Below are 461,373 nucleotides of genomic sequence, written 5' to 3'. Positions count from 1 at the left end.
TGACCTACGCGCCTGACGGCGAAACGACATCGGCGCTGCCGGAGCTGCCGGAGGGCATGCGTTGGATGGTGGCGTTGGATAAGCGCCGGATCGCGGTGCTGCTGCTGCAGAACGAGATGCCGGTAGCGTCGGCGGGCGAGAGCCTCGACCGCGACGCCGACATCGACTACCAACACCAGTCGGTTGACGCGGTGGAGCAGGTGTGTCGCCGCTTGGCGGCCGAGGTGCTGCACCAGTGGGGTTTTCTTCATGGTTTGAAAAACAAGCTCGGGACTGGTGTCGACGTGCGAATGAGAATCGTCGACTGGAACCGCTAACCACACCCGCGAATCGGGAGCACCAGCTTGTGTGTCGAAATCGGTTGTTTTTGCGACACTTTCGGCTGGGGTGCCCCGACCTGCGCTGCTCCGCGGGGTCGCCTTAGTAACGGAACGCCACTGCGACGTTATTGGGTGAGCCGTGGCGCCGCTGTGCCGGTCGAGGTGCGGATGCGCGCAGGATCGGTGTTGGCGTGGGACCGGTGCCGGCGGGACGTGTGGTGTCCCGTCCCGCCGGACGCTGGTCAGCCGAGCTGGCTGAAGTGCTTGCGCATCGATTCGTCGCAGGTCAGCACGGTGGCATGGGCGTTGGTGGTGATGCGATCGATGATCGCGTCGGCGAGGATCTTCTCCTCCATGCGGTCGTGCCACTGGCCGGGCGGCAGCTGGGTGCAGTAGATCCACGGTGTTCGGGCCGATGCTCGCAGCCCACTGCTCGAAGCGGGCCGGGCTCCAGTCAGCCAGCCGGTGCCGATGCCCGGCAGGCATGTGCTCGGCCACGGTGGAATACCGCCCGCGCACACCTTTGAACCGGGCGTGACAAGCGACGCGTTCGGCGCCGGCGAAGACCTCCACCGTGCCCGAGGTCAGGCGAACATCCAGGCTGCACCCGATCAGCGTCGATGGCACAAAGTAGAAATTGCGGTCTACTTGAACGTGATAGTTCGGTCCTGCCTTTGCTTTTCGTAGATCCACCGGCGGCAAGGGATTGAGCAGCGGCTTCTCGTCCCGCAGGAACACGATCCGCCTGAAGTCCTCCCGCTTCTGGAATCCCCGCGCGTTGATCTGGTCGACCAGTTCGAAGATGGCCTCGTTCAACTCGGCCAGGCCCACGAACCGCCGATCACGCAGCACCACGGCGACCTGGTTGGCGACAAACCGCACACTGCCCTCCACGACCGGCTTGTCACGCGGCCGCTTGACCCTGGCCGGCACGATCGCGGTGCCGTAATGCTCGGCCAGCCCGGCATAAGCCGGGTTCAGCGCCGGCTCGTAGCGGTCGGCCCACGATACCCCCGTGCGAAGGTTGTCCGGCACGAGCAGCCGGGCCGCGCCGCCAAAGGCCTCGAACGCGTGAACATGCGCGTCGTTCCACGAAACCAGCGTCATATCGGTGAACGCCTCCACATACGTGAAGGCCGAAAACGACAGCGCGGCCACGAACAACCACGCATCGGTCGGGGCGCCGCTGAGCGGATCGACCAAGCTCATCGCATCACCGGCCCAGTCGACCTCGATGGACTCACCCGGGCTGCGCTGAATACGCATCGACGCCCCCGCCGAGGCCACCCATCGGCGGTACTGTTCGTTGAAAAACGAATACCGATACGGAACCCCGCCGCAGGCCCGGCAGGCCGCAACATACTCGCTCCACAACAGCAGCAGCGTCACCGACGGACGCCCCAGTTCACGGTGCACATGCTCGAAATCCGGCACCACACGGTCTGAGTCCGCTCTGGCAGGTTCGCCCAATAACAGACGACGGACCTCATCGGCGGCGAGGTCGGCCACCTCCCCGAAACCCACACCGGCAGAACTCGCGGCAGAAAACACCGCCGCCACCGTGTTCCGGGAGCAGCCCAACACATCCGCGATACCGCGCTGGCTCACCCCTTCGGCGCATAGCCGCAGGATCTGTTTGTAGTCGACCATCGAAGGTGACCCCTTTCGTCACGTCCGCGCCCCAGCGACACGGACCGACGAACGGTCGCACCTTAAACACCAGCAGCGGTGCCACGGCTCACCCGATAACGTCGCAGTGGCTCACCAGCCAACGGAACAGTGGCTCACCCCACAGCGGAACACCGGCTCTCACCAGCCGCAATATCCACCGATGCACATCGTCTAGTCATATAAGCGAGCGGCGGCCTGCTCGACGGCAATGGCGCGGTAGATGGCGCGCAACTTTTGGGCGGCTACCCACGCGGCGGCGACTTGGCTGCGATCGTCTCTGGCCTCGATGCCGGCCAGCAGCCGCGCCCATGCGGTAGGGGTGAGGTTGTCGGCACCTCTGCGCAGCACCCGGCGAATCCCATACAGCGGATCACCGCGGCGGCCGCGATGGCCATAGATGTCCTGTTGGACGCGACGGCGCACGTCGTCGACCGCGGCGAATCCCAGACGCACCACATGGAACGGATCAAGGACCCGCACCGCATGTGGCAATCCGGTCGACAGGGCGTTACCGTAGCCGCGGAACGGATCCAGCGCGGCGACGCCGATGCTCGCGGTCCACTCGCTGGGTTGAGCAGAAAGCCAGTCAGCCAACACCTTTCGACTCCGACCAGGGAAGATGTCGATGAGTCTGGCGTGATCCAAGTCAACGACTCCCGTGGCGAAGACTGTCGAGTGGGCCGCATGCGTCTCGGTCCAGGTCTGCTGCTCACATTCGGGATGCACACATCTCCAGATGCGTTTGACCCAGACCAGGGTCACCGGGCGGTCTCCGGCCGGCAGATCGCGTACCCACGTCGGGCGCTGATCATGAAGCCGGGCCTGCGCGCCGCACACCGGGCACCACCCGCTCGTTGCCGTGGTCTCTATGGCGTATTCGACCTCGCCGTCACGCTCGGAAACTGCCAGCACGGCCATGCCTTCCAGCCCAAGCATCACCGTGGCACTACTGTTGTCTCTCACCTGGGGCCTTTCCCTTCGTGTTCCTAACACCACGAATCATGAGGCCCCAGGCCCATTCCCAGGCTCAGGCAGACAACCGTGTCCCCTGACCACTACCACGCTTCATTACGAAGAGCCACTTTTCCTTACTGCTATTAAAGAACTACCGGCGTTTCCGCGGCCTCACCAAGCGGGGCGTCGGTAGGGTCCGCGTCCGAACCGGTGCGGTCTGACTCATTTCTTTACCGGCCGCGCGCAGCATGGTGTGCCTTCAATTGTCAGATCCGTCGACCACACCTGGTTCGGCGCGGAACCGCCGGACGGAGTGACCTGATAGGAGCGCGACCAAGCATCCCGTAGCAGTATCGTCCCCGCCCGACGGCTTCGCCCTTCACCTCATCCAGGAAAATCCCGGTCACAGGAAGGGCCGCTATGGAATCCACCACCGCCGCATCCACTCAACCACAGGTCACTGTCGGCATCGACACCGGCAAGCAACACCATGTTGCGCACGCCGCCGATGCACTCGGCCGGCCGCTGGGCAGCTACCGCATGCCAACCACCACCGCCGGATACCGGCAATTCCTGTCCTGGGCGCGCGGGCTGGGCCAGCTCATTTTGGTCGGGATCGAAGGCCCCGGTCACTACGGCGCCGGCCTGGCCCGCCATCTGCGCGGCGAGGGGATCACGGTCACCGAGGTCGGTCGCCCCAAACGCCAGCGCACGGCGCGCTACGGCAAATCCGATGACGCCGACGCCGCCGGGGCCGCCGCCATCGTGTTGGCCGGCGAAGCCCTCGGTGAGCCCAAATCCGCCGACGGCCCCGCGGAGATGGTGCGCATCCTGCGCGTGGCCCGCACCAGCGCGGTGCGTGCCCGCGCCAAGGCCTACACCGCCCTGCAAGACCTCTTGGTCACCGCCCCCGCAACACTGCGCGAACAACTCGCAGGTTTCTACAAAGACCGCCTCATCGCCGCATGCGAAGAACTCCCAGAGCCCGAAATACTTGGCAGCGCAGTCGATGCCGTGATCCTCGCGGTCAAGGCACTGGCCAAGCGCTGCCGCGAACTCGACACCGAAGCCCAGCGGCTCGCCCAGCACCTCGACGCCATCACCGCCACCGCGGCCCCACGGTTGCGTGCCGTCTACGGCGTCGGCCCCGACACCGCCGCCACCTTTCTGGCCGCGATCGGCGACAATCCCGACCGGATCAGCAGCGACGCCGCGTTCGCCAAACTCTGCGGGGTCAGCCCGCTGGAAGCCTCCAGCGGCAAAACCGTCCGACACCGACTCAACCGGGGAGGTAACCGCGACGCCAACCGAGCCCTGCACGTCATCCTGGTCGTCCGCCTGCGCCGCCACCAACCCACCCGCGGCTACCTGACCAGGCGCCTCGCCGAAGGCAAGACGAAAAACGAGATCAAGCGGTGCATCAAACGCTACATCGCCCGAGAAATCTTCCACGCCGTGCAGCCACCAAGAACGACCGCAAAAACCGTTGCCTGAACATAGGAGCATCTGCTATTGAGGCCCAAGCCACCGTAGGGCGGGTCGCCGGCCAGTAGGCCGAGCTGGGCCGCTACCGCCGCCGATGAGGCCGAACGGCTGCTGACCAATGCCAAGCGGGCGCTGCGCCGGGCCCGCCGCAAGGCCGATGATCTGCGTGAACGCGGCGAACACGACGCGCCGGCCAGGGAGCCGGCACCGGCGGCTGGCCCGCGCGCTCAACCACCTGAGCGGGCTGCCCAAGGCGACCCGGCAGATCGTGGCCCAGACCCGCCAGCGGGTCGCGGCCGTCACCTCGGATGGCGCGAGCCGCTCACCGATCGCGGCGTGACGAACGTCGTGATCCCACGCAAAGGCCGACCGCCCGAAACACAGTGCGCCGAAGGGCATTGAAAACCCTTCCGCCGCGCTGTGAAATGGCGAACCGGCAGCGAAGGCCGCATCAGCCACCTCAAACGCGGCTACGGCTGGCACCGCGCCCGCATCGACGGTACCGAAGGCACCCCGATCTGGACCGGACATGGAGTTTTCGCCCACAACCTGGTCAAGATCAGCGCACTAACCGCGTGATCGGCCATTACGCGGACCAGTCTGGGCCCAACACGGCAACGGCCTCATTCGCCAATCAGAGGCGACTCAGCCACCGCCGACTCCTTCAGGTCGAAGTAGCTACGAACATGCCCAGCTTGTGGTCGCAAGGCGGACCCTCGCAGAGATCTCGACCACACCCCTTCAGGCGGCGAATTCGGCCACGGTCGCTTGCAGGCCGCGGTACCGTCCGCGCATGGCAGTGGCGGTTGGCACGACCATCGCGGGGTACGCAATCCTGCGGCTACTGGGTGCTGGCGGGATGGCCGACGTCTATCTTGCTCAGCACCCCAGGTTGCCGCGGCGCGACGCGCTAAAAGTCATCTCCGAGGCGGTAACAGCGGACACTGACTTCCGCGAGAGGTTTCACCGCGAAGCCGACCTGGCCGCGACACTATGGCACCCGAACATCGTCGGGGTGCATGACCGCGGCGAGTTCGATGGCCACCTGTGGATCTCGATGGACTACGTCGAGGGCACCGACGCCGCGCAACTGGTCAAAGACCACTACCCGGCCGGGATGCCAATAAGCGACGTGTGCGCCATCGTCACCGCCGTCGCTGACGCGCTCGACTACGCCCACCACCGCGGCCTGTTGCATCGCGATGTCAAGCCCGCCAACATCTTGCTCACCGAGCCTGAGGACGGTAAGCGACGAATCCTACTGGCCGACTTCGGCATTGCGCGACCACTCGCTGACATTAGTAGACTTACCGCAACCAATTTCACCGTGGGAACGGTGGCCTACGCCGCACCTGAGCAGTTGATGGGCGCGGACATCGACGGGCGCGCGGACCAGTACGCGCTGGCCGCCACCGCGTTTCACCTCCTCACGGGCGCACCGCCGTATCAGCATTCCAACCCGGTAGCAGTCATCAGCCAACACCTCGACGCAGCACTGCCAAAGCTCAGTGATCGGCGCCCGGAGTTGGCGTACCTCGATCAGGTGTTGTCAATAGCGTTGGCCAAGGACCCCGCCGACCGGTTCGACCGGTGCTGCGACTTTGCCACCAACCTCAGTGAGCGGGCCGCCGGCGACGCGGAAAGTGATCGCCCCACCGAGGCTGGCGTCACCGCCGTCGCTGTGGTCGAAAACCTCGCCCAGTGCCGCCAGGTTGGCTTTAAAGTCACGGTAGGCGGCCTTGCGCTCGGCGTCCGTCGCGTAATCCGCGCCGTACCGCGCCAGCCACGCCCCACCAATGCTCACCCGCGTCCACGCCCACCAGTGTCTCACCGCACTACGACACTGGTGGAGTGCAGACGTATCGGGCGCTCGCCAGCCGTGGTGAGCGGTTCTGGCTTGTCCATATCCCGGAGATCGACCAGTGGACTCAGGCGCCCAGCTGGGGTGAAATCGAGCCGATGGCCCGGCGCGCCGTTAATCGCGGCCAACTGCTGCGCCCGCCCTAGCACCTTCACCACCCATCACCTTCACCACATCCTCTGGCATATTGACACAAGAGTGTGCAAGTCTGGCTGCGACCGCGCCGAGGTGCGTCCAGAACCGGCGTGCGCCCTCGGTAGGCGCGGTGGAGTGGTAATGCGCATGCGGATTTGGATCCTCGCTATCGCGTCGGTGTTTGCAGCGGCAGCGTTGGGTGCTGCCCCTGCGGTCGTTGCGAGCGGGCCGACTACGGTTCTGGCTGGTTGCGCTGCGGGCGAGTACCAGAACTCGGATGGCCAATGCATCCCCGACCCATCGTCGGGTCTACCCCCTGGCGGTGCGCCCGGCCTCGTGGGCAGCCCGCCTGCGGGGGCTACCGCGATCTGCCGAGATGGCGACTACTCCTTCAGCACCCACCACAGCGGCACCTGCTCGGGACATGGCGGCGTACTGCAGTGGCTGACAAACTGAATGGTTACCAAAACAGCGTGGTAGCCGAGACCGAGAACGTCAACCTAGGCCGTCTACAGACGGGATCGCGTGCGTGAAGTCTTCGCGATAGAGCGCCAACGAAAGCCACCCGGTAGCCAACGCCATGACGCACACCAGTGCCGGGGCGCGCGTAGCCCAGCAACGCGCCCAGCGGCCCGGCTGCACCAAACCCCGCTCGACCCAGCCACCACAACCGCGCTGCAGCCTATGAACACCGTCCCTACGCGCGCATCCGCAGATGAGGCAACGACTCAGTCGCCATTCAGCCCTGGGTATGATTTGCTCCGTCGAGTTCGAGAACCGACTCACTCAGACGGCACAAGCCGCCTGACCGTGTGTCCACCAAACGGGGTCATGCCCCATTTCAAATCTATCTCATGCTCCGCACACTGAGGCTTTGTCCGCGGCTTTGTCGCAGAATGGAACCTGATCACCCAATTGATGCCCTGCGTTCATCGCACCGACGCGGTCGCCATCGATGGTGACGGTGAGTACACGGCCTGGCGCGGTGCGCTCAGGAGGGCACACCCCCGTTCGAGCGCAAAATCGTTCACTAAGCCGGGCGTTGTAGTCGCTTGCGTTCGTCACATCGACTTCGACAGGCAGGCCTGCAGGGATCACACGGGCATCTGAGCTGTCCTTGACGTAGCCGAAAAACGTCCTCCCATCAGGTGCGCCATCTGCTGTTCCGTTGTACGAGGTCAAGCCGACGTGGATGGTGGCATCGGGCATCGAGGCCATGCTGCATGTAGGGCACGCTGGAAAGTCGGGGATGACTATCTCGACACCCCCGTCAGCGGAGACGGTCAGCTCCCGCTCATGTCCTACCCACTTGCCCACCAAGGTGGCGTAGGGGCTAGCCGGGGCCGCAGACGGTGCCGGAGGGAGTGCCGTCACAGTCGGCGGCGCTGCGATCGGCACGGACTTGGTCGGCGCGGGTGCCGGTGCCGGTTGTGGCGCCGATTTCACCGTAGCCGGCCGCGCGTTTGGGATCGAGTGCGTGAAGTCTTCGCGATAGAGCGCCAACGAAAGCCACCCGGTAGCCAACGCCATGACGCACACCAGTGCCACCAGACTCGCCCAGCGCAGCCGCCAACGCCAATTGGCGCGTTCGGCGTTTTCGGCAGCTTCCTCGGTTTCGGCTTCCCTTGACCACGCCAACGCGGCGATCTCGGTCGACGATCCGTCCGAGACGATGGCGGTCGCATCGGCCGCGGCGGCGACTCCCGTGGTGTGGTCCGCGCCGTCGTTCATGGGAATCGAACCTACGCTGTTGTCAGCGAGATTGGGGGCATAACAGCAGCTCCTCCTATTCTCGTCGCGCCTCCGGCGGCCGACCGCTCGGCGGCCAGTGCGCGCTCGAAGTGGGCGACCGCGGCGAACACGTGAAACAGCAGCCGCCCGCCGGCGCTGCTGGTGTCGATGGCCTCGGTCAGCGAGCGCAGCTCGATTCCGCGGGCCTCCAGCTCGCCGGCAATTTTCAGCAGGTGCGACAAGGAGCGGCCCAGCCGGTCCAGCCGCCACACCAACACCACATCACCGGGGCGCGCGTAGCCCAGCAGCGCGCCGAACCGCGGGCGGTCGTCGCGACCGCCCGACATGGTTTCAGTCCAGATACACTCCTCCCCAGCCGCTTTCAACGCCTGAATCTGCATATCGGGGTTTTGGTGCGCGGTGGAGACCCGCGCATAGCCCAAAACGCTCACCGCAGCGCGGCGCTGTGGTCGAAAACCTCCGCCAGGGCCGCCAGGGCCGCCAGGTTGGCTTTAAAGTCGCGGTAGGCGGCCTTGCGCTCAGCGTCAGTCGCGTAATTCGCGCCGTAACGCGCCAGCCACCCCGCATCCACGCCCACCAGTGTCTTACCGCGGTATGACACCGGACCCAACCGGCCCACCAGGGCCGGGCGGGAGGCTAAAGACCGTAGGTACTGCGCTGCTGCCACCAGGGATTCAATGTGATGAGTTCCCAGCCGCGCGTCCGGGTCGGGCGCCCTGGCCGGCGGCGGCCGCGGCGGATTTGCGGCGCTGACGGTGCGCGGCGTGCCACCCGTAGAAGCCGAGCAGGTAGGCCTCCGCAATGCCGGTGATGAGGTAGGAGACGAGCCAGGTTTCGTGAGCAATTGTCAATACCTGTGGATCAAGATTTTTCAGGCGGCCTCCTCCCGGGTCTCGTCAGCGATCGGTTCGTCGGGGCGCTCGACGAGCTTGCCGTTCTCGAACCTCGCGCCAGCACGGACGAGGGCGACCAAGTGGGGTGCGTTCACCGCGCGCCAGCGTGACTGGGCTGCCTCGATCAGCTTGTAGGCCATGGCGATTCCGGCTGCGCGCGAACCCGGCCCCTTGGTGATCTTGCTGCGGTTGCGCACGGTGGCGAAGGTCGACTCGAGATAACGATCGGATTTGTCGTGCGCAAATGTACCCAATGTTCGGCCGGGAAGTCGTAGAAGGCCAGCAGTTGATCGAGGTCGTCGGTGATCTTGGCGACCGCTTTCGAGTACTTGGCGCCGTAGGCCGCCTCGAAGTTTTTCACCGCGTCCAGCGCGTGACGTTTGTCTTGGGCGTTCCAGATCTCCGCCAAGGCTTTCTTCGCCCCGGGATGTGCCGACTTCGGGAGCGCAGCAATAACATTCGCAATCTTATGGAACCAACAGCGCTGCTCTTTGGTCTCGGGGAAGACGTCGCGCAGCGCGCCCCAAAACCCCAGCGCGCCGTCCCCGATCGCCAGCACCGCTGCCCGCATGCCGCGCCGTTTGCAATCGCGCAGCAGATCCGCCCACGACTCGGCCGACTCACGGTAGCCGTCGGCGAGCGCGACCAGCTCCTTGCGGCCATCCGCGCGCACCTCGATCAGCACCAAAAGGCACAGCTTGGCCTCCTCCAAGCGCACATTGACGTGGATGCCATCAGCCCAGACGTAGACGTAGTCCACGTTCGACAGGTCGCGCGCCGCGCACGCGTTCTGCTCGGCCTGCCAGGTCTGGGTCAACGTGGTGATCGTCGCGGCCGACAGGCCCTTGGTCGAGCCCAGGAACTGCCCCAGCGCCGGCCTGAAATCCTGGCTGGACAGCCCGTGCAGACACAGCAGCGGCAACACCTCGGTGACCTGCGGGGTCTTGCGCGCCCACGGCGGCAAGATCGCCGACGAGAACCCCACCCGCTCACCGGTTTGCGGGTCGACACGGCGGTCGTTGACCCGCGGCGCCACCACCTCGATCACCCCCGCGGCAGTGGTCACCTCCCGCGGCTCGTGATACCCGTTGCGGACCACCAACCGATACCCGTTCTCGTCGCGCTCATCGGCGAACCGCGCGCAGTAGCCGGCTACCTCGGCCCGCAACGCCGCCGCCAGCATCCGCTGTGCGCCCTCGCGCACGATCTCATCGATCACCGAGGACACCGGGCCCGCCAACGCGACCGGCACAGCCGAGCCATCACCGACGCCGGCCTCAGGGACTACATTGAGCATGGGTCGTACTGGGGTGTTCCCGGTGAATGAGTCCGCCTTGTTTTAGAGTCCTGTGGCCCCCGTGGATGGGGGTGGAAGGGACGATGAAACACATGGCTGGTCGGAAGCGGCATTCCGCGGAGGACATCGTGCGCAAGCTGCGCCGTGCGGATGAGCTGGGGGCGGCAGGCAAGACCGGTGAGGAGATCGCCGCCGAGCTGGAGGTGTCGCCGGCGACGCTGTATAACTGGCGGCGCACCTATGGCGGGATGGATATCGATGCCGCCAGGCAGCTCAAGGAGTTGCGGGAGCAGAACGCGAGGTTGAAGCGGCTGCTGGCCGAGGCGGAGTTGGAAAAGGATGCGTTGCGGGAGGTTGCGAAGGGAAAATTCTGAGCCCGGCCGCCAAGCGTCGCGCCGTGGACATGCTCAAAGAGGTGGTGAGCATGTCGGAGCGGTTGGCGTGCAAGGCGGTTGGGCTGGCTCGTTCTACCTACCGGCGCACTCCGGTCGCGCAGACCCCGGCCGACCCGGATGCCGATCTGCGGGCCTGGCTGCGCTCCTATGCCACCAAACATCCGTGCCATGGGTTTCGGCGCGCCTGGGCGGCGTTGCGCCACGATGAGGGCCGTGAGGTCAACAAAAAGGGCCCTCCTGACGTATCCGTGGGTGGGTGGGGCCGATTCGGGGCCGTGATCTGATGGTTGAATTCGTTTGTGCTCGCTTCCGCGATAGTTGCCTGTAGCGCTGCCCGGGTGGGAGGTGTCCATGTGGAGCCCCCGAGCGCAGCGAGGCGGAACGACATGGACACCGACGAGCGGGTAGCGCAGAATCGGCGACGTCTGAGAGGGGAAACCCGAGGGGTGCCCTGGTGGAGGGGTGTGAGCCGCGGCCGGGCAGGGTGGGGCGGTGGCCGCCGAGGGCGAGCATGGCCAGGGCGATCAGCGCGGCGGGGTTGTGGAATCCGAATGCGATGCGGGTGAGCAGGCGGATCTTGGTGTTGGTGGATTCGATCAATCCTTGGGACAGGCCGTGGTCGAGGGCGGCGTCGATGGCCTCGCGGTGGCGTTTGATGCGGCCGGCCAGCTCGACGAAGACCGGGATGCGGCAGCGCCGCGCCCAGGAGATCCACTTGTCGAGGGCGTCTTTGCCGTCCTGGCCTTTGACCGAAAACACATGCCGCAGGCCCTCTTTGAGCAGGTACGCGCGGTAGAGCCGGGTGTCGGTCTTGGCGATCCAGGCCAGTTTGGCGGTTTGGCGTTCGGTGAGGTCTTCGGGGTTTTTCCACAGTGCATAGCGGGCGGCTTTGAGCCGCCGTGCTCGTTCATGACCCGGCCGCGGCGCGGTGTTCCTGCTGGGCCGACCACGGCCCCACTTGGGCTCGCCGCGCGCGATCGCTCGCGCGTCGTTTCAGGCCCGGCGCCGCTCGGCGTCCAGCGCCTCGGTGGCCCAGGCCAGCACATGAAATGGATCTGCGCAGCGGATCGCGCCCGCGCAGCGCTCGGCGACCACATCGGCAATCCACTCCGCCGCATCGGCGGACACATGGGTGATCTGCGCGCACCGCTGGGCGCCCAGAGCGTCGAAAAACCGCCGCAGCGTCTTGGTGTCGCGGCCCGGGGCGGCCCACACCAGCCGGCCGCTGTCGTGGTCAACCGCCACCGTGAGGTACTTGTGGTGACGCTTATAGGAGATCTCATCGATGCCGATCCGACGCAGACCCGCAAACCGGTCGATCCTCTTCTCCGTGTCGGCCCACACCCTCGCCACGATCGCCCCTACGGTGCGCCAGGCGACCCGCATCAACTCGCACACCGCGGTTTTCGAACACGCCACCGCCAGCCAGGCCACCGTGTCATCAAAGGCCAAAGTGTGCCCGCCATGGTGGCGCGCCCACGGCACCGCCACCACCGTAGGCCCATGGGCGGGGCAGTTCACCCGCGGCGCATCGGCCTCCAGCACCACCTGCATCGTGCCCCAATCCAGGCCCCGCCACCGGCGCCGACCCTCACCCCGGTCATACCAGGGCGCCCTGCGACCGCAGCGGCCACAACGGCGCGAAACACCACTTCGCGGCCGCACCCGCGCCACCACCAGCGTGTCGCCGTCGGCGTCTTCCTGCCCGAACCCCTCGAACTCGATGTCTTCGATCACGGTGCGCTGCTCGACACCCAGCAGCGCACGCCATAGCCTCACATTGCGCACGTCGTTGTTGGCTCCTTTGGTTCCTGACCTTCCACAAGCCAGAAACCTTAAGCCACAACGACGTGCGCCCCTTCCATCAACAACCGGCCCACGGAAGCGTCAGAAGAGCCAATTTATGCGCCTAATGTCACTATAGTTTTAATATCTGTTGTTCCGGATCTCTCGTACTGATGGCCTGCGAGTGAGGTGACCGTAGGTGAGCCGACGTAGCGACTCCAGCGTGATGCTTTTGCCCGAGACCGACAGCGGAGTGGAGATGGTAGCCAAGTTCTTCCGGGCCCTGGGCGAGCCAGCGCGGCTTCGGCTACTGGAGTTCCTGCTACGCGACGAGCACACGGTCAGCGAATGCGTGGCGCACCTGGGGATGTCGCAGGGCCGGGTGTCGTCGCACCTGGCATGTTTGGCCGACTGCGGGTATGTGCAGGTCCGCCGCGCCGGGCGGTTCGCGCATTACACGGTGGCCGACCCACGGGTGGCCGAGTTGGTGTTGTTGGCGCGGGCATTGGCCGCCGACAACGCGGCCGCGTTGGCTGAGTGTGTGCGCATCGGCCTGCCGCCTAGACGTCCATCTGCGCGGCAGCGGTGACCAGCGATAGGTACGGCTCCCTAGGCGCCGGTGGTGTGGTGGCGGTCCTGCGGCCGGTGCTGGCAGCCATCGCGTGTTGCGTGGTATCGGCGTTGCTGGCTGCGGAGGCGCCGGGGGTGCTCGACGCACAGCCGCTCAGCGGCTAGCTGATCGCGGCCGGCGCGCTCGGATTGCTGGCCGAGCTGGGCTAGCGCCACGCCAAGTCAGCCGCGTTGGCGAGCGAGCTGATCCGCCCTGCTGCTTCCAGGTCGTGTCGCAGCGTCCGGCGCAACCGGCAGCCGAAGACCGTTGCTTGCGCGCGAGGGTTTGATCCGACAGCGCGGATCGACCGCCGATACAGGGTGATTCCCAATGATTTTGGTAAGCCGCTGCGGCCTGAGGGTGGCGTCCCAATCGCGGTGTAAAAGTTCGGGCATAGATTCCGCTCACTTGCGATTGTGATTTTATGCGATGGCGCCGACAGCATCGGCCGGCGCCGCTCCGGTTTCGGCGCGTACTTCCGAATTTCGTTGCGGCAGTTGGTTCGGTGGGTCATGCAACGACCTTCGCAGGTCCTGTAGTAGCCGTAGCCCGGCCGGTGTCATGGTGAACCCGCGCCAGCCGGCCGAGGCGCGATCAAGCACGGCCCACACCAGCTTCAGGCAGGAGTGCTCGCCGGGCAGTCGGCCGATGACCTTGACTCGGCGGCGGGTTTCTCCGAAGGTCCGCTCGATGAAATTGGAGTGGCGCACCCGGGCCCAGTGCTCGCGTGGGAACCGCAGGTAGACCGTCAGCGAGTCACGGTCATCAAGCAGACACCGCACCGCCGCCGGATACGAGTCGCGCCAACGCTTGGCGAACGCGTCGATCCTGTTGTGCACGTAGGTGACCGCGTCGATGCCAGGCGCGATGTTCTCGGGCACATCGAAGATCGCCCAGTAGTCGGCCTTCACCTCGGCTTGGGCGTTTTTGGGCACTTTGGCAAGGATGTTTCTGGCGCGATGCACCAGACACCGCTGGCGCAGCGCGGCACCCATGGTGCGCTCCACCGCGCCGATCAACCCGGGTGCGCCGTCGCTGATCACCAGCAGCGGGCAGGCCAGCCCGCGCTCGCGGAGCCCGCGCAAAAACCCCTCCCAGGCATCCCCGGACTCGCTCGCGGCGGCCTTCAGCCCGACGAACACCGGTTTGCCGTCGGTGTCGATGCCCCACGCCGCGAGCACCGGCTCGGCCGAGGCGTTGGCGTGGTACGTGAAATGGCTGCCGTCCAAAAACAGGTAGTCCAGCTCCACCTCGTCGAGGCGCCGACGGCTCCAGGACGCGAACTGGGTCTTGATGTCTTCGCAGACCCGCGACACCGCTTCGACACCGCCGCGCCCTCGCCGAGCGCCTCGACCAAGGTGGCCTCCACGTCGCGGGTCGACAACCCGCGCACGAACCCGGCGATCACCAGCGACTCCAGCGCGTTGGTCTTGATCACCCCCGTGCCGAACAACTGGCTGGCGAACCGCTCGGTGGTGCCGCGCACCTTCGGCCGCTGCAGCGTGATCGGGCCGGCGGTCGTTTTGACCGTGGTCGGGCAATACCCGTTACGCATCCCAGCCCGCGGATCCTCGCTGGTAGCGGCCCGCTGGTAGCGATCCCGGCCCAAAAACGCGCTCACCTCGGCCTCCAACGCGCACTGCAGCAGTAGCTGCGCGCCCAACTGGGCCACCCGCTCGACTGCACGCGACAAATCCTCACCACCGGCGAACACCTCATCGATCTCCCCGCGCAACCGCTCGGCAGGCGATACTCTTTTCGACACGGACGTAGGCTCCTTCCTTCAGACTTGCTGGTCTTCGAGGGAACCTACGTCCGAACCCTTTTACACCGCCGCAGGGACACGACCGGCCTGAGGCCCAGCGGGTTGATGTGCGGTGTGGTCGCGCAGCATGACCTACCGGACGTTGAGGCAGGCCAGGTGGCTTGGGCGTGGATTTTGCGTTGGATGCGTTGCGGTTGTAGCAGCGGGCGATACAGCGTTGGATCGGATGCTGGTTCGTGCCCAGACATCAGGCGCGCAGGCGTCGGTTGTAGCGGCGCGGGATTTAAGATTGTCGCTAATGCGCCGGGAGTCCGCGCACCGGAGCAGATCAGCGACGTTGGCGAGGCTATCGGCGTCGTTGTCGCCAATTTCGGTGTCAAGGGCCAGCACCTGCTGGCTAGCCGGACCACCATGGCGGCAGCTCAAAGCGCCGTTGCCCAAGACGCGAAGGCCGGTGGCCGAAAGCCAATGGGAAACCCGCGGCAGTTGTGATCGACACCTCCGTCGATCGTCGCGGCATAACCGACCGGACACCGACCTGATGTGGCCGGGCCTGTGAGGTTGTTGACGTGGGCAGGCGAGCCGTTGAACAAACTGGGGACCGGTGGTCTTGCAAACCATAGGGGCGAGTTGGACATCGTCGAGGTGAACGGACCCGAGCATGTCAGCGTCGTGGATTGGTTCGCCGTTGACTGGCGCCGGCACGAGGAGAACGTAGCGAGGTTGCGGCGCAGGATTTTCAAGGCGACGCGGGAGGATGACTCGACCTCGGTCCGGTCGCTGCAAAAGTTGATGCTGTGGCCATGGTCGAACACTTTGGTGAGTGTTCGACAGGCGAGCCAGCGCAATGCTGGGCGTCGAACGGCCGGGATCGACGGGAAACCGCCCTGTCGAGCGAGGCCCCCGCGGATGTGGCGGTGCGCGTGCGTCGTTTGCGTTCGTCGTGGGAGCCGGTGCCGGTTCGGCGCGTGTATATTGCGAAGGCCAATGGATAACAGCGCCCACTTGGTATCCCCGCTTGGATGGATCGGTGCCACCAGGCACGGGTCGGTAATGCGTTGGAACCCAAGCGGGAATCCTTATTCGAAACCCGTCCTGCGGGTTTCGTCCCGGGCGCGACTGTGCCGACGCGATCGGCGCCCGTATCCTACGCTCGCCACGAGCCAAACGGGTGTGGATTTTGGATGCCGATCTGTCGGCCGCGTTCGATCGGATCGATCACTCTTGGTTACTCGAGGCGCTCGGCGGGCCCCCCGCGCGAGGGCTGCCAACTGTTGGGGGTTGAGTGGTCGGTAGTTGTCGGTGGTGTGCTGTAGGAACAGAAGTGTGAATCTGGCGGCGTGGGCTGAGCGCAACGGTGTTGCGGGGGTGAGTGCGTATCGCTGGTTTAGCGCCGGGTTGCTGCCGGTGCCCGCCCGGCGAGTGGGTCGGCTGATTCTGGTGGATGAGCCGACCGGCGAGGCTGGCTCACGAGGGCGCACGGCCGTCTACGCGCGGGTGTCCTCGGCCGATTAGAAGCCTGATCTGGATCGGCAGGTGGCGCGGGTGACCGCGTGGGCCACCGCCCAACAGATCCCGGTCGACAAGGTGGTGATCGGGGTTGGTTTCGCGCTCAACGGGCACCGTCGCAAGTTCCTTGCGCTGCTGCGTGACCCGACGGTGAGTCGGATCGTGGTGAAGCATCGGGATCGGTTCTGCCGGTTTGGCTCTGAATACGTCGAAGCCGCTCTTGGCGCCCAAGGCCGTGAGCTGGTGGTGGTCGATTCCGCTGAGGTCGATGACGACCCGGTGGGCGATATGAGCGAGATCCTCACCAGTATGTGCGCGCGACTCTACGGCAAACGCGCTGCGCAGAACCGGGCCAAGCGCGCGCTGGCGGCCGCGGCGTCCGACGAGGTGGAGGTGGCCTGAGATGCCACGTTTCGAGGTGCCCGACGGCTGGTGTGTGCAGGCGTTCTGTTTCACGCTGGACCCGAACGGGGGCCAGGCCCGCGCGCTGGCGCGGCATTTCGGGGCCCGGCGCAAGGCATACAACTGGGCCGTCGCCACGCTGAAAGGCGATATCGAAGCCTGGCGCGTCAGCGGTGTCGAGACCGCGAGGCCCTCGCTGCGGGTGCTGCGCAAACGCTGGAATCAGGTCAAAGACGAGGTGTGCGTCAACGCCGAGACGGGCCAGCCGTGGTGGAGTGAGTGCTCCAAAGAGGCCTACGCGGGCGGGATCGCCGCCGCGGTGGACGCCTACTGGAACTGGCAGAGCTCCCGATCGGGCAAACGCGAGGGCAAGCCGATGGGCTTCCCCCGGTTGAAGAAGAAAAGACGCGACGCCGACCGGGTGACGTTCACCACCGAGGCGATGCGCGTCGAACCCGACCGACGCCACCTCACGTTGCCGCTGATCGGCACCGTCCGCACCCACGAGAGCACCCGCCGCATCGAGCGACTCATCCGTGCTGGGCGGGCGCGGGTGCTGGAGATCTCGGTGCGCCGCGACGGCACTCGCCTGGATGCGAGTGCTCGGGTGCTGGTGCAGCGCCCGCTGCAACCCGGGGTCGCGCGACCAGGTTCGCGGGTGGGTGTCGATGTGGGTGTGCGTCGTTTGGCGACGGTCGCCAGCGCTGAGGGTCTCGTGATCGAACAGGTGCCGAATCCGCGACCGCTCGACGCCGCGCTGCGCGAGCTACGCCACGTGCGCCGGGCACGGTCGCGCTGCACGAAAGGCTCACGGCGCTACCGTGAGCGCACCACCGAGATGTCTCGGCTGTATCGCCGGCTCAACGATGTCCGCACCCATCACCTGCACGTTCTGACAACACGTTTGGCCAAAACCCACGGCCGGGTCGTGGTGGAAGGATTAGACGCCGCCGGGATGCTGCGGCAAAAAGGGCCTGCCGTGGGCTCGCGCCCGGCGGCGCGGGCACTCCGATGCCGCCCTGGGCACACCACGGCGGCACCTGGCCTACAAGGCTGGCTGGTACGGGTCGCGGTTGGTGGTGGCCAACCGCTGGTTCCCGTCATCGAAAACCTGCCACCTTTGTGCGCATGTGCAGGACATCGGTTGGGACGAAAAGTGGCAATGTGCCACGTGTTTAGCGGTCCATCAGCGCGATGACAACGCTGCGATCAACCTCGCGCGCTACCAGGAAACCATTAGCGTCGTCGGCCCAGGTGGGGCCGCCGTCAAGCGTGCAGCCGACCGTAAGACCCGGCCTGGCCGGGCAGGTGGCCGTGAAGCGTGGAAGGGACGCGGCCGCAAGGCCGCCGAACAACCCCGAGACGGGGTGCAAGTCGCGTGACCACTAAAGATCACTCACTTGCAACGGTTGATCGAGAATTGGCTGAGAAAGCCGGGGCGCCTCGGCTTCAACGTCCGCCGCTACCGGCGCGGACAGCGGCCGGCCAAGCTGTTCATCAACCCGAGCCCGGACGCGGTCAAGCGTGTTCATCGTAGGCTCGCCGACGAGATGTGCCGAACACGCGGATCGAACGCGTTGGCGATCGTCGCCAGGCTCAACCCGATCATCCGGGGCTGGGCCACCTACAACCGAGGGATGGTGTCCAGCAAGATATTCAGCTCGCTGGACAGCTACTTGTGGCGGCTCACCTACCGGTGGGGCGCCGCAGTCACCCGGGGAAATCATAAACGTCGGTCGTGGACCAGTATTTCGGCCGGTTCCACAAGTTCCGAAACTACTGCTGGGTGCACGGCGATCCCGACCACGCGGCGACCAGAGCGAAATCATCACCCACACGGTCAAATTCGTCTGGGCTCCCATCGTCCGCCACACCACGGTCGCGGGCCGGGCATCTCCCGAAGACCCCGCGCTAGGTGACTACTGGGCCAACCGGTGACGCAACGTCACACCACCGTTGGACGGCTACAACATCGGCCTGCTCGCCAAGCAGGACGGTCGCTGCCGGCTCTGCGGAGACCAGTTGATCACCGCCGACCGGCCGCCGGACTCTCCATACGAGGGGGAACGGTGGTGGCTTGTCGTGGTCAGGAAAACAATCACCGCCGAATACCTCACCCGCCACGGGCGAGACGGCACAGCGGGCAGAACCCGGACACGCCTTGTACACGCCTTCTGCCGAAGCAGCCGCGGGCACGCCGACGCAGAAGTGACCAACCATCCGCAACGCCCTCGGGGCTTGCTTGAGCCGTGTGCGGTGAAAGTCGCCGCGCATGTGATGTCCAGGGTAGCGAACTGTTTACTGTGAAGCATCCCGGGTTTCATGCACACCTGGTTACGTGTGACCGGTGTGCTTTCCGGCCTGGAGTCGAGCGTAGTGCTCGGCCTCGGCTTCCGCGGGCGGGATGCGGCCCAGGCGGTGCATAAGCCTGCTCTCGTTGTACCAGCTAACCCACGCCGAAGTCATATTCTCCAGGTCTGCGACGGTACGGATTGGGCCGGTGCGAAACGGGGAGCCCGGGCGCACGCATTCGGTTTTGTAGAGCCCGATCGTGGTTTCGCACAGTGCGTTGTCCAGGGCATCGCCAACGGTACCGATCGATGGTATCAGCCCTTCCAGCATCAGCGTTTCACCGTAATGTACTGCAGTATACTGACTTCCGGCATCGCTATGGTGTACTGTGCGCTCGAAAGGGCGCCCTTGACGGGCGCGGAAGACCGCGGCATGCCGGAGTGCGCGGTCGACGAATCCGGTGTCTTTGGTCATCGAGCACTCCCAGCCCGGGATCAGCCCGGCATAGGCATCTACAACGAACGCGGTGTAGCCGAACCCGCCGGTGTCCAGCGGCACGTAGGTGAAGTCAGCTACCTCCAGCAGGTTGGGTGCGGCAACGCGCCACCGCCGGCCCACCAGGTCGGGCGCCCGACCCGCAGCCGGGTCGCGCTCGGTGGTGCGCGGCGGGCGGCGCGCCCGCATGACACCCCGCCAACCGTTGTGCCGCATAATCCGTTCCACCGTGCACCGGGCCACCGGGATGCCCTGACGTTGCAGGTGCGCCCACATCTTCAGGCTGGCGTACAAGCTCTCCGGTGGGCGTTTGCCCTCGGCGTCGGGTTCGTAGTAGCCGGCCAGGATTTCGGTGATCGTGGTGTCCCACAGGGCCCGTTTCGACGGTGCCGACGAGACGTGCGCCCAAAAGGTGCGCGGGGCGATCGCCACGCCCTGGATCGCCAGGGCGCGGCAGATCGGCACGACCCCGAACCGCCCCTTGTGTTCATCGATGAACGCACAGATCAGCGGTGTAGCGGGTCGCACTCCCGCGCGAAGAAACTCGTTGCGGCCTTGAGTATTTCGATAGTTATCTGAGGGCCCAAGCAGACCGTCCATGATGTAGACGACACGCTGGTTGAGGTGCCAGGAAATACGTTGTGGACTGGTTATCTTCGGTGTCTATGACGTGGCCTGGGCTGCGGGTGCAGCTGGTGGTGATGCCGTTTGGTGATCGTCAGTCGTGGACGCTGGTCGATCGCGATTTCGTGGTGGTCGAGCCGGCCGAGGCGTTCTTGTCGCATCTGCACGCGGTGGAGCGGTCACCGAACACGGTCAAGGCCTACGCGCATGATCTGCGGGACTGGTTCGAGTTCCTCGACCAGCGTCGCCTGCTGTGGTCGCAGGTGCGGCTGGAGGACGTGGGCCGGTTCGTGGCGTGGCTGCGGCTGCCGGCGAGCGCACGGCTGGGTAACGTCGCGGCGCTGCCGACGGCGGACAGCGTCTGCACGGAGGCGACGGTCAACCGGAAGCTGTCGGCGATCTCAGCGTTCTACGAGTTTCATCAACGCCACGGGGTGGACTTGGGTGATCTGCTGACGACCTGGCAGCGGCGCCGAACACGTGGTGGATCGTGGCGTCCGCTGTTGGCGCACTTGGGAGCTCGACCGGAACGCAGCAAGCGGATCCGGCTACGAGCCGAGCAGCGCATCCCTGAGACGTTGGATGCTGAGCAGATCGCGACGATCGTGGCGGCCTGTGATCGACTGCGGGACCAGTTCCTGTTCTCCTTGCTGGCTGCGTCGGGTTTGCGGGTTGGTGAGGCGTTGGGGTTGCGCCACGCTGATGTCGACGCGGCGGCTCGGCTGGTGTCGGTGGTGCCGCGGCGCAACGCCAACGGAGCGCGGGCCAAGGGGGTGGGTGGTCGGCGGGTGCCGGTGCCGGCCGGGGTGATCCGGCTGTATGCCGATTACCTGCACACCGAGTACGGCGACCTGGACAGCGACTACGTGTTCGTCAACCTGTGGTCGGGACCGATCGGGCATCCGATGACGTATGTCAGTGTCTATGATCTGGTCTGCCGGATTCGGAAACGGACCGCAATCTCGTTCGGGCCACATATGTTTCGGCACTCCTATGCCACAGAGCTGCTGCGTCGCGGGGTGGCGGTGGAGGTGGTGGCCCACCTGCTAGGTCACTTCTCGATCGCCACAACCGGCGACACGTATGCGCATTTGAACGTCGAAGACGCTCGACGCGCGTTGGTGGCCGCGGGATGGCTGGCGAATCCGGACGAACCGCGGTGAGCGTCGAGGCGCTGGCCGGCGCACCCGGGCTGACGCTGGCCGAGCGCCTGGATGCGCTGGTGCGTGCGGAGTTCCGGGTCGAGGTGTTGGTGCCCGCAGTGGGTGATCCCATCCTCGGGTCGCCCGCGTGTGCGGTGCGCGGGTGTGTGCACTCCAGCCGCTACGCCGGGCTGTGTCTGGCGCACCTGGCTCGCTGGAAGCAGGCCGGTCGCCCGCCGCGCCACGAGTGGACTGCGATCGCGGATCCCGCGGTGATGGGTCATCGACCGCTTCAACCTTGCCTGGTGGCCGAATGCGGGTTCGGCCAGCATCGATATCAGTTGTGCTACAAGCATTCCCAACTGTGGGACAAGTGCGGGCGCCCACTGCTGGATCAGTGGCAGCCAGTGCTTGCCGAGGCACCGATGCCGGTGTGTGCGCTGCCAGGGTGTGTGCTGTGGGCGGAACTGGACGGGGGCTGGTGCCGGTCGCATCACGTTCGGTGGCGGCAGCGAGGCCGCCCGCCGGCCGCCGAGTTCATCGATTACTGCGCCAGCTACGGCGAGGACCGTTTCGACTTGCGGGCGCTGCCGCCGAGCCTGCGGCTGGAGATCGGCTACGGACTGCAGTGCCGGGTCGATGCCAACCGGACCCGCACCACACCGCGCTCCATCAAGGCGCTGCTGGATCATCTGGCCGCCAGCGGTGCTCAGTCGCTGTTGGAGCGTCCGCTGGCCGACTGGCTGGCCGGGCTACCAGCCGCTGCGGTGAACACGCCGCGGGCGTTTCTCGGCTACGCCATCGAGTGCCTGCTCGACCTGCGTGACGGAACAGGCTGGGACAGCGAATACCAACGTGACGTGTGGCTATTGCGCCGCCTCGGAATCGCCGGCCCCGGGGCCGCCCGCCTGGATTTCACTGCGGTGCAACCACTATGGCTGCGGGATCTGGCCAAGCGGTGGTGCCGCTGGCGGATGTCGTGCGGGATTGGGCTGGGCCAGTTGCGCAAGGACCGCATCGCCATCGTGCGCTTCTCGCAGTTCACCCCCGGATTGGCGGACTCGAACGGCCCGGGCACGCTGGACCGGGCGGCGCTGGAGGCCTACCTGGCCCGGTTGGCCATCGAAATTGCGCACCCCAAGACCCGCAGCACCGACATCGGGGCGGTGACCGGCTTCCTGCACGCCGTTCGCCAGCACCGGTGGGCATCGCTCCCCGCGGAGGTGCAGCTGTATCCCAGCGACCAGCCCCGCCGCGACGAGACACCCGCACCACGGGCGATTCCCGAGTTCGTCATGGGCCAGCTGGAAAGCCCGGCCAACCTTGATCGGATCAGCGACCCGCGGATCCGGCTGCTCGTGGAGATCCTCATCCGCACCGGTCTGCGCATCGGGGATGCCACCCGGTTGGCGTTGGACTGTCTGAGCCGCGACCCGCAGGGCGCGGTCTATCTGCGCTACCGCAATCACAAGATGCGCCGCGAAGCGGTCGTGCCCATCGACGACGAACTGGCCACCTCGATCCAGGCGCAGCAGATGCGCACCCGGACACAGTTCCCCACCACCGCCGTGCTGTTGCCGCGCGGCAGCGCCAACCCCGACGGGCGCCTACCCATCCCAACCGCGACATTCCACCTCCAGCTCGGCCAGTGGCTGCAAAACTGTAGCGTCACAGATGAACTCGGCCAACCAGTCCATGTCACCGCTCACCAATTCCGCCACACCGCGGCGACCCGGTGGATCAACCATGACGTGCCACAAGAAGTGGTCCGGCGGCTGCTCGACCACACCAGCCACACCATGACCGCGGTGTATGCCCGCCTGGCCGACAGCACCATCCGCGCCCAGTGGGAACGTGCCCAGAAGATCAACATCCGCGGGGATCCCGTTGACACCACGATCGACGGGCCGCTCGCCGATGGTGAATGGATGAAGCAGAACCTGGCCCGCGCGACCATGACGCTGCCCAACGGCTACTGCGGGCTGCCGCTGCAGAAATCGTGCCCGCACTCCAACGCGTGTTTGACCTGCCCACTATTCGTCACGACCGCCGAATTCCTGCCGCAGCACCGCCGCCAACTCGAGGACACCCGCGCATTGATCGCCCGCGCTGAATCCGACGGCCACACCCGCCTGGCAGAAATGAACCGCACCGTCGAAACCAACCTGCTCACCATCATCACCACCCTCGACGCCGAGCACGCCGAGTGCCGATGCGCCGCGGTAGACGGCCAAACATGCTGCGGGAAGGACTCATCCGATGCGATCTGACAACAGCCACCACCTCATCGCCGCCGCCCAACGCCGCCGTGCCGAGACCCTTCAACGCGCCCGCCGAGCCCTGCAGGACCTCGGTGACACCGGCCAAAAGTGCACCGTCACGCAGATCGCCGCCCACGCCGGCGTCTCCCGCTCGTGGCTGTATGCCCAACCCGAACTCCGCGACCAACTCCGCCAACTGAGTGCCGCACCCCAACCGACCGAACCAGCAGCCCCCCAAGTCGAACACAGCTCCGAAGCCTCACTACGCCAACGCCTCAGCCTCGCCCACGAACGCATCCGCGAACTCGACAACGACAACCGTCACCTACGCGACCAGATCGCGCTCATGCACGGACAGCTGCGCGCCAACCGCATCGCCGCGACCTCCGTCGCGGACACCGTCCATGACGAAAATAGCGAGGTCATGCCACCAAAATGTCCGTCCGGCCCAAGATAACGATAGTCTGCTCAAGTTCTCGGTTCTTCTTGCGCAGCTCCCGCAGCTCCCGGCTCTCCTCGCTGGACATCCCCGCCGCTTCACCCGCGTCGATCTCGGCTTGGCGCACCCACTTGCGCAGGGTCTCCGCGTTCATCCCCAACCGGCCAGCGATCGCCCTCATCGCTGCCCACTCTGAGTCATAGTCGTCGCGGTGTTCGCGGACCAGCCGCACCGCCCTGGCCTTGGTGTTCTCGTCATACCTGATTGCCATCGCGCCATCCAGTTGCGTCCAGGGAGGTGGTGTACGACCCGCTGATTAGCGGGTGTGTCGCAGCCCAGTAGAGGGCGGTCATCGCGTGATCCTTCGAAACGACGGATCAGTCACCCGAAGGAGAACAACGCGATGACCAACCACCACCCTATCGATGTTGAGAAGCTGTTGGAGGAGCAACTCGCCACGGCGAGCCCGGATTTGCTGCGGGCGCTGTTGTCGACGTTTATTCAGGCCCTGATGGGCGCGGAGGCCGACGCGGTGTGCAGCGCTGGCTATGGGCAACGTAGTCCGGGTCGCACCAATCGGCGCAACGGGTATCGGCCTCGGGATTTCGATACCCGCGTCGGCACGATCAAGCTGGCAATTCCCAAGTTGCGCCGGGGGAGCTATTTCCCGGACTGGCTGCTGGAGCGGCGCAAGCGGGCCGAGCGGGCGCTGACCAGTGTGGTGGCGACCTGCTATCTGCTCGGTGTGTCCACCCGGCGCATGGAGCGCCTCGTCGAATCCCTCGGCGTGACAGGCCTTTCTAAATCGCAGGTCTCGGTCATGGCTGCCGAGCTCGATGAGGCGGTGGAGGCGTTTCGCACCCGCCCACTGGATGCCGGCCCCTACACGTTTGTGGCCGCGGACGCCCTGGTGCTCAAGGTGCGCGAGGGCGGGCGGGTGGTCGGGGTGCACACCCTGATCGCCACCGGCGTCAACGCCGAGGGCTACCGCGAAATCCTGGGCGTGCAGGTCACCTCCGCCGAGGATGCAGCGGGCTGGTTGGCGTTCTTCCGCGACCTGGTGGCTCGCGGGCTGTCCGGGGTGGCCCTGGTCACCAGTGACGCCCATCCCGGGCTGGTCGAGGCCATTGGCGCCACCTTGCCCGGAGCGGCCTGGCAGCGCTGCCGCACCCATTACGCGGTCAACCTGATGACCGTCACCCCGAAATCGTCCTGGCCGTGGGTGCGCACCCTGCTGCACTCGATCTTCGACCAGCCTGACGCGGAATCTGTTGCAGCTCAGTATGATCGAGTACTCGACGCGCTGAGTGGCAAGCTGCCGAAAGTGGCTGAGCACCTTGATGCCGCCCGCGCCGAGCTGCTGGCGTTCACCGCCTTCCCCAAACAGATCTGGCGCCAGATTTGGTCGAATAATCCCCAGGAGCGGCTCAACAAAGAGATCCGGCGCCGAACCGACGTGGTGGGCATCTTCCCCGATCGCAGTGCGATCATCCGCCTCGTCGGCGCGGTGTTAGCTGAACAGCACGACGAATGGATCGAAGGCCGCCGCTACCTTGGCCTCGACGTGCTCACCCGATCCCGCGCAGTGCTGGCCACCACCGACCAACCGGTCGATGACCAGTCCGGCACCACCACGCCGGCATTGATGGCCTAAACTCCCACCCGAAGGGTCACGCATCGAGCGAACTCATACACCACCACTCCGGACTTGGCCCGCCATCCTTCCCTCAAAGGAAGGTGTGCAAAAAACCCGGGACGGTTTACTGATGTGTGGGTAAATGTGATCGAATGTATGTTTTGCTGAGTGTGTGAAGTTGGCTGAGTGGGCTCGTAGCAGCGGTGTTCACCCGCAGACCGCTTACAGGTGGTTTCGGGAGGGCAAGATGCCGGTGGCTGCTCGGCGGTTGGAGTCGGGAATGATCTGGGTCGAGGCCCCGGCAGCTGAGGAGGCTGGTCGCACAGTCGTTTACGCGCGGGTGTCCTCGCATGATCAGCGCTCTGGTCTCGATCGGCAGGTTTGTCGGTTGACGCAATGGGCCACGTCGAATGGGTGTGAGATCGGCGAGGTGGTGTGTGCGGTCGGGTCGGGGTTGAACGGGAAGAGGCGGCGGTTGCGGCGGGTCTTGTCAGGCCCTTCTGCAACGGTGGTGGTTGTGAAACATCGGGATCGTCTGGCCAGGTTCGGGGTTGAGAATCTTAAGGCGGCGTTGTCGGCGCAGGGCCGCCGGATCGTCGTGGCTGATCCGGGTGAGACCACCGATGATTTGGCACGCGACATGATCGAGGTGCTGACCTTGATGCGCGCGCGTTTGGGTGGTCGTCGTGGCGCACGGAATCGGGCGATGCGCGCGATCACGGCGGCAAAGACCGAATCGGGGCAGGTGCCCTGATGGCGAAGATGGGCGGGCTCAAGCGCGCGGCCCAGGCTCTCGGCGTTGCCGGTAGCACGCTGCGGCAACAGGGGTGGGCGACCGCTTCGCCGGCCCGCGTGCAAGCTGTCATGCGCGATGCACCGGACTGGCTGATCGCTGCGCGATGAAATCGGGGCAAGAAGCGCGCCAGGCAGCAAAGGCGGCGCGGGCGTGAGAGCGTCGCCAGAAGCCTGGGCGTACCGGTCCGCGTCGTCAAGGAACACCAGATCACACCCGGAGGTATTGCGGAGCTGCGTGCTGGGCCGCCGGGTTGGTTGCCGCCCAAGAGCGGCGCAGGGGACAGATCGAGCCTGAACGCGCCGCCGCGCAGCGCCGCGCTGCACGTGAGGCCGAGGAGCAGGAATTGGCTGAGGCGTATCTTTGGGCGATCAAAGGCCGCGGTGACACCGATGCTTGGGCGGCTGGCGTGCTGCCTGGTGCCGCAATCCACCGTATCGATGTGGGCGATGGCACCGTGGTGCCCATCGTGCCGGCGGCGTTGAAGGTGCTGCGCTAACGGTGACCGTGGGGCTGCGCACCGGCGCTCAGGCTGCACAGGGTGCCGGGATCACCGGTGGTAGGCAGTTGGCGGGGAAACCGAAACCTGATGGCACACCGACATTATCGCGATTCGTGGATGTGGGCGCGGATTTCGAGGCTCATCGGCGCGCGGTGGAGTCGGTGTCAGTGCTGTTCGAGCTGTTCGATGGGGCGCTGACGGGTATGCCGCCAGCGGGTCGCCGGGTGCGAAGTTGCTCACTGGGTGGATTATCACCGCGGCGAAGTGTGAGGTCGAATGGCCCACCGGCAATGACCGCGCCGGATTGGCGCGGTCGCACTTCGGCGCCCGCCGCAAAGCGTTCAGCTGGGGCTTGGCGCATATCAAAGCAGGCTTGGACGCGAAGACCGTTGATCCGGCCCATGAGTCGGTGTTGGGATCTGGGCTTGCTACCTAAGGCGTGGAACCGGGCGAAGGGCGAGGTCGCGCCATGGTGGGCCGAAAATTCCAAGGAGGCATACTCCTTAGGGCTGGCCGATCCGGCGGCGGCGTTGAGCAATTGGGGCGCCAGCCGCAACGGCACGCGAAAGGGCCGGCGGGTCGGTTTTCCGCGATTCCAATCCGCGCGCCAAGACCCGGGCCGGGTCCGGTTCACCACCGGCGCTACGCGGGTCGAGGCCGACCGCCGCACGATCACGGTGCCGGTGATCGGCGCTCTGCGAGCCAAGGAACGCACTCGCCGCGCGCAACGCCACCTTGCCGCGGGCCGCGCCCGCATCCTGAGCATGACCCTGTCGCAGCGGTGGGGGCGGCTGTTCGTCTCAGCCAGCTACGCGCCGCGTACCCCAGAATCGGCAAAAACGCCGACCCAACCGGCGGTGCGCGCCGGGGTCGGCCTCGGTATACCCACGCTGGCCACCGTTGCGACCCGCCACAGCATGACAGGCGCCGAAACACTTGTCGAATATGAAAATCCGGCCCCGTTGAAAGCCACCCTGACGGCACGACGGCGAGCCGATCGTGAACTTTCCCGCCGCATCCCCGGCTCCCACGGATATCGGGCAGCGAAAACCAAGCTGACCCGCCTGGATCGCCGGTGTGCGCATCTGCGGCGGGAAGCAGCCCACCGGCTCACCACCGAGTTGGCGGGCACCTACGGCCAGATCGTGATCGAGGATCTCGACGTGGCCGCGATGAAACGCAGCACGGGGAAACGCGCCTACCGGCGCGCGGTCTTCGATGCCGCGATGGGGTTGGTCGCGCCCATGATGGCTTATAAGACCACCCGGTGTGGCAGCACCCTAATCGTGGCGGATCGCTGGTTTGCCTCCAGCCAGATCCATCACGGTTGCTACCTTCCCGACGCCAGCCCGTGCCGCTTGGAAGGCAAGGGCCGAATCGATAAACACCTCGTCTGCCCGCACACCGGTGAAGTCGTTGACCGTGATCGCAATGCTGCGCTCAACCTCCGTGACTGGCCGGATATGCCAGTTGTGGCCCAGTTAGGGCCACGGCCCTGTTCGTCAGCAATTCCGGCAGGGGTGCCGGAGACGGCGGCTCAAACGATCAGGCCCACCGATCGCCTGGGGAGTTTGCGTAAGACCCGCCCGCACGGGAAGGCCGCGAGCAGTGAGGCCAAAACCACAATCGCACCCGCGACAAAGCAACTCCGCAAAGAGAGCTCCTAAATGAGACTCACAAACGCTCACTCAGATGCAACGGTCGGCAGGCTGGCGAGCGCCCCCCACGCTCGCTGATGCGGGCATGGCGAGGCTGGTCGACGATGCGACGCTGGATGCCGCTCGGGACATCATCGGGCTGACCGAGGCCGCGAGCAGATACAGCGACGCCCTCGCGTTCCCCGGCGACGTTGGCGCCGCCGCGTCCGGCGGTGTCGATCAGACCCAGTCGCTGAGACGGCACAGCCGGGACCGTGCCTCGATAGTCCCCGACCCGGGGCCAGGTGTTGCCCATCATCCGCCCATGCTCGTCAGTCAGCCGTCAGCAACCCTGCTAGTCGGCGGGATGGCAGAAAGTGCGGTGTCGTGCGGCGCGATGGGGCGGCGGCTCAGGGGCGGGACGTGGACTTCGGGCCGGCCGCCGGACGCGGGCGGCGGGGGGTGCGGTGGGCGGAAAGATAACCGACGCTGGCGACGCAGAACGGCACTAAATAGTTCACCGCGACCCGCAACCAAGTGCCTCCGTCGGCGTGACCGCCGGCGATGATCGCGCCCTGGTTGACCAGCGAGAGCACGGTGCCCACCAGCGCGGCGGTCGGGGTGGCGGTCCGCACGGTCCGGCCTCGGGCGAACAGCGCCATCGCCTGCCGCGGGCGGCTCCAGGTGGGCGGGTCTGGTGGTCGAGAGGCCATGGGTCACCGTCTCAAAAACAGCAGCAGCAAGGTGGGCTCATGCGCTCAAGGCGGATGTAGTGATCGGTGTCGGCGCCGCGGCCGGGCTGCTCGCGGCCCGGATCGCTGCGCGGCTCGGCGCCCGGGTGGTGCTGATTGAACACCTTAAACACCGCTGGCCTGCCGGCGGCTGCCGGTAGACCGGGTGGTGCCGTGGTGCGGGGACTCAGCGGGGCGCTTCTCAAAGGCGGGTTCGTCGGTGCTAGCCGCTGCAGCAGCGCGGCGGGGTGGCGGCGTCGAGGAGGGCGTTCACCAGGGGCTTGGCGAGATCGTGGGCCTCGGCGACGGGAAGCACGGTGGCGCCGGGATGGCTGGCGAGCCACGGCGCGGCGGCCTGGGCGCCGGCGAAGAAGTGGACGTGGTCGCAGAATGCGGCGCGGATCGAGGTGGGGGCTTCGGGGGTGACGATCGAGACGACCGCGCTGTCCGGGTCGACGTGGGTGATCCGATCGGACGCGACGGTGACCCGGACCGGAACACCGGTGGCGTGGCAGGGGGAGGTCACATACGCCGTGCGACCCAGAATGGTGGGGAAGACGAGCGTGTCCAGGGCGCACCAGGTGTACAGCGCGGTGCCGCCGACTTCGAAGCGGTGATCGGTGGGACGCAGGGTCAGGCCGCTGCCGACGACCCGGCCGTGCTCGTCGTATTCGGTGTCGGGCATCTCGGCAAGCGCGGCGCGGACCTGCTCGAGGGTGCAACCGGCGGCCTGCGCGAGCTGCTCGACCGTCACCGGCTGCCCGCGGGTGAGCAGCCGCAACAGCGGGCGCCAGAGCCCGCGGCCCGCGATGGCGGCGAGGCTTTCGGACAGGCGGGCGGCGAGCCGGTTCACGTTGGTGTCCACGGGGGATCCCTTCCGGTATGTCATTGCGGCGGTAGGTTATCCGGCGCAGCAGGACAGTTTGCTGACGTCGGAGGCATAGGCCTGGGCGGCGAGTTTGAGGGATTCGCCCATGGTCAGGTAGGGGGCCCAGGTGTGGGTGAGCTGATCGACGGTGAACCCGGCGGTCAGGGCGTAGGTGGCGGCGGTGATGATCTCCCCGGCGTTCTCGGCGAGCACGTGCACGCCGAGCAGCCGACCGGTGCCGGCCTCGGCGACCAGTTTCACCAGCCCGCGGGTGTCGCGGTTGACCAGCGAGCGCGGCACATACGCCAGGGGTAAGACGCGGCAATCGCAGTGCAGGCCCGCATCGGCGGCTTGGGCGTCGGTCAACCCGACCGACGCGACGGCGGGGCTGGTGAAGGTGACCCGCGGCAGGGCGGTGTAGTCCAGGGTGCGCCGGGCACCGTCCAGGGCGTTGTCGGCGACCAGGGTGCCGTGGGCGGCGGCGACGTAGACAAACTGCGGTCCGCCGGTGACATCACCGGCAGCCCAGATCCGCTCGTGGTCGGTGCGCAGATACTCATCCACCACCACCTCCCCCCGCAACCCGATCTTGACCCCGACCCGCTCCAAACCCAGTCCGGTGGTGACCGGGCGGCGGCCGGTGGCGATCAACAGCTGCTCGCCGCGCAACGCGGTCTCCTCCCCGTCACGGACGGCGGTGAGGGTGTAACCGTTCGCGTCGGGAGTCACCGCGGTCACGGTGGTGGCGGGCAGTGCGGTGATGCCCTTGGCGGCGAGCGCCTCGGTCAGGCCAGCGGAGATCTCCGGTTCCTCGAAAGGGGCGATCCGGTCCAAGGTTTCGACGACGGTGACCTCGGTGCCCAGCCGGGCGAACAGCTGGGCCTGCTCCAGCCCGACGGCGTTGCCGCCGACCACCACCATCGACGCAGGCAGTTCCGTGAGCTCCATGGCGGTGGTCGAGGTCAAATAGCCACCCGGCTCGAGGCCGTCGATCGGCGGCGCCCAGGGCGCCGAGCCGGTGGCGATCAGGAAGTGGTCGGCCTCGATCCGGCGATGGTCACCGTCCTCGAGTGTCACGTCCAGCTCGGGACCCTCGACGAACGTCGCGCTGCCGCGCACCATATCCCAGCCGTAGCTGGCGGCCAGATCAGCGTACTTCTCGGCGCGCAGCTGCTCCACCAGCGCATCCTTCCCGCTGATCAGGACCGCCCCGTTGACCGGACCGGCGCTGGCGGCGATGCCGGGAAACCGCCCCGCCGCGAGGGCGGTGTGGCGGGCCTCGGCCGCGGCCAGCAACGCCTTGGACGGCACGCAGCCGATGTTCACGCAGGTGCCGCCGACCACCCCGCGTTCGATCATCACCACCCGTGCGCCCTTTCTCGTGGCCGCGATGGCCGCGGCGAAGCTCGCCGAACCAGATCCAATGATGGCGAGGTCATAACGCATGTGGCGCCTCACATTCCGTCGATGCGCGGGGCGGGTACCCGCCGCAGCTGTTGCATTCGTTCAACCGAATGTTACAATTATATCTGGTGATCCGGATAGATGGAGTTCCCGAATCCTGGACCCATCGCGAACCGTGGCGGGCGTAAACGAAGGAAACGAAGGAGATGAGCGTGGCCGGTTTCTCTGGCATCGGCTCGATGACCCCCACCGGACCCGACCCGAGCAGCCCAGCGGCACCTCCCGGCCATCACCGCCAGACATCCATGACGGTGCTGGCTGCGGTAGCCCGCCGCCCCGGCTACCAGCTGCTGTTTGCCGTAGTGGCGGTGGCCGCTGCCGCCGTCTACACCCTAATGCTGCCGGGCCTGCACACCATGCGGGTTGACCCGTCGAACTGGGCCCACCTGACAGCTCAGGATCTGGTGTTTTCACTAGCCCTCGGGATCGGCTTGGCGACCGTGCTCACCTTGCAGGTCTTCGCGCTGCGGCAAGCGGCGGCAAGCCGGAGAGCGGCCGGCGGCAAAGCCGCGCTGGGGGTGCTCGAATCGGTGGCCGCGGTGGTTCCGAGCCTGTGTTGCACTCCAGTGCTGCCAACCGTGCTGGCCGTCGTCGGGATCGGTGCGGCCGGCAGCGCCTCGACCATGAACGCGATCGCTCCCCATGCCACGCTCATCTGGACCGGTGTCCTAGTGCTGCTAGCACTCACCAGCTGGTGGACCGCCCACCGCATCGCCGCCGACCGCTGCGACCTCGACGGCTGCCCTAGCCCCTGACCGCCGCCGGTGCGCGCTGAGCTGTCGCCCGATCACCGTTGCAAGTGAGTGATCGTTAGTGGTCACGCGACTTGCACCCCGTCTCGGGGTTGTTCGGCGGCCTTGCGGCCGCGTCCCTTCCGCGCTTCACGGCCACCTGCCCGGCCAGGCCGGGTCTTACGGTCGGCTGCACGCTTGACGGCGGCCCCAACTGGGCCGACGACGCTAATGGTTTCCTGGTAGCGCGCGAGGTTGATCGCGGCGTTGTCATCGCGCTGATGGACCGCCAAGCACGCGGCACATTGCCACTTTTCGTCTCATCCGATGTCTTGGACATGCCCACAAAGGTGGCAGGTTTTGCTCGACGGGAACCAGCGGTCAGCGACCACCAGCCGTGACCCGTACCAGCCAGCCTTGTAGGACAGGCGCCGGCGCGGGGTGCCCAGGGCGGCATCGGAGAGTGCCCGCCGTCGCCGGGCGCGGGCGCCGGGCAGCCCTCTTTGCCGCAGCATCCCGGCGGCGTCTAATGCTTCCACCACGATGCGGCCGTGGGTTTTGGCTAATCGTGTTGTCAGGACGTGCAGGTGATGGGTGCGGGCATCGTTGAGCCGGTGATACAGCCGGGAAATCTCGGTGGTGCGCTCACGGTAGCGCCGTGAGCCTTTCGTGCAGCGCGACCGTGCCCGGCGCACGTGGCGTAGCTCGCGCAGCGCGGCGCCGAGCGGTCGCGGATTCGGCACCTGTTCGATCACGAGACCGTCAGCGCTGGCGACCGTCGCCAAACGACGCACACCCACATCGACACCCACCCGCGAACCTGGTCGCGCGACCCCGGGTTGCAGCGGGCGCTGCACCAGCACCCGAGCACTCGCATCCAGGCGAGTGCCGTTGCGGCGCACCGAGATCACCAGCACCCGCGCGCGGCCCTTGGCGATGAGTCGTTCGATGCGGCGGGTGCTCTCATGAGTGCGGACGGTGCCGATCAGCGGCAACGTGAGGTGGCGTCGATCCGGTTCGACGCGCATCGCTCCGGTGGTGAACGTCACGCGGTCGGCGTCGCGTCCTTTCTTCTTGAACCGGGGGAAGCCCATCGGCTTGCCCTCGCGTTTGCCCGATCGGGAACTCTGCCAGTTCCAGTAGGCGTCCACCGCGCCGGCGATGCCATCGGCATATGGCTCTTTCGAGCATTCCGGCCACCACACCGCGCCGGTCTGGCTGTTGACACACACACCTCGTCTTTGACATGATTCCAGCGTTTGCGCAACACCGGCAGCGAGGGCCTCGCGGTCTTAACACCGGCGGCGCGCCAGGCTTCGATATCGGCTTTCAGAGTGGCCACGGCCCAGTTGAACGCCTTGCGGCGGGCCCCGAAATGCCGCGCCAGCGCGCGGGCCTGGTCCCCGTTCGGGTCCAGCGGTCGAGTAGCCGGGGGGAGTCGCACCCCCCGGCCCTCACAGAACCGTGCGTAAACCTCTCGATTTACACGGCTCTTGTTATTTCGCATGCGGTCGTAGTCCCATCGTCCAGTGCGCGAATAGAGCCGGATACTGCTCAGCGAGCTTGATCCATCTGCGCCAGGCTCGACCGTTGCGTTGTCGCAACCGTTTGAATTTCCGCGTGGACCAACGCAGGAGGTACATGTTGATCTGCAGGAAAGCGGGGGTCAACTCCGATGGACAAAACCGCCCGTAGTAGTTGATCCAGCCTCGCACTTTCGGGTTCACCAAACGAGCGAGGTCTCTCAGAGAATGATCACTGCGGAGGTGCAACCGCCACCCGCGGATCTCACGCCGGATCGCCACCAGGGCGTCCCGACTCACCGCCGGGGTGAAGTTGACGAAACCCACGCCGTGCCTGTTCCGTGACAGCCTGGGCCGAAACGTGTATCCAAGGAAGTTGAACTGCTGGACCGGATAAGTGCCGGGCCGGTTGGCATCCTTGCAGTACACGATGCGGGTCTTGTCCGGATGCAAATCCAGACCGACCTGCCTCAGCCGGGTCGCGATCGCGTCGCGAACCTGCCGGGCCTGCTGCTCGCTGCGGCAGTGCACCACAGCATCCTCGCAGTAGCGTTCGAACTGAAGCTCCGGGTGTTCCCGGACCATCCACGCGTCAAACGCATAGTGCAGGAACAGATTTGCCAGCAATGGGGAGATCGCAGATCCTTGCGGAGTTCCACGATCGCGCTCGATCAGCTCGCCATCCTGCCGTTGCAGCGGCGCCGTTAGCCACCGCCGCACATACAACAGAACCCACGGCTGATCCGTGTGTTTTTCCACCGCCCGCAGGATCAAATCGTGCGGCACGCTGTCGAAGAAAGCCTTGATATCCAGGTCCACGACCCAGTCGGCCTTCCAGCAACGTTCCCGGCAAGCGCCCACCGCGTCCAACGCGGACTTCCACGGCCGGTAGCCGTAGGAGTCCGGATGAAAGATCGGCTCAACTTTCGGCTCCAGATACATCCTGGCCACCGTCTGCGCGACCCGATCCGCGATCGTGGGCACACCGAGCACCCGCACGCCCTTTCCCCCGGGTTTGGGGATTTCCACCGCCTTGACCGGGGGCGGGAAGTAGCTTCCCGACGACATCCGATTCCAGATCTTGTACAGGTTTCTGTCTCGATCCTTCTCGAACTCCTCAAGCGACACCGCATCGACCCCGGCTGCACCCTTGTTGGCTTTGACTCTCCGATACGCCTCCCACACAACCCACTTGGAAATATCGAACGGCTTCGCCGCACACGTCGATGTGCTCACCGGCTCCTCCCAGGCCATCCTGGTTGACCCGTACCCACATCCAGATAACCCGTCCCCTTCGCTCCACCCGCATTACCGGGCTTCACCGCTACTACGAGACGGTCCGCCTCTGTGCCCCGCATCGGTACTCCGCCCCTTGCGGTGTCCGCCGCTTGGGGACCTTCCTCTCGCCGCCGTCGAACACCCGGCGACCGTATCGAGGCGACAGATTCCCACGTTCCATGCAGAAGCCTGAGCCAGGCTCGCGCCGCCTCCATGCCGGACACCGCTCGGGCAGTAAGCAGGTATCTCCCGAACTCGTCCCGAGACCGGTTCAACGCCTCGGTTTTGGTGTCCCCCAACGTATTTCGACACGTCATCAACGGTTTGCTTGCGCTCGCCTTCCTGACCCACACCTGACGCACTCCAAAGGGCGCCTTTTCCGCGACGCTCACCACCCCGGCTCTTGACCGACGCAGCTCGCGGTGGTTTGGAGCCTAGCCCTGCAGGGCGACTCCGGAGGACCTCCCTCCATCTCCTACACAGCGCGCATCAACCCACACAGGACAACCTCCAGCCCTGCAGGGTTAATGCTCGTGGCACACTGAACCGAAACGCCTGCACACACCAGCCGTCGGGCACCTCGAAACGCGGCATCTCAGGCCACCTCCGCCTCGTCGGACGCCGCGGCCGCCAGCGCACGCTTGGCCCTGTTCGGCGCAGCGCGTTTGCCATACAACCAAGCGCACATACTGGTGAGGATCTCGCTCCTATCGCCCTCCAGGTCGTCATCGACTTCAGCGGAATCGACCACCACCAGCTCACGGCCCTGGGCGGCCAGCGCCGCCTGCACGTACTCCGAGCCGCACCGGCAGAACCGACCCCGATGCTCCACCACGATCCGACTCGCTGCCGGGTCACGCAGCAGCGCAAGGAACTTCCGACGGCGCCCATTCAACGCAGAGCCAACCCCGACAACCACCTTGTCGACCGGGATCTGTTGGGCGGTGGCCCGCGCGGTCACCCGCGCCACCTGCCGATCCAAATCAGCCTTCTGATCAGCCCAGGAGCCGCGCGCGTACACGGTCGTGCGTGATCTTCGGCCAGCCGCGCCGATCGGCTCATCCACCACAATCAGCCGACCCACTCGCCGCGCCGGCACCGGCAACAGCCCGGCGTGGAACCAGCGATACGCGGCCACCCGCGCAACACCGTTGCGCTCAGCCCACACCGCAAGATTCACACCCCTGTTCCTACAGCACACCACCGACAACTACCGACCACTCAACCCCCAACAGTTGGCAGCCCATCCCGGTCGGCGACACGAACCACCGGCAGGGTCACCCAAAAGCCGTTGCCGTTGAGTGTGTTTGAGTTGCACGCTCATGCGGCGTCCCCTTGCGGGGTTTGGGTTTTGGCCTCTCCGCATCCGGCCCCGCGTGGGCGGGGTCTTACGGATGCTCCGCCGGCACCGGATGTTCCGGTGTCCGCGCCATGGCCTGTGCCAACCGATGCGGTTGGCCCGGGTACCGGTGGGGCCGTGGTCCCGACTGGACCACAACTGGCGTGATCCGGCCAGTCACGGAGATTAAGCGCGGCGTTGCGATCGCGGTCGACGACGTCGCCGGTGCGCGGACACACCAGCAGCTTGTCGATGCGCCCTTTGCCGATCAGCCGGCACGGGCTGCCGTCGGGTTGGGCGCAGCCGTGATGGATCTGGCTGGATGGGAACCAGCGATCCGCCACCGTGAGCACCGCGCCGTGGCGGGCGGTTTTGTAGGCCAGCATCGGCCTGATCGAACCCATCGCCGCATCGCAGACGGCGCGCCGGTAGGCGCGTCGGCCCATGCTGCGTTTCATGGCGGCCACGTCGAGGTCTTCGATCACGATGTGGCCATAGCCGCCGGCCAGCTCGGTGGTGAGCCGATGGGCGGCTTGCCGCCGCAGGCGCACGCACCGGCGATCCAGCCGGGTCAGCTTGGCTTTCGCTGCCCGGTGGCCGCGCGATCCGGGGATGCGGCGGGAAAGTTCACGCCGCCGCCGCGCCGCCAGGGTGGCTTTCAGCGGGACCGGATTCGGATACTCGGTAATGGTCTGCTCGCCGGTGGCGGTGTCGAGGGTGGCGACGGTGGCCAAAGCGCGCACCCCGAGGTCGATGCCGGCGACCACGGTCGGCGAGGCCACCGTGGTCGCGGTGGCCGGTGTGCGCAGCGCGTAGCCGATCGAGACGAACAACCGGCCCCAACGCTGCGACAGCGTCACGCTCAGAATGCGGGCCCGCCCGGAAGCGACATGCCGTTGCACCCGGCGGGTGTTCTCCTTGGATCGCAGCGGCCCGATCACCGGCACGGTGATGGTGCGCCGATCGTCCTCGACTCGCATGGTTCCGGTGGTGAAACGCACCCGACCGGGATCGCGGCGCGCGGATTTGAAACGCGGAAAGCCCACACGGCGACCTCGCCGTGTGCCGTTGCGGCTGGCCGACCAGTTCTGCAGCGCCCGCGCCAGATCGGCCAGCCCTGAGGAGTAGGCCTCTTTGGAATTCTCAGCCCACCACGGCGCGACCATGTCGTTGGCGCGGTTCCACGCCCACCGCAACGAACCCAGGTCCCAGCCCACCGGCTCATGGCCTGGATCGGCAGCTTTGGCGTCCAGGTCGGCTTTCACTTGGGCCAGGCCAACGCACACTTAATTACACTCAACACGCAACAGTTCGCAACCCCCACGCGCCGACCCCTCCCGACGATCGCGGTTCTCCCAGAGGTGGCGGATGTCTTCCAGCTGCTTGCCTTTGGTCTCGGGGGCAAACCGATAGACGAAGCCGAAGGCCACCAGGGCGAGAACACCAAATATCACGAATGTGCCGGCGCCGCCGAGCGAACGCAGCATCGTCAAAAATACCGAAACGACGATGGCGTTGGCCGCCAAATCGGAGGTGAGCATCACGCTCGAGCCCATGGACCGCAACCGTGCCGGAAAACACTCGCCCGCGTACACACTTATCAAGGAACCGAAGCCGATACTGAAGCCGGCCGAAAACAACAACACGCCGAGGAACCCGAACCCCGCCGCAGCGGCACCAAAATCCGCGCCGAAGGCGTAAACGGCGACCAGCATGGCATCCGCGGTGATCATCATGGCGATGCCGGACAACAGAATTGGCCGCCTGCCCAGCCGGTCGACCATCGTCAGCAACACCGCCACCGCCGCCAGCCCGGCCAGTTGAACCAGTGCCGGCAAGACGAGCTGCGCGAAGTCGCCCGCGAAGCCCATCTCGGCGAACAGCCGTGGACCGTAATAGACGACCGCGTTGACGCCGGTGATGTGCGCGAAGAAACCGAGCCCGGCCACGAAGACCGTGGCCCGCAGATACGGCCGCCGCAGCATCTGGCTGAGCGCGCCGCCGCATTCCTCGGAAAGCGCGCGGGCAACCTCGGTGAGTTCGCTTTCGACGTCGGCTGCCGGCTCTACCCGCAGCAGAGTCCGGCGCGCGTCATCGACACGGCCCTTGAGCAGGTACCAGCGGGCGGTGTCAGGTATGGGCAGCAACAATAACGTGATCAGCGCGGCCGGCGCCGCCGGCAGACCCAGCAGCCACCGCCAGCTGTGCGACCCGGCCAGCAGGTAGGTGGCCAGGTAGCCGACGACGACGCCGGCGACGGTCGCCAGCTGGTAGGCGACGAGCAACGAACCCCGCACCCGCGCTGGTGCGGACTCCGCGACGAACACCGGAACCACCACCACCGACACGCCGATGGCCACGCCCAGCAGCCACCGCGCCACCAGCAGCATCGGCAGCGACACCGACACCGCCCCCAGCGCCGCGAACGCCGCGTAGGCGACCACCACCAACACCATCGACTTCTTCCTGCCCAGCGTGTTGGCGAGCGCACCACCCGCGATCGCGCCGGCGATCTCGCCCCACACCACCACGCTGGTCACCAGCTCCTGCTGATGCGTCGAGAGGTGGAACGCCGCGGTGATGTACCGCAGAGCGCCCGCGATATTCGACATGTCGTAGCCATAGAGCACGCCCAGGATGGGGGCGGTAATGCTGACAAGTAGCCCCAGCTGCGAACGCTGCGATGAAACGACCCGTCTCACGCCGTCATGACCTCTCGTCGGACCACTGCTGCCATCTCCGGTCAGAGGCGCGATAGCCGGCCTCGCCCAAGGATATGCCGGCGAGCTCTCACCGGATACATCGCCGGGACGCTGCTACTTCTTCTTGCGGGGCGTCCATGCGGATGGCCGGAAATCCGCTATTTCGACAGCGTTCCTGGTTCCGTAGGGGAAATCGCGGCCGTCTGCGGCGAGTTTGAGGAGCCCGAGGACGAGATCCGCGGCGGTGGTCGGCCGGTAAGGCTACACGAATCGTTCCAGCCAGGTCGTCACCGCGTAGAGCGCGCCGTACGTGGCGGCGGCGATGACCAGCAGTGCTGCCAAGCGCCACCGCAGTCGCCGGAGCGCATCGAGGCTGCACTGGTTGCGTCGACGCAACCCGATCCACACCAGCAGCGCCAGCACGGCCAGCCCGCCCAGGCGAAACCACCACGCATAGTTGCCATAAAGGTCGTTCGCCCACGCGAACGCCGTGCCCGCGCTGATGATTCCGGCGAGAGCCAAGACGGCCGGCCCGACGCAGCACAGCATGCCGACCAGCCCGCCGATGATGCCGATGCGCCATACCGCCAGCCGACCGGTGCTCGCGCGCAACTGCCGGGCGTCGCGGCTTACCGCCGGAACATGGGGGTTACCCGGAGTGTTCACGGCCGGCCATCACATCGCGCCGCCTTGACACCGAACCAGGACGCCACACGGTGCGCCACGTCGTGGCGCTCACCGTCGGGTTCGCCTTCCACCGTCACTCCGTTCCAAAAGGCGACATGGTTCTTGATCCGGCGGGCCAGCGGACTCGGATGTGGATAGCACCAGGCGGCGTCGGGGTTGACGTCGTCGCCCACCCTGACGGTGTAATAGTGGGCTATGCCCTTCCACGGGCACAGTGACCTGGTCGGGCTCTCGATCAGGTGCGCCCGGTTCACGGATTCGGGTGGAAAGTAGTGGTTGCCCTCCACCCGCCTGGTTCGCGGCGCCTCCGCGAGAACGGTTCCTTTCCACACGGCCCGGATCATCGTCGCCGACCTCCTCGCATCATTTCTTCCGCTATAGCACACTGGTGGGACGCGGTGCGCACGTGAGCTGTCATCGTGGCAGCACGACCGGCCGGGCGCCGCAGCATTGTCCGGCTGCTAACAGTTGGCCACCGCGGCTGCGGGCCGCGGTGCTGAGGTGACCTGGACCCAGGCCGACAGGGATAGGGGCTCGGTGGCGACAGCGAGGCGGGATCTTAACGAGGTGTTCGTCGAGTACACCAAGAGCGTCTGCCCGGTGTGCAAGGTGGTGGTGGACGCGCAGGTCAACATCCGTGACAACAAGGTGTATCTACGGAAACGCTGCCGCGAGCACGGCGGTTTTGAGGCCCTCGTGTACGGGGACGCCGACATGTATATAGACTCGGCCCGATTCAACAAGCCGGGCAGCGTTCCGCTGTCTTTTCAGACCGAGATCCGTGACGGCTGTCCCAGCGACTGCGGGTTGTGCCCGGACCACAAGCAGCACGCCTGCCTGGGGTTGATCGAGGTCAACAGCCACTGCAACCTGGACTGCCCGATCTGTTTCGCCGATTCCGGTCACCAGCCCGACGGGTACGCCATCACCACGGCCCACTGTGAGCGCATGCTCGACACCTTGGTGGCCGCCGAGGGTGAGCCCGAGGTCGTGATGTTTTCCGGTGGTGAACCGACCATCCACAAACTAATCCTCGACTTCATCGACGCCGCCCAGGCCCGCCCGGTCAAGACCGTGATCATCAACACCAACGGCATCCGGCTAGCATCGGATCGCCGGTTCGTCGCCGCCTTGGCCAAGCGCAACCGGCCCGGCCGCCCCGTGCACATCTACCTGCAATTCGACGGCCTCGAGGAAGCCACCCACCGCGCCATCCGGGGTTGCGACTTGCGGGACGTCAAAGCCCGGGCTCTGAACAACTGTGCCGAAGTCGGCCTGACCGTCAGCCTGGTCGCCGCCGTGGAACGTGGCCTCAACGAGCACGAACTGGGCCCGATCATCCGCCACGGCATGGCCGCGCCCGCGGTGCAGTCGGTGGTTTTTCAGCCGGTCACCCACGCGGGCCGGCACACGCCGTTTGACCCGCTGACCCGGCTGACCAACTCCGACATCATCCACGGCATCACCGCCGCGCTGCCCGAATGGTTCCGCGCCAGCGATTTCTTCCCGGTTCCCTGCTGCTTCCCTAGCTGCCGGTCGATCACCTACTTGCTCACCGACGGCGACCACGTGGTGCCGATCCCGCGGCTGCTCGACATCGAGGACTACCTGGACTACGTCTCCAACCGAGTGATCCCCGACCTGGCGATCCGCGACGCGTTGGAGAGGCTGTGGTCGGCGTCGGCGGTGCTGGGCAGCGAACCCACCACCGAGCAGTTGCGGCGGGCCGTCACCGCCCTGGATTGCGCCGGCGCCTGCGGGATCAACCTGCCCGAAGCGCTGGCCCAGCTCACCGACCGGGTGTTCGCGATCGTCATCCAGGACTTCCAGGACCCGTTCACCCTCAACGTCAAGCAATTGATGAAATGCTGCGTGCAGCAGGTCACCCCCGACGGGCGGCTGATCCCGTTCTGCGCCTACAACTCCGTCGGCTACCGCGAGCAGGTCCGTGAACAGCTCACCGGGGTGCCGGTCCCCGACATCGTGCCTAACGCCATCCCGCTGGCCGGGCTGCTGGCCGACTCCCCGCACGGGTCGAAGATGTCCCGCGTAACCGGCGAACCACGCAGCGGCGGTGCGCGTGACGCCACCAACACCGGAACCAAGGCGGTGCGCCGATGACCATAAGCCCGCAGCGCATCAAAACCTGCTGCGCCGACGCCTATTCCAGCGACATCATCGGGTTACTGCTCGGGGAGTGCTACCACCCGGGCGGGGTGGGGTTGACTCACCTGCTGGGCGAGGCGCTCGGGCTGGGCTGCGGCGCGCGACGGCTGGCCGACGTTGCCTGCGGGCGTGGGGCCAGCGCCCGGCTGCTGGCCGGCGAATACCCGGCGCTCACCGTTGACGGAGTCGACCTCAGCGAGGTCAACGTCGAGCACGCCCGGGCCGCCGCCGCAGCGAGCGGGCTAGCCCAGCGGGTCCGCTTTCATCGTGGTGACGCTGAAAGGCTTCCGCTGCCCGATAACGCCTTCGACGCCCTGGTATGCGAATGCGCGCTGTGCACGTTCCCGAACAAGAACGCGGCCGCGCAGCAGTTCGCGCGCATTCTGCGGCCCGGCGGGCTCGCCGGCATCACCGATGTCACCATCACCGACGCCGGCCTGCCGGCGGAGTTGACCACGCTGGCGGCCTGGGCCGCTTGCATCGCCGGTGCCCGCTCGGTCACCGGCTACACCGCGATCCTCGCCGGGGCCGGGCTGCGCACCCGGCGCACCGACTCCCACGACGGCAGCCTGCTGAAAATGATCGACCGTATCGAGGCCCGGGTCACCGCGCTGCGCATCGCAGCGCCGCACATGCTCGCCGACAACGGTATTCAACCCGATGCCGTGCTGACCCACACCCGGCTCGTGCGCGACGCGGTCAAGGCGGGCCGGCTCGGATACACCCTGATCATTGCGGAGAAGACATGACACTCAAGGAGGCTTCGCCGATGACGGCAAAACCCGGGCAGCGGCTCTGGCCGGCGTTGTGGGGCGGCGCCGCCGCCGGCGCCGCGGGCACCACCGCGCTGAACGTGATCACCTACACCGACATGGCGGTCCGGGGCCGGCCGGCCAGCACGACACCCGAACGGACCCTTGAGGCGCTGGCGAAGCTGGTCCACCTGACAATCCCGGGCACCGGTGATACTCAGGCCAACCGGATCTCGGGTCTCGGCGCTCTCACCGGATACACCGGCGGCATCGGGATCGGGGTGCTCCTCGGGCTGGCCTACAGCCTGGGCTGGCGACCCGGCCCACTCGTTGCCACCCTGGCCGCCACCGTCGGCGCCTTGATCGGCACCAACGGGCCGATGATCGCTTTAGGGGTGACCGATCCGCGGACCTGGGGCGCCGTCGGCTGGATCAGCGACGTCGTCCCGCATTTCGGCTACGGGCTGGTCACCGCCCTGGTGCTGCGCCATCTCGGCCCACGATCGTGACGGTCGGAGAAGCTGGCCCGGGCAAGCCGGATTCGCCTCCGGCTGCCGGATCGCGGGCTCGCGAACGTGCTCGCCAACCCCGGCGAACCGGCGCCTTCTGAGCGATTGCTAAGGCCGTTCTGGCAGAGCTCGAAAATCTCTCGCCACCACCTCGGCCCGGAGTTACCGTCGGGTAATGAGCATGGCAACGGACTTGATGGTGGCCCCCGCCGTTCGAGACTACGGCGACCAGGCATTGTTACTGGAGTTCGACAACACCGCCGAGGTGTTGGCGTGGGCGGCTGCGCTCCGCGAGGCCGCCCTGCCCGGTGTGCTCGATATTGTCGCCGCCCCCCGCAGCGTCGTGGTAAAGCTCGACGGCCCGCGCTACCGGGGCATCACCCGTTCACGCCTGCGTGAGTTGCGCGTGACACCGGAAGCGACGGCGACCGCCCCGACGGGCGGCCATCCGGATGTGGTGATCGACGTCGTCTATGACGGGCCCGATCTCCCCGCGGTCGCTGATCACACGGGACTGACCATCGCGCAGGTCATCTACGCCCACACCGCCGTTCCGTGGCGCGTGGGGTTCGCCGGCGCCACCCCGGGCTCGGTGTACCTCGTCGGCGGCGACTCGAGGCTGCGGGTGCCGCGACGGTCCGAGCCGCGGGCGTGGATGCCGGCCGGATCGGTTGGTCTTGCCGACGAATTCAGCGGCATCTACCCGCGCCCATCCCCGGGCGGCTGGCAGCTAATCGGTCGCACCGAAGCGACCTTGTGGGATATCGAGCGCCCCAACCCGGCGCTGCTGACGCCGGGCATGTGGGTCCAGTTCCGGGCCGCCTAACAGCGCAGGAGGGCAGAGCGATGACAACACTGGAGGTCCTGCGCACCGGACCGCTGGCGCTCGTCCAGGATCTCGGCCGGCCCGGACTCGCCCGGTTCGGTGTCACCCGTTCCGGGGCCGCCGACCGCCGCTCACACCGGCTGGCCAATCGGCTGCTGGCCAACCCCGACGACCGCGCCACCATCGAGGTGACGTACGGGGGTCTCACCGCGCGGGTCCACGGTAACGACGTCGATATCGCTGTGACCGGCGCGGACACCAACCCAACTGTCGGCGGAGTTACGTTTGGCACCAACAGTATTCACCATGTCCGCGCCGGGGAGGTGATCTCACTGGGCGCCCCGCGCGCCGGCCTGCGTACCTACCTGGCGGTGCGGGGCGGCGTCGACGTGCCGCCGGTGCTGGGATCGCGCAGCTATGACGTGATGTCCGGGATCGGCCCGCCACCGCTGCGGGCCGGGGATGTGTTGCCGGTTGGTGCGCACACCGCCGACTACCCCGAACTCGACCAGGCCCCGGTGGCCGCCATCACCGACGATCCGCTCGAGCTGCTGGTCACACCCGGACCACGTGAGGACTGGCTTCTCGACCCTGAGGCCCTGGTCCACACCGACTGGGTGGTGTCTGACCGCAGCAACCGGGTGGGGCTGCAGTTGACCGGCCGTCCGCTGCGGTACCGCTACCCCGGCCGGCAGCTGCCGGCCGAGGGCGCCGTGCGTGGCGCGATTCAGGTGCCGCCCAACGGGTTACCGGTGATTCTGGGGCCCGATCACCCGATAACGGGCAGTTACCCGGTGGCGGGCGTGGTGATCGACGACGACATCGACAAACTCGCCCAGGCACGGCCCGGCCAGCACGTGCGGATGCACTGGTCGCGGCCCGGTCGGGCCGCGGCGTCCAGTGCTGCTCTCGCGGGCGGGCCGGCCGCGGGAATCGGCTGGTAAACAAACTGGTAAACAAGAAATGTGCGCGCCCTGGTCCACACCGCCCGCCTGGTCCACACCGCCGATCTCGACCGCGAGGCACGCCGCAGCGCCTACCAGACGGTCTCCGAGGCGTTCGGAGGTGAGCTCACCGACACCGACTGGGAGCACGCGCTGGGCGGGATGCATGCCCTGATCTGGCATCACGGCGCGATCATCGCGCACGCCGCGGTGGTGCAACGCCGGCTCATCTACCAGGGCGCAGCGTTGCGCTGCGGCTATGTCGAAGGTGTTGCGGTACGGGAGGATTGGCGCGGGCAAGGGTTGGCGATCGCAGTGCTCGACGCGTGTGAGCAGGTGATCCGCGGTGCCTACCAGCTGGGAGCGATCTGTTCGTCGGACCGGGGTCGCAGGCTGTTCACCGCACGCGGCTGGCTAGCCTGGCGCGGCCCGACGTCGGTGCTGGCGCCGAGCGGTCCGGCCCGCACACCCGAGGCCGACGGAAAGGTGTTTGTCCTGCCGGTCGGGATCAGCGTGGACACCGCCAAGGCCCTGACGTGCGATTGGCGCGACGGCAACGTCTGGTAAGCCTGCGCCCTGGGGGCCGGTCGGCCCCGCCGTGATGACGGGCCGACGGCACCCGGCCGAGCTACGACTCGTCGAGATGCGCGGCGGGCTCACCCCCGGCGGCGGTAAAAGCCGTCAGGGCCCGCACCAGCCCGTGGCGCTCGGGTGGCGGCATTTTGTGCACGATGGCGGCGATTTCGGCGCGCCGGTGCGCGGTGACCTCCCGCACCACCGCCTGGCCACGCGCGGTCAGTGCCGCCAGCAACTCGCGGCGGGAACCGGGGTGCGGCAACCGATCGATCAACCCGGCGCCCACCAGCCGGTCCACCATCCGGCCGGCGGCCGAGGGCTGGACACCCAGCAGGGCGGCCAGCGTGGCGAGGTTGACCGGACCGCGGTTGGACAAGATCACCAGGGTTCGAAATTGCGGGATCGTGATGGTCTCGTCGACCAGGGCGATCGACTTGGCCGAGATCGCCACCAGCAGCCGGGACGCGGTCAGCAGCGCATCGGTCAGCACATCCAGCGACTCGTCGATCGTCGTCGCGTCGTCGGCGGACACCTCACTGCTCCCGTATGCTTGCGCGCCTGCTCCCGGGGCGGGGAATGCCATCATCGCGGCGCGCGCATCGATGCTAGGGTAACACCCATCCACAATTACTTAGGTAAATTGCTTCTTTAGGCTAGTGTAGCCAAGTGCTATTGTTTTGGTGGTTTCCCAGACCCGTCGCGGCGACAGCGACAACGACGTCGCAGGTGCCGAGGCCCGTTTGCGTCCGTATTCTCAATCCACATCCACAGGAGGCTCTCGATGAGCAGTGACACCGCGGCCGCCAGCGAGCACCGGGCGGTGTGGGCGCTGGGTGACTACGCCCTCATGGCCGAGCAGGTGATGGCCCCGCTCGGCCCGATACTGGTCTCTGCCACCGGTATCGGACCGGGGGATCGAGTGCTCGATGTCGCAGCCGGGTCCGGCAACATCTCGATCCCGGCCGCCAAGACGGGCGCCTGCGTCACGTCCAGCGATCTCACACCGGAGCTGCTGCAGCGCTCCCAAGTGCGGGCGGCAGAGCAGGGGGTCACGATGCAGTGGCGGGAAGCCAACGCGGAAGCATTGCCATTCGTCGATGACGAATTCGACGTGGTGGTGTCCGCGATCGGCGTGATGTTCGCCCCGCACCACCGGCGCGCCGCCGACGAGCTGGTCCGGGTCTGCAAGCCCGGGGGCAGGATCGGTGTGATCAGCTGGACGCCGGAAGGATGGTTCGGCCAGATGCTGGCCACGATCCGGCCGTATCGGCCTACGCAAATTCCCGGCATGCCCCCCGAGGCGTTGTGGGGTCGTGAGGAGTACATCGCCGGCTTGCTGGGGGAGCGGGTGCGCGATATCGAGATGCGACGGGTCGATTTGCGGGTGGACCGCTTCGAAAGAGCCCAGGACGTGCACGAGTACTTCAAGAAATACTACGGTCCGACAATCGAGGCCTACCGCGCCATCGGCGATAACACGGTGTTGGCCGCCGCACTCGACGCCCAGCTCATCGATCTCGCGCGGCGCTACCTGGTCGGCGGCGCGATGCAGTGGGAGGTCTTGCTCGTCACCGCCAGAAAGCGCTGAGTGGCCGCTCCGCCCCATCCGGGCCCACAATCCGTGTTACGGGCGCGCAACAAATTTAGGACACCACGAAGACGCCACGACGGCGTGGCTGCGCCCGTCATCGGCCGATCATGCGCCCCAGCAGCGCTTTCCGATGGCACGCGGCCAAACTGCGGCATGCCCGCGTCCCGCAATGTGGCCGAGGTGTTAACGCAATCGCACGGCGGGCCGCGTGTGGCGGTGCGTATTTTTGCCCCCGGTAAAACCTCCCCTACCCTCGGTGACTGAGCACGATAGTTGGCGATAGTTGTTGTGCGAGTGGAGGCATAGTGATCGAGCCGCAGCAGGATCGCCGGGCCGCCGGCGACGCTTTACTGAGGTTCGGCAAATATTTTCACCACGGCGAGATCTCTGCGGATCACCGGGCGCTGCATAAGACGGGCGGCCGCTCGGCAGATGCTTTCTACCGGGACCGCTGGGCGCATGACAAAGTGGTCCGATCGACGCACGGTGTCAATTGCACCGGATCGTGCTCGTGGAAGATCTACGTCAAGGACGGTGTCATCACCTGGGAGTCGCAGCAGACCGACTATCCGTCGATCGGCGCGGACAAGCCTGAATACGAGCCACGGGGCTGTCCCCGGGGAGCGTCGTTCTCCTGGTACACGTATTCGCCTGCGCGAGTGCGCTATCCGTATGTGCGCGATGTGCTGCTGGAGGATTACCGAGACGCCAAGCAGCGTCTGGAGGATCCGGTGCTGGCGTGGGCGGATATCGTGGATGATCCGGTGAAGTCCCGCCGCTACAAGGCGGCGCGCGGCAAAGGCGGGTTTGTCCGGGCCGAATGGTGGGAGGCCGCCGAGATGGTGGCCGCGGCGCACGTGCATACCATCAAACGCTACGGCCCCGACCGGATTGCCGGGTTTTCGCCGATACCGGCGATGTCGATGGTCAGTCATGCCGTTGGAGCGCGGTTCATTTCGTTGATCGGTGGATCGATGCTGTCGTTTTACGACTGGTATGCCGACCTTCCCGTCGCATCACCGCAGGTGTTCGGCGATCAGACCGATGTTCCCGAATCGGCCGACTGGTTCGATGCCGGCTACCTGATCATGTGGGGCTCCAACGTTCCGGTGACCCGGACGCCCGATGCGCACTACATCACCGAGGCACGTTATCGCGGGCAAAAGGTGGTCGTGGTCTCACCCGACTATGCGGACAGCGCGAAGTTCGCCGACGAGTGGCTTCCTGCGCGGCCGGGAACCGATGCGGCGCTGGCGATGTCGATGGGACACGTAATCCTCAAGGAGTTCTTCGTCGACCGGGCGACCGCATACTTTACCGACTATGTCAAAAGGTACACGGATCTGCCGTTTCTGGTGACGCTGGCCGAGCGTGACGGTGACTGGCTGCCTGGAAAATTCCTCACCGCAGCCGACCTGGGCGACACCGGCGACGGTGGGTCATTCAAAACGGTGCTCCTCGACGCTCAGGGCAGCCCGGTGGTGCCCAACGGCTCGCTGGGACACCGGTTCACCGCATCCGGGCAGGGCAAGTGGAACCTCGACCTGTGCGGCGTGGACCCGTTGCTCACCCTGCGCGGCACCCACACCGACGTCGCCGCGGTGAAACTGCCCCGCTTCGACGGTGAGCGTCCGGGAGTGCTGACGCGCGGCGTACCGACGAAGGTGATCGCCGGACACCGGGTCACGACGGTGTTTGACCTGTTGCTCGCGCACTACGGTGTGCACCGTGACGGGCTACCCGGTGACTGGCCGACGGGTTATGACGACGCCGCCGTGCCATATACGCCGGCATGGCAGGAGCCGATCACCGGTGTGCCCGCCGTAGCGGCCGAGCGGATCGCACGGGAATTCGCCGACAACGCCCGGCGATCGGGTGGCCGATCGATGATCTTGATGGGTGCCGGGACCAACCACTGGTTTCATTCCGACCAGATTTATCGCTCGTTCCTCACGCTGGTGATGCTGACCGGTTGTCAGGGAGTAAACGGCGGCGGCTGGGCGCACTATGTCGGGCAGGAGAAATGCCGGCCGGTAACCGGCTGGTCGACGCTGGCTTTCGGGTTGGATTGGCAGCGGCCGCCGCGGCAGATGCAGGGCACGGTGTTCTGGTACCTGTCGACCGACCAGTGGCGCTACGACCGGTTCACCTCGGAGGTGATGGCCTCCCCGCTGGCCCAGGGCCGACTGGCCGGGCGAACCGCGGCCGACAACATCGCGCTGGCGAGTCGGCTGGGCTGGATGCCGAGTTATCCGACGTTCAATCGCAATCCGCTGGATCTGGCCGACGAGGCAGCGCGGCTGGGCAAGGAGGCAGCGGCGCACGTCGTGGACGGCCTCAAGACCGGCCATCTGTGGTTCGCGTGCGAGGACCCGGATGCGCCGGAGAACTTTCCGCGCTGCCTGACGGTGTGGCGGTCGAACCTGCTGGGCTCGTCGGCGAAGGGCAACGAGTACTTCCTCAAACATCTGCTGGGCACCGATTCCAGCGTGGCCGCAAGCGATGCGGATGGCGTACGCCCGCAAGAGGTTCGCTGGCGCGACGACGCGCCGATCGGCAAGCTGGACTTGCTGCTATCGCTAGACTTCCGCAGTACCAGTACCACGCTGTTCTCTGACATCGTGCTGCCCGCGGCCACCTGGTACGAGAAGCACGACCTGTCCAGCACGGACATGCACCCGTTCGTGCACGCGTTCTCGCCGGCGATCTCGCCGCCATGGGAAGCCAAAACCGACTTCGAGGCGTTTCACCGGATCGCACGTGGCTTCTCCTGGCTCGCCGAGAAGCACCTCGGCACGCGCACCGACATCGTCGCGGTACCGCTGCAGCACGACAGCGTTGACGCCACCGCACAGCCGGGCGGGCGTGTGCTGGACTGGAAAGCCGGTGAGTGCGAACCTATTCCGGGTAAGACGATGCCGCACCTGGTCGTGGTGGAACGCGACTACCCGGCGGTCGCCGAGCAGATGGCGGCGCTGGGTCCGATGGTCGACACGGTCGGCTTAACGGTCAAGGGCGTCACCACGCACCCCGAGGCGGAGGTCCAATATCTGCGGGGCGTGAACGGTGCGGTGGTCAGCGGGGTGGCGGCGGGACGGCCGTCGCTGGCCAAGGACATTCACGTTGCCGAGGCGATCCTGGCGTTGTCCGGAACGACGAACGGCCGGCTTGCCGTGCAGGGTTTCGAGGCGCTGCAGCGGCGCACCGGCACCCAGCTCGCCGACCTCGCGAAGGAGAACGAAGGACGACGGGTCAGCTTCGCCGACACACAGTCCCGGCCGGTGCCGGTGGGCACGTCGCCGGAGTGGTCCGGTTCGGAGACCGGGGGTCGAAGGTATTCGCCGTTCACGATCAACACCGAACGGCTCAAGCCGTGGCACACCCTGACTGGGCGCCAGCATTTCTACCTCGACCACGACTGGATGAGCGAACTCGGCGAACAACTGCCGATCTTTCGTCCGCCGCTGGACATGACGGCGCTCTTCGGCGAGCCGAAGGTCGGCGATGGCCGCGGCGGGATCACGGTGCGGTATCTGACACCGCATTCCAAGTGGTCCATCCACTCCACATATCAGGACAACCTGCATATGCTCACGCTTTCCCGTGGTGGGCAGGCGATTTGGATGTCAGATATAGACGCGGCGAAGATCGGCGTCAAGGATAATGACTGGATCGAATGCGCCAACCGCAACGGTGTGGTGACAGCGCGGGCGATCGTCAGCCACCGGATGCCTGAGGGTCTGGTGTTCATGTACCACGCACAGGACAAGGTGGTGGACGTGCCCCGTGCCGAGAAGACCGGCAAACGCGGCGGGGTGCACAACGCGCTGACCCGGATCATGATCAAGCCGTCCCATCTGATCGGGGGCTACGCCCAGCAGTCCTTCGCGCTGAACTACCACGGCCCCACCGGAAACCAGCGTGACGAGGTCACCACGATCCGGCGGCGCTCGCAAGAAGTGGAGTACTGACGATGAAAGTCATGGCGCAGCTCGCGATGGTGATGAACCTTGACAAATGCATCGGATGCCACACCTGTAGCGTCACGTGCAAGCAGGCCTGGACCAACCGCGCCGGTGTGGAATACGCGTGGTTCAACAACGTGGAAACCCGTCCCGGGCAAGGATATCCGCGTCAATACCAAGATCAGGAGAAGTGGCGGGGCGGCTGGACGCTGAGCAAGCGCGGCAAGCTCACGCTGAAGTCGGGATCCCGCGGGAAGCGCTTGCTCAACATCTTCGCCAACCCCGACCTGCCCACGGTGACCGACTACTACGAGCCGTGGACCTATGACTACGACAACCTGCTGTCTGCGCCGGCGATGGACACCACGCCGGTGGCCCGTCCCAAGTCCCTCATTACCGGTGAAGACACCACGGTGAGCTGGGGCGCAAACTGGGATGACGACCTCGGCGGGGGGCCTGACCAGGTTGGCCGCGACCCGCTGCTGGCCAAGGTGTCCGAGAAAGTGAAGCTCGCATTCGAGCGGACCTTCATGTTCTACCTGCCGCGCATCTGCGAGCACTGCCTCAACCCCGCATGCGTGGCGTCATGCCCGTCCGGCGCAATCTACAAGCGCAGCGAGGACGGCATCGTGCTGGTCGATCAGGACCGCTGCCGCGGGTGGCGGCAATGCGTCACGGGCTGCCCGTACAAGAAGATCTACTTCAACCACCAGACCGGCAAGGCCGAGAAGTGCACGTTCTGTTACCCGCGTGTCGAGGTGGGCATCCCGACCGTGTGTTCGGAAACCTGTGTCGGCCGGTTGCGCTACATCGGGGTGCTGTTATACGACGCCGATGCGGTGGCGGCCGCGGCGTCGGTGCGCGACGAGAGGGACCTGTACCCGGCCCAGCTGGGCGTGTTGTTGAATCCACACAACCCTCGGGTGGTCGCGGAGGCGCAGCGCGCCGGGATCTCGGGCGAATGGATCCAGGCCGCGCGGAATTCGCCGGTATACCGGCTCATCGTCGACTACCAGCTGGCGCTCCCCTTGCACCCGGAGTACCGCACCATGCCGATGGTCTGGTACATCCCGCCGCTGTCCCCGGTCGTCGACATTCTCGCCGAAACCGGCCACGACGGGGAGAACACCAATAACCTCTTCGGTGCCATCGACGCGCTGCGTGTTCCCCTCGAGTATCTGGCGGAGCTGTTCACCGCCGGTGACGTCGGACCGGTTCGCGCTGCGCTGCAACGGCTCGCGGCGATGCGCTGCTATATGCGCGCCGCGAATCTAGGAGAGGATTTCGACGGCGCGATCCCGGCCTCGGTTGGGCTCAGCGGCGAGCAAATCGAGTCGATGTACCGGCTGCTGGCGATCGCCAAGTACGCCGACCGCTACGTGATCCCTAACGGCGCCGGATCGGCCGCGCACCGCCTCGACGCGCTGGGCAGCGGATGCAGCCTCGACGGTGACGGCAAGCCGGGGATGACGGCGTTTGACGCCATGGCCGACACATTCCACCTCGCCGCAACCAATGGGGCTGCCGCAGAAGGCAAACCCTCAGGGATCAACCTGCTCACCTGGGACGGCAAGAGCACCGAGGGCCTGGTGCCGGCGAAATGAGCTGGCTAAATGAGCGGGCTAAATGAGCGGGCAATGAAGAGGCCGGCGCTGACCCGCCGGGCGGCCGGCGACGGCGCCCGGCTGTCCGGGCGGCAGCAACGACTGGTGTGGCGTATCGCCGCGCTGCTGCTGGACTACCCCGGCGCGCAGACGCTCCAGTTGCTCGATCAACTCAGGGCTGCGGCAATGGAGCTACCCACATCGGTGGGCGAGCCGCTACTCGAGTTCCTGGCGGAATTCGGCGATGTGGATCCGCTGCGGCTCGCCGCCCGCTACGTCGAGACGTTCGACATGCGCCGCCGCGCGAGCCTGCACCTGACGTACTACGCCTACGGGGACACCCGCAAGCGCGGCGTCGCACTGCTGCGGTTCAAGCACTCCTACCGCCAGGCCGGGACACCGCCCGGCGAGGATGAACTGCCCGACTACCTGCCGCTGGTTCTCGAGTTCGCCGCTACCATCGACCCCGTTCAGGGGATGCGGTTACTCGCCGAGCATGTCGCGGTTCTCGAGTTGTTGCGACTATCCCTGCTGGACAGCGGCTCTCCCTACGCCGCTGTGGTGGCCGCGGTCGTGGCGACGCTGCCGCCGATTAGCGCCGCCGACCGCCGCCGCATCGCCCAGCTGGCCGCCCAGGGCCCGCCGGACGAGGACGTCGGGCTGGACGCGTTCACGATGGGTCCGCCCACGGTGGAAGGCCGACGGTGACCGGAGCCCTGTGGATGATCGCGCCGTATGTCGCGCTCACATCGTTTGTGCTAGGCCATATCTGGCGCTACCACACCGATCAGTTCGGCTGGACCACGCGATCTTCCCAAATCTATGAGAGCCGGCTGCTGCGGTTGGGCAGCCCAATGTTCCACTTCGGCCTGCTCGGCGTGTTCGGCGGCCATGTCGTCGGCCTGCTCATTCCGCAATCCTGGACGTCGGCGGCCGGAATCGGGGAACCGGTTTACCACTTGATGGCCGTTGCGCTGGGCTCGCTCGCGGGATTTGCGGTGGTGGCCGGGCTGGGAATCCTGCTGTACCGGCGTATCACGGTGCCTGCGGTGCGCCGGGCGACCACCCGCAGCGACAAGGCGATGTACCTGCTGCTGGTGGGCGCGCTGCTGACCGGGATGCTCAACACGCTGACCAACGTGTTCGCCACCTACAACTACCGCGAGACCGTCTCGCCGTGGTTCCGGAGCCTGTTTTCGCCGCACCCCGCGCCGGAGCTGATGACGCATGCGCCGTGGACGTTTCAAGCGCATGCCCTGATCGTTCTGGCACTGCTGGGTATTTGGCCATATACCCGCCTGGTGCATATGTTCAGCGCACCGGCCGGATACCTGCTGCGGCCATACCTGATTTATCGCAGCCACGATCCGCGGAAGACACCTAGGGATCGCTATGCGAAAGCCTGGGCCGTGCCCCAAGCTCCGCCTGCGCGCAGTCGCTGGCTTTGATGTCCGGTTGGCGCCGCCGAGTGCCGCGCGGCTGCATCCCGGCCGCACCGCCCCGGCGGCCGGCGTGGCCGCAGGTGGTCGGCTTGGCCGTGACGTTCGGCGATGGCGGCGTGCAGCGGGTGCCGACGGGCCGGGTCCGCCCGGGCGCGGTGACAAGCCGGAAAGATCGGCTTAACGTCCGGGCAACACGGCGGGGGTTCACTTATCACCACTGGGAGGAGCAACCCGTGTTTGTGCTTACCGGCCGGCCGCGTGGGGCCACGCGGGTCTGCCGTGCCGACGGCATGCGGCCTGTGTTGTCGCAGCGTGCACCGGGGGTCGCCGGGTCGCTGCCCGGAGCCGCTCACGCCGCCTTTGTTGACGCTCTGACGGGGTGGTGATCGATGGAATCGTTCAAATCGCCCGCAACCGGGCCACTGGCGGGATTCACCATCGGGGTGACGGCGGCGCGACGGTCGGAAGAACTCATCACGCTGCTGGAGCGCCGGGGCGCCACCGTCGTGCACGCCCCGGCGATCCGGATCATCCCACTGGTCGACGACGTCGAATTGCAGCGTGTCACAGCGCTGCTCATCCAGGAGCCCCCCGACGTGGTCGTGGTGACCACCGGCATCGGCTTCCGTGGCTGGATCGAGGCCGCGCACGGCTGGGACGTTGCCGATGATCTGATCGCCGCGCTCGCGTCGACGCGCATCCTCGCGCGGGGTCCCAAGGCGCGCGGGGCGGTCCGCCAGGCCGGGCTCTGCGAGGAGTGGAGTCCGGAGTCTGAGGCCTCGCGGGAGGTGCTCGACCGGCTGCTGGCCGACGGCGCGGCCGGAATGCGCGTCGCGGTCCAACTGCACGGCGCGGCCTCGGAGTGGGAACCCAACGCTGACATTTGCGAAGCCCTGAGCTTCGCGGGAGCCCGCGTCATCAAGGTGCCCGTCTACCGCTGGACGCAACCCGAGGACACCCGGCCGATGGATCAGCTGATCACGATGATTGTCCCCGGCGATATCGATGCGGTGAGCTTCACCAGTGCCCCGGCCGTCGCGTCAATGCTGCAGCGGGCCAAGGCGCTTGGCTGTATGGCTGAGCTGATCGCGGCGATGCGCGAGTCCGTGGCGGCCATCTGCGTGGGCCCGGTCACGTCCTCGCCGCTCAGCCGGCTGGGCATTCCGAGCGTACACCCCGAGCGCTACCGGCTGGGCGCGCTCGCCCGCTTGATTGCTGACGAGGTCCCGCGCCGCGCGCGCTATTTCACCGCGGGCGGACATCACATCAGCGTGCGCAGAACAACCGTGGCGGTCGACGGCGACATCCGGGCGGTGCCGCCGGCCGGGATGGCGGTGCTCCGGCGGTTGATGGTGAAGCCCGGCTGGGTGGTCTCCCGGGAGGAGCTTCTCGCGCAGCTGCCCGGGGGCGGCGCTGATACGCATGCGGTGGAGACCGCGATGACCAGGCTGCGGGCGGCGCTGGGCACGCCGCGTGTGGTCCAAACCGTTGTCAAGCGCGGCTACCGGCTGGCGATCGACCCGGCGGAATGCCATCCACACGGTTGACGTCCTGGCGCGGGCCGACAGCTCTGGGCTGGCCGCGCCCGGGAGCGGGATGAGCCCAATCACGGTGGCCGAGCCGGAATCTCACCCACCCCCTTGGTGGCGGTGAGCGCGATTTCACACCCGGGTCATCCTCGGCTGCCGCTTGGGGTAACAACAGGCCGCTAGCGTGAGCGCGTGTCAATCGCCAGACTCACCGCTCGCACGCATCGCATCTCGAACTGGGATCCCGAGGACATCCAGGCCTGGGAGTCCGGTAACAAGGACATCGCCCGGCGCAACCTGGCCTGGTCGGTCATCGCCGAGCATGTCGGCTTTTCGATCTGGTCGATCTGGTCGGTGATGGTGCTTTTCATGCCCCAAGCGGTGTACGGGTTCTCCGCCGCCGACAAGTTCCTGCTGGGCGCTACCGCGTCGCTGGTCGGGGCCGTCCTGCGCATTCCGTACACGGTGGCCACCGCAACGTTCGGTGGCCGTAACTGGACCATGTTCTCGGCGTTCGTGCTGCTGATCCCCACGGTTGGCACGCTGTGGCTGCTGGCGCACCCCGGCCTGCCGCTGTGGCCGTATCTGGTGTGCGCGGCGCTGGCCGGGCTCGGTGGCGGGAATTTCGCGTCGTCGATGACGAACATCAACGCGTTCTATCCGCAGCGGCTCAAGGGCTGGGCGCTGGGGCTCAACGCCGGCGGCGGCAACATCGGCGTCGCGGTGGTCCAGGTCGTCGCTCTGCTGCTGATCGCCGTCGCGGGAAACCGGGCGCCCTACTGGGTCTGCGCGATCTATCTGGTGTTGCTGGTCATTGCCGGCCTCGGGGCTGCGGTGTTCATGGACAACCTCGAGCAGCACAAGATCGACCTCAGCGCCATGAGGTCGATGCTCTCGGTGAGCGACACCTGGGTGATCTCGCTACTGTACATCGGCACCTTCGGCTCATTCATCGGGTTCTCGTTCGCGTTCGGCCAGGTGCTGCAGATCACCTTTGTCGCCGGCGGGCAGGCCACCACCCAGGCGGCGCTGCACGCCGCGCAGGTCGCGTTCCTAGGCCCGCTGCTCGGGTCGCTGACCCGGGTATACGGCGGAAAACTGGCCGACCGTGTTGGTGGCGGTCGCGTCACCCTGGCGGTGTTCGTCGGGATGATCCTGGCGGCCGGTGTGCTGGTGGGTGTCAGTGCGCACCATGACCACAGCCGGGGGGATACCACCGCGGCCACCATGATCGGCTATGTCGTCGGCTTCGTCGCGCTGTTCGTCTTGTCCGGGATCGGCAATGGATCGGTGTACAAGATGATCCCCTCGATCTTCGAGGCGCGCAGCCGGTCGCTGGGTGTCAGCGAGGACGAGCGCCAGCACTGGTCTCGAGCCACGTCCGGGGCACTGATCGGGTTCGCCTCGGCCGTCGGCGCCCTCGGTGGCGTCGGCATCAACATGGCACTGCGGCAGTCCTATCTGATCAGCGGCTCGGCGACCGGTGCGTTCGGGGTTTTCATCTCGTTCTATGTCGCCGCCTCGGCGCTGACGTGGGGGAGGTATGCGCGTGGCCCGGTTCGGGGCGCCGCCACCCTGCCAATGCGCTTGGAACCAGCCCGGGCCGATGCGTAGCGACTCCTGGCGCTGTTCCAGACCGAGACCGCACCCGCCCGGGGTGTGTCTGCGTTGCACACTGGTCACGCTGGGCGACAACACCATTAGAAACATTAGAGGTGTCGTGATCAAGCGAGGTCATCATTTGGAAACCGACGAACCGCCCGAGGCCAGATGAATCTTTTGGTGGTGCACGGCACCCGCTGCGCGAGTGCGGTCGCCATGATCGGGCAGCTCGCCGAGCGGGTCGGCGCGCTGGTCAAGCACACCGTGCGGGTGGCGTTCGTCGACGTACTGGGTCCCACGCCCGCCGAGGTGCTCTCCTCGGCGGCGGCGACCACCCGGCCTGCCGTGGTGCTGCCGGCGTTCCTTTCTCGCGGCTATCATGTTCGCACCGATCTGCCCGCCCATATTGCGGCCAGCGGACACCCGGATGTCCTCGTCACCCCCGCATTGGGACCGAGCCCGCAAATGGTGCGAATTGTCGGCGAGCAGATAGTGAAATCAGGGTGTTGCCAGGGTGATTCGGTGATCCTCGCGGCCGCCGGCACCTCGGACCCAGTGGCGCACGCCGACCTGCGCATCACCGCGACACTGCTGTCGGTGGTTATCGGATCACGCGTGGGGTTGGCATTCGCCGCAGGTGAGCCGCGCGTGCACGAGGCGGTCGCCCGCGCCCGCCGTCAGGGCGCGCACCGCGTGGTGGTCGCCTCCTACCTGCTGGCTGAGGGCCTCTTCCAGGACTACCTGCGAACCTGCGGCGCCGACGTGGTCACCGACCCGGTGGGCACCAACCCCGGGTTGGTTCGGTTGGTTGCCACCCGATTCACCCGCGCACGCCGCTGCCGTCGTCAACCGTTCCTAAACACTGAGCGAAACTGAGTTTTGCTCAGTGGGCGGCCCCGAACGGTGTTGGGTCGCCTGACTTCCCGCGTTCTTCGCCCCGGTCGGACAAGCGGATCGTGTCCGTGGTCCCGGCCCGGGGTGGCGGGTTGTCTCACGCTCCCGGCCGCTAGATTCGGCCTGCGTGGTCCGATGCTTAGCCACATCACTCTGGTGTGGTTGAGGCGGTGCCACGCGTCGCTGGATCCGATGTCCGAGGGCGCGCCGTCCGATCGCCACGCTCGCGGCGTGGTGGCGGGTGGTCTGTGGATGGTGTGCGGCCAGTGGTTTGTGCCAGTGCTGGGCGCCCCACTTGCTGGTGTAGGCGGGGTCGACGGCGATCACGCTGATCCCTGCCCCGGTTGCCATGGCGAGTAGTCGAGCGCGCAGTTTGGTGGTTGGCATGCCCGAGATGACGTGGCGGAACCTGTGTTTGCGGCCGTGCTTTTCGCGAGTCTTGCTGTCGGTGAAGTCGAGGTCCTCGACCGCGATCGCCGTGATCGCGTTGTCGGTGACCCAATGCAGCAGCCGGGTCAGGGCGTGGCGGACTTGGGCGTCGCGGCGGTCGGCGGCGCCGCAGAGGTCATAGCCGAACGTGCGCGGGGAGCCGATCGGGTTGCCGTGCGGGTCGAGGCGCCAAGCGGCGAGGTGATCAGCGTTCATGTCCACCCCGACCAGTTCCCCGGCGCGCAGCGACTCCAGCGGGACCGCCTGTGCCGGCGTGCGCCGCCAGGCAGCGTCAAGATACCAGCGCTGCTTATCGGGGCAGAAGTGGATGCGGTAAGCCACCGCCCGGTCGACGGCCACCCGCTGGGCCCATTCGGCGCCGCGATGCGCAAACTCCACCCTGCCGCAGAAGACGTAGCGGCCGTGCGGGCCGTTCGCCAAGTGCGCCAACGCAGCCGGTAGGCGCAGCGACAGCTCACCCTCACCGGTGACGCGGATGGTTTCGTTGCCCCAGCGTTTACCCGACTCGCCATCAGCAGACAAAAACCAGCGGGCCGCTTCCCACTGATCTCGCCACCGCGCCTCGGTGAGCCCGGCCTGGGCCAGGTGGTGGCGTTTGCGCAACAGCTGTTTGCCGCCGCGCACCACGCTCACATGACCGGCTGCCCGGTCAGCCTCCACCCGCGCGAGCCGTGCTTGCAGGTCCGCCAGACGCCGTGATTTGGCGAACCACTCCTGGCGGCTGCGGTAGCCGCCCGGCATACCGTCGACGCCTTTTGATCCCAACTCCTGGGCGAGCCGGTGGCGGATCATCGCGATCCCGTCGCGCAGGGATTGGGCGTGCGCGTATTGCGCGCGCCGCGCCAGCCCCCACTGGTCGTGCGTGGCTTTGGTGATGGCGCCCGCCCAGCGCGCCGTCGACTCCACGGTCAGGCCGCGTTTGCGCTCGGCCCAGGCGTCCTTGCCGTGGCCCACACCGGCGCGCACCCGCGCCGCCAGATCAGCGCCGGCCAGCCCGCCCAAGTGGGCACCCACCTGACGCAGCACGTCTTCGTCGGCGGCGGTGAGTCCTTTCAGCCGGGTGCGTATGCACACACCCGTCGCCGGGTCGGCGACAAACGGTGCAGCGATCTGGCGCAGGATGGTCATGACGGCCGCCTTCGCGCAGACCTTGACCGCAACGCCCGCCGCAGCTCATCCATGACCGGCATCATCCACCCGGCCTCCGACAACAGCCTTGGGGCCGATGTCGCGCTGCGCGCAGCCCACCGCTTTTAACGCGCGGCTTCGAGCACTTCGGCGACCATAGAGTCGTGCGCAGAACCAAGTGAGCACATCCACCATGTCGCGCACCAGATCATCGGTCACCTCACCGTCGTCGAGCACCACCAGCCGCCGGGCGTGCGCGGCAAGCGCGGACTCGACCAGCTCGGTGTTCATCCGACCCAACCGATCCCGATGCTCCACCACCACCACGGTCACCTTCGGATCAGCCAACAACCGTCGCAGCTTGGCCCGCGACCCGTTCATCCCCGAGCCGACTTCGGCCTCCACCCGCACCACCTGGCCACCGGCCTGCGCGGCTCAGCCAGTCAGCCCAGCGACCTGCCGGTCCAAATCGGACCTCTGATCATGGGAGGACACCCGCGCATACAACCCGAACGCGGCGGTTCCCGACTCACCAGGCGCGTCCGGGGACACCAACACCGAGCGGGAATTCACCCGCACCGCCGGCACCGGCAACGTGCCCTCCCGAAACCAGCGGTACGCCGTCTGCGGATGCACACCCTGAGCACGCGCCCACTCCGTCAGGCTCACACCACCAGCACACTCACTAGAACGCTCATACGCTCACTATCACTCAGTATTCCGCCAACTGCTCCGCACCCCCACGACGGCAGCGGTGGATCCGGGGCGCCCTGAGCGCTCACCGTTGCGGCAATTGCATCGAGCTACCATTGAAAACATCAGCTGGTGCGCGACCGCATCAGGAGGGGTCATGGTCCAGGAACAGCCCATCCGGACCGAGAAATCCGCTGCCGACCCGATGCCGCGGCACGCGGTACTGACTTTTGCCGGCACGTTCGAGGCGCCCGGCACGGGTTTTCCCTCCGACGTGGTCAAACAAGCCAACCCCGATCTCGTCTACGAGGTGCCGGTGGTCGCGCCATACTCGTTCGGGCCGATCCCGCCGGACTCGCCGACGGCTCCCAGCTATGCCGAATCCGTTGAAATCGCCGTCACCTATGCCACCACCTGGATCACCGCCCACCCTCGGCAGACGTTCGCGATCGGCGGCTACAGTCAGGGCGCCGAGGCCGCCTCCAGGGTGCTGGCCTCCATCATGGGCGGCCCGCTGCAGTGGGCACGGCCGAACCTGATCGGCGGCTACACGTTCGGCAATCCGGCCCGCGGTCTGGGGCACACCTTCCCTGGCGGAACCGATCCGGGCGGGCGGGGCATTTCGTCGTTCAATCTCACCACCGCCCAGATTCCCAAAAACACCCGCGGTATTGACACCTGGTGGGATTTCGCCAATCCCGGGGACCTTTACACCACCACACCCGACGATCAAGCCGGGGCAGACCTTACCGCGGTTTATGACGAGGCTGTGCAATTGAGTATCCAGCGCAACCTGATCCTCAACCTGATAGCCGGGCTCACCGAACGGGGCGGGTTGCTGCAGCAAGCCATCGGTCTGGTAACCAATCCGCTCGCCGGGGGCCCTGCCCTGGCCGAGGCGATCACGCTCGCCGTGAGGTTCTACGACACCAGCCCACCCGGGCTGGCCCATCTGGACTACAACACCGTCGACGCCCTGCCGGGGCAGAGTTCCGTCGCGGTGGCGGTCAACCACTTGAACAGCATCGCGGCGGCCACGCCGACGCACAGCGCCGCCTGACGGCGCGCTTATACTCCCTGAGTGCGGCGTGGCTCGTTACGTGCGTTGCAGATGTTGGGGGCAGAACTCGTTCGCCGCGATCGCCGCGAACTTGGCCGCACCGTCTAACGAAAATGCGGGATTGGCCTTCTTCACGTCATCGATGACTTCGATGCCCGACACCCCGTTGTCCATCAGGCCGCATACCGCCTGGCCGGCCACGACGGCCTGGGACGGGTTGCGGTAGGTGATACCCGCATTATTAAGTGCGGCAAGGAAACCTGCGCCGATAACTGCGTCCGAGCCGGTCTCGATGGCGGTGTCGTTGAGACTTGTTCCGGTGATATCGGCGCCGGGCTCGGCGTGCACCGGCACGGCGAGCGCGGTCCCGGCTGCTAGCGCGACTCCGGCGGCTATTGTTGCCCACAGGTGCTGGACTCTCAAGGATTTTCCTTTCCGTCGCCGGTCGGTGAACTCCACCCTGACCGACCCCTTCGACTTCGGATGATCTGTCTAATTCTGCTCTGCGGAAACGTGATCCATACGCTCCCGGTCTCGCTCATAGGCGCGTCCCACGGTTGACGTTACCGACCACAGTGATGGATATCTATTGCGCACAGCAGATTTGCGCGCATGTTCACATGTTCTTAATTCTGTGACCAACGCGTGGCGTAGTTCGCACAGCTGCCCGGTTTCGGGCTTGCGATCGTGTGACATTGCGCTGCAACCTATCCGGTCCTGCTAATGCGTACCCGGGCAGCAAGTTCGGCGGACAGGGCGGTCCGCGGTTTCGCATCCTGGGCGTGTGCCTGCGTGCGGCTTGTTCTGGCTTGGATTAACCGATCGTGTTGTCGCTAACCAGGTTAGGGCTTCGAGGGTGTGGGTCTTGTCGGGTTATCGGAGGACAAGTGAACCGCATGGATCCCTGGTTTCCGCGACAGTTCGGCGAGCAGGCTCTGCAGCCCAGCCGAGTCGGTATGCCAGTGCTGCACCGCCTCATTGCCGGGTTGCTTCGACAGCTCCGTGACCAGACGCTCAAGTCCCACCGGTTTCGGGCTCCCCTTGAGCGCGGCGACACCGACGCGGGGAACGGTAGCGGCGACGGCGCCACCGGTCAAACTTGCCGCGCCTAATTGGCTAGCCAGGCTTGCCGGATCGCCCGCCAGGACCGTCGGGGCGGCGGTCAGACTAGTGCCCGGCAACGCCGTGGCTAGCATTCTGATCGCCGGGGTGGCCACCGCCCAGCTGGGCGGCACCGACAGCGTGCCCACTAAGCCCGCGCGGCCCGCACCCGCCGACACCGCCGACGCGGCCGCACCCAAACGCGCCGCCCCGAGCCCCCCGGCCTCACCCAGCCCGGCCCCGAGGTTGGGCAACAAATTGCCCAGGGCCCCGCCTAATCCCAGCGGGTGGAAGAACTTCTGGAACTCCACCATCCCCAGGAGGGTGCTGATCATGGCGTCGTTCGCCGGCAGGATGGCCCTCGCGCCGGAGCCGATCGCGAACAGGGACTGATAGGTCGATGACGCCGACGATGACCCGGTGAGGCTGTTCAGCAGTCCACCCATTGTCGAGTTCCACGACGTGCTGGCTGATGCCAGTTCTTGCAGCACCCGAGGGATTCCAGACAGCACCGACTGCGCGCCGCTGCCGCTCGAGGTGCCGACGGCCTGCGCCACCGCCGCGGCCTGGGTGACCGGCCCGGCCGCATTGGTGGTTGGCGGCGGTGAGCTGAACGGCGTCACTCGGGCGGCGGCGGCCGAGGAGCCGGCATAGCCGAACATCGCGGCCGCGTCCTGGGCCCACATCTCGGCGTACTGCGCCTCGGTGGCCGCGATAGCGGCGGTGTTCTGCCCGAAGATGTTGGTGCTCACCAGGAACGCCAGTTGGCTGCGGTTAGCCGCGATCATCGGTGGCGGCACCATCGCGGCAAACGCGGTCTCATAGGCAGCTGCCGCCGCTCTGGCCCGCAGCGCCGCCTCGTTGGCCTGCGCCGCCGTGGTCGACAGCCACGCCACATACGGTGCGGCCGCGGCCACCATGGACGTCGAGGATGGGCCGGTCCACGACCCGCTGGTCACATCCGAGATCACCGAGCCGCAGGCAGCCGCAGCGGAGCGCAATTCGCCGGCGAGCTCGTCCCAGGCCGCCGCGGCGGCCAGCATCGGACCGGATCCCGGACCGGAATACATCCGGCCGGAGTTGATCTCCGGTGGTATTACGCCGAAGTCCACCGTTGAGCCTGATTAACTCGTTGCGGCAGCGTTCGCGGCCTCGGTGGCCGCATAGGAACCGGCGCTCGTCGCCAAAGTGCCGACAAACAGCTCATGAATTGCCGCGCCCTGGGCGCTGACCGCCTGATATATCTGGGCGTGCGCGGCGAACTGCGCCGCGGTCAGCGCCGACACCTCATCGGCGGCCGCTGGAATCACCCCCGTCGTGGGGGCCGCCGCGGCCGTATTAGCAGCGGTTATTGCCGCGCCGATGCCGGCCAGGGTGTCCGCGGCGCTCGCCAGCGCTTCCGGCTGTATGGTGACATACGACATTGAGCTTCCTCCATCTTGTCTGATCTGATATTTTCCGGTGTTTGGGCATGAGCCCAAAGACCTTGAGCATCAACAACATCTCAAGCGATGGTCCGCGCACGGATGGCGGCACTTCGCGTCTGCATCACCCCGCTGCTCGTTGATCGTCATCAACCATGTTGTCCCAACGTGTAAAAAGTGCTTCCGGAGCGCTAAACCGACAGTCATTCCCCCGTTGGCGGTATCACGATGATGGTGGCTGCGGTGTGGGCGCCTGCGGCAGCGCTCCCGACGCCGCCGGTGGTGACGCTGCCGATGGACCGGGCGGCGTTGCCCCCGATAGTGCGCCCGGCCAGACTCGACAGCGCCATGTCCCGGAACAGGCCTCCCGCACCGTCCGGGCCGATCGCCGCGGCGACGCCCGGCCCCGCGCCGGGCAGCACCTCGGCAACCGGCCTGATCGCCGGCACCGCCGTCGCCCAGGTCTTCGGCACCGAGAGTCCACCGACCGTGCCCGCGTCACCCATGCCCACCGATACCGACGCCCCACCGATGTGCGCCGGGCTCAGGGCTGCCGTTCCCGCACCCGAGGGCGGCAACAACGACGCCGGCAGCAGCGACTTCATCGCCCCACCACCGAGTACGGTGGCAACACCCTCCGCGTTATGGGGAATCAGGACGTTCTGTATGCCGAAAAGGAAAGGCGCGCCGGCCACGTCGGTGAGCGCAAACGGTGAGTAGGGCCCGGTGAGGTTTGTCACCAGTGTGCCCACACTCGACAGGCTCGACTGTAGTCTCGGCATCGGCGACGTGGCTGCCGAGGCCGGCACCGCGAGGCTTTGCAGCGTGTGCGGCACCACCGAAACCAGCTGTGACAGCGTCGCCGACGTGTTGACACCGGCCGACATGCCGGCGGATTGGGCCACCGCGGCGGCCTGGTCCGCAAGCCCCCCAGGGGCGGTGACTTGCGGGGCGGCGGTGAACGGGCTCATCCGCGTGGCGGCGGCCGAGGAGCCGGCGTACCCATACATCGCGGCGGCGTCCTGGGCCCACATCTCGGCGTACTGGGCCTCGGTGGCCGCGATCGCCGGGGTGTTTTGACCCAGGACGTTGGTTGCGATCAGGGCCAGCAACTGGCTGCGGTTGGCTGCGATCAGCGGCGGGGGTACCGTCGCGGCAAACGCGGACTCATAGGCGGCCACCGCCGCCCGAGCCTGAGCGGCCGTCTGCTCGGCCCAGGCGGCCATGGCACTCAGCCACGTCCCATACGGAGCGGCGGCCGCCGCCATCGCCGCCGATGACGGACCCGTCCAGGACGCGCTGGTAAGATCGGAGATCTGCGAGCTGTACAACGCTGCGGCGCAGTGCAGTTCGGCCGCCAGCGCATCCCATGCTGCCGCGGCGGCCAGCATCGGCGCCGGCCCGGGGCCGGCGTACATGCGTCCGGAGTTGATCTCCGGCGGTAGCGCCCCGAAATCCATGCTTGCCCCCTCGTTGCCTAGCTGGCCGCGACCAGATCCCGGCTCGCGCCGCCACACGTCAGGCTGTTCAAAGCCATTCCGGGGGAGTGTCGTTGGAAGACGCTTCGGAGTCCGGATCGTGGAACGATTCCGCTTGTGGTAGGCAACAGACCCGTGCCCTTCGCTCTCAAATTGTCAGCACCGTCCTTCGGATCCACGAGACTTTCTTTGCCGCAGAAGACGTTCTGCGCTCTTATCCGCTTGAGTTGTCGTTCGTTGCCGGCGTGCCGTCACATCCGGCTACAGCGATCATGGTGCGCAGGGTGTGTTGGTGTTGCGTTCCGGCCCGGTAATCGCAAGGTAAAAAGGAGATATCACTGGCTTAGCCCCGCAGGTGAGAACGCACTTACAGTCACCGGCGCAGCGCGGCACCACGTGCCACTATCACCCAGCACCTTTCGAACGCCATCGGTGAATTCCAGAGGCTTCGCTGTCGCTAATCCGGCAGCCAGACAATGTCATTACAAGTCGGGTCCATAATCGGCCTAAGAACATCACACCGCGGGAGCGACGCTGGGAACTCCGTTTAAACTACGCGACGGGCGGGCGCCCCACGCAGACATAGCCTGCCGGTGTGACACGCACTGGGTACACCGGGACCGTCACCGTAGGGTCATCGAGGCAACGCCCGTCGGCGAAGGCGAAAGCCTGCTTGCCGATAGGTGATTGGACCATGACTTGTCCGCCCCGATCACCGACGATGCCACGGGATATCACCGCGGCACCGCTGAACGGGTCGATGTTCCCGAGCGCGTGTAGGGACCCGTCGTCAAGTCGGAACAGTGCCGCCTGCGAGCCGTCATCGAGCAGAACGCCGACGCCCCGGTTGGGGATCAGATGCTCGTACGCGCAGGCAACGATCCAGGTTTCGTCACCGTGCGTCAGCGGGCGGATGGCGTCGTCAGCGAGGGTCATGGGTCATGAGAACGTCGATTATGCTCCAGGACTCACGTTTGAACTCGTGGCATGCCGATGAGCACGGCATCAGCGCGGCCCGCGTCGCGCGGCGCCGGCTTCTTGCGCCCGTTGACCTCGGTGAAGACCACTGTGGGATCCGGGGTGCCGGGCGCGTTCACAAAGGACACGAATCGCGCCAGCTTCTGCGGATCATCCAGTACCCCTTTCCATTCGCACTGGTAGTTGGCCACATGACGGCGGATAGCCGCTTCAAATTCCTCGGCGAGGCCCAGTGAGTCGTGGCATACCACGTCGCGCAGATGATCCAGCCCACCCTCGAGGGATTCGATCCATGCCGCCGTGCGCTGCAGCCGGTCTGCGGTGCGGATGTAGAACATCAAAAACCGGTCGATGTAGCGGATCAGCGTCTCGTCGTCGAGGTCACTGGCCAGCAACTGCGCGTGCTTTGGGGAAAAGCCGCCGTTCCCACCGACATAGAGGTTCCAGCCACGCTCGGTGGCGATGACACCGATGTCCTTGGCACGCGCCTCGGCGCATTCACGCGCACACCCCGAGACACCCATCTTGATTTTGTGCGGTGCGCGCAGTCCCCGGTAGCGCAGCTCTAAGTCGATGGCCATCTGCACCGAATCCTGCTGGCCATAGCGGCACCAGTCGGTGCCGACGCAGCTTTTCACGGTGCGCACCGCCTTGCCGTAGGCGTGCCCGGACTCCATGCCGCCGTCGACGAGCCGCCTCCAGATCGCCGGCAGCTGGTCGACCCTGGCTCCGAACATGTCGATACGCTGTCCGCCGGTGATCTTGGTGTAGAGCCCGAATTCCTTAGCGACCTGACCGATCAAAATCAAATGGTCGGGCTCGATGCTGCCACCGGGAATCCGCGGCACCACCGAATAGCTGCCGTTGCGTTGAATGTTAGCGAGAAAGTGGTCGTTGGAGTCCTGTAGCGACGCTTGCTCACCGTCGAGAATATGGTCGGAGCCGGTAGACGCCAGGATGGATGCGACTGCGGGTTTGCAAATGTCGCAACCTTTCCCGTGACCAAAGCGTTCCAGCAGACCGGAGAAGCTGCGGATCCCGGTGGCCATGATGATTTCGAAGAGCTCCTGGCGTGATTGGCTGAAATGCTCGCACAGGGCCTTTGACTGCCGCACGCCCTCGGCTTCCAGCAGCTGCTTGAGCATGGGAACACATGACCCGCATGAGGTGCCCGCGCCGGTGCACGCCTTGAGGGCGGGTACGTCAGCGCAGCCGTCCGCGATGGCCGCGGTCAGCCGGCCCTTGGTGACGTTGTTACACGAGCAGATCTGGGCCGACGGTGGCAGCGCTCCCACACCCAAAGTCGCTGTGCCGTCGCGTGCCGGGGCGATCAAGGCCAGCGGGTCGCCGGGCAGCTCGCTGCCGACCATCGGCCGCAGCACCCCATAGTTGGAGGCGTCCCCAACCAGGATGCCGCCCAGCAGCGTCTTCGCGTCGTCGGACAACACCAGTTTGGCGTAGGTCCGGTTCACCGCGTCGTTGACCACCACCTCCAGGCAGTTCGGAGTAGCGCCCATGGCGTCACCGAAGCTGGCGACGTCAACGCCCAGCAGTTTGAGCTTGGTCGACAGGTCGGCCTCGGGAAACTCCGCCACACCGTCCAGCAGCCGGTCCGCCACCACCTCGGCGCTGGTGTAGCCCGGCCCCACCAGCCCATAGCAGCGGCCCTCGATCGCGGCCACTTCGCCGACCGCGTAAATGTCCGGATCGCTGGTTCGGCAGGATAAATCGGTCAGCACACCACCGCGCTCGGCAATGGCCAGACCCGCGGCGACCGCCAACTCGTCGCGTGGGCGTATGCCCGCGGCGAAGATCACCACGCCGGCGTCGACAACCTCCCCGTCGGACAGGCTCACCCGCGCCGACCGTGAGCCGTCAGCACGTGAGATAGCCTCGAGCGACTCCGTTTTCACACCCAGATGCACCGCAATGCCAAGGTCGGCGATCATCCGGGACAAAAGGGCGCCGCCGGCCTCGTCGACCTGCTGCGCCATCAGCCGCGGCATGATCTCCACGATGTGTGTCTGTAGCCCAAACTGGCGCAGCGCATTAGCGGCTTCCAATCCCAGCAGCCCCCCGCCGATCACCACGGCGGCGTTGGTGTGTCCGGCGTTCAGCGTGTGCTGCACGGTGGCCCGGATGGCGTCCAGGTCGTCGAGTGTGCGGTAGACGTGGCAGCCAGGCAGATCGTGGCCGGGGACCGGCGGCACGTATGCGCGCGAACCCGTGGCCAGGACCAGTTTGTCATACCGATACCGGTGGCCGGCTGCGGTTAGCACCGACTTGCCCGCCCGATCGATCTCGGTGACACGTGTGCTCAGCAGTAGCCGGACCCGATCATCGCCGTGGTAGTCGTTGCCCGGCAGCGCCAGTTGCCCGCGGTCCCAGGTCTCGGCATAGGAGGTCAGTCCCACCCGGTCATAGGCCGCGGTGCACTCTTCCGCCAACACCGTGATCCGGCAGATCCCGTCACGGTCACGGGCACGCAGCGCCTCGACTAGCCGATGGCCCACCATGCCATGCCCGACCACAACGATCGCGCGCTCGTTGCGGCCCTCGCGCCCGTCGACGACTTGAGCCATGACACCGAGGTTAGAAACGCGATGTTTCCGTGATGTCGCAGCATGTGACGCCGCTGTGACGGAGTCCTTACAGGGGGGCGGGCCTGGGTTGAGAGGTTCCCCTTGTACCCTCGGTGAAACATCAGCGGCGCCGATCCGTGCTGCTAGGGACGGTGGACCCGCACGATGCCGGCAGGATGACGACGCGGATGAGCACTTTTGTTGCGGCGCCCGGACCGTGGGTCGCGGGGCCGGGGGTCGCCGGCTTCGTCCCTTTTCGGGCCTCACGGCGCCGCCGAGTCGTGTCGGCGGCGTGAGCCAGGTCACTGTCCGGTCGACAGCCCGACGTTCTGGCGCGACGGTGGCAACGAGGGCATCGGCGGTCGCCCGAGGCGGGACACACCCCCGCGGTAGCAGAGGGTGGTGGGCTGGGTACGCTCCGACCAGGAAACGTGAAAAGGGAATCTACATCAGATGAGCGCACCCACGACCAACCGTCCAGCAACCGGCGTCTTCGCACCCCGCCGTGCCCAGATAGCGCAACCGACGCTACGCACCGACCGGTGGTGGCTCGCTCCGCTGATGACCGACCTTGGCCTGGCGGCCTTCCTGATCTACGGGTTCATTCGCGGGATGTGGGGAAGCGCCTACTGGGTCGCCGACTACCACTACCTGACGCCGTTTTACTCACCGTGCATCAGCGCGTCCTGTGAGCCGGGTGCCAGCCACCTTGGTGTGTGGCTGGGGCACTTCCCATGGTGGATTCCGTTGGGAATGCTGGTATTGCCGTTCCTGCTGGCCTTCAGGATCACCTGCTATTACTATCGCAAGGCCTACTATCGCTCGGTGTGGCAGTCGCCCACCAGCTGTGCGATTCCCGAGCCGCGCGCCCATTACACCGGCGAGACCCGTCTGCCGCTGATCATTCAGAACACCCATCGATACTTCTTTTACTTCGCCGTGATCGTCTCGGTGATCAACACCTACGACGCGATCGTCGCCTTCCATTCCCCGTCGGGTTTCGGATTTGGCTTAGGCAACATCATTATCGTCACTAACGTGGTTCTGCTCTGGATCTACACGTTGTCGTGCCACTCCTGCCGTCACGTCATGGGCGGGCGGCTCAAGCACTTTTCGAACCACCCTATCCGGTACTGGCTCTGGACGCAGGTCAGCCGGATCAACACGCGCCACATGACGTGGGCGTGGATCACGCTGGGCACCTTGGTGCTCACCGACTTCTACATCATGCTGGTGGCCAGCGGAACCATCCACGATTTGAGGTTTATTGGGTGACAAAGCAATTTATGATTTCGGCGAGGGTTGAGCGAGGGTTTCATGGTTGAGGTCGAACGGCACTCCTACGACGTCGTCGTGATCGGTGCCGGCGGCGCCGGATTACGCGCCGTGATCGAGGCGCGCGAACGCGGCCTGAGGGTCGCCGTGGTGTGTAAGTCGTTGTTTGGCAAGGCACACACGGTTATGGCCGAGGGGGGTGCCGCTGCCGCGATGGGTAATGTCAACCCTAAAGATAACTGGCAGGTGCACTTCCGCGACACGATGCGCGGCGGAAAATTTCTCAACAACTGGCGGATGGCCGAGCTGCACGCCAAGGAGGCACCCGACCGGGTCTGGGAGCTAGAAACCTACGGTGCCCTGTTCGACCGAACCAAGGATGGCCGGATCAGCCAGCGTAACTTCGGTGGGCACACCTACCCTCGGCTGGCCCACGTCGGCGACCGCACCGGCCTGGAACTCATCCGCACCATGCAGCAGAAGATCGTCGCACTGCAGCAAGAGGACTATAGCGAGCTCGGCGACTACGAGGCGCGAATCAAGGTGTTCGCCGAGTGCACGATCACCGAACTGATCAAAGACGGCGAGCAGGGTCGTATCGCCGGCGCCTTCGGATATTGGCGTGAGAGCGGGCGATTCATCCTCTTCGAGGCACCCGCTGTGGTGATGGCCACCGGTGGCATCGGCAAGTCGTTCAAGGTCACGTCGAATTCCTGGGAATACACCGGCGATGGCCACGCGCTGGCGCTGCGGGCCGGCGCGACGCTGATCAACATGGAGTTCGTCCAATTTCACCCAACCGGGATGGTCTGGCCGCCCAGCGTCAAGGGAATCCTGGTCACCGAAAGCGTGCGCGGTGACGGTGGCGTGTTAAAGAACGCCGAGGGCACACGCTTCATGTTCGATTACATCCCCCCGGTGTTCAAGGGCCAGTATGCCGAGACTGAAGAGGAAGCCGACGCGTGGCTATACGACAACGACAACAACCGGCGCACACCTGACTTGCTGCCCCGCGACGAGGTGGCACGCGCGATCACCGCGGAGGTCAAGGCCGGCCGCGGCAGCCCGCACGGCGGGGTATACCTCGACATCGCATCACGCCGGTCCGCCGAAGACATCCTTAAGCTGCTGCCCTCGATGTACCACCAGTTCAAGGAATTGGCCGGAGTCGACATCACCAAGGAGCCAATGGAAGTCGGGCCCACCTGTCACTACGTGATGGGCGGTATCGAGGTCGACCCGGATACCGCCGCTGCCAGGGTGCCGGGGTTGTTCGCGGCCGGCGAGTGCTCGGGAGGCATGCATGGCTCCAACCGGCTGGGAGGGAACTCGCTATCCGATCTGATAGTGTTCGGCCGGCGCGCGGGCTTGGGCGCCGCCGACTACGTCCGGGCCCTCTCGCAGCGACCGACGGTGCCCGCCGAGGCGGTCGACGCCGCCGCCAAGATGGCACTTGCGCCGTTTAATCCTCCGAAAGATATAGGGGCGGCTGAAAATCCGTACAAGTTGCACACCGATCTGCAGGACACCATGAACGATCTGGTGGGCATCATCCGCAGGGCTGACGAAATCACCCAGGCGCTATCACGGCTAGAGGAGTTGAAGGCGCGCTACGCCAACATCGTCGTCGAAGGCCACCGGCAATACAATCCCGGCTGGCATCTGGCCATTGATCTGCGTAACATGCTGCTGGTCAGCGAATGCGTGGCAAAGGCGGCGCTGGAACGCACCGAAAGTCGCGGTGGCCACACCCGTGATGACCATCCGTCGATGGATCCCAACTGGCGCAAGATCCTGCTGGTATGCCGTGCCGGTGACGATCACGCCGGGGACTCGGTGTTTCCCCCGGTGAACATCACCCGGGAAGAGCAGGTGCCTATGCGGCCCGACCTGCTGGAGCTCTTCGAGGTCGATGAGCTCGAGAAGTATTTCACCGACGAAGAGCTGGCCGCTCACCCAGGACGGAGAAGCTAGATGAGCTACAACGCCAGCATGCGGCTATGGCGCGGCGACCAGCGCGGGGGGACGCTGCAGGACTTCACCGTTGAGGTCAACGAGGGCGAGGTGGTGCTCGACGTTATCCACCGGCTGCAGGCCACCCAGATCCCGGATCTCGCGGTGCGGTGGAATTGCAAGGCGGGCAAATGTGGCTCCTGCTCGGCCGAGATCAACGGCAAGCCCAAGCTGATGTGCATGACCCGGATGTCGACGTTCGGGCGGGACGAAGTCGTGACGGTGACCCCGCTGCGGACCTTCCCGGTGATCCGTGACCTGGTGACCGACGTCTCGTTTAACTACGAGAAGGCCCGCGAGATCCCGTCGTTCACGCCACCGAAGGAGCTGCAGCCCGGCGAGTACCGGATGGCGCAGGTCGATGTGCAGCGCTCACAGGAATTCCGCAAGTGCATCGAATGCTTCCTGTGTCAGGACGTGTGCCATGTGATCCGCGATCACGAGGAGAACAAGAAGGCATTCGCCGGTCCCCGCTTCCTGATGCGGATCGCCGAGCTGGAAATGCATCCGCTGGATACCCTGGATCGGCGCACCCAGGCGCAGGAGGAGCACGGGCTGGGCTATTGCAACATCACCAAATGCTGCACCGAGGTCTGCCCGGAAAGCATCAAAATCACCGACAACGCGCTGATCCCGATGAAAGAGCGGGTCGCCGACCGCAAATATGATCCGCTGGTGTGGCTGGGCACCCACTTGTTCCGCCGCTGAGTCGCCCGAGCACCCGTCAGCTGCCCGGGCGGTGAACGGCGCGGCGCTGGCGAGCACACCCGAGGGCTAACAGCCGTTACGGGTGATCGGGGAGATCCCACCCCCCGGCTGCTGAGGCGTTACTTTAGGCATTACTTGCTCACCTTACTTCGGCAACGAAATTTAGCTCACATCGTGTTGCGGCGAAGTTACCGACGGGTATAAGTTAGCGGTATTACTGGTGGGTAACTTAGCTGTGCCCAACCGTGCGTGGCGTTCTCAGCGAGGAGGAGCAGGTGAGCCACTACAAGAGCAATGTCCGCGACCAGGAATTCAACCTGTTCGAGGTCTTCAACGTAGACAAGGCATTTGGTGAAGGCCCCTACAGCGACCTGGATGTGGGCACCGCCCGGGAGATGCTGGCTGAAATGAGCCGGCTCGCCGAGGGCCCGATCGCCGCGTCGTTCGCCGACGGCGACCGTAACCCGCCGATCTTCCACCCTGAGACGCACTCGGTGACCCTGCCGGAGTCGTTTAAGAAGTCGGTGCGCACGGTCCTCGATGCCGGTTGGGACAAGATCGGCATCGAAGAGGCCCTTGGGGGCACCCCGATGCCCAAGGTGCTGGTGTGGGCGCTGCACGAGCACATCCTGGGCGCCAACCCGGCGGTATGGATGTACGGTGGCGGCGCGGGTTTCGCCAACATCCTCTACCACCTCGGCACCGAGGAGCAGAAGAAATGGGCCGTGCTGGCCGCCGAGCGTGGCTGGGGCGCCACCATGGTGTTGACCGAGCCGGACGCCGGCTCCGATGTGGGGGCCGCCCGCACTAAGGCCGTCAGGCAAGAAGACGGTTCCTGGCATATCGAGGGGGTCAAGCGGTTCATCACCTCCGCCGACTCCGATGACCTGTTCGAAAACATCTTCCACCTGGTGCTGGCCCGCCCCGAGGGCGCCGGCCCCGGCACCAAGGGCCTGTCGCTGTTTTTTGTGCCGAAGTTCTTATTCGACCCCGAGACCGGTGAGCCCCGCGAGCGCAACGGGGTGTTCGTCACCAACGTCGAGCACAAGATGGGCCTCAAGGTCTCGGCGACCTGTGAGCTCGCGTTCGGCCAGCACGGCGTGCCGGCCAAGGGCTGGCTGGTCGGAGAGGTGCACAACGGCATCGCTCAGATGTTCGAGGTCATCGAGCAGGCACGGATGATGGTCGGCACCAAGGCGATCGCCACCCTCTCCACCGGCTACCTGAACGCCCTGGAGTACGCCAAGTCCCGGGTACAGGGTGCCGACATGACCCAGATGACCGACAAGGCCGCGCCGCGGGTCACCATCACACATCACCCCGATGTGCGTCGCAGCCTGATGACCCAGAAGGCGTACGCCGAGGGTCTGCGCGCGCTCTACCTCTACACGGCGACTTACCAGGACGCCGCCGTGGCCAAGGCGGTACACGGTGTGGACGCCGAGCTGGCGGTCAGGGTCAACGACTTGATGCTGCCGGTGGTCAAGGGTGTCGGCTCCGAACAGGCGTATGCCAAGCTCACGGAGAGCCTGCAAACCCTGGGCGGGTCGGGCTTTTTGCAGGACTACCCCATCGAGCAGTACATCCGCGACTCCAAGATCGACTCGCTTTACGAAGGCACCACAGCCATCCAGGCGCAGGACTTCTTTTTCCGCAAGATCATTCGCGACAAGGGCGTGGCGCTCGCCCATGTGGCGGGCCAAATCGAGGAGTTCATCAAGAACGAGTCCGGCAACGGGCGGTTGAAGGCTGAGCGCACGCTGCTGGCGGCCGCGCTGACCGATGTGCAAGCGATGGCAGCCGCGCTGACCGGGTATCTGATGGCCGCCCAGGAGGACGTGACCAGTGTCTACAAGGTGGGTCTGGGCTCGGTGCGCTTCCTGATGAGTGTCGGCGACCTGCTGATCGGCTGGTTGCTGCAGCGCCAGGCCGCGGTGGCGATCGAGGCCCTCGATGCCGGGGCCAGCGATGCCGACCGCGCATTCTACGAAGGCAAGATCGCGGTGGCCTCGTTCTTCGCAAAGAACTTCCTGCCGCTCTTGACCGCCACCCGGCAGGTGATCGAGACACTGGACAACGAGATCATGGAGCTCGATGAAGCGGCCTTCTAAAGCACCACGACCCGGCTCCGGCGCCGCCCCGAGGGATTTGGCTGATCAGCCACAACGGGTCGGCAACGCCGGAAAGTAGCCGCCGGCACGCCCCGGGCGGCGGCGTCAGGCTTCCAGGATCGCCGCCACGCCCTGGCCGCCGGCCGCGCAGATCGAAATCAGCCCGCGCAGCGGCTGGGCAGTGGACCCTTTCTGTTCGGCCTTCTTCTGCGCAAGCTGCTTGGCCAGCTGCGCCAGGATCCGCCCGCCGGTGGCCGCGAAGGGATGCCCGGCCGCCAGCGATGACCCGTTGACGTTGAGCTTGGAGCGGTCAATGGCTCCCAGCGCCGCGTCTAGGCCCAGTCGCTGCTTGCAGTATTCCTGCGACTCCCATGCTTGCAGGTGGGCCAAGACCACCGAGGCGAACGCCTCATGGATTTCGTAGAAGTCGAAATCCTGCAGCGCCAGGCCGTTGCGGGCCAGCAGCCGGGGCACGGCGTAGGTCGGCGCCATCAACAGCCCGTCGTCACCGGTGACATAGTCCACCGCAGCGGTCTCGGCGTCGACGAAATAGGCCAGCGGAACAAGCGAATGGTCGGCCGCCCAGTCCTCGCTGGCCATCAAGACGACTGAGGCGCCGTCGGTCAGTGCCGTCGAATTTCCCGCCGTCATCGTCGCGTCGCCAGCCTTCACCCCGAAAACCGGGCGCAGCGTGGCCAGCTTCTCGACGGTCGAGTCGGGCCGCAGGTTGTCGTCGCGATAGAGCCCCAGAAACGGGGTGACCAGGTCGTCGAAGAAACCGCGATCATAGGCGGCGGCCATGTTGCGGTGGCTGGCGACCGCCAGCTGATCCTGGTCGACCCGCTTGATCCCCATCTGCTTGGCGGTGATGGCGGCGTGCTCCCCCATCGACAAGCCGGTGCGGCGCTCGCGGTTCACCGGAATCTCCACGCCCAGCGTCGCCGGCAGTTTGCCGACCAGCTTCAGCCGCTCCACGGTGGACGCCGATCGGCGCAGCCTGAGCAACGTGCGGCGCAACTCGTCGCCAAACCCGATCGGTGGGTCGGAGGCGGTGTCAACGCCACCCGCGACCGCGACCTCGTAACGGCCCGCCGCGATGCCGTCGGCGGCGGCGATCGCCGCCTGCAGACCGGTCCCGCACGCCTGCTGCATATCGAATGCCGGCGTGTAGGGAGAAAGCGCGGAGCCCAACACGCATTCACGCATCAAATTGAAATCGCGGCTGTGCTTGAGCACGGCGCCGCCGATAACCGCACCGAGTCGCTCACCGGCCAGGCCGAAACGCTCCACCAGCCCAGCCAAAGCGGCCGTGAACATGTCCTGGTTGGACGCCTCGGCGTAGGCGCCGTCGGCTCGCGCGAAGGGGATCCGGTTGCCTCCCAGCACGGCAACGCGCCGCCTGGTCGGGGTAGTCCCCGAAGATGCCTGGGTGGTCGGCCATGAGCTTTCAGTGGCCACGTTTGTCTCCCCACTGTTCCCAATTGTCGGTTTGGGATTGTCGGTTTGGGTACACCGCTGAACGCTATGCTACCCAATTTATTACTCTGGAGTAAGTTCGTTACCGCCGATACGGTTGCCAACAGCACGCACATCCGACACGGAAGGCAGTTCAGTGGCTCCCAAGCTCGCATCCGATCTGTTCTCCCAGGTCGTCAGCTCCGCCCCGGTGACGTTTATGGCCAAGCAACTGGGCATTCCCCAGCCGGAGACGCTTCGTCGCTATCACGTAGGTGATCCGCCGCTGCTCGGCTCGCTGTTGATCGGCGGCGACGGCAGAGTAGTCGAACCGCTGCGGACCGCGCTGGCCAACGACTACCAAGTGGTCAGCCACAACCTGGGCGGCCGCTGGGCCGATTCGTTCGGGGGCCTGGTGTTTGACGCCACCGGAATCACCGCACCCGCCCACCTGGACAGGCTGCGCGACTTTTTTGCTCCGCTGCTGCGTAATCTGGGGCGCTGCGCCCGTGTGGTGGTCGTGGGCACCACTCCCGACGCGGCTACCAACACCGGCGAGCGCATCGCGCAACGCGCGCTGGAGGGTTTTACCCGCTCGCTGGGCAAGGAACTTCGCCACGGGGCAACCATTCAGCTGGTGTACTTATCCCCGGAGGCCAAGCCGGCGGCCACCGGCCTGGAATCGACGATGCGGTTCATCTTGTCGGCAAAGTCGGCGTATGTGGACGGCCAGGTGTTCTACGTGGGGGCCGCTGACTCCACACCCCCGGGCGACTGGGACCGGCCCCTGGACGGCAAGGTGGCCATTGTGACGGGTGCCGCCAGCGGCATCGGCGCAGCCATCGCCGAGGTGCTTGCCCGTGACGGCGCCCGTGTCGTGGGTATCGACGTGGATGCCGCTGCCGAAGCGCTGAGCCAAACCGTCTCCCGGGTTGGGGGCACCGCGCTGATCCTCGACGTCACCGCGGACGACGCCGTCGATCGCATCACCGATCATCTTGGCGGGCACTACGGCGGGCGGGCCGACATCTTGGTCAACAACGCCGGAATCACCCGCGACAAGCTGCTGGCCAACATGGATGAGGCCCGCTGGGATGCCGTCATGGCCGTCAATCTGCTTGCGCCGTTGCGGCTTACCGAAGGACTGGTCGGCAACGGCAGCATCGCTGACGGGGGCCGGGTAATCGGGTTGTCGTCGGTGGCCGGTATCGCAGGCAACCGTGGCCAGACCAACTATGCCACCACCAAGGCCGGCATGATCGGGCTCACGCAAGCACTCGCACCGGTGCTCGCCCCCAAGGGCATCACGATCAACGCCGTCGCACCGGGATTCATTGAGACCAAGATGACCGCCGCCATCCCATGGGCCACCCGCGAGGTGGGGCGCCGGCTGAACTCGCTGCTCCAGGGCGGGCAGCCGGTAGACGTAGCCGAAACTATCGCCTACTTCGCCAACCCAGCTTCGAACGCCGTGACCGGCAATGTCATTCGTGTCTGTGGCCAGGCCATGATGGGTGCTTGAGGGCTCCGCGCAGGCAGCGGCGAGCGGAGGCCGACAATGGGACATGAGGTGGCAACTATGGCGCGACCACGCGGCATCACAAGCCTGCTACGGGCGGCGGTCGGGACGCTACCGCTGGTACCCCGCGGCGGGCAGCTGCCAGCCCGCACGCTCACCGTCGAGGACATGCCTATCGATCGCGCGAATGTGGCCGCCTACGCGGCCGTAACGGGATTGCGCTACGGCGATACCGTGCCGTTGACCTACCCGTTCGTGTTGACGTTCCCGATAATGATGTCCCTGGTGACGGGGTTCGACTTCCCTTTCGCCGCAATCGGATCGGTGCATACCGAAAACCACATCACACAATATCGGCCAATCGCGGTGACCGACACCGTGGGCGTGAAGCTACACGCCGAGAACCTACGTGAGCACCGAAAGGGTCTGCTGGTTGACCTGGTCGCCGATGTCAGCGTGGGCAATGACATTGCGTGGCACCAAGTATCGACCTTCCTTCATCAGCAGCGCACCAGCTTGTCCGACGAGCCTAAGCCGCCGCCGGAAAAACAGCCTAAACTGCCCCCGCCGAAAATACTGTTGAGCATTACCCCTGGCCGAATCCGCCGCTACGCGGCTGTCGCCGGTGATCACAACCCGATCCACACGAACCCCATCGCCGCCAGGCTGTTTGGCTTCCCTTCCGTCATCGCGCACGGGATGTTCAGCGCCGCAGCGATATTAGCAAACATCGAGGGCAAGATTCCGGGCGTGGTGAGGTATTCGGTGCGCTTCATCAAGCCGGTGGTGCTGCCTGCCCGCCCAGGCCTCTATGTCGATCAAGTCGACGGCGGCTGGGATCTGACGCTGCGCAATATCACCACGGGTTACCCGCACCTGACCGCAAGTATCCAAGCGCTCTAGATCCACGGCCTGTCCGCCCGGCGACCGCATGGCACGTGACGTTACGGTCAGGTTACCGCCACCGGGACACGGCGACGTTCGCTCAGCACCTGAAGGGCGTGCGTGCCGAGGGCGGCGGCGAGAAACACGACCAACAGCCAAAGAGGGGGGTGGGCAAGCTCCCACACGAAGATCGCCGCCCAGACCGGTGCGCGCTGGGTGATCGCCAGCACGGCGGCCGCACCGGCCAACGAGGCCGTTGGGACGTGAATGTCCATGCCGGCCGCCCCGTTGATCGCGAGCACGAGCAGCGATCCCGCGGCCGCTCCGGTGGCCAGGGAGGGGGTGAGCATCCCGCCGGTGCCGCCGGCTCGCAAGAAGAGCGCGGTTAGAAGTGGCTTTAAGATCAGGATTACCGCCGCCGCGATCAGGGTCATCCCGCTGTTTAAGCTCACGGTCAGAATACTTCGGCCATTACCGGGCAACTCGGGCCACCAGTGCGAGCAAATCCCGGTCAGTAACCCTGCGGCGGCGATCGCCGGGACCAGCGCCCACGACCGTGTCGGCGTCACGGGATAGGCCGCCGACGTAATGCGGGTGAATCCCCAGCCGACGAGGAAGCACACCGGAGCCACCGCCAGGGCATAACCGGTCAGCAAATAAGACACGTGTACGCTGGGCCACTCCAGGATTGGTCGATCAGCGGTCACGAAAGAGCCGACCGCGACCGCCAGGCTGGACGAGATCAGTGCCGCGCCCAGAGCACGCGGATGCCATGTCTTGAGCACAATGCGCACCGCGAACAGCGCGCCGCCCAGCGGGACGGCATAAACCGCGCCTAGGCCGGCTCCGGCCGCGCACGCCAGCAAGATTTCCCGGTCACGTGGTGACAGTCGTTGCAACCACCCGATACCCAGATCGGCTAGGACCGCAGCGAATTGACGGGGAGCCCCTTCCCGGCCCAGGGACGCGCCAGAGCCAACCAGCACGACCTGCAGCGCGGCATCAAAGCTCCACGAGAGCCTGGGCACCCGATGATGGCCCGCAATGACCTTGGTCAGCGGCGGCACATCGGCTCTGCCTCGCAGTAACCACCAACCCAGGCCGGCCAGCGCGCCACCGAGCATGGGTCCCGCCGCGCGGCGCACCGGACTGCTGCCGATGACGCCGCCGAGCAGCGAGCCGAACCGGTAATGGTAGGTAAGGTGCTCAACGAAACGCAGCAACAGGGTCGCCGACAACCCGGCGACCCCGGCCAGCAATCCGACGATGACCACCGCGCAGAAGAAATCGAGGTTGCGCCGGGTCACCGCACGAATGTATGTCACCACGTCGGTCACCGCGAACGGACCGGCCGTGAGCTAGCCCGAGCCGGTGACCACCTGGGGCTCGGCGTCGACGGCCTCGTGCTCGGACGGCGCGCCTTTAAGGCCACGCCAGAACAGGTTGATCATCAGCTCCGCCGCCTCGTCGACGTCGGTGTCACCCGTGCTGAGCCGGGCCGCGACGGCTTCACCCGCCCCCACCAGCGCCGCAGCCATCACGTCGAAATTGGTGTCCGGGTCTGGATGGCGGGTTCCCGCCCGCAACAGCCCGGCCACCAGCTCGGTGATCCGCTCACGTCCTTCGCGCACGGTGTGGGCGAACGCCTGAGAGCTGGTGGCTTGGGTGTACATCACGATCCAGGACGCCCGATTGGCGTCGATATAGTGCAAAAATGACACGATAGTGTTGCGCAGCAATTCCTTTGGGTTCTGGTTAGGGTCGATGTCCGCCCTGACGGAGTCGATGAGCCGGGTCAGCTCGCGGTCGAGGCAGGCGCCGAACAGCTCTTCTTTGGAGCCGTAGTACAGGTAGAGCATCGGCTTGGAGATCTGCGCTGCCGCTGCGATGGAATCCATCGAGGTCTCGTGGTAGCCGTTAAGGGAGAACATTTGCACGGCGGCATCGAGCATCTGCTGTTCGCGCACAGCGCGAGGAAGCCGCTTGGTACCGCCTGCCATCCGCCGTCCCTCTGGTCCCTTAGCCGCTCGATACGGGCCAGCCCTGCAGTGTCCCGCCGCTGGCCGACTCCAGATTAAGCGCGGTGGTGGGCTCGCACACGCATCAGTGCCCGCAGCGCGTGCTCGATCCCTTGACCGCGGCCATTCGCGACACCGAAGCGTTGATCGCCGGTACCGCCAGCTGGGCTGCGGCCACTGCCTTCTCGAGCCGGTCTAAAACCGCAGGCACCTCCTCGGTGCTGACCCACAGCGCGACGTCGACACCGGCCTGCAAGGTGCGCAGCACCGCCTCGGCCACGCCGTAGCGGCTGTTGACCGCGGCCATGCTGGACAAGTCGTCGCTGAACACCGGCCCGTTGAACGGCGGGCCGCCGTAGCCGGTGCCGCGGCGCAACAATGCCACGGCCGCGGCGCTGAGGCTGGCCGGCTCATCGCCGGTTAGTCCCGGAACCTGCAGGTGACCCATCATCACCCCGACCGGTGCCTGGCCCACCAGCGTGCGGTAGGGCACCAGATCGCTGCGCTGCAGCTCCTCCAGCGGTGGTGTGGTGACCGCGCCGGTGTGCGAGTCGCCCGAGCCATGCCCGTGGCCAGGGAAATGCTTGAGCACGGGAAGCAAACCGGCGTCCCGCAGGCCCCGCGCATACGCCCCGGCGTAGGCGGTGACGGTGGCGGGGTCGGAGCCAAACGACCGGTCACCGATGACGGTGTCGGCCGGGGCGTCGGTGACGTCGACCACCGGCGCGAAGTCGACGGTGATACCGAGGTGTCGCATTTTGCGGCCCCGGTCCAGCGCGACGGCGTAGACCTCGTCGGGGGTGTGGGTCTGCGCCAGCACCCGCGCAGCCGGGGCCGGCCCGATCAGCGGGGACAACCGTGACACCCGGCCACCTTCCTCGTCGACGCTCACCGCCAGCGGCAGCGGGCCTGCGCCGCGAGCGATATCGGCCAGCGAGCCGTCGGTCAGCATGGCTAGGTCCGTCCAGCTGCCGATGAAGATGCCTCCCACGTGGTGGTCGGCGACCACCGCCCGCGCGTCGGCGGCGTTGCGCACCCCGACCATCAGCAGCTGGGCCAGCTTGTCACGAGTAGGAAGGGCCGTCACGTCTCCGCAACCGGGGGCCGCGCGGGTGGGCGCAGGGAGCGGCTTCGCCGAGGGCTCGCGCCGTTCGCCGTGCCCGCACGCTATCACCAGCACCGACGCCGCCGTCAGGACCGCCAGGATGCGTCCGGTCGCCACCGGCCCATGGTGTCACATGACGCAGATCGGTTCCCGGCACCAGCCCGGCCGGGCGGTGCGCGCCCTTGAGGCCCCGCGGCGGGCACTGGCACGGATAGTGGGCGGATAGCGCGCAAATAGTGCTTACCGGAGGTCTGCTAGGTTGGCGACAACCACGACCGAAACCTCCAGGAGCCATCGATGAACCGGTTCGTTGTGCCCGCCGTCGCCAGCATCGTGGTTGGCCTGTTGCTGGGCGCGGCCGCGATCTTCGGGATCACCCTGATGGTGGAGCAGAACACCAGGCCGCCATTGCCCGGCGGTGATCCGGCGTCCTCGGTGCTCAACCGGGTCGAGTACGGCAACCGTACTTAGCCGGGCGATGATGCGGACCGCGCTCGGCGGTCAGGGGTGGGGCGCCCGTCTGGCTGCGGGGGTAGCCCCGGCGAGTGGATCGCGGCTGAACGCCCCACCCTCCCCAGCGGCGCGGCCTGCGGTGGTGCCGTTGCCGCGGCGCTGGTTGTGGCTTGCTGGGGCGATCGCGTCGGCGCTGTGCTGCGGGCAGTCCCCTGGGCGGATTTCACCTGACACCAAACTTGATCTCACCGTCAACCCGCTGCGCTTCCTGGCCCGCGCGACCAACCTGTGGACCAGCGACCTGCCGTTCGGGCAAACGCAAAACCAGGCCTACGGCTATCTGTTTCCGCACGGCGCCTTCTTCGTGGCGGGCCACCTGCTGGGGATACCGGGGTGGCTCACCCAGCGACTGTGGTGGGCGCTGCTGCTGACCGTCGGGTTTTGGGGGCTGCTGCGGGTCGCTGAAGCGCTGGGCACCGGCAGCCCGACATCGCGGGTGATCGCCGCCGCGGCGTTCGCGCTCTCACCGCGGGTGCTGAGCACCCTTGGGTCGATCTCATCGGAGACCTTGCCGATGATGCTGGCGCCCTGGGCGCTGCTGCCCACCATCCTGGCGTTGCGTGCCGAGCCGGGCAGGTCCGCGCGAGTGCTGGCCGCGCAAGCCGGCCTGGCGGTGGCGATGATGGGGGCGGTCAACGCGGTCGCCACCCTCGCGGCTTGCCTGCCCGCGGTGCTCTGGTGGGCCTGCCACCGGCCGAACCGCTTGTGGTGGCGATACACCGCGTGGTGGCTGCTCGCCCTGACGCTGGCAATGCTGTGGTGGCTGCTGGCACTGGGCCTGATGCGCCATGTCAGCCCGCCGTTTTTGGACTTCATCGAATCTTCCGGTGTCACAACCCAATGGACGTCGCTGACCGAGGTGCTGCGTGGCACCGCGGGCTGGACACCGTTTGTGGCGCCCACGGCCACCGCCGGTGCGCCACTGGTCACCGGCTCCGTGGCGATCCTGGGCACCTGCCTGGTGGCCGCCGCCGGGCTTGCCGGGCTGGCGACGCCCGATATGCCGGCCCGTGGACGGCTGATAACGATGCTGCTCTTCGGGGTGGTTATGCTGACCGCCGGGTATGCCGGTGGCCTGGGCTCCCCGCTGGCGCATCAGGTCCAGGGGTTCTTGGACGCCGGGGGCGCACCGGTGCGCAATGCGCACAAGCTGGAGCCGGTGATCCGGCTTCCGGTGGTGCTTGGGCTGGCTCAGCTGCTGGGACGGATACCGCTGCCCGGCAGCGCACCGACCCGGGAGTGGAGTCACGCGTTCGCCCACCCCGAAGACGACAAGCGGGTCGCGGCCGGCATCGTCGTGTTGACGGCCCTGGCGGTCAGCACGTCGCTGGCGTGGACCGGCCGGCTCGCGCCCCCGGGAACGTTCGAGGCGATACCACAGTATTGGCGCGACGCCGCGGACTGGCTCGCCCAGCACAACACCGGCAGCCCGATCCCCGGGCGGGTGCTCGTGGTTCCCGGCGCGCCGTTTGCCATCCAGGGGTGGGGCACCACCCATGACGAGCCACTGCAGGTCCTCGCCGGCGGGCCGTGGGGGGTGCGCGACTCCATCCCGCTGACCCCGCCGCAGGCCATCCGGGCCCTGGATTCCGTGCAACGTCTGCTCGCCGCCGGCCAGCCGTCGGCTGGCCTGGCCGACACCCTGGCGCGCCAGGGCATTTCGTATGTGGTGGTGCGTAACGACTTGGACCCTGAGACGTCGCGATCGGCCCGGCCAATCTTGGTGCACCGCGCCATCACCGGATCGCCACGACTGCAAAAGGTGGCGCAGTTCGGCGCCCCGGTAGGACCCGGCGCCGTGCCGGGCTTCGTCAGCGACAGCGGGCTGCGGCCGCGATATCCGGCCTTGGAGATATACCGAGTGATCTACCGCGTCGACGACGCCGATGCCCCCGCGGCCCCGTATTTCGCCGACATCGACCGCCTGGCCCGCATCGATGGCGGGCCCGAAGTGCTGCTCCGTCTCGACGAACGCCGCCGCCTGCTGGGCGAGCCCGCGCTGGGTCCGGTGTTGTTGACCGCCGATGCCCGGCGTGCCGGTCTGCCCACGCCGGTGGTGACCGTGACCGACACCCCGCTATCCCGGGAGACCGACTATGGCCGGGTAGACCACCACTCGTCGGCGATCCGCGCTGCCGGCGACCCAAGACACACCTACAACCGGGTGCCCGACTACCCCGTCCCCGGGGCCGAGACGGTCTTCGGCGGCTGGACCGGCGGGCGGCTCAGTGCCTCCAGCTCGTCTTCGGACTCCACCTCCCTGCCCGACGTCGCTCCCGCAACCTCACCGGCGGCCGCAGTCGACGGCGACCCGGCGACCGCCTGGGTATCCAACGCGCTGCAGTCCGCGGTCGGCCAATGGCTGCAAGTGGATTTCGATCGCCCGGTGGCAAACGCCGTCATCACACTGACACCCAGCGCAACCACCGTCGGCGCCCAGGTCCGCCGTGTCGAGATCTCCACGGTCAACGGAACCACCACCCTGCGGTTCGACGAAGCCGGTAAGCCACTCACCGCGGCCCTGCCCTACGGCGAAACCCCCTGGGTGCGGATCACCGCGGTCGGCACCGACGACGGGTCCGCAGGGGTGCAGTTCGGTATCACCGACCTGGCCATCACCCAGTACGACGCGTCGGGTTTTGCCCACCCCGTCGAGCTTCGCCACACCGTGCTGGTTCCCGGTCCCCCGCCGAACGCCGCCGTCGCGGGGTGGGATCTGGGGGCGGAGCTGCTGGGCAGACCCGGCTGCGCCCAGGGACCCGACGTCGTGCGCTGCGCCCCGTCGATGGCGCTCACGGCCGAAGAACCGGCGAGCTTCAGCCGCACGCTGAGCGTGCCGCAACCGATCGCGGTGACCCCCCAGGTGTGGGTTCGGGCGCGCCAGGGCCCGAAGCTGGCCGACCTGATCGCCCAGCCGGGTGCCACGCGCGCGCGTGGTGACTCCGATGTGGTCGACGTCTTGGGCTCCGCATACGCCGCGAGCGACGGCGATCCGGCGACCGCATGGACCGCGCCGCAGCGCGTCGTGCAACACAAGACGCCGCCCACGCTCACCCTCACCCTTCCCCGGCCCACCGAGGTCACCGGGTTGCGACTCACCCCCAGTGAGCCCGCGACGGGGAAGCCGGGCGGGACGGTCCCGCCCGGCGATACCGCCGGCCATCGGGCGGGTCACGGCCAATCCGGACAAGCCGGCCAATCCGGACAAGCCGGGCAAGCCGGGCAATCCGGGCAATCCGGGCAAGCGAATCCAGCGGGAGTGGCGGCTTCAGAGACAGCAGCGCCCGCGCGTCCGACGCTTGTGGCCGTCAACCTCGGAGACGGCCCGCAGGTTCGCCACCTGAGATTCGGCTCCGGCGCAGGCCGTGAGCCACAAACCCTGCCGCTGAAACCCCGGGTCACCGACACCGTCACGGTCAGCCTGCTCGACTGGGACGACGTGATCGACCGCACCGCCCTGGGTTTCGACCAGCTGAAACCGCCGGGGCTGGCCGAGGTCGCGGTGCTCGGCGTCGGCGGGGCGCCGGTGGCGCCCGCCGACGCCGCCCGTAACCGGTTACGCCGGATCGCCGTCGACTGCGCTCACGGGCCCGTCGTCGCCGTCGCCGGCCGATTCGTGCATACTTCGATCACAACCACGGTGGGCGCGCTGCTGGACGGCCGGCCCGTTGCGGCCCAACTGTGTGATCGCCGGCCGATCACCCTGCCCGCGGGTCAGCAGGAACTGCTGATCAGCCCGGGCGAGGCGTTTATGGTCGACGGCGTTCAGCTGTTCAGCGCGATAACCGCCGAGTTACCCAGCACCACAATCGTTCCCGCAAATGTAGTGGCATGGGGCTCCGCCCGCCGTGAGGTGCGTGCCCCCGCGGCGGCTACCTCTCGCGTGCTGGTGGTGCCAGAAAGCATCAACCCCGGCTGGGTGGCGCGTACCAGCGACGGGATTCGGCTGACGCCGGTCGCCGTCAATGGCTGGCAGCAGGGCTGGGTGCTGCCTGCGGGGACGTCCGGCACGATCACGTTGACCTTCGCCTCCAATTCGCTGTACCGCGCGGGCCTGGCGGGCGGGCTGGCCTTGCTGCCCCTGCTCGCCCTGCTGGCGTGGTGGCGGCCGCGACGAGCGCGCGGTGGCGAGCCCGCCACTCCCTGGGCGCCCGGACGCTGGGTGGTGGTTGCGGTGTTGGCGGCCGGAGCGGTGATCGCGGGAGCGGCCGGCAGCGCCGTTTTCGGTGCGGCACTGGCGCTGCTGTACGGGCTGCGCCGCCGACCGCGGTTGCGGGACGCGACCGCGGTCGGGCTGAGCGCCGCCGGGCTGATTCTGGCCGGGGCGGCGCTGTCCCGGCACCCCTGGCGCTCGGTCGACGGCTACGCCGGGCATTCCGCGGCGGTGCAACTGCTGGCGCTCATTTCGCTTGCCGCGCTTGCCGAGTCGGCGACGATGCGGGCCGAGCATCGGCCCGAGAAGGAGCCGCGCCAGCCTTGATTTCTCCCTCGGCATCGACGTTTTGCTAGCCGGCTGGGCCGGTTCCGCGGGAGGATCGAGTACGAACGTCCATCCGCTGAGGGGTTGCGGGCATGGGATGGTTTTCGGCGCCTGACTATTGGCTGGGCAGGCTGGTACTGGAGCGCGGGGTCGCGGCCATTTACCTGATCGCGTTCGTGGCGGCAGCGAGACAGTTCCGCGCGCTCATCGGGGAAAACGGGATGTTACCGGTCCCCCGGTATTTGGAGCGGCGGTCCTTCTGGGCGACGCCGAGCATCTTCCACCTCCGCTACTCCGACAGGCTCTTTGCCACCGTCTCCTGGCTCGGTGCGGCGCTCAGCGCGGCAATCGTCACCGGTGCGGCCGACCTGGTGCCACTGTGGACTGCGATGTTGATGTGGCTGTTGTTGTGGGTGCTGTATTTGTCGATCGTCAATGTGGGACAGACCTGGTATTCGTTCGGCTGGGAGTCGTTGCTGCTGGAGACCGGATTCCTGGCGATCTTCCTCGGTAACGACCGCACGGCGCCGCCGGTGCTGACGATGTGGCTGGCACGGTTTTTATTGTTCCGGCTCGAGTTCGGCGCCGGGCTGATAAAGCTGCGCGGCGACTCGTGTTGGCGCAACCTGACGTGCCTGTACTACCACCATGAGACGCAACCAATGCCCGGACCGCTGAGTTGGCTCTTTCATCACCTGCCCAAGCCGCTGCACCGGGTTGAGGTCCTCGGCAACCATTTCGCCCAGCTCATCGTCCCCTTCGGGCTGTTTGCTCCGCAGCCGGTGGCCAGCGCGGCGGCGGCCGTGGTCATCATCACCCAGCTATGGCTGGTGGCATCCGGCAACTTCGCCTGGCTGAATTGGCTGACCATCATCTTGGCGTGCGGCGTGATCGACAACTCGTCGGCAGCAGCGGTGTTTCCGATGCCGAAGCCACCGGTGCTGCCGGGGCCGCCGACGTGGTTCGCCGCGTTGGTGATCGCCTTCACCGTGTTGGTGGTGATCCTGAGTTACTGGCCGGTGCGTAACCTGATGTCTAGCCAGCAACGTATGAATATGTCGTTCAACCCGTTTCACCTAGTCAACACCTATGGGGCCTTCGGTAGCGTCGGGCGTGTGCGCCGAGAGGTGGTAATCGAGGGCACCGACGAGGAAGAGATCACCGAACAGACGGTGTGGAAGGAATACGAATTTAAGGGCAAGCCCGGTTCGCTGCACCGGCTGCCGCCGCAGTGGGCCCCGTATCATCTGCGCCTGGACTGGCTGATGTGGTTCGCCGCCATCTCGCCGCTCTACGCACATCAGTGGCTGACCCCGTTCCTGGTGCGGCTGTTGCAAAACGATCCACCGACGCTACGTCTGTTGCGGCACAATCCGTTCCCTGATTCCCCACCACGATACGTGCGCGCCCAGCTGTACCGGTACCGATTCACCACGTGGCGGGAGCTGCGACGCGATCGGGCGTGGTGGCATCGCACTTTAGAAGGCAGATATGTGCCGCCGGTCACGTTGGAGAGGGTGGACGCGCCGCACGCCGACTGACAGGTCTGCGGCAACACGCAGATGGTGGCCGATCCGGCTTGGCTCGTGCTCATACTGGCCCTCGGCTGAGCGGACACGAACCCGGATATCACGGTGCCGACGCTAGGATCGGTCGGTGGTGAGTTTGGGGAGATACCGCGGCGTGCAGAGCCGTACCGCGCAGAAAGCAGCGACCGCACTGGCGGCTGCGCTGGCCGCAGTGGGAATCGCGGGATGCGGACAGTCCTCTCCGGGCACCGGCGGCGGCGTACCCAAGCATGAGGGAACGGCCAGCGTTGCCTACGCGGGTTCGCTGGAGAACCTGAACGAGAAGACCGTGGGTCCGGCTTTCAGCAAAGCCACCGGCTATTCGTACCGTGGGCGCGGCGCCGGCTCGAGCGCGCTCTCGCAGGAGATCAAATCCGGTGAGATCACGCCGGGCGTGTTCGAGTCCATCGGCGCCGGGCCGATCGAAGCGCTCGAGCCGAAGTTCACCACGTGGTATGTCCAGTTCGCGGCCAGTCCGCTGGTGCTCGCCTATAACCCGGCGAGCCGGTACGCCAGCGAGTTCCGGGACTACGCAGCGGGAAAGAAGCCGCTAGGTGGGCTGTTTCAGCTGTTGGCCACGCCCGGGTTCAAGCTGGGCCGCACCGACCCGAATGTGGACCCGCAAGGCGCGGCGTTCATCGAGATGCTGATGCTCGCACAGCAGCGCTACCACCTGCCGGGTGACATCGTGACGAAGATCCTCGGCGGACCGCCGTCGTCGTCGAAATCAACGGAAATCTTCGAGGAGACCGCGCTGGAGCCGCGACTACAGGCCGGGCAGCTCGATGCGGCCAGCGCCTTTCTGTCGCAGGCGATTCAGCTGCATCTGAACTACATCCCGCTGCCGGGTGACATCAACCTGGGCGACCCGGCGCAGGCCGCGCATTACGCCACCGCCAGCTTCCCGCTGGCCAACAGCACCGTCGAGCACGGCAAGCCGCTGGTGGTGGACATCACCACGATCGGCGAGCCCGACCGGGCGGCGGCCGCATTCGTCGCCTACGTGCTGTCTAAAGACGGGCTCGCGCTGCACCGAGCGGGTGGGTACACGCTACTCACCCCGACCGCGTTCGGCGATGTCGGGGCGATTCCCGCCGTCGTCCGCCATGAGCTGGGCGGCTAGAGCGCCCGCGATGGGTGGGGAATTGTCGCATCGGCTTCGGTCTGTCTCGGGGGCGGTCTCGGTGGCCGCCGCCGGGCTCATCTGGTTGCTGCTGCTCGGGCCCGTGGTCGAGCTCGTCACCCACTCCTCGCTCGGTGTGCTGCGCAGCGCCCTGACGGCGCCCGGCGCGCTGGATCCCCTGGTCACCTCGGTGGAGTCCGGGCTGCTCACCCTCGTGGTTCTGGTGGTCTGCGGCACGCCCCTGGGGTGGGCGCTGGCCCGTGGCAGCCTGCCGGCCCCCAGGCTGTGGGAGGCCGGGCTGCTGGCCAGCCTGCTGCTCCCACCGCTGGTGATCGGGCTGCTGCTGGTGTTCCTGGTCGGACCGGTCACGCCCATCGGCCGGATGCTCAGCTTCATGCACGCGTCGGCGACTAACACGTTTTTAGCCCTGGTCATCGCCCAGGTGTACGAGTCGGCACCGTATTATGTGCTCGGCGCGCAGGCCGCCTTCGCCGACGTGGACCCTCAGCTGGTGCAGCAGGCGGCGCTGCTGGGCGACCCGCCGCTGCGCGCGGTCCGGCGGGTCATGCTGCCGTTGGCCGCGCCTGGGCTGGCAATGGCGCTGGCGGTGGCGTGGGCGCGGGCGATGGGCGCATTTGGCGCGGTGGTGATCGTCGCCTACCATCCCTACGGGCTACCCCTGCAGATCTGGACCACGCTGCAAGAAACCGGGCTGGCCTCCGCCCTGCCGTTCGCCCTCGTCTTGCTGCTGGTGGCGCTGCCGTTGCCGCTGACCGCCTACCTGTGGAGCGCCCGTGCTCGAGGCCGACGTCGAGGTTGACCGCCGCGAATTCACCGTGGCCGTTGCGCTGGCGGTGGCGCCCGGTGAACGGCTGGCCGTTTTCGGCCCGTCCGGGGCGGGTAAGACCACGATCCTGGAGGTCATCGCCGGGCTGCTCGCGCCGCGGCGGGGCCGTGTGGTGCTCGGTGAGCGGGTGCTGACCCTGCTGCCCGGCCCGCGGGGCCGATCACTGCTGGTGCCGCCGTGGCGGCGTGGGATCGGGCTGCTGCGCCAAAACCCCTGTTTGTTCCCTCATCTTCCGGTGCTGGACAACCTGTGTTACAGCGTGCGAGAGCGCAGCGCGGCCGGCTCCGGCGCGAATGGTCGCGGCCATGGAGTTCAGCATGAAATTCAGCGCGTGGCGACCGCCCTGGGGATATGCGGGTTGCTGGACGAGATGCCCGCCCGGTTGTCCGGCGGGCAGGCACATCGGGTGGCGCTTGGCCGGTTGCTGGTGGCCCGCTGCGACGCACTGCTACTCGACGAGCCCTACACCGGCCTGGACGCCGGGCTGCGCCGGACGCTCACCCGGCTGGTGAGCGAGGTGGCGACCGAGCGCGGCCTGCCCGCGATTTTGGTCAGCCACGAGCTCGCCGACGCGCAGGCATTCGCCAGCCGGCTTGCGGTGGTCGACCGCGGCAGGCTGCTGCAGACGGGGACACCAGAGGAGGTGGTGCATCGGCCCGCGTGCCGCCGGGTCGCTGAACTGGTCGGATACCTTGGTTTCGTTCCGGTGACCACGGACTCCCGGCATTCCACGGAACGACGCGGCCCAGCCGGGACGGTTGCCGGGATTCACCCTGACCGGATGGTCGCCGGGGCATGGCCGGACGCCGGTCTGGTCATCACCGGCGTGGTCGAAGCGTCCCGGCCCGCCGGCGCCGGCTGGGAAGCCGACCTGCGCACCCCGAACGGCGCGGCGCTGAGTTGCCGGTTGACGCGGCGGCCACCCGGGGCCGGATCACCGCTGACCGTGACCGCGCTGGACCCGCCGCTTTTCACGCCCGACGGCGCGGACGCCGGCCGCTACTGCACCATGCCGAGGGTCGAGGGAACCATGTAGAGCCCGAACGCGATCACCAGCAGGCACAACGCCCAGCTGATATATTTGCGCGCCCCGCGCATCTGCCACCGCTTCGGCAGGGCCTTCGCCTCCAAGACGAGAAGAAAGCCCAGCACGATCGGCAGCAGCAACGCATTCATCACCTCCACGCCCACCGCGAGCCCGACGAGGTTGAAACTGCTCAGCACCAGCACCGCTCCCAGGATGTGTACGAGCGCATAGGACAGGTAGAACCTGGCGGTCCGGCGAGAGGGTCGCTCGTTCAGCGTGTGCTTCCAGCCGAAGACCTCGCACAGGCCCCAGGCCCCGGCCAGCGATGAAACGATCGCCGCGACCAGTGCGGCGCCGAGCATGCCGAGGCCGAAAAGGACCTGCCCGCCGACATGGCCAAGGTACGGCGTGAGGGCATCGGCGATTTGCCCCACGGTGTCCAGCGGCGTACCCGGCCGATGGCGGCCCACCGTCGCGGCCACCGCCGCGACCACTGCGATCATGACGATCTGGGTGAGCACCGCGCCCACGGCGGTGTCCTGGCGGGCATGCCGAATCGTTGCCGTGGACAGCCCCTTCTGGATGACCGCGCCCTGCTGATAAAAGACCATCCACGGCATGATCACCGCGCCCACGTTGGCGGCCAGCAGCATGAGGTAGGAAGCGTTGCCGAGGGGAAGGCTAGCCAACCCCCGGGCGATAGCGTGCGGCGCGGGATGGCTCATGATCATCGAGGCGAGGAAGGCCAGTTCGGCAAGGCCGAAAACGATACCGACTCGCTCGACCCGGTGATAGCTGCCGGTAAACGCCAGGGCGAGCAGAAAGATGGTCGCCACCGGCACGGTGAGCCACTTGGAGACACCGAACAGCTCGCCGACACCGGCAACCCCCGCGAACTCGGTCAACAACGCACCGATCGCGGACAGAAACAGGGTGCCCGCCGACAGCGCCGCCCACCTCGTGCCAAACCGCTGCCTGATCAGTGCGCCGTGGCCGTGACCGCTGACGATACCCAGGCGAACCGTCATCTCCTGCACGACGTAGAGAATGGGTATCAAAATGACCTGCGGGAGAATCATCCGGTACCCCCACTGCGCCCCGGACTGCGCGGCTGTGATCAGCGAGCCCGCATCGGTGTCGGCGAGCATGACTACCAGACCGGGCCCCCACGCGGCGAGGAAGCCCGCCCGTAAAAGCCAGCGTCGTCGCGGGAGAGCCGCGACGGCCATGAGTTCGTCAGCAGTCACTTCGCCGATGTCGTACATCCGGGCTCCGTTCACGTGGGATTTCCGCACAGTATCCGTTTGTTAGGCAAGGCTAGCCTAACGGAGTATGAATTGATCGTTAACGTTAGCGGTGGACGATCCAGCCCGCCCGCCGGGCTACCTAGAGCGCTTCGTCGAGTTGGCCGAGCCGCTCGGTCAGGCGGAGGTTTTCTGAGTAGTCGACCGGGCAGGAGATCACCGACACGCCGTCGTCGTTCAGCGCGGCCGTCAATGTCGGCAACAATTCCTCCGCGCTACTGATCCGATATCCCTTGGCGCCGAAGCTTTGTGCGTAGCTCACCACATCGGGGTTGCGGAAGGAAACGTAATAGTGCTCACCGAGTTCGAGGTCCATCTTCCATTCGATGAGCCCGTAACCGCCGTCCTCCCAAATCAAGACCACCAGCGGTATGCGTTCCCGGACCGCGGTCTCGATCTCTTGGGAATTCATCATGAACGCGCCGTCGCCCACCACCGCCAGCACTTTGGCTTCCGGCCGCGCTAGCTTGACGCCGAGCGCTCCAGGCAAGGCGAACCCCATGGCGGACAATCCGTTTGATACCAGGCAAGTGTTACGCTCATACGTCGGATACAGCCGGGCCATCCACATCTTGGAGGCGCCGGTATCCACCAGCACCACGTCGCTGCGGCCCAAAGCCGCGCGGGTATCGGCCACCACCCGCGCCGGTGCCAGCGGAAATCGCGAATCTTGTTGCCCCCGAGCAAATTCCTCAGCGAGCAGGCCACACCCGGGTGCGATGGACGCGTTGTCGAATCGGCGGCCTGCCGGAGCGGCGGTGAGCGCCTCCGTGAGGGCATTCAGGGAGGCGGTGATGTCACCGATGATCCCCACGGCAACGGGATAGTGCATATCGACTTCGGCGGGGAAACGGTGGATATGGATGATCTGCTTGTCGGCGTGCGGGTTGATCCGGATAGGGTCGAACTCCTGCAGCTCGTAGCCGACGGCGATGACGACATCGGCGACATCGAAGCCGAAGTTGACGTAGTCACGCGTCATGAACCCGATGGTTCCGATGCTGTTGGGGTGGTCGTCGGGCATCACGCCCTTGCCATGGAAGGTGTTGGCGACCGGGATCCCTAGTTCGTCGGAGAAGCGGATCAAGGCCGCTGTCGCGTCGCCGCGGGCAGCGCCATGCCCGGCCAGCACCACCGGTCGCCGGGCCGCGCGCAAGATGGCGACCGCGCGGGTCACCTGGGCAGCCGCGGGGGCCTCGCCGCGCACCACGTTGCGCGGCAACGGTGTCAGGTTGTAGTCGGCGGCATCTGCATCCAGGTTCTCAGGGATGGCAAGATAGACCGCGGCCGGGCGTTCGGTCTCGGCGAGCTTGAACGCCTTGCGGAACATCTCCGGGATGGCGCGCGCGGTCGGTACGCCGTCGGCCCAGCGGGTGATCGGGGCGAACATCGACACCAGGTCGACGTACTGATGCGACTCTTTGTACTGCCGATCCTGGCCGACCTGGGCGGACAGGGCGACCATCGGCGTGCTGTTGGTGGTCGCGTCGGCAACGCCGAGCTGCATGTTGATCGCTCCCGGGCCCAAGGTGGCGGAAACCACCCCCGCGCGGCCGGTGACCCGGCCATACATCTCCGCCATGAACGCCGCGGCCTGCTCGTGGCGGGTGAGCACATAGCGGATGTTCGAGGCGGCCAGCGCCTGGATGAAGTGAATGTTCTCCTCGCCGGGCAGTCCGAAGACGACGGAAACACCCTCGTTTTCCAGGCACTTGACCATCAGCTGGGCGGCTGTGCTCATCGGCGACCTCCGGACGCCACAATAGTGGCAGGCTAAAGAACGAATACCATTTGCGGGTCTATCTACCTAAGGATGTCAGCATGCCTATTGCCACGATCAACCCGGTCACCGGGGAGACGGTCAAGACGTACACTGCGGCCACCTCGGATGAGGTTGACGCCGCAATAGCTCGGGCCTATGCCTGTTTCGCCGAGTACCGCCACACCAGTTACTCGCAACGCGCCCTGTGGGCACGTTCGACGGCCAATCTGCTTGAGGCCGAAGCGGAGCGGACCGCTGCGATGATTAGCCTGGAAATGGGTAAGACGCTGGTATCGGCCAAAGCCGAGGTGCTCAAGTGCGCCAAAGGCTTTCGTTACTACGCTGACAACGCCGAAGTGCTGCTGGCCGACGAGCCGGCCGACGCCGCTGCGGTCGGCGCGTCCCGCGCGTTCGCTCGCTACCAACCCCTGGGAGTGGTGCTGGGCGTCATGCCGTGGAACTTTCCGCTGTGGCAGGCCGTCCGCTTCGCCGCCCCGGCACTGATGGCCGGAAATGTCGGCCTGCTCAAGCACGCGTCGAACGTTCCGCAGTGTGCGCTGTACCTCGCCGACGTCATCGCCCGCGGCGGCTTCCCGCCGGGCTGCTTCCAAGCACTGCTCGTCCCGTCAACTGCGGTGGCGGACATCCTGCGCGATCCCCGAGTGGCCGCGGCGACGCTCACCGGCAGCGAACCGGCCGGTCGGTCGGTGGCCGCCGTCGCCGGTGACGAGGTCAAGCCCACCGTGTTGGAGCTTGGCGGCAGCGACCCGTTCATTGTGATGCCGTCGGCGCACCTGGAGGCGGCGGTCAGCGCCGCAGTCACCGCGCGGGTGCAAAACAATGGCCAATCCTGCATCGCCGCAAAACGCTTCATCGCCCACACCGACATCTATGACGAGTTCGTGGACAAGTTCGTGGCAGGCATGGCCGCGCTGCGGGTCGGCGACCCTACCGACCCGAATACCGACGTGGGCCCGCTGGCCACCGAGCAGGGCCTCGCCGACGTGGAGAAACTCGTCGATCAAGCCGTTGGCGCGGGCGCGGTGATCCGCTGCGGCGGTAAGCGACTCGACCGGCCCGGGTGGTTTTACCCGCCGACGGTGATCACCGACGTCACCAGGGACATGCCGATTTTCACCGAGGAGGTCTTCGGCCCCGTCGCTTCGGTCTATCGGGCGGCCGACATCGAGGAGGCCATCGAACTCGCCAACGCGACCCCATTTGGGCTCGGATCTAACGTATGGACACGCGACGAGGCCGAACAACAGCGCTTCATCGATGAGATCGAGGCCGGGCAGGTGTTCATCAACGGCATGACGGTGTCCTATCCGGAGCTGCCATTCGGGGGAGTCAAGCGCTCTGGCTACGGACGCGAGCTCTCCGCCCACGGGATCCGCGCGTTCTGCAACGTCAAAACGGTCTGGATCGGATAGGTTTCGCCGCAAGCAAACCCAAACGCGCGGACGCAAAAGCCTTTCGGGGCGTAATAACGGGATTTTGCGTCTGCTCGCACTGGGTTATGCCGAGGCTGCCAGGGTTTTCTCGTCCTCGTCGGCGAACGTGTCTTCGAGCTGCAGCGGTGAGGAGTCGACGTCGATCTCCTCGAGCGGACGCCCCCGGGCGCTGCTGATCGTGCCGAATCGCCGCATCCCCTTGTCACTGGAATACCGCATGAACTCCTCGACCGATAGGCCGAAAGGCACGTCGTCGCCGTAGAGCGCAAAGCCCTCTTCGATGAGGCGCAGAGCCAGCGGGATGAGCTCGTTCATCCGTGTTTCGAACACCCCCCAATTGGCGTCGTCGGCGGCGACGTGGCGCCGGCAGGTGAAGGTGCCCCACGCCATGTGGCGTCGCTCGTCGTCCCCGATGCGCGCGATCAACTCCTGCATGCCGGGCAGGATGGCGCGTTCCACGCAGATCTTGTGCCAGGCGTAGTAGCCGGTCAACGCCAGCATGCCCTCGACGACATGGTTATATGTCACGGACGCGCGGACCTGGGCCGACGGTGACGGATCCGTGTACAAAGCGCCCAGCGAGCCCGGGAGTTCGTCGTTGAATATCTGCCGGTAGGCGGGAAGGTCGTCGAGGTAGCTGTGCAGGTCGTCGCGGATGCCCACGGCGTCGAGCCACAAGCGGAAAACCTGCACATGTTTGGCCTCCTCGCAAGCGAACTGCGTCAGATACATCTCATCGCCCAGCCGGCCTTCGGCGCGCATGGCGGCCATGAACGGCTGGATGTCTTTCGTGACGGCTTCCTCGCCGGCGATGAACTCGGCGCACAGCCGAGTGGCGTAGTCGCGTTCACGGTCGGAAAGCGCCTCCCAGTCCGCCCGGTCGCGGGAAAAGTCGATGTCCGCGGGGCTCCAGAACTTCGCGTTGCCGCCGGCGAACAGCTTGAGCGGCAGGCTATCCCAGTTGAGTCCCCCGGCCGCCAGCGAACCGTACCGAGTTCGTGTCATGTGACCTCCTTCAGATCATTGCGGTGGGCTTGCGGCAGCGTGGCGAAGGCGGCGGCCAATACGGCAACCAGCCTGCGCACGGCGAGCGCCGGCTGCTCCGGTGTGGGCTCATCGAGCCCGAGGATCGGATCGATACCGCGCACATACGGCGCCAGTGCCAGATGCGGAAAGATCAGCAGCAACAGCGACAACAACGCGTCGGTGTCGCACTCGGCCCGCAGATCGCCGCGGGTGTGCGCGTCACGCACGAGTGGCCGGAGAACTTCCAGATAGTGGCGGTGAATGACGGTGCGCACACTGATGCGGGCATCGGTGTCGATCTCCAGGCTCGCCGCGGCATGAAGCGAGCGTTCCCGTGGGTGGTCGGCGAAATAGCCAACCCAGGTGTCAAGCAGGTCGGTGAGGAATTCGAAAAATGGTCTGCTCGGGTCCAGTTCCCGGATGCGCTCCTCCATGTAGGACCGGACCCGCTGGCTGGCGACGTCGGCGACGAACGCGTAGAGGTCTCGCTTGTCCGCGAAGTACTGAAACAGGCTTCCCTTGGCGACCCCCGCGCGCCGGGCGATGGCGTTGAGGCTGCCCCGGGAAAACCCGTGCGCCGCGAACTCGGCCTCTGCGGCTTCCAGCACGGCCGCGCGGCGAATCGGATCGACACGTGCCCAGGTCACGGTCGGCATCTGGTCCTCCTAGCGCCGATGACCAGTGGTCATACTAGTGTGAGCCAGCTCACTGCTCAAGGGTCCCACTCAAGCCGCTACCCGCCGCTCCATGGGACGTTGTGCCCGCCTCCCCGCGACACCGTGGGACGTTGTGCCCGCCTCCCCGCCGCTCCATGGGACGTTGTGCCCGCCTCCCAGCGAATACGACGAAAAAACTCGCTCGGAGGCGGGCAGAACGGCACATCCTGGCATATCCCTGACACACCCCTGGGACTGGAACGTCCCTGGCACATCCGTGGGTTTGTGAGGCCCCTGGGGCTTCTGAGCCGATTGGCTTGCCGGACACGACGGCATGGTTCAGCCGGCTTGGCGATTCCACCGCTGGCGCCGCGCCGTGGCCTTAGCATCGGCTGCGTGTCACCGGTAAACACCGCACGAGGACCGATCGATACCGCCGATCTCGGCGTCACGCTCATGCACGAGCACGTGTTCATCATGACCACCGAGATCGCGCAGAACTACCCGGAAGAGTTCGGCGATGAGGCCAAGCGCGAGGCCGACGCCATCGAGCGGCTCAACGAGCTCAAGGCACGCGGCGTGGACACCATCGTCGACCTCACCGTGATCGGGCTGGGCCGCTACATCCCGCGTATCGCCCGTATCGCCGCGGCCACCGAGCTGAATATCGTTGTCGCTACAGGGATCTACACCTACAACGACGTTCCGTTTCGTTTCCACTACCTCGGGCCCGGTGCGCCATTGGACGGCCCGGAGATCATGACCGACATGTTCGTCCGCGATATCGAGCAGGGGATCGCCGATACCGGAATCAAGGCCGCGATCCTCAAGTGCGCCACCGATGAGCCCGGCGTCACCCCTGGTGTCGAACGGGTGCTGCGCGCCGTCGCGCAGGCGCATAAACGTACCGGGGTGCCCATCTCGACGCACACCCACGCGCCCACCCGCCGCGGACTCGACCAACAACGCATCTTCGCCGAGGAAGGCGTCGACCTCTCCCGGGTGATCATCGGCCACTCCGGGGACACCACCGACATCGACTATCTGGAAGAACTCATCAACAACGGGTCCTACGTCGGGATGGACCGGTTTGGCATCGACCTGATCCTGCCATTTGAGGACCGGGTGAACACGGTGGCACGCATGTGCGAGCGCGGGCACGCCGACAAAATGGTGCTCTCTCACGATGCCAACTGCTACTTCGACGCGCTGCCCGAGGAATTGCTTCCGGTCGCCGCCCCCAATTGGCACTACCTGCACATCCACAACGACGTGATCCCGGCGCTGCAGGAGCGCGGCGTCACCGACGAGCAGATCCACGCCATGCTCGTCGACAACCCGCGGCGCATCTTCGAGCACCAGGGCGGCTACGACTGACTATCTACAACTGACTATTGCGTGTCAGCACCGCCGGCTCAGCGCGCGATCGCGCCCTCCTGCGCCCGCCGGACCGGGATTTGCGACGCAGGCATCGGCTGGTGCCTGCGAGATTCCCAGCGGCGCAAAACTTCCCGGCACGGTGACTCGACAAGAGCGTAGCTGACCGCGGCGATCGCGATTGCGAAGATCAGCGTCAACACCAAAACGATCGGCATCCCGCCACTGAATGCGAACCGTCCGATCACCGGGAACACCATTGCCAAAGCGGCCAAGTGCCAGATGAATACACCATAGGACCAGCGGCCCAGCGTCACCATGGCGGCGCTGGCCAAAAGCCGGTGCGGGGTCTCGGCGCGGTCCAGCACCAACGGTGCCACCAGCATGAACGCCACCACGGCGCCCATCGCCGTCCGCACCGTGAACTGGGTCGCGGTGCTCGGGACCAGCCCCGCGGGACCGGCCAGTGGGCAAGCCGCCACCAGGTAGGCCAGCACCGCCCCGATCGCCATCGGTATTCGGTGCCGCGCCAAGCGGTGCGGTGGCCCCACGGGGCTGTAGGCCCATTCGGCCAGCAGCATGCCCGTGGCGAACCAGGAGAAAAACGCCGGCGGCCAAGTCAGCGGGTTGACCCCGGGCGTCGAGCCGAAGGGGATCCAGCCCCAACCCAGGCTGGCCACCGCCAAGCCGGCGATCGCCGGCACCCGCGCACGCGCCGGGATCCGGCGGGCCAGCAACGCCAGGATAGGTAGCACGAGGTAGAAGCTGACCTCGACGGACAGGCTCCACATCTGTGTCAGACCGGCGGTCAGCGTGAGCGGCACGTAGATCTGGGTGAGCGACAGGTTCGCCAGCCACACCGTCGGGCTGGCGTGATCCGCATCCGGCAGCAGGCCGAGGATCACGATGACGGCCACGACATAGGCCGGCATGATGCGCACCGCCCGGGAGCGCAGGTAGCTGCCGGTGCGTGGCCTGGGGCCCAGGTCTCGTTCGGCCGCGGCATGCCCGCGCCATAACAGGAATCCCGACAAGGCGAAAAAGACCGCCACCGCTAGATCGAAGCGACCAAACAGCCGGCCGGGGATCCCCGAGGAATGCCCGGTCTGAAACGCGACATGGGTGAACACCACGCCGATGGCTGCGCACGCGCGCATGCCTTCCACCGCGGGCAGGAAGCTGCGCGTTCCCCCGACCTGTCGGCCATCCGTCACGACCACAGTCTGCCCTGAGGTGGTGCCCGGCCGACGGGGAATACCGTGACTGCCGCCGGCGCGGTGCCGGCCAGACCGCGACCTTAAATTTGCTTGTTAGGGTCAAACGGGCTTTGCCTCGCTGCCGCGTCGTGGGTCACGACGAAGGAACCGGGCGGTCTTAGGCCAGAAGGAGGTCGCGGCAACGTGAACCGAGCAGTCACGGCGCGGATAGCCGCATGCGGAATCATGGGGCTCGGAGCCGCCCTGTTGATTGCCGCGCTGCTGCTGTGGACGTATACCACCAGCAGGATCACCAAGATCCCGCTCAACATCGACACCACATTGGTCAGCGACGGCAACGGAACCGCACTCGATCCGGCGTCACTGTCGGGTGACCACCTCGTCGTCAACAAGAACGTTCCGCTGGTGTCCCAACGGCAAATCACCGTCGAGTTGCCGGCCAACGCCGACGTCGTGACCCTACAGGCGGGCACGACCGTCCGGCGCACCGATAAGCAGAAGGACACCGGGCTGCTGCTGGCGATCGTCGATACCGTCACGCTCAATCGCAAAACTGCGATGGCGGTCTCCGACGAAACCCATCCCGGTGGCTCGGTTCAAAAACCGCGCAGCATCGGTGACGATAACCCCCCGACAAATATCCCGCTGCCGCACGAGGGGCTGGATTACCGGTTCCCGTTTCACACCGAAAAAAAGACCTACCCTTATTTCGACCCGATCGCGCAGAAGGCCTACGACGCCAACTACGACGGCGAGGAAGACGTCAACGGGTTGAGAACCTACCGCTTCACCCAAAACGTCGGCTATGACACCGACGGCAAGCTGGTCGAGCCGGTCAAATACCCGTCGCTCTATGCCCACGACGAAGACAGCAAGTTCACCGCGTCAGCGGCGATGTGGGGCATAAGCGACAACCCGGACGACAGCATCACCATGACCCGCTACTACGCGGCGCAGCGAACCTTTTGGGTGGATCCGGTGTCGGGAACCATCGTCAAAGAAGAGGACCACGCCAATCACTACTTTGCCCGGGATCCGCTCAAGCCGGAGGTGACGGTGGCCGAGTACCGGGTCACCTCGAATGAGGACACGATCGAGTCACAGGTCAACGCAGCTCGCGACGAGCGCGATCGGTTAGCGTTGTGGTCTCGGGTGCTGCCCATTACCTTCACCGCGACCGGTCTGATCGCGCTGATCGGTGGCGTTCTGCTCGGCTCGTTCAGTCTGCGCGCCGAGGCGGCACTGCTCGCATCCGGCCCGGATAACGCCGATCGCGGCTTTTTGGCCGGCGAGCCGGTGCCCGGAGCCGAAGCCCGGACCGAGAAGTTGCCTGAACTGCGTCCCAACCTGCGCCCGGAGCCGGGTCCACCCCACTCGGCCCCGCCCCACCGAACCTAGCCCGGCGACGATGCAGCCGGGACGGCTGAGGAGGAGCCGGGCAATCCAGCCTAGCCCGGCGACGATGCAGCCGGGACGGCTGAGGAGGAGCCGGGCAATCCAGCCCAGCCCGGCGACGATGCAGCCGGGACGGCTGAGGAGGAGCCGGGCAATCCGGTGGAGGTACGCGGCCGCACCGCCGGGGTACGCGCTGGCCCTGGCGCTGCTGGTGGTGGGTCCCCTGCTGGGTCGGGGATACCTGCTGCTGCGCGATGCGGTGTCCACGCCGCGCTCGTATCTCTCCGACGGCGCGCTCGGGTTGCTGTCGGCGCCGCGGGCGACACCCCAAGACTTCGCGGTCGCCCTGGCCTCGCACCTCCTCGATGGCGGTGTCGTGGTGAAGGCACTGCTGGTGCTGGCGCTGTGGCTGGCGGGCTGGGGCGCGGCCCGGCTGGTCGCGACGGTGGTGCCGGACGCCGGAATGGGCGGCCAATTCGTCGCGATCACGCTCGCGATCTGGAACCCCTACGTCGCCGAACGGTTGCTGCAAGGCCACTGGAGTTTGTTACTCGCCTATGGCTGCTTGCCCTGGGTGGCGACGACGATGCTGGCGCTGCGGTCGGCGGCGGCAAGCCGATGGCCGCGGTTTTTGCGGCTGGCGTTCTGGATCGCACTGGCCGGATTCACCGCGACCGGGCTGATGCTCGCCGCGACTGTGGCGCTGGCCTGCGTGGCGGCTCCGGGCACCGGCCGGCCACGCTGGCAGTGCGCTGCCACCGCCGTGGGTGCGGCGGTAGTGGCGGCACTGCCCTGGCTGATCGCATCGGCCCTGGGCCCCGCGGTGCCGACCCGCAGCTGGGCGGCGGCACCGGGGGTTGTCGCGTTCGCGGCCCGAGCCGAGCCTGGGCTGGGCACGCTGGGCAGCCTCGCCAGCTTGGGGGGGATCTGGAATGCTCAAGCCGTACCCGGTTCGCGGACAACTCTTTTCGCTGTCGTCGCCGCTATCGTATTGCTAGGAGTGGTGGCCGCAGGGCTGCCTGGAATACGACGTCGGCCGGCGGCGATACCGCTGCTGATAGTGGCTGCGCTGGCGGTGCTGGTGCCCACGGCCCTGGCCACCGGCCCGGGCCTGGCCGTGCTACGCGCCATGGTGGCGGCCGTCCCGAGCCTTGGCGTGCTGCGCGATGGACAGAAGTGGGTGGCGCTCGCGGTGCCCGGATACACGTTGGCCGCCGCGCAGACGGTGCTAACGGCGCGCCGCTGGCTGCCCGGCGCGGCGGCTACTGCGGCCTGCTGTGCGGCGCTGATAGCCACGCTTCCCGACCTGGCCTACGGTGAGTGGGGAAAGGTTACGCCGGTGCGCTACCCGGCCGGGTGGGCGGCCGTCGCGGCGGAGATCAACACCGCCCCTGGCCCGGTCGCGGTGCTGCCCGCCGGGATCATGCGCCGCTTCTCCTGGTCCGGTTCGGCGCCGGCGCTCGATCCGCTACCCCGCTGGGTGCGCGCCGACGTGCTGATCACCGGTGATCTGACGATATCCGGCATGACGGTGCTGGGTGAGAACAGCCGAGCCCGAGCGGTGCAGGAGTTGCTCTTAAGCGGTTCCGGTCCGGGCGCCCTAACCCGTGCCGGCGTCGCGTGGCTGGTCGTCGAAGAAGGCAGTGTCGGTGAGAAAGACGCGGCCACAAAGACATTCCAGCAACTACCCGCTGCCTACCGGGACGGCGACCTCGCGCTGTATCGCATCGGTGGTGACACCGCGCTGGTGCCGTCGAGCCGGCGGTTCACCGTGCTGATCGCCCACCTGGCCTGGCTGGCATTGCTCCTGGGTGGTGCTATCGGCATGGCGGTGCCGGATCGGTGGTTAGCAAGGCGCGACCGGCGCCGAGTTTAAATCACGCCGCTTACGCAGCGGCCGGCGTGAATGGCCTCCAGCACGGTGCGCATCGCGCCAGCGCTTCGTCGCCACGAAAACTCCACGCTGCGGACCTGCGCTTTGACGCCCAGTTGATCACGAAGAACCGGGTCTGAGAGCAGTTGGTGAAGCCGGCTCACCAGCTCGGCGTGATTGTCGACCAATACCCCGGTCACCCCGTCGATGATCGAGTCGCATAGTCCCCCGGAAGACCGGTAGCCGATCGTGGGCACCGCGTGCTGGGCCGCCTCCACAACCGCGAGTCCCCAACCCTCCTTGCGCGATGGCAGCACGTGCACCCAGGATCGTTGCACCACTTGGTGTTTGGTCACGTCATCGACATGACCGTGAAACGTCACCGCATCGGAGATACCGAGCCGCCTCGCGTGGTCGACTAAGCGTTGCCGCCACCATCCGCCGCCGACGACGTCCAGATGCAGACCCGGTATCCGTGGGCGCAGCACCGCAATTGCGTCTAGCGCATGTTCGATCTGCTTGTGCGGCACCAGCCGTGACAAGACGACAACACGCGGCGTAGGTGCCCGAGGATCGGATAACGACTGCGCCGGAGCCTCGTCGAGACCGTTGCGTACCACGGCGATCCGCTCGTTGTCCACTCCTAGGTCCACCAGGTCGCGAGCCGAGGGCAGGGATACGGTCACATACTGGTTGCGCCGGTGCAGCCGCGGTGACAACCACGATTCGACGAACCAGCCGATCCGGCCGGTTATCCGGCCGGCGACCGGCCACTGCTCCCGATGGCAGTGATGCACCAGCACCACCACTCGCCGGCCGTAGAGCAATCGAGCCAGAAACGGCAGGCCGTTTTGGGTGTCGATCACAACGTCCGGTCGCACCCGCCGCAACGGCCCCAGCCCGATCCGGGCGGCGGCCATCGCCAGCAACGCCCACACGTACACCGAATAACGCCCCCCGGCGCGGCTGATGCGCACCCCATCGACCACGTCTTGGCGTGGCGCGTTTGGATAGCGTGCGGTGCGTAGCGTTACGGCGATCCCGGACGCAGCCAGTTGCGCCCCGATTCGCTGCAGATAGGCTTCGCTGCCGCCGCCTTGCGGGTGACCGGTGTCGCGCCAGCATAGGAGCAACACCGCGCTCACACCACGAGAGCTTCGGGATCGGTGGCCCGCAGGCTCGCGGTGGGCGGCAAACATCGGCCCCCAGCCTAACGGGAACCGCTCGACGTACCGGTACGAGGTCACACGGCAGGCCTTCGCCCCGGTCGGTTGGTGAGGCGGCCCGGCCCCCCGGCGGCGGTAGGTTGGATGTCCGATGAGGGCCACCGACCTATTTGCCAGGCGAGCGACACTTGACCGTTCGCTGCGGCTGCTCTTCGAGTTCCGCTTCGAGCGGTCGGATCCGTCGCGGTTCTACGGCGCCCTGGCCGCCGACACCGCGGCCATGGTCGACGACCTGTGGCGTGCCCGCCACGGCGAATCCGCGGCCGGCTGCACGCTGCTTGACGTCGGCGGCGGGCCGGGATATTTCGCGTCAGCGTTCGCCGACGCCGGTATCCGCTATATCGGCGTCGAGCCGGATCCACGCGAGACGCACGTGGCCGCAACGGCGAGCACCGATGCTTCGGCGGGCTTCGTCCGAGCGTCGGGGATGGCATTGCCCTTTGCGGATCACAGTGTGGATATCTGCCTGTCATCCAATGTCGCCGAGCATGTTCCCCGGCCCTGGCAACTGGGTGCCGAGATGCTGCGGGTGACCAGGCCGGGCGGCCTGACCGTGCTGTCCTACACCGTCTGGCTAGGACCGTTCGGTGGGCATGAGATGGGCCTGTCCCACTACCTCGGTGGAGCCCGTGCGGCAGCGCGCTATTCCCGCAAACACGGCCATCCGCCGAAGAATAACTACGGGTCGTCGCTTTTTGTGGTGTCGGTCGCAGACGGCCTGAACTGGGCGGCCAGCACCGGCGCAATGGTCGCCGCGTTTCCCCGCTACCACCCCCGGTGGGCATGGTGGCTGACATCAGTGCCACTACTACGGGAGCTCTTGGTGAGCAATCTGGTGTTGGTGTTACAGCCGCAGTCACCCGGCGACGGCGCTTGACGGCACGGCCACGGGGATCGACCAGCCGGCGTTGTTTCACACCATCCGGCCATCCGCCGCCGTGACGGCGCAGAGAGCAACCGCTACGCGCTTACCGTAAGCGGCAGGCGCACCGTGAATTCGGTACGGCCCGGCACGCTTTCGACGGCGATCGTGCCGTCATGCGCCTTGATCACCGCCGAGACGATCGCCAGGCCGAGCCCGGTGCTCCCACCCCGACGGGAGCGGGAGGTGTCGCCGCGGGCGAACCGCTCGAAGACCTCCGACTGCAGCCGCGCTGGAATTCCGGGGCCGTTGTCGATCACTTGCAGCACGGTGTGCGCCGGCCCGATGGTCAGCCGTGTGGTCACGACGGTTCCGGGGCCGGTGTGGATGCGGGCGTTGGCGAGCAGGTTGCTCACCGCCTGGTGCAGCCGGGCCGCGTCGCCGGCGACGACCACCGGCTGCTCGGGCAGGTCGAGCTCCCACAGGTGATCCGGCCCGGCGACGTGCGCGTCGTTGACCGCGTCGAGCACCACCCGCGACAGGTCCACCGGTTCGCGTTCCAGCGGCCGTCCGGAGTCCAGGCGGGCTAACAGCAGCAGGTCTTCGACCAGGCGGGTCATCCGCTCGGTCTCGGACTGCACGCGGCTCATCGCGTGCGCCACCGCGTCGGCGGCCGCGTCATTCTGGCGCATCCGTTGCGCGAGTTCGGTGTAGCCGCGGATCGCCGCCAGCGGCGTGCGCAACTCGTGGCTGGCGTCGGCGACGAACTGGCGCACCCGGGTCTCGCTGGCCTGCCGTGCCCCCAGCGCAGCCGCGATGTGATCGAGCATCCGGTTCACCGCCAAGCCGAGCTGGCCCACCTCGGTGCGGGGGTTCGCGTCGGGTTCGGGCACCCGCACCGGCAACGCCACCTCACCGCGGTCCAGCGGCAGATCGACGACTTCGCCGGCGGTGTGCGCGACACGCCGCAAGGGCGCCAGCGCCCGCCGGACGATCGCCAGGTCCGCAGCCGTCGCCGCGGCCAGCGCGACCGCCGTGACCACCCCGAAGATGATCAGCATCCGGATCATGGTGGCATCCACATTGGCCATCGATAGGCCGGTGACGATGACGTCGCCGCCGCCGCGCCGGGTACCGGCGGCAACCAGGCGGTATCGGCCCAGGCCATTAAGGTCGCGGGTGATCGGGGCACGCTCGGCGGCGATCGACGCCAGCTGGGCTTTGGCGGTATCGGTCAACGCCTCCCGAGAACCGCTGCTGGACAGGTAGCCCGCATCGACCGTCACACCATTGCTGATCACGGCCGCGACCATGCCGGCCGGCTGACCCGGAGCATCCAGAAAGCGTGGGCCCGGGCCCGGCCGCGGCATGTCATGTCGCCGCAAAAGGCGTGGTGGTTGGCGGTAGATCAGCGCCGAGCGGTTGGAGGCGCTGCGCAGTTGCCCGTCGAGCTGCGCCAACAGGTGGTGGTACAACGCCAACTCGGTCGCCGCGCTGATACCGATACACACGACGGCAAGCACGACGACCTGGCCAACCAGCAGCCGCAGCCGAAGCGACCAGGTCCGGCCCCGCCTAACGAGCCGGCTTGAGGACATAACCGGCGCCGCGCAATGTGTGGATCATCGGTTCGCGGCCGTTGTCGATCTTCTTGCGCAGGTAGGAGATGTACAGCTCCACAATGTTGGACCGGCCGCCGAAGTCGTAACTCCACACCCGGTCGAGGATCTGTGCTTTGCTCAGCACCCGCTTGGGGTTGCGCATCATGAACCGCAACAGTTCAAACTCGGTGGAGGTCAACGAGATCGGATCACCGCCGCGGGTGACTTCGTGGCTGTCCTCGTCGAGCACCAGGTCCCCGACCACAAGCTGCGCACCGCTGTCTATCGTCGTCACCCCGGTGCGCCGTAGCAGCGCCCGCAGTCTCAGCACGACTTCTTCGATGCTGAACGGCTTGGTGACGTAGTCGTCGCCGCCGGCGCTCAGCCCCGCGATGCGGTCCTCCACCGCGTCCTTGGCCGTCAGCAGCAGCACCGGCAGCCCGGGATTCTGCTCACGCAGTTTGCGCAGCACCTCCAGCCCGCTCATGTCGGGCAGCATCACGTCGAGGACCACGACGTCGGGGCGCTGGGCGCGGGCCGCGGCGACCGCCGTCGCTCCATCACCGGCGCTGGTGACGTTCCAGCCCTCGTAGCGCAGCGCCATCGACACCATCTCGGCCAGCACGGCCTCGTCATCGACCACCAGAACGTTGATCGGGTTGCCGTCGGCACGGCGCATCACCACACGCTCGACTGGCGTGCCGGATTGGGTCACGGCATCAAGTATCCGCGCGGGAATAGGCCGAAGCTGTGCGCACCCTATGCGCAAGCTGTGTAACCGTTATGCGGGTGGTGACGGGCACGGTTAGCGCGCCCAGCGGATTGATGGGCGCCTACCAGTGCTGCGGGCGCTCAGTACCGATAGCGCCTGCCGGCAACCGGCCGGCCGACACTGCCCAAGATCCAGAGCACCGCACCGGTCACCAGCAGGATGGTGCCCAACACCCATAGCAGGTGGATGCTGAAGACAAAACCGAGGATGAGCAAGATGACTCCGAGCACGATCATGACGACTCCATTCCAATGCGGTGTTCGATGTCGAATGCTTTCATCGAACTAGGTTGCGGCAAATGACAATTCACTTTCGGGTTGAGTCCCGCGTAGTTCAACGGTCCGGCAATCACGGTTACCGCGATGTTTCCGGCGGTGGCGCAGCTAATGTCCCCGCCTTTGAAGTAGCCACGCTGCCACGCCGCCAGTACCACCGATCAGCAACCACACCAGAACAACCACGCCAACGAGTTCGCCGGCCCGCGCCCGGTGCCGCATCGTGACCTCCATTTGTATCGGCGAAATCCCCAGGGAACTTAACCGTACCCCGGCTGGGGAATTTCCAAACATAGCGCGACAAATTCCCGCAATGGATACTGGCCGGGAAAGTTGAAAAGGTGGTTGCATTCGGGCGGAAATTGCTGGCTCCGGCATGGGGGTTCACGCAAGCATGGCGCGCGTATACACCAGACCCGCAGCGTCTTGGCCCCCGGCAAAGAGCGCCGATTGTCCAACCGGCCCGCCCACCTGCGCTATGGATGACGAGAAGCGAGCCAGGCGGCGGCGCGCCTCTTCGACGCCCGCGCTAACCAGGCGTCCTGGATCACCTCGGCGAGTTCGGTTCTGCTGAATTCCCCCAATCGATTAGCCCGCACCAGTACCGAGGGGTGTCCGTCGAAATGGCTGGTGGTGAAAAACGGCGAGCCCGGATCCTGGACAAGGGCCAGCTTGTCGCTTTCCGATTCCACCCACAACATGATCACGTCGGTATAGCGTTCGCCGGTGACCGGGTCGGTCGCGTCAGGTTGCGGAGTCCGGAAGAACACGAAAGACTTGCCACCCACCTGATAGATCGGGTTGCCCTTGGGGCCTTCTACCCGCGTCGTGTGCGGCATCGACGCGGCGATCTCATGCACATCGCCGACCCGGGCAGGTCGCTCGACCACAGCGTTCGACGCTACCGACCACGGAGCCTTCAGCCGCCACGGCGCCGGGCGGAGATGAAAACGGTTGGCGGGATTACGTCCGTGTCTGGGATGCGGCGCCCATAGCGACTCAGCAACTCCGCAAGGGTCACCGTCGACGCGTCCCAGCCGCGGCCGCGCAGCCAGTCCGCAACGTCGGTGCGCTCTTGGGCATACCACAGTTCCTCGAAGTCGGGTATCTCGGTGTCGAGCAACCGCGCGGCCGCGGACCGCAGGCGCTTCATCTCCGCACGCTGGCGTGTCACCCGATCGGGGTCGAGGAAGCCCTCACCGGGCGCGTTGGCGGCAAACCAGGAGCCGGCAGCGCTCAGCTCGTGGACGCGCCCGATCAACAGGTCCTGGGCGGCCACCGACAGGTAGCGGAGCAGCCCCTCAGCCGACCACGCGGTTGGGTGCGCTGCGTCAAAACCGGCTTTCCGCAGCGCCTTCGGCCAGTCCTGACGCAGATCGACCGGAACACTCACCAGGTTTGCCTTCGGGCGCGCGCCATGCCGCTGCAAAGTGGCGGACTTGAACTCCAGCACTTTGGGCTGGTCCAGCTCATACACCGTGGTCCCGGCGAGCCAGGGCAGCCGCCACGCCCGCGCGTCCAAGCCGGCCGCCAGTATCACTATTTGGCGCACGCCGGCGTCGGCGGCGCTGTGGAAGAACTCGTCGAGAAACGCGGTGCGCACGGCCATGAAGTCGATCATCACGCGCATCCGCGCCCGTAGATCCGGCTCGTTGTCGACCAGTCGGGCCGCCAGTGCGGGATTCGCCATCACGGTCCACAGCCCTGTTCCCGCCGCGTCCACAAACACCCGGGCGAACGGGTCGCGGATGATGGGGTTCTCGCTTTCGGTTTCCGCGGCACGCGCCGCGGCTACCCCCAGCGCGGTGGCTCCCACGCTCTCGGTGATGTCCCAGGAATCGTTGTCGGTGCGCGGCATTATGGTTCCTCGGTTAGCAGGACGATGCGATGTCGCCGGTGACGCTAAACACCCAGGGTAGGTTCTGGCACGTGGACCTGAAAGCGATAGCGGAATGGATGTCCCGGCAGGGTCTGGGTGCGGGGCCGCTTGAAGATGTTCGCGAGATCAGCGGCGGGACGCAGAACATCATGTTGCGGTTCACCAGGTCCGGGCGCGAATACGTGCTGCGCCGCGGACCGCGGCACCTGCGTCCGCGCAGCAATGTGGTGATCCTGCGGGAGACGCGGGTATTGGCGGCGCTGGCCGGCACCGACGTGCCGCATCCGCATCTGATCGCCGTCTGCGACGACCCCGCGGTGCTCGGTGACGCGGTGTTTTACCTGATGGAGCCGGTCGACGGGTTCAACGCCGGCGAAGAACTCCCGCCGCTGCACGCGAGTGATCCGGCCGTGCGCTACCAGATGGGGCTGTCGATGGCCGACGCGCTGGCGAAGCTGGGCGCCGTCGACTACGTCGCTGTCGGGCTCGCCGACTTCGGCAAACCCGAGGGGTTTCTGGAACGCCAAGTGCCGCGCTGGCTTTCGGAGTTGGAGTCCTATCGGGAGTTCGAGAACTATCCCGGACCGGACATCCCCGGCGTCGATGACGTCGCGAAGTGGCTCGAGCAACACCGGCCGTCATCGTGGGCGCCGGGCATACTGCACGGCGACTACCACGCCGCCAACGTGATGTTCTCCCGCACCGGACCCGACGTGGTGGCCATCGTCGACTGGGAGATGTCCACCATCGGCGACCCGCTGCTGGATCTGGGCTGGTTGCTGGCCACCTGGCGGCAACAAGACGGGTCCGCTGTCTTCGAGCACGCCCTCACCTCGTTTGACGGCTTGCCCAGCACCGACGAGCTGGTCGAGCGCTATGCCCGCAACACCACCCGCGATCTGTCGCACATCACCTGGTACACCGTGCTGGCCTGTTTCAAGCTGGGCATCGTCATCGAAGGGACGCTAGCGCGGGCCTGCGCGGGTAAGGCCGAAAAGGAAGTGGGTGAGCAACTGCACGCGGCCACGGTACGGCTGTTCGAGCAGGCCCTGGAGCTTATACAACGGCGGGCGTGATCGATTTCGGGAACCCGACTTCGGGCCTTCTGCGCCGTGGCTATGGCAGTTCGGTGTGCATCAGCATCACGTCGTATGCCGACCACAGCGACAGGTTGAAATACAGGTCTTTGCCCGATGACCAGGGATGGATCATCGGTGCGTAGATGCCGCCAGGCATCTGGAATGAGGAAACGAGCAATTGCTCCGGACTCCATGGCCCTTGCGGTGCCGGCGCAGTTCTGGCCACGACGTCGTTGGCGCCGTTGGTGTAGAGCACCAGGTATTGCTTGAGATAGTTGTTGTATTGCGCAGACATTTCGCCCACCGGGCCCGGGATGACCGGCGTGGCCGCACCCGGATTGTTCGGGACCCAGGTGTTGCTCTCGCCGTTCCAGTACTGGTATTTGGTGAGATCCGGCACAAAGTTCTGCGGTACTCGCGCCAGATAGGCCGAGCCGCCGCGCCCGGCCGGGGTCCCAAACGAGTAGACGTAACCGTCACCTGGCCGCATGAATGCGCCCATCTGGAAATTCTCGTTGCCCGGCACGTACCGAACGCCCGGAACACTGTCTGGCGAAGGCGTGCGAACGGTCCCCGGGTAGATCCCCCAGTTCTGGCCATTGTCGGGAGACATCGCGATCGCCGAATAGTTCGTTGCCCATTCGCCATCACGGCCCCACCGCTTGATGGACATGAAGTTGATGTATTGAGTCCGCCCGACGGAGATGCCGGCGGTCGGAATCATGCCCTCCTGGGTCGGCGCCCACTTGATGCCGGGAAGGATCTGCTTGGAAAAGTTCACTTGCCGTACCGGCGAGCCGGAGTATTTGTTGAATGGCACGCCGGGGCCCACGCTGATCCCATCGGAGAGATTACGGTCGCCGCTGCGAAACAGCGTGTTGTATCGCCACTGCTGGCCGTGAACTCGGCAATAGCCGAACGTGTCGCCGAAGGCCATGAGCACCTGGCGGTTGACGGGATCGCCGTTATCCCAAAGGATTCCGAGGTCGGTACCGGAAATGCCGAAACGCTCGAGGGTTTTGTTCGGGCTGTTGGGCCCCGTCACCCACTCAACCAACGAAGTCGGTGCGCCGGCGATCGAGGCGGGGGGTTCCGGCGACGGCTGAGCGGCGTTCGGGCTTAACTGGGCAGCATCCGGGGGTGCTTGGTTGCCCGCACCGGGCGGGGTGGGCGGGGGCGGGATGATCGCCGCTTGCTGTTGCACCGGCGCGGCGTATCGAGTACCCGGATGCAGCAAGGCAGATATCAGCGGACCGAGCCTGGGCAACGGCGCGTTCTCGTTCGCGCCACGCGGCCTGCGACCGCTCGGTGGCCGGACGACCGGCGCCGGGGCGGGCGTTACCGGGGTCGCCGCAGGCGGGTCGACGTTCGCTTCGGGAGCGGTGCAGGGCAGGGCTGTCACCGGGGGAGCCAGACCCACCGCGGCGATGAATCCGATCGCGGCCGCCGGCGCCACCGTTAGCGAGACGATTCGGGGAACCGGCGCCACATCACACCTTTCCGGGAAAACCAGGACGTCACGGCGACGTCAGCCATTAACTGATGTGACGATAGTTGCCTAAGTGACTTTTGTGTTAGGTGATCCACCGATGGGTATGCATCCGTGACGGTGTCGCAAACCAATCGGTATCGTCGGAGGGCCTCAGCGACGCCCTGACCTGCCCAATGGTCGGCACCCTCAGCGTTGTGGCTGCGCACCAGAAATGCCCGGGGGAGGGGCGCGCCCGAAGGGATTCGAACCCCCAACCTTCTGATCCGTAGTCAGATGCTCTATCCGTTGAGCTACGGGCGCACGTGTTCAGTTGTCACGGCGGAGGCGAGAGGATTTGAACCTCCGGTCCCCGGTAAAGAGGACAACTCATTAGCAGTGAGTCCCATTCGGCCGCTCTGGCACGCCTCCTCGGACGTTCTGAGAGTACCCGAACCTCCCGGGCGGATGACGCGGGCCGGGCAGCCGCCCGAACAACAGGCCGTGGCGGGCCAGGTGGGGAGCCCGCGGGCACCGGAGGCGCAGCGCAGACCGGCCCGACCTATGCTGTCGGCGTGACCGTGCGCCTGCGCCCCGAGCTGGCCGGGCTGCCGGTTTACGTCCCGGGCAAGACCGTGCCCGGCGCCATCAAGCTGGCCAGCAACGAGACCGTGTTCGGCCCGCTGCCCAGTGTCCGGGCGGCCATCGAACAGGCCACCGATACCATCAACCGCTACCCGGACGCCAGTTGCGCCGAGCTCAGGGCGGCCCTCGCCACGCACTTGAACCGGTGCCACGGTGGGGGCTTTACCCCCGAGCACATCGCCGTCGGCTGCGGTTCGGCCAGCCTGTGCCAGCAGCTCATCCAGATCACCGCCTCCGTGGGTGAGCAGGTGCTCTTCGGGTGGCGCAGCTTTGAGATCTATCCATTGCAGGCCCGGGTCGCCGGTGCTACCGCCATCCGCGTGCCGCTGACCGACCACACCTTCGACCTGGACTCCATGCTCGCCGCGATCACCGAGCGCACCCGGCTGATCTTCGTCTGCAACCCGAACAACCCGACATCTACCGTTGTCGAGCCCGCCGCCCTGACCCGCTTCATCGAGGCCGTGCCGGCGCGCATCCTGATCGCCATCGACGAGGCCTATATCGAATACGTGCGCGACGGGTTGGCTCCCGACAGCCTGGAGCTGGCTCGAACACGCAGCAATGTTGTTGTCCTGCGGACATTTTCGAAAGCTTATGGGCTGGCCGGTTTGCGGGTGGGCTACGCGATCGCCCACCCCTCGGTGATCACGGCGCTGGGCAAGGTCGATGTCCCGTTCAGCAAGACGAGCATCTCACAAGCCGCGGCGATCGCCTCACTGCAGGCCGCCGACGAGTTGCTGGCCCGCACCGACGGCGTGGTCGCCGAGCGGCTGCGGGTCAGCGCCGGCCTGTGCGATGCCGGCTACCCGGTGGCGCCGTCGCAGGCCAACTTCGTGTGGCTGCCACTGGGCGAGCTCACCGGGGACTTCGTCGATCGGGCCGCGGATGCCGGCATCGTGGTGCGCCCGTTCCCGCCCGACGGGGTGCGGGTCACCATCGGGGCCCCCGAGGAAAACGACGTCTTTTTGGGCTTCGCCCGCAGCTGGATCGCGCATGGCCGCCAGCATCGGGGCGGCGGCTCGAGCAGCGGCTCACGATGAGAACCCCATCCGCTCGCGGAGCAGAGCCACCATCTGAAGCAGCGGATCGGCGCGGCGGCCCGTTACCGTGCGGGGTTACGCCCGGTGAACGCGATCAAGCGAGCGATCGCGCTGGCGTCATCGGCGACGGCAACAGGATCGGCGAACCCCGCCGCCTTTCGGCTGTGCGGCGTGATGATCTTTCGGGCAGTCCCGAGCACGTACTCGGCCAACGGCTCCGGCACGTCGAGGTCACGTCCGGTCGCCGCCGCGTAATCCCACGCGTGCACCAGGAATTCGATTGACAGGATGCCAACGGCCGCCGCGGCGGGCGCCTCATTGGCGCCCAGCGCCACCATGCCGTCCAGCCCGTGGCGCTGCCAGGCGGTTATCGCCGGCTGGGCCATGGTGATCACCTGGCGCTCGATCGAGGCACTCTGGTCCCGCGGCGGGAATTGCTCGCCCACCGCACCGCCGATCATGGTGATCACGTTCAGCAGATGGTCGGTCAGGCCCGCGACGTCGAACGCCGGGCAGGGCGTCTGCTTCGACAAATCCGCCCGCGAGATCGAGCGCAGGACCTGCTGCAAGACGCGCAGGGAGTCTTCGGCGCTCGCGAGGTCGTCGGTCGGCGCCGGATAGGAGCCGGGCTGCACATCAGAAGTCATTCCGTCAGACTACGGTTGTATAGGCATATGGGCCACTCGTACGAATCCGTCACCGTCGAGACCAATGACCACGTTGCTCGGGTGACGTTGGTCGGACCGGGCAAGGGCAACGCGATGGGCCCGGCGTTCTGGGCGGAGCTGCCCGGGCTGTTCGCGGAACTAGACGCCGACCGCGACGTGCGGGCCATTGTCATCACCGGGTCGGGTCACAACTTCAGTTACGGCCTGGACTTACCGGCGATGGGCCCAGTGCTCGCCCCGCTGCTAGCCGGCGACGCGGGGGCCCGGCCACGCGCCGACTTCCACGCCGAGGTGCTGCGCATGCAGCAGGCCATCACCGCCGTCGCCGACTGCCGGACCCCCACCATCGCCGCGGTGCACGGCTGGTGCGTCGGTGGCGGCGTCGACCTGATTTCCGCGACCGATATCCGCTACGCCAGCGCTAACGCCAAGTTCTCCGTGCGCGAGGTCAAGCTCGCGATCGTCGCGGACATGGGCAGCCTCGCGCGGCTGCCGCTGATCCTGTCCGACGGGCACCTGCGCGAGCTCGCGCTAACCGGCAAGGACATCGACGCCGGCCGCGCCGAAAAGATCGGCCTGGTCAACGACGTCTTCGCCGACGCCGGGGCCACCTTGTCCGCCGCCCACACTACCGCCGCCGAGATCGCCGCCAACCCGCCGCTGACGGTCCGGGGAATCAAGGACGTGCTTGACCAGCAACGGATGTCACGGGTGTCGGAAAGCCTGCGCTACGTCGCCGCCTGGAACGCGGCCTTTTTGCCGTCCAAAGACCTCACCGAGGGGATCAGCGCGGCGCTGGGCAAGCGCGAGCCTCGGTTCACCGGGGAGTAGACGCGGGGTACACGCACGTCCACGAAGACGCACGTACGCTGACGGACGTGACCGCCCCAGATGTTCGTTTAGGCAGAATCCGCGTCCCGGCCGACCTCGACGCCGTCACGGCAATCGGTGAGGAAGACCACTCGGGCCTTGGCGCCGCGGCCGTCGAGCGGATCTGGCAGGCCGTGCGCCACTGGTACCGGGCCGGAATGCACCCGGCGATCCAGTTGTGCCTGCGACATCACGGCCGGGTGGTGCTCAACCGGGCAATCGGTCACGCCTGGGGCAACGCCCCGAGCGACCCACCCGACGCCGAAAAGGTTCCGGTGACGACGGACACGCCGTTTTGTGTGTACTCAGCGGCCAAAGCGATCACCGCGACCGTGGTCCATATGCTCGTCGAACGCGGCTACTTCTCACTCGACGATCGCGTCTGCGAGTATCTGCCCGGGTATACCGGCCATGGCAAGGAGCGCACCACGATCCGCCACGTCATGACCCACAGCGCCGGGGTGCCGCTTGCTCCCCGGCGTAAGCCCAACGTCACCCGGGTGGACGACAGCGAATACGCGCGCCGAAAACTCGGTGAGCTCCGGCCCCTCTACCCGCCGGGGCTGATCCACATGTACCACGCGCTGACCTGGGGACCGTTGACACGGGAGATCGTTTCGGCCGCCACCGGCAAGAACATTCGTGACATCCTCGCCGCCGAGGTCCTCGACCCGCTGGGATTCCGCTGGACGAACTACGGCGTTGCGGCCCAAGATGTCCCATTGGTCGCGCCGAGTCACGCCACCGGAAAGCCGCTGCCCGGCCCGATTGCCGCGGTTTTCCGCAAGGCCATCGGCGGCACTGTTCACGAGGTCATTCCGTACACCAACGAGCCGCTGTTTCTCACCAGTGTGATCCCGTCGTCGAACACTGTTTCCAACGCCAACGAACTGTCGCGGTTTGCTGAAATTTGGCGTTGCGGTGGTGAACTCGACGGCGTGCGCATCATGCGAGCGGAAACGCTGCGTAACGCGGTGCGGCAGTGCCGGCGGCTGCGGCCCGACGTCGCGACGGGGTTGATGCCGCTGCGCTGGGGTACCGGGTTCATGCTGGGGTCCACCAGATTCGGGCCGTTCGGCCGTAACGCGCCGGCCGCGTTCGGCCATCTCGGCTTGGTGAACATCGCCATCTGGGCCGACCCCGAGCGTGGTCTTGCGGCCGGGCTGGTCAGCAGCGGCAAACCCGGCAGGGATCCCGCGGCCGACCGCTACACCGCCCTGATGGACACCATCACCGCCGTGATCCCGCGGGAGACCCGCGGGTAAAGACCGGGCCGCTGCCCCAGGCGAAACACGGCTGGCGACGACCGAGTGCCAGACGGCCCGCGTCCGGGTGGCACAGGTGGCTGGCGGTGGCGGAGGGATTTGAACCCCCGGACGGTGTTAGCCGTCTCTCGCTTTCAAGGCGAGTGCATTAGGCCGCTCTGCCACGCCACCGCCGACCAGCGTAACGGCGCTGCGCTCGGCGACGATGCGGGCCGCGGGGACGCTCGAAGGCGACCGGGGCCGGGGAGCTCACCTCCGGCCGGACTTCGCTGATCCGCGGTTTGGTTTCAGCCCGGCGTTGATCCGCCGGCAACTCTCCGCTATCGCGGCGAGTTGCGAGCGCGACAGCCGCCCCACAAAATACGTCCGCACGCCTTCGGCGTAGGTCACCATGGCACGTTCGGCCACCGCCCGGCCCTCGTCGGTGATGGTGGCCACCACACCACGCGCGTCGTCCGGGCTTGTCCCGCGCCGCACCAACCCATCCGTTTCCAGCCGGCGGATTTGCCTGGTTAGACGGCTCGGCAGCGCGGGCAGCGCGTCCGCCAGGTCCCCCATCCGGGCGCTCCCGGTGGGCGAGCCGTCCAATATTTCCAGCACCCGCACATCCGCCAGCGACAACCGGTGCGCATCGGCCAGCCGGCGGTTCAGCATCGCAGGCAACCGCAGCGTGGTGTCTAAGAAGTTCTGCCACGACCGCTGTTCGGCGATATCCAGTCCGGGCAGCTCCTTGCCTGTCCGGCCGGTGAGCGGGCCGCCCATGACGTAATGTTAGGCGGCGCAGCACCGATGCGGATAGCCGAAATCCGCAACGCACTAGGGTGTTCGGCATGCGCGCCATCGTCATCGAACCCGCCGGGCAACTGGTATGGCAGGAAGTGCCGGATGCGACGCCGGGCGCGGGGGAGGTGCTGATCAAAGTCAGCGCCGCCGGTGTCAACCGGGCAGACCTGCTACAGGCCGCGGGCCGTTATCCACCGCCGCCGGGGGCCAGTGAAATCCTCGGGCTAGAAGTATCCGGCGTCATCGCCGCCGTCGCTGCCGGTGTCACCGAATGGTCTGTCGGCCAAGAAGTCTGCGCATTGCTCGCCGGCGGGGGATACGCCGAGTACGTCGCCGTTCCCGCCGGCCAGGTGATGCCGATTCCCGGCGGCGTCGACCTGCTGGAGGCCGCCGGGCTGCCGGAGGTGGCCTGCACCGTGTGGTCGAACCTGGTGCTGACCGCTCACTTGAGCGCCGGCCAGCTGGTCTTGATCCATGGCGGTGCCAGCGGCGTGGGCAGTCACGCCATCCAGGTCGCCCGCGCGCTGGGCGCCCGGGTCGCGGTCACCGCCGGGTCGCCCGTCAAGCTTCAACTGTGCCGCGAGCTAGGCGCCGCGATCGCCATCGCCTACCACGACGAGGACTTCGTCACACGGCTGCGGGAAGCGACCGACGGCGCGGGCGCCGACGTGATCCTGGACATCGTGGGCGCTGCCTATCTGGACCGCAACATCGACGCCCTGGCCGACGACGGCCAGCTGATCGTCATCGGCCTGCAGGGCGGGGCGCGGGCCGAGCTCAACCTCGGCAAGCTGATCAGCAAACGCGTGCGCGTGATCGGCACCGCCCTGCGGGGCCGACCGCCTACCGGCCCCCACGGCAAAGCCGTCATCGTCGACGCGGTGGTGCGATCGGTCTGGCCGATGATCGCCGACGGGCGGGTCCGCCCCGTCATCGGTGCGCGGATGCCCATTCAGCAGGCCGCCGACGCGCATCGACTACTGACGTCGGGGCGGGTCAGCGGCAAAGTGGTTCTGACGGTTGAGGCCAGCGGGCGGTGATGAAGCTCGACACGCCTACCCGAACGACGCCAATGCGCGCACCAGCTGGTCGACCTCGGCTGTCGTCGAGTACTGGGCCAACCCCACGGTGACCGCCCCGCCGACGTCGTTGACGCCGATCACGTCAAGCACCCGGGAACTCGAGTTGCAAATCGCCAGAATCCCGTTGTCCGCCAGCCGCTGCACCACCCGCTCGGCCGGCACCTCGTGGACAGCGAAACTGACCACCGGGATTCGCGCCTCAGGCCGGCCGATCACCATCACCAGCGGCAACGACCGCAGCGACATCATCAGGTAGTCGAAGACCCGGCTCATGTAGGAAGCGGCGGACTGCATCGAGACGGACAGCCTTTCGCGTCGGCTGCCGCGAGCGGACTCGTCGAGTGCGGCCAGATACTCGATGCTGGCGACCACGCCGGCGAGCAAAGCGAACTGATGGACGCCAAGCTCCAAACGCGCCGGCCCGCGGGCGTGCGGATCGGTCGAGACCGAACCGAACGAGTCGATCAGCGCCGGGTCACGAAACACCAACGCCCCGATAGGCGGACCGCCCCACCCCACAGCGTTTAACGCCACCACGTCCGCGTCGGTCTCGTGTATATCCATCAGCCGGTACGGCGCGGCCGCGGAATGGTCAACCACCACCAGGCCACCGATGTCATGGACCAGCTTGGTCACCGCCCGTAGATCGGTGACCGTGCCCAGGGTGCCCGACGCCGAGGTGACGGCGACCAGCCTCGTCGCCTGGCCGATCAGGCTCTCCCATTGCCAGCCGGGCAGCTCACCGGTTTCGATGTCGACCTCGGCCCATTTCACCCGGGCGCCGTGGCGGTGGGCCGCCCGCAGCCAGGGGGCGATATTCGCTTCGTCGTCTAGCCGGGTGACGATCACCTCGTAGCCCAGCCCGGCCCGCGAGGATGACGCATCGGCCAGCGAGGTCAGCAAAACCGTCCGATCGGCGCCCAGCACCACCCCGCGCGGATCGGCGTTAAGCAGGTCGGCCACCGCCTCGCGTGCCGCGTCGAGCATGGCTGCGCTGCGCTTTGCCGCCGGGTGCGCGCTCCCGATGCTCGGAAGCGATCTGCGAAAGGCCGTCGATACGGTGGTCGCCACCGACTCCGGGATCAGCATTCCCGCCGGCGCGTCAAAGTGCACCCACCCGTCACCCAGCGACGGGTGAAGACCGCGCACCCGGGCGACGTCGTAAGCCATGCCAGCCACCTTAGAGTTTCCGCTACTCCGCAAAGCCACCACGGTAGCGGGCGCCCGGATGCGTCCCCGCCGTCCCGAGCCAGGTCACCCGGCCAGCCATACTAGTCGCGTGGGCCTAGCGAGCGGAGTGCTAATCGCATTGTTTTTGCTGATAGCACCCGGGGCGCTGGTCGCGCGTCGCGCGCAGCTAACGTGGCCGGTCGCCGCCGCGGTTGGCCCACCACTGACCTACGGGACGGTGGCGCTGGCCATTGTTCCGTTCGGCGCGCTCGGAATCCCTTGGAGCGCTTGGACAGCGTTGATGACGCTGGCTGTGGTCGCGGCACTCGCTTCCGGTTTGCGGGTGCTATTGGCCCGCTATCGCGACGCCGAAGGCGATGACCGGGCCTTCGGCGGCCGGCCCGCGCTGACGGTGGCCGCCGGAGTGGTGCTCGGCGCGCTGTTGATCGGCTATGCGGCGCTTCGCGGTATCCCGTACTGGCAATCCATCCCCAGCACCTGGGACGCGGTCTGGCACGCCAACACCGTCCGCTTCATCCTCGACACCGGTCAGGCCTCGCCAACCCACATGGGTGAGCTGCGCAACGTCGAAACCCACGCGTCGTTGTACTACCCGTCGACATTTCACGCCCTGGTCGCGGTGCTGGCCCGGCTGACCGGCGCGGCGCCGACCACCGCGTACACCCTTAGCTCGCTGGCGGCGGCGATCTGGCTGTTCCCGGCCAGCGCTGCCATCCTCACCTGGTGCATGCTGCGCTCCGACGGCCCCCATGTGGCCACCCTGGCCGCGGCCACCGCGGCGGCGCTGGCGGCGTCGTTCACCGCCGTCCCCTACGTCGAGTTCGACACCGCCGCCATGCCGAACATGGTGGCCGACGGGATCGCCGCGCCGACTTTTGCCCTGATCACCTCCACACTGCGGCACCGTGACCGCATCCCGATGGCGGCGCTGGCACTGGTGGGCCTGTTTTCGGTGCACATCAGCGGTGGGGTCGTCGTGATGCTGCTGCTGGCGGCGTGGTGGCTGCTGGATGCCCTGTGGCAGCCGGTGCGTGGCCGGTTTGCCGACGGGATGGCGCTGCTCGGCGTCCTGGCGCCGAGCGCGCTGGCGCTGTTACCGCAATTCCGCAGCGTGAAACGCCAGGAAGAGATCATCGCCGGGCACTCCTACCTGACGTATCTGAGCAAAAAGCGCGGCTTGTTCGACGCCGTGTTCCAGCACTCTCGGCACCTCAACGACTTCCCGGTGCAGTACGCGCTGATCGCGCTGGCGGCCATCGGCGGGATGGTCCTGCTCATCAAGAGGATCTGGTGGCCGCTGGCGGTGTGGCTCTTGCTGATCGTGGTGAACGTCGACTCGGGAACACCGCTGGGCGGTCCGGTCGGCGCGCTAGCCGGGGCGTTTGGTGAGTTTTTCTACAAGGATCCGCGCCGATTGGCGGCGGCGACGACGTTGCTGCTGACACCGATGGCCGGCATCGGGCTGGTTGTGGCGGTCCAGGCCCTGCTGACGGTCATAAGACGGCTCGCCAATCGGGTGCCGGCACGGCCATTGCCCGCCCCGGCGTGGGACGCGGCCACCGCGCTACTGCTGGTGGTGGCGACCCTGGCTTGCGGGTGGCACTACTTTCCGCGGCACCGGTTTTTGTTCGGCGACAAATATGACTCGGTGATAATTGACCGAAAAGACCTGGAGGCCATGGCCTACCTGGCCAGCCTGCCCTGCGCCCGGCACACACTGATCGGCAACGCCAACACCGACGGGACCGCGTGGATGTATGCGGTGGCCGGCCTGCATCCGTTGTGGACGCATTATGACTATCCGGTGCAGCAGGGCCCGGGCTATCACCGCTTCATCTTCTGGGCTTACGCCAACAAAGCCGACCACGATCGGCGCGTCATCGAGGCGGTGCAGGTGCTCAACATCCGCTACGTCCTGATCAGCACGCCCACGGTGCGGGGGTTCGTGATCCCCGACGGACTAGTGTCGCTAGAGAAGTCGAAGTCGTGGGCTGAGATCTACGACAACGGTGAGGCCCGGATCTACGAATGGCGAGGACATAACGCCAGCGCAAAGTGCTAGAACATGCGTAAAGGATGGTGACTGCGTTGAGTACCGGCGACGACAACATTGAGGTCATCGGGGTTGACCCGCGTCTGGTGGCGGGCAAGGACGAGACTGACGACGACGACCATTCGCTGACCGATTTGGTCGAGCAGCCCGCCAAGGTGATGCGTATCGGCACCATGATCAAGCAGTTGCTCGAGGAAGTGCGGGCCGCGCCCCTGGACGAGGCCAGCCGTCACCGGCTCCGTGAGATCCACGCCACCAGCATCCGCGAGCTCGAAGATGGGCTGGCGCCGGAGCTGCGCGAGGAGCTGGACCGGCTGACCCTGCCGTTCAGCGAGGACGCCGCCCCGTCGGACGCGGAGTTGCGGATCGCGCAGGCCCAGCTGGTCGGCTGGTTAGAAGGATTGTTCCACGGAATCCAAACGGCGCTGTTCGCCCAGCAGATGGCCGCCCGTGCGCAACTGGAAAAGATGCGCCAGGGTGCGCTGCCACCCGGGGTGAAACCCGGCCAGTCCGGCGGCCACGGCACCGGCCAATACCTGTGAGCCGACAACGGTGCTGGTATCTGGGCCTCGCATCGAAACCCGCAACGCGTGGGTCGAGTTCCCCATCTTCGATGCCAAGTCCCGGTCGCTGAAGAAGGCCTTTCTCGGCAAAGCCGGTAGCCCGATCGGACGTAACAGCTCCAACGTCATGATCATCGAAGCGCTGCGCGATATCACCATGTCGCTGAGTTTGGGCGATCGCGTCGGCCTCGTGGGACATAACGGGGCGGGGAAATCGACGCTGCTGCGCCTACTTTCGGGTATCTACGAGCCAACGCGCGGCTCGGCGACGGTGATCGGCAGGGTAGCGCCGATCTTCGATCTCGGGATCGGTATGGATCCGGAGATCTCCGGCTATGAGAACATCATCATCCGCGGTCTGTTCCTCGGGCAGACCCGCAAACAGATGCAGGCCAAGGTCGACGAGATCGCCGAGTTCACCGAGCTGGGTGATCACCTATCGATGCCGCTGCGCACCTATTCCACCGGTATGCGGGTGCGCCTGGCGCTGGGCGTGGTCACCAGTATCGACCCCGAGATCCTGCTGCTCGACGAGGGCATCGGCGCCGTGGACGCCGACTTCATGAAAAAGGCCCGGCCCCGGCTGCAGCGCCTGGTGGAGCGTTCGGGAATCCTGGTGTTCGCCAGCCATTCCAACGAGTTCCTGGCCCGGTTGTGCAAGACCGCGATGTGGATCGACCACGGCAGGATCAGGCTCACCGGTGGCATCGAGGACGTGGTGCGCGCTTACGAAGGCGAGGACGCCGCCCGGCATGTGCGCGAGGTGATCGCCGAAACCAACGCCGAGCAGCCGCTCGCGTACAAAGCTTGCGCGGATGACTGAGTCGGTATGCGCCGTCGTGGTCACCTATCGCCGGACCGACGAGCTGGTGAAGTCGCTGGGCGCGCTGACCGCCCAGACCCGGCGCCCCGACCATCTGATCGTGGTCGATAACGCGCATGACGATCGCGTCCGAGATCTGGTGGCCGGCCAGCCAATCCCGGCGACCTACCTGGGGTCACGTCGAAATCTCGGTGGCGCAGGAGGTTTCGCTTTGGGCATGTTGCATGCTCTAGCATATGGCGCCGATTGGGTGTGGCTGGCCGACGACGACGGGCGTCCGCAGGACGCGGATATGCTGGCAAGGTTGCTGGCATGCGCGGCAGAGCATGGCCTGGCCGAGGTGTCGCCGATGGTGTGTGACATCGACGATCCGGCATGGCTCGCCTTCCCGTTGCGCCGCGGCCTGGCGTGGCGACGGCAGGTCAGCCAACTGCGCACCGCACCCGGCCAGGACTTGCTGCCGCGGATCGCGTCACTGTTCAACGGCGCCCTGTTTCGGGCGTCCGCTATCGAGGCGATCGGCGTTCCCGACCTGCGGCTTTTCGTTCGTGGCGACGAAGTGGAAATGCACCGTCGGCTGGTTCGCTCCGGTCTTGCGTTCGGAACCTGCCTTGACGCCATCTACCTGCATCCCTGCGGGTCCGGCGAGTTCAAGCCGATCCTGGCCGGCCGGATGCACACCCAGTACCCGGAGGACCCCACCAAGCGATACTTCACCTACCGTAACCGCGGTTACCTGCTGTCCCAGCCGGGACTGCGCAAGCTGCTGGTGCAGGAGTGGCTGCGGTTCGGCTGGTTCTTTTTGGTGACGCGGCGCGATCCCAAGGGCTTGCTGGAGTGGTTTCGGCTGCGGCGTCTGGGGCGCCGCGAGAAATTCGGATGCCAGCAGGAGCGGCGCAAATGACCCCCGCCGGCGACGATGCAGAACGAAGCGATGAGGAGGAGCGGCGCAGATGACCCCCGCCGGCGACGATGCAGAACGAAGCGATGAGGAGGAGCGGCGCAGATGACCCCCGCCGGCGACGATGCAGAGCGAAGCGATGAGGAGGAGCGGCGCAGATGACCCTCGCCGGCGACGATGCCGCCTCGACGTCGAAGACGCTCAGCCGTGCCTGGCGGGACCTGGTCGAGGGCTATCACCGCCACGAATTGTGGCTGCACCTCGGGTGGCAGGACATCAAACAGCGGTACCGCCGCTCGGTGCTGGGACCGTTCTGGATCACCATAGCCACCGGCACCACCGCCGTGGCGATGGGCGGCCTGTACTCCAAGCTTTTCCACCTTGAGCTCTCGGCGCACCTGCCGTACGTCACGCTCGGCCTGATTGTCTGGAACCTGATCAACGCCGCCATCCTGGAAGGTGCCGAGGTGTTCGTCGCCAACGAGGGACTGATCAAACAATTGCCGACGCCGCTCTCGGTGCATGTTTACCGGCTGGTGTGGCGCCAGATGATTTTGTTCGCCCACAACATCGTCATCTACCTGGTGATCGCGGTCATCTACCCCAAGCCATGGTCGTGGGCCGACTTGTCGGTAATACCGGCGCTGGCGCTGATCGTCCTCAACGCCGTTTGGGTGTCGCTATGCTTCGGCATCTTGGCAACCCGCTACCGCGACATCGGCCCACTGCTGTTTTCCGTGGTGCAGTTGTTGTTTTTCATGACACCGATCATCTGGAGCGACGAGACACTGCGCCAGCAAGGCGCGGGACGCTGGTCGAAGATCGTCGAACTCAACCCCCTGCTGCACTACCTCGACATCGTGCGGGCACCGCTGCTGGGCGCCCAGCAGGAGCCGCGGCACTGGGTGGTCGTCGTCGCGCTGACCTGTCTCGGTTGGACGCTGGCAGCGTTCGCGATGCGCCAGTACCGCGCCCGGGTGCCGTACTGGGTGTGAGCGTCACCTGCCGCTGCTATCGGGCGCGCCTTTGCGTCGTCCCGTCAGCAACCGGGGTCTTGCGGCGATCCCCGCGAGGCAACGATTCTAGGGTGGTGGCTCAGCTAAAAGTGAGCGCGAAGCGTGGGCTGGTGGCTCACACTAGCGACTGCGCTGTTACGCTCACCGGGAAATGAAGGCAGCACCTCAGCGGCGCAGCCTCAACAGCGCTGTCACCCGGTTTTGGAGTTTCGCGGCCCCGGTCTACGACTTTTCCTTGCTGCAGCACTGGGTTTACCGTCCGGCGCACGACGAGGTAATCGCGCAATTGCGCGCCCACCGATCGCGCAAGATCGCCGATGTCGGCTGTGGCACAGGCATTCTTGCCGACCGGATCGATCGCGAGCTACACCCCGAGGAAATCTACGGCGTGGACATGTCGGACGGGATGCTCGCCGTGGCGCGCGCCAGATCGGCCCGGGTGCAGTGGGTGCGCAGCCCGGCCGAGCGGCTGCCCTTCGCCGACGGGGCGCTCGACGCAATCGTGACCACCTCGGCGTTCCATTTTTTCCACCAGGAAGCGGCGTTACAGGAATTCTCGCGCGTGCTCGCTCCCGGCGGGCTGGTGGCGGTCGCGGCGTTAAGCGCGCGCCAGCCTGTCTTGCAGGGCCCCAGGGCACTCGGGTGGAAACCCGCCCACCATGCTTCGGCCGCCGAAGTGCGGGCGTTGTTCGAGAGCGCCGGGTTCACCGTTTCCGAGCAACACCGTGTGCGGCGGCCGGCCTGGACCCGGATCATTTCGGACGTCATCACCGTTGGCGCCAAGCCGTAAATCGATGACCGTTATTGGTCGAGGATTGTGAAGTCCCAAAGCCCGAAGTTCCAGAGTCCGCGGGAGGCTGTCGGTCAATATATTCGCTAGCGGGAGCGAGACACGCCGGCCAAGGTGAAGGATGACGCGATGAAAGTCCCGGGCATAGCCGCTGCCGTCGGTGGGGTGACCGGTGGCGCAGTGCAGCTGGTGCGAGCCGGGTCCAGCGGCGCGGCAGGTGTGGTGGGCGTGGTCCAGGCGCTGGCCGGCCCGATGGTGCAGTCCGCAGGTCGATCACCCGGCCGCCAGCCAGGAACCGGCGCCTCTCATAGCGGCTCCCGCGGCGCCGTCGTCCCGCCGGTGCGCTGGCACAGTGGGCGGCGGGTGCATTTCGACCTGGATCCGTTGCTGCCGTTTCCGCGCTGGCATGAGCATGCGGCCGTGGCCGAGGAGCCGGTTCGCAAGATCCCGGGTGTGGCCACGGCCCATGTCGAAGGCTCATTGGGCCGGCTGGTCGTCGAACTCGAGGAGGACGCGGACAGCGACCGTGTGGTGAACTCGGTGCGTGACGCGGTTGCCGCTGCCGCGGCCGGTCTGTCCGCGGCCGGGCCGCAACCGGCGCCGCGAACCGCTCCATTCGCCGACCCGGGCGACCCATTGGCGATCGTGGTGCCGTGGATCGCTGCGGCAATGGACCTCCTGGCCGTCGGCGCCGCGGTCACCGGCTGGATCGGCCGACTGCCCGGCGCACCGCGAACCGTCCGAGCCGCGTCCGCCATCATCCACCAACCACGGGTGGTCTCCTTCCTTGAGTCGCGGCTGGGCCGGGTGGGCACCGATCTCGCTCTCAGCGCCTCGACCGCGGTGGCCGGCGGGTTGACCCGCGCGGTGGGGACGCCGCTGCTGGACCTCGCCCAGCGTGGCCTTCAGATCGCCGAAGCATCGGCTCACCGTGAGCGGTGGCGGCAGCGAGAGCCGGACCTTGCCGCACCCAACCGGCCACAGGCGCCGGTCGTGCCCGTCATCTCGTCGGCTGGAGCGGATTCCCAGACACCGCGGCACAGTTGGGCGGCCGCGGGTGAGGCGTCCCACGTCGTGGTCGAAGCCGCAATCGACACCGCAATCGACACCGCCAAGGGGTCGATGGCCGGGCCGGTGGAACAGTACGCCACTCAGGCGGCCAACGCTTCGCTGGTAGCCGCGGCGGGTGTGCTGCTGGCCGGTGGCGGGACCGAGGACGCGGCCGGCGCGGTGCTGGCGGGGGTGCCGGCGGCCGCGCATCTGGGCCGCCAGGCGTTCGCCGCGGTCCTGGGCCGCGGACTTGCTGACGCTGGGCATCTGGTCCTTGACCCAGGTGCTCTGCGGCGTTTTGATCGCGTGCAGGTGATTGTCGTCGACGGCGCGGCGCTGCGCGGTGATGCGCGCGCCGTGCTGCAGGCGCGGGGCGCCGTCCCCGGCTGGGATGATGACCGGGTCTACGAGGTCGCCGACGCGCTGCTGCATGGCGAGCAGGCACCCGAGCCCGACCCGGATGAGTTGCCGGCCACCGGGGCGCGCCTGCGCTGGGTTGCGGCGCCAGGGCCCGCCGCGGCGCCCGCCCATGGCCTGGAACACGCCGATCTTGTGGTCGACGGTCAACGCGTGGGCAGCGTAAAGGTTGGCTGGGAGATCGACCCGTTCGCGGTCCCGCTGCTGCAGGCGGCCCACCGCACCGGAGCCCGTGTTGTGCTGCGCCACGTTGCCGGCACCGAGGATCTGACGGTCAGCGCTACCGCGAGTCATCCCGCGGGTACATCGCTGCTGGAGCTGGTACGGGGGCTGCGGGCCGATCGCGGACCGGTGTTGCTGATCACCGCCTTGCACCCGGACTTCGCGTCGACCGACACGTTGGCCGCGTTAGCCGTCGCCGACGTCGGGGTCGCTCTCGACGATCCGCACGCGGCAACCCCATGGACGGCGGACATCATCACCGGCACCGACCTGACGGCCGTTGTGCGGATCCTCTCCGCATTACCGATGGCGCGACGGGTCAGTGAAACATCGGTGCGCCTGGCTCAGGGCGGCGCCACCCTTGCGGGGCTGCTGCTGGTCAATGGGAGCCCGCGCTCCGGGCGCAGCAATCCCCTGGCCCTGCGGCGCTGGCTTAATCCGGTTACCGCGGCCGCGGCGGCCGCTTTGGTGTCGGGAGCCCTTTCCGCCGGCGTGGTGCTCCGGCAGCCTGACCCGGCTCCCCAGCCGCTGACCGCCTGGCATGCCCTCGACCCGGAGATCGTCTATTCCCGGCTGACTAGCCGCAGCCAACCCTTGGGTGTCGAGCCTGGTGTCGCGCCGTGGCGACGCATGCTCGACGATCTGTCCTACAGCCCGCTGCTGGCGCCGCTGCGCGGACCGGTGCGTGGTCTGGGACGGCTGGTGGCCGCGACGCGGGCCGAGCTTGCCGATCCGCTGACCCCGATCCTCGCGGTGGGAGCTGCGGCGTCGGCGATCGTCGGCAGCAATGTGGACGCGCTGCTGGTGGCGGGGGTGACAACCGCCAACGCCATAACCGGCGGGGTGCAACGGTTGCGCGCCGAGGCCGCAGCCGCGGAGCTATTTGCCGAGCAGGAACGATACGCCCGCCGCGTGGTGGTCCCCGCGGTAGCAACAACGCGACGCCGGCTGGACGCATGCCGGAATGCCGAACGCACCGTCACGGTCACCGCACGTTCGCTGCGTCCCGGGGATGTCATCGACTTGGCCGCTCCCGACGTCGTGCCGGCGGATGCCCGGCTGTTGGTGGCCGAGGATCTCGAGGTCGACGAGTCCTTCCTCACCGGAGAGTCGCTGCCGGTCGACAAGCAGGTAGAGCCCGTCGCCCCCGGTGATACCGACCGGGCCAGCATGCTGTTCGGGGGCAGCACGATCGTCGCGGGCCATGCGCGGGCGATCGTCGTGGCCACCGGCGCCGGCACCGCCGCACAGCGCGCGATATCGGCGGTGTCCCATGTTGAAGCGGCACCGGGAGTACAGGCCCGGCTGAAGCAGTTGACCAGTAAAGTCCTGCCGTTGACGCTGGCCGGTGGGGCCGCGGTGACCGCCCTGGCCTTGCTGCGGCGCAGCTCGCTGCGTCAAGCGGTTGCCGACGGTGTCGCGATCGCGGTGGCCGCCGTGCCAGAGGGCCTGCCGTTGGTGGCCACCCTCGCCCAGCTTGCCGCCGCTCGGCGGCTGTCGCGGCGTGGAGCGCTGGTCCGCGCTCCACGAAGCATCGAAGCGCTGGGCCGAGTCGACACCGTGTGTTTTGACAAGACCGGCACGCTCACCGAAAACCGGCTGCACGTGGTCTCTGTCGTGCCGCGCGAGACCAGTCTCGACGGCCGCTGCCCCGTCGTCGCCGGGCCGGAGCAGGATCGCCCGGCTCCTCCTCAGCCACCACCCGGCCCCGTCGTCGCCGGGCCGGCAGCCGCCGCTGTGCTGCGGGCGGCAGCCCGGGCGTGCACGCAGCCCAGAGTGGGCAGGGGACACGCGCACGCCACCGACGAGGCGATCCTCATCGCCGCGAATTTGCTTGCTAGCGAAGGTGGTTCACAGTGGACCGTGCTGGCGGAGGTGCCGTTTGAGTCCAGCCGCGGCTACGCGGCGACGATCGGCACGGCGGGCGTGGGCGCCACCGGGCCGATGCTGATGCTCAAAGGGGCTCCCGAGACGGTTCTGCCGCGCTGTCGGTTCGCTGATCCGGACGCCGGCCGGGACCATGCGCAATCTTTGGTACATGCCCTGGCCGAGCAGGGTTTGCGGGTGATAGCGGTGGCGCAGCGTCCCTGGGACCGAAAGATCGGCGAGTCCGACACCGATGCCGACAGCGTCGACGCCGCCGCCCAAGACCTCGAGTTGCTCGGTTTCCTCGGGCTGGCGGATACCGCACGCGCATCGGCACGACCGCTGATCGCAACGCTGCAAGACACGGGGCGCAGCGTGGTGCTAATCACCGGCGATCATCCGGTGACCGCACGGGCGATCGCCCGCCAGCTGGGCCTGCCGCCGGATGCGCGGGTGGTAACCGGAACCGACCTTGCCGCCCTCGATGATGACGCGTTCGCCCAACTCGCCGCCGACGTGCAGGTCTTCGCCCGGGTCAGCCCGGAGCAAAAGGTGCAAATCGTCGCGGCGCTCAAACGCCGCGGGCGGGTGACCGCGATGGTCGGGGACGGCGCCAACGACGCGGCCGCGATTCGGATGGCCGAGGTGGGCATCGGAGTGAGCGGTCGCGGCTCTTCGGCCGCTCGCGGTTCCGCCGACATCGTGTTGACCGGGGATGACCTGGGTGTGCTGATCGACGCCTTGGTCGAGGGACGCGGTGTGTGGACGGGGGTGCGGGACGCGGTGAGCATTCTGGTCGGCGGCAATGTCGGCGAAGTGCTCTTCACCCTCATCGGGACTGCGCTGGGCACCGGGCGGGCGCCGGTGAGCACCCGGCAGCTGCTCTTGGTGAACCTGCTCACCGATATGTTCCCCGCGCTTGCGGTTGCCGTCACCCCGCAGTTCGAACAACCCGGGCAGACCCCGGGGAGCGCCGATGACGAGGCCGAGGAGCAGCTGCGGGCGCACCGGCGCGCGGTTTTGACCGGGCCGGCCCCCTCGCTCGACGCCCCGTTGATGCGGCAGATCCTTAGCCGCGGTGCCGTCACGGCCGCCGGTGCCACCGCCGCCTGGGCGATCGGCCGGTGGACACCGGGCACCGCGAGGCGCGCGTCGACAATGGGGCTTGCCGCGCTGGTGATGACGGAGTTGGCGCAGACACTGCTGACTCGCCGCCACAGCCCGCTTGTGGTGGCGACCGCGCTGGGCAGTACCGCGGCGCTGGTCGGCATCGTCCAAACCCCCGGCGTCAGCCACTTCTTCGGCTGCACGCCACTGGGGCCGCTGGCCTGGACCGGGGTGGGTGCTGCCACGGCAGCCGCCGCCGCTTTGTCGGTGCTCGCGCCCAACTGGCCGGCCATAACCGACGGGGCCGGGGCATCCGAATGACCCGCGGACTTTCGCCGGCGGGGATGCGGGGCGCTTAAATCGGTAGTTCGTTTCGTAGCACCTTGCCCGCGGGATTGCGGGGGATACCTGAGACGATGCGGACATCCCTGGGCTGTTCAAAGCGAGAGACCTTGTCCTTCAGGTACTCCCGCACTGCTGCCTCGTCGACGCCGCTGCCGGGCCGGGGGACGACGAAAGCGGCCAGCCGGTACCCGAAGCGCTCGTCACGCACCCCGACGACCGCGCTCTCCGTGATACCGGGATGTTGCGCAAGGGCGTTTTCGACCACGCTGGGATACACGTTCTCCCCGCCGGAGACGATCATGTCGTCTTCGCGGCCGACGAGGAACAACCGTCCGGATTCATCGAAATAGCCCATGTCACCGGTGCTGGTCATATCGTTGACGACGGATGTGGCTCCACCGCCGATGTAGCCTTCGAAGGTCAGGTCGCCGCCGACGAAGACCCGTCCGATGACACCCGGGCCGACGGGCGCGTCGTTTCGGCTGAGGATGCGCACCGGACAGCCGACGATCGGTCTCCCGACGGTTTCCGGCGCCTCGCGCAGATCGGTGGGTGTCGCGAACGCGCCGATACCGACCTCCGTGGAACCGTAGGCGTTATAGAGAACGTCGCCGTAGGCGGCCATGAACCGTCGAACCACGCTGGGATCGAGCCGGTCCCCACTGGATAGCACCACCCGCAGCGCGGGCACCGGGTTGCGTGCCCGCACGCCAGCGGGGAGATCCAGGATGCGGGCCAGCATCACCGGAACCGCGGTGAACGCGTCGGCGCGATGCAGCGACGCCTGCGCGAGCGCGGCCTCAGCATCAAAGCGCCGGCGGGTAAGGATCGTGCCGCCCAACCCCACCGTGAGCAGCACCATGCCCAGGCCCAGCCCATGAAACATGGGTGTCGCCACCGAGATCCGAGAGCCGGTGCGTAGCTTCGCGCGGTCCAGGATTGTCGCCCAGACGCCCACGACGGTCGACCCGAGTCGGGGGGTGCGCGCCACGCCCTTGGGCTTGCCGGTGGTGCCGGAGGTGAGGAGAACGATGCGCCCCGGCGCCATCACCTCGGGGCGGGGATCGCCGTGACGGGCCACGACCCTGGCCGGATCGACCGCCAGGACGTGCTCTCCCATCGCCCGCACCCGGCCGGTGAATTCCCGGTCGCAGACCACCGTGGCGATCCGGTGCGTGCTCAGCGCGGCGGTCAGCGCATCGGTGCGAAATTCGGTGTTGAGGAGCACGGCGTCGGCACCCAGCTGCGCCACGGCGAACACCGCCTCGACGAAACCCCGGCCATTGCGGCACAGGATTCCCACCGGCTGGCCCCGGGTGACGCCGTGGCGGTAGAGCGCACGGGCAAGTGACTCGGTCCGTTGCAGCAACTCCCGGTAGCCGATGACGCCGTCGTCGTCGATCACCGCGGCCCGGTCGGGCCAGCGGGCCGCCGCGATCGCCAGCAGGGTGAAGACGTTGATGCCGCTTCGGTGCGCCTCTCGCGCCAACCGCACCAGCGCCCTCGGCCCAGGGGGTTTCAGCAGCCCGGAGCGCAGCAGCGCCCGTCCCGTCGTGCCGGCCACTCTCAGGGCCATCATCACCGGGCCTACCGCCCGTTGCGGGGTTCGATGAGATAGCGATACCACAGCTGCGCCGCCCGGTCCGCGGGACCGGCCAGCAGCACCGAGGCGACTTCGGCGGGCCGCATCCACCAGGGTTCGATCGTGCGGGGCCGGTCAATGATCGCTTTGGCCACCACGTCGGCCGCCTGCTCGGGGTGCAGGCCCGGCAGTTTGCGCAGAATCGGTGTGGGCTCGATCATCCGGGTGCGCACCAGCGCGAAATATACCGTGGTCACGTCCACGCCGTCGGCGTGCAATTCGGGAGCGACGCTGCGTAACCAACGGTCGAAGGCCGTCTTCGACGCCTGATAGGCGCCCCATTGGGGCCCCGGCGGGACGCGGACACCAACGGTCGAGACGTTGACGACATGCCCGCCGCCGCGGGCGCGCATAGCCGGCAGCAGCCCCAACAGTAGCCGGATCGGCCCCAGATAGTTGATCTCGATGGTGCGCTGAAAATCTTGCGGGCGGTGATACTGCCGGTGCAGCGAGCGCCGCAGCGACTTGCCGGCATTGCTCACCACGATGTCCGGTGGGCCGTGCTCTGTGATTCGCTGGGTGAGGGCGGCGACGGCGGCCTCGTCGGTGAGGTCGGCAGGATAGGCGACCGCTTGCCCACCACCGGCGGTGATCGATGCCACCAGATCGTCAAGCCGGTCCGCTGAACGCGCGGTGACCAGGACCGCCGCTCCCGCGGCGGCCAGCTTGCGCGCGGTCGCCTCCCCGACGCCGTAAGACGCCCCGGTCACCAGGGCCGTCTTACCGGAGACCGCGGCGCGCAACTTGTCCGGATCGGAGATCCGCGCCGGATTGACGAGTTTGTCGATTGCCTTCGCCGCCATGCCCATCGAGCTACCTCACAGGTGCGTTCCCCAACCCGGCCTCAAGCCGAGCGTCCCGCTGCCGGCCCCCGAGTGCCGGTCATGAGCGTGTCAGCCGTCATTATCGGCGCATCGCCCGCCGCGGGGCGCTGCCGCCGCTCTCGCCGGCGGCGCCAAATTGCGGGGGCGGCTCGGGGTGCGACAAGATCGGCATGGTGGCTGATATCGATTTCTCGTTGTTGGACGTGCCGCGATCGGCGCCGGTTCAGGATCCCGAGGCCTATCTGCGTGCCGCGATCGCCTGGCACTTCGGCGAGGACACCGGATCCCCCTTTTGGCTCCGCGCGGCCAAGATGCTGGACTTCAACCCGCTGACCGATATCAGGGCTTTCACGGACTTGCGGCTATTTCCCAACATGGTGAACGACCTGCGTACGGTGCCGGTCGAGGATCTGATTCCGCGCGGTTACGGATCACCGCCGCCGCTGCCCCGGGTATTTGAGTCTGGTGGCACCACCGGTGCTCCTAAACGGACTGCGCAACTGCCGGACTGGGTCGAGCAAGTTGCTCAATGGCAAACCGAGGACTTCATCGCGGGTGGTTTCCTGCCAGGACGGGGCTTCCTGTGCCTGATGCCCAGCGGTCCGCACGGTGTCGGCTATTTCTCCCGGCTGGTCGCCGAGCGGCTCAACTCGGTGTTCTATTCGGTTGACCTGGATCCACGGTGGGTCAAGAAGGCCGCGGCCCAAAACGCCGCCGCGGTGATCACCGACTATGTCGGCCACGTCATCGAGCAAGCCGTGGCCATTCTGCAGACTCAGGACGTGGCGAATCTGCAGACCACGCCGCCGCTGCTGACGGCCATCGCCGGCAACGACTCCGTCGTCGAGCTGGTCAACCGGAAAATCCGCTACGTCCTGCTCAGCGGCGCGCATGTGGACATCGACACGCTGGATTTGCTTCGCGCAATCTTTCCCAGCACGACGCTCACAATGGTGTTCGGCAGCACCATGATTCTTTCGCAGGCGACCACCCGGATGGGCGCCGAGCGCGAGCCGTTCGTGTTCGACCCGCGCACACCGTATGTCATCTTCTGGGTGGTGGATCCCGATACCGGCGAAGAGGTGTCCTACGGCCAGCGCGGCCAGGTGGTGATGAACCACGTCAGCAAGGGAATGTTCCTGCCCAACAACGTCGAACGTGACAGCGCGATCCGGGTGCGGGGGCCGGCGGGGCAAGTCGGTGACTCCCTCAGCGAGGTGCGACCGGTCGCCACATTTGAAGGCACCACCGTCATCGAGGGCGTCTACTAACCGCGGTCCGATGGTCGGCCCAGTGGGGCGCCGCCCCGGTGGCGTACTATGCCAGGTGGGGACACCGAGATCTTCTCCGAGGGATCGAAGGGACTAGTCAAAGGGACCATCCGCATGGGCGATGTGAGCGCCACGGTGCCCCCTGCGTTGCAGCGGGCACTGGAATTGCTCGCCGATCCGCCGGAGCACCCGGACGTCAGCAAGGGCTATCTCGATCTGCTGGGCGCCGGGCCGTCCGCTGAGGGCACCACGGTGCCCAAAAACACCGGGCCGTTGCAGGCAATATTCGCCTCTCGGCTCGGCTCGGCGCTGTACGACCACGGCCAAGCCGCCCTGCGCCGGTTGCTTACGGCGTGGCTGAACCCCATCCAGTGGCTGCGCATCCCGAACGGCGGGATCGTTTTGGACGTCGGCTGCGGCCCGGGCAGCGTCACCGCACCGCTGGCGGCAGCTGTGGGCCCCGGCGGGCTGGTGCTCGGTGTCGACATCTCCGAGTCGATGCTGGCACGCGCGGTTCGAGCCGATTTCGGACCGCAGGTCGCCTTTTTGCGGGCGGACGCGCAACGGCTTCCGCTGCGCGGCGAGACGGTCGACGCCGTAGTGTGCATCGCCGTGCTGCAACTGGTGCCAGCGCCCGCGGTGGCGCTGGCGGAGATCGCCCGGGTATTGCGACCGGGAGGACGGCTGGCCCTGATGGTTCCTACCGCGGGGCGTGCTGCCTGGATTGGCCGGCTGCTGCCGAACACCTGGGCCCATGTGTTCGGTGAGGACGAGCTCGGCGACCTGCTGGAAGGCCAGGGCTTCGTCAGCGTGCGGGTCAAGAGTTTCGGCGCCTTGCAGTCGGTGCGGGCCAAACGAGGGTGACACCGCGGCGACACGGCGAATCACCCCGGCTGCGAGTCATCGAGATGCCCTTTCCCGCCGGCTACCTCGTTGACAGGTCGCCTCGCCGAATTTGTGGAATTTTGTGCCACCCTCGCGGCATGGCGGTCATTGGCCGCCCGCCAGCGGGGTCCGCACGTCTCGCAGCGGTGCCGGCAGGGGGTGTCAGTCCCGGATGAATCCCTTGCTTCGCATGAGGAATTCGGCAAGATAGCCGTCGTGGGGCAGCTGCGGCGCCGTGTAGTAGGTGGGGTGAGGGCCGCGGTAGAGGTTGCTCACCGTCGGTTCGGCCAGCAGCTCGTCCACCAGCGGCTCATCGGAAGTGATCGCGGTGATCACCAACGAATGCCGAAGCGGCGCAAGGCTGTCACCGCGTGACCACGGGCTCACCCACACGCAGGGAAACGGCAACTCGACGTTGAGCTTGTCGGGATCGGGCGTATTGAGCAGATGCACCGCGGGGCGCAGCGCCGCGGTGCCGTCCCCGAGGTCGGCGACGACGTGATCAGCGCCCAGCAGCGGGACGCAGCCCGCCGCTTTAGCGGCAAGGTAGTCGGCCAGCGCCCGTGCCCGCGTGATGGGCTGAGTTGGCAGAACGGCGTTTTCGTCGCTGGCCGGTAGCGCAGGGATGCGGGCCAGTCGCTCGGCGATAGCCCGCGCCAAAGGGGCCGCGTCACCCTCGTACAGCACGGCCGTGGTGTTCTGGCACGCCATTCCGCCCAGGTTGCCGATGGAGTCCACGATGAGGTCAAGGTAGTCGCGCCAGTCGTGTTCCGCGGTGATCAGGATTTTCGACCGGCCCGGGCCATTGACGAAAACGGTCGGATCGGCGGCGTACTTGTCGACCACGTCCTGGCCGCCGAAGACCATGCCCACATCCGCAGCGCGGATGATTTCATCGGCGCCGGTGTAATCGGTGGGCAGATACAGCACATCCGCGGGCCGGAACCCGGCTTCCCGCAGGGCCGTGACGAGGCGATGCGCGGTAAACGGCTCCCGCCGGGATGGGCGGATCGCGACCCGGTATCCCAGCGCCATCGCCTGCGGCCACTCGCCGTGCACGCCGGGATGGTTTCCCGAGGCATGCACGGCGAAAACCTCGCCCCGGCGCACCCACACACCGCTGCCACCGCGGGTGAGCTCGTCGCGCCGGTCGAACACCGATCCGGCCGGCCGGGCCCGTCGCACCGCATCCAACGCCTGACCCAGGGCGGCCGCAACGCCCCGCGCGCCGGCCCGGGTCACCGTGATCGGCAACCCCGACACCCGGCTGGCCAACACGACGTAGGACGCGAAATCCAGTCCGGCGATCCGGTCCTGGACAAAGATTTCGGCTGCCTTCGCCAGTGCGGGTTGCCGTTCGGCCAGCGGCAGCGGGGCGATATTGCGTTGCGCCGCGATGCTGCGGGTGACAAACAACGGCGGCGCGATGCTCAGCTCAGCAACGGCTACCCCCGCGGTGTCTGTGATGGTCTCTCGGTTACGGGTGCGGTAGTTGCCGTTCGGGCCCAGGGCGTCGAGCATCACAGCATCGCCCGCGGAGCGGGATGGGCCGCTGAAACTCGTGCTCATCGAACGGCTCTCCTGGCAGCTTGGCGCTCGACGGTGGCTAGCGGATGATCCCGGCGGGCGAGTCACCGATCTGGGCCCAGGCACTCGGAAGCCCAGTACTCGCGCAGGCTGGCGATCCGATCCCCGTCGAGTTCCATGATGGCGACCTCGCGCATGAGCTTGCGGTGGCCCTCGACAACGTCGTCGAAGCGCGCTTCCCACTCGGCGATGGCGGTAGTGCCGTCGAGGTAGAGGTTGAGGAGCTCGGCCTGAATATCGGCCTGTTGTGCGACGACTTTGGTCTGCCAGTACGCGCGGATTCCGGCGTGGCCGCGGATCGGCTCAGCCAAGACACGCTCGTGATAGATGGCGGTGGGTGTGAAGATGGCGGTGATCAGATCCGGGTCCTGGGTGGTCCAGGCCCGCAGGTAAACGTCGATGAGGGTGCGCACCTGGTCTTTGGAGACACTCATGCTCATGGGTGTGACGGTATAGGGTCACCACGTCGACACGCGACGTCGTCGAGCCGCCGCGGCGGACCGGCTAGCGCGACGCACCCCGAGCATTCTTGGTTGCTGAGCCAGATCCACCACGTCGGGTTTCAGGTCGTTTTGGTTCCGTTGAGTTCGCTCCACAGCGCTTGGTAGCACAGGGCCGCGGGGCTGTGGGGGGCGAACGCTGTCACGGGGGCCCGCCGCTCGGCCATCTGCTCGATGATCGACAGCGCGGGAATCGCCGTGGTCAGTACCCTCGGTCGCTCCGCCAGCTGCTGCATCACCTCCTGGTGCAGCCGTTTACGGCGGTCCACCATCGAAAAGAACGCATACACCTGCGGGCGGCCCCGGTCGAGGTCGCCGACGAAACTCACCAATTGATCGAGCGTGCGCACCGACAGCGTCGCCGGGATAACCGGCACCAGCAGGGTGTCGGCCGCATACAGCACGTTCTCGGAGAGCAGCGAAATGCCCGGCGGGCAGTCCAAAAAGACCACGTCGTATTCGTCGGCCAGCGGCTGCAGCAGCTGGTGAATCCGGCGGGTGGGCCGTTTGGCGTCATCGAGCTGTAGGTCCAGGTTGCGGTAGCTGAAATCCGCGGGAACCACATCAAGCCGGTCGAAATCGGTGGCCTTGATGGCGTCATCGATCGATCGGGTTCCCCGCACCAGCGCTTTGGCGCCGCCTTTGACCTTGGGCCGCACCCGAAACAGATACGTCGCCGCCGCCTGCGGATCCAGATCCCACAGCAACGTGTGACGGCCGTTGCGCGCGGCCAAATGAGCAAGGTTGACCGCGGCCGATGTCTTACCCACCCCGCCTTTGATGTTGTACGTCGCGTAGATCTTCACGAGCGCACCAGCGTCTTCACCCGGGCCTTTTCGGCTAAGAACGGCCGCAGCTTACCCACCAGCTCTGCCCGCGCCTGCAGCTGGTGCGCCTCGAGCTGAGCCGCGAGCTCGCCCATCGCCAGGACGGTTTCGGGTGGGGCGGCGCCTTCTTGCATCATCGCCGCGGCGAACTCGCGAACCGCGCGGCGCTGCACCTCGCCGTCCTGGAATTCACCGAGCGTGTCCTGCAGCGCCTTGAGTTCCTTGACCAGATGGCGGTAATCGGTTTCCGCGCACAGCGGCCGGAACACTTCCAGCAGGTAGCGCAATTCCTTGCACCGCTTGCGCAGCGCATGCACCTCTTCGCTGGGCGACTCGGCGGTGATCCGCTTGCCGCGGTTGGCGACACGCCGAAACGCCTGCCTGAGGCGCTGCCGCGCCAATGCGGCGATTGGCTGCCCCGCACCGGTGCCGGCGGCCACCTCCGCGAGCGCCGACCGCCAGGTCTGCATCAACGTTTCAAAGCGGCGCGACCGCAGGCCGCGCACCAGGCGACGACGCTCAGCAGCCCGCCGCCGCACCAAAAACGACCGGAAGGGATCGAGATCGGCTGGATCGGGCGACGTCAATCCGGATGCCAGGTCGCCCAGCTTGAGCAAGAACACGTCGAAATCCCGTAGCCTCGTCGTCAGATCGCCCAGCCACTTGAATTCCGGCCCGAACCGTGCGGCCATATCACCGGGTAGCACATCACCGGTGAGCTTGAGAATCGAACGGGTGCGCCGCACCCCCACCCGTAGATCATGCAGGAATTCGGTGTCGACGTCGGCGATCGCGCCCTCGACGTTGGCGTCGATAGCCTCCGCGAAATGCCGCAGCACGCTCGCGATGGCGACCGGTGCCGGGGTGTCCGGGCGCAACGGCACGGTCGGGTTCTTGTCATAGTCGCCGGGCTGGCGGCTCGCGTGGGCCAGTGCGTCGTCGTATGGCGTTGTCGCCACCGGGGTGAGTCCGTCAAAGTCAGCAAGCCGGCGGGCGATCTGATCGGCATCCCCGTCGTACCCGCGCAGGGGCTGCACCAGCAGCCGGGTCACGCCGTCGTCGCCGCTTTCGATCACAAGCCGGGCGACGGTCTTCCCGTCGGCGTTACGCACGGGGCTCTCCCGCACAGTGCGACGCACCGTGACGACCGGCGCCAACGCTCGCGGCTGCACCACCGGTGCCAGCGCGTCGCGCAGCGGCCCAGCAGGCAGATCACGCACCTGCATCGGCCAATTGCCCGCCGGCAGCGGGCACTGCCGCTGGGTCCCGTCGGGCAGGTGCAGGGTCAGCGGTCCATCGTCGGTGTATTCGAGCGAAATCCCCGCGCCGTGCAGCCGCCAATCGAAGGTGTCCAGCCACGTCTGCGCAACCACCCGCACCGGCCCGGGTGTCACGGCGAATCTCGGCTGCAACGCCGCCGCGAGAGCGTCCAGCGCAACCCTGTCGCGCGTGCTGAAGGTGCGCGATGACCTGGCCAAGGGAGGCCTCCTGTGTGAGCTTCGGGCCGCTCCGGGGACACGCTGTGGGAAATAATAGGCACTTTTTGTTAACTCTGAATTTACCTAATTGTCCTGCCAGATGGGTGCCGGCAGCCAACCCCCGCCGGTGCCGCGGAACACGCGCAGTAGCCAGCCCATGACGCCGCGGTCACCCTCGCCCGGCCCTGGCGGCGGCGCTTTCGACGTCGATGAGCTGCTCACCACGTCGTTCGTCGTCGTAGGCTTTGCGCCCACCCCGTAGCCCGAATAGCCGTTTCGATACCACCAGATAGACAACGGCGGCCACATTGATACCAAATGTCACAGCCCGGGTAACGGTGATGCCTTTCGCCAGGTCGTGCACTTCCAACGGCAGGAAAATGGCGGTGGCCGTCACCGCAAAGTATTCGCCCCAGCGTGCCAACAACCACAGCCCGACACCTTCGACGACCTCCAGCATGGCGTAGGCGGTCAACATAAAGGTCAGCAGGCCCAGGGTCGAGGGTTTGGCGGCTACGGCCTTTTCCAGCTCGTGGACCGCGGCCATCTGATCAACCTTGAATCCGCTGGCGCGCAACAGCGGGAGAGTGTGGTCGAGAGCAGCTTGGATGGATCCCTGCGCGCCGCGAAACGTCCACACCGCCCACGCCGCAAGCCCCAGCAGCACCGCCCGGATGCAACGCTCCACCCCCAGCGCGCGCACGATGATGGCTTGACGTAAAGCTTTGCCTCGCAAAACCATCGGCGCGTTTTCCGGACGCCCGCGCCCGCGTGGATCACCCAGAGTGAACTCACCGCAGCGCAAGCACCGCCACACCTCGCCCAACCCGGTGACACCGCTGAGCCGGGCGGCGAGCAGCGGATCATCCGGCGCGTAGGTGACATGACCCCGGCGGGCACAGGAACGCAGCTCCCACCGGTTGACTACGCGATGCCCACGCACGAATCGCACTCCTTCGCTGCCGCGACGAGCCGATCATTGATGCCGGGCGCCGATTAGGCAAGTGACGACGCCCGCCACAGATCGTGGCGCTCAGCGCGCCATGTTGGCGAAGCGCGACAGGTGCAACTGGTGGGCGACCGTGACGGTCTTGGTCGGGCCGTTGCGGTGCTTTGCGAGAATCAAATCCGCTTCCCCGCCCCGTGGGTCGTCGCGCTCGAACGCGTCCGGGCGGTGCAGCAAGATGACCAGATCCGAGTCTTGCTCCAAGCTATTATGCGCGCAAATCCCGTTAGCAATGAAATTGTGTGTGCCACTAACGGTTCCGTCGTAGACATCGACCTCACCTAGGCTCGTTATCGCGACGATCCGGTCCCAGAGCACGTCGTTTGTGGTCAAGGAATAACTGTCACGATCTTGCGGCAAGGCAGCGGTTCGCTGCCCTCGTCCCGGAGCGGCCGCATGCCGTTGCGCCGCGTTGGGCACCGCGTCCACGTTGCCGCTCCGCGCAGCGCTATCGCGTTTGATAGGCACTTGCTGCGCCGCAACGGCCGCCGTCCCGGTAGCACCGATGCGGCGAAGAAACGTCGCGCGGCTCTCTGCATCGTCGATGTGTAGACCCCACAAGTCGCGGCGGCCGGCCGTACCCACCTGCTTGATCCGCGCCAGCACGCCCATTCGCAGCAACAACGCTGCCACGTCGTTCACCAAACGCCGACTCGTCGAGGTATAGAAGATGTTTGCCGCACCACTCTCACGGTCCCATGCCGCAGAGCCGGCCACCGCCCAGAGATGGCGCAGGAACAATGCCACCTGATCATCCGGAGCGCTGAAAACCTGCGGTGGAATGGACTTCTCGTGGCGTGGCGGCCCGTAAAGACGCGACCCTGCCAGCCGGGCAGCGTCGGCGTTACGCCCATGACGCGCCACCGGATATTGCGAGGCGAACCGCCGATGCGGTACCCGTGCTCCCGCTGAGACAAAGCCCGCGGGCACGCCAAAACGTGTCACTGAGCTCGTCATGGCCATCAGGCCGGCTTGGTGGGCGCTTGCGTCGCCGTCCGGCCGGTTCGCTACGCATGATCCGCCACCGATCATGTGGGCCAGCGAGACCACCTCGGAATCCGCCAACCGCTGGGCGCCGACCGGTTCCGGCACTCGACACGGCACGGCGATGCGGTCGCCGATCTCGAGTTGCTCCAAAGCCGTCCACCCCCGCCGCGCCATAAACGGGTGGTTGCCCGTGGCCTCGACTTCACGCCCCGAGGCCAGCCGCAGCCGGAACACCTCTTTGCGGCCACTGGGGAACACATTCGTCATCGGCCGTGCGACCATCCGTAGCCGCGCGTCCAGCGTCCACACCAGTGGACGCTCACCGGTGCGCAGTAGCTCACCCAGTGTCACCTCGGCACCAGTGTCGGCTCGTAGGATCCGTGTCGCAGCGGTAAGACAGCCCGATTCCCGTAGATCGGCCAGCATTGGCTTTTTGTCGGTGCGCTGCTCGGGACCACGGTTGAGCTGACTGATCGCCACCACCGGGACATCAAGCTCTTTAGCCAAAAGCTTCAAGTTCCTCGAGAATTCGGACACCTCTACCTGGCGTGACTCGAACTTCTTCCCGGAGGTCATCAGCTGCAGGTAGTCCACCACGATCAGCTTCAGACCCGCCTTCTGCCGCAGCCGCCGTGCCTTGGCGCGGATCTCCATCATGGTCAGGTTAGGCGAGTCGTCGATATATAGTGGCGCCTCGCTGATTTCACTCATTCGCCGCGCCAGCCGGGTCCAGTCGTCATCGCTCATTCGCCCCGAACGCATATCGGAGAGCTTGATTTTGGCTTCTGCTGACAGCAGCCGCATCACGATCTCAGACTTGCTCATCTCCAGTGAGAAAATCACGCTGGCCATGCGGTGCCTGATCGAACAGGACCGCAGAAAATCCAGCCCCAAAGTGGAGTTGTGCGTCGGCACCATCCCGCGCCCGGCCAGGTACAGGTGCGCGCCGTTGTCCACCTGCACGCATCGCACCGGCACACTGCGAACCCGCCGCACCGCGTCCAGTTGCAGCACCGGGGCCATCAGGGTCGCGGCCGACCGCAGCCCGTCGTACCGCCCGATCGACCCTGCGGCGGCGATACTGTCCAACCCGCAACGCAGCTCCGCCGTGCGGCGGATGCCATAACCCGTTGGCCACCGGTGATTGGCGTCGGCGACGATGACACTGCCGTCCGAGAACTCGATCTCATAGCAGGGCCGGCCCAGCATAATGTCGGTCGCGGCCACCACCCGCGTGGGGCGGCCGTCGGCGCCGAGCAACTCGTCTCCGACCGCGACGTCACCCATCGTGGTCCAACCGTCCGGTGTCGGCAGCGGGGTGTCCAGCGCGAGCGCCTTGCCCACGCCGGGCCGTGCCGCGACGATGATCATCTGACCCGGATGCAGGCCATTGGTCACCTCATCAAGCTCGTGAAAACCGGTCGGCACGCCGCGTGCCAGACCACCGCCGGAGGCGATCGCGTCGATCTCGTCCATTGTCGGCTGCAGCAGATCCTCGAGCGGGACAAAGTCTTCGGAAAGCCGCCGATCGGTGACGTCGTAGATCTCGGCCTGCGCGCGGTCAACCAGCTCCGCCACATCGGAGCCTTCCGCCCCCGCGTAGCCGTACTGCACCACCCGGGTGCCCGCTTCCACCAGCCGGCGCAGGATCGCCTTTTCGGCAACGATGCCCGCGTAGTAGCCCGCATTGGCGGCCGTCGGCACCGTCGAGATCAGGGTGTGCAGATACGGCGCGCCGCCGATACGGCGTAGCAACCCGCGACGGTCCAATTCCGCGGCGACCGTCACCGCGTCAGCGGGTTCTCCGCGCCCGTAGAGGTCCAAAATGGCGTCATAGATGCTCTGATGGGCCGGCCGGTAGAAGTCGCCGGGCCGCAGTCGTTCCAGCACGTCGGCGATGGCGTCCTTGCTCAGCAGCATCCCGCCCAGCACCGACTGCTCGGCCGCGAGATCCTGCGGTGGCTGGCGACCGAACTCTTCCCTGGGTGAGGCGGCGTCCGGGCCGGAGTACCCCAGATCATCTACCACCGCCACCGATTGTCACCTCCTCCGCTACCGCGCTCGAACGGATATTCGATGTCTGAACCCTAGCTCAGGGCCCCGACACGGCCGATCCTCAGCGCACGCGACTGCCTCCTGCCGGGCGGTCGCGGGCCAACAACGCCGCGGCACCACCTCGCGACGCTCGAGGTTAAACGTTGCTGGAAAGGACTCAAAGCGCCACTGTTTAGAAAGTTGTGCATCGTGTGTGCATAGCTGTTCGCGACGGTGTTGAGACGGCTGTGGAAAACCTGTGGATGAACACCCGGCTTTTCAGCATTGCCCCAGATAAGAGCACCACACTTCGCCGCCATAGTTGTGGATGACAAGCTCTTCGGCGTGTCGGCGCAGGTTGCCGTTTCGGGCGTGTTGTGTGGCCGCCGCCCAGGCGCGGCGTTAACGGACTGTTAAGTTAGCTAGCTAACGGGTCTCTTACGGCTACCGCGGCGTGCCTCAGCTGCTTTGAGCGCGTAGCTGGCAGTGGTGCCTCAGCTATTTTGAGCGCGTAGCGCGGAAGGCTTGCCCGACATGGAGGGCAAGATCGACATGGCCGCAAGACGGCAGGTAACCAACAAACTGCGTGGTCAGTACCGCAGGGCGTGCAAGGCGGACAAGACCAAGATCCTGGATCGGGTGGTGGCCACCACCGGGATGGGCCGTTCGACGGCGCGGCGGATGCTGGCCGGCCCGCCACTGCCGCACCCGGCCAGCCAGGTCGATAGGCGCAGGTTGCGCCCGCGGGGCTTCAGCGACGACGCCAGGGCGCTGTGCGAGCACGTGTGGGCGTTGATGGGCATGCCGTGCGGCAAGTACCTGGTGGTGATGCTGCAGCTGTGGTTGCCGCTGCTGGCCGCCGCTGGTGATCTTGCCCGGCCGTTTGCCACCGAGGCGGCCCTGGCCGAGTTGCAGGCGATGAGCGCGGCCACGGTGGACCGGTATCTGAAACCGGCCCGCGACAGGATGGCAATCAAGGGTATCTCGACAACTAAACCGTCACCGCTGCTGCGTAATTCGATCGCCATCCGTACCTGCGCTGAGCAGGCGCCCAAGGCCCCGGGACTGATCGAGGCCGACACGGTGGCGCATTGCGGCCCGAGTTTGATCGGCGAGTTCGCCCGCGCTCTAACGATGACCGATCTGGTGTGCGGTTGGACCGAGAACCGCTCGATCCGCAACAACGCCTCCACGTGGATCCTGCAGGGCATCCAGGAGCTGGCTCAGCGGTTCCCGTTTCCCATGGCGATTTTCGACTCGGACTGCGGGGCTGAGTTCATCAATCATGAGGTCGCCGCGTGGTTGCAGGCCCGCGACATCGCCCAGACCCGGTCGCGGCCGTACCAGAAGAACGACCAGGCGCATGTGGAGTCGAAGAACAACCATGTGGTGCGCAAGCACGCGTTCTACCGCCGCTACGACACCGGCGAGGAGTTGGAGCTGCTCAACCGGCTCTGGGACCTGGTGTCGCTGCGGCTGAACTTCTTCACCCCGACGAAAAAGGCCATCGGCTACACCACCACCGCCAAGGGGCGCCGCAGGCGCGTCTACGACAAGCCGGCCACCCCCTGGCAGCGGCTACAGGCATCGGGAGTGCTTGACGCTCAACAGCTCTCGGATGCGGCCGCCCGAGTCGAGGGCATCAACCCCGCCGACTTGACCCGCCAGATCAACGCGATCCAGATGCAGCTGCTGGACCTGGCCAAGGCCAAGACCGAGGCCCTGGCCGCCGCCCGCCACGTCGATCTGCAAGCATTGGACCCGGCAATCAACCGGTTGACCAAGGCGAAGTAGTGCAAGCCCCCCACGCGCTCACTTTTACCTGAGGCACCTCGTACCGTTTCCCCGTACCCCCAAACATGGCGTGACGCCGGTGGCGGCTCATGCGCCTCATCCGCCGGGCGGGCTCGGCGTCGGCTCAGCTCTCTGCGACGACATTCAGCGTGACGTCCACGTCGACGTCGGGGTGCAGACGCACCGTCACCGAATGCATGCCCACCGCCTTGATGTGCGCTTTGGGCAGCCGAACGGTTCGCTTGTCCAGACTGGGTCCGCCCGCCGTCTTGATGGCCGCGACAACGTCACTGGCGGTCACCGAGCCAAACAGCTTTCCGCTATCCGGTGCCGCCTTTACCGGCAGCGGGACCGAGCCCAGCGCCTCGATCGCAACTTTAATTTCGTGGGCATGCTCGAGGTCGCGTACCTGCTTGCGTTCCCGGGCGCGACGGATCTCGTCGACCTGCTTCTGCGCGCCGCGGGACGCCACAATCGCTAATCCACGTGGGAGCAAGAAGTTGCGCCCATACCCGTCCTTGACCTCGACGGTCTCCCCGGCCGAACCCAGGTGGTCGACGTCAGCGGTCAGAATCAATTTCATCGCGTCATGCGCTCCCTTCTGCGCTCAGCGCGCCGACGAGGTGAAGGGCAGCAGCGCCATCTCCCGGGCGTTTTTGATCGCGATGGCGATGTCGCGCTGATGCTGCACACAGTTGCCGGTCACGCGACGGGCCCGAATCTTGCCGCGCTCACTAATATAGGTACGCAGCAGCGCGGTGTCCTTATAGTCGATCACTTGATCCTTCTTGGCGCAGAACACACACTTGCGTGTTTTGACCGGCTTCTCAGGAGCCGGGCGTCGCTTGGATTTCGCCATGCCTCTTTCTCTTTCATTCCTCGTGCTTGGGGATCGGACCGGATCAGAATGGCGGCTCGTCGTCACCGCCGGCGAACGACCCTGAGGCGGGGGCGCTTCCCCATGGGTCATCGGCGACTCCGTCGCCCCCCTGAGCCGGCGCGGCACGGGATCCGGTGCCGAAACCACCAGCCCCACTCCGGTTCGCCTTGTTGACCTTGGCGGTCGCATACCGCAGCGAAGGACCGACCTCATCGACCTCAACCTCGACGACGGTGCGCTTTTCGCCCTCGCGGGTTTCGAAGGACCGCTGCTTAAGACGGCCGGTGACGATCACCCGCGATCCCCGGGTGAGGCTTTCGGCCACATTCTCGGCGGCCTCCCGCCAGATATTGCAGCGCAAAAACAACGCCTCACCGTCTTTCCATTCTCCACTTTGGCGGTCATAGATCCGCGGTGTCGAGGCCACGGTGAAGTTCGCGACGGCCGCACCCGACGGGGTGAACCGCAACTCGGGGTCGGCGGTCAGATTTCCGACGACCGTAATGGTGGTATCACCGGCCACAACGTCCTCCTGGGATCAGCGGTCACCAATATAAGCTCGATACTCTCCGATAAGCCGGTAAGCGTCTCCCCGCAGAGCCTACGCAACCGCTCTGACGCTCGGCAGTCATCCATCGACAGGTTTGATCTGACCCCGCCCGCTCCACGGCCCGCATCGTCGCCACCCCAGCCCGATCGCCTGGCTCCTCCCGGCCCGCTCCACGGCCCGCATCGTCGCCACCCCAGCCCGATCGCCTGGCTCCTCCCGGCCCGCTCCACGGCCCGCATCGTCGCCACCCCAGCCCGATCGCCTGGCTCCTCCCGGCCCGCTCCACGGCCCGCATCGTCGCCACCCCAGCCCGATCGCCTGGCTCCTCCCGGCCCGCTCCACGGCCCGCATCGTCGCCACGCTAGTGGGTGTCGGTGCGGATCACTTTGGTGCGCAGCACCGACTCGTTTAGCCTGAGCTGGCGGTCGAGCTCGGACACCGTTGCCGGGGCGGCCTTAACATCGATGACGGCGTAGATCCCTTCGGCGTGCTTCGCTATCTCGTAGGCCAGCCGGCGTCGGCCCCAAACGTCGACCTTCTCGACAGTTCCCCCATCCCGGCGGACGACGTTGAGAAACGCCTCCAACGACGGGGCAATGGTGCGCTCGTCGAGAGTGGGGTCGAGGATGACCATGATTTCGTATGGACGCACGGAAACCTCATCACCTCCTCTGGTCTATGCGGCCACGGCACATCCGTGGCAGGAGGGTCGCCTGCGTCGGCAACCTATCCAGGGTAGCGGACACCGGCCTGGCCTGCGAAATCCTTCAAGTTCGCGTTGGCGGCGCCGGCGGTGCGCGTAGGGCGAAATCCCCAGAAATCCCGCCCTGAGCGCACGCTCGGCGCCAAGGACGCATGGTCGAGGTCGCTGCGGCAACCGCCGGTCGCTCGTCAAGCTGCCGCCTCAGGGAGCCCATTGCGCCTGCCGCGCTGGCCGTAGCCACTCCGGCAACCAGCGCGGCGCGGCATCGCGGGCCTGGTCAAACACCCCCCCGGCGGGATCGTCGACGCGCCCGCCCCAGCGGACCAGGTCCTCCTCGGGCCGGTAGATCTGGCGCACCACCAGCACGCACAGCGCTACCACCGCGACGTCGCGTACCAGGACGGTAGCGGTGAACCACTGCTCTGGCAGCCCGCGGTTGGAAACACCGTACAGGTAGTACATTCGGGGTACCCACACCGCCGCGTCGATCGTCATCCACGTCAGCAGGACGCGCCGATGCGGCAGGGCCAGCACAGCCAGGGGCACCAGCCACAGCGAAAACTGCGGGCTCCATACCTTGCCGGTCAAGAGGAAAGCCGCCACCACCAAGAACGCCAACTGCGCTACCCGGGGCCGCCGGGGAGCGGTGAGGGCCATATAGGCAATAGCCGCGCAGCACGATACGAACAGCCCGCCGCTGACGACGTTCAGTGCTACCGGAGGCTGCCAAAAGCCCAGTGCCGGATCGAAACCGTGCCATCCGGTGAACGACTTGACGACGTTATATAGCGAGTCCATGTCGTCGCCGCGTCGCGTGTTGAGCCGGAAGAACTCCGACCATCCTCGCGGAAAGAGCAGCATCACGGGCAGGTTCACCACCAGCCAGCTCGCTCCCGTGGCCGCCGTGGCGCGCGCCAGCTCACCGAGTCGCCCGGCGCGGATCCCCAGCACCGCCAGCGGGCCCAGCAACAACACCGGATAGAATTTGGCCGCAACCCCCAGCCCGATCAGCGCGCCTGCCAGCACCGGCCTTCGCCGCGCCCATGCCAGCAGCCCTGCGGCCGCCAAAGCCGTTGCGAGTGCGTCAAAGTTGGTGAAAATTTGAAAAACCACCACGGGGCTGGCGGCCACCAGCGCGGCATCCCATAACCGTCGTCCCGCCAGGGCGGCGCTGGCCCAGACGGTGGCCAGCCAGGCCAGTGCCAAGCCGAACGCCGCGACGTCGAAGAAGACGACCACCTCGGCGACCACCGGCAGCAGCTTTAGCTTGCTCAGCGCGGTGTAAGTCTTGGCCAACGCCATTGCCGCATACTGGTAGAGCCCGGTCAGCACCGGATACTCCATGTAGCGCACCGCCGGCCGGCCGTCGTAGCGTATCTGCGGTTTGCCGGACGGATCGGTCTCGACCCAACTCGACTTGTATGGAAACTTGCCCTGGCTCAACAACTCCGCACCGTAGAGCGGAACCGTGTCGGAGTAGCACAACTGATAGTAGGCGCGCTGATGATCCCAGTTGGCCACCCGCTGATCGCCCGTACCGGTGCCCGTGCTCTGCAGGCACGGGGCCTTTGTAGACCAGCCCAGCGCCAGAAACACCAGCCCGACCAGAAACATCGCCCGCAGCGGGGTCAAAAATCGCGCCCGCCCGATCACCGCATGCCTGCCCACCGGCCCGCCGATCATGGCCGACAACGCCGAACCCAAAGCGTCAGTGCGACTGGGGCAGTCGCGGTCCCCGGCGGTGCGCAGATCGGCGGCCAATGGCCCCGGTGAGATAACGGGACGCTTGGTGTCGGTATCGGTCACGGCGGAGGCGCCGGAGCTTGGGGGCCCCCCGGCGGCGCCGGAGCCTGGAGATCACCCGGCGGTCCGACGGGGATGGTGGTAGGCGGGCCGATCGGGATGATAATACCCGGTGCCACTTCGATAGTGGGCTGGATGACGGTCTGTGACGGCGGCGCCGGCATGGCGGGCGGAGCGGGCGGTGGTGCCGGTGCGCCGGCGTAGCCGCCGATCTCGGCCGGCTTCGGGAACGCCTCGTTGGGCGTGCCCTTCAACGCGCCGTCCATGGTCGCCTTCCAGATGTCGGCCGGCAGACCCGAGCCGTACACCGGCGAGCCCCACTTGTTGACCAGCGGCTTGTCGCCTTTGACGGTGCCCACCCACACCGCCGTCGACAGCGAGGGAGTGTAGCCAACCATCCAGGCATCCTTGTTAGCGCCGGTGTCGCCTAACTGGGTGGTGCCGGTTTTGGCTGCCGACGGCCGGCCTCCGGCAAGGTTATGGCCGCGTGAATAGCCGGCGATCGGTTGCATCGCCGAGGTGACGTTGTCGGCGACTGCCTTCGGGATGCGCTGTTCACCCTGGTTGTCTTGGGCGGCCGCGTCGAAGAGCACCTGGCCGTTGGAGTTGACGACCTTGTGCACGAAGTGCGGTCGATGGTAGACACCGGACGCGGCCAGCGTGGCGTATGCCGAGGCCATATCTATCGGCCGGGTTTGGTACTGGCCCAGCACGATGCCGTTGTTAGGCGGTCCCCCCTGACCGTCTTCGGAAAGCGTGTGCGAAACACCGGGAAAGCTGGTGGCAATGCCCGCTTGGTGGGCGGCGTCGGCGACGTCCTGCGGGCCGTGTCGCAGTTTCAGCATCAACCGGTAGTACGAGGTGTTCAGCGACCGTTTGAGCGCCTCGGCGATACTGCAGGTCCCGCAACTCTCGCCCTCGGCGTTGGTGATCTTGATGCCGTCCACCGTCAGCGGGGAGCTGTCCAGCTGGTAGCCCAGCCCGATGCCTTGCTCGAGTGCGGCGATGAGCGCGAACACCTTGAACGATGACCCGGTCTGCAAGCCCGCTTGCGCAAAGTCGAAACCATTGGCATCCGAACCGCCGTAATAGGCTTTCACACCACCGTTTCGCGGGTCGATGGAGACCACCGCGGCCCGCATGCCGGGGTCTTGGCCATCGAGATATTTGGCCACCGCTTGCTCGGCGGTCCGCTGCGCCGTCGGCTCGATCGTGGTGGTGATCTGCAGGCCTTGGGTGTTAAGCGTCCGTTCGTCGATATTGAACAAGTCGAGCAGCTCTTTGGTTACCTGCCGCGCGATCAGCCCGTTTGGTCCGGTGGTCTGGTTTTGCGCGCGGGCCTCGTCCGGCGGAACCGTCCGCGGAAACACCTGTGCCGCACGATCCGCCGGTGACAGCGCGCCAGTTGCCACCATGCCGTCGAGCACCCAGTTCCAGCGCGCGGTGGCGCCCGTGAAATCGACCGCCGGGTCGAGTATGGACGGTCGTTGGATCAGCGCCGCCAGCAGTGCGCCTTCGGAGACGGTGAGCTGTTCAACCGGCTTGTCAAAGTATGCTTTGGCGGCTGCCGCGATCCCGTAGGCTCCCCGGCCGAAATAAATAATGTTCAGATATGCCTGCAGCACATCATTTTTCGACCACTCCCGCGACATCTTGGTGGCGATGACGAGTTCCTTGGCCTTGCGGGTCAGCCCGGCCAGCCCGGCGCGCTGCGAACCCACCAGGGCGTTTTTGACGTACTGCTGGGTGATCGTCGACCCGCCCTGCAGATCACCACCGAAGATGTTGTTCTTCAGCGCGCGCGCGAATCCGGTGTACGAGAAACCGGGGTTCGAATAAAAGTTACGGTCTTCGGCGGCAATCACTGCCTGGCGTACGTGCACCGGTACCTGATCGAGGTTAACATCGACCCGATTGCCTTCCAGGGGCACGATTTTGGCGAGCTCTGAGCCGTCGCTGGCCAGAATCGTAGAGACCTGGTTGGTGCGGATATCGCCCGGCTTGGGAACATCGACGATCGCATACGCCATCACGAACGTGACGATCGGCAACACCAGCATCACCGCCACGGTCAGATAGATCGCGCGCGGCGCCCACCTCCAATGCGCGCCGCGCGCTCGCGCCCGCCTCGGTTGTGGTGGCCGATCCAGCGGCGGTCCGGGCGGAAGGTGGTGCGGCGGGCGGGCTACGCCGATCGGCCGGTCCCTCCCGGTCGGCGCAGGTTTGGGCTGCCGGGCACCCAGCGCGCCCGCCGCCGCCTCGGGATCGCGCGCGCCGGCTTTGAGGCGCGGGCCATTCAATGGGCCATTCAATGCGGCTTTGACCGCTTCGATCGGCTCCCGCGCCCCCGTAGAGCTGTCGTCGTCGGCCGGCGGGAGGACCGTCGTCAATCGGTCGTCCGGGGGGACCGGACGGTGCGGTTCCCGCACCCCAGGTCCCCGAGCGCCAGCGCGCCGTCCGGGTGCACTGCCGGCCGCCGACCCACTCGGGGCCTCAACGGCCGACCGGTCCTGCCAGCCCTCGTTATTCACTGGCAGTGCGGTTGCGCGCCGTCCGCGTGCCCCGGGAACCCTCGGGTGGGCGGCCCATTCCCAGCACATACGACTTGACCAGGTGGTTCCAGCTGCAGGTCCGGCAGACCTCCACCACGTGGACCGAGAAGTCGGCGTAGCGGGTGGCCATCAGGGCCAACTCTTCGGTGGTCCGCGCGGAGCCCGACATCGCGCCTAGATGATCGCCGAACACCCACGACACCAGCGTGAGCTGTTCCTTTCGGCAGATCGGGCACCTCGCCGGGATGGGTTTCCCGTGGAACTTTGCGGCGCGCAGGAGGTAGGGGTTTGCATCACATACCTCGGACACACCAGTGCGCCCCGAGTACACCTCGGCCAGCAGTGAACGCCGCCGAAGCGCGTAATCCACCACCTGTCGCTGCGATCGCACGCTGACCAGAGTACGTCGTCTTCCCCGTGTTACGACGCAGACCGGCACGGCTTTATCGCCGTCACCGCCGATGGCGCCGTCACCTCGGTGGATCTGGGTGAGTCCAGCGCCCCGCGAACCCCTCGAACCTCCCCGAGCCCGCGCCCGGGCCACCACTTCAAGCGCTCGCTGGTTCGCGGCTGAACGGAACGCGAACAGCAGTCGGTGTAGCGATATATATATCGAAACGATAGGATGATCCGACGCGTCGAGCGGTATAGGTAGTTCAGCAAGGGAGGTGATTCGATGCTGGAACTCGCCATTCTCGGTCTCCTGCTCGAATCCCCCATGCACGGCTACGAGTTGCGTAAAAGGCTCACTGGTTTACTGGGGGCATTCCGGGCGTTTTCCTACGGTTCACTTTATCCGGCTCTCCGCCGCATGCAGGCCGAGGGGCTGATCGCAGAGAACGCCGCGCCCGCCGGGACGCCGGTGCGCCGGGCCCGGCGCGTGTACCAACTGACCGACGCCGGCCGGCGGCGCTTCGCCGAACTGGTGGCCGACACCGGTCCCCACAACTACACCGACGACGGCTTTGGAGTGCACCTGGCTTTCTTCAACCGCACTCCGGCCGAGGCCAGGATGCGGATCTTGGAAGGCCGCCGCCGCCGGGTGGAGGAGCGCCGTGAAGGCCTGCGCGAGGCCATCGCGCGGGCGAGTAGCTCCCTAGACCGCTACACCCGCCAGCTGCATCAATTGGGGCTGGAGTCCAGCGAGCGTGAAGTCCGGTGGCTCAACGAGCTGATCGCAGCGGAACGGTTAGCGCAAGGCCGCGCCGAATAGGCCTGAACGCATCTAACGGTACGTGAACACCCACGACAGAGGTAAGGAGAACGCCCTATGAGTGAGCACATCGCGCCGGAGGCGTCGGCCGAGATTCGAGTCGCCATTGTCGGCGTCGGCAACTGCGCGTCCTCGCTGGTACAGGGCGTCCAGTACTACCGGGACGCCGACGAGACTTCGGCGGTGCCCGGCTTGATGCATGTCCGATTCGGGCCGTATCACGTGCGCGATGTCAAATTCGTCGCGGCGTTCGACGTGGACGCCAAAAAGGTCGGCTTCGACCTCTCCGAGGCGATCTTCGCCTCCGAGAACAACACGATCAAGATCGCCGACGTGCCCCCCACCAATGTGGTGGTGCAGCGCGGCCCGACGCTGGACGGCATCGGCAAGTACTACGCGGAGACCATCGAACTCTCCGACGCCGAGGCGGTCGACGTCGTGAAAATCCTGCGCGAGGCCGGTGTTGACGTTTTGGTTTCCTACCTGCCGGTGGGCTCTGAAGAGGCAGACAAGTTTTACGCCCAGTGCGCCATCGACGCCCGCGCGGCGTTTGTGAACGCGTTGCCGGTATTCATCGCCTCCGACCCGGTGTGGGCCCGCAAGTTCGCCGACGCCGGAGTACCGATCGTCGGCGATGACATCAAGAGCCAGGTCGGCGCCACGATCACCCATCGGGTGATGGCCAAGCTGTTTGAGGACCGCGGTGTGCAACTCGACCGCACCATGCAGCTCAATGTGGGTGGCAACATGGATTTTCTCAACATGCTCGAACGGGAGCGCCTGGAGTCGAAGAAGATCTCCAAGACCCGGGCGGTGACCTCCAACCTGCAGCGTGAGTTCAAGACGAAAGATGTGCACATCGGTCCGTCCGACCATGTCGGCTGGCTGGACGACCGCAAATGGGCGTACGTGCGCCTGGAGGGGCGGGCATTCGGCGACGTGCCGCTAAACCTCGAGTACAAGCTCGAAGTGTGGGACTCACCTAATTCCGCGGGCGTCATCATCGACGCCATCAGGGCCGCGAAGATCGCCAAAGATCGCGGGATCGGCGGGCCGGTCATCCCGGCGTCGGCGTACCTGATGAAGAGCCCGCCGCAGCAGATGCCCGATGACGTCGCGCGCGCCCAACTGGAGGCGTTTATCGCCGGCTAGCTCGCGAGAGTGCCACTGGTGGCGGCCCTTTTCGGGAAACGTGTTGCTGGTGGCACTTTCGCGGCGGCTTGCTCCCGGCGGCTCTTAGCGGAACGCGTCAGTAGCTCCAGGCCCAGTCGCGGACTTCGGGCAAGTCCTCGCCGTGGCGGTGGGTCCAAAGCCGGTGGCGGGTGCGCAGGTCTTGCATCCGCTGACGCAGCCGGGCGCTGCGGGGACCGAGGCCGGGGACCCGGTCGAGCACGTCGATGACGAGTTGGAACCGGTCCATGTCATTTAGCACGAGCATGTCGAATGGCGTTGTAGTGGTGCCCTCTTCCTTGTAGCCGCGCACGTGGATGTTGTGGTGGTTGGTGCGCCGGTAGGTCAGCCGGTGGATCAGCCAGGGATAGCCGTGGTAGGCGAAAATGACCGGCCGGTCGGTGGTGAACAGGGTGTCGAATTCGCGGTCGCTCATGCCGTGGGGGTGTTCGGTCTCGGGTTGCAGCCGCATCAGGTCGACGACATTGACCACCCGTATCCGCAGGTCGGGCAGGTGTTCGCGCAGGATCGACGTGGCGGCCAGGATCTCCAGGGTGGGGATGTCGCCGGCGCAGCCGAGAACCACGTCGGGTTCGCCGTCGTCTTCGGTGCCGGCCCAGTCCCAGATCCCGGCGCCGCGGGTGCAGTGCAGGATGGCGTCGTCCATGCTCAGCCAGTCGTGGGTGGGTTGTTTGCCGGCGACGATGACGTTGATGTAGTCGCGGCTGCGCAGGCAGTGGTCGGCAACGGAAAGCAAGGTGTTGGTGTCCGGCGGCAAGTAGACGCGGATGATCTCGGCTTTCTTGTTCACGACATGGTCGATGAAACCGGGGTCTTGGTGGGAGAAGCCGTTGTGGTCCTGGCGCCACACGTGCGAGGTCAGCAGGTAGTTCAGCGAAGCGATCGGGCGCCGCCAGGCGAGTTGCTTGCTGACCTTGAGCCACTTGGCGTGCTGGTTGAACATCGAGTCGACGATGTGGATGAAAGCCTCGTAGCAGGAGAACAGGCCATGGCGCCCGGTGAGCAAATAGCCTTCCAGCCAGCCCTGGCACAGATGCTCCGACAACACCTCGGCCACTCGTCCCTCGGTGGCGAGGTGCTCATCGACGGGCAGAATCGTCGCCTCCCACTGCTTGTCGGTGACGTCGTAGACGGCGCTGAGCCGGTTGGACGCGGTCTCGTCCGGCCCGAACAGCCGAAAGTTGCGACTGCTGGCGTTGGCGCGCATCACCTCCCGCAGGAATCGGCCCAGTGTCCTGGTCGGCTCGGAGAGGGTCCCGCCGGGTGTAGCGACGTCGACGGCGAAATCGGTGAACTCGGGCAGCCGCAGCGGCTGTAGCAGCAGCCCGCCGTTGGCGTGCGGATTGGCCCCCATCCGGCGGGCGCCGCTTGGTGTGGTGGCGAGCAGCTCCGGTAACGGCCGGCCGGTGTCGTCGAACAACTCCTGCGGCCGGTAGGAACGCATCCAATCCTCCAGCATCGCCAAATGCCGCGGGTTTTCCCGCACCGCCGGAAGCGGGACCTGATGGGCGCGCCAGGTGCCTTCGACCGGCTCGCCGTCGACCTCGACGGGGCCGGTCCAGCCTTTGGGTGAGCGCAGCACGATCATCGGCCATCTCGGCCGGGTCGCATCACCATCGGTACGCGCGCGTTGCTGGATGCGGTGAATCTCGGCGAGGGCGTCATCCAGGGCGGCGGCCATGTCCCGGTGCATGCGGTGTGGGTCGGAACCGGTGACGTAGCGAGGACCATAGCCGTATCCGCGCAGCAGCCAGTCCAGTTCCTCCTCGGGGATGCGGGCCAGCACGGTGGGGTTGGCGATCTTGTAGCCGTTGAGGTGCAGAATGGGCAGCACGGCACCGTCATGAACGGGGTCGAGGAATTTGTTGGCATGCCAGCTGGTGGCCAGTGGCCCGGTTTCCGCCTCACCGTCACCGACGACGCAGGCCACCACCAGGTTCGGATTGTCGAACGCCGCGCCGTAGGCGTGGGCCAGGGAATAGCCCAATTCCCCGCCCTCATGGATCGAGCCGGGCACCTCGGGGGCGACATGGCTGGGCACGCCGCCGGGGAAAGAGAATTGGCGAAACAGCGTGTGCATGCCGTGCTCGTCGCGGGGCACATCGGGATAGCACTCCGAGTAACTGCCCTCCAGCCAGGCGTTCGCCAGCAGGCCCGGCCCCCCATGGCCAGGGCCGATCACATACATCATGTCCAGGTCGTGGTGGCGGATCAGCCGGTTCAGATGGGTGTAGATGAAGTTCAGACCGGGTGTGGTGCCCCAATGCCCGAGCAGCCGGGGTTTGATGTGCTCGGGCCTCAGCGGCTCGCGCAGCATGGGGTTGTCCAGCAGGTAGATCTGCCCGACGGACAGATAGTTCGCGGCACGCCAGTAGGCGTCCATGCGTAGCAGTTCGTCGAGTTCCAGCGGCGTGCCGCTAGCCACAGCCATTTATCCTCCTGGTGTCGAATCATGGCCGAACCAGATTTCAGCGCAGCGGGTTTCGATGTGCCCCACCCACCACCTCATCGCTTCTCGGTGCCACCCTCGCGGCCCGGGTGACTGCCGCCACCGCTTCGCCGGGCCGGGCCCCGACATGGCGCCGCCGCACCTGCGACCGCCACACACGTGTGCGAGCGCCCGTGACGGTCGACATCTCACGGGCGCCGCGCCGACGTGACGGCTTCCAGGCCGCGGCAGAACGGGTCCACCCGGCACCTTACCGTGGGCATATGACGTCCATCGACCGTAATTCCGTGCGTATTGGCGTTCAACTGCAGCCCCAGCACGCCCCGCAATACCGCATCATCCGTGACGCGGTCCGCCGCTGCGAGGACATCGGCGTCGACGTCGCGTTCAACTGGGATCATTTCTTCCCGCTCTACGGTGACCCCGACGGTCCGCATTTCGAGTGCTGGACGATGCTTGGCGCGTGGGCCGAACAGACCTCGCAAATCGAAATCGGCGCGCTGGTAACCTGCAACTCCTACCGCAATCCGGACCTGCTCGCCGATATGGCCCGCACCGTCGACCGCATCGCCAACGGCCGGCTCATCCTGGGGATCGGGGCCGGGTGGAAATACAAGGACTACCGCGAGTACGGCTACCGGTTCGGCACCGCCAGCAGCCGCATCGATGACCTGGCGGTCGCGTTGCCCCGCATCAAGGCCCGACTCGCCAAGCTCAATCCACCGCCGGCGCGGCAGATGCCCCTGCTGATCGGCGGCGAGGGTGAGCGCAAGACCCTGCGACTGGTCGCCGAGCATGCGGATATCTGGCACAGCTTCGCCACCGGGGCCACCTACCCGCATAAGTCGGCCGTGCTGGCCGAGCACTGCGCCGCCGTCGGGCGTGACCCGGCCAGCATCGAACGCTCCGCCGCGGTCGGCGGTGAGACCGGCACGGGCCGGAGGCCCGACGAACTTATCGCCGAGGCGGAGGTCTTGGCCGGTCTCGGGATAACGCTGCTGACCATCGGCTCTAGCGGCCCGGATTACGATCTGAGCGGCGCGCAAGCGCTGTGCCGCTGGCGGGACACGCTGTAGACCGCTTTAGACCGCTTTAGACCAATCCCGGTAGACCATCCCGCTGATGTAATCCACTGTGAAGCGATATAAGTCGGAGTCGATTAACCGGCAGCCGGCTTTCACCCACCGGGCCGAGTTGGAGCGCGAGACCGTCTCCTGGATGCCCTGGTACCACACGGCCAGCCCTGAGCGGCACGGCCGGGCCTGCGGTGCCCGTCGTCGGCGGCCGGCGCAGCTCGGTCCCTGGCCGGATGTCAATGCCGGATGAATTCGCCACAGACCACAGATGAGCGGTCGGATCAGCGGCAGGCCACAGAGAGAACGGCGGCTGTAGATGCTCGAGCATTGGGAAGTGCCGGACGTCGAGCGTCGCCAGCTGCGAGCCCTGCACGTCGGCGGTTGCAGCGATGAGGTAGTCGCCGAGGCCGAGGCGGCCGCCACACTTCGCGGCGCTCACCGCTCCAAATACCGCGGATGAGTTCGCCGACCGTGACAACGCTGATGGCGAGAGGCGCGTCCTTCCGAGTGCCCACAAGCCACTCCCGTGCCGCGGCGACAGCACGCAAATTGTGATCAGCACATCGGAGTCGACAAGGATCACGAGGTGCGGCGCCGCACCCGGGCACGGTGCGCTTCTTCCGCACGTCGTGGCGTCTCTCAGGCCGTCGGCGGATACCTTACGGTTATGACCTCCAACGTGGGCGAACACCGGCTCGGTGGAAAAGTCCTGGCAGTGGCCGCGGCGATCCTGATGGTGTGGGCCCTGGGAGGGGCGCCATCCGCAGCCGCTGACGCCGATCAGTGCGCCCCGCCAGGGGTTGACGGCGCGATCGCGTTACCGAGGAAGCTGGCCACGGCCAATCGGCCCCATGAGGACAAGTACACGACCGCCGATGTCGAACCGCTGAACTCGGTGGACGTTAACGCATTAGGGCTAGCCACGCCCGGGACGCTGACGGTCGCCACCGTGACACAGGCCCCGCCGATCGCCTGCGTCAACTCCAGCGGCCGGTTCAGCGGCTTCGACAACGAGCTTCTGCGGGCCATCGCCGCCAAGCTGGGTTTACGGGTCAACTTCGTCGGCACCGACTTCTACGGGTTGCTGGCGCAGGTGGCGGCGCGGCGCTTCGACGTCGGCTCGGCGTCGATCACCGCCACCGAAGCACGCCGGCGCACGGTCGCTTTCACCAACGGCTATGACTTCGGCTACTTCTCGTTGGTCGTACCCGCCGGCTCGGCGGTCGCCAGCTTCAATGATCTCACCCGCGGGCAGCGGATCGGTGTCGTCCAGGGCACGGTGGAGGACGCCTACGTCGTCGAGACCCTGCATCTGCAACCGGTGAAATTCCCCGACTTCATCACCGCCTACGCCAGCCTGAAAACCCGCCAACTCGATGCCTGGGTGGCACCGGCGCTGCAGGCGCTCAACGCGGTGCGTCCGGGCGACCCGGCCGCGATCGTCGCGCACACCTTCAGCCCGGGCAACTACGTGGCGTACGCGGTCGCCAAGGAGAACCGCCGGCTCATCGCGGCGTTGAACTCGGGGTTGGACGCGGTCATCGCCGACGGCACCTGGTCACAGCTATACACCGACTGGGTTCCTCGCCCGCTGCCACCCGGGTGGCAGCCGGGGTCCAAGGCGGCGTTGACTCCCCACCTGCCCGACTTCGCCGCGATCGCCGCCCGCCACCACCGGGCGGTGGATGAGCCTGTTCCACCCAAGTCAACGTTCGCGCAATTACGGGACTCCTTTTTCGATTGGGATCTCTATCGGCAGGCAATCCCCGTCCTGCTCACCACCGGGCTGCCCAACACGCTGATCCTGGCGATCAGCGCCACCGTGATCGGCCTGATATTCGGCATGGGCCTGGCGGTCGCGGGGATTTCGCGCCGACGTTGGCTGCGCTGGCCGGCACGGGTATACACCGACATCTTCCGCGGCCTGCCCGAGGTGGTGATCATCCTGCTTATTGGGCTTGGTGTCGGGCCGCTGGTGGGTGGGCTGACCAATAACAACCCGTACCCGCTGGGGATAGCCGCGCTAGGACTGACCGCCGCAGCGTATCTCGGTGAGATTTTCCGCTCCGGCATCCAAAGCATCGACCCCGGGCAACTGGAAGCCTCCCGCGCGCTCGGGTTCAGTTACCCCGCCGCCATGCGCCTGGTGGTGATACCCCAGGGCATACGGCGGGTGCTTCCCGCGCTGGTGAACCAGTTCATCGCTCTGCTGAAGGGATCCGCATTGGTGTACTTCCTGGGCCTGATCGCCGGGCAGCGCGAGCTTTTCCAGGTCGGTCGCGACTTCAATGCGCAGACCGGCAGCCTGTCACCGTTGGTTGCCGCCGGCGCCGTTTACCTGATGCTGACGATTCCGCTGACCCACCTGGTCAATCTGATCGATGCCCGGCTACGCCGGGGCCGGGCTTCGGCCGAGCCGGACGCGCCGGAGCTGATCGGCTCGACGACGGAGATGACGTGACCGGCAGGGTGGCATTAGTCACATCGGTATCCTTGGCGGGCAAGGATATTCATCTGTCATTCGGTAAAAACGCGGTGTTGCGCGGCGTCGACATCGAGGTGCCGGCCGGGCAGACTGTCGCGGTGATCGGGCCGTCGGGCTCGGGCAAATCGACATTGCTGCGCACGCTGAACCGGCTCTATGAGCCCGACCGCGGCGACATCCTGCTCGACGGCCGCTCGGTGCTCGGTGACAACCCCGACCGGCTGCGCCAGCGAATTGGCATGGTATTTCAGCATTTCAACCTGTTCCCACACCGCAGCGTGCTGGACAACGTCATGCTGGCCCCCCGCAAGCTGCGGCGGTTATCGGCCGATGCCGCCCGGGAAGTGGCACTGGCGCAGTTGGAGCGCGTCGGCTTGAAGCACAAGGCCAACGCCCGCCCCGGCACGCTCTCGGGTGGTCAACAGCAGCGGGTCGCAATCGCCCGTGCCCTGGCGATGAGCCCGCAAGTGATGTTTTTCGACGAGGCAACCTCGGCGCTCGATCCCGAACTGGTCAAAGGCGTTTTGGCGCTGATCGCCGACCTCGGCGCCGAGGGGATGACGATGCTGGTCGTCACCCACGAAATGGGCTTCGCCCGCTCGGCGTCGGATGTCGTCGTTTTCATGGATCACGGAAAAGTAGTGGAAACCGGCTCGCCCGAGCGGATCTTCGAGGCGGCGCAGACGGAACGGCTGCAGCGGTTTTTATCCCAGATCCTTTGACCGGTTGCTCGATTCCGCGGTTCCCGCCGGCCAGTTACGTTAGACTGGCAAACTATGCCGGACAGGGGAGTCACCGCGCCCGAGGTGACGCAGTTGGCGGAGGGGCTGCACCGCGCGCTGTCAAAACTATTTTCCCTGCTGCGCCGCGGTGACCCCACGGGTAGCGCTGTCGCGGGCGATCTGACCCTCGCGCAGTTGTCGATCCTGGTCACCCTGCTTGATCAAGGCCCGATGCGGATGACCGACCTTGCCGCGCACGAACGGGTCCGCACCCCCACCACTACGGTGGCGATTCGCCGGTTAGAGAAGATCGGGCTGGTAAAGCGGTCGCGGGATCCCGCCGATTTGCGTGCCGTGCTGGTCGATATCACCCCGCGCGGGCGGGCCGTCCACAGCGAGGGGCTGGCCCGTCGGCGGGCCGTCCTGGCGGCGATGCTGAGCCAACTCCCCGAGTCCGATCGGGAAATCCTGGCCAAGGCGCTGGGGCCGCTGGAGCGGCTGGCCTCCGGGGACCCGGTGGCTGTCGCGGCGGACGTTTCCCCCGAACCCCAGCGGGCCTGAGAACTGCCATCGCCAATGGCGCCACACATGACCACCGATATCTTGGACCCCGCAAGCCTGCGACGCGGGACTCGGCTTGCCCGGAATCGTCGACCCCGGTGCCGTCGAATCGGGATCGGTAAGCTTCCGTTCCCGCTTTAGGCTGGCGTTTATGCCAACAGCGCTTATCACCGGCGCGAGCCGTGGCATCGGTGCGGCCATCGCCGCCGCCCTGGCGCCCACCCACACGCTGCTGTTAGCGGCGCGGCCCTCCGCCCGGCTCGAGGCGGTCGCCAACGGCCTTGGCGCCACCAGCTGGCCGCTCGATTTGACCGACACCGAGGCGATCTTCACCTATGCCGAGGACCTCGCCGAACTTGACGTGCTGGTCCACAACGCCGGGGTATCGATCCCCGGACACGTCGGCGAGACGAACATCCACGACTGGCGAGCCACCTTCGATGCGAATGTCTTGGGTGCGGTGGCGCTTACCCTAGCGCTGCTGCCGGCATTGCGCCGCGCGCACGGCCAAGTGGTGTTCATCAACTCCGGGTCGGGACGCAGGGTTTCGGCGGGCATGGCCGCGTATTCGGCCAGCAAATTTGCCTTACGCGCCTTCGCGGACTCCCTGCGCCAGGATGAGCCGGCGCTGCGGGTGACCACCGTCTACCCCGGCCGCACCGATACCGACATGCAGCGTGAACTGGTCGCTTTCGAGGGCGGTGACTACAACCCGGCCGACTTTCTGCGGCCGGACACGGTCGCCGGGATTGTCGCCAGCGTGTTGAGCACGCCGCCCGATGGCCATGTGCATGAGGTGGTGATCCGGCCCCGCCGAAGCTAAACCACCAGGTTAACCAGGCGGCCGGGCACCACGATCACCTTCTTGGGGGTGGCGCCGGCCAGGAACGCCTGCACTTTCTTGTCGGCAAGGGCCGCGGCTTGCATGGTGTCGGCATCCGCACCGGCGGGCACCGTGATGTGCCCGCGTACCTTGCCATTAACCTGCACCGGATACTCAACGGTGTCTTCGACCAGGTAGCCGGGGTCGGCAACCGGGAACGGACCGTGGGCCAGCGAAGTGGTGTGCCCCAACCGCTGCCACAGCTCCTCGGCCAGATGCGGGGCGAGCGGGGCCAGCATCAGCACCAGCGGCTCCACCGCCGCCCGGGGCGTCGAGTCGCGATGCTCTTTGGTGAGGTGGTTGGTGTATTCGATCAACTTGGCCACCGCGGTGTTGTTGCGCAGCGCCGCATAATCGTCGGAGACGCCTGCGATGGTGCGATGTAGCAGCCGCAGCGTGTTCTCATCTAACTCCGCGTGATCGATAACCCGGGTTTTTCCGGTGTATTCGTCGACCACCAGCCGCCACACTCGCTGCAAAAAGCGGTACGCCCCGACGACGTCCTTGGTGGCCCAGGGCCGCGAGGCCTCTAACGGCCCCATGGACATCTCATAGACCCGCAGCGTGTCCGCGCCGTAGTCGTCGCAGATCTCGTCCGGCGACACCGAATTCTTCAGGCTCTTACCTATTTTGCCGAATTCTTGGAAGACCTCGATCTCGCCCGCAGGTCCGGGGTAGATGAACTTGCCGTTACGTTCGATCACCTTTTCGGCCGGGACATAGGAGCCGCGGGCATCGGTGTAGGCGAAGGCCTGAATGTAGCCCTGATTCACCAGCCTCCGGTAAGGCTCACGAGAGCTGACATGGCCTAAGTCATAAAGGACCTTGTGCCAGAACCTCGAATACAACAGGTGCAGCACGGCGTGCTCGACGCCGCCGACGTACAGGTCGACGCCGCCGGGGTCGTCCGGGCCGTGCTCTGCCGGCCGCGGGCCCATCCAGTAAGCTTCGTTTTCCTTGGCGCAGAATCGCTCTGAGTTGTGGGGATCGGTGTAGCGCAATTCATACCAAGAGCTTCCCGCCCACTGCGGCATCACATTGGTGTCGCGGGTGTACGGCTTCAAACCGTCGCCGAGGTCCAGCTCGACATGCACCCATTCCGTCGCCTTGGCCAGCGGGGGTGACGGGTCGCTGTCGGCGTCCTCCGGATCGAACAAAACGGGCTGGTAGTCCGGCACGTCCGGTAGCTCGACGGGCAGCGCCGATTCAGGCAGCGGGTGCGGGCGCCCGTCGCTGTCGTAGACAATCGGGAACGGCTCACCCCAATACCGTTGTCTGGCGAAAAGCCAGTCCCGTAACTTGTACTCGACGCGGGCCCGCCCGCGGCCATCGGCTTCCAAGCGGGCGATGACGGTTTTTTTGGCCGCGGCCACGTCCATGCCGTCGAGGTAGCCGGAGTTCACCAGCACGCCGTCTCCGGTATAGGCGGCCCGTGAAATGTCTCCGCCGGAAATGACTTCCACAATCGGCAGGCCGAACTCCTGGGCGAACTCCCAGTCACGTTGATCGTGCGCGGGAACCGCCATGATCGCCCCGGTGCCATACCCGAGCAGCACATAGTCGGCAATGAAAATCGGCACCGGGGCACCGTTGACCGGATTGGTCGCGTAACTGCCCAAAAAGACGCCCGTCTTCTCCTTATATTCCTGGCGTTCTAGGTCTGATTTCGAGGCGATCGCGCCCCGGTAGGCCGCGACCGCCTCCACAGGGGAGGGCGCGCCAAAGGTCCAGCGGGGATCAACCCCGTCCGGCCAGGACGCCGTAACCAGCCGGTCAACCAGATCATGCTCGGGGGCCAGCACCAGATACGTGGCGCCGAACAGGGTGTCGGGCCGGGTGGTGAACACCTCGATGTCGACGGCCGTGCCGTCGGCGGTGGTCGCCGAGAACAGCGCCGACGCCCCACTGGAGCGGCCGATCCAGTTGCGCTGCATCGTCTTGACCTTCTCCGGCCAGTCCAGCAAGTCGAGGTCGTCAAGCAGTCGATCGGCGTAGGCGGTGATGCGCATCATCCATTGCCGCAACCGTTTCCGAAACACCGGGAAGTTGCCGCGATCGCTGCGCCCGTCGGCGGTGACCTCTTCATTGGCCAACACCGTGCCCAGCCCGGGGCACCAGTTCACCCACGCATCGGCGCGGTAGACCAGGCGGTAACCGTCGATCACATCAGCCCGCTCACCGGCCGACAACGTGGCCCAGTCCCGGCCATCGTCGAGGCGCCGTACGCCCGCGTCGAATTCCGCGATCAGCTCGCTGATCGGCCGCGCCCTATTGGCCGCGGTGTCGAACCAGGCGTTGTAGATCTGCAGGAAAATCCACTGCGTCCACTTGTAGAACTCGACATCGGTGGTTGCGAAGCTGCGGCGCCGGTCGTGGCCGAAACCTAGCCGGCCCAACTGACGCCGGAAGTTGGCGATGTTGGCTTCGGTCCTGGCGCGCGGGTGGGTGCCGGTCTGCACCGCATATTGCTCAGCGGGCAACCCAAACGCATCGAATCCCAGCGCGTGCAGGACGTTCCGGCCGATCATCCGGTGATACCGGGCGTAGACGTCGGTGGCGATGTAGCCCAACGGGTGACCGACATGAAGGCCCTCGCCCGACGGATAGGGGAACATGTCCTGCACGAACAGCTTGTCCTCGGGCACCGGTGAGCCGTCCGCCGGGGCCAGGGAGCCCACCGGGTTGGGCACGTCGAAGGTGCCTAACCGCGCCCACTTGTCCTGCCACTCCCGTTCGATACGACCGGCCAACTCCGCGGTGTATCGATAGCGCGGCACGCCGCAGTCCGCGGCGGCGGTCCCCGGGGAGTGTCCGGGCGCGGCGGTGCTGGATTCGGTCACGTCAACAGGGTATAAGGGCAGCGTCTCGCGGCTTGGAACGCACGGGTTGATCTCGGTTGCGTTGCGGACCGATCAGAGCTTCATCCCAGCTCTATGCCGAGCCTGGCGGTCACCGCCGAGCTGTGGTTACAGTCAGCTCGACGACTAGGCCCGTTGGGGAAGGATCACCGCGCATGGTCGAGCTTGCCCGCAGCTGGCGAGTACCAGCGGCGGTAGCATGCGCCGGCGGTCTCACCCTGGGCATAGCCGGCATCATCGCCTGGACGGGCACCACGGCATCCGCAGAGCCGGTGCTGCCGTCGCCGGCCATTCCCGCGCCGGTGACGGTAACCCCGACCGTCGCGGTCGGTCCCGAGAGGGTCGGCACCAGCAGGTCCGGCGCGTCGCCATCGGTGATGCCCAACCCGCTGTATTCGCCGATGCCGCCGACACCGCCCGCGCCGCCAGGGCCAGCCGCGGTGGTGGCGCCGCCGCAAACGCTGGTTCCCGCCGACTCCGGCACGATACGGGAGTACCTGCAGGCCAAGGGGGTCAAACTGGAACCCCAAAATCCGCAATCCCTCAAGGCTCTCGACATCACTTTGCCGATGCCAGCCGGCTGGGCACCGGTGCCCGACCCCAATGTGCCCGACGCGTTCACCGTGATCGCCAACCGCTTCAGTAGGAGTCTGTACACATCGAACGCGCAGGTGGTGGTCTACAAGCTGGTCGGTGACTTCGACCCCAGACAGGCCATCACCCACGGCTATGTCGACAGCCGGCAGCTGCCGGCATGGAAAACCACCCGTGCCTCCCTGGCTGATTTTGGGGGGTTCCCGTCGTCGATCATCGAGGGCACCTATCGCCAAAACGACCTGACATTGAACACTTCACGCCGCCATGTCATAGCCAGCTCAGGGCCGGACCGCTACCTGGTGTCGCTGACGGTGTCCACCGATGTCGCCCAGGCCGTCGCCGAGGCACCGGCCACCGACGCCATCGTCAACGGGTTCCGGGTGACCCCATCCCCCACGACCGCGCCGCCCGGGCCGGTCCCGGTGCCGCAGCCGACGCCGGTGACGCGGTCCGCGCCCTAGCGTGAGCCTAGCGCGACAACGGTGCGCGTGCCCGCCCACGTGCCGGTGCGAAAACCATTGGTCGGTAATGATCACCCGGCGGTTTCCGCACGGTCAATTCCGGCTGACGTCGATCGGGTGCGTGGCGAGCAGCGACAACGGCAACGGCTGGCGCCGCAGCGCCCGCCCCCACAAATCGACCCCGGGCCCAACCAGAACGTCGGATGGTAACGCCGACAACACGATCCAGTCGTCACGCTCGATTTCGCTTTCGAGTTGGCCAATAGTCCAGCCCGAGTAGCCGGCGAAGATCCGGATTCCTTCGACCAGCGGTGCAACCGCCTCCGGATCGGCGTCCAGGTCGACCATCGCGATCCGCCCGGACACGTGCCGCAGAGCTGGGGTGGAGTGCAGATCGGCGCCCACACGCAAGGTCGCCAGGCACAACGCCGCATCGTTTTTGACCGGCCCCCCGATGAACACGGCCTTCGGCTTGGCCGCCAGCCGAGCCCACTTCGGCAGCACGTTGTACACGGCGGTTTCGCTGGGCCGGTTGAGCACCACGCCTAAGGTACCGCCGTCATTGTGCTCGATGATGTAGATCACGCTGCGGCGAAACGTCGGCTCCAGCAGATCGGTGCTGGCCAGCAACAGCGTGCCCGCTCGCACGCGATGCGCGGCGGGTGCGACATAGTCTTCGGGATCTTCGGGCGGCGCCACCCCACCATCATGGCACCCCGCAACGCTCCCGCAGGTCCGCACGCCGATACATCCCACCGCCGAGGAGTCGCGGTTTCACGGTGCTCGGTGCCGGGCCCGGCCGCACCGCCACGGGCACCGCCGGCACTGGCGAACACTCCTGGCGGCCGGAGAATGGCGTCTATGCACTGCGAGCTTCGTGTCGTGGCGAGCTGCCCTCACCGCGGCCCGGCCGCGGCCTTGTTTCGGGACGTGTTAGACGCCGTCGGCTTGCCCGGAGCCGCCTTCGACACGGTGGTGATCGACAGCGCGGCGAGCGCCGCCGCCCTGAATTTCACCGGCTCCCCCACATTCGTGATCGACGGCGCGGATCTCTTCCCGCAGGTGCCCTCCCGGCCGGACCTAGGGTGTCGGCGCTACCCGGCCGAGCACGGGTCGCGCGCGCTTCCGTCGCGTGATGAGTTGCTGGCCGCAGTCCGGGCCAAAACGGCGGAAGCGCAGCTGGCGCTGGCCCAGCACATGCACTGGCAACAGACATACGCCGCCCACCCCTGTCTCTACGGCGAGGAGCCGTCGGCGGCTGCGAAGTACGCCCTGCAGCTGTTCAGGTCCCGGGGGACCACCACGGTGCTCGAACTCGGCGGCGGTCACGGCCGTGACGCGCTGTTCTTTGCCCGCAACGGACTCGCCGTGCAAGTCACCGATTTCAGCACCACGGCGCTCGGTCAATTAACCACTACCGCAGCAGCGCAAGGGCTGTGTGATCGAATTACCGCTATCCAGCACGATGTCCGGGCTCCGTTGCCGGTGGGCGACGCCTCCATCGATGCGGTATTCGCCCACATGTTGCTGTGTATGGCGCTGTCCACCAGCACTATTCGTGCCGTCGTAGCGGATGTGCGCCGAGTGTTGCGGCCCGGCGGAGTATTCGTCTACACCGCCCGGCACACCGGTGACGCGCATTATCGCGCCGGGATATCCCACGGCGACGACATCTACGAGCACGGCGGCTTTGCCGTGCACTATTTCTCCAGGCGGCTCGTCGAAGAGCTCGCCGCGGGGTGGAACCTGATCGATGTGCACGAGTTCTCCGAAGGCGAGCTGCCGCGGCGTCTCTTCTGTGTCACTCAGGCCAGCCCAGCGGCGTAGCGGTGTTGACAGGCGGCTAAAGGGTGCCGGCGCTGTCGGCAGCGCCGTCGCCATCAGCGTCCCTGAGCTTGACGTCCCACCGCCCATCACCGTCACCGTCCACATACGCGGTGTCGAACACGCCGGCGTCATTGGCCAACAGCACACGGTCGGCAATCCCGTCACCGTCGTTGTCGACCAGTCGGTCATCGGCGCGCCCGTCGGCGTCGAAGTCGACCAGCGCCGTGCCGCTATGCTCGACCCCGTCAAGACCGAACCAGCGCAACTGCCCGCCGCGATCCACTGCAAGCGTCCATGTCCCGGAACCGTCGTCGGTAAAGTAACTCTCCGCGGTGCCGTCATTGTCGAGGTCGAGGACGGCGTGATCCACGATTCCGTCCCCGTCTAGATCGGCCAGCGCATCATCACGCATGCCGTCACCGTCCAAATCCAGGCCAATCGCATCCAGCCTGCCGTCACCGTCGAGATCGAGGTCGGGTTGCCCGTCCCATATCTTCGCGGTCCCGCCGCTGTCTCCTAAGCAGTACTCCATGACTGTTCGGACGCCGGGTGGCCGCTACCGGTTCCCGCGCGAGCGCCACCAGGCCAGCAACTCCGCCGTTGCCTCCTCACGGCTGAGCGGCCCGCGGTCCAGCCGCAACTCCTTGAGATAGCGCCAGGCCTCGCCGACCTCGGGACCGGGCGGGATGGCGAGGATCTGCATAATTTGGTTGCCGTCCAGATCGGGGCGTACCCGGTTTAGATCCTCCTGGGCGGCCAGGGCCGCGATGCGGGCCTCTAATTCGTCGTAGCTGGCCCGCAGTCGCGCGGCCCGGCGCGCGTTGCGCGTGGTGCAATCCGCGCGCACCAGCTTGTGCAGCCGGGGCAGCAACGGCCCCGCATCGGTGACGTAGCGGCGCACCGCCGAATCCGTCCACTTGCCGTCGCCGTAACCGTGGAAACGCAGATGCAGGTACACCAGTTGTGATACGTCGTCAACCATTTGCTTGGAATACTTCAGCGCCCGTAGCCGTTTTCGCGCCATCTTGGCGCCAACTACCTCGTGGTGGTGGAAGCTGACGCCCCCGTCGGGCTCCAGGCGGCGGGTCACGGGCTTGCCGATGTCATGCAGCAGCGCTGCCCACCGCAACACCAGATCGGGGCCCTCATCCTCCAGATCGATGGCCTGGCGCAGCACCGTCAGCGAATGCTGGTACACGTCTTTGTGCTGGTGGTGTTCGTCGATCGCCATCCGCATGCCCCCCACCTCCGGCAGCACCACCTCGCCAAGCCCGCTCTGCACCATCAGGTCGATGCCGGCGACCGGGTCGGCGCCGAGGAGCAGCTTATCCAGTTCGGCGGCCACCCGCTCAGGGCTGACTCGAGCCAGCTGCGGTGCCATATCCTCGATCGCCGCCCGGACCCGCGGGGCGACGGTGAACCCAAGCTGGGAAACGAACCGGGCGGCGCGCAGCATTCGCAACGGGTCGTCGCCGAAGGACACCGACGGCGCCGTCGGGGTGTCCAGCACGCGGGCGCGCAACGCCGCCAAACCGCCCAGGGGATCCAAGAATTCACCTGGCCCCTTCGGCGTGATCCGCACCGCCATCGCGTTCACGGTGAAGTCTCGGCGCACCAGGTCGTCGTCGAGACGATCGCCGAAAAACACCTCCGGGTGGCGCGATACCTGATCGTAGCGATCTGCGCGGAAAGTGGTGAACTCCAGCCGGTGATCCCCTTTGGCGACACCGACGGTCCCGAACTCGATACCGGTGTCCCACAACGTATCGGCCCACGCTCTAACGATCTGCTGCACTTCTGCGGGGCGAGCGTCGGTGGCGAAGTCTAGGTCGGGGCTCAGCCGGTCGAGCAATGCGTCTCGGACGGACCCGCCGACCAGGTACAACTCGCGGCCCGCGGCGGCGAACAACGTGCCCAGTTCCCCCAACAGCTGGACGTGCCGATTCAACGCCACCGCAGCGGTGGTCAGCAGGTCGCCATCCTGGGCGGTTTCGGACACGTCCGATCAGCGTAGTCGCGCGACGCCGCCGGGTGCCCACGACCGGAAACAGAGCGCGACCACCAAACCGTTGCAAGTGAGTGATCTTTAGTGGTCACGCGACTTGCACCCCGTCTCGGGGTTGTTCGGCGGCCTTGCGGCCGCGTCCCTTCCACGCTTCACGGCCACCTGCCCGGCCAGGCCGGGTCTTACGGTCGGCTCCACGCTTGACGGCGGCCCCAACTGGGCCGACGACGCTAATGGTTTCCTCGTAGCGCGCGAGGTTGATCGCGGCGTTGTCATCGCGCTGATGGACCGCCAAACACGCGGCACATTGCCACTTTTCGTCCCATCCGATGTCCTGCACATGCCCACAAAGGTGGCAGGTTTTGCTCGACGGGAACCAGCGGTCAGCGACCACCAGCCGTGACCCGTACCAGCCAGCCTTGTAGGCCAGGTGCCGCCGCGGGGTGCCCAGGGCGGCATCGGAGAGTCCCCGCCGCCGGGCGCGAGCCCACGGCAGGCCCTTTTGCCGCAGCATCCCGGCGGCGTCTAATCCTTCCACCACGACCCGGCCGTGGGTTTTGGCCAATCGTGTTGTCAGAACGTGCAGGTGATGAGTGCGGACATCGTTGACCCGGCGATACAGCCGAGACATCTGCGTGGTGCGCTCCCGATACCGGCGGGAGCCTTTCACACAGCGTGAACGGGCCCGCGACACATGCCGTAATTCGCGAAGCGCCGCCTCAAGCGGGCGCGGGTTAGCCACCTGTTCGATCACGCCGCCGCCGGCGCTGGCCACGCTCGCCAGCCGGCGCGCCCCGACGTCGACACCGACCCGCGACTCGGGCAGCGCCACGCCGGGCTGAATCGGCCGCTGCACCAGCACCCGCACGCTCGCGTCGAGTCGAGTGCCGTTGCGGCGCACGCTGATCGCCAGCACCCGCGCGCGGCCCTTGGCGATGAGTCGCTCGATGCGGCGGGTGCTCTCATGGGTGCGGACGGTGCCGATCACCGGCAACGTGACATGCCGGCGGTCGGGTTCGACGCGCATCGCTCCGGTGGTGAACGTCACGCGGTCGGCGTCGCGTCTTTTCTTCTTCAACCGGGGGAAGCCCATCGGCTTGCCGTCGCGTTTGCCCGATCGGGAGCTCTGCCAGTTCCAGTAGGCGTCCACCGCGCCGGCGATGCCATCGGCATAGGCCTCTTTCGAGCATTCGGGCCACCACACCGCGCCGGTCTGGCTGTTGACGCACACCTCGTCTTTGACCTGATTCCAGCGTTTGCGCAACACCCGCAGCGAGGGCCTCGCGGTCTTAACACTGGCGGCGTGCCACGCCCGGATATCGGCTTTCAGCGTGGCGACGGCCCAGTTGTAGGCCTTGCGGCGGGCCCCGAAATGCCGCGCCAGCGCGCGGGCCTGGCCCCCGTTCGGGTCCAGGGTGAAACAGAACGCCTGCACACACCAGCCGTCGGGCACCTCGAAACGCGGCATCTCAGGCCACCCCCACCTCGTCGGACGCCGCGGCCGCCAGCGCACGCTTGGCCCTGTTCGGCGCAGCGCGTTTGCCATACAACCAAGCGCACATACTGGTGAGGATCTCGCTCCTATCGCCCACCGGGTCGTCATCGACTTCAGCGGAATCGACCACCACCAGCTCACGGCCCTGGGCGGCCAGCGCCGCCTGCACGTACTCCGAGCCGCACCGGCAGAACCGGTCCCGGCGCTCGACCACGATCCGACTCACCGTCGGGTCACCCAGTACGGCGAGAAACTTCCGGCGGTGCCCGTTGAGCGCGAAACCAACCCCGGTCACCACCGTGTCGACCGGGATCTGTTTTGCCGTGGCCCACGCGGTCACCCGCGCCACCTGCCGATCCAAATCAGCCTTCTGATCAGCCCAGGAGCCGCGCGCGTACACGGTCGTGCGTGATCTTCGGCCAGCCGCGCCGATCGGCTCATCCACCAGAATCAGCCGACCCACTCGCCGCGCCAGCGCCGGCAACAGCCCGGCGTGGAACCAGCGATACGCGGCCACCCGCGCAACACCGTTGCGCTCAGCCCACACCGCAAGATTCACACCCCTGTTCCTACAGCACACCACCGACAACTACCGACCACCCACGCCGCAACAGTTGACAACCCCGTCGCGCGACGCCGCCGGGCGCCCACGACCGGGCCGCTCGCATCGCAATTCCGGCGAGTGCGCCCGAGACGCCGGCCGGATGCCAGCTACTATCGCTTGGGTGTCGGACGGCGAAACAGCCAAACCACGTCGGCGCCGGGGTCGCCGTCGCGCTGCCGATGCGATCGAGAACCGCGCCGACAGCCAACTGGCCGGCGGTGCCACCGACGTGTCCGGCAAGGCGCAAAAACGTCGCGCCCGGAGAGTTTCCCGCGGCGCCGAGCGGTCGCGCACGCTACACGAGATCTCCGCGGGTGGCCTAGTTGTCGACGGCATTGACCGGCCGCGGAAGGAGCAGCTCGCGGTCCTGATCGGTCGTGTTGACCGGCGCGGCCGAATGCTGTGGTCGCTGCCCAAGGGGCACATCGAAGTCGGTGAGACCGCTGAGCAGACCGCGATCCGCGAGGTGGCCGAGGAGACCGGGATTCGCGGCAGCGTGCTGGCCGCGTTGGGACGCATCGATTATTGGTTCGTCACCAACGGGCGCCGGGTGCATAAGACCGTGCACCATTATCTGATGCAGTGCTCCGGCGGAGAGCTGTCCGAAGAGGATCTCGAGGTCGCAGAGGTGGCGTGGGTACCGCTGGAGGAACTGCCTTCTCGGCTGGCCTACGCCGACGAACGACGGCTGGCCGAAGTGGCCGACGAGCTGATCGGCAAGTTGCAGGCTTACGGACCGGCCGCCTTGCCGCCGCTGCCGCCGAGCAAACCACGGCGGCGCGCACAGACGCATTCGCGCAGCCGCCAATTCCTGGGGCTTACCGCGCCGGGCCGAAAGAACCGTCGCGGTCCAAGCCCGTGACTACCCCGCGGCGTCGGCGGGCAGCTGTCGTGCGCCTCGCCGTGGTGGCCGGCATCACAGCCGGCTTAGGGGCCTTGCTCACCATGTCCGCTGCCGCTCCGCGCGCCCTGGCGGGCGAGCCCGGTGCGACACCGTTTGTGGTGGTCCGAGTTGATCATGTCTCTCCCGACGTGGTCACCACCACCAGCGAGCCCGTCGTCACTCTCACCGGAATCGTGAGCAACGTCGGGGATCGTCCGGTCCGCGACGTGATGGTGCGCCTCGAGCGGGCAGCGGCGGTCACCTCGTCGGCGGGCCTGTCTACCGCTCTCGACGGCGCCACTGATCAATACCAGCCGGTGACCGACTTCCTCACGGTGGCGACCGACCTGCAACGTGGCCACAACGTCGCCTTCACCCTCTCCGCCCCGGTGCGCTCGTTGACTGCGCCGTCGCTGAGCATCGAGCAACCAGGGGTCTATCCACTGCTGGTAAACGTCAACGGAACACCTGACTACGGCGCGCCGGCCCGCCTCGATGACGCCCGGTTTTTGCTGCCGGTAATCGGCGTGCCGCCCGATCCGGCCGGCTCGTCTGCCAACGCGCTGGCCTCGGTGGTCGCCCCGGACACGTCGAAACCAGTGCAGATCACCATGTTATGGCCGCTAGCAGACCGGCCCCGATTATCTCCTGGTGTACCCGGTGGCACCGTACCCGTGCGGCTGGTGGACGACGAGCTGGCGACGTCGCTGGCACCGGGCGGCCGGCTGGACCTCATGCTGTCGGCGGTCGAATTCGCCACCAGCCGTGACGTCGATCCCGATGGGGAGGTCAGCCGGGCGCTATGCCTAGCCGTCGACCCGGATCTGCTGGTCACCGTCAATGCGATGACCGGCGGTTACGTCGTGTCCAATTCATCAGGCGGTAGCGCTCTGCAGCCGGGCGCTCCCGCACACCCGGGAAGTGGGCAGGCTGCCGCGGCGGTCTGGCTAGACCGGTTACGCACCCTGGCTCACCGCGTGTGTGTGGTGGCTACCCCCTACGCGCAGGCCGACCTGGACGCCTTGCAACGCGTCGGCGATCCCGGGCTCGGCGAGATCGCCACCCGCAGTGCCGGCGATGTCGTTGACCAGATTCTCGGCGTCAAGTCCACCAGGGGCGCCACCCTCATAGCCGACGGTCCGCTCACCGCCCGGGCCGTTGACCTGCTCGATGCCAACGGTGCGACCGTGGTTATCGCCCCCGCTGAGCTTTCCAGGCACGATTCAGATACCGGCGGGCTCGCCGTGGCTAATCTGCGGCCACGGCGGGTTGCCGCGCAGGTCGTGAGCGCGCCATTCGATCCTGCCGTGGGCGCCGCGCTGGCGGCGATGGGCGCCGAGCCGGTTGTACCGGCCTACCGGGATGCCTCATGGGCCGCTCGGCTCAGGCACGACTCGGGCACGGCCCGCCGTCAGGACGCTTTGGGCTCGATGCTGTGGCGCAGCTTGCAGCCCGCCGTCGCACCACGCGCCCAGGTGCTGTTGCCACCGGCATGCTGGAACCTTCAAGCCGAAGACGCGCACGCGATCCTGACCACGCTGGCCACTGCCATTCACGCGGGCCTGGCGGCGCCGCGGCCACTGCCGGCGCTCGTCATCGACGCCGAGGCCACCGCCGCCCCCCAGCCGATAGATCCTCACGCCGACATTCGTGGTCGTTTCGACGACAACGTCGTTGCCCTGATCTCCGGTCAGGTAGGGCGGCTGTGGGGACTCACCTCCGCGTTGAGCACCGATGCCCGCACCGGCTTGACCGGCGTGCAGTACACCGCACCGCTGCGGGAGGATATGCTGCGGGCCCTGAGCCAGTCCGAGCGGCCCGCTACCCGCAACGGCTTGGCCCTGCAGCGATTGCGGATCGTCGGCGACACCATCAATGACTTGTTCGCCGCGGTGACCATCGTCAATCCGGGTGGGTCCTACACCCTGGCCACGGAACACAGTCCCCTTCCGCTGGCGTTGCACAACGGCTTGGCTGTTCCGATCCAGGTGCGGCTTCGGGTCGATGCTCCGCCCGGTATGGTGGTCACCGACATCGGTACGGTCGAGTTGCCTCCCGGTTATCTGCCGTTGCGGGTGCCCATCGAAGTGAACTTCACGCAGCGTTTCGCCATCGACGCGTCGTTGCGCACTCCAGACGGTTTGCCTCTGGGCACGCCTGTGCGGTTGTCGGTGCACTCTAACGCCTATGGCAAGACGCTGTTCGCGATCACGCTGACCGCGGCGGCGGTGTTGGTGACGCTGGCCGGCCGGCGGCTTTGGCACCAGTTTCGCGGACAACCCGACCCCGCCGATTTAGATCGGCCACAACCCTCAAGAGCAAGGCGCCCCGGCCCGCGCGACGAGCGACCCCCCCGCGTGGCTGAAGAGCACCGAGTATGAATCCCGCCAGGCGGCACGTACCCCCTGCCGAGCCACCGCCCCGGCGACCGGTTGCGCAGCCCGGTCACCGGCCACCGCGACGTGACGCGGCCCCACCTCCAGGCCGGTCGCTACCGCCGGCGCCGGCGGCACCCCGGGCGCGACCGGAACTTAGCGACGCGGCCCTGGTGTCGCGGTCCTGGGGCGTAGCACTCGCGACGTTGATCAGCCGGATCACCGGCTTCGCCCGGATCGTTTTGCTCGCCGCAATCCTGGGCGCGGCGCTCGCCAGCGCCTTCTCGGTGGCCAATCAGCTCCCGAATCTGGTGGCTGCGCTGGTGCTCGAAGCGACGTTCACCGCGATTTTCGTGCCCGTCCTGGCCCGCGCCGAGCAAGACGATCCCGACCAGGGCGAATCGTTTGTCCGGCGCCTCGTCACACTGGCTAGCTGCCTGCTAGTGGTGACGACCGTGGTGTCGGTGCTGGCCGCGCCCCTGCTGGTACGCCTCATGCTGGGGGCTGAGCCACGGGTCAACGCGCCCTTGACGACCGCGTTTGCTTACCTGCTGCTGCCGCAGGTGATTTTTTATGGGCTTTCCTCGGTGTTCATGGCGATTCTTAACACGCGCAATGTGTTCGGGCCGCCGGCCTGGGCGCCGGTTGTCAACAACGTCGTCGCGATCGCCGCGCTGGGTGTTTACCTGGCGGTGCCCGGCGAGCTTTCGGTCGACCCGGTTCGGATGGGCAACGCCAAACTGCTGGTGCTGGGCGTCGGCACGACCCTTGGGGTGTTCGCCCAAACGGCGGCCCTGATGGTGGCGATCCGGCGTGAGCGCATCAGGCTGCGCCCGCTGTGGGGCATCGATCAACGCCTCAAACGGTTCGGCACGATGGCCGCCGCGATGGTGCTCTATGTGTTGATCAGCCAGCTCGGGCTGGTTGTCGGGAACCAAATCGCCAGTGCGGCAGCGGCTTCCGGACCCGCGATCTACAACTACACCTGGCTGGTGCTAATGCTTCCCTTTGGCATGATCGGGGTGACGGTACTGACGGTGGTGATGCCGCGGCTGAGTCGCAACGCCGCCGCCAACGATATCCCTGCCGTCCTCGCCGACCTGTCACTGGCCACCCGACTCATCATGCTCACCCTGATCCCCATCGTCGCGTTGATGACCGTCGGCGGGTCCGCGATCGGTAGCGCGTTGTTCGCCTACGGCCATTTCGGCGAAGTCGACGCCGGCTACCTGGGTGCGGCTATCGCATTGTCCGCCTTCACATTGGTCCCGTACGGCCTGGTGCTGCTGCAACTGCGCGTTTTCTACGCACGAGAACAACCCTGGACGCCGATCGTGCTCATCGCCGTCATCACCACGGTCAAGGTCATCGCCTCGGTGCTGGCGCCGCATGTCACCGGCGATCGCCAACTGGTCGCTGGCTATCTGGGGCTGGCGAACGGTCTCGGGTTTCTGGCCGGCGCGATCGTCGGCTACTATTTGCTCCGGCGCGCACTCCTGCCGGCCGGTGGCCATCTGGTTGGCGTCCGGGAGGTGCGAACGGTCCTGGTAACGGTTGCTGCGTCGTTGCTTGCGGGTCTGATCGCCCAGATAGTGGACTGGCTACTTGGTCTGCGCGCCTTGACGATTCACGGCGGGGGTCTCGGATCGTTGCTGCGACTGCTGGTGTTTGCGGTGATCATGCTGCCAATCATGGCGGTGGTCATGCTGCGTGCGCAGATCCCCGAGGCTCAGGCCGCCCGGGCGGCCGTCCGCCGGTGGCTCGGCAGCGGCACGCTTTCTAGGGAACGTAGCGAACGCCAGGCACCGCTCCCCCGCAGGTGGGCGATCGCCCTGCACCCTTGGCTGCCCGCTCGCAGCAAATTAACCGATGAGGAGGCGATTGCCCTCGATCGGTCACGCTCCCGCGGCCCGGTCACGTACCCTGAACAGTGGAATTGTTTCCCACCGGGGGGATATGGATATTCGCTCCATGAGCCGACTCGGCGACCGCCTGCCGGACCGGCGGCCGCAGCGGGGCCAGGGAAAGGACCGGAGGTGAGCAACCGCCCATCCGACATCGTCTCACCGAGTGCCACGCCGCAGACCGAACCGGTGCGGCCGGTCATCGACTTCCGATCCGATGGTCCCGCTGGGCTGCCGCCCGCCGCCGCGGCGGAAACGCAGCGGCCCGACAAACCTAGCGGCCCGTTTTTGGCAGAGCCGGCAACTGAGACGAACCCGGGCAACGCGCCCCGCAAGCAAAACGCGGAATCGGCGCTGGCTAAAGACCTGGCTAAAGACGCTAAAGACAGAGACGATGTCCACTTGGTTCCTGGTGCCCACATCGCCGGGGGCCGCTACCGTCTTTTGGTCTTTCACGGCGGCGCGCCGCCCCTACAGTTCTGGCAAGCCCTGGATACTGCCCTGGACCGCCAAGTCGCGCTGACGTTCGTCGACCCCGACGGGGCGCTGCCGGAGGATGAGCTGCAGGACATCTTGTCTCGCACACTGCGGCTCAGCCGAATCAACAAACCGGGTATCGCCCGGGTGCTTGACGTTATCCGCACCGGCGAGGGCGGGTTGGTGGTCGCCGAGTGGATCCGTGGCGGCTCGCTGCAGGAGGTTGCCGACACTTCACCCTCCCCGGTTGGCGCCGTTCGGGCCATGCAGTCGTTGGCCGCGGCCGCCGACGCCGCCCACCGCATGGGCATCGCGCTTGCGATCGACCACCCCAGCCGGTTGCGTGTCAGCGTTGCCGGCGAGGTCGCGCTCGCCTACCCGGCGACCATGCCCGAGGCTAACCCTCGGGACGACATCCGCGGAATCGGCGCAGCGCTGTATGCCCTGCTGGTCAACCGGTGGCCGCTGCCGGAATTCGGGGTGCGCAGCGGATTGGCTCCCGCTGACCGCGATCAGGCCGGGCAGGCGGTCGAACCCAGTTCCGTCGACCCCGACATCCCGTTCCAGATTTCTGCGGTCGCCGTGCGAGCCGTTCAAGAGGACGGAGGAATACGCAGCGCCTCAACGCTTTTGAATCTGTTGCAGCAGGCGGCGGTGGTGGCCGACCGCACCGACGTATTGGCCCCGATCGGCGCGCCCGCGCCGCCAGCTGCCGTCGTGTCGCCGGTTCCCCGCTCAAATGACGAGGTGTTGGCCCGCCGCCGCAACGTCACGATTGGCCTCGGAGCCGCGCTCGCCATTATCGCGGTGGGCCTGCTGGTGCTGGCATCGGTGCTGAGCCGGATCTTCGGCGATGTCGGAGGAGGTCTCGACAAGGACGGACTAGGCCTCAACGCGCCAACTCCGACCTCGACGTCTGCCGCCGCCCCGGTGACGGTCGGCGGCATCGTCAAACCCGTGCGGGTCACGGTGTTCTCCCCGGAGGGCGATCCCGACAACCCCGGCCAGGCGGGACTGGCAATTGACGGCAACCCAGCGACGGCGTGGTCGACCGACATCTATAACGACGCGGTGCCTTTCCCAAGCTTCAAAAACGGTGTCGGATTACTGCTGCAACTGCCGAATCCCACCGTCGTCAGCGCCGTCGACATCGATGTGTCCAGCACCGGCACCACGGTGCAAGTCCGGTCGTCACCGACGGCGACGCCGGCCAAACTGGATGACACCACGGTGTTAACCCCGCCGACCGTGTTGCAACCCGGTCACAACAGGATTCCGGTCAAAGCCGCATCGGCGACGTCGGATCTACTGGTGTGGATCTCCACGTTGGGGACCACGGAGGGCAAGAGCCGGGCCGCGATTCCTGAGATCGCCGTGCACGCAGCGCCCTGAATACCGGGCGGGACGAGGTGCCAGGCTCCACCGGGTGAAGTGCCACCGGCTGGCCGATGGGTTACGGTCCGGCCGTGGATTTCGGGGGGAGGGTTCGCCGGCAACGCAGCGACGCCGAATTGCTGGCCGCTCACGTCGCCGGTGACCGCTACGCTTTCCAAGAGCTGTTCCAGCGTCATCGCCGGCAGCTTCGCCGGCTTGCCCGCCTTACCAGTCGCAATCCTGAAGACGCGGACGACGCACTGCAGGACGCCATGCTCTCCGCCCACCGGGCCGCCGGAGCGTTTCGCCACGACGCCGCGGTGAGCAGTTGGTTGCACCGGATCGTGGTCAATGCCTGCCTGGACCGGCTGCGCCGCGCCAAGACCCACCCGACGACAACCCTCGACGACGAGTACCCGGTTGCCGATCGAACTGCCCAGGCGGATACCGCCATCATGGTTCAGCGGGCCCTGATGCGGCTGCCCGTCGATCAGCGCGCTGCCGTGGTGGCCGTCGACATGCAGGGTTACTCCATCGCCGACGCCGCCCGGATCCTCGGAGTTGCCGAGGGTACCGTCAAAAGCCGCTGCGCACGAGCGCGCGCCCGCCTTGGCGTCCTGCTCGGCTGCCTCGATACGCCGGCCGCCGGGGGTGCGGGCGGCTAGCCGGGGTCGGGTGTTCTAGTCCGCGGCAGAGCCGCGTGCATGCTGGTGAGGCGGTGTCGTCCACCGGCCAACCGATGCGCGCGGCCGGGCGATCCACGGGTGCGCATAGCGGCGGCTCGGCGCATGACGGACACTGGGGTAGATGGGTGAAGCCGACCATGATCAGGTCGTCGACGCGCACCTCGCGGCGGCGTTGCGGTCTGGGGATGCCCCGGTCCGCATCCCTCGCCGCGCCGCCCACGCGGCCCGCCCGGTCACCGGCCCGGTGAAGGCGATCGCCGCTGCGACCGGTGTGGGTGCCGTCGCCACTGCGATCGTACTTGGAACGGTTGCCCTCAGCGGCGCGCCGGTGACCGTGCCGAGCGCCCCGGGCACTATCGAGCACATCACCGTGTCCTCGCGGGCGGGCGAGATCCCGCTGTCTGACGGCCAGATTTTCGGACTGCTCGACCGCAGCCCTGACTATGGTCCGTTCACCGATGCGCCGCATCGCGTGTCCTGCTTGAAAGGCCTCGGCTATCCTTCGTCGGCCCGGGTGCTGGGCGCCCAGCCGATCCGGATCAACGGCCAACCCGGTGTGGTGCTGGTGCTGCCCGCGGATCGCCCCGATCAACTCCTGGTGCTCGCGGTGGCGCCGCGCTGTAGTGCGGCCGATACCGCCCTGTTGGCCAGCGCGCTCGTCCGCCGCCCGTAGAGTGAACTGGGAACAAGCTATGCCCGCCCCGGCGTTCGTAGACGTTTGTAGACCCGCTGGACCAGCGTGACGAAAGGTTCATATGACTGCCACCAGCCCTGTCCATGATGTGATCGTCATCGGTTCCGGTCCCGCCGGCTATACGGCGGCGCTTTACGCCGCCCGTGCGCAGCTTGCGCCGTTGGTGTTCGAAGGGACGTCATTCGGGGGCGCGCTGATGACCACCACCGAGGTGGAGAACTACCCCGGGTTTCGCGACGGCATCACCGGCCCGGAGTTGATGGACCAGATGCGTGAGCAAGCGCTTCGTTTTGGTGCCGACCTGCGAACCGAGGACGTCGTATCGGCATCGCTGGAGGGGCCGATCAAGTCGGTCACCACTGCCGGTGGACAAACCCACCGAGCCCGCGCCGTCATCCTGGCGATGGGCGCCGCCGCCCGCTATCTCCACGTACCCGGCGAACAGGAGTTGCTGGGCCGGGGTGTGAGCTCGTGCGCCACCTGCGACGGGTTCTTTTTTCGCGACCAGGACATCGCCGTCGTCGGTGGCGGTGACTCGGCGATGGAGGAGGCCATTTTTCTCACCCGGTTCGCCCGCAGTGTCACGATCGTGCATCGCCGGGAAGAATTCCGGGCCTCGAAGATCATGCTCAACCGGGCGCGCAACAACGACAAGATCCGCTTCATCACCAACCACATCGTCGTCGCGGTGGAAGGCGATTCCACGGTAACTGGATTGCGTGTTCGCGACACTGTTACCGGTGCGGAGTCCACACTGGCGGTGACCGGGGTCTTCATCGCAATCGGCCACGACCCGCGCTCCGAGTTGGTTCGTGGGGTTGTCGAACTCGACCCGGACGGTTACGTGCTGGTGAAAGGGCGCAGCACAAGTACCTCGCTGGATGGCGTGTTTGCCGCCGGCGATCTGGTTGACCGGACCTATCGCCAGGCAGTTACCGCAGCTGGAACCGGCTGCGCCGCGGCAATTGACGCCGAGCGTTGGCTAGCGGAACGCGCAGCGGCAGAGACCTCGCCGGAGACCGCGGCACCCGCCGCGCCGGGAGACGCCGACAGTACCGACACCTTGATTGGAGCGCCACGATGACCAAGGCTGAACACCCCCGGGCCACGGTGGAAGTCTCCGACGCATCTTTTGCATCGGAGGTATTAGCTAGCAACCGACCTGTGCTCGTAGATTTTTGGGCAGCCTGGTGTGGACCATGCCGGATGGTGGCACCGGTACTGGAAGAGATTGCCGCGGAGAATGCCGGCCGGCTTACGGTCGCTAAGCTCGATGTGGACGCCAACCCGGAGACGGCGCGCAACTTCCAGGTGGTCTCCATCCCCACGCTGATCTTGTTCAAGGACGGACAGCCGGTGAAGCGAATTGTCGGTGCCCGGGGCAAGGCGGCATTACTGCGGGACCTGTCCGACGTCGTCTAGCCGGCGTCACCGCTGTTGGGGTGGTGTTTTCTTAAAGTCTGCCGGCGTCTGCGACAATAGCCGCATAGCTATGTTCACCGTGATCCGCAGTGTCAGTAGGCTCCCGGAGGATCCTTGGTATGTCGGGTTCCCACCACAGAAACGGCGATGCGCTGCGCTGTGGTGACCGTAGCGCCGTAGTCGCCGAAATCCGACGCACGCTAATTGAGTTGGGCCTGCTGGATAATTCCGATGACGACCTGGCCGCCGAAAACCGGGTGGCCCCCGACGTGTTCGATGTGAGGCTTGACCGGGCGGTACGCGCCTTCCAGCAGGATCGCGGGCTGCTTGTCGACGGGGTCGTCGGGGAGGCTACTTACCGGGCGCTGAAAGAGGCGTCTTACCGACTTGGCGCCCGCCCGCTGTATCACCAATTCGGCGCCCCGTTGTACGGCGACGACGTCGCCGCTCTCCAAGCCCGCCTACAAGACCTGGGTTTTTATACCGGGCTGGTCGACGGGTATTTCGGCTTGCAGACTCATAACGCCCTGATGGCTTACCAGCGGGAGTACGGTCTTTACGCCGACGGTATCTGCGGCCCGGAAACGTTGCGCTCCTTGTATTTTCTCAGTTCACGCGTTACCGGTGGCTCCCCGCACGCCATCCGCGAGGAAGAGTTGGTCCGCAGATCCGGCCCGAAACTATCCGGTAAGCGCATCATCATCGACCCTGGCCGCGGCGGCTCGGACGGTGGGCTGATAACTCCCGGCCCGACGGGGCCCGTTAGCGAAGCAAATGTTTTGTGGGACATAGCAAGCCGACTAGAAGGCAGGATGACCGCTATCGGCATGGAAACGTTCCTATCGCGGCCGATCAACCGTAGTCCCTCGGATGCGGAGCGCGCCGCCACCGCGAACGCCGTCGGTGCGGACCTCATGATCAGCCTTCGCTGCGCGACCCTGCCGAGCCCGGCCGCCAATGGCGTGGCTTCTTTCTACTTCGGGAACTCGCATGGTTCGGTGTCGACAATAGGGCGCAATTTAGCGGACTTCATCCAGCGAGAACTAGTGGCCCGTACCGGTCTGTGCGACTGTCGCACGCACGGGCGGACTTGGGATCTGTTGCGGCTGACCCGGATGCCCACGGTTCAAATCGACGTCGGATACATCACTAACCCCGGCGACCGCGCGTTGTTGGTCCGGCCCGAGACCCGCGATGCCATCGCGGAGGGGATTCTGGCGGCAGTGAAGCGGCTCTACCTGCTTGGCAAAAACGATCGGCCCACCGGGACGTTCACCTTCGCCGAGCTACTCGCCCACGAATTGGCGGTGGAACAAACGGGCCGACGCCACGACCCCCGGGCAGCCGGCCGAAACCGGGCGCGTTAGTCGTTCACTCTGCAGCAACCGCTCCAAAGCCGCCTCTACTTCGGCTTTCCACCCCAAGCCCCGGTCCAGCTCCAATCGCAGCCGCGGGAAGTACCGATGTGGCGCGACGACGACGAAACCGACGTCCCGCAAAAACGCGGCGTCGATAACGCACTGCTCAACCGAGCAGTCGCCGAACGTCTCCACCACGGGCTGCATGAGTGGGTCGGCCGCCGGCAAGTTGTGTAACTCGATTGTCGCGGGTGTGCGCCCGAAGGCTTCCAACGCCCGCACACCCCGCCGCACCAGCTCGTCGACCACCCTGGCGATCAGGCTCCGCGGCAAGTCTTCGGTAGCCCGTCCGGGCTCCACACCCATGGATGTCAGCAAAATGGCATCGGGTGATACCGGCGCGGTGGGCATCCGCTGCGCCCGTGGTACTGCTCGCGGTGGCGCGTAGAACACATACCCGAGGCATGGCGGCTCATCGTCGTCGCCGGTGGCTACGGCAGTGGCCATCTGACCGCATGACCCCCATTCCAACATCACCATCGACAGCCACGCCTCCTTTTCGAACTCAGGATCAGCGAGGCGATGCTCGTTGCCGATGGTCGCGGGGTCGACTTCCCAAAATACGCAGCGGCGCGCATGCTTGGGCAGCTGCTCAAAGGATTCGAGCCGCAACGGTGTGATTCGGACAGACACTAAATTTTTGGCCTCCGTGCCGTGCTAGCGTTGATGGCCTTGCTCCTCCACGAACCGGCCCGTGCACATCGCCGAAGAGCGGCGCTCTTGACCTGCACCCCTAGCAACCCTTTTAGGATACGAGAGTTTGCGCCGACCAAGCTAGATGGCGGGCGGTAGCCCGTTCCCAGAGTATCCGGCAAGGTACTGGTTTCAGCTCTCAGGTAGAAACTCGATACGCAGTGGCGTCCCCCGGAATAATCGTGGATGGTGTGGGCTTCGGCCGGTTCGGCGGTTTGCTGTGCCCGGAGCGCCGCCATGGACGTCGGCGAGGCTACCGGGATCGCGCGTCATGTCTTCGGCGGGGTCAAGAGCGCGGTGATGCGCTGCAGGTCGTCTACGGAGCCAAATTCAACAACAATCTTGCCCTTGCGTTTGCCAATGCTAACCGTGACACGGGTATCCAGGGCATTGGATAGCTGCTCAGCGACGTCTTGCAGGCCGGGCATTTGAATGGGCTTGCGCTTCGGTGGTGCTGACGTGGCTGGCCCACCACGGTTGATAAGGGTAACCGCTTCTTCGGTGGCCCGGACCGACAGGCCTTCGGCGACAATGCGCGCCGCCAGCTCCTCCTGAGCCTCGGGGCCGGCCTCTATGGCGAGTAACGCTCGTGCGTGACCGGCCGATAGGACACCCGCGGCCACCCGCCGTTGCACCGCAATCGGGAGCCGTAGCAACCGGATCATGTTCGTGATGACCGGGCGTGATCGGCCGATGCGGGCCGCCAATTCATCGTGGGTGACACCGAACTCGTCCAGTAGTTGCTGGTACGCCGCGGCTTCTTCTAGCGGATTCAACTGGACACGATGAATGTTTTCCAAAAGCGCGTCGCGCAGCAGGTTGTCGTCCCCTGTTTGACGCACAATAGCCGGAACGGTGGCTAGACCCGCTTCGCGGGCAGCCCGCCAGCGCCGCTCACCCATCACGATCTGATAACGGCTGCTCCCATTCTGCGATCCGCCGACGGCGCGGACCACAATCGGTTGGAGCAGACCGAATTCGCGGATGGAATGCACGAGTTCGGCGTGGGCCTCGGCATCGAACACTTGACGTGGCTGGCGGGGATTAGGCTCGATGAGCGCGGGGTCGATCTCCTGATACACCGCTGCGGTGCTCGGGGTCTCCGGGGCCGGCTTTCCCAAAACGACGTCCGCTGCCGCGTCACCCATCCGTGGTCCCAACGACCTCGACTCGGCGTCTGCCGGTCCGGTGGGGATCAATGAAGCCAGGCCTCGCCCGAGGCCGCCTTTCTTGCGTAACGGCTGGGTCATGATTGTCCCTTCGCGGATAATGGCTGGTCGCGCTCGGCAAGTTCGCGGCTGGCGTCAAGATAGCTCATCGCGCCACGCGAGCCTGGGTCGTAATCAATGATCGTCATGCTGTAGCCAGGCGCTTCCGAGAGTTTGACACTGCGCGGAATCATCGTGCGAAGCACCTTTGCCCCGAAGTAACGCCGCACCTCGTCGGCCACCTGATCGGCGAGTTTGGTCCGTCCGTCATACATGGTGAGGATCACCGTGGTCACCTCGAGCCGCGGGTTGAGGTGTGCCCTCACCATTTCGATATTGCTCATCAGCTGTGACACGCCCTCCAGGGCGTAATACTCACACTGGATCGGGATCAGCACCTCAGGGGCGGCCACGAGTGCGTTAACCGTCAGCAGCCCCAGCGATGGTGGGCAATCGATAAAAACGTAGTCGAAATCGAAGCCGTCCAACTCCGTCAGGGCTGACCGTAGCCGGTTTTCCCGCGCCACCATGCTCACCAGCTCGATCTCCGCGCCGGCGAGATCGATCGTGGCCGGTAGGCAAAACAGTCGATCGCTATGCGGGCTAGGTCTCAGTGCCGCCTGCAGCGGGGTTTCGCCGAGAAGGACTTCGTATGAGGATGGTGTTCCGGAACGCCGTTCGGTGATTCCCAGCGCCGTGCTGGCGTTACCCTGGGGATCCAAGTCGATGACCAGGGCCTTCAACCCTTGAACGGCTAACGCGGCCGCGAGGTTAACCGCGGTAGTGGTTTTCCCCACACCGCCTTTCTGGTTTGCGACGGTCAGCAGTCGACGGTTGGTGGGTCGGCGCAATTGAGCGTGGGTAGTGTGCAAGACGCGCATGGCGCGTTCCGCGGCGTCCCCGATGGGGGTGTCAACATCCTGGAGTGTTTCACGTGAAACATCGACGGGTTGACAAGTGGAGCTGCCAAGCGCGTCATCGGCTCGATCGACGGAGTCGGGGGTGCTCGCGCGCGGCGCCGCCGCCCCGTCGGGCGACGAAGCCAAGCCGTCAGGCAGCGGTCTCACGACGCTTCCCGGGTCATCGGATGCCGTCCTCTCCGCACTCCACGCCGCGCCACCACCGCGACCACGGGCCGGCACAAATAATTCGCGCCACATCTTTCTAGCCTGACATCATCCGCGCCTAAAGCCCGCATCACACGCCGATATTGCCGTACCTCGTCGGGTGCCCGTTCGCCCTTTATCGCTATCATCCGCCCACCAGGACGTAGCAGCGGCAAGCACCACTTCGTCAGCCGGTCCAATCCGGCCACCGCTCGGGATACCGCGACATCCATCCTCCCGCCGATACGGCCACACACCGTGGCCTCCTCCGCGCGGCCCCGGATAACCTGCACTGCAAGGCCGAGCTCCGCGATCACCGATCCCAGAAACTCAGTTCTGCGCAACTGCGGCTCAACAAGCACTACCCGAAGATCCGGCCGAGCGATCGCGAGCGGGAGTCCCGGCAGTCCGGCGCCGCTGCCGACGTCGACGACATGGTCGCCCGTCTTTAGCAATTCGCCGATCGCCACACTATTAAGCAAGTGGCGATCCCAGATCCGTCGCGCTTCATGAGGTCCGATCACGCCCTGCGGCAGCCCCTCAGTGACCAGAATTTCCGCGTAACGCTCCGCCGCGCCAAGATTGACGCCGAACACCCGGGCCGCCACGTCAGGGATTTCAGGCATCGCGACATGTTTCACGTGAAACATTCCTCCCGTTAATCGCGACGCACATCCCACAATTATCTGCGCATTGCTACTCCCAGACACGCAGCACGACGACATGGCGCGACGGCTCGGCGCCTTCACTCTCGCTTCGCACCCCCGCCACTGCCGCCACGGCGTCGTGAACGATTTTGCGCTCGAACGGCGTCATCGGCACAAGATCCTCGCGTTCGCCAGTACGCAGCACACGCTCGGCCGCCGCCTTGCCCAACGCCGTCAACTCGGCACGCCGCCGTCGTCGCCAACCCCCGATATCAAGCATCAGCCGACTGCGCACGCCCGTCTTTTGATGCACCGCCAGCCGAGTCAATTCTTGCAGCGCGTCCAGCACCTCACCCTGACGACCAACCAGTCTGCTCAAGTCGTTACCGCCATAGATGCTGACTACCGCGCGATCGCCTTCGACATCGAGATCAATATCCCCGTCGAAATCGAGAAGATCTAACAACTCCTCCAAGTAGTCACCGGCAATCTCACCCTCGACGACCAATCGCTCTTCTGCATCCTCGGTCCCGTCACCCCGCCTATCCGCGACCGTTGCCGCGTCCCCCGTATCGTCTTCCGGTGCCTGCACATCGCCCTCGCGTTCCGCCGTCTCAGCGTCTGTCATGCTGACCTCTTCCTCATTACGGCTCATTGCGGGCTGTATTCTCGTAAACTCACAGCCGCCCATTTCATCCTGCCTCCGGCCGGGCGCCCTTTCCCTACCTCGTAACGCTCACCTACACCACACCGCTACCGTTTCCTTCTTTTTGACCTGGCACCCGGTCGCGGCGTACGGTTACCCCCTGCCCTGTTCCGCGCACCTTCAGTTGACTTATTCACATCCCTCGCCCATCCCGTTTCCCGCCCCATCCCACCGATAACGTCCGGTTTCTGCATCGAGCCCGATTCCGCTCCGCCATCCCCTGCCGTCGGCGCTTCCTCGCTCCCCACTGGCGCGGGTTTTGGCGAGCGCTTGGGTTTGGCTCCGGGCGCCGGCGCGTTCGCCGCCCGCCGTTGGATTGCGTCTTGTTTTTTAGCCTCTTCCTCTTTTTCGATCATGCCAAACACGTGGTGTTGCTGGAAAAAAGTCCAAATATTGTTCGACACCCAATACACAATGATCGCCAACGGCAGAAACGGGCCCCCAACGACCACGCCCAGCGGGAAAACGTACAACGCCATTTTATTCATCAGCGCCGTCTGTGGATTAGCCGCAGCCTCCGGACTTTGCCGCGCCACCGATGCGCGACTGTTAAAGTGTGTCGCTATCCCGGCCACGACCATCAACGGAACACCGACCACAATCACCGCCGCGCGGTTGAATTCAGTGAACGCGTCCAACCCCGCGTGTTGCGTCATATATGCGCCGATCGGCGCCCCGAACAAATTGGCATCGAGGAAGTGGCCTACGTCAGTCGGGCTGAAAACATAGTTACCCGTCGCGCGGTTCTCGCCCACTGTTAGATGTGGTTGACCGAACCCGCCCGTCGTCCGGTTAAACGACCGCAGCACGTGATATAAGCCCAAAAATACCGGGATCTGCGCCAACATCGGCAAACAACCCAGGATCGGATTAAAGCCGTGCTCCCGTTGCAGTTTCTGCATTTCCAGCGCCATGCGCTGGCGGTCTTTACCGTACTTCTTCTGCAGCGCCTTGATCTGCGGCTGCAATTCCTGCATCTGCCGGGTAGTTCGAATCTGCCGCACGAACGGCCGGTACAACAGCGCTCGCAAAGTGAACACCAAAAACATGACCGACAACGCCCACGTAAAGAAGCTCGACGGCCCTAGCACAAATCCGAACGTTTTGTACCAAAGCCACATGATCGCCGACACCGGATAGTAAACGAAGTCCAGGCTGAACCAATCAAACAAACGACCCACTCCCCCCTAGCTGCGCCGCGGTGTCGGAGCCACGATGTCGTTCCACACGATCTGGGATAGGGTCCCAACCTCCCGGATGCCACGGCCCACACTTGGCCAGTCGGATCGCCGCCAACCAACCTCCCCGAACCAGACCGTATTCGGTAAGAGCGTCGACCGCGTACTGGCTACACGTAGGAAAAAACCGGCACGTCGGCAATCGCAACGGTGAAATCATGTGCCGATACAGCTGGATCAGAAAAATAACGGCCCGCGCCACCACCCCTCCGCCACCACGCAACCGGCCTCGCCCCGACTGCGCCGCGCTCACCGCGCTCACCGATGGGCTCCCGCTAACTCATGACAGCGTCTCAACCCCGTTCGCAATTCCTGCTCCAGTCGCGCCGATGTGGCGTTGCGGCTACCCCCCAGCGCCCGGATCACCACGTCCTCACCGTGATCCAGCTCACCTAACACCGCTCGGCTGGCAGATCGCAGCCGCCGCGCGACCCGATGGCGCTCTACCGCCGAGCCAATCGACTTTCCGACAATCAATCCGATCCTTGGAGCACGCACTTCCCTGCGATCTCCCATCAGCCGCACATGCACCACTATGTCCGGCTGCACCACGCGCACCCCGAACTTGATCGTCGTATCGAAGTCTTTCGACCGTCTCATGCGGTTGCGGGCTGGCAGCACCGTTATAAACCTGTAGCCAGATTAAACCGTCAGCGAGCGACGTCCCTTACGCCGCCGACTCGACACAATCGCCCGTCCCGCTCGGGTACGCATTCGAAGCCGGAAACCGTGCACCCGCGCCCGGCGCCGGTTATTCGGCTGATAAGTCCGTTTGCCCTTAGCCACGGCACTCTCCTCGTCGCATCTGGCTGATCTTCCGCCCAGCAAACGGCCGCTTGCACGCTAGCGCCGACCATAGACACTGGCCCCTCGCCGAAGTCCTCAGCGAGCCGTCACCGGCCCTCCGTCACGCCGCCGGCCGCCACCGCTCCAAATGGCCCACCCGGCGCGCAACCGTATCGCCAACGTTCGGGCGACTGTTCGAGGGTACTGACCTCCGTTGCACCGGTCAAACTGTCCTCCACCACAACAGACGCCTTTCACCATCGTCGCTACGCCGCGTTACCAACGCCCGCGCCTACCGGCGCAAACACCGCCTTTCCAATCCCGTGGAACCGTTGGCGACCTAAACAGAAAACTGCTAGCTTCAGGCAATGCCGTTTCACACGGGAACGGCGCGCGACAACGAAGCGAGGACGCCAGATCCAGCTCGGCAGTCAACCGGTCTTGCCGGTGCCCGGTATCGGTCTCGCGGACTGTCGTGCGTAAGTTGGGATGCGACCAATACCGCCGTGTCCACGCCCGTGGACAAACGCGCGGACAGCGTTGTAGTGTGTGCACTCCTCATGGTGCACACCAGCCAGGGGGGATCTGTCGTTGACCGATGACCCCGGCGCGAATTTCACGACCGTCTGGAACGCAGTCGTCTCCGAACTCAACGGCGCGCCACACCAGACCGACACAACCAGCGCTGCGGTCCCCTCCCCCCTGACTCCCCAGCAAAGAGCCTGGCTGAATCTCGTCCAGCCGATCACGATCGTCGAAGGGTTTGCCCTGCTCTCCGTACCCAGCAGTTTCGTCCAAAACGAGATCGAACGTCATCTTCGCGCCCCAATTACCGACGCCCTCAGCCGCCACCTCGGCCAACAGGTCCAACTGGGGGTCCGCGTCGCGGCGCCCGAGTCCGACGCCGCCACTCCTGTCGATGATACGGATCGCACCGCTATCGATCGGGCCGGCGATCCTGAAATCAACGCCGATGAAACCGACGACTACGGCCAAGCCGCTCCCGGCAGCCCCGAGAACTGGCCAAGCTACTTCACCGAACGCGCTCACAGCGCCGAGTCGGCTAACCTCGCAGCACCGAGCCTCAATCGTCGCTACACATTCGATACCTTCGTCATCGGCGCATCCAACCGATTTGCCCATGCCGCCGCTGTCGCGATCGCAGAAGCGCCAGCGCGCGCCTATAACCCCCTGTTCATCTGGGGTGAATCCGGACTTGGCAAGACCCACCTGTTACACGCTGCGGGCAACTATACGCAGCGACTATTCCCTGGTATGCGGGTGAAATACGTATCTACCGAGGAATTCACGAACGATTTCATCAACTCCCTTCGCGACGACCGCAAAGTAGCTTTCAAGCGTAGCTATCGCGACGTCGACGTCCTGCTCGTCGATGACATCCAGTTCATCGAGGGTAAAGAAGGAATTCAAGAGGAGTTTTTCCACACCTTCAACACATTGCACAACGCCAACAAGCAAATCGTCATAACATCTGATCGTCCCCCAAAACAACTCGCAACACTCGAGGACCGCCTGCGCACCCGGTTCGAATGGGGTCTGATAACCGACGTTCAGCCCCCTGAACTGGAAACTCGCATCGCCATCCTGCGGAAAAAAGCACAAATGGAATGCCTCGCGGTGCCCGATGACGTGCTCGAACTAATCGCCAGTAGCATCGAACGCAACATCCGCGAACTTGAGGGCGCGCTCATTCGTGTCACGGCGTTCGCCTCGCTCAACAAAACCCCAATCGACACGGCCCTCGCCGAACTCGTGTTGCGGGACCTCATCGCCGACGCCACCACCATGCAGATCAGCGCGGCGACCATCATGGCGGTTACCGCAGAATACTTCGACACCACAGTCGAAGACCTACGCGGCCCCGGAAAAACCCGGGCCCTCGCGCAGTCGCGCCAAATCGCGATGTATTTGTGCCGCGAACTCACCGATCTTTCGCTTCCCAAGATCGGGCAAGCCTTCGGTCGGGACCACACCACCGTCATGTACGCCCAACGCAAAATCCTGTCCGAGATGGCCGAACGGCGTGAAGTATTCGATCACGTCAAAGAACTCACCACTCGCATCCGTCAGCGCACCAAGCGATAACCGCGATAACCTCCTGATACAAACACAACGACATCCTGCATTCGACGTGTCGGAATCACTCCCAAAACCTGTGGACACCGCTGTGCACGGCCTCATCAACTCACCGGCGCGTACTGTGAAATCTGCCCCCAACTCCGGGTTGTCCCCAGGCACCGCCGGCAATCACCACACCCATCCACGCGGTCATTCACAGTCAACCGCCGCTCCTAGCAGCGCAAACCATATGTTCTCCCCACCATCCACACCCCTTATTACTGCTACTAAGTTATTTCTGTGGTTCCGGAGTCAAAGTAGGTCACGTGCACAGCATGAGCGTCGGCGCGGTCACCATCATCAACCACCATGACGAAGCACCGACGCGGGTCTGGCAACGCGTTGAGCTTTCCAGTTGACCGCGAAAGCTCTACGGTTGCCGGTACGGTCGCCGTGGCGACTACCGTCCACCGGGCCACTGGGTCTCCGCGGTTGCGGGCCGACTACCGGGCACTCGGTGCCCTCGTTGTCGTGAGGTGATGAAGGAACGTTATGGATGTGGCGATGACCAAACTCGGCGTCACCGACTTGAAGTTTCGATTGCAGCGGGACGTTTTCGCCGACGCAGTCGCCTGGGTGGCCAAAATCCTGCCTGCCAGGCCTACGGTTCCGGTGCTGGCCGGGGCGCTGTTAACCGGCTCGGAGCAGGGCTTGACCGTCTCCGGGTTTGACTACGAGGTATCTGCCGAGGCCCAGGTTGACGCTGAAATAGTTTCGCCTGGGCGTGTTTTGGTGTCCGGCCGGTTGCTGTCGGACATTACCCGCGCCCTTCCGAATCAGCCCGTCGAGTTTGGCGTCGACGGCTCCCGGGTGTCATTGACGTGCGGTAACAGCCGGTTCTCGCTACCGACGATGCCCATCGAGGACTATCCGGCATTGCCTGCGCTGCCCGCCGAGACCGGGACGCTGCCGGCGGATTTATTCGCCGAGGCGGTGAGCCAGGTGGCGGTTGCCGCGGGTCGAGATGACACGTTGCCAATGCTGACCGGCATTCGGATGGAAATCTCGGGCGCGAAGGTCGTTTTGGCCGCTACGGACAGGTTTCGCCTGGCGGTGCGCGAGCTGACCTGCTCGGTCGCCGCACCCGGCTTTGAGGCGGCGGTGCTGGTACCGGCCAAGACACTCGTTGAAGCCGCAAAAGCCGGCGGCGACGGTTCCGATGTCCATTTAGCGCTTGAAGGCGAATCCGTGGCCGGCAGGGATGGGCTGCTGGGCATCAGCGGAGACGGCAAGCGCAGCACGACCCGACTTCTCGGTGCCGAGTTTCCGAAGTTTCGGCAATTGTTGCCCACTGAGCACACCGCGGTGGCCACCATCGGTGTCGCCGAGCTGACCGAAGCGATCAAGAGAGTTGCGTTGGTTGCCGATCGGGGGGCACAAGTGCGGATGGAGTTTGCCGATGAGCTGTTGCGGCTGTCCGCGGGGGGCGATGATCTCGGCCGGGCGGAAGAAGTTTTGCCGGTTCACTTCGCCGGGGCGCCATTGATGATCGCGTTTAACCCCACCTACCTGATCGACGGATTGGGGTCGGTGCACTCCACCCGGGTGTCGTTCGGCTTTACTGAGCCCGGCAAGCCAGCATTGTTGCGGCCCGCGAGCGAAGACGATGTTCGGCGGCAGGGACCCGGCCCATTCCCGGCCGTGCACACCGAGTACGTCTATCTGCTGATGCCGGTTCGGCTGCCCGGCTAAAACGTGTCGAACAACCCGGTTGGTGCTCGGCACCGCCCTTTCGGGTGTTGTTTGGTTCCGGCCGTGGGTGCGGTGTCAACGTGGGTGCGCGTCATCTGGGCTGGTTTCACCACCGCGAGGGCGGTGGTCGGAGCGTCCGGCAGGCGAGCGTTGGTGACCCGGCCTGCCGCTTGGGGGTCCGGGGATCGAACAACGTGGTGGGTCTGGCCCCTAGCGGGTCGGATTGGTCGCCACCAGCAGACTCAACCGCAGTCAGTTGTTCGAGACGCTTGGGGGATCGTTCGTGCCTGCGATCCATGGACGGTTTGAGATGATCGAAGCGAACACGACACTTTGAGCGATGCTTCAACACATGCCGGATGATACGTTTGCGTGTTTGGGGATCCCGCAGAAAAGAGGCCGAGAAATGATCGATACCGACAGGATTTGTGGACGTGCGTTAAGCGCCGGTCAGATTGTGTAAAAGGGTGTACGTTCGAAATTTAGGACTGCATGATTTCCGGTCCTGGGCGCATACCAGTCTGGAATTGCTGCCGGGATCGACAGTATTCGTTGGCCCGAACGGATATGGCAAGACCAACCTGATTGAGGCCCTGTGGTATCTGTCGACCTTGGGCTCGCATCGGGCGGCAACGGATGCGCCGTTGATTCGAAGCGGAACATCACGGGCGATAGTGTCCGCGATCGTTGTACGCGGTAGCCGGGAATGCGCGATTGATGTCGAGATCTCGCCGGGGCGCGCGAACAAGGGATGGTTAAACCGCTCACCGGTGCGCAGCACGCAGGACTTAGTCGGGGTGCTGCGGGCGGTGCTGTTTGCTCCCGAAGACTTGGCTCTGGTTCGTGGAGAGCCGGTGGAGCGTCGTCGTTACCTCGATGAATTGATAACCGCCCGCCGGCCGGCAATGGCGGCGGTCCGAGCAGATTACGAAAAGGTACTGCGGCAGCGCACCGCGCTGCTGAAAACACTCTCTGTGGCCAGGCAGCCGGACGCGGCGATGCTAGACACCCTGGACGTGTGGGACGCGCGACTGGCCGCCCTTGGCGCGAAAGTGGTCGCCGCCCGCGTGGATCTGGTGAGTCAACTGACCGGTGAAGTAGCGAAAGCCTACGGATTGCTCGCTGGTGGCTCCGCCTCGATGTCGATCCGGTATCGCGCCAGCGTGGATCTCGGTGTGGGCGAGGGCGCCGACGCGGCGTCCGTTGAAGCTATTTTGCTTGCGGCGCTCTCGGAGCGCCGCGCCGCGGAGATCGAGCGCGGAGTGTGCCTGGCCGGTCCCCACCGCGACGACCTAGAAGTGCGCCTTGATGATCGACCCGCTAAAGGTTTCGCCAGCCATGGTGAATCGTGGTCGATGGCCTTGGCGTTGCGACTGGCCGCCTATGAGTTACTGCGGACCGATGGCGATGATCCGGTACTGTTGCTGGACGATGTGTTCGCAGAACTTGACGCGACCCGCCGGCAGGCATTGGCAACGGCGACCGCATCGGCAGAGCAAGTACTGGTGACTGCGGTGGCTGCTGAGGCCATTCCACCAAGTTTGGGGGCTCGACAGGTCATCATCGAATGGCGTCACGACGACTCCGAATCGGTGGTCCGCGGGTGATTGATAGCGAAGACGGACATGGATCTGGTTAGACGCGCGCTCGACGAAGCACGGCAGGCCGCGCGCGGTCCCCGCCGGGACTTCCAGCGCGGCCAATCTGCGGCGCCGTCACGTCGGGTGGCCGGATCGTCCCGCCGCCGACGCTGGTCCGGGCCGGGCCCGGACCCACGCGATCCACAGCCGCTGGGAAAGGTGGCGCGCGAGCTCGCACGCCAACGCGGATGGTCATCACGAGTCGCCGAGGGCGTGCTGTTCGGCCGGTGGCCGGTGGTCGTCGGCCGGCAGATCGCGGAGCACGCCGTGCCGATCTCCTTGCGTGACGGAGTGTTGACTATTACGGCGGACTCGACGGCCTGGGCGACGCAGTTGCGCCTGATGCAGGCCCAGCTGCTGGCGGGGATTACCGCGGCCCTCGGAGAGCGGACGGTGACCGCGGTCAAAATCGTCGGCCCGGCCGCGCCGTCCTGGCGCAAGGGGCCATTACACGTCGCCGGCCGAGGACCCCGGGACACCTATGGCTAGCGCCATACCGGCTCAGGCAACTGCAGGCTGAGAGCGCCGGGGAGCACCGTAAGGCCCCCGGCAAGTCCCTGACCCGTGGCGAGCGCCGCCAAGCGCCACTAGACGCCGTCAGCCGGGCAGAAACACCCTTTAAGAATCGGTGCCGGCCGTCAATACCGGTAAACTGGTGGATGCGACTGCTGCGGTGACTGGACCGCTCGCATGCAACCCCAAGGAGAGCATTCCGACCGTGGCTGCCCACAAGCAAAAGGCACAAAAGGCACAAGAGGAATACGGCGCTGAATCGATCACGATTCTTGAGGGCCTCGACGCCGTCCGCAAACGCCCCAGCATGTACATCGGCTCCACCGGCGAGCGGGGTTTGCACCATCTGATCTGGGAAGTCGTCGATAACGCGGTCGATGAGGCGATGGCCGGATATGCCACCAACATCGATGTTCGTCTGCTCGCCGACGGCGGCGTTGAGGTCGCTGACAACGGGCGGGGAATTCCGGTGGCCACCCACGCAACGGGTGTGCCGACCGTCGACGTGGTGATGACGCAGTTGCACGCGGGCGGCAAGTTCGATGGGCAAGCGTATGCCGTGTCCGGCGGGCTGCACGGCGTCGGGGTCTCGGTCGTCAACGCGTTGTCAACGCGGATGGAGGTGGAGATTTGCCGCGATGGCTACGAGTGGTTTCAATCCTACGACCATTCCACGCCGGGAACCCTGAAGCAAGGCGATCCCACCACGAGAACTGGCACCGTGGTGCGGTTCTGGGCGGACCCGAGCATTTTCGAGACCACCAATTACGACTTCGAGACGGTGGCGCGCCGCTTACAAGAAATGGCGTTTTTGAACAAAGGCCTGACCATTACCCTCACCGATGAACGGGTCACCGCCGAGGAGGTAGTTGACGAAGTCGTCAGTGATATTGCTGACGCTCCGAGGTCCGCCGGGGAGCAAGCCACCGCGCCGCAGTACAAGGTGCGGCACCGCACCTTCCACTATCCCGGGGGCCTGGTCGATTTCGTCAAACACATCAACCGCACCAAGCAACCGATCCACAACAGCGTCGTCGAGTTCTCCGGCAAGGGAGCCGGTCATGAGGTTGAGGTCGCGATGCAGTGGAACGCCGGCTATTCGGAGTCGGTGCACACCTTCGCCAATACGATCAACACGCACGAGGGCGGCACTCACGAAGAAGGCTTTCGCGCGGCGTTGACCGGCGTGGTCAACAAGTACGCGAAGGACCGCAAGCTGCTCAAGGACAAAGATCCCAACCTGACCGGCGACGACATCCGTGAAGGGCTCGCCGCCGTCATCTCGGTGAAAGTGCGCGAACCACAGTTTGAGGGTCAAACCAAGACCAAACTCGGTAACACCGAAGTGAAATCGTTCGTCCAGCGGGTGTGCAACGAACAGCTTACGCATTGGTTCGAGGCAAACCCCGCAGACGCGAAGGTCGTCGTCAACAAGGCAGTGTCATCAGCGCAGGCCCGCATAGCTGCCCGTAAAGCCCGGGAGTTGGTGCGCCGCAAGACAGCGACCGATATCGGTGGACTACCCGGCAAGCTCGCGGACTGTCGTTCGAGCGATCCTCGCAAATCGGAATTGTACGTAGTAGAAGGTGATTCGGCAGGAGGCTCGGCTAAAAGCGGCCGGGACTCGATGTTCCAGGCTATCCTTCCACTGCGTGGCAAGATCATCAACGTCGAAAAGGCCCGCATCGACCGAGTGCTGAAGAACACGGAGGTACAGTCAATCATCACTGCGCTAGGCACCGGCATTCACGATGAGTTCGATATTTCCAAGCTGCGCTACCACAAGATCATTTTGATGGCCGACGCCGACGTTGACGGCCAGCACATCTCGACCCTGTTGTTGACCCTGTTGTTCCGGTTCATGAAACCCTTGATCGAACAAGGGCATGTGTTTTTAGCCCAACCCCCGTTGTACAAATTAAAGTGGCAGCGCAGTGAACCGGAGTTCGCCTACTCTGACCGGGAGCGTGACGGATTGCTGGAGGCCGGTTTGAAGGCCGGCAAGAAGATCGACAAAGACGACGGCATCCAGCGCTACAAGGGCTTGGGCGAGATGAACGCGAAAGAACTATGGGAAACCACCATGGACCCTACGGCCCGGGTATTGCGTCGGGTCACCCTTGATGACGCGGCCGCCGCCGACGAACTGTTCTCTATCTTGATGGGTGAAGATGTCGACGCTCGCCGCAGCTTCATCACCCGCAACGCCAAGGACGTCCGCTTCCTGGATATTTGACTCGGCATTTGAGTAAGTATCTGAGCACACATCGGCGGGCTTGCCCGCTATTACCAACCGGCCGGTGAGGAAAACATGACAGATACGACGCTGCCTCCGGGCGACGGCCCGCTGGAACGGGTTGAACCCGTTGACATCCAGCAGGAAATGCAGCGCAGCTACATCGATTACGCCATGAGTGTCATCGTGGGTCGTGCGCTGCCCGATGTTCGTGACGGTCTCAAACCCGTCCATCGGCGAGTTTTGTACGCGATGTTCGACTCCGGTTTCCGTCCGGATCGCGGTCATGTCAAATCGGCGCGTTCGGTGGCCGAGACGATGGGCAACTACCACCCACATGGGGACGCGTCGATCTACGACACCTTGGTGCGTATGGCGCAGCCATGGTCGTTGCGCTATCCGCTGGTGGACGGCCAGGGAAACTTCGGTTCGCCGGGCAACGACCCACCGGCAGCGATGAGGTACTGCTTGACTAAAAATGCGTTGGTGCGGTTGCCGTTTGGCAAGTCCGTGCGGATCGGTAACATCGTTTCGGGAGCTCGTCCCAACTCCGATGCCGCTATCGAAATGAAGGTTCTTGACCGGCATGGTAATCCGGTCGTTGCCGATCGATTATTCCATTCAGGAGCACACCAGACGTACACGGTGCGTACCACCGAGGGTTATGAGATCACCGGTACGGCTAATCATCCGCTACTGTGCCTCGTCAATGTCGCTGGCGTACCGACGTTGTTGTGGAAGTTAATCGAAGAGATCAGCCCGGGCGACCATGTCGCCCTGCAACGCACGCCGCCGGTAGAGTTTGATCCATCCGACTGGCTAGGCGCGATGCACGCCGACCTTTTCGGGTTCAGCGATCCGGCCACCATTGCTGGCGACCCCGGCTGGCGGGGCGCGTCGCTAACCCGGCGATCCACTGCTACCGCGGTACCGGAACAGTTGTGGCAGCAGCCCGCGGGGGTCAAGCGGGCGTTCCTGCAAACACTCTTTGAGAACCACGCTTCATGCTCGACGGCTCCAGCTCAGGCGATTGAAATTTGCTACTCGACAGCAAGTGCGCAGCTGGCCGCCGATGTACAGCAGATGCTGCTCGAGTTCGGCGTGGTGTCCCAGCGGTACCGGCACCGCACCGATGAACACCGGATTGTTATCGTCAACCGCTCCCACGCCGAGGCGTTCGCACGCCAGGTCGGTTTCGGCGGAGCTAAGCAGACAAAGCTGCTGGAGATTTTGTCGGCTACGCCATCGTGTGCCGGCGTGGGCGGCGATAACGTACCCGGGCTGGCGAGGTTTATCCGCATGTACGCCGGTGGTACGCGCGCAAACCGCGACTGGCTGGAGCGCCATGAGGTGGGCTGCATACCGTATTGGCGGACGCATGCCGGGCAGATCCTTCAGCGCATCGCCGATCCCGATGTTCGCGCGCTCGCCGTGGAGTTGACCGATGGGCGGTTTTACTACGCGCGGGTTGGCTCGGTGACCGACGCCGGGGTGCAACCGGTGTTCAGCCTGCGCGTTGACAGCGACGACCATGCGTTCATCGCCAACGGGTTTATCAGCCACAACACCGAAGCCCGCCTTACCCCGTTAGCGATGGAGATGTTGCGTGAAATCGATGAAGAGACAGTCGATTTCATACCCAACTACGATGGCCGGGTACAAGAGCCGACGGTGCTGCCGAGCCGCTTTCCCAACTTGCTGGCCAATGGCTCCGGAGGTATCGCCGTCGGTATGGCGACTAACATCCCGCCGCACAACCTGCGCGAGCTGGCTGAGGCCGTTTTTTGGTGCCTGGACAACTTCGATGCCGATGAGGAGGCGACGCTGGCGGCGGTGATGCAGCGGGTCAAAGGCCCCGACTTCCCCACCGCGGGGCTGATCGTCGGCTCGCAGGGCATTGCCGAGGCCTATCGGACGGGCCGGGGTTCGATACGGATGCGCGGTGTGGTCGAGGTAGAGGAGGATTCCAGGGGCCGAACTTCGCTGGTGATCACCGAGCTGCCCTATCAGGTCAACCACGACAACTTCATCACCTCGGTCGCCGAGCAGGTCCGTGATGGCAAGCTCGCCGGCATCGCCAACATCGAAGACCAAAGTAGTGATCGGGTGGGCCTGCGCATCGTCATCGAGCTGAAACGCGATGCGGTAGCGAAAGTGGTGCTGAACAACCTTTACAAGCACACTCAGCTGCAAACCAGCTTTGGCGCCAACATGCTCGCGATCGTCGATGGGGTGCCCCGCACGCTGCGGCTGGATCAGCTGATTCGGCACTACGTCAACCACCAGCTCGACGTGATCGTGCGCCGCACCACCTACCGATTGCGCAAGGCCAACGAGCGGGCCCACATCTTACGCGGCTTGGTCAAGGCTCTCGATGCGCTCGACGAGGTCATTGCGTTGATCCGGGCGTCGCAGACCGTCGACGCCGCTCGGGCGGGGTTAGTCGAATTACTCGACATCGATGAACTCCAGGCGCAGGCGATCCTCGATATGCAGCTGCGCCGGTTGGCAGCGCTGGAACGTCAGCGCATCATCGATGATCTGGCCAAGATAGAGGCCGAGATCGCCGACCTGCAAGACATTTTGGCCAAACCTGGGCGCCAGCGTGGCATCGTGCGCGATGAGTTGGCCGAAATCGCCAACAAACACGGTGACGATCGGCGCACCCGTATTGTGACAGCCGACGGCGAAGTCAGCGACGAGGATTTAATCGCCCGCGAGGACGTTGTGGTCACCATTACCGAAACCGGTTACGCCAAGCGCACCAAGACCGGGCTATATCGTAGCCAAAAGCGCGGCGGCAAGGGCGTGCAGGGTGCCGGGCTCAAGCAGGACGACATCGTCGCGCACTTTTTCGTGTGCTCGACACATGACTGGATTTTGTTTTTCACTAGCCAGGGGCGGGTGTACCGGGCGAAGGCCTATGAGCTGCCCGAGGCATCTCGGACCGCCCGCGGTCAGCATGTCGCCAACCTGCTGGCGTTCCAGCCCGACGAGCGTATTGCGCAGGTAATCCAAATTCACAGCTATGCCGACGCCCCCTACCTGGTGTTGGCGACCCGCAACGGCCTGGTGAAAAAAACGCGGCTTAGCGAATTCGACTCCAACCGCTCGGGTGGAATCGTGGCCATTAACCTGCGCGACGATGATGAGCTGGTGGGTGCCGTGCTCTGCTCAGCCGACGACGACCTGCTGCTGGTCTCGGCCAATGGCCAGTCCATCAGGTTTTCCGCGACCGATGAAGCGCTGCGCCCGATGGGCCGAGCCACCTCGGGCGTACAAGGCATGCGGTTCAACGCCGACGACCGGCTGCTGTCGCTGAATGTGGTCCGCGAAGGCACATATCTATTGGTGGCGACGTCGGGCGGCTATGCCAAGCGCACCGCGATCGAGGAGTACCCGGTTCAGAATCGCGGCGGCAAGGGCGTGTTGACAATCCAATATGACCGTCGCCGCGGCCGGCTCGTTGGAGCGTTGGTCGTCGACGACCACAGTGAGCTGTACGCGATCACGTCCGGAGGTGGCGTGATCCGAACGACGGCACGCCAAATTCGCAAGGCCGGCCGGCAGACCAAGGGTGTGCGGTTGATGAACCTGGCTGAGGGGGACACACTGTTAGCCATCGCGCGCAATGCCGAGGAGCCCGACAGCGAGGGGGAGCCCTCGCATTAGACTCGAGCCGCCGCGAGATGACGAGACCGGGACCGCCCGGGCGGCCGGGTACCCAGCGAGGTAAGGAGCCGGGGTGACGCCACCAAATGAGCCGGGATACCCCAGGCTGGGAGGTAGCCCAAACGGAAATGGCCCGGTTGACCGAGAGGGGACCCAGCGCCCGGCACCGGGGAGCGCCGGGGGGCGCATGCCCGACACCACCGACATGCCGCCATGGCAGCGCGGCGCCCGAAAACAGCCACCGGCACACCGCCCGCCACCGCAACCAGCGGGGCACAGCGAACGACGATTGCTCGACCAACCGCCGGAGGCTGACCCCCGCCCGGCCCCGTATGTCGCGGAGGCACCTACCTCGGGCGTTCGGCCCGGACCCCGGCCCGAGGAGCCCCAACCCGCGTCAGCACCCCGTGACCGCAACCGCGGCGAGGTCTACAGCAGTGAGCTACCCGACTTGTCCGACCCGTTGGGGCGGCCCGCGCAGCGCAGAGCCGCGCCGGAGCGTGCGCCGGGAACCTCGGCCGCGCCGGATCGGCCGGTGGGCGCGGAACCCCGGGTACAAGTATCACGACGAGCACGCGGCCCGGTGCGAGCCAGCATGCAGGTCCGCCGCATCGATCCGTGGAGCACCCTGAAGGTGTCCCTGATCTTGTCTGTGGCGCTGTTCTTCGTCTGGATGATCGCGGTCGCGTTCCTGTATTTGGTGCTCGGTGGCATGGGCGTATGGAGCAAGCTCAACAGCAACGTGGGCGACCTGCTGAACAACACCACGGGCGGTGGCGGAGAACTCGTCTCCAGCGGCACCATTTTTGGCGGCGCGCTGCTGATCGGGTTGGTCAACATCGTCTTGCTCACCGCGATGGCCACCGTCGGCGCGCTTATCTACAACTTGACGACCGATCTCATCGGCGGCATCGAAGTGACCCTCGCAGACCGGGATTAGGCGCCGCCCCTATTCGACCGACCGTGGTAGCGACGTGCTGGAATTGGGAGTCGACGACGAGTGCGGTAGTCTCGTCGCTCGGCCGTGGGTGCGGGCCTATAGCTCAGGCGGTTAGAGCGCTTCGCTGATAACGAAGAGGTCGGAGGTTCGAGTCCTCCTAGGCCCACCACCAGGTGTTGGCCGAGGGCCTTGTGGACATCGCGCCCCCGCGCACGGTGGTCACCGTGGCACGGAGGCGCGAGACGATGCGGCACCGAGGTGGGGCACACGGCCGCCGACCACCACGCGGGTCGGAATGAGGGGCCTTAGCTCAGCCGGTAGAGCGCTGCCTTTGCAAGGCAGAAGTCAGGGGTTCAAATCCCCTAGGCTCCACACTGGACGACGCCCGGCGGCCGCCGGCGCCTGGGTGGCCGCCGGCCATGCCCGATACCCGGCCGGGGAGCGACGGGCTCTGCCATCATGCGATTTACGGCGCCGGTTGCACGTCGACGCTGGGAGGACGCGGCGACGGTTCGGGGCGTGGCGATCGGCGGACGCGCAGGAACGCAACCGCGCCGCCGACAAGAAGCATCCCCGCGGCGGCCGTGGCCACCCACCGACGCAGGCTGCGGCGTTGGGAGCGCCGTGGGTGCCGTACTGCCTGCGGCAGCCCGGTTGCCAGCCCCTGCGCGACGGCACGGCCCGGTGGCGTGGTTTCGTGGATGGCGTCAAAGTCCCGGGCCGACTTGCGTTGCCGGTACCGGCGCCACATAGTGGATGCGCCCGCCCGTGCGGAATGGGCTCCGAGCCCCACGACACCGCGTGTCATCTCCAGCGGCCCGACCGCCGTGTAGGTTAAGCCTCGGGCCAATCGCTGCCGAGGGGTCATCCGCTCTTCCACCTTCACGCCCATGGCACGCCTTTCTGTCGACCGTTGGTCCGGGTTCCCCCAGCCTGCCATGTTCAGATACACGTGGGCCGGATCCCGTCGCTTTGGACACCCGCGGCGGTGACGGCTAACAGCCGATGGCAGACTGTCACGGCGTGACCAACAGCCCAATACCGACCGTCACCGCCACATTGCACACCAACCGCGGCGACATCAAGATCGCGCTCTTCGGCAACCACGCCCCTAAGACAGTCGCCAACTTCGTGGGTCTGGCGCAAGGCACCAAAGAGTATTCCACCCAAAACGCCTCCGGGGGCACCTCCGGCCCGTTCTACGATGGGGCGATTTTTCACCGGGTCATCGAGGGCTTCATGATCCAAGGTGGCGATCCGACGGGAACGGGCCGTGGTGGCCCGGGCTATCAGTTCGCCGACGAATTTCACCCCGAGCTGCAGTTCGATAGGCCCTACCTACTGGCGATGGCCAACGCGGGCCCGGGCACCAACGGGTCGCAGTTTTTCATCACCGTCAACAAAACCCCGCATTTAAATCGCCGCCACACCATCTTTGGCGAGGTCATCGATGCCGAGTCGCGCCGCGTCGTCGACACCATCGCCGCTTGCCCCACCGACGGCAACGATCGCCCGACCGACCCAGTCGTCATCGAATCGGTCACGATCCGCTGAACTTTCCCGAGCCTCGGGTTAGCGACGCCCATCGCCGGCGTATCCGGCGGCGGTGAGCGCGTCGAGCACATTCAGGGGGTCAGTGCCCAGGTCCCAGCGGGAAAAGATCAGCAAACGGCCATCGGACGTTTCGATCTCGAGCAGTCGTACCTTGCGCCCGATGCGATGAAACTCGGTGATGCGGATGACCTTGATCTCGGTTCGCTGGACTACCCGGGCCCGTGACCAGCTTCGGGCCAGCAGACCTTCGGGGGTGATAGCCAGTTTTGGGCGGGCGCGCCCGGAAGCACCGGCAAACAAGATCAGGCCTACCGCGGCGACAGCGGTCAAAAGCCGGCCCGGCGGGTCTGTGACCAAGATCACAGACATGATAGCCAGCACAGCACCCGCTGCGCCGCAGCCAGCCACTTCGGTCTTTCGAGGCGCCCATTGTGTTTGCTGCACCGCACTCCTGGACCTGGTGATCAGCGCTGATCGGGCTATCCACAGACGCTATCAACAATGGGGATGAATCACACTCGTGTGATTGAGTGACCATAACATTGCCGCAACCATAACAGCGGGTGTCTGCAACGTATCCCCCTGGGCGCCCCCACCCGGCGCCAAAAACGCTATCGCCAGCGCATGGTGAGCAACAGGCCGGTGATCATGAAGGCAAAGGCGATCGCGTAGTTCCACGGACCGAGGTTGGCCATCCATTGCAGCACCGCGGGGGTGTCGCTGCCCGCAGCCGCCAACTGGAACACCATCAGCCAGATCAGCCCGATCAGCATCAGTCCGAGAAACAACGCGACAAACCACACGCTCGACGGGCCCGCCTTGACCTTCACCGGGGTACGGCTGACCGCGGTGGCGGTGAAGCCGGTCTTTTTGCGGACCTTGGACTTGGGCATTGGCACCTCGGCACGGTCGAGTGGATGCAACGATGAAGCTGCACGCGTTATTCAGCCCACAGATTAACTCACCGGCGAGCAGTGAACGGAGAGCCGATGGCCGACCCGGACACCGGGCTGGGCGCCCGGCTTCCCCGCGGGCGAACCCGCGGCCCTCACGATCGTCGCGCGGGCCCACGATCCGGCAAGGTGCCTCGCCGAAGCGGCCTAAGCCATCGCTTGCTGTGGCCGTCGGGCGTCCCGCTGGTGTGCTTGCTTGCCGGGCTGCTGCTGGCCGCCACGCACGGGGTGTCCGGTGGGACCGAGATCCGCCGCAGTGACGCGCCCCGCTTGGTCGACCTCCTCCACGAGGCGCAATCCTCGGCCGCGCGGCTCAGCGCTGAACGCGACGCACTGGCCGCCGCGATCGATTCCACCCACGGTCGCTCGGTCAACACGGCGCTCGCGGCGATGCGGGCGCGATCGGCACAACTGGCCGGCGAGGCCGGCCTTGATCCCCTCCACGGACCCGGCCTGGTGGTGACCCTTACGGACGCCAAGCGCGACGCCTTCGGCCGTTTCCCGCGTGACGCCTCCCCCGACGACCTGGTCGTGCATCAGCAAGACATCCAGGCGGTGCTCGATGCGTTGTGGCGCGCCGGCGCGGAGGCGATCCAGATGCAAGACCAGCGCATCATCGCGACATCGGCGCCTCGCTGCGTCGGAAACACCCTCCTGCTCAACGGGCGTACTTACAGCCCCCCGTACACGATTGCGGCGATCGGTGATGCCACGGCGATGCAGGCCGCGCTGGCGGCGGCTCCCTTGGTGACCCTCTACAAGCAGTATGCGGTTCGGTTCGGTCTGGGTTATGGCGAACACGTCAAGGCCGATGTGCAGATCGCCGGCTACACCGAGCCCGTGCAGATGCGCTTCGCCGAACCGGCGGGCCCGGTGAGCTACTGAGCCCGGTCGATCCGACTCGGCGGTAACCTGACACGGTGCGGATCCTGGTTGTCGACAACTACGACAGTTTCGTGTTCAACCTGGTGCAATACCTGGGGCAACTCGGGGTGCAGGCACAGGTATGGCGCAACGACGACGTGAGGTTGTCCGACGAGCCCGCCGCCGCCGCGCAGTTTGACGGCGTGTTGCTCAGCCCGGGCCCAGGCACCCCGGAACGCGCAGGGGCATCGATCGCGCTGGTGCGCGCCTGCGCCGCCACCCGCACCCCGCTGCTGGGAGTGTGCTTGGGACACCAGGCGATCGGTGTGGCATTCGGCGCGGCTGTGGATCGCGCGCCGGAGCTGTTGCATGGTAAGACCAGCAGCGTTTTCCACACGAATGTTGGTGTGCTAGAGGGACTGCCGGATCCATTTACCGCGACCCGATATCACTCGCTGGCCATCCTGCCGCAAACCGTGCCGGCCGTGCTGGAGGTGACCGCCCGCACCCGCAGCGGGGTCATCATGGCGGTGCGCCACACTGAGCTGCCGATCCACGGTGTGCAGTTTCATCCGGAGTCCATCCTCACCGAGGGCGGGCACCGGATGCTGGCGAACTGGCTGGCCTATTGCGGGCAACCCCGAGACGAGGCGTTGATACGCCGGCTGGAAAACGAGGTGCTCGCCGCCGTGCGTCCCCACGCCCCCGAACAATCCTTCTTCGCCCCCACGCGTTCCCCAACGCCGCCCGCCCGGCCCGTGGCCGCTACTGGCCGAACTTCAACGTGATCGGTGCGTCCTTGTTGACGCCCTGGCCCGGCGCCGGGCTCTGATAAACCACGCGGTTGTGGTTGGCGCCGCCGGCGTCGACGTCGGCACCCTTGATCAGCACGCCGGTCCAGCCCAGCGCACGCAGCTGTGGTTCTGCCTCGGTCCAAAACAGCCCAGACAGGTCGGGCATCACGAACTGGTTGCCTTTGGACACTTTCAGCTCGATCACCGAATCCACCGGAACAGTCACGCCCGCAGGGGGATTGGTGCCGATCACGTCGCCGGCTGGGCGGGGACTGTCCACCGCGGCTTGGCTGAACCGGCTGAAGCCATAGACGGTAAGGTTCTTTTCCGCCAGCTCAACCGTCTGGCCGGCGACGTCAGGGATCTGCTTGGTGGCCGGGCCGGAGCCGATGATGATGGTGATCTCGTTGGTGATCGCCGAGGTCTGGTTGGCCGGCGGGTTGGTGGCGATGACCCGGCCCTCCAGTTCCGGTGTCGACGGGGAGTCGGCTTGCTTGAAGCGGCTGAACCCGGCGGCCCTCAGCTTCTTCACCGCTTCGGCATAGCTCAGCGAGGAGACATCGGGCAGTTCCCGCTGCTCGGGTCCGGTGGACACGTTGACGGTTATCTCATCACCCGCCGCCACCGAGGCGTTGGCGGCAGGGTCGGTGCCGATGACGTGGTCGGGCGGTACCGATGAGTCGGGTTTCTGCAAGGTGCGCGTCTTAAAACCACGGTTTTGCAGCGTGGCGATAGCGTCGGCCGATGCCTGGCCGCGCACATCGGGGACTTTAACCTCACGGGACGGGCCGCCGAACGCGTTGATCAGGACGCTGACGACGACGGTCAGCACCGCCAGCACCGCGACCGCGACCAACCAGTGGCCCACCGAACCGCCGGTGTGTTCACCGGCGAAATCGAGCCGGCGCGACGCTGAGTCGGCGCGCGATGCCGCGCGATCAGGGTGATTGCTGCCATGGCTGGACGCCAGCAGCCGGGCTCGCTCCGCGTCGGTAAGCACCTTGGGAGCTTCCGGTGGCTCGCCGCTGTGCACCCGGACCAGGTCGGCGCGCATCTCCGCAGCGGTTTGGTAACGATTCTCCGGGTTTTTGGCAAGCGCCTTGAGCACTACCGCGTCGAGGTCAGCCGAGATGCCCTCACGTCGTTGTGACGGCGGTACCGGGTCTTCGCGGACGTGCTGATAGGCGACCGAAACCGGCGAGTCGCCGGTAAAAGGCGGCTCACCGGTGAGGATTTCGTAGAGTACGCAGCCCAGCGAATAGACATCGGAGCGAGCATCGACGGTGTCGCCACGGGCCTGTTCGGGCGACAGGTATTGGGCGGTCCCGATGACCGCCGCAGTCTGGGTGACTCTGTTGCCGCTGTCAGCGATGGCCCGCGCGATGCCGAAGTCCATCACCTTCACCGCATTGGTCGAGGTGATCATGATATTTGCCGGTTTGACATCGCGGTGGATGATGCCGTTCTGGTGGGAGAAGTTCAGCGCCTGACAGACATCGGCGATGACCTCGATAGCCAACTGCGGTGGCATCGGCCCCTCGGTGTGCAGGATGTCGCGCAGCGTCACACCGTCGACGTACTCCATGACGATGTAGGGCAGCGGACCGGCCGGCGTCTGCGCCTCCCCGGTGTCATAGACCGCGACGATCGCCGGGTGGTTCAGGGCGGCGGCGTTTTGCGCCTCGCGCCGGAAGCGGAGGTAGAAGCTGGGGTCGCGGGCCAGGTCGGCGCGCAGCACTTTGACCGCCACGTCGCGGTGCAACCGCAGGTCGCGGGCGAGGTGCACCTCGGACATGCCCCCGAAGCCGAGGATTTCACCAAGCTCGTAGCGGTCGGACAGCTGTTGTGGGGTGGTCATCGCGGTATCTCATGTCGGGGCAGCGACTCGTGCCGTCGCGACCCTGGGACAACCCAGCGCGGCGCGATAACCCGGCCCTCCACCGCAAGCCCGTACCCGCGCCATGGGTCACCCCCCCGGCTCGGATCGTCGACCGGGATGGGTTGCGGCTGCGCACTTCGCCATCCAGGATTACCTGTCATTTCGCGGTCCGTCCAATTGGACGGTCGTGCCGGCGGCGAGCCGGCGGACGGTTGGCTACTCGGCGGGATCCCGGTGTTGGTCACCGTGGGCGCGGACGGCTGCTGCTGGCCGTTCTGGTTGTGAGCGTTGATGACGATGAGCACTGCGATGATGATCGCCAGCGCCCCTAGCACCCCGGCCGCCCAGAGCAGCGCACGCTGACCCGACGAGAACGTGCGCTGCGGCGGCGGGCGGTGACCACCCGTTGTGGGCCGCGAGCGGCGCGCCGCCGGGGCCCGGCCGGTCGGGCTGACCGCCGCTCGAGCAGGTGTGCCCGACGGGATTGCGGCCGGTGCCGCCCGTCCGGCGGGCATCTGGCTCGGGCGGGGTGGCCGGCGCCCGGCGCGAACCGCGGCGACGGCGTCGGCGAACGGCCCGCCGCTTTTGTAGCGCAGCTGAGGGTTTTTGACGAGGGTGATCTCGATAAGCTCGCGCACGTTGGGCGGAATGTCGGTGGGCAGCGGCGGCGGCTGTTCTTTGATGTGCTTCATTGCCACCGTCAAAGCGCCGTCACCTGTGAATGGGCGTTTACCCGAAACCGCCTCGTAGCCAACAACTCCCAGCGAGTACACATCACTGGCCGGAGTCGCCTCTTGGCCGAGGGCCTGTTCTGGCGCGATGTATTGGGCGGTGCCCATCACCATGCCGGTCTGGGTCACCGGCGCAGCGTCGACGGCCTTGGCGATGCCGAAGTCGGTGATCTTGACCTGGCCGGTGGGGGTGATCAGGATGTTGCCGGGCTTGACATCGCGGTGCACCAACCCGGCCGCGTGCGCGACCTGCAAGGCACGTCCCGTCTGCTCAAGCATGTCGAGCGCATGCCGCAGCGAAAGCCGGCCAACGCGCTTGAGCACCGAGTTCAGCGGCTCACCGTTGACCAACTCCATCACCAGGTAGGCGGTGCGGCCCTCGCCGTCCATGGTCGTTTCGCCGTAGTCGTGGACACTGGCGATTCCCGGGTGGTTGAGCATCGCGGTGGTCCGCGCCTCCGCCCGGAACCGTTCGATGAATTCCGGGTCGGAGGAGAACTCGCTTTTGAGCACCTTGACCGCGACTCGCCGACCCAGCCGGCTGTCGACGGCCTCCCACACTTGGCCCATCCCGCCGGTGGCGATGAGGCGCTGCAGGCGGTACCGGCCGGACAGCGTCACACCTACTCGCGGGGTCATGGCCCTCCCTGCAGCGCGGCCTCGATCACCGCGCGCCCGATCGGTGCAGCGAGCGCACCGCCGGTCGCGGCCAGCCGCTCAGCGCCGTTCTCCACCAGTACCGCGACAGCCACCTTCGGACGCTGCGCGGGCGCAAAGGCGATATACCACGCGTGGGGTGGAGTGTTCCGAGGGTCGGTGCCATGCTCTGCGGTACCGGTTTTGGAGGCGATCTGCACGCCGGGGATGGCCCCTTTCTGCTGTGTGACGTTCTCGGCGCCGACCATCAATTCTGTCAGCTTAGCGGCGACCTGCGGCGAGACCGCGCGCCGCTGCACGTGCGGAGCGGTAACGCGGATGGTAGCCAGGTCCGGCCCCGTGAGGCTGTCGACCAGGTAGGGCTGCATGGTCACCCCGCCGTTCGCGATTGTCGCCGCTACCACGGCGTTTTGCAGCGGCGTCAGGGCAACGTCTTTTTGCCCGATTGCGGACATACCCAGGGCGGCAGCGTCCGGGATGGGGCCGATGGTGGATTCGCCAACTTGCAGCGGAATAGGGTCGGGCGGGTCGTCGATCCCGAACGCCTGTGCGGCGCGGCGCAGGGCGTTGGCGCCGGTGAGAATGCCCAGTTGGACGAAGGCGGTGTTGCACGATAACGCGAAGGCTTCCCGCAGGGACACCGTGGGCTCGCCGCCGCACGGAGCGCCGCCGTAGTTTTGCAGGACGGCCGTGCTTCCGGGCAGCGGTATCATCGGGTCGGCGGTCAACTGCTCGTCCTCGGTGGCCCCGGCTTCCAGCGCCGCCGCGGTGGTGATCACCTTAAACGTGGAACCGGGCGGATACGTTTCGGAGATGGCGCGATTGGTCATCGGGGAATCGGGGTCATCACGCAACCGCTGCCAGGCCGCCGCCTGCTCGGCGGGGTTGTGCGACGCCAGCAGATTGGGGTTATAAGACGGCGATGACAGCAGTGCCAGGATTTTGCCCGTGGAGGGCTCGACTGCGACGACCGCGCCCTTGCACGGGCCGTTGCAACCTTGCTGCATCGCCTCCCAGCCGGCCTGTTGGACGCGGGGGCTGATGGTGGTGTTGACGTTGCCGCCGCGCGGGTCACGACCGGTGAAGAAGTCGGCGAGCCGGCGACCGAGCAGCCGCTGGTCGGACCCATTGAGTAGCGCGTCTTCAGCGCGCTCAAGGCCCGTGCTGGAATAGCGCAGCGAGTAAAAGCCGGTAATCGGCGCGTACATCGCCGGTTTGGGGTAGACGCGCAGGAAGCGAAACCGGTCGTCGGCGGCTACCGAGTACGCCAGCAACTGCCCTTGAGCGGTGATCTGGCCCCGCTGACGCGAATATTCGTCGAGCAACACTCGCTGGTTGCGGGGGTCGGCGCGCAGCCCATCGGCGGCGAACACCTGCGTGATAGTGGCGTTGAGCAGCAGCAGCACGATCAACGCCATCACGGTCACCGAGATTCGGCGCAGCGAGGCGTTCATGCGCGCCTGATCACCTCGGTGTCGGTGACCGCGAGCGGGACCGTGTCACGGGCCCGCGGGCCGAGTGGACGCCGGGCTCCATGTGAGATTCGCACCAAGATGGCGAGAAGTAGATAGTTGGCCAAAAGAGATGACCCGCCGTAAGACAACCACGGCGTGGTCAAACCGGTCAGCGGCACGAGTTTGGTCACGCCGCCGACGACAATGAACAGCTGAATCGCCAGCGTCGATGCCAGGCCGCCCGCCAGCAGTTTGCCGAAGCTGTCGCGGATAGCGATCGCGGTACGCAGTCCGCGGACGATGAGGATGGTATAGAGCATCAACAGGCCGGCCAATCCGACCAGCCCGAGTTCTTCGCCAAAGGCGGCGATGATGAAATCGGTCGACGCCGCCGGCACGGTGTCGGGTTGCCCGTTACCCAGGCCGGTGCCGAAGATGCCGCCCGTAGCAAAGCTGAACAGCGACTGGACGATTTGGTAGGAGCTGCCTTCGGGATCGGCGAATGGGTGCAGCCAGGTCTGCACGCGGATCCGGACGTGGCCAAAAATGTAGTACGCTACAACACTTCCCGTGGCGAATAGCGCCAAGCCGATAACGATCCAGCTCAAGCGCTGGGTGGCCAGGTAAACCACCACCAGAAAGGACGCATACAGCAGCAGCGACGTGCCCAGGTCCTTTTCGAAGACCATCACACCCACCGAGATCACCCAGGCCGCCAGCAGCGGCGCCAAGTCTCGCGGACGTGGCACGGTCATGCCCATGACATGCTTGCCGGCGCTGGTGAACAGGCCCCTCTTGGCTACTAGAACCGCGGAGAAAAAGATGAGCAGGAGGATCTTCGAAAACTCCGCAGGCTGGATTGAAAAGCCCGGAAACCGGATCCAGATCTTGGCACCGTTATGCTCAGAAAACGATGCCGGCAGCAGTGCCGGGATAGCCAGCATCATCAGGCCGGCAAACCCGCACGTGTAGCCGTAGCGCGCGAGCCGCCGATGGTCCTTCAAAAAGGCCACCGTCAGAGCGAACGCGGCGACGCCGATCAGGGTCCACAGCATCTGTTGGCGTGCGCTGTAATGGGTGTCGACACCGGCCGCACTGTCGGCGATGTCCAGCCGATGGATCATAACCAGGCCCAAGCCGTTGAGCAGCGCCACCACCGGCAGCAGCAGCGGATCCGCGCAGGGGGCAAAGCGCCTGATCGCTAGGTGCGCGCCGCCGAAAAGCACCAGGAACGCAAGCCCGTAGCTGCCCAGATCCCAGCGCAGACCCCGGCCTTGGCTGGCCTGCACGATGAGCAAAGCCGCGATGATGATCACCGCGGCGAAGCACAACAACATCAGTTCAGCGTTGCGCCGGGTCGGCAGTGCAGGTGTGACAGCGACCGGCGGCTGGGGCTGGGTCGTCATGCCGCCGTCCGGCAGTCGACGCCCGGCTGCGGGGGGGACGGGGGCGTGGTCGATGGCGGTGCAGGGGTCGCCGCCCGCGAGTCACCGGGCGCTTCCGCCGGTTGCGGCGACCCGGCAGACCCACCCGGCTCCGGTGTCTGGCGCATCGGCGGTGGAGCCGGCGCTGTGCGCGGCGGCGGGCAGGGCGGCAGCAACGAGCCACTGCCCGCCAAATCACGTAACTGTTTGATCGCCTCATCGAGGCTGCCCGGCCGCAGGCCGGCCGCCACTTGCTGCCGTGCCGACGGGCGCAGATCGGAAAGCTTCAGCAGGTGGCAATCACGAGGGCCGGGTGACTGGGCGTAGCTGATCTGTGACAGCTGGCCGCGGCTGTTAAGACAGCCCTGCTGATAGGGTGTCTGCAGCGGCACACCGAGCATCGAGCCCTGAATTCCCCGCATAATGGTCACGGCGCCGCCGTATCCGGTCACATAGTAGTAGCTGCGGATGACGGTCCAGCCGATGGCCAGGCCGGCCAGCAGCACCAGTACCCCCAGCGCGACAGCGATGGCCATGCGGCGCCGTGACTTCTGCGGCGGCGCGACCGGGGCCGGTTGCCACCCGGTGCGCTTGGCGGCATCTTTGGGAGCGCTGATGGCAGAGGCCCTCCCGGCGGCGGTGTTGGGTAGCGTCAGTTGATCGTCGTCACCGGACACGGCGCCCGCCAGGATCGGCTGGGTCTGTCCGTAGTCCTCGTCGCAGACGTCAGCGACGATGACGGTGACGTTGTCGGGGCCGCCGCCGCGCAGCGCCAGCTCGATGAGCCGGTCCGCGCTTTCCGCTACGTCGGGGATTTGCAGCGCCTCAAGGATGGTCTCGTCGCTGACCGGGTCGGACAGCCCGTCCGAGCACAGCAAATAACGATCCCCCGCGCGAGCTTCGCGCATGATCAGTGTGGGCTCGACTTCGTGGCCGGTGAGGGCCCGCATGATCAGCGAGCGCTGGGGATGGCTGTGGGCTTCTTCGGAGGTGATCCGACCTTCGTCGACCAAGGTTTGCACGAACGTGTCGTCCTTGGTGATCTGGGTCAGCTGGCCGTCGCGCAACAGGTAGGCGCGGGAGTCGCCAATGTGCACCAACCCAAGACGGTTGCCTTCGAACAGGATCGCGGTAAGGGTGGTACCCATCCCTTCCAGATCGGGCTCCATCTCGACCTGCGCAGCGATCGCGGAGTTGCCGGCGCGGACCGCGGCATCGAGTTTGCCGAGCAGGTCTCCCCCGGGCTCGTCGTCATCGAGGTGAGCTAAGGCTGCGATGACTAACTGCGAGGCCACCTCTCCGGCCGCGTGGCCACCCATGCCGTCGGCTAGGGCCAATAATCGCGCGCCGGCATACACCGAATCCTCGTTGTTGGTACGCACCAGGCCGCGATCACTGCGAGCCGCATAACGCAGGACTAGTGTCACGGGCGCAACTCGATTACCGTTTTGCCGATTCGAACCGGCGTCCCAATCGGAACTCGTACCGCCGTCGTCACCTTCGCCCTGTCAAGGTAAGTGCCGTTGGTCGATCCTAGATCCTCGACATACCATTCTGAGCCACGCTGCGACAACCGTGCATGGCGCGCCGACGCGTAGTCATCGGTCAGCACCAGCGTCGAGTCGTCGGCACGCCCGATCAGCACCGGCTGGCCGGTAAGCGCAATACGTGCGCCCGCCAGTGACCCCTCGGTCACCACGAGATAGCGCGCCGATCGCCGGCGCTGGCGCGAGGGCAGCAGCGGGCCCCGCAAGGCCAAGCCCCGCCGCACCATGACGGCACCGGTGGGTGCGTAGATGTCAGTTCGCAAGACCCGCAGCACGGACCAGATGAACAGCCACAGCAGCATCAGGAACCCGGCCCGCGTCAGTTGCAGCACCAATCCCTGCATCTGACGCCCCTTCCATTCTGACGCAGGTGTCGCGCCCGAGAACCCGAGCACATATCAGCAACGTCACGATACTTGGACGGCGGTCAACGTGGGGTGAAGCCGGGAGTCCGGTCGGTTGTTCAGGTCACTGGATGTGGACGATGATCTCGGAGTGCCCCAGGCGGATCACATCGCCGTCGGCCAACTGCCACTCCTGTACCGGCGCGTTGTTCACCATGGTGCCGTTGGTGGAGTTGAGGTCGGATAGCAGTGCGACCTGCCCATCCCAGCGGATCTCCAAGTGCCGTCGCGACACACCGGTGTCCGGTAACCGGAACTGGGCGTCTTGTCCGCGGCCGATGATGTTGGAGCCCTCGCGCAACTGGTAGGTGCGCCCGCTGCCGTCGTCGAGTTGCAAGGTCACCGTATGCCCGGAAGGGGCATAGCCAGGCTGCCCATAGCCACCGTACCCGCCGGAGTGGCCGTAGTCGGCGGCTGGGCCATAGCCTCCGGGCATGGCTGGTTGGCCGTAGTCGTAGTCGCGGCCGTGAGGCTCGGCGTACCCGGCGCCGGGTGGTGCGTACACCCCACCGCCGGAGGCGTCGGAGTATTGCGGGTAATTGGATTGGCCGTAGTCCTGCCTACCGTATCCCGGCGCGTCCTGGTAACCCTGCTGGTAGCCGCTCGCCGGTTCGGGGTAAGGCGGCTGCTGTTCGGGAGGCCCGTAGGTGCCGCGCCCGTAGTCGCCGTAGCCGCCGGCGTAATCGGGCTGGCCGCCGCCAGGGCCGTAGCCACCGCCCTGGCGATAACCCGGGTCATAGCCTTGAGCAGGGCCTGGACCGGGGCCGTAACCGGCAGGAGGGCGTTGCTCATACGGCGCTGAGTAGCCACTGGGCGACTGCGCGGGGTAGCCGCCTTGGTCGGGGTAGCCACCGGGCGACTGCGCGGGGTAGCCGCCTTGGTCGGGGTAGCCATGCTGCTCGGGGTATCGGGGTGGCGGGTATCCGGGCTGCGACGGATAGCCGCTTGCTCCCGGCGGATAACCCTGCGCCTCCTGGCCGCCGCGGGCATCCTGGGCACTAGGAGACTCGTTGCGCTGATACCCCTCCTCGTAATAGTCGTCGCCGGGATAGTCGTCGCCGGGCCGCCCCTGCCCCGGACCGCCGCGATAGCTGGAATTCTCGGTCATTGGTGGTACTCCTGGTTCTGCGCTAAACGCATGATCTGATTGTGCCGGGGCAAAATCGCCGGCTGCCGGGCGGGACTCGGCGTCGGGGTTGACAACAGCACGGGTACGGAACTGGCCGGTACGCAAGCTCGTCGATCGGTCAAACCTGACGACCACCTCACCATATGTTTGCCACCCCTGTCCACTGATATATCCCGCCAAGTGTTTAGCGAACACATCCGACGTGAATTCCGAGTCGGCGCCCACGTTCTCGTAGTCGTTCCCACCGAGACTAATGATGTATTCGTTGGGCACCAAAAGCCGATTACCGTGCAGCGGGCGGACGCCATCGGCGGCTTCGCGCCGTAACGCGGCTTCCAGCTCTTGCGGGACGATCGATCCACCGAACACCCGGGCAAACGCATCACCCACGGCAGCCTCAAGTGTGCGCTCGATACGCTGAACTAGCCCCTTTTGGCCGTTCATTTCCAGCGCTCGCCTCACTCGTCCTGAAATACCCCTACCCTAGGGCCGCTGACCCTCCCGCGTGTCGTATCACTGCTAGCTCTCTTCAATATGGTATCGGGATCCGGCGACGGCGCGGCCCACGGTGTTCCCCAGAATCCCATCAGCCCAGCTCAACAGCTATGTTTCGGATTTGCCCAGAGGATGCGAGCCGACATCGTCTGGGCTTGGAAGCCACTGGAAAGCCTGGCTATAGTGGTAGCCTCGACAGGCTGTCGGGCGAGTGGCGGAATGGCAGACGCGCTGGCTTCAGGTGCCAGTGTCCTTCGGGACGTGGGGGTTCAAGTCCCCCTTCGCCCACCCCATCGACGAGCGAGCACTTGGGCCGCGGCTCGCATTTGCCATGCCGACGGCGCATTTTGGCCGCGTCGAGACACCGTCTTGGATAATAACGTGAGCTATGCCGCCGGGATCGGGCCGACGCGGGCGGTTGAGCGCAAGGCCGGTAGGTGAAACACTCTCGCCGCTACCGGAGCGGACTCATGTTCGCGCCGCGCGAGGAGGGATTCGTTCTCCGGTAACTGACGAGAGTTGATTTCGCCCGCAGCGATACGGCGCAGGATGTCGTGGGCGCGAGCCAGTTGGTCGCGCTTGCGGTACTGGCCGCCGGGAAGCTTGACGCCGGCCCAGACGCCATATTCCTCGCGGTGGTCGACGGCGTGCTGAGCACACAGGCGCTGCTGCGCCAACGGGCAGCGGCGCAGGCACAACAGCCGCGCCTCGGTGGCCGACTGTTCATAGACGCGCGCCTTGGCAGCGCCGTCGCCATCGTCATCGTCGGCGTAACCGAACCAGAGCTCCGGGTTGGCCGAGCAGGGGTACCCCATCGCGTCCTCACTCCCATAGGATGAAACATTGACGGAAGCATATACACTATGTGTAGACACGGCAAGACGCTCGGCTAAAAACATATAGCTTCTGATATATGTTGTAGTGCAGGTACTATTCGAGATTATGGCCGGAGTGCTACGATGAGCCGCGAATCCGCAGGGGCGGTCATCCGGGCGCTCCGTGAGTCACGGGACTGGTCGCTGGCCGATTTTGCGGCTGCAACCGGGGTCAGCACCATGGGGCTAAGCTACCTGGAGCGCGGCATCCGCAAACCGCACAAAAGCACAGTTCAGAAAGTCGAAAACGGTTTAGGCCTGCCACCTGGCACCTACTCAAGGCTCGTGGTCGCGGCTGACCCTCGTGCCGAGCTGGACCGATTGCTTGCAGCAAGACCACCGGCCGCGGGGTCGCCACGACCGAAGGAAGCAATCGTCGTCGACCGGCACAGCGACACCGCGGTGCTCGAGGGATACGCCGAAGCACAGCTTGACGCCCTGAATTCGATCATCGACCGACTGCCCTCGGTGACATCAAACGAATACGAGACGTATATGCTGTCTGTGATCGCGCAGTGCGTGAAGGCCGAGATGCTGGCCGCCAACTCCTGGCGGGTGGCCGTGAACGTCGACGCCGGCTCGGCCACTCGCCTGATGGACCACCTGCAGTCCCTTGAAGCCACCCGCAGAGCCCTGCTGGCGCGCATGCCCACCAGTTTGAGTGCCCGACTTGAGCATGCCTGTGCGCGTTCGTTGCTACCGGAAGCGGTGATCGCTGCACTGCTTGGGGTCACCGTCGAGGAGATGTGGGAGATCCGCAATCGGGGGCTGATTCCTCCCGGGGCCCTGCCGCGCGTGCGGGCCTTCGTTGACGCGATTAATCCCGCTGATCACGATCGGGCGGGTCAGGTCGCTACCGAGTCTGAAAGGTTGCCGTGATGCGAAGCGAACTTGAGGTCTTGAGCCGCGCCCACCAGCTCTTCGCCGGCAGCACACCCCCCGCGGGGCTGGACACGGGCGCCGCGAACTGCGACGGCCTACTGGACCGGGCCGCGAGGATCAATGCCCGTGGGGAACCTTACCAACTCGCCGTGCAGAGCGCTCGCGAAGCCCTGCAGTCGGCCGCCTGGACAGACGCCGTGGTCGCCGACGTCATCGCGCACGCCCGACGCGATCACGCCCGGGCCCGCCACCTGACCAAGAGCGTTCTGGACGAGGCTCGCGCCGATGTCGTCGCAGCGTACGACGGCCCGATGGCGGCGCGAGAGGCGATGCGCCGCCGGGTGGCGCGGCTGCGTGCCCAACGAGCCCATGTCTTATCGGCGCGCCGGCGAGCGCGCCGGCATGAGGCGGCACTGCGGACTCTTCGGTATTGGATGGCGCACCGGCGCAGTCCCGGCCTGAGCCGGTCGCGGCTGCCGGTATCGACCGGCCGCGCCGGCCTTGCGGTGCGGGCGGCGCTGTCGCGATTGGGCCGCCCCTATGTCTGGGGAGCGGCCGGACCCGACCGGTTCGACTGTTCGGGGTTGGTGCAGTGGTGCTACGCGCAGGCCGGTATCCACCTGGACCGCACCACCTATCAACAGATCCATGACGGGATCCCGGTTCCGCGTTCCCAGCTGCGGCCCGGCGATCTGGTCTTTCCCCACCCGGGCCACGTGCAGATCGCCATTGGCAACAACCTGGTCGTCGAAGCGCCTTATGCCGGTGCCGCGGTCCGAGTCAGCCCAGTGGCGAACAACGTCCAAATACGGCGGCCTGTTTTATAGGCTTATCGAAGACTTCACCCGAGTTGCGGGCCGGAACAGTAGGTTTATCGCATGACACAGCAGACGGGTCGGGTGGCGGCTGCCCTGCAAGCCGGGCAGGCGGCCTTAGCGCGCCAGCGCGGGGTCGCAGCGGAGGCCGACCGGGCACTGGCCGACGTGCTCGCCGCCGCGCATGCCACGGTTGTGGAAGCCACTGGCCGTCTTGATGAAATCGCCGCCGAGATCGACCACGCCGTGCGCAACCAGGCCGCCCTCGCGGTCAACACCCCGATAGGCGCGCGTGAGTTCCGGAGGTTCCTGATAGCCAAACAACGCGAGATCATCGCCGTGGTGTCACATGCTCACCAGGTCGACATGCAGGCACAGACGGTATTGAAGGCTTTGCGGTCGCAGTATGCCACGCCCATGGGCAGCTGACGAGCAGAGAGCGATGCGGCTCGGCGCCAATCGATCGAGGTGAATTGTCGGCGCCCAGGGGGCTGAGTACTGTCCCCGGGATGGAAGGGGCCGCGACACCGTTGGTCTTTGGGCGCACGGGCGTCTGGTTAGGCGATGGCAACGGTTACCGATGTGCTCGCGGTGGTCGAACGTGTCAAGTTCTGCCCGACCGACCCGATAGCGCGACCGATCACCCTGACCCCTATGAGGGTGCTGACATTGCCACTATTGCCACCGTTATCGTTGCGGCAGAGACATACCCGTCGATGCTATCGATACATCGCTCGCTAAAGCCCGTCGAGAGCATCCCGGATCGTTTTATCCGGTCGGCGCGATGATTTACCCCGCGACGAAACCCGGAGCGGCGTCAGCTATGCCGCCGGCGGATGCGCCTCCCCCCGATCGGCAAGAAGGCCAGGCCGCCGAGGCAATAAGAGATGCAGAAGCTGCGCTAGCGCACCAGAACTCGGCGACTGCTCAACTCGACCTTCAGGTGATCACGGCAATCCTGAATGCCCATCTGAAAACCATCGCGGGCAGCGAAGCGCTGAGCAATCTGCAGCACGACATCGAAACGGCGGTGCGAACCCGGACCGACCTGGACACCCCCGCCGGAGCCCGGGATTTTCAGCGGTTTTTGGCGGGCAAGCTCCGAGACATGCGTGCCGTGGTGGCGAGGGCCAGCCTCGATGACACGTCCGAGTCGGCATTGATGGCCGCATGGACGTCGCTGTACAACGCTTCGAAGACACACCAGGGCATTGCATCCGACATCCCGCCGGCCCCGGTTTCAGCCACAGCTTCACCGCCACGCAGCACCGGATTTCCGGCACCGCCAGACGCTGGATCAGAATTGGACTCCGACCCGCTGGCCGCAGACGACCCCGGTTTGCTGCTGCCCGACCCGCAGGCCCAGCTTCCGTCGCCGTCGGCGTCGATGATGCCGGCGACGCCGAGCATTCCCGGCTTTGGTGGGGGCATGATGCCGAGCGGGGTGGCGCCGCCGAGTGCGGCGCCGGCTTGGGGCGCGCCGGGCGGGGTTCCGTTTACCGGGCCGTTGGGCACCGGGAATGACCGCTCACCGAAGGCAGTCGGTGACACCCTGGCGGAGCCGGAGGACCCGGCGGCCGAGCCGGCGCCCGAGGGAGCCGACGACAACTCGACAGATGGTGACGCCGCGGCACAGTCGCGGGGGCTGCCGGAGCCGTCGGCGACAGGGCCTACCACGGTGACGTTGCCCGACGGCGACACCGTCACCGCCGCCAGCCCGCAACTCGCCGCGGCGATCAAGGCCGCGGCGAGCGGCATTCCCATCGCCGATGCATTCCACCAGCAGGGCATCACCATCCCGCCCCCGGGAACCGCGGTCGTCGACCCGGTCGACCCGGCAAAGCTCACCCCCGGGGACATCGGTATCTACACCGATCGCCACGCGCTTGCCCTCGGCAATAGCAAGGTCCTGCTCAACGGCCAGATTCAGCACATCGCCGCCGTCAAGGGCCCAGCCTTTCTAGGCTGGGAGCATCCACCGTCACCAGCGGTGGCCCCACCGGCCGGAATCGACGCCCCGACGCCTACCCGCCCGGCGGTCACGAGCGCCACATCGGTGTAGGAACACGAGTTGAGAAAGATGCCGACCCGCACCGGCGGCAGAACACGAGGAGACGCACAATGACCGACCAGGTCCACGTGGTGCCCGCGAACCTGCGGGAAGCCGCCCGCCATCATCGCGAGGTGTCGGACTACTTACGGACCATTCCGTCGACACACGCGGCGATCCAGGACAGCTTGGACTCGCTGGGGCCGATCTTCGCTGAGCTGCGAGAGGCCGGGCGAGATCTGCTCGAGCAAAGACGGCAGTGCTATGAGCTGCAAGCCGACGCGCATGCGGCGATGGCTCACAACCTGGAGGCCTCGGCAGACATGTGGGAACAGCACGAGGCAGCGGCGGCGAGCAGGCTCGAACGTCTTCGCGACGATGGGCGATGACAGACCCGAATCCCGCGTTCGACACCGTGCACCCCAGCGGGCACATCCTGGTGCGTTCCTGCCGCGGCGGCTATATCCACAGCCTCGCCTTGAGCGAGGCGGCGATGGACACCGATGCGGACACGCTCGCCCAAGCAATCTTGCTGACCGCGGATGTGTCGTACCTCAAGGCGCTGATGGAGGTGCGCGGTGAAATAGTCGCGGCCGGACACACCCCGTCGGCGGAGGTGCCGACGCCCCGTGACCTCGATGTGGCAATCGAGAAACTATTGGCGCATGAACTGCGCCCTCGAGGGCGAGCAGGTTAGGCCCTAGCCGGCTCTAGCCGCCCCAACCAAGCGCCCAGCGCAACCTAGCGCCTAGCGCACCCAAGTTTGCGCGGCGCTGCGATCCGGCGCGATATCGGCCGGTGGCTCGATGGGATTGGCGCCGAATAATCCTTGCGCACGAGTCAGCAGGGCGCGTACCTCATTCAATTGCTGCTGCAACGCAGCCTCAGCCATATCCTTACGCTACCCGAGCCGCATCGCGCCCACAATTCACCGACACCTGCACCAGGTAATCACGTGTGGATGCGGCCCCCGGATGCAAGTCCGATAGCAAAAGCCGAAAGCAGGGGGTGGGTGCCGAAAACACCTGAGCTGACCGCTGACGTGTTGACGGTACCCTTGTCCAGTGGTGATCTTCGGCCGAAAGACGGCGCGCGGGCGCCTGCGCAAGGCTGCCCGGGAATCGTTGCGGACTCCGGCGTTCAGCTCCTCCGTTGACTGCACCCCCTGGGTGATCGGGGGACTCTGGCCCACCGAGCTGTCACTGGTCACCGCGGAAACAGCCCCGCTCGCAGCCTATCTCAAAGCTGACCTGCAGCGGATCGTGAATTCGGCGAATCGGGAGCTCCACGCCCTCAGGCTGGCGGGGATGGCCGATTCGGCCAGGCAGGCAGCGGAGGCTCACGTGATCCGGGTTGCGCGTGACTATGCGGCTCGGCGAGTCGAGTCAACGGTTCGTCACCTTCGCATAGCGGCGCGAGAAGAACCTGGTGGGCATCCGGCCCTCGTCGACGATCTCACCACGAGAGATGTTGGCGCATCACAAACAACAGATGTTGACACCTCACGGCTGCCCGCCGCGATTGCCATGCCGCCAAGCAACCATGAGACGTCGAGCGCCTCCCCACAGCCGCGGCAGGATGGCGGCGGCGAGTTTCGGGATGCGCCAGCGCGGGTCGGCCGGGACGACAAAGCGGACACGCCGATCGAGCCGGTGGCCGAAACCCCGCCCCGAGACCCGGATTTAATCGAGACAACCGGGACGGCGACGGCCGCCCCGGCGGCCATGGCGGGGGCCGGGCGACCCGAGGCGGTGTCGCTCGGGCGGCCCGGGGAGGCTCCGGACGCCGGCGCGGTGACCGGCGAAAAACCCCTGACCGGCCGACATCGCGGGCCTGCCGGCGATCGAGCGGCAGCGACGCGGCATGATCCGGCGCCGGCCGAGGCGGAATCCAACCGCCAGAGGCTACGGCGGCTCCTCGAATTTGTTGCGCGCCAGGAGCCGGGTCTGCGCTGGGCGGTCGGGGAACGCCAAGACGGCACCACGGTGCTGCTGACCGACGTTGCCCACGGGTGGGTGCCCCCGGGCATCGCGCTGCCCACCGGGGTGCAGTTGCTGGAACCGGGGTGGCGCAGCGGCAACGTGACCGCGTTGCTCGGACCGACCACGCTGTCCGCGACCTACACCCCGGGCGATTCGTTAGGCTGGGCGGCCGAGTCCGACCACACCGAATCCTCGCTGCAACCCCTGGAACTCCCGCCCGTCGACGATCTGGGCTGGCTGCTCAGTGACGCCACGCGGTGGCGTGACGGCCTGCCGCGGATAGCCCACACCCTGGCTCGGGCGGGTGCCGCCGGAACGGGCGTGGCCGATGTCGAAGTCCAGGTGTTGCGGGTGCACCTAGAGATCGCACGATACAACCTGGTGGCCCAGTATCCTGATGTCGATGCTGCGCAGCTACTGAGCTGCCTGCTCCTGGCCGCCACCGAAGGGATCGCGACCGGCGATCGGGTGTCGGCGAACTACCACTTCGCCTGGTTCCAGGTGCTGAGCACTCCCCCGGTCAGTCACTGGAGCGCCCGGCGCGACCGTGGCCGCGCTGATGGCGCCGCCGGCAACCCGGTCCTACGTGGTATCGGTGTGCCGGAGTGCGACCCGGGCATGAATTGACGCTGGTCGCAGGGGTCGACATACTGTGACCGTGCCGGGGCCGGGCAGCCGCGCGGGGTTAAGTGACAAGGATCTCGTCGAGTCGGTACTGCGTGACCTGAGCGAGGCCGCCGATAAGTGGGAAGCTGTTGTCTCCCAAGCCGAGAGCATCACCTACAGCGTGGACCTGGGGGACATCCACGCGGTCGCGAACTCCGATGGCCGGCTAGTCGAGTTGACGTTGCACCCGAACGTCATGACCGGCTACACCCACCGCGAGCTGGCGGAACGATTGAACCAGGCGCTCACCGCGCTGCGTGAAGAGGCGCACGCCGACAACCTGGCACGCTACGGGGAAGAACTGCGGTGATGACCGATCCCCTGCGTCACGCTCTGCAGTTGCTGGCGCGCGGGCACAACCTCTACGGCGGCCATCTCGGCGTGGGCTTGGCTGATGACCCACAGGTGCGCCGCCACGTCGAGCGGCTTGTTCGCGCCCTCACTCGCGGGGGGATCGGGGCCGCGGCGCCGGCGATTTTGCGTGGAGCGGCCGAGCTGGGAGAAACCGCCGGCACCGACACCCAATTGGCCGTGGTGTGGGCGGACGCCCGCGCAGATCATACGCTCGGACGCGACGCCACGAGAGCGGTTCTCGACGACGCTCACGCTGACTCCATGCCCGCGATAGACACCCCGCTGGGCTGGCGTGAAGCAGCGCGACGCATGGCCGCTCGCCTACGGGCGCAGCGCCGGCGCATTGCGCAATCGCAGCGACGTTCCCGGCTGCTAGCCCGGCGGTTACGGCGGCTTGCCTACCGGCACCGCTGGATCGCGCGGGCACCGCATCCGTCGGCCGCCCGGGCCATCCCGCTGGATGCCGTGCGATACGAGAAGGCCTCTGCGCCTGGCCATGTCGGGCAGCACATCGCCGTGGCCCTCGATCGCCTGGGAATCACGGAGCCGGGGGCACGGCGCAACTGGTTGCGGGGATACGAGACACTGATCACCCGGGAATCGGGCAACCGGGCGTTCGCCATCGCGTCCGAGCCGGCCACCGCACCCGGGCCACTCCAGCGCGACGGGCGTGGTCTTGGCTTCGCGCGGGGCCTGACGCAGACCATTCCGGCCACCTTCGCGCATTACCACCACCCGGGCACCTCGACCAATATCTACGACCCGGTCGCCAATATCTGCGCATCGATGAACTATGTGATGCATCGCTACGGCGTCAGCCGCGATGGCGAGAACCTTGCCGCGCTGGTGCAGCAGGCGGATGCGCGTCGACCGCCGAGAGGATACTGACCGTGCCACTCAATCTTTCCAACAGAGACCAGAATTCGGGACACCTGTTCTACAATCGCCGCCTGCGAGCCGCAATCACGCGCTTTTCGGTGCGGATGAAACACGATGACCGCAAACAACAAGCCGCGGTGGCGCTGTCGGTGGTGTTTGTGCTTATCGGCGTTGGTTGGATGGCACTGCTGCACATCTGGAAGCCTGCCGGTTTGGTGGGCCAGTCGGCGATCATCGGGAACCGGGACACCGGCGCGGTTTATGCCAAGATCAACGGGCGGCTCTACCCCGCGCTGAACTTGACCTCCGCGCGGTTGGCGGTGGGCAGCGCCGCCGCCCCTACCTGGGTCAAGCCTAGCGAGATCGCCAAATATCCGACCGGGCCGATGATCGGCATTCCCGGTGTGCCGGATAGCCTCACCGTCACTCCGAGCGCGGTGTCGGCGTGGTCGGTGTGCGACACCGCGGCCGGCAGGAGCAGACCGGCGGCGCCGGTGGTGACGTCCATTGCCGGCGCGCTGTCGCCGGCCGGGCGCGCGGCTCCGCTGGGGCCGCGACAGGCGATCCTTGCGACTCATCAAGGTGCGACGTATGTGATCTGGGGCGGGCAGCGATCCCGCATCGACCCCACCGACCGATCGATCACCTTCAATCTTGGGCTCGACCCCGGCGTCACCTACCCGATCGAAATTTCCAATGCTCTCTACGACGCCATGCCGTCAACCGAACCTCTTGTGGTTCCTGCGATTCCGGACGCGGGGACACCGTCGCAGTGGCTGCCGGGCGCCACCGTGGGCAGCGTGCTGGAAACCCGCGACGCCACCGGTGCCGTCACCGGCTTTTATGCGCTATTGCCCGGCGGGGTACAGAAGATCAGCAGCTTTGTCGCAGACTTGCTGCGCACCGCGAACTCACAGGGCTCCGTCACGCCCATCCTGGTGACACCGGACAAACTGGTTCATATCCCGGTGGTCGACGTGCTAAACGTCGACTACTACCCGTCGGGAAAGTTCGATTTCGTTGACACATCGGCTAACCCGGTGACATGCGTGGCCTGGCAGAAACAGTCCAGCGATCCCCAGGCCACGCTCACCATCTTCAGCGGCCGGGGCCTGCCGGTTCCGATCGGCATGGATTCCCACCTGGTACATCTAGTTCGCGACGACCGCGATCCGAATTCGGTTGAGGCTGACCAGACATTGCTGCTTCCGGGTGCGGCGAACTTGGTCGCGACGACAAGCGGGGTTGTGACGTCCGATAGCCGCGAAAGCCTGTATTGGCTTTCACCGCAGGGGGTTCGCTACGGGATTCAAGCGGACTCACGGACTTTGCAGGCGCTCGGCCTGGATTCACGCACAGCCGTGCAGGCACCGTGGCCGATCGTGCGGACGTTCGCCCCCGGCCCGGCGATCAGCCGCGACAGTGCCCTGTTGGCCCGCGACACCATCGCCGGGAGCGGCGCGGTGGCGCCCATCCCCGAAGCTAGTCAGCAAGCAGGAGGTTAGGCATGTCCAAACGCGGCTTCGTCCGAGGGGCCCGTAAACCACCGCCGGCGGTTCCGCCGGTGCGAGTGGCGGTCGCTCCCCCGCTGGCGCTGCCGGAACGCGAGCCCCGCAACATCCTGATGATGATCGCGGTCCCCGCCCTGCTGGTTGGGATTATCGGCACCCTGGTGGTGATGTACACCTCCGGGGTCAGATCCCTGCAATCGGGGTTTTTCCCGATGATGGGCTTGTTCGGCTTCGGCGCGCTGATGTTCAGTGGACGCTTCGGGCGCGGGCGCCGAATCAGTTGGGGTGAGCAAGAAAGGCAGCGGCGGGCCTATCTGCGCAAACTCGATGAGGACCGTGACGAGGTGCAGCGCGCCGCCCAGGAGCAGCGGCGCAGCCAGCTGTTCGTGCACGCCGACCCGCAGCGGCTGGATACGGTGATCGGCGGGCCGCGGATGTGGGAGCGCCGCCCCGGTGACCCCGATTTTTTAGATGCTCGCCTCGGAATCGGCATCCAGGAAACCAGCGATACCGCGATTTCACTGCAGTGGCCGGAGGTTCCGATCGGAGAAGAGCTGGAGCCGGTCACCGGCGGCGCGCTCAGGGATTTCATCCTCGAGCAAAGCAAAATCCGCGGAATAGGCAAGATCTTGAGCCTGCGGTCCAAACCCGGATTCAGTCTCATCGGTGAGGACACCCACGAGCTGCGCAGCCTCGCACGGGCGATCCTGTGCTCGCTTGCCGTTTATCACAGTCCCAATGACCTCAAGCTCATGGTGGTGACTCGCCACCCCGAGCAATGGGCCTGGCTGGTGTGGCTGCCGCACAACCAGCACGACGAGATGTTCGACGCCTGCGGACTGCGCCGGCTGGTATTCGCTTCCCCGGCCGAGCTGGAGGAAGCCCTTGACCCCGAGTTGCACCGCAAGGGCCGCGGTCCATGGACACCACCGGTCGGCGCCAGCCCGACATCGATGCCGTCGGCGATGGAGTCGCCGGGTTTGTCGCTGGGCCCGCACTGGGTGGTCGTCGACGACAACGTCGGAACTCCCGAGCAGTGGGAAGGTGTCACCGGCCAAAAAGGGATGGCGGGAATCACGGTGCTGCGACTGGCAACACGGCCCGGTGTCGGCGTCGGGTTCACCGACGAGGACGAACGATTCCAGCTCCGTGAAGGCCGGCTCTATCACCGTGGCGCGTTTTACGCGGTAGCCGATATGCTTGCCGAAAGCACCGCGAACCGGTATGCGCGGGCGCTGGCGCGGTGGCATCCGGTGAGCGCCGGCGAGCTTTCCGAGACCGACAGCCAGGCCGGTGAATTGCTACGGGCGCTGGGCATCATCGACCCGCGCCATCTGGATGTCGACCGGCTGTGGGCCGAAAGTCGCGGGCGCGGGGATCCGAGATGGGCGATGGTCCCGGTCGGAGTGAAGCCGAGCGGGGAACTGCAGTACATCATCTTCCGGGCAAAAGACTTCGGTGGCTACGGTTTCCACTCGGTGGTGATTGGCACCTCGGGCTCCGGGAAATCGGAGTTCTTCTTGTCGATGTGTAACGGGATCGCGCTGACGCACTCACCGGAAACGTTCATCGTCATCTTCGTCGACATGAAGTTCGAATCCGCCGCCCAGGACCTTGAAGGCTTGCCTCACGTCGCGGGCTCGCTGTCCAATCTGGGCAAGGACGATCGGCACCTAGCCGACCGGATGCGCAAAGCGATTAATGGCGAAATTGCTAGGCGTTACCGACTTTTCAAGGAGGCCGGTGCGCGTGATGCCAATGAGTACGAAGAGATGCGCCTGGCTGGCCGGGATCTGGAACCCGTTCCCATCCTGCTGGTCATCATCGACGAGTACCTGGAGCTGTTCCATCATCACCCCGAGTGGGTTCAGCTGGTCATCCACATCGGTCAGGAAGGCCGCGGCTGCAATGTGTTCTTCACGCTTGGCGGTCAGCGCCTCGATCTGTCGTCGCTGAGCAAGGTCAAGAGCAACATCGCGTTCCGGGTCGCGCTGCGCGCGGAGACGGCCGAGGATTCCCGCGACGTGATTGGTAGCGACGCTGCGCTGCACCTGCCGTCGAAGGAGAACGGGTATGCGCTGCTGAAGGTCGGCCCGCGCGACCTCGAGCCGTTCCGCTGCTTTTATCTCTCGGCACCGTTCGTGTTGCCGAAGAAGAGCGCGAACATCGACACGACGGTCGATGTGAGCTTCTCGCAACCACGGCCGCTCACCTGGGAGTACCAGCCGCTCAGCCCCGAGGACACCGCGGCTTTAGCAGTCGCCGATGAACCCGAGGAACCCGACGAATTCCTGTTTCACCCCGACGGCTTCAAAAAGAAGAAGATCCTGGATGTCATCCGCGAGTCGCTCGTGGCGAATCCGGCTCGATTGCCGCATCAAATCTGGCTGCCCCCACTGGAAGTCAGCGAGCCAGTTGACGCGCTGGTGGCGTACTGGAGGGGCAAGCCCTGGCATGTCGACTACGGACAGAACCCGGGCCTGATTCTCCCGGTCGGGATTGTCGACATTCCCGAAGAGCATGCGCAGCGGGTGCACGTCATCGATGCCGAAATGGACAACATCATGGTGGTTGCCACCGCGCAGCGCGGCAAGTCCACCACCCTGATGACGTTGATGACCTCTGCCGCACTAATGTATCGTCCCGAGCGGGTGACGTTCTTTTGCATCGGGGCGTCGCTGTATCCGATTGAAGATCTTCCCCATGTCGCCGGTGTGGTCAGCCTGAACGACGGCGAAGGCGTGTCGCGGACGATCGCGACGATCGAGGGGCTGATCCGCGCCCGGGAGGCGTCGTTTAAGCACTATCAGCTCGATATCACCGAGTTCCGGGAACGACGCTTCGGGGCGGCGGGGGGAGGCGGAACCGATCCCGACGACAAGTTCGGCGATGTTTTCCTGGTGATCGACAATTATGGGGATCTTTACGAGAAAGACCCCGGCATGGGTGACCGGGCGATCGCCATCGCCCGTCAGGGACTGTCCTACGGGGTGCATGTCATGACCAGTGCCAACGCCTGGTTCACCGGGCAGAAGCAGGGCATGGTCACCGTGTCCAACGCGCGGATCCAGCTGCGACTGAGCAATCCTGACGAGTCGCAGATGGGCACCTCGCCGGAGTTGCGCAAAGCCGCACGCAACACGCTGGACCGTCCCGGCTTCGGGCTGACCCGGGACGGATACGAGCTGCTGGTGGGTGTGCCCGAAATCACCGGCGCCGCGGGCGAGCGAATCGGAACCCGCCGTGCCGGCACCCTCATCTCCGAGGTGACCGGCACCGGCAAGGTGGAACGCCTGTCCCGGCTGCCCGAGCGGGTGGCGCTGGGCCAGATCACCGAGGCTTTCGACGGCACCGCCGAGGCAGCGGATCCGTTGAACATCCCGTTCGCCATCGGTGAAAGCGCGTTGCAGCCGGTGGCGCTGTCGATCCGAAGAACACCAAACCTGCTGGTGATGGGCCGCCAGCTGTGCGGGAAGACGACGACCTTGGCGGCCTTCGGCCAGGCGATCACCGACCGATTCAGTCCCGAGCAGGCGCAGATCACCATCATCGACCCGAAGACCACGCTCATCGGCAAGGTCCGGGGCCCGCACGTGCGGGCTTACGCGTACACCGCCGATGACATCGACACGGTGATCGGTGAGTTGGCGGCCTTGTTGCAGGAGCGCCTCCCGCCGTCGGGTCTGAGCCAAGAGGAGCTGCTGAACCGGAAGCCCTGGGAAGGCCCCCGCCACTTTGTCCTGATCGATGACGAGCATGAGTTGCGCCCCCACAACCAGGTCATAAAGCCCGCAGCAACCGCCCCCCTGTGGCTATTCATCGAGCGCAGCCGTGAAGTCGGCCTGCACGTCATCGCCTCGCGGCTGCCCGGCAACTGGGCGTCGCAGGTGGTGATGAACCCCTTCATACAGAAGCTGACCGGGTCGCGCTCACCCATGTTGTTCATGGACAACGACCCGGCGACCGTCAAGGTCTACGGCAGAGTCAGCGCCCAGCAGCTGCCGCCGGGGCGTGGATTGCTGGTGACCACTGACGGGGACGTCGAAGGGGTGCTCGTGGGCACGCCCGACAAGTACGAGTAGCCGAATTGCGCGGTCGCCCCGGTTGCCGCAGAATTCGTGTCATCCGCTGGCGCGGGCGCGTCGTAGGCTCGGGTGAGCCCGCAGCGGTGGTCGGCGGCGCAAGATTCAGCCGCGCAAGACAGCCGCACAAGATAGGGGAGTTGAAGTGACAGGTTTCCTCAGCGTGGTTCCGGAGGCTGTCAACTTGTCGTCGGTCACGGAGATGGTGATCAGCGGCGGCATGGCGGCCAACAACGCGGCCGGAGCCGCCGCTCTCACGGGCACCGTGCCCATGGTGCCCACCTCTGATGACGTGGCCTTCTCGTCCGCCCTGAACGGGGCGGGCACCGCCTACCTCGGCGCGGTTGCCGAGCATGTCGCGCAGCGGAGCGCCTACGCCGGCGCGCAAGGCCTCTCCTCGATCAGCTACCTGGTGAACGAGCTGCTCGGCGCCGTCAACCTGTCGTCGATCGTGTAGCGAGGCGATATGCCCGACCCGCTGTGGTTCGGTCCACCCGAAAGCGTTGCCGCGCTCCTCGAGGCCAGTGACCCCTCCACCGTGATCGCCAATGTCGCGGCCTGGCTCAGCGAGGCGGTCAGCCACGAATTGTCGATGGGGATGTCGATGGCCAATATCGCGGCGACCATGTCGCAGTGGGTCGGCCTCGGCGGTGTCGCCTCCGCGTTGAAGGGAAGTGAACTCAACTTCGCCGGCCTGGCGCCGATGGTGGCGCACTGCTTGAAACACGTCACCATCGGGCAGGCCGCGGTGGAAGCGAACACCATCGCCAGATCGTCGGTTATCCCCGCGGCCGTCTGTCAGGCCAACCGCGACGAGACCGCTGCGTTGCACGCCACGAACTTCTGCGGTTGCAATACCCCGGCGATCATCGCAAATGACACGCAATATTTTGGGAGCTTCTGGCCTCAGAACATGAGCGCCGGGTTGATGTACGCCGGCACGCTGAACACGTTGATGGGCGCGATCACCAGCACACCGCCCCCGATCACCCCGCTGGGGGCGTCGCCGGCCGCGGCAGCTGCCCCGGCCGAGTCTGTCGCCGAGTCGGCGGCGAGCAACGCGGGTGGGTTGCCGGCGTTGCCGACCGAGGCGGCACAGACCGCCGGCTCGACAGCGTCGCCGATGGACGCGATGGGCCAGTTCCTGCAGCCGTTGCAGCAAGCGGTCTCCAGCGTGCCCGAGCTGGCGAACTCTGTCGGCCAGGGCCCCACGCAATTGCTCCAGGGCGCGTCGCAGAGTCTGTCCAGCCCGATGCAAAGCCTGATGGGCATGTTCCCGGGATTGATGTCGCAGCCGGGGACTGCTGCGGCCGTTGAGCCGGTGGCCGCGGCGGCCGAGCCGATCGCGGCCGGTGGCGGAGGTGCGGTCGGCCTGGGTTCGGGCGCGGCCGGCGCTGCCGGCGGTGTTGGCTACCCCGGCGCGGGTTTGACCAGCTTCACCCGCCCCGCCAGCACGTTCGAGCCCGAGGGCGGGCGGCCCAGCGGGCTGCGGCCGGGCGGCTTGCTGAGCGCGGCCGACGTGCGGGGCCCGACCGCCACGGCCCCGGTGGGCGGCGGGGCGGCGATGCCGGTTTCACCTGCAGCCGCCGGGATGCTGGGCCGGGAAAACGCCGATGCGGACAAGGGCAAGGTGACCCACGCCCGCATCGTCGTCGATCGCAGCCGTAAGGATTCCCCGTAATGAGCAGGGTTCCAACGATTCCGCGTGGCGGGCCGGGGTTTTACCGTCCGTCGAGTTCACGGGTCAGGTGGTGATGCCCAAGCCGGTTAAGCAACTGAAGTGACAGCCAGCCCGAAGGCAATACACTTCTGGGCAATGCCCCAAAAGCCCGGGCGCCGCCAGCAACGACTAACAACGAGAGGAAAACACAAATGCCACAAAATATGCAGGTCGGAATCGAAGCGGTGGAGGCGATGATCCAGAAGGCCGACACGCTTCTGGCAGAAGCACAAGCGCTTGGCGGGCAGTATCTAGCCCATTCCGAAAACATCATCAACGCCGGCTGGTCCGGGCAAGCTTGTGTCACGTCGCACGCGACAGCCATCCAGGTGAAACACGATCTTGATCAGGCCCTTGCGGCCAATCTGGAACTGCATGAGCAACTGAACCACGCCAAGGCGCAATATCTGGCTCAGCAAGTCGACTCGAGCCATGACCTTGCTGCCGTTCACCCCGGCGGTAGCCCGGTGTCGTCGATGTAGTGCGCCTCCTTCACGTGATGTAAACCCCAGAGACCTACCCGGATCAGGAGAACAGATGGAAATCTCATACAACTACGCGGCCGGAGCGGACTTATCTCAGGCCATGGCCTCGCAGGCCGCGATGCTTACTCAGCACGCCCACGACCTCATGCAAGCCGGCACCGCGTTGGTGTCCGAAAATCTTGTCGGTCAAGGTGGGGACGCCTACCTGGATAGCCTCAGGCGACTCACCAGCGCGGTGTCCGACATCGGCGACACCATTATGCGGCACAGCAGCGCCGTAAACGCGTCATTCGGCAGCGCCCACGACGTCGACGCCGCGGCTGCGCAAAGTCTGAGCATTTAGGTCTCCTAGGGAGCCGGGGCGCGGGGCGCACGTGTGGACGTGCACCCCGCGTCCTGGCTTGGAGGACAAGCGTGTTGACCACTACCGTTGATGGGCTGTGGGTGCTGCAGGTCCTCACCGGAATTGAGGTGCTGGCCCCGGAGCTGGCGCTGCGTCCCATTTTGCCGAGCGTTGAGACGCCGCAACTGGCACTGGCACATCCGATCGCCGCCGAGCTGCGAGCCGTGGGCGCGATCGACGAGTCGGGACGCGTCGACAGCACCGTTGTGGAGTGGCTGACGGTGCTCGCGCGCCGCGATGTCGCGCTGCTGATCTATGTTCAGAGGCTCGACGAGGGGCAGCACCCGGCCAGAGCACTGCTCGCGCGGTTCGCCCAGTGGTGGGTCGTTATGGAGCGATCGGAAAATCTGGTCCGCATCAGCGGGGCCGGCACGTCGAACACAGAATCCGCCGCGAACGATGTCGTCATCCGGCAGATCGAGCGGCTGTGCGGAACCCTCGAGCCGGCGCCGCTACAGCCGGTGACCGTGGATGTCGACCAGGTGATGGCGGGCGTAGACAACCGGGAAACGCTGCGGCAGCAGTTGCTGCGCCAGCGGCTGGACGGTGATCAGCTGCAGATCCTCATGATGGCCGCCGACATGCGCCGCACAGCGCGTGCCTTCATCGTCGCGATCCAATCCGGGGTCGACACCGGACGGCCTATCCGCACGCACGTCGAGCACAGTGTGGTGGCCATCGCCGACACCCCGGAGGGGCGGCTGGTCGGCGAGCACTTCTCCTCAGCCGGCAAGAGATGGATGGTCATCTCGCCCGGTACAACCAGCAGCATTGCCGAAGCGGTCAACCGGCTGATGCGGCGGCTGCCCGCGAGTCAAGAATGGTATTCCTACCGAAAGGTTGTGTAAGCGAAGGTTTATCACCCATGTTAGCATCGTTATCGTGACAAATCCGTGGCAAGCGCCGCCGAATTCGACGGAGCAGGCCCGGCAGCCGCGAAGGGAAGCCGCCCCTTCGTTGCGCCATCAGCAAGAGTCCGTATCGGAAACCCTGCGGATCTCCGATATGGTTGCGCCGCGCAAAATTCCGCCCGGTTCGGGATGGCGCAAGCTCGTGTACAGCGCGTCGTTTCACGCGATAAACTTAGGTGAGTCACCGGCCGAGCGGCATTACCGCGAATTACGCGAGCGGATCCGCCGCCACATCCGCAAGCAGTACGTCATCGCGGTGGTCTCCGGCAAGGGCGGAGTCGGTAAGACCACCATGACGGCATGCATCGGCGCGGTGTTCCGGGAGTGCCGGCCGGAGAACGTGGTCGCCATCGATGCCGCGCCCGGTTTCGGGACGCTGGCCGGCCGGATCGACGAGAATCCACCCGGCGATTACACGGCCGTGCTGAACGACACCGACGTGCAGGGATACGCCGACATCCGAGAACACCTGGGCCAAAACAGTGTCGGCCTGGATGTGCTGGCCGGAAACCGGGCGTCCGATCAGCCGCGCCCACTGGTGCCGGCGATGTTCACCGGGGTGCTGTCGCGGCTGCGCCGCACCCATACCATCATCGTGGTGGACACCTCTGATGACCTCGAGCATCCGGTGATGAAGGCCGTGTTTGACGCATGTGACACGCTGGTTTTCGTGTCGGGTCTGACCGCGGACACATCACTGCCGGTGACCCGCGCGATCGATCTGCTGCGATCGATGGGCTATCACGAACTGGTGTCGCGCAGCATGGTCATTCTTAACGATAGCCGCAACGGATATGACTCAGATGCCCGAGCGTATCTCACTGAGCGTTTCGGAAAGTCAGGAGCGACAGTCGAGTTCATGCCATACGATTCCCATCTTGCTAAAGGCGGGATAATCGATACGCAGCATGAGCTGAAAAAGAAGACGAGGCTGCGGTTGTTTGAGATAACTGCGGCATTGGCAGATAAGTATATCCCGGACGCCGATAGGCCCCGTTAAATGCCGAAGGTCGCATTTCCGGCGCGGTGCGCGGTGGCGGTGGTGTGCGGAGAGCACCTCGTTTCGCAGGTGTACCCCGCGTCTGTGCCGGTGGAAATGTTCCTCGACAACATCGTCGAGCTGCTCAACGAGGAGCTCAAACGCCGCGGGCTGGCCGGGCTTGACCCAGGGGTCGGTTACGAGCTGCAGAAGGCCAACGGGGTGCGGCTTGATGTCACCAAAACGCTCGACGAGCTCGGCGTTGAGGACGGCGCCACCCTGGTGCTGGCTCCCGTTTCGGAAGGCGATTCGTTTGAGCCGCAATACGAATCGCTATCTACCGGACTGGCCCGGGTAGGGAGGAAACTGTTCGAGCCCGTGTCGGCCGACACCGCGGCGCACACCGCGCTGGCGATCGTGGTGGCGGTTTCGGTGGTGGTGCTGGGGCTGGCTCTGCGCAACCGCGTCGACACCGACTCGTTGGCTCCCAGCATCGTCACCGGTGCGCTGGGTTTGCTGGCTCTCGGCGCGACCGCCGTGGTGTGGTGGTGGTGGCCGAACCGCACGGACATGCTTGACGGGTTCGCCTGGCTTACGGTGCCGTTGCTCGCGGTCGCCCTGGGTGCGAGCGCCCCGGGGCCTCTCGGGTCGGCGCACCTGTTCATCGGGGCGCTAACCGTCGGGGTTCTGGCTTACGGGATAGCGGTGATGACCCGACGGCATGTCAACGTGGCGTCGGCGGTGGCCACGCTGTGCGCGCTGGGCGGGACGGCCGCCGCGGCCCGCATGTGGCGACCGGTTCCGGCCCAGTGGCTCGGTATGTGCACATTGGTCGCCCTGCTTTTTTTGCTGACCTTGGCGCCGACGATCGCATTGTGGGCCGCGAGGATTCGGCCGCCGTACTTCGGGTCGATCACGGGGAGAGATCTGTTTCGGCGCAAGGCCGGCCTGCCGGCGGACGCCGTGTCTCCGGTGGACGAGGGCGCCGAAGAGGAGGTGACGCCGGACACCACCCCGCGCGGGGCGCAAATCGCCGCCGCGGCGATCCGCGCCAACAATGTGCTGACCGGAATCTGCGTGGGCGCGGGCCTGACGCTGCCGGCCGCGGTATGGGCGACGCTGATGCCGGGCCAGGGCAAGAGCGTCGCGGCGGTCGTGCTGGCCGGGCTTTTCGCGCTGATCTTCATCAGTCGCGGGCGCGCGTTCGCCGACAAGCGCCAAGCGGTCGCGCTGGTCTGCGGGGCGGTGGCCGCGGTCTGCGCCGGTGTGGTCAAATACGTGCTGCACGAGCCCGCGGCATCCAGCGAAGCGGTGCTGTGGGCGGCGGTGATGCTGACCGGTTTTGCCGGTGCCGGCCTGGCGGCGGCGCTGCTGGTGCCGATCACGAGGTTCACCCCGCTGGTGCGGATGATCGCGGAGTGGCTGGAGATCGTGGCGATCATCGCGGCCATGCCGCTGGCGGCGTGGATCGGCGGGCTGTTCACGTGGGTGCGGATGCGATGATCTGGAGAGCCTCGGTGTCCCGGCCACAGCAGATCACATCAATAACGTTGGCGGCCCTGCTCGTTGGAGCATCGGCGAGCCTACCTGCGGCGCAAGCCATTCCACCGCCCACTATCGATCCGGGCCGGGTGCCCGCGGATGGTAAGCCGGGCCCGGATCAGCCAATGCGCCAGAGCAACATCTGCGCGCGGACCATTACCGTCGCCGATCCCAACGTGGCTATCACCGCACCGGGTTTCGCGCTGCTCAACATCGCCAAAGCTTGGCAGTATTCGACGGGCAACGGGGTGCCGGTGGCCATCATCGACACCGGCGTCAACCCCAGTCAGCGGCTGCCGGTGGCGCCTGGTGGCGACTACATCATGGGCGGCGACGGGCTGATGGACTGTGACGCCCACGGCACCATCGTGGCCTCGGTGATCGGCGCTGCGCCCCAAGGCAGCCCGATGCCCGCCCCGATGCCGCCCGTTCCGGCGTTCCCGCCGCCTGCCGGCCCACCGGCCACCGATTCAGCGCCGCCTCCGCCGGGCGCGCCCCCTGCCCCGCCCGCCCCGCCACCGCCCCCGTCGCCGGTAACCGTCACCGAAATCAAACCGGCCCCACCACCGCCACCCCCGCCGCCTGACGAGCCGTCGAACGCGCCGGGGAATCCCACCCCGGACCAGGCCGACGACCCCGAGGTGCCACCACCTCCGCCGGGCGCACCCGATGGCGTGGTCGGGGTGGCGCCGCACGCCACGATCATCTCGATCCGGCAATCCTCACGGGCCTACGAGCCGGTTAATCCAGGAGGCGGTGACGTGGAGGCCCGCAAGAAGGCCGGCACCGTCGCCACGCTGGCCAGCGCTATCGTGCATGCGGCCAACATGGGCGCCAAGGTGATCAATGTCAGCGTGACCTCGTGCGTGCCGGCGGCCGACCCCCTCGATCAGGGCGCGATCGGCGCCGCGGTGTGGTACGCGGCGACCGTGAAGGATGCGGTGATCGTCGCGGCTGCCGGTAACGAAGGCGAAGACGAATGCGCGCAGAATCCGGTTTTCGACCCGCTGAATCCGTCCGACCCCCGAGACTGGCATCAGGTCAAAACGGTGTCGTCACCCTCGTGGTTCTCCGATTACGTGCTGTCGGTGGGCGCTGTGGATGATGCCGGAGCTCCGATTAGCAAGAGTCTCGCAGGGCCGTGGGTGGCGGCTGCGGCGCCCGGGGTCGGGATCATGGGACTGTCTCCGCAGACCGCGGGACCGGTCAACGCCTACCCGCCGATCCGTCCGGGTGAGAAAAACATGCCGTTCTGGGGCACCAGTTTTTCGGCGGCTTACGTGAGCGGAGTGGCCGCCCTGGTGCGGGCGAAATACCCTCAGCTGTCGGCTCACCAGGTGATCAATCGGATACTGCAGACGGCGCACAATCCGCCGCGGGGGGTCGATAATCAGGTTGGCTACGGAGTGGTGGACCCGGTAGCCGCACTCACATTCAACGTGCCCGCAGGAGACCGGCTTGCGCCCGGGGCGCAGAGTCGGGTGATCACGCCCGCGCCGCCGCCGCCACCGCCAGATCACCGTGCCCGCACCATGGCGCTGGCGTTCACCGGCGTGGTCGCGGCCGCAGTCATGATCGGCTGGCTTATCGCGCGCGCCCGGCGGGCGCGATGAGCCCCACCACGAAGCTCGCGGTGATCACCGGCGTGCTTGCCGCCGGCCTGGCCGGCTGGATCGCCGGCGGATACCCCGGTGCCGCAGCCGGCTTAGCCGCCGGGGTGGCCGGCGGCGTGATTCGCTGGCGTGGGCATCCGCTGTGGTATTGGCTGATGTTGTGGCGCCGCCGTCGCCAATCGATCGGGTGGAGCGGCCCCATCACCGTGGCCAACGATCGATCCGGGGGCGGGATCCGCTACCAGGACGGTTTTGCCGTGGTCGCTGTGCAGCTGCTCGGCAAACCGCACACCCCCACCCTGCTCACCGGATCAACCGCAACGTATACCGAAAACACCGTCGACATCGCGGATCTGCTGCCCCTGCTGCATCAAAGCCTGGGTCTGACGCTCGATTCGCTGAGCGTGGTCAGCGCGGGCGCCCGCCGGCGCAGCATGGGCGATTATCCGCGGGTATACGACACGCTGATCGGCACCCCGCCCTATGCCGGACAAAGGGAAACATGGCTGATCGCACGGGTAGCGGCGATCCCCAATGCCGCGGCGCTGCAATGGCGTACCTCGATCGGGACCGCGACGCTGGCAGCCGGGCAACGGATCAGCGCCGCCATGCGCCAACAAGGTATCCGCGCCAAGGTCGCAACGGCCAGCGACATCGTCGAATTGGAACGACGACTGGGACAGTCCGCGTTGAGCGCTCAGCACCAGCGCTGGCGCACCGCTCGCGGCGACGCCGGATGGCTGACCACCTACGCCTATCGCCCGAGTGACATCAGCGCCGAGAACCTGGCGCACGCGTGGTCGCTGCGTGCCGACGGGATCATCCAGAATGTCACGTTGTTCAGCGACGGTACCGCCATGGCCACCGTGACGGTGCGCAGCGCGCAGCCACCGACCGCACCGCCCAGCGTGATGCTGCGAACACTGCCGGGGGAGCAGACACAGGGGATCGCCGCCAACCTGTGCGGCCCGATGCCGCCGCTGCGCGGGGTGCGCCGGGGTGTGCTGCCACGGTCCCTGATCCTGCCGGTAGGGCCGTCGGGTGTGCTGCTCGGCAGGGTGGGCGCCGGTAACCGGCTGATGCTGCCCCTTGACGACCCGGGCGAGTTCAGCCGGGTGCACATCGCCGCCGAGGATGCGTTGGCCAAGCGAATTGTGGTGCGCCTGGCGGGAGCCGGCGAGAGGATCACGGTGCACACGCGAGATCTGCGACGCTGGGCCAGCGTTCGCATGCCGGATATCACGGTGGACAACCGGGTGCGGCCCGCTTCCGGCACCACGGTCAGCGTCGCGGACGGCACCATCGTTCCGGCGCCGCGCCCTAACACCCTGATCTCCGTCGGCAAGCCGGGGGAGTCGTACCGGGGATCGGTTGACGTGCTGATTACCCAAACCGGTCCGGCGACCGTGGAGGTGGTGACGGCCGCAGGGCAGGTGCACACCGTGGAGGTCGAATTATTCCGCGCCGAGAACCGCTACGTATCCTCGGAGCCGACGCCTTTGCGACCCTCTGAGCTCGAGCCGGTGGACAGACGATGACCAGCAGCACGACGACCGTCGCCGCACGCAAGCGTTTCGATCAGGCGATGAGGTTGCTCACCTCGGATACCGCCGCCGCACAGGCGTTGTTTCGGGAGGCGACCGAGATCGACCCATCGATGGCCGACGCGTGGCTGGGCCGGATCGCCGCCGGTGACGACACCTTGTCCACGCTGCAGCAGCTTTACGCCTACGGCGCCCGCCTACATCGCGAGACCAACCGGCTCGGCACGCGCCTGTCGGCGGCGATCAAAGCGGGGCCGTATCTGTCGATATCGGTGACCGAGGCCTCACACGCGGGCCTGGCGTTGGCCAGCGCGCTCGTCGACGACCGTCAATACGAGAAAGCCGAAGCGTTGCTCAACGACGCCTCGCTGCTCGACACTTGGGAGAACCACCAGTGGCAGCAGTATGTTCGAGCATACTTGATGTTCGCCACCCAGCGATGGCCCGATGTGATCTCAATTGCCGCGACGATCCTGCCGCCCCAGGCCATCATCATGTCCGCGGTGACCGCCGGCACCAACGCGCTGGCCGCCCACGCGGCGGCCCACCTCGGGCAGGCTCGCGTAGCGCTTGACTGGGCGGATCGGGTCGAACTGCGGGTAGGGCACACCGGCCCGGCCGAGTCACGCCGTCACCAGCTAACCGACACCGTGGTCACCGCGATCGATCCTAATGAGTTCCCTTTGATTGCAGCCGATCTGGCCTATATCCGAGGAATGGCGCACCGCCAGCTCGGCCAGGAGGACAAGGCGCAGATCTGGCTGTCGAAGGCAACGATCAATGGCGCGCTAATCGAAACTGCCAAGCAGGCTCTTGCCGACCCCGCACTGCAGCTGGTGATCACCGACGAGGAAACCATCAACAGCCGCACCAACAAATGGGACGCCACGACGGAGCGATCCGAAGACGAGCGCTGGGAGGAAGAAAACAAAGAGCGACGGAAAGAGCTTCTCGCAGAAGGCCGTACATTGCTCAACAACCAGGTTGGGCTGGCCGAGGTCAAAAGGGCCGTTGCCGAACTCGAAGACCAAATCGAGGTGCGGGCACTGCGGCTGGCGGCCGGGCTGCCGGTGACCAATCAGACCAACCATATGCTGCTGGTAGGGCCTCCCGGTACCGGCAAGACGACAACGGCGGAGGCCCTGGGAAAGATCTTTGCCGGGTTGGGAATCGTGCGTCACCCGGAGATCATCGAAGTGAAACGGGCCGACTTCTGCGGCGAGCACATCGGGGCGTCGGGACCGAAGACCAATGAGCTGATCAATCGTTCGCTGGGCCGCATCCTCTTCATGGACGAGTTTTACTCCCTGGTGGAGCGCCACCAAGACGGCCGGCCGGACATGATCGGCATGGAGGCGGTCAACCAGCTGATGATCGCGCTCGAGGTGCACCGGTTCGACTTCTGCTTCATCGGAGCCGGATACGAGAAGGAAGTCGATGAATTCCTCACTGTCAACCCAGGTTTAGCGGGCCGGTTCAACCGCAAGCTGCGGTTTGCGTCCTACACGCCCGACGAGCTGGTGGAAATCGCGGTCCGCTATGGCGAGCCCCGGGCAACCGTGATCGAACCCGCCGCCCGCGAGGCGCTGAATGTCGCGTGCACGATGTTGCGAGCCTATGCGAGTCCCGATGGGCGGCACGGAATCGACATCATGCAAAACGGGCGCTTCGCCCGCAATGTGGTCGAGCGTGCCGAGCGGCTTCGTGATTCCAGGGTTGCCGCCCAGCACCGCACCAACCAGGGCTCGGTAACGGTCGAGGATCTGCAGACCATTCTCGTACAAGACATTATCGACGCGGTGATCGACGCGTGTGCGGAAAAGCATGTGCCGATGGTGCTTTGAGGATCCCTGTTAAGCTTAAGTTTTGAGTGTGCGGTCCTGGGGCGAGGCCCGCGCATGCTAAGCGCTAGATCGGTAGTTGGCGTTGGCGGCTACCGTACCGCAGGTCGACCCTCGATCCTGCCCGTCGCCGATTATTGCCGCGTTCTCGCCGGGACGGTCAGGAGACCCCAAAGAGTCGGCGGTGCCGTGTCATACGGTAGCCGCTGGCCGCTCGTCCGGTCCCGATCCCGGTCACGCCGACCTGGGCCCGAGCACTCTTGCACCGCCAGAAGGACGCTCACAACGTGCAGCAGCGCCGTAAGGTCGGGGCGCGGCCACGCGGTTCCCCGCCGCTGCCGGTTGCTATCACCGGAGCGGCCCGTCGCCGCCAAAACCAGGCGGGCCGTATTGGCCGGGGTACTGCGGGCCGTATTGGCCGGGATACTGCTGGCCGTATGACGGCTGGCTAAGGTACTGCTGGCCGTATGACGGCTGGCCACCGCCGCGCCATGGACCAGATCCGGGTCCACCGGCCGGCCCGGTTGGCAGGCCGAGGGCCACCCGGACGGCCGAGGTGAGCATCAGGCCGCCGGCGACGGCGATGGCCAGCCCCGCGATCAGGTCGTAGGTGAGCCGGCCGGTGGCGCTGTACTGGGCTTCGCTGATGATCGCGAACAACAGCATGGCGGCACCACCGCCGAGGATCAGGAAGCTCCCGACGAGTTTCTTGAGGAAAACGCTGATCGCACCGCCGACAGTCACGAGGCCGCCCAGGATGATCAGGATCAGGTAGATCACCAGAGCGGCGGGAACACCCGGCGCTTTGCTTTTGACGGCCTGCTTGCACAGGTCGGCGTACTGGCCGGCGAGCTGACTACACGTATCCGAAGCATGGCTGACGCCACTGCTCACGCTGGTCCACAGCGTCAGCGTCAAAATGGCACCCAGCAGCCCGAGTAGCGCGACGACGCCCAGTGCTATCCAGGCGATGATCTGCTTCGAATCAGGGCTGGCGCCCGGCGCGCCGTACCCGCCGGGACGATAGGCGGGCTGACCGTAGCCCGGTTGCTGGCCGTAACCCGTGCGCCCGTAGCCGAGTTGGTTAATGTAACTGGATCCGCTCGGCACCGGGCTGGGTGTGGGCGGCGCGCCGTAGCCGGGATAGGGCGGTTGCTGAGCGTAGCCGCCGACAGGCGGGTCGCCGAGACGAGGGTTGTCCGGCTGCTGGTCGGGGGGCCAACCGCCCGGTGACGGCGGAAAACCCGTCGGGGGAGTTTGCATTTCCGCATCGTACTGCTCACGACCCCGAATACGCCCGCCGGGCGGGCCGCAATATCCGCCTGGTCCCATCCGCCGGGTTCCCTCGATTCGCGTTCGAACGCTACCAGCTGGCACCATCGACGACATCGGTCTGGCCAGGGTCGCTCGAGGCCGGGATACGCGCCCTGGCCCGCATTGGCACGGTGGTGTCCGGCCCAACCGCTGACGGTATCCTTGACATGACGAAACTCGAAGTAGCCCAGTCGATGTCGTCGCCAATTACGTCGACGCTCTCAGCGCCCAGGCGTGGTCACCTGTGCGGAGATCACCACCGAGGTGCACGACACCGACGCCGCTCACGTTGGGATGGCCACCGCGCTGAGCCAGTCGATGAGCGAAGCGGCCGCCTAAGCACCCCGGCGTTGACGCCGAGCGTGCGGGAGCGATTGCGCGGCTGGCTACGGTGAGCCCCCAGGGCGCAAGCAGGCTTGCCGAGGATGAAATCCCGGCCGCCTGCAAGGATGCTTAACAGAACTGCCCAATGATGCCGAAAGCAGGAAGAATCTTGCCTGTGGCAAAGGGCGCGATCGAACGTTAGTCGAGGTATCTCTGGCAGCTCTTTTGCTTTGCCGCCCAGCAACGCCTCATCGCGGGATCGCGAATCCGCTGCAACGCCGACACGAAACGCGCGGCCTTAAAGAGCGTGTTGCTGAAACGGGGCAAGACGGTGGGTGGGCCCGCATATCGTCACCCCGGACGCGCACCGTCGGGCCGGACCTGCTGGCCCCGCTCCTCAGCCGCCCGCATCGTTGGCGACCGGGACGCGAAATACCGCGTGACCGTGGCGGCGATCTCCAGGAACTTGCGCCGCGTCGCAGGCGCCATCTCACGGCTGACGTCGATGACGCCGCCAGGCCTTAGATGCGGATCGAAAGGAACCTCAACCACCGGTTGTCCCCGGTCGAGGAACTGACGTGCCAGCAGCGAACGGGTGTGCTTGTCGGCGTGGCCGTCAGAATCGTTGAGCACCACCACGGTGCGCTGCAGCAGGTCGATGCGGCCATGTTCGGCAAGCCACTCCAAGGTCTTTGCAGCCGTCGACGCGCCATCCGCCCAGGGGGAGGACACCACGATCAGCGCGTCCAGGTCTCGCAGCACTTCCTGGGTGACCGGCGCGTCCATCGAAGAGCCGCAGTCGATGATGGAGATGGTAAAATGGCGGTCCAGCCGCCGCGCGGCCTCTCGGTAGATGGCGGGGTCGAGAATCCGGCGCGGAGCGGCTGCCGCCCCCCCGGCCAGCACGTATAGGCCAGCGGCGTTGTTGCCGACCCGTGCTCTCACGTCGGCGAAGGACTGCAAGTTCTTGTCGGCGGCGAGGTCCCAATAAGAACTACTCGCTCGGGGATCGACTCTGTCGGCCAACCGCCCGAAGGCGGGGTCGGCGTCGATCGCGACCACGCGGTCCTGGCGGCGTAGCTCGGCAAAGATCGATCCGACGCTGGCGGCTATCGATGTTTTCCCGACGCCGCCTTTGCCGAGCACCCCGACCTTATAGGTGCCGCGAAGGATAGTTTGAACGGCTGCTTGGTGGTCGGCTTCCCGGCGTTCCCGGGCCGACGGGCCACGGTTGACAAGTCCCAGGGTGACCAACCTAAGGAGGCGTCGCCCCCTCCGACTGGGGCACGGCGTTAGGGACGTGACTTGCGGCTCTACGGCGATGTCGGCCGAAGAAGTCCGCGGAGGCCGAACGGTCGATCGCGGCGCAGCGAAAGCCGCCGGCGGCCGCGGCGAAACACGCGAAGCCGCGTGCGGGCCCGGTGCCAAAAAAGCCGGCGGTGGCGCAGCTGGGGGATTTCTGGAGTCCCCACCAGACGGGAGCGTGGAAGGCAACCCAGGCCGACCGGACGGCAGCCGGTCGCGTAAAAAGTCATCACGCCCGCTCATGGGCCGCCCACCTTAGGGTTTGGGTGCTATGAGGGCGTGAAGCACTCCGCGATCCAACCTGCAGCACCGAACAGATCCAACCTGCAGCAGCTCCGACCATGCGACCAGTATCCAGCCGAACGCTGGCCGAGCAAGGCGAAGCCACCCGGCAATTACCGGGCCACCCGGGGAGGGGGCGCAGTGATGATAGCGGTGCTTATCCGCGGCCCAGCGGGCGCCAGCGCGGAGCCTTCCCCTCCGCAGAGTTAGCTAAGTTGGGTGATTCCGCAATTCCACGGCATCACGGCGGGCACGTATGATGCGGCTGGCCAACAGCTGCGCTGTCCTCGGTGTGAGCCGTTTGCTTTATGTTTTATGTGGTTTTATGCGCCACGGCAGCACGACCGCGGTACCTGAGCGGAAGGTGGATCACGTGGGGTGGAGCGGTACCCGCTGGCACAACCTGACTGGTCTCGGGTCCGCCGCTTGGCTGGGCATCGCCATGTGGGCGATGGCATTCATTGCGCTGGTGGCGCTGATCTACGTCCGGCGTCATCTCAACCGCATTCGCAGGTTGAGGTCCGAAGAGACGCGCCCCAAAGTCACCATGTTCATGGAGCCGCATGCGGCGGACTGGCACGTCATTGAGCTCGTGGTGAGAAACTACGGTCAACGCTCGGCGTACGGCGTCCGGTTCCAGTTCAACAACCCACCCACTGTCGCCGAATACGAAAATGCTCACGAGGGTGTTGTCGACATCACCGAGTTGCAGCTACCTGATGAACTCCCCGAACTGGCACCGGGGCAGGAATGGCGGACGATCTGGGATTCCGCGCTCGATCGTGAGCAACTCGGCGGAGCGATCGCCTCGCGGTTCACCGGAGTGGTCACCTATTACGATCGTCCCGCGCCAGAGGGCCGGTGGCGCATGGTCAAAGCCCGGCGCCACAAGCCGATCAAGACAAACGTCGTCCTGGATTGGGCCACCCTGCCGCCAGTGCAACGCATCGAGCTGATGACGACGCATGACTTGGCTACCCGCGAGAAGCAGAAGCTGGAGTTGCTGCGCAGCGTGTTGACCTACCTCCACGTCGCCAGCCAAGAGACTCGGCCCGAGGACTTCCGCCACGAGATTGACCGGATCAAAAGCGCGACCCAGGAAATACAGGACCGCTTGCGCACCAGACGGCTCGAACAGCCGCCCAATATCCGGACGAGTCGCGTCGAACCCGGCTTAGATCATGGTCTCGACGCAGAACGTGGCCCTCGGCCCGGGCGCCGGCGCAGAGACCCGATATGAGTTCCGCCACCCACGTCGGCCGGGCTCGCGGTGCGCCGTTTCGTTCGCAGCGGTCATCAGGACGATCCGCGACCGGAGTGAGTTTGCCCCGGCTTACCGATCGCCAGCCTCCACCCAACCCGAGGTTCGGTCCCGGAACCCAATCCCTGGGAAACTGCGCGAGGTCCAGATCGGCACGAAGCTGAGCATGATGGTCCGCGGCGGTTGAGTGTGAGCGAGCCGAAGCCCAACCGCACGCCTGGAGCAGCACTACGTCCGCTACCGCGCGATGTGGCTTGCGCCGGATTGGCAGTGCAAGATCACAAGCGCGTCAGCACCCCAGCCCAGACCCGTGTATGAACGCCGCGGTCAAGCGTGTGCTAAGCGCACTCCAGCTGAGGGCAAGTCCGCTGGCTGGGCAGATGCTACCGTTACCGTGTGACCAGAGTGCCGAAAATGTATGGGCATAGTTGACACCCCTGGTGTTGGCCGGCGGGTGGGCCGGCGGTGCGTCGTGGATTTGTCATGCTGCTGCCAGTGGGTCGTGAGTGAATGAGTCGGCCATGAGCGACACCTCGCAGGGTTCACGAGTCGGGTCACAGTTCGGCCGCTATTACCTCAAACGGCTGCTGGGCCGTGGCGGTATGGGTGAGGTTTACGAGGCCGAGGACACCGTGAAAGAACGCGTTGTAGCGCTTAAGGTGCTGTCGGCCGCGTTGTGCCAGGATCCGGTATTTCGCGAACGGCTGCAACGGGAAGCCCGCACGGCCGGCCGGCTCCAGGAACCACACGTGGTACCTATCCACGATTACGGCGAAATAGATGGACAGCTGTATGTGGACATGCGGCTGATCGAGGGCACCGACCTGGCCACGCTGTTGAAACAGTCCGGGGCATTGACGCCGCCCCGGGCGGTGGCCATTGTGCGCCAGGTGGCTTCGGCATTAGACGCGGCACACGCCGCGGGCGTGATACATCGCGATATCAAACCGGAAAACATCCTCATCACCCCTGATGATTTCGCTTACCTGGTTGATTTCGGCATAGCCAATGTCACCACCGACGACAGGCTGACCCAGGCAGGAAGCGCCGTGGGTACCTGGAAATACACCGCGCCGGAGCGGTTCACCAACGATGAGGTAACCCCCAGCGTCGATGTTTATTCGTTGGCCTGCGTGCTCCACGAATGTTTGACCGGATCGCCGCCATATCGCGCCGACAGCGCGGGGATGCTCATCACGGCGCACCTAATGCAACCGATCCCGCACCCCAGCGAGCTACAGCCCGGGGTCCCAGGCGCGTTTGACGCGGTGATCGAGCGGGGCATGGCCAAGGAGCCTCAGGACCGCTACCCCAGCGCCGGCGAACTGGCGCTGGCCGCTCACCAGGCATTGAGTACGCGGGACCAGGATCAGGCCGGCGACATCCTCAAGCACAGTCAGGAATCCATCCTGCACAACACGGAAGTCGAACCTTCGCCCGCTCCCATTCCCCCGGCACCACCTGGCCCCCGCGCGCCGCAGCCGCCAGCCGGTAGGTCCCATCCGGGTCATGGCGGTTCGGAGGCGGTGCCCGGTCCCGCACCACCGTCGGCCGTCGGCCCTGGCTGGGGGCGCGGCGGTGGCCCGATCCAACCCGTCGCCGGTGGACCGCCGGTGAGCCCTGGCTGGGGGCGCGGCGGTGGCCCGATCCAACCAACCACCGGCGGACCGCCAGCTGCCCCCCCGTTTCCCCCCGGTGGGGGCTGGCCGGGCCAGTACCGCGCCCCACAACCGAAACCATTACGCCGTCCCGCTGCACCCCGCAAACGCCATCCACGGCTGCTGCTGGGCGCCGCCGCGGCTGGCGTGGCGGCGCTCGTCGGCCTAATCATCTGGTCGCGAGAGCCATCGCACCCCGCGTCCACACCGACCATCACGTCCACGACCACGACCGCCACCACGTCGTTTACTACACCGGTATCCACTCCACCAGCGGCCGAATCCCAAGCCCGGCTGTTTGGGCTCCTTCCCCCCGGTTATCCGCCCGACGCGTGCAAACCGATCGCTCCGCCAAAAGATGCGCTGGCCGTGATGTCTTGCGGGGCAAACGCCGACCCGGGGGGCCCACCGTCGGCGACCTACACGCTGTTGCGGGATTTGGCCGCACTCCGCGTCGCGTTCGACGGGATCGTCCGGTCCACCACGGTGGTGGCCTGTCCCGGTGGCATACAGTCGCCAGGGCCCTGGCACCATAACGCCACTCCCCAGGAGACGGCCGGCACGCTCGTGTGCGGATTCCAACAAGAACGCCCAACATTAGCGTGGACCAATAATGCGGAGTTACTGGTCAGCGTCATCTACGCAGGCCCACAGGAGCCGACCCTCGATGAGCTGTATGCGTGGTGGACCTCACACTCATGAGTACAACTGACGGTGTTCCCGCAGCCACTCACTCAAGCCGTTTACTGCTGCACTAAGCCAGCACTGCCTGGTATTGCGACCGTCCGTTTCCCGGTGGCAGTCGGCGGGCCAGTGCCCGTGCCGCAGCGGATGGGCTCCGACCTTTTAGCGGCCGACGGAGCCGCAGAGACGCGCTTGAATCCCAACAACGCACTTAGTCAGCCGCAGAACGCCCACCACGCCTCTGATCGGGGCTCAGAGCCTCCCGAAAAGCGGGCCAGCCGAACAGGTCGGGTGCTAACCTGTTAATTTCGCCTATAGGACTTAACTTCGCCTATCGGGCCTATAGGGCCTAGCCCTAGTCCTGGGAACGCCGCTCGTACGATAGACGCTCGAACAAAGGAGTGAGCCATCTTGACGATCAGCACGCGCGTGATAGTGGCCGCAACAGCCATCGCCGCAGCTGGAACCGTTGGCGGGGCAATTGCCACCGCCGACGACACCGCTGCCAACACCCACACAATGGGTAGCCAGGCAACCTTGGCGAACGGCTCCACCATTCAGGGCTGGACCATCAGCGACCTCAAGCCCAGTACGGACACCATCCCTTATCCCGTACACGGCCGGCTGTGGGAAGCCATGGCTACTGACGAGGCCATCCAAGGCACTGTCATCCCGATCGTCTCAGATCTTAATGCCCGTGCCCCGAACGGGCAGATGTATCGAGTCCTGTACCAGGTCGCCACCCCCCAGGGCGTCAATCCGGCAACCCTCGCCCAAGGCCAGAAGACCAGCGGCAAGGTCTACTTCGACGTCACTGGTGAGAACCCGAATAGCGTCGTGTACAACAACGGAAGTCAAGACCTGGCCACCTGGGTTGAGGCAGGGCCGCCGGCGGGAGGTCGCCAAGGCAAGCCCGTGCCGGCGGGTAGCCAAACGCCGCCCAGCTCCGTGGGTGGTCAACGACCCGCTGCGGCGGGCAGCCAAGGAACGCCCGCTGCGGCGGGCAGCCAAGGTACGCCCGCTGCGGCGGGCAGCCCGCAAGCGCCTGCCGGCGCCCCAAGCGCGCCGGCTCCGGCGGGTGGGCCGGAGGCGCCCGCGGGCAGCCAACCTGGACCCGGCGCGGCGGGCAGCCAAGGAACGCCTGCGGCCCCGGCGGGTGGGCCGGAGGCGCCCGCGGGCAGCCAACCTGGACCCGGCGCGGCGGGCAGCCAAGGAACGCCTGCGGCCCCGGCGGGTGGGCCGGAGGCGCCCGCGGGCAGCCAACCTGGACCCGGCTCGGCGGGCAGCCCGCAAGCGCCTGCCGGCGCCCCAAGCGCGCCGGCCCCAGCGGGTGGTCCGGAAGCGCCCGCGGGGAGCCAACCTGGACCAGGATCTGCTTCCGGCGGCAGCCAGCCGGCGCCGGCTGCCGCTGGCACCCCGCCGATGCCCGCTGGCAGCCCCGGGATGCCCGCCTCCTGACGACCCCCTGACGCTGCGGCGATACCAAGACGTGTCGGCGCCTTGCCGCCAACCCCTCGAGATGGCGGCAAGGCGCAGGGGTGGGTCATGCGGACATCAGGGTGACGTTGTGGTCCCGCACGGGGTATCCGTTGCGCTCCGCGAGGGATCGCAATTGGCGCAGCGCGAATGTGCGCCCTCGGCCCGTCTCAGGAATCACAATCCCGGCCCAGAGCCCTTCTGAGCCCGGCAATTCGCAGGCCTCTTTGGCACACAGCCATCGGCGTGGGCAGGCCCGGCAGATTGCCTTGGCCTCGTTGTCGACGGCCTTCGTCCAACGCTCCGGGTCGCGTGTGCACGCACCCAGCGGTAGGTCGTGCACGGTGGATGCGGTCATGTTGCCTCGTTCTTCCAGGTTCTTCCAGTTGTGTCGCGGTGTCGGAATCAATAACCGAAGATGCTATATCATGAACCGTAGCATTGCAACAGTTTGATGCTATAGCTTAGCACCAGGTTTGAGTTACACGACGACACCGAGGGCGGTGCGACGCCCATCCTGTGACAACACTAAAACCTCGAGTTCATGACGTATGCTGAAGCCATCACCGCGATGATCAACCGCTACGGTTGAAGGTGGCTTTCCTCACACATTAACCGTAGCGGACGATACGGTTACAAATACGAAAAGAGTTTGATGTGCAGACCCTAACCACGATCCAGGAGACGTAGCCAAGTCATAGCGCGGAACCACGTGCAATGGTTAAAATCATCGCTGCGGGAACCTCACCCACTTCCAAGGAATCACCGGAGATGACCAACGCCGAGCCAACTGGCGTCGCCCGGTCGGAGTCCGACGATCGGCCAAGCCAGTCGGACGACCTCGACGTCACAGGCACCTGGCAGATCGGCGAACTCGATCCCGGCGTTGTTCGTGCCGGTGCGGCGGCGGCGGCACGGCGCCGCGAACTCGACATCAGTCAGCGCAGCCTGGCTGCGGAAGGGATCATCAACGCTGGAGCGCTGATCTCCTTCGAAAAGGGCCGCAGCTGGCCTCGTGAACGGACCCGCGCCAAACTCGAGGAGGTATTGCGCTGGCCTGCGGGTACTATCGCCCGGATCCGCCAAGGGGCGCCCGTTCCCGGCGAAGAGGTCGTCACGGAAGTCATGTCCGCCGACGACCAGATGCCGTTGATAGCGCAGGCCGTCATCGCGGCCGTCGACAGCTGCAGCCTTGCCATCGCCGCACTACCACCCGTGGAGGATCCCGAGTTCACGCAGCGGGCTAGGCCGATTCTGGCAGATTTGCGCCGGCTCGAAGCGGTCGCCGTTCGAGCCACCCAGATCGGCCGAGTCACCCCCGCGCTGATAAAGGCGCTGAGCACCGTGCGTCGCCACTTCGACGACTTGATGTTGCGTGGGGCGACCTCCCCCAACGCCACGCTGGGCCAGCGGCTATATGCCGCACGTCGGCGGGCCAACCTGTCGATCTCGGAGACGGCATGCGCGGCCGGTGTAACAGACGATGTTGTCGTCAGCGCGGAAGCCGAGAAAGAGTTGCCGCCCGGATGCGCCGATGCGCTGGAGGCGCTGATCAGCCAGATCACGTGGGGCTGAAGCACCGGCCCGTGACGCGCGTGCTCGTTGTCAGCTCGAGCGCAATGCATTCTCATTCTCTTCTCGCCGCATCCCGCCGAGACTGAGGCACCAGGCGCAGCTGCACCCGCGTGGTCGGGAAAATTTCTGCACGAGAGCGCCCCGGCACGCTGCTACGCTCACATCCGGCGAAAGGTTTACCGGTAAATGGGTGAGTTCGGGCCGACCACCGCCGCGAAACAGCCAAAGCAGGCGAGCGGTAGCGCGGTGGCAAAAGATGTGGCAAAAGACGTGGTCACAGTCGCGCAGAGGGGCGAGAGCCATGGCGACAAGCTCTTTGAAAAGGCCGAAAACGCCGGGACCGCTGCCAAGCGGAGCAAACGTCTTACCGGCGGCGCCAGGCCGGCCCGAGATCCCGGCTGGGCAAGAGCAAGCTGGTCCGGGAGGTGTTGGCCATGCAGTGGCAGACGGTGGCGCAAGCGAATCGGCGAGTAGCGTGGCCGACGGAGCCCGAATACCGTGGCCGCTAGTGTCGGCGGCGCCCGCCAATGCCCGCCCGCCAACCCCGGTGGGCGGGTGGGCGCTGCTACGAGTGTCGGACCGCTCTAGGCCCGACGAACGAAAAGGTTCATCAGAGGTAGTGATGTCCAGTTCCTATACGTCCTATACGTATACGGCCAATCGCAGCGCCGGCGACGATGACGTCGTTGGCGTCGAGGTGACCATCGACGGCATGTTGGTAATCGCTGATCGGCTTGGCCTTGTGGACTTCCCGGTCGCGCTTGGGATCCGGCCGAACATCCCCCAGCTGGAGCTCCGCGACCTCGTCTGGGATCAGGTGCGGCGCGACCTGAAAGCGCAGCAGGTGCTGGACGTCTACGGCGAGCCGCATCCGAGCGTCGCAGCGATGGTCGACACCCTCAGTAGGCCGGACCGCACCCTGGAAGCCCGGTGGTGGCGGCGCGACGTCGACAACGGCACAATGGTGCGTTTTGCGGTGTGCCGCAAGGGCGAACGTCATGTCGTCGCCGCACGCGACGGCGACATGCTGGTGTTGCAGTGGGTGGCTCCGCAAGTCGGCTTGGCCGGCATGGTGACAACGGTGCTGGGTCCGGCCGAGCCCGCGAACGTCGAACCGCTCACCGCAATCGCGGCTAAGCTGGCGGAGTGCAGGACCGCGGCCCAAATAGCACAGTTCGGTGTCGCCCCCGCGTCTGCCCGGACATACGCCGAGATCGTCAGCGACCCCACAAGCTGGGTGGAGATCACCGCCAGCGAGCGCCATCCCGGCGGCACGTCCACGCAAACCGACGTGGCAGCCGGTGTCGCCGATTCTCGGCAGGGACGGGTGGTGTCGATTCCGCGCCGGGTCAGCGGTGAGCTATACGGCAGCTTTCTGCCGGGCACGCCCGAGAATCTTCAGCGCGCCCTCGAGGGCTTGGTGGAGTTCCTGCCCTCCGGTAACTGGTTCGACCCCTCCGATACCGACTACTCCCGGTAAGAGTTCAGGGAGGACACCCATGGTGGATGACACGTCGCGGCACCTGCTCGGCAACGACCCCCCGACAGACGATGAAGCCCACGACAACCTCGCCGCCCTGGATTTCACGGTCCCAGACGACAGCGAGGTGTCGGCACTTGAGGCGTTCGACATGTACGCACCGGCCGAGGACGCCCACGACGCCGGCGGCGACTTGGAAGCGATCGCGCCACCGGGCGAAGATGAAGCAGAAGGGCTTTCGGTTCCGCTGTTCACGGTGACAAATCCGCCGGGAACAGTGTCCGTGTCGGCGCTCATGGGCGGCCGAGCCTACCAAATCGAGCTATCGGCGAAAGCAACGAATATGACCGAACAGCATCTCGCTGAGGAGATAGTCGTCATTGCGGGCCTGGCCCGCCAGAAGGCGCGGTCCGCGCAGTATGCGTTCATGCTCGAGGGCATGCGCGAACTGGGACATGATGGCCCCGACACACAAGACTTCCTGTCTAGGGAACTGGAGTTGCCCACGCCTGAGCAGGCCACGGCGGCGACGGCGTCGGTGTTCGCGACCCGATACGCGGGCGATCATGGCTGATCACCTGGCCAGCCTCTTCGGAAGCGCGGTGGGCATGCTGCCCATGTCGCCGGCACGATCCCTGGAACTGTTCACCGAGATCACCAACTACGACGAGTCCGCCTGTGATGCCTGGGTCGGTCGCATTCGCTGCGGTGACACCGACCGCGTCACGCTGTTCCGGGCCTGGTATTCGCGCTCCAACTTCGGGCGGCTCGCGGGAGCCGCCGAGATCCCGATGAGCGCCCTCAATGCCCGGGTACCGATCGGGGGGCTGTACGGAGACATCACCTATCCGGTGACGTCGCCCCTGGCCATCACCTTGGGTTTCGCCGTGAGCGAAGCATCGGTGGGCAACTGCGCCGACGCGATGGAGGCGCTGGAAGACTGCCCGGCGGGCGGTGCGGACCACCTTAAATCGTGGGCCAAGGCAGTGATCTACGGCGCCGCCGAACGCTGGACCGATGTGATCGATGAAGTCCGGGGCGCCGCAAGCTGGCCAGACAAGTTCCTGGCCGCCGCGGCGGGCGTTGCGCACGGAGTAGCCGCCGCGAGCCTGGGCTTGTTCACCGAAGCCGAACGGCGACTCACCGAGTCCAACGCGTCACCGGCGGGCGAGGCGTGCGCGCGCGCGATTGCCTGGTATCTGGCAATGGCCCGACGTGGCCAGGGGAACGAAGAGGGAGCCGTCGCCCTGCTGGAATGGTTACAGACGACCCACCCAGATCCCAAAGTTGCGGCGGCGCTGAAGGACCCGTCGTACCGGTTGGTTACGACCAGCGCCGAAGAGATCGCAGCGCGCGCCGACCCGTGGGATCCGGCCAGTGTGGTGGCCGACACATCGGGCCGGGAGAAATTGCTCGCCGACGCCCAGGCGGAGCTGGACCGGCAGATCGGTCTCGCCCGAGTCAAGGACCAGATCGAACGGTACCGAGCCGCAACCCAGATGGCGAAGGTCCGCGCGGCAAAGGGCATGAAGGTCGCCCAGCCCAGCAAGCACATGATCTTCACCGGCCCCCCGGGTACCGGGAAGACGACGATCGCCCGCGTGGTGGCCAACATCCTTGCCGGGCTGGGCGTCATCGCCGAGCCGAAGCTGCTGGAAACCTCGCGCAAGGATTTCGTCGCCGAATACGAGGGACAATCGGCCGTCAAGACCGCCCGAACGGTGGATCGCGCCCTTGGCGGTGTGTTGTTTATCGACGAGGCCTACTCGCTGGTGCAGGAGCGCGATGGACGCGCCGACCCGTTCGGCACCGAGGCGCTGGACACCTTGCTGGCACGGATGGAGAACGACCGCGACCGCCTGGTGGTCATCATCGCCGGTTACAGCTCCGACATCGATCGGCTGCTGGAAACCAACGACGGCCTTCGTTCACGGTTCGCAACCCGCATCGAATTCAATTCCTACTCGCCTGAAGAGATTCTTGAGATCGCGAAGGTCATTGCCGCCGATAATGACTCGGCACTTAACAAGGACGCGAGCGAGCAGCTGCTCAAGGCGGCCGCGCTGTTGAGCCAACGCACGGTCGGCGGCAAGCCGGCGCTGGACATCGCCGGCAATGGCCGCTATGCGCGCCAATTGGTGGAGGCCGCTGAACAATGCCGGGACATGCGCCTGGCCCGCTCACCGGACTTCGAAGCCCTGGGGGTGGACCAATTGCGCGAGATCAACGGCGAAGACATGGCCGACGCGATCGCCGCCGTACACGGGCGGCTGAATATCAGCGAGTGACACATGGCAGGTTTTCGGCTTACCACCAAGGTCCAGGTCAGCGGCTGGCGCTTCCTGCTGCGCCGCGTCGAGCACGCGATCGTGCGCCGCGACACCCGCATGTTCGACGATCCGCTGCAGTTCTACAGTCGGGCGGTTGGGCTCGGCATCATCATCGCGGTGTTGGTGGCGGGCGGCGCCGGACTGCTGGCTTATTTCAAGCCCCTGGGCCGGCGCGGCGGCGACAACCTGCTCGTCGACCGCACCACCAACCAACTCTATGTTGTGCTGCCGGGAACCGGGCAGTTGCATCCGGTCTATAACCTGACCTCGGCCCGCCTGGTGCTCGGGAACCCGGGCAACCCTTCGGCCGTCAAGTCCGACGAGCTCAACAAGATGCCCAAGGGGCAGCCCATCGGCATCCCCGGCGCACCCTACGCCACGCCGGTCTCGTCGGACACCTCCTCGGACTGGACGCTGTGCGACACCGTCACCAACCCCGATAGCGTTGCCCCTTCGGTGGATACCGCAGTGATCGCGATGCCTTTGGCCACCAATGCGTCGATAGGGCCGATGCGGCCCAATCAGGGGGTGCTGGTGTCTTTCCGGGGTACGGAGTGGGTGGTGACGAAGAACGGGCGGCACGCGGTCGATCTGACCAACCGCGCGGTCGCCTCCGCGGCGGGCATACCCGTTACCGCGAAGTCGACGCCCATCTCCGAGGGGCTGTACAACGCGGTGCCGGACGCTGGCCCGTGGCAATTGCCGTTGGTGCCCGCGGCGGGCGCGCCGAATTCTGTTGGGCTGCCCCCCGATCTGGTTGTGGGTTCGGTCTTTCGTACCCAGACCGACAACGGCCCACAGAATTTCCTGGTGCTTGCGGATGGGGTCGCCCGGGTCAACGCCACCACGGCGGCTGCGCTGCGGGCAACCAATTCATTCGGGTTGCTCGCGCCTCCTTTGGTGGAAGCGAGCCTGGTGGCAAAAATCCCCGAACGGGTGTACGCCTCACCGCTGCCAGACCAGCCGCTGATGATTTTGTCCCGGCACGACGCGCCCACGCTGTGCTGGTCGTGGCAGCGCGAAGCCGGCGATCAGGCGCCCAAGACGGCGGTGCTGAGTGGTCGGCATCTGCCGATCCCGCCGTCGGCGATGGGCACCGGCATCAAGCAGGTCGGCGGGGACATGACCGTTTTCATCGACGGCGGTAAATACATTCGGCTGCAGTCGCCAGATCCCGCGCACGGTGAGGCGTTGTATTACGTCGACCCGCAAGGCGTCCGTTACGGGCTGCCGGATCAGGAGACGGCCAAAGTCCTGGGCTTGACGTCACCCATGGCGGCGCCGTGGGATGTGGTGCGGCTGTTGGTCGACGGCCCGGTGCTGTCCAAGCAGGCGGCTTTGCTCGAGCACGACACACTGCCCGCCGACCCCAACCCCCGGAAGCTAGACACGGAAGCCGGACCATGACGACTAAAAAGTTCACCCCGATCGTCAAACGGGGGCCACGGCTGACGCCGGGTGAAATCAGTGTTGCGCCACCGGAAGACCTCGGTGTCGAGATTCCCCCGTCGGGCATTCAGAAGGTCCTTCCATACGTGATGGGCGGCGGCATGCTCGGCATGATCGCGATCATGGTCTTCACCGGCGTCAGGCAGCTGTCGCCGTACATGCTGATGATGCCGTTGATGATGATCATGGCGACGGTAGGCTTCATGGCCGGCGGCGGTCCCGGCGGCAAAAAGGTGCCGGAGATCAACGCCGATCGCAAGGAATACCTGCGCTACTTGGCCGGCTTGCGGACCCGCGTGACGTCATCGGCCAGCGCCCAGGTGGCGTTTTTCAACTACCACGCGCCCCATCCAGACGACCTGCTGTCGATCGTCGGCACCGACCGGCAATGGTCCCGCCCCGCCAATGCCGACTTTTTTGCGGCCACCCGGATCGGGCTCGGTTCCGAGCCCGCGGTGGACCGGCTTCTCAAGCCCACCCTCGGCGGCGAATTGGCCGGACCCGAGTCCGCGCCGCAGCCGTACCTGGAACCGGTGAGCCACCTGTGGGTGATGAAGTTCCTGCGCACCCACGGCCTTATCCACGACTGCCCGAAACTGGTGCAACTACGGACTTTTCCGACAGTCGCCGTCGGTGGAGACCCGGCTGGCGCCGCGGCGTTGCTCCGGGCGATTATCTGCCACCTGGCCGTCTTCCATCCCCCGGACCTGCTGCAGATGCGGGTGCTCATCGACAACCCGGAGGACCCGGAGTGGTCCTGGGTGAAATGGCTCCCGCATGTCCAACACCAAACCGACACCGACGCGGCGGGTTTCACCCGGATGATCTTCACCCGCCCCGACGGGCTCAGTGACTTGGCGGCACGCGGTCCGCATACCCCCGATTCGGCCGCCGCCGGACCCTATGTCGTGGTCATTGACCTCACCGGCGGCAGGGCCGGGTTTCCGATGGACGGCAGGGCCGGTGTCACCGTGATCACCTTGGGGAATCACCGTGGCTCGGCGTATCGCATCCGGGTGGACAAAGACGGGACCGCCGACGACCGACTGCCCAACCAGTCGTTCCGGCAGGTGACAACGACCACCGACGCGCTGTCACCGCAGCAGGCCACCCGCATCGCGCGCAAGCTGGCCGGGTGGTCGATCACGGGCACCATCATCGACAAGAACACGCGGGTGCAGAAAAAGGTCGCGACCGAATGGCACCAATTAGTCGGCGCCGCATCGGTTGAGGAGGTCACGCCACGGCGCTGGCGGATGTTCGCCGACACCGACCGCGACCGGCTGCGGATACCGTTCGGCCACGAGCTCAAGACCGGCGACGTCATCTACCTCGACATCAAGGAGGGCGCGGAGTTCGGCGCCGGGCCGCACGGCATGCTGATCGGCACCACCGGATCGGGTAAGTCGGAGTTTTTACGCACCCTCATCCTGTCGTTGGTGGCCACGCATCACCCCGACCAGGTCAACGTGCTGCTGACCGACTTCAAGGGGGGGTCGACGTTCCTGGGCATGGAACGGCTTCCGCACACCACCGCCGTGGTGACCAACATGGAGGAGGAGGCCGAACTCGTCAGCCGGATGGGCGAAGTCTTGACCGGTGAACTCGACCGCCGGCAGTCGATCTTGCGCCAGGCCGGGATGCAGGTGGGCGCGGCCGGAGCGCTCTCGGGTGTGGCCGAATACGAGAAGCACCGCGAGCGCGGGGCTGACCTGCCACCGCTGCCAACGCTTTTCGTGGTGGTAGACGAGTTCGCCGAGCTGCTGGCGAACCACCCCGACTTCATCGGGTTGTTCGACCGGATCTGTCGTGTCGGGCGATCGCTGCGGGTGCATCTGCTGTTGGCCACTCAGTCGCTGAACACGGGTGGCACGCGCATCGACAAGCTGGAGCCCAACCTCACCTACCGCATCGCGCTACGCACCACCAGCTCGACGGAGTCCAAAGCGGTGATCGGAACGCCGGAAGCCCAATACATCACCAACAAAGAGGCCGGTGTCGGGTTTCTGCGGGTTGGCATGGAAGACCCGGTCAAGTTCAAGGCCTGCTACACCGGAGACCCCTACGTTCCCACCGTTCGGGCCGAGACCAACGGTGAGGTCGACCAGCCCAGCGCGCGCGTTCGCCGTCGTGACGTGCGCATCCACCAATTCACCGCGGCGCCGATCTTCGACACAGAGATGATCTCATGACCGCCGAACCGCACACCCGCGTGCTCCGTGAAGTCATACTCGACCAGCTAGCCACCGACGAATCACGTGCCTATCGGATGTGGTTGCCGCCATTGACCGATCCGACACCGCTGAACGAGCTCATCGAGCGCGACCACCGGCAACCGTTGCGCTTCCCGTTGGGGATCATGGACGAGCCGCGCCGGCACCGCCAAGCGGTCTGGGGGATCGACGTCTCCGCCGCCGGTGGCAACGTGGCGATCGGTGGGGCCCCGCAGACCGGTAAGTCGACGCTTCTGCAAACGATGGTCCTGTCGGCGGCGGCGACCCACTCACCGCGTGATGTCCAGTTCTACTGCGTCGACCTCGGCGGTGGCGGCTTGATCTATCTTGAAGACCTTCCCCACGTCGGCGGGGTGGCAACCCGATCGGAACCCGACCGGGTCAACCGAATGGTCGCGGAAATGAAGGGCGTTCTGCGGCAACGGGAAAGCATATTCAAGCAGTATCGGGTCGGCTCGATGGCCGCGTATAGGCAGATGCGCAACGACCCGAGCCATCCCGCCGCGGCCGACCCCTTCGGTGACGTGTTCTTGGTCATCGACGGGTGGCCGGCCTTTGTGTCAGAGTTTCCCGACCTGGAGCCCATCGTGCAGGATCTGGCCGGGCAGGGGCTTGCCTTCGGGGTTCACACGGTCATCTCCACGCCGCGCTGGACGGAATTGAAAAACCGGGTTCGTGACTATCTGAACACCAAAATCGAGTTCCGGCTCGGTGACATCAACGAAACCCAGGTCGACCGTATGACCAAGGAGATTCCGGCGAATCGGCCCGGCCGGGCGATCTCGATCGAGAAGCACCATCTGATGATCGGAGTGCCGCGGCTCGACGGGGTGCACAGCGCCGACGGTCTGGTGGAGGCCCTGTCAGCAGCGGTACGACAGATCGCGGCCGCTCACACCCAGGAAGCGCCGCAGGTCAGGGTGCTACCGGACCGCATCTACCTCCACCAACTCGACCCTAACCCGCCGGGGCCGGACGCCGACTACCGGACCCGCTGGACGATACCGATCGGTGTGCGCGAATCGGATCTGCAGGTGGCCTACGCCCACATGCACCTGTCGCCGCATTTGCTGATCTTTGGTGCGGCCAAGTCGGGCAAAACACGCATCGCGCACGCGGTCGCGCGGGCGATCTGCGCCCGCAACAGTCCGGCGCAGGTTCGGTTCATGCTGGCCGACTACCGCTCCGGCCTGCTGGAGGCGGTGCCGGACAGCCATCTGCTCGATGCGGGCGCGGTCAACCGCAACAACGCGGCGCTGGATGCCTCCATCAAAGCCCTGGCAGAGGCTTTAACCAAGCGGTTGCCGCCCGCCAACCTGACAACGTCGCAGCTACGGTCCCGGTCATGGTGGAGGGGACCCGACATCGTCCTGCTGGTCGACGACTGGCACATGATCATGGCGGCCAGCGGAGCGATCCCGCCAATGACGCCGCTGTTCCCACTGCTTCCGGCGGCGCAGGACATCGGGTTGCACATCATCGTCACCTGCCAAATGAGCCAAGCGCACCGCGCCACCATGGACAGGTTCGTCGGTGCCGCGTTCGGGGCCGGATCGCCCACCCTGTTCCTGTCCGGCGACCAGCAGGAATTCCCATCCAAGGAGATCAAGATCAAGCGAAGGCCTCCTGGCCAGGCATTTCTCGTCTCACCGGACGGCAAAGAGGTTATCCAGGCCGCCTATATCGATCCCCCAGAAGAAGTGTCTGCAGCACCCCTGGGGTCCGGTTAGGATCTATTCGACGGGTTTTCGCCAACGCGAGGCGCACACCGCACACGGAAAGGAGCCAGGACACCCGCTCCGGGGAGATCTTCCCCGCCGGACCCACCCGACCGCGTCAATGGCCAATAAATGGCCCATCTATGGGCCATAAATAGATTCCATAAATAGATTCATAGTCACAAAAGTGAAGGGGATGGAGCACATGCAACCTATGTCATTCGATCCGGCCGCCGTCGGCATCGCTTCGGAGGTAATCGCCAACGGCACTCGTGGTCTGGCCGCGGGATCGGCGGCTTCGGCGGCGGTCACCGGGCTGGCACCGGCCGGAGCCGACGAGGTGTCGGCGCAGGCCGCGATGTCCTTCGCCAGTGAGGGCGTCGAGACCCTGGCGCTCAACTCGTTCGCGCAGGAAGAGCTCATGCGCGCGGGCGCGGCATATCTCGAGATCGCCGGAATGTACACCGCCGTCGACGGGGCCAGCGCCGCCACGTTGACATAGCCATAGCCCGTCAAACCCAGCACGTCGAGATCCAGGTCGGCTCACCATGCCCTCAATGGCCGAATTCGTCAGCATGCTGTGGCACGCGATGCCACCGGAGCTGAACACCGCGCGGCTGATGGCCGGGGCGGGAGCAGGCCCGATGTTGCAGGCCGCCGAGGGATGGCAGGCGCTGGCGCTGGCGTTAGAGACTCAGGCCGCCGAATTGGCCAGCAGCCTCGGCGCGCTAAGCGGGGCGTGGACGGGGATGGGCAGCGAACGCGCGGTGTCGGCTACTATGCCGATGGTCGCCTGGTTGCAGACCGTGGCGATGCAGGCGCAGAAACGCGCGATGCAGGCGGCGGCGCAGGCCGCGGCCTACACCACCGCGATGGCAACGACGCCGCCGCTGGAGGAGATCGAGCAGAACCACATCACCCACGCCGTCCTGGAGGCCACGAATTTCCTCGGCATCAACACGGTGCCGATCGGGATCAACGAGGCCGACTACTTCATCCGCATGTGGAATCAGGCTGCCGGCGCAATGGACGCCTATCAGGCGGAGACCGTGCTCAATACCCTGTTCGAGCCGATCGCGCCGATGACGCCGATCGTCATTCCCGGGGTGGGAGAGGCCGCCTTGGGCGCGTCGTTGGGCCGGATCGCCGCGTCAGCGCCGGGGGCGGTCGCCCGTGACGCGGTGTTTGCCCACGTCACCGGCCAAGCTACCGCCGAATCAGCGGGGCTGCAGGGAGGCCGGGGAGCCGACCTGGTCGACCAAGCCGCCACGGACGCGGAAGGGCCGGCGAGCCAGGCGGCGGGGCAGGCGCAGACCGCGGCAAGCCAGCAGGAGCAGCAGCAGGCCCCGCAGCAGGCAACCCAGCAGGCAACGCAGATGATGTCTCAGCTGGGTTCGCAAGTGGCCCAGATTCCGCAGCAGCTTGGGCAGATTCCGCAGCAGATGGGGCAGATGGGCAGCCCGATGCAGCAGTTGACCCAGCCGCTGCAGCAGGTGACGTCGCTGTTCAGCCAGATGGGTGGGCACGGCGGTCAGGGCATGCAGGGCGCGCAGATGGGTCTCATCGGGGCCAGCCCGCTGTCGAACCACCCACTAGCCGGTGGCTCCGGGGCCAGTGCCGGCGCCGGACTGATGCGAGCGGCAGCGCTGCCCGGCGCTGGCGGGTCCGCGCCCCGCACGCCGCTGTTGGCCAAGTTGGTCGACAGGGTCGAGCACCCGGTGACACCCGCGGCGGTCGCACCGGCCGCTGCCGCTGGCTCGTCGACGACGGGTGGTGTGGCCCCGGTCGGCGCCGGTAGCGGGGGTATGGGCCCGATGGGCATGATGGGCCACGCCCCGACCACGGGTGGCTCCAAGGCGGGCCTGGTGGCACCCGCGCCGCTTGCCCAGGATCTGGGTGACGACGAAGACGACGACTGGTAGCCCCTCACCAAAGCTTGCCGGCCATCCAGGCCGGAAGACTCGCCATCGCCGATGGCGAGGACAACAGGAAGAAGAGAAAGTGGTCCAGCAATGGCACAGATGAACACTGATGCTGCTGTCCTCGCCAAGGAGGCCAGCAACTTCGAGCGGATCTCCGGCGAGCTCAAGGGCGTGATCGCGCATGTCGAGGCGACCGCCGGCGCCCTCGCCGGGCAGTGGCACGGCCAGGCAGGCCAGGCCGCTCAGGCCGCGCTGATGCGTTTCCAAGAAGCCGCTAACCAGCAGATTCAGGAACTGAACGACATTTCCACCAACATCCACACCGCCGGTATGCACTACACCTCGACGGACGAAGAGCAATCCTCGACGTTGTCGGCGGCGATGCACATCTGACCCACACCACCAGGAGAAACGGAGCAACAACATGACCGAACAGCTATGGAACTTCGCCGGCATCGAAGGCGGGGCCAGCGACATCCAGGGTGCCGTTCAGACCACCCACGGCCTCCTCGACGAGGGCAAGGGCTCACTCGCCTCGCTTGCGGCGGTGTGGGGCGGCTCGGGCTCAGAGGCGTACCAAGCGGTCCAGATGCGCTGGGACAACACCGCCGCCGAGCTGAACGCTGCGCTGCAGAACCTCGCCCAGACGATCAGCGAGTCCAGCCAGACGATGGCTCAGACCGAAGCCGGCGTCACCGGCATGTTTGCCTAGAATCCTACGACGGAGCCTGAGGTGGGCGGTTCATCCACGGGGGAATACGCCCACCTCACTCACTCCGCTATCCGAATCAACATGATGTGAGAGGTGCTCATGTCGGCCGACTATGACCGACTCTTCAACACTCCCGACGAGACGCCCGGCGATGTGACAGCGCAGGTGAGCCTGGATGAGATCCTGCGCTCTACGCCACCGTCCGCTCCGGCGCGCTCACCGATTGGCGGCGACGCGCCGCCGATTCCCGTCGGGGAGCCGCAATTGCCGCCGACACCACCGACCCAGACGCAACCGCAGCAGGCAAGGTTCTCGAGTCCGCCTGCGCGGCAAGCCCAACCTAACGCGGCGCCACCCCTGGGCAAAGTCCCGGTCGCGCGGTTCGAACAACTGCGCACGCCCCCACCCCCGCCACCGCCCGCTCAGCCCGCGCCTGCCCCGTCGCAGCATTTCGCCAACGCGTATCCGCAAGCCACCGGCGGCTGGCGGGTCGCCCCACCGCCGCCGAGCCAACCGATGCAGACCTCGGCCGCGACGCTCGGCAATTATCGAGCGATCGACGCGTTGTCGCATGTCGGTGTCAAGTCGGCCGTCAAGATGCCCTCGCAACGAGGCTGGCGGCATTGGCTCTACCTGCTGACGCGGATCAACCTCGGGCTATCCCCTGACGAGCTTTACGAAATCGACTTGCACAGCCGGGTCCGCCGCAACGCCCGCGACTCGTATCAGATCGCCATCCTGGGCCTCAAGGGAGGCGTGGGCAAAACCGCCGTCACGGTCGCGCTGGGCTCGGCGCTGGCCAAAGTCCGGGGTGATCGGATCCTGGCTATCGACGCCGATCCCGGCGCCGGAAATCTCGCGGATCGCGCGGGACGCCAGTCGGCCGCGACCATAGCAGACCTGCTCGCGGACAAGGAATTGTCGCGCTACAACGACATCCGCGCGCATACCAACATGAATGCCGCCAACCTCGAGGTGCTGTCCGCAGAGGACTACAGCGTGGCGAAGCGCGCGTTCAACGACGAGGACTGGCAGGGCGCCACCGAGGTGGTCTCGAAGTTCTACAACCTCGTGCTGGCCGACTGCGGGTCAAGCCTGTTCGATCCGGCGACGCGCGCGGTGCTCTCAACGGTGTCCAGCGTGGTGATCGTCGCCAGTGCGTCGATCGACGGCGCGCGGCAGGCGGCGGTCGCCATGGACTGGCTGCGGCAAAACGGGTACCAGGATCTGCTCGCTCGCGCGTGCGTGGTGATCAACCACGTAGTGCCGGGCAAGCCCAACCTGGACGTCGGCGACCTGGTGCAACAGTTCGAGGGACATCTTCAGCCCGGGCGGGTTGTCGTGTTGCCCTGGGACAGACACATCGCGGCCGGGACCGAGATCGAACTCGACCTGCTCGGCTCCACCTTCCGGCGCCGGATCGTCGAATTGGCCGCCGCCCTGTCCGACGACTTCGATCGGGCCGACCGGCGTTGAGCGCGCCCGTTGCCGCCCCGGTCGGCGCCGGGGCTTCCGCACCCGGCAAACCGGCGACCACCCGGGTGACCATCCTTACCGGCAGGCGAATGACCGACCTGGTGTTGCCGTCGTCGACACCGATCGAGGTTTACATCGACGAGACCGTCGCCGTACTGGCCGAGTTGCTCGAAGACACCCCGCCCGAGGTGCTGGCCGGCTTTGATTTCAAGGCTCAGGGCAGGTGGGCGTTCGCGCGCCCGGGCGCGCCGCCGTTGAAGCTCGACGAGTCGCTCGACGACGCCGGGGTGGTCGACGGATCGTTGCTGACCTTGGTTTCGGTTAGCCGCACGGAACGCTACCGGCCGCTGGTCGAAGATGTCATCGACGCGATCGCGGTGCTCGACGAGTCGCCCGAGTTCGACCGGGCCGCCTTGAAACGCTTTGTTGGGGTCGCAATTCCGGTTGTGGCACTGGCGGTAAGCGTGCTTTCGGTGCTGGCGTGGCGCAGCACCGGCCAGTGGCTGGTGTGGGCGCCGGCGCTGGGCGCTTTCGGGCTCGTTCTGCTGCTGAGCAGCCTGGTCGCCAAGAATCGCTACCGGAGCCTGGACTTCGCGGAGAGCCTGCTGCTCGCGGCCTTCCCGGTGGTCGCGACCGCGGTGGCGCTGGCGGTGCCGCTGCCGCGTGGCGTCGGCTCGCTCGGGGCGCCGCAAATAGCGGGCGCCGCTGCCGCCGTTCTGCTCTTGACGCTGGCGACGCGCGGTGGGCCGCGCCGGCGCGCCGAGCTGGCGGCGTTCATGGCTGTCATTGCGGTCGCGGTCACCGCGGCGGGCATTGCGTATGGTTACGGCTGGCAGTACTGGGTGCCGGCGGGTGCCATCGTTTTTGGGCTGTTCACTGTGACAAATGCGGCCAAGCTGACCGTCGCGGTTGCCCGCATCGCGCTGCCGCCGATTCCCGCTCCCGGTGAGACCGTCGGCCACGAAGAGCTGCTGGACCCCGTCGAGACCCCTGAGGCGGCGGAAGAGTCACCGACCTGGCAGGCCATTATCGCGTCGGTGCCCGAGTCGGCGGCTCGGCTGACCGAGCGCAGCCGACTGGCGCGCCAGCTGTTGATCGGTTTTGTCGCGGCCGGCACGGCCGTGCTGGCGGCCGGCGCCGTGGCCGTGGTGGTGCGGGGGCATTTCTTCGTGCACAGCTTGGTGGTGGCCGCCCTGGTGACGACGGTGTGCGGGTTCCGGTCGCGGCTGTACGCCGAGCGCTGGTGCGCCTGGGCGCTGCTGGCCGCCACGGTGGCCATCCCGACGGGCGTGGCCGCCAAGGTGAGCCACTGGTATCCGCACAGCGCCTGGCTGATAGTGAGCAGCTATCTGGCGGCGGGTCTCGTCGCCTTGATCGTGATCGGGGCAACCCAAGGGGTGCATCGCGTCTCGCCGGTGACCAAGCGCATCCTCGAATTGGTCGACGGGGCCGCGATCGCCGCGATCATCCCGTTGCTGTTGTGGATCGCCAGCGTCTACGACATGATCCGCAATATCCGGTTCTAACGGTCTAAGCGGGTCAAATAGGAAGCGCCCGGCGGTCCGTTGGGGATTGCGCCGCACGGTCGGTTCGTCTCTCACGTCCCGCGTCTCACGCGCCGCGCGGATGCATCTGCTGGTCGAGATCCCCGGACTGCTGCTGGTCGACGCTGTCGTAGCTCGCGGCAGCAGAGTCGAGCTTTTCAGCCAGGTCCGTGGACACTTCGCGCATGCCCTCGCCTGCCGCGGTTCGGGCGCCGTCAGCCGTCGACACTGCGCCCGCGGTCGCCGCGCAGATCACGCCATGGCTTTTCATGACCGAACCACCGACACCGTGGGTCAGCTCGGTGGCCGCAGCGATTTCAGCGGCCGCCTGCTGTTGTTTAGCCGACAGTTCACGCAGATGTGCCGTGGTGACACGCAATTCGGACACCTGGAACCCTCCCTCGACCTCGTGTTCTCAATGTGAATGTGGATGTGTGTGCGGCGCGTTTTGCGCGCGGATTTGACCGCGCGTCAGGTGTTCTCCGGCGCCGTTGCCGGGGGATTGCCGGGCTCTTGTGGGGCGGTGCGCTCCACCGGGCGAGCCGTGGCCGCTTCTGACTCCTGCCCGGGCGTGCTGTCCGCAGCTGAGCCGACCGGCGGTCGCTGGGAGTGGCCCGCACCCGGTGTCGCGCCCGCGCCACCGGCGGCGCCGTTGTCTGCGGCGTCTTTGTTGTCGCCCTTTTGCTCGTGGTCATCTTCGTCGCTCATGGCCGTGACGTCTTTCTGCTTGACGTCTTTGGCGAGAGTCGCCGGAGACGGGCCCAGACCCGGCGCGCCGGGCTGTGCTTGCGGCTGCGCACCTTGTGCCGCGGGAATCTGACTGGCCAGCTGCCCGGCTTGCCCGAGGAGCCCGGACAAACCCCCCAACCCCGAGCCCAACGGACCTGCTCCGGTGGATCCGCCCGAGCCCCCGCCTGGTGAAGCACCTAACGGTGAGCCACCACCTGGGCCGCCAAGCGGCGCGGGGGCCGGCTCACCCGGGGGCATCGACGCTCCCGGCGCCGAGAATTGCGAGCCTCCAGGACTTCCCCCGCCTGGGCTTCCCCCGCCGCCGAGCGGAGCCCCGCCGCCGAGCGCTCCCGGCGCGGGGCCCGCGGGGCCAGCCGGCGCCTGGGCGCCGGCTGCGGCCGGTGCCGGGGCGCCGCCCGCGGCCGGGACCGTCGGCGCGGGACCGGGAGGTTGTGGCGACTCGCTTGGCGACGGCGCCGATTTAGCGGGCCCGTTCGGCGCAGCCGCGGCAAACGGCGTACCGGTCGGATGAGCGGTGGATGCGACCTCTCGGTAGAGGCCGATCGCCTGCTGCAACTGCTGGGCGTTATTGTTGGCGTCGGCGCTCATTTGCAGCATCTGCGCTTCACAGACCGGTAAGATGCCGGCGACGGCGCCGATTTGAATCCCTAACGAGATTTCCTCGCCGAACACCGGAATGGCCAGTGCAGCTACAGCCGGCGGGATGAAGGCGCGGAGAAGGATCGCCTCGTGCTCCAAGGTCTCACGGGTCTCTCTAACCTGGCCCGCCTCACACGACAAAATCTGTTTCACCGAGACGTCTGCGTCCGCCATAGTCCTCGCGCGGTCCTGTTGGCGGGTGTTCTGCGCCACATAGGCTTGTGACCCAGTGCCTTCCCAGCTGTCGTCGGGAAAGGCCGAGCCCAGAACCTCGCCGACACTGTTGAACCGAGCCTGTCCGTCGCCGAATTTTTCACCGGTATCGGGCTCGCCGGATCCGCACAGTTCCGTCATCGTCTCGATAGCGAATAGGCCGGCGTCGATAATCGGCGTTTCCGCTGCTTCCGCTGCTTCTCCTAAGACTCCAAAAAGCCGCAAACCTTCGAAGGCATCCGTAGCGAGGCCCAAGTCGCCCCAGGGATCACCACCCAGCGCAGCCTCAGCGTCCTCCCAGACTTCCTTTGCCCATTCGGCAACGTCCATAACGTGAAAGAAACTCATGCCCACGGCTGGCGGCTCCCTTCGTCGGGTGCCAGCCTATCAAGGCTCCAAACGGCTCAGTGACGCAAATTTGGCGTTCGGTGCGCGTGGGCGGACCGCGCCTCCGCAGGCCCAAGGGCCTCGGCCGCCCAGGCAGCGCTGCCGGGTGCCGGGCCGGTATTTCCGCCGGGTGTCGCCCTGCGCCCGGCTTCGTCGGCCGCCGCGCCAACCGATCGACGTGCCAGCCAATCAGCCGCCTAGCTAAAATTCCGCTCACAGCACGCTTGAGGCGTCGCTTCGCGATCTTGCGCAGTGCTCAGAGCCGAGATACTCGACGCCGAAATTGCATAGGAAGGGCATTAGCATATGCCGCCGTATGGTTGGTATCCCCAGCCTGACAGAAACACTATCACCGGCTTCTGGGACGGCCAGCGCTGGCTGATCTACCTGACAAACGAGCATTTATTTATGAACGGGGAGCGGATCGCCCTCGACGAGATCAGAGCTGTGTCCTACTGGCATAGAAGCTTGTATGGGGTATCTCGGCATTATCCCGTTGCTTGGTCAACGATCTTTCGCGGTTTCTCGGTCATCGATATGCACGGGCGCCCAAACACTCTGGATCTTCGCGGCTCAGGCCTGATCAATGCTCCGCAGAACGAATTGGCATGGACCGGGCTCGTCGACATATCCCAGCGGTTCATCGAACCACGAATCTCCCAGCGTATCCTTGGGTCGCTAATGGCGGGCGATGAGTACACCCTGAACGACAAGTGGACATTTCTCAGATTATCGAGTAATGGATTTACCATCAGATTCATGCGGACGAAGTCGCGGCCATGGACGCAATTCCACCACGCCGCCGTCAACCTGAGGTACGACAACGTTGGTGGGGCCCTGCGGGGAAATGACGGGCAGGTATGGATACATGTGATATCGCCGACGAACCCGAGGCCGAGAGGTGTTTTTGCGCTGAAAACGAGGGTTCCGAACGCGGTGCTGCTGCCGACGCTGATGCCGATGTGCGCGGCGGCATTCCGGTAGCCACGGACGCACCGGCGTCACACGCGGGTGTCGATCACGCTGTGGCACTTGGTGAATAATGCCCCGCATCGGGAGCCTGGGAGCGGTGACGTGCGAGCTATAGGGGCTGCCCGTTGTCGGCCCGTGGCACCGCGGAGACCGGCCGACCGCGACCGCGATGGCGGTGGTGGTGCGGCGCCCGACGGTAACGCCTGTCCCGGCCAGGGCGATCGGGAATTTTTTGCCTAACGGGGAGGTGAGACTCGGATAAGCTGGCTGCAGGCAAAACGCGGAAGGGGTTGCCGATGTGGGTGAGGCCGTGGTCAGCATCGGTGATGGCGGATGCGCGCCGAGCCGCTGCGGGGGGACTCGCGAGCGTGGGTCGCGGCGGGCATCCGGCGCTGGCGGTGGTGACGGGAGGCACCGATGGCGCCCGCTGAGTTGAGGGTTGACACCGGTGTTTTAGCCAACGAGGGCAATGGGCTGCTGCGGGCGGCCGAGGAGATCCCCGCCGCGCCGGAGCCTTTCACGGCGGTGGGTGCTGACCCGTTGTCGGAGGCGTTGAGCGCGCGGGTACAGGCGGCGGTGGCGCCGCTGATCTCCGGTTTGCCGAAGACCAAGGCCGATGCGGCCAAAACGGCCGGGCAGGTGGTCGCGGCGGCTGACCGCTACGAGACCACCGACAAACAGCTGGCCGATGAGATCACCAAGCGCCTGCAGCAGATGCCCCAGCCTGGCTCGGGTGCCCCAAGCGGCGGGGCGGCGCCGGCCGTGGGCGCGGGCGGTGGAGCGGGTGCGCCCGGGGCGCCGGCGGCAGCCGGTGACGCGCCCGGTGCCCCGGCGGGGGTGGATGCGCTGTCGGCGGCCGACCCCGTGGGCGCCGGGAGCGGCGCGGCGGATCAGTTGGGCCAGCTTGGCGACATGATGGGCACACCGGTGGACATGGCCACGCAGGCCGCGCAGGCCCCTATGGGGATGGCCGGGATGGCCGGGATGGTTCCCGGGGCCATCATGCAGGGGGCGCAAGCCGCGATGCAGCAAGGCGGGCAGGTGTCGCAGGTGGGAGCGACAAGCCCGGCGGACCAGCCCGGCCACGACGACGGCGAGGAGGTCCTGGCCGACGCCGCCGGCCCGGCTTCGCAGCCTTCGCAGCCGGCTGGGGCCGCTCCGGGTGCGCCCGGGGAGCGGGCGCCTGAAGCGCCGTCGGCGCAGCGGCCTGCGGGGGAGCCGGTCCCACCGGGTGGCGCCCCGGGCAGCCGGGATGGTCGGCCGCCGGAGGGTTACCGTGTGCTGTGAGCTGTCCACCCGGGCGATCGGCTAGCCGGCCATGGGGTTTCACGTTCGCGCCGCCGGTATGCGGGGGGGTCGGTGAGCGTGCCGCCGGGGGCTGTGGGGCCGCCCCCAGCGGGTTTCGGGTCATCACCTCAGCCGGGTTTCGGCGCGCCGCCGTTGTGGGCGCCCGCGCCGGTGCCGCCCCGGCGGGCGGGGCGGGGGATGTGGCTGTGGGGTGGGGCGGCGCTGCTGGTGGTGGCGGTGACGGCGCTGATCACCGTGGTGGTGCTGCGGGGGGGCCGCGGTGCTCCCGCGGCGGGGCCGTCGGGTGCCGCGGGCGCGGGCTCGGGGGTGGCCAGCGCCGCTGACACCGGCCCGGTGGGCATCATCACCGAGGAGCCCACCTGCGAGAAATGGCTGACCATCTGGACGGTGCTTTCCGACCGGGAGCATAACGGGTGGGCCGATCGCGATCCCAGCCTGCCGGCCAGCGCGTGGACACCCGAGCAGCGCACCCAGTATCAGGCGGTGGCCCAGGCGATGCGCAGCGCCGCCGATCAAACACTGCCGCTGGTGCGGCTGACCCCGCATCGGGTGGTGCGGGAACTCTATGAGGCGTTTATCGCCTACGGCCGCGCCTACGCCGAGAAGATCCCCACCTACACGGCCCCGGATGACCACCTGGCCGGGGTCTCATCGAGCATGGGCAATGCGCTAATGGAGATGTGTCGGGCGATAGCGAACGGCGCGGCCGCCACCAGCGCCTCGGTGGTGTCGGCGGCGGCGCCGCCGACCGCAAGCGCGCTGCACGGCGCGGGCCCCGCCGATGCGGCGGATCCGCGGGAATTTCTCACCAAGCCCGACCCCACCTGCGCGGATTGGGTTCGGTTACCAGCCGAGTTCGGCGACAACCCCAACCTCGCCGCACTGGACACCGTAGACTCGAACACCCCAGCCGGACAGCGGACGCCGGAGCAGAAGGCCATCGTGACAGCCGCCGTGCCGGCGATCACGTCGTTCGCCGATCGGGTCGAAGCGCTCGGCCGGCGCAGCGCGAACCTGCCGCTGCAGGATTTCGCGGTGCTTAGCGCGCAATACTATCGCGCCTACGCTGCGGCGCTGCCGAGTTATGCTGTGGAGGACAAGTCCCTGGTGCAAGTCCCGACAGGGGCAGTGGGGGGCACCGTTGGGGCGTGCTCGGCGGTTGGGGGGCGGTGAGGCGATGGGCAAGGAAAGACCACCGGGCCAATATTCGCTGGAGATGACCGCGGGCCCGGCGTGGCCGCGGGTCGATGAGGATGTCTACAGCGGCTACGGGGAGGATCTGGGCCGGGTTGTGACGGCCCTGGCCGGCGCGCAGCGTGACTGGAAGCAGCACCGGGCGATGATCTTTAACGGCCACTACGTGTGGGCCGGTGATGGGTGTGAGGCCGCGCGCGGCGCTGTCGATGAGCGCGCCACCACGATGGACACCCACCTGCGGCAGCTGCGTGAGGCGATCGCTGTGTGCCGGGACGCGGCCGAGACCACCGCGGGGGTCAAAGACCGCATCATCGACAACGTCGAGCAGGCCCATAAAAGCATCGGCGTGATCCTGGATAACCCCGATCTCAGCGCCGAGGAGAAAAACAGCCACATCCAGGCCATCGTCGCCGCCACGCACGCCGCAAACGTGGAGGTTGTGGCCGGCGCCGCGCCACCCGCCGCGCCGCCGGGCGCGCCGGGCGTAGGGAAGCACCCTAGCGGCGGGGCAGCCCCCACCGGCGCGCCGGGCGCGGGCCAGCAGCCCGCATCCCCGGGGCCGGGTGCTGGGGTCAATGGGCATCCCGGTGGCAGCTCGGTTCCGGGGGAGTCTCTTCCCTCACCGGTGACAGCAGGGTCTTTAAAGGGCTCGGATTCTCCTCAGCAGCTTGCTGGTGCGGTTTCGGGGGGGTCTGCTCCCTCACCGGCGACCACAGGGTCTTTGAAAGACCCGGCTTCGGGTCAGCAGCCTGGCGTGCCTGCAGGGGGGCCTGCTGGCGCGCAGCCGCCGGGGTCTGCTCCCGCGCAGCCGCCGCCGGGGTCTGCTTCCACGCAGCCGCCGCCGGGGTCTGCTTCCACGCGGACGCCGCAGGGGCCTGCTCCCGCGGCGCCGCCAGATCCGGCCGGGCCAGGGGCTTTTAAGGCCCCTCCTCCGGTCTCGACTCAGCAGCAGCCTGGCGCGCATCCGTCGGCGCCTGTTTCCGGGCCGTCGGTGGTGGCGCCCTCGGGTCCGTCTTCGGGGGGCTCGGCGGTGGGGGTGGGGGGGAGCGCGCCGGGCGGGGGCTCGTTGTTTGGTGGTCATGGTGGTGTCGCGGGTGTGACGGGCGCCGGTGTGGGTGGGGGCCCGGGCGTGTCGGGTGCCCCGGTGGGGGGTGGGCCGCCTATAGGGGCGGGTCAGGCGCCGCCGGTGGGGGCTGGTCAGGGGCTGGGGCCGGGGTCGTGGGCTGGTGGGCAGCCGGTGGGGGCGCCTATGGGGGCCTCGGCGCTGGGCACCGCCTCGCCGGTGGCCCCGGCGGGGGCTGTGGGCGGGCCGGTGGCCCCGGTGGCCCCGGGTGTGGCCCCGGAGGCGGCGGCCGGGGCGGGGGGTGTGTCCGGTGCGGGGGGTGTGACGGGCGCCGGTGGGGGTGGGGGGCCGGCGCGTGCCGGGGGTGGAGGAGCTGTGGGCTGGTTCGCCGGTGGGGGTGGTGGGGCGCCGGGGGCGGCGGTGGGGGCGATGCCGTTGGGTTCGGCGCCTAGCCCGCCGCCGGCGGCGCCGGTGGGTTCGGCGCCGGTGGGGGGGCCGGGGGTGTATGCGGCGGCGGTGAAAGACGCGTCGGCGCCGGGTGGGGGCGCGCCGGCGCCGATCCCGGTGTCGGCGGCGCGGGCGGAGCGTGATGTGATCGCTCAGCTCAGCGCGGCGGGGGCGGCGCGGCGCCGGGGCGCGGGGGGTGGGTCGGATCCGCTGGTGGTGGCGCGTCGTATCGCGCTGGCGTTAAACGCCCCGGATCGCCCGGGGCGTGGGGACGCGAATTTCTACTGGGTGACCGCGTTGACGGTTGAGGGAAAGATTGTGGTGGCCAACAGTTTCGGCATGGCCTACATGCCCGATGGGGTTAACCTGCCTGACCCGGTGTGTTTGGTGTCCGCCGATGCGGCGGTGCCGGTGGTGGAGCGGGCGCGTTGGAGCACCTACCCGTTCGCGGCGCTTCAGGGCTGGGCGGCGCATCGGGGGGCGCGGCTGCGGGTGGTGTTTGCCACCGAGGAGCAGTTCGCGGGGGTGGATCCGGGGGCGCCGCGGCAGGTGCTTGATCCCGAGGAGATCCCGCCGTCGGGGGCGATGGCCGGGCGGGACCGGCTGCAGGTGGTGGCCCCCGGGGAGGCGGCCAGGCTGGCGGGGGTCAGTGACTGGAATCTGGTGGAGTTGCTGCCGCTGGCGCCGGTGGACGCGGCCGCGCCCGCGGATCGGCGCGCGCAGCTGTGGTGGGATGTCAACAAGCCGATGCTGGGCAGCAGCGCCCCCGATCGCGGGCTGGCGCAGCTGCGCTATTTGCTGGCCTATGCCATCCACGCGGCGGAGATGGCGGTCTATGAGGGCTATAGCGCGGTGCACGCGGTCGCGCAGCGCAAAGCGGTCAGCGATTGGCTGTATTGGCGCTACCTGCGGGATCTGCTTAGCGAGGCGCTGGCGGGGGCGGCGGCGCGCTGAGCCGCCCGGCGCCTGGCGCCCACCGGCTTGCGGGCGGGTTTTCACCGGGCAGCCCAGGGTTTGCGGGGACAGCGCCGCCCCTAGGATCCGGGGTGTCACGCGCCGGCCGAGCCCGGGGGGCGGCGCGCCGCCGAAGCGCGCCGCCGTGGCGGCGTGGGCGTGGGGGCCGATCGGCTCGAACACCCCGGCCGGTGTGGCGCTGCCGCTGGGTGGTTTCGCGGTGCTTAGCGCCCGACGACGTCACCGCTTCGCGGCGGCGTCGCCCCGTTATGCTGTGAGACGATCCCCTGGCTTGGGTCGCCGCGCTGACACGGGGGGATCAATCTATTGGGTATCGGGTGGTTGGGGGTTGGTGAGGCGATGGGGCGGCACAGCCCGCCGGGGCGCTGTTGGCCGCCGGGGGCCGCGGGTTTGGTGTGGCCGCGGGCCGGGGCGGGCCGGGTGGCCGGGGGGGTTCACGGTGGGTTCGCTGGTGTGCGGGGGGGCTGGTGAGCGTGCCGCCGGGTGCTGTGGGGCCGCCCCCAGCGGGTTTCGGCCCGCCACCCCCGCCGTGGGGGCAGCCGCCGTTGTGGGCGCCTCCGCCGGCGCCGCCCCGGCGGGCGGGGCGGGGCACGCTGTGGGGGGTTGTGGCGCTGGTGGTGGTGGCGGCCCTGACGGCGCTGATCACCGTGGTGGTGCTGCGTGGGGGCCGCGGCGCGCCCGCGGTGTCGCCGTCGATGAGCCCGACCCCGGGCGCGGGGGTGGGGGTGGCCAGCGCCGCCGACACCGGCGCGGTGGGCATCATCACCGAGGAGCCCACCTGCGAGAAATGGCTGACCATCTGGACGGTGCTTTCCGACCGGGAGCAAAACGGCTGGGCCGATCGCGATCCCAGCCTGCCGGCCAGCGCGTGGACACCCGAGCAGCGCACCCAGTATCAGGCGATGGCCCAGGCGATACGCACCGCCGCCGATCAGACACTGCCGCTGGTGGGGATCACCCCGCATCGGGTGGTGCGGGAACTCTATGAGGCGTTTATCGCCTACGGCCGCGCCTACGCCGAGAAGGTCCCCACCTACACGGCCCCCGATGACAATCTGTCCGAGGTCGCATCGAGCGCGGCCAATGCGCTGGGGTGGATGTGTGAGGCGATAAAATACGGCTCGGCCGCCACCAGCGCCTCGGTGGTGCCGGCGGCGGCGCCGCCCACCGCAACCGCGCTGCAGGGCGCGGGCCCCGCCGATGCGGCGCACCCGCGGGAATTTCTCAGCAAGCCCGACCCCACCTGCGCGGACTGGATTCGGTTGCCGGCCGACTACAACGACAACCCCAACCTCGCCGCGTTGAAAACCATCGATGCGAACATCCCGGCTGGCCAGTGGACCCCGCAGCAGAGGGCCACCATGAACGCCGCCGTGCCGGCGATCACGTCGTTGGCCGATCGGATCGACGCGCTCGGCCGGCGCAGCGCGAACTTGCCGCTGCAGGATTTCGCGGTGCTTAGCGCGCAATACTATCGCGCCTACGCCGCGGCGCTGCCGCGCTACGTCGTGGCGGACGGTTACCTCATTGATGTCGCTGCTGGGGCGGCGGGGAGTCTCAACACGGCGTGTTTAGCGGTTGGGGGTTAGCGCGGCACGGGTGATGGGGCAGGAACCACCGCCGGGGCGCTGTTGGCCGCCGGGGGCCGCGGGTTTGGCGTGGCCGCGGGCCGATGAGGATGTCTACAGCGGCTACGGGGAGGATCTGGGCCGGGTTGTGACGGCCCTGGCCGGCGCGCAGCGTGACTGGAAGCAGCACCGGGCGATTGATCGTTAACGGCCACTACGTGTGGGCCGGTGATGGGTGTGAGGCCGCGCGCGGCGCTGTCGATGAGCGCGCCACCACGATGGACACCCACCTGCGGCAGCTGCGTGAGGCGATCGCTGTGTGCCGGGACGCGGCCGAGACCACCGCGGGGGTCAAAGACCGCATCATCGACAACGTCGAGCAGGCCCATAAAAGCATCGGCGTGATCCTGGATAACCCCGATCTCAGCGCCGAGGAGAAAAACAGCCACATCCAGGCCATCGTCGCCGCCACGCACGCCGCAAACGTGGAGGTTGTGGCCGGCGCCGCGCCACCCGCCGCGCCGCCGGGCGCGCCGGGCGTAGGGAAGCACCCTAGCGGCGGGGCAGCCCCCACCGGCGCGCCGGGCGCGGGCCAGCAGCCCGCATCCCCGGGGCCGGGTGCTGGGGTCAATGGGCATCCCGGTGGCAGCTCGGTTCCGGGGGAGTCTCTTCCCTCACCGGTGACAGCAGGGTCTTTAAAGGGCTCGGATTCTCCTCAGCAGCTTGCTGGTGCGGTTTCGGGGGGGTCTGCTCCCTCACCGGCGACCACAGGGTCTTTGAAAGACCCGGCTTCGGGTCAGCAGCCTGGCGTGCCTGCAGGGGGGCCTGCTGGCGCGCAGCCGCCGGGGTCTGCTCCCGCGCAGCCGCCGCCGGGGTCTGCTTCCACGCGGACGCCGCAGGGGCCTGCTCCCGCGGCGCCGCCAGATCCGGCCGGGCCAGGGGCTTTTAAGGCCCCTCCTCCGGTCTCGACTCAGCAGCAGCCTGGCGCGCATCCGTCGGCGCCTGTTTCCGGGCCGTCGGTGGTGGCGCCCTCGGGTCCGTCTTCGGGGGGCTCGGCGGTGGGGGTGGGGGGGAGCGCGCCGGGCGGGGGCTCGTTGTTTGGTGGTCATGGTGGTGTCGCGGGTGTGACGGGCGCCGGTGTGGGTGGGGGCCCGGGCGTGTCGGGTGCCCCGGTGGGGGGTGGGCCGCCTATAGGGGCGGGTCAGGCGCCGCCGGTGGGGGCTGGTCAGGGGCTGGGGCCGGGGTCGTGGGCTGGTGGGCAGCCGGTGGGGGCGCCTATGGGGGCCTCGGCGCTGGGCACCGCCTCGCCGGTGGCCCCGGCGGGGGCTGTGGGCGGGCCGGTGGCCCCGGTGGCCCCGGGTGTGGCCCCGGAGGCGGCGGCCGGGGCGGGGGGTGTGTCCGGTGCGGGGGGGTGTGACGGGCGCCGGTGGGGGTGGGGGGCCGGCGCGTGCCGGGGGTGGAGGAGCTGTGGGCTGGTTCGCCGGTGGGGGTGGTGGGGCGCCGGGGGCGGCGGTGGGGGCGATGCCGTTGGGTTCGGCGCCTAGCCCGCCGCCGGCGGCGCCGGTGGGTTCGGCGCCGGTGGGTTCGGCGCCGGTGGGGGGGCCGGGGGTGTATGCGGCGGCGGTGAAAGACGCGTCGGCGCCGGGTGGGGGCGCGCCGGCGCCGATCCCGGTGTCGGCGGCGCGGGCGGAGCGTGATGTGATCGCTCAGCTCAGCGCGGCGGGGGCGGCGCGGCGCCGGGGCGCGGGGGGTGGGTCGGATCCGCTGGTGGTGGCGCGTCGTATCGCGCTGGCGTTAAACGCCCCGGATCGCCCGGGGCGTGGGGACGCGAATTTCTACTGGGTGACCGCGTTGACGGTTGAGGGAAAGATTGTGGTGGCCAACAGTTTCGGCATGGCCTACATGCCCGATGGGGTTAACCTGCCTGACCCGGTGTGTTTGGTGTCCGCCGATGCGGCGGTGCCGGTGGTGGAGCGGGCGCGTTGGAGCACCTACCCGTTCGCGGCGCTTCAGGGCTGGGCGGCGCATCAGGGGGCGCGGCTGCGGGTGGTGTTTGCCACCGAGGAGCAGTTCGCGGGGGTGGATCCGGGGGCGCCGCGGCAGGTGCTTGATCCCGAGGAGATCCCGCCGTCGGGGGCGATGGCCGGGCGGGACCGGCTGCAGGTGGTGGCCCCCGGGGAGGCGGCCAGGCTGGCGGGGGTCAGTGACTGGAATCTGGTGGAGTTGCTGCCGCTGGCGCCGGTGGACGCGGCCGCGCCCGCGGATCGGCGCGCGCAGCTGTGGTGGGATGTCAACAAGCCGATGCTGGGCAGCGGCGCCCCCGATCGCGGGCTGGCGCAGCTGCGCTATTTGCTGGCCTATGCCATCCACGCGGCGGAGATGGCGGTCTATGAGGGCTATAGCGCGGTGCACGCGGTCGCGCAGCGCAAAGCGGTCAGCGATTGGCTGTATTGGCGCTACCTGCGGGATCTGCTTAGCGAGGCGCTGGCGGGGGCGGCGGCGCGCTGAGCCGCCCGGCGCCTGGCGCCCACCGGCTTGCGGGCGGGTTTTCACCGGGCAGCCCAGGGTTTGCGGGGACAGCGCCGCCCCTAGGGTCCGGGGTGTCACGCGCCGGCCGAGCCCGGGGGGCGGCGTGGGGGTAGGGGGCCGATCGGCTCGAGCACCCCGGCCGGTGTGGCGCTGCCGCTGGGTGGTTTCGCGGTGCTTAGCGCCCGACGACGTCACCGCTTCGCGGCGGCGTCGCCCCGTTATGCTGTGAGACGATCCCCTGGCTTGGGTCGCCGCGCTGACACGGGGGGATCAATCTATTGGGTATCGGGTGTGTCGGGTGGTTGGGGGTTGGTGAGGCGATGGGGCGGCACAGCCCGCCGGGGCGCTGTTGGGCGCCGGGGGCCGCGGGTTTGGTGTGGCCGCGGGCCGGGGCGGGCCGGGTGGCCGGGGGGGTTCACGGTGGGTTCGCTGGTGTGCGGGGGGGCTGGTGAGCGTGCCGCCGGGTGCTGTGGGGCCGCCCCCAGCGGGTTTCGGCCCGCCACCCCCGCCGTGGGGGCAGCCGCCGTTGTGGGCGCCCCCGCCGGCGCCGCCCCGGCGGGCGGGGCGGGGCACGCTGTGGGGGGTGGTGGCGCTGGTGGTGGTGGCGGCCCTGACGGCGCTGATCACCGTGGTGGTGCTGCGGGGGGGCCGCGGCGCGCCCGCGGCGGGGCCGTCGATGAGCCCGACCCCGGGCGCGGGGGTGGGGGTGGCCAGCGCCGCCGACACCGGCGCGGTGGGCATCATCACCGAGGAGCCCACCTGCGAGAAATGGCTGACCATCTGGACGGTGCTTGGCGACCGGGAGCAAAACGGCTGGGACAAGCGCGATCCCAGCCTGCCGGCCGGCGCGTGGACGCCCGAGCAGCGCACCCAGTATCAGGCGGTGGCCCAGGCGATGCGCAGCGCCGCCGATCAGGCGCTGCCGCTGGTGGGGATCACCCCGCATCGGGTGGTGCGGGAACTCTATGAGGCGTTTATCGCCTACGGCCGCGCCTACGCCGAGAAGGTCCCCACCTACACGGCCCCCGATGACCACCTGGCCCAGGTCGCATCGAGCGCGTCCAATGCGCTGGGGTGGATGTGTGAGGCGATAAAATACGGCTCGGCCGCCACCAGCGCCTCGGTGGTGCCGGCGGCGGCGCCGCCGACCGCAACCGCGCTGCAGGGCGCGGGCCCCGCCGATGCGGCGCACCCGCGGGAATTTCTCAGCAAGCCCGACCCCACCTGCGCGGACTGGCATCCGTTGCTGGCCGAGTTCGACGACAACCCCAACCTCGCCGCGTTGAAAACCATCGACACGAACATCCCGGCTGGCCAGTGGACCCCGCAGCAGAGGGCCACCATGAACGCCGCCGTGCCGGCGATCACGTCGTTGGCCGATCGGATCGAAGCGCTCGGCCGGCGCAGCGCGAACCTGCCGCTGCAGGATTTCGCGGTGCTTGGCGCGCAATACCTTCGCGCCTACGCCGCGGCGCTGCCGCGCTACGTCGTGGCGGACGGTTACCTCATTAATGCCGCTGCAGGGGCGACGGGGAGTCTCAACACGGCGTGTTTAGCGGTTGGGGGTTAGCGCGGCACGGGTGATGGGGCGGCACAGCCCGCCGGGGCGCTGTTGGCCGCCGGGGGCCGTGGGCCCGGCGTGGCCGCGGGCCGATGGGGCGGGCCGGTGAGCGTGCCGCCGGGGGCTGTGGGGCCGCCCCCAGCGGGTTTCGGCTGATCACCTCAGCCGGGTTTCGGCGCGCCGCCGTTGTGGGCGCCCCCGCCGGCGCCGCCCCGGCGGGCGGGGCGGGGCACGCTGTGGGGGGTGGTGGCGCTGGTGGTGGTGGCGGCCCTGACGGCGCTGATCACCGTGGTGGTGCTGCGGGGGGGCCGCGGCGCTCCCGCGGCGGGGCCGTCGGGTGCCGCGACTTTTATCAAACTAGTGTGCAAGGGCCTCGTGGATTTTGGTGAGGGCTTCGGCGAGGTCGGTTGGCGGGGGCTCGGCGGCGGTCAGGGTGTGGTTGCCGGCCTGAATGGTGACGGTGCGGTAGCGCCTCGCGGTGCGGACGAATTTCTTGATGCTCCAACCGGTTTGGTTCTCGATCCAATGGGAGGCGGCCATCGCGGCGAACACGACGCTGAGATGGGCTTCGATGGAGTCGCGGGCGCGGTGGTAAATCGGCTGGGCTTGTAGGTCGTGCTTGGACATTCGGAAGGCCTTCTCGATGCGCCACAACTGGTGATACGCATCGATGACGAACGTTGCGGGCTAAGCGGTGAGGTTGGTGGTGTATCCCTTCCAACCGGCCAGCGCCCGGGTCTTGGCCTCCAACATGCGGTTCACCGACTTCGTCGCCCCGGTGAGCTGGATGTAGCGGTTGCGTTTGACCGGGGCGTGCCCGTCTACCGCGCGTTGGGCTTTGGCTACTTGTTCGTCGATGCCGCGCAGCGTGCGCCGGGCCCGGTCGTGGCGGTACTGGTAGTGGATGACCCGGTCCGGGATACCGCGAGTCTTCTCGGCCGAGGTTGCCGGCCACGGCTGAGTCAGGATCAGCCCGTCGGGGATCGCCTCATCGGCATGCTTGTCGCGCCATTCGCGCACCACATCAGGCAGATGGGGAACGCGGGCGCCGAGAATGTAGGACAACCCGGCGGCGCGCAACGCGACCTGGTTGGCCTCGGAGATCATCGCGGCATCAGCGACCACGGTGACGTCGGTGAGCTGATGTGTGGCCTTGAAGTCGTCGATGACCGCCACCATGGTCGCCGTCTGGGCCTTGTTGCCCTCGAAGGCGGCCACTGTCAGCGGGAAGCCGGCAGCGTCGGTGAGCAACCCCAACGTAATCTGTGGGTCCAGACGGCGTTCCTTGGAAAAGCCGGGCTCGCGGAATCCATCACCGGCATCGGCCTCGAAGTGCAGTGTGCTCACGTCGTAGAGCACCAAGCTGGCCGGGGCCCAATCGGGCGCGCGCCGCGCACGCCGACGAAAGCGCTTGTCGGAAACGGGGTTTGGCGAACACCGGCAGGCGGCGGTTCAAGGTCGGATACGACAGCGGCGCTATGGCGGTCTCCTCGATGACGCGTAGCGAATCGGCCTTGCTGGCCGGCTCGATGATCCGCGCTAACACCAATTGACGAAATGCCTCGTCCCCGCCAGTGGCCTCGGCGAGCCCCAGCACGTCGTCAGCGGTGCGCAGCGCCTCCCACAGGTGCGCTGACCGCGAGGAGGTAATCGGCAACGGCTCGTCGGCCAAGCGCTCAACCAGCCCGAGATCGAGCTGGGCCTGGCCGGCGGCCAACCGCTGAGCTGCAGCTGCCTTCACAACGGCTACCCCGGCTTCGTCATGGGCCCAGCCCAGGTGCTCGATATTGCGCGGTCCGCGCCGAGTGGACCACACGATCTGCACTGCCGTCGCTCCCGAGGAGGCCTTCACGGAGCGCGCGTAAGCCACCAAGGCAATCACCACACTGTCCGCCGCGCCCCCGCCGGCCGGCGTCGTGCGCACCAGAATCAGCCGGCCCACCCGCTCCGCGGGCACTGGCAGCGTTCCCTCCCGAAACCAGCGATAAGCCGTATGCCGTTTCACCCCAACCGATCCGGCCCAATCCGCCAGATTCACAACACCAATTCAAACATACTTACGCACACTTAATTACACTCAACACGCAACAGTTCGTCGACCCTCTGATAGGCCGCGCCGGCCACCAGAAAAGCCTGCTCGTGATCGGCGATGCCGCCGCACAACCGCTCGGTGACGGCCTGCCATTCGGCGAATTTGGCCCGCAGCGCCGCCGCGGAGGCCCCCACCCACCCGGCTTGCGCGTCCTCAATCTCGCGGTCGGCGCCCATGTGAGCGGCCCGCAGATCGCCGTGATGCGCACCCATGCGATCGGCCGACAAGCGCAAATCAACCGGGTCGACTCGCAACGGCTCGCACACCACGCACCTCCCCTCGGCGTCCAGGACAGCATAACCGCCCCCCACGCAGCGCCCATCCACAAAAATTGACCTCATCCGCCGGCTCGGCGCCGGCCAGGGCCAGCCGCGAACTCGCCCCGCCGCGACGGCTCGCTAGTGTCGCTCACCTGCCAGGTCGGCGACGATCTCGGCGATCACCGCATTAAGGCGCTCCCGGTCCGCCCGCAGAGACGCCGTTGCCGCGGCGCTGGCCTTTTGCAGCGCCTCGTTGAGCCGCTGCTCCACCACGTCCGCGCCCAGGCGCAGCAGGCCGTCATTGATAAACACGTCGGTGAGCCAGTGACGCCCGTTGACCGTAACCTCGACGGTTTTGGATTCGTCTGTGGCCGTGAAGGTTTGGGTGTTCATTTTGTGCAGTTGGTCGTCCATGAGCGACTGCAACCGCTCGGCCTGGCGCAACACGGCGGCCACCTGCGGATGCAAGTACTCGGTCACTTCGAGTCCCTGGGATCCTTGGTGTCCTGAACGTCCTTACGCCGCCGACTACCGATGACGGCCTCGGTCCACGGGCGGTCCTCGGAGTAAAGCTGCTCGTCGGGCGCCAGCCTGCGCTTGTCCTTGTTGCCCTGTGCGCCGTGGCCGCCGTAGCCCATGGGGGCCATACCGCCCATCCCGCCGCCAGCCGCGCCGGGCGCGGTGGGCTGCCCGGGTGTCGTGGCAGGCGCCGAAGCTGCGTTGGGTGCCGGCGCCACGGCCGAAGTGGCCACGGCCGGCTGCAACGGCGTCTTCGGTGCACCGCCCCCACCGCCCGCGCCACCACCCCCGGCCGAGGCCGGTTTGACGCTGGGTCCGGTCGGCGGCTTCGCCGGGGCGTGCTTGGCCGCAGCCGGCAGGCCGCCCGGCAACCCGCCGGGCATACCGCCGGGCAGGCCACCCCCCGGCACCCCGCCGGGTTTCCCGCCTGGCATGCCGCCCGGCATCGCGCTCGGGGCGCCGGTCTGGGCCGCGGGCTGCTGTGGGACGGCGGGCGGCACGGGGGCGCCGGGCAGCTGCGGTGGCGGCAGGGCTCCGGCCTCGGGTTGACCGCCCCCCGCACCGCCCGGACTGGCCTGACCGCCCGGACCGGGCGGTCCCGGCATATCGGGCCGGCTGTCGGGTTTAGCCGGGCCGGGCTTTTCCGGGACGTCTCCGGGCCGTACTGGAGGCAAGCCCGAGCAACCGCTCGGAGGTTTGCTCGGCCTGATCTGCGGCAGGTTGATCCTGCGCGCGTACGCGGCCAACGCAGCCTCCGAACGCGTTTGAAACTCCGCCCATGCCAGCATCCGCAGCGCGGGCACTTGGAACAACGTGCTGTGGAACGTCTTCACGTCGTCCATCGTGGGATGGTCGTGAACGAGCTTGTCGTGCGCGTCCGCCAGGGTCTCCGCTTGCTGACCCAAGTCGTGGCACTTATCCGCCATGTCGTGCAGCCAGTGGTAGTGCTCTTTCATATTGGCCTCACACGCCTCGGCGGCGGAGCCTTCCCAATCCTCTGGGGGGCGGGCGAAATTGGCCGCGTGGTCCTGAAGCGCCGCCTTGTAGGCCTTCCATTGATCCCGGCAGTACTTCACCGATAATGCCGCGGTGTCGCCGGCATAGATCGTTTTGGTCGCCGATTCCCAATCCATGAAGTTGCCCGCTTCCGGCGCAGGGGGATACGGGATGTCCAGTGCCGTCGGCGGCTGCGGAACACCCAGCAGGACCGGTGTGACGGGCTGCGCCGGCGAGACCGGGGCACCGTTCATCTGCGCGTCGAGCGCTTGTCTGCGTTCCTCATCGACTTTGTCGTAGGCGTCGGCCGCGGCGTTGAGGCAGGCCGCCATCCGTTGCGCCTCCACGTCTCCCGCGGCCAGGTATGCGTTCATCGTCGCGACCGACGCGGACAACTGGCTCATTGCGGCGGCCGTCATCGGCAGCGCATCCGGCGGCTTCGCTGGACCCGGCCCCTGCGGGCGCGGAGTCGAGACTTCGTGCGCCTTTTTCCGCAGCTCCGCGGAGTCAACCCGCACCGTATTGCCCATCGCGAATCCTTTTCCTGTCAGTGCTCCAGTGTCAGTGCTCCAGCGCGGTCTGAAAGCGGCTTTCCTCACGCGGGTGGATCAACCGTATCGGCAGCTGACGATGGCGCGGCGTGTCGACGAAGTTGTGCCGCAGAATAACGCGTCCAACACCCGGGTGCGGGCCGATATAGGTCGTCGCATTCGGCCACACCACCTTGTTGACCCGCCCGATGCGAGCGTTGATGTAGCTGGCGAACTCCCGAAACCGCTGTTCAAGAACGACCGTCGCACCCGCGGCCGCCGACCGCACCACGAATTGGGTAAAGAGCTGCGCATCGCCCAGGTTGATGCTCGCGTCGACGTCGTCGAACGGCATATACACCGGGTAGCGGTCGGTGGTCTCCCCGATGAGCACACCCGCCGACCCGATCGGCAGTTGGTGATGACGGTCGCTGACCGGGGTCTGACCCTCCAGCGCGGCGCGCTGCCCGCCGAACAGGCAGGAAAACCCGTGTGGTGTTTTAGGTTTGGCCAGCGTCGTGAGCAACACCGTCGACCGCGGCGCCATGCCCGGTACGAGACGGACCCTGGTGATGGTGTGGTCGGCCCGCGCCGACCACCACGCGTCGGGGCCACCGGGCGCGTTGTAGGCGACCGTGAACGCGCTGCGGCCCTTGATCGCCGACCACGTCTCTTTTTCGAAGCCGATCGCGGTGGCCTGATCGAAATTGTCGAAGCTTCGTCCGCACCGCGCGTCGATGCCGTGGCTGGCCAGCTGATCCGCGATTCGTGTCGTCGAGGCCACCAGATAGCGGGCCAGCCCGGCGACGCCGGCCTCACGCCGCTGCGCCGATTTACGGGTGCGCCCCGGGTCGGCCCGCAGCACGATCCAGGTCCGGCGGTTCGCCGGGGCGGGAGCGGGCCCGACGACCTGCTGGTACAAGCCGATCAAGTTCGGCGGCGCGGTCTTGCCGACTCGGTAACCGGCTGACACCACATCCGCCTCCAGGTCGGGGCAGTGCGCCGCAATCAGCTCTTCCACCAGCCGGGTGTCCAGCACGTCGTCGGTGTGGGCTGCGCCACCCACGACGACCGTGGGCGTGAACGGCCGGGGAATCAGCTCGATGAGCGAGACCAAGGTGTCGCGCTGCCAGCGGACCGCCACATGGTCGCCGGGCATCACCGTCGCGCCCACCGCGGGTTCCGACGGGGGGTCTGGGGGGTTGCGGTGCCGCCGCCGCCAGGAGTACATCGCCGCTATCCACCCCGTCAAGCGCCGACCACGGATGGCTACCAGGGCGGCGAGCACCGTCGCGACCGCGAGTGCTACGCCGATCCACGGGTATCCGAGGCTCATGCCCAACGTGACGCACGCCGGCGCCAGGACCGCCGCCCACACGGCGTGCCCGGTGGTGAACCGCAGACCCAGTGTGCCCCTCATCGGCGCTTTAACGCTCGTCGGGCCAGCGCCCCGAGCCCTAACACGAAAGCGACGCCGATACCCGCCACGACCACCATGGTGATCGGCCCACGGTCGGGCGGCGGGATGCGCACCGGCGGCGGAAGCTGCTTGACCTGATAGGGGACCTTGGCCGGCCCGGGCGGGATGTCCCACGTCAAGGCGGCCACCGGGTCGATGACGCCGGCGCCGACCACGTTGTCCACACCGCCACCCGGGTGGCGCGCGCTAGCGGTGATCCGATTGATGATCTGAGCCGGCGTCATGTCGGGAAAGCGCTGGCGTAGCAACGCGGCCAGCCCGGACACATACGCCGCGGAAAATGACGTCCCGGCAATCGGGATCAGCCCGTCCGGGCCCTGCAACGCGTTGACCGGCGCCCCGTCATAGCCGAGCGCGATGATGTCCTCCCCGGGCGCGGCGGCGCCCAGCCATGGGCCGTGCATCGAGAAGCTGCTGGGCGCCCCGCTCTTGCCGATGCTTCCGACGGTGAGCACCAACGGGTCGTACCAGGCCGGGGTGACGATCGTCTGGACCTGCTTCCAGCCGCGCGGATCGGAGGGCACGGCCGGATCAGGCGGCGGGTTCTGCGTGCAATCCTGGCCGGTGTTTCCGGCCGCGACAATGACCACGGCGTTTTTGACATTGACCGCGTAGTTGACGGCCGCGCCCAGCATGGACTCATCGATTGGCCTGGTCACCTTGTAGCAGGCCGATTCGCTGATGTTGATCACGCCGGCCCCGAGATTGGCGGCATGCACCAAAGCGCGCGCCAGGCTACGGATAGACCCGGCGGTCTGCGTGGTGTTGGGGTCGTTCGGGTCGATTCGCGCGCCGACCGGCTGAAACGCCTCCGATGTCTGGCGCAGTGAGATCAGCCGCGCGTCGGGTGCCACCCCGACGAACGCGTCGGTGGGTGCGGGCCGGCCGGCGATGATCGACGCGGTGAGCGTGCCGTGGGCGTCGCAGTCGGAGAGGCCGTTGCCGGCCTTGTCAACGAAGTCTCCGCCGGGCTCCGCGGGCACCCGGGGGGAGGCGTTCACTCCGGTGTCAATCACGGCGACGGTCACGCCGGCCCCGGTCGCGAACTTCTGGGCCTCGCTGACCTGCAGGTAGCTGTTAGCCCAGGGCGGATCGGCGAAATTCGAATTCGGGAACGAGGTGGGCACCGAGCAGACACGACGCTGTTCCATCGGCTGGTCCGGCCCCGTCGTGTCCGGCGGCACCTTGCCCGGATCGATCACCGGCGGGGCGATCGCCAGGGCAGGCGGCGCGCTCAGCAACGTCAGCGTCACCGCCGCCAGCAACACCCCGACACGGCGCATTGCGCGACCACCCCTTCCATCGACCGGCCTGGTCAGAGCGCATCCTTTCACCCGAGGCAATCCGCGGGTCAGCGAGTCGACAGCGCATTTTCTCACCCCGGACGACCCGCGTGCATCAGAGCTAATCCTAAGGTTGCGCTGAGCAGGGCCGTTCCGGTTTTTCTGGGCGGGAGCGGGGTTCCCTCGCCGCCATCTTAGGGAGTGCTCGGCCCCTCAAGCGGCGCCATTGTCGGCGACGCCGCCGGCGCGCGAGCCGTCCGAGACGACCCGGCCCATTCCCACGTCCGTCGCATGCCAGCACCCCAACGTTTGCGAAAGTGGCCAAAGTGTATGCCAAAGTGTATGTACCCCTGTGCATTTGGCTCTATTGTCGATGTGGCACCTGACGCGGGCGCGACGTGGGCCAAGCCCGCCGCCCGCAGCGCATCTCCCGAGGGGCGCCGTGTTGGTGGCGCAGCCGTCTTCATTAAGAATCTGATCAACTTTTTGCAAACTCTTCGGCGGTGCTGCCGAGCATCGCCGGTATGCCCCGGCCGGCGAGGCGTCGAGTGCCGTCGGGATCGCTACCACGGCATATAGTGAATTACCTCCCGGTATTTCAGGGCCCTGCGCCCCACACGACGCCCGCGGCGATTCCCGGCGCGACGAGTGCAGCAAACCCGCTGGACGGTCGCGGCGATCAACGCCCACACACCGGCCATTGGCATGGTGACCGCCGCCAACGGCAAACATCAAGGCGTACAAGGAGACACGGCACGCTGGGTGCCCGCCCGATCCAGCGGGCGCCGGCGACCCCCAGCAGGTGAGTTAGGATAACTAAGTTGGCATGTCGGGCGGTTTTTGGCATATCGTTTTACGACTTGTCGAGACGGGCACAGGGCCACCGTTCAACGGCGCGCGGGCGAATCCCCTGACCGGATCGTCGCCACGTGGCGAGCCGATGTCGACAAGACCGGCGGGGCCGGGCCCGCAAACCCCCAGGGCGCGGCTCCGGCGGAGCCGTTCATATGCCACGCAGAACATCTGGTGAAGGGTCAGGTGAGGATGGCGCCCAACCGCGTCGGACTATACAACCCCGCATTCGAGCACGACTCGTGCGGGGTTGCCATGGTTGTCGACATGCACGGTCGCCGCAGCCGCGACATCGTGGACAAGGCGATCACCGCGCTGCTCAACCTCGAGCACCGCGGCGCCCAGGGCGCCGAGCCGCACAGCGGTGACGGCGCCGGCATCCTGATCCAGGTTCCCGACGAATTCCTGCGCTGCGTGGTCGACTTCGAGCTGCCGGAGCGGGGCAGCTACGCCACCGGCATCGCGTTCCTGCCGCAGTCGTCCAAGGATGCCGCAGCGGCCTGCGCGGCTGTGGAAAAGATCGTCGAGGCCGAGGGTCTGCAGGTGCTCGGCTGGCGGGAGGTGCCCGTCGACGACTCGTCGCTGGGCGCGCTGTCCCGTGACGCCATGCCCACCTTCCGCCAGCTGTTCATCGCCGGCGCCTCGGGCATGCGCTTGGAGCGGCGGGCCTATGTGGTGCGCAAGCGCGCCGAGCACGAACTCGGCACAAAAGGCCCCGGACAAGATGGACCGGGCCGCGAAACCGTCTATTTCCCAAGCCTTTCCGGCCAGACGTTCGTCTACAAGGGGATGCTGACCACCCCGCAGCTAAAGGCGTTCTACCTCGACCTGCAAGACGAGCGGCTGATCAGCGCGCTGGGCCTGGTGCACTCCCGGTTTTCCACGAACACCTTCCCGTCGTGGCCGCTGGCCCATCCGTACCGGCGGATCGCCCACAACGGCGAGATCAACACCGTCACGGGCAACGAGAACTGGATGCGGGCCCGCGAAGCGTTGATCAAGACCGACATCTTCGGCTCCCACGACGACGTGCACAAGCTGTTCCCGATCTGCACCCGCGGAGGCTCCGACACGGCGCGCTTCGACGAGGTGGTGGAGTTCCTGCACCTGGGCGGGCGCAGCCTGGCTCACGCGGTGCTGATGATGATCCCCGAGGCCTGGGAGCGCCACGAGTCGATGGATCCCGCGCGGCGCGCCTTCTATCAGTACCACGCGTCGCTGATGGAACCCTGGGACGGCCCCGCGTCGATGACGTTCACCGACGGCACCGTGGTGGGCGCGGTGCTCGACCGCAACGGCCTGCGCCCGTCCCGGATTTGGGTCACCGACGACGGCCTGGTTGTGATGGCCTCCGAGGCCGGGGTGCTCGACAGCGACCCGGCGTTTCATCCGTCCAAGGTGATTCGCCGGATGCGGCTGCAGCCGGGCCGGATGTTTTTGGTCGACACCGCGCAGGGCCGCATCGTCTCCGACGAGGAGATCAAGGCCGAACTGGCGGCCCAGCATCCCTATCAAGAGTGGCTGGACAACGGCCTGATCCCCCTCGAGGACCTGCCGCAGGGTAACTACGTGCGGATGCCACACCACCGAGTTGTGTTGCGGCAACTGGTTTTCGGCTACACCTACGAGGAGCTCAACCTGTTGGTGGCGCCGATGGCCCGCAGCGGCGCCGAGCCGATCGGGTCGATGGGCACCGACACCCCGGTCGCGGTGCTCTCGCAGCGTCCCCGGATGCTGTACGACTATTTCCACCAGCTGTTCGCCCAGGTGACAAACCCGCCGCTGGACGCCATCCGCGAAGAGGTGGTGACCAGCCTGCAGGGCACGGTCGGCCCCGAGGGCGACCTGCTCAACCCCGACGAGAATTCCTGCCGCCAGATCGTGCTGAAGCAGCCCATCCTGCGCAACCACGAGCTGGCGAAACTGGTCAATCTCGACCCGGACGCGATAGTCAACGGGCGCCGGCACGGCCTGCGGTCCACGGTGATCCGGTGTCTGTACCCGGTGGCCGACGGCGGCGCGGGCCTGCGCGCCGCGCTGGATGCGGTGCGCGCGCAGGCAGCCGCGGCGATCGCCGAGGGGGCCCGGATCATCATCCTCTCCGACCGCGAGTCCGACGAGCGGCTGGCTCCTATCCCGTCCCTGCTGGCCGTCTCCGCGGTGCACCACCACCTGGTGCGGGAGCGGCTGCGCACCCAAGTCGGACTGGTGGTCGAGTCGGGTGACGCGCGCGAGGTGCACCATATGGCCATGCTGTGCGGCTTCGGCGCGGCGGCGATCAACCCGTACATGGCGTTCGAGTCGATCGAGGACATGCTCGACCGCGGTGTGCTCGAGGGCATCGACCGCGAGCGCGCGCTGCAGAACTACATCAAGGCCGCGTGCAAGGGTGTGCTGAAGGTCATGTCCAAGATGGGCATCTCGACGCTGGCGTCCTACACCGGCGCGCAGCTGTTCCAGGCGGTCGGCATCTCCCAGGAGGTGCTCGACGAATACTTCACCGGCCTTTCCTGCCCCACCGGCGGGATCACGCTCGACGACATCGCCGCCGACGTCGCCGCGCGGCACGCGCTCGCGTTCACCGACCGGCCCGCCGAGCGCGCGCACCGCGAGCTGGAGGTCGGCGGGGAATACCAGTGGCGCCGGGAGGGCGAGTATCACCTGTTCAACCCGGAAACCGTTTTCAAGCTGCAGCACTCCACCCGCACCGGGCAGTATCGGATCTTCAAGGAATACACCCGCCTGGTCGACGACCAGAGTGAGCGGATGGCGTGCCTGCGCGGCCTGCTGAAATTCAAACTCGGTGTGCGCCCACCGGTCCCGCTGGAAGAGGTGGAGCCGGCCAGCGAGATCGTCAAACGCTTCGCGACGGGAGCGATGAGCTATGGCTCGATCTCCGCCGAGGCGCACGAGACGCTGGCCATCGCGATGAATCGGCTGGGCGCCCGCTCGAACTGCGGCGAGGGCGGCGAGCACGCCAGCCGCTATGAGCGCGACGCGAATGGCGACTGGCGCCGCAGCGCGATCAAGCAGGTGGCCTCCGCGCGCTTCGGGGTCACCTCACATTACCTGACGAACTGCACGGACCTGCAGATCAAGATGGCTCAGGGCGCCAAACCCGGTGAGGGCGGCCAGCTTCCGGGCGCAAAGGTGTACCCATGGATCGCTGAGGTGCGCCATTCCACGCCCGGTGTGGGGCTGATCTCACCGCCGCCGCACCACGACATCTACTCCATCGAGGATCTGGCGCAGCTGATCTACGACCTGAAGAACGCCAACCCGGCGGCCAGGATTCACGTCAAGCTGGTCTCGGAGATCGGCGTGGGCACCGTGGCCGCGGGGGTGTCCAAGGCGCACGCCGATGTGGTGCTGATCTCCGGCCACGACGGCGGCACCGGGGCCACCCCGCTGACGTCGATGAAGCATGCCGGGGCGCCGTGGGAGCTGGGCCTGGCCGAAACCCAGCAGACGCTGCTGCTCAACGGGTTACGCGACCGGATCGTGGTTCAGGTTGACGGCCAGCTCAAGACCGGGCGCGACGTGATGATCGCCGCGCTGCTGGGTGCCGAGGAATTCGGCTTCGCGACCGCGCCGCTGGTGGTCTCCGGCTGCGTCATGATGCGGGTGTGCCATTTGGACACCTGCCCTGTGGGGGTCGCCACCCAGAACCCGGTGCTGCGCGAGCGATTCACCGGCAAGCCGGAGTTCGTGGAGAACTTCTTCATGTTCATCGCCGAGGAAGTTCGGGAATACTTGGCGCAGCTAGGGTTCCGCACGCTCAACGAGGCGGTGGGGCAGGTGGGGTCGCTGGACATCAGCGCGGCGCAGGAGCATTGGAAGGCTCACAAGCTGGACCTAAGACCGATACTGCATGAGCCGGAGTCGGCGTTTATGAACCAGGACCTTTACTGCAGCTCCAGCCAGGACCACGGCCTGGACAAGGCGCTGGACCAGCAGCTGATCGTGATGAGCCGCGAGGCGCTGGATTCCGGAACCCCGGTCCGGTTCGCCACCACCATCTCCAACGTCAACCGCGCGGTGGGCACCATGCTCGGTCACGAGGTGACGAAAGCCTATGGGGGCGAGGGCCTGCCGGATGGCACCATCGACATCACCTTCGAGGGGTCCGCGGGCAACAGCTTTGGCGCGTTCGTGCCGAGGGGCATCACGCTTCGGGTCTATGGAGACGCCAACGACTATGTCGGCAAGGGATTGTCGGGGGGACGGATCGTGGTGCGCCCGCCCGACGACGTTCCGGAGGGCTACGTCGCCGAGGACAACATCATCGGCGGCAACGTGATCCTCTTCGGCGCCACCAGCGGGGAGGCCTTCCTGCGGGGTGTGGTCGGCGAGCGGTTCGCGGTGCGCAACTCCGGGGCGCACGCGGTGGTCGAGGGTGTGGGCGATCACGGGTGCGAGTACATGACCGGTGGGCGGGTCGTCATCCTCGGCCGCACCGGCCGTAACTTCGCGGCCGGGATGTCCGGTGGTGTGGCCTACGTCTACGACCCCGACGGCGTGTTCCCGGTGCACCTCAACACCGAGATGGTCGATCTCGACGGCCTTGACGCCGAGGACTTGCAGTGGCTGCACGGCATGATCCAAGCGCACGTCGATGCCACCGATTCCGCGGTGGGGCAGCGCATCCTGGCCGATTGGGCGCACCAGCAGCGGCATTTCGTGAAGGTGATGCCGCGCGACTACAAGCGGGTGCTGCAGGCCATCGCCGAGGCCGAGCGCACCGGAGCCGACGTCGATCAGGCAGTGATGGCGGCGGCGCATGGCTGACCCGAAGGGCTTTCTGAAGTACACACACCGGGAGCTGCCCAGGCGCCGCCCGGTCGAGTTGCGCCTGCGTGACTGGAGGGAAGTATACGAGGACTTCGATCGTGACGTGCTGCAACAGCAGGCAACCCGCTGCATGGATTGTGGTATCCCGTTCTGCCACAACGGATGCCCGTTGGGCAACCTCATCCCGGAGTGGAACGACCTGGTGCGCCGCGGCCGGTGGCGTGACGCGATCGAGCGGTTGCACGCGACCAACAACTTTCCGGACTTCACCGGCCGGCTCTGCCCGGCGCCGTGCGAGCCGGCCTGCGTGCTCGGGATCAACCAGGATCCGGTGACCATCAAGCAGATCGAGCTGGAGATCATCGACAAGGCTTTCGAGGAAGGCTGGGTGCGACCGCTGCCGCCGGACCGCTTGACCGGCAAGAGCGTGGCGATCGTCGGCTCCGGCCCGGCGGGGCTGGCCGCGGCCCAGCAGCTCACCCGCGCAGGACACAGCGTGACCGTGTTCGAACGCGCGGACCGCATCGGCGGCCTGCTGCGCTACGGCATCCCCGAGTTCAAGATGGAAAAGCGCCACCTCGACCGGCGCCTGGAGCAGATGCGGGCCGAAGGCACCCGGTTTTGCGTCAACGTCAACGTCGGGGTGGACATCACCGCCGCGCAGCTGCGTGCCGAGTTCGACGCGGTGCTGCTGGCCGGTGGCGCGACCGCCTGGCGTGAGCTGCCCATCCCGGGCCGCGAGCTGGACGGCATCCATCAGGCGATGGAGTACCTGCCGTGGGCCAATCGGGTGCAGCAGGGTGACGACGTGTTGGGCCCCGACGGCCAGCCGCCGATCACCGCCAAGGGCAAAAAGGTCGTCATCATCGGCGGCGGCGACACCGGGGCCGACTGCCTGGGCACCGCGCACCGGCAGGGCGCCATCCGCGTGCACCAGTTCGAGATCATGCCGCGCCCCCCGGACGCCCGCGCGGACTCCACCCCGTGGCCGACGTATCCGCTGATGTACCGGGTGTCACCGGCGCATGAAGAGGGCGGAGAGCGGGTGTTCTCGGTGAGCACCGAGGAGTTCGTCGGCCGCGACGGGCATGTCACCGCGCTCAAGGCGCACCACGTGCGGATGGACAACGGCGCCTTTGTCAAGGTCGACGGCTCCGATTTCGAGCTGGAGGCCGACCTGGTGTTGCTGGCGATGGGTTTCGTCGGCCCGGAAAGGCAGGGCCTGCTCACCGACCTCGGGGTGCAATTCACCGACCGCGGCACCGTCGCCCGCGACAACGACTTTGCCACCTCGGTGCCGGGTGTGTTCGTCGCCGGTGACATGGGCCGGGGCCAATCGCTGATCGTCTGGGCGATCGCCGAGGGGCGGGCCGCGGCGGCCAGCGTGGACCGCTACCTGATGGGCGGCACCGCGCTACCGGCCCCGATCACGCCGACCACGGTGGCGCTGCGCTGATCGCCACCACCGGGCGAAAACACCGTCCTCAGGTCCCGGCGAGTCGCTTCGCTGTTTGCCAGCGGCATGGGTGTCTAATGGTCGGCGGTGGGCCTGCGATAATGTACCCCAGGGTTCAGGTGAGTGACAGCAGGGGTGATGAACGTGCGCTTCAACCCGATACCTCGGTCGCGGGTGGGACGAATCGCCTGGTCGTGGTTTCGGCACCCGGTGAAAAGCCGCGGCTTCCCGGCCAAGCACGAGCGGCTGGTCACGGCTGAGGAATTGCTTCGCTTCGGCATGTGACCCCGGTAGCCGAGAGGCCCCATGCTTTGCTAAAACGTTATCATCTTGTGACCGATAAATCGCTGGATAGGCGCTCGATAGGCGGATCACCGGTCGTTGGCGCAGATCGTGGGTCAGTGCCGATCAGCCAACCCGGAAGCGGCGATCGCGTCGGCTAGTGGTTCCAGCACCGCCGGATCGTGTGGGGGCGCGATGTAGACGATGCCCAGATCCAGCCCCTCGGCCGCCAGCGCGGCCGCGGCGTCGATGAGCTGCCCGTAATTGCGCTCCGGCCCCAGGAACAGGTGAGCCGACAGGGTGATCTCCTTCGGGTCGCGGCCGATGTCGGCGCAATGGGCGGCCAGGACGTCGCGCTTGCGCGCGAACTCTTCCGGCGGCCCGCCGGGGAAGTTCCAATGTTGGGCATAACGCGCGGTGATCCGCAGCGTGCGTTTTTCGCCGCTGCCGCCGATACAGATCGGCGGGTGTGGACGCTGGGGGCCCTTGGGCTCGTTGCGGGCGGCTTTGAGCCGGTAGTAGGTGCCGTCGAAGTCCGTTGTCTCCCGGCTGAGCAGGCCGATGAGCACCTGACAGGCCTCCTCGAAGCGGTCCATGCGCTCTTTGATGCTGCCCAGCTCGATACCGTAGGCGCCGGACTCCTCCTCGTTCCAGCCGGCGCCGATGCCCAGTTCGAGTCGGCCGCCGGAGATGATGTCGAGGGTGGCGGCCATGTTGGCCAGCACCGCGGGGTGGCGATAGTGAATGCCGGTGACCAAGGTGCCCAGCCGCAGCCGGGTGGTGGCTTGCGCGAGCGCGGTCAGCGTGGTCCAGCCTTCCAGGCAGGGGCCGGTGGGGTCGGAGAATATCGGGTAGAAGTGATCGAAGGTCCACCCGGACTCGAAGAGCTCGATGTCGTCGGCCCGCTTCCATACGGCCAGCATGTCGGCCCAGGTGGTGTGCTGCGGAGACGTTTTGAACGCGAATCGCATGAGGGGACGGTACCGCGAGGCAGCGACGCCCTGATCAGGGGCCACCGTAGATGCTGCTGACCCAGATGTGCACCAGCGTGTCCAGCACCCGAGATTCCGGTATGCAGGGTTGTTCGCAGGCGAATGACGCGAACAACGCCCGCTCGTTCATCAGGTTCAGCGCGGTGGCCAGCTCCTCGGCCGCTACGGTGTGCGGCGCGGCGCCGCGGGCCCGCTCGGCTTCGATGACCGCCGCGGTGTGCGCGATCCATTTCTGCATGAACGTCGACCACAACTGCCGGACCTCAGCATTGGCGTCCCGGGCGGCCCATCCGGCCCGGGTGACACCTTTGTGCGCTCCGAACGTTTGGAAAAAGACGTTGATGCCGGTGCGCCAGATGGTGTCGCGACTGCGGTGCCGAGCCGCGGGGTCCCCGGCGGGATTCGCGATCAAGCGTGCCAGCGCCGCGTCGGCCTCGGTGACCACCCGATCCAGCAGCGTCAGCAGCACCGCCTCCTTGGAGGGGAAGTAAAAGTAAAACGTCGGCCGGGAGATGCCGGCGCCTTTGGCCAAGTCGTCGACCGAGATCTCGGCCAGCGGACGCTCCTCGAGCAGGCGTTCGGCGGTGCCGAGAATCGCCCCTTCGCGATCATCCCCGGAGGGGCGGGCGCCGCGGCGACCGCGGCCGGGGCGGGCGTGGGTGAGAGGAGTGCTCACGAGAGCGAGCGTACCCGGTGTTGACAACGCCGACACCATGTTGACTTACTCGACACCACGTTGATACGGTGAGGCGTCATGAGCGAACACCGCGACGTCGTCATCGTGGGAGCCGGCATTTCCGGTGTCAGCGCGGCCTGGCATCTCCAAGAGCGCTGCCCCGCCAAGAGCTACACCATCCTGGAGAAGCGGGAGAGCATGGGCGGCACCTGGGACCTGTTCCGCTACCCGGGCATCCGGTCGGACTCGGACATGTACACGCTGGGCTTTCGCTTTCGGCCGTGGACCGGCCAGCAGTCGATCGCCGAGGGAAAGCCGATCCTCGAGTACGTCAACGGCACCGCTGCCAGGTATGGCATCGACAAGAACATTCGCTTCAACCACACGGTGACTCGCGCCGACTGGTCGAGTGCGCAGAACCGCTGGACGGTGCACATCGATGCCCACGGCGCAGAACACCGCATCACCTGCAGCTTTCTTTTCTTGTGCAGCGGGTACTACAACTACGAGCGGGGCTACGCGCCCGAGTTCGCCGGGGCGGAGGACTTCACCGGCCCGATCATCCACCCCCAGCACTGGCCCGAGGATCTCGACTATGCCGGCAAGGACATCGTCGTGATCGGCAGCGGCGCAACCGCCGTCACCTTGGTGCCGGCGCTGGCGGACTCCGGCGCCCGGCACGTCACGATGCTGCAGCGCTCGCCGACTTATGTCGTCTCCCAACCGGACCGCGAGCCGTGGGCGAGCTTGTTCAACTGGCTGCCCGAGACCTGGGCCTACACCGCCATCCGATGGAAGAACGTGCTGCGCCAATTGCTGCTGTATCAGGCGTGCCGGAAGCTGCCGCAACGGATGCGCAAGATTTTGATGGATCTGGTCAAACGCCAACTGCCCCCGGGGTATGACGTGGAGACGCACTTCGGCCCGCGCTACAACCCGTGGGATCAGCGGCTGTGCCTGGCGCCCAACGGGGATCTGTTCCGCACCATCCGGCGGGGGCAGACCGAGGTGGTCACCGACACCATCGAGCGCTTCACTCCCGCCGGCATCCGCCTCGCCTCGGGTCGTGAGCTGAGCGCCGACATCATCGTCACCGCAACGGGATTAAATCTGCAGCTCTTCGGCGGAGCAGCCGTGACCGTCGACGGCCAAGCCGTGGACTTGACCCGGACAATGGCCTATAAGGGCATGATGCTCTCCGGGCTGCCGAACATGGCCTACACGGTCGGCTACACCAACGCGTCCTGGACCCTGAAAGCGGATCTGGTGTCAGAGTTTGTGTGTCGTCTGCTGAATTACATGGACGCCAACGGTTTTGACACCGTAGTGCCGGAGCGTCCCGGCCCGGGCGTCGATGAGCGGCCGTTTATGGAGTTCACCCCCGGCTATGTGCTGCGTTCGCTTGACCAGCTGCCCAAGCAGGGTTCGCGCGCCCCGTGGCGGCTGAACCAGAACTACCTGCTTGACTTGCGGCTGATCCGGCGTGGCAAGGTGGCCGACGAGGGCCTGCGATTCACCAAACACCCTGTGGCAGCGCTGATTTAACTCTGGGCGGTCTCGGCGAGGATGGGCTCCCGCGGGCGGGCGAAGGGAAGCGCGGACGCTAACCAATTCCGGCGCCGGGAGCAGCGACGACGACGATGCCGTCGTCGTCGCTGTAGGCGACATCGCCGGGCGTGAATGTCACACCCCCGAAACGGACCGCGGTGTCGCGCTCACCGGCGCCGGTTTTCGCGCTTTTACGGGGATTGGTGCCTAGCGCCTTAACGCCGATGTCGATAGTGCGCAGCGTGGCGGCGTCTCGCACCGCCCCGTGCACAATCAGCCCGGCCCAGCCGTTCGCCCGCCCCAACTCGGCCAGCACGTCGCCGACCAGCGCGGTGCGCAGGGAACCGGCGCCGTCGATCACCAGCACCCGGCCCCGGCCGGGCTCGGAAAGCGCGGATCTCACCAGCGCGTTGTCCTGCAGGCAGCGCACCGTGCTGATCGGTCCGGCGAATTGCGCGCGGCCCCCGAACTGATGGAATTGCAGGTCACAACTGCGGATTCCGGGGCCGATCGCGTCGGCGAGGTCAGCGGTCGACCGAAAGCGTGTCGGGTGCGTCACCGGGCTGCGTCACCGTCTAGGTGAAGCGCCGGCACAGGCGGCGCACCAGCAGCAACGCCAGCACGCTGATGGCGATGGCCACCGCCATCGAAACGGGGAAGCGGTTGGCCGAGCGCAGCGCCGCGCCGGGGGAAACCGGGGTCTCGGGCGCCGGTACGTAAGACGTCGCGGGAGCGGCTGGTGTCGTTGCCCCGGCGCTCAGCTGGTTAGCGGTCGCGGGCCGGGCCGGCGGGGCGGGGGATTCGGCGTCGCGCCCGGCCTCCTTGCCGGGAGGAGCCAGCTGAGCCGGTGGCTTTACCGCCGGCGCCATCTTCGCCGCTGCGCTCGGGGCTTTTTTCGCCGGTGCTTGCTGAGCCTTCTTGGCGGCCTTGCTGGGTTTTGCGGCCTTGACGGCCTTGGTGGCCTTCACGGCCTTGGCCGTCTGCTTTTTCGCCGGTGGCCTCTTCACCGGTTGCCGTGGCGCCTCCTCCGGTGTCGTGGCCTCGTCCGGGCGTGGCGGTGGTGCCGCGTCGGGTTTGCTGTCGGATTGATCCTGCGGGTCTGCCATGCGGGTGCTCCTTTGCAGCTTCTCGTCGCGTACCCAGGCGCGAACACCAGCGATCGACACCTATCATGCCAGCACGGCCCGCCGCGCCGTCCGCTGCCGTCGGGGGCCTACCGGCGCCGTGCGGCCCACAATGCCCCCGCGCCGACGGCCACCAGGGCGCCGGCCATGACCAGCCAGAGGGGCAGCGGCTCGCGGGTATCGGCGCCGGCGGCCGGGGGTCCGGGTGGACCGGAGCCGGGCACGGTAAGCCGGAATGACCACGACCCCGACACCACGTGCCCGTCGGCCGACGCCACCCGGTAGTTCACGGTGTAGGTGCCGACCGGGCCGAGCGGCCGAACGCCGACACTGACGGTGGCGCCCTGCACGTGCGGCTCGCCGGTGGACCACACGTTGCCGTCGGGTCCGACGACCGTCATGGCCGCAAACGTGGTTTGCAACTGCTCATTGAATGTCGCGCTGACCCGTGCCGGACCGGCGGTCAGCGTGGCGTTCTCGGGAGGATCAGCGGAAATCCGGGTGGCGTGGGCCACGGCGACCGGCATGCCGGCCACCGTCAACGCGATCAAAAACAGACCCACCGCCGCCAGGCTCACCCGGGTTTTCATGCGCGGCGCCCGGCGTCGGGCCGAGGCGGCGGGCTGGCTGGCGGAGCATGTTCCACAGTGCTCAGGCCACCCCGAGTCGGGCCATCAGGTCGGCGTCGACGCCATCGAGTTGTTTGGAGATCGCGGAGTGGGCGGCGCGCCGGCGGGTAGCGGGCATACTCTCCGCGGCGGCGATCGCCGCCGACAGGTCGGTGAGCCGCTCCCGCACGGCGGCCACGAACCGTTCGGTCTCGGCGTCGTTCGGCTTCCTGTCTTGCACCGTCCGCAGCGCCTGCTCGGCGCCGGCAACCCGCGCCGACAACCGGGCACCATGCCCGGAGAATCGACCGATCTGGGACAGCGGAACGCCGAGCCGATCGGCGCGATGCTGGTCGATGAGCCCGCGGGCCGCCATGGCCGCCCGGTACGCCACCGGCACCACGATCGGCGCAAGCAGACGAGACACCGTCAATGCCCGCCGGATACGTGTCGGTGACAGCAATTTGCCCTCCCGCGCGGCCTTGAGTTCGGCCTCAGCGGCCCTCAGCGCCGCCCGGTCGCTGTCGCGCTGGGCTTTCAGCTGCGCTTTGAGCGCCTTGGCCTCGGCACGCTGGGCGGCCTTGATGCGGCGCCGCTCGTTTTTCGCCGCCAGCCTGGCCTCCAGCTTGGCACGGGCCTTAAGCGCCCGGGCTTCGGCGCGACGCGTGGCGCGGCTCTTTCGGGTGCGAAACAGGCCCATCCGCGGTGGCCTCCCGGTGTCTGGTGGACGGTGGCGTTAGGTGTGCGCGATTCGAAGCCAACCCTAATCGGCGTGCACCACTCACCGAGGGGCAGGTCAGGTGGACGGATCACACCGCGGGGTTTCATGCCCGGCTGGCCCGCGCGGCCGGCGGGCAGGGTTCCCACGAGAGCGCACGGTCGCCGAGTCAATCGTCTAAATGCTCTTTGCGGCGCAACTCTTCAACCCTTTCGACAATGTCTTGCTGGGCTTCCGAGGACAAGCCAACTATTCGCGAGGCAATGCGGCGAACACCCTCGTCGCGCATCAGGGCCAGCCACGACAGCTCCTTGTCGAGCTTTTCGTAGTATTCGTCGTCGGTGAAATAAGCCGGCTTGATGCGAAAGAAGTTCGCCAAGGCGGCCATCGTGGCCGCCGACGGGTTCGTGCGGTTGCCCGAGCGCAGCTGCGACAGGTAGGGAGCCGACATCGTAATACCCTCCGCCTTGAGCGCGGCGATCACCTCGGCGGAGGTGTGCGGCCCCCGTCCCGGCGGGTACACCGTGTCGAACAGGCGGTTCAGGCGGGCGGCGAATGTCGTGCTCATCGATATGACCTCCACAGGTTGGAAGAGCGGGTAGCTGCCTGCGCGTATTTGCTGATCATGGTAGCGACAGTTGTCTTGACAACCAAGTGCAAACCTGAAGAAACCGGTTCCCGGGAGCCGACGCCTCGCGACAACCCTGGCGAAAGCGTCGCCCGGGCCCGCTGGCGCGTCCACGAACTACGTGCATTTGGAGTCAAATACCCAAAATGCGGCCGGTGGAGCGGATCGTGGTTCCTCGTCACATGCTTGCCTGACACGGTCTGGCCGGAGCCGCCGGCCGCACCCGGGGGGCTCCGGGCAACGAGCCGACGTGGGCAACAGGCCCACAATCTGGTTTGCTGTGGATTCTGGGTGCCGCCGCCGGATGCCCACGCGAGGGTTGGCGGCCGGCCGCCGTGACGCTGACCGGCCGGGGGCGGTGGCGAGAAACAGCCGCGCCAGCGGGATGCTTTCCCTGGGCTTCAGCAACGCGCGTCCGCCCGGCCCGCGTTTACCGCCGGCCGGGCCGTGCGCCGGGCAGCCTGCCACACGCTGCGATTGAGAGTCGGCGAAATTCGGAAATGGCCGCGACCGTCGATCGGCTGGCTGGCCGTTGACGGGCCGCCTGGCTTCGATTGGCTTCGGTTAGGCCGCGAGCAGCATCGCCAGAATCGCGGTGTCCGGATGGCTGATCGGGTCAACGCCAACCCGGCTTACCATAGAGGTAACGGTGCCGTCTGCCTCCGCTTCGACCCAGGCCGCACGGTGCTCCAGCCCCAGATGCGGAAGTCCTGGCAGCAGCACACAACCCGACGCCGCCCCGGTGCATTCCGGCAGCGACGGCGTGGTTTCAGAGGGCGGGTGCAGCATCAGCAGCGCCGGCGGCTGGTGGTCTGCGAAATACCCTGGCGGAATAGCGGACTCACCAACGACCGTGCCTTCGGCAAGCACCAAACCCACCGTCCCGGGCGCGGGCTCGTCCGGCAACTCCTCACGAGCGCCGAATACCGTTGTGGTGGAGAGCAATCCCGGTAGCGATGCGACCCAGACGGCAACCCTCAGCAGCTGCGCCCACTCCTTGGTCGTGTCGGGCCAACGCCCAGAAATCACGAATCCCTTCAAGGTGCCGTGGGAATGGAATGGGGTGACTTCGACAGCCCGGCCTGACCCAGTTTCCATTTCGCGCTCCCTCTTTGCGCTCCCGGATACCTCGATTCGGATTGACACGCCGGTGTGTGTATCAGACGAGACCAGCATGCGCGTGTTGGTGCGGTGGCGCAAGCCGGCACGGCGCGGTGGGCGCCGCCAACGAGCGGGGTGTCACGCGCCTCGCGCGTGACACCCCCAGCCAGGTGCGTTAGCTCTGGTTGCTCAGCCGGCGATCAACCCCTTGGCCTTCGCGGTGGCACCCGCATAGCGCGCCTGGACGTCCGCCCAGTTCACGACGTTCCAGAACGCCTTGGCGAAGTCGGCCTTGACGTTCTTGTACTGCAGGTAGAAGGCGTGCTCCCACATATCAAGCAACAGCAGCGGCACGATGCCCAGCGGGAAGTTGGACTGGTGGTCATAGACCTGGAATACCAGCAGCTTGCCGGCGAGGCTGTCGTAGCCGAGCGCCGCCCAGCCCGACCCCTGCACGGTGGTGGCGGCCGCAGTGAACTGGGCGCGGAACTTGTCGAACGACCCGAACGCCTCGTCGATGGCGGCGGCGAGCTCGCCGGTGGGTTTGTCACCGCCATCAGGGGACAGGTTTTTCCACCACAGGGTGTGGTTGACGTGCCCGCCCAGGTTGAACGCCAGGCTTTTCTCGTTCTGCAGAATCGCCGAGTGGTCGTCGTTGGCGCGGGCTTCCTCGAGTTTGGCGAGAGCGTCGTTGGCGCCCTTGACATAGCCGGCGTGGTGTTTGGTGTGGTGAAGCTCGTTGATTTGGCCCGAAATATGCGGCTCCAGTGCTCCGTAGTCCCAGTCGAGATCGGGCAAAGTGTAGACAGCCACGGGATTCCTTCCTTGATCGTTGGGGATCTACTTCTTACGCTCTACTCGCAAGGCTCGCGCCGCATCGCGGCGTTACCCCACAACAGTGCTCCATGACCGCGCACACCGCAAGGACACATCGCGATGCCGACGCGCTTCGGCGGGCTCAGAGCAAAACGACGGCGGCCAGGATAGCCAGCAGCACCAGGGCGATCAGCCCGGCGCGTAAACCGGCGAGCAGGTAGGCGCGGTTGTACGGCGGCGGGCCGGAGTACCAATACGAGGCTGACGCCGGCGATCGCGGTCCCATCGGTTGCGTGGCCATCAAACGACCTCGACCTGCACGTTCAACTGTGTCCCCCAGTGAGAAGAATCACAACCAACACCGGTGGTCGTCGATCATAGCGTCTGGGGTAACGCTTGAAAACCTAGAGTGATACCCGCGCGGAACCGGCATTTCGCGGTGACCGTCGAGGCGCTGGGCCGGGCGCGGGCGCAGCCGCGGCGCCGCAGCTTACCGCCCGGGCTCAACGGACTGGTTAGCGGGCCAATGGAATTCGCTCGGCAACTGGCCAATTGTGGCGACAAGGCTTGACCGTCGACATACGTTGTCCACAACACCAGTGGAGTTAGGCCTACTGAACGGTGTCAAAGAAGCATCCGCGCCCTCCGTTACCTGTGGATAAACCTGTGGAAATTGTGGATACCTTTCGGTAGTTTCAGGTAGCCAGGGCGCGTTCCCCGTGGGCGTGTCCCGATGGCGGTGGGTGCTGCCCGGCGGGGCTGGGGGCGGTTAGGCTGGTCTCTCGTGGTGCAGGTGTGCTCCCGGTGTGGCACGCGGTGGAATGTGCACGAGCGCCCGCGCGCCTGGTGTCCCCGCTGCCGCGGTGCTCTGTTAGCCCCGTTGCCGGCAACCGACCCCCGGTGGGGGACACCGGTGGGTGCCCAGATGCCGGCGCCCCCGGCGCGCGATGCCTCGCCGCCGCGGCTGCCGCCGGGTTACCGATGGATAGCGGTACGGCCTGGCCCGCCGCCGCCGCTCCGCCCGCGGCGGCGGCCCCGTGGACCCACTCCGCGCTACACCGTCATGCCGCGCTGGGGCTTGGCCGACCGGGCCGCTCAGTCGGTGGGCGGGCAAGCACCGTCGGCGCCGCGGGCCCCGGCGGCGGCCACGGTGCGCACCACCTTGCTCATCACCGAATTGGCGCTCGTCGTCGCGGCCCTGGTTTACCTGGTGCGCTACGTGTTGCTGATCATCAACCGCGACACATTGCTGAATCCGCTGGTCGCCACGATTGCGGTCTGGCTGGGTGTGCTTGGCGGCCTGGCGGCCGTCGCGGCGGTGATCACCTGCGCCGTGGTGCTCACCCGATGGCTGATCGCGCGGCGCGCGACGACGTTCGCGCATTACGGCCGCCCGGAACCGCGTCCCCCCTGGGCGCTGTGGGCGGGTTGCATGGTGCCGCCGGCGAATTTGCTGTGGGCGCCGGTGTACGTCATCGAGCTGGCAACCTTGGAAGGGCACTACGGCCGGTTGCGAAAGCCGATTCTGGTGTGGTGGATCGGGTGGGTTCTCAGCGCGGTGATATCGATTGTCGCGACCGCCACCAGCCCGACTCGAACCGCTCAGGGTATTGGGAACAATACCGTGACGACGGCGCTCGCCTACCTGCTGGCGGCTGCCGTCGTGGCCGCTGCCGGCAAGGTGTTCGAGGGTTTCGAGCGCAAACCCGTCGAACGGCCCAGCCATCGCTGGGTCGTGGTCCCCGGGGATCGGGTGCCGGCGCGGATCGCCGCCGGGGAGCCGGCGGGCCAGGAGCCGGCGGCATAATAGCGATATGGAGGCGGCCGGTAGGGTGTTGGCCGAGCATCCTTTTGTGGTCGCTCATCGTGGCGCCTCGGCCGATCGGCCGGAACACACCCTTGCCGCGTATGACCTTGCGCTGAAAGAGGGCGCCGACGGCGTGGAGTGCGACGTGCGGCTGACCCGCGATGGCCATTTGGTGTGCGTGCATGACCGGCGCCTGGACCGAACGTCGTCCGGAATGGGCTTGGTCAGCACCATGACGTTGGCGCAGTTGCGTGAGCTGGAGTACGGGGCCTGGCATGCCAGTTGGCGTCCGGATGGCACCCATGGTGATACCGGCCTGTTGACGTTGGACGCTCTGGTTGCGCTCGTTTTGGACTGGCGGCGGCCCGTGAAAATCTTTATCGAAACCAAGCATCCGGTCCGGTATGGCGCGCTGGTGGAAAGCAAGGTGCTGGCACTGCTGCATCGGTTCGGTATCGCCGCGCCGGCCTCGGCCGACCATTCCCGGGCCGTGGTGATGTCGTTTTCGGCGGCGGCAGTGTGGCGGGTGCGCCGGGCGGCGCCGCTGCTACCCACGGTGCTGCTCGGCAGGATGGCCCGGTACCTGGTCAGCGGGGCGCCCACGGCGGTCGGCGCCACCGCGGTGGGCCTGCCGATCACAACATTGCGCGAGTACCCCGACCTTGCGGATCGGGCCGCCGCCCGAGGACGGGCGCTGTACTGCTGGAACGTCGACGAGTTCGACGACGTCACCTTTTGCCGTGACGTCGGCGTGGCGTGGCTGGCTACGCACCACCCTCGGCGCGCCAAGGACTGGCTGCAGCGAAGTCCGATCGGTAGCGGCGACTAGCGCGAGAACGACTCGGCGCCAACGTCGGGCCCGGGAATCGCGGTTAGCCGCTAGCGGGGCCGTGCTCACGGAAATCGATCGCCGGACCCAGCTGGGTCTCGCTTTCCCGGCGCGCTGGCCCACTGGTGAGCCGACGCCCGCTCAGCGCAGCCCGGCGACACGCCCGCCCAGCAGCGCATAACCGACAAACGCCACGGTGTCGATGACCCCATGGGCGATCACCAGCGGCCACAGCCGCCCGGTGCGGTGCCACACGTAGCCGAACAGCAGACCCATCGCGGCATTGCCAAGCCAGGCACCGAAGCCCTGGTACGCATGGTAGGTGCCGCGCAACAGGCTGGAGCATCCCAGGGCGGCGGCGGGGCCGGCGCCGAGCTGGCGCAAGCGGGTGAGCAGATAGCCCACAACGACGATCTCTTCTGCCCAGCCGTTAGCGAACGCGGTCGCAACCAATACCGGGATCCGCCACCAGGTGTCGCCGAGGCCGGCCGGGATGACGGTGGCGTTGACACCCAGCATCCGTGCCGCACGATAAAGTCCCAGGCCGGGCAGGCCGACGACCGCTGCCAGCCCGATGCCGCCGATCAGGTCCGGGCGCCAGCGAAACCGCCCCAGCCCGATGCGCGCGGGACCTATTCCGCTGCGCCACAACAGGTACAGACCGAGCCCGCCCCAGGCGGTCAGTCGCGCGATGTACGCGAGGTTCAGACCCAGGTCGATCGGGGCGAAATACGACAGCCGCGGGTTGAGCGGGATCCGCTGCGCGCTGAGGTTACGCCAGACCGCGTCGGTCAATTGCAAGACTGCGGTGAGGGCGTTGACGCCGAACGTGACGCCGAGCACCACCGCGACCTCGATGCCCAGCGCGCGTCGCGGCACCCAATTGGGGTCAGGCGGCGCGGTCACCCCGACACGGTAACCGCCCGCCGGCCGATGCTCAGACCCGGCGGGCGCGGAGGCCGTTTGCGAATGGGCAACCCAGCAACACCCGGATAGCCTGGCTCAGCCCCTTGAGGTCATCAACCGGCTCCCGAAACGGCACCCGCACGTCACGGTCACCCCCGTCACCCTCGAGGCGCAACCGCACACCGTAGCGGTCCAGGCCCAGCGGGCGGACCTGTCCGCGCCGGAGCGACTTGGGGAGCATGGCGGCCAGGCGCGCGAGCACCTCTGGATGGGCGGCGTCCAGATGCCGGAGCAAGCACGATTCGACCCTGCAGAAGGGATCGGGTCGAGCCGCGAGCAGATCGGCGACGGCGACCGACTCGGCTCCGGTGGCATCGGTCACCACCAGAGATTCGATCGTCAGCAACAGCAGTGCATGGGTGGCGTTTCCCCTGCCCGTGGGCGTCTCCACCTGCAGCGGCACCGGGTTCGGGTTCTCGTTGGCGATCAGGTCGACGATTGGGGGCACCACGGGCAACGGGATTCGTCGAAGATAGCCGCGGATCCATACCAGCTCGCGCACCGGCTCACGCAGGGGCAACGGTGCATAGTCGACCAACTCCAGCACCGCCGGCGCGCGGGCGGAGCAGGCGATATTCGCCGCCGGCGCACGGTCAGCCGGAACGGCGACGGCAAGCGATCCGTCGCTCAGCATGTGATGGATGGGGGTGCTCACCGGAGCGTCGCGCTCCACGCCGAGCAGCCCGCCGCCGCCGCGGACGCAGATGCTACGGACACGCTCGGCGGTCGTCGGTGCGCAGCGGCGAGCAGGCAAGGCTACCTCCTTAGTTTAGGTAAGGCTAACTTAATATACCGGGGGCCCGACGACACAAGCGGGCGGGCCAGTTAGTGTTGAAATCGTGGCCCGCGTCGCATATCTCGGTCCCGCAGGGACATTTACCGAGGCGGCGCTGCTCCGGATGGCCGCTGCCGGCCTGATTCCCGAACATCGACCAGATACCCTGCGGCCGTTGCCGATCGAGAGCACCCCGGCCGCCCTCGACGCCGTCCGGAACGGCACCGCCGATTTCGCCTGCGTGCCGATCGAGAACTCGATCGACGGGTCGGTGGCACCCACGCTGGACAGCTTGGCCATAGGTCCGCCACTGCAGGTGTTCGCCGAAATTACACTCGACGTGGCTTTCAGCATCGTTGTCAAACCCGGCCGAGCCATCGGCGAGGTCCGCACCGTGGCGGCATTCCCGGTGGCGGCGGCACAGGTGCGGCAGTGGCTGGCCAGGCATCTGCCCGCTGCTGAGCTGCAGCCGGCGAACTCCAACGGCGACGCCGCACAGCAGGTCGCCGACGGCCGGGTCGACGCCGCGGTGAGCTCAACACTGGCCGCCGTCCAGTTCGGGTTGGCCTCGCTCGCCGACGGCGTGGTCGACGAGCCCAACGCCCGAACCCGGTTCGTCCTGGTCGGCCACCCGGCCCCGCCGCCGCTTCGCACCGGAGCCGACCGCACGTCGGTGGTGCTGCGGATCGACAACGTGCCCGGGGCGCTGCTGGGTGCGCTCACCGAGTTCGGCATGCGCGGCATCGACCTGACCCGGATCGAGTCCCGGCCCACCCGCACCGGGCTGGGCGCCTACATGTTCTTCCTGGACTGTGTCGGTCACATCGACGACGACGCCGTCGCCGAGGCCCTTAAGGCGCTGTACCGCCGTTGCGAAGACGTGCGGTATCTGGGCTCCTGGCCGACGGGGGCGCCAGCCGGGGCGGGGCCGCCATCGTCGGATCTGGCATCGCGCTGGCTGGCCCGGTTACGTGCGGGAAAGCCCGACTCGTCTCCAGGGTCCGAGCGATGAGCGGGCGGCTGGTGTTGCTGCGGCACGCCCAGTCCTACGGCAACCTCGAGCGGAGGTTAGACACCGTGCCGCCCGGGGCCGGGTTGACGCCGTTGGGTCACGAGCAGGCCCGGGCATTCGCGCGCGGGCACCCTCGAAGGCCCGCGCTGCTGGCCTATTCGGTGACCGCCCGGGCTGCGCAGACCGCGGCGGTGATCAGCGCCGAGCTCGGTGTGCCGGCCCGCGAGGTCGTCGGCATCCATGAAGTCCAAGTCGGGGAGCTGGAAAACCGCAACGACGAGGAGGCTCTCGCCGAGTTCCACGCCGTCTACCGGCGGTGGCATCACGGTGAACTCGAGGTGTCGCTGCCCGGCGGTGAAACCGGAGCCCAGGTGCTGAGCCGCTACCTTCCGGTGCTCACCGAGTTGCGCCTGTGCTACCTCGACAACCCCGACTTTACCGGCGATGTCGTCGTCATCAGCCATGGGGCGGCGATCCGGCTGGCCGCCGCGGCGCTGGCCGGTGTGGACGGCCGCTTCGTGCTGGATCAGCACCTCGGTAATGCGCAGGCCGTCGTGCTGGCCCCGGTCACCGGTGGGCGCTGGAGTTGCGTGCAATGGGGCGAGCTGTCACCACCGTTTCCCGCCCGGCCCGAGGTGACCGCGGTCAGGGACGCCGTGCGGTCGGACCCCGACCCGGTGGGCTGAGGCGGGTTGAGTTCCGGTCTAGACCGTTTTAGACCGGTTTAGACCGGTCACGCACCGGGGCCGCGCGGCGACCTGCGGATGGGCCGACCGGCCAATCAGGCACCAACCGCCGCCGCGGTTGGCTCGCCGCAGCCACAGCCGACCGCATCACAGTCGATGATGAAGGTGTGTGGTGTCGGCAGGGGGCCGGCGCAGCCGTCCTCGGTGCACTCCGGGTCGCGCAGCAAGTGGCGGATCAGCGTGCCATGGCAGTGCTCCACGCCGGCCCGGCAGTCACGACAGCTGGTGTCCATGGGTAGTTCTTAGCACCCGGCCCGGACAAATCCCGGATGCCACGCCCGCCTGGGCCGGCGCAGGGTCACGCCCAGCCCAACTCATGCAACCGATCGTCGTCGATACCGAAGTGATGGGCGACTTCGTGGATCACCGTGATCGCCACCTGCTCGGCCAACTCCTCGTCAGAGTCGCAGGCCTCGAGCAGCGCCTCACGGTAGATCGTGATGGTATCCGGCAGCGATCCGGCGTAGGTGCAGCCACGTTCGGTCAGCGCGACGCCTTCGTAGAGCCCGAGCAGACCGGGCTCCTCGGGGTGGCGGTCAGCGACCAAGACGACGACGTTGTCCATGACGGCCGCCAGCTCGTGGGGGATACGGTCGAGCGCTCCGGAAACCAGCTCATCGAACCGTTGCGGGTCCATCCGCACGGCCACCGTGCTACGCCCCCGGCGACGGCGCAGGGGGCTCGGCCGGCGGCGCGGAAGGCTCGGGAGGCGGTGGTGGCGCCTCCACGCCCGGCTGCGCCGGCACCTCGGCTCCAGGTGATGGCGCCCCGGGAGCGGGTTGCGCCGGAGGTTGCGGAACCGGCACCGCCGGCTGCCCACGAAGGTGCTGGTTACCCGGGCGCTGGCCGGTCGGCGACGCGGCGTTGCCTTGGTTGACGGGCACCGGAAGCGGTGGCGGGTTAAGCCGCTCCATCGGGATCTCCGGCGGCGGGATGGGTGGCTGGCCGTTGATCAGCAGCGGACCCTTTGCGCTGTTCGCCAACGTGGCCCAGCCACCGTTGCCCAGCGTCGCCCCGATGCTGCAGGTGACTTCACGGCTACCCGCCGACCAGCTGGGCGGTGAGATGGTGTTGTAAATCAGCGTCAGGGTGGTGGTGCGTAATTGGACCGGTGCCAGGTAGGCGTCCGTCAGCCGGGTGCAGGCCTCTTTGATGACTGCGTCTTGCTCGGGTTCGGGGGGCGGGCCACCGGGAAATTTCTCAGCGAGGTTCACACTGCCCGTGACTTCCATGGCATGCGGTCCTGCGCAGTCGGCCGGGACGTCGGTCGGCTGGTTGGTGGCAGGGTCGATGCCCAGGCAGGTGCCGGCCGGCCAGACCTTGGACTGGTCGACGTCGGCGACCTTGCCCTTGAAGGCGACCTGCTGATTGTTAGGGCCCTGCAACTGCAGGCCGCACAGCACGCGGCGATCTCCCGACTGGCGCCAGGCGCGGTCACCGGACCACACCATGCCGATGCTGAATTTACTGTTGGGGTCGAATCGGGAGCCGAGGTAGCGGCGCACGGCCGCCTCGCACTGCTCCTGGCTGATCTGTTCGATCCGCGCGGCAGACGGAGGGGCGGCGTTGGGCCCATACTCCGAGCCTGGGAAGGTGCGCATATCGATCGATTCGGCGACCTCGAAGCGGTGCTCGTCTTTGCAGTCGACGATGCCGGCGGACTCCGGCATGTTCTGCGGCCACATCAGGCAGTCGCCGGCGGTAGCGCGGTTGAAGGCCTCGTTACTGTTCGCGCCGGTGCTCGGCACCGGGTTGGCGACCATATAGCCGACCAGCCGCCCCGGACCCCGGTCGCCGATCGGAGTCACGGTAACCATGCCGGCGACCAGCAGGCCGCCCAACGCGGTCAACAGCAACGTGCGCCTGATCGCCACCGCCTGCGGGATGCTCAGCCACCGCAAAGCCGTCGACCGCGCCTCCACGCGGCCGGCGGGTAGCGGGTCCTGCTCGGCTATGTTCGACATCCGCTCCATTCTGACAGGCTTGACAAGCGGCGGGAAAACCGCGCTGTGTGGCGCGAGCCGACCGGCGTTGCGGGTGACGCCGAGCGACCGCCTGGTCGGCGCAGCGACCTGCGTCGACGGCGGCTCGCCGGGGCGGCGCCGCCGGGACCGGTGGCCGCGATGCAGGCGCACCCCGCGGGGGATTCCCCACAGGGATTGCGGTGGCCGTCGGGCCCGCCGGCCACCGGGGCGTTCGCTGGCAGCGGGCGACAGTAGGGTTCTGTCTCGTGATCGACCTCAAGCTGCTCCGTGAAGACCCTGATGCGGTGCGCCGCTCCCAGATCAGCCGTGGCGAGGACCCGCAGCTGGTGGACAAGTTGCTAGCGGCCGACGCCGCACGCCGGGCCGCGATTTCGGCCGTCGATTCGCTGCGCGCCGAACAGAAGACCGCCAGCAAGAAGGTCGCCGCCGCATCCGATGGCGAGCGCCCGGCGCTGCTGCGACGGGCCAGGGAATTAGCAGAGCAGGTCAAGGTCGCCGAGGCCGAGCTGGTGGCCGCCGAGGCGGCTTTCACGGCCGCGCACCTGGCGATCTCCAACGTCGTGCTCAAGGGGGTGCCCGCGGGAGGGGAAGACGACTACAAGGTTCTCGACGTCGTCGGGGAACCGGGCGAGTTCGCCAACCCCCGCGATCATGTCGAGCTCGGGGAGACCCTGGGCCTTATCGACATGCAGCGCGGGGCCAAGGTGTCCGGCTCGCGGTTTTACTTCCTGACCGGCCGGGGCGCGCTGTTGCAGCTGGGGCTGTTGCAGCTCGCGATGCGGCTGGCCGTCGAGAACGGCTTCATCCCGATGATCCCGCCGGTGCTGGTGCGCCCGGAGGTGATGTCGGGAACCGGGTTTCTGGGCGCACACGCCGAGGAGGTGTATCGCGTGGCAGCCGACGACCTTTACCTGGTGGGCACCTCCGAGGTGCCGCTGGCTGGTTACCATGCCGACGAGATCCTCGATCTTTCCGGCGGGCCGTTGCGCTACGTGGGCTGGTCATCGTGTTTTCGTCGGGAGGCCGGCAGCTATGGCAAAGATACCCGCGGGATAATCCGGGTACACCAGTTCGATAAGGTGGAGGCGTTCGTGTACTGCACGCCAGATGTCGCCGAAGCCGAGCACCAACGGCTGCTGGGCTGGCAGCAGGAGATGCTGGCCCGCATCGAAGTGCCATATCGGGTAATCGACGTCGCCGCAGGCGAGCTGGGTTCGGCAGCGGCACGCAAGCTGGACTGCGAGGCATGGCTGCCGTCGCAGGGCACCTATCGGGAGTTGACGTCGACGTCGAATTGCACGACGTTTCAGGCGCGGCGGCTGGCCACCCGCTACCGGGACGCCGGCGGAAGGCCGCAGATCGCCGCGACACTGAACGGCACATTGGCCACCACCCGCTGGCTGGTTGCGATCCTGGAGAACCATCAGCGTCCCGACGGCAGCGTGCGCGTTCCCGACGCGCTGATCCCGTTCGTGGGCGTCGAGCTTTTAGAACCGTTACAAACGTAGTTGGTCGTTGTTGGCCAACTGTGCCGGGGTAACGGTTGCCCGGCCCGGATCACCGCGTACGTTCCGGCAAGGTGGGCGAGATTCGGTTCCTCGCGTCCTTGGTCGGTGGCGGCTACCGGTGGTCACCTGTCGGCTGTCGGGCCCGGCCTGGTTGGTAGCTCTCACCACATGATCCTCTGGTCGCTGTGGTGTCACACCTTCCCGCCGCCGGGCTGAAAAGCCTTGGGCGCGACGCCCGATCACGGTGGCTGCTGCCTGGTGTCGGGTGACGTTGGGGTAGGGGCGCTGCCAGTGTTGGGCGCCCCAAATGCTGCTGTAAGCCGGGTTGACTGCCAGCAGTTGGATGCCGGCACGGTCAGCCATGGCTGCGAGCCTGTTGCGGAACACCGCGGTCGGGATGCGTGATATCACGGTGTGGCGGAACCGTTTCCCGCGTGCGCCGCGGCCCATAGTTTCCCGCCCGCTCATCCTGGCGTCGGCGAAGTCGAGGTCCTCCACCGCGATCGTCGCAACACCGTGGCGGCGCGTGTACTTGATCAGCGCGGTGATGGCGTGGCGGACCTGGGCGTCACGCCGCGACGCCGACCCGGTGAGGTCGATGTCGATCCGCCTGGGCGCACCCACGGGGTTGCCGTGGGCGTCCAGCCGGCGCACCGCCAGGTGCCCATCGTTGAGATCCACTCCCACCACCGACCCGATGGCGTAGACGCCGTCGCCGACTGCGCAATTGTCGCGGCCTACCCAGTACGGCACAGACGGGATCGCCCACGCCGCGGTGAGATACACCCCAGCCCTGCCGGGTTTGCGGCTGATCGCGTAGGACACCGAGTTAGCGCCGATGATCCGCTGGACCCATTCACCGCCGCGGTGCGCGAACACCGCGCGGCCGGAGAGGACGTAACGGCCTCGTGGGGCGTTCGCGAAGTGTTCCAACGGTTTCGGCAACCGGATACTGACCTGCCCGGCCGGGGTCACTGTGATCGTGAGATTCCCGAACGGTTCATCGGGCGAGCCGTTCGCCCTGATTCGCCACCGGGATGCCTGCCACCGCCGGCGCCACTGGGCTTCGGTCAGACCGGCCTTGTCGAGGTGATGGCGCGTCGCAGCCAGGCGTTTACCGCCCTCCACCACATGCGCCACACCGTCAGCGCGGTCCTGTTGCGCCCGGGCCAGCTCGCCCCGTAGATGCCGCAGCCTACGTTGCTTCTGGAAACGTTCAGCTTGGTTGGCATACCCTCTGGCGGCCTTGGCTTTTCGGCGGGCCTTACGCTCAGCGACGGACAGCATGTCCGCGGTCGGCGCCGCTAGACGCGCCTCGATGGTGGCGATCGCCGCCCGTAACCCCGCCCCATGGCGGTACTGGGCATCGCGGGCCCGGCGGACCCGATCATCATTGGCGGCGATGATCGCATTGGCCCACCGCGCTGACGACGCCGCAGTCAACCGTTTCTTGCGGGTATTCAACCGATCCCGACGCAGCTGTCGCCGCTCGTCGGCGTCGCGTCCCGCGTCGACCGGCCCGGGCCGAGACACCACGGCAAGATCAGCGCGACGCAACCGGCCTAGATGCTCAGCCACACGCTCTAACACCTGATCGTCCTGCGATGTCGTGCGCACCCGGGTGCTGATCGCCACGCCCACCGGTGCAGCGACCGGCTTCACCCCGCGCCACGCGCGCAACTCACGATCGGTCATGCCGCATCACCGGATTCGGTCTCAGCTGACACCGCGGCCCGTAGCCGCTTCGTCTTCGCCCAGCGCTGCCCGTACAGTCGGCCGGCGAAGCTGGTCACGATGGCCAGCATGTCGCGCGCCAGCTCTGATTCAGCTGACTCGTTCTCGGGCTGGCCGATGTAGACCACCGACACCCCATAGCCGGCCAACAAGTGTTCGATCACCCCGACCCCGAACCGCGCCAACCGGTCAGGATGCTCCACCACCAGCCGATCCACACCGGGTTTCATGCACTCGCTCAACGCTTTACCCAGCCCAGCCCGGCGGTCCGCCAACCCGGACGCGACATCGGCAAACACGATCAAATCGATGCCATGTTCCTGTAGTCGCGCGACCTGCCGATCAAGGTCACCTTCGGCCTGCTGCCGTCGAGACGACACCCGCGCGTACCCAACAGCCGTGCCTGTTCGAGGTTTACGCGTGAGCGCATCGAGGTCGCCGACCCGGAAGATCCGTCACCCACCGGCACCGCGGGCATCGGGCAACCGGCCCTGTTGGGTGTAGCGGCGCAACGTCCGCGTCGACACCCCCAACCGGTAGGCCGCCGCGGTCGCCGACACATAATCATCAGGGCCACGATGAGCCATGTCACCAATGCCTCATCAGGTCTTCGACCGGAAAAGGCAATTCGAGGCCATCTTCGGCCAGCATCGCCCGCACATCCGCTGCGGTGACGTTCTCGCCGTCCTTCATCGCGTAGAACGCCGCCTGTTCGAGGTGCTGCACGAATTCTGGGTGCTGCCCACACCAACGCTGCACACGTCGTTTCGCCGCGGCGCGCTCGCGCTTCTTCTTCGCCGACATCGACTTAAAGGCGTGTGCGCGGTGCGCGTTTTGCGCGGCCTTGTATCCGTAGCCCTGAGCATCATCGAGCACCTCACCGGTCGCCTCGTCGACGACGACATACCGCTTGTCATAGCTGCTGGACAGCGAGGCGCTGACGACAACCTTCGCGCTCATCGCATTTCCTCCATCACGCATCGAACGCACCACCAACGTGGCCAATAATGACCAACAAAACCATCCGAACCCAGACTGGCGAGAGTCCGGCAGTCACATACTCTCAAACAAGTCCGACAACAACCGGCCGACCGCTACCGGCCAACAAAATCACCAGCTGTTCTCAACCCGTCCGCTAGCCCTCCGCTAGCCCAGCTCACTCAACGCCGAGCGGCGTAGGTTAGCCGCTGCCCTCACAGCCGCGAGCACCGCAGCTGGTGACCGCGCGCCGTGAGACAGTGACCGGTATCTAAATTCCATTGCCACCCATGCAGGTTGCACGTTAATGTATTGCCTTCCACCACACCGAATTTCGAAAGATCAGCTTTCAGGTGGGGGCAGCGGCGCTGTATTTCCCAGCCGTCCAGTGCGATCGACGTGGTGTCGTCGTGGGCTTCGGCGAACCAGCCATCGGCGTAGGCGATCCGTTCGTCGGTCAGGCATTTGAAAAAGGTGTACAGGTATTCGTTGTAGCCACCGATCCGCCACGCCCTAAACCGTGCGGACAAGAAGATGGTGTTGACCCAGTCGGGCTCGTGGTCCCGCAGCACGGTTCGCACCAACTCTGCTGGCACCGCAAAGCCGTAACGGAACTTCTCGTTAGGGATCGGTTCGCGCACAACACGCTTAGAGAAATCCAACACAATGGTCTCTTGCTGGGTTCCGGCCGTAAGCACCAGTTCCACGGGATAGCCGATACCATCGCAGATTTCGTTGCTTTGGGCCATGAGAGGTTCGAACAACGCGCGCAGCGGCTCCAACAGCGAGTCACCACTGGGGGGCGCCCAGCGGGCCTTTTCCGCCGCCAGCACCGGCGCCATGCGGGCCGCGTAGTCGGCGATGTAGTCGGCTTTGCCATCGGTAAAGATGGTTTCGACGGCGTCGCTCGCAAGCGGGTGACTCAGCGAGTTCAACCGTGAGCCGGTGAACTCGGCGGTCGAGCCGGGGATCATCAGCAGCCCATGGTGATATCCATGTGCCCGCAACTGCCGCAGGAAGACCATCTGGTCAGGGAAAATGTTGCTCGGATCGCCGTGGTCGTCGTTGAGGTGGCGCAGCTCGGGATCTAAAAAACACGGTGGGCCCGCCGAGGGCACCACCCAACTGGCGCCCACCTGCGCGATGTACTGTCGGGCGCGGTCCATCTGGCGCTGGCGTTTCTGGATGCCGAACGCCTTTTTGGCGCGCGCCGGCATGTCGTAGACCATCGGGTACCAGATCGCCCCGGAGTACTGCAGCATGTGCACGTCGACATGCCCGAACTGCGAGCCCAGCATCTCGAGGTCCACCGGCCGGGAGTCGTTCATGTTGAACACCACGGTCTCGCCGTCGGAGACCGCCAGCGCCGAGTCGCCGAGCGGGCCGTCGGCGGGCGCCCGCAGCGCGATGATCATCACGTCGAGATCGCCTTTGGGCCCGCTGACCCGGTGCCTGACCGAATCGGTCGTCTCGAAGAAGCGCCGAAATCCCAGCTTCTGTAGCTCACGGCGCAGGTCGGGCAACGGATAGTCCGGCAGCAGCACCACCGCGTCCTTGTTGACGTGCTCGCTTAGGAGCTTGGCATCGAAGTGGTCCTTGTGCAGATGCGAGACATACAGATAGTCGCAGTCGCCCAGGGCGTCCCAGTCCAGTGCGCTGTTATCGGGGAACGGGAACCACGAGCCGAAGTAGGCCGGGTTGAGCCACGGATCGCACAGGATAGCGCCGGCGTGGGTCTCGATCCGGAAGCCGGCGTGACCGATGCTGGTGACCCGCACTGGTGCCCTTTCCGAGTCGCTGATGTGTCGCCCCGAGCTTAGCGGCCCGGGACGCAGCGGCGGGCCGTGTGCCAACCTGCCGCCCCGCGTGACGCGGGGCGGGGCCTCACGGCATTCGCATCATGATTCAGATCATGGTGACCAGGGCGCAGCCCATGCCGATGCTCATCGCGATCATCTGAAGGTCAGCGGTGCGTGGCGCCGGCAACGGCGGGGTAGGCCGCGGGGGCGGCGGCGAGCCGAGCCGGTCGACGAGGAACACGATATAGCCGGCCATGAACACCACCAGCAGGAAAGCCAGCAGGGGCAGGCGTGCGGCACCACCGCTGCCCATAGCGCTGCCCATAGGGCCCGACATGGCCGGCATGCTCCGCGCGGCCAGACCCATATAGACCATCGCCCCGGCCTGCACCGAGTGCGGCGGGTAGTGGCCGGCAACGTGCACCGACGGGCCGTAGCGGGCGTACTCGCGCACGCTACGGGCAAAAAACCACACCATCGCCGCGGCGAACACCAGCGCCCAGGTCGTGTTGGGCAGGATGGCGAGTTGAGGCAGGAACATGTCGGCCATCGCGATGCCCATCAGCAGGTCCGCCACATCCACGTCGCAGTGCACGGCGTGGCGGCGCAGCGCCGCGGTGGCCAGCCGGCCGGCCGCAAAGAGTGACGTCGCCAGCATGAGCGCGGCGACGACGGCGTTGTACCAGAAGGGCGCGCTCATCCGTGTTGCGCTGTTGGCTGATGCGCTGTTGGCTGTTGGCCGATGGCGGGACCGGGAGCGCCGGCTGAGGATAGCTCGCGGGCCGGCGAGGCGTTGCCGATCCGCAAGGGCCAGAAGACGGCTGCCAGCAACGCCAGCAACGGACCGGAGTAAGGGTCGGTGCCCTGGCCCGTCAACACACCGCCGAGCGCTTCGCCGACGACCCAGATCACACCGGCAAAAAGCACGGTGAGGGCCAGCACCGCCCGGGTCAGCGGTGGCGGCAGGAACACGCCCACCGCGATGATCGTGAACACGACCGCCAGGATCACCGCGGCAGGGCCGCCATGCCCGGCGAGGGCCCGCCCGGCGGCCTGCTCCAGGTGTGCCAGCCCGGCAGGTTGACCCTCGGCCATGGCGGTGATCACGTCATGCACCGCCTGGGGGCTGCGGTTGGCCGGCTGCAGCGCCAGATATGCCGAGAATCCCCACAGCAGCGCCCATAGCGCTCCCGCCACTTTCGGTCCGACGGACCGGGCGGCGAGGAACGACCACGTCCGGTCTGAAAGCTTCGAGTTGTCCGGGGTCGGCCAGAGCAGGACGGCGAGCAGCGCATAGAGGATCACCGCCCCGGGCGCGCCGGAAAGGGGATTAGCCGAGCCGGTGAGCACCCCGCCCAGGCCCTCGCCCAGCCACCAGACCCCCACGGACCAGACGATCGATGCGGCCAACGCCGGTTTGACGGTGCCCCGAAACGCGATCCCCAGGCCGAGTGCGAGCTGAATCGTCGCGAACAGCGCGTTGGTGGCGACCGGGTGCTCAGCGATGATGCCGGCCGCCCACACGACGGGCTGGGCGATAACGCGAGGGTTGCCCTGGGCGGCGCCGGCGAGCATCTGCTTGCCGAACGCCGGGGTGAACATGTAAGGCTGGAACTGCAAAAACCCGTCGAGCACCCAGACGGCGGCCAAGACCAGCCGGGCCCGGCGTGACGCATCCTGGAGCGCTTCCGGTGTCACCGCGCCGACGGTCGCTGGCACCCCAGTCACATCCGTTCACCGCCCGGGCGCCTCATGGCGTCCATGCCTAGCAGATGGTCCGGGCACCGGTCGAGACCCTACGCGGGTACCGTTAGGGCGCTGCGCGAGTTCCGCCGGGTGCATACCGCACTACGCTGAACCATTGTGGAACCGGTGTACGGGGCTGTCATCCGGCTCGCACGCTTGGCGTGGCGGATGCAGGGGTTGACGTTCACGATCACCGGGGTGGAAAACCTGCCGGCCAGCGGCGGGGCGGTCGTCGCGATCAATCACACCAGCTATTTCGACTTCACCTTCGCCGGATTGCCGGCCTACCGGCAGGGCCTCGGGCGCAAGGTCCGGTTCATGGCCAAGCGGGAGGTGTTCGACCACAAGATCACCGGACCCCTCATGCGCGGGATGCGCCACATCCCGGTGGACCGGGGCAACGGGGGCGCGGCGTTTGACAAGGCGGTCGAGATGCTCAAGGCCGGTGAACTGGTCGGCGTCTACCCGGAGGCGACCATCAGCCGCAGCTTCGAGATCAAGGCGCTCAAATCCGGTGCCGCCCGGATGGCGATCGCCGCCGGGGTGCCGATCGTGCCGCACATCGTGTGGGGAGCCCAGCGGATATGGACGAAAGACCACCCGAAGAAACTGGTGCGCCCCAAAGTGCCGATCGCGGTTGCGGTGGGTGAGCCGATTCAGCCGACGCTGCAGGCGCCGGAGCTCACCACGCTCTTGCATTCCCGGATGCAGCATTTGCTGGAGCGAGTGCAGGAGGCCTACGGGCCGCATCCAGCCGGTGAGTTCTGGGTGCCACGCCGACTGTGCGGCGGCGCTCCGTCGTTGGCTGAGGCCGCGCGAAAAGATGCCCAGGAGGCGGCCGAGCGGGCGGCCCGTCGTGCCGAACGGGCAGGTCCTCCCGGCGCACCGGGGTAACGGGGATGAAGCCGGCATTCCGCGCCTTTGAGATCACCGGGTGGCGCTCAACACGGGCTGCGCCCGGATGGTCCACGCGGAAAATAACCCGATCGTCCCGGCGCCCAAAACCACCGCTGCCACCCCGCGCGGCCGCATGCCGGTCGTCCCGGTCGCCGTTGCGGCGGCCTCCACATTGCTCGTTCACGGTAACATTGATCAGGCCACTGCCGACTTGCGTGTGAAGATGACGTCGTTGCTGCACGGGGCTCAGAAGCGGTATCCCCGCCCCAAGGGCGGGTACCGGGCACGCCGACCGAGCGGCAACGCGCCGGCTTCTAGGGCACGGCTGGATGCGGAGAAGTTGGCAGCGAGGGCGGCCCCCGCACGGCGGGACCGGCCGGGGCAGGCGAGACGAAGGGGGTAGCGGGCATGGCCGAGCCTGTCTTCCGCGCGCTGGAAATCCTCGCCAAAGCCGCCGTCGCCGTCACCGGCACCAGGATCACCTTTATCGGCGAGCAGAACATCCCCGAGCGCGGCGGGGCGGTGATCGCCATGAACCACACCAGCTATGTGGACTGGCTGCCGGCGGCTTACGCGGCGGTCAATCGTGGCCGCCGACCGCGGTTTCTGATTAAGGCAGAACTGCAGCAGGTGCCGCTCGTCAATTTTGTGATAAAGCATGCCAGGCTGATCCCTGTGGACCGCAGCGCCGGAGCTGACGCCTACGCGGCCGCGGTGCACCGCCTGCGCGGGGGGGAGCTGATCGTCGTGCACCCAGAGTCGACAATCAGCCGCAGTTTCGAACTGCGGGAGTTCAAGACCGGAGCGGCCCGAATGGCTCACGACGCCGGCGTGCCGATCATCCCGCTCATCGTCTGGGGAGCACAGCGAATTTGGACTAAAGACCATCCGAAGTCATTGGGGTACAACAAATTTCCCGTAATAGTGAACATCGGCGCGCCGATACGTGCCGCCGACACGGTGGAGCGCACTCAAAGCGCGCTGCGCCAGGCAATGACCGTGCTGTTACACCAGACGCAGGAGAGCTATCCGCATCCCGCGGGGGCGTACTGGGTGCCGCGCCGGCTGGGCGGCAGCGCCCCGACCCTCGAGGAGGCGACGGCGATCGAAGCTACCGAGCGCGCCGAGCGGGCGCGTAACCCGGTGGGACGGGGTAGAGCCGCCCGTAAGTGGGTGGAACAACAGGGCAAGCGGATGGAATTCTTCTCCCGGCCCCGGCCGGTGGTGAAGGCCAGACACGGCCATGACGAGGATCGGCGACCCCCGACGACCCGCTGGCATCACGGTGACCGGTCGAAGTGGATCGCCTGAAGACGCCGGCCGGCACCGGCGCCGCTCGTCGCGACATCGGGGCCGGCCGGCGTTCGGTCGAAGCAGGACACCGCAGGACACCTAAGACACGCAGGAACCCGGGGGTCGCGCGGGCGGGCGGCTATCGAGCACCCTCGCTGGGACACCGGGAATAACGGGAATTAAATAACGGGAATTAAATAACAGGAGCAGCGAACATGGCGGAGCCATTTTTCCGCATGATGGAGATCATCGTCCCGCCGATAGTCACGGTCAACGGAATCAAGATCAAGTTCGAGGGCCTGGAGCACATCCCCGACCGGGGCGGTGCGGTCATCGCGCTGAACCATACCAGCTACGTGGATTGGCTCCCGGCGTCCCTCGCCGCATATCGGCGGCGCCGGCGGCTCCGGTTTCTGATCAAGGCGGAGATGCAAGAGGTGCGCCCGGTCAATTTCGTGATCAAACACATCAAGCTCATCCCGGTGGATCGCAACGCCGGGGCCGCGGCGTATGCGGCCGCGGTGCAGCGGCTGAAGCACGGTGAGCTGATCGGGCTGCACCCGGAGGCCACGATCAGTCGCAGCTTCGAACTTCGGCCGTTCAAGACCGGGGCGGCGCGGATGGCGCTGGATGCGCAGGTGCCTATCATTCCGCTGATTGTGTGGGGGGCACATCGGATTTGGGGCAAAGACCATCCGAAAAACCTGTTCCGCGCCAACGTTCCGATCAGCGTCGTGGCCGGCGAGCCGCTGCCGCCATCGGGTGATGCCGAGCAACTCAACGCAATCCTGCGTCACCGGATGAACTCGTTGCTGTACCGGGTGCAGGAGGAGTACCCGCATCCCCCGGGGGCGTATTGGGTGCCGCGGCGACTGGGAGGCAGCGCACCAACCCCGGATGAATCCAAGGCTCTTCGCGCGGCGGAATTGCGCGAGCGTGCTCAACAACGGGGCAAGGTCGGCCGGTGATGCCGACGCCGACACGGATCGCCGTGACCACCCGGGCTAACGGCACGCGCGGAGCCAGTCAATGACGCTGCCCGCGCTGATCGCCTGCGACGTGGACGGCACTTTGCTCACCGACGATGAGACCATCACCCCGCGCACCCACAACGCCATTCATGCCGCCGTCGCCGCCGGCGCGCGGTTCGTCCTTGCCACCGGGCGTCCGCCACGGTGGGTGCGCCCGGTCGTCGACGCGCTGGGATTCACGCCGATGGCGGTGTGCGCCAACGGAGCAGTCATCTACGATCCCGCTCTCGACCGGGTGGTGGCGGTGCGCACCCTGGGCGTCGACACCCTCGCTGAGTTGGCCGAGGTCGCTGCACGGGTGATCCCCGGGGCGGGGCTTGCGGTCGAGCGAGTCGGCGGCAGCGCGCACGACACCGCGACGCCGCAGTTCGTCAGCTCACCGGGCTACGAGCACGCTTGGCTGAACCCCGATAACACCGAGGTGTCGATGGAAGACCTGCTCAGTGCGCCCGCGGTCAAGCTGCTGATCCGCAAGGCCGGTGCCCGCAGCGTCGAGATGGCCGCCGAGCTGGCCAAGCACATCGGCATCGAGGGTGATATCACCTATTCGACCGACAACGGACTGGTGGAGATCATGCCGCTGGGCGTCAACAAGGCCACCGGTGTCGCGGAGATCGCCCGGCCGCTGGGGATCAGCGATGACGACGTGGTGGCATTCGGTGACATGCCTAACGACGTGCCGCTGTTGCTGCAGGCCGGTCACGGCGTGGCGATGGGCAACGCGCATCCCGAAGCAATCGCCGCAGCCGACGAGGTCACCGCGCCCAATACCGACGACGGGGTGGCGCGGGTGCTGGAACGCTGGTGGCTGTGACCTCAGCCGCTCGGTGTCAGCCGATCGGGGGTGAAAACCGTTCGAGCTGCACCGGTGGACCGCTCGGCGGCGGGGGTGGCAATTCCAGTGCGACTCCGTCCATGACGCGGGTGACCGTGCCGTCGAGCCGGCTGAAGTTCAACGTGCCGTGCTGGAAGTTCTGCTTCACCCACTGGGGCTCCTGGATCTCCCCGCTGGTCGGCAACCCCAGCGCACCACGCTCGTAGCCCAGCGACGCCCAGGCGTCATAGATCGCGCCGGTGACCGGCTGCGCGCCGGTCTCGGGTGACCAGTACATCGCGCCCCTGTCGAATGTGACGTAGCGCGCCGAACCGGCCGCCACGGACTCCGGCGACGTCGGCGAGCCCAGCACGCCGTTCGGGCCGCCCATCTCCTGCCATCGCTGATAGATGGCACCGCCCCGCAGCGCGGCTGCCAGCTCCTCGGCGCCGAGTGGATAGTTGAAATGTGCTGCCGTATCTCGGATTTCATCCATCAGTGCGTAGGCGGCGTTGCCCGGGCAGTCGGTGTTGCCGACGTCGCGATGACTGAAAACAGCGGGCAGGGTTGTCGTCGCGCCGGCTGGCACTTTGGTGAAGGAGCCGCCGGCGGAGGACAGCGTCACGCTGCCCCTGGGGTCGACGCCGTCGATGCCCAGCCGCCAGCCGAGCAGCCGGCCGACGGTGCGAAGCTGGATCGGTGTCGGGGCAGCCTCGTCGAAGTCGCCGATCATTGCCACACCCCAGGTGTCACGGTTGAATCCGCCGGTGTGCGATCCCTCGACGGCCTTGGTGATCCCGCCGGCCCGTCCCTCGAACACCTGGCCGTACTTGTCGACCAACGCGTTATACGCGATATCGCACCAGCCCAGGGTCTTGGTGTGATAGGCGTAGATAGCCTGCACGATCGCCGCTGACTCCTGGGGGGAGTAGTCATTTCCGCCGGCGGTGTGGTGGACTACGGCTGCGCGAATCCTATTGCCATACTGTGGATTTGCGCATCGTATCGATTCGTCGGCGCCCCACTGCGCGCGGCTGATGACGGTTGGGGGCTGCCCCGGAGCCATAACCGCTGTCGGTGGCGTCCATTGGGTATCGACCGGGGCGAGCGGCGGGGAGATGAGGACCGCCGAGATATTCTGCGCGAGGGGCTCTTCAGCCGTCGCCGGCCGGTACCCCAGGCCGGAGTCGGCCACTGCCTGCGGTAACGGCTCTTGGACGGGCTCCTGCACGGCTGGTTGTGTCACCGGTGCGCCCCGCGGCCGGCTGACGGCGATCTGCACGGTAGTGGTGGTGCCGACGAAGACCGGGTCGGTGCCGCGGGGGACACGAGTCGCTCCGTCACGCCCCGCCGCCAGTGTCTCGGCTTTATACCATGGGCCCCAGGAGCCGTCGGCGTGTTTGGCACGCACCCGCGCCGATGTGCCGGTGAGGTCTCCGCCAGTCAACGCGACCATGGAAAACGGCGTGCGCCGGGTTATTTCGCGGACCGTGATCCCCCCACCCAGCCCGATCAAGGGTTGCAGGCTCAATCGGGCGTCGGATGGTGGCTGATTGCGGGTCGCGGGTGTCGGGCCGACTGCCCATGTCAGCATGATGAGGCTGGCCGCGACGGCGGTGGGCAAAGCCCTCGGCGCAGCGCTACGTGCGGGCACGTGCCGATGGTACGTATGGGGCTACTGTTGTAACAGTTACGACACGGTTCTTATGTGAATAAAGTAAACATAACTATCCGCTGGGGCCGACGGCACCGCGGGGCCCCGATGTCAGAGCGGGCAGGATCCGATCCGGGTCGCCTCCGCGGTGCCGTCGAGGGTGAGACGTTCCTCAACCGCCAGGTTGTTAGGTGGCCGGGGCCGGCGCCGCTGCTGAAGCCGCCGCAGCCGGACCGGCATTGTGGATGGCCTGCATGATCGACGGCATGACCATGCCTTTGATCAGGTCGATGGCCTGGCTGGCGCCCAGTTGATTGGCGGTGTTCATGACGTCGCTGATGAGCCCGCCCGACGGCGCCGCCGCCGGTGCAGCGCCCAGCGATGGGTCACCAAGAATTGGGTAGGTGCCCCCGGCCCCCGGGTCCAACCCGACCGGCGTGGTGATCGGTACCTCATTGGGGCTGGTGAGGCCGGGAAGGGTCGCGCCGGGACTGGTTAGCGACGGGTCCACACCCGCCGGGCTGGTGAGCCCCGGTATGAGGGATGGATCGGTCGCGCCGGGAGTCGTTCCGGCCGGGGTGGTCAGGCCGGGAGTCGTTCCCGCCGGGGTGGTCAGGCCCGGAGTCGTTCCGGCCGGGGTGGTCAGGCCCGGAGTGGCCGTAGTCGGGTTGGTCAGCGCCGGATTGGTCAGCGAGGGATCCGTCAAGGGGCCGGTCGTCGAGGGCACCGTCGAACCAGGGGTGGTCAACCCCGGGGTAGTCAGACCTGGACTGGTCAGACCCGGACTGGTCAGGCCCGGGGTGAGTCCCGGGGTGCTTGCGGGCGTCATACCCGCCGGCGCGAGCCCGGGGCTTGCGCCTGTCAGGCTCGGTACCGGCGGCAGGTTGATCCCGAATTGGGACAAACCCTGCGATAGCGCGGTCATCAGCTCATTGGGCAGGTCGCTTGCCACCGCCGCCGGCACGAACTCATGGTGCTCACGCTGGGCGTCCGCCAGCGATTCGTCAACAAGGAAGTAAGCACAAGGACTCGCGACGGCCAGCGCGGCAGCCGCGCTCAGGGCTGTTGAGAGCTTGCGTCGGCGTCGGTTCGGCACGGAAGTCTCCTCAATCTGGACTAGCTGTTAGCGCGGGCTGTCCTGCCTGTGCGGCATGATCTGGACCCACACCAGCGATGGTACTGGTGTGACAAGTGGTATTAGTGTTGCTATATTGAATTGTGAGGCAATCGCGACCTTAGGTCGACGAGCGCCGCGCGCGCCGTCGACCGGGCTGAGCCCGCACAGGTCGGATACCCTAGGCAACCGATGACCGCTCGCTTCGACCTCCTCGTCGTCGGCGCCGGATTTTTTGGCCTGACGATTGCCGAACGTGTGGCGACACAGCTGGACAAGCGTGTTTTGATCGTCGAGAAACGGCCCCATATCGGCGGTAACGCATACTCGGAGGCCGAGCCGCAAACCGGCATCGAAATCCACAAATACGGTGCGCACCTCTTTCACACCTCCAATCGCCGGGTGTGGGATTACGTGCGGCAGTTCACCGATTTCACCGGCTACCAGCATCGGGTGTTTGCGATGCACAACGGGCAGGCCTACCAGTTTCCGATGGGCTTAGGGCTGGTGTGTCAATTTTTCGGCAGGTATTTCAGCCCCGCCGAGGCACGCCGGCTGATCGCCGAGCAGGCCGCAGAGATCAACACCGCCGACGCACGAAACTTCGAAGAGAAGGCGATTTCACTGGTCGGCCGCCCACTATATGAGGCGTTCATCAAGGGCTATACCGCTAAACAGTGGCAGACCGACCCCAGGGAGCTGCCGGCATCCAACATCACCCGGCTGCCGGTGCGCTACACCTTCGATAACCGTTACTTCAACGACACCTATGAGGGCCTGCCGGTCCACGGCTACACCGCATGGTGCCAGAAGATGGTCGCCGACAAGCGCATCGAGGTCCAGCTCAACACCGATTGGTTCGCTGTCCACGACGAGCTCCGCGCGGCCAATCCGCGAGCCCCGGTGGTCTACACCGGTCCGCTGGACCGCTACTTCAACTACGCCGAGGGCCGCTTGGGCTGGCGCACACTGGACTTCGACGTCGAGGTGCTCCCGATCGAGGACTTCCAGGGCACACCGGTGATGAACTATAGCGACCTGGACGTGCCCTATACGCGCATCCACGAGTTTCGCCACTTCCATCCCGAACGCGACTACCCGACGGACAAGACGGTGATCATGAGGGAGTACTCCCGGTTCGCAGGTGACGATGATGAGCCGTACTATCCGATCAACACCGAAGCAGACCGCGCACTGTTGGCCGCTTACCGGGCCCGCGCGAAATCCGAGACCGCATCATCGGGGGTTTTGTTCGGCGGACGGCTCGGCACCTATCAATATCTGGATATGCACATGGCCATCGCCAGCGCGCTGAACATGTTCGAGAACGTCCTCGCGCCGCACCTACGTAACGGCACGGCCCTCGAAGACAGGCCGGTTGCTCCTCAGGCCGCGCGGCGGCCTGCATCGTCGCCGGGCCTGGCTAATGGGCCGGCTCCTCCTCAGGCCGCGCGGCGGCCTGCATCGTCGCCGGGCCTGGCTAATGGGCCGGTTGCTCCTCAGGCCGCGCGGCGGCCTGCATCGCCGCCGGGCCTGGCTAATGGGCCGGCTCCTCCTCAGGCCGCGCGGCGGCCTGCATCGTCGCCAGGCCTAAACGAAGGGACCGTGGATGGGTAACGCAGCCACGAGTTTGCTGGCCCGGGTGATCCTGCCGCGCCCCGGTGAACCGCTCGACGTGCGCGCACTGTACCTGCAAGAGTCGATCACCAATACCCGGCGCGCGCGGGCGGCAAGCCGCACAACGCTGCACATCTCCGCGCAGTCCGAGGTGTCATTCGCCACGTATTTCAACGCCTTTCCAGCAAGCTACTGGCGACGCTGGACGACGTTGACCTCGGTGGTGCTGCACGCCGAGCTGATCGGCGCCGGGCGCGTCGACGTCTATCGGAGCAAGGCAACCGGGGCGCGAATTTTCATCGAGGGCCGCGGATTCGCCAGCCCCGAAAACCAGCCGATCACCGTGGAGTTCGAGGTCGGACTGGATCCGTTCGAGGACGGCGGCTGGATCTGGTTCGACATCACCACTGACAGCGACGTCACCCTGTGCCGCGCGGGTTGGTATGCCACCACACCGGCCCCCGGGGTTGCCAACATCGCCGTCGGAATACCGACATTCAACCGGCCTGGCGACTGCGTCAACGCATTACGCGCTCTTACCTCAGACCCATTGGTGGACAAAGTTATCGGCGCCGTGATCGTACCAGATCAGGGTACCGCGAAGGTCCGCGACCACCCGGATTTCCCGGCCGCCGCCGCACCGCTGGGCGATCGGCTCTCCATTCACGACCAACCCAACCTGGGAGGTTCCGGCGGCTACAGCAGGGTGATGTACGAGGCGCTGAAAAATACTGATTGTCAACAGATCCTGTTCATGGACGACGACATCAGGATAGAGCCCGACTCGATCCTGCGGGTGCTGGCGATGCACCGCTTTGCCAAGACTCCGATGCTGGTGGGCGGGCAGATGCTCAACCTTCAGGAGCCATCGCACCTACACATCATGGGCGAGGTCGTGAATCGGGCGAACTTCATGTGGACCGCCGCCCCGCACACCGAATACGACCATGATTTCGCCAAGTATCCGTTGAATGGCAACAACATTCGCAGCGCCTTGCTGCATCGGCGCATCGACGTCGACTACAACGGGTGGTGGACCTGCATGATCCCGCGCCAGGTCGCCGAGGAGTTGGGACAACCGCTGCCGTTGTTCATCAAATGGGACGACGCCGACTACGGCCTGCGCGCGGGCGAGCACGGATACCCGACGGTCACCTTGCCTGGTGCCGCGATCTGGCACATGGCCTGGAGCGACAAGGACGACGCCATCGACTGGCAGGCCTATTTCCACCTGCGCAACCGGTTGGTGGTGGCGGCCATGCACTGGGACCGACCGGTCACCGGGCTGGTTCGAAGCCACCTGAAGGCAACGCTGAAACACCTTGCCTGTTTGGAGTATTCGACAGTAGCTATTCAGAACAAGGCCATCGATGACTTTCTCGCCGGACCCGAGCACATCTTCTCGATCCTGAAGACGGCGCTGGCGGAGGTGCACCGGATCCGCAAGGACTATCCCGACGCGGTCGTCCTGCCCGCGGCCAGCGAGCTGCCGCCACCGTCGCAAAAAAACACGCCGGTGAAGCCGCCGGCGCACCCGCTTGCGATCGGCTATCGGCTGGCCCGCGGGGCGCTGCACAACCTCACCAAGGCCGACCCGGCGCACCACCGGCGTCCGCAGCTCAATGTGCCCACCCAAGACGCGCGCTGGTTCAAGTTGTGCACGCTCGACGGCGCGACCGTGACGACGGCCGACGGGCGCGGCGTGGTTTACCGCAAGCGCGACCGGGCCAAAATGCTCTCGCTGCTGTGGCAATCGCTGCGGCGCCAGCGTGAGCTGGCGCGCCGGTTCAACGAGATGCGCCGCATCTATCGGGAGGCGTTGCCGGTGCTGTCCAGCCAGCAAAAATGGGAAACGGTGCTGCTGTCGGCGGCGGACAACCAATCGGAGCATGCCTGAGCCGGCGCGCGGCGAAGCCGCCGCATTGGTTGCCCTCCAGTCGGCGCTGGCCGACCGCCCCGGCGTGCTGACGGCAGCGCGCGGCCTGTCGCACTTCGGCGAGCACAGCATCGGCTGGTTAGCGGTGTCGGCGCTGGGTGCTCTGAGCCAGCCGCGGCGGTGGCGCGCCTGGATGGTAGCCGGAGCCGGAGCGCTCGCCGCGCACGCCACTGCCGTGCTGATCAAGCGCCTGGTGCGCCGCCAGCGTCCGCAGCACCCGGCGATCGCGGTCAACGTCGGCACACCGAGTAGGCTGAGCTTCCCGTCGGCGCACGCCACCTCGACCACGGCCGCGGCCATGCTGCTGACCCGGGCCACCGGGATGCCGCTGTCCGCCGTGCTGGTGCCCCCGATGGCGCTGTCCCGGATGCTGCTGGGGGCGCACTATCCCAGCGACGTCGCCGCGGGCGTGGCGGTGGGCGCCGCCGTGGCAGCCATCACCGCCCGCGTCGACGGGCGGCTGGCCGGCTGCCCGCCGTGCTGGCGCCCCCGTCTGCGGGGGAAAGCCGGGTGACAACGGACGGGGTGCCCAATGAGTGAGGACGTAGTGCCGGTGACCGGACCGCCGGCGAACCTGATCGCCGGGGTGGTCAAGGCGGTCCGCCCGCGGCAGTGGATCAAAAACGTGCTGGTGTTGGCCGCGCCGCTGGCGGCGTGGAGTGCCGACGTCCACTACGACTACGTCGCGGTGCTGGCCGACGTGTGCGTCGCCTTCGCGGCGTTCTGCCTGGCGGCTTCCTCGGTGTATCTGATCAATGACGTCCGCGACGTGGAGGCCGACCGCGAGCACCCCGCCAAGCGGTATCGGCCGATCGCCGCCGGCGTGGTGCCCGAGTGGCTGGCCTACACGCTGGCCGCGGCGCTCGGTGTGGCGTCCGTGGCGATCTCCTGGTGGCTGACCCCGAACCTGGCGCTGGTGATGGCCGTCTACCTGGGCATGCAGCTGGCCTACAGCTACGGCCTTAAACACCAGGCGGTGATCGACATCTGCATCGTCTCGTCGGCGTATCTGCTGCGCGCGATCGCCGGGGGCGCGGCCACCGGCATCCACCTCTCGCAGTGGTTTTTGCTGATGGCGGCGTTCGGGTCGCTGTATATGGTGGCCGGTAAGCGCTACGCCGAGCTGCAACTGGCCGAGCGCACCGGCGCCAAGATCCGCAAATCGCTGGAGAGCTATACCAGCACCTATTTGCGGTTCGTCTGGACCATGTCGGCGACCGCGGTGGTGGTGTGCTATGGGCTGTGGGCGTTTGAACGTGACGGCTACTCTGGCTCCTGGTTCGTTGTGTCGATGGTCCCGTTCACCATCGCGATCTTGCGATACGCGGTGGACGTCGACGGCGGCCTGGCCGGGGAGCCCGAGGACATCGCGTTGCGCGACCGGGTGCTGCAACTGTTGGCGCTGACCTGGATAGGAGCAGTTGGTGCTGCTGTTGCGTTCGGCTAACCCGACTCCACGGACCGCCGTGTTGGCGCACCGGCCCAGGGCCAGGCGGGCGGGCCGGTCCTGGTTTCCCGCTGATGCCACGGCCCGAGTGAGCCTCTGGGCGAGCGTCGCCGTGGTCGCCGTGTTGTTCGGCTGGGGGGCTTGGCAACGACGCTGGATCGCCGACGACGGCCTGATCGTCTTGCGCACGGTGCGTAACCTGCTGGCCGGAAACGGACCGGTGTTCAACGAAGGCGAGCGGGTGGAGGCGAACACCTCCACGGCGTGGACCTATTTGCTGTATGCGGGCGGGTGGGTCGGCGGGCCGATGCGCCTGGAATACGTGGCGCTGGTGCTGGCGCTGCTGCTGTCGGTGCTGGGCATGGTGCTGGTCATGCTGGGCGCGGCCCGGCTGTACACACCCGGCCTGCAGGGCCGCCGCGCGATCATGGTGCCGGCCGGGGCCCTGGTCTACATCGCGATACCACCGTCGCGTGATTTCGCTACGTCTGGCCTGGAAGGTGGCCTGGTGATGGCCTACCTGGGCTTGCTGTGGTGGCTGATGGTCTGTTGGTCGCAAGCCCCGCGGACGCGACCGGAGAGCCAGGCGTTCACCGCTGGCCTGGCGTTCCTTGCCGGGCTGAGTGTGCTGATGCGTCCGGAGCTGGCGCTGATCGGCGGGCTGGCGCTGATCATGATGCTGGGGACCGCCCAGGGCTGGCGCCGCCGCGCACTGATCGTGGTTGCCGCGGGGCTGCTTCCGGTGAGTTACCAGGTCTTCCGGATGGGCTACTACGGGCTGCTGGTGCCCGGCACCGCGCTGGCCAAAGACGCTGCCGGCGACAAATGGCCGCAGGGCTTGATCTACCTATCCAATTTCACCCGGCCCTACGCGCTATGGGTACCGGCGGTGCTGTTAGCGGCGCTTGGCGTGCTGCTGGCCTGGGCCCGGCCGCTTCCGGGCCAGGGCACCGTATCGCAGCGCAACAGGCAGCTAGCGCGCATGCTGCAAAGCCCGGCGGCCGTCGTGGTGTTCATCGAAGTCAGCGGGCTGCTGCAGGCGCTCTACTGGATCCGGCAAGGCGGCGACTTTATGCATGGCCGGGTTTTGCTGACTCCGGTTTTTTGCTTGCTGGCTCCGGTGGCGGTCATCCCGCTGGTGTTTCCTGAGGCAAAGAAATCCACCCAGGGAACCGATTATTGGCTGGTCGGCACCGCGAGCGCGCTGTGGCTGGCGGCCGCGGGCTGGTCGCTGTGGGCGGCGAACTCGCCGGGAATGGGTGATGACGCCACTCGCGTCACCTACTCCGGCATCGTCGACGAGCGCCGCTTCTACGCGCAAGCAACCGGGCACGCGCACCCGCTGACCGCCGCCGATTACCTGGACTACCCACGGATGCGGGCAATCCTGGTGACCCTCAACAACACCCCGGCGGGGGCGTTGCTGCTGCCCTCGGGCAACTACACCCAGTGGGATGTCGTGCCGGCGAGCCACTCGGCCGTCGCGCCGTCACCACGCCGCCCGGGAGCCCAAGCAGGCCGGGATCCTGCCGAAAAAGGGCCTCACACGGTGTTTTTCACCAACATCGGCATGGTGGGCATGAACGTCGGCCTGGACGTGCGGGTCATCGACCAGATCGGTTTGGCCAATCCCTTGGCGGCGCACACCGCGCGCCTGCAGCACAGCAGGATAGGCCATGACAAAAATCTCTTCCCGGACTGGGCCATCGCCGAAGGCCCGTTCGTGGGTGTGCCGCCGTATCTGGACCCGGCGTGGGTGGAACAGGCCAGGGCCGCGTTGCGGTGCCCGGCGACCGCAGCCGTCCTGAATTCGGTTCGTGCCCCGTTGACGCTGCGCCGGTTCGTCTCGAATCTGCTGCACTCCTACCAATTCACGACGTACCGGATCGATCGGGTTCCGCGCTACGAGCTCATCAGATGCGGGCTGGAGTTTCCGGAGTTAGGGGGCACCCCCTACACCGGCCTGCCCGCGACCGGCCCCTGATGCTGCGATTCTGGGGTTCGTGGCGCGCGGCAACCGCGCCCGCTGAATGGGCATCGCGACACCGTGCTGGCGTTCCCGCGGACCGGGGTTGGCGGCCGTGAGATCGTCATGGTGCGTCCCTTCGTGCGGGAATTTCCGCGGTTTTCGCAACGCCGCCGCGGTGCGGATGACGCGGCCGCCCGCGGTGCAGGCAGCAACACCGCTTGGAGCTTTCACCGGCTAAGACCCGCTTGGGAGCACACCCGTATGCACCACCTGGCGGGCGCGGGTCCCGGGGTGTCCGCCCGCAGCGCCACCGGTGACGGAACGGTTCGGTGACGCACTCGAGGAGCACCGCGGCGCGACGGTGTGGTTGACTACACGGGCACTGCTGCGCCAAGCGCGTGCAGTCTGGCCTACAGCGATTGGGGTGAAGGAAGCAAGGATGAGATTTGTTGGCTGGTTGCGCGGCGCGGTATCGGGGATGCCGCGCCGACTCATGGTCGGGGCCGTCGGGGCTTCCCTGCTGCCGGGGCTGATCGGTATCTTTGGGGGCTCGGCGACCGCCGGGGCATTCTCCAGGCCGGGCCTGCCCGTCGAGTACCTGATGGTGCCCTCGCCGTCGATGGGCCGCGACATCAAGGTTCAGTTCCAAAGCGGCGGGCCCAACTCCCCGGCGGTGTACATGCTCGACGGTCTGCGCGCCCAGGATGACTACAATGGCTGGGACATCAACACCCCCGCATTCGAGTGGTACTACCAGTCCGGTCTGTCGATGGTGATGCCGGTAGGCGGCCAGTCCAGCTGGTACACCGACTGGTACCAGCCGGCCTGCGGTAAGGCCGGCTGCCAGACCTACAAGTGGGAGACCTTCTTGACCAGCGAGCTCCCGCAGTGGCTCCAGGCCAACAAGCAGGTCAAGCCCACGGGCAGCGCCGCGGTTGGCCTGTCGATGGCCGCGGCGTCGGCGATGAACCTGGCGACCTACCACCCGCAGCAGTTCATCTACGCCGGCGCGATGTCCGGTCTGCTGGATCCCTCCCAGGGAATGGGCCCGTCGTTGATCAACCTCGCGATGGGGGACGCGGGCGGCTACAAGGCCGCCGACATGTGGGGTCCGAAGGACGATCCGGCGTGGAAGCGCAACGACCCGCTGTTGAACGTGGGAACCCTCGCCGCCAACAACACTCGCCTGTGGGTCTACTGCGGCAACGGGAAGCCCTCGGATCTGGGCGGAGACAACCTGCCGGCGAAGTTCTTAGAGGGCTTTGTGCGCACCAGCAACCTGAAGTTCCAGGATGCCTACAACGCCGCCGGTGGTCACAACGCGGTATTCAACTTCCCGGACACCGGCACGCATAGCTGGGAATACTGGGGGGCTCAGCTCCAGGCCATGAAGCCCGACTTGCAGCGGACGCTGGGCGCGACGCCCAGCACCGCCCCCGCGGCCCAGGGTGCTTAGCCCGGCGACGATACGGGCGCGAAGCGCCCGTTGAGGAGCTGGGCGGTTGGTGTGGCCCGGCGACGATACGGGCGCGAAGCGCCCGTTGAGGAGCTGGGCGGAGAGCACTCCCAGAGCACCGGAGTGCCGAGGCTAACGGGAGGCTCTAACAGGAGGCTCTAACGGGACTCTAACGGGACTCAAACGGGAGAGGTCACGGCGGCACCCCCTCAGCGGTGCCGCCGTGAGCCATTTCCGGTGTCTCGTCGCGGGGACTATGGTTCACTACCTCTCGGGGCCGGGCGTGCGCCGGGTCGTTGGTGGACCGAGACGAGTGAGGTGGACATGAGTGGTCTGTCGATGCTCCTGCGGGTGCTCTCGGCGGCGCTGCTGGCGGTTGGGCTGGGCGGTGTCGCCGCGGCCCACATCGGCCCGGCTTATGCCGCGAGTGTGGAGCAGCTGATGGTGCCGTCGGCGGCGATGGGCCGCGACATCCCGGTGAGCTTCATGGCCGGCGGGCCGCACGCGGTGTATCTCCTGGACGCATTTGACGCCGGGCCGGATGTCAGCAATTGGGTTACCGCAGGCCATGCCATGAACACGCTGGCGGGCAAAGGCATTTCGGTGGTCGTGCCGGCGGGGGGCGCCTACAGCATGTACACCAATTGGGAACAGGACGGCAGCAAGCAGTGGGAAACGTTCTTGTCCAGCGAGTTACCGGACTGGCTGGCCGCCAACAGGGGGTTGGCGCCCGGTGGTCATGCGGTAGTAGGCGCCTCGCAGGGCGGGTATGGCGCGATGGCGCTGGCCACTTTCCACCCCGATCGTTTCGGTTTCGCCGGGTCGTTGTCGGGTTTCCTGTACCCCTCAAACACCACCACGAACGGCTCGATTACCGCCGGTATGGCGCAGTTCGGCGGGGTTGACAGCTATGGGATGTGGGGGGCTCCGCAGCTGGGCCGGTGGAAATGGCACGATCCCTACGTGCATGCGGCGCTGCTGGCGCAGAACAACACCCGGGTATGGGTGTGGAGCCCGACCAGCATGGATGCGAGTGATCCCGCGGCCATGATCGGCCAAGCCGGCGAGGCGATGGGCAATAGCCGGATGTTCTACCAGCAGTACCGCAACGTCGGCGGGCACAACGGCCACTTCGACTTCCCCGCCGCCGGCGATAACGGCTGGGGCTCGTGGGCGGCGCAATTGGCGGCGATGTCCGGGGACATTGTCGGCGCCATCCGCTAGCCGGGCACTCGGGAACGGCCGGTCGGGGCTAAGCCTGGGCTAAGCCGCGGCGCGGCATTCCCCGGCGGATTGTGCGGAACGCGGTCGCGCGCCGAGCCGCTACCGTGGAGGGGTGCGCGCGTCGGGTGCGACGGCCCGAGTCGGCATGCACCGCCAACCGGCTGCCCTCACGTACGGTCGCCGCGTTGCGAAGATCGACCCAGCTGTTCACAACCCGCTGACAGGAGATGATGGGTACCAGACCCCGACGAAATTCCCGGCGCAGGCGCCACCGGATCCTGGCCGTGGCCGCGGCCGGTTCGGTGGCTCTCGCGGCGGCCCTTGCCATCGCGGTCGTGGGCCGCATCGCGCGTCACCCGGAGTCTCCGCCCAGCGCAGTGCCGCCCGAGATTGTGCCACCGACCAGTGTTGGGCCGCAACCGAAAAAGCCCCGCCCAGCGTTTCAGAGCGCCGACTGCCCGGACGTGGATTTGATCGCGGTCCCGGGAACATGGGAGTCGTCGGCAACGGACAACCCGCTCAACCCGGTGCAGTTCCCGAAAGCATTGCTGCTCAACATCACCCGGCCAATCTCCAAGCAGTTCCCGCAGAGCCGGGTCGAGGTCTACACCGTGCCCTACACCGCGCAGTTTCACAACCCGCTGAGCGCCGACAACCAGATGTCTTACAACGACAGCCGGGCCGAAGGCACCCGTGCCACAGTCAAAGCGATGACCGACATGACCGCCAAATGCCCGCTGACCAGCTATGTGCTGATCGGCTTCTCGCAGGGTGCGGTGATCGCCGGCGATGTTGCCAGCGATATCGGCAACGGTCGGGGTCCGGTCGACGCGGACTTGGTGCTGGGCGTGACGCTGATCGCCGACGGTCGCCGCCAGGACGGGGTGGGCAACGACATCGGCCCCGACCCGCCGGGCCAAGGCGCCGAGATCACCCTGCACGAGGTTCCCGTGCTGTCCGGCCTGGGATTGACCATGACCGGCGCGCGACCCGGTGGTTTCGGCGCGCTGGCCAACCGAACCAATGAAATCTGCGCGCCCGGAGACCTCATCTGCGCCGCCCCGCAGGAGGCGTTTAACATCGTCAACTTGCCCACGACCCTGGACACCCTGGCCGGCGGGGCCGGGCAACCCGTGCACGCGTTGTACGCCACCACCCAGTTTTGGAGCCTGGACGGGGAGTCGGCCACCCAGTGGACTTTGAGCTGGGCCCGCACCCTGATCGAACACGCGCCCCACCCGAAGCACGGCTGAGATCGGTGCCGCTGGGGCGATAACAGTTCGGCGACTCGATGCCTGTTGATTTGGCGTGGGCCGTATCGCCCTTTACCATGACTGGACATTAAGAGAAACATAAGAAGCCATGTGGCGCGCTCCGGTCGACGCGGTACCGAGTGACGGGCGCGCGCCGGTAGCATCTGTGGGGTTTGGCGTTTGCGGCAGGCGGCAACGGGGAACCGCGCAGCCCGCCGGACGGCCTGGTAGTTGAGGTGTTCTGACAGGAGAGTGGCATGGCCTACCACAACCCATTCATCGTGAACGGGCATATCAGGTTTCCGGATAACGTCAACCTGGTTCGGCACGTTGAGCGGTGGGCGGCGGTGCGCGGGGAGAGGTTGGCCTACCGGTTCCTGGACTACTCCACCGAGCGTGACGGGGTCGCGCGCGACATCTGCTGGGCCGAGTTCGCCGCCCGCAACCGCGCGGTGGGAGCCCGTCTGCAGCAGATCACCCGACCGGGCGACCGCATCGCCATCTTGTGCCCGCAGAACCTGGACTACCTCATCTCCTTTTTCGCCATCCTCTACGCCGGGCGGATCGCGGTGCCGTTGTTCGACCCGGCGGAGCCGGGTCACATCGGGCGACTGCACGCGGTGCTTGACGACTGCGCTCCCGCGGCGATCCTGACCACCAGCGACTCCGCCGAGGGCGTCAACAAATTCTTCCGCAGCCGTCCCGCGGGGCAGCGGCCGCGCGTCATCGCCGTCGACGCGGTTCCCAACGAGGTGGCCGCCACCTGGGAGCCGCCCGACCCCCCGGTCGACGCCATCGCCTACCTGCAGTACACGTCCGGCTCCACCCGGGTGCCCACGGGCGTGCAGATCACCCACCTGAACCTGGCCACCAACGTGGTCCAGGTGCTCAACAGCTTTGACGGCAACGACGGCGATCGCGGCGTCACCTGGCTGCCGTTCTTCCACGACATGGGCTTGATCGCGATCATGCTCTCGCCGGTGCTCGGCCAACACAACACCTTCATGACGCCCGCGGCGTTTGTGCGTCGCCCGATCCGCTGGATGCGGGCGCTTGCGGGCGTAAACGGCGACTCCGGGCCGACCTACTCCGTCGCCCCCAACTTCGCGTTCGAGCACGCCGCACTGCGTGGTGTGCCCAAGGACGGCGAGCCACCGCTGGACCTGAGTAACGTCAAGGGGATCCTCAACGGCAGCGAGCCGATCTCGGTGGCCTCGATGCGCAAGTTCTGCGAGGCTTTCCGCCCCCACGGCTTGAAAGAGACCGCGATCAAACCCGCATACGGCCTAGCCGAGGCGACGCTGTACGTGTCGAGCACCCCGATGTCGGAGGCGCCGACCGTGGTCTACGTTGACCGCGAGGCGCTGAACAACCACCGGTTCGTCGAGGTGCCCGCCGACGCGCCGAACGCGGTCGCGCAGGTCTGCGTCGGCAAGGTCGGCGTGGACGAGTGGGCGGTCATCGTCGACCCCGAAACGGCCAGCGAAGTTCCCGACGGGCACATCGGCGAGATCTGGCTGCACGGCAACAACATGGGCATTGGTTATTGGAACCGCGAGGACGAGACCCGGGAAGTCTTTAAAAACATCCTTAAATCCCGGACCACCCCGTCGCACGCCGAAGGCGTTCCCGACGACGGGTTATGGGTGCGCACCGGCGACTACGGCACCTACTACCGGGGCGGGCTTTACATCACCGGGCGCATCAAAGATCTCGTTATCATCGACGGACGCAACCACTACCCACAGGATCTGGAGTACTCCGCGCAGGAGGCCAGCCGCGCGCTGCGGCCCGGCTTCATCGCCGCGTTCTCCGTGCCGGCCAATCAACTGCCCGCGGAGGTGTTCGACAACCCGCACTGTGGCCTCAGCTACGACCCCGATGACACCTCCGAGCAACTGGTGATCGTCGCCGAGCGTGCTCCCGGCGCACATAAGCTCGATCTCCGGCCGATCACCGACGAGATCCGGGCGGCCATCGCGGTGCGCCACGGCGTCACCGTTCGCGACGTGCTGCTGGTTCAGGCCGGAACCGTGCCGCGGACCTCCAGCGGCAAGATCGGGCGGCGCGCCTGCCGGGCCGCCTACCTCGACGGCAGCCTGCGCAGCGGCACCGCATCCCCAACCGCATTCGCCGACCAGGCCAATTGACGAGCATGTCCGATACCGACACCGACTTCCAGGTGAGTTCCCTGCCGCCCGCGGCTCCGACCGCCGCCGGCGCTGCCGCACCTGCCGGCATGACGGTCGCCGAGCTGCGGCGCTGGCTTCGCGAATGGGTGGGCAAGGCCACCGGGCAGCCGCCCGACGCGATCGACGAGTCCACGCCAATGGTGGAGCTGGGTCTCTCGTCGCGGGACGCGGTGGCGCTGGCCGCCGACATCGAAGACCTCACCGGGGTCACGCTGTCGGCGACGGTGGCGTTCCAGCATCCGACCATCGAGTCGTTGGCGACCCGCATCATCGAGGGCGAGCCGGTGGTAGCCGATACCGCCGACGAGGAGGACTGGTCGCGCATGGGGCCGGTCGAGCGGGTCGATATCGCGGTGGTGGGGCTGGCCACCCGCTTCCCCGGGGACATGAGCACCCCGGAGGAGACCTGGCGGGCGTTGCTGGAGGGCCGCGACGCGATCACCGATCTGCCGGAGGACCGCTGGCGGGAGTTCCTGGGGGAGCCGCGCATCGCCGAGCGGGTCGGCAGGGCGCGCACCCGCGGGGGATATCTCACCGACATCAAGGGGTTCGACTCGGAGTTCTTCGCGCTGTCGAAGACCGAGGCCGACAACATCGATCCGCAGCAGCGGCTGGCGCTGGAGTTGACCTGGGAGGCGCTGGAGCACGCCCGCATCCCGGCGTCAAGCCTGCGCGGCCAGGCGGTCGGGGTGTTCATCGGCGCCTCCGTCAACGACTACGCCTTCCTGGCCATGTCGGACCCGACGGTCACGCACCCCTACGCGATCACCGGCAATGCGAGCTCGATCATCGCCAACCGGGTGTCCTACTTCTATGACTTCCGCGGCCCGTCGGTGGCGGTGGACACCGCGTGCTCGAGTTCGCTGGTCGCCACGCACCAGGCCGTGCAGGCGCTGCGGGCCGGTGAGTGCGACGTGGCCGTCGCGGGTGGGGTGAACGCCCTGATCACCCCGGTGATCACCGTCGGGTTCGACGAGGTCGGCGGGGTGCTGGCGCCCGACGGGCGGATCAAGTCGTTCTCCGCCGACGCCGACGGGTACACCCGCTCGGAGGGCGCGGGCATGCTGGTGCTCAAGCGGGTGCCGGACGCCCGCCGCGACGGCGACCAGATTCTGGCGGTGATCGCCGGCAGCGCGGTCAACCACGACGGCCGCTCGTCGGGCCTACTGATACCCAACCCGGACGCTCAGGCGGACGTGCTGCGCCGCGCCTACCGGGACGCCGGCATCGACCCGCGCAGCGTGGACTACATCGAGGCGCACGGCACCGGGACGATCCTCGGCGACCCGATCGAAGCCGAGGCGCTCGGGCGCGTGGTCGGCAAGGGGCGTCCCGCCGACAAGCCGGCGCTATTGGGTGCGATCAAAACCAATATCGGGCACCTGGAGTCGGCGGCCGGGGTGGCCAGCCTGGCCAAGGTGGTGCTGGCGCTGGCCCACGACAAGCTGCCACCGTCCATCAACTACGCCGGGCCCAACCCGCACATCGATTTCGGCGCGCTGCATCTGAAGGTGGCCGACACCGTCACCGACTGGCCTCGCTACAGCGGCTATGCGATAGCCGGGGTGTCCAGCTTCGGGTTCGGCGGCACCAATGCGCACGTGGTGCTGCGGGAGGTGCTGCCCCACGACGTCGTCGAACGTGAGCCGGACGAGTCCGCCGCCGGGGCGAGCGTGGCGGCCGCAGAGGTGGGTGTGCGCCTCGACGAGCACGGTGACTTCGCTAACGAGCAGCCTGCGGAGGCCGAAGAGCCCGAACTGCCCGGACTGACCGAGGAAGCCAAGCGGCTCAAAGAGGCTGCGTTACGGGAACTTGAGGCCGCCCAACAAGACACCGCACCGCTTGTTCCGTTGGCGGTTTCGGCTTTTCTGACCTCCCGCAAGAAGGCCGCCGCCGCCGAGCTGGCCGACTGGATGGAAAGCCCCGAGGGGCAAGCGTCCTCGCTGGAGTCCATCGGGCGGGCGCTTTCCCGGCGCAACCACGGCCGCTCCCGCGCGGTGGTGCTGGCCCGCAATCACGAGGAGGCGATCAAGGGCCTGCGGGCGGTCGCCGAGGGCAAGCAGGCCCCGAACGTGTATTCCGCCGACGGCCCGGTCACCAGCGGGCCGGTGTGGGTGCTGGCCGGTTTCGGTGCCCAGCACCGCAAGATGGCCAAGAACCTCTACCTGCGCAACCCGGTGTTCGCCGAGTGGATCGACAAGGTCGACGCCTACGTGCAATACGAGCGGGGCTATTCGATCGTCGAGCTGATCCTCGATGACGCGCAGGACTACGGCATCGAGACCACCCAGGTCACCATCTTCGCGATCCAGGTTGCGCTCGGTGAGCTGCTCCGCCATCACGGGGCCAAACCCGCTGCGGTGGTGGGCCAGTCGCTTGGCGAGGCCGCCGCGGCCTATTTCGCGGGCGGGCTGTCGCTGGCGGACGCCACCCGCACGATCTGCTCGCGCTCGCACCTGATGGGTGAGGGCGAGGCGATGCTCTTCGGTGAGTACATCCGGCTGATGGCTCTTGTCGAATACTCCGCCGACGAGATCAAGACGGTGTTCGCCGACTTCCCAGGCCTGGAGGTGTGCGTGTACGCCGCGCCGAACCAGACCGTCATCGGCGGCCCGCCCGCCCAAGTGGACGCGATCATCGCCCGCTGCGAGGCGGAGGGCAAATTCGCCCGCAAGTTTCAGACCAAAGGCGCCAGCCACACGTCACAGATGGATCCATTGCTGGGGGAGCTGTCCGCCGAACTGCAGGGCATCCGGCCGCATCCCATCGCTATCGGCTATTTCTCCACGGTGCACGAGGGTCGCTACCTCAAGCCCGGGGAGGTCATCCACGACGTCGAGTACTGGAAGAAGGGCCTGCGGCATTCGGTGTATTTCACCCAGGGCATTCGCAACGCCGTCGACGCCGGGTACACCACCTTCCTGGAGCTCGCACCCAACCCGGTGGCGCTGATGCAGGTGGGCCTGACGACAGCCGCTGCCGGATTGCCTGAGGCGCAGCTGATTCCGACGCTGATTCGCAAACACGACGACGTCGAGTCGATGACCCGGGCGATGGCGCAGCTCTACGTGCACGGCCACGACCTGGACATGCGCACCCTGTTCACCCGCGCGACCGGGGCCGGAGGACCCGAAGATTTTGCCAACATCCCGCCAACCCGCTTCAAGCGCAAAGAGCACTGGCTTGACGCGCACTTCTCCGGCGACGGATCACTGATCATGCCGGGTGCCCATGTGGCGCTGCCCGACGGCCGCCATGTGTGGGAATATGCGCCGCGCGGCGAAACCGATCTGGCCGCTCTCGTGAAATCCGCTGCGGCCCAAGTTCTTTCGGATGCTCAGCTGGTGGCCGCCGAGCAACGGGCGGTGCCCGGCGCGGGCGCGCGGCTGGTGACGACGCTGACCCGCCATCCCGGCGGGGCCGCGGTGCAGGTGCATGCCCGCATCGACGAGTCGTTTACCCTGGTCTACGACGCCCTGGTGAGCCGCGCCGGCCAGGCCGGTTCCGGTTTTGCGGTGTTGCCGGCGGCGGTGGGCGCCGGGGAGGCGATCACGCCGGGGAGCGTTTCGGCGGTGCCGTCGCCAGCCGCGACGGCACCCGAGGAACCGGACGCCGAGACCCTGCACGACAGCCTCACGGCACGCCAGATGCCCGCCGGCTTTACCAAGTGGTCGCCGGATTCCGGTGAGACGGTGCATGAGCGGCTGGCCACCATCGTGTCGGCGGCGATGGGCTATGAGCCCGAGGATCTGCCGTGGGAAGTGCCGCTGATCGAGCTGGGGCTGGACTCGTTGATGGCGGTGCGTATTAAAAACCGCGTCGAATACGACTTTGACCTGCCGCCCATCCAGCTGCAGGCCGTGCGTGACGCCAACCTTTACAACGTGGAGAAGCTCATCGAGTACGCGATCGAGCACCGCGACGAGGTCCAGCAGCTGCACGAGTACCAGAAGACGAAGACGGCCGAGGAGATCGCCAAAGAGCAGGCCGAATTGCTCGGCGGCGCAATCACTGCCCCACCGGCGCCGACAGCGCCGACGGCCCCGGCGCCAACCCCGCCACCGAGCGGCGTGGAAGGCGCCGCCGCGCAACCGGTGCCACCGCCGCCGACGGATCCGTCGGGCCCGTCCCCGCGGCCCGGCCCGGCGGGCGCCGCCCAGGCCCTCAATCAGCGGGCGGTGGCCGAGGCGCTGAACTCGGACGTGCCCCCGCGTGACGCCGCCGAGCGGGTCACGTTCGCCACCTGGGCCATTGTCACCGGTAAATCTCCGGGCGGCATCTTCAACCCGCTGCCGGAGCTGGACGACGACACCGCCGCCAAGATGGCCCAGCGGCTCGCCGAGCGCGCCGACGGGCCGATCACCGCCGAGGACGTCAAGGCCGCCACAACCATCGAAACGCTGGCCGAGAAGGTGCGCGAGCACTTGGAGGCCGGCCAGCTCGACGGGTTCGTCCGCACCCTGCGGGCGCGCCCGGAAGGCTCCACCGCGGTCCCGGTGTTCGTGTTTCATCCGGCCGGCGGGTCGACGGTCGTCTACGAGCCGTTGCTCAAGCGGCTCCCCCCCGATACCCCGATGTACGGTTTCGAGCGTGTGGAGGGCCCCATCGAGCAGCGGGCGATGACCTATCTGCCCAGGCTGGTGCAAATCCAGCGCGACGGGCCTTTCGTCCTGGTCGGTTGGTCGCTGGGCGGTGCGCTGGCCTATGCGTGCGCGGTGGGGCTGAAACGGCTGGGCTGCGACGTCCCGTTTGTGGGGCTGATCGACACCGTGCGCCCCGGCGAGGAGATCCCGCAGACCAAAGAGGAGATCCGCAAACGCTGGGAGCGCTACGCACGCTTCGCCGAGCGGAACTTCAACGTCACCATTCCGGAGATCCCCTACGAGCAGCTGGAGCAGCTCGACGACGAGGGGCAGGTGAAATTCGTCCTGGAAGCGGTCAAGGCCAGCGGTGTGCAGATCCCGGCCGGCATCATCGAGCACCAGCGCACCTCGTATCTGGACAACCGGGCCCTCGACACCGTGCAGATCCAGCCCTACGACGGGCATGTCACCCTCTACATGGCCGACCGCTACCACGACGACGCGATCATGTTCGAGCCGCGCTACGCCATCCGCCAGCCCGATGGCGGCTGGGGCGAGTACGTGTCCGACCTGGAGGTCGTGCACATCGGCGGCGAGCACATCCAGGCCATCGACGAGCCGATCATCGCCAAGGTCGGGGCGCACCTGAGCGAGGCGCTGCACCGGATCGAGGCGGCGCAGAGGGCAGGCAAGTGAGCACGAAGACCACCGCCGAGCTGCTGGCCGAACTTCACGAAAAGCTGGAACTGGCCAAGGAGCCCGGCGGCGAGAAGGCCGTGGCCAAACGCGCGAAGAAGGGCATCCCGAGCGCGCGGGAGCGCATCCACGCGCTACTCGACCCGGGCAGCTTCTTAGAGATCGGGGCGCTGGCGCGCACTCCCAACGACCCCAACGCACTTTACGGCGACGGCGTGGTGACCGGTCACGGCAGGATCGATGGCCGGCCGGTGGGGGTGTTCTCGCATGACCAGACGGTGTTCGGCGGCACGGTGGGCGAGATGTTCGGCCGCAAGGTGGCCCATCTCATGGAGTGGTGCGCGAAGGTGGCTTGCCCGATCATCGGCATCAACGACTCCGGCGGCGCCCGCATCCAGGACGCGGTCACCTCGCTGGCCTGGTACGCCGAGCTGGGCGCCCGCCACGAGCGGTTGACCGGGCTGGTCCCGCAGATCTCCCTGATCTTAGGCAAATGCGCTGGGGGAGCAGTGTATTCGCCGATCCAGGACGACCTTATCGTCGCGGTGCGTGACCAGGGCTACATGTTCGTCACCGGCCCCGACGTGATCAAGGAAGTCACCGGGGAAGATGTCAGCCTCGACGAGCTCGGCGGCGCCGATGCGCAGGCCCGCTACGGCAACATCCACCAGGTTGTCGACTCCGAAGCCGCCGCGTTCGCCTACGTGCGGGAGTTTTTGTCGTTTCTGCCGTCCAACTGCTTTGACGACCCGCCGATCGTCAATCCCGGCCTGGAGCCGCAGATCACGCCGCATGACCTGGAACTCGACTCGATCGTGCCGGACAACGACAACGTGTCCTACGACATGCACGAGATCTTGCTGCGAATCTTCGACGACGGCGATTTCCTGGACGTTGGCGCGCAGGCCGGGCAGGCCATCATCACCGGTTTCGCCCGGGTCGACGGCCGCCCGGTCGGTGTGGTGGCCAACCAGCCGATGGTGCTGTCCGGCTCGATCGACAACGAAGCCTCCGACAAGGCGGCACGGTTCATCCGGTTCTGCGACACCATGAACCTGCCGCTGATCTTCGTCGTCGACACCCCCGGCTTCCTTCCCGGCGTGGAACAGGAGAAGGGGGGCATCATCAAACGCGGCGGCCGGTTCCTGTACGCGGTGGTGGAGGCCGACGTGCCGAAGGTGACGATCACCGTGCGCAAGTCCTACGGCGGGGCGTACGCGGTGATGGGATCCAAGCAGCTGACCGCCGACCTGAATTTCGCGTGGCCCACCGCCCGCATCGCGGTGATCGGCGCCGAGGGTGCGGCGCAGCTGCTGATGAAACGCTTCCCCGACCCGAATACCCCTGAGGCGCAGGCGATCAAGCAGAGCTTCATCGAGAACTACAACCTGCACATGGCGACTCCGTGGATCGCCGCCGAGCGCGGGTTCATCGACGCGGTCATCGAGCCGCACCAGACCAGGCTGCTGCTGCGCAAGGCGCTGCACCTGCTGCGGGACAAGCAAGTTCAGCACGTGCAGCGCAAGCACGCGCTGATCCCCATTTAATTTAATGGCGAGAAGACGCAAACCCCTTCCCTTTTCCGGGAGCGTGATGGGGCTGGCGCGTCTGCTACAGCGTGAGCGCGCCGGACACCAGTTCGTCGAAACGCTCCAGCGCCTCGTCGTCGGGCGCGTCGATGCCGCGCAGCGGCCCACGCTCGGCGAGGTAGCGCTGGGCATAGAGCCGGGCGAGTAGGCGTTTACGGTCGGTGTTGCGGGTGGCCCGCTCCCACGCGGCCTGCTCGGTGAGCAGCGCGCCGGCATACACGTCGCCCATGAGCTGGGCCAGCGGGAACAACCGCGCCTCGGCGACCCTGGCCTCGAGTTTGCCCCAGGCGGTGATCGCCGCGGTGAGGTCCTCGATGCGCCGCGAAACCAGTCGGGTGGTTTCGTCGTCGTCGGACACCGAGACCGCGTCGTGCAGGCGGGCCAGCAGTGGCTCGTGCGCCTGGGCGTGTGCAATTCCCCGCCGCACGTCCAGGCACAAGATGTTGTCGGGTCCCTCCCAGATGGTGTTCACCTGCGCATCACGTAAAATCCTTGCTACTGGCCAGTTTTCGATGTAGCCGTTGCCGCCGTGGATCTCGATGGCATCGGATGCCGCGGTGATGCCCAGCCGGCACACTTTAAGCTTGATCACCGGAACCGCGATGCGCTGGCGAATCGCTTTGGGCTGCCGGTGGTTGGCGAACCCTGTCCCGTCAAACACCAACGCCTGGGCGGCTTCGACGTCGACGATCATCTCGGCGAGCTTGCGCCGCATCAGCGGCTTGTCGATCAGCGCCCCACCGAAGGCGTGGCGCGCCCGCGCGTAGCACAGCGACTCGACCAGCGCACGGCGCGCGTTGCCAAGGGCGAACAGCGCGATGCCCAGCCGCGCGGCGTTGGTCAGCTCCATCATGCGCCCCAGGCCCTTGCCATCGGAGGGGCCGGCATCGGTGCTGGGTTCCCCGGAGAGCAGGAACGCTTCGGCGTCGACGAACTCGATCTCCCCGGAGGCGACCGAGCGGGTGCCCAGCTTGTCCTTCAGGCGCCGGATCCGCACGCCGTTGGCGGAGCCGTCGCGGCGGGTCCGCAGCACCAGGAACGCGGCCACCCCACGGGCGGAGTCCGGCGCGCCCTCGGGCTTGGCCAGCACGACAAACACCTGGCCGTTGCAGTTCGACGCGAACCACTTGAAGCCGTTGAGCAGCCACGCGGAGCCGTCGCGCGGGTCTGCCCGTCGCGCCGTCGTCTCCAGCGCCGCCAGGTCAGAGCCGCCGGTGCGTTCGGTCAGCAGTTGCGCGGTCTCGCCCTCCCATTCGCCGGAGTCGAACTTGGCCAGCACGTGCTCGCGCACCTGCGCGGGCGCATAGGCGGCCACCAGCGACTTCACCATGTTGGCGCCGGTGCCCAGGGCGCAGCCCATCCCGATGTCGGCCTGATCGAGCATGAAGTTGGCGGCGAACAGCGCCATCGCGGGGTTCAGCCCGGCGCGCCGGGCGGCGTCGCGCAGCGTTTTCTGGGCATCCAGCACCGCGCGTTTGGACTCGATGAACGACGCCGGCATCACCACCCGGCTGATGTCGTGGCCCCAGCGGTCGTAGCGCTCCAGTCGCGGCGGGTTGCGGTCGGTCTCCTCGGCCCAGCGCGCCACCGGCCCGCCCATGAGCTCGCCGATGCGTGTCAAATGCGGCTCGGCGAACGCCAGCTCGTCGGGGCGAAGGTAGTAGGCCATCATGAATTGCAGGCTGGGATCGCTGGTGTACCAGTTGAGGCCGACCGCCCCCTGGTAGCTCTCGGTGCGGTAGCGCCCGGATTTCTCCGCGGTGGTGAACGGCAGCCGATCCACCGCCTCGACGTCGTAGTCGCTCATCCCGGGCCCCTTCCCGCTCCGGAACCGCCCGGACGCCGGTTCCTGCTTGCGCTTTCGCTGCGAGAGTACAGTTTCGGCGGCGGTGGTGAACAGCGATGCCGCGGCTTCGGCGTGGGGTGCCTACGGGCCGATACGGATCTTGCCGGGAGACCACCAGCCGCTGCGGGTCGCGCTGCCCAGGTCGAGGTCGGCGGGGCGCGCGGTGACGACGGTGTCGAACTTGCGCAGCGAGCCCCAGTCCCGGCCCCAGTCCCGCGAGAGGTAGGTGGCCATCACGTGCGATCGCAGCAGCAGGTCGGTGATGCCTAAAAGGCCCCCGTTGACGCCATCCTCCCAGGTGTCGGTGTCTTGCTTTTTAGCGGTGTAATCCGGGGTGATGCGAAACCTCGGGATCTCGGTGACACCGTAGGCGTGCAGGATCGGGTGCTGGCAGGGGAAGGCCAGCCCCACCGCCCAGTCCATCAGCACCGGCTGTCGCGAGCCGACGTACTCCTGCAGGGAGCGCAGCTCGGGCACTCGCGGCGGGGTGACCGCGATCCAGTCGTCCGGCGTCAGCGACAGATCCTCGGCGACCACCCGCACCGCGCTCGCCTCGGCGGGGATCTTGTCTCGGGGGAAGCGCAGGTTGCGCCACGCCCTGGGGTATTCGGCGGCGAGGTCGTAGGGCACCAGCCGCCCGGCCGGCGCCACGGCGCCGCCGGGGGCTGGCCGCCCGTATTCCAGCGCCACGGTCTGCCCGCTGGTGTGGCCTTTCAGCACGCTGTTACCGGTGATCGTGCCCGCCGCGGTGACCACCACCAGCGGATGCGCGTCGTCGGGCCGGGGCAGTCGATACCATGCGGAGGTCAGCGTGCTCTGCTGCTGGGGACCGGTGGTGTAAGTGCCGGCCAACGGCACCCGCGCGGGATCCAGGCCGTACGGCAGCGGCACCCGAGAACCATTGATGCCAGGGGTTTTCAGCCTCACCGGCGCGTCCCAGTCGTAGTCGGTGCCCGGTTGCGGCGTCTGGCGCCGAATCGCCTCGGCGACAGTGTGCTCGGGCACACCATCGGCGGTGAACCCCACGGGGTTGACGCCCCCCAGCGGCCCCAGTGGGCCCCAAGCGCCCGGGCCGTCGGGCAGCGGCGTCAAAAAGCCCGCGTTGGGGTCGGGCTCGACGAGCACATCATCGGCGAGTCCGCAGCCGCCGGTGAACGCGCGCACGTTGGCCCAGCCGTTGGAGTAGGTGGGGTACTGGCGCACGATCCCGATGACCATCGTCGCGACGAACACCACGGCCATAAATCCCGCCACGATCGGCACCGGCGCGGCGGTCAGCGTCCGCGCCAACGCCCCCTCGCCGCGGTCCCGCGGCGCGAAATGCAGCCAGATCGCGTACAGCGCGGTAATTGTGAAGAAGACGAAAAATATTGTGCTGATGGTGATTCCATCGATCCGCGGTATCGAGCTGTTGAACGGCACGCCGTAGCTGGAGACGTACCACCAGCCGTTGGTGGTGGCAAAGCACAACGCCAGCAGGAACATCAGCGCCGCCAGGAAGGCCATCCGATTGCGCGACCAGCGCAGCACGGCCGGCGACACCAGCACCGTGGTCAGCGCCGCCATCGCCGCCCCCACCGCGGCGAACAGCCCGAAGTGGTGCACCCACTTGGTCGGGGTGAACATCAAAAAGAACATGGTGCCGAAGATGACGCCCATCAGCCGCCACGCCGGCCCGCGGGCCACACCGGGAACTCGCTTGCGCCGCAGCATGATAAACACCGCGGTGAACAGGCACAGCGCGGTGAGCAGAAAGCCGAACCGCCGCGACAGCGATCCGTCGACGGTGGGCAGGATCAGGTAGTAGTAGCGCAAATTCTCCGTGTACCAGGCCTGACTGGGGCCGATCGCGCTGCGAATCCTGGTGGCTTCCAGCACCGTTGCCAGTGTCTGATCGGCGAACACCACGGTCAGCACCACGACGGCGGCAGCCAGCAGCGGCGCCACCAGCGGCCAGGTGCCCACCAGGCGGTGGCGGCGCACCAGGATGCGCAGGATCGGGCGGCCGCCGGCCACCAGCGCGGCCACCGCGATCAGCCCGGTGGGCTGGATCCCCAACGTGAACGCGGCGGTGATCACCGCCAGCGCCGCCGGGGTCAGCCGGCTGTAGCGCATGGAGCGCTCGATCAGCACATAGGTGACCAGTGATCCCAGCGCGATGATCGGTTCCGGGCGCAGACCGTTGTTGAACGGCATCCACGCCGTCAGCAACACCAGGCCCGCGGCCCATGCCGCGGCTTTGCTGGAGGCTACCGCCGGACCCAGACGGGGCAGCACCTCACGCGACAGCAACAGCCAGCACACCAGCCCGGCAACCAGGTCCGGGAGCCGCATCCAGATGCTGGCGTCGCTGACGTGGGTCATCAGCGCCAGCAGGTTGTAATACCAGCCGAACGGGTCTTCCGGGCTGCCGAACCAGCGGAAATAGTTGGACATGTAGCCGGCGTGGTCGGCGACCCGGGCCATGCCGAGGATGTAGCCGTCGTCGGAGGAGTTGGCGCCGATCACATGCCAGAGGACAAACCCCGCTACCACCGTGGCGTCGATCGAGGTGAAGCCCCGCCAGGTCGCCGGGATCAACCGGCGCATGCGCCGGCCGTCCAGCCGGTCGAGGCGCCACAGCGCGATCAGCGCGACGACGGTCGCCGTAACGGCCAACGTCATGGCGGTCAGCTTGAGCGCGGTGGGCCGGGTGGAGAACCGGGTGTCGATGGTCGCCGACAGCGCCAGCCCGGAGGGCGCCGGGCCGCTCAGGTCGGTGAACACCCCGACGACCTGCGGGCGCAGGTTGGGGTCGGCGAAGCCGTTGCGCAGCGGGCGGCCCGCCGGGTCGGTCAGCCCGGCGAAGGTGGCGAAGGTGCCGGCGTGCGAGGAGGCGATCTCGATGCGCCGGCATTGCGGGCCGGCCACCTGGGCTCGCGGCACGCTGGCGATCACCACGTTGCGGTCGGTGACGTCCACGCGCGACGCGGTGACGGTCACGAACAACCCGTTGAGCGTGGCATTTTTGCCCTGCTTGGGCGCGGTGCCCAGCAGCATCCCGCCCGCGGGGGGCATCGCGCGCACCACCGCGCACGGCACGTCCACCGTCATCGCCACCGGGACCTGGGAGATCAGCGGCGCCGTCACGTTGCCGAGCTGCCCGTGCTGGGGCCAGCGCAGCGTGGCGGTGGTCTGCACGACGGGCAGCAGGGGTGTCGCCACCGACAGCACGAACCCGATCAAGCCGGCGACCGTGGCCACCCAGCGCGTCAGCTGCACCTGGCGGGTCGCCTCGGGCGCGGCGCGGCGGGTGACCACGCGGTCGACGGTGGTGCTCATGGCAGCGCTCGAATCGGTCCGCTCCGGGCCCAGCCGGGCACCGTGACCACACCCTGCTCGACGGCGGCGGCGGGCGCTTGGTCGGCGGGCGCCAGCCGGTAGTACTTCTCCAGCGACCCCCAGTCGCGGTACCAGTCGCCGCGCAGGTATGTCGGGATCGTCGATGTCCACAGCAGTGCCCGGGTGAACAGGAAGGGCCCGCCTTTTTCCCCCGCCTCCCACAGGTTGGACGACGACGCCGTCTGCTTATGGTCCGGCAGGATGCGGTACTGCGGCAGTTCGGCAATCCCGAGGTGCTCGGAGAACGGCCGCTGGCACGGGAAGTTGGCCGCGGTCGCGATGTCCATGAACACCGGGGCGTGCGACCCGATGAGGTGCTGGAGAGTTTCCAGCACCGGGACCCGCGGCGGGGTGAAGGCGAACCACTGATCGGAGCTCAGGTTGGGGTCCTCGGCGACGATGCGCGCCACGTCCGCCTCCGGCGGCGCCCAGGCCAGCGGGAACCGCAGGTTGCGCCATGCCGGTGCCGGGCCGATGTCGATGGGCCACACCTGCCCGAGGGGCTGGATGCCGCCCGGGCGGGTGACGCCCCATTGCAGTTTCAGCGGCTGCCCGTAGGTGAAGGTGCCGTCGTCCTTGTAGGACCAGATGGAGCCCGCCGCCGACACCACCACCAATGGCCGGTCCGGGGTGCGTGGCGGCAGCTGATACCAGGCCGAGGTGGCGGACGCGGCCAGGGCGTTCTCGCCGTAGCTGCCCATCACCGGGGTGCTCGCCGGGTCGAGCCCGAACGGCAGGGCGACCCGCGACCCGTTCGCTCCCGCCGGCGCCCCCGCCGGGATCCAGCCGCCGGCGGTGCCCGCCGAGTCGCTGACCGCGGCGCTGGGCTTGTTAGGGGAGGCGTCGGAGTTGACCAGCCCGGGCTTGGCGACGACCGGGTCGGAGGACAAATCGTCGCTGACGCCGTTGGGGGTGAACCCCACCGGGTCGAGGCCGCCGAGCGGTCCGTAGGGCCCGTATTTCTGGCCGGGAACCGGTCGCAGCACACCCGCGTTGGGGTCCGGCTCGGCCAGCACGTCGTCGGCCATCGCGCATGCGGTGTTCGCCAACCCGGACTCCAGAGCCATCAGGTTGGCCTTGGCGGTGGTGTACATCGGGTAGCGGAACACGGCGGCCTTGGCCATCGAGCCCACTTCCATGACCACCATGATCGAGGCCACCACCAGCAGCGGGGTGGACGCTAGAACGCGGTTGCGACGGGTGTCTTTGACTTCGGTGTGTCCGGCGTAGTCGAGTCGGAAGTGCTGCCAGGCGGCCAGCAGCCCGGTCACGATCGACGCCGCCAGGAACATCGTCGTCACCGGGTGGCTGGCGATGACGGGCTGAATGTCACGCCACGGCACCCCATAGTTGCCCACGTAAAACCAGCCGTTGATGCCGGACGTGGCCCAGGCCAGCAGGAACAGCAGCGCGGTGATATACAGCGACAAGTTCCGCCGGCTATGCAGGCCGACACGGGCCACGGTGAACGCGGTGAGGGCGCCGAGCGCGCCGGTCAGCCCGGCGAACGCCCCGAATTGCACGGCCCATTTCGTCGGCGTGAACGTCAGCAGCAGCAAGCCCACCGCGGTGGTGCCGATCAGCCGCCACGCCGGGCCGCTGGCCACCCCGGGAATCCGGCCGCGCCGCAGCAGCACCACCAGCACCCCGAACAGACACAAGAACAGCACGAGCCAGGCGAACCGCCGCGACATCGACCCGTCGACGGTCTCGACCGTCAGGAAGTAGTACCGCAGGAATTCCTGATACCACGCGATCGTCGGCCCGACCGTGTATTTGATGCGTGCCGACTCGGCCACGGTGGCCAGCGTCTGGGCCCGGAACACCACGACGGCGATCACCGACAACGACGCCGCCAGCACCGCCAGCGGCGCCAGCACGCCGTCGGCTGCCCGGCGGCGGGCGATTATCGCCGCGACCGCCCGGGAGCCGGTCAGCAGCGGAGCGATCGCGACTAATCCCTGCGGCGCCAGCGTCGCGGCGAACATCGCGATCACAATCGCGATTGCCGCCGGGGCCAGTCGCCGGGTGGCGATCGCGTTCTCGACCAGCACCCAGGTGGCCAGCGTGCCGAAAGCGATCAGCGGCTCGGGCCGCAGACCGTTGTTGAACGGCAGCCAGGCGGCCAGGAACACCGCGCCCGCGGTCCACACCGCTACCCGGTCGGCCGCCAGGCCGCCTTTTCCGGGGCCCAGCCGGCGCAGCAGGTAGCGGCTGACAAGCAGCCAGCATCCGATCCCGGCGAGCGTGGCCGGGATCCGCATCCACACCCCGTGCGGGCTCACCGGCGCCAGGCGCGCCAGCACCGCGGGATACCAGTCGAACGGCGCTTCTGTCGTTCCAAAGAAGCGGTAGTAATTGGCGACGTAGCCGGTGCCGGTGGACGTTCGGGCGATGGTCAGGTTATAGCCGTCGTCTGAGGACGTGGCGCCGATGACGTGCCACACCAGCAGCGTGCCGATGACCGCCGCATCGGCGAGCCAGGTGGCCGCCCCGACGCGCCGCCGTCGCAGGCTGTGGGGGGCCCGGCGGCCCGATTGCCGGTCCAGCAGCGCCAGGGCGGCGATAGCCGCGAGCACCGCCAGTGCGCCCAGCGCCATCACGGCCTTCTTGATGGGGGTGGCCGCGACGATGAATCGGGTGTCGACATCGATCCGTGCCGACAGTCCCGGCTGTGCGGGCACCTTGAGATCCGTGAAAATCCCGCCGACCTGTGGCTTCTTTTCCGGTGCCAGGGTTCCGCGGGCGCCCGGGATGCCGACGAAATCCGCACCGGCGCCGCCGGTGTCGGCCCAGACATGCAGCACGCTGCAGCCACCGGCGGCGATCCGCGGGCGGGGCGCTACCGCGGCCACCGTGTCCCGGAAGGCCACGACGACCACATCTTCGTTGGCACGCACGAACAGCCCGCTTTTCCCGGTCGCAAACCCATTGACCGGCAGTGTCGAGAGCACCAGTCCGCCACCGGCGGGCAAACTGGCGATCGCCGGGCACGGGATGGAGATGTCCAGAGCCCGGGGGGCGCCGGATACCAGCGGCGCGGTGATCCCGGTGATGAGCCCATCGCTGGTTGTGCCCTGGGGCCACAATATCGTCGCGGTGGTCTGCTTCACCGGAAGAAGCGCGACGATGGCGCACAACAGCACGCCGGAGAGCCCTGCGACGACGGCGGCGGCCCGCGCGAAGCGCACCGGCGATCGCTGGCTACCGTCGTGGGGCACGAAGGTCGATCGTATGCGACGGTTTTAAGCCCGGTGACGATGCGGCCCGGCGGGCCGCTGAGGAGCCGGCTCATTGGGGTAAGCCCGGTGACGATGCGGCCCGGCGGGCCCCCGGTGGAGTGTTGCGGAGCCGGCTCGGCGAGCATTATCGCAGCGGGCCCGAACCGTGGAGAGTCGGCCTTCGGTAGTGTCACGCGATGAGACCGGTTAGGGGTATGGGGTATTTCCTATTTGCTGGATCGCCAGGGAGTATCCCTTCAGGTATCCGATCCGGCGGGGAATTTCAGCGGGAAATCTGTGCTAACGTGCTGACCACCACCGCTGCGCATTTAAGCTAACCGGTTATTCGCAGGCAGAGATGCGGCTGGGGAAAATCGCAGCGGTGTGATCGATCGTCGCAGGCTGCCGCAAAGAACCAACAGCTAGGCGCGTCGTCATGATCCGGGGAGCCGCTACACCAGCGCTGGCGTGCGCCCGGCCAACCGCCGATGCCAACAGCGCCAATCCCGTGATCGGGGCACAACCGACGATCGTATTGCTCGTTGGTGACGCGACGTTCGGTGACCAACGAATAACCAACCGCGCCGGGCCAGGATGCCGTCTAACGCAGCAGGCCATATTTTTAAGGGGTGTTTGACACGGCGCTGACGAGCCCATGTCGGCGGGCCACAACAGAAGGCGAGGGCGACGCCGGATCGCGTAGCCAGCTCGGCAGCTATTTTGATAGTGAGGCCGCGTATGCAAAATCGTTTGGTTTTGCTTTCCCGCGGGGAGGAGGAATTTGTGAAATGAGCCCTGCCAGCAATCACCATCCGCCAGGTGCGAAGTCCGCAGCGGGGAGTTGCTGCCGCACTCCCGCGCCGCGGGTAACCCGGTTGTGCCGGCGTCACCGGTTGTCACGCAGCGCGCTGACGGTCGGTGCGCTCGCGGTGACGGCGATGCTGGCCGTGTCGTGCGCGGGGGCCAAGCACCAGGGTCACGGGGGCCCGGCGAGCACGTCCGCCGCGCCGTCGGCCGGGGCGTCCGCCACCGGGCAACCCGGGGGCACCGACCACGGCCACGGCGGCACCGGCTCGGGGCTGTCGGCCACGCACGACGGCTACCGGCTGCAGATGCTGCGTTCACCGTCGAAGCCGGGCCAGCAGGGTGAGCTGTCGTTTCGCATCACCAACCCCTCCGGCGAGCCCCAGACCCGCTTCCAGCTTGAGCAAGAGCGGCTGATGCACGTGTACATCGTCCGCAAGGATCTCGCCGATTTCTATCACACGCACCCCAGCATGGCACCCGACGGCACCTGGTCGGTGCCGCTGACTATCGGCCAACCCGGTCCTTATCGTGCCGTTACCGAGTTCGTCGCGTTAGGCGAGCAGAACCGGCCGCATCATCTCGTCCTCGGAACCGACTTCGAGGTTGCCGGCCCGTATTCTCCCGAGCCGTTACCGGCACCTGCCCAGCAAACCAGCGTCGACGGCTACACCGTGGCGGTCAAGTTGGAGTCGGCAGCCGATATGCCCGACATGCCGGAGATGCTGGCGATACGGATAACCCAGGGCGGCGCCGCGGTCACGGATCTCGAGCCGTATCTGGGCGCCCTTGCGCACATCACGGCGTTTCATCAAGGGGATTTGGCGGTGGCGCACGTGCACCCGCAAATGCGGGCGCCGGGCGAGTTGATGTGCCATGTCAGCTTCCCGGAACCAGGCCTGTACCGGCTGTTCATCCAGTTCCAGACGAAGGGCCAGCTGCACACCGCGCCGATCACCGTGCAAGCGTGATAGAGCCATCAGCGGCAGGCAACCACAGCCCATGCACACGGCACGCGCGTGACCGCGGTCATTTGCGATGACGGTGTCACTGCGAGGCGTTGGCGAAATTGCTGATAATTTCCCTAGCTGGATGCCGCGGTGTGTAGCCGCCCGAGCGCCAGATGCCGGCGCTGGTCGGTGGGGGCCAGCCGGCGCAGGGCGTGCTCGTGCAACTCGGAGTCATAGGGGCAGACCTCGCCGAGGGCCAGGGCCGGCTCCGGGGAGTCGCTGGCCAGCACCGCGTTGCGAATCGCCACCTCCAGCTGATCACGCCAGGCGATGATGCCCGGCGCCTCCGATTGCGGCAGCAACGGGCCCGCATAGCGCCGCACCGCCGCGGCGACATCCCCACGCGACAGCGCGTCGAGCACCTCGACGGCGTCGCATTTCACCGGGGCCAGCAGCGCGTAGGTGCGTGCGGCCAGCCGCCCGCCCAGCAGCCGGCGCACATGACACACCTCGCTTTTCAGGGTGGTGGCGGCCACCCACCGATCGCCGTAGATTTCGGCGGCCAGCTCACCCGGCGAAAAACCCGCCGGGCGCAGCGCCAGCAACGCCAGGATCTCCAGCTGGCGCAACGTGGCGCGCACCGGGCGCCCATCGACCAGCAGCTTTGCTACGCCCAGACATTGCAGCTCCACGGGCGCGCCTTTCTCCTCGGCGCCCTCCTCCCAGGTGTCACGCAGCCGCGTCTCGATCACCGAGGCCAACATGCGCACCGTGGTGAGCCCCAGTGCGTTGGCCCGATCCCAGACACTCGACAAATCGATCACGCCCAGCTGGCGACCGCGCGGGTCGTGGATCGGCGCGGAATAGCACACAAAGTCGTGGAGACGCTCCACCACATGCTCGGCCGAGTACACCGTCGAGGGCCTATCGGTCCGCAGCGCCAGACCGAGCGCGTTGGTGCCGACAGCATCCTCCGCAAAGCAGCCACCGGGGACAAAGTTGACCCTTTCCGCGCGCCGCCGCATGAGCCGACACCCGCTGGTCCACAGAATGGTCCCACCCTCATCGGTAACCGCGGCAACATAACCCGCGTCGTCGGCGATGCGCTGCAGTTCATCGGCCAACTCTGTCACCGGCTGGCACAGCGGAGACTCTCGCCAACGCAACATAATATCCGAGTCGTCCTGCACGGGGGCGCACTCGCTAGAGGGATCAATACGGCCCCGTAAAAGTGACCACGAGTCGAGGATGTCGGCTCGCAACACCTCGACCAATCCAGGATCGGATAGTTCCCGCTCGCCCCGAACCACCCGCTCCCAAATGCGTTCCAGCTCCTTTCGCCGGAGCCGCGCCTCCGTCACCGTCGCTCCGCCTCCCGTCCCGGATGCCGGCATACCCACGCACCACGCTGCCAGCGGCCATTAGACTGTGAATTATGCCACAACACGGCCACATGACGCACTAATGCGCCCGGCGCCCGGCCACGGGGCCGGCGCACCCGGCTCTCAAGTTCACCCGGGCCGCTGCGGCCAACCTTCGTCCAACCTTGCTTTGTAATCGTTCCCTCAGACGCAGTGAGTTGTGACGCTGCGCACATACCCTACGCAGGATATGTACAGACCTGGAAGCACAGGCGCTGAAGGGTCGACACAAGAAAACAAGGAAAGGGAGTAGATAATGACAGCTGGTCAAACCCTCCACCGCGACACGGCGAAGGGAGGTAGAGGCGGTACTGCGCCGGAGATGCCGGTGCGGCGTGGTGGGTCGGTGCCGTCGATCCTGTTCGCCATCGCGTCGGTGAGCGCGCTCGCGCTGTTCTGGCGCTGGTATCAGCAGGCCTATGCGTTCAAGAACGGCCTGAACTCGCACGACCCGGGGTTCGCCAAGTACTGGCTGGGCATGGCCGCGGCCAACATGATCCTGCTGCCGATCGCCGCCGGCGTGTGGTACGTGTGGCTGTGGGCGTCCGCCCAAAAGCTGCCGAAGGACGTCAGCCGCAAGGAAGAGAGCCGGCGGCTATGGAACCTGTGGCTGCTGGTCGCGGCGTTCACCACGTCGGTGTACTGGGGCGGTAGCTACTTCGCGGAGGAGGACGCCTCCTGGCACCAGATCGTCATCCGCGACACCGCGTTCACCCCGAGCCACTCGGTGCTGTTCTACGGCGTGTTCCCGCTGATGATCTACATGGCCGGTGGCCTGTACCTATACGGGCGCACCCGGCTGCCGCACATCTACGGCGGCAAGCGGTTCCCGGTGTCGTTCGCGCTGATGATCTCGGGGACGGTGCTGCTGTTCTTCCAGGTGACCATGAACGAGTTCGGGCACTCGTTCTTCCAGCCTGAGGAACTCTTCGCTGCGCCGCTGCACTGGCCGTTCGTGCTGTTCGGCTACCTGCTGGCGGGGACGTTCGCGATCTGGTTTGAGACCCTGCCGCGAATCATGCAGCTGGCCCGCCAGGAGAAGGAGCTGTCGCAGGCCGCCGGTGCGCCGGTGGCAACCGCGGTCGCCGCAGCGCAGAGCGGAGACACCGCGGCGGCTTCGACCCGCTAAGGCTGTGGTCTTCGTGCTGCCCGTGAGCACATAGCCCTCACGGGCAGCACGAGACCTGGCCATCTACCCGAAAATCAACACGAACCAGGGCGTTTCCTGCGTGTTTTTCGATTGGCAGGAATGCATCCCGTCCGTCCAATTGGAAGTGGAGTTCTAGGACATGACAACCACGGCAGAGCCGACCAAGCCTGCGCCGCCGGATCAAGCCATCACGATCGACTCGTTTCCGCTGTTGAGTCGGCGGTGGGATTGGTGCCTTCTCGCGGGTGCCGCGCTGCTCATCGCGGGGGCGTATCACCTCAACCAAATGCTGTTCGTCGGTGACTGGGGATTTTGGGCGGACTGGAAGGACCGCCAGTATTGGCCCCTGCTGGTGCCCGCGCTCGGAATCATCGTCCCAGCGGCCGTGCAATACATCGCGTGGAGCCAGCTACGCCTCCCAGTCGGCGCGACGCTGTGCGCCGCCTGCTTGTTCCTCGCGATGTGGGTTTCGCGGTGGGGCAGCTTCCACCTCTGGTCGCACGAGCCGATGAACTACACCTGGGCGGAGAACTTCCTGCTGGCCGCCATATTGCTGGATGTTGTGCATGCCCTGACCCGAAGTTACCTCATGACGTCGGTGTTCGGCGGGCTGCTGTGGGGGTTTTTCTTCTGGTTCTTCAATTTCCCCGCGCTCTCGCCGTTCTTGGCGCCCGTCAATCTTCACGGGACGCTGATGACGGTGGCCGACACCCTCGGATTCCACTTCACGCGAACCCAGACCCCCGAATACCTGCGCATCGTTGAGCAAGGCCACCTGCGGGCGCTGGTGAGCAACATCACCATCGTGGTGTCGTTCTTTGCCGGCATGATGAGCGCCGCGATTTACTGGGTCGGCTTCTTGATCGGCAAGTACCTCGCCGTCTGGCCGGTCGGCAGGTTCTTCAACCTGATCAACGACTGAGTGAGGCGGGCGATCATGACTTCTCGTTTACGATCCTGCGGCGATCGGCGGGTCAGCAGGAGCACCGGGCCGATCCGCTTGCGCGCCGGCTGGTTTCTAGTGTCGCTGCTGGCAACCATCGGGATGATGGTGCTGTTCGCGCCGGCGGGCGTGGCGTCCGCGCATGGTGAGGAAAGCCAGCAGTCCTTCGAGCGGACGTCGACGATCATGTTCTACGACGTCAACTTCTCCACCAACGAGCTGGACGTCAACCAGGAGTTGACCATCACCGGGAACCTGCGGGTGATGAACGCCTGGCCCGACCACACCATATCGCCACCCAATCTCGCCTACCTCACCATCAACACGCCGGGGGCGGTGTTCACCGTCGAGGATCGCGAGCTCAACGGCGTGTTCACCCCGCAATCGGTGCGCATCCAACGGGGTGCGACCTACCCGTTCAAGCTGGTGCTCAAGGCCAGGATTCCAGGTCGTTGGCACGTGCATCCCGCGATGGCGGCGAAGGGCACCGGCACCCTGGTGGGCCAGGGCCAGTGGGTCACGATCAGAAACGCGGGCGGCCCCTTCACCGAGACCGAGACGCTCGCGACGGGCAAGACGATCAACCTGTTGACCTACGGCATGTCACGTGTCGTGATGTGGCAGCTGATCTGCCTGGCGGTCGCGCTGGCGTACGTGGTGTTTTGGCTATGGCGCCCGCTGCTGCAGCGCGCGGTGGTGCTGCGCTACGGCGACCCGTCGACCGTGCTTCCCAAGCGCGATATCAAGGTCACCGCGATTTTGGGTGTGGTGGCGCTGGCAGTCGGGATGGGCGGCTACTTCTACGCCAAGATGCACGACGGGCCGGAGGTGCCCGTGCAGGTCATCCGGGTGCAGCCGCCGCCGCTGGAACCGAGCGCGCTGCAGAAGGGTCTGGAGACGTCGGTCAAAAGCGCGGTGTTCGACGACAAGACGAAGACGCTGACGCTGACGGTGACCGTAAAGAACAACACGAAGGCCCCGACATCGTTCGACCACGCGCAGTTCGCCGACTATTCGCTGTACAACACGGACGCGGTCGCCAACCCACCGGAGGGGCCCTACGTCGGGCGCGCGCGGGTCACCCCGAGCGGCCCGATCCAACCGGGGGAGACACGCACGCTGGCGGTGACCATCAACTCGAAGGATCTGTCATCGCGCAACCTGCTGCCCCTCAACGAGGCCGAGGTGCGGGTCACCGGGGCGATGGTCTTCCGCAGCGGTGGGGAGCAGGCGGTAGCCGAGATCAACGAGTTGTCCACCGGGATCCTGCCGCAGTACGGGGGGGAGTGAGCGAGCCATGCTGAATGGTGCAAACCTCGCTACTGCCGTGACCTACCTAGCTCATGGCGGCGAGATGACCGGGGACGAGCTGGCCGGTGTCGGGTTCGGCATTGCATTCGCAATGCTGTTCCCGGCGGCGGCGCTGTTCGTGGTGGCTCGGCGGGTGCGTAAATCATCGCGGGCATCCGCACCACAAGCCGGCGGCGGCGACGCAACCGGCGCGCCGGATGCCGCCGAGCGCGAGGAAACCTACCGGCTCGGGCAAGCCGCCGGGCCGGCTGCCGCGTCGCAGGTGGGGCTGTCCGGACACGGCTCGAAGGAGATCCTATGACTATCGCGTACACCGCGACCGACATTGGCGTCGTGGCGGGCGGACCGTCGACGCTTGACGTGCTGCTGAGCCTCAGCGCGATGCTCTTGGCGCTGGTGTTTCCGGTGGCCTTCATCGCCTTCGTGTGCCGCCGGGCCGCGCGGACATACGGTCTTCACGACCATTCCGCCGGCCCGGGTTTGGGTGAGGTCAGCCTGCACGACGAGTTGTGGCGCTTCATCGAAGAGTTCGAGCGCGGTGAGGTCACGCTGGCGTCAGTGGGCTTAGACGCGGGCGGACGAGACACCGGGACGTCGCCACAGGCACCGGAGGCGTCAACCACGCCCGAGTGAGGGCGCGCGAGCTTCCGGGGATGCCATTTCCTCGGGGCGCGGAGGTATCTCGGCAGCGACTGACGGTGTCAGACAGGGTCGGTGTTGACCACGGCGGGTGGTCGGTCCCGGCCCTGTCGCCGTCGACCGAGCGCGACAGCTCGCCAAACGACAGCTCGCGAAACGACGAGATGGAGGACACGACGAGAAAGGTGTGTGCGTGCAGTGCCCCTTGACGGTTACCGATTTCCTCGACCGTGCGCTCACCGTGTATCCCCGCCGGGTCGCGGTGGTCGACGAGCCCGCCCAGCCCGCCGACTCGTGGGGTGAGCTCACCTACGACGAGCTGGGGCGGCGGGCCCGAAGCCAGGCGGCGGCACTGGACCGCCTCGGTGTCGAGCGCGGCGCGCGGGTGGCGGTGGTGTCGCAGAACTCGGCTCGACTGCTGGCCTCGTTTTTCGGCGTGTGCGGCTGGGGCCGGGTGCTGGTGCCGATCAACTTCCGGCTGGTGGCCGACGAGATCAAATACATCATGCACCACGCCGAAGCCGATGTGCTGATGGTCGATCCCTCGCTAAAAAACCTGGTGGCTGAGGTCGGAGCCCCGCACACGTTTGTGTTCGGTGAAGACGACGACGTGCTGTGGAGCGGCCCCGACGACCCGAAACCCTGGGACGCCGAGGAGCGGGCGACGGCCACGATCAACTACACGTCGGGCACGACCGCGCGGCCCAAGGGCACCCAGATCACCCATCGCAACCTGTGGATCAATGCCGTGGTGTTCGGCTGGCAGTCCGGTGTCAGTGACCGCGACGTCTACCTGCACACCCTGCCGATGTTCCACGCCAACGGGTGGGGACAGCCGTTCGCGGCGACGGGCATGGGGGTGCCGCACGTGATCCTGCGGAAGGTCGACGGTGCGGAAATCCTGCGCCGGATCGACCGGCACGGGGTGACGTACCTGTGTGCGGCCCCGGCGGTCATCGCAGCCATCCTCGATGCCGCCGGCAGCTGGCCGGGCGAGGTGCCCGGGCGCGGGCGGGTGCGGGCCATCGTCGCCGGCGCGCCACCCCCCACGCGGCTTATCCAACGGGTACGCGAGGAACTGGGTTGGGAGTTCATCCAGATTTACGGCCTGACCGAGACCTCTCCGCTGCTGACCATGACGCGGATGCGCGGTGAATGGGACCACCTGGATCCGCTCGAGCAGGCCCGCCTGCTGAGTCGGGCCGGGGCGCCCGTCTTGGGCGTTGACCTTCGGTGCGCCGACGACGGGGAGATCCTGGCGCGATCCAACCACGTGTTCGACGGCTATTGGAACGCCCCGGAGGCGACGGCGGAAGCCTTACAAGGGGGGTGGTTTCACACCGGAGACGCCGGTGAGATCTCCGAGGGGTACCTGACGATCGCGGACCGTAAAAAGGACATTGTCATCACCGGCGGCGAAAACGTCTCGTCGATCGAGGTCGAGGACGTGTTAATGCTTCATGAGGCGGTGCGTGAGGCCGCGGTGATCGGAATTCCGGACGAGAAATGGGGTGAGCTCGTCACCGCGCTCGTCGTCACCAACCGAGCGGTGACCGCCGAGGAGCTGGTGAGCCATTGCCGGCGACACCTGGCCGGCTACAAATGCCCGAAGCGCATCGAATTCCGTGATGAGCTGACCCGCACCGCAACCGGCAAGCTGCAGAAATTCAAATTGCGCCAGCCTTACTGGCAGGGACGCGACCGGGCCGTCAACTAGCCGCGGTCACGGGCACATCCTCGGCCCGATCACCTTAGCCGGCCAGGATCGCGGCGCAACAGTAGTTGTCGACGGCGTCGGCGGACGGGGGAACGGGCAATCCATGGTCGGCTAACAACGTGCTGAACTCCGCGCGGTCCACCACCTGCCAGCCGCGGCCGGCCAGGTAGTCCGCCACATCGTTGCGCTCGCCGGGACAGCTTAAGCCATCAAGCTTGACATCCAGACCGCACTCGTACCATTTCTGGGTGGCGGCGCGCCCAGCCTCGCGGCCCTCGGGCGTGGACCAGAAGACATTGGCGACTAGTCGGCTGCCGGCGGCGCTGATCGCGGTGATGTGGTCCAGCAGCCGGTCCTGAGCGTTCGGCGGCAGGTAGGCCAGCAGGCCCTCGACCGTCCAGGCAGTGGGCTGCCGGGTGTCAAAACCGGCCCGCCGCAGCGCCGACGGCCAATCGTGGCGCAAATCGACCGGCACCGCCCGCAGCGTGGACGTCGGCTGAGCGCCCAGCGCGGCCAGCGTGGTCGTCTTGAATTCCAGGACCCGCGGCTGGTCGATCTCAAACACCGTCGTGCCCGCCGGCCAGGGCAGCCGGTAGGCCCGCGCGTCAAGCCCGCTGGCCAAGATCACCACCTGGCGGATACCCGCCGCCACCGCCTCAACCAGAAACGCGTCGATATAGCGGGTGCGCACCGCCATCGCGTCGGTCAGCCGCTGCATCCCCCAGGCGGCGCCGGGCTCGTCGACGTCGGCGGGGTCCAGTTCGCCGGCGGCCCAGCGGGTGAAGAAGTCGATGCCGACCGCCCGCACCAACGGCTCGGCGAACGGGTCATCGATCAGCGGGTTGCTGGCGTTGGTGGCGCGCGCCCTTCCGGCGGCCACCATGGCTGCCGTCGCTCCCACGCTGCTGGCGACATCCCAGGTGTCATCGTCGCTACGTGGCATCCATCCGCTCCCCGCGCCTTCGGCCATTACGAGCGCGACCAGTGTAACAGGGCCTGTCACGTGCCGCGCATGCTGGCTAGCCCGCTCGCGTCGCGCCAAAACCGTTGTGCCACGGGCCAGTTAGCGCAACCGCCGCCGCGAAGACAGTCCGCCCACCCAGCTGAGCGCAGCTCCTGTCTACGTCTCCAGATGGTAGGATCAAGAAAAATTGGGCCGGGCCCAACCCCGACAACGGGAGGTGTGTGTGATCTCGGATCGCCTACGTGCGTCCGGCCGGGTGCCCTGGCCGTTCGCCGCCGTTACCGTCGCCGCGGCGCTGGTCGTCCTCGGCGCGTGTGGGCCGGCGTCGCAACCGGGAACACACTCGCCGACCGGCTCGGCGCCGCAGCTTGCCGCCGGTAAGACGGTGCCCGCCCAATTGCAGTTCACCACCACGACCGTGGAGGGCAAGGAGTTTTCCGGCGCGAGCCTGCTAGGTAAGCCGGCCGTGCTGTGGTTCTGGGCGCCATGGTGCTCGACCTGTCAAAGCGAGGCGCCGATGATGGGCCGCCTGGCGCAAACACACCCGACGGTGACGTTCGTGGGGGTGGCCTCGGAAAGCCAGCTTCCCGCGATGCAGGAGTTCGTCAAGAAGTATCCGGTGAAATCGTTTGTCCAGCTGGCCGATACGACCGGGGCCGTGTGGGCGAAATTCGGTGTGACAGAACAGCCGGCGTTCGCGTTCCTCAACCGTGACGGCCACATCGACGTCGTCAAGGGGCCGATGTCCGATACCGAGCTGACCAAACGACTGGCCGTGCTCACCGGCACGTGATCGACACCACCGCGCTCGGCTTCGCGTTGAGCGCCGGGCTGGTTGCGGCGCTCAACCCCTGCGGCTTCGCCTTTTTACCCGGCTACCTGACGCTGGTGATCGCGGGTGGGGGAGGGCAACGGTCCCGGCCTGCGGCGTTGACCCGCGCCGCCGCGGCCACGATCGCCATGTCGGCGGGATTCGTCACCGTGTTCGGCTTATTCGGGCTGGTGATCTCGCCGGTGATCGCCTCGGCGCAGAAGTATCTGCCGGTCGCCACCGTCATCATCGGTGTGCTGCTCGTTGCCCTGGCGTTATGGCTGCTCGCCGGGCACGACGTCACCGTCATGATGCCCAAGCTGTCCCGCGGCACGCCCACCGCACGGCTGGCCTCGATGTACGGCTACGGTGTCGGGTATGCGGTGGCGTCGCTGTCGTGCACGCTTGCGCCGTTTCTCGCCGCGATCAGCACGGCGTTCAAGCAGGGATCCGTGCTCACCGGCATGCTGGCGTTCGTGTCCTATGCGGCCGGGATGGCGATCACCGTCGGTGTGGCGGCGCTCGCCGTCGCCCTTGCCGGTGCCTCGGCGGCGGGCGCGCTGCGGCGCGTGCTTCCTCACGCCGGGCGGATTGTCGGCGTCGTGGTGCTCCTGACCGGCCTCTATGTGACGTACTACGGCTACTATGAGATTCGGCTCTTCTACACCGAAGCCGGACCCGGCGACCCGGTTATCCATGCCGCTGCCGCTGTTCAAGGCTGGCTCATCCGCCGGGTAGGCGCGCTGGGGGTATGGCCGCTGCTCGGCGCGCTCGTCGTCCTCGTGGCGCTCGCCACCGGCTGGCGTGTTTTAGCGGCGCACCGCAAACGACTTGGTGACAACAGCCGCGTGTGAGCTTACCTCTGCGGTGCAACGGCACCGGGCGCAGCCGGGTGCTGAGCTGACCGCCTCGAACTCGCCGAATAGCCGAACACGCACCGCCATTTCCCCGAGTGTTGTCGGCCCCAACCCCCTGCATGGTCACCAACCCGCGGGCGGTGCGGATCGGGATGCCTCAGAAGCGCACCGATCCACGCGGCCACCTGGTAGTTTCGGGGCATTCGCATCCTCGGGAAAGGAGGATCGAGAATCCCTGGATATTCATTCGAGGACCAGCATCTCCATTGCGGCGCCGGCGGCGCCCGGACAAGCATGTGGAGGCGGGCGCAGCGGATTGCTCACGGCGGCAAAGGCCATAGGAGGTAAACGGTGGGCTGGACCTGCGCTCACGGCGCCGGACCGTCGCAGCAGCGTCCGGCGTCATCGAGGCGTGTCGGCCCTAACGTAAAGGGGATTGAAAATGTATGCCTACCAACTGAATTCGCATGGAAAGATCGTATTCCCATCGAACTGCTTTCCCGACCTCGACTTCTCCGCGTTTGAGACCCTCGAGCAACTCGACGCCGTCATCCAGCGCGACTTCGACGCCAAGGCGCCCACCGGAACCGACATCCTCGAGCGGATAAAAGCCGGCGGCTACCGGACCAAATACGAGCTGATGCGCGACATGGCGCTCAATCTGTTCTGGGCCAACCGCTACGCCATGACGATGTATGACGTTCGGCCGACCCGATGGGCCGACGTGCCCCGCCGGCGTGATGACGTCTTTGTGCCCATCCAGACACCTTGGGAAGGAAGCGAAACGAAGGTGTCCGCGGTGTCGGCCGCCTATCCGAATCTCCCCGCGCAGTGGGACGCCGAGCGTGAGGACGCCATCTTTGAGATCCTCTACGACGTCTTCGCCCACCGCCGAAACCACGCGACCAGGCTGTCGGCCGTCTTGCCTACGGTGGCGCAACTGCTGGCCGACCCCAAGAATCAAACCCTCCGGCTCAACCGCTATGACCCGGATTTCCGCCGTTACAGCTACGCCGAGATCATCGACTGCGACGAGGCCGTGCCCGAGTTGGAAGCCCTGCGTCGCTGGTCGATGGTTCTGCACAACCAGTATCCGTGGTCGCGCCGGCAAGCCGCCCTGGCCACCGTCGAGGACTTGAAAGACGACGACTTCGTCGTTGTTTTTCATCCCCGCAGCCGCGATGTCCAGCTGTTTTTGTCCCGGGTGAAATCCGGGCGCACGCCGAAGAAGACCGCGCCCACCGCCCGCGAGGTGATCGCTCCGGCTCGCCCGTACCGTGCTATCGATGTGCGTAACGACCTAACTGTTCAGCCCCGCATCGCGGCCATCGCGGCGGTACACGGCGAGCAGGTGTGCACCAACGAGGACATCATCCGTAACAGCGCCTATAACTGGTCGCCCATGTCGGCCGCGGAGATCATGGCGAAGACCGGCATCGAGCAGCGCCGCTACACCTGGGACAGCCTCGAGGAACTGGCGTTGCGCGCCGCTCGTTCGGCGCTGGCCCACGCCGGGACGGGTCCCGGTGAGATCGGGGGGGTCATCGTGTGCACCTGCACCAGCTCGCGGCTGATACCGTCGATCGCGACCTGGCTTTCCGGGCAACTGGGCATCTATCAGACGCACTGCTCATTCGACCTTGTCGCCGCGTGCGCCGGCCTGAGCTACGGGCTGGCCGAGGCCGTGCGGGTGCTGCAAACCGTTGAGCGGCCGGTGGTCGTGGTCTGCGCGGAAAAGTTCTCCGACAAAATCGGGAACGTGCGCCCGTCGCGGATGATTTTCGGGGACGGCGCGGCCGCGATTGTCATCGGTCCCGCGCCCGTGGGCGCAGCGCCGGACATCGACTACATCCAGACCTACGCCAGCGGCCCGACAAGCCAGGTCAACTCGATCTTGTGGCCCAACCCGGCGTTCGCCAACAACATCACCGTCTACGGTCCCGAGGTGAAGGCGCTCGCCGGGCGCTACCTCAAACAGATGCTCGACGACATCGCCGCCCTGCCTGACCCGGATGGGGCGGCGGGCTCGTTGCTCGACAGCGTCGAGCTCATCATTCCGCATCAGGCGAACAAGACTATGGTGATCGACCTGGCGGCCGCGGCCGGCGTTTCCGAAGATCAGCTCTACTTCAACATCGAACGGGTGGGCAACGCCTCCTCGGCGAGCATTCCGTTGGCAATACACGACGCGGTCCGCGACCGAGTGATCACCAAGCCGACCCGCATCTTCACACCCGGGTTCGGTGCCGGCGCGGTCGCCGGCTACACGGTGATGCGGGTCGATCCCGCCGTCGTCGCTCCCGAGGAGCCGCCGGCCGCCGCCGCCGAGTGGGCGGCACCGGGGGAGGGGCTTGCGATGCCCGCCGGCAGCGACATGGCCGCAGCATTCGGCTAGCTTTCGGGCGAGCTCAGCGTCGCCATCCGGCTGCCGGCCCTTAGGAATCGATCTACCAGCCGGGCCACGACGGCCGCCGGCCCGGGTTTTTGCAGATCATGGCCGGCGGGGATGGTGACCAGGTGGGCACCGGGGATGCGGGCCGCAAGCAGCGCACTATTGGCCGGGGGCACGGTCCGGTCGTGCTTGCCGCACACCACCAGTGTGGGGGCGCCGATGCGGGCGAGCAGGGGAATGCTTGACCAGGTGGTGATCGCGACCAGCTGCCAGAGCACACCTAACGGGTCGGGCCTGGCCCATGGCGTCGCCCGCCGCCGCGCCATCCAGAGCCGGACCGCGTCACGGCCACGCCCGGGAATCGCCCCGGCGCCACAGGATGTCGCCAGCAGCACCAGCCGGTTCACCCGGTCGGCGTGACTGGCCGCCAGCTGCTGCGCGATGGCACCGCCATGCGAAAATCCCACAACGTCGGCGCTGCCGACGCCGACCGCGTCGAGGACTCGGGTGGCGATATCGGCCAACGTGGGCATCGGCAACGGAAGGATCGGGGTATCGCTGGCCCCGACACCGGGACCGTCGTAGGTGATGACGGTCCTGCCGGGTAGCCAGCTGGCGAACGGCACCCAGCTGTGCATCGGCCGGGCCAAACCGTTGAGCAGCAGCACCGGTTCACCGGATCCACCGACCCGCGCCGCGATCCGCAGCCCGTGCACCGACACCACGATGGTGTCCGTTGCGCCGCCGTCCGCCGGCGGCCGGGTCACGCGGATTCCCGCACGTAGCTGCCGGGCGCCTGGCAGAGTTCGGGATAGTCGTCACTGCCTGGGCGATCGGGCGCGGCGACCAGCTGCCCGCCGCGCCCGGCGATCCACTCCGTCCAGTCCTGCCACCAGGTGGCCGCCACCAATTGCGCGTTCGCCTTCCATTCGGCCGGGTCGGCGGGCAGGCTCTCGTTCACCCAGTGCCTGGCCTTGGGATGGGGGGGATTGACAATACCGGCGATATGGCCGGACGTGCTGAGCACAAACCTGCTCTTGCCACCCAGCAGCTGGGTCGTCTTGTAGGCCGACGTCCACGGCACGATATGGTCATCCACGGCCGACAACACGTAGGTGTCGATGTCGACTCGGCCGGGGTCGAGGCGGACGCCATCGATCTCGAATTCGCCCCGGGCGAATTCGTTGCGCAGGTAGCAGGAGCGCAAGTACTCCGAGTGCATCCGCGCGGGCATTCGGGTCGAGTCCTCATTCCAGGCCAGCAGGTCGAACGCCGGCGGTTTGTTTCCCAGCAGCCAGTTGTTCGCCACGTAGTTGAAAATCAGGTCGTTGGGGCGCAACGCGCTGAAGGTCCGGGCCATCGCCGCCGAGTCCAGGTAGCCGCGCTTGCGCATCTGCTTTTCCAGTCGCGCGACCGTGCCGGCATCGGTGAACGCTCCGAGCAGTCCCGGCTCGGTGAAATCGGTGTGGGTGTTGATGAAGGTCGCCGACTTGATGGAGTCGTCACCGCGGGCGGCGTTGTAGGCCAGCCCGATCGCGGTGAGCGTCCCACCCAGGCACACCGACAGCGTGTTCACCGCGGCGGCGCCGGTGATCTCCCGAACGACGCGCACGGCATCCAACGGGCCCTTGAACAGATAGTCGCGGAATCCCAGCTCGCTCATCGACTCGTCCGGATTACGGTAGCTGATGGCGAAACACGTGTGCCCGTGCTGGACCGCCCACTCGATCAGGCTCCTGCCCGGCGCCAGATCCATGATGTAGTACTTGTTGATCCACGGCGGGCAAAACAGCAGCGGAACCTCGTACGTGGTCGGCGTCTGCGGCGCGTATTGGATCAGCTCGATGAGATCGCTGCGATAGGTGACGCTTCCCGGGGTGGCGGCGATGTTGACGCCGACCTCGAATCCGGACTTGTCCACTTGCGACGGCCATCCGCCGTTGTGGCGAAGATCGTGCAGGAAGTTCTTGAGGCCCCTGGCGACGCTCTTGCCGCCGGTGTCGAACGCCTTGCGGATCGCCGCGGGGTTGCCGGCAAATGTGTTTGTCGGGGCCAGCGCATCGACGAGAAAGCTTGCGGCTAAGCGCGCCTTCGCTTCTTGCGCTCCACCCGCTTCGGCGGTGTCGAGCAGTTCGCTGACGAGCTGGCTGAACAACAAATACTGCTGAGCCAGCAGAAAATACGCCGGATTCTCCTGATAGGCCGGGTCGGAGAACCGCTTGTCGCCCTGGGGGATCGCTATCGGCCCGGGGGTTTCACGGCCCACCGCGCGTTCCAACGCGGCCCGTAACGCCCCGGCAGACCCCCACACTAGCCGGGCGTGGGCGGCGATGAGGCCGGCCGGATGCTTCAGAGTCATCGCGAACGCGACCAGTAGCTCACGGAACAGCGAGGCCGGGTCGGTCACGAAGGTGACGTTTTCGGTGATTCCAATCAGGTCCTGCACGGGACCGGACCGGATGGGCGCGGCCGGCGTGGTCATGGGCCTCCTTCGGCACGATCAAGTGAGCGTAATTCGGCTCACCCCGGGCGATGTCAATATGCCGCGGCGCTGTCAGTATGCCTCGGCGACCACCGGATCCACATCAAAATCCAAAAGCGGAAGCCGTCAGCCGGGTGCCACGTGAACCGCTCACCGCTGGGCCCCGGCATCGGCTGCCTTGTTGTTGTTCGCTTCGATGTAGCTGCGGTACACGGCCAGCAGCGCCTGCTTTTGCGATGCCGTGAGCCGAGGGTCGGTGCGCAGCGCGGTTTCGGTCGCGGTGTCGTCCGGCGGGGCGGATCCGGGCATCAAGCCGGCCTGGGCGAACAGCGCCTCAGCGGAGAGATTCAACGCCTCGGCGATCGCTTTCAGCACACGCGCCGAGGGCTCGGCCAACCCGCGCTCGATCTGACTGAGGTAGGGGTTGGACACCGCCGTCATAGCCGAGAGTTCGCGCAGCGACAGATTTGCCATCTGCCGCTGCGCGCGAATGAACGACCCCAGAAGACTGCGGCTATCCGCCGGCGCTTCCGACATCGCCGTCCTCTCGTGGTTATCGCGCGGTGCCGGCCATATGAGCCATATGATGCCTACCGTACGATTATGCCGCGATTATGCCGCAGGGACTTTGCTCAGGCCGTCTTGGCCGGCGTCAGCGCGTCCAGCAGGGCCACCGTGAAATCTTTTTGCGCGGTAAGCAGCTCAGCAGCAAAGTCGAAGCCGTACGCAGTCACGGCGGGCACGTCGGGCAACCCCGCCTTGGCCGGAAGCTCAGCCAGACTCGAGGGCACCTGAGGCAATTTCTCGGTCAACCGCCGGGTCACGTCCAATGCTACGTTCTGGCTCTGCTTGACGACCGAAACCCACTGCTCACCGAGCTTTTGGGTAATGTCGAGGACGTCGATGGGGCTAAAGGCGTCAGCCATGTTTCTCCTTAAGTCGTGGGTGCAACCGACAGCGCTTACTTTAACAGGCAACTGCTAGATATATCAAATCAGCTGTGACTTCGGTTGCGCCCGCGGGGTCATCAATCGGCGTGGCTGCCGTTGCCGATTTGGGATTCTCTGTGCCGTGCGGCACATAGGCTTGGCACATGTTGCGTCCTGCAAGTTGGACTGGACTAGCGGGTGAGAGACCCGCCCCGGTCGGCACCGGAGCGCCGGGTAGCAGGCCCCGGCTCGTCGTCGAGGATGGGAAGGGGGATGGGGAACCAGCCCTGCATCGCAGGAACTGCGCCCCGGACTACCAATGGTTGACAGCGACGCGGTGAGAGTCACGTTCCCCGAACGAATCGCGATCGTCAACCGGGGCGAGGCCGCCGTGCGCCTGATCCGGGCGGTCCGCGAGCTGAATGCCGAATACGGGTGCGGCATCAAGACAATCGCTTTGCACACCGACGCCGAGCGGCGGGCCATGTTCGTCCGTCAAGCCGACGAGGCGGTGACTTTGCGCCGGAGGTCGGCGGGTGTGGTGTACCTCGACCACGCCGAACTGCAACGCGCGCTGCTGGAGTCCGAAGCGGACGCGGTGTGGGTCGGGTGGGGCTTCGTCGCCGAAGACATCGCCTTTGCGGAGCTCTGCGGGCGTTTGGGCCTCACGTTCATCGGGCCGCCGCCGGCCGCGATGCGCACCCTCGGCGACAAGGTGCAGGCCAAATTGCTGGCCGAGAAGGTGGGGGTTCCGCTCGCGCCATGGAGCGGCGGGCCGGTGAGCAGTTACGCGGATGCGGCTCGCCACGCGGAGGTCATCGGCTATCCGCTGATCGTCAAGGCCCGCAGCGGCGGCGGCGGCCGCGGCATCCGCAAGGTGTTCTCCCCCGACGAACTCGAAGTTGCGCTGGAGCGCACGCAAGGCGAGGCCGAGCGCGCGTTCGGCGACCCCGTCGTGTTCCTCGAACGCCTCGTCGCCGACGCCCGCCACGTCGAGGTGCAGGTCGTGGCCGACAACTACGGCAACGTCTGGGCGCCCGGGGTGCGTGATTGTTCGATCCAGCGCCGCAACCAGAAAATAATCGAGGAGTCCAGCTCCCCGGTTCTCACCACGGAGCAAGCCCGGCAGCTAAAAGCCGTCTCCGCCGAGCTTGTTCGCGCGGCCGGATACCGCGGCGCGGGCACCGTCGAGTACCTCTACCAGCCGGAGCGGCAGGTCTTCACCTTCCTGGAGGTCAACACCCGGCTGCAGGTCGAGCACCCGATCACCGAGGTGACCACCGGCATCGATCTGGTGAAACTACAGATTCTCCTCGCCGCCGGCAGCGCTTTGAGCGGTGAGTGCCCGCCGGAGTCCGGGCACGCCGTCGAGGCGCGCCTCAACGCCGAGGATGCCGACAAGGGATTCGCGCCCGCGCCGGGAACCGTGCGGTTGCTGAAGTACCCGCTCGGTCCCGGCCTGCGCGTCGACACCGGCATCGCGCAAGACGACGTCATACCGCCCGACTACGACTCGATGATCGCCAAGATCATTGCGTGGGGCCGCGACCGGCCCGAGGCGCTCGCGCGGCTGCGCGCCGCGCTGCGGGAGACGACCGTCGTCATCGACGGCGGCACGACCAACAAGTCTTTTCTGCTCGAGCTGCTGGATCGCGACGAGGTCATCAGCGCGACGGCCGACACCGGTTGGCTCGACCGGACCGGCGCCGGTGTCGCAACGGCCCCCGCGGCGACGGCGGACATTGCGCTGATCGCGGCCGCCATCGAAGCGTATGGAGCCGAGGAGAGCCTGGAACGGGCGGGTTTCCTGGCGTCGGCACGCGGCGGCCGGCCACGCGCGACCCACACCATCGGCAGAACCGTCGAACTCAGCCACCAGGGCCAGGCCTATCACCTGTCGGTGGGGCAGATCGGTCCGCACAGCTACCGGGTCGAAGGCGACGGCGGCGCACTCGTCGTCGACCTCGAGCGGCTCAGCGCTTACGAAAGCCGCCTAAGCGCCGGCAATCAGCGGTTTCAGCTCGTCACGGCCGCGGGACCCACCGGCTTCCTCGTCGAGGTGGACGGCATCAGCCACCGGATCGACCAGGACGAAGCCGGCCTGATCCGGGCCTCGGCTCCGGCGGTGGTTGTCGCCGTTCCGGTGGCCGTCGGCGAGCGGGTCGAGGCCGGCGCCACCCTCGTGGTCCTGGAAAGCATGAAGATGGAAACCGCGCTGCGCGCGCCATCGGCGGGGCGTGTCCGCGAGGTGTTGGCCACCGTCAACACTCAGGTCGACGCGGGAGCCCCACTGCTGCGCCTCGACCAGATCGGTGAGCGCGCGGCGGCTGAGGCCGCGCCGCGAGTCCAACTCCGCGCTCAGCCACGTAAAAAGGACTCCGACCCGCACTCCGAAGCCCTGGCCCGCTTGGCCGAACTCCGCGCTCTGATCACCGGTTACGACGTCAGCGCCGAGCGCGCCCGGCTGCTGCTCGCGGAATACGACGCCCTTCGTGACAGTCTGCCCCACGACGACGCCGAACTCGTCGAGGCCGAGCTCGCGCTCCTGGGCATCTTCGCCGACATCTGCGAGATTTCCCGCAACCGCCCGACGTTGGACGAACAGGACTCCGATGAGCGGGTGCACAGCCCGCGTGAGCACTTCCATTCCTTCTTGCGCTCACTTGACGCTCAACTAGAAGGACTGCCACCAGCGTTTTGCACGAAACTCATTCGCGCGCTGCGTGATTACGACGTCAGCACCCTTGAGCCCGGACCGGAGTTGGAGGAAGCGGTTTACCGGCTGTTTCTGGCGCTGCAGCGCATGGAGAACCAGGTGCCGGTGATCACCGCGCTGCTCGGGCGCTGGCTGACCGCCGATGTCGTTTCGGCGTTGCCCACGGCCGTGGGCGAGGTGCTCGAGCGGCTGATCGTGGCGACGCAGGTGCGCTACCCGGTCATCGGCGACATCTCGCGCAACCTGCGGTTCCGGCTGTTCGACGAGCCGCAGATCCGCAAGGCGCGTGAGCGAACCTATGACGGTGTGCGCGCACACCTGCGATATCTCACCGAGAATCCCGGCGCGCCGGACTACGGGTCCCGCATCGATGCCCTGGCCGCAACCTCAGAGCCGTTGATCGAGCTTCTGGCGCAACAGATTTCCAATCCCGGTCCGCTGCTCGAGGCCGTCACGCGCCAGTACTACGAGATCCGCGCACTCGAGGACGTCGAGAGCTTCGAGCGGGCGGGCGCCCAATTCGTCACCGGTAGCTATGAATTGGCGGGAGATCACCTGCGTCTGGTGTCGACGGTGACCGACCGCGAGCGGCTGCCCGCCACCCTCGGCGCCATCGACGCGATGTGCGGCCCCGGCGCCGAAAATCTCGTCGTCGACATCTATCTCTCTTGGCCGGACGCGCCCACCGACGGCGACCGCCTGGCCGACGAGTTGCGCACGGTGCTGGTGGCGCATCCCCGCGTGGCCGGCTGGCGCCGGGTGACCCTGACCGTGGTCGGGCACCAGCTGCACCAGGTGACGTTCCGTCCGGAGCGCGACGGCATAGCGGAAGACCGGACGATCCGCGACATGCACCCGTTGACCGGCCAACGCCTCGAGTTGTGGCGGCTGAAGAATTTCAACGGCACTCGCCTGCCCGCCGCGGAGGGCACCTACCTTTTCCACGTGGTGGCCAAGGACAATCCGGCCGATGAGCGCCTCGTCGCGCTGGCCGAGGTGCGTGACGTCACGCCCCAGCGCAACGAGGCCGGGGAGGTGGTCGGAATCCCGGCCATCGAGCGCACTCTCGCGGCATGCCTGGACGGTATTCGCCGTGCGCAGGCTCGGCGCGGCACAAGGCGGCTCGACAACAACCGCGTCGCCCTTTTCGTGTGGCCCGTGCTCGATATCCCCGCCGACCGTGCCGCGGTGATGGCGCGCCGCACGGCACCGCTGACGATCAACGCCGGCCTAGAAGAAGTCAGCATCCTGGCACGCATCACGGACAGCCCGGCGTCGCAGCCGCGGCGGGTGGCGATTTGCTTTTCGTACCGGCCCGGCGCCGGCATCGTCGCGAATGTGACCGCGCCCCCCACCGAGCCGTTGCGCCCACTCGACGAGTACGCGCAGAAGGTGCAGCGCTCGCAAGCCCGCGGCACGGTCTATCCCTACGAGCTGATCCCGCTCCTCACCGGCGGTGAGGGCAGTTTCATCGAGTACGACTTCGACGAGACGGGCGCCCTGGTGCCTGTCGACCGCCCCTACGGGCGCAACACCGCCGGCCTCGTCGTCGGCAAGGTTTCGCGCCCGACGGACCGCTACCCCGAGGGGATGACACGCATCGCCCTGTTCGGGGATCCGACGAAAGCCCTGGGCACGGTGGCCGAGGCCGAATGCGCTCGGGTGATCGCCGCGATCGACCTCGCCGAGGAGCTGTCGCTACCGGTCGAATGGTTCGCCTTGTCCTCCGGCGCAACCATTTCCATGCAAAGCGGCACCGAGAACATGGACTGGGTGGCGCGCGCGCTTCGCCGAATCGTCACGTTCACCCAGAACGGCGGTGAAATCAACGTCATCGTCGCGGGAATCAACGTCGGCGCACAGCCCTACTGGAACGCCGAGGCGACCATGCTGATGCACACCAGGGGAATTCTGGTCATGACACCCGACAGCGCGATGGTGCTCACCGGCAAGCAGTCCCTCGACTACTCCGGCGGGGTGTCCGCCGAAGACAACTTCGGCATCGGCGGCTATGACCGGGTGATGGGCCCCAACGGCCAGGCCCAGTACTGGGCGCCCAACCTGCAGGGGGCCTGCGAGATTCTTTTCGCGCACTATGAGCACACCTACGTCGCTCCGGGAGAACGTTTCCCGCGCCGCGCCGCGACGTGCGACCCGGTGGACCGCGACATTCGAGACTTCCCCCACGTGCATGCGGCCAGCGAATTCAGCACCGTCGGCGATATTTTCTCGGCCAGCGTCAACAAGGACCGCAAGAAGCCATTTGACATCCGGACGGTCATGCGCGCGGTGGTCGACCAGGATCACCCGGTGCTCGAGCGGTGGGCCGATATGGCCGACGCCGACACCGCCGTGGTGCTCGACGCTCACATCGGGGGAATCCCGGTGTGCGTCATCGGCATCGAGTCCCGGGTCATCCCGCGGAAGGGGTGGCATCCTTCCGACGGGCCGGACCGGTGGACGTCGGGAACTCTTTTCCCGCAGTCCTCGAAGAAGACCGCTCGAGCGATCAACGCCGCCAGCGGCAACCGGCCCCTAGTGGTGCTGGCCAACCTGTCGGGATTCGACGGCTCACCGGAATCTCTGCGGAAACTTCAGCTGGAGTACGGCGCCGAAATTGGGCGGGGCATTGTCAACTTCGACGGCCCAATCGTTTTCACCGTGATCTCGCGCTACCACGGCGGGGCTTTCGTGGTGTTCTCCAACGCGTTGAACGAGAGCATGGAAGTGCTTGCCGTCGAGGGGTCGTACGCCTCGGTTATCGGCGGCGCGCCGGCTGCGGCGGTGGTGTTCACCCGTGAGGTGAACGAGCGCACCGCAGCGGATCCGGCGGTGCGCGAGCTGGAAGCGCAGCTGGCCGCCTGCACCGACGCGGCGGCCAGCGCCCGGTTGCGGGTCAAGCTGTCCGCCGTGCGGGCGGCGGTGCGGTCGGACAAGCTCGGTGAGGTGGCTGCGGAGTTCGAAGCCGTGCACACCGTGGGGCGGGCCCGCCGGGTAGGTTCGGTTCACCGGATCATTCCGCCAGCCGAGTTGCGCCCGAGCATCGCGGCGGCGCTGGAGCGCGGGATGGCGCGAGTGGGTAAGCCCGACCGGTGAGTTACCGCTTGTATGGATCTACCACACGGAGATAGGCATAATGTGTGGTACAGCACTCGCTCGGTTACGCGGGGAGAAGGGAGCGAGGATCCGTGGTCTCGTCGATGCACCGCGCGAGTGATGCGCTGCGCGCGGCAGGTGACGTCGACTTCTCGTCACGCTGGCGGGCACGATTATGGGAAGCGGTGACCGAGTTGGCGGACGAGCTGCAGCGTGTCGCCGACGACGGGGGATTCGAGGTCGAGGTGATCGATGAGGCTGGGGCCGTTTTGTGGATCTGGCGCCGGATGGCGCGAGGACGCATGGCGCCGGCCCCGCTTGTAGGCGAGCACTCGGTGGAGCGTCGCGACGGCTGTGTGTGCTATTCCGCGCCGATCCAGGACGCGTGCGGGTGCTTGCTGGGCGCGATCAAGCTATGCAGCGCCGGGGAGCGGCCCAATGCGCTGGGGCCCACGGTGGCGCGCATGTTGGCCTCGGTGATCGAGACGCGGCTGCGTGACACCTGGGAGGAGCGCGCCGAGGAGAAAGGCGCGCCCGTGGAGCTGCAATGTCTGGGCGTAGCAAAGCTGCTGGTCGATGGGCGCCCGGTGCGCGCCACGTTGCGCCAGCTGGAGATCCTGGCGTTGCTGGCGCTGCGCCCGGCGGGTTTTTCGCCGGGTGAGCTGGCCGCCGAAATCTACGGCGATCGGTGGGTGGCCGCCACCACCCTGAAAAGCGAGGTGTGTCATGTGCGCCGGCTGCTGGGCGGGCGGCTGGCCGCACGCACCTACGCGCTGCTGGCCCCGGTGAAATGCGACGCCGTCGAGGTGCTCGACGCGCTGTCGCGTGGGGATGTCGCCGCGGCGGTGCGGCGCTATGCGGGCCCGTTGCTGCCGCAATCGGAGGCGCCGGGCATCATCGCCTGGCGTGATCAGCTGGAGGTGGCGATTCGCAACGCGGTGCTGGCCAGCGACTCCCCGGAGCCGGCCCTGGCCCTCGGCGAGGTCTGCCCCTATGACTCCGAGTTGCACGAGCACGCCCTGCGCCGGCTGGCCCCCACCGACCAGCGCCGGCATCTGGCGCTCGGGCGGCTGCACGCCGCGCAAGCCGGCTGAGGCTAGAAACACCAACCCAGCCGGCGCGCGACCGATGGCTCTGTTGGCGCTGACAGATCGGCTGCCAGCGCGGTGTTCAGAGAGAAAAGATGGGGAACAGCGCGAACAACACCAGGGTGACGGTGGTGACCGCTAGAACACCATGCAAGCCGATGACGGCAATCGGAAACGACTGCTCCGGTTCGGCGGGTGTGGAAGAGGCCTTCGGTTGCCCGCCCGAGGTCACCGCTTGCCGCGCATAGTACGTCGCGGCCCATCGCGCCAGCATGATGAAACCCAGCACCGCGACTACAAGGAGCACCAAGGAAGCCGCCACCGCGACCGCGGGATTGCCGGTCGCCAAATAGGCGATCCAGAGCAGCAGGCCCGCCGCCGCCGAGAAAAAATGGGCTCTTCTGACGCTTCCGTGGGCCGGTTGTTGATGTAAGGGGCGCACGTCGTTGTGGCTTAAGGTTTCTGGCTTGTGGAAGGTCAGGAACCAAAGGAGCCAACAACGACGTGCGCAATGTGAGGCTATGGCGTGCGCTGCTGGGTGTCGACCAGCGCACCGTGATCGAAGACATCGAGTTCGAGGAGTTCGGGCAGGAAGACGCCGACGGCGACACGCTGGTGGTGGCGCGGGTGCGGCCGCGAAGTGGTGTTTCGCGCCGTTGTGGCCGCTGCGGTCGCAGGGCGCCCTGGTATGACCGGGGTGAGGGTCGGCGCCGGTGGCGGGGCCTGGATTGGGGCACGATGCAGGTGGTGCTGGAGGCCGATGCGCCGCGGGTGAACTGCCCCGCCCATGGGCCTACGGTGGTGGCGGTGCCGTGGGCGCGCCACCATGCCGGGCACACTTTGGCCTTTGATGACACGGTGGCCTGGCTGGCGGTGGCGTGTTCGAAAACCGCGGTGTGCGAGTTGATGCGGGTCGCCTGGCGCACCGTAGGGGCGATCGTGGCGAGGGTGTGGGCCGACACGGAGAAGAGGATCGACCGGTTTGCGGGTCTGCGTCGGATCGGCATCGATGAGATCTCCTATAAGCGTCACCACAAGTACCTCACGGTGGTGGTTGACCACGACAGCGGCCGGCTGGTGTGGGCCGCCCCGGGCCGCGACACCAAGACGCTGCGGCGGTTTTTCGACGCTCTGGGCGCCCAGCGGTGCGCGCTGATCACCCATGTGTCCGCCGATGCGGCGGAGTGGATTGCCGATGTGGTCGCCGAGCGCTGCCCGGGCGCGATCCGCTGCGCAGATCCGTTTCATGTGGTGGCCTGGGCCACCGAGGCGCTGGATGCCGAGCGGCGCCGGGCCTGGAACGACGCGCGAGCGATCGCGCGCGGCGAGGCCAAATGGGGCTGTGGTCGGCCCAGCAGGAACACCGCGCCGCGGCCGGGTCATGAACGAGCACGGCGGCTCAAAGCCGCCCGCTACGCGCTGTGGAAAAACCCCGAAGACCTCACCGAACGCCAAACCGCCAAACTGGCCTGGATCGCCAAGACCGACACCCGGCTCTACCGCGCGTACCTGCTCAAAGAGGGCCTGCGGCATGTGTTTTCGGTCAAAGGCCAGGACGGCAAAGACGCCCTCGACAAGTGGATCTCCTGGGCGCGGCGCTGCCGCATCCCGGTCTTCGTCGAGCTGGCCCGCCGCATCAAACGCCACCGCGAGGCCATCGACGCCGCCCTCGACCACGGCCTGTCCCAAGGATTGATCGAATCCACCAACACCAAGATCCGCCTGCTCACCCGCATCGCATTCGGATTCCACAACCCCGCCGCGCTGATCGCCCTGGCCATGCTCGCCCTCGGCGGGCACCGCCCCACCCTGCCCGGCCGCGGCTAACACCCCTCCACCAGGGCACCCCTCGGGTTTCCCCTCTCAGACGTCGCCGATTCTGCGCTACCCGCTCGTCGGTGTCCATGTCGTTCCGCCTCGCTGCGCTCGGGGGCTCCACATGGACACCTCCCACCCGGGCAGCGCTACAGGCAACTATCGCGGAAGGGAGCACAAACGAATTCAACCATCAGATCACGGCCCCGAATCGGCCCCACCCACCCACGGATACGTCAGGAGGGCCAAAAAATGCCCGAATACCACCGACGGCGCCAGCTTCGTATTCTGGCCGTGGTGGCCGCCACCGGCAACCCACTTGGCGAGCATGTACGAGCCGCCGAGAGCGGTCACGATCCAGGCGATCAGCGCTGCGATACCCATGATCCGTGTCCTTCCTTCATTTTTACCTAACCTATGGCTAACCAGCCGTGGTGAACCCTTGTGCCTGATCGGCCTCACCCGCAACGCGCACACCGTAGCGATAGGCCAACTTGCCGCCCAGATACCCGGATACGGCCAGCCCGGAGAAGCCGAGCGCGTTTAGCACCAGCGGCCCGACACCAACCGGCGCACCGGTACCGTAGTCGCCTCGCCGCCACACGAAATTGACCATGTAGGCGGTCGTGATGAGCAGGTTCATCGTCATGTGCGCGACGCCGGTGCGAAACGCGGGCGTGCCCGAGGGAATCACGACGAGGTCGAGGAAGCCGATCATCGCCGCGGCGAATGCGCCCAGGATCCCGATCGCCAGCAGCCATTCCGAGCCCTGCGCGAGAAACCCGGCATTGTCGACGACGCGCGAACTCACGTCGAAGATGAGGCTGCACGCCCACGCCCCGATGGGGATCGTCACCAGAACCGGATGAAACGGGTGCCCGTAGGGGCCCGCCAAAACGGTGCTGACCGGCCTCTTTGCGTCATGTAGCCGTGTGGTCATGCCCACCTCCGGGACCATTTGACCAATTAATGCTAGTTTTATTGGGTGCGGCGGGTCAACAGCCGAAATCGTGAGCGGGACGCCATCAGGGCCGTCGCCGCGCTCGACGAGGGGGTGCGCCGCCGGCTGTTTGACTTCGTGCGCTCGGCGGGCCACCCGATCAGCCGAGACGAGGCTGCCGCGGCGGCCGGGATCTCGCGCAACCTGGCCGCATTTCATCTGGACCGGCTCGTCGACGCCGGACTGCTGCGCTTTCGGTTCCGCCGCGAGGGTGCGCCGCGGGTGGGCCGGCGCCCCAAGGTATACGAGCCGGTCGCCGAGGCGATCCGGGTCAGCATCCCGGAACGCCGGCACGAGCTGCTGGCCGAGATTCTGGTCGAAGCGGTGCTCGGCGAGAGCAGCGAGGTGTCGGCGACGACGGCCGCGGCCAGCGCCGCCCGTCAGCGCGGTCATGATGCCGGGGCGGCGCGGCGCAACATTCTTCCGGCAGGAACACCGGAAACCGAGCAGGGGCTGGTGACGGCGGAAAAGATCATCACCGACTACGGATTCGAGCCGGCCCGGATCAGCCCGCACTGCATTCGGCTGCGCAATTGCCCGTTTCATCCAATCGCCCAGCGCGCGCCCGAATTGGTGTGCGAGCTGAATTACGCTTTCATGCAAGGCATTCTCGACGGGCTGCGCCTGAAGGCGGTCGCAGCCGTGCGTTCTCCCGCTGCCGGGGAGTGCTGCGTCGAACTCCGCGGGGAGACCGGCGCGAGCCCTGACTAACTGACTGCCACACCGACGGCGGCGCCCCGGGGCAGCACCCGGTCGCGGCGCGCTGGAGCAGCACCCGCCGGCTTATTCGCGGGCTTTAGCTTCCGTTGCGAGGCCGAGGAATCGCACCACGGCGGCGATCGCCGACGGGCTGATCAAGATGGAATAGTGATCGGCATCGACGTCGACCACGGTCGCGTTGCGGGCCCCGGCGAGAAACCGCTCGGCGTCGTCGCGCGTGACCACCAGGCCGCCTCCGGATGCCATGGGTTGGCCTGCCCGGAGCACCAGGACCGGGCAGACCAGCCGGCGCCACAGCCCATAGACGTCGTGCGCCGCCGCGCTTGTGCTGTCCTCGGTCACCGCGCCCAGGTCGGTGCGGACCCGCACGCCGTCCCCGACGGGTTCGAGTTCCCACGCAAAGTAGTTGTCCCAGAACTCGTCCCAGTGCGCAACAATGCCAGCGGCTCGCACGGATGACAGCGCTGCTCGCGCAGACGGATAGGTGCGGCCCAGCCTGCTCACCGACCGCGCGACGGACAGCAGGGCACCGGGTTCGGGTGTGCCGAGAGCATCGACGAGCACAAGCCGCCGGCACCGGCGCGGATACCGGGCGGCCAGCATCATCCCCAGGAAGCCCCCCATGGAGTGCCCGATCACATCGAATGATTGCAGCCCGAGGAGATTGGCGATCTCCACCAGGTCACGGACGTGGGAATCCCAGCCGTAAGAACCCGGCGGGGTGATCTCGCTGCGACCGCGACCGCGTAAATCCACACTCACAACGCGGTACGCCGCATCCCTCAGCGCCGGCACGAATCGGTCAAACGACCGGCAATTAGCCGACAAGCCGTGCACGCACAGGATTGGGCGACCCAGCGGGTCGCCGTGCGATTCCATGTGCACCGCGCCGGATGTCAGCTGAAGCCGGGTGTTGGTCATGGTGTCACCCGCTGGCACTTTCGGTGCCGGTCCGGACACGGGTGGGCGCGTCTCATGGTGGGCCATTATGCGCCGCAGTCCACCGGCGATAACCGGCTAAACTCGACACATCACACGCGAACCGCAAATCAGGGCGGATGTCGAGATATCGATCGGCCACATCTCGCGACGGAACACGCCTGCGGGTCTGGGACAACGAAGGCAGCGGGGTTCCGGTGCTGATATCCAACGGGCTGGGCACCCCGCATCACGCCTGGCCCACGATCAACCGGCAGACCGGCCGCTACCGGGTGATGACGTGGGACTATCGCGGTCTGGGTGGGTCGGATCGCCCCGCCGATGAGTCCCGGATCACCATCGCCGACCACGCCGATGATCTTTTCGCGGTTCTCGACCACTACGGCGTTGACCGTGCGGTAGTGATCGGATGGTCGGCCGGTGTCAACGTCGCATTCGAGGCGGCCCTGCGCGAACCCCGGCGGATTGCCGGTGTGCTCGCCGTCGCCGGTGTTCCTGGGGGCACGTTCGACGCGCTGCTGCACCCGCTGCCGCGCTTCTTGCGCCCGCGTGCCGGACGGGTGGGAGCGCACCTGATGCGCTACCTCGGGCCGGTCCTCAATCGGCTGGGCGATGGATTGCCCGGCACTCCCGAACACGGCTTTGACCTCCGCGGGGCGCCGGCACTCGGGCTCGACCTGCTTCACGGCGACATCTTGCTTCACGTGTTGCGACAATTCGCCAACCATGATTGGCCCTGGTATTCCCGCCTTGCCCGTGCGGTCGGCGACCATCCGCCCATCGATCTGGGTGCGATCGATATGCCGGTCACCTATGTGGCGGGTACCTGGGATGCGATCACCTCGGCCGAACGAATGCGGGCGGTCAGCAAGCAGACACCCCATAGCCGCTACGTCGAACTGCCGGCCACACACTTCGTGCCGCTGCAGTTTCCTGACCGCATGTCAGCCGAGCTCGACAGTCTTATCGCCCGATGCCGGTTGTGACGAGCGCAAAAAGCTAGCGATGACCGGCCCGACTTCCGCGGCCCGATCCACCACGCAAAAGTGCCCTCCCCCGCGCACCCGGTGAAGCCGGGCGCGGGGAATCAGTGCGGCGAGAATGTCGGCATTCTCCGGCGGGGCCACCGCGTCCGCGCTGCCGGTGATCACCAGGACCTGCTGGGGCAGCCGCGGCAACCACGGCAGGCTGGACCACAGCCAGGTGGCCGCGATGCGCTGGACGAGCTCGTCTGGCCGCAGGCTATCCGGCCAGCTGGCACCGAATTCCCGGCGCACCGTTCGTAACCACTGCCACGCCCACCACTGCGGCACCAACCCCAAGGGGGCGGGCAGCGCGTCCTCCCGCATAGCCCGCCACCAGCTCATCGGGTTGCTTGGTATCCCCCCCAGCCCACAGATAGTCCCTACCAGGATCAGCCCTCGGACCCGGGCGGGCATGTCATAGGCAAGTTGTTGAGCGACCATCCCGCCGAATGAAAACCCCAGCACGTGGGCGTGGTCGATGCCCAGTTCGTCGAGCGCGTCGCCGACCAGTGCCGCGAATCCGGCCATCGTCAGCACGGACCGACAGCCCGCGGCGTCGGGCCGCCCGGGTAGCGCCAACTCGATGCGCTCGAAGCCGTCAAGGTATTGCTCCAACGGCCGCCACGTCGCCGGAGACCCGGCGATTCCGTTCAGCAACACCACCGGCCGCTTAACCAGCGGTGGCGCCAAACATGATAGCCATGCCGGTGGCTAGTACCGCTTGAGCCAAAGCCGAGTGACCCTGCGACCCGCATTCCGCCGCGTGGCGCTGCCCTTTCGGGCGCAGGAGTGTCCGGAAAACCCGGGATATCCAGAACATTGCTGCGAGTGCAAAGCTGACGGTAGCGATCCAGTTCACCGCGTTGACCCAAAAGGGAGACACGCCGCCCGCCGGCATTCCCGGCATCGACGGATCCAGAGAAGCCTGGCTCGTGGCGTTCGACCGGCCCGGCAGCAGACGACCGTCCATGAGGACATACATCCACGCCATCGCCAGCATCATCACACCGTGATATCCCCACAGGCCACGCTGGGGAGCGGCTCGGGCCGTCCCGATGGCCGTCGTCGCAAACCACAGGGCCGCGAGCAAGAAAAACACCGCGGGTCCGATCGTCGGAAACCCTGCGCTCCACGGCCAGGCCATCACCGCCATCGCCACCGCCATCGCGAAATGCAGCCCGTGGTCAACGACCGACATCCATGGCCGGCGTTCCGTGATGATCGTCAGGCCGCTTTCGGCGGCACCCAGCACGAACAATCCGGTGACTACCCAACGAAGCACCAGGTCATGGATCATCCAGGGTCGGCCGCTCTGATCGGTTATCGGGAAACTGACGAAATTGGGGATCGGGGGTTACCTTGCTTACCTTATCGCTACCGCGGCCCGAGACCCGTCTGGGACTCGCGGCCGAAGCGGCGCAGCCGCAGCGAGTTGCTGACCACGCTGACCGAGGAGAATCCCATCGCCGCGCTGGCGAGGATCGGGTTGAGCAGGCCCAGCGCGGCCAGGGGGATGGCGGCGATGTTGTAGCCGAACGCCCACCCCAGGTTTTGGTGGATGGTGCGCAGGGTCTGCCGGGAGAGCTGGATCGCGCGCACGACACCGTCGAGCCGGTCGGACATCAGGGTGATGTCGGAGGCCTCGATGGCCACATCGGTGCCGGTGCCGATCGCGATGCCCAGATCGGCCTGCACCAGCGCGGGGGCGTCGTTGACGCCGTCGCCGACCATCGCCACCCGCCGGCCCTCCCGTTGCAGCCGGCGGATCTCGCTGACCTTGTCTTGGGGCAACACCTCGGCCAGCACCCGCTCGATACCCAGCTGCCCGGCGATCGCGGCCGCCGTGCGGGCGTTATCGCCGGTGATCATGGCGACCTGCAGCCCCATGGCGTGCAGCCGGCGCACCACGGCGGCGGCCTCGTCTTTGACGGTGTCGGCCACCGCGAGCACCCCCACAACCCGCCCGTCATAGCCGACGAACACCGCGGTGAGCTCCCGTTCTTCGAGCCCTGTGGCCGCCGCGGCCAAATGCTCGGGCAGCAGGCAGCCGTGCTCCTCGATTAGGGGGCGCCGCCCCACGCACACCGGTGCGCCGTCGATCTCGGCGCGCATCCCCAGCCCCGCGCGGTTGGCAAAACCCGTGGCCGCGGGGATCGCCAGCCCCCGCTGGCGGGCGGCCGCCACGATCGCCGCCCCGATGGGATGCTCCGAGCCCGACTCCGCCGCGGCGGCCACCCGCAACACCGGATCGGCCTGCTGGCCCCGCTCGGGGATCACCTCGATGAGCTGCATCCGCCCGCGGGTGAGGGTGCCGGTCTTGTCGAACACCACGGTGTCGATCCTCTTGGAGCCCTCCAGCACCTCGGCGCCTTTGATCAAAATCCCCAGATCCGCGCCCCGGCCGGTGCCGACCATGATCGCGGTGGGGGTGGCCAGCCCCAGCGCGCACGGGCAGGCGATGATCAGCACCGCGATCGCGGCGCTCATCCCGGCCAGCGGGTCGAGGATGACCAGCGCCCACTCGGCGAACGTCAACACCGCAATAGCGATGACCACCGGCACAAACACCGCCGAGATCCGGTCGGCCAGCCGCTGCACCGGGGCCTTGCCGGCCTGGGCCTGCTCAACCAGGCGCACGATCTGCGCCAGCGCGGTATCAGAGCCCACCGCGGTGGCCCGCACGCTCAACAGCCCATCGGTGTTGAGGGTCGCCCCGGCGACATGATCGCCCACCGCTTTCTCCACCGGCGCCGACTCCCCGGTAAGCATCGACTCGTCCACCGCGGCGCGCCCCTCGATGACCTCACCATCGACGGGGATCTTCTCCCCCGGGCGCACCCGCATCACATCCCCGACCCGCACCCGCTCCACCGGCACCAGGACTTCGTGGCCGTCCACGAGCAACCGGGCCTCCTTGGCGCCCATCTCCAGCAGCTTGCCGATCGCCTCGGAGGCCTTGCCCCGCGCCCGGGCCTCCAAAGAGCGGCCCAACGTCAAAAACGCGATAATCAGCGCCGCGGTGTCAAAAAACAGCGGCCCGCCCACGAAAAGCCCATAGGTGGAATAGCTGAACGCGGTCAGCGTGCCCAGCGTGATCAGCGTATCCATGTTCGCGCTTAGCGCCCGCGCCCGCTGCGCGGCCCCCCGAAGAAACGGCCAGCCGGCCACGAACTGCACCGGTATCGTCGCGGCGAACGCCGACCAGCGCGCCCACGAGTAATCACAGCAAAACATGGTCAACACAAACACCAGCAGCCCCAGCGGCCAGGCCAGCCACACCCGCCACAACCAGGTGCGCTGCGCGCGCCGACTCTCCTCGCCCGGCGAGGGTGGGCTCGCGGTGACCGGCTCCAGGTGATAGCCCAGGCGCTCGATCGCCTCGCGCAGCCGCTCGACATCCACCTCACCGGGCCGGCAATCCACGCGCGCGATCCCGGTGGCGAAGTTCACCTCCGCCTCGGCCACCCCCGGCTGCTTGGACAACGTCTTCTGCACGCGGGCCGCACACGACCCACACGTCATGCCCGCCACCGCGAACTCGACCTGCGCCGTCAGGGCACGGTCGCTCGCTTCGGCGTGCCAGGATGCTTCAGCCACCATGCAGATTCGCCCCCGAGAAGCGGATAAGGAAGCCCGAGGAGCGGATAAGGAAGGGGGTCACGGCGCTCCGGCGGCGCCACCCGTAGCACCCGAGGCGGCCACCTGGGCGCCAACCCCTCCGGTAGCCGACGGTACGCTCGGTCCGGCTGATGTGCCGGGCGCCGGTAGGCATGCCGCTCCTTTCGTGCCACAGTTAGCTGGGCAACGCTACCGGCGCGGGGTTGGCATAAGGTTGGTCCGGTCTGCGGCGTCCCGGTTCGCAGCGAAGGATTTTGCCGACTCGCGTCATCCGTTCGTCGCGGGCTTTAGGCCCGGCATCGCCATCCCGGCGCATTGCCCTGAGCTTCAGCTTCGCAGCGACCAACGGCCCGCTTAACCAACTTTTAACCAACCCTGTGCAGTAAGAATGCGGGTTAACGCAGCAGTAGTAGTTCGATGCTGCGCAAATTAGAGGGCCATGTGCAAGCGAGGAGCCAAGATGATTTACGCCAAGCCCGGTACCGAGGGAAGCATTGTCGATTTCGCCCCGCGGTACGAGAACTTCATTGGCGGCAAGTGGGTACCGCCTGTCGAGGGCCGCTATTTCGAGAACCCGTCGCCGGTTGACGGCAAGACGTTCTGCGAGGTCCCGCGATCCTCAGCCGCCGACATCGACCTGGCGCTCGATGCCGCGCACGCCGCGGCGGACAAGTGGGGCCGGACACCCGTGGCCGAGCGCTCAAGGCTGCTGAACAAGATCGCCGACCGGATCGAAGAGCACCTCGAAGAGCTGGCGGTGGCCGAGACCTGGGAAAAGGGCAAGCCGGTGCGCGAGGAGCTGGCCGCCGACCTCCCGCTGGCCGTCGACCACTTCCGCTACTTCGCCAGCGTTATCCGCGGGCAAGAGGGCAGTCTCTCCGAGATCGATGAAAACACCGTCGCGTATCACTTCCACGAGCCGTTGGGCGTGGTCGGCCAGATCATTCCGTGGAACTTCCCGATTTTGATGGGTGCCTGGAAGCTGGCTCCCGCCCTGGCGGCCGGCAACTGCGCCGTGCTCAAGCCCGCCGAGCAGACCCCGGTGTCGATCCTGAAAGTGATCGAGCTGATCGCCGACGTGCTGCCGCCCGGGGTGGTCAACGTCGTCAACGGATTCGGTGTCGAGGCCGGCAAGCCGCTGGCCTCCAGCCCGCGGGTGGCCAAGGTGGCGTTTACCGGCGAGACCACCACGGGCCGGCTGATCCTGCAGTACGCCAGCGAAAACATCATCCCGGTCACACTTGAGCTGGGCGGCAAGAGCCCCAACATCTTCCTGCCGGACGTGATGGCCGCCGACGACGCGTTCGTCGACAAGGCCGTCGAGGGCTTCGTGATGTTCGCGCTCAACCAGGGCGAGGTGTGCACCTGCCCGTCGCGCGCGTTGATCCACTCGTCGATCTATGACGCCTTCATAGCTCGGTGCCTGGAACGCACCAAGGCGATAAAGGGCGGCAGCCCGCTGGACACCGACACCATGATCGGCGCGCAGGCCAGCAACGACCAGTACGAAAAGATCTTGTCCTACATCGACATCGGCAAGAAGGAAGGCGCCGAGCTCCTTACCGGCGGTGGCCCGCGTCAGGTCCCCGAGTACCCGGACGGCTACTACATCGAGCCGACGATCTTCAAGGGCACCAACGACATGCGGATCTTCCAGGAGGAGATCTTCGGCCCGGTGGTGTCGGTGACCACGTTCGACTCCACCGAGGAGGCGCTCAAACTGGCCAACGACACGCTTTACGGGCTGGGGGCGGCCGTGTGGACGCGCGACATCAACACCGCCTACCGGATGGGCCGCGAGATCAAGGCCGGCCGGGTGTGGGTCAACTGCTACCACGAATACCCCGCGCATGCGGCGTTCGGCGGGTACAAGAAGTCCGGCATCGGGCGCGAAAGCCACAAGATGATGCTGGAGCACTACCAGCAGACCAAGAACCTGCTGGTCAGCTACTCGCCGAACAAGCTGGGGTTCTTCTGATGGCGACCGGCACGTCGCGGGTCGACATCACGCCGGCCGCCGAGGAGGTGCTGCGCCGGCTGATCGAGCAGCACGGACCGCTGATGTTTCATCAGTCCGGCGGGTGCTGCGACGGCAGCTCGCCGATGTGCTACCCGAGGGGCGAATTCCGCGTCGGGGCGTCCGACGTGCTGCTCGGCACCGTCGGCGCGGATGACACCCCGTTTTGGATGAGCGGTGACCAGTACGAGTACTGGAAGCACACCCATCTCACTGTCGACGTCGTCAAGGGCCGTGGCGGAGGGTTCTCGCTGGAGGCCCCCGAAGGGGTGCGGTTTCTGATCCGGTCGAGGCTGCTAACCGATGAGGAGTTCGAGGCCCAGATTGCCGCAGCGTCATCCGAGCGCAGCGCCACCGGCTGACCGGGAGCTGACGAGAGGGGAACACCACCCCGCGGCCACACCGCGGCCGGGTGGGCTGGAAGGGCTTTCAGCGAAGTCCCTGAGCCAACCGTCTCCGCGGAAACGCTGGGCCAGCAGCTGGTGAGCGCTGGCCCAGCGTTTCCCGCCAGCGGGTGAGGGACCTGAAAGTCACGCGGACAGCGGGGCTGAATACCTGCAGGCGCCTCCGATGTGAAGCTGTGCCACGAGCAAACACCGATCAACAAGGGACGGCCAAACCGGCGAAAGGAGAGGAACGGATGAAAACCAAAGCGGCGGTGCTCTTCGAGGGCGGCAAGCCCTTCGAGATCGTCGAACTCGACCTTGATGGCCCGCGAGCCGGAGAGGTGCTGATCAAATACACGCACGCTGGCCTGTGCCATTCCGATCTGCATCTCACCGACGGCGATCTTCCGCCCCGGTTCCCGATCGTCGGCGGGCACGAGGGCGCGGGAATCATCGAGGACGTCGGCGAGGGCGTCACCAAGGTCAAGCCGGGCGATCACGTGGTGTGCAGCTTCATCCCCAACTGTGGGCGATGCCGCTACTGCGCCACCGGCCACTCGAGCTTGTGCGACATGGGCGCGACGATCCTCGAGGGCTGCATGCCGGACGGGTCGTTCCGGTTCCATTTGGGCGACGCCGATTTCGGCGCGATGTGCATGCTGGGCACCTTTGCCGAGCGGGCGACGATCTCGGAGCACTCGGTAGTCAAGGTCGATGACTGGCTGTCTCTGGAGAGCGCGGTGCTGGTGGGTTGCGGGGTGCCGACCGGGTGGGGCAGCGCCACCTACGCCGGTGCCGTCCACGCCGGGGACACCACCGTGGTGTACGGCATCGGGGGTGTCGGCATCAACGCCGTGCAGGGCGCCAAGCATGCGGGCGCGAAATATGTGATCGCGGTCGACCCGGTCGAGTTCAAACGCGAGACCGCGCTGAAGTTTGGTGCCACCCACGCGTTCGCGACGGCGGACGAGGCGGCGGCAAAGATCACCGAACTGACCTGGGGGCAGATGGCCGATCAGGCGATCATCACCGTCGGCACCGTCGACGAGCAGGTGGTCAGCGACGCCTTCAACGCAATCGGCAAGGGCGGCACGGTGGTGATCACCGGGCTGGCAAACCCCGCGAAACTGACCGTGCATGTGTCCGGCTGCGTGATGACGCTCTACGAGAAGACGATCAGGGGCAGCCTGTTCGGGTCGGCGAATCCCCAGTACGACATCGTCAAGCTGCTGCGGCTCTACGACGCCGGCCAGCTGAAGCTGGACGAGCTGATCACCACGAAGTACACCCTTGAGCAGGTCAACGAGGGTTACCAGGATTTGCGGGACGGCAAGAACATCCGGGGAGTCATCGTCCATGCCACCTGAGCCGAGCTACGCGTCGGGACGCGCGAACGTCCCACTGCTCGGCGACACGATCGGTGACAATTTCGACCGCGCGGTGCGGGCGTTTGGCGACCGCACCGCGCTGGTCGAATGCTGGACGGGCCGGCGCTGGACGTATCGGGAGCTAGCGTCGGAGATTGATGCCTTAGCGCTTGGTCTGCTCGCATGCGGGATCACCAAGGGCGACCGGGTGGGCATCTGGGCGCCCAACTGCGCGGAGTGGACGTTTACCCAATACGCGACCGCGAAAATCGGGGCGATCCTGGTCAACATCAACCCCGCCTATCGTGTCCACGAGCTGGAGTATGTCCTCAACCAGGCCGGCGTCGGCTTGCTGATCGCGGCGGAAAAGTTCAAGACCTCCGACTACGCCCGGATGATCGGGGAAGTCCGGCCGCGATGTGCGGCTCTCAAACATGTGGTGCTGCTCGGCAGCGACGATTGGCGGGCGTTGCTCGACGCCGGCCGGCGGGCCGATCCCACGCAGCTGTCGCAGCTGGGTGAGATCCTGAGCGCCGACGACCCGATCAACATTCAATACACGTCGGGCACCACCGGGTTTCCGAAAGGCGCCACGCTAAGCCACCACGGCATCCTCAACAACGGCTTTTTCGTTGGGGAGATATGCCGCTACACCGAGGCCGACCGGATTTGCGTCCCGGTGCCCTTCTACCACTGCTTCGGCATGGTGCTGGGCAACCTGGCGGCGACAAGCCACGGCGCCTGCGTGGTGCTGCCGGCACCGTCGTTCGAGCCGCGGGCCACTCTTCAGGCCGTACAGGCCGAGCGCTGCACATCGCTCTACGGCGTGCCCACGATGTTCGTCGCCGAACTGGCCGAGCCCGCATTCGATGACTTTGACCTGGCCAGCCTGCGAACCGGCATCATGGCCGGCTCACCGTGCCCGGTGGAGGTGATGAAACAAGTCATCGAGCGCATGGGCATCACCGACATCACGATCTGCTACGGCATGACCGAGACCTCGCCGGTGTCAACGCAGACCAGCGCCGAGGATTCCATCGACCGGCGAGTGTCCACCGTGGGGCGGGTGCACCCGCACCTGGAGGTCAAGATCGTCGACCCGCACAGCGGGGTGACGGTGCCCCGGGGCACGCCGGGCGAATTGTGCACCCGCGGGTACTCGGTGATGCTGGGCTATTGGGAGCGACCCGACTTGACCGCCGAGGTGATCGACGCCGCCCGTTGGATGCACACCGGGGATTTGGCGATCATGGACGCCGAGGGCTATGTGAGCATCGTCGGCCGGATCAAGGACATGGTGATCCGCGGCGGGGAGAACATCTACCCGCGGGAGATCGAAGAATTTCTGCACACCCATCCCGATATCGTGGATGTTCAGGTGATCGGCGTTCCCGATCCCCGATACGGAGAAGAGCTCATGGCGTGGGTCCGGTTGCGCGACGGAGCCCGGCCGCTGACCGCCGAGGATCTGCGGGCTTTCGCCGCCGGCAAGCTGGCGCACTACAAAATCCCGCGCTACGTCCACGTGGTCGACACCTTCCCGATGACGGTCACCGGCAAGGTTCGCAAAGTCGAAATGCGCGAGATGGCCATCGAAATGCTTCGCCGGCAAACAAGCCAGCGCACGGTCCGGCAAACACTGTAGGTCGCTCGGCGCGCCGCGCATTGCGGCCCGGCGGTGGCGCGGTGACGGTGCCCGCGGTGGCGCGGTGATGGCGCCCGCCTGAGGCCGTCGCGAGGTCCGCGCCGGGATTTTGACCAGCGGGCACGTAATGCTAGTCACGGGCGGATAACAGACGCTATGCTGCCAACGACGTCGAACCGGGGTGTTCGTGACAGAGCCCCGGCCGGCGGACAAGTCGATACTGAACCAACCTCTTACCAACCTTGCGGTGCGAGTGTGTGGCGCCGCGCGCGGGGTGAGTTCGTGCCGACGCTGGTGCGATGACTGGATGGACGACCGGGCAACGAGTCGGTGGTCACCCACCGAGACGGGCAAGGAGGGGATGGGTGCGGCATAACGCGGCAGTGCGTGTCGGTGTGGGAGGCCTCCGATCGTGAGGACGCAGCGATGACGGCGCCGACCGGGGTGGCCACCTACGCCGGGGGCCGGCTACGGGAGCCAGTAGCGCTGGTTGGCGGTTTCGCCCGGATGTGCGCGCTGACCGGCAAGGCCCTTTTCCGCTGGCCACTGGAGTGGCGTGAGCTGGTTGAGCAATGCTGGTTTCTGCTGAGCGTCACCCTGTTGCCGACGATTATGGCCTCGATTCCGCTGACCGTGCTGCTGACCTTCACGTTGAACGTGCTGCTGGCCGAGTTCGGCGCGGCAGACATCTCGGGTGCGGGCGCGGCCATCGGCGCGGTCACCCAACTAGGTCCGCTGACCACGGTGCTGGTGATCGCCGGCGCCGGCTCGACCGCCATCTGCGCCGACTTGGGCGCGCGCACCATCCGTGAGGAGATCGACGCGATGGAGGTGATGGGCATCGACCCCATCCATCGGTTGGTGGTGCCCCGCGTGGTCGCCGCGACCGTGGTTTCGGGCTTGCTTAACAGCCTGGTCGTCATCGTCGGGCTGGTCGGCGGCTTTCTCTTCAGCGTGTATCTCCAGCACATCTCGGCGGGCTCTTTCTTGTCCACGCTGACCCTGCTGACCGGTCTGCCCGAGGTGGTCATCGCGACGGTGAAAGCGGTGACGTTCGGGCTGATCGCCGGCCTGGTCGGCTGCTACCGGGGTCTGACGGTCTCGGGCGGCGCTAAGGGCGTGGGCACCGCCGTCAACGAAACCATCGTGTTGTGCGTGGTCGCCCTGTACGCGGTCAACGCGATTCTCACCACCATCGGCGTGCGATTCGGGACGGCTCACTGAGATGGCCAACGCTCCCGTTCTGCGCGCGCGGTTCCCGCGTCTTGCTGCCGGCCTCGACCGCTACGCCGGCAGCCCGGGACGCTTCCTGGACGCCTTCGGGCGGATGGTGTGGTTCGCGTTGGCGAGCCTGGGTCAGATCGTGTTCACGCTGCGCCGCTATCGCGCCGAGACGCTGCGGCTCATCGCCCAGATCGGCATGGGCACCGGCGCGCTGGCCGTCGTGGGTGGCACCGTCGCAATCGTCGCCTTCGTGACGCTGGCCGGGGCGTCGCTGGTCGCCATCCAGGGCTTCGCGTCGCTGGGCAACATCGGCGTCGGCGTATTCACCGCGTTTTTCGCCGCCCTGGTCAACGTGCGCATCGCCGCGCCGGTGGTCACCGGCATTGCGCTGGCCGCGACGGTCGGCGCCGGCGCCACCGCGGAACTGGGCGCCATGCGCATCAGCGAGGAGATCGATGCGCTGGAGGTGATGGGGGTCAAGTCGATCGCGTACCTGGCGTCCACCCGGATGATCGCCGTGACCGTGGTGATCGGCCCGCTGTACGCGCTGGCGATGCTCATGGCGTTCCTGTCCCCGCAGCTGGTCACCACCGGGCTCTACGGGCAGCCGACCGGCACCTATAACCACTACTTTCGGACGTTTCTGCGGCCCGACGACGTGCTGTGGTCATTCGTCGAGGCCATCATCATCGCGCTACTCGTGATGGTCACCCACTGCTACTACGGCTTCACCGCCGCGGGTGGGCCGGTGGGCGTCGGTGAAGCCGTCGGCCGGTCCATGCGCTTCTCACTGGTTGCGGTGGTGGCGGTGGCCATGCTCGGCTCACTGGCGCTGTACGGTGTCAACCCCAACTTCAACCTCACGGTGTGACGGCCATGACGACACAGATCACGGCGATCCCGCAGCGCACCCCGCCGTATAAGACCGTGGCCGCCATCGCGCTGGCGGTGCTCACGCTCATCGGCGTCCTGATTTTCGTGCAGTTCCGGGGCGGTTTCACGCCGAAGGTGCCGCTGACGCTGGTGGCCGACCGGGCGGGGCTGCTGGTCGGTCCGGGGTCGAAGGTGACCCTCAACGGCGTCCGGATCGGCCAGGTGGCAAACATCAGCGAGATCGACCGGGACGGCAAGCCGGCGGCCAAGTTCACCCTTGACGTGTCACCGCAGTATTTGCCGCTGATTCCGGACAACGTGGTCGCCGCGATCAAGGCGACCACGTTGTTTGGCGAGAAGTATGTGGCGCTGCGCTCGCCGAAGCATCCGGGCGCGCCGATCAGCAGGGCCACCGTCATCGACGCCAGGTCGGTGACCACCGAGATCAACACGGTCTTTGAGACCCTGACTTCCATTGCGCAGTCGGTGGATCCGGTCAAGCTGAACCTGACGCTAGGTGGCCTCGCGGAGGCGTTCTCGGGCTTGGGGGACAAGTTCGGCAGCTCGCTGGTCAACGGCGACCGGTTTCTTGACAATCTCAATCCGCGGATGGAGCAGTTGCGCCACGACGTCGGGAAGCTAGCGCAGGTCGGCGATATCCTGGCCGACGCGTCCCCGGATCTGTGGAGCGCCCTGGCCAACCTCACCACCACGGCGCGCACCCTCAACGAGCAGCAAAAGGATTTGGACGCGACGCTGCTGGCGGCCACCGGCTTCGCTAACACCGGCGCCGACGTGCTGGATCGAAGCCGGACGCATCTGGTGCAGACGCTGAGCGAGTTGGTTCCCACCACCGGGCTGCTGGACACCTACAGCCCCGAGCTGTTCTGCATGATTCGCAACGCCGCCGAGGTGGAGCCCGCGGTCAAGGAAACGGAAGCCGGCAACGGGTATTCCGTTCGGGTGCGCACCCAGGTTGTCGGTGGCGTCAACCCGTACGTCTATCCCGACAACCTGCCCCGGGTCAACGCCCGCGGCGGCCCCGGCGGGGCGCCCGGCTGCTGGCAGAAGATCACCCGTGATCTATGGCCGGCGCCCACTTTGCTGATGGACACCGGGGCCAGCATCGCGCCCTACAACCATTTCGAGATCGGCACACCGTGGGCGACCGAATACGTGTGGGGACGCCAGATGGGGGAGTACACGATCAACCCATGAACATCACTCCGAGCGCCATCAAACTCGCCATCGTTTCGCTGGTGCTGCTGGCCTTCACCGCGCTCACCGTGGTGGTCTTCGGCCAACTGCGATTCGAGAACACCACCGGCTACTCCGCGGAGTTCTCCTCGGCCAGCGGGCTGCGCCCCGGCCAGTTCGTCCGGGCTTCCGGGGTGGAGGTCGGCAAGGTCAAAAGGGTGCGGCTGATCGACGGCGACAAACGCGTGCGGGTGGACTTCGACGTTGACCGCTCGCTTCCGCTGTATCAGTCGACCACCGCGCACATCCGCTACGCCAACCTGATCGGCGATCGCTACCTGGAGCTTCAGCGTGGCACCGGTGCGGGCGCCGACCGGCTGCTGCCGGCGGGCGGGTTCATTCCGCTGGCGCGCACCGCACCGGCCCTGGATCTCGACGCGCTGATCGGCGGGTTCCGGCCGGTGTTTCGCGCGCTGGACCCGCAAAAGGTCAACACCATCGCCTCGGCGATCATCACGGTGTTTCAAGGGCAGGGCGGCACCATCAACGACATCTTGGACCAAACCGCGCGGCTCACCTCCGCCCTGGCCGACCGCGACGAGGCGATCGGCTCGGTGGTAAAGAACCTGAACACCGTGCTGGACACCATCGTCAAACACGCGGGGGAGGCCGACGCGACCGTGGTCAAACTCGAAACGTTGATCACCGGGTTGTCGAATCGGGCCGACCCGCTCGCGCAGAGCGTGGCCAATCTAAGCAATGCCACCGCCCAGCTGAACGGCCTATTAGCAGACAACCGGCCGCTGCTGCAAAAGACGGTCTCCTCCGCGCAGGGCGTCTTGCAGCCCCTCGTCGACCAGGCCGACCGGCTGGATGACCTGGCCCATAAACTGCCGACCGCGCTCACCCTCGTGGGGCGCAGCGCCGGCACCTACGGCGACTTCGTCAACCTTTACATATGTGACGTCACGCTCACGCTGAACGGCCTGCAGCCCGGCGGCCCGGTCCGCACGGTCAGGCTCTTTCAGCAGCCGACCGGAAGGTGCACACCGCAATGAGGGCACTCGAGCCGGCAAACCGGGTCCGGACCGGGACCATAGCGATCATCTTGGCACTGCTGGTCACGGCGGTGGGCCAGAGTTTCACCAGTGTGCCCATGCTTTCCGCCCAGCCCCGCTACTACGGCGAGTTCAAGGATTCGGGTGGGTTGCACGTCGGCGACAAGGTGCGCATCACCGGCGTGGACGTCGGCGCGGTGCAGGACTTGAAGATCGCCACCGGCCATGTGGTGATCGGGTTTACCACCGGCGACCACACCATCGGCACCAAGAGCCGGCTCTCCATCCGCACCGACACCATTTTGGGCCGAAAGCTGCTGGAGATCGAGCCGGGCGGCGACCAGCGGCTGCGTCCCGGCGGGACCTTGCGGCTGGGCCAAACCACTACCCCCTACCAGATCTACGACGCGTTCTTCGACGCCACCAAGGCCGCTTCCGGCTGGGACATCAACACCGTCAAGGAATCGCTGCACGTGCTGACACAGACGGTCGACCAGACCTACCCGCATTTGAGCGCCGCCCTCAACGGGGTGCAGCGCTTTGCCGACACCGTCGGCAAACGCGACGAGCGGGTGCAGCATCTGCTCGGTGAGACCAGCAAGGTGGCCGGTGTGCTGGGCGTGCACGGCGAGCAACTCAACCGGCTGCTGGTGAACGCGCAAACCCTGCTGATCGCTATCAACCAGCGTGAGCAGGCGGTATCCGCCCTGCTGGGCAACCTCAGGGCGGTCTCGACGCAGGTCCAGGGTCTGATCACCGACAACCCCAACCTGAACACCGTGCTCAAGCAGGTGAACGTGGTCAGCGACGTACTGGTCAAGCGCAAGGACGATCTGCGGGCCGCGGTCACCGAACTCGGCCAATTCGTGGCGTCGCTGTCCGAGGTGGTGTCGTCGGGACCCTATGTCAAGATGGCCACCTATAACTTCATCCCGTCCTATCAGATGATGCAGCCGTGGGTCGACGCGGCGTTCAAGAAGCGTGGCATCGACCCCGAGGAGTTCTGGCGCAACGCCGGATTGCCGGCGTTCCGGTATCCCGATCCCAACGGCACCCGGTTCCCCAACGGCGCGCCGCCGCCCGCACCCCCGGTGCTGGAGGGCACCCCGGATCATCCGGGACCTGCCGTTCCGCCGGGAACCGCGTGCTCGTACGCGCCGGCGCCCGGAGCGTTCCCGCGGCCCGGGAACCCGCTGCCGTGCGCGGGCGTGGAGACCGCCCCGTTCGGGGGTGTTTTCCCGGCGCCGATCGACGTGCAGACATCGCCGCCGAACCCGAACGGCCTGCCACCCACAGCGGGGATACCCATCGCTGGGCAGCCGGGTGAGCCGGCCCCGGATGTGCCCGGCACGCCGGTGCCGCTTCCCCCGAACGCGCCGCCGGGCGCGCGCACGGAGCACCTCGCGCCGGCCGGCCCGACCCCGCCGCTGTCGACTTTCGCGCCCATGCTGCCTCCGGGACCGCCCGCGCCCCCGGGGCCGGGGCCGCAGTTGCCGGCTCCGTTCATCACCCCGGAAGGGACGGGTGGTAGCGGCGTCACGGGAGGTAGCCAGAATTGACCACGCTCTTTGACCTTGGCAGGCTGCGGCGGCTGCGTCGCGGCTCGGTCGTCGTCGCCGCGCTGGCGGTGGCGGTGGTGCTGGTTGTCGCATTCGTGGCCCGGCTGGCCTACCAAAAGTTGACGACCAACACGATTACCGCTTACTTCACGCAGGCCATCGCCCTGTATCCGGGTGACCAGGTGACGATCATGGGGGTGCCTGCCGGCTCGGTCGATCGGGTTGTGCCGGCCGGCGACAAGATGAAAGTGATCTTTCATTACCAGAGCAAGTACAAGGTGCCCGCCGACGCCTCTGCGGTGATCGTCAACCCCACTCTGGTCGCGGCGCGCAACATCCAGTTGGAACCCGCCTACAACGGAGGCCCGGTGCTGACGAACAACGCCGTGATTCCCCTCGAGCGCACGCAAGTGCCGGTGGAGTGGGACGATTTGCGTGACAGCATCAGCAAGACGGTCGAGGCGCTGGGGCCCACACCCCAGCAACCCAAGGGCCCGTTCGGCGATGCCATCGAGGCCCTCGCCGACGGGCTGGCCGGCAAGGGCGACGAAATCAACAAGTCGCTGAACAGCCTGTCTACGGCGCTGTCGGCGCTGCACGAAAGCCGCGGAGAGACATTCGCGGTGCTACGCGGCCTGGCCACTTTCCTGAACGCGCTGCACATCAGCGAGCAGCAACTGGTATCGCTGAACAGCAACCTGGCCCAGCTGACGGCCAGCCTGACCCCGAACGACCACGCCGTCGCCGACGCGGTGCGGCAGCTCAACACCTTGCTGCCGGTGTTGCGCAAGTTCCTCAACGACAACGGTCAGGTGGCGATCCGTGACGTCAACAACCTCTCCGAGGCAACCACCCCGCTGGTGCAGCCCGACACCGCGAACGACCTGGAGAATTTCCTGCATGTTTTCCCGACGTTCGCGGCCAACGTCAGCAACGTCTATCACCCCAGCCACGGTTCCTTGACGATCATCCCGATCATCCCGGGGGTCAGCAGCTACGCCAACCCGCTGCAGTTCGTCTGCAGTACCATCCAGGCCGGCAGCCGACTCGGCTACCAGGAGTCGGCGGAGCTGTGCGCGCAGTATCTGACACCGGTGCTGGACGCGATCAAGTTCAACTACCTGCCGTTCGGCATCTTGCCGGTCAGCACCGCCGAGACACTGCCCAAAGAGGTGGCCTACTCCGAGCCGCGGCTGCAACCGCCGCCGGGCTACAAGGACACCACGGTGCCGGGAATATTCTCCCCGGACACCCCGCTGTCGCACGGAAACTTCGCGCCCGGGTGGGTGACCGCACCCGGGATGCAGGGTACCCAGGTCAGCCCCGCCACCAGCTTCCTGCTGACGCCCGAGTCGATGGCCGAGTTGATGGGCGGGCCGGACATCCCGCCGGTGGAATCCACCCTGCAGACCCCCCCGGGTCCACCCAACGCCTACAACGAGTACCCGGTGCTGCCGCCGATCGGCTTGCAGGCGCCGCAGGTGCCGATACCACCGCCACCGCCCGGCCCGGATGTGATCCCGGGACCGGTGGCACCGACGCCGGCCCCGGTGGCTGGGCCACTGCCGGCCGAGGCGGCAGCGGGAGCGGGCCAATGAGCACCGCGGGGGTGACGCGCCGGATCCGCCGGGCGGCCCGGCGGGCGGCGGTCGTCCTGGTGAGCGCGGTCGCGCTGAGCTCGTGCGCGCAGTGGCACGGCATCTCCAACGTGCCGATCCCCGGGGGGCCGGGCACCGGTCCCGGCTCATACACCATCTACGTGCAGATGCCCGACACTCTGGCGCTCAACACCAATAGCAAGGTCATGGTCGCCGATGTCTACGTGGGGCGGGTGCGGGCGATCGCGCTGAAAAACTGGGTCGCTGTGTTAACGCTCGACGTGCAGAAAGGGGTGCGCCTGCCGCGCAACGCCACCGCCAAGATCGGCCAGACCAGCCTGCTGGGCACCCAGCATGTGGAACTGGCGCCGCCGGCGGAGAACCCCTCGCCGGAACCGCTGAAAAACGGTGACACCATCCCGTTGCAAAACTCGTCGGCGTTCCCCACCACCGAGCAGACCCTAGCCAGCATCGCGATGGTGCTGCGGGGTGGGGGCCTAACGAACCTGGAGGTGCTTCAGGACGAGGCCTACAAAATCGTCAACGGGCGCGCCGACCAGATCCGCGTGCTGCTCGACAAGCTAGACACCTTCACCGCCAAACTCGAGGAGCAGGTCGGTGACCTCACCCACGCGATCGACGCTGCCGACCGGCTGCTGGCGATGGCGGCCGAACACAACAACACCCTGAATCGGGCGCTGACCGAGTTGCCGCCATTGGTGACGTACCTGGGGGACTCGCGCGGCAAGGTGATCGACGCGGTCGAGGCGCTGGGGCGGTTCAGCGATGTCACCGTGCGAACGGTCGGCCCGGCGCGGAGCCCCCTGCACCGCGACCTGGTGTCCTTGCAGCGTCCGCTCACCCAGCTGGTGCGGGCGGCGCCGTACGTAGTGCCGGCGCTGAAGATCGCGCTCACCGCGCCGTTCGACATCGACGCCGTGCCGAAGTCGTTCCGGGGAGACTTCTGGAACACCTCGCTGAACCTCGATCTGACGTTCGCCGCCCTCGACAACGGCCTGCTCACCGGAACCGGCTTCTCGGGAGCGCTGCGCGCCCTCGAGCAGTCCTTCGGCCACGATCCGAACGCGATGATCCCCGACGTCAGATACACGTCCAACCCGAACGACGCGCCGGGCGGGCCGCTGGTGGAAAGAGGTCAGTGAGCCATGATCACCCCGTTCGTCAAAAAGCAGCTCATCGTGTTCACCGTCCTGGGGGTGATCGCGCTGCTGGGCCTGGGTGTGTACTACTTGCGCCTGCCGGCCGTCGCCGGTATCGGCCAATACACCCTGAAGGCCGATCTGCCGTCTTCCGGGGGCCTGTATCGGACCGCCAACGTGACCTACCGCGGTGTGACCATCGGCAAGGTCACCGCCGTGGAGCCGACGAAGACCGGCGTGCTGGCGACGATGAGCATCGACAGCCGCTACAAGATCCCGATCGACGCGACCGCCAACGTGCATTCGGTGTCCGCGGTCGGCGAGCAATACCTGGATCTGGTGTCCACCGGCAAGCCGGGCAAATACCTCTCACCGGGGCAAACCATCACCACGGGCACCGTACCCGCCGAGATCGGCACGGCATTGGACACCCTGCAGCGCGGATTGGCTGCGCTGCCGAAAAACAAGATCGCCCAGCTGCTCGACGAGACCTCGCGAGCGGTCGGCGGTTTGGGGCCGGCGCTGCACCGGCTGGTTGATGCCACGCAGGCCCTGACCGGCGACTTCGCCGCCAACACCGCCGATGTCGACGACGTCATCGCCAACAGCGCTCCGCTGCTCAACAGCCAGGCGGCCTCCGGTGCCCAGATCCGGCGATGGGTGCACAACCTGAGCACCGTGGCCGCTCAGACCGCGCAAACCGATCCGCAGCTGAAAAGCGTGCTGAGCAACGCCGCCCCGACGCTGGACGCCGCCAACGACGTGGTTGGCGGGGTGCGCGAGTCGCTGCCGCAGACCCTGGCCAATCTCGATATCGTCGCCGGTTTGCTGCTGCGCTATCAGAAAGGCGTCGAGCAGGTTTTGGTGCTGCTGCCGCAGGCGCCCGCCGTCGCCCAAACGACGACGCTGCCGTTTCCCGGCGAGGCCCGCGTGGACCTGGGGCTGGCGATCAACCAGCCGCCCCCTTGCCTGACCGGCTTCCTGCCGGCACCGCAGTGGCGGTCCCCGGCCGACACCAGCATCGCGCCGCTGCCCTCCGGGACGTACTGCAAGATCCCGCAGGACACCAAGGCCAACGCCGTACGGGGGGCGCGCAACATTCCCTGTGTCGACGTTCCCGGCAAGCGCGCCGCGACCCCCCAGGAGTGTCGCAGCGACAAGCCCTACACCCCGTTGGGCACCAACCCGTGGTATGGCGACCCGAACCAGATCCGCAACTGCCCGGCGCCGGGAGCGCGCTGCGACCAGCCGGTGAACCCGGGTGAGGTGATCCCGGCACCGACGGTGGACACCGGGTTGAACCCGCTTCCCGCCGACAAGGTCCCCGGGACGCCGCCGCCGGTCAGCGACCCGCTGTCACGCCCGGGGTCGGGCACCGTGGAATGCAACGGTCAGCAGCCCAACCCGTGCGTCTACACACCGGCGCCGTCGCCGCTGGCATTCACTGCCCCAGCCGGTCAAGTCACCGGACCCGACGGTGTGCGCTACTCCGTCCAGAACTCAATACCAGGAGACGACGGATGGAAGAGGATGCTGGCCCCAGCCGGCTGACCCCTCGCGATGCCGATGCGGCCGCCACTGGAGACGGCTCGGCGCGCCATCGGCGCCGGTGGCTGATCGCGGTGGCGTCGGTGCTGGCGGTCCTCGCCGCCGGCGTCGCGGTGAGCGGGGTTGCGGCGCTTCGCGCCCACCGGAGCAGCACCGCCGTCGCCGCCGCTAACGCCGCCGCCGTCATGGCCGCCAAAGACTGCATCGCGGCCACGCAGCCGGCCGACGTGACCGCGCTGCCCATCAGCCAGCGCAAGCTCGACGAGTGCGCCACCGGGGAATTCAAAACCCAGGCGGCGTGGTACAGCGCTATCTTGACCGAGGCCTACCAGGCGCAGAACCTCCACGTCCGGCTGCCGGGCATGGACGCCGCCGTCGAACGCACCAACGACGACGGCTCGATTACCGCGCTGGTGGTCTTTCGGGCCACGATTTCCCAGGAAGGCGCTCCCGACCGGGAAAACAGCTACCGGGTCCGCGTGAAGCTTGTGCGCGAGAACGGGCAGTTCAAGGTCGCCAAGCTCGATCAGGTGGCCAAGTGACGGTAGCCGAGGCTGACCCGCAGATCAGCGCTGGACTCGACGCGGCGGCACCGGCCGCCCCGGCGCCGTGGCTTGCGCGCGCTGGGGCGCTGGCGGTGGATGTGCTGCCCGGCGCCACCGTGGCGGTGACGGCGGTGCTGGTGGCGCTGGCGGTGCCGCTGCGCGGCCGGTGGTGGTGGGTGTGCGTCTCGATCGGCGCGGTCGCGGTTTTGTGGACGACCACCAACCGCCTGCTGCTGCCGGTGCTCCGCGGGCAGAGCCTCGGGCGGGCCGTTTTCGGCATCACGATCGCGCATCGCAACGGCAACGCCGTCGGACCGTGGCGGCTATTGTTGCGCGATCTGGCGCACCTGCTGGACACCGCCCCGCTGCTCATCGGGTGGCTCTGGCCGTTATGGGATTCCCGCGGGGGCACCTTTGCGGACATGCTGACGCGTACCGAGGCGCGCGTGCGTCAACCGGGGGCAGCGGATCGCGACGGGCGTCGCCTGGCCGCGGCGGTGATGGCGGCCGCCGCGGCGCTGTGCGCGGTCGCCGCCGCCATCAGCGATACCGTGGTGCGCCAACACGATCGGGCGATCAGCGAGGCCCGAGCGCAGATCGCGGCGCAGGGCCCGCGGATGGTCGCGCAAATGCTCAGCTACGCCCCGGAGACCATCCGCGGCGACTTCGACCGCGCGTTGTCCCTGGCAAGCGAGAACTACCGCGGTAGATTGTCGGACCTGCAGCGGGCGGCGCAGCAGGCGGGACCGGTGCGCAACGAGTACTGGGTGACCGAGAGCTCGGTGCTGTCCGCGACTCCGGAACGGGCCGTGATGCTGTTGTTCCTGCAGGGCGAGCGGGGCGCGCCGCCCAAGCAGCGCTACCTCGCCGCCGCGGTGCGGGTGGCCTTCGTCAAGTCGGGCAAGCCGGGCGCGGCCGGCTGGCGCGTCGACGACATCGCGGTCTCAACCGAGCCAAAGACCGCCGGGGCCAAACCATGAGCCCCCGCCGCAAACTCGCACCCGGCTACGAGCCGGCCTTCGCGGCGCCACCGCCGCCGCCGGCACGGCGCTGGGGATTGCCCCTCGTGGCGATCCTCACCGCGGCCACCGCGGCAGCGGCGATAACCGTGTGCGCAGCGGAGCTGTATTCCCATGAGACACAACGACGTGCGACGATCCGGGCCGCCGCCGCGCTGACCTACGTGCGGTCCTTCATGACGGAATTCACCTCTCCGGATCCGTTCCACGCCAACGCCTATACCGATCGCATCCTGGCCCAGGCTACCGGCGACTTCGCCGAGCAGTACCGTCAACGCCAGAACGAGATACTCCTGCAGGTAGCCCAGGCTGAGCCGGCCACAGGCACCGTCCTCGACGCCGGCGTCTCTAGGCAAAACGATGACGGCAGCATCGACGTGCTGGTGACCACGAAGTTCACCGCGAAATCTCCGGACGGCAAACTACAGGTGGAACGAACAAACCGATGGGTGGTCACGGCCAGACAGGAAGGGGAACGGTGGAAGATCAGCAACGTGAACCCCAAGATCTGACCGGCGCCGACCCCGAGGGCCTTGACGCTGCGGGCCGCAGCGAGACCGGCCACCCGGCCGCGGAAGCCCCCACTGCCGATCGCCCGAGCCGCCGGCTCGACACCTGGCTGTGCACCGCGGTCGCCGCGGCGGCGGTGTTGTTCGTCGGGTCGGCCGCGTTCGCCGCCGCGGCGTCACAGCCGTATCTGGCCGACCGCGTCACGGCGGCCAACAAGATGAAGGTCGCGCGCACCGCGGCGGCGGCGGTCACCACGTTGTGGACCTACACCCCGGACACGATCGACACCCTGCCCGACCGTGCCGGGCAATACCTCAGCGGCGACTTCGACGCGCAATACCGCAAATTCCTCGAAGCGGCGATCATGCCCAACAAGCAAGCGCGGGTAACCGATAAGACGACGGTCGTCGGGGTGGCCGTCGAATCGTTGAACGCCCCGGACGCCGTGGCGCTCGTCCTGACCAACACCACGGCGACCAGCCCGCTGACCAAAAGCATTCCGTCGCTGAAATACGTGGGCTACCGATTGGCCATGAAACAGCGGGGCTCACGTTGGCTGGTGACCAAGATGGCGACCATCAGCTTTTTCGATTTGACACCGCAGATCTAGCCGCAAGGAGACCAGGGTGGGTCACAGAAAAGTTCCGCTGGCGTGGACCGTTGTCGTGGCGGTCGGGGTGATCGTGGTCATCCTCGTGGTGTCATGGCAGCTTTTTCCGCGGCTGATCGCCGCGCAACACCTGATCAACGACCTCAACCCGGCGTTTGCGCCCGATCGGGTCAAGGGGGACCGTGCGGGTGTGCAGATGGTCGCCGCCGCGACCAACGCCGCCGACATGATGATGCACGAGGACGGCGCGAAGGCTGAGGTGCCGAAGCTCATCGACTACATCGCCGCTCAGACCGGACAGTCCCCCCAGGACACGGAGGCGATGCTGAAAAAGGACTACCCGCACATCACCGGGTTTTTAACCTCGTTGACCCTCCCCGAGGTCAGCGCCGAACTGCCCAAGCTGGTACACTACCTCGGCACCGTGCTGTTTATGACGCCGGATCAGGTGAACCACATGCTGGCGACCGATTACCCGAAGATCTATCAGGTGATCGTCAACCTGCCGCAGCTGACCGCGGGCTGGGACGCGATACCGGGCACCGAGAAACTCACCCGATTCAACGGCACGCCGGTGCGCACCATGCCGCAGCTGAGCAACTACTTCAGCCAGGAGCTGGTGGCTCCCGTCGAGCGCCAACAGGGCAATTTCCGCCCGCTGGGCACTCGGGGCGGTGTGGAGTTCCTGGCTCCCCTGCTGCTGGCACTGGGTATCGTGGTGATCCTCTTCGGCACGACAATGGTCGTGACGACCTGGCGGGGGGTGCCGGAAAATCCGCTCCGATTCGCGTGGGTGGTCGTCCCGGTGGTCGGTGCCGCCGTCGTCGGGTTGGTGCTCGGGCTGAATCTGTTCCCCCGGCTGATCGGGGGACAGACCCTGCTCAACGCCACCCGTCCGATGTTTGCGCTGGACCGCGTCCAGGGGGATCGCGCCGGCATCGAATTCATCTCGGTCTTCGTCAATGCCCTCGGGCCGGCGGTCTTGCCCGACGGAGGCGTGACGGAGGAGTACCCCAAGCTGCTTGACCACGTGGCAAAGGAAGTCGGTGTTCCCGTGAAGGTCGTCGAGGATCTGGTGCACCTCGATTTCCCGCACACCGCCCGGCTACTGGACGGGGTGCCGTTCTCGGCCTCCGTCGCGGAGGCGTGGAAGCTGGTTGACCATGTGGCTGCGGTGTCGCACGTGACACCGCAGCAGATGTGGGACACCCTGCAGGCGAAATTCCCGAAGGTCTACCAACTGGTCACCAACCTGCGGAAAGTCACCGACGGCTGGGCCGACGTGCCCGGCGCGGGCAAACTGACCCGTTTCAACGGATCGCCGGCGCACTCCGTTCCGCAGATTAGGGATTACTTCCGCGACGATGTCATCCCCGCACTGGAACGCCAGCAGAAGGACTACGTGATCGTCGACACCAACTGGCCACCGCTGACGGTGTTCGCGCCATTGCTCACCGCCGTGGGCATCGTGGTGGTCGCTTACGGCTTCATCCTGGGGGCTCTGACCAGGAGTCAGCTTCGCCGACAACGGGAATTGCCGAGCCCGCCCGCGCCGGCACCGGATGCGCCGGTTCCGGTGGATGTCGGCTGACCGAAGTTGCCAGCCGCAGCCGTCGAGCATGGCTACCACACCCACAACCCACACCCAAACGAAAACACAACCCAGGGAGGACAACCGATCATGAGCTATGACGAGATGCTAGAGCCCGCCCGCGTCGCAGGCCCGCCCATCGAGGCGGCGGTCACGACGTTCATGCTGCACCCGGAGACCTTCGCCGAAAGCACCGCAGCCGGATACGAGGATCCGTTCGCCGCGTATGTCGCCGGGCGCGGCGGCGTGCTGGGCGAGGCCACCGGCGCCACCGTCGCCGCGGTGTTCGCGGTGTTTGAACCCGCCTTCCTTGCTGCCTTGTGGGACAAAGGCGTCGCGGTGCGCGGCGCGGCGGGCGCCGCGAAGGTCTACTGGGACCAAGTCGCCGGATTCGCCCGCAAATACCTGGCCGGCGCCGAAGGACTGGACCGCATCGCCGCTGTGGGGGAGAAGATTATCGCGGCGACGCCGACGGCGGGCCTGCCTCTCTACGCCGGCTGGCGGACCATGCCGCTGGCCGATGACGCCCCCGCACGAGCGCTGCAGGTGATGTTCGTGCTGCGGGAGCTGTGGGGTGGGGTTCATATCAGCGCCCTGACGCTCTCGGGTGTCACGCCCATCGAGGCGCACATGCTCAACAAAGGCTACGAGTACGCCAAGATGTTCGGCTGGCCCGAGCCGTTCGCCGACGGCGCGGACAAAAAAGACCGCTACGCCGAGGTCAAGCAGACCACCGACCGCCGGATGGCCGAGATTTTAGCGGCCGCCCTCGACCGCGCCGAGGCAGACGAACTTGCCCGGCTGAGCACCGCCGCCCTGGCAACGTTGAAGGCCAACGTGCCGGGGTGACCGGCGAGCCGCAGGCGGTGATCCTCGTCGACTCCGCACGCCCCGCCGATCCAGTGCTCGAGCGCCGCGGTCGCGCACGGGAACCTCGGTCACGGTAGCGGCACACGAGCAGAGGCTGAAGCATCGGCCGGCGTAAAGGCATTGTGCCCGCGGGTAATTGGGCATCGGCCGTTTTTGCGCCGGGTTAGGTGGTACGGTTAGCTTGAAAATGCTGGCCGAATGAGGGGATCCGCATCGTGGCAAAGAACGCCTACCGCGGAAGCAAGATCGAAGTCACCTACGATTCGGATGTCTGCATCCACGCGGGTGAGTGCGTCAGAGGTCTGCCCCGGGTCTTCGACACCTCCAAGGACCCTTGGATCACGCCCGATGCCGCCTCGGCGGAGGAGGTGGCCGCCCAGGTCAGACGGTGCCCATCGGGTGCGCTGCAGTATCGGATGCTGGATTGACGCCCGGGCGCTTTGGGATTTCGCTATCCTCGCCGTCGCCCGAGCGACGCCGTTAAGGGTTAAGGCTTTGTGGCGCCGCTCGCTTGGCCCGGTTGCGCGCACAACGTAAGAATGCTCGCGAATGCCGTTGTGTCGCCTGCTTGGGCGCGTCGTTGCGACCAGCACGGCGCGGTGCGCGCAAGCCGTCGGCGCTGCCTTGGCGCTGCCGGCTCGAACGTGCGCAGCCGCAGGCTGTGGCCGACAACGGCGACCGACGAGAACGCCATCGCCGCGCCGGCAAGCATCGGGTTCAGCAATCCGGCTGCCGCCAGCGGCAGCGCGGCAACATTGTAGGCGAAGGCCCAAAACAGGTTGGCTTTGATCGTGGCTAGCGTCTTGCGTGAGAGCTGAATGGCATCGGCGACCACGCGTAGGTCGCCGCGCACCAGTGTCAGGTCGCTGGCTTCGATGGCCACATCGGCGCCGGTGCCCATGGCCATCCCCAGGTCCGCTTGAGCCAGCGCTGCAGCGTCGTTGACGCCGTCACCGACCATGGCGACAACCTTGCCGTCGGCTTGTAGTCGCTTCACCACATCGACCTTGTCCTGCGGCAGCACCTCGGCGATGACATGGTCGATACCGACCTGCGCGGCGATCGTGCGGGCCGCGGCCTCGTTGTCGCCGCTGAGCATGATCGGTGTCAGGCCGAGGGCACGCAATTGCGCGACCGCCTCTTTCGAGGTGGGCTTGATCGCATCGGCCACCACCAGCACCCCGCGGGGCTTATCGTCCCAGGCCACCGCAATGGCGGTCTGACCCGCCGCCTGCGCCTGCCGTATCGGCCGCGCCAGCGTCTCCGGCAGATGCTGCGAGCGCTGCTCCAGCAGCCGTGGGCGACCGACCACCACGGCGTGTCCGTCGACGACACCCTGCACGCCGAGCCCTTCCAGGCTCGCAAAGCGCTCGACGGTGGGCAGGTCGCCGAGTTGTTGGCGCGCCACCTTGGTGATCGCCCTGCCGATCGGGTGCTCGGAAGCATCCTCCAGCGCACCCGCGAGACGCAGCACCTCGTCGGGGTGCTCGCCGTCAGCGGCGATCACGTCGAGCAGGGTCATGGCTCCGGTGGTGATGGTGCCGGTCTTGTCCAACACGACGGTGTCGATGCGCCGCGTGGCTTCCAGCACCTCAGGGCCTTTGATGAGAATCCCGAGTTGCGCGCCGCGGCCGGTGCCGACCATCAGGGCGGTCGGCGTAGCCAGGCCGAGCGCGCAGGGGCAGGCGATGATCAGCACCGCGATGGCCGCGGTGAACGCTGTGGTCATCGATCCGCAGGTGCCGATCCAAAACGCCAGTGTCGCCAGCGACAGCGCGATGACGAGCGGCACGAAGACCCCGGAGATCTGGTCGGCTAACCGCTGCGCCCGCGCTTTGCCGGTCTGCGCCTCGGTGACCAGCCTGGCCATCTGCGCCAGTTGGGTGTCGGAGCCGATTCGGTTGGCGCGCACTACAATCCGCCCGCTCACGTTGACCGTCGCACCGGTCACCAGGTCGTCGGGAACGACCTCGACGGGCACCGATTCCCCGGTCAGCATCGACACGTCGACCACCGAGGAGCCCTCGATCACCACCCCGTCGGTGGCGATCTTCTCGCCGGGGCGCACCACAAACTCGTCGCCCACCGCGAGCTGGTCGATGGGGATCCGCTGTTCTAGCCCGTTGCGGCGCACCGCGACGTCCCTGGCACCCAGCTCGAGCAACGCGCGCAACGCGGCGCCCGCACGCCGGCGAGAGCGGGCCTCAAAATACCGCCCGGCGAGGATGAATGTGGTGACACAGGCGGCGACATCCAAATAGATGGTCGCCCCGCATTCGGTGTGGGCCGTGGTCAGCACGAACTGGTGCCGCATGCCCGGCGTGCCGGCCGTGCCGAAAAACAACGCATAGACCGACCACCCGAACGCCGCCAGGGTGCCCATCGAGATCAGGGTGTCCATGGTGGCGGTGCGGTGGCGCAGATTCGTCCATGCCGCCCGGTGAAACGGCAGCGCTCCCCACACCGCCACCGGCGCGGCCAGCGTCAGCGACAGCCACTGCCAATTAGGGAACTCCAGCGCCGGGATCATCGCCATTGCCACCACCGGCACGCTCAGCACGAGCGAAACCAGCAGCCGCTGCCGAAACGCCGGGGCAGGATCCGGCTCCTCCGGCACCGCCTCGGCGGCGGAGACCGGGGTGCCGGGCCGGGGCAGCGTCGCGGTGTAGCCGGCCTGCTCAACCGCGGTCACCAGGAACTCGGGTGAGACCCCCGCGGAGTAGGCGATGCTGGCCGTCTCGGTCGCAAAGTTCACGGCGGCGACGACGCCGTCAATCTTATTGAGCTTCCTCTCGATCCGTGCCGCACACGAAGCACACGTCATGCCGCCGATCCGTAGCTCGACATGCCGAGTCGTTTCGGTGCCGGCCGTCATACGTGCAGCCCCTCGTCCGCGCAAAATAGTTGTGACCAAACTGACATGCAAAGGTTGGCTAAACGTTGCTCGGCCTGCCTGAGGGCAACATCTGGCAGGCCCGGCGGGTCGCGAATGGCCGATAAGCCGACAAAGCCGCTAGCGGTTCCCAACCCCGCGCATTGGAGCGGACGGCGGCGGGCTCTTAGCCGGCCAGCTGGTAGCCTGCCTCTTCTACGGCGTTCTTGACCGCATCGGCGTCGATCGGGCCATCGCTTTTGACGGTCATTTTGCCGCTGGCCAGATCCACGTCCACAGCCGTGACCCCGGGGATGTTGCCAACCTCCTCGCGCACGGATTTGACGCAGTGCTCGCACGTCATCCCGCTGACCGTAACCGTCAGTGCGCTCATGTCTGTTCCTTCCTGCATCGACTACCTGCTCGAATGGCTTAGATCCATCCCGGTGGGGTGAGGCGTGGGGAAATTGGCCCACGGCACGACCTTACGCCGGTGCGGAAAGCTCGGTACCGGCTCGTGCCCCGCGCCGGGCGGCGCCGAGGTTGCTGCCCGGCGACTGCCCGGCGCGCCCTTCAAGCCTTCAAGACGACCATGCCGGACCAATGCCGAGAGCCCGGATGACCGGTGGTGCCGCGGCCCGCCTTAAACGACCCCTTTGATAGGTTTGCCGCCGGCGGCGAGGACCGCTTAGGTGACGATGAACGCGCTCAGCTCGGGAAGCTGCGCCAGGTTCCAGGCCTTGATGCGATCAGAGATCACGTCGCGCAGGGTGGCCGGCCCGAATATGCCGGCCTCGGCAACATTGCGGACCTTGTCTTTATACGCGTCGATATCCGCGCCGACCACCTGCAGCTCCAGTGCGCACGCAACGATCGCCGCGATCGTGGCGGCGGGCACAATGCGCAGGCAGGCCCGCACAATCTCGGCAAAAAAAGTCTCGTGGCGCTCCTCGTCGGCGGCGATGACCTCGACAAGGCGACGCAGCACGGGTTCGTCGATCTGCGCGGCCAGGCGCCGCAGAAACACCGCGTGCGCGCGCTCCCACAACGTCATGAGCACCAGTTCCTCAACCTGTGTGTGGTCGTCGGTGGGGCGGACCTTCATCACCTGCTCGACACGGACCGCGTCGTTGGCGACAGGGTCGATCTGACGGGTCAGCACCAGGTTCTGGCGCAGCGCGAACGCGTGCCGGCTCTCGTCGGCGCTCCACCGGCCGATCCACTTGCCCCACCAGCCCGCCAAGACGAAATGCTCCGCCAGCCGGTGGTAGTAGCCGACCAGGCCATCCTTGGTGATCAGCATGATCTGCAGGGCGTCGGTGACGTGGCCCGGCAGCGTGACCTGGGACGGGTCCCAGTCGCAGCCGCCGAGGGACGCGAAATTGCGGCCCCGCTCATAGGGCACGTAGTCGTGCGCATACCACGGTGTGGCCGTTTCGATGTGACGCGAGTAGGTATCGACGATGACCGGTTCGAGTTCAAGCATCAATGGTGAAGCCACGCGTTCGACTGACATGCAGCTAAACTAATCCACTGCGTGACCGCCGCAGACGCCGCGCCCCGGCGCGGATGCTCGCGGCCCTGCGAGCGGCACCGTGCGTCACTGTGCGGGACTGCTCCGGGCTGCCAGCCGGGGCCCGCTGTCGGCGCTCGCCGGTCCGGCGAGTTTCACCGGATGGCGCGTTATCCCTTGGGGCGCGGGGTGTAGCGCACGGTTTGCACCCGGATCGATCCATCGGCAAACACGAAGGTATCGACCCCGTCGTCGACGCGGGCCTTCGCGGAATCGGCCGCCCATTCCAGAAAGAGCACGTCATCGGCGAAGAGCTGGGTTTTCACCTCCCACGCCGCGTTCGGGATGGCCTCGAGCAGCTCCGTGAACGCGGCGCGAACGCCGTCCCTGCCGCGCCTGACCCCGCCCGGTGAGATGAAGATCGCGTCATCGGCATAATCGGTGACGATCTCATCGAGGTCCCCGGCGGCGAGCGCCTGGGCATGGTGGGTGAGTATTTCCTCGGGAGTGCGTGGCATCGTAGGTCCTTCACAGGTTGTGCGGGGGAGCCCCAAAAGCTTGGGGGTGCGGCCAACAGTATCAATGGTCGCGGCGGCCTTTTCGGCCCTCCCCTCGGCTAGTGCGGTCGGCCGGACGTCAGTTAGCGGCAGGCGCACTGAGCAGCACCTTGAGCGCCGCGGTGTCGGCGGGGCGGCTGAACACGTCGTAGGCGGTCTCGAACTCATCGAGAGCGAACCTGTGGGTGATCATCGGTGCGGTGTCCAGCCGGCCACTGGCAACCAGGTCGATCAAAGTCGGCGTGGAAAAGGTGTCGACCAAACCGGTGGTGATGGTGAGGTTTTTGATCCAGATATTCTCGAGGTGCAGCATCGCCGGCTCGCCGTGGACCCCGATGTTAGCGACATGCCCGCCCGGGCGCACCAAGCGCACCGCCTGCTCGAAGGTGTCCGGCCGGCCGACGGCCTCCATCGCGACATCCGCCCCCAAACCCCCGGTCAGCTCGGCGATCACCGTCGCCGGGTCGTCGGCGTCGGCGTTGACGACCACGTCGGCGCCGAACTCCTGCGCCGCCTTCAATCGCGAGTCCGCCACATCGATAGCCACGATGTGGCTGGGGCTGAACAACTTCGCCGTCAGGATTGCCGCTAACCCGATCGGGCCGGAGCCGACGATGGCCACGACATCGGCGGGACGGACCCGGCCGTTGAGGACACCGACTTCATAGGCGGTGGGCAGGATGTCGGCGAGCATGAGCATTTGCTCGGCACCGATCCCGGCGGGCACCTTGTGGGTGGAATTGTCGGCGAACGGCACTCGCACGTACTCGGCCTGGGTGCCGTCGACCAGGTGACCGAGGATCCAGCCGCCCCCGCCCAGGCACTGCCCGTAGCTGCCCTGGCGGCAATACCGGCAGCTGCCGCATGAGCTGATGCACGACACCAGCACTCGATCCCCCACCGCACGGGTGTGCACGCCCGAGCCGACCGCGGTGACGGTTCCCACGGCCTCATGCCCAAGGATCCGCCCGGGGGTCACCTCGGGGACATCGCCACCCAGGATGTGCAGGTCGGTGCCGCAGATCGTGACCGCATCGACACGCACCACCGCATCCGTCGGCTTCTCGATGCGCGGGTCGGGAACGTCTTCCCAGGCTTTCTTTCCGGCTCCGTGATACACCAGCGCCTTCACTGCACTGCACCCTCCTTCGTTGGCGTGTGGCTCTTGGGTCTACCCGCGGCTCAGGGCCGCAGGATCGGCTTCAACGCATCCAGCACGGCCGCGTCTTCGATGGTGGACGGGACCGGCTCGTCTTTGCCGTGGGCGATGCCGCGCATGGTCTTGCGCAGGATTTTGCCCGAGCGGGTTTTCGGCAGCGCCGCGACGACCTGCACCTGCTTGAAGGCGGCGACCGCGCCGATTTCATCGCGCACCAGCTGGATGAGCTCCTCGGCCAGGCCCTCGGCGGAAGCGCCGGCCTTCAGCACCACGAATCCGCGTGGCACCTCACCCTTGATCTCGTCGGCGATACCGATCACGGCGCACTCGGCCACAGCGGGATGCGCCGCCAGCACCGCTTCGATGGCCCCGGTCGAAAGCCGGTGTCCGGCAACGTTGATGACATCGTCGATACGTCCCATCACGAACAGGTAGCCGTCCTCGTCGAGGTATCCGCCGTCGCCGGTGAGGTAGTAGCCGGGATGCTCACACAGATACGACGCCTCATAGCGGTCGTCGTCACGCCAGAGGGTGGGCAATGTGCCCGGCGGCAGCGGCAACCTGATACAGATCGCGCCCTCCTCACCGGGCTCGCACCCAGAGCCGTCGGCACGCAAAATGCGCACGTCATAGCCGGGCATCGGCACGGTGGGTGACCCGGGTTTGATCGGCAGCGGCTCCACGCCCATCGGGTTGGCGGCGATCGCCCAGCCGGTTTCGGTCTGCCACCAGTGGTCGATCACCGGAATGCCCAGCTTCTGTGAGGCCCAGGTGTAGGTGTCGGGGTCGAGCCGCTCCCCGGCCTGGAACAGGTAGCGCAGCGCGGACAGGTCGTAGCGGGCGATGCGCGTGCCTTCGGGATCCTCCTTGCGGATCACCCGGATCGCGGTCGGGGCCGCGAACAGGGCCTTCACGCCATGCTGGGATGCCACCCGCCAAAACGCCCCCGCGTCCGGGGTGCCGACGGGTTTGCCCTCGTAGAGCACCGTCGTCGCGCCGTGCAGCAGCGGGCCGTACACGATGTAGGAGTGGCCGACCACCCAGCCCACGTCGGAAGCCGCCCAAAACACCTCACCCGGTTCGACGTCGTAGATGTGGCGCATGCTCCACAGCAGCGCGACGGCGTGCCCGCCGTTGTCACGGACGATGCCCTTCGGTGCCGCGCTGGTGCCCGAGGTGTAAAGGATGTACAGCGGGTCGGTGGCCGCTACCGGCACCGGGTCGACGGGCTGGGCGTTGGCGATCAGCTCGTGCCAGTCCAGGTCGCGGCCCGCGGTCAACGGGCAGCGATGCTGGTCACGTTGCACGATGACGCACGCGGCCGGCTGGTGCGTGCACAGTTGCAACGCGGCGTCCAGCATCGGCTTGTACTCGACGACCCGGGTCGGCTCGATGCCGCACGAGGCCGAGACCACGACGGCCGGCTGGGCGTCGTCGATGCGGGTCGCGAGCTCGTGGGCGGCGAAGCCGCCGAACACCACCGAGTGCACGGCGCCCAGGCGCGCGCACGCGAGCATGGCCACCACGGCCTCGGGGATCATCGGCAGGTAGATCACCACGCGGTCGCCCTTGCCCACCCCGAGCGCGCGCAGCGCCCCGGCGAACCGTGAGGTCACCTCCAGCAGTTCCCGGTAGGTGTACGTGCGCTGGGCGCCGGTCACCGGCGAGTCGTAGATCAGCGCCGGCTGCTCGCCACGCCCGCCGGCGACGTGGCGATCCAGCGCATTGGCGCAGGTGTTTAGTTCCGCGTCGGGAAACCACCGGTAAAACGGCGGATTGCTGTCGTCGAGCACCCGCTGCGGCTCGCGGGTCCACGTGACCGCGCGCGCCGCATCGCCCCAGAAACCGGAGGGATCCTTCAGGCTGGTCTCGAAGAGCTCCCGATATCTGCCGGTGCTCATCGTGGAGAGACCTCCGGAAAAAGGCACCTCCATCGACCCGGTCGCGAGGTGGTGGTCATCGACGGTTCATCCTGATTGCCTCTTCGGGTGGCGCGCCCGGCGCCGGTGACGGTCCCAGCGTAGGGCCGAGAGGTTGGTTTCACGTTGGTTCCCCCAGCTGCTCGCGCCGCCGGCACCCAGGCGGGCAGCCCCGCGGCAGCGCCCCAGAGCCGCCCGCTAGCCGAACGGGTCGGCGGTCGACTTGTGGGCAGCCGGGTCGGCGCACTCCGGAAACAGCACCAGCCAGCCGCCGTGATGTTCCGAGACGACGAAGCGGGTGCCCAGGCGGTGGCCGATCTCGGTGAGCGTGGACACGTCGAATGTCTGCCGGTGACCGAATGTGGGGTCGGGCTCGGCCTCGAAGGGCACCGCGACGATCACGCTGCCGCGGGCCAGCCGAAGCGCTTCACGCAGCACCGCCATCGCGTGCTCGGGAGCCAGGTGCTCGAGCAGATGGATGGCGGTCACGGTGTCGACGGCACGATCGGCCAGGGGGACCCGAGCGGCGTCGCAGGCGATCGTGTCGACACGCCGGCGCAAGGCGCGGGCGATCCTGGCGAGCAGTGTCATCGTGGGCGCCGAGATATCGCTTGCCGTCACCGAATACCGCTGATTGCGTGCCAGGAGCAGCGGCAGGATGCCAAAGCAGGAGCCCAGATCCAGCACCCGGCCTTCCGGCACCAACGTCACGGCGCGTTCGTAGACGGGAGCCATCCCGGCGGTTGTGCCGGGAGCGCGGCCACGGGGCCCCGCGGTTCGGGCTTTACGAAGCGCGCCGAGGGTGTTCCGGTAGAACACCAGCCATGCCTGCAGCGGATCGTCGATTGTGGAGCGCACCAACCCGGTGAACACGCTTTCGAACATCGGGTTGCCCTGCAGCCAGCCGGGGGCGAACAACTCATCGACGAGCACGGCGGTGAGCTCGGCGCTCACCTGGTGTGGTTGCAGCTCATGGACCACGCACCACCGCCCCGGGCGTCGGTACAGCTCAAAGTGCGCGGTCCGGGCGACCAGCGTGGCACCCGGGTAGCCCGCCCGGCGGTGGCGGACGTCCACCCGGGCATCGTGGTACACCCCGGGCGGGAACGCCCGAAACGGCTCCGGACATACGGACATGACGGACACCAGATTCGGGGTTGACGCTGCACGCGCGGCTACTTGGGCGCGGTCCTGTCGGCGATGGCGAACGCGGCGCGCTCCAGCCCGGAGAGGTCGCGCACCACCTCGACCCGGCTGCAGCGCTGCGCGTAGGCCGGCAAGTCGCAGCCGCCGAGCCGCCACGAATGCCGTGGCTCCGGGGTGAGCCAGATGACTTCCCGGGCGGCCCGCGCGATCGCCTCGAAGGCGGCCAGATTGGGGTCGTTGCCGTTGCCGCGGCCGTCCCCGAGCACCAGGACGGTGGTGCGGCGGGTGACGGCCGACCGATGCTCGGCCAGGAACTGGCCGAACGCGAGTCCATAGTTCGAGTTGGCGTCCACGTCGAGCAGCTCACCGCCGAACACCGCGGCCAGCGCCTCGTCGGCGGCGCGGTCGGTGAACAGGTCCGTGAGCTCGATGATGTCGGCGACGAAGGCAAACGACCTGACCTGCGAGAACAGGTGCTGCAGCCCGTGCACGAGGTGCAGGGTGAAGCGGGCGGTTGCCCGCACCGACAAGCTCACGTCCGCCAGGACGACCAGCCGGGGCTTGTCTTCGGTGTGCCTGACGGTGATCGGGGTAAACGGGATCCCGTCGTAGCGCATGTTGCGGCGCATGGTTCGGCACGGATCGATACGGCCGCGGCCGGGCGACACCCGGCTGGTCAGCGCGCCGTGAAAGGTCCGCGTCAGGCGCCGCAGCGACTCCTCGAGCGCGGCGCGCTCGGCTTCGCCGAGAGCCGCCGCGGTCGTTTGATGGCGCTGGGCGGACTCGACGATGCGGCGCTCCAGGGCCAGCAATGCCTCCAAGTACCGCTTGATTGCCTCCGGCAGATTGGCCAGCGCGCCGGCGAGCCGCTGCCGCGCGGCCTGGCCGTCGCCGCTATCGGCCTCGTCGTCGATCGCGTTCAGCCACGACAGCAGGATCTCTTGCTGCGCGACGCTTAGATCGGCATCGACTTTCGTGCCGGATGCCTGGGACAGCTTTCCCGGCGGGCCGGCACCGTGCAGCCGGTTGGTCTCCAACTGCACCCGGGGCAGCTCCGCCCCCGCGGGGTCGCCGCCCTTCGTGAGCATCACCTCCTCGGTGAGCGCCGCCAGGTCGATCGTGTTGGCTTCTTGGTGCAGGTTGAATTGCTCCGCCAGGTCATCGGGATCGAAAAACTCCCGAATGTCAACGGGCGGCCCATGCTGATGGGTCTGCAGGGGCAGGTCGCTGGGCCGCTCGGACATCGTGACCGACTCCAGCTGGCCGGTGTCTGCCAGGTCGTCATGGCGGTGAGCATGGGTGTGCTCGTCGGGGACACCGACGCGAATCAGCGCGAAAAACGCCTCGAAGACCGATTCGAATGTCGGTAGGTCGCGGCGATCCTTCACCAGCGCCAGGCGCAAAGCGCATCGCAGGGCGTCCCGGTCGGCCAGCATCCCCGGCTGGCCCGAACAGCGCATCGCGTCCAGCGCCTCGGAAACGGAGATGCGTAACCCGGAGAGCCGAAGCAGCCGAACAAAGCGGTGAATCGCGGCTTCCACGGCCGGTCGGCCTTTAAAACTTCCGGCGACGGGCAAATGAGAGGTTCGCCTGCCCCGAGCTGACCTGCCCATTCGATCCGCGACGCGGTGCCGCCGCCGGCGCAGCCGGGGTGCCCGGCGGGTCAGGATGGCCGGCAGCGGTGCGGATCGCCGGGACGCCGGCAGCGTCGTCGTGCACGTGGTGGTGATTGTGATGGTCGTGGTGGTGGTGCGCGGCCAGCGAGTCGGGGATTTTCGCGTTCGGGTCCACCAGCCGCGGCAGCGCCTGCAGCGCCTTGTCGACGTCCCTTTCGTACTTGGCCACCACCGATATCGTCGCGGCCAGGGTCGACGCGGTTATCTCCTCGGCGCCCAGCACCGCCAGCGTGCGGGCCCAATCAATGGTCTCGGAGATGCTGGGCGCCTTACGCAGGTCCAATTCGCGCAGGGCGCGCACGATGTCGACCAATTGCGCCGCCAGGGCATCGGGTAACCCGGTTTTTTTGCTTTTGACGATCTGCAGCTCACGCTCGGCGGAGGGATAGTCGAGAAACAAATGCAGGCATCGCCGTTTCAGCGCCGCGGCGAGATCCCTGGTGTTGTTGGACGTCAGCACCACATACGGTGGTTGCTTTGCGGAGAAGGTTCCGATTTCCGGCACCGAGACCTGGTATTCGCCGAGCATTTCCAGCAGCACCGCCTCCAGGGCTTCGTCGGCCCGGTCGATCTCGTCGATCAGCAGCACCACCGGTTGCTCGGAGCGAATCGCCTCCAAGAGGGGGCGAGGGGCAAGGAACCGCTCGGAGAAAAAGACGCTTTCTTGTGCGCCGATCCGCTCGACGGCTTCTTTCAGGTCCTCGGCATCGGCGATGACTTGCCCGATTTTCTCCCGCAGGATTTGGGTGTAGAGGAGCTGCTTGCCATAGTCCCACTCGTAGAGCGCCTTCGTCTCGTCCTGGCCCTCGTAACACTGCAGCCGAAGTAAGCGCCGCCCCGTCGCGAGCGCCAGCGCCTTCGCCAGCTCGGTCTTGCCGACCCCCGCCGGTCCCTCCAGCAGCACGGGCTTGTCCATGCGGGTGACCAGGAACACGGTGGTGGCCAGCGCGCGATCCGCGATGTAGCCGTGTTCGGCCAACGCCGCTATGACATCGTCGACGGTGTCGAACGGGGCTCGCACTAGGGCTTCCACCCAAAGTCCTTTCGCTAGTCGTCACGGCGACCCGGGGATGCGCCCGGGATGCCCCGGGGGCGCCAATCAACCGATCGGCGACCCCGGGGCGGCGACCATCAGCTAAGCAGATCGTCGAGGTCGCCGTTGAGGCAATGCTCCACCACGGGTCGTACGGTCTCGAAAGTACACTCTTTGGGGTTCCCCGGCGTGCACGCGTCACCTAGCACGTGGTTGGTGATGTTGTCGATATCCTCCTTGTCACCCTTGATGACCTTGCGCTGCTCGTAGAACTTCGTCGGCCCTTGCCCCAGGCGATTCTTGAGGTAGCTGTCCTGTTTGACGTCGGTGAACTTCTCGGGAATGCCCACATCGCGCAGCAGCCGAACCGCGGCGGCCAGCGCCTGATCGGCGGCCTGCACGTCGGTCAGGCCCGAGGTGTCGACACCCATCGCGTCGGCGATCTCGGCGAAGCGCTTGTACATGACGGGCATGTTGAAGGCCCAGACCCGGGGCAGCGCGATGGCGTTGTTGAGCCCGTGATGGGTGTCGTAGAAGGCGCTGACGGCGTGCGAGATCGAGTGGATGATGCCAAGACCACCGGAGTTGAAGGCTTGGGCGGCGATGTATTGGGCGTACATCATGCCCTCCCGGCCGGGCAGGTCCTGACCGTTCCAGGTCGCCTCCCGCAGGTTTTCGGCCGTGAGCTTGATCGCGTAGAGGGCGCTGCCCAGCGACGGCGCGAAATTCAGCCGGGACACGTAGGGTTCCGAGGCGTGGGCCAAGACATCGAAGCCGCACTGCGCGGTGAAAGCGATCGGGCAATCGTAATAGAGCACGGGGTCATCGATTGCCAGCGTGGTCACGCACGCGTCGTCGAACGCGACATATTTGTGCGGTTTGTCGGGGTTCGTGGTGGTGTCGGTGATCACATACGCCCACGAGGTCTCCGAGCCCGTTCCCGCCGTCGTGGACACCGCGATGTGCGGCGGGTTCTTGGGGTTCTCGGATTTGTTGAATCCCTCGAATTCGTTGATGTTGCGACCGTCGTGCGCCACCGAAATCCGGGCACCCTTACAGGCGTCGTGCGATGACCCGCCGCCGATCGAAATGAAGCTGTCGCATGAATTTTTCTGGTACAGCTCGACCGCGTCCATGACGTTATAGTCTTTGGGATTCGATTCCACTTTGTCGTAGACGACGACTTCCAGCCCGTGCCACTTACACGATTCGACGATCTTGTGCACGGTGTCCGAACCACGCAGCCCGCTCGTCATCACCAGCGTCTTCTTGAAACCGAGCTTGAGCGCCTCGGGGCCGATCAATTCGTGCGCACCGGGCCCGAGAAGCGCCCGGGGGAAGGGATGGAATTCCTTGATCGGAAACGGCTTGAGGAGTTCCTCGACCTGCATTGTCTCATCGGACCTTTCTGTGCGACACCAATGTCGCGACGCGCGTCGTGTCGAAGTCGTCAAGCGTCCCGACATTTTCGTGACGGCTGCGCACCACCGACGCCTACGCGCCTCGCTGGGCGCGTTCTAACCTATAGCCTGCCCCATTCTCCGGGGAAGACTCCGGGAAAGACTTTTGCCAAAATTCCGTCCCGCACGGGTCCGTCGGCTAGGTCTTTGGGCCGGATGGCCCGAGACAACAACCGGCCGGCGGGCCTGGTTGCCTCGGCCCGCGGGTAATCGGGGCGAGGCACCCGCACCGGTAAAGTTGCGCCACGACTCGACGATGCCGTGCGCATGTCCACCGCAGAACCATGGCGTCTGACCGGCCGGGTACCGTCGTATGCGGCGCGTCTTCGCCGTCTTTCCCGTCGATGGGGGATAATTGCAGTGAGATGCCCTCTGCCGGCAGGCTTTTCGGTTGCCCTGGATACGAGAACCACGCTTGTCGACGCCCAGACGCTACTTGGGGGCTCACCGCCGCGGGTGCTGCGGCTCACCCCGGCGGGGCAGCAGGCCTGGGCCGAGTTGGCCCAAGGCCCGGCCCACTCCGCGGGCGCACGCGTTCTGGGGCGACAACTGACCGACGCCGGCGTGGCCCATCCCCGCCCGCCGGCGGCGCCCGTGCTGCCCGCGGTGACGGTCATCATCCCGGTGCGTGATCGTGCCCAAATGTTGCGGCGCTGTCTTGCCTCGCTGCCGCCCCGCTATCCGACGATCGTCGTCGACGACGGGTCAGCCGACCCGGCGGAGATCGCTGCCGCGGGGAAAGACTTTGGCGCAACAGTGATTCGGCGGGAAAGAGGTGGTCCGGCCGCAGCTCGAAACACGGGCGTCGAGGCGGTCGGGACCGAATTGATCGCCTTTTTGGATAGCGACTGCGTCTGCGCGGATGACTGGATCGAGCCGCTGGCCGCTTATTTCGCCGACCCCCTGGTCGCAGCGGTGGCCCCCCGGATCGTGGCGATGGCGTCGTCGACTTCGGCCGGGCGGTTCGCGTCGAGCCTGGGCGCGCTGGACATGGGCGATCGGGAATGTCGCGTCATGCCGGGGACGGCGGTGGCGTACGTTCCCACGGCGGCGCTGCTGGTGCGCCGCGCCGTGCTGCAGGAGATCGGTGCCTTCGACGAACGCCTGCGCTACGGCGAGGACGTGGATCTGATCTGGCGCATCCACGAAGCGGGCAAACTGATTCGCTATCAGCCCGAAGTTCGTGTCATGCACTCCGAACCCGAGCACTGGGCCGGCCTGCTGGCGCGGCGATTCCGCTACGGCACGTCCGCGGCGCCGCTCGGGCGGCGGCACCCCTCGGCGATCGCCCCGCTGGTCTTGCACCCGTGGCCGACCGCAGTGCTGCTGTGTCTGATGGCCCGCCGCCCGGCGCCGGCCGCCCTGATCGCGATGCTGTCCGTGTTGCCGGCGACCGGTCGACGGCGCCGCTGCGGGCTGCCGCGTTCGGCGGTCATCAGGCTGGCTTTCGACGGCATCGCGCAAACGTGGTTCGCCATCGGGCGCTACTGCACGCAATTCGCCGGGCCGGTGCTCGTGCCGGCGGTCTTTGCGGGGCGCGGCCCGAGACGGCATCGGCGCACGGTGATCGCCGCCCTGTTGCTGGCCGCACCCCTTCGGGCGCTGTTCTCCGGTGCAGCCCAGCCGGATCCCATCCGATTTCTTGCCGGACACCTGGCCGCGAACATCAGCTACGGCGCCGGGGTCTGGGCCGGGTGCCTGCGACAGCGTACTCTCATTGCCGTTCGGCCGGCCGTCATCCGGCCGCCGTGGTGCGCCTTGCCGAGATTGCTAACGATTCACCGAAGAGTTCGACGTAAAGGACATCGGCCATGAGCGGTGGTTGGTTCGAAACGGTCGCGCAGGCTCAGCGGTTGGCCCGGCGCCGATTGCCGAAGTCGGTTTATGCGGCGTTGATCGCGGGGTCAGAAGCCGGCTTTACCCTCAAGGACAACGTCGCCGCGTTCAATGAAGTGCAGTTCGCCCCGCATGTGGCCGGCCAGTCCGCGCAGCGTGATCTGACGACGACCGTGATGGGTCAGGAGATCGCGCTGCCGGTGATCATCTCGCCTGTCGGCGTGCAAGCCGTGCACCCCGATGGAGAGCTGGCGGCGGCGCGCGCAGCCGCGTCCCGGGGCACCGCGATGGGCCTCAGCTCGTTCGCGAGCAGACCGGTCGAGCAAATCGTTGCGGCAAACCCGAAGACGTTTTTACAGATCTACTGGTCGGGGGGCAAAGAACAGATCACGCAACGGATTGATCGAGCGCGCGCAGCCGGTGTCGCAGGGCTCATCTTGACGCTGGATTGGTCCTTCTCGCATGGCCGGGACTGGGGCAGTCCCGCGATTCCCGAGCGGATGGATTTCCGCGCCCTGCTGCGCTACGCCCCGGAGGCGTTGTCCCACCCGCGCTGGCTGGCGTCGTTTGCCCGGGCCCGCAGCATGCCCGATTTGACCGTTCCCAACATGGCTGCCCCCGGACAGGCGCCGCCGACCTTTTTCGGCGCCTACGGTGAGTGGATGCAAACCCCGCCTCCCACGTGGGAGGACATCAGGTGGTTCGGCGAGTCGTGGGGCGGGCCGTGGATGCTGAAGGGCGTGATGCGGGTCGATGATGCCAAGCGAGCCGTGGACGCCGGAGCCACCGCGATCTCGGTCTCCAACCACGGTGGCAATAACCTCGACACCACGCCGGCTTCGGTGCGGGCGTTGCCGGCCGTGGCCGAGGCGGTCGGCGCCGAGGTCGAGGTGTTGCTCGACGGGGGGGTGCGGCGCGGCAGCGACGTGGTCAAGGCGCTCGCGCTCGGCGCCCGCGCGGTGATGATCGGGCGTGCTTACCTGTGGGGGCTGGCCGCCGCCGGCCAGAGCGGGGTGGAAAACGTCCTGGACGTCATTCGCGGCGGCATCGATTCGGCCATGCGGGGCCTGGCGCGCTCCTCGGTCACCGAATTGAGCAGCCAAGACGTTGTTGTGCTGCCGGGCTTCACCAGAAACCTGTGAGCAGCGCCGAGCGATCGGCCCTATGGGGCCGCCGGTGGTGGCAACCCGGCCGATCGGCCCTATGGGGCCGGTTTTGCCCGCGCCACGGCCGGGCACTGGCCGACGCGACGGCCAACGTTGCGACAACCTTGGATGGCTACCCTTGCTCGCATGGCCGAGACTGACACCGCAACGTCTTATCCGCCACCGGCAGAGTTCGCCGCCGACGCGAACGCGACGGAAGAGCTGTACCGCGATGCCGAGAGGGACCGTTTGGCGTTCTGGGCCAAACAGGCCGGCCGTTTAACCTGGGACACCCCGTTCAGCGAGGTGCTGGACTGGTCGAACGCGCCATTTGCGAGGTGGTTCGTCGGCGGCAAGCTCAACGTGGCCTATAACTGCGTTGACCGTCATGTCGAGGCCGGCCACGGCGACCGGGTGGCGATTCACTGGGAGGGTGAGCCGATCGGGGATCGTCGCACCCTGACCTACGCTGAGCTGCTGGCCGAGGTGTGCCGGGCCGCCAACACGCTGAGCGACCTGGGAGTGGTCCCCGGCGATCGCGTGGTGATCTACATGCCGATGGTGCCCGAGGCGATCGTGGCCATGCTGGCGTGCGCGCGGTTGGGGGTGCTGCACAGCGTGGTGTTCGCCGGGTTTTCCGCGACGGCGCTGCGGGCCCGTATCCAGGACGCCCAGGCGAAGCTGGTGATCACCACCGACGGCCAGTACCGGCGCGGCAGCGCGGCGCCGCTCAAGGCGGCCGTCGACGAAGCGGTGGCCGATCAAAAGTCGGTCGAGCATGTCCTGGTGGTGCGGCGCTGCGGAATCGACGTCCCGTGGACCAACGGTCGTGACCTGTGGTGGCATGACACGGTCGACGCGGCATCGCCGGTGCACGCGCCGGCGGCGTTCGACTCCGAACATCCGCTGTTTTTGCTCTACACCTCGGGCACCACCGGCAAGCCGAGGGGAATCATCCATACTTCAGGCGGGTACCTGACCCAATCGGCCTATACCCACCACTGCGTGTTCGACATCAAACCCGAGACCGACGTCTACTGGTGCACCGCGGACATCGGCTGGGTCACCGGGCACACCTACATCGTCTATGCACCGCTGGCCAACGGCGCCACCGAGGTGGTTTATGAGGGAACCCCGGCCTTCCCGGACGAGCACCGGCATTTCCAGGTGATCGAAAAGTACGGTGTGACTATCTATTACACGGCGCCGACATTGATTCGCACATTCATGAAGTGGGGCCGCGAGTTCGCCGACGCGCATGACCTGTCCAGCCTGCGGCTGCTTGGCAGCGTTGGCGAACCGATCAACCCCGAGGCGTGGCGCTGGTATCGAGAAGTGCTCGGCGGCAACCGGACTCCGATCGTTGACACCTGGTGGCAGACCGAGACCGGCGCCGCGATGATCGCGCCGCTGCCCGGGGTCAGCACCTTAACGCCCGGTTCGGCGATCGCGCCATTGCCCGGCATCTCCGCGCGCGTCGTCGACGATCACGGCAACACCGTTGAGCGCAGCCACGAATTCGGTGAGCACGCGCAGGGGTATCTGGTGCTGGACGAGCCGTGGCCGGCCATGCTGCGGGGCGTGTGGGGGGATCCGGAGCGATACCGCGAGCAGTACTGGTCACGATTCGCCGAGCAAGGGTGGTATTTCGCGGGTGACGGGGCGCGCTATGACGACGACGGCAACATCTGGGTGCTGGGCCGCATCGACGACGTGATGAACGTTTCCGGGCACCGGATTTCCACCGCAGAAGTCGAGTCGGCACTGGTGGGCCATTCGCATGTGGCCGAGGCGGCGGTCGTCGGCGCCAGCGACGAGCAGACCGGGCAGGCGATCATCGCATTTGTGATTCTAGAAGAGCATGCCAAACACCGGGATGCAGACATCGTGGAGGAACTGCGGGCCGAGGTGGCGAGGGAGATCTCACCGATCGCCAAGCCCCGGGAGATTCACGTGGTGCCCGAACTGCCGAAGACACGCAGCGGCAAGATTATGCGGCGGTTGTTGCGTGACGTCGCCGACGGCCGCCCCCTCGGCGACACGTCGACGTTGTTGGATCCCAGCGTGTTCGAAGCGATTTGCGCCAGCAGGAAGACCAAGGCGCAGCCGTGACATCGGCGCCGGAGCCTTTTCCTGAGAGATGAGAAGCCCGCGGTCTACCCGCTAACCGATCTCATCGGCTTTCGGCGTTTCCGCGGCGCCTGACGATTCCGGGCAGGGTGATCACTGAATAGCTGATCGTCGATTGGGCTGTGCCGCAGGGTGTGCCGCGGCCACCCTCCATGTCGTATCCGACGGCACGGCACGACGTCAACACGCGGCACAGCTGCATCCAGGTGCTGTGCCCGCCCGCCAAGGCCGGATCGAAGAGCAAACCCCCCGGAAACAAGGAGTGCCACGAAACCTGGGATTTTTCAAACCCAATATGTGTACGATGCGCTTACGACTGCGCAGCCTTTGTCGAAGCGATTGCGCGGTCGAGTGGTGATATGCCGAAACCTTCAGGGAGGTCAAGATGTCTCGCAGCGCCGGAGACCGATACGAGTGCGAGTCTTGCGGTGCGGTGCTCGTGTACGAAAAGCCGTGTCCGTGCCCACCCGAGATGGAGCATCGCGAGGTCTGCTGTGAGCAGCAGATGAAGCAGGTGGCGACGGCCGGGTAGCGAAATTCCATTGCTGAGGTGAAGTAATCGAATTCTGCCTCGGCACATTGTGGGGCAATCCCGGTGGTGTGCTCGCCGCCCGGACGGCTCCGGCCGATCGGTTGCCGCTGGGTGAGCGCCGGGTGAGCAAAGCTCACCCCGTTGGCTGGCGGCCATCGCATCGGCCGGCAACGCCAGAGCGGCAGATGATGTCCCTCGGGCGATGGCCCGTTGGCCGTCTGCCGGGTCCGGATTAGTGTCGCAGCGGTGCCGGGCTCCACAGTCCGCTGCGTGTCACCGAGCCCAGGCGGAGGCGGGCGGGTTGGGCGTCGGGATAATAGGGCGTTAATCTCTGCAACGCGCCCCAGTCCCGGAACCAGTCGTCCTTCAGATAGCTGGCGACGGTGGTTGCGCGTAGCAGCAGCTCGGTGATCCCCAGTGGCCCGCCACCGTTTTTATCCATGACCGGCGAGTTGGCTTCGGCGCCGAACCGGTCCGGCAGGATGCGCCACTTCGGCGTTTCGATGACACCGTTTTGATGGCCGAACGGCCGTTGGCACGGGAACGCCAGACCAACCAACCAGTCCAGCAACACCGGGTCGGTCGAGCCGACCACACTCTGCAGGGTGCGAAGACGAGGAATCCTCGGGGGGGTAAGCGCGATCCAGTGCTGCGGCGCCAGGTCGTCGTCGTCGGCGATCAGCCGAACCCGGGTGGCGCTGCGCGGGACGGCGGCCATCGGCGCCCGCAGGTTACGCCAGGCCGGTGCCGCCCCGACATCTGCGAATCCCATTGCGCCGGTTGGCTTTCCGTCATCACCGGCCCACTGCACCTGGACTTCGCCCGGATCGAATCGCCCGGCGGCCGACACCACCAGCAGCGGCCCGGCGTGCTCGCGGGGCGGCAGCCGGTACCAGGCCGATCGCAGCCGGGCCGGGATCTGCACCCCGGGCCGCCAGCTGCCCAGCACCGGTGTGCGGGCCGGGTCCAGGTCGTAGGGCAGCCGGGCCCGGGAGCCGTTGATGCCCGGGGCGGCGGTGGTGCCGCCTTCGGTGCCGGCCTCGCTACTGGTCACAAGCCCGTCGTCGGCCACGAAGCTGCGGTCACCCGGGCGTTCCATCACCGGGTCGGCGGAGACGTCGGCGGGAATACCGTTAGGCTGGAAACCCTCGTCGAGGTTCGCGCCCAGGGCGTCCTTCACCGAAACCCCGATGGGTGCCAGCATGCCGGCGTTCGGGTCCTGCTCCACCATCACGTCGTCGGCCATCCCGCAGGTCTCGCCGGTTCCCAAAACCGGCACCGCCTGCAGATTGGACCGCCCGACCGACCACGCGGGATATTGCTCGGTCATCCCCAAGGTCAGCGACAGCACCTCGAAAAAGACCAGCACCCAGGAGGCGATCGCCAACGGGGACCGGGTGATACGCGCCAGGGTCCAAGACCTCCGGGGCGGCGGGGCGCCACCGTCATAGGCGAAGTGAAACCATGCGGCCACCAGCAGGGTCAGCACCGTCAGCGCGAGCAGCACGGTGGTGAAGCCGAACTTCCATTGCGGGAACGCGTTCGACCACGGCACACCGAAATTGGACACGTACCACCAGCCGTTGACGCTGGCGAATGACAACGCCGTCACGAACAGCACCAGGGCGGCGAACACCGTGCGGTTGCGCGGGGAGCGCATCGCGGCCGGGGTCACCGCGACCGCGGCCAGTGCTCCCAGGGATCCGGCCAGCCCGGCGAACACCCCGAAGTGGTGTGTCCACTTGGTGGGGGTGAACATCATCGCGACGAAGGAGATGATCGTGATGCCGATGATGCGCCGGCTCGGGCCCGCGGCGGTCCCCGGAATCCGGCCCTTGCGCAACGACATCGCCACCGACACCGCGAGCGCGACCCCCAGCGCCAGCACGGCGAATCGCCGCGCCACCGACCCATCGGGGCTGGCCATGAACAACCGCTCGTAGCGGATGTGCTCGTCGAACCAGCTCAGGCTGGGTCCCACGGCCCGTTTGAGCATGCTCGCCTGGACCTCGCCCGCGAGGGTCTGATCCCGGAAGATCAGGATCACGGTGACGGTGACCGCGGCCATGATGGGTGCCAGCAGCGCCGGCACGCCAAACCGCTTGGAGCGACGGTGGATGATCGTGCGCAGCGGCCCGATCGCGACCAGCAGGGCGCCGATGGACGCGATGCCCGTCGGCCCGGAAAACAGGGTCAGCGCGCCGATGATGCAAGCGATCGCCACCGGCAGCAGCCGGCTGGTGGCCACCGCGCGCTCCACCGAACACCACGTCAAAAGGATGCCCAGGGCGATGATCGGCTCGGGCCGCAACCCGTTGTTCAGCGGCAGCCAGACCGCCAGGAACATGCCCGCCGCCGTCCATGCCGCGGCCCGGCTATGGGTGACGGCGTGGCCCAGCCGGGGGATGACTTCCCGGCTGATCACCCACCAGCAGGTCAGCGCCATGGCCAGGGTCGGCAGCCGCATCCAGATGCTGGCGGTGGTGACATGGGCCCACAGCGCCAGCAGGTCGTAGTACCAGCCGAACGGTGCCTCGGGCGTGCCGAACCAGCGGTAGTAGTTGGCCATGTACCCGGCGTGCTCGGACACCCGGGCCATGGTCAGGATGTAGCCGTCGTCGGAGGTGTTGGCACCGACGAAGTGCCACCACACCAGCACCGCGGCGACCAGGCCGTCCAAGGCGCTGAACGACCACCAGCGCGGCGGCAGGAATCGCCGGTGCCGCAGACCGTCGGAGCGGTCCAGGATGTGCAGCGCCACCAGCGCGATCACGGTCAGCGTCACCCCGAGGACCATCGCGGCCAGTTTCAGCGGCGTGGGTGTGCTGCTGTAGCGGGTGTCAACGGTCGCCGAGAATGACACTCCCGGCGGCGCCGGCCCGGACAGGTCGGTGAACAGCCCGACGATTTGTGGCCGAAAGTCATAGCCGCCGCGTTCGCCGCGCAGCGGCGCACCGGGGTGGTCGGCGTGCGGGCCCTGAGTGAGCCCCACAAACTCGCCGGTCACCTTGTCGGCATGCGCGGTGAAGGTCACCCGTCGGCAGGCCGGGCTAAGGACCTGGCTCATCGGGGCGCTGACCACCGGGGTGTTGCGCACCACCACCACGAGATCACCGTTGGCGCGCTCGATGAGCAGGCCGCGATCGACGGCGTTGGGCGCTTGCTTGGGCACCGTCGACAGCAGCACCGTTTTGGTGGTGCCGGGCACCAGCCCGGCGGCGGCCCGGCACGGGATGCTGACGGACAGGTCGGTGGCCACGTAGCCGATGAGTGGGGCCTCCACGCTGTCGAAGACGCCGTTTTGCGGCCAGGTCAGTTGGGCGGTGGTCTGTTTGACCGGTAGCAGCGGTGTGACCAGCGCGAGCACGGCGCCGAGCAAGCCGGCGACGATAGCGACCCTGCGGGCGATGCGGTAATCCCCGGCGGCCCGGCCATCGCGGGTCACCCCGGCGGCGGGGTCGGCCCCGTCGACCCCGATGATCTGGCCGTCGCCGGCAATCCGGTCATCCCCGGTGGTCCGGTAGTTCGCGCCCGCGGTGGTCACGGACCTAGATGGTAATTGTGCGGCCCGTCACGTGCGGTTTCGGTTGTCATCGAGATCCCGGTGCGGGCTTGCGGATCGCGAGCACGAACGGACCGATGTGCTCGACGACAAACCGCGGGTCGGCGAACAGGGCGGCCTTCAGGTCCACGGTGTAGCGCCGGACATTGGGCTGGTTGGGGTAGACGTCGGCGGCGAGCCGCAGCGTGTAGGTGGTCCCCGAGCCAGAGCCGGCACCGCGGCGCATCAAAAACACCGTCGGCGGCTGCCACGGCAGCGTGTCGAGCGCGTGCAGGAGCTGGTCGGCGGTCTGGAGCCCGGACCAGCTTTCAATCTGGGCGGCCCGCCGGTCGAATTGCGCCAGCGGGTTGGCGTAATGCGACGTCAGCCCTTGAAAGCCCCAATAGGGGTAATAGGAAAGGAAGCTGTAGTCGGCCGTCAGCACAACGAGCTGGTCGGGCGGCTTGCCCGTTGTCCGGGCGATGACGGCGTTGATGGCCGGATAGTACTTCTCGGCGCCGGGGGGGCGGCGATCGCCGCGCTGGCCGAAGCCGTCGGTGTCGGTGTAGGCGACGGTGAGGTCCGGTCGCAACACTTCCGGGATGTCCTGGCTGAACCCAATCGCCCCGGCCAATCCCACCGCGGCGGCCACCGGGACGACGCGGCGCCCCCAGGAGCGCTCCTGGCCGCGGTCGCGTGCGCGCGCGCTGAGCGCGAGAACCGCCTCGATGAACCCGAGCACACCGGCGGCGGCGAGCAGCACGGTCAACGTCGGCTGCAGCCGAAACGACAGCAGCGTGGTGCGCGCAAGCGTGGTGAGCATCGACAGCAGCGACCACAGGTACACCGCGATCACGCCGATCGCCAACGCGGCCGCCCGGGCTGATGAGCGAGCCCGCACCACCAGCCACAGGGTGCCCAGCATGCAGATCACCCCCAGCAGGGTGAACTGCAACATCGGGAAGGGCAGCACGGCGGCGTCGGCGGGCAGGTAGTGCTGTGCGCTGCCGGTATTGCTGACGGGGTCGCGCGCGGCCCGCAGCACAAACGGCAGCCAGGTGATCGACGCGATACCCACCGCGATAACGGCGATGACGCTCAGCCGAACCAGCGGGTCGGCCGCGCTGCGCAGCCCCTGGCGCCGGCGGGATCCGGCCAGCAAAACCGCCATCACCGTCATCGTGAAGGCGGTGAAGGCCAGCAGCAGGGTGTAGAAGGTCGCCGTGAAGCCCAGGAACATCCCGGCGCCGGTGACCGCGGCCCACCCACCGGAGCGGCTGCCCGCGCGCAGACCCGACCAGGCGAGGATCAGCACCGGCGGCAGCAGCACCGTGATCATCGCCGCGTAGGGCTCCGGTGAGCCGTAGGCCAGGGTCACCGCCGCGGTGGCCGCGCTGACCATCAGCGCGTGCTCGAAGTGGATCAGCCGCCACCACAACACCAGCGCCACCGCGGCAGCGATGGTGATCGAGGTGATGGCCCACGGCTTATACATCTCCCAGGCCGGTGTGCCGGTCAGCGCCGCGACGCGCCCGCCGATCCAGAACCAGCCCGGCGGATAAAACGGAGGCAGGCCGATGTAGGTCATGTCACGAAGGGCGGCGGTGTCGGTCAGCCGCGTCAGATATTCGGTGCGGAACTGCTGGTCCACGGAGATGCCGAACAGATACAGCCGGGTGGCGCCCAGCGGCATGGCGAGCGTGACCACGCAAAACGCCGAAATAAACACCAGCGCCCCGAGCTGCGCCGAAAGGCGCCACCACCCACCGGGAGCGGTCTGCCCCCGCCGCCACATCCAACCGGCGGCGATCAACCCGATGACGCAGCCGACTTGACCGACGGTGGTCAGCGCGTGCAGCTGGTTAGACGACGGATAGGCGGGCCAGTTAACCCCGGCGATGGCCCGAAGCGAGATCACCGCCACCACCACCGCCGCCACTACCGCTACAGCCATCTGGCCCAGGCTGGCCAGTGCCTCGCGTACGATCAAAGGGGCAGCTTGCGGAAGACGCTGCGCGGGATATGCCGTAAGACCATCATGACGTAACGCAGTGCTGGTGGTGCCCAAACCAATTCCTTGCCTCTTGCGGATGCGGTGACCGCCAATTCGGCGACATGTTCCTTGTCGACGGTCAACGGCGCCTCTTTGAGGTGCGCGCTCATCCGGGTACGTACCTGCCCTGGCCTAACCACCAGCACACGAACGCCGAACTCACGCAACGCTTCTGATAGTCCCAGGTAGAATCCGTCCAGACCCGCCTTGGTGGAGCCGTAGACGAAGTTGGCCCGTCGCACCCGCTCGCCGGCCACCGAGCTCATCGCGATGATCTGACCGAAACCCTGGGCCCGCATTTTATTAGCGAGGAGGACTCCCACGGAAACTGCTGCAGTATAATTGATTTCAGCGATCTGTACCGCTTTGCGCTGGTCATGACACAGCTCCTCGGCATCGCCGAGCAGCCCGAAGGCGACAATAGCCACGTCGACGTCGCCGTTAGCAAAAGCCTGCTCAATCACCTTCGGATGGCTGTCGGTGTCGAGCGCGTCAAAGTCGATCAGCTCCACCGTCTTAGCGCCCGCGGCCGTCATCTGTGCCACCGCATCGCCGCGGCCGGGGTCATCGGGCAGTGCGGCCAGCACGATGCGCGCGGGCGCGTTTTGCAGGTAACGCTTGCAGATGGCCAGCCCGATCTCGGAGGTGCCGCCGAGCAGCAGGATGGCCTGCGGGTTTCCCAGAGCGTCGAGCACCATTACAGCAGCTCCAGACGCCGGGCTAAGTCGGACACGAAGACTCCGACAGGATCAACCTTGCGCCGCAACGTAATCCACTCGTCGACGCGGGGATACATGGCGTGGAAAGTAGCAGCGGTGGTGCGGGAGTCTTTGGCGGTGTACAGCCGGCCGCCGAATTCCAGGACACGGCGGTCAAGTTTGTTGAGGAATTCGTTAAGACCGGGCTTGATCGGGAAATCGACGCAGATGTTCCAGCCCGGGAGCGGAAAGCTCAGTGGCGCCCGGTTGGCCTCGCCGAACAGCTTGAACACGTTCAGAAATGAATAGTGGCCGCTGGCCTGGATATCCCGGACGATCGCCTTGAGCTCGGCGACCGCCGTGGTCGGCACCACGAACTGGTACTGCAAAAATCCAGCCCGTCCGTAGGCCCGGTTCCATGCTCCGAACATGTCCAGCGGGTGGTAGAACTGGGTGAGGTTTTGGATTGCACCGCGGTATGTTCCGGCCTTGCGGTACCATAGCTCACCGATCGCCGCAAACGTGTACTTGCCCGTCAGGCCGCTGGGAAAGATGTCAGGGAACGTAAATAGTTGTGGCGCATCAAACTTCAATGGATTTTTCCGGAGCTTTTTTGGCAGCTGGTCGACGGTGGCCAGCGAGCCGCGCGAGATCGCGGCGCGTCCTAGTTTCGGTGGCGCGCTGATGGCGTCGAACCAGGCCGAGGAGTACGGGTAACGGGCTTCGCTGCCATCGCTGTGAAAGGCGATCGTCTCATCCAGGCCGGCGGTGATGTCGCCGTCGGCGATGAAATAAGCCGTCTGGGTTGGTGTCATCTCGATGGTGGCTCGCAAGATGATGCCGGTCAGGCCGTTACCGCCGACGGTGGCCCAGAACAGCTCGGACTCCTCGCCGTCGGGGGTCAGGTGACGTATCCGCCCGTCAGCGGTCAGCAGTGCCATCGACCGGACATGGTTGCCGAAGCTGCCTGCGCTGTGATGGTTCTTGCCGTGGATGTCGCAGGCGATCGCCCCACCGACGGTGACCTGGCGGGTGCCCGGCAGCACCGGAACCCATAGCCCGAACGGCAGCGCCGCCTTCATCAGCTGGTCCAGGCTGACACCGGCGTCGACATCGGCGAGTCGGGTGTCGGCGTCGATCGAATGGATGGTGTTCAGCGCGGTCATGTCGATCACTAAGCCGCCGCCGTTCTGGGCGTTGTCGCCATATGAGCGGCCCAGGCCCCGCGCGATCACGCCCCGGCCTCCGGTGTCGGCGGCCCGGACCACAGCCGCGGCGATTTCCTCGGGGTCGCGGGCGCAAAGCACCGTGGCCACGGAGGGAGCGGTGCGGCCCCAGCCACTGAGCCGTTCTGTCGTCAACATCGTCACAGAGGGTACCGCGCCCGCGCCGGCGGCGATGCGGGACGCGCAGCGCCCCGGGAGGCAGCCGGGTCGTTCAGCCCCGCGCCGGTGCGCTGGCCCCGGCCTAGCGGACCCGAAAAATCACGGACCGCTGCACGACGAAGTTGATCACCGTCGCGGTTCCCTGCGCGATGACGAACGCGACGGGTACCGCCCAGGCCCGGTAGGCCAACAGCGCCAGGCACAGGTGGTTGAGCCCGACCTGCACGGTGAAGGTGAGCCCGTAGAGCGCCATGACGGCGGCGAAACGCGCGGTGCTCGGCGATGCCTGAAACGTCCACCGGCGGTTGACCAGATAGGCGGTGACCGTGCCGGCGACGAAGCCGGTGGCTTTGGACAGATCGACCTGCACCCCAGCAACCCGGTAGAGCAGCACGTAAAGACCGAAATCGATCACCGCCGCCCCAGCGCCGGTGAGAATGAACCGCCACACCTGTGTCGTCAATCTCGGGCGTGCGCGCGGGGCGGCGACCTCGGCGGGTGGGTCAGTCATCGCGGGCAGTTTACGGGCCGTGCGCCGAGCGCGTGAGCCGGCGCGGCGTGGTTACGCCGGGAATTTGACGTCGAGCAACTCGACGCGGTTTTCGCCCTGTGGCGTCGTGTAGGTGATGACGTCACCGGGTTTGTGCCCCACCAAGGCCCGCCCCAGCGGGCTGCCGGCGGTCAGCGTCTCGGCTTCGCCGCCGGCCGGGGTCTCTTCCACGATCGATATCACGTGCATCGTGGCCACCGTGCCGTCGAGAAACCGTAGGGTGACTTCGGTGCCGGCGGGCAACGTCTCAGCCTCGTCCGCCAGCAACGGTCCGCGCCCCGTCCGCAAGATCCGGTCGAGTTCGATGATCTGCTCATCGAGCAGGGCCAGCTCATCAGCGCGCTGTATCGCTTCGGCGGCGTCGCCGTGATCGCCCACCATCCCCCGGTCGCTTTTGACCTCGACCTCCAGACGGCGACGTCGTTCGCGCAGCCGGGCCAGCTCAGCCGCTAGCCGGTCCCGGGTGGTATCGGATAGCCGTCTTGGTTCGAGTTCCTCACCCACGTCCGCCAGCCTTTCGGGGCGCGACCGCGAGGGCTGTCGCGGGGCGCCCACATCGTGTCGTTGTACGTTCGCCCATTATTCACACGCTGCGCATCCGGGTGGTGGTTTCGGTGACACCACATACCGCGCGACAACCGCCCGGGCTAAGACGCCGCGGCAACGAGGGCGGCAACCACGTGGGCCAGGGCACCGAGCGCCGTGGCCGCCGTCTGGGCTGGCTGGCGGGCCCGGTATGCGGGCGGGAGTGGCGGGGCTACGGGCGGCCGTCGCGGAGGTCTGCGCGACGCGACGGGACACGACGGTGACGACGCAGCACCTCGCCGGACTGGGCCGCGTGCGCACCTGGCAATCCCGGGGAGCCCGGTAGGGGAGGAGGATGGCGTCATGCGCGAGTATGTGAAGTTCTACATCGATGGCCGTTGGGCCGATCCGGTTCGGCCTAACCTCTTGGACGTCGAAAATCCCGCCACCGAACAGATCACGGGCACAATCTCACTCGGCTCGGCGGATGATGTCGACGCGGCGGTCAACGCCGCCCGACGGGCTTTCGCCACGTGGTCGCAGAGCAGCCGTGCGGACCGCCTTGATCTGCTGCAGGCGATCCGCTCCGAATACCAAAAGCGGGCAGGAGATCTGGCGGAAGCTGTGAGCGAGGAGATGGGGGCGCCGCCGTCGTTGGCGGCCGGGCCGCAGGTGAAGCTTGGCCTTAGTCACCTGGTGACCGCCATCGAGGTACTGAAAAACTTTGCGTTCGAGGAACGACACGGACCAACCCTGCTGGTCAGGGAGCCGATAGGGGTGTGCGGTCTGATAACGCCGTGGAACTGGCCGCTCAACCAGATCGCGGTCAAGGTGTATCCGGCGCTGGCGACCGGGTGCACGATGATCTTGAAGCCCTCCGAGGTGGCGCCGTACTCCGCATACATCTTCACGGAAGTCCTTGACGCGGCGGGGGTGCCGGCCGGCGTGTACAACCTGGTCAACGGCGACGGCGCGGGCGTGGGCGCGGCGCTGTCCAGCCACCCCGGTATCGACATGATTTCGTTCACCGGTTCGACTCGTGCCGGCATCGACGTGGCGTCGAAGGCCGCCCCGACCGTGAAGCGGGTCACCCAGGAGCTGGGGGGCAAGAGCCCCAACATCGTCCTCGACGATGCGCAATTCGACAGCAGTGTGCGTGCCGGTGTGGTCAACATGATGCTCAACACCGGCCAGAGCTGTAACGCGCCGTCGCGCATGCTGGTGCCGAACTCGCGCCTGGCGGAGGCCGTCGCTATCGCGCGCGACGCCGCCGAGCGGGTGGAGGTCGGTAACCCCGAGGCCAGCCGTGCCATCGGCCCGCTGGCCTCACGGGCGCAGTTCGACAAGGTGCAGCGCCTGATCCAGCGGGGTATCGACGAGGGCGCCACGCTGGTCACCGGCGGCACCGGCCGACCTGACGGCTTGGATACCGGCTACTACGTCAAGCCCACCGTCTTTGCCGGTGTCACCAATGAGATGACCATCGCCCGTGAGGAGATCTTCGGGCCGGTGCTGTGCATCCAGGGCTATAGCGACCTCGATGAGGCCATCGACATCGCCAACGACACCGATTACGGTCTGGCGGGCTATGTTTCGGGAGCCGACCTGGCGAAAGCGCGGGCGGTGGCCGCCAGGATTCGCGCCGGCTGGGTGACGATCAACCATGCCTTCGACATCCAGGCTCCATTCGGGGGCTACAAACGAAGCGGCAACGGTCGCGAATGGGGCAGTTTCGGCTTCCACGAATACCTGGAAACCAAGGCGATCCTGGGCTACGCGCTCGAGTAGCGCCCCAGTGGTGGTTGTGTCGCCGTGTCTTCCGCTGCGGAGGGACGGTCGCGGCTTAAGCTTGCTGCGACCCGACAGGCAGGGGGAATCGACGTATCGGCAGCACGAACAGCGCTGTCCGCGCGAACCGGCCGGGCGCGCGGCGAGTGGGCGGTGAACCGGCGAGGGCCTACCCTGCGCCAGTTCACTATGCACGCCGGGCCCGATGGGTCGCCCCCGTCCGGTCCTCGTCCGGTCCACGGGCCGGCCGCGGCATCCCGGCATTGGATGGGCTGCGGGCCGTGGCGGTCGCGCTGGTGCTTGCCGAGCATGGCGGCATCCCCGCCCTGGGTGGCGGCTTCATCGGCGTGGACGTGTTCTTCGTCCTGAGTGGTTTCTTGATTACCTCGCTGCTGCTCGACGAGCTGGGGCGGACGGGTCGGGTCGACCCGGCAGGTTTCTGGGTTCGCCGGGCGCGGCGGTTGTTGCCGGCGCTGGTGCTGCTGGTGGTCACGCTCGGGATGGCTCGCGACCTGTTTCCGCAGGAAGCCGTCACCGGGCTGCGAGATGACGCCATCGCCACGTTGTTGTGGGTGGCGAACTGGAGATTCATCGCGCAGAAAACGGACTATTTCACGCAAGGCGCCGCACCCTCACCGCTGCAGCACGCCTGGTCGCTCGGTGTAGAGGAGCAGTTTTACTTCGTCTGGCCGCTGGTGTTGATCACGGTGGCCGTGGTATTGGCGGCGTGGGCCCGGCGTTATCGGCTGTGGGCAACGGTGAGCGGCGTTCGGCTCATCGTGTTCGTGATGGCAGCGCTGGGTGCGTTGGCCTCGGCCGCCGCGGTCGCGGTCTTCTTGCCCGAGGCCTCGCACCACCGCCTCTACTTCGGCACCGATACCCGGGCGCAGGCCCTATTGATCGGCGCGGCGGCGGCGGCTCTGCTGGTGCGTGATTGGCCGGCGCTGAACCGCGGCTGCTGCGTGATCCGCTCCCGGGCGGCCCGGTGGGCCGCCCGGGTGCTACCGATCATCGGCGTGGCGGGGTTGGCGGCGGGTGCTCACTACGCGACGGGCAGCGCGCGGGAACTGCGCGCGGGCCTGTTGGCCGCGGTGGCCGTCGCGGCGGTTTTGGTGATCGCCCCGGTGGCGCTGGATCAGCGCGGGCCGATCGCCCGGGCGCTGGCCTGGCATCCCCTGGTGCGGCTGGGCACCATCTCATACGGGATCTACCTGTGGCATTGGCCGATCTTTTTGGTGCTCAACGGGGAGCGAACCGGATGGTCCGGCTGGCGGTTGCTTGCGGTTCGCTGTGTTACCACCGTAGCGGTGGCCGCTGTGTCCTGGTGGCTGGTTGAACAGCCCATCCGGCGGTGGCGGCCGGTTAGGGTGCCCCTGCTGCGGTTGGCGGGCGCCACGGTTGTCACGGCCGCCGCGGTGACGGTGTTAGTCGTGCCCGCCGGGGTCGGTCGGGTCGCGGTGTCCGGCACCAGTCTGCCGCCCGGGGTGTCGCCGGTGGCCGTGGTTTCACCGGCGCCACCGGCCGGCTCTCGGCCCGTGCCGGCTGTCGGGCGGCGAGATCCCGCTCGGGCGTTCACCGTTTCGGTCTTCGGCGACTCGATCGCCTGGACGTTGATGCACTACCTTCCCGCCACACCGGGGTTTAATTTTGTTGACCACACCATCATCGGGTGCAGCATCGTCCGCGGCGGCCCATACCGGTATTTCGGCCAGGTCATCGACCAGAAGCCCGAATGCGACACCTGGCCCGCCCGATGGGCCGCGCAAGTCAGCCGGGACCGGCCCGACGTCGTGCTGCTGGTCATCGGCCGCTGGGAAACGATTGACCGGGTCAATGAGGGGCGCTGGACACACATCGGCAACCCGGAGTTCGACTCCTACCTGGCTGCAGAACTTCAGCGAGCACTGGACATCTTGGGCTCCACCGGGGCCCGGGTGGTGGTGGCCACCGCACCGTATAGCCGGCGCGGCGAAAAACCGGACGGCAGCTTGTATCCCGAGGACCAGCCGGAGCGGGTCGATCGATGGAACGGGTTGCTTCGCCGCACGGTGCGCGATCGCCCCAACGTCGCAGTACTGGATTTGAACAAAAAGCTTGCCCCTGACGGGGGCTACACCGCGAAAGTCGATGGCGTACCGGTGCGCAGCGACGGCGTGCACCTTACCCCCGAGGGGGTGAGGTGGCTGACCCCATGGCTCGAGGAATCGATCCGATAGCCGGCCCGCCGGCCATGTAGCGTTCAGCGGCGCGGCGGCGGCTCGGCCGTTACCAGGGGTCGCCTTAGTAACGGAACGAATCTGGTTGTTTTCGTGGTCTTCGTTTGGCGGCGGCTTACGAATGAGCTTTGCGAAAGGGCGCTTCGGGGTCGGCGAGGGTGTCGAGCATCAGCTGGCACCAAGTGAGCGCCGCATTGACCGCGAGGTGTGCGTGCCGGGTCCCCAGACCAACGCGTGCGGTTGCCGGACCGTGTCCGGTGCCCATCCCGCGGTTGCGCAGCTCGGCGAGTCCGTTGGCGATGGTGGTGACCCCACCGAGGATGCGCCTAACACCTTCGCTGCCATCCGGTCCGGAACCTTTCGAGGGGTCCAGCCCGAGCGAAAGCTGTGCTGCGCGCGCCAGTTTGGGTAGGCCAGACTTATCGTCGAACGGCTGGCCACGTTCGCTGAGGACAACCTTGGCGGTGCTTTCGATCAGTTCCTTGGCGCTGCCGACCGCGAGCGCGGGATCGTCGCCGATTGCGCGCCTGATGCGCTCGAAGCCCTCGCGAATGGCTGACGGGTCGGCGAGTCTCGCATTCGATTCGATCGACAGCTGTGACGCGAGTGGCGTGATCTGGCCGGTCTGCTCATCGACCTGGTAGCCGTCGCGGCGTAGCGATTGGTGAAACTGGCTCAGGCCCTGAGGTTCCCAGCCATTGAGCAACCGTTCGGCGACCCGGAGAAATCGGCCGACGTGTCGTGGGTCGGTCCAGTCGACCGCATCCAGGTACGACTGCGTTGTCTGCCGGCGCACGCTGCTGTCTTCGTAGCGGCAGTCGGGATCGGCCGCGAACCCTTCGTCTTGAAGCGCGGTGCTGATCGCGCCGACCGTGCTGTTGGTCATCAAGTCGCGGAAGAGGCCGCGCGTGGTGCGCCCTACGAGATCGGTCATCGTGCTGTGCTATGTATTGACGTCCCGGTTGTTCGCCCGCCCGCGCGCGACCGCCCAGTAGATCGTCGAGCGGGTGACCGGGAAAAGCTCCTCGAGACCGTGGCAGCTTGTCCGCGTCGTTGATCGATGCGGGCGGTCTGTAGCGCCGCGGCGAGGATGGTACGTAAGGCGTGGAGGTCTGCAATGGCGCGGTCGATGTCGCGAATGTGCTTGTCGAGCAGCGCGGTAACCTGCTCACAAGGCGCCATGCCGTGGCGATGCAGGTCGAGGATGCCTTTGATCTCCGACAGGGTTAAGCCGAGGGTCCGGGCCCGCACGATGAATCGCAGGATCGCCGACGTCATCGTCGCTGAACAGCCGGTAGCCCGCATCGGTGCGCTCGGCTGGTGGCAGCAGCCCTTTGGCTTCCCAGATCCGAATGGCCTTGGCCGAGAAGCCGATAACTTTGGCGGCATCACCGACGGTATGCGTCACAAGGTTTCGTTCATGGACGGCGGCGCCGAGATGCGCGGAGTGTTCCTGTGGGGGCAACGGAGATCGGAATGTCAGTGCAATGCTGGACGAACGCGTTGTCGTCCCGCGACTCGGCGACAGATCGCCGCCGCCGAACCCGACTCCTAAGACGAGGATAGCTGCACCACCGGACAGCGCGATTGCCTTCTTGGCGTGAGATTTCATCGGGCTCCTCCTGTGCGTCCAGTAGTGAAAGGTGGTTGATCATGTAAATGGTTGGCGGCTGATTCGTAAGCTCGTCGTCGCTTGCCGGTGAAAGTCCGGTCCGGGTAGCTGTCAGGAGGCCCGGTAGCAGGCTGGCGGTGTCGTCTGGAAACGGGCGGGGTCGAAGCCCAGCGTCGAACGCCCCGGTTATCGGGGTGTGCAACCGAACGGTCCGTAACGTGAAGTGAAGCCTGCCGCGTCGTTAAGCGATCAGGGAGTGCCGAGCCCGGAGGAGAAGGGCGAAGGCCATGGAAGCGGTGAAGATCCTGGAAGTGCAGCCGTGAAGGACTCCCCGGCGTAAGGGGCTCGGAACGTTCGGATAGTGGTGACGGGAACTGGAGAGGCCCTCCCCGGCCCAACCGACTGCGTAGAGCGGTTGGAGCGCGGCGACCTATAACCGGCGACGAGCCGGGAAGTGGAAGCCAGCCGGGGGGGCGTCGGAGGTGGTCGTAGTACCGGTTGAGCCGAGCGGACAACACAACCGCCGGTGAGGGAAGGGCCACTGCTTCGTCGATGCGTGTGGGTGACTGTGGAGGTGCCCGGTGAGTGCCGTTTCGGCTAGTCCCGCCGACAGCGGAACTGTTGTCGCTGACAAGGTTCCGTTGGACAAGGTGCGTGCCCTGCAACACACGCTGTACCGGACGGCCAAGGCCGATCCCGGGCGACGGTTTCATGCGTTGTGGGACAAAATCTTGCGCAGAGATGTCCTGTGGCGCGGCTGGGTCGCGGTGCGCACCAACAACGGCGCACCGGGCATTGACCGGACCACCTTGGACTGGATCGAAAAGGAGTACGGCATCGACCGGTGTTCTCCGAACTGCGGGATGGGTCGTATCGGCCGCTTCCGGCGCGGCGGGTCTATATCCCCAAGCCGGGAACGACCGAGCAGCGGCCGCTGTCGATTCCTGCTGTGCGTGACCGCATCGTGCAGGCCGCCACCAAGATCGTGCTCGAGCCGATCTTCGAAGCGGGTTTTGCCCCGTGCAGTTTCGGGTTTCGCCCGAAGCGGGGTCAGCACGATGCCCTGCAGGTGCTCGTCGACGAGAACTTTCGGGGCAGGCGGTGGGTGGTGGAGACCGATATCGCCGATTGTTTTTCGGTGATACCGCATGACCGGGTGATGGCAGCGGTCAAGGAACGGGTGTGCGACCAGTCGGCGCTTAAGCTGCTGCGCGCGATGCTGCGTGCGGGAGTGATGGAATCCGGCGTCGTCCGTCATCCAGACACCGGAACCCCGCAAGGTGCTGTGATCAGCCCCTTGCTGTGCAACGTGTACCTGCACCGGCTCGACCGGTCCTGGGACACCCGCGCTTTCGGGGTGCTGGTGCGCTTCGCCGACGATCTGCTGGTGATGCGCGAATCCGAACAGCAAGCCCACGCCGCGCTCGCGCGGCTGCGGGCGCTGCTGGCCGAGTTGGGCTTGGTGCCCAAGGAGGCCAAGACCCGCATCGTCGAATTGGTGGTGGGCGGAGAAGGTTTCGACTTTCTCGGCTTTCATCATCAGATGGTGCGCTCGCGGGGTGTGCACGGCAGACGTGGTGTGGCGTTCTTGGCCCGCTGGCCCAGTGATCGGGCGATGCACCGTGCACGCGATCGGATCAGGCAGTTGACGATCCGGTCTCGGCTGCTGCTGCCGGTCGAGGTGGTGGTGGAGGACCTGAACAGGTTCCTGCGTGGCTGGGCGAACTATTTTCGCTACGGCCACTCCGCGATCCGCTTCCACAAGATCCAGCAGCACGCCCAAGACCGGTTGGCGCTGTTTATCGGTAGGCAGCACAAGCGCGGGCGCGGCTTTGGCCTGTCCGTGCTTGCCTACCAGTCCACCGATTACTGCGGGTTGTACAGCCTGAACGGAACCGTCATCGCACCCAGGGCTAACAAGCCCTGGCGGGAGAAACCGAATGCCGGCGGTGAACGGCGTCGGTGAGCCGTGTGCGGGAGAACCGCATGCACGGTTCGAGGTGGCGGGAGCTGGAGCGGCACCGACCTGACCAGGGGCACCAGGGGACGGACAACCGACCGGGAAACCGGCGGCACCAAGGCCCTGGGTCCTACCGCCAGTGCTCATTGCTTCTCCAGCTCCCGACCCAACTCTTCTGTGGTGAGAACGCCCGTCAAGGTGAATCCTGGTGTTGATGGTTGTTGGCCTTGGGTGCGCCGCATAGCCACCATCTGGGAAACCTGAGCCAATGAGGTTGCGGCTCGGCTCATGTTCGCCTCCTTTGCCTGAATGCGGTGGAGGCATCACCGCCGGTGACTCCAACGTTAGGGATTGCCTCGGGGGCAAGGTCAAGACGCAGTGCCGTAATTTTTTGCCGCCCACCGCGTCGCGGGGCACCGGCTGTTGGTCCAGCCTCCATTAAATTGCGTAAGTAATTGCATGCCAAGGCGTTTAGGCAGAAGCGCCAGTGCTTCGAACAATCAGGTCCAGCTCGGACCCGGTGAACCCGATGAATCCATCCACCGCACCGGTGTCGCCTAACCCTTGACCTTGCCCCAGGGCCAACCAATACCTTGGGGTTGCCCGTCGGCTAACGCGTCGCGCGACACGCGCGCCTCCCAGAGCGTGAGCCAACGATGGGCCAACGATTGTGAAGGGGGCGTTCGAGAAGATGGTGTTGCACGCATTAATGGCAAAGGCGGTACCCGCGGTGGTGACCGGCGCGGTTGGGGTTGCGGCTTATGAGGCGGTGCGCAAGGTGGTGGCGAAGGCCCCGCTGCGGAAGGCAACAGTCATCGTTACCGCCTGGGGCATGCGCGTTGCCCGTGAGGCCGAGCGCAAGGCCGGGGCGAGCGCTGAGCACGCACGGCTGACGGTCGCCGACGTGGTGGCTGAGGCTAAAGAGCGTGCCGAACAGGATGTTTCACCGATGACCGTGGTGGACTCTGGCGATCATGACCACTGATGTCCTTCCTGGTGCCGACGCCGCGCTGAAGGTTGTTTCCGACGCGTCAGGGCGCATGCGGGTGCACGTCAGCGGGTTTGATGTCGACGCGGTTCGGGCCGTAGCGATCGAAGAGACGGTCTCGCAAGTGACCGGCGTGCAAGCCGTGCACGCCTATCCGCGAACGGCATCGGTGGTGATCTGGTATTCGCCCCAGCAGTGCGACACCGCTGCTGTGCTGTCCGCGATCGGCGAAGCCGAGCACATTCCTGCAGAGTTGGTGCCCACGCGTGCCCCGCACTCGGCTGCAATTCTCAGGATCGGTGTGGTGCGCAGGATTGCCAGCGGGATCGGACTGGCGCTGGTGGGGATGTGCCGTCGCCCGCTGGACGGTTTGGCGGACAGCGAGAGTTGCGGCAGCTGCGGGTCCGGACCGGTCACCGGGAGCGAGTTGTCGCCGGCTGAGCAGAGGAAGCGCGAGCAGCGCAAATGGTTGCGGCGGGTGTTGTTGGCATTCCCGTTGGGAGTGGCGGTGATGGCGGCGCCGATGTTGTTCGGCGCTTACCCGTGGGCGGGGTGGTTGGCGTTCGCCGCGACGGTGCCCGTGCAGTTCATATCCGGGTGGCCGTTCCTGAAGGGGGCCGTGCAGCAAGCGCGTGCAGGGTCCGCGGGCATGGACACGCTGATCGCGCTGGGCACCCTGACCGCGTTTGCCTACTCCGTCTATCAGCTGTTCGTTGGCGGGCCGCTGTTCTTCGATACCGCAGCATTGATTATTGCGTTCGTGGTGCTGGGCCGCTATTTCGAGGCCAGAGCCACGGGTAAGGCGTCGGAGGCGATCAGCAAGCTGCTGGAGATGGGCGCCAAGGAAGCCTGCCTGCTGGTCGACGACCAGGAGCTCCTCGTGCCGGTTGATCAGGTGCAAGTCGGAGACCTGGTGCTGGTGCGGCCAGGGGAGAAGATCCCGGTCGACGGCGAGGTCATCGACGGGCGAGCCGCCGTCGATGAGTCGATGCTGACCGGCGAGTCCGTCCCGGTCGAGAAAACGGTGGGTGACCATGTCGCCGGAGCAACGGTCAACACCGACGGGCTGCTGACCGTGCGCGCTACCGCCGTCGGGGCCGACACCGCGCTAGCGCAGATCGTGCGCCTGGTTGAGCAGGCACAGGGCGGCAAGGCCCCGATACAGCGAATGGCGGACCGGGTCTCGGCGGTGTTCGTGCCTGCGGTGCTCGGTGTTGCCGTGGCGACGTTTGCCGGGTGGACGCTGTTGGCCGCCGACCCGGTCGCTGGCATGACCGCGGCGGTGGCGGTGCTGATCATCGCGTGCCCGTGCGCGCTCGGCCTTGCCACCCCCACGGCGATCATGGTCGGCACCGGCCGCGGCGCCGACCTGGGGATCCTGGTCAAGGGCGGAGAGGTGCTGGAAGCCTCGAAGAAGATCGACACCGTGGTGTTCGACAAGACCGGCACCCTCACCCGCGCCCGGATGCGGCTCACCGACGTGATTGCCGACAAGCGGCGGCGGCCTGATCTGGTGCTGCGGATCGCGGCCGCGGTCGAGGCGGGCTCAGAACACCCGATCGGCGCGGCGATCGTCGCCGCCGCCCGCGCGCGCGGGTTGGAGATTCCGGCCGCTACCGAGTTCGCCAAGCTCGCCGGTGGTGGAGTGCAGGGTGAGGTCGAGGGCGTGCCCGTGCTGGTCGGGCGGCGCAAGCTCGTCGACGACCACGACTTGGTTCTCCCTGAGCCCCTCGCGACGGCGGCCGCCGAGCTCGAAGAGCAGGGTCGCACCGCGGTGTTCGTCGGCCGCAGCGGCCAGGTTGTGGGTGTGCTGGCGGTGGCCGACACCATCAAGGACGACGCCGTCGACACGGTCCGCAAGCTGCGCGCCATGGGGCTGCAGGTCGCACTGATCACCGGCGACAACGCCCCCACGGCGGCCGCGATCGCCAACCAGGTCGGCATCGGTCAGGTGCTGGCCGAGGTGTTACCCGAAGACAAGGTCACCGAGGTTCGCCGACTCCAAGACGAGGGCCGGGTGGTGGCGATGGTCGGCGACGGCGTCAACGACGCGCCCGCCCTGGTGCAAGCCGATCTGGGCATCGCAATAGGAACCGGCACCGACGTGGCCATCGAGGCCTCCGACATCACGCTGATGTCCGGCCGCCTCGACGGTGTCGTGCAGGCGATTGAGCTGTCGCGGCAGACCCTGCGCACGATCCATCAGAACTTGGGCTGGGCCTTCGGCTACAACACCGCCGCGATCCCGCTTGCCGCGCTCGGCGTGCTGAACCCCATCGTCGCGGGTGCGGCGATGGGGTTCTCCTCGGTCAGCGTGGTCGCCAACTCGTTGCGGCTCCGCCGCATTGGGGCGGACACCCGACAGGAGCACGCGCGGCGCGCATTGCCCGAGGCGAAATGAGCAACGACAGCAGAACCAGCACCTTGACCCCGCATCCAGTGCCGTCGCCGACTAGGCAAAGGTAAGGCCACTACGTGAATGTGCGATTCGGCACTCGCACGTTTGCGGGGTCTTCGGCACAGATGAAGGAGTAGCTCATGACGACCACGGTCTTGACGCTTCCGGGGATTTCGTCCCAGAGTTGCGAGCCCGCGATCGAAGGCATAGTCGCCGCCATTGCGGGCGTTGCCGCGGTGGAGGTCGACGTGCCAGCGAAGACGGCCACTATCATCCATCGCGACGACGGAGCACCCGCGGGGCGGCTGGTCGAGGCCATCGAGGACCAGGGCTACCACGTTGCCGGCGCAAAGGTGATCGGCGAGAGCACCGATGTGGCGATCGAACCCTCCGACCTTAAATCGCGAATCTAGCCAAAGGAGACAATCAACGATGTCAGCGCAGCACGGAAGATTCCCGAGTATGCGAGGTAGCGGATCTTGATCGGCGACCTCGCGCTGCGGTGGACGGTTACCGTCCTGTTCGGCGCCAGCTTCGCGGGACACCTGTATGGCCTTGTCGCGCAACGTGAACGCTGGATATGCACAATCGAACGCCTGCTGCACATAGTGATGTGTGCGGCAATGGTCGTGATGGCCTGGCCCGTTGGAATGGGACTCCCGACACTCGGGCCGATGGTCTTCTTCCTAGCGGCGGCTGTCTGGTTCGTGCTTGTGGCTGCCCACGTGTTCTCCGGCGACGATGGCCGACTGACCAACGGCTACCACGCAATAATGATGGCGGCGGTAGCTTGGATGTACGCGGTGATGACCGGCGGCCCACTGGGCCCGCGCGGTAACTCACCCGGCCACACCATGTCTAGCTCGCCGGATATGAAGATGTCCGGCATGGACATGTCCGTAGCCGCGACAACCGAACCCGGGTGGATTACCGCCCTCAACTGGATCGCGGCTGTCGGATTCGCAAGCGCCGCGGTGTATTGGCTCTACCGGTATCTCGCGCAGCAGAAAGCGAACCCCGTGCCGCACGCCACGCGCCTCGGGGACTGGGGGACGCTATGCCACGCGTTCATGGCCTCCGGTATGGCCATCATGTTCGGTGTGATGCTGTAGGAACGGGAGGCATGACCCGCCGGCAGCCCGGCGCCCGGCCATGCTCAGATCGAAGCTTAGCAACCGAACGAATCTGATTGTTTTCGTAAGCCCACAAGGGGATCCCCTTACGGGTGACGACCAAGGTCTTTCCCGGCCGCTTCGCTCGGGGTTAGCGTCGCTGCGGTGATAGCCCGAACCGCGGGCCCCTCGGAGGCCAAATGCCGGTCCGCTATCTGTCTGATCCCGAGCTCGCCCGGCTGAGCAGTTGGCCGGACGAGATCGCGGTCGAGGACGCGGTCACCTACTTCACCCTCTCCGCCGACGATCTTGTTTTGCGTCAATCTGTCGTGGCTGGCGGGCTTCAACGCCAGCACAACCGTCTCGGCGTCGCCGTTCAACTGTCGACGCTGCCGTGGCTGGGCTGGATTCCCGACGACCTGGCCGGCTGCCCGCCCCTCGCACTGCATCGTCTCGCGCAGGCTTTAGGTATTGGACCGGATACCTCGTCGGCATTGCTGGCGGAGTACGGCGGCTGGCAGGGACGAACCCGTCGGGAACACCGCACACGAGTGCTGGCACGGCTGGGTTGGCGGTTATGCGCCACCGGCGAACGCAAGCTGCTCGACGAGTTCCTGCTGGCCCGGGCGCTCGAACACGATGCCCCCGGCGTCCTGCCCCAGCTGGCCTGTGACTGGTTGCGCGCCGAACGGATCGTCCGCCCACCGGCCGACAGCCTGACCCGGAGGGTGGCCGCGGCACGCGATGCGGCTCGCGCCGAGACCTACCACCGGCTTGGGCCGCTGCTACAACCACCGCGGCCCATGCAGCTCGACAGCCTGCTCGATGTCGACCCCGACCTCGGCTTGACCCGCCTGGCGTGGCTGCGCCGCGGGGCCACCGTTGCCACACCCGAGCTGCTCAAGGCCGAGCTGGACAAGCTGGAATTCCTGCGACGCCACGGCGCCGATCGCCTCGACTTGTCCCAGCTCCCGGTCGGGCGCCAGCGCATGCTTGCCGAGATCGGCCGGCGCTCGACCAATCAGGCGTTGCAGCGCGCCGCGGTCGACCGGCGTCACCCGGTCCTGTTGGCCACACTGGCCGAAACCTACATCGAGGTGCTCGACGAGCTGGTGCAACTGCTCGACCAAGCGCTTGGCGGCGCGGATTCCCGAGCCCGGCATGAACTTTCACAGCGGCTCGTCGACCGCGCCAAAGCCGAGGTGGACCGCGGCAGGCTGCTCGATGAGATCCTCGACGTGCTCGCCGACCCGACCGTTCCCGACGAGCAGGCCGGGCGGGTCGTCCGCCAGCGGGTCGGCATGCAACGCCTGATCGCCGCCCGCCGCCCACCTGAAGATCGCGGGCAGCGCGACCATGGTCACTTTGACCTGCTCGCCGCCCGCTACAAGTACACGCGCACTTTCACCCCGCTAGTGATTGCTGCGCTTTCACTGACCAGGAACACCGCCAGCGCGTCGGTCACGGCGCTGCTCACTGCCGTCGAGGTGCTGCGCGGGCTCAACACCGCCGCCCGCACCGCTGTCCCGGACAAGGCGACCACCGCCGCGGCGACGGTGTTCGTGCCAACGCGCTGGCGTGGCTACCTCGACACCGCGCGTGGTCAAGGCCGCGGCGCCGCCTACCGCCCCTACTGGGAACTGAGCGTCCTCTACGGGGTGCAGGCCGGGCTGCGCTCCGGCGACCTATGGGTGCCCGGCTCACGCCGCTACACCAACCCGTCCACCCTGCTGCTACCGCCGGATCGGTGGGCCGGGCACCCGCGACGACTTCTGCACCGTCACCGGCACCGAGCCCGCCGCGTCCCGGCAACTCGATCGACTCCAGGCCCAGCTGCACGCGGCAGTCGCGGCATTGGAGACAGTCTTGACGGACCCAGGCGCTGAGGGACTCGCACGTCTCGGTGATGACGGTGAGCCGATCGTGTCGCCGCTGCCTGCCGAACAGCTTCCGGCCGAGGCGGATACGCTCGCCGCCGCCACATCAGCTCGGCTGCCCAGGGTGCAATTGCCGGCACTGCTGATCGAGGTTGACCAACTGACCGGGTTCAGCGAAGAGTTCACCCACGCCGGCGGCGCGCAACCACGCAACCCCGACCTCACCCGCAACCCGTACGCGTCGCTGATGCCTACGCCTGCAACCTCGGCTACGCCGGGATAGCCGACGCTTCGGGCATCTCCGAGGACGCCCTGGCCTGGACGTCGCAGTGGTACCTAAGCCAAGACACGCTGCGGGCGGCGCACACGCGTCTGGTCAACGCACACCACGCGCACCCCCTCGCCGCGCTGTGGGGCGGCGGGATGCTCTCGTCGTCGGACGGCCAGCGGTTCCCACAACGGGGACACAGCCTCACTACCCGCGCGCTGTCACGGTATTTCGTTGACGAAGGCACCACCACGTATACCCATGTCTCCGATCAACATTCGACCCACGGCACCAAGGTCATACCGACCAGCTGGCGCGAGGCGGTCGCAGTTCTGGACGAAATCTTCGGCAACCCAACAGATTTGCCGCTCAGTGAGCACACCGTCGACACCGCCGGACAAACCCTCGCGATATTCGCGATCTTCCACCTGGCCGGGTTGCAGTTCTCTCCGCGCATCCGCGACATCGGCCGCCTCTAGCTCTACCGCCCCGGAACCGCCTCGGCTTGGCGCGCTCGATACCCGCACGCCGGGCGGTTGCTCGGCCAGCCGATCCAGACGCAGCTGATCGCCGACCACTGGGATGATCTGCTGCGCCTGGTTGCCTCGATGAAGTTCGGGCACACTACGGCCAGCCTGCTCATTGCCAAGCTTCACGCCAGCAGTCGGCAGAGCACGCTCGCGAAGGCGCTGCACGAGTACGGGCGACTCGTCCGCACCCTCTACGCCTGCCGATATTACATCGCCGACGAAGAACTCCGGCGCCGCGTGCGCCGTCAGCTCAACAAGGGCGAGAGTCTGCATGCGCTGCGGCGCGACCTATTCTTCGCGCATCAAGGCCACGTCCGCCGACGTCATCTCGATGACCAAATCGATCAGGCACTGTGCCTCACCTTGGTCACCAACGCCTGCGTGCTGTGGACCACCACCTACCTCGCCGACACGATCGACAACCTGCGGTCAAACGGCATGGAGGTCAGCGACGAGACTGCGGCACACTTGAGCCCTGCCCAGCATGATCACATCACCTTCTATGGCACGTACTCGTTCGACATCGACGCCCAGCGCCGGCGCGAAGGCCACCGGCCGCTACGCATCCCCGCGTAGCCATAGCGAGATCACAAAACAACCAAATTCGTTCCGTTACTAAGCCGACCCCTACCACGCTTGCGGTAGCAGAACGATTGTGCCGTGGGTGTGCCGCTTTTCGAGTTGTTCGAAAGCGTCCGCGACCCGGTCGAGGGAGTAGGTTGCGGCGACGTCGAAATCAATGGCACCGCTGGCGACCAGCTCGGCCATTTCACCCAGCACCTGCGGGGTTGACGCTTCGGCCCTGCCTTCGGTCTTGGCGCCGACTTCTGCAGCTTTCTGAAACGCGATGATGGTGTTGATCCGCTCGGGCGCCACGCCGAGGTCCACGGCGAGCTGCACGTACTGGGGGCCGAACAAGTCGATGAAAGCGTCGATTCCGTTGGGCGCGGCCTCCCTCAGTCGCGTGGCCAGCCCGTCACCGTAGGGCACCGGGGTGACACCGTGGGCTCGCAACCAATCGAAGTTGCGCTCCGATGCGATACCGAGCACCCGCGCCTTGTGGCGGACCAGCAATTGGACCACAAGGCTGCCGACCCCGCCCGCGGCCGCCGAGACTGCTACCGTCTCGCCCGGTTGCGGCGACACCGCCCGCCACGGCGGCGTATGCGGTCACGCCGACGACGTAGAGCGAGCCCGCGACTTCCCAACTCAACTGGGGAGACTTGCGGATCAGCTGGCCGACTGGAACGACGGTGTGGGTGGCGTGGCTGGATCGGCGCAAGCTGAACCCCATGACCTCGTCGCCGACCGAGAACTCGGTCACTTCAGGCCCGACCGCGGTCACCACGCCGGCGAGGTCAATGCCCTCGCCGGACGGAAACGTAATCGGGAACATCTCGTGCAGCACGCCGACGCGGATAGCAGCCTCGCCCGGGTTGATCCCGGCGGCACGAACCTCGACGAGCACTTCGCCGGGGTCAGGCGACGGCATGTCAATGTCGGTCACGTACAACACATCACGCCCCCCGTAGCGGTCGAAACGTACCGCGCGTGCTTTTCCCGACTCAAGTGGTTCGCGGCCATCGCCCAACTCGTGGCTCCTAGCTCTCCACGATGATCGGATCACCGACATGCACGGCGTCGAAATACCAGGCGGCGTTGTCCGGGCTGAGATTGATGCAGCCGTGACTGACGTTCGCGTAGCCCTGCGAGTCCACCGACCACGGGGCCGAGTGCACGTACACGCCGCTCCAGGTGACCCGGACGGCGTACTGACCCTGGATCAGGTAGCCCTCAGGAGAACTGAGCGGGATGCCGATGGTTCGCGAATCGAACGTGACGGTCCGCTCTTTGGACAACGCGCTGAAATGACCGACCGGCGTAGGACGACTGGGCTTGCCCATCGATGCCGGCATTGTGCGGACGACCTCGTCGTTGATGCTGACGGTGAACGTGTGCGCAGAGATGCTGGCAACGGCCTTCACCACGTCGCCGGTTTCGAAGCCGGTGGAGAAGCCGTGCACCCGCACGGTCACCTTCGTATGGGCGGGCCAGTATCCCACCGGAGCCCATTGCACGGCATTATCGGCCATCCAGGTGAAGCGCCCGGGCACGCTGGGAGAAATGATCTTGATGGTCCGTTCGGCGGCGGTGCGATCGGTGACTTTACGACTGAAGGTGACGATGACCGGATGCGCGACACCAACCACCTCGCCGCCCGCTGGCTGAATCGAGGCAACGCCGGGAACCGCGTTGGGGGTCGCAACGGCCGCCGAGCTTGGCCCGGTTGATAGCGCCACGGCCATCGCGATGATCCCTGCGGGGACGACTAGCGACCTGGCTGCTCTGAGCATGACGTTCACCCCTTCCGCATCGTGTGTAGGCCTGCCCGTCCCTGACTTGTCCCACCGGCGAGGCGATAGCGAAACTTAGGTCGGTCGGCGGTGGTGGTAGTGCCTCGCGCTTAGCGGTGTTCGCGAAGCGCCGCCATGCGCCGCCGGTATTCTTCTTCGTCGACCTCACCGCGAGCGAAGCGTTCGGCGAGCACCTCCTCCGCGCGTGAGAGCCCGTAGCCGGGCTGTTCGGAGGGAGGTGAACTCCCCAAATAACGGATCGCGAGAGCAACGGCGGCGATCACCGCCGTCAAGAACAACACCATGACGATGGCCATCACGATCCAGCCTCCCCAGCCGCCACCATCCCACATCCAGCCGTCCCCGTCATACATCATCGGCGCATCCTTTCATACCGTTGCAAGTGAGTGATCTTTAGTGGTCACGCGACTTGCACCCCGTCTCGGGGTTGTTCGGCGGCCTTGCGGCCGCGTCCCTTCCGCGCTTCACGGCCACCTGCCCGGCCAGGCCGGGTCTTACGGTCGGCTCCACGCTTGACGGCGGCCCCAACTGGGCCGACGACGCTAATGGTTTCCTCGTAGCGCGCGAGGTTGATCGCGGCGTTGTCATCGCGCTGATGGACCGCCAAACACGTGGCACATTGCCACTTTTCGTCCCATCCGATGTCCTGGACATGCCCGCAGGCATGGCATTTTTTCGACGACGGGAACCAGCGGTCAGCGACCACCAGCCGTGACCCGTACCAGCCCGTTTTGTAGGCCAGGTGCCGCCGCGGGGTGCCCAGGGCGGCATCGGAGAGTCCCCGCCGCCGGGCGCGAGCCCCCGGCAGGCCCTTTTGCCGCAGCATCCCGGCGGCGTCTAATCCCTCCAGCACGACCCGGCCGTGGGTTTTGGCCAATCGTGTTGTCAGAGCGTGCAGGTGATGGGTGCGGGCATCGTTGACCCGGCGATACAGCCGAGACATCTGCGTGGTGCGCTCCCGATACCGGCGGGAGCCTTTCACACAGCGTGAACGGGCCCGCGACACCCGCCGTAATTCGCGCAGCGCCGCCTCAAGCGGGCGCGGGTTAGCCACCTGTTCGATCACGCCGCCGCCGGCGGTGGCCACGCTCGCCAGCCGGCGCACCCCGACGTCGACACCGACCCGCGACTCGGGCAGCGCCACGCCGGGCTGAATCGGCCGCTGCACCAGCACCCGCACGCTCGCGTCGAGTCGGGCGCCGTCGCGCCGCACGCTGATCGCCAGCACCCGCGCGCGGCCCTTGGCGATGAGTCGCTCGATGCGGCGGGTGCTCTCATGGGTGCGGACGGTGCCGATCACCGGCAAGGCGACATGCCGGCGGTCGGGTTCGACGCGCATCACCCCGGTGGTGAATGTCACGCGGTCGGCGTCGCGTCTTTTCTTCTTCAACCGGGGGAAGCCCATCGGCTTGCCGTCGCGTTTGCCCGATCGGGAGCTCTGCCAGTTCCAGTAGGCGTCCACCGCGGCGGCGATCCCGCCCGCGTAGGCCTCTTTGGAGCACTCACTCCACCACGGCTGGCCCGTCTCGGCGTTGACGCACACCTCGTCTTTGACCTGATTCCAGCGTTTCCGCAGCACCGGCAGCGAGGGCTTCGCGGTCTTGACACCGGCGGCGTGCCACGCCCGGATATCGGCTTTCAGCGTGGCGACGGCCCAGTTGTAGGCCTTGCGGCGGGCCCCGAAATGGCGCGCCAGCGCGCGGGCCTGGCCCCCGTTCGGGTCCAGGGTGAAACACAACGCCTGCACACACCAGCCGTCGGGCACCTCGAAACGCGGCATCTCAGGCCACCTCCACCTCGTCGGACGCCGCTGCCGCAGCAGCAAGCGCACGCTTGGCCCTGTTCTGCGCAGCGCGTTTGCCATACAACCGAGCGCACATACTGGTGAGGATCTCGCTCATATCGCCCACCGGGTCGTCATCGACTTCAGCGGAATCGACCACCACCAGCTCACGGCCCTGGGCGCCCAGCGCCGCCTGCACGTACTCCGAGCCGAACCGGCAGAACCGATCCCGGCGCTCGACCACGATCCGACTCACCGTCGGGTCACCCAGTACGGCGAGAAACTTCCGGCGGTGCCCGTTGAGCGCGAAACCAACCCCGGTCACCACCGTGTCGACCGGGATCTGTTTTGCCGTGGCCCGCGCGGTCACCCGCGCCACCTGCCGATCCCAATCAGCCTTCTGATCAGCCCAGGAGCCGCGCGCGTACACGGTCGTGCGTGATCTTCGGCCAGCCTCGCCGGTCGGCTCACCCACCAGATTCAGCCGACCCACTCGCCGGGCGGGCACCGGCAGCAGCCCGGCGCTAAACCAGCGATACGCGGCCACCCGCGCAACACCGTTGCGCTCAGCCCACACCGCAAGATTCATACCCCTGTTCCTACAGCACACCACCGACAACTACCGACCACCCACGCCGCAACAGTTGACAACCCCTGTCGAATATTTTCGTGCACACGAGTGCAGCCCGCTGTGTAACCGCATGTCTTTGGCGGACGGCGCATATCGGGCGGGGAGTATCGGGCGGCGGTCCCTTCTTCTGACGGCCCCCGCGGGCGGTATCGGCGCAACCGTTTGGGCTGCCGTGGGCCACGCCGCGAAAAAGCCGAAAAAGCCAGGGCCTCGATGCGAATCGAGGCCCTGGCTTGAGGGGGTCAGTCGCCGCACCGGCACTCGGCATGACCGCACTTGCAGCCGGGTGCCTGGGTGCACGCGTGGTCGGCGCACTGGCAGCCAGTAGATTTACAGTGACAGCTCCCGGTCTCTTTCATCCGTCATCCTTCCTGTCAAGGTGCTCACCAACCCAGCACCGGATAGTTACGATACCCGGGTAGGGTATATACGTCAACCGATAGCACCGTCCACGCGTTCGATACCCCCGTCCACGCGTTGACCCGTCGGCCGCCCGTCCTCGCCGCTGGCGGGTTTTCGCGACGAGTGCTCACCTGTGTCGGCTCGGTGGGCGGCAGCGGTCAGGAGCGCACCAGACGTGCGATAGCCGCCGAGGCCTCGGCGAGCTTCACCTCGGCCTCCTTGCCGCCTTCGGCGAGCGCGTGGCTCACGCAGTGATCAAGGTGCTCGTCGAGCAGGTTTAACGCCACCGACCGTAACGCGCTGCTGGCGGCGCTGATCTGGGTGAGAACGTCGATGCAGTACTTGTCTTCTTCGATCATCTTCGCGATGCCGCGGACCTGACCCTCGATTTTGCTCAGCCGCTTAGCGTAGCTGTCCTTGTGCGCGACATATCCGTAGGTGGCGTGCCCCTGGTGCTCCAGCGTCTTCGTCATCGGGCTGGACCCTGCCTTCCTGCTGAGGGGCGACATTCCCGTCGCCCACCGACGCGTTTGTGGTTGTCGGCGTCGCCGATCCCGGCCGCGGCCGTCGCGATGGCGCCCGGGTGGCAGATCGTCGGTCGCCGCCCCGGCATCTCCGGGCATGGGTGCCCCGAGACGGCGGAACCTCGAGTCACGGTGGGCGGCATGTAACCACTATAGCTAGCTACCCTACGGGGGTAGGTGAAGCGATGTGCGTCACCGGAGGCCGCCGGCGTGGCGCCCACCAACGATGAGTGCCGAGAGGTGCCGGGCTGGTGCCGGCCCGGCGCAATCACCAAAAACGCCAATGCCTTACTCCCGATAAGCGATTGACTCACTTTGGGCGCCAGGCGTTTTCACCCACGGCGCTATCATCGACGGCGCGGCCGCGGGTTACGGTTCGCTATGATAGCGGTGCAGGCGGTTGGCGTTGCCGACCACCGACAGCGAGGACAGGGCCATCGCGGCGGCCGCGATCATCGGTGAGAGCCGCAGCCCCAGCAGGGGGTACAGCGCCCCGGCCGCAACGGGGATGCCGATGGCGTTGTAGATCAGGGCAAAAAACAGGTTCTGCCGGATATTGCGCATGGTGGCGCGGGAGAGCCGGATCGCGGTGACCACCCCGGCCAGCGACCCGGAGATCAGCGTGATGTCGGCGGCTTCGATGGCGACGTCGGTGCCGGTCCCGATGGCAAACCCGACATCGGCTTGGGCGAGGGCAGGTGCGTCGTTGATGCCGTCGCCCACCATGCCGACCCGGCGTCCCTCGGCTTGCAGCCGGCGGATCGCGCCCGCTTTGTGCTCGGGCAGAACCTCGGCGAGCACCCCCTCGACGCCGACCTGGCGGGCTATCGCCGCGGCGGTGCGGGCGTTGTCCCCGGTGATCATCACGACCCGCAGGCCCAGCTTGCGCAGGGCGGCGATCGCCGCGGCCGAGTCGTCCTTGACGGTGTCGGCAACGGCGAGCACCCCGGCCGGTTGATCGTCGGCAGCGGCGAGGATCGGGGTTTTGCCCGTGCTCGCGAGGTCGACGCCGATTCGCTCGAGTTCCTCGGTGTCGATGCCGTTGTCGGCCAACAGTGCCACGGTCCCCACGAGCATGGTGTGGCCCGCGACCGCGGCCCGGACTCCCTTGCCGGTGATCGAGTCGAAGTCGGTGGCCGCAGGAACACCGATGCCGCGGCTGCGGGCCCCGGCGACCACGGCGGCGGCCAGCGGATGCTCGCTGTCGGCTTCGGCCCCGGCGACCAGCGCTAGAAGCTCGTTCTCCGGCAGCGTCCCGTTCGCGTGCACCCCGGTGAGCACCGGTTTGCCGGCGGTGATGGTGCCGGTCTTGTCCAGCACGATGGTGTCGAGCCGGTGCGCGGTTTCCAGAGCTTGTGCCGAGCGGATCAGAATGCCTGCGCGCGCACCCTTTCCGGTGCCGACCATGATCGACAGCGGGGTGGCCAGGCCCAGCGCGCACGGGCAGGCGATGATCAGCACCGCAACCGACGACACCAGCGCCGGCGTCAACGCGGGTGCCGGGCCGGCGACGAACCAGATCGCGAAAGTGGCGATAGCGATGGCGATCACCGCCGGCACGAAATACGCCGAGACCGCGTCGGCCAGCCGCTGGATCGGCGCCCGCGACGCCTGAGCCTGCTGGACCATGCGAATGATCTGCGCCAGCAGGGTGTCCGCGCCCACCTTGCCCGCGCGTACCCGCAACGAGCCGGTGGTGTTGACGGTCGCGCCGATGACGGTGTCGCCGGCGTGTTTGATGACGGGCATCGGTTCGCCGGTCACCATGGATTCATCCACCGCGGACTGACCGGACAACACGATGGCGTCGACCGGGATTTTCTCGCCGGGGCGGATGTGGATCTCGTCGCCGACCACGACCTCGTCGACGGGGACCTCGGTTTCGGCGCCCCGGCGCACGACGCGGGCCGTGCGTGCCTGCAGGCCCAGCAGGGCGCGAATGGCTTCACCGGTGCCGGCCTTGGCCCGGGCTTCCAGTAGCCGGCCCGCCATGATCAAGGTGAGGATCGCCCCGACGGCTTCGAAATACACATTGCGTAGTCCGGCGGGCAGGGCCGAAGCGGCGACCGTCACCAGCAGGCTGTAGCCGTAGGCCGCGACGGTGCCCAGGGTGATCAGGCTGTTCATATCCGCGCTGCGATGAGCCAAAGCGAGCCAGCCGCTGCGATGGATCGGCCAACCCACGTAGACCATCACCGGCGTGATCAGCGCCAGCTGCAGCCAGTGGTTGAGCAGCACGGCGGGCACCCAGCGACCGCCCAGTGGTTGGGCCATCACCGCGTACAGCACCGGAATGGTGAGCAGCGCACCGATCAGCACCCGGCGTGTCAGGTCGGTGATCTCGGCCCGCCGTTCCGCGGTCTCGGCGGCTTCGGTCTCGGCCGCGCCCGGCTCGGCGGCGATCTCCGCTGACGCCGGCCGCACGCCAGGGATGATGTGCTGCTCTCGTTCGGGTGGCGAGGTGGCCGCGCCGTTGGGGGCGACGACGAGCGTGCCGTGAGTCATGTTCATGCCGCACGCAAATTCGAACGACCCCGCCCGTGGAGGGGTGAACCGTACCCGCGTGCGCTGGCGCGCCGGTAGGGCCGCCGATAACTGCAGGTCCGGAAAAACCACCCGGGACGTGCAGTCCCCGCTTTCCTTTCGGTCGAACTCGATTTCCACCGGAACGCCCTGACGGACCTCGACGACATTGGGGCTGTAGCCACCCAGCACGGTGATGTGGACACGCTGCACCCCGTCGGTGACCGCGGCGGCGCGGCCGCGGCGCGGAGCGAAGAAAAACCACGCCAGCACGGCAATGGCCAGGGCCGCGCTCATCGGGACGACAACGTCGGCGCTGGACATCGCACCCTCCTCATCGCTACGCACTCATCTCGCTACCGGCCAGGTGCTCAACCGCCGTGTTGCGAGGATGTTCAGGATGCCAGCCACAGAGCGGTTATTCCATCCGTCTGCGACCGGCAGGTCGCGGTTGCACGCCAATATCCCCAAACGAGGGGCACGTGTCACCGGCAACCGATAATATACCCCCTGGGGGTAACGGCGGGGTTGCCGGATGGCGAACAAGACGCCGTTACCCGCAGCTGTGGCAGTCAGTGACAGTGCAGGTCGCCACCCTGCGCGCAGGCGAGAGGTAGCTGAGATGAACGGCCTTTCACCGCGTAATCGACCAATTACCGCCCCGACGCCGCGCAGGCACAGCCTTTCATGTCTTGGCGCGCACGTGTATCTGCCGTTCGGCAATGCGGCCTTCCCCTGGCCAGGTACCGCGTCGTGCGCGGATCAAAGAAGCTCACCGCGAAGAACACGAAGAGCTCAGCGTCGCAGCCGTGGACGTGCCGGGCAATGCCGAGCACCCCCAGGGGAACGGAATACTTTACCTGCCAACAGATCCCGTTACCCAGCCAGATTACGCGACATACGTCCGGCCAGGCCGCAGATCATGCGGGCAACGGCTAGAGGTGTTTTCGAGGGGAGACAGCGGCGGCGTCGGTGCAGCCGTTGCTTAACCGCACTTGGGCAAACGGCGATTCAGTCGCGCATCAATTCTGTTTACCGTAAGGAGAAGCCAATGTCGTTTTGTGAGTCTTTTGTGACGACACGACCGGAACAGCTGGCAGCGACCGCGAGCAATTTAAGCGATATCGGTTCTGCGGTCACCGCGGCGAATGCGGCTGCGGCAGCCCCGACGACCGGGGTGATGCCGGCGGCCGCGGACGAGGTGTCAGCGCTGACTGCAGCTCAAT

At 66.8% G+C, this 461,373-nt stretch carries 363 protein-coding genes, 6 tRNA genes and 23 pseudogenes (2 of these 392 running past the window's edge); 216 read left to right on the top strand and 176 right to left on the bottom strand.

Features of this window, described 5'->3' with window-relative positions:
- Positions 1–3, top strand: the final stretch of a protein-coding gene (locus tag MSM1_RS07870) for a hypothetical protein (protein WP_213440938.1). 276 nt of this gene lie to the left of the window's left edge; only the last 3 of its 279 coding nucleotides appear in the window; the start codon falls outside the window, past its left edge; its stop codon occupies positions 1–3.
- 559 nt (positions 4–562) lie between these two features.
- Here MSM1_RS07870 and MSM1_RS22895 read toward each other — a convergent pair.
- The 3 genes and pseudogenes from MSM1_RS22895 to MSM1_RS07860 all read right to left on the bottom strand — a co-directional run bounded on the left by MSM1_RS22895 (position 563) and on the right by MSM1_RS07860 (position 2,954).
- Positions 563–676, bottom strand: a complete 114-nt coding sequence (locus MSM1_RS22895) for a hypothetical protein (RefSeq protein WP_374101697.1) — start codon at positions 674–676, stop codon at positions 563–565.
- A 166-nt stretch (positions 677–842) separates the two neighbouring features.
- Positions 843–1,970 (bottom strand): annotated as a pseudogene (gene istA, locus MSM1_RS22890) (IS21 family transposase); the annotation flags it as partial.
- 192 nt (positions 1,971–2,162) lie between these two features.
- The gene (locus MSM1_RS07860) at positions 2,163–2,954 is read right to left on the bottom strand and encodes a transposase (RefSeq protein WP_213440936.1); all 792 of its coding nucleotides are present in this window, start codon (positions 2,952–2,954) and stop codon (positions 2,163–2,165) included.
- A 411-nt stretch (positions 2,955–3,365) separates the two neighbouring features.
- Here MSM1_RS07860 and MSM1_RS07855 point away from each other — a divergent pair, with 411 nt between their 5' ends.
- From MSM1_RS07855 to MSM1_RS22885, 3 genes and pseudogenes are all read left to right on the top strand, one after another.
- A complete protein-coding gene (locus tag MSM1_RS07855; RefSeq protein ID WP_213440935.1) occupies positions 3,366–4,439 on the top strand; it encodes an IS110 family transposase in 1,074 nt (357 codons plus the stop codon).
- 69 nt (positions 4,440–4,508) lie between these two features.
- Positions 4,509–5,009: pseudogene (locus MSM1_RS21635) on the top strand (ISNCY family transposase); the annotation flags it as partial.
- Positions 5,010–5,223: 214 nt separating this feature from the next.
- Complete coding sequence (locus tag MSM1_RS22885) at positions 5,224–6,882, top strand: protein kinase (RefSeq protein WP_213440932.1); 1,659 nt, start codon at positions 5,224–5,226, stop codon at positions 6,880–6,882.
- Between the two features lie 396 nt (positions 6,883–7,278).
- Here MSM1_RS22885 and MSM1_RS07835 read toward each other — a convergent pair whose 3' ends face one another.
- The 5 genes and pseudogenes from MSM1_RS07835 to MSM1_RS07815 all read right to left on the bottom strand — a co-directional run bounded on the left by MSM1_RS07835 (position 7,279) and on the right by MSM1_RS07815 (position 10,368).
- Positions 7,279–8,157 (bottom strand): hypothetical protein, encoded by an 879-nt coding sequence (locus MSM1_RS07835; protein WP_213440931.1) that lies wholly within the window; start codon positions 8,155–8,157, stop codon positions 7,279–7,281.
- A gap of 11 nt (positions 8,158–8,168) precedes the next feature.
- Positions 8,169–8,600 carry a recombinase family protein gene (locus tag MSM1_RS07830; RefSeq protein WP_236054796.1) on the bottom strand — a complete coding sequence of 144 codons (432 nt, stop codon included), beginning with the start codon at positions 8,598–8,600 and terminating at the stop codon, positions 8,169–8,171.
- 5 nt (positions 8,601–8,605) lie between these two features.
- Positions 8,606–8,845: a hypothetical protein gene (locus tag MSM1_RS07825; RefSeq protein WP_213441683.1), complete on the bottom strand. Its 240-nt coding sequence runs from the start codon at positions 8,843–8,845 to the stop codon at positions 8,606–8,608.
- Positions 8,846–8,852: 7 nt separating this feature from the next.
- Complete coding sequence (locus tag MSM1_RS07820) at positions 8,853–9,029, bottom strand: hypothetical protein (protein WP_213440928.1); 177 nt, start codon at positions 9,027–9,029, stop codon at positions 8,853–8,855.
- A 20-nt stretch (positions 9,030–9,049) separates the two neighbouring features.
- Positions 9,050–10,368, bottom strand: a pseudogene (locus MSM1_RS07815) (IS256 family transposase).
- A gap of 92 nt (positions 10,369–10,460) precedes the next feature.
- On the opposite strand from MSM1_RS07815, the gene MSM1_RS07810 reads away from it, so the two are divergent.
- Entirely contained in the window at positions 10,461–10,742 is a 282-nt protein-coding gene (locus MSM1_RS07810; protein ID WP_236054795.1) for a transposase, read from the top strand.
- Between the two features lie 23 nt (positions 10,743–10,765).
- Positions 10,766–11,047 carry a transposase gene (locus tag MSM1_RS07805; RefSeq protein ID WP_213440925.1) on the top strand — a complete coding sequence of 94 codons (282 nt, stop codon included), beginning with the start codon at positions 10,766–10,768 and terminating at the stop codon, positions 11,045–11,047.
- Between the two features lie 175 nt (positions 11,048–11,222).
- On the opposite strand, the pseudogene MSM1_RS07800 reads toward MSM1_RS07805, so the two are convergent.
- Positions 11,223–12,551: pseudogene (locus tag MSM1_RS07800) on the bottom strand (ISL3 family transposase); the annotation flags it as partial.
- A 223-nt stretch (positions 12,552–12,774) separates the two neighbouring features.
- Here MSM1_RS07800 and MSM1_RS07795 point away from each other — a divergent pair.
- A complete protein-coding gene (locus tag MSM1_RS07795; RefSeq protein WP_213441574.1) occupies positions 12,775–13,137 on the top strand; it encodes a helix-turn-helix transcriptional regulator in 363 nt (120 codons plus the stop codon).
- Positions 13,134–13,283: a hypothetical protein gene (locus tag MSM1_RS07790; RefSeq protein ID WP_213440924.1), complete on the top strand. Its 150-nt coding sequence runs from the start codon at positions 13,134–13,136 to the stop codon at positions 13,281–13,283. Before MSM1_RS07795 ends, MSM1_RS07790 begins: the two co-directional genes overlap by 4 nt.
- Positions 13,284–13,580: 297 nt before the next feature.
- On the opposite strand, the pseudogene MSM1_RS07785 reads toward MSM1_RS07790, so the two are convergent.
- Positions 13,581–14,779 (bottom strand): annotated as a pseudogene (locus tag MSM1_RS07785) (IS256 family transposase).
- A 687-nt stretch (positions 14,780–15,466) separates the two neighbouring features.
- On the opposite strand from MSM1_RS07785, the pseudogene MSM1_RS22660 reads away from it, so the two are divergent.
- From MSM1_RS22660 to MSM1_RS21610, 5 genes and pseudogenes are all read left to right on the top strand, one after another.
- Positions 15,467–15,745: pseudogene (locus MSM1_RS22660) on the top strand (reverse transcriptase N-terminal domain-containing protein); the annotation flags it as partial.
- Positions 15,746–15,998: 253 nt separating this feature from the next.
- The gene (locus tag MSM1_RS21615; RefSeq protein ID WP_307857344.1) at positions 15,999–16,208 is read left to right on the top strand and encodes a reverse transcriptase domain-containing protein; all 210 of its coding nucleotides are present in this window, start codon (positions 15,999–16,001) and stop codon (positions 16,206–16,208) included.
- 41 nt (positions 16,209–16,249) lie between these two features.
- A pseudogene (locus MSM1_RS07775) lies at positions 16,250–16,834 on the top strand (IS607 family transposase).
- A 1-nt stretch (position 16,835) separates the two neighbouring features.
- Positions 16,836–18,216, top strand: a pseudogene (gene tnpB, locus MSM1_RS07770) (IS607 family element RNA-guided endonuclease TnpB).
- Positions 18,217–18,384: 168 nt separating this feature from the next.
- Positions 18,385–18,753 carry a group II intron maturase-specific domain-containing protein gene (locus MSM1_RS21610; RefSeq protein ID WP_236055740.1) on the top strand — a complete coding sequence of 123 codons (369 nt, stop codon included), beginning with the start codon at positions 18,385–18,387 and terminating at the stop codon, positions 18,751–18,753.
- A gap of 415 nt (positions 18,754–19,168) precedes the next feature.
- Here the strand turns inward: MSM1_RS21610 and MSM1_RS07760 are convergent.
- Positions 19,169–20,199, bottom strand: a pseudogene (locus tag MSM1_RS07760) (IS3 family transposase); the annotation flags it as partial.
- An 87-nt stretch (positions 20,200–20,286) separates the two neighbouring features.
- Between MSM1_RS07760 and MSM1_RS07755 the strand changes: the two are divergent.
- Genes MSM1_RS07755 through MSM1_RS07745 form a run of 3 tightly spaced genes read left to right on the top strand, consistent with a single transcriptional unit; the run spans position 20,287 to position 24,105 of the window.
- Positions 20,287–21,408 carry a tyrosine-type recombinase/integrase gene (locus tag MSM1_RS07755; protein WP_213440922.1) on the top strand — a complete coding sequence of 374 codons (1,122 nt, stop codon included), beginning with the start codon at positions 20,287–20,289 and terminating at the stop codon, positions 21,406–21,408.
- Positions 21,378–23,657: a tyrosine-type recombinase/integrase gene (locus MSM1_RS07750; protein ID WP_236054794.1), complete on the top strand. Its 2,280-nt coding sequence runs from the start codon at positions 21,378–21,380 to the stop codon at positions 23,655–23,657. Before MSM1_RS07755 ends, MSM1_RS07750 begins: the two co-directional genes overlap by 31 nt.
- Positions 23,647–24,105 carry a DUF6262 family protein gene (locus tag MSM1_RS07745; RefSeq protein ID WP_213440921.1) on the top strand — a complete coding sequence of 153 codons (459 nt, stop codon included), beginning with the start codon at positions 23,647–23,649 and terminating at the stop codon, positions 24,103–24,105. Before MSM1_RS07750 ends, MSM1_RS07745 begins: the two co-directional genes overlap by 11 nt.
- Here the strand turns inward: MSM1_RS07745 and MSM1_RS07740 are convergent.
- Positions 24,098–24,358, bottom strand: a pseudogene (locus tag MSM1_RS07740) (transposase); the annotation flags it as partial. The gene MSM1_RS07745 and the pseudogene MSM1_RS07740 overlap by 8 nt on opposite strands.
- Before the next feature lie 132 nt (positions 24,359–24,490).
- Here MSM1_RS07740 and MSM1_RS07735 point away from each other — a divergent pair.
- The 5 genes and pseudogenes from MSM1_RS07735 to tnpB (MSM1_RS07715) all read left to right on the top strand — a co-directional run bounded on the left by MSM1_RS07735 (position 24,491) and on the right by tnpB (MSM1_RS07715) (position 28,689).
- The gene (locus tag MSM1_RS07735) at positions 24,491–25,741 is read left to right on the top strand and encodes an IS256 family transposase (RefSeq protein WP_213440920.1); all 1,251 of its coding nucleotides are present in this window, start codon (positions 24,491–24,493) and stop codon (positions 25,739–25,741) included.
- A 154-nt stretch (positions 25,742–25,895) separates the two neighbouring features.
- Positions 25,896–26,477: an IS607 family transposase gene (locus MSM1_RS07730; protein ID WP_213440919.1), complete on the top strand. Its 582-nt coding sequence runs from the start codon at positions 25,896–25,898 to the stop codon at positions 26,475–26,477.
- Positions 26,477–26,626, top strand: a complete 150-nt coding sequence (locus tag MSM1_RS07725) for a hypothetical protein (RefSeq protein ID WP_213440918.1) — start codon at positions 26,477–26,479, stop codon at positions 26,624–26,626. The genes MSM1_RS07730 and MSM1_RS07725 overlap by 1 nt, the downstream gene beginning before the upstream one ends.
- A 143-nt stretch (positions 26,627–26,769) precedes the next feature.
- Positions 26,770–27,015, top strand: a complete 246-nt coding sequence (locus tag MSM1_RS07720; protein WP_213440917.1) for a hypothetical protein — start codon at positions 26,770–26,772, stop codon at positions 27,013–27,015.
- A 2-nt stretch (positions 27,016–27,017) separates the two neighbouring features.
- Positions 27,018–28,689, top strand: a pseudogene (tnpB, locus tag MSM1_RS07715) (IS607 family element RNA-guided endonuclease TnpB).
- Positions 28,690–29,065: 376 nt separating this feature from the next.
- Here tnpB (MSM1_RS07715) and nrtS read toward each other — a convergent pair.
- From nrtS to merA, 3 genes are all read right to left on the bottom strand, one after another.
- Positions 29,066–29,368, bottom strand: a complete 303-nt coding sequence (nrtS, locus tag MSM1_RS07710; protein WP_213440916.1) for a nitrate/nitrite transporter NrtS — start codon at positions 29,366–29,368, stop codon at positions 29,066–29,068.
- Positions 29,369–29,609: 241 nt separating this feature from the next.
- The gene (gene merB / locus MSM1_RS07705) at positions 29,610–30,251 is read right to left on the bottom strand and encodes an organomercurial lyase MerB (protein ID WP_307857304.1); all 642 of its coding nucleotides are present in this window, start codon (positions 30,249–30,251) and stop codon (positions 29,610–29,612) included.
- Positions 30,252–30,287: 36 nt separating this feature from the next.
- Entirely contained in the window at positions 30,288–31,700 is a 1,413-nt protein-coding gene (gene merA, locus MSM1_RS07700) for a mercury(II) reductase (protein WP_213440914.1), read from the bottom strand.
- Between the two features lie 170 nt (positions 31,701–31,870).
- Here merA and MSM1_RS07695 point away from each other — a divergent pair, with 170 nt between their 5' ends.
- Complete coding sequence (locus MSM1_RS07695; RefSeq protein ID WP_213440913.1) at positions 31,871–32,473, top strand: hypothetical protein; 603 nt, start codon at positions 31,871–31,873, stop codon at positions 32,471–32,473.
- A 62-nt stretch (positions 32,474–32,535) separates the two neighbouring features.
- Here MSM1_RS07695 and tnpB (MSM1_RS07690) read toward each other — a convergent pair.
- From tnpB (MSM1_RS07690) to MSM1_RS07660, 7 genes and pseudogenes are all read right to left on the bottom strand, one after another.
- Positions 32,536–33,956, bottom strand: a pseudogene (gene tnpB / locus MSM1_RS07690) (IS607 family element RNA-guided endonuclease TnpB).
- The gene (gene ltrA, locus MSM1_RS07685; RefSeq protein ID WP_307857303.1) at positions 33,946–35,208 is read right to left on the bottom strand and encodes a group II intron reverse transcriptase/maturase; all 1,263 of its coding nucleotides are present in this window, start codon (positions 35,206–35,208) and stop codon (positions 33,946–33,948) included. Before ltrA (MSM1_RS07685) ends, tnpB (MSM1_RS07690) begins: the two are co-directional and overlap by 11 nt.
- Positions 35,209–35,845: 637 nt before the next feature.
- Positions 35,846–36,430: an IS607 family transposase gene (locus tag MSM1_RS07680; protein ID WP_213440910.1), complete on the bottom strand. Its 585-nt coding sequence runs from the start codon at positions 36,428–36,430 to the stop codon at positions 35,846–35,848.
- Positions 36,431–36,570: 140 nt separating this feature from the next.
- Positions 36,571–37,866 (bottom strand): annotated as a pseudogene (tnpB, locus tag MSM1_RS07675) (IS607 family element RNA-guided endonuclease TnpB); the annotation flags it as partial.
- Between the two features lie 9 nt (positions 37,867–37,875).
- The gene (locus MSM1_RS07670; RefSeq protein ID WP_213440909.1) at positions 37,876–39,291 is read right to left on the bottom strand and encodes a sugar porter family MFS transporter; all 1,416 of its coding nucleotides are present in this window, start codon (positions 39,289–39,291) and stop codon (positions 37,876–37,878) included.
- Between the two features lie 261 nt (positions 39,292–39,552).
- Positions 39,553–39,903 (bottom strand): hypothetical protein, encoded by a 351-nt coding sequence (locus tag MSM1_RS07665; protein WP_213441570.1) that lies wholly within the window; start codon positions 39,901–39,903, stop codon positions 39,553–39,555.
- A gap of 50 nt (positions 39,904–39,953) precedes the next feature.
- Positions 39,954–40,322, bottom strand: coding sequence for a DUF427 domain-containing protein (locus MSM1_RS07660; RefSeq protein WP_213440908.1), 369 nt, complete (start codon positions 40,320–40,322; stop codon positions 39,954–39,956).
- A gap of 193 nt (positions 40,323–40,515) precedes the next feature.
- Here MSM1_RS07660 and MSM1_RS21605 point away from each other — a divergent pair, with 193 nt between their 5' ends.
- The 6 genes from MSM1_RS21605 to MSM1_RS07635 all read left to right on the top strand — a co-directional run bounded on the left by MSM1_RS21605 (position 40,516) and on the right by MSM1_RS07635 (position 45,742).
- A complete protein-coding gene (locus tag MSM1_RS21605; RefSeq protein ID WP_307857301.1) occupies positions 40,516–42,099 on the top strand; it encodes a radical SAM protein in 1,584 nt (527 codons plus the stop codon).
- Positions 42,096–42,893 (top strand): class I SAM-dependent methyltransferase, encoded by a 798-nt coding sequence (locus tag MSM1_RS21600; RefSeq protein WP_236054792.1) that lies wholly within the window; start codon positions 42,096–42,098, stop codon positions 42,891–42,893. The genes MSM1_RS21605 and MSM1_RS21600 overlap by 4 nt, the downstream gene beginning before the upstream one ends.
- Positions 42,894–42,913: 20 nt before the next feature.
- The gene (locus MSM1_RS07650) at positions 42,914–43,405 is read left to right on the top strand and encodes a hypothetical protein (protein WP_213440907.1); all 492 of its coding nucleotides are present in this window, start codon (positions 42,914–42,916) and stop codon (positions 43,403–43,405) included.
- Positions 43,406–43,580: 175 nt separating this feature from the next.
- Positions 43,581–44,231, top strand: coding sequence for an allophanate hydrolase subunit 1 (locus tag MSM1_RS07645; protein WP_213440906.1), 651 nt, complete (start codon positions 43,581–43,583; stop codon positions 44,229–44,231).
- A 20-nt stretch (positions 44,232–44,251) separates the two neighbouring features.
- Positions 44,252–45,175, top strand: coding sequence for a 5-oxoprolinase/urea amidolyase family protein (locus tag MSM1_RS07640; RefSeq protein WP_213440905.1), 924 nt, complete (start codon positions 44,252–44,254; stop codon positions 45,173–45,175).
- Positions 45,176–45,196: 21 nt separating this feature from the next.
- Positions 45,197–45,742, top strand: a complete 546-nt coding sequence (locus MSM1_RS07635; RefSeq protein ID WP_213440904.1) for a GNAT family N-acetyltransferase — start codon at positions 45,197–45,199, stop codon at positions 45,740–45,742.
- A gap of 61 nt (positions 45,743–45,803) precedes the next feature.
- Here MSM1_RS07635 and MSM1_RS07630 read toward each other — a convergent pair whose 3' ends face one another.
- Positions 45,804–46,283 carry a MarR family transcriptional regulator gene (locus tag MSM1_RS07630; RefSeq protein ID WP_307857300.1) on the bottom strand — a complete coding sequence of 160 codons (480 nt, stop codon included), beginning with the start codon at positions 46,281–46,283 and terminating at the stop codon, positions 45,804–45,806.
- Positions 46,284–46,532: 249 nt separating this feature from the next.
- Here MSM1_RS07630 and MSM1_RS07625 point away from each other — a divergent pair, with 249 nt between their 5' ends.
- The 8 genes from MSM1_RS07625 (at position 46,533) to MSM1_RS07590 (ending at position 58,360) form a co-directional block, all read left to right on the top strand.
- Positions 46,533–47,339 (top strand): class I SAM-dependent methyltransferase, encoded by an 807-nt coding sequence (locus MSM1_RS07625; RefSeq protein WP_213440903.1) that lies wholly within the window; start codon positions 46,533–46,535, stop codon positions 47,337–47,339.
- A gap of 308 nt (positions 47,340–47,647) precedes the next feature.
- Positions 47,648–51,313, top strand: a complete 3,666-nt coding sequence (locus MSM1_RS07620; RefSeq protein WP_307857299.1) for a nitrate reductase subunit alpha — start codon at positions 47,648–47,650, stop codon at positions 51,311–51,313.
- Between the two features lie 2 nt (positions 51,314–51,315).
- Positions 51,316–52,911 carry a nitrate reductase subunit beta gene (gene narH, locus MSM1_RS07615; protein WP_236054791.1) on the top strand — a complete coding sequence of 532 codons (1,596 nt, stop codon included), beginning with the start codon at positions 51,316–51,318 and terminating at the stop codon, positions 52,909–52,911.
- 9 nt (positions 52,912–52,920) lie between these two features.
- On the top strand, positions 52,921–53,619 hold the full coding sequence (gene narJ / locus MSM1_RS07610; protein WP_374101665.1) for a nitrate reductase molybdenum cofactor assembly chaperone: 699 nt from the start codon (positions 52,921–52,923) through the stop codon (positions 53,617–53,619).
- On the top strand, positions 53,616–54,359 hold the full coding sequence (gene narI, locus MSM1_RS07605) for a respiratory nitrate reductase subunit gamma (RefSeq protein WP_213440902.1): 744 nt from the start codon (positions 53,616–53,618) through the stop codon (positions 54,357–54,359). The genes narJ and narI overlap by 4 nt, the downstream gene beginning before the upstream one ends.
- 383 nt (positions 54,360–54,742) lie before the next feature.
- On the top strand, positions 54,743–55,900 hold the full coding sequence (locus MSM1_RS07600; RefSeq protein ID WP_213440901.1) for a uroporphyrinogen-III synthase: 1,158 nt from the start codon (positions 54,743–54,745) through the stop codon (positions 55,898–55,900).
- A 174-nt stretch (positions 55,901–56,074) separates the two neighbouring features.
- On the top strand, positions 56,075–57,496 hold the full coding sequence (locus MSM1_RS07595; protein ID WP_374101664.1) for a nitrate/nitrite transporter: 1,422 nt from the start codon (positions 56,075–56,077) through the stop codon (positions 57,494–57,496).
- A gap of 156 nt (positions 57,497–57,652) precedes the next feature.
- A complete protein-coding gene (locus MSM1_RS07590; RefSeq protein ID WP_213440900.1) occupies positions 57,653–58,360 on the top strand; it encodes a sirohydrochlorin chelatase in 708 nt (235 codons plus the stop codon).
- Here the strand turns inward: MSM1_RS07590 and MSM1_RS07585 are convergent.
- Positions 58,340–59,956 (bottom strand): IS200/IS605 family accessory protein TnpB-related protein, encoded by a 1,617-nt coding sequence (locus tag MSM1_RS07585; protein WP_213440899.1) that lies wholly within the window; start codon positions 59,954–59,956, stop codon positions 58,340–58,342. The two genes, MSM1_RS07590 and MSM1_RS07585, sit on opposite strands and share 21 nt — an antisense overlap.
- Before the next feature lie 45 nt (positions 59,957–60,001).
- Positions 60,002–60,625: pseudogene (locus MSM1_RS07580) on the bottom strand (IS607 family transposase).
- Between the two features lie 181 nt (positions 60,626–60,806).
- On the opposite strand from MSM1_RS07580, the gene MSM1_RS07575 reads away from it, so the two are divergent.
- Entirely contained in the window at positions 60,807–61,709 is a 903-nt protein-coding gene (locus MSM1_RS07575) for a PE-PPE domain-containing protein (protein WP_236054790.1), read from the top strand.
- Positions 61,710–61,745: 36 nt separating this feature from the next.
- Here the strand turns inward: MSM1_RS07575 and MSM1_RS07570 are convergent, their stop codons facing one another.
- The 6 genes from MSM1_RS07570 to nirB all read right to left on the bottom strand — a co-directional run bounded on the left by MSM1_RS07570 (position 61,746) and on the right by nirB (position 69,272).
- Positions 61,746–62,132 (bottom strand): DUF732 domain-containing protein, encoded by a 387-nt coding sequence (locus MSM1_RS07570; RefSeq protein WP_213440898.1) that lies wholly within the window; start codon positions 62,130–62,132, stop codon positions 61,746–61,748.
- Positions 62,133–62,551: 419 nt separating this feature from the next.
- Positions 62,552–63,922, bottom strand: coding sequence for a PPE family protein (locus tag MSM1_RS07565; protein WP_213440897.1), 1,371 nt, complete (start codon positions 63,920–63,922; stop codon positions 62,552–62,554).
- Between the two features lie 12 nt (positions 63,923–63,934).
- Complete coding sequence (locus MSM1_RS07560) at positions 63,935–64,234, bottom strand: PE family protein (protein ID WP_213440895.1); 300 nt, start codon at positions 64,232–64,234, stop codon at positions 63,935–63,937.
- A gap of 203 nt (positions 64,235–64,437) precedes the next feature.
- Positions 64,438–65,694 (bottom strand): PPE family protein, encoded by a 1,257-nt coding sequence (locus tag MSM1_RS22405; RefSeq protein ID WP_213440894.1) that lies wholly within the window; start codon positions 65,692–65,694, stop codon positions 64,438–64,440.
- A gap of 570 nt (positions 65,695–66,264) precedes the next feature.
- Positions 66,265–66,648 (bottom strand): nitrite reductase small subunit NirD, encoded by a 384-nt coding sequence (gene nirD / locus MSM1_RS07550; protein ID WP_213440893.1) that lies wholly within the window; start codon positions 66,646–66,648, stop codon positions 66,265–66,267.
- Between the two features lie 32 nt (positions 66,649–66,680).
- Entirely contained in the window at positions 66,681–69,272 is a 2,592-nt protein-coding gene (gene nirB, locus MSM1_RS07545; protein WP_213440892.1) for a nitrite reductase large subunit NirB, read from the bottom strand.
- 453 nt (positions 69,273–69,725) lie between these two features.
- On the opposite strand from nirB, the gene MSM1_RS07540 reads away from it, so the two are divergent.
- The 4 genes from MSM1_RS07540 (at position 69,726) to MSM1_RS07525 (ending at position 75,379) form a co-directional block, all read left to right on the top strand.
- A complete protein-coding gene (locus MSM1_RS07540) occupies positions 69,726–70,547 on the top strand; it encodes a hypothetical protein (protein ID WP_213440891.1) in 822 nt (273 codons plus the stop codon).
- Positions 70,548–70,589: 42 nt separating this feature from the next.
- Positions 70,590–72,521: a fumarate reductase/succinate dehydrogenase flavoprotein subunit gene (locus tag MSM1_RS07535; RefSeq protein ID WP_213440890.1), complete on the top strand. Its 1,932-nt coding sequence runs from the start codon at positions 70,590–70,592 to the stop codon at positions 72,519–72,521.
- Positions 72,522–73,268, top strand: coding sequence for a succinate dehydrogenase/fumarate reductase iron-sulfur subunit (locus MSM1_RS07530; protein ID WP_213440889.1), 747 nt, complete (start codon positions 72,522–72,524; stop codon positions 73,266–73,268).
- A gap of 275 nt (positions 73,269–73,543) precedes the next feature.
- Positions 73,544–75,379: an acyl-CoA dehydrogenase gene (locus MSM1_RS07525; protein WP_213440888.1), complete on the top strand. Its 1,836-nt coding sequence runs from the start codon at positions 73,544–73,546 to the stop codon at positions 75,377–75,379.
- A 105-nt stretch (positions 75,380–75,484) separates the two neighbouring features.
- On the opposite strand, the gene MSM1_RS07520 is transcribed toward MSM1_RS07525, so the two are convergent.
- Positions 75,485–76,837 carry an acetyl-CoA C-acetyltransferase gene (locus MSM1_RS07520; protein ID WP_213440887.1) on the bottom strand — a complete coding sequence of 451 codons (1,353 nt, stop codon included), beginning with the start codon at positions 76,835–76,837 and terminating at the stop codon, positions 75,485–75,487.
- 154 nt (positions 76,838–76,991) lie between these two features.
- Between MSM1_RS07520 and MSM1_RS07515 the strand changes: the two genes are divergently transcribed.
- Together MSM1_RS07515 and MSM1_RS07510 are read left to right on the top strand one after the other, a co-directional pair.
- Positions 76,992–78,356 (top strand): 3-oxoacyl-ACP reductase, encoded by a 1,365-nt coding sequence (locus MSM1_RS07515; protein WP_213440886.1) that lies wholly within the window; start codon positions 76,992–76,994, stop codon positions 78,354–78,356.
- A gap of 57 nt (positions 78,357–78,413) precedes the next feature.
- The gene (locus MSM1_RS07510; RefSeq protein WP_213440885.1) at positions 78,414–79,256 is read left to right on the top strand and encodes a MaoC/PaaZ C-terminal domain-containing protein; all 843 of its coding nucleotides are present in this window, start codon (positions 78,414–78,416) and stop codon (positions 79,254–79,256) included.
- A 47-nt stretch (positions 79,257–79,303) separates the two neighbouring features.
- On the opposite strand, the gene MSM1_RS07505 is transcribed toward MSM1_RS07510, so the two are convergent.
- The 3 genes from MSM1_RS07505 to MSM1_RS07495 all read right to left on the bottom strand — a co-directional run bounded on the left by MSM1_RS07505 (position 79,304) and on the right by MSM1_RS07495 (position 82,478).
- Entirely contained in the window at positions 79,304–80,563 is a 1,260-nt protein-coding gene (locus tag MSM1_RS07505; protein WP_213441556.1) for a chloride channel protein, read from the bottom strand.
- A gap of 33 nt (positions 80,564–80,596) precedes the next feature.
- Positions 80,597–81,238, bottom strand: coding sequence for a TetR/AcrR family transcriptional regulator (locus tag MSM1_RS07500; protein WP_213440884.1), 642 nt, complete (start codon positions 81,236–81,238; stop codon positions 80,597–80,599).
- 103 nt (positions 81,239–81,341) lie between these two features.
- On the bottom strand, positions 81,342–82,478 hold the full coding sequence (locus MSM1_RS07495) for a glycoside hydrolase family 3 N-terminal domain-containing protein (protein ID WP_213440883.1): 1,137 nt from the start codon (positions 82,476–82,478) through the stop codon (positions 81,342–81,344).
- A 180-nt stretch (positions 82,479–82,658) separates the two neighbouring features.
- On the opposite strand from MSM1_RS07495, the gene MSM1_RS07490 reads away from it, so the two are divergent.
- The 6 genes from MSM1_RS07490 to MSM1_RS07460 all read left to right on the top strand — a co-directional run bounded on the left by MSM1_RS07490 (position 82,659) and on the right by MSM1_RS07460 (position 91,928).
- Positions 82,659–82,832, top strand: a complete 174-nt coding sequence (locus MSM1_RS07490; protein ID WP_213440882.1) for a DUF2613 domain-containing protein — start codon at positions 82,659–82,661, stop codon at positions 82,830–82,832.
- Between the two features lie 121 nt (positions 82,833–82,953).
- On the top strand, positions 82,954–87,354 hold the full coding sequence (locus tag MSM1_RS07485; protein ID WP_307857343.1) for an alpha-(1->3)-arabinofuranosyltransferase: 4,401 nt from the start codon (positions 82,954–82,956) through the stop codon (positions 87,352–87,354).
- A 92-nt stretch (positions 87,355–87,446) separates the two neighbouring features.
- A complete protein-coding gene (locus MSM1_RS07475) occupies positions 87,447–88,895 on the top strand; it encodes a lipase maturation factor family protein (RefSeq protein WP_213440881.1) in 1,449 nt (482 codons plus the stop codon).
- A 118-nt stretch (positions 88,896–89,013) separates the two neighbouring features.
- Positions 89,014–90,045, top strand: a complete 1,032-nt coding sequence (locus MSM1_RS07470) for an extracellular solute-binding protein (RefSeq protein WP_213440880.1) — start codon at positions 89,014–89,016, stop codon at positions 90,043–90,045.
- 10 nt (positions 90,046–90,055) lie between these two features.
- A complete protein-coding gene (locus MSM1_RS07465) occupies positions 90,056–90,865 on the top strand; it encodes an ABC transporter permease subunit (protein ID WP_213440879.1) in 810 nt (269 codons plus the stop codon).
- Positions 90,840–91,928 (top strand): ABC transporter ATP-binding protein, encoded by a 1,089-nt coding sequence (locus MSM1_RS07460; protein WP_213440878.1) that lies wholly within the window; start codon positions 90,840–90,842, stop codon positions 91,926–91,928. Before MSM1_RS07465 ends, MSM1_RS07460 begins: the two co-directional genes overlap by 26 nt.
- Here MSM1_RS07460 and MSM1_RS07455 read toward each other — a convergent pair.
- Together MSM1_RS07455 and MSM1_RS07450 are read right to left on the bottom strand one after the other, a co-directional pair.
- Positions 91,892–93,148, bottom strand: a complete 1,257-nt coding sequence (locus MSM1_RS07455; RefSeq protein WP_307857342.1) for a divalent metal cation transporter — start codon at positions 93,146–93,148, stop codon at positions 91,892–91,894. The two genes, MSM1_RS07460 and MSM1_RS07455, sit on opposite strands and share 37 nt — an antisense overlap.
- A gap of 157 nt (positions 93,149–93,305) precedes the next feature.
- Positions 93,306–94,964, bottom strand: a complete 1,659-nt coding sequence (locus MSM1_RS07450) for an acetolactate synthase large subunit (RefSeq protein WP_213440876.1) — start codon at positions 94,962–94,964, stop codon at positions 93,306–93,308.
- Positions 94,965–95,044: 80 nt separating this feature from the next.
- Here MSM1_RS07450 and MSM1_RS07445 point away from each other — a divergent pair, with 80 nt between their 5' ends.
- Entirely contained in the window at positions 95,045–96,418 is a 1,374-nt protein-coding gene (locus MSM1_RS07445; RefSeq protein ID WP_213440875.1) for an NADP-dependent succinic semialdehyde dehydrogenase, read from the top strand.
- A gap of 84 nt (positions 96,419–96,502) precedes the next feature.
- Here MSM1_RS07445 and MSM1_RS07440 read toward each other — a convergent pair whose 3' ends face one another.
- Both MSM1_RS07440 and MSM1_RS07435 read right to left on the bottom strand, forming a co-directional pair.
- A complete protein-coding gene (locus MSM1_RS07440) occupies positions 96,503–97,444 on the bottom strand; it encodes a R2-like ligand-binding oxidase (RefSeq protein WP_213440874.1) in 942 nt (313 codons plus the stop codon).
- Positions 97,441–98,121 (bottom strand): TetR/AcrR family transcriptional regulator, encoded by a 681-nt coding sequence (locus MSM1_RS07435; RefSeq protein ID WP_213440873.1) that lies wholly within the window; start codon positions 98,119–98,121, stop codon positions 97,441–97,443. Before MSM1_RS07435 ends, MSM1_RS07440 begins: the two co-directional genes overlap by 4 nt.
- 396 nt (positions 98,122–98,517) lie before the next feature.
- Between MSM1_RS07435 and MSM1_RS07430 the strand changes: the two genes are divergently transcribed.
- Positions 98,518–99,498: a phosphotriesterase-related protein gene (locus MSM1_RS07430; RefSeq protein ID WP_213440872.1), complete on the top strand. Its 981-nt coding sequence runs from the start codon at positions 98,518–98,520 to the stop codon at positions 99,496–99,498.
- Positions 99,499–99,536: 38 nt separating this feature from the next.
- On the opposite strand, the gene MSM1_RS07425 is transcribed toward MSM1_RS07430, so the two are convergent.
- Entirely contained in the window at positions 99,537–100,718 is a 1,182-nt protein-coding gene (locus MSM1_RS07425; protein ID WP_213440871.1) for an acyltransferase, read from the bottom strand.
- Positions 100,719–100,898: 180 nt separating this feature from the next.
- Between MSM1_RS07425 and MSM1_RS07420 the strand changes: the two genes are divergently transcribed.
- Positions 100,899–102,113, top strand: coding sequence for a DUF3068 domain-containing protein (locus MSM1_RS07420; protein WP_213440870.1), 1,215 nt, complete (start codon positions 100,899–100,901; stop codon positions 102,111–102,113).
- 151 nt (positions 102,114–102,264) lie between these two features.
- Positions 102,265–103,986 carry a hypothetical protein gene (locus MSM1_RS07415; protein ID WP_374101696.1) on the top strand — a complete coding sequence of 574 codons (1,722 nt, stop codon included), beginning with the start codon at positions 102,265–102,267 and terminating at the stop codon, positions 103,984–103,986.
- Here the strand turns inward: MSM1_RS07415 and MSM1_RS07410 are convergent.
- A complete protein-coding gene (locus MSM1_RS07410) occupies positions 103,983–105,182 on the bottom strand; it encodes a glycosyltransferase family 4 protein (RefSeq protein WP_213441552.1) in 1,200 nt (399 codons plus the stop codon). The genes MSM1_RS07415 and MSM1_RS07410 overlap by 4 nt on opposite strands.
- Positions 105,183–105,300: 118 nt before the next feature.
- Here MSM1_RS07410 and MSM1_RS07405 point away from each other — a divergent pair, with 118 nt between their 5' ends.
- Positions 105,301–106,086 carry a class I SAM-dependent methyltransferase gene (locus tag MSM1_RS07405; RefSeq protein WP_213440869.1) on the top strand — a complete coding sequence of 262 codons (786 nt, stop codon included), beginning with the start codon at positions 105,301–105,303 and terminating at the stop codon, positions 106,084–106,086.
- An 83-nt stretch (positions 106,087–106,169) separates the two neighbouring features.
- Here MSM1_RS07405 and MSM1_RS07400 read toward each other — a convergent pair whose 3' ends face one another.
- The 6 genes and pseudogenes from MSM1_RS07400 to MSM1_RS07375 all read right to left on the bottom strand — a co-directional run bounded on the left by MSM1_RS07400 (position 106,170) and on the right by MSM1_RS07375 (position 110,577).
- Positions 106,170–107,669: a cell wall metabolism sensor histidine kinase WalK gene (locus tag MSM1_RS07400; protein WP_213440868.1), complete on the bottom strand. Its 1,500-nt coding sequence runs from the start codon at positions 107,667–107,669 to the stop codon at positions 106,170–106,172.
- Complete coding sequence (locus MSM1_RS07395; RefSeq protein ID WP_213441550.1) at positions 107,647–108,351, bottom strand: response regulator transcription factor; 705 nt, start codon at positions 108,349–108,351, stop codon at positions 107,647–107,649. Before MSM1_RS07395 ends, MSM1_RS07400 begins: the two co-directional genes overlap by 23 nt.
- 173 nt (positions 108,352–108,524) lie before the next feature.
- On the bottom strand, positions 108,525–108,680 hold the full coding sequence (locus MSM1_RS07390) for a DUF6131 family protein (protein ID WP_213440867.1): 156 nt from the start codon (positions 108,678–108,680) through the stop codon (positions 108,525–108,527).
- Positions 108,677–108,953 (bottom strand): annotated as a pseudogene (locus tag MSM1_RS07385) (hypothetical protein). Before MSM1_RS07385 ends, MSM1_RS07390 begins: the two are co-directional and overlap by 4 nt.
- A gap of 242 nt (positions 108,954–109,195) precedes the next feature.
- Positions 109,196–109,609, bottom strand: a complete 414-nt coding sequence (locus MSM1_RS07380; RefSeq protein WP_213440866.1) for an MmcQ/YjbR family DNA-binding protein — start codon at positions 109,607–109,609, stop codon at positions 109,196–109,198.
- Between the two features lie 29 nt (positions 109,610–109,638).
- Entirely contained in the window at positions 109,639–110,577 is a 939-nt protein-coding gene (locus MSM1_RS07375; RefSeq protein ID WP_213440865.1) for a class I SAM-dependent methyltransferase, read from the bottom strand.
- A gap of 98 nt (positions 110,578–110,675) precedes the next feature.
- Between MSM1_RS07375 and MSM1_RS07370 the strand changes: the two genes are divergently transcribed.
- Positions 110,676–111,674 carry a phosphotransferase family protein gene (locus tag MSM1_RS07370; RefSeq protein ID WP_213441548.1) on the top strand — a complete coding sequence of 333 codons (999 nt, stop codon included), beginning with the start codon at positions 110,676–110,678 and terminating at the stop codon, positions 111,672–111,674.
- 40 nt (positions 111,675–111,714) lie between these two features.
- Here the strand turns inward: MSM1_RS07370 and MSM1_RS07365 are convergent, their stop codons facing one another.
- The 3 genes from MSM1_RS07365 to MSM1_RS07355 form a co-directional block, all read right to left on the bottom strand.
- Positions 111,715–113,166 carry a DUF4185 domain-containing protein gene (locus MSM1_RS07365; protein ID WP_213440864.1) on the bottom strand — a complete coding sequence of 484 codons (1,452 nt, stop codon included), beginning with the start codon at positions 113,164–113,166 and terminating at the stop codon, positions 111,715–111,717.
- A gap of 230 nt (positions 113,167–113,396) precedes the next feature.
- Positions 113,397–113,469 (bottom strand) — tRNA-Arg (locus MSM1_RS07360).
- A gap of 19 nt (positions 113,470–113,488) precedes the next feature.
- A tRNA-Ser gene (locus MSM1_RS07355) sits at positions 113,489–113,577 on the bottom strand.
- Positions 113,578–113,720: 143 nt separating this feature from the next.
- On the opposite strand from MSM1_RS07355, the gene hisC reads away from it, so the two are divergent.
- Positions 113,721–114,833: a histidinol-phosphate transaminase gene (gene hisC, locus MSM1_RS07350; protein ID WP_213440863.1), complete on the top strand. Its 1,113-nt coding sequence runs from the start codon at positions 113,721–113,723 to the stop codon at positions 114,831–114,833.
- A 62-nt stretch (positions 114,834–114,895) separates the two neighbouring features.
- Here hisC and MSM1_RS07345 read toward each other — a convergent pair whose 3' ends face one another.
- Positions 114,896–115,480 (bottom strand): TIGR03086 family metal-binding protein, encoded by a 585-nt coding sequence (locus MSM1_RS07345; protein WP_213440862.1) that lies wholly within the window; start codon positions 115,478–115,480, stop codon positions 114,896–114,898.
- 27 nt (positions 115,481–115,507) lie between these two features.
- On the opposite strand from MSM1_RS07345, the gene MSM1_RS07340 reads away from it, so the two are divergent.
- Both MSM1_RS07340 and lipE read left to right on the top strand, forming a co-directional pair.
- Positions 115,508–116,332: a crotonase/enoyl-CoA hydratase family protein gene (locus MSM1_RS07340; protein WP_213440861.1), complete on the top strand. Its 825-nt coding sequence runs from the start codon at positions 115,508–115,510 to the stop codon at positions 116,330–116,332.
- Positions 116,333–116,379: 47 nt separating this feature from the next.
- Positions 116,380–117,636, top strand: coding sequence for a lipase LipE (gene lipE / locus MSM1_RS07335; RefSeq protein ID WP_213440860.1), 1,257 nt, complete (start codon positions 116,380–116,382; stop codon positions 117,634–117,636).
- 81 nt (positions 117,637–117,717) lie between these two features.
- Here the strand turns inward: lipE and MSM1_RS07330 are convergent.
- A tRNA-Ser gene (locus tag MSM1_RS07330) sits at positions 117,718–117,807 on the bottom strand.
- A 78-nt stretch (positions 117,808–117,885) separates the two neighbouring features.
- Entirely contained in the window at positions 117,886–118,398 is a 513-nt protein-coding gene (locus MSM1_RS07325; protein ID WP_213440859.1) for a MarR family winged helix-turn-helix transcriptional regulator, read from the bottom strand.
- A 68-nt stretch (positions 118,399–118,466) separates the two neighbouring features.
- Here MSM1_RS07325 and MSM1_RS07320 point away from each other — a divergent pair, with 68 nt between their 5' ends.
- Positions 118,467–119,459, top strand: coding sequence for an NAD(P)H-quinone oxidoreductase (locus MSM1_RS07320; protein WP_213440858.1), 993 nt, complete (start codon positions 118,467–118,469; stop codon positions 119,457–119,459).
- Positions 119,460–119,474: 15 nt separating this feature from the next.
- Here the strand turns inward: MSM1_RS07320 and MSM1_RS07315 are convergent, their stop codons facing one another.
- On the bottom strand, positions 119,475–120,671 hold the full coding sequence (locus MSM1_RS07315) for a cysteine desulfurase-like protein (RefSeq protein ID WP_213440857.1): 1,197 nt from the start codon (positions 120,669–120,671) through the stop codon (positions 119,475–119,477).
- Positions 120,672–120,780: 109 nt separating this feature from the next.
- Here MSM1_RS07315 and MSM1_RS07310 point away from each other — a divergent pair, with 109 nt between their 5' ends.
- From MSM1_RS07310 to MSM1_RS07280, 7 genes are all read left to right on the top strand, one after another.
- A complete protein-coding gene (locus MSM1_RS07310) occupies positions 120,781–122,754 on the top strand; it encodes a DUF6541 family protein (RefSeq protein WP_213440856.1) in 1,974 nt (657 codons plus the stop codon).
- A 14-nt stretch (positions 122,755–122,768) separates the two neighbouring features.
- Positions 122,769–123,287, top strand: coding sequence for a bacterial proteasome activator family protein (locus MSM1_RS07305; RefSeq protein ID WP_213440855.1), 519 nt, complete (start codon positions 122,769–122,771; stop codon positions 123,285–123,287).
- A 13-nt stretch (positions 123,288–123,300) separates the two neighbouring features.
- Entirely contained in the window at positions 123,301–124,131 is an 831-nt protein-coding gene (locus MSM1_RS07300) for an ABC transporter ATP-binding protein (RefSeq protein ID WP_213441546.1), read from the top strand.
- Positions 124,124–125,035 carry a glycosyltransferase gene (locus tag MSM1_RS07295; RefSeq protein ID WP_213440854.1) on the top strand — a complete coding sequence of 304 codons (912 nt, stop codon included), beginning with the start codon at positions 124,124–124,126 and terminating at the stop codon, positions 125,033–125,035. Before MSM1_RS07300 ends, MSM1_RS07295 begins: the two co-directional genes overlap by 8 nt.
- A gap of 155 nt (positions 125,036–125,190) precedes the next feature.
- On the top strand, positions 125,191–126,027 hold the full coding sequence (locus MSM1_RS07290) for an ABC transporter permease (RefSeq protein WP_213440853.1): 837 nt from the start codon (positions 125,191–125,193) through the stop codon (positions 126,025–126,027).
- Positions 126,028–126,199: 172 nt separating this feature from the next.
- Positions 126,200–126,838, top strand: coding sequence for a class I SAM-dependent methyltransferase (locus MSM1_RS07285; protein ID WP_213440852.1), 639 nt, complete (start codon positions 126,200–126,202; stop codon positions 126,836–126,838).
- A 129-nt stretch (positions 126,839–126,967) separates the two neighbouring features.
- On the top strand, positions 126,968–131,821 hold the full coding sequence (locus MSM1_RS07280) for a cation-translocating P-type ATPase (RefSeq protein WP_213440851.1): 4,854 nt from the start codon (positions 126,968–126,970) through the stop codon (positions 131,819–131,821).
- Between the two features lie 34 nt (positions 131,822–131,855).
- Here MSM1_RS07280 and MSM1_RS07275 read toward each other — a convergent pair whose 3' ends face one another.
- Positions 131,856–133,424, bottom strand: coding sequence for an AMP-binding protein (locus tag MSM1_RS07275; protein ID WP_213440850.1), 1,569 nt, complete (start codon positions 133,422–133,424; stop codon positions 131,856–131,858).
- A gap of 8 nt (positions 133,425–133,432) precedes the next feature.
- Positions 133,433–134,296: an SDR family NAD(P)-dependent oxidoreductase gene (locus MSM1_RS07270; protein WP_213440849.1), complete on the bottom strand. Its 864-nt coding sequence runs from the start codon at positions 134,294–134,296 to the stop codon at positions 133,433–133,435.
- A gap of 188 nt (positions 134,297–134,484) precedes the next feature.
- On the opposite strand from MSM1_RS07270, the gene MSM1_RS07265 reads away from it, so the two are divergent.
- Positions 134,485–135,582 carry a phenazine antibiotic biosynthesis protein gene (locus MSM1_RS07265; RefSeq protein WP_213441544.1) on the top strand — a complete coding sequence of 366 codons (1,098 nt, stop codon included), beginning with the start codon at positions 134,485–134,487 and terminating at the stop codon, positions 135,580–135,582.
- 114 nt (positions 135,583–135,696) lie between these two features.
- Positions 135,697–136,446, top strand: coding sequence for a methyltransferase domain-containing protein (locus MSM1_RS07260; protein ID WP_213441542.1), 750 nt, complete (start codon positions 135,697–135,699; stop codon positions 136,444–136,446).
- 183 nt (positions 136,447–136,629) lie between these two features.
- Here MSM1_RS07260 and MSM1_RS07255 read toward each other — a convergent pair whose 3' ends face one another.
- The 6 genes from MSM1_RS07255 to dnaB all read right to left on the bottom strand — a co-directional run bounded on the left by MSM1_RS07255 (position 136,630) and on the right by dnaB (position 144,886).
- The gene (locus tag MSM1_RS07255; protein WP_213440848.1) at positions 136,630–138,036 is read right to left on the bottom strand and encodes an aldehyde dehydrogenase family protein; all 1,407 of its coding nucleotides are present in this window, start codon (positions 138,034–138,036) and stop codon (positions 136,630–136,632) included.
- A 62-nt stretch (positions 138,037–138,098) separates the two neighbouring features.
- Complete coding sequence (locus MSM1_RS07250) at positions 138,099–138,494, bottom strand: nuclear transport factor 2 family protein (protein ID WP_236054787.1); 396 nt, start codon at positions 138,492–138,494, stop codon at positions 138,099–138,101.
- A gap of 122 nt (positions 138,495–138,616) precedes the next feature.
- On the bottom strand, positions 138,617–139,360 hold the full coding sequence (locus tag MSM1_RS07245) for a ParA family protein (protein WP_213440847.1): 744 nt from the start codon (positions 139,358–139,360) through the stop codon (positions 138,617–138,619).
- Positions 139,357–140,859, bottom strand: coding sequence for a CHAD domain-containing protein (locus MSM1_RS07240; RefSeq protein WP_213440846.1), 1,503 nt, complete (start codon positions 140,857–140,859; stop codon positions 139,357–139,359). Before MSM1_RS07240 ends, MSM1_RS07245 begins: the two co-directional genes overlap by 4 nt.
- Before the next feature lie 169 nt (positions 140,860–141,028).
- Complete coding sequence (locus tag MSM1_RS07235) at positions 141,029–141,802, bottom strand: DUF2127 domain-containing protein (protein ID WP_213440845.1); 774 nt, start codon at positions 141,800–141,802, stop codon at positions 141,029–141,031.
- A 90-nt stretch (positions 141,803–141,892) separates the two neighbouring features.
- Complete coding sequence (gene dnaB / locus MSM1_RS07230) at positions 141,893–144,886, bottom strand: replicative DNA helicase (protein WP_213440844.1); 2,994 nt, start codon at positions 144,884–144,886, stop codon at positions 141,893–141,895.
- Positions 144,887–145,420: 534 nt separating this feature from the next.
- Between dnaB and MSM1_RS07225 the strand changes: the two genes are divergently transcribed.
- Positions 145,421–146,680 carry a DDE-type integrase/transposase/recombinase gene (locus MSM1_RS07225; RefSeq protein WP_213441538.1) on the top strand — a complete coding sequence of 420 codons (1,260 nt, stop codon included), beginning with the start codon at positions 145,421–145,423 and terminating at the stop codon, positions 146,678–146,680.
- Positions 146,681–146,804: 124 nt separating this feature from the next.
- Here the strand turns inward: MSM1_RS07225 and rplI are convergent, their stop codons facing one another.
- From rplI to MSM1_RS07190, 7 genes are all read right to left on the bottom strand, one after another.
- Positions 146,805–147,263, bottom strand: coding sequence for a 50S ribosomal protein L9 (rplI, locus tag MSM1_RS07220; protein ID WP_213440843.1), 459 nt, complete (start codon positions 147,261–147,263; stop codon positions 146,805–146,807).
- Positions 147,264–147,287: 24 nt separating this feature from the next.
- Complete coding sequence (gene rpsR / locus MSM1_RS07215) at positions 147,288–147,539, bottom strand: 30S ribosomal protein S18 (RefSeq protein WP_213440842.1); 252 nt, start codon at positions 147,537–147,539, stop codon at positions 147,288–147,290.
- Positions 147,540–147,582: 43 nt separating this feature from the next.
- Positions 147,583–148,083, bottom strand: coding sequence for a single-stranded DNA-binding protein (locus tag MSM1_RS07210; protein ID WP_213440841.1), 501 nt, complete (start codon positions 148,081–148,083; stop codon positions 147,583–147,585).
- 388 nt (positions 148,084–148,471) lie between these two features.
- On the bottom strand, positions 148,472–148,762 hold the full coding sequence (rpsF, locus tag MSM1_RS07205) for a 30S ribosomal protein S6 (RefSeq protein WP_213440840.1): 291 nt from the start codon (positions 148,760–148,762) through the stop codon (positions 148,472–148,474).
- A gap of 252 nt (positions 148,763–149,014) precedes the next feature.
- On the bottom strand, positions 149,015–150,619 hold the full coding sequence (locus MSM1_RS07200) for a glycosyltransferase family 87 protein (protein WP_213440839.1): 1,605 nt from the start codon (positions 150,617–150,619) through the stop codon (positions 149,015–149,017).
- The gene (locus MSM1_RS07195; protein WP_374101663.1) at positions 150,616–153,045 is read right to left on the bottom strand and encodes a transglycosylase domain-containing protein; all 2,430 of its coding nucleotides are present in this window, start codon (positions 153,043–153,045) and stop codon (positions 150,616–150,618) included. Before MSM1_RS07195 ends, MSM1_RS07200 begins: the two co-directional genes overlap by 4 nt.
- Positions 153,046–153,139: 94 nt before the next feature.
- Positions 153,140–153,559: a DUF5318 family protein gene (locus tag MSM1_RS07190; RefSeq protein WP_213440837.1), complete on the bottom strand. Its 420-nt coding sequence runs from the start codon at positions 153,557–153,559 to the stop codon at positions 153,140–153,142.
- A gap of 285 nt (positions 153,560–153,844) precedes the next feature.
- On the opposite strand from MSM1_RS07190, the gene MSM1_RS07185 reads away from it, so the two are divergent.
- Together MSM1_RS07185 and MSM1_RS07180 are read left to right on the top strand one after the other, a co-directional pair.
- Complete coding sequence (locus MSM1_RS07185; RefSeq protein ID WP_213440836.1) at positions 153,845–154,381, top strand: PadR family transcriptional regulator; 537 nt, start codon at positions 153,845–153,847, stop codon at positions 154,379–154,381.
- A 57-nt stretch (positions 154,382–154,438) separates the two neighbouring features.
- On the top strand, positions 154,439–155,533 hold the full coding sequence (locus MSM1_RS07180; protein WP_213440835.1) for an inositol-3-phosphate synthase: 1,095 nt from the start codon (positions 154,439–154,441) through the stop codon (positions 155,531–155,533).
- 97 nt (positions 155,534–155,630) lie between these two features.
- Here the strand turns inward: MSM1_RS07180 and MSM1_RS07175 are convergent, their stop codons facing one another.
- Complete coding sequence (locus MSM1_RS07175; protein ID WP_213440834.1) at positions 155,631–158,003, bottom strand: phosphoketolase; 2,373 nt, start codon at positions 158,001–158,003, stop codon at positions 155,631–155,633.
- A gap of 281 nt (positions 158,004–158,284) precedes the next feature.
- On the opposite strand from MSM1_RS07175, the gene MSM1_RS07170 reads away from it, so the two are divergent.
- Entirely contained in the window at positions 158,285–159,097 is an 813-nt protein-coding gene (locus tag MSM1_RS07170) for an LLM class F420-dependent oxidoreductase (RefSeq protein ID WP_213440833.1), read from the top strand.
- A gap of 295 nt (positions 159,098–159,392) precedes the next feature.
- Here the strand turns inward: MSM1_RS07170 and MSM1_RS22655 are convergent.
- Positions 159,393–159,680: pseudogene (locus tag MSM1_RS22655) on the bottom strand (VapC toxin family PIN domain ribonuclease); the annotation flags it as partial.
- Between the two features lie 84 nt (positions 159,681–159,764).
- On the opposite strand from MSM1_RS22655, the gene MSM1_RS07160 reads away from it, so the two are divergent.
- From MSM1_RS07160 to MSM1_RS07145, 4 genes are all read left to right on the top strand, one after another.
- On the top strand, positions 159,765–161,558 hold the full coding sequence (locus MSM1_RS07160; RefSeq protein WP_213440831.1) for an ABC transporter substrate-binding protein/permease: 1,794 nt from the start codon (positions 159,765–159,767) through the stop codon (positions 161,556–161,558).
- Positions 161,555–162,304: an amino acid ABC transporter ATP-binding protein gene (locus MSM1_RS07155; RefSeq protein WP_213440830.1), complete on the top strand. Its 750-nt coding sequence runs from the start codon at positions 161,555–161,557 to the stop codon at positions 162,302–162,304. Before MSM1_RS07160 ends, MSM1_RS07155 begins: the two co-directional genes overlap by 4 nt.
- 54 nt (positions 162,305–162,358) lie before the next feature.
- A complete protein-coding gene (locus tag MSM1_RS07150) occupies positions 162,359–162,865 on the top strand; it encodes a MarR family winged helix-turn-helix transcriptional regulator (RefSeq protein WP_213440829.1) in 507 nt (168 codons plus the stop codon).
- Positions 162,866–163,016: 151 nt separating this feature from the next.
- Complete coding sequence (locus tag MSM1_RS07145; protein WP_213440828.1) at positions 163,017–163,688, top strand: SDR family oxidoreductase; 672 nt, start codon at positions 163,017–163,019, stop codon at positions 163,686–163,688.
- Here MSM1_RS07145 and leuS read toward each other — a convergent pair.
- Positions 163,685–166,588 (bottom strand): leucine--tRNA ligase, encoded by a 2,904-nt coding sequence (gene leuS, locus MSM1_RS07140; RefSeq protein WP_213440827.1) that lies wholly within the window; start codon positions 166,586–166,588, stop codon positions 163,685–163,687. The two genes, MSM1_RS07145 and leuS, sit on opposite strands and share 4 nt — an antisense overlap.
- A 173-nt stretch (positions 166,589–166,761) precedes the next feature.
- Between leuS and MSM1_RS07135 the strand changes: the two genes are divergently transcribed.
- Complete coding sequence (locus MSM1_RS07135) at positions 166,762–167,664, top strand: LpqN/LpqT family lipoprotein (RefSeq protein ID WP_213440826.1); 903 nt, start codon at positions 166,762–166,764, stop codon at positions 167,662–167,664.
- 93 nt (positions 167,665–167,757) lie between these two features.
- On the opposite strand, the gene MSM1_RS07130 is transcribed toward MSM1_RS07135, so the two are convergent.
- Positions 167,758–168,363 (bottom strand): YqgE/AlgH family protein, encoded by a 606-nt coding sequence (locus tag MSM1_RS07130; RefSeq protein ID WP_213440825.1) that lies wholly within the window; start codon positions 168,361–168,363, stop codon positions 167,758–167,760.
- A 162-nt stretch (positions 168,364–168,525) separates the two neighbouring features.
- Here MSM1_RS07130 and MSM1_RS07125 point away from each other — a divergent pair, with 162 nt between their 5' ends.
- Complete coding sequence (locus MSM1_RS07125) at positions 168,526–169,491, top strand: class I SAM-dependent methyltransferase (protein WP_236054786.1); 966 nt, start codon at positions 168,526–168,528, stop codon at positions 169,489–169,491.
- 16 nt (positions 169,492–169,507) lie between these two features.
- Here MSM1_RS07125 and MSM1_RS07120 read toward each other — a convergent pair whose 3' ends face one another.
- The 4 genes from MSM1_RS07120 to MSM1_RS07105 all read right to left on the bottom strand — a co-directional run bounded on the left by MSM1_RS07120 (position 169,508) and on the right by MSM1_RS07105 (position 173,550).
- On the bottom strand, positions 169,508–170,023 hold the full coding sequence (locus MSM1_RS07120; RefSeq protein ID WP_213440824.1) for a pullulanase: 516 nt from the start codon (positions 170,021–170,023) through the stop codon (positions 169,508–169,510).
- A gap of 24 nt (positions 170,024–170,047) precedes the next feature.
- A complete protein-coding gene (locus MSM1_RS07115) occupies positions 170,048–171,490 on the bottom strand; it encodes a CCA tRNA nucleotidyltransferase (protein WP_213440823.1) in 1,443 nt (480 codons plus the stop codon).
- Between the two features lie 94 nt (positions 171,491–171,584).
- On the bottom strand, positions 171,585–172,964 hold the full coding sequence (gene tnpB / locus MSM1_RS07110) for an IS607 family element RNA-guided endonuclease TnpB (RefSeq protein ID WP_213440822.1): 1,380 nt from the start codon (positions 172,962–172,964) through the stop codon (positions 171,585–171,587).
- Position 172,965: 1 nt separating this feature from the next.
- The gene (locus MSM1_RS07105) at positions 172,966–173,550 is read right to left on the bottom strand and encodes an IS607 family transposase (protein WP_213440821.1); all 585 of its coding nucleotides are present in this window, start codon (positions 173,548–173,550) and stop codon (positions 172,966–172,968) included.
- 166 nt (positions 173,551–173,716) lie between these two features.
- On the opposite strand from MSM1_RS07105, the gene MSM1_RS07100 reads away from it, so the two are divergent.
- The 8 genes from MSM1_RS07100 (at position 173,717) to MSM1_RS07065 (ending at position 184,777) form a co-directional block, all read left to right on the top strand.
- Positions 173,717–174,457, top strand: coding sequence for an NUDIX hydrolase (locus MSM1_RS07100; RefSeq protein ID WP_213440820.1), 741 nt, complete (start codon positions 173,717–173,719; stop codon positions 174,455–174,457).
- Positions 174,454–176,859: a hypothetical protein gene (locus tag MSM1_RS07095; protein ID WP_213440819.1), complete on the top strand. Its 2,406-nt coding sequence runs from the start codon at positions 174,454–174,456 to the stop codon at positions 176,857–176,859. Before MSM1_RS07100 ends, MSM1_RS07095 begins: the two co-directional genes overlap by 4 nt.
- Complete coding sequence (gene murJ / locus MSM1_RS07090) at positions 176,856–180,626, top strand: murein biosynthesis integral membrane protein MurJ (protein WP_213440818.1); 3,771 nt, start codon at positions 176,856–176,858, stop codon at positions 180,624–180,626. Before MSM1_RS07095 ends, murJ begins: the two co-directional genes overlap by 4 nt.
- 74 nt (positions 180,627–180,700) lie before the next feature.
- Positions 180,701–181,273, top strand: coding sequence for an RNA polymerase sigma factor SigM (sigM, locus tag MSM1_RS07085; RefSeq protein WP_307857298.1), 573 nt, complete (start codon positions 180,701–180,703; stop codon positions 181,271–181,273).
- Positions 181,274–181,415: 142 nt separating this feature from the next.
- A complete protein-coding gene (locus MSM1_RS07080; protein ID WP_213440816.1) occupies positions 181,416–181,967 on the top strand; it encodes a hypothetical protein in 552 nt (183 codons plus the stop codon).
- 82 nt (positions 181,968–182,049) lie between these two features.
- A complete protein-coding gene (gene trxB, locus MSM1_RS07075; protein WP_213440815.1) occupies positions 182,050–183,072 on the top strand; it encodes a thioredoxin-disulfide reductase in 1,023 nt (340 codons plus the stop codon).
- The gene (trxA, locus tag MSM1_RS07070; protein WP_213440814.1) at positions 183,069–183,410 is read left to right on the top strand and encodes a thioredoxin; all 342 of its coding nucleotides are present in this window, start codon (positions 183,069–183,071) and stop codon (positions 183,408–183,410) included. Before trxB ends, trxA begins: the two co-directional genes overlap by 4 nt.
- 119 nt (positions 183,411–183,529) lie before the next feature.
- Complete coding sequence (locus tag MSM1_RS07065; protein WP_213440813.1) at positions 183,530–184,777, top strand: N-acetylmuramoyl-L-alanine amidase; 1,248 nt, start codon at positions 183,530–183,532, stop codon at positions 184,775–184,777.
- Here MSM1_RS07065 and MSM1_RS07060 read toward each other — a convergent pair.
- The 9 genes from MSM1_RS07060 to rpmH all read right to left on the bottom strand — a co-directional run bounded on the left by MSM1_RS07060 (position 184,697) and on the right by rpmH (position 191,212).
- Positions 184,697–185,461 carry an acetyltransferase gene (locus MSM1_RS07060; RefSeq protein WP_213440812.1) on the bottom strand — a complete coding sequence of 255 codons (765 nt, stop codon included), beginning with the start codon at positions 185,459–185,461 and terminating at the stop codon, positions 184,697–184,699. The genes MSM1_RS07065 and MSM1_RS07060 overlap by 81 nt on opposite strands.
- A 329-nt stretch (positions 185,462–185,790) precedes the next feature.
- Positions 185,791–186,771, bottom strand: a complete 981-nt coding sequence (locus tag MSM1_RS07055; protein ID WP_213440811.1) for a ParB/RepB/Spo0J family partition protein — start codon at positions 186,769–186,771, stop codon at positions 185,791–185,793.
- Positions 186,768–187,796, bottom strand: a complete 1,029-nt coding sequence (locus MSM1_RS07050; RefSeq protein WP_374101662.1) for a ParA family protein — start codon at positions 187,794–187,796, stop codon at positions 186,768–186,770. The genes MSM1_RS07055 and MSM1_RS07050 overlap by 4 nt, the downstream gene beginning before the upstream one ends.
- On the bottom strand, positions 187,793–188,485 hold the full coding sequence (gene rsmG, locus MSM1_RS07045; RefSeq protein WP_213440809.1) for a 16S rRNA (guanine(527)-N(7))-methyltransferase RsmG: 693 nt from the start codon (positions 188,483–188,485) through the stop codon (positions 187,793–187,795). The genes MSM1_RS07050 and rsmG overlap by 4 nt, the downstream gene beginning before the upstream one ends.
- A 46-nt stretch (positions 188,486–188,531) precedes the next feature.
- Positions 188,532–189,110, bottom strand: coding sequence for a R3H domain-containing nucleic acid-binding protein (locus MSM1_RS07040; RefSeq protein WP_213441534.1), 579 nt, complete (start codon positions 189,108–189,110; stop codon positions 188,532–188,534).
- 125 nt (positions 189,111–189,235) lie between these two features.
- On the bottom strand, positions 189,236–190,369 hold the full coding sequence (gene yidC, locus MSM1_RS07035; RefSeq protein ID WP_213440808.1) for a membrane protein insertase YidC: 1,134 nt from the start codon (positions 190,367–190,369) through the stop codon (positions 189,236–189,238).
- Positions 190,353–190,679, bottom strand: a complete 327-nt coding sequence (yidD, locus tag MSM1_RS07030) for a membrane protein insertion efficiency factor YidD (protein WP_213441531.1) — start codon at positions 190,677–190,679, stop codon at positions 190,353–190,355. The genes yidC and yidD overlap by 17 nt, the downstream gene beginning before the upstream one ends.
- A gap of 5 nt (positions 190,680–190,684) precedes the next feature.
- The gene (gene rnpA, locus MSM1_RS07025; protein ID WP_213440807.1) at positions 190,685–191,047 is read right to left on the bottom strand and encodes a ribonuclease P protein component; all 363 of its coding nucleotides are present in this window, start codon (positions 191,045–191,047) and stop codon (positions 190,685–190,687) included.
- 21 nt (positions 191,048–191,068) lie between these two features.
- Entirely contained in the window at positions 191,069–191,212 is a 144-nt protein-coding gene (gene rpmH, locus MSM1_RS07020; RefSeq protein ID WP_213440806.1) for a 50S ribosomal protein L34, read from the bottom strand.
- 591 nt (positions 191,213–191,803) lie between these two features.
- On the opposite strand from rpmH, the gene dnaA reads away from it, so the two are divergent.
- The 9 genes from dnaA (at position 191,804) to MSM1_RS06975 (ending at position 204,416) form a co-directional block, all read left to right on the top strand.
- Positions 191,804–193,318, top strand: a complete 1,515-nt coding sequence (gene dnaA, locus MSM1_RS07015) for a chromosomal replication initiator protein DnaA (RefSeq protein ID WP_213440805.1) — start codon at positions 191,804–191,806, stop codon at positions 193,316–193,318.
- Between the two features lie 525 nt (positions 193,319–193,843).
- A complete protein-coding gene (dnaN, locus tag MSM1_RS07010) occupies positions 193,844–195,043 on the top strand; it encodes a DNA polymerase III subunit beta (protein ID WP_213440804.1) in 1,200 nt (399 codons plus the stop codon).
- A gap of 467 nt (positions 195,044–195,510) precedes the next feature.
- A complete protein-coding gene (gene recF, locus MSM1_RS07005; protein ID WP_213440803.1) occupies positions 195,511–196,650 on the top strand; it encodes a DNA replication/repair protein RecF in 1,140 nt (379 codons plus the stop codon).
- 18 nt (positions 196,651–196,668) lie between these two features.
- Entirely contained in the window at positions 196,669–197,172 is a 504-nt protein-coding gene (locus MSM1_RS07000; RefSeq protein WP_213440802.1) for a DUF721 family protein, read from the top strand.
- A 229-nt stretch (positions 197,173–197,401) separates the two neighbouring features.
- Positions 197,402–199,432, top strand: coding sequence for a DNA topoisomerase (ATP-hydrolyzing) subunit B (gyrB, locus tag MSM1_RS06995; protein ID WP_213440801.1), 2,031 nt, complete (start codon positions 197,402–197,404; stop codon positions 199,430–199,432).
- Between the two features lie 75 nt (positions 199,433–199,507).
- Positions 199,508–203,104 (top strand): intein-containing DNA gyrase subunit A, encoded by a 3,597-nt coding sequence (gene gyrA, locus MSM1_RS06990; protein ID WP_213440800.1) that lies wholly within the window; start codon positions 199,508–199,510, stop codon positions 203,102–203,104.
- A 73-nt stretch (positions 203,105–203,177) separates the two neighbouring features.
- On the top strand, positions 203,178–204,044 hold the full coding sequence (locus MSM1_RS06985) for a DUF3566 domain-containing protein (protein ID WP_213440799.1): 867 nt from the start codon (positions 203,178–203,180) through the stop codon (positions 204,042–204,044).
- A 92-nt stretch (positions 204,045–204,136) separates the two neighbouring features.
- Positions 204,137–204,213, top strand: a tRNA-Ile gene (locus MSM1_RS06980).
- Positions 204,214–204,343: 130 nt separating this feature from the next.
- A tRNA-Ala gene (locus MSM1_RS06975) sits at positions 204,344–204,416 on the top strand.
- Positions 204,417–204,510: 94 nt separating this feature from the next.
- On the opposite strand, the gene cwsA is transcribed toward MSM1_RS06975, so the two are convergent.
- The gene (cwsA, locus tag MSM1_RS06970; protein ID WP_213440798.1) at positions 204,511–204,936 is read right to left on the bottom strand and encodes a cell wall synthesis protein CwsA; all 426 of its coding nucleotides are present in this window, start codon (positions 204,934–204,936) and stop codon (positions 204,511–204,513) included.
- A 113-nt stretch (positions 204,937–205,049) separates the two neighbouring features.
- On the opposite strand from cwsA, the gene MSM1_RS06965 reads away from it, so the two are divergent.
- Positions 205,050–205,598 (top strand): peptidylprolyl isomerase, encoded by a 549-nt coding sequence (locus MSM1_RS06965; protein ID WP_213440797.1) that lies wholly within the window; start codon positions 205,050–205,052, stop codon positions 205,596–205,598.
- An 18-nt stretch (positions 205,599–205,616) separates the two neighbouring features.
- On the opposite strand, the gene MSM1_RS06960 is transcribed toward MSM1_RS06965, so the two are convergent.
- Positions 205,617–206,042 carry a PH domain-containing protein gene (locus tag MSM1_RS06960; protein ID WP_213440796.1) on the bottom strand — a complete coding sequence of 142 codons (426 nt, stop codon included), beginning with the start codon at positions 206,040–206,042 and terminating at the stop codon, positions 205,617–205,619.
- Positions 206,043–206,209: 167 nt separating this feature from the next.
- Positions 206,210–206,491, bottom strand: a complete 282-nt coding sequence (crgA, locus tag MSM1_RS06955; RefSeq protein WP_213440795.1) for a cell division protein CrgA — start codon at positions 206,489–206,491, stop codon at positions 206,210–206,212.
- 96 nt (positions 206,492–206,587) lie between these two features.
- Between crgA and MSM1_RS06950 the strand changes: the two genes are divergently transcribed.
- Entirely contained in the window at positions 206,588–207,436 is an 849-nt protein-coding gene (locus tag MSM1_RS06950; RefSeq protein WP_213440794.1) for a DUF881 domain-containing protein, read from the top strand.
- A gap of 35 nt (positions 207,437–207,471) precedes the next feature.
- Positions 207,472–208,203 carry an aminodeoxychorismate/anthranilate synthase component II gene (locus tag MSM1_RS06945; protein WP_213440793.1) on the top strand — a complete coding sequence of 244 codons (732 nt, stop codon included), beginning with the start codon at positions 207,472–207,474 and terminating at the stop codon, positions 208,201–208,203.
- Here the strand turns inward: MSM1_RS06945 and pknB are convergent.
- From pknB to MSM1_RS06910, 7 genes are all read right to left on the bottom strand, one after another.
- Positions 208,181–210,067: a Stk1 family PASTA domain-containing Ser/Thr kinase gene (pknB, locus tag MSM1_RS06940; protein ID WP_213440792.1), complete on the bottom strand. Its 1,887-nt coding sequence runs from the start codon at positions 210,065–210,067 to the stop codon at positions 208,181–208,183. The two genes, MSM1_RS06945 and pknB, sit on opposite strands and share 23 nt — an antisense overlap.
- Positions 210,064–211,458, bottom strand: coding sequence for a serine/threonine-protein kinase (locus MSM1_RS06935; protein WP_213440791.1), 1,395 nt, complete (start codon positions 211,456–211,458; stop codon positions 210,064–210,066). Before MSM1_RS06935 ends, pknB begins: the two co-directional genes overlap by 4 nt.
- Complete coding sequence (pbpA, locus tag MSM1_RS06930) at positions 211,455–212,930, bottom strand: D,D-transpeptidase PbpA (RefSeq protein WP_213440790.1); 1,476 nt, start codon at positions 212,928–212,930, stop codon at positions 211,455–211,457. Before pbpA ends, MSM1_RS06935 begins: the two co-directional genes overlap by 4 nt.
- On the bottom strand, positions 212,927–214,336 hold the full coding sequence (locus tag MSM1_RS06925) for an FtsW/RodA/SpoVE family cell cycle protein (RefSeq protein WP_213440789.1): 1,410 nt from the start codon (positions 214,334–214,336) through the stop codon (positions 212,927–212,929). The genes pbpA and MSM1_RS06925 overlap by 4 nt, the downstream gene beginning before the upstream one ends.
- Positions 214,333–215,781, bottom strand: coding sequence for a PP2C family serine/threonine-protein phosphatase (locus tag MSM1_RS06920; RefSeq protein ID WP_213440788.1), 1,449 nt, complete (start codon positions 215,779–215,781; stop codon positions 214,333–214,335). The genes MSM1_RS06925 and MSM1_RS06920 overlap by 4 nt, the downstream gene beginning before the upstream one ends.
- A complete protein-coding gene (locus MSM1_RS06915) occupies positions 215,778–216,245 on the bottom strand; it encodes an FHA domain-containing protein (protein WP_213440787.1) in 468 nt (155 codons plus the stop codon). Before MSM1_RS06915 ends, MSM1_RS06920 begins: the two co-directional genes overlap by 4 nt.
- Positions 216,246–216,369: 124 nt before the next feature.
- A complete protein-coding gene (locus tag MSM1_RS06910) occupies positions 216,370–217,878 on the bottom strand; it encodes a DUF3662 and FHA domain-containing protein (RefSeq protein ID WP_213441529.1) in 1,509 nt (502 codons plus the stop codon).
- Between the two features lie 256 nt (positions 217,879–218,134).
- Between MSM1_RS06910 and MSM1_RS06905 the strand changes: the two genes are divergently transcribed.
- Positions 218,135–218,217 (top strand) — tRNA-Leu (locus MSM1_RS06905).
- A 98-nt stretch (positions 218,218–218,315) separates the two neighbouring features.
- Here MSM1_RS06905 and MSM1_RS06900 read toward each other — a convergent pair.
- Positions 218,316–218,744, bottom strand: coding sequence for a WhiB family transcriptional regulator (locus tag MSM1_RS06900; RefSeq protein ID WP_213441527.1), 429 nt, complete (start codon positions 218,742–218,744; stop codon positions 218,316–218,318).
- A gap of 144 nt (positions 218,745–218,888) precedes the next feature.
- Here MSM1_RS06900 and MSM1_RS06895 point away from each other — a divergent pair, with 144 nt between their 5' ends.
- The 6 genes and pseudogenes from MSM1_RS06895 (at position 218,889) to MSM1_RS06870 (ending at position 223,248) form a co-directional block, all read left to right on the top strand.
- Positions 218,889–219,683 carry a helix-turn-helix domain-containing protein gene (locus MSM1_RS06895; RefSeq protein WP_213440786.1) on the top strand — a complete coding sequence of 265 codons (795 nt, stop codon included), beginning with the start codon at positions 218,889–218,891 and terminating at the stop codon, positions 219,681–219,683.
- Complete coding sequence (locus MSM1_RS06890) at positions 219,680–220,513, top strand: C40 family peptidase (RefSeq protein WP_213440785.1); 834 nt, start codon at positions 219,680–219,682, stop codon at positions 220,511–220,513. Before MSM1_RS06895 ends, MSM1_RS06890 begins: the two co-directional genes overlap by 4 nt.
- 51 nt (positions 220,514–220,564) lie before the next feature.
- Positions 220,565–220,930, top strand: a complete 366-nt coding sequence (locus MSM1_RS06885) for a DUF4226 domain-containing protein (protein WP_213440784.1) — start codon at positions 220,565–220,567, stop codon at positions 220,928–220,930.
- Between the two features lie 135 nt (positions 220,931–221,065).
- Positions 221,066–222,563: pseudogene (locus tag MSM1_RS06880) on the top strand (DUF4226 domain-containing protein).
- Between the two features lie 59 nt (positions 222,564–222,622).
- Positions 222,623–222,940, top strand: coding sequence for an ESX-1 secretion-associated protein (locus MSM1_RS06875; RefSeq protein ID WP_213440783.1), 318 nt, complete (start codon positions 222,623–222,625; stop codon positions 222,938–222,940).
- Positions 222,937–223,248: a DUF2694 family protein gene (locus tag MSM1_RS06870; RefSeq protein WP_213440782.1), complete on the top strand. Its 312-nt coding sequence runs from the start codon at positions 222,937–222,939 to the stop codon at positions 223,246–223,248. Before MSM1_RS06875 ends, MSM1_RS06870 begins: the two co-directional genes overlap by 4 nt.
- Positions 223,249–223,299: 51 nt before the next feature.
- Here MSM1_RS06870 and MSM1_RS06865 read toward each other — a convergent pair whose 3' ends face one another.
- Positions 223,300–223,443: a hypothetical protein gene (locus tag MSM1_RS06865; RefSeq protein ID WP_213440781.1), complete on the bottom strand. Its 144-nt coding sequence runs from the start codon at positions 223,441–223,443 to the stop codon at positions 223,300–223,302.
- A gap of 172 nt (positions 223,444–223,615) precedes the next feature.
- On the opposite strand from MSM1_RS06865, the gene MSM1_RS06860 reads away from it, so the two are divergent.
- The 15 genes from MSM1_RS06860 to eccA (MSM1_RS06790) all read left to right on the top strand — a co-directional run bounded on the left by MSM1_RS06860 (position 223,616) and on the right by eccA (MSM1_RS06790) (position 243,066).
- Positions 223,616–225,160 (top strand): DUF5631 domain-containing protein, encoded by a 1,545-nt coding sequence (locus tag MSM1_RS06860; protein WP_213440780.1) that lies wholly within the window; start codon positions 223,616–223,618, stop codon positions 225,158–225,160.
- A 31-nt stretch (positions 225,161–225,191) separates the two neighbouring features.
- Positions 225,192–225,509: a DUF2710 family protein gene (locus MSM1_RS06855; protein WP_213440779.1), complete on the top strand. Its 318-nt coding sequence runs from the start codon at positions 225,192–225,194 to the stop codon at positions 225,507–225,509.
- Positions 225,509–226,441 (top strand): transglycosylase, encoded by a 933-nt coding sequence (locus tag MSM1_RS06850; RefSeq protein WP_213440778.1) that lies wholly within the window; start codon positions 225,509–225,511, stop codon positions 226,439–226,441. Before MSM1_RS06855 ends, MSM1_RS06850 begins: the two co-directional genes overlap by 1 nt.
- Before the next feature lie 2 nt (positions 226,442–226,443).
- Positions 226,444–227,937, top strand: a complete 1,494-nt coding sequence (gene eccB, locus MSM1_RS06845) for a type VII secretion protein EccB (RefSeq protein ID WP_213440777.1) — start codon at positions 226,444–226,446, stop codon at positions 227,935–227,937.
- 2 nt (positions 227,938–227,939) lie between these two features.
- Positions 227,940–232,025, top strand: a complete 4,086-nt coding sequence (eccCa, locus tag MSM1_RS06840; RefSeq protein ID WP_213440776.1) for a type VII secretion protein EccCa — start codon at positions 227,940–227,942, stop codon at positions 232,023–232,025.
- Between the two features lie 145 nt (positions 232,026–232,170).
- Positions 232,171–232,482, top strand: coding sequence for a PE family protein (locus tag MSM1_RS06835; RefSeq protein ID WP_213440775.1), 312 nt, complete (start codon positions 232,171–232,173; stop codon positions 232,480–232,482).
- Positions 232,483–232,491: 9 nt separating this feature from the next.
- Entirely contained in the window at positions 232,492–233,706 is a 1,215-nt protein-coding gene (locus tag MSM1_RS06830; protein WP_213440774.1) for a PPE domain-containing protein, read from the top strand.
- A gap of 191 nt (positions 233,707–233,897) precedes the next feature.
- Entirely contained in the window at positions 233,898–234,227 is a 330-nt protein-coding gene (locus MSM1_RS06825; protein ID WP_213440773.1) for a hypothetical protein, read from the top strand.
- A 55-nt stretch (positions 234,228–234,282) separates the two neighbouring features.
- Positions 234,283–234,573: a hypothetical protein gene (locus MSM1_RS06820; RefSeq protein ID WP_213440772.1), complete on the top strand. Its 291-nt coding sequence runs from the start codon at positions 234,283–234,285 to the stop codon at positions 234,571–234,573.
- 71 nt (positions 234,574–234,644) lie between these two features.
- On the top strand, positions 234,645–235,481 hold the full coding sequence (locus MSM1_RS06815) for an ESX secretion-associated protein EspG (protein WP_213440771.1): 837 nt from the start codon (positions 234,645–234,647) through the stop codon (positions 235,479–235,481).
- A gap of 34 nt (positions 235,482–235,515) precedes the next feature.
- Positions 235,516–236,544 (top strand): MinD/ParA family protein, encoded by a 1,029-nt coding sequence (locus MSM1_RS06810; protein WP_213440770.1) that lies wholly within the window; start codon positions 235,516–235,518, stop codon positions 236,542–236,544.
- The gene (eccD, locus tag MSM1_RS06805; protein WP_213440769.1) at positions 236,545–238,026 is read left to right on the top strand and encodes a type VII secretion integral membrane protein EccD; all 1,482 of its coding nucleotides are present in this window, start codon (positions 236,545–236,547) and stop codon (positions 238,024–238,026) included. It begins immediately after the preceding gene.
- Entirely contained in the window at positions 238,023–239,678 is a 1,656-nt protein-coding gene (mycP, locus tag MSM1_RS06800) for a type VII secretion-associated serine protease mycosin (RefSeq protein ID WP_213440768.1), read from the top strand. Before eccD (MSM1_RS06805) ends, mycP (MSM1_RS06800) begins: the two co-directional genes overlap by 4 nt.
- Positions 239,675–241,216 carry a type VII secretion protein EccE gene (gene eccE / locus MSM1_RS06795; protein WP_213440767.1) on the top strand — a complete coding sequence of 514 codons (1,542 nt, stop codon included), beginning with the start codon at positions 239,675–239,677 and terminating at the stop codon, positions 241,214–241,216. The genes mycP (MSM1_RS06800) and eccE (MSM1_RS06795) overlap by 4 nt, the downstream gene beginning before the upstream one ends.
- Positions 241,213–243,066: a type VII secretion AAA-ATPase EccA gene (gene eccA / locus MSM1_RS06790; RefSeq protein WP_213440766.1), complete on the top strand. Its 1,854-nt coding sequence runs from the start codon at positions 241,213–241,215 to the stop codon at positions 243,064–243,066. Before eccE (MSM1_RS06795) ends, eccA (MSM1_RS06790) begins: the two co-directional genes overlap by 4 nt.
- A gap of 345 nt (positions 243,067–243,411) precedes the next feature.
- Here eccA (MSM1_RS06790) and MSM1_RS06785 read toward each other — a convergent pair whose 3' ends face one another.
- Together MSM1_RS06785 and MSM1_RS06780 are read right to left on the bottom strand one after the other, a co-directional pair.
- The gene (locus MSM1_RS06785; RefSeq protein WP_213441681.1) at positions 243,412–244,326 is read right to left on the bottom strand and encodes a hypothetical protein; all 915 of its coding nucleotides are present in this window, start codon (positions 244,324–244,326) and stop codon (positions 243,412–243,414) included.
- A 726-nt stretch (positions 244,327–245,052) separates the two neighbouring features.
- A complete protein-coding gene (locus MSM1_RS06780) occupies positions 245,053–246,249 on the bottom strand; it encodes a MinD/ParA family protein (protein WP_213440765.1) in 1,197 nt (398 codons plus the stop codon).
- Positions 246,250–246,613: 364 nt separating this feature from the next.
- On the opposite strand from MSM1_RS06780, the gene MSM1_RS06775 reads away from it, so the two are divergent.
- From MSM1_RS06775 to MSM1_RS06765, 3 genes are all read left to right on the top strand, one after another.
- The gene (locus MSM1_RS06775; protein WP_236054778.1) at positions 246,614–247,528 is read left to right on the top strand and encodes a hypothetical protein; all 915 of its coding nucleotides are present in this window, start codon (positions 246,614–246,616) and stop codon (positions 247,526–247,528) included.
- Between the two features lie 542 nt (positions 247,529–248,070).
- On the top strand, positions 248,071–249,909 hold the full coding sequence (locus MSM1_RS06770) for a serine/threonine-protein kinase (protein ID WP_213440764.1): 1,839 nt from the start codon (positions 248,071–248,073) through the stop codon (positions 249,907–249,909).
- A gap of 501 nt (positions 249,910–250,410) precedes the next feature.
- A complete protein-coding gene (locus MSM1_RS06765; protein ID WP_213441523.1) occupies positions 250,411–251,349 on the top strand; it encodes a DUF1942 domain-containing protein in 939 nt (312 codons plus the stop codon).
- 85 nt (positions 251,350–251,434) lie between these two features.
- Here MSM1_RS06765 and MSM1_RS06760 read toward each other — a convergent pair whose 3' ends face one another.
- Positions 251,435–251,725, bottom strand: coding sequence for a WhiB family transcriptional regulator (locus MSM1_RS06760; protein WP_213440763.1), 291 nt, complete (start codon positions 251,723–251,725; stop codon positions 251,435–251,437).
- Positions 251,726–252,138: 413 nt separating this feature from the next.
- Here MSM1_RS06760 and MSM1_RS06755 point away from each other — a divergent pair, with 413 nt between their 5' ends.
- The 13 genes from MSM1_RS06755 to eccD (MSM1_RS06695) all read left to right on the top strand — a co-directional run bounded on the left by MSM1_RS06755 (position 252,139) and on the right by eccD (MSM1_RS06695) (position 267,789).
- Complete coding sequence (locus tag MSM1_RS06755) at positions 252,139–252,942, top strand: transcriptional regulator (RefSeq protein ID WP_236054777.1); 804 nt, start codon at positions 252,139–252,141, stop codon at positions 252,940–252,942.
- A gap of 622 nt (positions 252,943–253,564) precedes the next feature.
- Positions 253,565–254,422: an ESX secretion-associated protein EspG gene (locus MSM1_RS06750; RefSeq protein WP_213440762.1), complete on the top strand. Its 858-nt coding sequence runs from the start codon at positions 253,565–253,567 to the stop codon at positions 254,420–254,422.
- Between the two features lie 19 nt (positions 254,423–254,441).
- Positions 254,442–254,996, top strand: a complete 555-nt coding sequence (locus MSM1_RS06745) for a YbaB/EbfC family DNA-binding protein (protein ID WP_213440761.1) — start codon at positions 254,442–254,444, stop codon at positions 254,994–254,996.
- Entirely contained in the window at positions 254,989–256,710 is a 1,722-nt protein-coding gene (gene eccA / locus MSM1_RS06740; RefSeq protein WP_213440760.1) for a type VII secretion AAA-ATPase EccA, read from the top strand. The genes MSM1_RS06745 and eccA (MSM1_RS06740) overlap by 8 nt, the downstream gene beginning before the upstream one ends.
- A 3-nt stretch (positions 256,711–256,713) precedes the next feature.
- Positions 256,714–258,159 (top strand): type VII secretion protein EccB, encoded by a 1,446-nt coding sequence (gene eccB, locus MSM1_RS06735; protein ID WP_213440759.1) that lies wholly within the window; start codon positions 256,714–256,716, stop codon positions 258,157–258,159.
- Positions 258,156–260,393 (top strand): type VII secretion protein EccCa, encoded by a 2,238-nt coding sequence (gene eccCa, locus MSM1_RS06730; RefSeq protein ID WP_213440758.1) that lies wholly within the window; start codon positions 258,156–258,158, stop codon positions 260,391–260,393. The genes eccB (MSM1_RS06735) and eccCa (MSM1_RS06730) overlap by 4 nt, the downstream gene beginning before the upstream one ends.
- Complete coding sequence (gene eccCb, locus MSM1_RS06725) at positions 260,390–262,165, top strand: type VII secretion protein EccCb (protein ID WP_213440757.1); 1,776 nt, start codon at positions 260,390–260,392, stop codon at positions 262,163–262,165. The genes eccCa (MSM1_RS06730) and eccCb overlap by 4 nt, the downstream gene beginning before the upstream one ends.
- Positions 262,166–262,358: 193 nt before the next feature.
- Entirely contained in the window at positions 262,359–262,655 is a 297-nt protein-coding gene (locus MSM1_RS06720; protein WP_213441519.1) for a PE family protein, read from the top strand.
- A 73-nt stretch (positions 262,656–262,728) separates the two neighbouring features.
- Positions 262,729–264,075, top strand: coding sequence for a PPE family protein (locus tag MSM1_RS06715; RefSeq protein ID WP_213441517.1), 1,347 nt, complete (start codon positions 262,729–262,731; stop codon positions 264,073–264,075).
- A 90-nt stretch (positions 264,076–264,165) separates the two neighbouring features.
- Positions 264,166–264,468, top strand: a complete 303-nt coding sequence (locus tag MSM1_RS06710; protein WP_213440756.1) for a WXG100 family type VII secretion target — start codon at positions 264,166–264,168, stop codon at positions 264,466–264,468.
- A gap of 31 nt (positions 264,469–264,499) precedes the next feature.
- Entirely contained in the window at positions 264,500–264,787 is a 288-nt protein-coding gene (locus MSM1_RS06705) for a WXG100 family type VII secretion target (RefSeq protein ID WP_213440755.1), read from the top strand.
- Between the two features lie 99 nt (positions 264,788–264,886).
- A complete protein-coding gene (locus MSM1_RS06700; RefSeq protein ID WP_213440754.1) occupies positions 264,887–266,263 on the top strand; it encodes a MinD/ParA family protein in 1,377 nt (458 codons plus the stop codon).
- Positions 266,260–267,789 carry a type VII secretion integral membrane protein EccD gene (eccD, locus tag MSM1_RS06695; protein WP_213440753.1) on the top strand — a complete coding sequence of 510 codons (1,530 nt, stop codon included), beginning with the start codon at positions 266,260–266,262 and terminating at the stop codon, positions 267,787–267,789. Before MSM1_RS06700 ends, eccD (MSM1_RS06695) begins: the two co-directional genes overlap by 4 nt.
- An 85-nt stretch (positions 267,790–267,874) precedes the next feature.
- On the opposite strand, the gene MSM1_RS06690 is transcribed toward eccD (MSM1_RS06695), so the two are convergent.
- Together MSM1_RS06690 and MSM1_RS06685 are read right to left on the bottom strand one after the other, a co-directional pair.
- Positions 267,875–268,195: an ESX-1 secretion-associated protein gene (locus tag MSM1_RS06690; protein ID WP_213440752.1), complete on the bottom strand. Its 321-nt coding sequence runs from the start codon at positions 268,193–268,195 to the stop codon at positions 267,875–267,877.
- A gap of 83 nt (positions 268,196–268,278) precedes the next feature.
- Positions 268,279–269,757, bottom strand: a complete 1,479-nt coding sequence (locus tag MSM1_RS06685) for an EspA/EspE family type VII secretion system effector (protein WP_236055610.1) — start codon at positions 269,755–269,757, stop codon at positions 268,279–268,281.
- A gap of 345 nt (positions 269,758–270,102) precedes the next feature.
- Between MSM1_RS06685 and MSM1_RS06680 the strand changes: the two genes are divergently transcribed.
- The 8 genes from MSM1_RS06680 to MSM1_RS06645 all read left to right on the top strand — a co-directional run bounded on the left by MSM1_RS06680 (position 270,103) and on the right by MSM1_RS06645 (position 281,425).
- Positions 270,103–270,780 (top strand): hypothetical protein, encoded by a 678-nt coding sequence (locus MSM1_RS06680; protein WP_213440750.1) that lies wholly within the window; start codon positions 270,103–270,105, stop codon positions 270,778–270,780.
- Between the two features lie 405 nt (positions 270,781–271,185).
- The gene (locus tag MSM1_RS06675; RefSeq protein WP_213440749.1) at positions 271,186–272,055 is read left to right on the top strand and encodes a hypothetical protein; all 870 of its coding nucleotides are present in this window, start codon (positions 271,186–271,188) and stop codon (positions 272,053–272,055) included.
- Positions 272,056–272,127: 72 nt separating this feature from the next.
- Positions 272,128–273,249: a hypothetical protein gene (locus tag MSM1_RS06670; protein WP_213440748.1), complete on the top strand. Its 1,122-nt coding sequence runs from the start codon at positions 272,128–272,130 to the stop codon at positions 273,247–273,249.
- A gap of 4 nt (positions 273,250–273,253) precedes the next feature.
- Positions 273,254–275,737 carry a hypothetical protein gene (locus MSM1_RS06665; protein WP_213440747.1) on the top strand — a complete coding sequence of 828 codons (2,484 nt, stop codon included), beginning with the start codon at positions 273,254–273,256 and terminating at the stop codon, positions 275,735–275,737.
- 488 nt (positions 275,738–276,225) lie between these two features.
- Positions 276,226–277,347: a hypothetical protein gene (locus MSM1_RS06660; RefSeq protein WP_213440746.1), complete on the top strand. Its 1,122-nt coding sequence runs from the start codon at positions 276,226–276,228 to the stop codon at positions 277,345–277,347.
- Positions 277,348–277,357: 10 nt separating this feature from the next.
- A complete protein-coding gene (locus tag MSM1_RS06655) occupies positions 277,358–277,534 on the top strand; it encodes a hypothetical protein (protein WP_213440745.1) in 177 nt (58 codons plus the stop codon).
- Positions 277,535–278,793: 1,259 nt separating this feature from the next.
- Positions 278,794–279,834 (top strand): secretion protein EccK, encoded by a 1,041-nt coding sequence (locus MSM1_RS06650; protein WP_213440744.1) that lies wholly within the window; start codon positions 278,794–278,796, stop codon positions 279,832–279,834.
- A 469-nt stretch (positions 279,835–280,303) separates the two neighbouring features.
- A complete protein-coding gene (locus MSM1_RS06645) occupies positions 280,304–281,425 on the top strand; it encodes a hypothetical protein (protein ID WP_213440743.1) in 1,122 nt (373 codons plus the stop codon).
- 348 nt (positions 281,426–281,773) lie between these two features.
- On the opposite strand, the pseudogene MSM1_RS06640 reads toward MSM1_RS06645, so the two are convergent.
- From MSM1_RS06640 to mycP (MSM1_RS06610), 7 genes and pseudogenes are all read right to left on the bottom strand, one after another.
- Positions 281,774–283,241, bottom strand: a pseudogene (locus MSM1_RS06640) (IS1634 family transposase).
- 30 nt (positions 283,242–283,271) lie between these two features.
- Positions 283,272–283,454, bottom strand: a pseudogene (locus MSM1_RS06635) (IS607 family transposase); the annotation flags it as partial.
- Positions 283,455–283,483: 29 nt separating this feature from the next.
- A complete protein-coding gene (locus MSM1_RS06630) occupies positions 283,484–283,849 on the bottom strand; it encodes a WXG100 family type VII secretion target (RefSeq protein ID WP_213440742.1) in 366 nt (121 codons plus the stop codon).
- Positions 283,850–283,906: 57 nt separating this feature from the next.
- Positions 283,907–284,248: a YbaB/EbfC family nucleoid-associated protein gene (locus MSM1_RS06625; RefSeq protein ID WP_213440741.1), complete on the bottom strand. Its 342-nt coding sequence runs from the start codon at positions 284,246–284,248 to the stop codon at positions 283,907–283,909.
- Positions 284,245–285,813, bottom strand: a complete 1,569-nt coding sequence (locus MSM1_RS06620) for a hypothetical protein (RefSeq protein ID WP_213440740.1) — start codon at positions 285,811–285,813, stop codon at positions 284,245–284,247. The genes MSM1_RS06625 and MSM1_RS06620 overlap by 4 nt, the downstream gene beginning before the upstream one ends.
- A gap of 31 nt (positions 285,814–285,844) precedes the next feature.
- Positions 285,845–287,233, bottom strand: a complete 1,389-nt coding sequence (eccE, locus tag MSM1_RS06615; RefSeq protein WP_213440739.1) for a type VII secretion protein EccE — start codon at positions 287,231–287,233, stop codon at positions 285,845–285,847.
- Entirely contained in the window at positions 287,230–288,576 is a 1,347-nt protein-coding gene (gene mycP / locus MSM1_RS06610) for a type VII secretion-associated serine protease mycosin (RefSeq protein ID WP_213440738.1), read from the bottom strand. The genes eccE (MSM1_RS06615) and mycP (MSM1_RS06610) overlap by 4 nt, the downstream gene beginning before the upstream one ends.
- A 1,044-nt stretch (positions 288,577–289,620) precedes the next feature.
- On the opposite strand from mycP (MSM1_RS06610), the gene gltB reads away from it, so the two are divergent.
- The 3 genes from gltB to MSM1_RS06595 all read left to right on the top strand — a co-directional run bounded on the left by gltB (position 289,621) and on the right by MSM1_RS06595 (position 295,960).
- Entirely contained in the window at positions 289,621–294,216 is a 4,596-nt protein-coding gene (gene gltB / locus MSM1_RS06605; RefSeq protein ID WP_213440737.1) for a glutamate synthase large subunit, read from the top strand.
- The gene (locus MSM1_RS06600) at positions 294,209–295,675 is read left to right on the top strand and encodes a glutamate synthase subunit beta (protein ID WP_213440736.1); all 1,467 of its coding nucleotides are present in this window, start codon (positions 294,209–294,211) and stop codon (positions 295,673–295,675) included. The genes gltB and MSM1_RS06600 overlap by 8 nt, the downstream gene beginning before the upstream one ends.
- Before the next feature lie 123 nt (positions 295,676–295,798).
- The gene (locus tag MSM1_RS06595; protein WP_213441679.1) at positions 295,799–295,960 is read left to right on the top strand and encodes a hypothetical protein; all 162 of its coding nucleotides are present in this window, start codon (positions 295,799–295,801) and stop codon (positions 295,958–295,960) included.
- 113 nt (positions 295,961–296,073) lie between these two features.
- On the opposite strand, the gene MSM1_RS06590 is transcribed toward MSM1_RS06595, so the two are convergent.
- Positions 296,074–296,928, bottom strand: a complete 855-nt coding sequence (locus MSM1_RS06590) for an LLM class F420-dependent oxidoreductase (protein ID WP_213440735.1) — start codon at positions 296,926–296,928, stop codon at positions 296,074–296,076.
- Between the two features lie 34 nt (positions 296,929–296,962).
- Positions 296,963–297,664: a TetR/AcrR family transcriptional regulator gene (locus tag MSM1_RS06585; protein ID WP_213440734.1), complete on the bottom strand. Its 702-nt coding sequence runs from the start codon at positions 297,662–297,664 to the stop codon at positions 296,963–296,965.
- 39 nt (positions 297,665–297,703) lie between these two features.
- On the opposite strand from MSM1_RS06585, the gene MSM1_RS06580 reads away from it, so the two are divergent.
- Positions 297,704–299,170, top strand: a complete 1,467-nt coding sequence (locus MSM1_RS06580; RefSeq protein ID WP_213440733.1) for an NAD(P)/FAD-dependent oxidoreductase — start codon at positions 297,704–297,706, stop codon at positions 299,168–299,170.
- Positions 299,171–299,228: 58 nt separating this feature from the next.
- On the opposite strand, the gene rraA is transcribed toward MSM1_RS06580, so the two are convergent.
- From rraA to MSM1_RS06540, 8 genes are all read right to left on the bottom strand, one after another.
- On the bottom strand, positions 299,229–299,732 hold the full coding sequence (rraA, locus tag MSM1_RS06575; RefSeq protein WP_213440732.1) for a ribonuclease E activity regulator RraA: 504 nt from the start codon (positions 299,730–299,732) through the stop codon (positions 299,229–299,231).
- A 16-nt stretch (positions 299,733–299,748) separates the two neighbouring features.
- Entirely contained in the window at positions 299,749–300,279 is a 531-nt protein-coding gene (locus MSM1_RS06570) for a nucleoid-structuring protein H-NS (protein ID WP_213440731.1), read from the bottom strand.
- A gap of 107 nt (positions 300,280–300,386) precedes the next feature.
- A complete protein-coding gene (locus MSM1_RS06565) occupies positions 300,387–300,824 on the bottom strand; it encodes a copper resistance protein CopC (protein WP_374101695.1) in 438 nt (145 codons plus the stop codon).
- A gap of 124 nt (positions 300,825–300,948) precedes the next feature.
- On the bottom strand, positions 300,949–301,605 hold the full coding sequence (locus MSM1_RS06560) for a DUF6474 family protein (protein ID WP_213440729.1): 657 nt from the start codon (positions 301,603–301,605) through the stop codon (positions 300,949–300,951).
- 187 nt (positions 301,606–301,792) lie between these two features.
- Positions 301,793–302,191: a helix-turn-helix transcriptional regulator gene (locus MSM1_RS06555; protein WP_213440728.1), complete on the bottom strand. Its 399-nt coding sequence runs from the start codon at positions 302,189–302,191 to the stop codon at positions 301,793–301,795.
- 624 nt (positions 302,192–302,815) lie between these two features.
- The gene (locus tag MSM1_RS06550) at positions 302,816–303,349 is read right to left on the bottom strand and encodes a peptidase (RefSeq protein ID WP_213440727.1); all 534 of its coding nucleotides are present in this window, start codon (positions 303,347–303,349) and stop codon (positions 302,816–302,818) included.
- 192 nt (positions 303,350–303,541) lie between these two features.
- A complete protein-coding gene (locus MSM1_RS06545) occupies positions 303,542–304,165 on the bottom strand; it encodes a superoxide dismutase (RefSeq protein WP_213440726.1) in 624 nt (207 codons plus the stop codon).
- A gap of 145 nt (positions 304,166–304,310) precedes the next feature.
- The gene (locus tag MSM1_RS06540) at positions 304,311–304,469 is read right to left on the bottom strand and encodes a hypothetical protein (RefSeq protein ID WP_213440725.1); all 159 of its coding nucleotides are present in this window, start codon (positions 304,467–304,469) and stop codon (positions 304,311–304,313) included.
- A gap of 483 nt (positions 304,470–304,952) precedes the next feature.
- Here MSM1_RS06540 and MSM1_RS06535 point away from each other — a divergent pair, with 483 nt between their 5' ends.
- A complete protein-coding gene (locus MSM1_RS06535; protein WP_213440724.1) occupies positions 304,953–305,975 on the top strand; it encodes a DUF4328 domain-containing protein in 1,023 nt (340 codons plus the stop codon).
- Between the two features lie 7 nt (positions 305,976–305,982).
- On the top strand, positions 305,983–306,804 hold the full coding sequence (locus MSM1_RS06530) for a glycerophosphodiester phosphodiesterase (RefSeq protein WP_213440723.1): 822 nt from the start codon (positions 305,983–305,985) through the stop codon (positions 306,802–306,804).
- Between the two features lie 141 nt (positions 306,805–306,945).
- Here MSM1_RS06530 and MSM1_RS06525 read toward each other — a convergent pair whose 3' ends face one another.
- Together MSM1_RS06525 and MSM1_RS06520 are read right to left on the bottom strand one after the other, a co-directional pair.
- Positions 306,946–307,710 carry a CPBP family intramembrane glutamic endopeptidase gene (locus MSM1_RS06525; protein ID WP_213440722.1) on the bottom strand — a complete coding sequence of 255 codons (765 nt, stop codon included), beginning with the start codon at positions 307,708–307,710 and terminating at the stop codon, positions 306,946–306,948.
- A 31-nt stretch (positions 307,711–307,741) separates the two neighbouring features.
- On the bottom strand, positions 307,742–308,524 hold the full coding sequence (locus MSM1_RS06520) for a DUF2470 domain-containing protein (protein ID WP_213440721.1): 783 nt from the start codon (positions 308,522–308,524) through the stop codon (positions 307,742–307,744).
- A gap of 85 nt (positions 308,525–308,609) precedes the next feature.
- On the opposite strand from MSM1_RS06520, the gene pheA reads away from it, so the two are divergent.
- Entirely contained in the window at positions 308,610–309,557 is a 948-nt protein-coding gene (pheA, locus tag MSM1_RS06515) for a prephenate dehydratase (protein ID WP_213440720.1), read from the top strand.
- Entirely contained in the window at positions 309,554–310,243 is a 690-nt protein-coding gene (locus MSM1_RS06510) for a histidine phosphatase family protein (RefSeq protein WP_213440719.1), read from the top strand. Before pheA ends, MSM1_RS06510 begins: the two co-directional genes overlap by 4 nt.
- A gap of 95 nt (positions 310,244–310,338) precedes the next feature.
- On the opposite strand, the gene MSM1_RS06505 is transcribed toward MSM1_RS06510, so the two are convergent.
- From MSM1_RS06505 to MSM1_RS06495, 3 genes and pseudogenes are all read right to left on the bottom strand, one after another.
- A complete protein-coding gene (locus tag MSM1_RS06505; RefSeq protein WP_213440718.1) occupies positions 310,339–310,536 on the bottom strand; it encodes a hypothetical protein in 198 nt (65 codons plus the stop codon).
- Positions 310,479–310,952: pseudogene (locus MSM1_RS06500) on the bottom strand (metallopeptidase family protein). Before MSM1_RS06500 ends, MSM1_RS06505 begins: the two are co-directional and overlap by 58 nt.
- A gap of 4 nt (positions 310,953–310,956) precedes the next feature.
- Entirely contained in the window at positions 310,957–312,267 is a 1,311-nt protein-coding gene (locus MSM1_RS06495; RefSeq protein ID WP_374101660.1) for a septum formation family protein, read from the bottom strand.
- Positions 312,268–312,533: 266 nt separating this feature from the next.
- On the opposite strand from MSM1_RS06495, the gene serS reads away from it, so the two are divergent.
- The gene (gene serS, locus MSM1_RS06490; protein WP_213440715.1) at positions 312,534–313,796 is read left to right on the top strand and encodes a serine--tRNA ligase; all 1,263 of its coding nucleotides are present in this window, start codon (positions 312,534–312,536) and stop codon (positions 313,794–313,796) included.
- On the opposite strand, the gene MSM1_RS06485 is transcribed toward serS, so the two are convergent.
- The 7 genes from MSM1_RS06485 to MSM1_RS06455 all read right to left on the bottom strand — a co-directional run bounded on the left by MSM1_RS06485 (position 313,785) and on the right by MSM1_RS06455 (position 320,026).
- Positions 313,785–315,491 (bottom strand): hypothetical protein, encoded by a 1,707-nt coding sequence (locus MSM1_RS06485; RefSeq protein WP_213440714.1) that lies wholly within the window; start codon positions 315,489–315,491, stop codon positions 313,785–313,787. The genes serS and MSM1_RS06485 overlap by 12 nt on opposite strands.
- Entirely contained in the window at positions 315,488–315,982 is a 495-nt protein-coding gene (locus MSM1_RS06480) for an IS607 family transposase (RefSeq protein ID WP_307857341.1), read from the bottom strand. The genes MSM1_RS06485 and MSM1_RS06480 overlap by 4 nt, the downstream gene beginning before the upstream one ends.
- Before the next feature lie 3 nt (positions 315,983–315,985).
- Complete coding sequence (locus MSM1_RS06475) at positions 315,986–316,117, bottom strand: MerR family DNA-binding transcriptional regulator (protein ID WP_213440712.1); 132 nt, start codon at positions 316,115–316,117, stop codon at positions 315,986–315,988.
- Position 316,118: 1 nt separating this feature from the next.
- A complete protein-coding gene (locus MSM1_RS06470; protein WP_213440711.1) occupies positions 316,119–316,490 on the bottom strand; it encodes a hypothetical protein in 372 nt (123 codons plus the stop codon).
- A gap of 233 nt (positions 316,491–316,723) precedes the next feature.
- Complete coding sequence (locus MSM1_RS06465; RefSeq protein ID WP_213440710.1) at positions 316,724–318,286, bottom strand: Rieske 2Fe-2S domain-containing protein; 1,563 nt, start codon at positions 318,284–318,286, stop codon at positions 316,724–316,726.
- 127 nt (positions 318,287–318,413) lie between these two features.
- Complete coding sequence (locus MSM1_RS06460; protein ID WP_213440709.1) at positions 318,414–319,007, bottom strand: DUF5134 domain-containing protein; 594 nt, start codon at positions 319,005–319,007, stop codon at positions 318,414–318,416.
- Complete coding sequence (locus tag MSM1_RS06455; RefSeq protein WP_213440708.1) at positions 319,004–320,026, bottom strand: hypothetical protein; 1,023 nt, start codon at positions 320,024–320,026, stop codon at positions 319,004–319,006. The genes MSM1_RS06460 and MSM1_RS06455 overlap by 4 nt, the downstream gene beginning before the upstream one ends.
- 144 nt (positions 320,027–320,170) lie before the next feature.
- Between MSM1_RS06455 and MSM1_RS06450 the strand changes: the two genes are divergently transcribed.
- From MSM1_RS06450 to MSM1_RS06435, 4 genes are all read left to right on the top strand, one after another.
- Positions 320,171–320,947, top strand: coding sequence for a 1-acyl-sn-glycerol-3-phosphate acyltransferase (locus tag MSM1_RS06450; protein ID WP_213440707.1), 777 nt, complete (start codon positions 320,171–320,173; stop codon positions 320,945–320,947).
- A 411-nt stretch (positions 320,948–321,358) separates the two neighbouring features.
- A complete protein-coding gene (locus tag MSM1_RS06445) occupies positions 321,359–322,261 on the top strand; it encodes a 1-acyl-sn-glycerol-3-phosphate acyltransferase (RefSeq protein ID WP_213440706.1) in 903 nt (300 codons plus the stop codon).
- Positions 322,262–322,458: 197 nt separating this feature from the next.
- On the top strand, positions 322,459–323,211 hold the full coding sequence (locus MSM1_RS06440; RefSeq protein WP_213440705.1) for a 1-acyl-sn-glycerol-3-phosphate acyltransferase: 753 nt from the start codon (positions 322,459–322,461) through the stop codon (positions 323,209–323,211).
- Positions 323,212–323,272: 61 nt separating this feature from the next.
- Positions 323,273–324,088, top strand: coding sequence for an HAD family hydrolase (locus MSM1_RS06435; RefSeq protein ID WP_213440704.1), 816 nt, complete (start codon positions 323,273–323,275; stop codon positions 324,086–324,088).
- Positions 324,089–324,104: 16 nt separating this feature from the next.
- On the opposite strand, the gene MSM1_RS06430 is transcribed toward MSM1_RS06435, so the two are convergent.
- Positions 324,105–325,742 carry an N-acetylmuramoyl-L-alanine amidase gene (locus MSM1_RS06430; protein ID WP_213440703.1) on the bottom strand — a complete coding sequence of 546 codons (1,638 nt, stop codon included), beginning with the start codon at positions 325,740–325,742 and terminating at the stop codon, positions 324,105–324,107.
- A 187-nt stretch (positions 325,743–325,929) separates the two neighbouring features.
- Positions 325,930–326,838: a hypothetical protein gene (locus tag MSM1_RS06425; RefSeq protein WP_213440702.1), complete on the bottom strand. Its 909-nt coding sequence runs from the start codon at positions 326,836–326,838 to the stop codon at positions 325,930–325,932.
- 210 nt (positions 326,839–327,048) lie between these two features.
- Here MSM1_RS06425 and glf point away from each other — a divergent pair.
- From glf to MSM1_RS06370, 11 genes and pseudogenes are all read left to right on the top strand, one after another.
- Positions 327,049–328,221: pseudogene (glf, locus tag MSM1_RS06420) on the top strand (UDP-galactopyranose mutase); the annotation flags it as partial.
- A 244-nt stretch (positions 328,222–328,465) separates the two neighbouring features.
- Complete coding sequence (locus tag MSM1_RS06415) at positions 328,466–330,370, top strand: glycosyltransferase (protein WP_213440701.1); 1,905 nt, start codon at positions 328,466–328,468, stop codon at positions 330,368–330,370.
- Positions 330,363–330,923: a phosphatase PAP2 family protein gene (locus MSM1_RS06410; protein ID WP_213440700.1), complete on the top strand. Its 561-nt coding sequence runs from the start codon at positions 330,363–330,365 to the stop codon at positions 330,921–330,923. The genes MSM1_RS06415 and MSM1_RS06410 overlap by 8 nt, the downstream gene beginning before the upstream one ends.
- Positions 330,924–330,941: 18 nt before the next feature.
- A complete protein-coding gene (locus MSM1_RS06405; protein ID WP_213440699.1) occupies positions 330,942–331,856 on the top strand; it encodes a decaprenyl-phosphate phosphoribosyltransferase in 915 nt (304 codons plus the stop codon).
- Positions 331,834–333,840, top strand: coding sequence for a flagellar motor control protein ZomB (gene zomB / locus MSM1_RS06400; protein ID WP_374101659.1), 2,007 nt, complete (start codon positions 331,834–331,836; stop codon positions 333,838–333,840). Before MSM1_RS06405 ends, zomB begins: the two co-directional genes overlap by 23 nt.
- Positions 333,841–334,264: 424 nt before the next feature.
- Positions 334,265–335,281 (top strand): diacylglycerol acyltransferase/mycolyltransferase Ag85A, encoded by a 1,017-nt coding sequence (gene ag85A, locus MSM1_RS06395; RefSeq protein ID WP_213440697.1) that lies wholly within the window; start codon positions 334,265–334,267, stop codon positions 335,279–335,281.
- A gap of 324 nt (positions 335,282–335,605) precedes the next feature.
- Positions 335,606–336,505: an esterase family protein gene (locus MSM1_RS06390; RefSeq protein ID WP_213440696.1), complete on the top strand. Its 900-nt coding sequence runs from the start codon at positions 335,606–335,608 to the stop codon at positions 336,503–336,505.
- A gap of 230 nt (positions 336,506–336,735) precedes the next feature.
- Complete coding sequence (locus MSM1_RS06385; RefSeq protein ID WP_213441514.1) at positions 336,736–337,758, top strand: cutinase family protein; 1,023 nt, start codon at positions 336,736–336,738, stop codon at positions 337,756–337,758.
- A gap of 257 nt (positions 337,759–338,015) precedes the next feature.
- Positions 338,016–339,908, top strand: coding sequence for a long-chain-fatty-acid--AMP ligase FadD32 (gene fadD32 / locus MSM1_RS06380; protein WP_213440695.1), 1,893 nt, complete (start codon positions 338,016–338,018; stop codon positions 339,906–339,908).
- Between the two features lie 89 nt (positions 339,909–339,997).
- A complete protein-coding gene (gene pks13 / locus MSM1_RS06375; protein WP_236055580.1) occupies positions 339,998–345,229 on the top strand; it encodes a polyketide synthase Pks13 in 5,232 nt (1,743 codons plus the stop codon).
- The gene (locus tag MSM1_RS06370) at positions 345,226–346,776 is read left to right on the top strand and encodes an acyl-CoA carboxylase subunit beta (protein WP_213440693.1); all 1,551 of its coding nucleotides are present in this window, start codon (positions 345,226–345,228) and stop codon (positions 346,774–346,776) included. Before pks13 ends, MSM1_RS06370 begins: the two co-directional genes overlap by 4 nt.
- Before the next feature lie 64 nt (positions 346,777–346,840).
- Here the strand turns inward: MSM1_RS06370 and MSM1_RS06365 are convergent, their stop codons facing one another.
- The 3 genes from MSM1_RS06365 to MSM1_RS06355 all read right to left on the bottom strand — a co-directional run bounded on the left by MSM1_RS06365 (position 346,841) and on the right by MSM1_RS06355 (position 355,266).
- Positions 346,841–348,625, bottom strand: coding sequence for an acyl-CoA dehydrogenase family protein (locus MSM1_RS06365; protein WP_213440692.1), 1,785 nt, complete (start codon positions 348,623–348,625; stop codon positions 346,841–346,843).
- A gap of 120 nt (positions 348,626–348,745) precedes the next feature.
- The gene (locus MSM1_RS06360) at positions 348,746–351,985 is read right to left on the bottom strand and encodes an arabinosyltransferase domain-containing protein (protein WP_213440691.1); all 3,240 of its coding nucleotides are present in this window, start codon (positions 351,983–351,985) and stop codon (positions 348,746–348,748) included.
- Entirely contained in the window at positions 351,982–355,266 is a 3,285-nt protein-coding gene (locus tag MSM1_RS06355; RefSeq protein ID WP_213440690.1) for an arabinosyltransferase domain-containing protein, read from the bottom strand. Before MSM1_RS06355 ends, MSM1_RS06360 begins: the two co-directional genes overlap by 4 nt.
- A 788-nt stretch (positions 355,267–356,054) precedes the next feature.
- Here MSM1_RS06355 and MSM1_RS06350 point away from each other — a divergent pair.
- Positions 356,055–357,041 (top strand): hypothetical protein, encoded by a 987-nt coding sequence (locus tag MSM1_RS06350; protein WP_236054774.1) that lies wholly within the window; start codon positions 356,055–356,057, stop codon positions 357,039–357,041.
- A gap of 113 nt (positions 357,042–357,154) precedes the next feature.
- Here MSM1_RS06350 and MSM1_RS06345 read toward each other — a convergent pair whose 3' ends face one another.
- On the bottom strand, positions 357,155–358,381 hold the full coding sequence (locus tag MSM1_RS06345) for a transcriptional regulator (RefSeq protein WP_213440689.1): 1,227 nt from the start codon (positions 358,379–358,381) through the stop codon (positions 357,155–357,157).
- 382 nt (positions 358,382–358,763) lie between these two features.
- On the opposite strand from MSM1_RS06345, the gene MSM1_RS06340 reads away from it, so the two are divergent.
- The 6 genes from MSM1_RS06340 to MSM1_RS06315 all read left to right on the top strand — a co-directional run bounded on the left by MSM1_RS06340 (position 358,764) and on the right by MSM1_RS06315 (position 364,201).
- A complete protein-coding gene (locus MSM1_RS06340) occupies positions 358,764–359,570 on the top strand; it encodes a methane monooxygenase/ammonia monooxygenase subunit C (protein WP_236054772.1) in 807 nt (268 codons plus the stop codon).
- Between the two features lie 160 nt (positions 359,571–359,730).
- Positions 359,731–360,513, top strand: coding sequence for a methane monooxygenase/ammonia monooxygenase subunit A (locus tag MSM1_RS06335; RefSeq protein ID WP_213440687.1), 783 nt, complete (start codon positions 359,731–359,733; stop codon positions 360,511–360,513).
- A gap of 15 nt (positions 360,514–360,528) precedes the next feature.
- Positions 360,529–361,824, top strand: coding sequence for a methane monooxygenase/ammonia monooxygenase subunit B (locus tag MSM1_RS06330; RefSeq protein WP_213440686.1), 1,296 nt, complete (start codon positions 360,529–360,531; stop codon positions 361,822–361,824).
- A 37-nt stretch (positions 361,825–361,861) separates the two neighbouring features.
- Positions 361,862–362,146 (top strand): hypothetical protein, encoded by a 285-nt coding sequence (locus MSM1_RS06325; protein WP_213440685.1) that lies wholly within the window; start codon positions 361,862–361,864, stop codon positions 362,144–362,146.
- Entirely contained in the window at positions 362,143–362,478 is a 336-nt protein-coding gene (locus MSM1_RS06320; protein ID WP_213440684.1) for a hypothetical protein, read from the top strand. Before MSM1_RS06325 ends, MSM1_RS06320 begins: the two co-directional genes overlap by 4 nt.
- A gap of 199 nt (positions 362,479–362,677) precedes the next feature.
- Positions 362,678–364,201, top strand: coding sequence for an AMP-binding protein (locus tag MSM1_RS06315; RefSeq protein ID WP_213440683.1), 1,524 nt, complete (start codon positions 362,678–362,680; stop codon positions 364,199–364,201).
- A 34-nt stretch (positions 364,202–364,235) separates the two neighbouring features.
- Here MSM1_RS06315 and MSM1_RS06310 read toward each other — a convergent pair whose 3' ends face one another.
- Positions 364,236–365,144, bottom strand: coding sequence for a class I SAM-dependent methyltransferase (locus tag MSM1_RS06310; protein WP_213440682.1), 909 nt, complete (start codon positions 365,142–365,144; stop codon positions 364,236–364,238).
- A gap of 247 nt (positions 365,145–365,391) precedes the next feature.
- Here MSM1_RS06310 and MSM1_RS06305 point away from each other — a divergent pair, with 247 nt between their 5' ends.
- The 3 genes from MSM1_RS06305 (at position 365,392) to MSM1_RS06295 (ending at position 369,228) form a co-directional block, all read left to right on the top strand.
- A complete protein-coding gene (locus MSM1_RS06305) occupies positions 365,392–365,958 on the top strand; it encodes a redoxin family protein (protein ID WP_374101694.1) in 567 nt (188 codons plus the stop codon).
- Positions 365,955–366,830, top strand: coding sequence for a cytochrome c biogenesis protein CcdA (locus MSM1_RS06300; protein WP_213440681.1), 876 nt, complete (start codon positions 365,955–365,957; stop codon positions 366,828–366,830). Before MSM1_RS06305 ends, MSM1_RS06300 begins: the two co-directional genes overlap by 4 nt.
- A 445-nt stretch (positions 366,831–367,275) precedes the next feature.
- Positions 367,276–369,228, top strand: coding sequence for a 3-oxoacyl-[acyl-carrier-protein] synthase III C-terminal domain-containing protein (locus MSM1_RS06295; RefSeq protein WP_213440680.1), 1,953 nt, complete (start codon positions 367,276–367,278; stop codon positions 369,226–369,228).
- Here the strand turns inward: MSM1_RS06295 and MSM1_RS06290 are convergent.
- The 4 genes from MSM1_RS06290 to MSM1_RS06275 all read right to left on the bottom strand — a co-directional run bounded on the left by MSM1_RS06290 (position 369,225) and on the right by MSM1_RS06275 (position 372,633).
- On the bottom strand, positions 369,225–369,992 hold the full coding sequence (locus MSM1_RS06290) for an alpha/beta fold hydrolase (protein WP_213440679.1): 768 nt from the start codon (positions 369,990–369,992) through the stop codon (positions 369,225–369,227). The genes MSM1_RS06295 and MSM1_RS06290 overlap by 4 nt on opposite strands.
- Positions 369,989–371,707, bottom strand: coding sequence for an alpha/beta hydrolase (locus MSM1_RS06285; RefSeq protein ID WP_213440678.1), 1,719 nt, complete (start codon positions 371,705–371,707; stop codon positions 369,989–369,991). The genes MSM1_RS06290 and MSM1_RS06285 overlap by 4 nt, the downstream gene beginning before the upstream one ends.
- Positions 371,708–371,857: 150 nt before the next feature.
- On the bottom strand, positions 371,858–372,244 hold the full coding sequence (locus MSM1_RS06280; protein ID WP_213440677.1) for a helix-turn-helix domain-containing protein: 387 nt from the start codon (positions 372,242–372,244) through the stop codon (positions 371,858–371,860).
- A gap of 95 nt (positions 372,245–372,339) precedes the next feature.
- Positions 372,340–372,633, bottom strand: coding sequence for a hypothetical protein (locus MSM1_RS06275; RefSeq protein ID WP_213440676.1), 294 nt, complete (start codon positions 372,631–372,633; stop codon positions 372,340–372,342).
- Positions 372,634–372,973: 340 nt separating this feature from the next.
- On the opposite strand from MSM1_RS06275, the gene MSM1_RS06270 reads away from it, so the two are divergent.
- Positions 372,974–378,448, top strand: a complete 5,475-nt coding sequence (locus tag MSM1_RS06270; protein WP_307857295.1) for a carboxyl transferase domain-containing protein — start codon at positions 372,974–372,976, stop codon at positions 378,446–378,448.
- Between the two features lie 104 nt (positions 378,449–378,552).
- The gene (locus MSM1_RS06265; RefSeq protein ID WP_213440674.1) at positions 378,553–379,542 is read left to right on the top strand and encodes a helix-turn-helix domain-containing protein; all 990 of its coding nucleotides are present in this window, start codon (positions 378,553–378,555) and stop codon (positions 379,540–379,542) included.
- A 76-nt stretch (positions 379,543–379,618) separates the two neighbouring features.
- Here the strand turns inward: MSM1_RS06265 and MSM1_RS06260 are convergent, their stop codons facing one another.
- Entirely contained in the window at positions 379,619–379,978 is a 360-nt protein-coding gene (locus tag MSM1_RS06260) for a hypothetical protein (protein WP_213440673.1), read from the bottom strand.
- Positions 379,979–380,040: 62 nt separating this feature from the next.
- Between MSM1_RS06260 and MSM1_RS06255 the strand changes: the two genes are divergently transcribed.
- A complete protein-coding gene (locus MSM1_RS06255; RefSeq protein ID WP_213440672.1) occupies positions 380,041–381,363 on the top strand; it encodes an ISL3 family transposase in 1,323 nt (440 codons plus the stop codon).
- A gap of 186 nt (positions 381,364–381,549) precedes the next feature.
- Here MSM1_RS06255 and MSM1_RS06250 read toward each other — a convergent pair whose 3' ends face one another.
- Positions 381,550–381,735, bottom strand: coding sequence for a hypothetical protein (locus tag MSM1_RS06250; RefSeq protein WP_213440671.1), 186 nt, complete (start codon positions 381,733–381,735; stop codon positions 381,550–381,552).
- 37 nt (positions 381,736–381,772) lie between these two features.
- Entirely contained in the window at positions 381,773–382,291 is a 519-nt protein-coding gene (locus MSM1_RS06245; protein WP_213440670.1) for a DUF2231 domain-containing protein, read from the bottom strand.
- Positions 382,292–382,336: 45 nt separating this feature from the next.
- On the opposite strand from MSM1_RS06245, the gene MSM1_RS06240 reads away from it, so the two are divergent.
- Positions 382,337–383,062 carry a metalloregulator ArsR/SmtB family transcription factor gene (locus MSM1_RS06240; protein WP_213440669.1) on the top strand — a complete coding sequence of 242 codons (726 nt, stop codon included), beginning with the start codon at positions 382,337–382,339 and terminating at the stop codon, positions 383,060–383,062.
- 72 nt (positions 383,063–383,134) lie between these two features.
- Here MSM1_RS06240 and MSM1_RS06235 read toward each other — a convergent pair whose 3' ends face one another.
- On the bottom strand, positions 383,135–383,992 hold the full coding sequence (locus tag MSM1_RS06235; RefSeq protein ID WP_213440668.1) for an alpha/beta fold hydrolase: 858 nt from the start codon (positions 383,990–383,992) through the stop codon (positions 383,135–383,137).
- Between the two features lie 137 nt (positions 383,993–384,129).
- On the opposite strand from MSM1_RS06235, the gene MSM1_RS06230 reads away from it, so the two are divergent.
- Positions 384,130–384,996 carry an alpha/beta fold hydrolase gene (locus MSM1_RS06230; RefSeq protein ID WP_213440667.1) on the top strand — a complete coding sequence of 289 codons (867 nt, stop codon included), beginning with the start codon at positions 384,130–384,132 and terminating at the stop codon, positions 384,994–384,996.
- Here MSM1_RS06230 and MSM1_RS06225 read toward each other — a convergent pair.
- From MSM1_RS06225 to MSM1_RS06215, 3 genes are all read right to left on the bottom strand, one after another.
- Positions 384,955–385,698 (bottom strand): alpha/beta fold hydrolase, encoded by a 744-nt coding sequence (locus MSM1_RS06225; RefSeq protein WP_213440666.1) that lies wholly within the window; start codon positions 385,696–385,698, stop codon positions 384,955–384,957. The genes MSM1_RS06230 and MSM1_RS06225 overlap by 42 nt on opposite strands.
- Positions 385,699–385,705: 7 nt before the next feature.
- Positions 385,706–386,332, bottom strand: coding sequence for a DUF5134 domain-containing protein (locus tag MSM1_RS06220; protein WP_213440665.1), 627 nt, complete (start codon positions 386,330–386,332; stop codon positions 385,706–385,708).
- 77 nt (positions 386,333–386,409) lie between these two features.
- A complete protein-coding gene (locus tag MSM1_RS06215; protein WP_213440664.1) occupies positions 386,410–388,635 on the bottom strand; it encodes a cation-translocating P-type ATPase in 2,226 nt (741 codons plus the stop codon).
- 478 nt (positions 388,636–389,113) lie between these two features.
- Between MSM1_RS06215 and MSM1_RS06210 the strand changes: the two genes are divergently transcribed.
- The 19 genes from MSM1_RS06210 (at position 389,114) to MSM1_RS21585 (ending at position 409,858) form a co-directional block, all read left to right on the top strand.
- Entirely contained in the window at positions 389,114–390,631 is a 1,518-nt protein-coding gene (locus MSM1_RS06210) for an aldehyde dehydrogenase family protein (protein WP_213440663.1), read from the top strand.
- Positions 390,631–391,032, top strand: coding sequence for a DUF779 domain-containing protein (locus tag MSM1_RS06205; RefSeq protein ID WP_213440662.1), 402 nt, complete (start codon positions 390,631–390,633; stop codon positions 391,030–391,032). The genes MSM1_RS06210 and MSM1_RS06205 overlap by 1 nt, the downstream gene beginning before the upstream one ends.
- Positions 391,033–391,310: 278 nt before the next feature.
- Positions 391,311–392,423 (top strand): NDMA-dependent alcohol dehydrogenase, encoded by a 1,113-nt coding sequence (locus MSM1_RS06200; RefSeq protein WP_213440661.1) that lies wholly within the window; start codon positions 391,311–391,313, stop codon positions 392,421–392,423.
- The gene (locus tag MSM1_RS06195; protein WP_213440660.1) at positions 392,413–394,068 is read left to right on the top strand and encodes an AMP-binding protein; all 1,656 of its coding nucleotides are present in this window, start codon (positions 392,413–392,415) and stop codon (positions 394,066–394,068) included. Before MSM1_RS06200 ends, MSM1_RS06195 begins: the two co-directional genes overlap by 11 nt.
- Positions 394,069–394,494: 426 nt before the next feature.
- Positions 394,495–395,292 carry an ABC transporter permease gene (locus MSM1_RS06190; RefSeq protein ID WP_213440659.1) on the top strand — a complete coding sequence of 266 codons (798 nt, stop codon included), beginning with the start codon at positions 394,495–394,497 and terminating at the stop codon, positions 395,290–395,292.
- A gap of 1 nt (position 395,293) precedes the next feature.
- On the top strand, positions 395,294–396,163 hold the full coding sequence (locus MSM1_RS06185) for an ABC transporter permease (RefSeq protein ID WP_213440658.1): 870 nt from the start codon (positions 395,294–395,296) through the stop codon (positions 396,161–396,163).
- 5 nt (positions 396,164–396,168) lie between these two features.
- Complete coding sequence (locus MSM1_RS06180) at positions 396,169–397,383, top strand: MCE family protein (RefSeq protein ID WP_213440657.1); 1,215 nt, start codon at positions 396,169–396,171, stop codon at positions 397,381–397,383.
- Entirely contained in the window at positions 397,380–398,420 is a 1,041-nt protein-coding gene (locus MSM1_RS06175; RefSeq protein WP_213440656.1) for a virulence factor Mce family protein, read from the top strand. The genes MSM1_RS06180 and MSM1_RS06175 overlap by 4 nt, the downstream gene beginning before the upstream one ends.
- Positions 398,417–399,979: an MCE family protein gene (locus tag MSM1_RS06170; RefSeq protein ID WP_213440655.1), complete on the top strand. Its 1,563-nt coding sequence runs from the start codon at positions 398,417–398,419 to the stop codon at positions 399,977–399,979. Before MSM1_RS06175 ends, MSM1_RS06170 begins: the two co-directional genes overlap by 4 nt.
- Complete coding sequence (locus MSM1_RS06165; RefSeq protein WP_213440654.1) at positions 399,976–401,577, top strand: virulence factor Mce family protein; 1,602 nt, start codon at positions 399,976–399,978, stop codon at positions 401,575–401,577. The genes MSM1_RS06170 and MSM1_RS06165 overlap by 4 nt, the downstream gene beginning before the upstream one ends.
- Positions 401,574–402,740 carry an MCE family protein gene (locus tag MSM1_RS06160; RefSeq protein WP_213440653.1) on the top strand — a complete coding sequence of 389 codons (1,167 nt, stop codon included), beginning with the start codon at positions 401,574–401,576 and terminating at the stop codon, positions 402,738–402,740. The genes MSM1_RS06165 and MSM1_RS06160 overlap by 4 nt, the downstream gene beginning before the upstream one ends.
- Positions 402,741–402,743: 3 nt before the next feature.
- Complete coding sequence (locus MSM1_RS06155) at positions 402,744–404,288, top strand: MCE family protein (RefSeq protein WP_213440652.1); 1,545 nt, start codon at positions 402,744–402,746, stop codon at positions 404,286–404,288.
- Positions 404,258–404,827, top strand: a complete 570-nt coding sequence (locus MSM1_RS06150) for an Mce protein (RefSeq protein WP_213440651.1) — start codon at positions 404,258–404,260, stop codon at positions 404,825–404,827. The genes MSM1_RS06155 and MSM1_RS06150 overlap by 31 nt, the downstream gene beginning before the upstream one ends.
- Entirely contained in the window at positions 404,824–405,810 is a 987-nt protein-coding gene (locus tag MSM1_RS06145; protein WP_374101658.1) for an RDD family protein, read from the top strand. Before MSM1_RS06150 ends, MSM1_RS06145 begins: the two co-directional genes overlap by 4 nt.
- Positions 405,807–406,361, top strand: coding sequence for a mammalian cell entry protein (locus MSM1_RS06140; RefSeq protein ID WP_213440650.1), 555 nt, complete (start codon positions 405,807–405,809; stop codon positions 406,359–406,361). Before MSM1_RS06145 ends, MSM1_RS06140 begins: the two co-directional genes overlap by 4 nt.
- A complete protein-coding gene (locus MSM1_RS06135) occupies positions 406,328–406,969 on the top strand; it encodes a mammalian cell entry protein (protein ID WP_213440649.1) in 642 nt (213 codons plus the stop codon). The genes MSM1_RS06140 and MSM1_RS06135 overlap by 34 nt, the downstream gene beginning before the upstream one ends.
- Before the next feature lie 16 nt (positions 406,970–406,985).
- Positions 406,986–408,560 carry a hypothetical protein gene (locus MSM1_RS06130; protein ID WP_213440648.1) on the top strand — a complete coding sequence of 525 codons (1,575 nt, stop codon included), beginning with the start codon at positions 406,986–406,988 and terminating at the stop codon, positions 408,558–408,560.
- A 90-nt stretch (positions 408,561–408,650) separates the two neighbouring features.
- Positions 408,651–409,409 (top strand): evbL, encoded by a 759-nt coding sequence (locus tag MSM1_RS06125; RefSeq protein WP_213440647.1) that lies wholly within the window; start codon positions 408,651–408,653, stop codon positions 409,407–409,409.
- Between the two features lie 236 nt (positions 409,410–409,645).
- The gene (locus MSM1_RS21585; RefSeq protein ID WP_307857294.1) at positions 409,646–409,858 is read left to right on the top strand and encodes a (4Fe-4S)-binding protein; all 213 of its coding nucleotides are present in this window, start codon (positions 409,646–409,648) and stop codon (positions 409,856–409,858) included.
- 59 nt (positions 409,859–409,917) lie between these two features.
- Here the strand turns inward: MSM1_RS21585 and MSM1_RS06115 are convergent, their stop codons facing one another.
- The 10 genes from MSM1_RS06115 to mdo form a co-directional block, all read right to left on the bottom strand.
- Positions 409,918–412,305 carry a cation-translocating P-type ATPase gene (locus MSM1_RS06115; protein ID WP_213440646.1) on the bottom strand — a complete coding sequence of 796 codons (2,388 nt, stop codon included), beginning with the start codon at positions 412,303–412,305 and terminating at the stop codon, positions 409,918–409,920.
- 184 nt (positions 412,306–412,489) lie between these two features.
- Entirely contained in the window at positions 412,490–412,696 is a 207-nt protein-coding gene (locus MSM1_RS06110; RefSeq protein ID WP_213440645.1) for a heavy-metal-associated domain-containing protein, read from the bottom strand.
- A 294-nt stretch (positions 412,697–412,990) separates the two neighbouring features.
- Complete coding sequence (locus tag MSM1_RS06105; RefSeq protein ID WP_213440644.1) at positions 412,991–413,818, bottom strand: acyl-ACP desaturase; 828 nt, start codon at positions 413,816–413,818, stop codon at positions 412,991–412,993.
- Positions 413,819–413,985: 167 nt separating this feature from the next.
- Positions 413,986–414,333 carry a nuclear transport factor 2 family protein gene (locus MSM1_RS06100; protein ID WP_213440643.1) on the bottom strand — a complete coding sequence of 116 codons (348 nt, stop codon included), beginning with the start codon at positions 414,331–414,333 and terminating at the stop codon, positions 413,986–413,988.
- 118 nt (positions 414,334–414,451) lie between these two features.
- A complete protein-coding gene (locus MSM1_RS06095) occupies positions 414,452–415,504 on the bottom strand; it encodes a zinc-dependent alcohol dehydrogenase family protein (protein WP_213440642.1) in 1,053 nt (350 codons plus the stop codon).
- Between the two features lie 50 nt (positions 415,505–415,554).
- The gene (locus MSM1_RS06090) at positions 415,555–417,432 is read right to left on the bottom strand and encodes a propionyl-CoA synthetase (protein ID WP_213440641.1); all 1,878 of its coding nucleotides are present in this window, start codon (positions 417,430–417,432) and stop codon (positions 415,555–415,557) included.
- Between the two features lie 216 nt (positions 417,433–417,648).
- On the bottom strand, positions 417,649–418,587 hold the full coding sequence (gene mftM / locus MSM1_RS06085; RefSeq protein ID WP_236054771.1) for a mycofactocin oligosaccharide methyltransferase MftM: 939 nt from the start codon (positions 418,585–418,587) through the stop codon (positions 417,649–417,651).
- A 38-nt stretch (positions 418,588–418,625) separates the two neighbouring features.
- Positions 418,626–420,137, bottom strand: coding sequence for a VWA domain-containing protein (locus tag MSM1_RS06080; RefSeq protein WP_213440640.1), 1,512 nt, complete (start codon positions 420,135–420,137; stop codon positions 418,626–418,628).
- A gap of 13 nt (positions 420,138–420,150) precedes the next feature.
- Positions 420,151–421,305, bottom strand: coding sequence for a MoxR family ATPase (locus MSM1_RS06075; RefSeq protein WP_213440639.1), 1,155 nt, complete (start codon positions 421,303–421,305; stop codon positions 420,151–420,153).
- A gap of 98 nt (positions 421,306–421,403) precedes the next feature.
- The gene (gene mdo, locus MSM1_RS06070; protein ID WP_213440638.1) at positions 421,404–422,696 is read right to left on the bottom strand and encodes an NDMA-dependent methanol dehydrogenase; all 1,293 of its coding nucleotides are present in this window, start codon (positions 422,694–422,696) and stop codon (positions 421,404–421,406) included.
- A 429-nt stretch (positions 422,697–423,125) separates the two neighbouring features.
- On the opposite strand from mdo, the gene mftF reads away from it, so the two are divergent.
- The 3 genes from mftF to acs all read left to right on the top strand — a co-directional run bounded on the left by mftF (position 423,126) and on the right by acs (position 427,858).
- Positions 423,126–424,580, top strand: coding sequence for a mycofactocin biosynthesis glycosyltransferase MftF (gene mftF, locus MSM1_RS06065; protein ID WP_213440637.1), 1,455 nt, complete (start codon positions 423,126–423,128; stop codon positions 424,578–424,580).
- Positions 424,577–425,743 carry a pre-mycofactocin synthase MftD gene (mftD, locus tag MSM1_RS06060; RefSeq protein ID WP_213440636.1) on the top strand — a complete coding sequence of 389 codons (1,167 nt, stop codon included), beginning with the start codon at positions 424,577–424,579 and terminating at the stop codon, positions 425,741–425,743. The genes mftF and mftD overlap by 4 nt, the downstream gene beginning before the upstream one ends.
- A gap of 150 nt (positions 425,744–425,893) precedes the next feature.
- The gene (acs, locus tag MSM1_RS06055) at positions 425,894–427,858 is read left to right on the top strand and encodes an acetate--CoA ligase (protein ID WP_236054768.1); all 1,965 of its coding nucleotides are present in this window, start codon (positions 425,894–425,896) and stop codon (positions 427,856–427,858) included.
- A 782-nt stretch (positions 427,859–428,640) separates the two neighbouring features.
- Here acs and MSM1_RS06050 read toward each other — a convergent pair.
- The 6 genes from MSM1_RS06050 to MSM1_RS06025 all read right to left on the bottom strand — a co-directional run bounded on the left by MSM1_RS06050 (position 428,641) and on the right by MSM1_RS06025 (position 437,139).
- Positions 428,641–431,886, bottom strand: a complete 3,246-nt coding sequence (locus tag MSM1_RS06050; protein ID WP_307857339.1) for an arabinosyltransferase domain-containing protein — start codon at positions 431,884–431,886, stop codon at positions 428,641–428,643.
- A 112-nt stretch (positions 431,887–431,998) separates the two neighbouring features.
- Positions 431,999–433,903: a galactan 5-O-arabinofuranosyltransferase gene (locus MSM1_RS06045; RefSeq protein WP_213440634.1), complete on the bottom strand. Its 1,905-nt coding sequence runs from the start codon at positions 433,901–433,903 to the stop codon at positions 431,999–432,001.
- Positions 433,904–433,935: 32 nt separating this feature from the next.
- On the bottom strand, positions 433,936–434,700 hold the full coding sequence (locus MSM1_RS06040) for a decaprenylphospho-beta-D-erythro-pentofuranosid-2-ulose 2-reductase (RefSeq protein WP_213440633.1): 765 nt from the start codon (positions 434,698–434,700) through the stop codon (positions 433,936–433,938).
- The gene (locus MSM1_RS06035; RefSeq protein ID WP_213440632.1) at positions 434,700–436,064 is read right to left on the bottom strand and encodes an FAD-binding oxidoreductase; all 1,365 of its coding nucleotides are present in this window, start codon (positions 436,062–436,064) and stop codon (positions 434,700–434,702) included. The genes MSM1_RS06040 and MSM1_RS06035 overlap by 1 nt, the downstream gene beginning before the upstream one ends.
- Before the next feature lie 103 nt (positions 436,065–436,167).
- A complete protein-coding gene (locus tag MSM1_RS06030) occupies positions 436,168–436,596 on the bottom strand; it encodes a GtrA family protein (RefSeq protein WP_213440631.1) in 429 nt (142 codons plus the stop codon).
- A 51-nt stretch (positions 436,597–436,647) separates the two neighbouring features.
- Positions 436,648–437,139 (bottom strand): GreA/GreB family elongation factor, encoded by a 492-nt coding sequence (locus MSM1_RS06025; RefSeq protein WP_213440630.1) that lies wholly within the window; start codon positions 437,137–437,139, stop codon positions 436,648–436,650.
- Between the two features lie 384 nt (positions 437,140–437,523).
- Here MSM1_RS06025 and MSM1_RS06020 point away from each other — a divergent pair, with 384 nt between their 5' ends.
- Positions 437,524–438,948: an aldehyde dehydrogenase family protein gene (locus MSM1_RS06020; protein ID WP_213440629.1), complete on the top strand. Its 1,425-nt coding sequence runs from the start codon at positions 437,524–437,526 to the stop codon at positions 438,946–438,948.
- A 146-nt stretch (positions 438,949–439,094) separates the two neighbouring features.
- Positions 439,095–441,164 carry an acyltransferase family protein gene (locus MSM1_RS06015; protein ID WP_213440628.1) on the top strand — a complete coding sequence of 690 codons (2,070 nt, stop codon included), beginning with the start codon at positions 439,095–439,097 and terminating at the stop codon, positions 441,162–441,164.
- Between the two features lie 115 nt (positions 441,165–441,279).
- On the opposite strand, the gene MSM1_RS06010 is transcribed toward MSM1_RS06015, so the two are convergent.
- From MSM1_RS06010 to MSM1_RS21580, 3 genes are read right to left on the bottom strand one after another with little or no spacing between them, the layout of a single operon-like run.
- Complete coding sequence (locus tag MSM1_RS06010) at positions 441,280–442,098, bottom strand: abortive infection family protein (protein WP_213440627.1); 819 nt, start codon at positions 442,096–442,098, stop codon at positions 441,280–441,282.
- Positions 442,095–442,442 carry a MerR family DNA-binding protein gene (locus tag MSM1_RS06005; RefSeq protein ID WP_236054766.1) on the bottom strand — a complete coding sequence of 116 codons (348 nt, stop codon included), beginning with the start codon at positions 442,440–442,442 and terminating at the stop codon, positions 442,095–442,097. The genes MSM1_RS06010 and MSM1_RS06005 overlap by 4 nt, the downstream gene beginning before the upstream one ends.
- The gene (locus MSM1_RS21580) at positions 442,333–442,776 is read right to left on the bottom strand and encodes a MerR family DNA-binding transcriptional regulator (protein ID WP_236054765.1); all 444 of its coding nucleotides are present in this window, start codon (positions 442,774–442,776) and stop codon (positions 442,333–442,335) included. The genes MSM1_RS06005 and MSM1_RS21580 overlap by 110 nt, the downstream gene beginning before the upstream one ends.
- 844 nt (positions 442,777–443,620) lie before the next feature.
- Between MSM1_RS21580 and ltrA (MSM1_RS06000) the strand changes: the two genes are divergently transcribed.
- The 8 genes and pseudogenes from ltrA (MSM1_RS06000) to MSM1_RS21565 all read left to right on the top strand — a co-directional run.
- Positions 443,621–444,742, top strand: coding sequence for a group II intron reverse transcriptase/maturase (gene ltrA, locus MSM1_RS06000; protein ID WP_307857293.1), 1,122 nt, complete (start codon positions 443,621–443,623; stop codon positions 444,740–444,742).
- Positions 444,743–445,427: 685 nt separating this feature from the next.
- Positions 445,428–445,721: a DUF1490 family protein gene (locus tag MSM1_RS05995; RefSeq protein WP_213441500.1), complete on the top strand. Its 294-nt coding sequence runs from the start codon at positions 445,428–445,430 to the stop codon at positions 445,719–445,721.
- 55 nt (positions 445,722–445,776) lie between these two features.
- Positions 445,777–448,125 (top strand): copper-translocating P-type ATPase, encoded by a 2,349-nt coding sequence (locus MSM1_RS05990; protein ID WP_213441498.1) that lies wholly within the window; start codon positions 445,777–445,779, stop codon positions 448,123–448,125.
- Positions 448,126–448,262: 137 nt separating this feature from the next.
- Positions 448,263–448,535 (top strand): heavy-metal-associated domain-containing protein, encoded by a 273-nt coding sequence (locus MSM1_RS05985; protein ID WP_213440626.1) that lies wholly within the window; start codon positions 448,263–448,265, stop codon positions 448,533–448,535.
- Positions 448,536–448,601: 66 nt separating this feature from the next.
- Positions 448,602–449,234: a DUF5134 domain-containing protein gene (locus tag MSM1_RS05980; RefSeq protein ID WP_213440625.1), complete on the top strand. Its 633-nt coding sequence runs from the start codon at positions 448,602–448,604 to the stop codon at positions 449,232–449,234.
- 200 nt (positions 449,235–449,434) lie between these two features.
- Positions 449,435–451,120: a DUF4158 domain-containing protein gene (locus tag MSM1_RS21575; protein ID WP_236054764.1), complete on the top strand. Its 1,686-nt coding sequence runs from the start codon at positions 449,435–449,437 to the stop codon at positions 451,118–451,120.
- A complete protein-coding gene (locus MSM1_RS21570; RefSeq protein WP_236054763.1) occupies positions 451,101–451,394 on the top strand; it encodes a hypothetical protein in 294 nt (97 codons plus the stop codon). Before MSM1_RS21575 ends, MSM1_RS21570 begins: the two co-directional genes overlap by 20 nt.
- Positions 451,388–452,485, top strand: a pseudogene (locus tag MSM1_RS21565) (Tn3 family transposase); the annotation flags it as partial. The gene MSM1_RS21570 and the pseudogene MSM1_RS21565, both read left to right, overlap by 7 nt.
- Positions 452,486–452,536: 51 nt before the next feature.
- Here the strand turns inward: MSM1_RS21565 and MSM1_RS05970 are convergent.
- The 7 genes and pseudogenes from MSM1_RS05970 to MSM1_RS05940 form a co-directional block, all read right to left on the bottom strand.
- Positions 452,537–453,401, bottom strand: a pseudogene (locus MSM1_RS05970) (NADP-dependent oxidoreductase).
- A gap of 109 nt (positions 453,402–453,510) precedes the next feature.
- Positions 453,511–454,263, bottom strand: coding sequence for a L,D-transpeptidase family protein (locus MSM1_RS05965; protein WP_213440624.1), 753 nt, complete (start codon positions 454,261–454,263; stop codon positions 453,511–453,513).
- A 110-nt stretch (positions 454,264–454,373) separates the two neighbouring features.
- Complete coding sequence (locus MSM1_RS05960; RefSeq protein WP_213441496.1) at positions 454,374–454,637, bottom strand: SHOCT domain-containing protein; 264 nt, start codon at positions 454,635–454,637, stop codon at positions 454,374–454,376.
- 47 nt (positions 454,638–454,684) lie between these two features.
- The gene (gene tnpB, locus MSM1_RS05955) at positions 454,685–456,064 is read right to left on the bottom strand and encodes an IS607 family element RNA-guided endonuclease TnpB (RefSeq protein WP_213440623.1); all 1,380 of its coding nucleotides are present in this window, start codon (positions 456,062–456,064) and stop codon (positions 454,685–454,687) included.
- A gap of 1 nt (position 456,065) precedes the next feature.
- Positions 456,066–456,656, bottom strand: coding sequence for an IS607 family transposase (locus MSM1_RS05950; RefSeq protein ID WP_213440622.1), 591 nt, complete (start codon positions 456,654–456,656; stop codon positions 456,066–456,068).
- Between the two features lie 602 nt (positions 456,657–457,258).
- On the bottom strand, positions 457,259–457,573 hold the full coding sequence (locus MSM1_RS05945) for a metal-sensitive transcriptional regulator (protein WP_213440621.1): 315 nt from the start codon (positions 457,571–457,573) through the stop codon (positions 457,259–457,261).
- 420 nt (positions 457,574–457,993) lie between these two features.
- Entirely contained in the window at positions 457,994–460,471 is a 2,478-nt protein-coding gene (locus tag MSM1_RS05940; RefSeq protein ID WP_213440620.1) for a heavy metal translocating P-type ATPase, read from the bottom strand.
- 727 nt (positions 460,472–461,198) lie between these two features.
- Between MSM1_RS05940 and MSM1_RS05935 the strand changes: the two genes are divergently transcribed.
- Positions 461,199–461,373 carry the 5' portion of a PE family protein gene (locus MSM1_RS05935; RefSeq protein WP_213440619.1) on the top strand. It continues 137 nt past the right edge of the window, so the window shows 175 of its 312 coding nt (coding positions 1–175); its start codon is at positions 461,199–461,201; the stop codon falls past the right edge of the window.

This window comes from Mycobacterium sp. SM1 (assembly GCF_018361265.1).
In the GTDB taxonomy this organism is placed as follows: domain Bacteria; phylum Actinomycetota; class Actinomycetes; order Mycobacteriales; family Mycobacteriaceae; genus Mycobacterium.
Note: the sequence above shows the minus strand (reverse complement) of the source record. Positions and strands in the feature narration are given on the sequence as shown.

What these genes read in the sequence shown, in the direction of transcription:
- MSM1_RS07340 (WP_213440861.1), top strand. Translation starts at nt 115,508, where the DNA reads ATGGGCCACTCGTACGAATCCGTCACCGTCGAGACCAATGACCACGTT.
- mftD (WP_213440636.1), top strand. Translation starts at nt 424,577, where the DNA reads ATGAGCGGTGGTTGGTTCGAAACGGTCGCGCAGGCTCAGCGGTTGGCC.
- MSM1_RS07185 (WP_213440836.1), top strand. Translation starts at nt 153,845, where the DNA reads ATGCTGGAACTCGCCATTCTCGGTCTCCTGCTCGAATCCCCCATGCAC.
- MSM1_RS06620 (WP_213440740.1), bottom strand. Translation starts at nt 285,813, where the DNA reads ATGGGCAATACGGTGCGGGTTGACTCCGCGGAGCTGCGGAAAAAGGCG.
- MSM1_RS06485 (WP_213440714.1), bottom strand. Translation starts at nt 315,491, where the DNA reads ATGACCGATCGTGAGTTGCGCGCGTGGCGCGGGGTGAAGCCGGTCGCT.
- gltB (WP_213440737.1), top strand. Translation starts at nt 289,621, where the DNA reads ATGGCGCCCAACCGCGTCGGACTATACAACCCCGCATTCGAGCACGAC.
- MSM1_RS07055 (WP_213440811.1), bottom strand. Translation starts at nt 186,771, where the DNA reads ATGACCCAGCCGTTACGCAAGAAAGGCGGCCTCGGGCGAGGCCTGGCT.
- MSM1_RS06275 (WP_213440676.1), bottom strand. Translation starts at nt 372,633, where the DNA reads ATGGCTGACGCCTTTAGCCCCATCGACGTCCTCGACATTACCCAAAAG.
- MSM1_RS07390 (WP_213440867.1), bottom strand. Translation starts at nt 108,680, where the DNA reads ATGATCGTGCTCGGAGTCATCTTGCTCATCCTCGGTTTTGTCTTCAGC.
- MSM1_RS06750 (WP_213440762.1), top strand. Translation starts at nt 253,565, where the DNA reads ATGTCCAGTTCCTATACGTCCTATACGTATACGGCCAATCGCAGCGCC.
- MSM1_RS07645 (WP_213440906.1), top strand. Translation starts at nt 43,581, where the DNA reads ATGAGCATGGCAACGGACTTGATGGTGGCCCCCGCCGTTCGAGACTAC.
- nrtS (WP_213440916.1), bottom strand. Translation starts at nt 29,368, where the DNA reads ATGGCCTCTCGACCACCAGACCCGCCCACCTGGAGCCGCCCGCGGCAG.
- MSM1_RS06170 (WP_213440655.1), top strand. Translation starts at nt 398,417, where the DNA reads ATGAGGGCACTCGAGCCGGCAAACCGGGTCCGGACCGGGACCATAGCG.
- MSM1_RS07475 (WP_213440881.1), top strand. Translation starts at nt 87,447, where the DNA reads ATGGGATGGTTTTCGGCGCCTGACTATTGGCTGGGCAGGCTGGTACTG.
- MSM1_RS07255 (WP_213440848.1), bottom strand. Translation starts at nt 138,036, where the DNA reads ATGAGCACGAGTTTCAGCGGCCCATCCCGCTCCGCGGGCGATGCTGTG.
- MSM1_RS07500 (WP_213440884.1), bottom strand. Translation starts at nt 81,238, where the DNA reads ATGGCAGGCGGTACCAAGCGGCTTCCTCGCGCTGTGCGCGAACAGCAG.
- MSM1_RS07835 (WP_213440931.1), bottom strand. Translation starts at nt 8,157, where the DNA reads ATGAACGACGGCGCGGACCACACCACGGGAGTCGCCGCCGCGGCCGAT.
- MSM1_RS07445 (WP_213440875.1), top strand. Translation starts at nt 95,045, where the DNA reads ATGCCTATTGCCACGATCAACCCGGTCACCGGGGAGACGGTCAAGACG.
- MSM1_RS07290 (WP_213440853.1), top strand. Translation starts at nt 125,191, where the DNA reads ATGACCCTCGCCGGCGACGATGCCGCCTCGACGTCGAAGACGCTCAGC.
- MSM1_RS06440 (WP_213440705.1), top strand. Translation starts at nt 322,459, where the DNA reads ATGGCGGAGCCATTTTTCCGCATGATGGAGATCATCGTCCCGCCGATA.
- ag85A (WP_213440697.1), top strand. Translation starts at nt 334,265, where the DNA reads ATGAGATTTGTTGGCTGGTTGCGCGGCGCGGTATCGGGGATGCCGCGC.
- MSM1_RS06470 (WP_213440711.1), bottom strand. Translation starts at nt 316,490, where the DNA reads ATGAGCGCGAAGGTTGTCGTCAGCGCCTCGCTGTCCAGCAGCTATGAC.
- MSM1_RS21600 (WP_236054792.1), top strand. Translation starts at nt 42,096, where the DNA reads ATGACCATAAGCCCGCAGCGCATCAAAACCTGCTGCGCCGACGCCTAT.
- gyrA (WP_213440800.1), top strand. Translation starts at nt 199,508, where the DNA reads ATGACAGATACGACGCTGCCTCCGGGCGACGGCCCGCTGGAACGGGTT.
- MSM1_RS07810 (WP_236054795.1), top strand. Translation starts at nt 10,461, where the DNA reads ATGGCTGGTCGGAAGCGGCATTCCGCGGAGGACATCGTGCGCAAGCTG.
- MSM1_RS06115 (WP_213440646.1), bottom strand. Translation starts at nt 412,305, where the DNA reads ATGACGGCCGGCACCGAAACGACTCGGCATGTCGAGCTACGGATCGGC.
- MSM1_RS07345 (WP_213440862.1), bottom strand. Translation starts at nt 115,480, where the DNA reads ATGACTTCTGATGTGCAGCCCGGCTCCTATCCGGCGCCGACCGACGAC.
- MSM1_RS06410 (WP_213440700.1), top strand. Translation starts at nt 330,363, where the DNA reads ATGCCTGAGCCGGCGCGCGGCGAAGCCGCCGCATTGGTTGCCCTCCAG.
- MSM1_RS07160 (WP_213440831.1), top strand. Translation starts at nt 159,765, where the DNA reads ATGACCTCCAACGTGGGCGAACACCGGCTCGGTGGAAAAGTCCTGGCA.
- MSM1_RS06720 (WP_213441519.1), top strand. Translation starts at nt 262,359, where the DNA reads ATGCAACCTATGTCATTCGATCCGGCCGCCGTCGGCATCGCTTCGGAG.
- MSM1_RS06335 (WP_213440687.1), top strand. Translation starts at nt 359,731, where the DNA reads ATGACAACCACGGCAGAGCCGACCAAGCCTGCGCCGCCGGATCAAGCC.
- trxB (WP_213440815.1), top strand. Translation starts at nt 182,050, where the DNA reads ATGACTGCCACCAGCCCTGTCCATGATGTGATCGTCATCGGTTCCGGT.
- mycP (WP_213440738.1), bottom strand. Translation starts at nt 288,576, where the DNA reads ATGCGCCGTGTCGGGGTGTTGCTGGCGGCGGTGACGCTGACGTTGCTG.
- MSM1_RS06785 (WP_213441681.1), bottom strand. Translation starts at nt 244,326, where the DNA reads ATGCAAACTCCCCCGACGGGTTTTCCGCCGTCACCGGGCGGTTGGCCC.
- MSM1_RS21610 (WP_236055740.1), top strand. Translation starts at nt 18,385, where the DNA reads ATGTGCCGAACACGCGGATCGAACGCGTTGGCGATCGTCGCCAGGCTC.
- MSM1_RS06365 (WP_213440692.1), bottom strand. Translation starts at nt 348,625, where the DNA reads ATGAGCGACTACGACGTCGAGGCGGTGGATCGGCTGCCGTTCACCACC.
- MSM1_RS06760 (WP_213440763.1), bottom strand. Translation starts at nt 251,725, where the DNA reads ATGACCGCATCCACCGTGCACGACCTACCGCTGGGTGCGTGCACACGC.
- MSM1_RS06885 (WP_213440784.1), top strand. Translation starts at nt 220,565, where the DNA reads ATGACACAGCAGACGGGTCGGGTGGCGGCTGCCCTGCAAGCCGGGCAG.
- MSM1_RS06510 (WP_213440719.1), top strand. Translation starts at nt 309,554, where the DNA reads ATGAGCGGGCGGCTGGTGTTGCTGCGGCACGCCCAGTCCTACGGCAAC.
- MSM1_RS06950 (WP_213440794.1), top strand. Translation starts at nt 206,588, where the DNA reads ATGGCCGACCCGGACACCGGGCTGGGCGCCCGGCTTCCCCGCGGGCGA.
- MSM1_RS07175 (WP_213440834.1), bottom strand. Translation starts at nt 158,003, where the DNA reads ATGGCTGTGGCTAGCGGCACGCCGCTGGAACTCGACGAACTGCTACGC.
- MSM1_RS22895 (WP_374101697.1), bottom strand. Translation starts at nt 676, where the DNA reads ATGGAGGAGAAGATCCTCGCCGACGCGATCATCGATCGCATCACCACC.
- MSM1_RS07065 (WP_213440813.1), top strand. Translation starts at nt 183,530, where the DNA reads ATGTCGGGTTCCCACCACAGAAACGGCGATGCGCTGCGCTGTGGTGAC.
- MSM1_RS06505 (WP_213440718.1), bottom strand. Translation starts at nt 310,536, where the DNA reads ATGGACACCAGCTGTCGTGACTGCCGGGCCGGCGTGGAGCACTGCCAT.
- mdo (WP_213440638.1), bottom strand. Translation starts at nt 422,696, where the DNA reads ATGCAGGTCGAGGAACTCCTCAAGCCGTTTCCGATCAAGGAATTCCAT.
- MSM1_RS07590 (WP_213440900.1), top strand. Translation starts at nt 57,653, where the DNA reads ATGAATCTTTTGGTGGTGCACGGCACCCGCTGCGCGAGTGCGGTCGCC.
- MSM1_RS06020 (WP_213440629.1), top strand. Translation starts at nt 437,524, where the DNA reads ATGCGCGAGTATGTGAAGTTCTACATCGATGGCCGTTGGGCCGATCCG.
- MSM1_RS06220 (WP_213440665.1), bottom strand. Translation starts at nt 386,332, where the DNA reads ATGATCCATGACCTGGTGCTTCGTTGGGTAGTCACCGGATTGTTCGTG.
- MSM1_RS05945 (WP_213440621.1), bottom strand. Translation starts at nt 457,573, where the DNA reads ATGACGAAGACGCTGGAGCACCAGGGGCACGCCACCTACGGATATGTC.
- MSM1_RS07315 (WP_213440857.1), bottom strand. Translation starts at nt 120,671, where the DNA reads ATGGCTTACGACGTCGCCCGGGTGCGCGGTCTTCACCCGTCGCTGGGT.
- MSM1_RS07450 (WP_213440876.1), bottom strand. Translation starts at nt 94,964, where the DNA reads ATGAGCACAGCCGCCCAGCTGATGGTCAAGTGCCTGGAAAACGAGGGT.
- MSM1_RS06435 (WP_213440704.1), top strand. Translation starts at nt 323,273, where the DNA reads ATGACGCTGCCCGCGCTGATCGCCTGCGACGTGGACGGCACTTTGCTC.
- MSM1_RS06685 (WP_236055610.1), bottom strand. Translation starts at nt 269,757, where the DNA reads ATGAGTTTCTTTCACGTTATGGACGTTGCCGAATGGGCAAAGGAAGTC.
- MSM1_RS06175 (WP_213440656.1), top strand. Translation starts at nt 397,380, where the DNA reads ATGAACATCACTCCGAGCGCCATCAAACTCGCCATCGTTTCGCTGGTG.
- MSM1_RS07225 (WP_213441538.1), top strand. Translation starts at nt 145,421, where the DNA reads ATGGAGGGCAAGATCGACATGGCCGCAAGACGGCAGGTAACCAACAAA.
- MSM1_RS06340 (WP_236054772.1), top strand. Translation starts at nt 358,764, where the DNA reads ATGCCGGTGCGGCGTGGTGGGTCGGTGCCGTCGATCCTGTTCGCCATC.
- pbpA (WP_213440790.1), bottom strand. Translation starts at nt 212,930, where the DNA reads ATGAACGCCTCGCTGCGCCGAATCTCGGTGACCGTGATGGCGTTGATC.
- MSM1_RS05960 (WP_213441496.1), bottom strand. Translation starts at nt 454,637, where the DNA reads ATGTATGACGGGGACGGCTGGATGTGGGATGGTGGCGGCTGGGGAGGC.
- MSM1_RS06100 (WP_213440643.1), bottom strand. Translation starts at nt 414,333, where the DNA reads ATGCCACGCACTCCCGAGGAAATACTCACCCACCATGCCCAGGCGCTC.
- MSM1_RS07370 (WP_213441548.1), top strand. Translation starts at nt 110,676, where the DNA reads ATGTCCCGGCAGGGTCTGGGTGCGGGGCCGCTTGAAGATGTTCGCGAG.
- MSM1_RS07080 (WP_213440816.1), top strand. Translation starts at nt 181,416, where the DNA reads ATGGGTGAAGCCGACCATGATCAGGTCGTCGACGCGCACCTCGCGGCG.
- MSM1_RS07275 (WP_213440850.1), bottom strand. Translation starts at nt 133,424, where the DNA reads ATGATGGCCCTGAGAGTGGCCGGCACGACGGGACGGGCGCTGCTGCGC.
- MSM1_RS06110 (WP_213440645.1), bottom strand. Translation starts at nt 412,696, where the DNA reads ATGAGCGCACTGACGGTTACGGTCAGCGGGATGACGTGCGAGCACTGC.
- MSM1_RS06895 (WP_213440786.1), top strand. Translation starts at nt 218,889, where the DNA reads ATGAGCCGCGAATCCGCAGGGGCGGTCATCCGGGCGCTCCGTGAGTCA.
- murJ (WP_213440818.1), top strand. Translation starts at nt 176,856, where the DNA reads ATGAATCCCGCCAGGCGGCACGTACCCCCTGCCGAGCCACCGCCCCGG.
- MSM1_RS06230 (WP_213440667.1), top strand. Translation starts at nt 384,130, where the DNA reads ATGTCGAGATATCGATCGGCCACATCTCGCGACGGAACACGCCTGCGG.
- eccD (WP_213440769.1), top strand. Translation starts at nt 236,545, where the DNA reads ATGCCGAAGGTCGCATTTCCGGCGCGGTGCGCGGTGGCGGTGGTGTGC.
- MSM1_RS07465 (WP_213440879.1), top strand. Translation starts at nt 90,056, where the DNA reads ATGGGTGGGGAATTGTCGCATCGGCTTCGGTCTGTCTCGGGGGCGGTC.
- MSM1_RS06630 (WP_213440742.1), bottom strand. Translation starts at nt 283,849, where the DNA reads ATGAGGTCAATTTTTGTGGATGGGCGCTGCGTGGGGGGCGGTTATGCT.
- MSM1_RS06765 (WP_213441523.1), top strand. Translation starts at nt 250,411, where the DNA reads ATGGGTAGCCAGGCAACCTTGGCGAACGGCTCCACCATTCAGGGCTGG.
- eccCa (WP_213440758.1), top strand. Translation starts at nt 258,156, where the DNA reads ATGACGACTAAAAAGTTCACCCCGATCGTCAAACGGGGGCCACGGCTG.
- MSM1_RS07295 (WP_213440854.1), top strand. Translation starts at nt 124,124, where the DNA reads ATGACTGAGTCGGTATGCGCCGTCGTGGTCACCTATCGCCGGACCGAC.
- MSM1_RS06320 (WP_213440684.1), top strand. Translation starts at nt 362,143, where the DNA reads ATGACTATCGCGTACACCGCGACCGACATTGGCGTCGTGGCGGGCGGA.
- MSM1_RS06755 (WP_236054777.1), top strand. Translation starts at nt 252,139, where the DNA reads ATGACCAACGCCGAGCCAACTGGCGTCGCCCGGTCGGAGTCCGACGAT.
- MSM1_RS06235 (WP_213440668.1), bottom strand. Translation starts at nt 383,992, where the DNA reads ATGACCAACACCCGGCTTCAGCTGACATCCGGCGCGGTGCACATGGAA.
- mftM (WP_236054771.1), bottom strand. Translation starts at nt 418,587, where the DNA reads ATGTCCGTATGTCCGGAGCCGTTTCGGGCGTTCCCGCCCGGGGTGTAC.
- MSM1_RS06280 (WP_213440677.1), bottom strand. Translation starts at nt 372,244, where the DNA reads ATGTCGGAAGCGCCGGCGGATAGCCGCAGTCTTCTGGGGTCGTTCATT.
- MSM1_RS07640 (WP_213440905.1), top strand. Translation starts at nt 44,252, where the DNA reads ATGACAACACTGGAGGTCCTGCGCACCGGACCGCTGGCGCTCGTCCAG.
- eccE (WP_213440767.1), top strand. Translation starts at nt 239,675, where the DNA reads ATGAGCCCCACCACGAAGCTCGCGGTGATCACCGGCGTGCTTGCCGCC.
- MSM1_RS07040 (WP_213441534.1), bottom strand. Translation starts at nt 189,110, where the DNA reads ATGACAGACGCTGAGACGGCGGAACGCGAGGGCGATGTGCAGGCACCG.
- MSM1_RS06495 (WP_374101660.1), bottom strand. Translation starts at nt 312,267, where the DNA reads ATGTCGAACATAGCCGAGCAGGACCCGCTACCCGCCGGCCGCGTGGAG.
- tnpB (WP_213440623.1), bottom strand. Translation starts at nt 456,064, where the DNA reads ATGCCGCGTTTCGAGGTGCCCGACGGCTGGTGTGTGCAGGCGTTGTGT.
- MSM1_RS07540 (WP_213440891.1), top strand. Translation starts at nt 69,726, where the DNA reads ATGAGCGCACCCACGACCAACCGTCCAGCAACCGGCGTCTTCGCACCC.
- crgA (WP_213440795.1), bottom strand. Translation starts at nt 206,491, where the DNA reads ATGCCCAAGTCCAAGGTCCGCAAAAAGACCGGCTTCACCGCCACCGCG.
- nirD (WP_213440893.1), bottom strand. Translation starts at nt 66,648, where the DNA reads ATGACCCTCGCTGACGACGCCATCCGCCCGCTGACGCACGGTGACGAA.
- MSM1_RS06045 (WP_213440634.1), bottom strand. Translation starts at nt 433,903, where the DNA reads ATGGCTGTAGCGGTAGTGGCGGCGGTGGTGGTGGCGGTGATCTCGCTT.
- MSM1_RS06180 (WP_213440657.1), top strand. Translation starts at nt 396,169, where the DNA reads ATGACGACACAGATCACGGCGATCCCGCAGCGCACCCCGCCGTATAAG.
- MSM1_RS06005 (WP_236054766.1), bottom strand. Translation starts at nt 442,442, where the DNA reads ATGACGTCGGCGATCCTGCGATTCATCGTGCGGGCCCGGACCCTCGGC.
- MSM1_RS06185 (WP_213440658.1), top strand. Translation starts at nt 395,294, where the DNA reads ATGGCCAACGCTCCCGTTCTGCGCGCGCGGTTCCCGCGTCTTGCTGCC.
- MSM1_RS07280 (WP_213440851.1), top strand. Translation starts at nt 126,968, where the DNA reads ATGAAAGTCCCGGGCATAGCCGCTGCCGTCGGTGGGGTGACCGGTGGC.
- trxA (WP_213440814.1), top strand. Translation starts at nt 183,069, where the DNA reads ATGACCAAGGCTGAACACCCCCGGGCCACGGTGGAAGTCTCCGACGCA.
- narH (WP_236054791.1), top strand. Translation starts at nt 51,316, where the DNA reads ATGAAAGTCATGGCGCAGCTCGCGATGGTGATGAACCTTGACAAATGC.
- MSM1_RS06570 (WP_213440731.1), bottom strand. Translation starts at nt 300,279, where the DNA reads ATGGCAGACCCGCAGGATCAATCCGACAGCAAACCCGACGCGGCACCA.
- MSM1_RS06295 (WP_213440680.1), top strand. Translation starts at nt 367,276, where the DNA reads ATGTATGCCTACCAACTGAATTCGCATGGAAAGATCGTATTCCCATCG.
- MSM1_RS06105 (WP_213440644.1), bottom strand. Translation starts at nt 413,818, where the DNA reads ATGTCAGTCGAACGCGTGGCTTCACCATTGATGCTTGAACTCGAACCG.
- MSM1_RS06530 (WP_213440723.1), top strand. Translation starts at nt 305,983, where the DNA reads ATGGAGGCGGCCGGTAGGGTGTTGGCCGAGCATCCTTTTGTGGTCGCT.
- MSM1_RS06200 (WP_213440661.1), top strand. Translation starts at nt 391,311, where the DNA reads ATGAAAACCAAAGCGGCGGTGCTCTTCGAGGGCGGCAAGCCCTTCGAG.
- MSM1_RS06580 (WP_213440733.1), top strand. Translation starts at nt 297,704, where the DNA reads ATGAGCGAACACCGCGACGTCGTCATCGTGGGAGCCGGCATTTCCGGT.
- MSM1_RS06565 (WP_374101695.1), bottom strand. Translation starts at nt 300,824, where the DNA reads ATGCCGGTCGCCGTGGCCCACGCCACCCGGATTTCCGCTGATCCTCCC.
- MSM1_RS06775 (WP_236054778.1), top strand. Translation starts at nt 246,614, where the DNA reads ATGCGCCACGGCAGCACGACCGCGGTACCTGAGCGGAAGGTGGATCAC.
- tnpB (WP_213440822.1), bottom strand. Translation starts at nt 172,964, where the DNA reads ATGCCGCGTTTCGAGGTGCCCGACGGCTGGTGTGTGCAGGCGTTCTGT.
- pks13 (WP_236055580.1), top strand. Translation starts at nt 339,998, where the DNA reads ATGACGGTCGCCGAGCTGCGGCGCTGGCTTCGCGAATGGGTGGGCAAG.
- narJ (WP_374101665.1), top strand. Translation starts at nt 52,921, where the DNA reads ATGAGCGGGCTAAATGAGCGGGCAATGAAGAGGCCGGCGCTGACCCGC.
- MSM1_RS07510 (WP_213440885.1), top strand. Translation starts at nt 78,414, where the DNA reads ATGGCGCGACCACGCGGCATCACAAGCCTGCTACGGGCGGCGGTCGGG.
- dnaN (WP_213440804.1), top strand. Translation starts at nt 193,844, where the DNA reads ATGGATGTGGCGATGACCAAACTCGGCGTCACCGACTTGAAGTTTCGA.
- MSM1_RS07260 (WP_213441542.1), top strand. Translation starts at nt 135,697, where the DNA reads ATGGGCGATGTGAGCGCCACGGTGCCCCCTGCGTTGCAGCGGGCACTG.
- MSM1_RS07440 (WP_213440874.1), bottom strand. Translation starts at nt 97,444, where the DNA reads ATGACACGAACTCGGTACGGTTCGCTGGCGGCCGGGGGACTCAACTGG.
- MSM1_RS06405 (WP_213440699.1), top strand. Translation starts at nt 330,942, where the DNA reads ATGAGTGAGGACGTAGTGCCGGTGACCGGACCGCCGGCGAACCTGATC.
- MSM1_RS07250 (WP_236054787.1), bottom strand. Translation starts at nt 138,494, where the DNA reads ATGAGCATGAGTGTCTCCAAAGACCAGGTGCGCACCCTCATCGACGTT.
- rpsR (WP_213440842.1), bottom strand. Translation starts at nt 147,539, where the DNA reads ATGGCGAAATCCAAGCGACGCCCGGCTCCTGAGAAGCCGGTCAAAACA.
- MSM1_RS07120 (WP_213440824.1), bottom strand. Translation starts at nt 170,023, where the DNA reads ATGGAGTACTGCTTAGGAGACAGCGGCGGGACCGCGAAGATATGGGAC.
- mycP (WP_213440768.1), top strand. Translation starts at nt 238,023, where the DNA reads ATGATCTGGAGAGCCTCGGTGTCCCGGCCACAGCAGATCACATCAATA.
- MSM1_RS06010 (WP_213440627.1), bottom strand. Translation starts at nt 442,098, where the DNA reads ATGACCGATCTCGTAGGGCGCACCACGCGCGGCCTCTTCCGCGACTTG.
- MSM1_RS06965 (WP_213440797.1), top strand. Translation starts at nt 205,050, where the DNA reads ATGGCAGACTGTCACGGCGTGACCAACAGCCCAATACCGACCGTCACC.
- MSM1_RS06265 (WP_213440674.1), top strand. Translation starts at nt 378,553, where the DNA reads ATGCACCGCGCGAGTGATGCGCTGCGCGCGGCAGGTGACGTCGACTTC.
- MSM1_RS06195 (WP_213440660.1), top strand. Translation starts at nt 392,413, where the DNA reads ATGCCACCTGAGCCGAGCTACGCGTCGGGACGCGCGAACGTCCCACTG.
- eccB (WP_213440759.1), top strand. Translation starts at nt 256,714, where the DNA reads ATGGCAGGTTTTCGGCTTACCACCAAGGTCCAGGTCAGCGGCTGGCGC.
- MSM1_RS07270 (WP_213440849.1), bottom strand. Translation starts at nt 134,296, where the DNA reads ATGGGCATGGCGGCGAAGGCAATCGACAAACTCGTCAATCCGGCGCGG.
- MSM1_RS06040 (WP_213440633.1), bottom strand. Translation starts at nt 434,700, where the DNA reads ATGGTGCTCGACGCTCTGGGAAACCCGCAGGCCATCCTGCTGCTCGGC.
- MSM1_RS06910 (WP_213441529.1), bottom strand. Translation starts at nt 217,878, where the DNA reads ATGAACGGCCAAAAGGGGCTAGTTCAGCGTATCGAGCGCACACTTGAG.
- MSM1_RS06550 (WP_213440727.1), bottom strand. Translation starts at nt 303,349, where the DNA reads ATGGAAACTGGGTCAGGCCGGGCTGTCGAAGTCACCCCATTCCATTCC.
- cwsA (WP_213440798.1), bottom strand. Translation starts at nt 204,936, where the DNA reads ATGGGCGTGAAGGTGGAAGAGCGGATGACCCCTCGGCAGCGATTGGCC.
- MSM1_RS07305 (WP_213440855.1), top strand. Translation starts at nt 122,769, where the DNA reads ATGGTGACTGCGTTGAGTACCGGCGACGACAACATTGAGGTCATCGGG.
- MSM1_RS07625 (WP_213440903.1), top strand. Translation starts at nt 46,533, where the DNA reads ATGAGCAGTGACACCGCGGCCGCCAGCGAGCACCGGGCGGTGTGGGCG.
- MSM1_RS06030 (WP_213440631.1), bottom strand. Translation starts at nt 436,596, where the DNA reads ATGACTGACCCACCCGCCGAGGTCGCCGCCCCGCGCGCACGCCCGAGA.
- MSM1_RS07405 (WP_213440869.1), top strand. Translation starts at nt 105,301, where the DNA reads ATGAGGGCCACCGACCTATTTGCCAGGCGAGCGACACTTGACCGTTCG.
- MSM1_RS05950 (WP_213440622.1), bottom strand. Translation starts at nt 456,656, where the DNA reads ATGAATCTTGCGGTGTGGGCTGAGCGCAACGGTGTTGCGCGGGTGGCC.
- MSM1_RS07410 (WP_213441552.1), bottom strand. Translation starts at nt 105,182, where the DNA reads ATGTTTGCCGCCCACCGCGAGCCTGCGGGCCACCGATCCCGAAGCTCT.
- MSM1_RS06090 (WP_213440641.1), bottom strand. Translation starts at nt 417,432, where the DNA reads ATGAGCACCGGCAGATATCGGGAGCTCTTCGAGACCAGCCTGAAGGAT.
- MSM1_RS06245 (WP_213440670.1), bottom strand. Translation starts at nt 382,291, where the DNA reads ATGACCACACGGCTACATGACGCAAAGAGGCCGGTCAGCACCGTTTTG.
- MSM1_RS06915 (WP_213440787.1), bottom strand. Translation starts at nt 216,245, where the DNA reads ATGCAGGGATTGGTGCTGCAACTGACGCGGGCCGGGTTCCTGATGCTG.
- MSM1_RS06850 (WP_213440778.1), top strand. Translation starts at nt 225,509, where the DNA reads ATGACCGATCCCCTGCGTCACGCTCTGCAGTTGCTGGCGCGCGGGCAC.
- MSM1_RS07150 (WP_213440829.1), top strand. Translation starts at nt 162,359, where the DNA reads ATGCCGGACAGGGGAGTCACCGCGCCCGAGGTGACGCAGTTGGCGGAG.
- fadD32 (WP_213440695.1), top strand. Translation starts at nt 338,016, where the DNA reads ATGGCCTACCACAACCCATTCATCGTGAACGGGCATATCAGGTTTCCG.
- MSM1_RS06415 (WP_213440701.1), top strand. Translation starts at nt 328,466, where the DNA reads ATGGGTAACGCAGCCACGAGTTTGCTGGCCCGGGTGATCCTGCCGCGC.
- MSM1_RS05965 (WP_213440624.1), bottom strand. Translation starts at nt 454,263, where the DNA reads ATGCTCAGAGCAGCCAGGTCGCTAGTCGTCCCCGCAGGGATCATCGCG.
- MSM1_RS07855 (WP_213440935.1), top strand. Translation starts at nt 3,366, where the DNA reads ATGGAATCCACCACCGCCGCATCCACTCAACCACAGGTCACTGTCGGC.
- MSM1_RS21580 (WP_236054765.1), bottom strand. Translation starts at nt 442,776, where the DNA reads ATGAAATCTCACGCCAAGAAGGCAATCGCGCTGTCCGGTGGTGCAGCT.
- MSM1_RS06780 (WP_213440765.1), bottom strand. Translation starts at nt 246,249, where the DNA reads ATGAGCGGGCGTGATGACTTTTTACGCGACCGGCTGCCGTCCGGTCGG.
- MSM1_RS07750 (WP_236054794.1), top strand. Translation starts at nt 21,378, where the DNA reads ATGGCTGGCGAATCCGGACGAACCGCGGTGAGCGTCGAGGCGCTGGCC.
- MSM1_RS07795 (WP_213441574.1), top strand. Translation starts at nt 12,775, where the DNA reads ATGCTTTTGCCCGAGACCGACAGCGGAGTGGAGATGGTAGCCAAGTTC.
- MSM1_RS06385 (WP_213441514.1), top strand. Translation starts at nt 336,736, where the DNA reads ATGGGTACCAGACCCCGACGAAATTCCCGGCGCAGGCGCCACCGGATC.
- MSM1_RS07535 (WP_213440890.1), top strand. Translation starts at nt 70,590, where the DNA reads ATGGTTGAGGTCGAACGGCACTCCTACGACGTCGTCGTGATCGGTGCC.
- MSM1_RS06250 (WP_213440671.1), bottom strand. Translation starts at nt 381,735, where the DNA reads ATGGGTATCGCAGCGCTGATCGCCTGGATCGTGACCGCTCTCGGCGGC.
- MSM1_RS06350 (WP_236054774.1), top strand. Translation starts at nt 356,055, where the DNA reads ATGAGCCCTGCCAGCAATCACCATCCGCCAGGTGCGAAGTCCGCAGCG.
- eccA (WP_213440766.1), top strand. Translation starts at nt 241,213, where the DNA reads ATGACCAGCAGCACGACGACCGTCGCCGCACGCAAGCGTTTCGATCAG.
- MSM1_RS05990 (WP_213441498.1), top strand. Translation starts at nt 445,777, where the DNA reads ATGCGGGTGCACGTCAGCGGGTTTGATGTCGACGCGGTTCGGGCCGTA.
- MSM1_RS06830 (WP_213440774.1), top strand. Translation starts at nt 232,492, where the DNA reads ATGCCCGACCCGCTGTGGTTCGGTCCACCCGAAAGCGTTGCCGCGCTC.
- MSM1_RS07320 (WP_213440858.1), top strand. Translation starts at nt 118,467, where the DNA reads ATGCGCGCCATCGTCATCGAACCCGCCGGGCAACTGGTATGGCAGGAA.
- MSM1_RS07435 (WP_213440873.1), bottom strand. Translation starts at nt 98,121, where the DNA reads ATGCCGACCGTGACCTGGGCACGTGTCGATCCGATTCGCCGCGCGGCC.
- MSM1_RS06160 (WP_213440653.1), top strand. Translation starts at nt 401,574, where the DNA reads ATGAGCACCGCGGGGGTGACGCGCCGGATCCGCCGGGCGGCCCGGCGG.
- MSM1_RS07660 (WP_213440908.1), bottom strand. Translation starts at nt 40,322, where the DNA reads ATGATCCGGGCCGTGTGGAAAGGAACCGTTCTCGCGGAGGCGCCGCGA.
- MSM1_RS06035 (WP_213440632.1), bottom strand. Translation starts at nt 436,064, where the DNA reads ATGTTGACGACAGAACGGCTCAGTGGCTGGGGCCGCACCGCTCCCTCC.
- MSM1_RS06215 (WP_213440664.1), bottom strand. Translation starts at nt 388,635, where the DNA reads ATGGTGGCTGAAGCATCCTGGCACGCCGAAGCGAGCGACCGTGCCCTG.
- MSM1_RS06900 (WP_213441527.1), bottom strand. Translation starts at nt 218,744, where the DNA reads ATGGGGTACCCCTGCTCGGCCAACCCGGAGCTCTGGTTCGGTTACGCC.
- MSM1_RS07745 (WP_213440921.1), top strand. Translation starts at nt 23,647, where the DNA reads ATGCGATCTGACAACAGCCACCACCTCATCGCCGCCGCCCAACGCCGC.
- MSM1_RS07145 (WP_213440828.1), top strand. Translation starts at nt 163,017, where the DNA reads ATGCCAACAGCGCTTATCACCGGCGCGAGCCGTGGCATCGGTGCGGCC.
- MSM1_RS06870 (WP_213440782.1), top strand. Translation starts at nt 222,937, where the DNA reads ATGACAGACCCGAATCCCGCGTTCGACACCGTGCACCCCAGCGGGCAC.
- MSM1_RS06540 (WP_213440725.1), bottom strand. Translation starts at nt 304,469, where the DNA reads ATGGCCACGCAACCGATGGGACCGCGATCGCCGGCGTCAGCCTCGTAT.
- eccE (WP_213440739.1), bottom strand. Translation starts at nt 287,233, where the DNA reads ATGAGGGGCACACTGGGTCTGCGGTTCACCACCGGGCACGCCGTGTGG.
- MSM1_RS21575 (WP_236054764.1), top strand. Translation starts at nt 449,435, where the DNA reads ATGCCGGTCCGCTATCTGTCTGATCCCGAGCTCGCCCGGCTGAGCAGT.
- MSM1_RS05985 (WP_213440626.1), top strand. Translation starts at nt 448,263, where the DNA reads ATGACGACCACGGTCTTGACGCTTCCGGGGATTTCGTCCCAGAGTTGC.
- MSM1_RS06825 (WP_213440773.1), top strand. Translation starts at nt 233,898, where the DNA reads ATGCCACAAAATATGCAGGTCGGAATCGAAGCGGTGGAGGCGATGATC.
- MSM1_RS06445 (WP_213440706.1), top strand. Translation starts at nt 321,359, where the DNA reads ATGGCCGAGCCTGTCTTCCGCGCGCTGGAAATCCTCGCCAAAGCCGCC.
- MSM1_RS07170 (WP_213440833.1), top strand. Translation starts at nt 158,285, where the DNA reads ATGACGTCCATCGACCGTAATTCCGTGCGTATTGGCGTTCAACTGCAG.
- MSM1_RS06710 (WP_213440756.1), top strand. Translation starts at nt 264,166, where the DNA reads ATGGCACAGATGAACACTGATGCTGCTGTCCTCGCCAAGGAGGCCAGC.
- MSM1_RS07000 (WP_213440802.1), top strand. Translation starts at nt 196,669, where the DNA reads ATGGATCTGGTTAGACGCGCGCTCGACGAAGCACGGCAGGCCGCGCGC.
- MSM1_RS07490 (WP_213440882.1), top strand. Translation starts at nt 82,659, where the DNA reads ATGAACCGGTTCGTTGTGCCCGCCGTCGCCAGCATCGTGGTTGGCCTG.
- MSM1_RS06675 (WP_213440749.1), top strand. Translation starts at nt 271,186, where the DNA reads ATGGCGCCCGCTGAGTTGAGGGTTGACACCGGTGTTTTAGCCAACGAG.
- MSM1_RS06705 (WP_213440755.1), top strand. Translation starts at nt 264,500, where the DNA reads ATGACCGAACAGCTATGGAACTTCGCCGGCATCGAAGGCGGGGCCAGC.
- eccA (WP_213440760.1), top strand. Translation starts at nt 254,989, where the DNA reads ATGGCTGATCACCTGGCCAGCCTCTTCGGAAGCGCGGTGGGCATGCTG.
- MSM1_RS07575 (WP_236054790.1), top strand. Translation starts at nt 60,807, where the DNA reads ATGGTCCAGGAACAGCCCATCCGGACCGAGAAATCCGCTGCCGACCCG.
- MSM1_RS05995 (WP_213441500.1), top strand. Translation starts at nt 445,428, where the DNA reads ATGGTGTTGCACGCATTAATGGCAAAGGCGGTACCCGCGGTGGTGACC.
- MSM1_RS07375 (WP_213440865.1), bottom strand. Translation starts at nt 110,577, where the DNA reads ATGCCGCGCACCGACAACGATTCCTGGGACATCACCGAGAGCGTGGGA.
- MSM1_RS07530 (WP_213440889.1), top strand. Translation starts at nt 72,522, where the DNA reads ATGAGCTACAACGCCAGCATGCGGCTATGGCGCGGCGACCAGCGCGGG.
- MSM1_RS07755 (WP_213440922.1), top strand. Translation starts at nt 20,287, where the DNA reads ATGACGTGGCCTGGGCTGCGGGTGCAGCTGGTGGTGATGCCGTTTGGT.
- MSM1_RS22885 (WP_213440932.1), top strand. Translation starts at nt 5,224, where the DNA reads ATGGCAGTGGCGGTTGGCACGACCATCGCGGGGTACGCAATCCTGCGG.
- MSM1_RS06600 (WP_213440736.1), top strand. Translation starts at nt 294,209, where the DNA reads ATGGCTGACCCGAAGGGCTTTCTGAAGTACACACACCGGGAGCTGCCC.
- MSM1_RS06865 (WP_213440781.1), bottom strand. Translation starts at nt 223,443, where the DNA reads ATGGCTGAGGCTGCGTTGCAGCAGCAATTGAATGAGGTACGCGCCCTG.
- MSM1_RS06745 (WP_213440761.1), top strand. Translation starts at nt 254,442, where the DNA reads ATGGTGGATGACACGTCGCGGCACCTGCTCGGCAACGACCCCCCGACA.
- MSM1_RS06820 (WP_213440772.1), top strand. Translation starts at nt 234,283, where the DNA reads ATGGAAATCTCATACAACTACGCGGCCGGAGCGGACTTATCTCAGGCC.
- MSM1_RS06285 (WP_213440678.1), bottom strand. Translation starts at nt 371,707, where the DNA reads ATGACCACGCCGGCCGCGCCCATCCGGTCCGGTCCCGTGCAGGACCTG.
- MSM1_RS07725 (WP_213440918.1), top strand. Translation starts at nt 26,477, where the DNA reads ATGGCGAAGATGGGCGGGCTCAAGCGCGCGGCCCAGGCTCTCGGCGTT.
- MSM1_RS06715 (WP_213441517.1), top strand. Translation starts at nt 262,729, where the DNA reads ATGCTGTGGCACGCGATGCCACCGGAGCTGAACACCGCGCGGCTGATG.
- MSM1_RS06125 (WP_213440647.1), top strand. Translation starts at nt 408,651, where the DNA reads ATGAGCTATGACGAGATGCTAGAGCCCGCCCGCGTCGCAGGCCCGCCC.
- MSM1_RS05940 (WP_213440620.1), bottom strand. Translation starts at nt 460,471, where the DNA reads ATGTCCAGCGCCGACGTTGTCGTCCCGATGAGCGCGGCCCTGGCCATT.
- MSM1_RS06360 (WP_213440691.1), bottom strand. Translation starts at nt 351,985, where the DNA reads ATGAGCACCACCGTCGACCGCGTGGTCACCCGCCGCGCCGCGCCCGAG.
- MSM1_RS06560 (WP_213440729.1), bottom strand. Translation starts at nt 301,605, where the DNA reads ATGGGCCTGTTTCGCACCCGAAAGAGCCGCGCCACGCGTCGCGCCGAA.
- MSM1_RS06935 (WP_213440791.1), bottom strand. Translation starts at nt 211,458, where the DNA reads ATGACCCCGCGAGTAGGTGTGACGCTGTCCGGCCGGTACCGCCTGCAG.
- MSM1_RS06205 (WP_213440662.1), top strand. Translation starts at nt 390,631, where the DNA reads ATGGCGACCGGCACGTCGCGGGTCGACATCACGCCGGCCGCCGAGGAG.
- MSM1_RS06925 (WP_213440789.1), bottom strand. Translation starts at nt 214,336, where the DNA reads ATGACGACCCAGCCCCAGCCGCCGGTCGCTGTCACACCTGCACTGCCG.
- MSM1_RS07455 (WP_307857342.1), bottom strand. Translation starts at nt 93,148, where the DNA reads ATGGCCGTCGCGGCTCTCCCGCGACGACGCTGGCTTTTACGGGCGGGC.
- MSM1_RS06140 (WP_213440650.1), top strand. Translation starts at nt 405,807, where the DNA reads ATGAGCCCCCGCCGCAAACTCGCACCCGGCTACGAGCCGGCCTTCGCG.
- acs (WP_236054768.1), top strand. Translation starts at nt 425,894, where the DNA reads ATGGCCGAGACTGACACCGCAACGTCTTATCCGCCACCGGCAGAGTTC.
- MSM1_RS06150 (WP_213440651.1), top strand. Translation starts at nt 404,258, where the DNA reads ATGGAAGAGGATGCTGGCCCCAGCCGGCTGACCCCTCGCGATGCCGAT.
- MSM1_RS06875 (WP_213440783.1), top strand. Translation starts at nt 222,623, where the DNA reads ATGACCGACCAGGTCCACGTGGTGCCCGCGAACCTGCGGGAAGCCGCC.
- MSM1_RS07395 (WP_213441550.1), bottom strand. Translation starts at nt 108,351, where the DNA reads ATGCGCCGTGCCGACGGCAACCCGATCAACGTTCTGGTGGTCGATGAC.
- MSM1_RS07285 (WP_213440852.1), top strand. Translation starts at nt 126,200, where the DNA reads ATGAAGGCAGCACCTCAGCGGCGCAGCCTCAACAGCGCTGTCACCCGG.
- MSM1_RS06475 (WP_213440712.1), bottom strand. Translation starts at nt 316,117, where the DNA reads ATGGCTCATCGTGGCCCTGATGATTATGTGTCGGCGACCGCGGCGGCC.
- MSM1_RS07325 (WP_213440859.1), bottom strand. Translation starts at nt 118,398, where the DNA reads ATGGGCGGCCCGCTCACCGGCCGGACAGGCAAGGAGCTGCCCGGACTG.
- merA (WP_213440914.1), bottom strand. Translation starts at nt 31,700, where the DNA reads ATGCGTTATGACCTCGCCATCATTGGATCTGGTTCGGCGAGCTTCGCC.
- MSM1_RS06585 (WP_213440734.1), bottom strand. Translation starts at nt 297,664, where the DNA reads ATGGTGTCGGCGTTGTCAACACCGGGTACGCTCGCTCTCGTGAGCACT.
- MSM1_RS06190 (WP_213440659.1), top strand. Translation starts at nt 394,495, where the DNA reads ATGACGGCGCCGACCGGGGTGGCCACCTACGCCGGGGGCCGGCTACGG.
- eccCb (WP_213440757.1), top strand. Translation starts at nt 260,390, where the DNA reads ATGACCGCCGAACCGCACACCCGCGTGCTCCGTGAAGTCATACTCGAC.
- MSM1_RS22405 (WP_213440894.1), bottom strand. Translation starts at nt 65,694, where the DNA reads ATGGATTTCGGGGCGCTACCGCCGGAGATCAACTCCGGACGCATGTAC.
- MSM1_RS06330 (WP_213440686.1), top strand. Translation starts at nt 360,529, where the DNA reads ATGACTTCTCGTTTACGATCCTGCGGCGATCGGCGGGTCAGCAGGAGC.
- MSM1_RS06155 (WP_213440652.1), top strand. Translation starts at nt 402,744, where the DNA reads ATGATCACCCCGTTCGTCAAAAAGCAGCTCATCGTGTTCACCGTCCTG.
- MSM1_RS06680 (WP_213440750.1), top strand. Translation starts at nt 270,103, where the DNA reads ATGCCGCCGTATGGTTGGTATCCCCAGCCTGACAGAAACACTATCACC.
- MSM1_RS06770 (WP_213440764.1), top strand. Translation starts at nt 248,071, where the DNA reads ATGAGCGACACCTCGCAGGGTTCACGAGTCGGGTCACAGTTCGGCCGC.
- rplI (WP_213440843.1), bottom strand. Translation starts at nt 147,263, where the DNA reads ATGAAATTGATTCTGACCGCTGACGTCGACCACCTGGGTTCGGCCGGG.
- MSM1_RS07180 (WP_213440835.1), top strand. Translation starts at nt 154,439, where the DNA reads ATGAGTGAGCACATCGCGCCGGAGGCGTCGGCCGAGATTCGAGTCGCC.
- MSM1_RS07585 (WP_213440899.1), bottom strand. Translation starts at nt 59,956, where the DNA reads ATGACCATCCTGCGCCAGATCGCTGCACCGTTTGTCGCCGACCCGGCG.
- MSM1_RS06310 (WP_213440682.1), bottom strand. Translation starts at nt 365,144, where the DNA reads ATGCCACGTAGCGACGATGACACCTGGGATGTCGCCAGCAGCGTGGGA.
- MSM1_RS06700 (WP_213440754.1), top strand. Translation starts at nt 264,887, where the DNA reads ATGTCGGCCGACTATGACCGACTCTTCAACACTCCCGACGAGACGCCC.
- MSM1_RS07735 (WP_213440920.1), top strand. Translation starts at nt 24,491, where the DNA reads ATGACCAACCACCACCCTATCGATGTTGAGAAGCTGTTGGAGGAGCAA.
- eccCa (WP_213440776.1), top strand. Translation starts at nt 227,940, where the DNA reads ATGTCCAAACGCGGCTTCGTCCGAGGGGCCCGTAAACCACCGCCGGCG.
- MSM1_RS07400 (WP_213440868.1), bottom strand. Translation starts at nt 107,669, where the DNA reads ATGTCCTCAAGCCGGCTCGTTAGGCGGGGCCGGACCTGGTCGCTTCGG.
- MSM1_RS07600 (WP_213440901.1), top strand. Translation starts at nt 54,743, where the DNA reads ATGGAATCGTTCAAATCGCCCGCAACCGGGCCACTGGCGGGATTCACC.
- MSM1_RS06390 (WP_213440696.1), top strand. Translation starts at nt 335,606, where the DNA reads ATGAGTGGTCTGTCGATGCTCCTGCGGGTGCTCTCGGCGGCGCTGCTG.
- MSM1_RS07650 (WP_213440907.1), top strand. Translation starts at nt 42,914, where the DNA reads ATGACGGCAAAACCCGGGCAGCGGCTCTGGCCGGCGTTGTGGGGCGGC.
- MSM1_RS06210 (WP_213440663.1), top strand. Translation starts at nt 389,114, where the DNA reads ATGATTTACGCCAAGCCCGGTACCGAGGGAAGCATTGTCGATTTCGCC.
- nirB (WP_213440892.1), bottom strand. Translation starts at nt 69,272, where the DNA reads ATGGCTCAAGTCGTCGACGGGCGCGAGGGCCGCAACGAGCGCGCGATC.
- MSM1_RS06555 (WP_213440728.1), bottom strand. Translation starts at nt 302,191, where the DNA reads ATGAGCACGACATTCGCCGCCCGCCTGAACCGCCTGTTCGACACGGTG.
- MSM1_RS07560 (WP_213440895.1), bottom strand. Translation starts at nt 64,234, where the DNA reads ATGTCGTATGTCACCATACAGCCGGAAGCGCTGGCGAGCGCCGCGGAC.
- pknB (WP_213440792.1), bottom strand. Translation starts at nt 210,067, where the DNA reads ATGACCACCCCACAACAGCTGTCCGACCGCTACGAGCTTGGTGAAATC.
- MSM1_RS06665 (WP_213440747.1), top strand. Translation starts at nt 273,254, where the DNA reads ATGGGCAAGGAAAGACCACCGGGCCAATATTCGCTGGAGATGACCGCG.
- MSM1_RS06460 (WP_213440709.1), bottom strand. Translation starts at nt 319,007, where the DNA reads ATGAGCGCGCCCTTCTGGTACAACGCCGTCGTCGCCGCGCTCATGCTG.
- MSM1_RS07125 (WP_236054786.1), top strand. Translation starts at nt 168,526, where the DNA reads ATGCACTGCGAGCTTCGTGTCGTGGCGAGCTGCCCTCACCGCGGCCCG.
- rsmG (WP_213440809.1), bottom strand. Translation starts at nt 188,485, where the DNA reads ATGTTTCACGTGAAACATGTCGCGATGCCTGAAATCCCTGACGTGGCG.
- MSM1_RS07135 (WP_213440826.1), top strand. Translation starts at nt 166,762, where the DNA reads ATGGTCGAGCTTGCCCGCAGCTGGCGAGTACCAGCGGCGGTAGCATGC.
- MSM1_RS06590 (WP_213440735.1), bottom strand. Translation starts at nt 296,928, where the DNA reads ATGCGATTCGCGTTCAAAACGTCTCCGCAGCACACCACCTGGGCCGAC.